At 42.6% G+C, this 461,373-nt stretch carries 458 protein-coding genes, 9 tRNA genes, 1 other RNA gene, 11 pseudogenes, 2 riboswitches and 9 other annotated features (2 of these 490 running past the window's edge); of the genes and pseudogenes, 96 read left to right on the top strand and 383 right to left on the bottom strand.

Features of this window, described 5'->3' with window-relative positions; all coding sequences use genetic code 11:
- The 17 genes from pstB (OKX00_RS09460) to OKX00_RS09380 all read right to left on the bottom strand — a co-directional run.
- Nucleotides 1-157, bottom strand: partial view of a phosphate ABC transporter ATP-binding protein PstB gene (gene pstB, locus OKX00_RS09460; protein ID WP_062234960.1) — the 5' portion only. Its footprint begins 623 nt before the window's first position; only the first 157 of its 780 coding nucleotides appear in the window; its start codon is at nt 155-157; its stop codon lies off the left edge, out of view.
- Between the two features lie 11 nt (nt 158-168).
- Complete coding sequence (pstB, locus tag OKX00_RS09455; protein ID WP_265410216.1) at nt 169-999, bottom strand: phosphate ABC transporter ATP-binding protein PstB; 831 nt, start codon at nt 997-999, stop codon at nt 169-171.
- Between the two features lie 23 nt (nt 1,000-1,022).
- Nucleotides 1,023-1,910, bottom strand: a complete 888-nt coding sequence (gene pstA / locus OKX00_RS09450; RefSeq protein WP_265410215.1) for a phosphate ABC transporter permease PstA — start codon at nt 1,908-1,910, stop codon at nt 1,023-1,025.
- Nucleotides 1,910-2,821, bottom strand: a complete 912-nt coding sequence (gene pstC, locus OKX00_RS09445) for a phosphate ABC transporter permease subunit PstC (protein WP_248254681.1) — start codon at nt 2,819-2,821, stop codon at nt 1,910-1,912. The genes pstA and pstC overlap by 1 nt, the downstream gene beginning before the upstream one ends.
- Nucleotides 2,822-2,928: 107 nt before the next feature.
- Complete coding sequence (locus tag OKX00_RS09440) at nt 2,929-3,834, bottom strand: phosphate ABC transporter substrate-binding protein (protein WP_265410214.1); 906 nt, start codon at nt 3,832-3,834, stop codon at nt 2,929-2,931.
- 272 nt (nt 3,835-4,106) lie between these two features.
- Complete coding sequence (locus OKX00_RS09435; protein WP_265410213.1) at nt 4,107-6,119, bottom strand: peptidoglycan D,D-transpeptidase FtsI family protein; 2,013 nt, start codon at nt 6,117-6,119, stop codon at nt 4,107-4,109.
- A gap of 113 nt (nt 6,120-6,232) precedes the next feature.
- Nucleotides 6,233-7,510, bottom strand: a complete 1,278-nt coding sequence (locus OKX00_RS09430) for an MFS transporter (RefSeq protein ID WP_265410212.1) — start codon at nt 7,508-7,510, stop codon at nt 6,233-6,235.
- A 156-nt stretch (nt 7,511-7,666) separates the two neighbouring features.
- Nucleotides 7,667-8,278: a superoxide dismutase gene (locus OKX00_RS09425; RefSeq protein WP_053357866.1), complete on the bottom strand. Its 612-nt coding sequence runs from the start codon at nt 8,276-8,278 to the stop codon at nt 7,667-7,669.
- A 289-nt stretch (nt 8,279-8,567) separates the two neighbouring features.
- Nucleotides 8,568-8,643: transfer RNA gene (locus OKX00_RS09420), tRNA-Phe, on the bottom strand.
- Between the two features lie 13 nt (nt 8,644-8,656).
- Nucleotides 8,657-8,733, bottom strand: a tRNA-Met gene (locus OKX00_RS09415).
- A gap of 177 nt (nt 8,734-8,910) precedes the next feature.
- Nucleotides 8,911-9,003: transfer RNA gene (locus OKX00_RS09410), tRNA-Ser, on the bottom strand.
- Nucleotides 9,004-9,016: 13 nt separating this feature from the next.
- Nucleotides 9,017-9,093 (bottom strand) — tRNA-Ile (locus OKX00_RS09405).
- Between the two features lie 34 nt (nt 9,094-9,127).
- Nucleotides 9,128-9,203, bottom strand: a tRNA-His gene (locus OKX00_RS09400).
- A gap of 17 nt (nt 9,204-9,220) precedes the next feature.
- A tRNA-Met gene (locus tag OKX00_RS09395) sits at nt 9,221-9,297 on the bottom strand.
- A 6-nt stretch (nt 9,298-9,303) separates the two neighbouring features.
- Nucleotides 9,304-9,378, bottom strand: a tRNA-Asn gene (locus OKX00_RS09390).
- Between the two features lie 144 nt (nt 9,379-9,522).
- Nucleotides 9,523-10,005, bottom strand: coding sequence for a DUF456 domain-containing protein (locus OKX00_RS09385; protein WP_265410211.1), 483 nt, complete (start codon nt 10,003-10,005; stop codon nt 9,523-9,525).
- A gap of 31 nt (nt 10,006-10,036) precedes the next feature.
- Complete coding sequence (locus OKX00_RS09380; protein ID WP_265410210.1) at nt 10,037-11,641, bottom strand: Na/Pi cotransporter family protein; 1,605 nt, start codon at nt 11,639-11,641, stop codon at nt 10,037-10,039.
- 182 nt (nt 11,642-11,823) lie between these two features.
- Between OKX00_RS09380 and OKX00_RS09375 the strand changes: the two genes are divergently transcribed.
- Nucleotides 11,824-12,591: a DUF1189 domain-containing protein gene (locus OKX00_RS09375; protein WP_265410209.1), complete on the top strand. Its 768-nt coding sequence runs from the start codon at nt 11,824-11,826 to the stop codon at nt 12,589-12,591.
- A 41-nt stretch (nt 12,592-12,632) separates the two neighbouring features.
- Here the strand turns inward: OKX00_RS09375 and OKX00_RS09370 are convergent, their stop codons facing one another.
- Entirely contained in the window at nt 12,633-13,508 is an 876-nt protein-coding gene (locus OKX00_RS09370) for a DUF1002 domain-containing protein (RefSeq protein ID WP_053357863.1), read from the bottom strand.
- A gap of 194 nt (nt 13,509-13,702) precedes the next feature.
- Between OKX00_RS09370 and OKX00_RS09365 the strand changes: the two genes are divergently transcribed.
- Together OKX00_RS09365 and ispG are read left to right on the top strand one after the other, a co-directional pair.
- Nucleotides 13,703-14,032, top strand: coding sequence for a hypothetical protein (locus tag OKX00_RS09365; RefSeq protein WP_265410208.1), 330 nt, complete (start codon nt 13,703-13,705; stop codon nt 14,030-14,032).
- Between the two features lie 97 nt (nt 14,033-14,129).
- Nucleotides 14,130-15,230: a flavodoxin-dependent (E)-4-hydroxy-3-methylbut-2-enyl-diphosphate synthase gene (gene ispG, locus OKX00_RS09360; protein ID WP_265410207.1), complete on the top strand. Its 1,101-nt coding sequence runs from the start codon at nt 14,130-14,132 to the stop codon at nt 15,228-15,230.
- Between the two features lie 49 nt (nt 15,231-15,279).
- Here the strand turns inward: ispG and OKX00_RS09355 are convergent, their stop codons facing one another.
- The 6 genes from OKX00_RS09355 to OKX00_RS09330 form a co-directional block, all read right to left on the bottom strand.
- Complete coding sequence (locus OKX00_RS09355) at nt 15,280-15,672, bottom strand: hypothetical protein (RefSeq protein ID WP_053357860.1); 393 nt, start codon at nt 15,670-15,672, stop codon at nt 15,280-15,282.
- Nucleotides 15,673-15,799: 127 nt separating this feature from the next.
- Complete coding sequence (locus tag OKX00_RS09350; protein WP_265410206.1) at nt 15,800-16,012, bottom strand: DUF1540 domain-containing protein; 213 nt, start codon at nt 16,010-16,012, stop codon at nt 15,800-15,802.
- A 64-nt stretch (nt 16,013-16,076) separates the two neighbouring features.
- Nucleotides 16,077-16,490, bottom strand: a complete 414-nt coding sequence (locus OKX00_RS09345) for a Fur family transcriptional regulator (protein ID WP_265410205.1) — start codon at nt 16,488-16,490, stop codon at nt 16,077-16,079.
- Between the two features lie 12 nt (nt 16,491-16,502).
- On the bottom strand, nt 16,503-17,357 hold the full coding sequence (locus tag OKX00_RS09340; RefSeq protein ID WP_265410204.1) for a metal ABC transporter permease: 855 nt from the start codon (nt 17,355-17,357) through the stop codon (nt 16,503-16,505).
- Nucleotides 17,358-17,372: 15 nt separating this feature from the next.
- Nucleotides 17,373-18,140 (bottom strand): metal ABC transporter ATP-binding protein, encoded by a 768-nt coding sequence (locus tag OKX00_RS09335; protein ID WP_265410203.1) that lies wholly within the window; start codon nt 18,138-18,140, stop codon nt 17,373-17,375.
- An 84-nt stretch (nt 18,141-18,224) separates the two neighbouring features.
- Nucleotides 18,225-18,875: an HAD family hydrolase gene (locus OKX00_RS09330; protein WP_265410202.1), complete on the bottom strand. Its 651-nt coding sequence runs from the start codon at nt 18,873-18,875 to the stop codon at nt 18,225-18,227.
- Nucleotides 18,876-19,033: 158 nt separating this feature from the next.
- Here OKX00_RS09330 and OKX00_RS09325 point away from each other — a divergent pair, with 158 nt between their 5' ends.
- On the top strand, nt 19,034-20,317 hold the full coding sequence (locus tag OKX00_RS09325; RefSeq protein ID WP_265410201.1) for an NCS2 family permease: 1,284 nt from the start codon (nt 19,034-19,036) through the stop codon (nt 20,315-20,317).
- A gap of 86 nt (nt 20,318-20,403) precedes the next feature.
- Nucleotides 20,404-20,664, top strand: a complete 261-nt coding sequence (locus tag OKX00_RS09320; protein WP_265410200.1) for a DUF2624 family protein — start codon at nt 20,404-20,406, stop codon at nt 20,662-20,664.
- A 27-nt stretch (nt 20,665-20,691) separates the two neighbouring features.
- Here the strand turns inward: OKX00_RS09320 and OKX00_RS09315 are convergent, their stop codons facing one another.
- Together OKX00_RS09315 and OKX00_RS09310 are read right to left on the bottom strand one after the other, a co-directional pair.
- Nucleotides 20,692-21,585, bottom strand: coding sequence for a deoxyribonuclease IV (locus OKX00_RS09315; RefSeq protein ID WP_091004618.1), 894 nt, complete (start codon nt 21,583-21,585; stop codon nt 20,692-20,694).
- A 28-nt stretch (nt 21,586-21,613) separates the two neighbouring features.
- The gene (locus OKX00_RS09310) at nt 21,614-22,900 is read right to left on the bottom strand and encodes a DEAD/DEAH box helicase (RefSeq protein WP_265410199.1); all 1,287 of its coding nucleotides are present in this window, start codon (nt 22,898-22,900) and stop codon (nt 21,614-21,616) included.
- 170 nt (nt 22,901-23,070) lie between these two features.
- Here OKX00_RS09310 and vrrA point away from each other — a divergent pair, with 170 nt between their 5' ends.
- Together vrrA and OKX00_RS09300 are read left to right on the top strand one after the other, a co-directional pair.
- Nucleotides 23,071-23,652, top strand: coding sequence for a VrrA/YqfQ family protein (gene vrrA, locus OKX00_RS09305; RefSeq protein WP_062234914.1), 582 nt, complete (start codon nt 23,071-23,073; stop codon nt 23,650-23,652).
- A gap of 112 nt (nt 23,653-23,764) precedes the next feature.
- Complete coding sequence (locus tag OKX00_RS09300) at nt 23,765-24,709, top strand: 4-hydroxy-3-methylbut-2-enyl diphosphate reductase (RefSeq protein WP_062234911.1); 945 nt, start codon at nt 23,765-23,767, stop codon at nt 24,707-24,709.
- A 226-nt stretch (nt 24,710-24,935) separates the two neighbouring features.
- On the opposite strand, the gene OKX00_RS09295 is transcribed toward OKX00_RS09300, so the two are convergent.
- The 37 genes from OKX00_RS09295 to gpr all read right to left on the bottom strand — a co-directional run bounded on the left by OKX00_RS09295 (nt 24,936) and on the right by gpr (nt 61,578).
- Complete coding sequence (locus OKX00_RS09295) at nt 24,936-26,057, bottom strand: Nif3-like dinuclear metal center hexameric protein (protein ID WP_265410198.1); 1,122 nt, start codon at nt 26,055-26,057, stop codon at nt 24,936-24,938.
- On the bottom strand, nt 26,054-26,761 hold the full coding sequence (locus OKX00_RS09290) for a tRNA (adenine(22)-N(1))-methyltransferase (protein ID WP_265410197.1): 708 nt from the start codon (nt 26,759-26,761) through the stop codon (nt 26,054-26,056). The genes OKX00_RS09295 and OKX00_RS09290 overlap by 4 nt, the downstream gene beginning before the upstream one ends.
- 115 nt (nt 26,762-26,876) lie before the next feature.
- Nucleotides 26,877-27,221, bottom strand: a complete 345-nt coding sequence (cccA, locus tag OKX00_RS09285) for a cytochrome c550 (RefSeq protein ID WP_053357846.1) — start codon at nt 27,219-27,221, stop codon at nt 26,877-26,879.
- A gap of 229 nt (nt 27,222-27,450) precedes the next feature.
- Nucleotides 27,451-29,076: an AMP-binding protein gene (locus tag OKX00_RS09280; RefSeq protein ID WP_265410196.1), complete on the bottom strand. Its 1,626-nt coding sequence runs from the start codon at nt 29,074-29,076 to the stop codon at nt 27,451-27,453.
- A gap of 21 nt (nt 29,077-29,097) precedes the next feature.
- Entirely contained in the window at nt 29,098-30,237 is a 1,140-nt protein-coding gene (locus tag OKX00_RS09275) for an acyl-CoA dehydrogenase (protein WP_062234899.1), read from the bottom strand.
- A gap of 296 nt (nt 30,238-30,533) precedes the next feature.
- Nucleotides 30,534-31,658 (bottom strand): RNA polymerase sigma factor RpoD, encoded by a 1,125-nt coding sequence (gene rpoD, locus OKX00_RS09270; RefSeq protein WP_053357843.1) that lies wholly within the window; start codon nt 31,656-31,658, stop codon nt 30,534-30,536.
- 36 nt (nt 31,659-31,694) lie between these two features.
- Nucleotides 31,695-33,506, bottom strand: a complete 1,812-nt coding sequence (gene dnaG / locus OKX00_RS09265) for a DNA primase (protein ID WP_265410195.1) — start codon at nt 33,504-33,506, stop codon at nt 31,695-31,697.
- Between the two features lie 66 nt (nt 33,507-33,572).
- Entirely contained in the window at nt 33,573-34,043 is a 471-nt protein-coding gene (locus OKX00_RS09260; protein ID WP_082683435.1) for a YaiI/YqxD family protein, read from the bottom strand.
- Nucleotides 34,044-34,314: 271 nt separating this feature from the next.
- Nucleotides 34,315-35,139, bottom strand: coding sequence for a pyruvate, water dikinase regulatory protein (locus OKX00_RS09255; protein ID WP_175501848.1), 825 nt, complete (start codon nt 35,137-35,139; stop codon nt 34,315-34,317).
- 22 nt (nt 35,140-35,161) lie between these two features.
- The gene (locus OKX00_RS09250; RefSeq protein WP_082316198.1) at nt 35,162-35,812 is read right to left on the bottom strand and encodes a transcriptional regulator CcpN; all 651 of its coding nucleotides are present in this window, start codon (nt 35,810-35,812) and stop codon (nt 35,162-35,164) included.
- 92 nt (nt 35,813-35,904) lie between these two features.
- Complete coding sequence (recO, locus tag OKX00_RS09245; RefSeq protein WP_265410194.1) at nt 35,905-36,648, bottom strand: DNA repair protein RecO; 744 nt, start codon at nt 36,646-36,648, stop codon at nt 35,905-35,907.
- 36 nt (nt 36,649-36,684) lie between these two features.
- Entirely contained in the window at nt 36,685-36,828 is a 144-nt protein-coding gene (locus OKX00_RS09240) for a YqzL family protein (protein ID WP_248253169.1), read from the bottom strand.
- A gap of 93 nt (nt 36,829-36,921) precedes the next feature.
- Nucleotides 36,922-37,830 carry a GTPase Era gene (era, locus tag OKX00_RS09235; RefSeq protein ID WP_053357839.1) on the bottom strand — a complete coding sequence of 303 codons (909 nt, stop codon included), beginning with the start codon at nt 37,828-37,830 and terminating at the stop codon, nt 36,922-36,924.
- Complete coding sequence (locus tag OKX00_RS09230; protein ID WP_248253171.1) at nt 37,823-38,221, bottom strand: cytidine deaminase; 399 nt, start codon at nt 38,219-38,221, stop codon at nt 37,823-37,825. Before OKX00_RS09230 ends, era begins: the two co-directional genes overlap by 8 nt.
- Before the next feature lie 52 nt (nt 38,222-38,273).
- Nucleotides 38,274-38,681 (bottom strand): diacylglycerol kinase family protein, encoded by a 408-nt coding sequence (locus tag OKX00_RS09225; RefSeq protein WP_322114356.1) that lies wholly within the window; start codon nt 38,679-38,681, stop codon nt 38,274-38,276.
- A complete protein-coding gene (ybeY, locus tag OKX00_RS09220) occupies nt 38,647-39,117 on the bottom strand; it encodes an rRNA maturation RNase YbeY (protein WP_265410193.1) in 471 nt (156 codons plus the stop codon). Before ybeY ends, OKX00_RS09225 begins: the two co-directional genes overlap by 35 nt.
- The gene (locus OKX00_RS09215; protein WP_265410192.1) at nt 39,117-41,255 is read right to left on the bottom strand and encodes an HD family phosphohydrolase; all 2,139 of its coding nucleotides are present in this window, start codon (nt 41,253-41,255) and stop codon (nt 39,117-39,119) included. The genes ybeY and OKX00_RS09215 overlap by 1 nt, the downstream gene beginning before the upstream one ends.
- Before the next feature lie 349 nt (nt 41,256-41,604).
- On the bottom strand, nt 41,605-42,567 hold the full coding sequence (locus OKX00_RS09210; protein ID WP_053357836.1) for a PhoH family protein: 963 nt from the start codon (nt 42,565-42,567) through the stop codon (nt 41,605-41,607).
- A gap of 5 nt (nt 42,568-42,572) precedes the next feature.
- Entirely contained in the window at nt 42,573-43,766 is a 1,194-nt protein-coding gene (yqfD, locus tag OKX00_RS09205; RefSeq protein WP_053357835.1) for a sporulation protein YqfD, read from the bottom strand.
- A 21-nt stretch (nt 43,767-43,787) separates the two neighbouring features.
- Complete coding sequence (gene yqfC, locus OKX00_RS09200; RefSeq protein WP_053357834.1) at nt 43,788-44,072, bottom strand: sporulation protein YqfC; 285 nt, start codon at nt 44,070-44,072, stop codon at nt 43,788-43,790.
- 101 nt (nt 44,073-44,173) lie between these two features.
- The gene (locus OKX00_RS09195) at nt 44,174-44,575 is read right to left on the bottom strand and encodes a hypothetical protein (protein WP_265410191.1); all 402 of its coding nucleotides are present in this window, start codon (nt 44,573-44,575) and stop codon (nt 44,174-44,176) included.
- A 3-nt stretch (nt 44,576-44,578) separates the two neighbouring features.
- Complete coding sequence (gene floA, locus OKX00_RS09190; RefSeq protein ID WP_053357832.1) at nt 44,579-45,586, bottom strand: flotillin-like protein FloA; 1,008 nt, start codon at nt 45,584-45,586, stop codon at nt 44,579-44,581.
- Entirely contained in the window at nt 45,587-46,921 is a 1,335-nt protein-coding gene (locus OKX00_RS09185) for an NfeD family protein (RefSeq protein ID WP_265410190.1), read from the bottom strand. It lies immediately after the preceding gene.
- 185 nt (nt 46,922-47,106) lie between these two features.
- Nucleotides 47,107-47,550: a GatB/YqeY domain-containing protein gene (locus tag OKX00_RS09180; protein ID WP_053357830.1), complete on the bottom strand. Its 444-nt coding sequence runs from the start codon at nt 47,548-47,550 to the stop codon at nt 47,107-47,109.
- 14 nt (nt 47,551-47,564) lie between these two features.
- Complete coding sequence (rpsU, locus tag OKX00_RS09175) at nt 47,565-47,738, bottom strand: 30S ribosomal protein S21 (protein WP_007202240.1); 174 nt, start codon at nt 47,736-47,738, stop codon at nt 47,565-47,567.
- A 115-nt stretch (nt 47,739-47,853) separates the two neighbouring features.
- A complete protein-coding gene (gene deoC / locus OKX00_RS09170) occupies nt 47,854-48,519 on the bottom strand; it encodes a deoxyribose-phosphate aldolase (RefSeq protein ID WP_265410509.1) in 666 nt (221 codons plus the stop codon).
- A gap of 133 nt (nt 48,520-48,652) precedes the next feature.
- Nucleotides 48,653-50,005 (bottom strand): tRNA (N(6)-L-threonylcarbamoyladenosine(37)-C(2))-methylthiotransferase MtaB, encoded by a 1,353-nt coding sequence (gene mtaB / locus OKX00_RS09165; protein ID WP_053357829.1) that lies wholly within the window; start codon nt 50,003-50,005, stop codon nt 48,653-48,655.
- A 5-nt stretch (nt 50,006-50,010) separates the two neighbouring features.
- Nucleotides 50,011-50,763, bottom strand: coding sequence for a 16S rRNA (uracil(1498)-N(3))-methyltransferase (locus tag OKX00_RS09160; protein ID WP_265410189.1), 753 nt, complete (start codon nt 50,761-50,763; stop codon nt 50,011-50,013).
- A 3-nt stretch (nt 50,764-50,766) separates the two neighbouring features.
- Nucleotides 50,767-51,726 (bottom strand): 50S ribosomal protein L11 methyltransferase, encoded by a 960-nt coding sequence (gene prmA / locus OKX00_RS09155; RefSeq protein ID WP_265410188.1) that lies wholly within the window; start codon nt 51,724-51,726, stop codon nt 50,767-50,769.
- Between the two features lie 27 nt (nt 51,727-51,753).
- Nucleotides 51,754-52,878, bottom strand: a complete 1,125-nt coding sequence (gene dnaJ / locus OKX00_RS09150; protein ID WP_265410187.1) for a molecular chaperone DnaJ — start codon at nt 52,876-52,878, stop codon at nt 51,754-51,756.
- Between the two features lie 348 nt (nt 52,879-53,226).
- Nucleotides 53,227-55,056 (bottom strand): molecular chaperone DnaK, encoded by a 1,830-nt coding sequence (dnaK, locus tag OKX00_RS09145; protein WP_265410186.1) that lies wholly within the window; start codon nt 55,054-55,056, stop codon nt 53,227-53,229.
- Between the two features lie 44 nt (nt 55,057-55,100).
- On the bottom strand, nt 55,101-55,682 hold the full coding sequence (gene grpE / locus OKX00_RS09140) for a nucleotide exchange factor GrpE (RefSeq protein WP_265410185.1): 582 nt from the start codon (nt 55,680-55,682) through the stop codon (nt 55,101-55,103).
- 40 nt (nt 55,683-55,722) lie between these two features.
- Nucleotides 55,723-56,745, bottom strand: coding sequence for a heat-inducible transcriptional repressor HrcA (gene hrcA, locus OKX00_RS09135; RefSeq protein WP_265410184.1), 1,023 nt, complete (start codon nt 56,743-56,745; stop codon nt 55,723-55,725).
- Nucleotides 56,746-56,834: 89 nt separating this feature from the next.
- Nucleotides 56,835-57,974, bottom strand: a complete 1,140-nt coding sequence (gene hemW / locus OKX00_RS09130) for a radical SAM family heme chaperone HemW (RefSeq protein WP_265410183.1) — start codon at nt 57,972-57,974, stop codon at nt 56,835-56,837.
- Nucleotides 57,975-58,061: 87 nt separating this feature from the next.
- Complete coding sequence (gene lepA, locus OKX00_RS09125) at nt 58,062-59,885, bottom strand: translation elongation factor 4 (RefSeq protein WP_062234847.1); 1,824 nt, start codon at nt 59,883-59,885, stop codon at nt 58,062-58,064.
- 163 nt (nt 59,886-60,048) lie between these two features.
- Entirely contained in the window at nt 60,049-60,333 is a 285-nt protein-coding gene (locus OKX00_RS09120) for a DUF3679 domain-containing protein (protein ID WP_265410508.1), read from the bottom strand.
- A 129-nt stretch (nt 60,334-60,462) separates the two neighbouring features.
- Nucleotides 60,463-61,578: a GPR endopeptidase gene (gpr, locus tag OKX00_RS09115; protein ID WP_265410182.1), complete on the bottom strand. Its 1,116-nt coding sequence runs from the start codon at nt 61,576-61,578 to the stop codon at nt 60,463-60,465.
- A 153-nt stretch (nt 61,579-61,731) separates the two neighbouring features.
- On the opposite strand from gpr, the gene rpsT reads away from it, so the two are divergent.
- On the top strand, nt 61,732-61,998 hold the full coding sequence (gene rpsT, locus OKX00_RS09110) for a 30S ribosomal protein S20 (RefSeq protein ID WP_062234841.1): 267 nt from the start codon (nt 61,732-61,734) through the stop codon (nt 61,996-61,998).
- 361 nt (nt 61,999-62,359) lie between these two features.
- On the opposite strand, the gene holA is transcribed toward rpsT, so the two are convergent.
- Nucleotides 62,360-63,379, bottom strand: a complete 1,020-nt coding sequence (gene holA, locus OKX00_RS09105; protein WP_265410181.1) for a DNA polymerase III subunit delta — start codon at nt 63,377-63,379, stop codon at nt 62,360-62,362.
- A gap of 331 nt (nt 63,380-63,710) precedes the next feature.
- Between holA and OKX00_RS09100 the strand changes: the two genes are divergently transcribed.
- Nucleotides 63,711-63,845 carry a YqzM family protein gene (locus OKX00_RS09100; protein ID WP_082316196.1) on the top strand — a complete coding sequence of 45 codons (135 nt, stop codon included), beginning with the start codon at nt 63,711-63,713 and terminating at the stop codon, nt 63,843-63,845.
- Between the two features lie 32 nt (nt 63,846-63,877).
- Here OKX00_RS09100 and OKX00_RS09095 read toward each other — a convergent pair whose 3' ends face one another.
- From OKX00_RS09095 to OKX00_RS09085, 3 genes are all read right to left on the bottom strand, one after another.
- Nucleotides 63,878-66,181 carry a DNA internalization-related competence protein ComEC/Rec2 gene (locus tag OKX00_RS09095; RefSeq protein ID WP_265410180.1) on the bottom strand — a complete coding sequence of 768 codons (2,304 nt, stop codon included), beginning with the start codon at nt 66,179-66,181 and terminating at the stop codon, nt 63,878-63,880.
- Between the two features lie 3 nt (nt 66,182-66,184).
- The gene (locus tag OKX00_RS09090) at nt 66,185-66,766 is read right to left on the bottom strand and encodes a ComE operon protein 2 (RefSeq protein WP_265410179.1); all 582 of its coding nucleotides are present in this window, start codon (nt 66,764-66,766) and stop codon (nt 66,185-66,187) included.
- Between the two features lie 65 nt (nt 66,767-66,831).
- Nucleotides 66,832-67,467 (bottom strand): helix-hairpin-helix domain-containing protein, encoded by a 636-nt coding sequence (locus OKX00_RS09085; protein ID WP_265410178.1) that lies wholly within the window; start codon nt 67,465-67,467, stop codon nt 66,832-66,834.
- A 96-nt stretch (nt 67,468-67,563) separates the two neighbouring features.
- Between OKX00_RS09085 and comER the strand changes: the two genes are divergently transcribed.
- Nucleotides 67,564-68,400 carry a late competence protein ComER gene (comER, locus tag OKX00_RS09080; protein ID WP_265410177.1) on the top strand — a complete coding sequence of 279 codons (837 nt, stop codon included), beginning with the start codon at nt 67,564-67,566 and terminating at the stop codon, nt 68,398-68,400.
- Between the two features lie 69 nt (nt 68,401-68,469).
- On the opposite strand, the gene OKX00_RS09075 is transcribed toward comER, so the two are convergent.
- The 8 genes from OKX00_RS09075 to OKX00_RS09040 are packed head-to-tail and all read right to left on the bottom strand — an operon-like array spanning nt 68,470 to nt 73,500.
- Nucleotides 68,470-69,210: a class I SAM-dependent DNA methyltransferase gene (locus OKX00_RS09075; RefSeq protein WP_265410176.1), complete on the bottom strand. Its 741-nt coding sequence runs from the start codon at nt 69,208-69,210 to the stop codon at nt 68,470-68,472.
- A gap of 13 nt (nt 69,211-69,223) precedes the next feature.
- Complete coding sequence (gene rsfS / locus OKX00_RS09070; protein WP_062234829.1) at nt 69,224-69,577, bottom strand: ribosome silencing factor; 354 nt, start codon at nt 69,575-69,577, stop codon at nt 69,224-69,226.
- 16 nt (nt 69,578-69,593) lie between these two features.
- Nucleotides 69,594-70,166: a bis(5'-nucleosyl)-tetraphosphatase (symmetrical) YqeK gene (gene yqeK, locus OKX00_RS09065; RefSeq protein ID WP_062234827.1), complete on the bottom strand. Its 573-nt coding sequence runs from the start codon at nt 70,164-70,166 to the stop codon at nt 69,594-69,596.
- Complete coding sequence (locus OKX00_RS09060) at nt 70,144-70,734, bottom strand: nicotinate-nucleotide adenylyltransferase (protein WP_082683431.1); 591 nt, start codon at nt 70,732-70,734, stop codon at nt 70,144-70,146. Before OKX00_RS09060 ends, yqeK begins: the two co-directional genes overlap by 23 nt.
- 12 nt (nt 70,735-70,746) lie before the next feature.
- Nucleotides 70,747-71,037 carry a ribosome assembly RNA-binding protein YhbY gene (gene yhbY, locus OKX00_RS09055; protein WP_053357809.1) on the bottom strand — a complete coding sequence of 97 codons (291 nt, stop codon included), beginning with the start codon at nt 71,035-71,037 and terminating at the stop codon, nt 70,747-70,749.
- On the bottom strand, nt 71,024-71,866 hold the full coding sequence (aroE, locus tag OKX00_RS09050) for a shikimate dehydrogenase (RefSeq protein ID WP_265410175.1): 843 nt from the start codon (nt 71,864-71,866) through the stop codon (nt 71,024-71,026). The genes yhbY and aroE overlap by 14 nt, the downstream gene beginning before the upstream one ends.
- A gap of 15 nt (nt 71,867-71,881) precedes the next feature.
- Entirely contained in the window at nt 71,882-72,982 is a 1,101-nt protein-coding gene (gene yqeH / locus OKX00_RS09045; protein WP_265410174.1) for a ribosome biogenesis GTPase YqeH, read from the bottom strand.
- 2 nt (nt 72,983-72,984) lie between these two features.
- Entirely contained in the window at nt 72,985-73,500 is a 516-nt protein-coding gene (locus OKX00_RS09040; protein WP_062234812.1) for a YqeG family HAD IIIA-type phosphatase, read from the bottom strand.
- 424 nt (nt 73,501-73,924) lie between these two features.
- On the opposite strand from OKX00_RS09040, the gene OKX00_RS09035 reads away from it, so the two are divergent.
- Both OKX00_RS09035 and pssA read left to right on the top strand, forming a co-directional pair.
- Nucleotides 73,925-74,080 (top strand): sporulation histidine kinase inhibitor Sda, encoded by a 156-nt coding sequence (locus OKX00_RS09035; RefSeq protein ID WP_053357805.1) that lies wholly within the window; start codon nt 73,925-73,927, stop codon nt 74,078-74,080.
- 273 nt (nt 74,081-74,353) lie between these two features.
- On the top strand, nt 74,354-74,893 hold the full coding sequence (gene pssA, locus OKX00_RS09030) for a CDP-diacylglycerol--serine O-phosphatidyltransferase (RefSeq protein WP_062237009.1): 540 nt from the start codon (nt 74,354-74,356) through the stop codon (nt 74,891-74,893).
- Nucleotides 74,894-74,937: 44 nt separating this feature from the next.
- Here pssA and OKX00_RS09025 read toward each other — a convergent pair whose 3' ends face one another.
- A complete protein-coding gene (locus OKX00_RS09025; protein WP_265410173.1) occupies nt 74,938-76,716 on the bottom strand; it encodes a M3 family oligoendopeptidase in 1,779 nt (592 codons plus the stop codon).
- A gap of 365 nt (nt 76,717-77,081) precedes the next feature.
- Between OKX00_RS09025 and OKX00_RS09020 the strand changes: the two genes are divergently transcribed.
- From OKX00_RS09020 to OKX00_RS09010, 3 genes are all read left to right on the top strand, one after another.
- Nucleotides 77,082-77,231 (top strand): hypothetical protein, encoded by a 150-nt coding sequence (locus OKX00_RS09020; RefSeq protein WP_265410172.1) that lies wholly within the window; start codon nt 77,082-77,084, stop codon nt 77,229-77,231.
- A 760-nt stretch (nt 77,232-77,991) separates the two neighbouring features.
- Nucleotides 77,992-79,242: an Nramp family divalent metal transporter gene (locus tag OKX00_RS09015; protein ID WP_265410171.1), complete on the top strand. Its 1,251-nt coding sequence runs from the start codon at nt 77,992-77,994 to the stop codon at nt 79,240-79,242.
- A gap of 37 nt (nt 79,243-79,279) precedes the next feature.
- Nucleotides 79,280-79,405: a hypothetical protein gene (locus tag OKX00_RS09010; RefSeq protein WP_255357535.1), complete on the top strand. Its 126-nt coding sequence runs from the start codon at nt 79,280-79,282 to the stop codon at nt 79,403-79,405.
- 327 nt (nt 79,406-79,732) lie between these two features.
- Here the strand turns inward: OKX00_RS09010 and sigK are convergent, their stop codons facing one another.
- From sigK to OKX00_RS08985, 5 genes are all read right to left on the bottom strand, one after another.
- Nucleotides 79,733-80,287, bottom strand: coding sequence for an RNA polymerase sporulation sigma factor SigK (sigK, locus tag OKX00_RS09005; protein ID WP_416054316.1), 555 nt, complete (start codon nt 80,285-80,287; stop codon nt 79,733-79,735).
- Nucleotides 80,250-81,842, bottom strand: coding sequence for a recombinase family protein (locus OKX00_RS09000; RefSeq protein WP_265410170.1), 1,593 nt, complete (start codon nt 81,840-81,842; stop codon nt 80,250-80,252). Before OKX00_RS09000 ends, sigK begins: the two co-directional genes overlap by 38 nt.
- A gap of 421 nt (nt 81,843-82,263) precedes the next feature.
- The gene (locus OKX00_RS08995; protein WP_265410169.1) at nt 82,264-83,202 is read right to left on the bottom strand and encodes a restriction endonuclease; all 939 of its coding nucleotides are present in this window, start codon (nt 83,200-83,202) and stop codon (nt 82,264-82,266) included.
- Nucleotides 83,203-83,263: 61 nt separating this feature from the next.
- Nucleotides 83,264-83,605: a YolD-like family protein gene (locus OKX00_RS08990; protein ID WP_265410168.1), complete on the bottom strand. Its 342-nt coding sequence runs from the start codon at nt 83,603-83,605 to the stop codon at nt 83,264-83,266.
- A gap of 335 nt (nt 83,606-83,940) precedes the next feature.
- Nucleotides 83,941-84,441, bottom strand: coding sequence for a fructose-bisphosphate aldolase (locus tag OKX00_RS08985; protein ID WP_265410167.1), 501 nt, complete (start codon nt 84,439-84,441; stop codon nt 83,941-83,943).
- 220 nt (nt 84,442-84,661) lie between these two features.
- On the opposite strand from OKX00_RS08985, the gene OKX00_RS08980 reads away from it, so the two are divergent.
- Together OKX00_RS08980 and OKX00_RS08975 are read left to right on the top strand one after the other, a co-directional pair.
- Entirely contained in the window at nt 84,662-84,934 is a 273-nt protein-coding gene (locus tag OKX00_RS08980; protein ID WP_265410166.1) for an excalibur calcium-binding domain-containing protein, read from the top strand.
- Nucleotides 84,935-85,046: 112 nt separating this feature from the next.
- Nucleotides 85,047-86,072, top strand: a complete 1,026-nt coding sequence (locus OKX00_RS08975; protein WP_265410165.1) for a DUF4236 domain-containing protein — start codon at nt 85,047-85,049, stop codon at nt 86,070-86,072.
- Nucleotides 86,073-86,332: 260 nt separating this feature from the next.
- Here OKX00_RS08975 and OKX00_RS08970 read toward each other — a convergent pair whose 3' ends face one another.
- The 3 genes from OKX00_RS08970 to OKX00_RS08960 all read right to left on the bottom strand — a co-directional run bounded on the left by OKX00_RS08970 (nt 86,333) and on the right by OKX00_RS08960 (nt 88,623).
- Nucleotides 86,333-86,590 carry an iron-sulfur cluster assembly accessory protein gene (locus OKX00_RS08970; protein ID WP_265410164.1) on the bottom strand — a complete coding sequence of 86 codons (258 nt, stop codon included), beginning with the start codon at nt 86,588-86,590 and terminating at the stop codon, nt 86,333-86,335.
- Nucleotides 86,591-86,713: 123 nt separating this feature from the next.
- Nucleotides 86,714-88,249, bottom strand: coding sequence for a tetratricopeptide repeat protein (locus tag OKX00_RS08965; RefSeq protein ID WP_265410163.1), 1,536 nt, complete (start codon nt 88,247-88,249; stop codon nt 86,714-86,716).
- Nucleotides 88,250-88,383: 134 nt separating this feature from the next.
- The gene (locus OKX00_RS08960) at nt 88,384-88,623 is read right to left on the bottom strand and encodes a hypothetical protein (RefSeq protein WP_265410162.1); all 240 of its coding nucleotides are present in this window, start codon (nt 88,621-88,623) and stop codon (nt 88,384-88,386) included.
- Between the two features lie 262 nt (nt 88,624-88,885).
- Between OKX00_RS08960 and OKX00_RS08955 the strand changes: the two genes are divergently transcribed.
- The 5 genes from OKX00_RS08955 to OKX00_RS08935 all read left to right on the top strand — a co-directional run bounded on the left by OKX00_RS08955 (nt 88,886) and on the right by OKX00_RS08935 (nt 93,337).
- Nucleotides 88,886-89,728, top strand: coding sequence for a ComEC/Rec2 family competence protein (locus OKX00_RS08955; RefSeq protein WP_416054315.1), 843 nt, complete (start codon nt 88,886-88,888; stop codon nt 89,726-89,728).
- The gene (locus OKX00_RS08950; RefSeq protein ID WP_265410161.1) at nt 89,728-89,949 is read left to right on the top strand and encodes a DUF3006 domain-containing protein; all 222 of its coding nucleotides are present in this window, start codon (nt 89,728-89,730) and stop codon (nt 89,947-89,949) included. Before OKX00_RS08955 ends, OKX00_RS08950 begins: the two co-directional genes overlap by 1 nt.
- Before the next feature lie 329 nt (nt 89,950-90,278).
- On the top strand, nt 90,279-91,271 hold the full coding sequence (locus OKX00_RS08945) for a VanZ family protein (protein ID WP_265410160.1): 993 nt from the start codon (nt 90,279-90,281) through the stop codon (nt 91,269-91,271).
- 1,203 nt (nt 91,272-92,474) lie between these two features.
- Complete coding sequence (locus tag OKX00_RS08940; RefSeq protein WP_265410159.1) at nt 92,475-92,675, top strand: helix-turn-helix domain-containing protein; 201 nt, start codon at nt 92,475-92,477, stop codon at nt 92,673-92,675.
- Between the two features lie 329 nt (nt 92,676-93,004).
- The gene (locus OKX00_RS08935) at nt 93,005-93,337 is read left to right on the top strand and encodes a helix-turn-helix domain-containing protein (RefSeq protein ID WP_265410158.1); all 333 of its coding nucleotides are present in this window, start codon (nt 93,005-93,007) and stop codon (nt 93,335-93,337) included.
- Between the two features lie 186 nt (nt 93,338-93,523).
- Here the strand turns inward: OKX00_RS08935 and OKX00_RS08930 are convergent, their stop codons facing one another.
- A complete protein-coding gene (locus OKX00_RS08930; RefSeq protein WP_265410157.1) occupies nt 93,524-94,258 on the bottom strand; it encodes a hypothetical protein in 735 nt (244 codons plus the stop codon).
- A gap of 443 nt (nt 94,259-94,701) precedes the next feature.
- Here OKX00_RS08930 and OKX00_RS08925 point away from each other — a divergent pair, with 443 nt between their 5' ends.
- Nucleotides 94,702-95,598, top strand: a complete 897-nt coding sequence (locus OKX00_RS08925; protein ID WP_265410156.1) for a hypothetical protein — start codon at nt 94,702-94,704, stop codon at nt 95,596-95,598.
- A gap of 409 nt (nt 95,599-96,007) precedes the next feature.
- Here the strand turns inward: OKX00_RS08925 and OKX00_RS08920 are convergent, their stop codons facing one another.
- Both OKX00_RS08920 and OKX00_RS08915 read right to left on the bottom strand, forming a co-directional pair.
- On the bottom strand, nt 96,008-97,612 hold the full coding sequence (locus OKX00_RS08920) for a recombinase family protein (protein WP_265410506.1): 1,605 nt from the start codon (nt 97,610-97,612) through the stop codon (nt 96,008-96,010).
- On the bottom strand, nt 97,596-99,077 hold the full coding sequence (locus OKX00_RS08915; protein WP_265410155.1) for a recombinase family protein: 1,482 nt from the start codon (nt 99,075-99,077) through the stop codon (nt 97,596-97,598). Before OKX00_RS08915 ends, OKX00_RS08920 begins: the two co-directional genes overlap by 17 nt.
- Before the next feature lie 621 nt (nt 99,078-99,698).
- Between OKX00_RS08915 and OKX00_RS08910 the strand changes: the two genes are divergently transcribed.
- On the top strand, nt 99,699-100,118 hold the full coding sequence (locus tag OKX00_RS08910) for a hypothetical protein (protein ID WP_265410154.1): 420 nt from the start codon (nt 99,699-99,701) through the stop codon (nt 100,116-100,118).
- Nucleotides 100,119-100,490: 372 nt separating this feature from the next.
- On the opposite strand, the pseudogene OKX00_RS08905 reads toward OKX00_RS08910, so the two are convergent.
- The 8 genes and pseudogenes from OKX00_RS08905 to OKX00_RS23335 all read right to left on the bottom strand — a co-directional run.
- Nucleotides 100,491-100,691: pseudogene (locus OKX00_RS08905) on the bottom strand (RNA polymerase subunit sigma-70); the annotation flags it as partial.
- A gap of 157 nt (nt 100,692-100,848) precedes the next feature.
- Nucleotides 100,849-100,995, bottom strand: a complete 147-nt coding sequence (locus tag OKX00_RS23340; RefSeq protein ID WP_416054314.1) for an IS3 family transposase — start codon at nt 100,993-100,995, stop codon at nt 100,849-100,851.
- Between the two features lie 7 nt (nt 100,996-101,002).
- Nucleotides 101,003-101,401: pseudogene (locus OKX00_RS08900) on the bottom strand (HTH domain-containing protein); the annotation flags it as partial.
- Nucleotides 101,402-101,506: 105 nt separating this feature from the next.
- Nucleotides 101,507-101,881 (bottom strand): YciI family protein, encoded by a 375-nt coding sequence (locus tag OKX00_RS08895; RefSeq protein ID WP_256225824.1) that lies wholly within the window; start codon nt 101,879-101,881, stop codon nt 101,507-101,509.
- A gap of 85 nt (nt 101,882-101,966) precedes the next feature.
- Nucleotides 101,967-103,211, bottom strand: coding sequence for an RNA polymerase sigma factor (locus tag OKX00_RS08890; RefSeq protein ID WP_265410153.1), 1,245 nt, complete (start codon nt 103,209-103,211; stop codon nt 101,967-101,969).
- Nucleotides 103,211-103,621 (bottom strand): YciI family protein, encoded by a 411-nt coding sequence (locus OKX00_RS08885; RefSeq protein WP_265410152.1) that lies wholly within the window; start codon nt 103,619-103,621, stop codon nt 103,211-103,213. Before OKX00_RS08885 ends, OKX00_RS08890 begins: the two co-directional genes overlap by 1 nt.
- A gap of 540 nt (nt 103,622-104,161) precedes the next feature.
- A pseudogene (locus OKX00_RS23230) lies at nt 104,162-104,326 on the bottom strand (dihydrofolate reductase); the annotation flags it as partial.
- A pseudogene (locus OKX00_RS23335) lies at nt 104,322-104,462 on the bottom strand (quinone oxidoreductase); the annotation flags it as partial. The pseudogenes OKX00_RS23335 and OKX00_RS23230, both read right to left, overlap by 5 nt.
- Nucleotides 104,463-105,186: 724 nt before the next feature.
- On the opposite strand from OKX00_RS23335, the gene OKX00_RS08880 reads away from it, so the two are divergent.
- Complete coding sequence (locus OKX00_RS08880; protein ID WP_062234751.1) at nt 105,187-106,209, top strand: carbon-nitrogen hydrolase family protein; 1,023 nt, start codon at nt 105,187-105,189, stop codon at nt 106,207-106,209.
- A gap of 428 nt (nt 106,210-106,637) precedes the next feature.
- Here OKX00_RS08880 and OKX00_RS08875 read toward each other — a convergent pair whose 3' ends face one another.
- From OKX00_RS08875 to OKX00_RS08840, 8 genes are all read right to left on the bottom strand, one after another.
- Complete coding sequence (locus OKX00_RS08875) at nt 106,638-106,898, bottom strand: OsmC family protein (RefSeq protein ID WP_265410151.1); 261 nt, start codon at nt 106,896-106,898, stop codon at nt 106,638-106,640.
- A gap of 439 nt (nt 106,899-107,337) precedes the next feature.
- Nucleotides 107,338-108,546, bottom strand: coding sequence for an aminotransferase A (locus OKX00_RS08870; RefSeq protein ID WP_265410150.1), 1,209 nt, complete (start codon nt 108,544-108,546; stop codon nt 107,338-107,340).
- A 19-nt stretch (nt 108,547-108,565) separates the two neighbouring features.
- Nucleotides 108,566-109,237: a GntR family transcriptional regulator gene (locus OKX00_RS08865; protein WP_265410149.1), complete on the bottom strand. Its 672-nt coding sequence runs from the start codon at nt 109,235-109,237 to the stop codon at nt 108,566-108,568.
- Nucleotides 109,238-109,292: 55 nt separating this feature from the next.
- On the bottom strand, nt 109,293-110,000 hold the full coding sequence (locus tag OKX00_RS08860; protein WP_265410148.1) for an ABC transporter ATP-binding protein: 708 nt from the start codon (nt 109,998-110,000) through the stop codon (nt 109,293-109,295).
- Nucleotides 109,993-110,766, bottom strand: a complete 774-nt coding sequence (locus tag OKX00_RS08855) for an ABC transporter ATP-binding protein (protein ID WP_265410147.1) — start codon at nt 110,764-110,766, stop codon at nt 109,993-109,995. Before OKX00_RS08855 ends, OKX00_RS08860 begins: the two co-directional genes overlap by 8 nt.
- The gene (locus OKX00_RS08850; protein WP_265410146.1) at nt 110,741-111,748 is read right to left on the bottom strand and encodes a branched-chain amino acid ABC transporter permease; all 1,008 of its coding nucleotides are present in this window, start codon (nt 111,746-111,748) and stop codon (nt 110,741-110,743) included. Before OKX00_RS08850 ends, OKX00_RS08855 begins: the two co-directional genes overlap by 26 nt.
- Nucleotides 111,745-112,617, bottom strand: coding sequence for a branched-chain amino acid ABC transporter permease (locus tag OKX00_RS08845; RefSeq protein WP_265410145.1), 873 nt, complete (start codon nt 112,615-112,617; stop codon nt 111,745-111,747). The genes OKX00_RS08850 and OKX00_RS08845 overlap by 4 nt, the downstream gene beginning before the upstream one ends.
- 22 nt (nt 112,618-112,639) lie before the next feature.
- Entirely contained in the window at nt 112,640-113,824 is a 1,185-nt protein-coding gene (locus OKX00_RS08840; RefSeq protein ID WP_265410144.1) for an ABC transporter substrate-binding protein, read from the bottom strand.
- A gap of 146 nt (nt 113,825-113,970) precedes the next feature.
- Between OKX00_RS08840 and OKX00_RS08835 the strand changes: the two genes are divergently transcribed.
- Nucleotides 113,971-115,362: an FAD-binding oxidoreductase gene (locus tag OKX00_RS08835; protein WP_265410143.1), complete on the top strand. Its 1,392-nt coding sequence runs from the start codon at nt 113,971-113,973 to the stop codon at nt 115,360-115,362.
- A 591-nt stretch (nt 115,363-115,953) separates the two neighbouring features.
- Here the strand turns inward: OKX00_RS08835 and OKX00_RS08830 are convergent.
- Nucleotides 115,954-116,316, bottom strand: a pseudogene (locus OKX00_RS08830) (sigma factor); the annotation flags it as partial.
- A 209-nt stretch (nt 116,317-116,525) separates the two neighbouring features.
- Here OKX00_RS08830 and OKX00_RS23330 point away from each other — a divergent pair.
- A complete protein-coding gene (locus tag OKX00_RS23330) occupies nt 116,526-116,807 on the top strand; it encodes a DUF4236 domain-containing protein (RefSeq protein WP_416054313.1) in 282 nt (93 codons plus the stop codon).
- A gap of 260 nt (nt 116,808-117,067) precedes the next feature.
- Here OKX00_RS23330 and OKX00_RS08825 read toward each other — a convergent pair whose 3' ends face one another.
- From OKX00_RS08825 to OKX00_RS08810, 5 genes are all read right to left on the bottom strand, one after another.
- Nucleotides 117,068-117,268 carry a cold-shock protein gene (locus OKX00_RS08825; protein WP_026694123.1) on the bottom strand — a complete coding sequence of 67 codons (201 nt, stop codon included), beginning with the start codon at nt 117,266-117,268 and terminating at the stop codon, nt 117,068-117,070.
- A 359-nt stretch (nt 117,269-117,627) separates the two neighbouring features.
- Complete coding sequence (locus OKX00_RS23325) at nt 117,628-117,963, bottom strand: helix-turn-helix domain-containing protein (RefSeq protein ID WP_416054312.1); 336 nt, start codon at nt 117,961-117,963, stop codon at nt 117,628-117,630.
- Between the two features lie 167 nt (nt 117,964-118,130).
- Nucleotides 118,131-118,274: a response regulator gene (locus tag OKX00_RS08820; RefSeq protein WP_265410142.1), complete on the bottom strand. Its 144-nt coding sequence runs from the start codon at nt 118,272-118,274 to the stop codon at nt 118,131-118,133.
- Between the two features lie 1,234 nt (nt 118,275-119,508).
- Nucleotides 119,509-119,724, bottom strand: coding sequence for a hypothetical protein (locus tag OKX00_RS08815; RefSeq protein WP_265410141.1), 216 nt, complete (start codon nt 119,722-119,724; stop codon nt 119,509-119,511).
- A gap of 479 nt (nt 119,725-120,203) precedes the next feature.
- Nucleotides 120,204-120,377, bottom strand: a complete 174-nt coding sequence (locus tag OKX00_RS08810; RefSeq protein ID WP_265410140.1) for a hypothetical protein — start codon at nt 120,375-120,377, stop codon at nt 120,204-120,206.
- Between the two features lie 868 nt (nt 120,378-121,245).
- On the opposite strand from OKX00_RS08810, the gene OKX00_RS08805 reads away from it, so the two are divergent.
- The 3 genes from OKX00_RS08805 (at nt 121,246) to OKX00_RS08795 (ending at nt 125,891) form a co-directional block, all read left to right on the top strand.
- A complete protein-coding gene (locus OKX00_RS08805; RefSeq protein ID WP_265410139.1) occupies nt 121,246-122,067 on the top strand; it encodes a pyruvate, water dikinase regulatory protein in 822 nt (273 codons plus the stop codon).
- Nucleotides 122,067-124,748, top strand: coding sequence for a pyruvate, phosphate dikinase (gene ppdK / locus OKX00_RS08800; protein ID WP_265410505.1), 2,682 nt, complete (start codon nt 122,067-122,069; stop codon nt 124,746-124,748). Before OKX00_RS08805 ends, ppdK begins: the two co-directional genes overlap by 1 nt.
- 783 nt (nt 124,749-125,531) lie before the next feature.
- Complete coding sequence (locus OKX00_RS08795) at nt 125,532-125,891, top strand: STAS domain-containing protein (RefSeq protein ID WP_265410138.1); 360 nt, start codon at nt 125,532-125,534, stop codon at nt 125,889-125,891.
- A 331-nt stretch (nt 125,892-126,222) separates the two neighbouring features.
- On the opposite strand, the gene OKX00_RS08790 is transcribed toward OKX00_RS08795, so the two are convergent.
- Nucleotides 126,223-126,837, bottom strand: coding sequence for a histidine phosphatase family protein (locus OKX00_RS08790; protein ID WP_265410137.1), 615 nt, complete (start codon nt 126,835-126,837; stop codon nt 126,223-126,225).
- 531 nt (nt 126,838-127,368) lie between these two features.
- Here OKX00_RS08790 and OKX00_RS08785 point away from each other — a divergent pair.
- Together OKX00_RS08785 and OKX00_RS08780 are read left to right on the top strand one after the other, a co-directional pair.
- Complete coding sequence (locus OKX00_RS08785; RefSeq protein ID WP_255357561.1) at nt 127,369-127,494, top strand: hypothetical protein; 126 nt, start codon at nt 127,369-127,371, stop codon at nt 127,492-127,494.
- A gap of 64 nt (nt 127,495-127,558) precedes the next feature.
- Nucleotides 127,559-128,071 (top strand): acyl-CoA thioesterase, encoded by a 513-nt coding sequence (locus OKX00_RS08780; RefSeq protein WP_265410136.1) that lies wholly within the window; start codon nt 127,559-127,561, stop codon nt 128,069-128,071.
- 535 nt (nt 128,072-128,606) lie between these two features.
- Here OKX00_RS08780 and OKX00_RS08775 read toward each other — a convergent pair.
- The gene (locus OKX00_RS08775; protein ID WP_053357798.1) at nt 128,607-129,125 is read right to left on the bottom strand and encodes a DUF3231 family protein; all 519 of its coding nucleotides are present in this window, start codon (nt 129,123-129,125) and stop codon (nt 128,607-128,609) included.
- A gap of 210 nt (nt 129,126-129,335) precedes the next feature.
- On the opposite strand from OKX00_RS08775, the gene OKX00_RS08770 reads away from it, so the two are divergent.
- Nucleotides 129,336-129,602 carry a WGxxGxxG family protein gene (locus OKX00_RS08770; RefSeq protein ID WP_265410135.1) on the top strand — a complete coding sequence of 89 codons (267 nt, stop codon included), beginning with the start codon at nt 129,336-129,338 and terminating at the stop codon, nt 129,600-129,602.
- A gap of 750 nt (nt 129,603-130,352) precedes the next feature.
- Here OKX00_RS08770 and OKX00_RS08765 read toward each other — a convergent pair.
- The 7 genes from OKX00_RS08765 to OKX00_RS08735 all read right to left on the bottom strand — a co-directional run bounded on the left by OKX00_RS08765 (nt 130,353) and on the right by OKX00_RS08735 (nt 137,631).
- The gene (locus OKX00_RS08765) at nt 130,353-130,865 is read right to left on the bottom strand and encodes a PIG-L family deacetylase (RefSeq protein WP_265410134.1); all 513 of its coding nucleotides are present in this window, start codon (nt 130,863-130,865) and stop codon (nt 130,353-130,355) included.
- Nucleotides 130,866-130,877: 12 nt separating this feature from the next.
- Nucleotides 130,878-131,978, bottom strand: coding sequence for a GNAT family N-acetyltransferase (locus tag OKX00_RS08760; protein ID WP_265410133.1), 1,101 nt, complete (start codon nt 131,976-131,978; stop codon nt 130,878-130,880).
- A gap of 1,053 nt (nt 131,979-133,031) precedes the next feature.
- Entirely contained in the window at nt 133,032-133,529 is a 498-nt protein-coding gene (locus OKX00_RS08755) for a DinB family protein (RefSeq protein ID WP_091004477.1), read from the bottom strand.
- A 708-nt stretch (nt 133,530-134,237) separates the two neighbouring features.
- On the bottom strand, nt 134,238-135,233 hold the full coding sequence (locus OKX00_RS08750; protein ID WP_265410132.1) for an aldo/keto reductase: 996 nt from the start codon (nt 135,231-135,233) through the stop codon (nt 134,238-134,240).
- Between the two features lie 322 nt (nt 135,234-135,555).
- Nucleotides 135,556-135,648 carry a lipid II flippase family protein gene (locus tag OKX00_RS08745; protein WP_265410131.1) on the bottom strand — a complete coding sequence of 31 codons (93 nt, stop codon included), beginning with the start codon at nt 135,646-135,648 and terminating at the stop codon, nt 135,556-135,558.
- A gap of 41 nt (nt 135,649-135,689) precedes the next feature.
- Nucleotides 135,690-135,866, bottom strand: a complete 177-nt coding sequence (locus tag OKX00_RS08740) for a lipid II flippase family protein (RefSeq protein WP_265410504.1) — start codon at nt 135,864-135,866, stop codon at nt 135,690-135,692.
- Between the two features lie 1,189 nt (nt 135,867-137,055).
- Entirely contained in the window at nt 137,056-137,631 is a 576-nt protein-coding gene (locus OKX00_RS08735) for a dihydrofolate reductase family protein (protein ID WP_062234372.1), read from the bottom strand.
- Nucleotides 137,632-137,649: 18 nt separating this feature from the next.
- Between OKX00_RS08735 and OKX00_RS23225 the strand changes: the two are divergent.
- Nucleotides 137,650-137,853 (top strand): annotated as a pseudogene (locus OKX00_RS23225) (SAM-dependent methyltransferase); the annotation flags it as partial.
- Nucleotides 137,854-138,188: 335 nt separating this feature from the next.
- On the opposite strand, the gene OKX00_RS08730 reads toward OKX00_RS23225, so the two are convergent.
- The 5 genes and pseudogenes from OKX00_RS08730 to OKX00_RS08710 all read right to left on the bottom strand — a co-directional run bounded on the left by OKX00_RS08730 (nt 138,189) and on the right by OKX00_RS08710 (nt 142,730).
- Nucleotides 138,189-138,803 carry a tyrosine-type recombinase/integrase gene (locus OKX00_RS08730; protein ID WP_265410130.1) on the bottom strand — a complete coding sequence of 205 codons (615 nt, stop codon included), beginning with the start codon at nt 138,801-138,803 and terminating at the stop codon, nt 138,189-138,191.
- Between the two features lie 199 nt (nt 138,804-139,002).
- On the bottom strand, nt 139,003-139,908 hold the full coding sequence (locus tag OKX00_RS08725) for an alpha/beta fold hydrolase (protein WP_265410129.1): 906 nt from the start codon (nt 139,906-139,908) through the stop codon (nt 139,003-139,005).
- Between the two features lie 107 nt (nt 139,909-140,015).
- Nucleotides 140,016-140,179: pseudogene (locus tag OKX00_RS08720) on the bottom strand (aminoglycoside phosphotransferase family protein); the annotation flags it as partial.
- Between the two features lie 216 nt (nt 140,180-140,395).
- Nucleotides 140,396-142,051: a hypothetical protein gene (locus OKX00_RS08715; RefSeq protein ID WP_265410128.1), complete on the bottom strand. Its 1,656-nt coding sequence runs from the start codon at nt 142,049-142,051 to the stop codon at nt 140,396-140,398.
- Between the two features lie 502 nt (nt 142,052-142,553).
- A complete protein-coding gene (locus OKX00_RS08710) occupies nt 142,554-142,730 on the bottom strand; it encodes a hypothetical protein (protein WP_156418907.1) in 177 nt (58 codons plus the stop codon).
- Between the two features lie 315 nt (nt 142,731-143,045).
- Here OKX00_RS08710 and OKX00_RS08705 point away from each other — a divergent pair, with 315 nt between their 5' ends.
- Nucleotides 143,046-143,531 carry a DUF2975 domain-containing protein gene (locus OKX00_RS08705; RefSeq protein ID WP_265410127.1) on the top strand — a complete coding sequence of 162 codons (486 nt, stop codon included), beginning with the start codon at nt 143,046-143,048 and terminating at the stop codon, nt 143,529-143,531.
- Nucleotides 143,532-143,541: 10 nt separating this feature from the next.
- A complete protein-coding gene (locus OKX00_RS08700; protein WP_016114251.1) occupies nt 143,542-143,757 on the top strand; it encodes a helix-turn-helix domain-containing protein in 216 nt (71 codons plus the stop codon).
- 323 nt (nt 143,758-144,080) lie between these two features.
- On the opposite strand, the gene OKX00_RS08695 is transcribed toward OKX00_RS08700, so the two are convergent.
- The 5 genes from OKX00_RS08695 to OKX00_RS08675 all read right to left on the bottom strand — a co-directional run bounded on the left by OKX00_RS08695 (nt 144,081) and on the right by OKX00_RS08675 (nt 146,389).
- Complete coding sequence (locus tag OKX00_RS08695) at nt 144,081-144,677, bottom strand: phosphotransferase enzyme family protein (protein ID WP_265410503.1); 597 nt, start codon at nt 144,675-144,677, stop codon at nt 144,081-144,083.
- A 42-nt stretch (nt 144,678-144,719) separates the two neighbouring features.
- Nucleotides 144,720-144,917, bottom strand: coding sequence for a hypothetical protein (locus tag OKX00_RS08690; RefSeq protein ID WP_265410126.1), 198 nt, complete (start codon nt 144,915-144,917; stop codon nt 144,720-144,722).
- Nucleotides 144,914-145,054, bottom strand: coding sequence for a hypothetical protein (locus OKX00_RS08685; RefSeq protein WP_265410125.1), 141 nt, complete (start codon nt 145,052-145,054; stop codon nt 144,914-144,916). Before OKX00_RS08685 ends, OKX00_RS08690 begins: the two co-directional genes overlap by 4 nt.
- 577 nt (nt 145,055-145,631) lie before the next feature.
- Nucleotides 145,632-146,069 carry a hypothetical protein gene (locus OKX00_RS08680; RefSeq protein WP_265410124.1) on the bottom strand — a complete coding sequence of 146 codons (438 nt, stop codon included), beginning with the start codon at nt 146,067-146,069 and terminating at the stop codon, nt 145,632-145,634.
- Between the two features lie 32 nt (nt 146,070-146,101).
- Nucleotides 146,102-146,389, bottom strand: a complete 288-nt coding sequence (locus tag OKX00_RS08675; protein ID WP_062234341.1) for a PepSY domain-containing protein — start codon at nt 146,387-146,389, stop codon at nt 146,102-146,104.
- 455 nt (nt 146,390-146,844) lie between these two features.
- On the opposite strand from OKX00_RS08675, the gene OKX00_RS08670 reads away from it, so the two are divergent.
- Nucleotides 146,845-148,398: a vanadium-dependent haloperoxidase gene (locus tag OKX00_RS08670; RefSeq protein ID WP_265410502.1), complete on the top strand. Its 1,554-nt coding sequence runs from the start codon at nt 146,845-146,847 to the stop codon at nt 148,396-148,398.
- 133 nt (nt 148,399-148,531) lie between these two features.
- Here OKX00_RS08670 and OKX00_RS08665 read toward each other — a convergent pair whose 3' ends face one another.
- Nucleotides 148,532-148,855, bottom strand: coding sequence for a hypothetical protein (locus tag OKX00_RS08665; RefSeq protein WP_265410123.1), 324 nt, complete (start codon nt 148,853-148,855; stop codon nt 148,532-148,534).
- 140 nt (nt 148,856-148,995) lie between these two features.
- Between OKX00_RS08665 and OKX00_RS08660 the strand changes: the two genes are divergently transcribed.
- The 3 genes from OKX00_RS08660 to OKX00_RS08650 all read left to right on the top strand — a co-directional run bounded on the left by OKX00_RS08660 (nt 148,996) and on the right by OKX00_RS08650 (nt 150,985).
- Nucleotides 148,996-149,907, top strand: coding sequence for a superoxide dismutase (locus OKX00_RS08660; protein WP_265410122.1), 912 nt, complete (start codon nt 148,996-148,998; stop codon nt 149,905-149,907).
- A complete protein-coding gene (locus OKX00_RS08655) occupies nt 149,892-150,107 on the top strand; it encodes a hypothetical protein (protein ID WP_265410121.1) in 216 nt (71 codons plus the stop codon). Before OKX00_RS08660 ends, OKX00_RS08655 begins: the two co-directional genes overlap by 16 nt.
- Nucleotides 150,108-150,478: 371 nt before the next feature.
- Nucleotides 150,479-150,985, top strand: coding sequence for a DUF3189 family protein (locus tag OKX00_RS08650; RefSeq protein ID WP_265410120.1), 507 nt, complete (start codon nt 150,479-150,481; stop codon nt 150,983-150,985).
- Between the two features lie 216 nt (nt 150,986-151,201).
- Here the strand turns inward: OKX00_RS08650 and OKX00_RS23320 are convergent, their stop codons facing one another.
- The gene (locus OKX00_RS23320) at nt 151,202-151,351 is read right to left on the bottom strand and encodes an ArsR family transcriptional regulator (RefSeq protein WP_416054311.1); all 150 of its coding nucleotides are present in this window, start codon (nt 151,349-151,351) and stop codon (nt 151,202-151,204) included.
- Nucleotides 151,352-151,486: 135 nt separating this feature from the next.
- Complete coding sequence (locus tag OKX00_RS08645; protein WP_082316190.1) at nt 151,487-151,618, bottom strand: DUF4023 domain-containing protein; 132 nt, start codon at nt 151,616-151,618, stop codon at nt 151,487-151,489.
- A gap of 70 nt (nt 151,619-151,688) precedes the next feature.
- Between OKX00_RS08645 and OKX00_RS08640 the strand changes: the two are divergent.
- Nucleotides 151,689-151,865, top strand: a pseudogene (locus OKX00_RS08640) (alpha/beta hydrolase); the annotation flags it as partial.
- Nucleotides 151,866-151,960: 95 nt separating this feature from the next.
- Here OKX00_RS08640 and OKX00_RS08635 read toward each other — a convergent pair.
- Entirely contained in the window at nt 151,961-152,464 is a 504-nt protein-coding gene (locus OKX00_RS08635; RefSeq protein WP_265410119.1) for a YhcN/YlaJ family sporulation lipoprotein, read from the bottom strand.
- Nucleotides 152,465-152,638: 174 nt separating this feature from the next.
- Between OKX00_RS08635 and OKX00_RS08630 the strand changes: the two genes are divergently transcribed.
- Together OKX00_RS08630 and OKX00_RS08625 are read left to right on the top strand one after the other, a co-directional pair.
- Nucleotides 152,639-152,821 (top strand): hypothetical protein, encoded by a 183-nt coding sequence (locus tag OKX00_RS08630; RefSeq protein WP_265410118.1) that lies wholly within the window; start codon nt 152,639-152,641, stop codon nt 152,819-152,821.
- A gap of 33 nt (nt 152,822-152,854) precedes the next feature.
- Nucleotides 152,855-153,004 carry a hypothetical protein gene (locus tag OKX00_RS08625; protein WP_256226161.1) on the top strand — a complete coding sequence of 50 codons (150 nt, stop codon included), beginning with the start codon at nt 152,855-152,857 and terminating at the stop codon, nt 153,002-153,004.
- A gap of 218 nt (nt 153,005-153,222) precedes the next feature.
- Here the strand turns inward: OKX00_RS08625 and metC are convergent, their stop codons facing one another.
- Both metC and OKX00_RS08615 read right to left on the bottom strand, forming a co-directional pair.
- Nucleotides 153,223-154,401, bottom strand: a complete 1,179-nt coding sequence (gene metC, locus OKX00_RS08620; protein ID WP_265410117.1) for a cystathionine beta-lyase — start codon at nt 154,399-154,401, stop codon at nt 153,223-153,225.
- Nucleotides 154,394-155,512 (bottom strand): methionine biosynthesis PLP-dependent protein, encoded by a 1,119-nt coding sequence (locus tag OKX00_RS08615; RefSeq protein ID WP_265410116.1) that lies wholly within the window; start codon nt 155,510-155,512, stop codon nt 154,394-154,396. Before OKX00_RS08615 ends, metC begins: the two co-directional genes overlap by 8 nt.
- Nucleotides 155,513-155,586: 74 nt before the next feature.
- Nucleotides 155,587-155,702, bottom strand: a riboswitch (SAM riboswitch).
- A gap of 471 nt (nt 155,703-156,173) precedes the next feature.
- On the opposite strand from OKX00_RS08615, the gene OKX00_RS08610 reads away from it, so the two are divergent.
- Nucleotides 156,174-156,479, top strand: coding sequence for an AbrB/MazE/SpoVT family DNA-binding domain-containing protein (locus tag OKX00_RS08610; RefSeq protein ID WP_265410115.1), 306 nt, complete (start codon nt 156,174-156,176; stop codon nt 156,477-156,479).
- Between the two features lie 801 nt (nt 156,480-157,280).
- On the opposite strand, the gene OKX00_RS08605 is transcribed toward OKX00_RS08610, so the two are convergent.
- Nucleotides 157,281-157,484 carry a CsbD family protein gene (locus OKX00_RS08605; protein WP_062234282.1) on the bottom strand — a complete coding sequence of 68 codons (204 nt, stop codon included), beginning with the start codon at nt 157,482-157,484 and terminating at the stop codon, nt 157,281-157,283.
- Nucleotides 157,485-157,641: 157 nt separating this feature from the next.
- On the opposite strand from OKX00_RS08605, the gene OKX00_RS08600 reads away from it, so the two are divergent.
- Nucleotides 157,642-158,208 carry a LemA family protein gene (locus OKX00_RS08600; RefSeq protein WP_091004306.1) on the top strand — a complete coding sequence of 189 codons (567 nt, stop codon included), beginning with the start codon at nt 157,642-157,644 and terminating at the stop codon, nt 158,206-158,208.
- A complete protein-coding gene (locus OKX00_RS08595) occupies nt 158,208-158,930 on the top strand; it encodes a TPM domain-containing protein (protein ID WP_265410114.1) in 723 nt (240 codons plus the stop codon). Before OKX00_RS08600 ends, OKX00_RS08595 begins: the two co-directional genes overlap by 1 nt.
- Nucleotides 158,931-158,932: 2 nt before the next feature.
- On the opposite strand, the gene OKX00_RS08590 is transcribed toward OKX00_RS08595, so the two are convergent.
- The 3 genes from OKX00_RS08590 to OKX00_RS08580 form a co-directional block, all read right to left on the bottom strand.
- On the bottom strand, nt 158,933-159,103 hold the full coding sequence (locus tag OKX00_RS08590; RefSeq protein WP_175501806.1) for a hypothetical protein: 171 nt from the start codon (nt 159,101-159,103) through the stop codon (nt 158,933-158,935).
- 106 nt (nt 159,104-159,209) lie between these two features.
- Nucleotides 159,210-159,359, bottom strand: coding sequence for a YrzI family small protein (locus OKX00_RS08585; RefSeq protein ID WP_082316189.1), 150 nt, complete (start codon nt 159,357-159,359; stop codon nt 159,210-159,212).
- A gap of 131 nt (nt 159,360-159,490) precedes the next feature.
- Nucleotides 159,491-159,640 carry a hypothetical protein gene (locus tag OKX00_RS08580; RefSeq protein ID WP_175501805.1) on the bottom strand — a complete coding sequence of 50 codons (150 nt, stop codon included), beginning with the start codon at nt 159,638-159,640 and terminating at the stop codon, nt 159,491-159,493.
- A 594-nt stretch (nt 159,641-160,234) separates the two neighbouring features.
- Here OKX00_RS08580 and menA point away from each other — a divergent pair.
- Complete coding sequence (gene menA / locus OKX00_RS08575) at nt 160,235-161,125, top strand: 1,4-dihydroxy-2-naphthoate octaprenyltransferase (protein WP_062234273.1); 891 nt, start codon at nt 160,235-160,237, stop codon at nt 161,123-161,125.
- A gap of 85 nt (nt 161,126-161,210) precedes the next feature.
- On the opposite strand, the gene OKX00_RS08570 is transcribed toward menA, so the two are convergent.
- The 8 genes from OKX00_RS08570 to OKX00_RS08535 form a co-directional block, all read right to left on the bottom strand.
- Nucleotides 161,211-161,447, bottom strand: coding sequence for a YrhC family protein (locus OKX00_RS08570; RefSeq protein WP_053357755.1), 237 nt, complete (start codon nt 161,445-161,447; stop codon nt 161,211-161,213).
- Between the two features lie 121 nt (nt 161,448-161,568).
- The gene (locus OKX00_RS08565; RefSeq protein WP_265410113.1) at nt 161,569-162,702 is read right to left on the bottom strand and encodes a bifunctional cystathionine gamma-lyase/homocysteine desulfhydrase; all 1,134 of its coding nucleotides are present in this window, start codon (nt 162,700-162,702) and stop codon (nt 161,569-161,571) included.
- Nucleotide 162,703: 1 nt separating this feature from the next.
- On the bottom strand, nt 162,704-163,627 hold the full coding sequence (locus tag OKX00_RS08560; protein ID WP_053357753.1) for a PLP-dependent cysteine synthase family protein: 924 nt from the start codon (nt 163,625-163,627) through the stop codon (nt 162,704-162,706).
- A 14-nt stretch (nt 163,628-163,641) separates the two neighbouring features.
- Nucleotides 163,642-164,109 carry an S-ribosylhomocysteine lyase gene (locus OKX00_RS08555; protein ID WP_053357752.1) on the bottom strand — a complete coding sequence of 156 codons (468 nt, stop codon included), beginning with the start codon at nt 164,107-164,109 and terminating at the stop codon, nt 163,642-163,644.
- Nucleotides 164,102-164,806 carry a 5'-methylthioadenosine/S-adenosylhomocysteine nucleosidase gene (gene mtnN, locus OKX00_RS08550; RefSeq protein WP_091004293.1) on the bottom strand — a complete coding sequence of 235 codons (705 nt, stop codon included), beginning with the start codon at nt 164,804-164,806 and terminating at the stop codon, nt 164,102-164,104. The genes OKX00_RS08555 and mtnN overlap by 8 nt, the downstream gene beginning before the upstream one ends.
- A 23-nt stretch (nt 164,807-164,829) precedes the next feature.
- Entirely contained in the window at nt 164,830-165,477 is a 648-nt protein-coding gene (locus tag OKX00_RS08545; protein WP_265410112.1) for a class I SAM-dependent DNA methyltransferase, read from the bottom strand.
- Nucleotides 165,478-165,655: 178 nt separating this feature from the next.
- Nucleotides 165,656-166,291, bottom strand: a complete 636-nt coding sequence (locus tag OKX00_RS08540; RefSeq protein ID WP_265410111.1) for a YrrS family protein — start codon at nt 166,289-166,291, stop codon at nt 165,656-165,658.
- 90 nt (nt 166,292-166,381) lie between these two features.
- A complete protein-coding gene (locus OKX00_RS08535; protein ID WP_265410110.1) occupies nt 166,382-168,115 on the bottom strand; it encodes a peptidoglycan D,D-transpeptidase FtsI family protein in 1,734 nt (577 codons plus the stop codon).
- Nucleotides 168,116-168,211: 96 nt separating this feature from the next.
- Between OKX00_RS08535 and OKX00_RS08530 the strand changes: the two genes are divergently transcribed.
- Complete coding sequence (locus tag OKX00_RS08530; RefSeq protein WP_265408679.1) at nt 168,212-168,337, top strand: hypothetical protein; 126 nt, start codon at nt 168,212-168,214, stop codon at nt 168,335-168,337.
- 79 nt (nt 168,338-168,416) lie between these two features.
- Here OKX00_RS08530 and greA read toward each other — a convergent pair whose 3' ends face one another.
- The 19 genes from greA to OKX00_RS08435 all read right to left on the bottom strand — a co-directional run bounded on the left by greA (nt 168,417) and on the right by OKX00_RS08435 (nt 184,535).
- A complete protein-coding gene (gene greA / locus OKX00_RS08525; protein ID WP_053357747.1) occupies nt 168,417-168,893 on the bottom strand; it encodes a transcription elongation factor GreA in 477 nt (158 codons plus the stop codon).
- A 166-nt stretch (nt 168,894-169,059) separates the two neighbouring features.
- Nucleotides 169,060-169,701: a uridine kinase gene (gene udk, locus OKX00_RS08520; protein WP_265410109.1), complete on the bottom strand. Its 642-nt coding sequence runs from the start codon at nt 169,699-169,701 to the stop codon at nt 169,060-169,062.
- A 22-nt stretch (nt 169,702-169,723) separates the two neighbouring features.
- Complete coding sequence (locus tag OKX00_RS08515; protein ID WP_265410108.1) at nt 169,724-170,380, bottom strand: O-methyltransferase; 657 nt, start codon at nt 170,378-170,380, stop codon at nt 169,724-169,726.
- A gap of 63 nt (nt 170,381-170,443) precedes the next feature.
- On the bottom strand, nt 170,444-170,896 hold the full coding sequence (gene mltG / locus OKX00_RS08510; protein ID WP_265410107.1) for an endolytic transglycosylase MltG: 453 nt from the start codon (nt 170,894-170,896) through the stop codon (nt 170,444-170,446).
- Entirely contained in the window at nt 170,889-171,572 is a 684-nt protein-coding gene (gene mltG / locus OKX00_RS08505) for an endolytic transglycosylase MltG (protein WP_265410106.1), read from the bottom strand. The genes mltG (OKX00_RS08510) and mltG (OKX00_RS08505) overlap by 8 nt, the downstream gene beginning before the upstream one ends.
- Before the next feature lie 265 nt (nt 171,573-171,837).
- Nucleotides 171,838-172,137, bottom strand: coding sequence for a DUF1292 domain-containing protein (locus OKX00_RS08500; RefSeq protein ID WP_062234246.1), 300 nt, complete (start codon nt 172,135-172,137; stop codon nt 171,838-171,840).
- Between the two features lie 10 nt (nt 172,138-172,147).
- Entirely contained in the window at nt 172,148-172,576 is a 429-nt protein-coding gene (gene ruvX / locus OKX00_RS08495) for a Holliday junction resolvase RuvX (protein ID WP_091004271.1), read from the bottom strand.
- On the bottom strand, nt 172,576-172,848 hold the full coding sequence (locus tag OKX00_RS08490) for an IreB family regulatory phosphoprotein (protein ID WP_053357741.1): 273 nt from the start codon (nt 172,846-172,848) through the stop codon (nt 172,576-172,578). The genes ruvX and OKX00_RS08490 overlap by 1 nt, the downstream gene beginning before the upstream one ends.
- A gap of 83 nt (nt 172,849-172,931) precedes the next feature.
- Nucleotides 172,932-175,568: an alanine--tRNA ligase gene (gene alaS, locus OKX00_RS08485; RefSeq protein ID WP_265410105.1), complete on the bottom strand. Its 2,637-nt coding sequence runs from the start codon at nt 175,566-175,568 to the stop codon at nt 172,932-172,934.
- Between the two features lie 65 nt (nt 175,569-175,633).
- Nucleotides 175,634-175,853 (bottom strand) — a binding site (T-box leader).
- A 26-nt stretch (nt 175,854-175,879) separates the two neighbouring features.
- Nucleotides 175,880-176,944 (bottom strand): AI-2E family transporter, encoded by a 1,065-nt coding sequence (locus tag OKX00_RS08480; protein WP_265410104.1) that lies wholly within the window; start codon nt 176,942-176,944, stop codon nt 175,880-175,882.
- Nucleotides 176,945-177,049: 105 nt separating this feature from the next.
- Complete coding sequence (locus OKX00_RS08475; protein WP_265410103.1) at nt 177,050-177,214, bottom strand: hypothetical protein; 165 nt, start codon at nt 177,212-177,214, stop codon at nt 177,050-177,052.
- Nucleotides 177,215-177,249: 35 nt separating this feature from the next.
- Nucleotides 177,250-177,447 (bottom strand): hypothetical protein, encoded by a 198-nt coding sequence (locus OKX00_RS08470; protein WP_053357738.1) that lies wholly within the window; start codon nt 177,445-177,447, stop codon nt 177,250-177,252.
- A 24-nt stretch (nt 177,448-177,471) separates the two neighbouring features.
- The gene (locus OKX00_RS08465; protein WP_265410102.1) at nt 177,472-177,912 is read right to left on the bottom strand and encodes a PRC-barrel domain-containing protein; all 441 of its coding nucleotides are present in this window, start codon (nt 177,910-177,912) and stop codon (nt 177,472-177,474) included.
- Nucleotides 177,913-177,991: 79 nt separating this feature from the next.
- Nucleotides 177,992-180,292 (bottom strand): SF1B family DNA helicase RecD2, encoded by a 2,301-nt coding sequence (locus tag OKX00_RS08460; protein ID WP_265410101.1) that lies wholly within the window; start codon nt 180,290-180,292, stop codon nt 177,992-177,994.
- A gap of 57 nt (nt 180,293-180,349) precedes the next feature.
- Nucleotides 180,350-180,997, bottom strand: coding sequence for a tetratricopeptide repeat protein (locus OKX00_RS08455; RefSeq protein ID WP_416054310.1), 648 nt, complete (start codon nt 180,995-180,997; stop codon nt 180,350-180,352).
- A gap of 91 nt (nt 180,998-181,088) precedes the next feature.
- Nucleotides 181,089-182,213: a tRNA 2-thiouridine(34) synthase MnmA gene (mnmA, locus tag OKX00_RS08450; RefSeq protein WP_053357734.1), complete on the bottom strand. Its 1,125-nt coding sequence runs from the start codon at nt 182,211-182,213 to the stop codon at nt 181,089-181,091.
- Between the two features lie 96 nt (nt 182,214-182,309).
- A complete protein-coding gene (locus OKX00_RS08445) occupies nt 182,310-183,449 on the bottom strand; it encodes a cysteine desulfurase family protein (RefSeq protein WP_062236971.1) in 1,140 nt (379 codons plus the stop codon).
- A 26-nt stretch (nt 183,450-183,475) separates the two neighbouring features.
- A complete protein-coding gene (cymR, locus tag OKX00_RS08440; RefSeq protein WP_053357733.1) occupies nt 183,476-183,895 on the bottom strand; it encodes a cysteine metabolism transcriptional regulator CymR in 420 nt (139 codons plus the stop codon).
- A gap of 22 nt (nt 183,896-183,917) precedes the next feature.
- Nucleotides 183,918-184,535, bottom strand: a complete 618-nt coding sequence (locus OKX00_RS08435; RefSeq protein ID WP_265410099.1) for a YczE/YyaS/YitT family protein — start codon at nt 184,533-184,535, stop codon at nt 183,918-183,920.
- A 192-nt stretch (nt 184,536-184,727) separates the two neighbouring features.
- On the opposite strand from OKX00_RS08435, the gene OKX00_RS08430 reads away from it, so the two are divergent.
- Both OKX00_RS08430 and OKX00_RS23220 read left to right on the top strand, forming a co-directional pair.
- On the top strand, nt 184,728-186,062 hold the full coding sequence (locus tag OKX00_RS08430; protein ID WP_053357732.1) for an AAA family ATPase: 1,335 nt from the start codon (nt 184,728-184,730) through the stop codon (nt 186,060-186,062).
- A gap of 116 nt (nt 186,063-186,178) precedes the next feature.
- Entirely contained in the window at nt 186,179-186,937 is a 759-nt protein-coding gene (locus OKX00_RS23220) for an RsfA family transcriptional regulator (RefSeq protein WP_322114354.1), read from the top strand.
- 37 nt (nt 186,938-186,974) lie between these two features.
- Here the strand turns inward: OKX00_RS23220 and OKX00_RS08420 are convergent, their stop codons facing one another.
- From OKX00_RS08420 to OKX00_RS08370, 11 genes and pseudogenes are all read right to left on the bottom strand, one after another.
- Nucleotides 186,975-187,742: a tRNA threonylcarbamoyladenosine dehydratase gene (locus tag OKX00_RS08420; RefSeq protein ID WP_053357729.1), complete on the bottom strand. Its 768-nt coding sequence runs from the start codon at nt 187,740-187,742 to the stop codon at nt 186,975-186,977.
- A 283-nt stretch (nt 187,743-188,025) separates the two neighbouring features.
- Nucleotides 188,026-188,203: non-coding RNA, 6S RNA (gene ssrS, locus OKX00_RS08415), on the bottom strand.
- An 89-nt stretch (nt 188,204-188,292) separates the two neighbouring features.
- A complete protein-coding gene (aspS, locus tag OKX00_RS08410; protein ID WP_265410098.1) occupies nt 188,293-190,080 on the bottom strand; it encodes an aspartate--tRNA ligase in 1,788 nt (595 codons plus the stop codon).
- 14 nt (nt 190,081-190,094) lie between these two features.
- Nucleotides 190,095-191,363: a histidine--tRNA ligase gene (gene hisS, locus OKX00_RS08405; RefSeq protein WP_265410097.1), complete on the bottom strand. Its 1,269-nt coding sequence runs from the start codon at nt 191,361-191,363 to the stop codon at nt 190,095-190,097.
- Between the two features lie 83 nt (nt 191,364-191,446).
- Nucleotides 191,447-191,683, bottom strand: a binding site (T-box leader).
- Between the two features lie 68 nt (nt 191,684-191,751).
- The gene (locus tag OKX00_RS08400; RefSeq protein WP_309144587.1) at nt 191,752-191,931 is read right to left on the bottom strand and encodes an RNA polymerase subunit sigma-70; all 180 of its coding nucleotides are present in this window, start codon (nt 191,929-191,931) and stop codon (nt 191,752-191,754) included.
- Nucleotides 191,932-191,985: 54 nt separating this feature from the next.
- Entirely contained in the window at nt 191,986-192,429 is a 444-nt protein-coding gene (gene dtd, locus OKX00_RS08395) for a D-aminoacyl-tRNA deacylase (protein ID WP_053357726.1), read from the bottom strand.
- A gap of 23 nt (nt 192,430-192,452) precedes the next feature.
- Nucleotides 192,453-194,633 carry a RelA/SpoT family protein gene (locus OKX00_RS08390; RefSeq protein WP_265410096.1) on the bottom strand — a complete coding sequence of 727 codons (2,181 nt, stop codon included), beginning with the start codon at nt 194,631-194,633 and terminating at the stop codon, nt 192,453-192,455.
- Nucleotides 194,634-194,792: 159 nt separating this feature from the next.
- Nucleotides 194,793-195,305, bottom strand: coding sequence for an adenine phosphoribosyltransferase (locus OKX00_RS08385; RefSeq protein ID WP_256226183.1), 513 nt, complete (start codon nt 195,303-195,305; stop codon nt 194,793-194,795).
- Nucleotides 195,306-195,335: 30 nt separating this feature from the next.
- On the bottom strand, nt 195,336-197,666 hold the full coding sequence (gene recJ / locus OKX00_RS08380; RefSeq protein WP_265410095.1) for a single-stranded-DNA-specific exonuclease RecJ: 2,331 nt from the start codon (nt 197,664-197,666) through the stop codon (nt 195,336-195,338).
- A 61-nt stretch (nt 197,667-197,727) separates the two neighbouring features.
- Nucleotides 197,728-199,942 (bottom strand): annotated as a pseudogene (gene secDF, locus OKX00_RS08375) (protein translocase subunit SecDF).
- A 204-nt stretch (nt 199,943-200,146) separates the two neighbouring features.
- Nucleotides 200,147-200,410 carry a post-transcriptional regulator gene (locus OKX00_RS08370; RefSeq protein WP_265410094.1) on the bottom strand — a complete coding sequence of 88 codons (264 nt, stop codon included), beginning with the start codon at nt 200,408-200,410 and terminating at the stop codon, nt 200,147-200,149.
- Nucleotides 200,411-200,529: 119 nt separating this feature from the next.
- Between OKX00_RS08370 and spoVB the strand changes: the two genes are divergently transcribed.
- Nucleotides 200,530-202,083, top strand: a complete 1,554-nt coding sequence (gene spoVB / locus OKX00_RS08365; RefSeq protein ID WP_265410093.1) for a stage V sporulation protein B — start codon at nt 200,530-200,532, stop codon at nt 202,081-202,083.
- A gap of 77 nt (nt 202,084-202,160) precedes the next feature.
- On the opposite strand, the gene OKX00_RS08360 is transcribed toward spoVB, so the two are convergent.
- Nucleotides 202,161-202,388 carry a hypothetical protein gene (locus OKX00_RS08360; protein WP_265410092.1) on the bottom strand — a complete coding sequence of 76 codons (228 nt, stop codon included), beginning with the start codon at nt 202,386-202,388 and terminating at the stop codon, nt 202,161-202,163.
- Between the two features lie 27 nt (nt 202,389-202,415).
- Nucleotides 202,416-203,087, bottom strand: coding sequence for a DUF421 domain-containing protein (locus OKX00_RS08355; RefSeq protein WP_265410091.1), 672 nt, complete (start codon nt 203,085-203,087; stop codon nt 202,416-202,418).
- Nucleotides 203,088-203,293: 206 nt separating this feature from the next.
- Between OKX00_RS08355 and OKX00_RS08350 the strand changes: the two genes are divergently transcribed.
- On the top strand, nt 203,294-203,656 hold the full coding sequence (locus tag OKX00_RS08350) for a TIGR04086 family membrane protein (RefSeq protein ID WP_053358516.1): 363 nt from the start codon (nt 203,294-203,296) through the stop codon (nt 203,654-203,656).
- A gap of 49 nt (nt 203,657-203,705) precedes the next feature.
- Here OKX00_RS08350 and yajC read toward each other — a convergent pair whose 3' ends face one another.
- From yajC to nadB, 12 genes are all read right to left on the bottom strand, one after another.
- On the bottom strand, nt 203,706-203,969 hold the full coding sequence (gene yajC, locus OKX00_RS08345) for a preprotein translocase subunit YajC (RefSeq protein ID WP_053357720.1): 264 nt from the start codon (nt 203,967-203,969) through the stop codon (nt 203,706-203,708).
- 32 nt (nt 203,970-204,001) lie between these two features.
- Entirely contained in the window at nt 204,002-205,144 is a 1,143-nt protein-coding gene (gene tgt / locus OKX00_RS08340) for a tRNA guanosine(34) transglycosylase Tgt (protein WP_265410090.1), read from the bottom strand.
- Nucleotides 205,122-206,183: a tRNA preQ1(34) S-adenosylmethionine ribosyltransferase-isomerase QueA gene (queA, locus tag OKX00_RS08335; RefSeq protein WP_265410089.1), complete on the bottom strand. Its 1,062-nt coding sequence runs from the start codon at nt 206,181-206,183 to the stop codon at nt 205,122-205,124. Before queA ends, tgt begins: the two co-directional genes overlap by 23 nt.
- Before the next feature lie 22 nt (nt 206,184-206,205).
- Nucleotides 206,206-206,403, bottom strand: coding sequence for a DUF2905 domain-containing protein (locus OKX00_RS08330; RefSeq protein ID WP_091004228.1), 198 nt, complete (start codon nt 206,401-206,403; stop codon nt 206,206-206,208).
- On the bottom strand, nt 206,403-207,401 hold the full coding sequence (ruvB, locus tag OKX00_RS08325) for a Holliday junction branch migration DNA helicase RuvB (protein WP_265410088.1): 999 nt from the start codon (nt 207,399-207,401) through the stop codon (nt 206,403-206,405). The genes OKX00_RS08330 and ruvB overlap by 1 nt, the downstream gene beginning before the upstream one ends.
- Nucleotides 207,402-207,414: 13 nt before the next feature.
- Nucleotides 207,415-208,008, bottom strand: a complete 594-nt coding sequence (ruvA, locus tag OKX00_RS08320; protein ID WP_062234193.1) for a Holliday junction branch migration protein RuvA — start codon at nt 208,006-208,008, stop codon at nt 207,415-207,417.
- A gap of 142 nt (nt 208,009-208,150) precedes the next feature.
- On the bottom strand, nt 208,151-208,738 hold the full coding sequence (locus OKX00_RS08315) for a YhcN/YlaJ family sporulation lipoprotein (protein WP_265410087.1): 588 nt from the start codon (nt 208,736-208,738) through the stop codon (nt 208,151-208,153).
- Between the two features lie 87 nt (nt 208,739-208,825).
- Entirely contained in the window at nt 208,826-209,674 is an 849-nt protein-coding gene (locus tag OKX00_RS08310) for a phosphotransferase (protein WP_265410086.1), read from the bottom strand.
- A 130-nt stretch (nt 209,675-209,804) separates the two neighbouring features.
- A complete protein-coding gene (locus OKX00_RS08305) occupies nt 209,805-211,445 on the bottom strand; it encodes a LysM peptidoglycan-binding domain-containing protein (RefSeq protein ID WP_265410085.1) in 1,641 nt (546 codons plus the stop codon).
- A gap of 140 nt (nt 211,446-211,585) precedes the next feature.
- The gene (gene nadA / locus OKX00_RS08300) at nt 211,586-212,689 is read right to left on the bottom strand and encodes a quinolinate synthase NadA (protein ID WP_265410084.1); all 1,104 of its coding nucleotides are present in this window, start codon (nt 212,687-212,689) and stop codon (nt 211,586-211,588) included.
- Nucleotides 212,646-213,530, bottom strand: a complete 885-nt coding sequence (gene nadC, locus OKX00_RS08295) for a carboxylating nicotinate-nucleotide diphosphorylase (RefSeq protein WP_265410083.1) — start codon at nt 213,528-213,530, stop codon at nt 212,646-212,648. The genes nadA and nadC overlap by 44 nt, the downstream gene beginning before the upstream one ends.
- Entirely contained in the window at nt 213,484-215,055 is a 1,572-nt protein-coding gene (nadB, locus tag OKX00_RS08290; protein ID WP_265410082.1) for an L-aspartate oxidase, read from the bottom strand. Before nadB ends, nadC begins: the two co-directional genes overlap by 47 nt.
- 99 nt (nt 215,056-215,154) lie before the next feature.
- Between nadB and OKX00_RS08285 the strand changes: the two genes are divergently transcribed.
- Together OKX00_RS08285 and OKX00_RS08280 are read left to right on the top strand one after the other, a co-directional pair.
- A complete protein-coding gene (locus tag OKX00_RS08285) occupies nt 215,155-216,297 on the top strand; it encodes an IscS subfamily cysteine desulfurase (RefSeq protein WP_265410081.1) in 1,143 nt (380 codons plus the stop codon).
- Nucleotides 216,298-216,306: 9 nt separating this feature from the next.
- Nucleotides 216,307-216,840, top strand: coding sequence for a transcription repressor NadR (locus tag OKX00_RS08280; RefSeq protein ID WP_265410080.1), 534 nt, complete (start codon nt 216,307-216,309; stop codon nt 216,838-216,840).
- Here OKX00_RS08280 and OKX00_RS08275 read toward each other — a convergent pair.
- The 29 genes from OKX00_RS08275 to OKX00_RS08135 all read right to left on the bottom strand — a co-directional run bounded on the left by OKX00_RS08275 (nt 216,835) and on the right by OKX00_RS08135 (nt 242,053).
- Nucleotides 216,835-217,080 (bottom strand): hypothetical protein, encoded by a 246-nt coding sequence (locus OKX00_RS08275; protein WP_265410079.1) that lies wholly within the window; start codon nt 217,078-217,080, stop codon nt 216,835-216,837. The genes OKX00_RS08280 and OKX00_RS08275 overlap by 6 nt on opposite strands.
- Nucleotides 217,081-217,181: 101 nt before the next feature.
- Nucleotides 217,182-217,625, bottom strand: a complete 444-nt coding sequence (locus OKX00_RS08270) for an ACT domain-containing protein (RefSeq protein ID WP_053357706.1) — start codon at nt 217,623-217,625, stop codon at nt 217,182-217,184.
- Nucleotides 217,626-217,723: 98 nt separating this feature from the next.
- Nucleotides 217,724-219,007, bottom strand: coding sequence for a GTPase ObgE (gene obgE, locus OKX00_RS08265; RefSeq protein WP_265410078.1), 1,284 nt, complete (start codon nt 219,005-219,007; stop codon nt 217,724-217,726).
- A 27-nt stretch (nt 219,008-219,034) separates the two neighbouring features.
- Nucleotides 219,035-219,577: a Spo0B C-terminal domain-containing protein gene (locus OKX00_RS08260; RefSeq protein WP_265410077.1), complete on the bottom strand. Its 543-nt coding sequence runs from the start codon at nt 219,575-219,577 to the stop codon at nt 219,035-219,037.
- Nucleotides 219,578-219,706: 129 nt separating this feature from the next.
- Nucleotides 219,707-219,997: a 50S ribosomal protein L27 gene (gene rpmA, locus OKX00_RS08255; RefSeq protein ID WP_053357703.1), complete on the bottom strand. Its 291-nt coding sequence runs from the start codon at nt 219,995-219,997 to the stop codon at nt 219,707-219,709.
- A 41-nt stretch (nt 219,998-220,038) separates the two neighbouring features.
- Nucleotides 220,039-220,377: a ribosomal-processing cysteine protease Prp gene (locus OKX00_RS08250; protein WP_091004197.1), complete on the bottom strand. Its 339-nt coding sequence runs from the start codon at nt 220,375-220,377 to the stop codon at nt 220,039-220,041.
- Between the two features lie 5 nt (nt 220,378-220,382).
- Nucleotides 220,383-220,691 carry a 50S ribosomal protein L21 gene (rplU, locus tag OKX00_RS08245; RefSeq protein WP_053357701.1) on the bottom strand — a complete coding sequence of 103 codons (309 nt, stop codon included), beginning with the start codon at nt 220,689-220,691 and terminating at the stop codon, nt 220,383-220,385.
- A 13-nt stretch (nt 220,692-220,704) separates the two neighbouring features.
- Nucleotides 220,705-220,778 (bottom strand) — a sequence feature (ribosomal protein L21 leader region).
- A 52-nt stretch (nt 220,779-220,830) separates the two neighbouring features.
- The gene (locus OKX00_RS08240; protein ID WP_265410076.1) at nt 220,831-222,318 is read right to left on the bottom strand and encodes an Rne/Rng family ribonuclease; all 1,488 of its coding nucleotides are present in this window, start codon (nt 222,316-222,318) and stop codon (nt 220,831-220,833) included.
- Nucleotides 222,319-222,355: 37 nt separating this feature from the next.
- Complete coding sequence (locus tag OKX00_RS08235; protein ID WP_091004194.1) at nt 222,356-223,216, bottom strand: M50 family metallopeptidase; 861 nt, start codon at nt 223,214-223,216, stop codon at nt 222,356-222,358.
- Nucleotides 223,209-223,958: a M23 family metallopeptidase gene (locus OKX00_RS08230; RefSeq protein ID WP_265410075.1), complete on the bottom strand. Its 750-nt coding sequence runs from the start codon at nt 223,956-223,958 to the stop codon at nt 223,209-223,211. Before OKX00_RS08230 ends, OKX00_RS08235 begins: the two co-directional genes overlap by 8 nt.
- 160 nt (nt 223,959-224,118) lie before the next feature.
- Entirely contained in the window at nt 224,119-224,913 is a 795-nt protein-coding gene (gene minD / locus OKX00_RS08225) for a septum site-determining protein MinD (protein ID WP_053357697.1), read from the bottom strand.
- A gap of 19 nt (nt 224,914-224,932) precedes the next feature.
- The gene (minC, locus tag OKX00_RS08220; RefSeq protein ID WP_265410074.1) at nt 224,933-225,607 is read right to left on the bottom strand and encodes a septum site-determining protein MinC; all 675 of its coding nucleotides are present in this window, start codon (nt 225,605-225,607) and stop codon (nt 224,933-224,935) included.
- 65 nt (nt 225,608-225,672) lie between these two features.
- Nucleotides 225,673-226,191: a rod shape-determining protein MreD gene (gene mreD, locus OKX00_RS08215; protein WP_091004189.1), complete on the bottom strand. Its 519-nt coding sequence runs from the start codon at nt 226,189-226,191 to the stop codon at nt 225,673-225,675.
- Entirely contained in the window at nt 226,191-227,066 is an 876-nt protein-coding gene (gene mreC / locus OKX00_RS08210) for a rod shape-determining protein MreC (protein ID WP_265410073.1), read from the bottom strand. The genes mreD and mreC overlap by 1 nt, the downstream gene beginning before the upstream one ends.
- A 15-nt stretch (nt 227,067-227,081) precedes the next feature.
- Nucleotides 227,082-228,122 (bottom strand): rod shape-determining protein, encoded by a 1,041-nt coding sequence (locus tag OKX00_RS08205; protein ID WP_053357693.1) that lies wholly within the window; start codon nt 228,120-228,122, stop codon nt 227,082-227,084.
- A 71-nt stretch (nt 228,123-228,193) separates the two neighbouring features.
- Nucleotides 228,194-228,865, bottom strand: coding sequence for a RadC family protein (radC, locus tag OKX00_RS08200; protein ID WP_265410501.1), 672 nt, complete (start codon nt 228,863-228,865; stop codon nt 228,194-228,196).
- A 32-nt stretch (nt 228,866-228,897) separates the two neighbouring features.
- Nucleotides 228,898-229,485: a Maf family protein gene (locus OKX00_RS08195; protein WP_265410072.1), complete on the bottom strand. Its 588-nt coding sequence runs from the start codon at nt 229,483-229,485 to the stop codon at nt 228,898-228,900.
- Nucleotides 229,486-229,734: 249 nt separating this feature from the next.
- Nucleotides 229,735-230,754: an SPOR domain-containing protein gene (locus OKX00_RS08190; protein ID WP_265410071.1), complete on the bottom strand. Its 1,020-nt coding sequence runs from the start codon at nt 230,752-230,754 to the stop codon at nt 229,735-229,737.
- A 129-nt stretch (nt 230,755-230,883) separates the two neighbouring features.
- Nucleotides 230,884-231,732, bottom strand: coding sequence for a hypothetical protein (locus OKX00_RS08185; protein WP_265410070.1), 849 nt, complete (start codon nt 231,730-231,732; stop codon nt 230,884-230,886).
- Nucleotides 231,729-232,322 (bottom strand): PilN domain-containing protein, encoded by a 594-nt coding sequence (locus tag OKX00_RS08180; protein ID WP_265410069.1) that lies wholly within the window; start codon nt 232,320-232,322, stop codon nt 231,729-231,731. The genes OKX00_RS08185 and OKX00_RS08180 overlap by 4 nt, the downstream gene beginning before the upstream one ends.
- Nucleotides 232,312-233,310: a type IV pilus biogenesis protein PilM gene (gene pilM, locus OKX00_RS08175; protein WP_265410068.1), complete on the bottom strand. Its 999-nt coding sequence runs from the start codon at nt 233,308-233,310 to the stop codon at nt 232,312-232,314. Before pilM ends, OKX00_RS08180 begins: the two co-directional genes overlap by 11 nt.
- A gap of 28 nt (nt 233,311-233,338) precedes the next feature.
- On the bottom strand, nt 233,339-234,094 hold the full coding sequence (locus OKX00_RS08170) for a prepilin peptidase (protein ID WP_265410500.1): 756 nt from the start codon (nt 234,092-234,094) through the stop codon (nt 233,339-233,341).
- Between the two features lie 65 nt (nt 234,095-234,159).
- Complete coding sequence (locus OKX00_RS08165; protein WP_265410067.1) at nt 234,160-234,636, bottom strand: type II secretion system protein; 477 nt, start codon at nt 234,634-234,636, stop codon at nt 234,160-234,162.
- Nucleotides 234,637-234,696: 60 nt separating this feature from the next.
- Nucleotides 234,697-235,908: a type II secretion system F family protein gene (locus OKX00_RS08160; RefSeq protein ID WP_265410066.1), complete on the bottom strand. Its 1,212-nt coding sequence runs from the start codon at nt 235,906-235,908 to the stop codon at nt 234,697-234,699.
- A 1-nt stretch (nt 235,909) separates the two neighbouring features.
- The gene (locus OKX00_RS08155) at nt 235,910-236,950 is read right to left on the bottom strand and encodes a type IV pilus twitching motility protein PilT (protein ID WP_265410499.1); all 1,041 of its coding nucleotides are present in this window, start codon (nt 236,948-236,950) and stop codon (nt 235,910-235,912) included.
- 9 nt (nt 236,951-236,959) lie between these two features.
- Complete coding sequence (locus tag OKX00_RS08150) at nt 236,960-238,624, bottom strand: GspE/PulE family protein (protein WP_265410498.1); 1,665 nt, start codon at nt 238,622-238,624, stop codon at nt 236,960-236,962.
- Between the two features lie 5 nt (nt 238,625-238,629).
- On the bottom strand, nt 238,630-240,057 hold the full coding sequence (locus tag OKX00_RS08145) for a G5 domain-containing protein (RefSeq protein WP_265410065.1): 1,428 nt from the start codon (nt 240,055-240,057) through the stop codon (nt 238,630-238,632).
- A 16-nt stretch (nt 240,058-240,073) separates the two neighbouring features.
- Entirely contained in the window at nt 240,074-240,805 is a 732-nt protein-coding gene (locus OKX00_RS08140) for a PRC-barrel domain-containing protein (RefSeq protein ID WP_265410064.1), read from the bottom strand.
- Nucleotides 240,806-240,856: 51 nt separating this feature from the next.
- Complete coding sequence (locus OKX00_RS08135; RefSeq protein WP_265410063.1) at nt 240,857-242,053, bottom strand: Bax inhibitor 1 family protein; 1,197 nt, start codon at nt 242,051-242,053, stop codon at nt 240,857-240,859.
- 136 nt (nt 242,054-242,189) lie between these two features.
- Between OKX00_RS08135 and OKX00_RS08130 the strand changes: the two genes are divergently transcribed.
- From OKX00_RS08130 to OKX00_RS08115, 4 genes are read left to right on the top strand one after another with little or no spacing between them, the layout of a single operon-like run.
- Nucleotides 242,190-242,675: a type IV pilus modification PilV family protein gene (locus OKX00_RS08130; RefSeq protein ID WP_265410062.1), complete on the top strand. Its 486-nt coding sequence runs from the start codon at nt 242,190-242,192 to the stop codon at nt 242,673-242,675.
- Nucleotides 242,672-243,151 carry a prepilin-type N-terminal cleavage/methylation domain-containing protein gene (locus tag OKX00_RS08125; RefSeq protein WP_265410061.1) on the top strand — a complete coding sequence of 160 codons (480 nt, stop codon included), beginning with the start codon at nt 242,672-242,674 and terminating at the stop codon, nt 243,149-243,151. The genes OKX00_RS08130 and OKX00_RS08125 overlap by 4 nt, the downstream gene beginning before the upstream one ends.
- On the top strand, nt 243,151-243,288 hold the full coding sequence (locus OKX00_RS08120; RefSeq protein WP_265410060.1) for a hypothetical protein: 138 nt from the start codon (nt 243,151-243,153) through the stop codon (nt 243,286-243,288). The genes OKX00_RS08125 and OKX00_RS08120 overlap by 1 nt, the downstream gene beginning before the upstream one ends.
- A gap of 31 nt (nt 243,289-243,319) precedes the next feature.
- Nucleotides 243,320-244,945, top strand: a complete 1,626-nt coding sequence (locus OKX00_RS08115; protein WP_265410059.1) for a hypothetical protein — start codon at nt 243,320-243,322, stop codon at nt 244,943-244,945.
- 32 nt (nt 244,946-244,977) lie between these two features.
- Here OKX00_RS08115 and OKX00_RS08110 read toward each other — a convergent pair whose 3' ends face one another.
- Entirely contained in the window at nt 244,978-246,660 is a 1,683-nt protein-coding gene (locus OKX00_RS08110) for a sensor domain-containing diguanylate cyclase (RefSeq protein ID WP_265410058.1), read from the bottom strand.
- Between the two features lie 126 nt (nt 246,661-246,786).
- Nucleotides 246,787-248,091 carry a bifunctional folylpolyglutamate synthase/dihydrofolate synthase gene (locus tag OKX00_RS08105; RefSeq protein ID WP_265410057.1) on the bottom strand — a complete coding sequence of 435 codons (1,305 nt, stop codon included), beginning with the start codon at nt 248,089-248,091 and terminating at the stop codon, nt 246,787-246,789.
- An 85-nt stretch (nt 248,092-248,176) separates the two neighbouring features.
- Here OKX00_RS08105 and OKX00_RS08100 point away from each other — a divergent pair, with 85 nt between their 5' ends.
- Both OKX00_RS08100 and OKX00_RS08095 read left to right on the top strand, forming a co-directional pair.
- Nucleotides 248,177-249,088: an ATP-grasp domain-containing protein gene (locus tag OKX00_RS08100; protein ID WP_265410056.1), complete on the top strand. Its 912-nt coding sequence runs from the start codon at nt 248,177-248,179 to the stop codon at nt 249,086-249,088.
- Nucleotides 249,081-249,956 carry an ATP-grasp domain-containing protein gene (locus tag OKX00_RS08095; RefSeq protein WP_265410055.1) on the top strand — a complete coding sequence of 292 codons (876 nt, stop codon included), beginning with the start codon at nt 249,081-249,083 and terminating at the stop codon, nt 249,954-249,956. Before OKX00_RS08100 ends, OKX00_RS08095 begins: the two co-directional genes overlap by 8 nt.
- 19 nt (nt 249,957-249,975) lie before the next feature.
- Here the strand turns inward: OKX00_RS08095 and OKX00_RS08090 are convergent, their stop codons facing one another.
- Nucleotides 249,976-252,624 (bottom strand): valine--tRNA ligase, encoded by a 2,649-nt coding sequence (locus OKX00_RS08090; RefSeq protein WP_265410054.1) that lies wholly within the window; start codon nt 252,622-252,624, stop codon nt 249,976-249,978.
- A gap of 45 nt (nt 252,625-252,669) precedes the next feature.
- Nucleotides 252,670-252,918: a binding site (T-box leader), on the bottom strand.
- 178 nt (nt 252,919-253,096) lie between these two features.
- Here OKX00_RS08090 and OKX00_RS08085 point away from each other — a divergent pair.
- A complete protein-coding gene (locus OKX00_RS08085) occupies nt 253,097-253,309 on the top strand; it encodes a hypothetical protein (protein WP_062234076.1) in 213 nt (70 codons plus the stop codon).
- A gap of 35 nt (nt 253,310-253,344) precedes the next feature.
- Here the strand turns inward: OKX00_RS08085 and ysxE are convergent, their stop codons facing one another.
- From ysxE to hemA, 9 genes are all read right to left on the bottom strand, one after another.
- Nucleotides 253,345-254,388, bottom strand: a complete 1,044-nt coding sequence (ysxE, locus tag OKX00_RS08080) for a spore coat protein YsxE (protein WP_265410053.1) — start codon at nt 254,386-254,388, stop codon at nt 253,345-253,347.
- On the bottom strand, nt 254,385-255,305 hold the full coding sequence (locus tag OKX00_RS08075; RefSeq protein WP_265410052.1) for a hypothetical protein: 921 nt from the start codon (nt 255,303-255,305) through the stop codon (nt 254,385-254,387). Before OKX00_RS08075 ends, ysxE begins: the two co-directional genes overlap by 4 nt.
- A gap of 15 nt (nt 255,306-255,320) precedes the next feature.
- Nucleotides 255,321-256,622 (bottom strand): LysM peptidoglycan-binding domain-containing protein, encoded by a 1,302-nt coding sequence (locus OKX00_RS08070; RefSeq protein WP_265410051.1) that lies wholly within the window; start codon nt 256,620-256,622, stop codon nt 255,321-255,323.
- A 119-nt stretch (nt 256,623-256,741) separates the two neighbouring features.
- Nucleotides 256,742-258,025, bottom strand: coding sequence for a glutamate-1-semialdehyde 2,1-aminomutase (gene hemL, locus OKX00_RS08065; RefSeq protein ID WP_265410050.1), 1,284 nt, complete (start codon nt 258,023-258,025; stop codon nt 256,742-256,744).
- A gap of 18 nt (nt 258,026-258,043) precedes the next feature.
- Nucleotides 258,044-259,012, bottom strand: a complete 969-nt coding sequence (gene hemB / locus OKX00_RS08060; RefSeq protein ID WP_265410049.1) for a porphobilinogen synthase — start codon at nt 259,010-259,012, stop codon at nt 258,044-258,046.
- A 1-nt stretch (nt 259,013) separates the two neighbouring features.
- A complete protein-coding gene (locus OKX00_RS08055) occupies nt 259,014-259,772 on the bottom strand; it encodes a uroporphyrinogen-III synthase (protein ID WP_265410048.1) in 759 nt (252 codons plus the stop codon).
- The gene (gene hemC, locus OKX00_RS08050) at nt 259,769-260,701 is read right to left on the bottom strand and encodes a hydroxymethylbilane synthase (RefSeq protein WP_265410047.1); all 933 of its coding nucleotides are present in this window, start codon (nt 260,699-260,701) and stop codon (nt 259,769-259,771) included. Before hemC ends, OKX00_RS08055 begins: the two co-directional genes overlap by 4 nt.
- Nucleotides 260,702-260,735: 34 nt before the next feature.
- Nucleotides 260,736-261,563 (bottom strand): cytochrome c biogenesis protein, encoded by an 828-nt coding sequence (locus tag OKX00_RS08045; RefSeq protein WP_265410046.1) that lies wholly within the window; start codon nt 261,561-261,563, stop codon nt 260,736-260,738.
- A 38-nt stretch (nt 261,564-261,601) separates the two neighbouring features.
- On the bottom strand, nt 261,602-262,942 hold the full coding sequence (gene hemA / locus OKX00_RS08040; protein ID WP_265410045.1) for a glutamyl-tRNA reductase: 1,341 nt from the start codon (nt 262,940-262,942) through the stop codon (nt 261,602-261,604).
- A 302-nt stretch (nt 262,943-263,244) separates the two neighbouring features.
- On the opposite strand from hemA, the gene OKX00_RS08035 reads away from it, so the two are divergent.
- Nucleotides 263,245-263,412 carry a hypothetical protein gene (locus OKX00_RS08035; protein WP_265410044.1) on the top strand — a complete coding sequence of 56 codons (168 nt, stop codon included), beginning with the start codon at nt 263,245-263,247 and terminating at the stop codon, nt 263,410-263,412.
- A 70-nt stretch (nt 263,413-263,482) separates the two neighbouring features.
- Nucleotides 263,483-263,959, top strand: coding sequence for a LiaF transmembrane domain-containing protein (locus OKX00_RS08030; protein ID WP_265410043.1), 477 nt, complete (start codon nt 263,483-263,485; stop codon nt 263,957-263,959).
- Nucleotides 263,960-263,979: 20 nt separating this feature from the next.
- On the opposite strand, the gene yihA is transcribed toward OKX00_RS08030, so the two are convergent.
- From yihA to OKX00_RS07880, 30 genes are all read right to left on the bottom strand, one after another.
- Nucleotides 263,980-264,570: a ribosome biogenesis GTP-binding protein YihA/YsxC gene (yihA, locus tag OKX00_RS08025; protein ID WP_053357661.1), complete on the bottom strand. Its 591-nt coding sequence runs from the start codon at nt 264,568-264,570 to the stop codon at nt 263,980-263,982.
- Nucleotides 264,567-266,891 (bottom strand): endopeptidase La, encoded by a 2,325-nt coding sequence (lon, locus tag OKX00_RS08020; RefSeq protein WP_256226240.1) that lies wholly within the window; start codon nt 266,889-266,891, stop codon nt 264,567-264,569. The genes yihA and lon overlap by 4 nt, the downstream gene beginning before the upstream one ends.
- A gap of 242 nt (nt 266,892-267,133) precedes the next feature.
- The gene (lonB, locus tag OKX00_RS08015; RefSeq protein WP_062234043.1) at nt 267,134-268,807 is read right to left on the bottom strand and encodes an ATP-dependent protease LonB; all 1,674 of its coding nucleotides are present in this window, start codon (nt 268,805-268,807) and stop codon (nt 267,134-267,136) included.
- A 272-nt stretch (nt 268,808-269,079) separates the two neighbouring features.
- Nucleotides 269,080-270,354 carry an ATP-dependent protease ATP-binding subunit ClpX gene (clpX, locus tag OKX00_RS08010; protein WP_053357658.1) on the bottom strand — a complete coding sequence of 425 codons (1,275 nt, stop codon included), beginning with the start codon at nt 270,352-270,354 and terminating at the stop codon, nt 269,080-269,082.
- Nucleotides 270,355-270,734: 380 nt separating this feature from the next.
- Complete coding sequence (gene tig, locus OKX00_RS08005; RefSeq protein WP_053357657.1) at nt 270,735-272,030, bottom strand: trigger factor; 1,296 nt, start codon at nt 272,028-272,030, stop codon at nt 270,735-270,737.
- A gap of 114 nt (nt 272,031-272,144) precedes the next feature.
- Nucleotides 272,145-273,197 (bottom strand): tetratricopeptide repeat protein, encoded by a 1,053-nt coding sequence (locus OKX00_RS08000; RefSeq protein WP_265410042.1) that lies wholly within the window; start codon nt 273,195-273,197, stop codon nt 272,145-272,147.
- A 268-nt stretch (nt 273,198-273,465) separates the two neighbouring features.
- Complete coding sequence (gene leuD / locus OKX00_RS07995; RefSeq protein WP_265410041.1) at nt 273,466-274,056, bottom strand: 3-isopropylmalate dehydratase small subunit; 591 nt, start codon at nt 274,054-274,056, stop codon at nt 273,466-273,468.
- The gene (leuC, locus tag OKX00_RS07990) at nt 274,043-275,476 is read right to left on the bottom strand and encodes a 3-isopropylmalate dehydratase large subunit (protein ID WP_265410040.1); all 1,434 of its coding nucleotides are present in this window, start codon (nt 275,474-275,476) and stop codon (nt 274,043-274,045) included. Before leuC ends, leuD begins: the two co-directional genes overlap by 14 nt.
- Before the next feature lie 15 nt (nt 275,477-275,491).
- The gene (gene leuB / locus OKX00_RS07985) at nt 275,492-276,589 is read right to left on the bottom strand and encodes a 3-isopropylmalate dehydrogenase (protein ID WP_265410039.1); all 1,098 of its coding nucleotides are present in this window, start codon (nt 276,587-276,589) and stop codon (nt 275,492-275,494) included.
- Nucleotides 276,590-276,610: 21 nt separating this feature from the next.
- Nucleotides 276,611-278,152, bottom strand: a complete 1,542-nt coding sequence (locus OKX00_RS07980; RefSeq protein WP_265410038.1) for a 2-isopropylmalate synthase — start codon at nt 278,150-278,152, stop codon at nt 276,611-276,613.
- Nucleotides 278,139-279,170 carry a ketol-acid reductoisomerase gene (ilvC, locus tag OKX00_RS07975; RefSeq protein WP_265410037.1) on the bottom strand — a complete coding sequence of 344 codons (1,032 nt, stop codon included), beginning with the start codon at nt 279,168-279,170 and terminating at the stop codon, nt 278,139-278,141. The genes OKX00_RS07980 and ilvC overlap by 14 nt, the downstream gene beginning before the upstream one ends.
- 33 nt (nt 279,171-279,203) lie before the next feature.
- Entirely contained in the window at nt 279,204-279,722 is a 519-nt protein-coding gene (gene ilvN, locus OKX00_RS07970; RefSeq protein WP_053357650.1) for an acetolactate synthase small subunit, read from the bottom strand.
- On the bottom strand, nt 279,719-281,437 hold the full coding sequence (gene ilvB, locus OKX00_RS07965; protein WP_265410036.1) for an acetolactate synthase large subunit: 1,719 nt from the start codon (nt 281,435-281,437) through the stop codon (nt 279,719-279,721). Before ilvB ends, ilvN begins: the two co-directional genes overlap by 4 nt.
- Before the next feature lie 350 nt (nt 281,438-281,787).
- Nucleotides 281,788-283,455, bottom strand: coding sequence for a dihydroxy-acid dehydratase (gene ilvD / locus OKX00_RS07960; protein ID WP_265410035.1), 1,668 nt, complete (start codon nt 283,453-283,455; stop codon nt 281,788-281,790).
- Nucleotides 283,456-283,480: 25 nt separating this feature from the next.
- On the bottom strand, nt 283,481-284,386 hold the full coding sequence (gene ilvE, locus OKX00_RS07955) for a branched-chain-amino-acid transaminase (RefSeq protein WP_062234014.1): 906 nt from the start codon (nt 284,384-284,386) through the stop codon (nt 283,481-283,483).
- 329 nt (nt 284,387-284,715) lie between these two features.
- Nucleotides 284,716-284,792, bottom strand: a tRNA-Arg gene (locus OKX00_RS07950).
- Between the two features lie 178 nt (nt 284,793-284,970).
- Nucleotides 284,971-285,044, bottom strand: a tRNA-Gly gene (locus OKX00_RS07945).
- 98 nt (nt 285,045-285,142) lie between these two features.
- On the bottom strand, nt 285,143-285,658 hold the full coding sequence (locus OKX00_RS07940) for a metallophosphoesterase family protein (RefSeq protein WP_265410034.1): 516 nt from the start codon (nt 285,656-285,658) through the stop codon (nt 285,143-285,145).
- Nucleotides 285,659-285,672: 14 nt separating this feature from the next.
- Nucleotides 285,673-286,266 carry an XTP/dITP diphosphatase gene (locus tag OKX00_RS07935; RefSeq protein ID WP_265410497.1) on the bottom strand — a complete coding sequence of 198 codons (594 nt, stop codon included), beginning with the start codon at nt 286,264-286,266 and terminating at the stop codon, nt 285,673-285,675.
- Between the two features lie 14 nt (nt 286,267-286,280).
- A complete protein-coding gene (rph, locus tag OKX00_RS07930; protein ID WP_265410033.1) occupies nt 286,281-287,018 on the bottom strand; it encodes a ribonuclease PH in 738 nt (245 codons plus the stop codon).
- 121 nt (nt 287,019-287,139) lie between these two features.
- Nucleotides 287,140-288,189, bottom strand: a complete 1,050-nt coding sequence (locus OKX00_RS07925; RefSeq protein ID WP_265410032.1) for a GerMN domain-containing protein — start codon at nt 288,187-288,189, stop codon at nt 287,140-287,142.
- A gap of 173 nt (nt 288,190-288,362) precedes the next feature.
- Nucleotides 288,363-289,169 carry a glutamate racemase gene (gene racE / locus OKX00_RS07920; RefSeq protein WP_265410031.1) on the bottom strand — a complete coding sequence of 269 codons (807 nt, stop codon included), beginning with the start codon at nt 289,167-289,169 and terminating at the stop codon, nt 288,363-288,365.
- Between the two features lie 187 nt (nt 289,170-289,356).
- Complete coding sequence (gene ptsP / locus OKX00_RS07915; protein ID WP_265410030.1) at nt 289,357-291,069, bottom strand: phosphoenolpyruvate--protein phosphotransferase; 1,713 nt, start codon at nt 291,067-291,069, stop codon at nt 289,357-289,359.
- Nucleotides 291,069-291,335: a phosphocarrier protein HPr gene (locus OKX00_RS07910; RefSeq protein ID WP_062234000.1), complete on the bottom strand. Its 267-nt coding sequence runs from the start codon at nt 291,333-291,335 to the stop codon at nt 291,069-291,071. The genes ptsP and OKX00_RS07910 overlap by 1 nt, the downstream gene beginning before the upstream one ends.
- Before the next feature lie 23 nt (nt 291,336-291,358).
- Entirely contained in the window at nt 291,359-293,347 is a 1,989-nt protein-coding gene (gene ptsG, locus OKX00_RS07905; protein ID WP_322114371.1) for a glucose-specific PTS transporter subunit IIBC, read from the bottom strand.
- A gap of 243 nt (nt 293,348-293,590) precedes the next feature.
- Nucleotides 293,591-294,424 carry a glucose PTS transporter transcription antiterminator GlcT gene (glcT, locus tag OKX00_RS07900; RefSeq protein ID WP_265410028.1) on the bottom strand — a complete coding sequence of 278 codons (834 nt, stop codon included), beginning with the start codon at nt 294,422-294,424 and terminating at the stop codon, nt 293,591-293,593.
- 195 nt (nt 294,425-294,619) lie between these two features.
- Nucleotides 294,620-294,844: a helix-turn-helix domain-containing protein gene (locus OKX00_RS07895; protein WP_007202417.1), complete on the bottom strand. Its 225-nt coding sequence runs from the start codon at nt 294,842-294,844 to the stop codon at nt 294,620-294,622.
- A gap of 260 nt (nt 294,845-295,104) precedes the next feature.
- Nucleotides 295,105-295,863 carry a succinate dehydrogenase iron-sulfur subunit gene (gene sdhB / locus OKX00_RS07890; RefSeq protein WP_265410027.1) on the bottom strand — a complete coding sequence of 253 codons (759 nt, stop codon included), beginning with the start codon at nt 295,861-295,863 and terminating at the stop codon, nt 295,105-295,107.
- A gap of 2 nt (nt 295,864-295,865) precedes the next feature.
- Nucleotides 295,866-297,629, bottom strand: coding sequence for a succinate dehydrogenase flavoprotein subunit (sdhA, locus tag OKX00_RS07885; protein ID WP_062233993.1), 1,764 nt, complete (start codon nt 297,627-297,629; stop codon nt 295,866-295,868).
- A gap of 16 nt (nt 297,630-297,645) precedes the next feature.
- Nucleotides 297,646-298,254: a succinate dehydrogenase cytochrome b558 subunit gene (locus OKX00_RS07880; RefSeq protein ID WP_053357636.1), complete on the bottom strand. Its 609-nt coding sequence runs from the start codon at nt 298,252-298,254 to the stop codon at nt 297,646-297,648.
- Between the two features lie 316 nt (nt 298,255-298,570).
- Between OKX00_RS07880 and OKX00_RS07875 the strand changes: the two genes are divergently transcribed.
- A complete protein-coding gene (locus OKX00_RS07875; protein WP_265410026.1) occupies nt 298,571-299,056 on the top strand; it encodes a YslB family protein in 486 nt (161 codons plus the stop codon).
- A gap of 132 nt (nt 299,057-299,188) precedes the next feature.
- On the top strand, nt 299,189-300,178 hold the full coding sequence (bioB, locus tag OKX00_RS07870) for a biotin synthase BioB (RefSeq protein WP_265410025.1): 990 nt from the start codon (nt 299,189-299,191) through the stop codon (nt 300,176-300,178).
- A gap of 61 nt (nt 300,179-300,239) precedes the next feature.
- Here bioB and OKX00_RS07865 read toward each other — a convergent pair whose 3' ends face one another.
- From OKX00_RS07865 to OKX00_RS07825, 9 genes are all read right to left on the bottom strand, one after another.
- Nucleotides 300,240-301,475: an aspartate kinase gene (locus OKX00_RS07865; RefSeq protein WP_265410024.1), complete on the bottom strand. Its 1,236-nt coding sequence runs from the start codon at nt 301,473-301,475 to the stop codon at nt 300,240-300,242.
- A 194-nt stretch (nt 301,476-301,669) separates the two neighbouring features.
- Nucleotides 301,670-301,858: riboswitch (Lysine riboswitch) on the bottom strand.
- 73 nt (nt 301,859-301,931) lie between these two features.
- Nucleotides 301,932-303,653, bottom strand: coding sequence for an excinuclease ABC subunit UvrC (gene uvrC / locus OKX00_RS07860; RefSeq protein WP_265410496.1), 1,722 nt, complete (start codon nt 303,651-303,653; stop codon nt 301,932-301,934).
- A gap of 278 nt (nt 303,654-303,931) precedes the next feature.
- Nucleotides 303,932-304,243, bottom strand: coding sequence for a thioredoxin (gene trxA / locus OKX00_RS07855; RefSeq protein WP_053357633.1), 312 nt, complete (start codon nt 304,241-304,243; stop codon nt 303,932-303,934).
- A 119-nt stretch (nt 304,244-304,362) separates the two neighbouring features.
- Nucleotides 304,363-304,986: a histidine phosphatase family protein gene (locus OKX00_RS07850; protein ID WP_265410023.1), complete on the bottom strand. Its 624-nt coding sequence runs from the start codon at nt 304,984-304,986 to the stop codon at nt 304,363-304,365.
- Between the two features lie 56 nt (nt 304,987-305,042).
- Nucleotides 305,043-306,020 (bottom strand): electron transfer flavoprotein subunit alpha/FixB family protein, encoded by a 978-nt coding sequence (locus OKX00_RS07845; RefSeq protein WP_053357632.1) that lies wholly within the window; start codon nt 306,018-306,020, stop codon nt 305,043-305,045.
- A 13-nt stretch (nt 306,021-306,033) separates the two neighbouring features.
- Complete coding sequence (locus tag OKX00_RS07840) at nt 306,034-306,804, bottom strand: electron transfer flavoprotein subunit beta/FixA family protein (RefSeq protein ID WP_053357631.1); 771 nt, start codon at nt 306,802-306,804, stop codon at nt 306,034-306,036.
- 311 nt (nt 306,805-307,115) lie between these two features.
- Entirely contained in the window at nt 307,116-307,886 is a 771-nt protein-coding gene (locus tag OKX00_RS07835; protein WP_265410022.1) for an enoyl-CoA hydratase, read from the bottom strand.
- 23 nt (nt 307,887-307,909) lie between these two features.
- The gene (locus tag OKX00_RS07830; protein WP_053357629.1) at nt 307,910-308,518 is read right to left on the bottom strand and encodes a fatty acid metabolism transcriptional regulator FadR; all 609 of its coding nucleotides are present in this window, start codon (nt 308,516-308,518) and stop codon (nt 307,910-307,912) included.
- A gap of 145 nt (nt 308,519-308,663) precedes the next feature.
- Complete coding sequence (locus OKX00_RS07825; protein ID WP_322114353.1) at nt 308,664-310,355, bottom strand: AMP-binding protein; 1,692 nt, start codon at nt 310,353-310,355, stop codon at nt 308,664-308,666.
- A 189-nt stretch (nt 310,356-310,544) separates the two neighbouring features.
- Here OKX00_RS07825 and OKX00_RS07820 point away from each other — a divergent pair, with 189 nt between their 5' ends.
- Entirely contained in the window at nt 310,545-310,712 is a 168-nt protein-coding gene (locus OKX00_RS07820; RefSeq protein ID WP_175501797.1) for a DUF6254 family protein, read from the top strand.
- A 326-nt stretch (nt 310,713-311,038) separates the two neighbouring features.
- On the opposite strand, the gene OKX00_RS07815 is transcribed toward OKX00_RS07820, so the two are convergent.
- The 5 genes from OKX00_RS07815 to zapA form a co-directional block, all read right to left on the bottom strand.
- Nucleotides 311,039-311,443, bottom strand: coding sequence for a DUF350 domain-containing protein (locus OKX00_RS07815; protein WP_053357627.1), 405 nt, complete (start codon nt 311,441-311,443; stop codon nt 311,039-311,041).
- Nucleotides 311,444-311,456: 13 nt separating this feature from the next.
- Nucleotides 311,457-313,820, bottom strand: a complete 2,364-nt coding sequence (locus OKX00_RS07810) for an endonuclease MutS2 (protein ID WP_265410021.1) — start codon at nt 313,818-313,820, stop codon at nt 311,457-311,459.
- Nucleotides 313,821-313,847: 27 nt separating this feature from the next.
- Nucleotides 313,848-315,536: a DNA polymerase/3'-5' exonuclease PolX gene (polX, locus tag OKX00_RS07805; RefSeq protein WP_265410494.1), complete on the bottom strand. Its 1,689-nt coding sequence runs from the start codon at nt 315,534-315,536 to the stop codon at nt 313,848-313,850.
- Between the two features lie 115 nt (nt 315,537-315,651).
- Complete coding sequence (locus OKX00_RS07800) at nt 315,652-316,191, bottom strand: CvpA family protein (protein ID WP_265410020.1); 540 nt, start codon at nt 316,189-316,191, stop codon at nt 315,652-315,654.
- On the bottom strand, nt 316,192-316,473 hold the full coding sequence (gene zapA, locus OKX00_RS07795; protein ID WP_062233959.1) for a cell division protein ZapA: 282 nt from the start codon (nt 316,471-316,473) through the stop codon (nt 316,192-316,194).
- 141 nt (nt 316,474-316,614) lie between these two features.
- Between zapA and rnhC the strand changes: the two genes are divergently transcribed.
- Nucleotides 316,615-317,559: a ribonuclease HIII gene (gene rnhC / locus OKX00_RS07790; protein ID WP_265410019.1), complete on the top strand. Its 945-nt coding sequence runs from the start codon at nt 316,615-316,617 to the stop codon at nt 317,557-317,559.
- 291 nt (nt 317,560-317,850) lie between these two features.
- On the opposite strand, the gene pheT is transcribed toward rnhC, so the two are convergent.
- The 3 genes from pheT to OKX00_RS07775 all read right to left on the bottom strand — a co-directional run bounded on the left by pheT (nt 317,851) and on the right by OKX00_RS07775 (nt 322,451).
- On the bottom strand, nt 317,851-320,283 hold the full coding sequence (gene pheT / locus OKX00_RS07785) for a phenylalanine--tRNA ligase subunit beta (RefSeq protein WP_265410018.1): 2,433 nt from the start codon (nt 320,281-320,283) through the stop codon (nt 317,851-317,853).
- A 13-nt stretch (nt 320,284-320,296) separates the two neighbouring features.
- On the bottom strand, nt 320,297-321,331 hold the full coding sequence (gene pheS / locus OKX00_RS07780; protein ID WP_053357621.1) for a phenylalanine--tRNA ligase subunit alpha: 1,035 nt from the start codon (nt 321,329-321,331) through the stop codon (nt 320,297-320,299).
- Nucleotides 321,332-321,371: 40 nt separating this feature from the next.
- Nucleotides 321,372-321,605 (bottom strand) — a binding site (T-box leader).
- Between the two features lie 81 nt (nt 321,606-321,686).
- Complete coding sequence (locus OKX00_RS07775; protein WP_265410017.1) at nt 321,687-322,451, bottom strand: TrmH family RNA methyltransferase; 765 nt, start codon at nt 322,449-322,451, stop codon at nt 321,687-321,689.
- A gap of 135 nt (nt 322,452-322,586) precedes the next feature.
- Here OKX00_RS07775 and sspI point away from each other — a divergent pair, with 135 nt between their 5' ends.
- A complete protein-coding gene (gene sspI, locus OKX00_RS07770; RefSeq protein WP_053357619.1) occupies nt 322,587-322,793 on the top strand; it encodes a small acid-soluble spore protein SspI in 207 nt (68 codons plus the stop codon).
- Between the two features lie 36 nt (nt 322,794-322,829).
- On the opposite strand, the gene OKX00_RS07765 is transcribed toward sspI, so the two are convergent.
- Together OKX00_RS07765 and OKX00_RS07760 are read right to left on the bottom strand one after the other, a co-directional pair.
- Nucleotides 322,830-323,315: a dUTP diphosphatase gene (locus OKX00_RS07765; protein WP_265410016.1), complete on the bottom strand. Its 486-nt coding sequence runs from the start codon at nt 323,313-323,315 to the stop codon at nt 322,830-322,832.
- 98 nt (nt 323,316-323,413) lie between these two features.
- On the bottom strand, nt 323,414-324,007 hold the full coding sequence (locus OKX00_RS07760; protein ID WP_265410015.1) for a TVP38/TMEM64 family protein: 594 nt from the start codon (nt 324,005-324,007) through the stop codon (nt 323,414-323,416).
- A 160-nt stretch (nt 324,008-324,167) separates the two neighbouring features.
- On the opposite strand from OKX00_RS07760, the gene OKX00_RS07755 reads away from it, so the two are divergent.
- Both OKX00_RS07755 and OKX00_RS07750 read left to right on the top strand, forming a co-directional pair.
- Entirely contained in the window at nt 324,168-325,514 is a 1,347-nt protein-coding gene (locus tag OKX00_RS07755; RefSeq protein WP_053357617.1) for a cytochrome ubiquinol oxidase subunit I, read from the top strand.
- A 20-nt stretch (nt 325,515-325,534) separates the two neighbouring features.
- A pseudogene (locus tag OKX00_RS07750) lies at nt 325,535-326,561 on the top strand (cytochrome d ubiquinol oxidase subunit II).
- Between the two features lie 9 nt (nt 326,562-326,570).
- Here OKX00_RS07750 and OKX00_RS07745 read toward each other — a convergent pair.
- From OKX00_RS07745 to OKX00_RS07610, 28 genes are all read right to left on the bottom strand, one after another.
- Nucleotides 326,571-326,825, bottom strand: a complete 255-nt coding sequence (locus tag OKX00_RS07745; RefSeq protein WP_265410014.1) for a DUF1294 domain-containing protein — start codon at nt 326,823-326,825, stop codon at nt 326,571-326,573.
- Nucleotides 326,826-326,893: 68 nt separating this feature from the next.
- Nucleotides 326,894-327,253 carry a 50S ribosomal protein L20 gene (gene rplT, locus OKX00_RS07740; RefSeq protein WP_053357614.1) on the bottom strand — a complete coding sequence of 120 codons (360 nt, stop codon included), beginning with the start codon at nt 327,251-327,253 and terminating at the stop codon, nt 326,894-326,896.
- A gap of 36 nt (nt 327,254-327,289) precedes the next feature.
- On the bottom strand, nt 327,290-327,493 hold the full coding sequence (rpmI, locus tag OKX00_RS07735) for a 50S ribosomal protein L35 (RefSeq protein WP_053357613.1): 204 nt from the start codon (nt 327,491-327,493) through the stop codon (nt 327,290-327,292).
- 25 nt (nt 327,494-327,518) lie between these two features.
- A complete protein-coding gene (infC, locus tag OKX00_RS07730; RefSeq protein ID WP_053357612.1) occupies nt 327,519-328,022 on the bottom strand; it encodes a translation initiation factor IF-3 in 504 nt (167 codons plus the stop codon).
- A 65-nt stretch (nt 328,023-328,087) separates the two neighbouring features.
- Nucleotides 328,088-328,213 (bottom strand) — a sequence feature (ribosomal protein L20 leader region).
- A gap of 410 nt (nt 328,214-328,623) precedes the next feature.
- Nucleotides 328,624-330,555, bottom strand: coding sequence for a threonine--tRNA ligase (thrS, locus tag OKX00_RS07725; protein ID WP_265410013.1), 1,932 nt, complete (start codon nt 330,553-330,555; stop codon nt 328,624-328,626).
- Between the two features lie 49 nt (nt 330,556-330,604).
- Nucleotides 330,605-330,830 (bottom strand) — a binding site (T-box leader).
- A 59-nt stretch (nt 330,831-330,889) separates the two neighbouring features.
- Nucleotides 330,890-331,747: a sporulation protein YtxC gene (ytxC, locus tag OKX00_RS07720; RefSeq protein WP_265410012.1), complete on the bottom strand. Its 858-nt coding sequence runs from the start codon at nt 331,745-331,747 to the stop codon at nt 330,890-330,892.
- A 108-nt stretch (nt 331,748-331,855) separates the two neighbouring features.
- On the bottom strand, nt 331,856-332,515 hold the full coding sequence (locus tag OKX00_RS07715) for an amino acid ABC transporter permease (protein ID WP_265410011.1): 660 nt from the start codon (nt 332,513-332,515) through the stop codon (nt 331,856-331,858).
- A 27-nt stretch (nt 332,516-332,542) separates the two neighbouring features.
- On the bottom strand, nt 332,543-333,328 hold the full coding sequence (locus tag OKX00_RS07710) for a basic amino acid ABC transporter substrate-binding protein (protein ID WP_053357608.1): 786 nt from the start codon (nt 333,326-333,328) through the stop codon (nt 332,543-332,545).
- A gap of 130 nt (nt 333,329-333,458) precedes the next feature.
- A complete protein-coding gene (gene mqnC / locus OKX00_RS07705; RefSeq protein WP_265410010.1) occupies nt 333,459-334,565 on the bottom strand; it encodes a cyclic dehypoxanthinyl futalosine synthase in 1,107 nt (368 codons plus the stop codon).
- Nucleotides 334,566-334,731: 166 nt separating this feature from the next.
- Nucleotides 334,732-335,520 (bottom strand): glucose-1-dehydrogenase, encoded by a 789-nt coding sequence (locus OKX00_RS07700; protein WP_265410009.1) that lies wholly within the window; start codon nt 335,518-335,520, stop codon nt 334,732-334,734.
- Nucleotides 335,521-335,536: 16 nt separating this feature from the next.
- Nucleotides 335,537-336,391, bottom strand: coding sequence for a GRP family sugar transporter (locus OKX00_RS07695; protein WP_053357605.1), 855 nt, complete (start codon nt 336,389-336,391; stop codon nt 335,537-335,539).
- 118 nt (nt 336,392-336,509) lie between these two features.
- Nucleotides 336,510-337,448: a primosomal protein DnaI gene (dnaI, locus tag OKX00_RS07690; RefSeq protein ID WP_053357604.1), complete on the bottom strand. Its 939-nt coding sequence runs from the start codon at nt 337,446-337,448 to the stop codon at nt 336,510-336,512.
- A 14-nt stretch (nt 337,449-337,462) separates the two neighbouring features.
- Nucleotides 337,463-338,842, bottom strand: coding sequence for a replication initiation and membrane attachment family protein (locus OKX00_RS07685; protein WP_265410008.1), 1,380 nt, complete (start codon nt 338,840-338,842; stop codon nt 337,463-337,465).
- Nucleotides 338,843-338,939: 97 nt separating this feature from the next.
- Nucleotides 338,940-339,401, bottom strand: a complete 462-nt coding sequence (nrdR, locus tag OKX00_RS07680) for a transcriptional regulator NrdR (protein WP_053357602.1) — start codon at nt 339,399-339,401, stop codon at nt 338,940-338,942.
- A 75-nt stretch (nt 339,402-339,476) separates the two neighbouring features.
- Nucleotides 339,477-339,872: a cytosolic protein gene (locus OKX00_RS07675; RefSeq protein ID WP_265410007.1), complete on the bottom strand. Its 396-nt coding sequence runs from the start codon at nt 339,870-339,872 to the stop codon at nt 339,477-339,479.
- Nucleotides 339,873-339,963: 91 nt separating this feature from the next.
- Complete coding sequence (speD, locus tag OKX00_RS07670; RefSeq protein ID WP_053357600.1) at nt 339,964-340,350, bottom strand: adenosylmethionine decarboxylase; 387 nt, start codon at nt 340,348-340,350, stop codon at nt 339,964-339,966.
- Between the two features lie 310 nt (nt 340,351-340,660).
- A complete protein-coding gene (locus OKX00_RS07665; protein ID WP_265410006.1) occupies nt 340,661-341,698 on the bottom strand; it encodes a glyceraldehyde-3-phosphate dehydrogenase in 1,038 nt (345 codons plus the stop codon).
- Between the two features lie 130 nt (nt 341,699-341,828).
- The gene (gene coaE / locus OKX00_RS07660; RefSeq protein ID WP_265410005.1) at nt 341,829-342,422 is read right to left on the bottom strand and encodes a dephospho-CoA kinase; all 594 of its coding nucleotides are present in this window, start codon (nt 342,420-342,422) and stop codon (nt 341,829-341,831) included.
- An 18-nt stretch (nt 342,423-342,440) separates the two neighbouring features.
- Nucleotides 342,441-343,073, bottom strand: coding sequence for a sporulation membrane protein YtaF (gene ytaF / locus OKX00_RS07655; RefSeq protein ID WP_053358507.1), 633 nt, complete (start codon nt 343,071-343,073; stop codon nt 342,441-342,443).
- Between the two features lie 59 nt (nt 343,074-343,132).
- On the bottom strand, nt 343,133-343,954 hold the full coding sequence (gene mutM / locus OKX00_RS07650) for a DNA-formamidopyrimidine glycosylase (RefSeq protein ID WP_265410004.1): 822 nt from the start codon (nt 343,952-343,954) through the stop codon (nt 343,133-343,135).
- Nucleotides 343,955-344,014: 60 nt separating this feature from the next.
- The gene (gene polA / locus OKX00_RS07645) at nt 344,015-346,654 is read right to left on the bottom strand and encodes a DNA polymerase I (protein ID WP_265410003.1); all 2,640 of its coding nucleotides are present in this window, start codon (nt 346,652-346,654) and stop codon (nt 344,015-344,017) included.
- A gap of 213 nt (nt 346,655-346,867) precedes the next feature.
- The gene (gene pnpS, locus OKX00_RS07640; protein WP_091003989.1) at nt 346,868-348,607 is read right to left on the bottom strand and encodes a two-component system histidine kinase PnpS; all 1,740 of its coding nucleotides are present in this window, start codon (nt 348,605-348,607) and stop codon (nt 346,868-346,870) included.
- Nucleotides 348,607-349,317, bottom strand: coding sequence for a response regulator transcription factor (locus OKX00_RS07635; RefSeq protein ID WP_053357594.1), 711 nt, complete (start codon nt 349,315-349,317; stop codon nt 348,607-348,609). The genes pnpS and OKX00_RS07635 overlap by 1 nt, the downstream gene beginning before the upstream one ends.
- Nucleotides 349,318-349,905: 588 nt before the next feature.
- Entirely contained in the window at nt 349,906-350,382 is a 477-nt protein-coding gene (locus tag OKX00_RS07630; protein ID WP_265410002.1) for a MaoC family dehydratase, read from the bottom strand.
- A gap of 93 nt (nt 350,383-350,475) precedes the next feature.
- Nucleotides 350,476-351,417, bottom strand: coding sequence for a malate dehydrogenase (mdh, locus tag OKX00_RS07625; RefSeq protein ID WP_265410001.1), 942 nt, complete (start codon nt 351,415-351,417; stop codon nt 350,476-350,478).
- A 134-nt stretch (nt 351,418-351,551) separates the two neighbouring features.
- Nucleotides 351,552-352,820, bottom strand: coding sequence for an NADP-dependent isocitrate dehydrogenase (gene icd / locus OKX00_RS07620; protein WP_062233885.1), 1,269 nt, complete (start codon nt 352,818-352,820; stop codon nt 351,552-351,554).
- A gap of 98 nt (nt 352,821-352,918) precedes the next feature.
- Complete coding sequence (gene citZ, locus OKX00_RS07615; protein ID WP_265410000.1) at nt 352,919-354,034, bottom strand: citrate synthase; 1,116 nt, start codon at nt 354,032-354,034, stop codon at nt 352,919-352,921.
- Between the two features lie 189 nt (nt 354,035-354,223).
- Nucleotides 354,224-354,682, bottom strand: a complete 459-nt coding sequence (locus tag OKX00_RS07610) for a DUF441 domain-containing protein (protein WP_062233879.1) — start codon at nt 354,680-354,682, stop codon at nt 354,224-354,226.
- 54 nt (nt 354,683-354,736) lie between these two features.
- Here OKX00_RS07610 and ytvI point away from each other — a divergent pair, with 54 nt between their 5' ends.
- Nucleotides 354,737-355,849, top strand: coding sequence for a sporulation integral membrane protein YtvI (gene ytvI, locus OKX00_RS07605; protein WP_265409999.1), 1,113 nt, complete (start codon nt 354,737-354,739; stop codon nt 355,847-355,849).
- 211 nt (nt 355,850-356,060) lie between these two features.
- Here ytvI and OKX00_RS07600 read toward each other — a convergent pair whose 3' ends face one another.
- From OKX00_RS07600 to OKX00_RS07565, 8 genes are all read right to left on the bottom strand, one after another.
- Nucleotides 356,061-356,456: an FxsA family protein gene (locus tag OKX00_RS07600; protein ID WP_053357586.1), complete on the bottom strand. Its 396-nt coding sequence runs from the start codon at nt 356,454-356,456 to the stop codon at nt 356,061-356,063.
- Between the two features lie 106 nt (nt 356,457-356,562).
- A complete protein-coding gene (gene pyk, locus OKX00_RS07595; RefSeq protein WP_265409998.1) occupies nt 356,563-358,314 on the bottom strand; it encodes a pyruvate kinase in 1,752 nt (583 codons plus the stop codon).
- A 49-nt stretch (nt 358,315-358,363) separates the two neighbouring features.
- On the bottom strand, nt 358,364-359,323 hold the full coding sequence (gene pfkA / locus OKX00_RS07590) for a 6-phosphofructokinase (protein WP_265409997.1): 960 nt from the start codon (nt 359,321-359,323) through the stop codon (nt 358,364-358,366).
- Between the two features lie 116 nt (nt 359,324-359,439).
- Nucleotides 359,440-360,417: an acetyl-CoA carboxylase carboxyltransferase subunit alpha gene (locus OKX00_RS07585; RefSeq protein WP_265409996.1), complete on the bottom strand. Its 978-nt coding sequence runs from the start codon at nt 360,415-360,417 to the stop codon at nt 359,440-359,442.
- A gap of 2 nt (nt 360,418-360,419) precedes the next feature.
- Nucleotides 360,420-361,274 carry an acetyl-CoA carboxylase, carboxyltransferase subunit beta gene (gene accD, locus OKX00_RS07580; protein ID WP_053357582.1) on the bottom strand — a complete coding sequence of 285 codons (855 nt, stop codon included), beginning with the start codon at nt 361,272-361,274 and terminating at the stop codon, nt 360,420-360,422.
- 30 nt (nt 361,275-361,304) lie between these two features.
- Nucleotides 361,305-361,934: a FadR/GntR family transcriptional regulator gene (locus OKX00_RS07575; RefSeq protein ID WP_265409995.1), complete on the bottom strand. Its 630-nt coding sequence runs from the start codon at nt 361,932-361,934 to the stop codon at nt 361,305-361,307.
- A 25-nt stretch (nt 361,935-361,959) separates the two neighbouring features.
- Nucleotides 361,960-363,198 (bottom strand): NADP-dependent malic enzyme, encoded by a 1,239-nt coding sequence (locus tag OKX00_RS07570; RefSeq protein ID WP_053357580.1) that lies wholly within the window; start codon nt 363,196-363,198, stop codon nt 361,960-361,962.
- A gap of 169 nt (nt 363,199-363,367) precedes the next feature.
- Nucleotides 363,368-366,760 (bottom strand): DNA polymerase III subunit alpha, encoded by a 3,393-nt coding sequence (locus tag OKX00_RS07565; protein ID WP_265409994.1) that lies wholly within the window; start codon nt 366,758-366,760, stop codon nt 363,368-363,370.
- A 118-nt stretch (nt 366,761-366,878) separates the two neighbouring features.
- Here OKX00_RS07565 and OKX00_RS07560 point away from each other — a divergent pair, with 118 nt between their 5' ends.
- The 3 genes from OKX00_RS07560 to OKX00_RS07550 all read left to right on the top strand — a co-directional run bounded on the left by OKX00_RS07560 (nt 366,879) and on the right by OKX00_RS07550 (nt 368,020).
- A complete protein-coding gene (locus tag OKX00_RS07560) occupies nt 366,879-367,208 on the top strand; it encodes a YtrH family sporulation protein (RefSeq protein WP_053357578.1) in 330 nt (109 codons plus the stop codon).
- Nucleotide 367,209: 1 nt separating this feature from the next.
- A complete protein-coding gene (gene ytrI / locus OKX00_RS07555) occupies nt 367,210-367,713 on the top strand; it encodes a sporulation membrane protein YtrI (RefSeq protein ID WP_265409993.1) in 504 nt (167 codons plus the stop codon).
- 124 nt (nt 367,714-367,837) lie between these two features.
- Nucleotides 367,838-368,020, top strand: coding sequence for a YtzJ family protein (locus OKX00_RS07550; RefSeq protein WP_053357576.1), 183 nt, complete (start codon nt 367,838-367,840; stop codon nt 368,018-368,020).
- Nucleotides 368,021-368,059: 39 nt separating this feature from the next.
- Here OKX00_RS07550 and OKX00_RS07545 read toward each other — a convergent pair whose 3' ends face one another.
- On the bottom strand, nt 368,060-369,010 hold the full coding sequence (locus OKX00_RS07545; RefSeq protein WP_265409992.1) for a DHH family phosphoesterase: 951 nt from the start codon (nt 369,008-369,010) through the stop codon (nt 368,060-368,062).
- A 96-nt stretch (nt 369,011-369,106) separates the two neighbouring features.
- On the opposite strand from OKX00_RS07545, the gene OKX00_RS07540 reads away from it, so the two are divergent.
- A complete protein-coding gene (locus OKX00_RS07540; RefSeq protein WP_053357574.1) occupies nt 369,107-369,415 on the top strand; it encodes a YtpI family protein in 309 nt (102 codons plus the stop codon).
- A gap of 125 nt (nt 369,416-369,540) precedes the next feature.
- Here the strand turns inward: OKX00_RS07540 and OKX00_RS07535 are convergent, their stop codons facing one another.
- The 3 genes from OKX00_RS07535 to OKX00_RS07525 all read right to left on the bottom strand — a co-directional run bounded on the left by OKX00_RS07535 (nt 369,541) and on the right by OKX00_RS07525 (nt 371,936).
- A complete protein-coding gene (locus OKX00_RS07535) occupies nt 369,541-370,857 on the bottom strand; it encodes a CBS domain-containing protein (RefSeq protein WP_265409991.1) in 1,317 nt (438 codons plus the stop codon).
- An 85-nt stretch (nt 370,858-370,942) separates the two neighbouring features.
- Entirely contained in the window at nt 370,943-371,197 is a 255-nt protein-coding gene (locus tag OKX00_RS07530; protein ID WP_062233851.1) for a hypothetical protein, read from the bottom strand.
- Nucleotides 371,198-371,258: 61 nt separating this feature from the next.
- Nucleotides 371,259-371,936 (bottom strand): metal-dependent hydrolase, encoded by a 678-nt coding sequence (locus OKX00_RS07525; RefSeq protein ID WP_256226287.1) that lies wholly within the window; start codon nt 371,934-371,936, stop codon nt 371,259-371,261.
- Between the two features lie 205 nt (nt 371,937-372,141).
- Here OKX00_RS07525 and OKX00_RS07520 point away from each other — a divergent pair, with 205 nt between their 5' ends.
- Both OKX00_RS07520 and OKX00_RS07515 read left to right on the top strand, forming a co-directional pair.
- Entirely contained in the window at nt 372,142-373,242 is a 1,101-nt protein-coding gene (locus OKX00_RS07520) for a M24 family metallopeptidase (RefSeq protein ID WP_199805088.1), read from the top strand.
- Nucleotides 373,243-373,284: 42 nt separating this feature from the next.
- Complete coding sequence (locus OKX00_RS07515) at nt 373,285-373,554, top strand: hypothetical protein (RefSeq protein ID WP_265409990.1); 270 nt, start codon at nt 373,285-373,287, stop codon at nt 373,552-373,554.
- Between the two features lie 36 nt (nt 373,555-373,590).
- Here OKX00_RS07515 and ald read toward each other — a convergent pair whose 3' ends face one another.
- The 5 genes from ald to OKX00_RS07490 all read right to left on the bottom strand — a co-directional run bounded on the left by ald (nt 373,591) and on the right by OKX00_RS07490 (nt 378,574).
- Entirely contained in the window at nt 373,591-374,709 is a 1,119-nt protein-coding gene (gene ald, locus OKX00_RS07510) for an alanine dehydrogenase (RefSeq protein WP_265409989.1), read from the bottom strand.
- Between the two features lie 101 nt (nt 374,710-374,810).
- Nucleotides 374,811-375,572, bottom strand: a complete 762-nt coding sequence (locus OKX00_RS07505) for an SDR family oxidoreductase (RefSeq protein ID WP_265409988.1) — start codon at nt 375,570-375,572, stop codon at nt 374,811-374,813.
- A gap of 193 nt (nt 375,573-375,765) precedes the next feature.
- On the bottom strand, nt 375,766-375,924 hold the full coding sequence (locus OKX00_RS07500; protein WP_156316352.1) for a hypothetical protein: 159 nt from the start codon (nt 375,922-375,924) through the stop codon (nt 375,766-375,768).
- Nucleotides 375,925-375,998: 74 nt separating this feature from the next.
- Complete coding sequence (argH, locus tag OKX00_RS07495) at nt 375,999-377,372, bottom strand: argininosuccinate lyase (protein WP_265409987.1); 1,374 nt, start codon at nt 377,370-377,372, stop codon at nt 375,999-376,001.
- Nucleotides 377,369-378,574 carry an argininosuccinate synthase gene (locus OKX00_RS07490; RefSeq protein ID WP_265409986.1) on the bottom strand — a complete coding sequence of 402 codons (1,206 nt, stop codon included), beginning with the start codon at nt 378,572-378,574 and terminating at the stop codon, nt 377,369-377,371. Before OKX00_RS07490 ends, argH begins: the two co-directional genes overlap by 4 nt.
- A gap of 225 nt (nt 378,575-378,799) precedes the next feature.
- Here OKX00_RS07490 and OKX00_RS07485 point away from each other — a divergent pair, with 225 nt between their 5' ends.
- Nucleotides 378,800-379,114, top strand: a complete 315-nt coding sequence (locus OKX00_RS07485; RefSeq protein WP_265409985.1) for a hypothetical protein — start codon at nt 378,800-378,802, stop codon at nt 379,112-379,114.
- Between the two features lie 117 nt (nt 379,115-379,231).
- Here the strand turns inward: OKX00_RS07485 and OKX00_RS07480 are convergent, their stop codons facing one another.
- The 6 genes from OKX00_RS07480 to OKX00_RS07455 form a co-directional block, all read right to left on the bottom strand.
- On the bottom strand, nt 379,232-380,068 hold the full coding sequence (locus OKX00_RS07480; RefSeq protein WP_265409984.1) for an EcsC family protein: 837 nt from the start codon (nt 380,066-380,068) through the stop codon (nt 379,232-379,234).
- A gap of 371 nt (nt 380,069-380,439) precedes the next feature.
- Nucleotides 380,440-381,630 carry an acetate kinase gene (locus tag OKX00_RS07475; protein WP_265409983.1) on the bottom strand — a complete coding sequence of 397 codons (1,191 nt, stop codon included), beginning with the start codon at nt 381,628-381,630 and terminating at the stop codon, nt 380,440-380,442.
- 198 nt (nt 381,631-381,828) lie between these two features.
- Entirely contained in the window at nt 381,829-382,821 is a 993-nt protein-coding gene (locus OKX00_RS07470) for a class I SAM-dependent methyltransferase (RefSeq protein ID WP_265409982.1), read from the bottom strand.
- Between the two features lie 126 nt (nt 382,822-382,947).
- Nucleotides 382,948-383,445 (bottom strand): thiol peroxidase, encoded by a 498-nt coding sequence (tpx, locus tag OKX00_RS07465; RefSeq protein ID WP_265409981.1) that lies wholly within the window; start codon nt 383,443-383,445, stop codon nt 382,948-382,950.
- A 386-nt stretch (nt 383,446-383,831) separates the two neighbouring features.
- The gene (gene ytfJ, locus OKX00_RS07460) at nt 383,832-384,359 is read right to left on the bottom strand and encodes a GerW family sporulation protein (RefSeq protein WP_265409980.1); all 528 of its coding nucleotides are present in this window, start codon (nt 384,357-384,359) and stop codon (nt 383,832-383,834) included.
- Nucleotides 384,352-385,029 (bottom strand): DUF2953 domain-containing protein, encoded by a 678-nt coding sequence (locus OKX00_RS07455; RefSeq protein WP_265410493.1) that lies wholly within the window; start codon nt 385,027-385,029, stop codon nt 384,352-384,354. The genes ytfJ and OKX00_RS07455 overlap by 8 nt, the downstream gene beginning before the upstream one ends.
- Nucleotides 385,030-385,118: 89 nt before the next feature.
- Between OKX00_RS07455 and ppnK the strand changes: the two are divergent.
- Nucleotides 385,119-385,310 (top strand): annotated as a pseudogene (ppnK, locus tag OKX00_RS07450) (NAD(+) kinase); the annotation flags it as partial.
- 69 nt (nt 385,311-385,379) lie between these two features.
- Here ppnK and OKX00_RS07445 read toward each other — a convergent pair.
- The 6 genes from OKX00_RS07445 to ezrA form a co-directional block, all read right to left on the bottom strand.
- Nucleotides 385,380-386,978: an amidohydrolase gene (locus OKX00_RS07445; RefSeq protein ID WP_265409979.1), complete on the bottom strand. Its 1,599-nt coding sequence runs from the start codon at nt 386,976-386,978 to the stop codon at nt 385,380-385,382.
- Between the two features lie 105 nt (nt 386,979-387,083).
- Complete coding sequence (mbcS, locus tag OKX00_RS07440; protein WP_265409978.1) at nt 387,084-388,673, bottom strand: acyl-CoA synthetase MbcS; 1,590 nt, start codon at nt 388,671-388,673, stop codon at nt 387,084-387,086.
- Nucleotides 388,674-388,796: 123 nt separating this feature from the next.
- Entirely contained in the window at nt 388,797-389,000 is a 204-nt protein-coding gene (locus OKX00_RS07435) for an alpha/beta-type small acid-soluble spore protein (RefSeq protein ID WP_053357555.1), read from the bottom strand.
- A gap of 106 nt (nt 389,001-389,106) precedes the next feature.
- Nucleotides 389,107-390,312: a tRNA uracil 4-sulfurtransferase ThiI gene (gene thiI, locus OKX00_RS07430; RefSeq protein WP_265409977.1), complete on the bottom strand. Its 1,206-nt coding sequence runs from the start codon at nt 390,310-390,312 to the stop codon at nt 389,107-389,109.
- 5 nt (nt 390,313-390,317) lie between these two features.
- Nucleotides 390,318-391,457, bottom strand: a complete 1,140-nt coding sequence (locus tag OKX00_RS07425; RefSeq protein WP_265409976.1) for a cysteine desulfurase family protein — start codon at nt 391,455-391,457, stop codon at nt 390,318-390,320.
- Between the two features lie 259 nt (nt 391,458-391,716).
- Nucleotides 391,717-393,408: a septation ring formation regulator EzrA gene (gene ezrA / locus OKX00_RS07420; protein ID WP_053357552.1), complete on the bottom strand. Its 1,692-nt coding sequence runs from the start codon at nt 393,406-393,408 to the stop codon at nt 391,717-391,719.
- A 273-nt stretch (nt 393,409-393,681) separates the two neighbouring features.
- Here ezrA and hisJ point away from each other — a divergent pair, with 273 nt between their 5' ends.
- Nucleotides 393,682-394,518, top strand: coding sequence for a histidinol-phosphatase HisJ (hisJ, locus tag OKX00_RS07415; RefSeq protein WP_265409975.1), 837 nt, complete (start codon nt 393,682-393,684; stop codon nt 394,516-394,518).
- Here hisJ and refZ read toward each other — a convergent pair.
- Nucleotides 394,486-395,169 (bottom strand): forespore capture DNA-binding protein RefZ, encoded by a 684-nt coding sequence (gene refZ, locus OKX00_RS07410; protein ID WP_265409974.1) that lies wholly within the window; start codon nt 395,167-395,169, stop codon nt 394,486-394,488. The two genes, hisJ and refZ, sit on opposite strands and share 33 nt — an antisense overlap.
- A gap of 153 nt (nt 395,170-395,322) precedes the next feature.
- Here refZ and OKX00_RS07405 point away from each other — a divergent pair, with 153 nt between their 5' ends.
- Nucleotides 395,323-395,808: a GAF domain-containing protein gene (locus OKX00_RS07405; RefSeq protein ID WP_062233787.1), complete on the top strand. Its 486-nt coding sequence runs from the start codon at nt 395,323-395,325 to the stop codon at nt 395,806-395,808.
- A gap of 176 nt (nt 395,809-395,984) precedes the next feature.
- Here OKX00_RS07405 and megL read toward each other — a convergent pair whose 3' ends face one another.
- Entirely contained in the window at nt 395,985-397,196 is a 1,212-nt protein-coding gene (gene megL / locus OKX00_RS07400; protein WP_156418984.1) for a methionine gamma-lyase, read from the bottom strand.
- 348 nt (nt 397,197-397,544) lie between these two features.
- Here megL and rpsD point away from each other — a divergent pair, with 348 nt between their 5' ends.
- Nucleotides 397,545-398,147: a 30S ribosomal protein S4 gene (gene rpsD / locus OKX00_RS07395; protein ID WP_053357547.1), complete on the top strand. Its 603-nt coding sequence runs from the start codon at nt 397,545-397,547 to the stop codon at nt 398,145-398,147.
- Nucleotides 398,148-398,419: 272 nt separating this feature from the next.
- Here rpsD and tyrS read toward each other — a convergent pair whose 3' ends face one another.
- Nucleotides 398,420-399,679 carry a tyrosine--tRNA ligase gene (gene tyrS / locus OKX00_RS07390; RefSeq protein WP_053357546.1) on the bottom strand — a complete coding sequence of 420 codons (1,260 nt, stop codon included), beginning with the start codon at nt 399,677-399,679 and terminating at the stop codon, nt 398,420-398,422.
- A gap of 53 nt (nt 399,680-399,732) precedes the next feature.
- Nucleotides 399,733-399,950 (bottom strand) — a binding site (T-box leader).
- A gap of 143 nt (nt 399,951-400,093) precedes the next feature.
- On the opposite strand from tyrS, the gene OKX00_RS07385 reads away from it, so the two are divergent.
- A complete protein-coding gene (locus OKX00_RS07385; protein ID WP_265409973.1) occupies nt 400,094-402,919 on the top strand; it encodes a transglycosylase domain-containing protein in 2,826 nt (941 codons plus the stop codon).
- Nucleotides 402,920-402,944: 25 nt separating this feature from the next.
- Here the strand turns inward: OKX00_RS07385 and acsA are convergent, their stop codons facing one another.
- Nucleotides 402,945-404,660 carry an acetate--CoA ligase gene (gene acsA, locus OKX00_RS07380; RefSeq protein WP_256226302.1) on the bottom strand — a complete coding sequence of 572 codons (1,716 nt, stop codon included), beginning with the start codon at nt 404,658-404,660 and terminating at the stop codon, nt 402,945-402,947.
- A 165-nt stretch (nt 404,661-404,825) separates the two neighbouring features.
- On the opposite strand from acsA, the gene OKX00_RS07375 reads away from it, so the two are divergent.
- Genes OKX00_RS07375 through OKX00_RS07365 form a run of 3 tightly spaced genes read left to right on the top strand, consistent with a single transcriptional unit; the run spans nt 404,826 to nt 407,284 of the window.
- Entirely contained in the window at nt 404,826-405,458 is a 633-nt protein-coding gene (locus OKX00_RS07375) for a GNAT family N-acetyltransferase (protein WP_053357543.1), read from the top strand.
- A gap of 21 nt (nt 405,459-405,479) precedes the next feature.
- Nucleotides 405,480-406,127 (top strand): acetoin utilization AcuB family protein, encoded by a 648-nt coding sequence (locus tag OKX00_RS07370; RefSeq protein WP_265409972.1) that lies wholly within the window; start codon nt 405,480-405,482, stop codon nt 406,125-406,127.
- Nucleotides 406,124-407,284 carry an acetoin utilization protein AcuC gene (locus tag OKX00_RS07365; RefSeq protein ID WP_265409971.1) on the top strand — a complete coding sequence of 387 codons (1,161 nt, stop codon included), beginning with the start codon at nt 406,124-406,126 and terminating at the stop codon, nt 407,282-407,284. Before OKX00_RS07370 ends, OKX00_RS07365 begins: the two co-directional genes overlap by 4 nt.
- A gap of 34 nt (nt 407,285-407,318) precedes the next feature.
- Here OKX00_RS07365 and OKX00_RS07360 read toward each other — a convergent pair whose 3' ends face one another.
- From OKX00_RS07360 to OKX00_RS07330, 7 genes are all read right to left on the bottom strand, one after another.
- The gene (locus OKX00_RS07360; protein WP_265409970.1) at nt 407,319-408,020 is read right to left on the bottom strand and encodes a 5'-methylthioadenosine/adenosylhomocysteine nucleosidase; all 702 of its coding nucleotides are present in this window, start codon (nt 408,018-408,020) and stop codon (nt 407,319-407,321) included.
- 138 nt (nt 408,021-408,158) lie between these two features.
- Nucleotides 408,159-409,166: a catabolite control protein A gene (ccpA, locus tag OKX00_RS07355; RefSeq protein ID WP_053357540.1), complete on the bottom strand. Its 1,008-nt coding sequence runs from the start codon at nt 409,164-409,166 to the stop codon at nt 408,159-408,161.
- 222 nt (nt 409,167-409,388) lie between these two features.
- Nucleotides 409,389-411,293, bottom strand: a complete 1,905-nt coding sequence (locus tag OKX00_RS07350) for an LTA synthase family protein (RefSeq protein WP_265410492.1) — start codon at nt 411,291-411,293, stop codon at nt 409,389-409,391.
- 457 nt (nt 411,294-411,750) lie between these two features.
- Nucleotides 411,751-412,812, bottom strand: coding sequence for a bifunctional 3-deoxy-7-phosphoheptulonate synthase/chorismate mutase (locus tag OKX00_RS07345; protein WP_265409969.1), 1,062 nt, complete (start codon nt 412,810-412,812; stop codon nt 411,751-411,753).
- Between the two features lie 126 nt (nt 412,813-412,938).
- Nucleotides 412,939-413,265, bottom strand: coding sequence for a bacillithiol system redox-active protein YtxJ (gene ytxJ / locus OKX00_RS07340; RefSeq protein WP_265409968.1), 327 nt, complete (start codon nt 413,263-413,265; stop codon nt 412,939-412,941).
- A gap of 78 nt (nt 413,266-413,343) precedes the next feature.
- The gene (locus OKX00_RS07335) at nt 413,344-413,772 is read right to left on the bottom strand and encodes a YtxH domain-containing protein (protein ID WP_265409967.1); all 429 of its coding nucleotides are present in this window, start codon (nt 413,770-413,772) and stop codon (nt 413,344-413,346) included.
- 11 nt (nt 413,773-413,783) lie between these two features.
- The gene (locus OKX00_RS07330; RefSeq protein WP_265409966.1) at nt 413,784-414,230 is read right to left on the bottom strand and encodes a DUF948 domain-containing protein; all 447 of its coding nucleotides are present in this window, start codon (nt 414,228-414,230) and stop codon (nt 413,784-413,786) included.
- A gap of 191 nt (nt 414,231-414,421) precedes the next feature.
- On the opposite strand from OKX00_RS07330, the gene OKX00_RS07325 reads away from it, so the two are divergent.
- A complete protein-coding gene (locus tag OKX00_RS07325) occupies nt 414,422-415,534 on the top strand; it encodes an aminopeptidase (protein WP_091003854.1) in 1,113 nt (370 codons plus the stop codon).
- Nucleotides 415,535-415,642: 108 nt separating this feature from the next.
- Here the strand turns inward: OKX00_RS07325 and murC are convergent, their stop codons facing one another.
- The 7 genes from murC to OKX00_RS07290 all read right to left on the bottom strand — a co-directional run bounded on the left by murC (nt 415,643) and on the right by OKX00_RS07290 (nt 424,444).
- Nucleotides 415,643-416,971 carry a UDP-N-acetylmuramate--L-alanine ligase gene (gene murC / locus OKX00_RS07320; protein ID WP_265409965.1) on the bottom strand — a complete coding sequence of 443 codons (1,329 nt, stop codon included), beginning with the start codon at nt 416,969-416,971 and terminating at the stop codon, nt 415,643-415,645.
- Between the two features lie 297 nt (nt 416,972-417,268).
- On the bottom strand, nt 417,269-418,366 hold the full coding sequence (locus OKX00_RS07315; protein ID WP_265409964.1) for a nicotinate phosphoribosyltransferase: 1,098 nt from the start codon (nt 418,364-418,366) through the stop codon (nt 417,269-417,271).
- A 214-nt stretch (nt 418,367-418,580) separates the two neighbouring features.
- Complete coding sequence (locus OKX00_RS07310) at nt 418,581-421,373, bottom strand: DNA translocase FtsK (RefSeq protein ID WP_265409963.1); 2,793 nt, start codon at nt 421,371-421,373, stop codon at nt 418,581-418,583.
- Nucleotides 421,374-421,689: 316 nt separating this feature from the next.
- Nucleotides 421,690-422,502 carry a DUF1444 domain-containing protein gene (locus OKX00_RS07305; protein WP_053357529.1) on the bottom strand — a complete coding sequence of 271 codons (813 nt, stop codon included), beginning with the start codon at nt 422,500-422,502 and terminating at the stop codon, nt 421,690-421,692.
- A 115-nt stretch (nt 422,503-422,617) separates the two neighbouring features.
- Nucleotides 422,618-423,034 carry a preQ(1) synthase gene (gene queF, locus OKX00_RS07300; protein WP_053357528.1) on the bottom strand — a complete coding sequence of 139 codons (417 nt, stop codon included), beginning with the start codon at nt 423,032-423,034 and terminating at the stop codon, nt 422,618-422,620.
- A gap of 69 nt (nt 423,035-423,103) precedes the next feature.
- The gene (locus OKX00_RS07295; protein WP_265409962.1) at nt 423,104-423,433 is read right to left on the bottom strand and encodes a thioredoxin family protein; all 330 of its coding nucleotides are present in this window, start codon (nt 423,431-423,433) and stop codon (nt 423,104-423,106) included.
- 15 nt (nt 423,434-423,448) lie between these two features.
- A complete protein-coding gene (locus OKX00_RS07290) occupies nt 423,449-424,444 on the bottom strand; it encodes a PTS sugar transporter subunit IIC (protein ID WP_416054309.1) in 996 nt (331 codons plus the stop codon).
- Nucleotides 424,445-424,641: 197 nt separating this feature from the next.
- On the opposite strand from OKX00_RS07290, the gene OKX00_RS07285 reads away from it, so the two are divergent.
- Entirely contained in the window at nt 424,642-426,789 is a 2,148-nt protein-coding gene (locus tag OKX00_RS07285; protein WP_265409960.1) for a methyl-accepting chemotaxis protein, read from the top strand.
- 39 nt (nt 426,790-426,828) lie between these two features.
- Here OKX00_RS07285 and OKX00_RS07280 read toward each other — a convergent pair whose 3' ends face one another.
- From OKX00_RS07280 to queD, 5 genes are all read right to left on the bottom strand, one after another.
- A complete protein-coding gene (locus OKX00_RS07280; protein ID WP_053357525.1) occupies nt 426,829-427,329 on the bottom strand; it encodes a DUF84 family protein in 501 nt (166 codons plus the stop codon).
- Between the two features lie 20 nt (nt 427,330-427,349).
- Nucleotides 427,350-428,414, bottom strand: coding sequence for a M42 family metallopeptidase (locus OKX00_RS07275; RefSeq protein ID WP_265409959.1), 1,065 nt, complete (start codon nt 428,412-428,414; stop codon nt 427,350-427,352).
- Between the two features lie 97 nt (nt 428,415-428,511).
- The gene (queC, locus tag OKX00_RS07270) at nt 428,512-429,183 is read right to left on the bottom strand and encodes a 7-cyano-7-deazaguanine synthase QueC (protein ID WP_265409958.1); all 672 of its coding nucleotides are present in this window, start codon (nt 429,181-429,183) and stop codon (nt 428,512-428,514) included.
- 1 nt (nt 429,184) lies between these two features.
- Nucleotides 429,185-429,916: a 7-carboxy-7-deazaguanine synthase QueE gene (locus OKX00_RS07265; RefSeq protein ID WP_265409957.1), complete on the bottom strand. Its 732-nt coding sequence runs from the start codon at nt 429,914-429,916 to the stop codon at nt 429,185-429,187.
- Nucleotides 429,900-430,382 (bottom strand): 6-carboxytetrahydropterin synthase QueD, encoded by a 483-nt coding sequence (queD, locus tag OKX00_RS07260; protein WP_062233725.1) that lies wholly within the window; start codon nt 430,380-430,382, stop codon nt 429,900-429,902. The genes OKX00_RS07265 and queD overlap by 17 nt, the downstream gene beginning before the upstream one ends.
- Nucleotides 430,383-430,625: 243 nt before the next feature.
- Between queD and OKX00_RS07255 the strand changes: the two genes are divergently transcribed.
- Nucleotides 430,626-430,955, top strand: a complete 330-nt coding sequence (locus OKX00_RS07255) for a PepSY domain-containing protein (protein WP_053357520.1) — start codon at nt 430,626-430,628, stop codon at nt 430,953-430,955.
- 36 nt (nt 430,956-430,991) lie between these two features.
- On the opposite strand, the gene OKX00_RS07250 is transcribed toward OKX00_RS07255, so the two are convergent.
- From OKX00_RS07250 to trmB, 3 genes are all read right to left on the bottom strand, one after another.
- Complete coding sequence (locus tag OKX00_RS07250) at nt 430,992-431,534, bottom strand: hypothetical protein (protein WP_265409956.1); 543 nt, start codon at nt 431,532-431,534, stop codon at nt 430,992-430,994.
- A 121-nt stretch (nt 431,535-431,655) separates the two neighbouring features.
- Nucleotides 431,656-432,489 (bottom strand): YtnP family quorum-quenching lactonase, encoded by an 834-nt coding sequence (locus OKX00_RS07245; protein WP_265409955.1) that lies wholly within the window; start codon nt 432,487-432,489, stop codon nt 431,656-431,658.
- Nucleotides 432,490-432,605: 116 nt separating this feature from the next.
- Nucleotides 432,606-433,253 (bottom strand): tRNA (guanosine(46)-N7)-methyltransferase TrmB, encoded by a 648-nt coding sequence (gene trmB, locus OKX00_RS07240; protein ID WP_265409954.1) that lies wholly within the window; start codon nt 433,251-433,253, stop codon nt 432,606-432,608.
- A 201-nt stretch (nt 433,254-433,454) separates the two neighbouring features.
- Between trmB and OKX00_RS23315 the strand changes: the two genes are divergently transcribed.
- The gene (locus OKX00_RS23315; protein ID WP_416054308.1) at nt 433,455-433,739 is read left to right on the top strand and encodes a YtzH-like family protein; all 285 of its coding nucleotides are present in this window, start codon (nt 433,455-433,457) and stop codon (nt 433,737-433,739) included.
- Nucleotides 433,740-433,787: 48 nt separating this feature from the next.
- On the opposite strand, the gene OKX00_RS07235 is transcribed toward OKX00_RS23315, so the two are convergent.
- From OKX00_RS07235 to thpR, 7 genes are all read right to left on the bottom strand, one after another.
- Nucleotides 433,788-434,582: a phosphotransferase family protein gene (locus OKX00_RS07235; RefSeq protein ID WP_265409953.1), complete on the bottom strand. Its 795-nt coding sequence runs from the start codon at nt 434,580-434,582 to the stop codon at nt 433,788-433,790.
- Between the two features lie 142 nt (nt 434,583-434,724).
- Entirely contained in the window at nt 434,725-436,896 is a 2,172-nt protein-coding gene (gene pulA, locus OKX00_RS07230; protein ID WP_265409952.1) for a type I pullulanase, read from the bottom strand.
- A gap of 198 nt (nt 436,897-437,094) precedes the next feature.
- The gene (locus tag OKX00_RS07225; RefSeq protein ID WP_265409951.1) at nt 437,095-438,030 is read right to left on the bottom strand and encodes a diacylglycerol/lipid kinase family protein; all 936 of its coding nucleotides are present in this window, start codon (nt 438,028-438,030) and stop codon (nt 437,095-437,097) included.
- Between the two features lie 54 nt (nt 438,031-438,084).
- A complete protein-coding gene (locus tag OKX00_RS07220) occupies nt 438,085-438,831 on the bottom strand; it encodes a hypothetical protein (protein ID WP_265409950.1) in 747 nt (248 codons plus the stop codon).
- A 36-nt stretch (nt 438,832-438,867) separates the two neighbouring features.
- The gene (locus OKX00_RS07215) at nt 438,868-439,551 is read right to left on the bottom strand and encodes an LrgB family protein (RefSeq protein ID WP_265409949.1); all 684 of its coding nucleotides are present in this window, start codon (nt 439,549-439,551) and stop codon (nt 438,868-438,870) included.
- Nucleotides 439,538-439,915 carry a CidA/LrgA family protein gene (locus OKX00_RS07210; RefSeq protein WP_265409948.1) on the bottom strand — a complete coding sequence of 126 codons (378 nt, stop codon included), beginning with the start codon at nt 439,913-439,915 and terminating at the stop codon, nt 439,538-439,540. The genes OKX00_RS07215 and OKX00_RS07210 overlap by 14 nt, the downstream gene beginning before the upstream one ends.
- A complete protein-coding gene (gene thpR / locus OKX00_RS07205) occupies nt 439,912-440,487 on the bottom strand; it encodes an RNA 2',3'-cyclic phosphodiesterase (RefSeq protein WP_265409947.1) in 576 nt (191 codons plus the stop codon). The genes OKX00_RS07210 and thpR overlap by 4 nt, the downstream gene beginning before the upstream one ends.
- A 150-nt stretch (nt 440,488-440,637) precedes the next feature.
- Here thpR and cysK point away from each other — a divergent pair, with 150 nt between their 5' ends.
- Nucleotides 440,638-441,573: a cysteine synthase A gene (gene cysK / locus OKX00_RS07200; protein WP_053357510.1), complete on the top strand. Its 936-nt coding sequence runs from the start codon at nt 440,638-440,640 to the stop codon at nt 441,571-441,573.
- Nucleotides 441,574-441,623: 50 nt separating this feature from the next.
- Here cysK and OKX00_RS07195 read toward each other — a convergent pair whose 3' ends face one another.
- Together OKX00_RS07195 and pepV are read right to left on the bottom strand one after the other, a co-directional pair.
- Nucleotides 441,624-442,802: an MFS transporter gene (locus OKX00_RS07195; RefSeq protein ID WP_265409946.1), complete on the bottom strand. Its 1,179-nt coding sequence runs from the start codon at nt 442,800-442,802 to the stop codon at nt 441,624-441,626.
- Nucleotides 442,803-442,855: 53 nt separating this feature from the next.
- Nucleotides 442,856-444,256 (bottom strand): dipeptidase PepV, encoded by a 1,401-nt coding sequence (gene pepV, locus OKX00_RS07190; RefSeq protein WP_265409945.1) that lies wholly within the window; start codon nt 444,254-444,256, stop codon nt 442,856-442,858.
- Between the two features lie 466 nt (nt 444,257-444,722).
- On the opposite strand from pepV, the gene OKX00_RS07185 reads away from it, so the two are divergent.
- Nucleotides 444,723-444,941, top strand: coding sequence for a DeoR family transcriptional regulator (locus OKX00_RS07185; RefSeq protein ID WP_265409944.1), 219 nt, complete (start codon nt 444,723-444,725; stop codon nt 444,939-444,941).
- 129 nt (nt 444,942-445,070) lie between these two features.
- Here OKX00_RS07185 and OKX00_RS07180 read toward each other — a convergent pair whose 3' ends face one another.
- The gene (locus tag OKX00_RS07180; RefSeq protein ID WP_265409943.1) at nt 445,071-445,718 is read right to left on the bottom strand and encodes a PRC-barrel domain containing protein; all 648 of its coding nucleotides are present in this window, start codon (nt 445,716-445,718) and stop codon (nt 445,071-445,073) included.
- A 42-nt stretch (nt 445,719-445,760) separates the two neighbouring features.
- Nucleotides 445,761-446,480: a pseudouridine synthase gene (locus tag OKX00_RS07175; RefSeq protein ID WP_265409942.1), complete on the bottom strand. Its 720-nt coding sequence runs from the start codon at nt 446,478-446,480 to the stop codon at nt 445,761-445,763.
- Nucleotides 446,481-446,592: 112 nt separating this feature from the next.
- Here OKX00_RS07175 and OKX00_RS07170 point away from each other — a divergent pair, with 112 nt between their 5' ends.
- Nucleotides 446,593-447,018 carry a DUF6884 domain-containing protein gene (locus OKX00_RS07170; protein WP_265409941.1) on the top strand — a complete coding sequence of 142 codons (426 nt, stop codon included), beginning with the start codon at nt 446,593-446,595 and terminating at the stop codon, nt 447,016-447,018.
- A 34-nt stretch (nt 447,019-447,052) separates the two neighbouring features.
- On the opposite strand, the gene OKX00_RS07165 is transcribed toward OKX00_RS07170, so the two are convergent.
- Complete coding sequence (locus OKX00_RS07165; RefSeq protein ID WP_265409940.1) at nt 447,053-448,681, bottom strand: putative polysaccharide biosynthesis protein; 1,629 nt, start codon at nt 448,679-448,681, stop codon at nt 447,053-447,055.
- A 163-nt stretch (nt 448,682-448,844) separates the two neighbouring features.
- Here OKX00_RS07165 and OKX00_RS07160 point away from each other — a divergent pair, with 163 nt between their 5' ends.
- Nucleotides 448,845-450,101, top strand: coding sequence for a BaiN/RdsA family NAD(P)/FAD-dependent oxidoreductase (locus tag OKX00_RS07160; protein WP_265409939.1), 1,257 nt, complete (start codon nt 448,845-448,847; stop codon nt 450,099-450,101).
- 43 nt (nt 450,102-450,144) lie between these two features.
- On the opposite strand, the gene OKX00_RS07155 is transcribed toward OKX00_RS07160, so the two are convergent.
- The 6 genes from OKX00_RS07155 to OKX00_RS07130 all read right to left on the bottom strand — a co-directional run bounded on the left by OKX00_RS07155 (nt 450,145) and on the right by OKX00_RS07130 (nt 457,543).
- Entirely contained in the window at nt 450,145-450,336 is a 192-nt protein-coding gene (locus OKX00_RS07155; RefSeq protein ID WP_053357502.1) for a sporulation protein Cse60, read from the bottom strand.
- A 122-nt stretch (nt 450,337-450,458) separates the two neighbouring features.
- Nucleotides 450,459-452,360: a putative bifunctional diguanylate cyclase/phosphodiesterase gene (locus OKX00_RS07150; RefSeq protein WP_265409938.1), complete on the bottom strand. Its 1,902-nt coding sequence runs from the start codon at nt 452,358-452,360 to the stop codon at nt 450,459-450,461.
- Nucleotides 452,361-452,509: 149 nt separating this feature from the next.
- Complete coding sequence (locus tag OKX00_RS07145; RefSeq protein ID WP_265409937.1) at nt 452,510-452,818, bottom strand: rhodanese-like domain-containing protein; 309 nt, start codon at nt 452,816-452,818, stop codon at nt 452,510-452,512.
- Between the two features lie 26 nt (nt 452,819-452,844).
- Entirely contained in the window at nt 452,845-455,262 is a 2,418-nt protein-coding gene (gene leuS, locus OKX00_RS07140) for a leucine--tRNA ligase (protein ID WP_265409936.1), read from the bottom strand.
- Between the two features lie 80 nt (nt 455,263-455,342).
- Nucleotides 455,343-455,579: a binding site (T-box leader), on the bottom strand.
- 79 nt (nt 455,580-455,658) lie between these two features.
- Nucleotides 455,659-456,336, bottom strand: coding sequence for a site-2 protease family protein (locus OKX00_RS07135; RefSeq protein WP_062233662.1), 678 nt, complete (start codon nt 456,334-456,336; stop codon nt 455,659-455,661).
- Between the two features lie 13 nt (nt 456,337-456,349).
- Nucleotides 456,350-457,543, bottom strand: a complete 1,194-nt coding sequence (locus tag OKX00_RS07130) for an MDR family MFS transporter (RefSeq protein WP_265409935.1) — start codon at nt 457,541-457,543, stop codon at nt 456,350-456,352.
- A gap of 534 nt (nt 457,544-458,077) precedes the next feature.
- On the opposite strand from OKX00_RS07130, the gene OKX00_RS07125 reads away from it, so the two are divergent.
- A complete protein-coding gene (locus OKX00_RS07125; RefSeq protein ID WP_265409934.1) occupies nt 458,078-459,040 on the top strand; it encodes a tRNA modification radical SAM protein MnmL/YtqA in 963 nt (320 codons plus the stop codon).
- Nucleotides 459,037-459,609: a tRNA 5-(aminomethyl)-2-thiouridylate-methyltransferase MnmM gene (locus tag OKX00_RS07120; RefSeq protein WP_091003770.1), complete on the top strand. Its 573-nt coding sequence runs from the start codon at nt 459,037-459,039 to the stop codon at nt 459,607-459,609. Before OKX00_RS07125 ends, OKX00_RS07120 begins: the two co-directional genes overlap by 4 nt.
- Nucleotides 459,610-459,648: 39 nt before the next feature.
- Here OKX00_RS07120 and OKX00_RS07115 read toward each other — a convergent pair whose 3' ends face one another.
- Nucleotides 459,649-460,713 (bottom strand): tetraprenyl-beta-curcumene synthase family protein, encoded by a 1,065-nt coding sequence (locus OKX00_RS07115; protein WP_265409933.1) that lies wholly within the window; start codon nt 460,711-460,713, stop codon nt 459,649-459,651.
- Nucleotides 460,714-460,743: 30 nt separating this feature from the next.
- On the bottom strand, nt 460,744-461,373 hold the 3' portion of the coding sequence (locus OKX00_RS07110; RefSeq protein ID WP_265409932.1) for an alpha/beta hydrolase. 150 nt of this gene lie beyond the right edge of the window; the window shows 630 of its 780 coding nt (coding positions 151-780); its start codon lies beyond the right edge, outside the window; the stop codon is at nt 460,744-460,746.

The following is a 461,373-nucleotide window of genomic DNA, read 5'->3' as shown; positions in this document are numbered from 1 at the left end:
TTGATTTCCCGCATCCCGATGGTCCGATGATTGCTGTTATCTCATTATTGTAAATCGTAAAATCGATATCTTTCAGTGCCAGATTTTTTCCGTACCACAAATTTAAATTCTTGATATCAAAAACCATTTTCTCTGCTGCCAATACTGCTTGTCCCATCATTCTCCCCCTTATCCGAAGCGGCCTGTAATATAGTCTTCTGTATCCTTTTTTGATGGATTCGTGAAGATCTTATCTGTCTTATCAAATTCAACCAGCACTCCATTTAAGAAGAAAGCGGTCTTATCTGAAATACGTGAAGCCTGATGCATGTTATGCGTCACAATTACAATGGTATAATCCTTTTTCAGCTCTATGATCAGGTCTTCAACCTTAGCATTAGAAATAGGATCCAATGCAGACGCAGGCTCATCAAGGAGAAGGATGTTCGGTTTCATGGCCAGGGTTCTGGCAATACAAAGGCGCTGCTGCTGCCCGCCAGACAATGATAAAGCCGACTCATGAAGCCTGTCTTTAACTTCATCCCACAAAGCGGCCTTCCGAAGGCTTTCTTCCACAATTTCATCAAGCTTCTTTCTCGAACGGATTCCGTTGAACTTCAAAGCATGCGTAATATTATTGTAGATAGACTTAGGAAATGGATTGGGCTTTTGAAACACCATGCCGATTTCTTTCCGAAGAGCGACAACATTTATGTCATCGCCGATCAGATTAACATCGTCATAGATGATTCCACCTGTGCTTCGTGCCCCGGGAATCAGGTCATTCATACGGTTAATGGAACGAAGGAAGGTTGATTTTCCGCAGCCTGACGGACCGATCAACGCTGTCACACCGTTTTTCTCGATTGAAAAATTGACCTCTTTTACCGCATGGTTGTCACCGTAATAAATATTCAAGTTTTCGATATTTAAAGCAACCGGATTATTCTCTTTATTCGGTTGTTCAGTTAGTTGTTCAGTTAATGGTTTTGTCTCTTTTTTTTCCATCACAGTTTTCATGTTACCCCACCTATATTCTAAAGTTATTTAGAAGCTGTTATCTTTCTGTGAACCACACTGCCGATCCAGCGGGCCAGCAAGTTAAAGATCAATACAGAGATAATCAGAACTGCTGAGGATCCGTCTGCCACTTCGCGCACATCAGGAATTAACCCTTGTGTGTTAACCGCCCAAATATGCACCGCAAGTGTTTCTGCCGGACGGAACACGTTAAGAGGAGAAGTCGAATCAAACGGATTCCAGTTTGCGAAATCAAGCGTTGGCGTTGTAAGTCCTGCCGTAAAGAGCAATGCTGCAGCTTCACCGAACACACGGCCTGATGCAAGAATCGCCCCAGTTAGAATGCTTGGAAATGCTGCCGGAAGCAGGACCGTTTTGATCGTGTGCCAGTGTGTGATTCCCAGAGCAAGACTAGCTTCTTTTTGGTCTCTTTGAACCGTACGGAGGGCATCTTCACAAACCCTTACCATAACAGGAAGATTAAACACTGTAAGTGCCAGTGCGCCCCCGAGGATTGAATATCCCCAACCAGTAAGATTAACGAACATTAATAATCCAAACATACCGATGACAATCGATGGCAATGAAGCCAATACTTCAATACATGTTCTGATCGCATTTGTCAGCTTCCCTGGACGTGCATATTCTGCCATGTAAATTCCGCCTCCAAGTCCAAGCGGAATCGTGAACACCATGGTTAGGAAGAGAATATAGAAAGAGTTAAAAAGCTGGTTCCCAATACCTCCGCCTGCTCTGAAGGAGCTTGATGGAGAGGTTAAAAATTCAAGGTTAAGCTTTGAAAAACCATGAAAAATAATATATCCGAGCAGTCCGACTAGAACAGTAACGATCGTTGCTGCGATCAAGTAAAAGATAGAGGTAGCAATGCGGTCTGTAACTTTGCTGTTCATTAGAACTGCCTCCTTGAAGAAAGATAACGAATTAAGATGATAAAGATAAAGGACATCGCTAAAAGAATAAGCGCAAGCGACCAAAGAACATTATTTTCCACACTGCCAAAGGTCGTGTGCCCCATGTTCAACGTAATGATGGTCGTTAATGTAGCTGATGGATCAGTGATCGCAGATGGAAGTGTACGAACGTTTCCGATGACCATCTGAACAGCAAGTGCTTCACCGAACGCACGAGCCATCCCAAGAACAACAGCGGTTAAAAGTGTGGGCATAGCCGCAGGAATCAGTACTCTCCAAATGGTTTGCCAACGTGTCGCACCGATCGCGTAAGAAGATTCCCTTAGCCCCTTTGGCAACGAGCTCATCGCATCTGTAGCGATACTTGTTACTGTAGGGAGAATCATAATGGAAAGGACAATCATACCTGCGAGCAAACTGAATCCTTGTCCGCCCACTGTATCGCGGAGGAACGGAACAAGAACGGAAAGGCCGATGAATCCATAAACAACAGATGGAATACCAACAAGCAATTCAATAACCGGCTGGAGAATCTTTTTTCCCCAGGAAGGCGCAATTTCCGTCATAAAGATTGCACCGCCAATACCAAGAGGTGCTGCAATTAAAGCAGATAGGATGGTAACAGCAAAAGAACCAATTATGAATGGCAAGGCACCATAGGCTGGACTCTCTGCGTTGGTTGGATTCCAGTTCGTGCTGGTTAAAAATTCATAAATACTTACCCCGTTATTAAAAAAAGCTTGTAATCCTTTAGTACCCAGGAAAATCGTAATAGCAATCGTGGCACTTATAATGATCAGTGCACTGATTAACACTATGGACTTCCCCCGCATTTCCATTTGAAGTGCAGACTTGTTTGATTTTTTCAGCAGCCTTTGACTGGCTGTCATTGTCTTATTATCCATTTTCGTACCTCCCCAAAACGCCCTAACAGGGTAAATATCCAATTCAATATGGATACTTACCCTGATTTAGGCCTTCTTAACTTTCTTTATGGTTACTTTTTCGTAACTTTCCCTTCGGCATCACGATTAACTTTCATTTTGCTTACAGGGATGTATCCTTGATCAGGAACAAGTTTATTTTGAATGTCATCGCTCATTAAATAATCAAGGAACTGTTTTTCCAAGCCTTTTGGCTCTCCTTTAGTATAAGAGTGCTCATAAGCCCAGATTGGGAATTTACCTGTTTGTACGTTTTCATCAGTTGGTTTAACTCCATCAATGCTAAGTGGTGTTACACCGCTGTTATCTGTGAAGTAAGAGAACGCAAGGTAACCGATGGCACCAGGAGTTTCTTTGATTAGCTTTTGAACCGTGTTGGAAGAATCTTCTGTCGCAGCACCTTCAACCGGGTTTTGTCCATCAAGAGCATATTTTACGAATGTAGCACGAGTACCTGAAGAGTCAGGACGGTTGATCAACGCGATCTTTTGGTCTTTCCCACCAAGTTCTTTCCAGTTTTTCACTTTTCCTGTGAATACTTTAATCAGGTCTTTTTTAGAGATATCTTTAATGCCTACTTCCGGGTTTACCGCTGCAGACATACCGACTACTGCAACTTGGTGATCTTTAAGCTTGTCAGCCGGGATCCCTTCTTTTTCTTCAGCGAAAACATCAGAGTTACCGATCTTAACAGCACCTTGAGCAACTTGGCTTAAGCCTGTTCCGCTTCCGCCTGCTTGTACTTGAATATCAGCGTCAGGGTTATCTTGTTTAAATTGTTCTGCTGCTGCTGCAACGAGCGGCTGCATTGCACTTGATCCCGAGATAACGATAGAGCCTGATGCTTTTTTGCCGCCATCTGTTGACGCACCTTCATTGTTTTTGTTTCCACATGCTGTAGCGAACACGAGGAGCATAGCGAGTACTGCTAAAAGGTAAGCTGATTTCATTTTCTTCATGTTTTAGGTCCCCCTAGAATGGTTTTAAAAGATTTTTTTTGATAGAGATTCTGCTTCATCTGTGTGTCCTTTGTCTCTATCGCACACCCCCAACAAGTTCTGTTAATCACTTTACATTTCTAGAATAAGCGACGATTATTAACGCTGTTTGAACGTAATGTAAAGAGATTGTAAATAAAGCGAGACTACAGTACTATGTTCTTCTAACTAGAATAATTTATGCTCAATAAAAAAACACGCCCAAAGGACGCGTTTTTTATCATCATATCTAGTTAATTTTTCTTATTTCCGTCTTTCTTTAACTTAAAGTACTCATCAAGTGCCGCCGCACCGATCTCATTGTTGAGTGAGCCTTCGCGAACATTCGGCACAACAACGGCAAAAGCCACTTCAGGATGGTCATAAGGAGCATAACCAATCAATGTTTTATTGTTTAAGCGGGATTTCTTGTCCACCTCAGCCGTCCCGGTTTTGCCGGCGGGATTATAACTCTTATGTTTAAAATAAGCTGCGGCAGTCCCCTTGCTTCCGACCATAACCTGGCGGAACCCCTGATGAACAACATCAAGGTACTCCTGTTTCATTTCAATTTTATTCATAACATTGGGTTCAAACTTATAGTCGAGTTTCCCCATTTTGCCCGGCTGAACAGATGGCTCGCGCACTTCCTTCAGCAGATGTGGCTGCATGCGGTATCCATTGTTTGCAATGGTTGAGACATACTGAGCCATCTGCAGAGGCGTATACGTATCAAATTGTCCGATCGCAAAAAACATCGCCTGTGCCAATTGGTGACTGACCCCTGTATTATAACCAGTCGCTTCGGACGGCAGATCGATTCCGGTCGGCACACCAAGACCAAACTGGCTGTAAGAATCTCTTAAGGTTTTAAAAGCCTGGTCGACATGGCGGTCAATGTAACGCTTATGGGAATAGTCATAGCCGGCAAGCTTCATGGCGATATTCCACATATAAACGTTCGAGGAAGCTTCCAGCGCTTTAACAGGGCCAATACTGCCCAAGCTTTCATGTGATTTCATCTTTCTGCCATCGCCAAACGTTAGGGGCGCATCGTAAAAATGCGTGTTCGGCGTGATCGCGCCTTGCTGCAGACCGGTAAGCACTGTTGCTCCTTTAACGGCAGAACCCATGGCAAATGAATTATAAACCGTTCCAAATGGAGCATTCTTATATTTTCCTGTTTTCTTATCATATTCCTTACCTGCCATAGAAAGGACTTCTCCGTTTTCCGGATTGAGCATGACGACATAAGCAGACGTCAAATCGCGGTTCGCGTAAGCGGAGCCTCCAGACTTGGCTTGTTTTAGTTCTTTTTCAATAATTTGTTCCACTTTTTGCTGAAGCTGCATGTTCACGGTGAGTATGAGGTCTTTGCCCCTGGATCCATCAACCTCTACCGGATCACCAACCGGATTGCCCGATTTATCGGTCACAAACTCCATTTTCGATTTTTGTCCTCTAAGCAGTGATTCATACTGCTGTTCAAGGAAACTGGTTCCCACTTGATCATTGCGTTCATTTCCCCGTGAAACATAATAATCCATCTTACTCTGCGGGATCTGTTTTACTTGCCCGAACAGTGCCTTGAACGTATCACCATAAGGATAATCCCTTTTCGCATCAGGCTTTATATCTACTCCCGGCAATTCAGCCAAATGCTCACTTATGGCTGCAATCTCTTTTTGAGTTGCACCAATCTTAATTCGCTGAGGTGTCAGGGCATATCCTCTGTCCATCTCCCGTTTGATGGCCAATACCTCAATTTGATGAGGAGTAAAGCTTTTCAGATCCTTCTTAGTGATCCGATCAAGCATAAGATTGTAATAAGCATCATCGCTCAGGCCTTTTTTCTCTTTCAGGCTGATCCTGCTTTCTACTTCTTTTTTATTTAAAAAGATAAAATAATCTTTCTTATCCCGTTCTGTTACGCTTTTTGTATCTTTCTGAATATAGCCCGCCAATTTTTTGGCGATCGCCTGGCGGTCCTCTGCACTCGTCTTCTGAGTGCGGGTATACGTGATGGAATAAAGCGGCTTGTTGTCAACCACCACTCGATCCTGTGTGTCGAACATTTTCCCTCTCGGAGCATCCAGCCTTGCAGTCACATTTTCCTTTTTATCAGCGGACCTGTGATATTCTTCACCCTGTACGATCTGAACATAGCCCAATCTGAAGATCAAAACTGAAAAAAGGAAAAAAACAGCCAGAAACAACGCATTCAGACGAACCGGTACATGATTCTTTTTCTTTTTTTCTTTAGTCATTCATTCCACCCTTACTTATGTATGGAAATAGTTCGATACTATTTTTCCATTTTCGACAAATTGATTTACTAAAATAATTTTAACAGTAAATCAATGTTTCCGAAAGAAAAATGTCATACCCTAGTCCCATCTTCCTTGTCTGTATTGTTCTGTGAATAGTTCGACATGATCTCAGATTTTTGAAGGGTAGCAAACCGAATTGATCTTACACAAAAATAAATGATAAAGTGACCGGCTCCCAGTACAGGCAGCAGCACCGGAATACTGTAGTCTCCATTAAAGTAAGTGATCGTTATAAGCAAAATAACAATAGAAAGAATCCGTCCTGCATTTAAATACAATTCCCTCACGACAATATATTCGACCCTCATCGGCCCAGCGTTATCCGAGCGTCCAATCACATCATATGTCAGGGAAACATACGGAACGAGCAGCAGCGGATAGGCGATGGAAATGACCACACCATAAAAGAGAAGCAGCGGAAAAGTGACTTGAAGCAGAAAGAGGAACGGAGAAAGGAATAGGATCAATCCTCCGACAAAGATGGATTTCTTCCTTCTATCTCTGGTCATCATCCGGGAGACGATAAAATAACCAACAAAAGAAACGGCAGATTGAACAAGCCCAAATGTTCCAAGCGCAAATTCACTGTCTGAAATAATGTATACCCATATGACGATCAAAAAAATGAACGTCCCTTCCCTGAATCCCTGAAAAAAATGGGCATTTAGGATGCGGCCCCAATTTAAGTTGGTTTCTCTCGACTTAAGGATCTTCCAGACAAAAAACTTCCCCTCGGCCTTCTGTCTGCTTAAGAAAAAACTGATGATAACCGCACTGAAAAATAAAACCAATGAAACGCTGAAGATGATGCGGTAGCCAGTAAACTTATCCAGCTGCGAGATTAAGAATCCGGAGCTAATCGGACCGACCATACCCGATAAGGAAGTTAGCACCCCAAGGTAGCCGTTAAAGTTATCCCTTGTATCAGGTTCTGTCACTTCAAAGGTCAGCACGTTAAAAGCCAGCCAATAAAATCCAAGCCCAGCTCCGAGCAGTCCGCCAAGAATGAGCAGATACTCACTCGCCTGCTTGCCGAGGAAAAGCACATACAAATAAAAAAGCGATAATATGATGACACCAATCCGCAGTACAATAACCCTGTCAATTTTTTTTGTCAGCTTACCTGCAATAAAAAAAGCAACAGGCTGAATGCACACAATTGATAAATTATACAGAGCGATATCCTTCAGCTCACCAGATTGCTTCCATAAATAAATGTTAACAAACGTATTAGACAGAGCCGTACTCAATGCAAAAAGCCCTCCTACCACAAGCAATAGCAGCAATTCTTTCGTTCTGTCCGTGTCTCCAAACAAATTGAACTTCATTTTGTTCTCGCCCCTTTGCAATTCACATGTAGTTTTCACATCCTGAAAGGGGCTATTCGCCAAACGAAGAATTGGTTTTTATTGTATATCATTAGAAAAAGAGTATAAAAAAACCGGCCAGGGTCTTTTTCAAAGAACCTGGCCGGCTTTACCGCATTATTTTGCTTCGTTATAACGTTTTTCAACTTCATCCCAGTTTACTACATTCCAGAATGCATTAATGTAATCTGGACGTTTGTTTTGATAGTTCAAGTAATATGCATGCTCCCAAACATCAAGACCTAAGATTGGAGTTTTGCCTTCCATCACAGGGTTATCTTGATTCGCTGTGCTTGTTACTTCAAGCTCACCGTTATTAACAACTAGCCAAGCCCAACCAGATCCAAAACGGCCTTTTGCAGCATTTGCAAACTCTTCCTTGAATGAATCAAGGCTTCCGAATTTGCTGTTGATGCGTTCAGCTACTTCACCAGTAGGTTCGTTGGATCCGCCTGGTTTCAGGATTTCCCAGAATAAGCTGTGGTTCGCATGTCCGCCGCCATTGTTGCGTACAGCTGTGCGAATGTTTTCAGGCAATGCATCAAGATTGGAAAGAAGGTCCTCTAGGCCTTTGTTTTCAAACTCAGCTTGGCCTTCAAGCGCTGCGTTCAAGTTATCAACATACGTTTTGTGATGACGGTCGTGGTGAATATTCATTGTAGTCTCATCAATGTGTGGTTCCAGTGCATTTGCAGCATAAGGTAAAGCAGGCAGTTCAAACTTTGCCATGATCAATCTCCTCCTTGGTATGTAAACATTTTTTTATATTTCATTTTGGAGAAAAAACCCCAAAATTGAAAACATAGTTAAGCAACAATAATGTTTAATAAGTATCCCAACTCATACATTATCAGATTTACCCGGAACTTTCAACGATTAACCCTCTTTAATCAAAGCTTATTATGTACATAGCTGGACTTCTTTTATCCCTTGTTATGGGAGATATTAAAACAAAAGTTTTCTCATTAAAAACAAAAAACCTTCACCACGCTGGGCAAAGGTTGACTATGTATAAAAATGGTGGCTCGAGACGGAATCGAACCGCCGACACGAGGATTTTCAGTCCTCTGCTCTACCGACTGAGCTATCGAGCCAATTTAGGTATTATGGTTGCGGGGACAGGATTTGAACCTGCGACCTTTGGGTTATGAGCCCAACGAGCTACCAGACTGCTCCACCCCGCGATGATATTAAGTTTACGGACGAGGTCACTCCTCCGCAGTTATTACTGTCTCTCAGAGGCTTTACCTCTTCCTCTACTTGAGTAATCATTGGAGTGTATCCGTCGAGGTTACTCGCAGCATAATCATGCTGTAACGCTCGTTGCTCCACCCCGCTATGATATAAAAATTAAGAAATTATGGAGGAGGTAGAGGGATTCGAACCCCCGCGGGTTGTTACACCCCTGTCGGTTTTCAAGACCGATCCCTTCAGCCGGACTTGGGTATACCTCCACGTGCTGAAAAATGGTGGACCCTGTAGGACTCGAACCTACGACCAATCGGTTATGAGCCGACCGCTCTGACCAACTGAGCTAAGGGTCCATTTTATGTATTAAAATAGTTATGTAAATAAAAATGGGGCGACCGATGGGAATTGAACCCACGAATGCCGGAATCACAATCCGGTGCGTTAACCACTTCGCCACGATCGCCATCGCCTTAAAAAATATGGTAGCGGCGGAGGGAGTCGAACCCACGACCTCACGGGTATGAACCGTACGCTCTAGCCAGCTGAGCTACACCGCCATATTTTGGCTCCACAGGTAGGACTCGAACCTACGACCGATCGGTTAACAGCCGATAGCTCTACCACTGAGCTACTGTGGAACAATGTTGTCCTCTAAGGGACAAAAATTACTATATCATTTTCAAGCTATGTAAGTCAAACCTTTTTTTTATGACCATTTTGAAAGCCATCGGTGAGACAGACATAAATATAGCACGTCTCCAACATTTTAGCAAGGACTATTTTTATAATACGACAAAAAGAAAATAGCCAATCATGATCACTTGAATGATAATCTTGGCAACCGTACCTCCCAAAAAACCAAGAACTGAGCCAAACCCTACCTTAGCCGCTTCTCCTATTGATTTTCGCCCGATGATCAATTCTGCAATAAACGCACCCAGAAACGGTCCGGCGATGATGCCGGCAACGGGAATCACAAATGGGCCAAGGAGCAGGCCGATCGTGCTGCCCCATACGGCCGCTTTGGAACCGCCCCGTTTTTTTACTCCATACAAATTGCTGAAATAATCCACTACAAAAAGAGTTGCCAGCAAAAACACTTCTACCCCGATGAAAAAGGGCGTAAATGGCTGAAAGGAATAAAAAATACCATAGAGCACAAACCCGAGAGCCAGAAAAAGCGCTCCAGGCAGTATGGGAAAGATCAGGGCAGCGAATGCCAGAACGAACGACATGCCGATTAATATCCAATATACATAATCCATCAGAAAGCCTCCTGTAGTGTTTTAAGTAGGTTTATCGTTCAAGCACTGCTTCTGCAATATTGACAGAATGGTCTCCGATCCTTTCCAGATTGCTGATAAAGTCTACATACACTACACTTTCTTGGCCGGTGCTTAAATTGTTGTTGATGTCCTGAATGTGTTTCTTTCTCAGAGTTTTCTCCATTTCATCAATATCGTCCTCAATGTGCAGAACTTCCTCAGCCATCGGTTTATCGTTCGTCTCAAGAGAAATAATCGCTTTTGTCAGGCAGGATTGGGTCAGGATCATCATGTTTTCAAAGTCGCGTGACGTTACTTCCGAAAGTTTAATATTATTTCGTGCCATAAAGCAGACCAGATCTATCATATTTTTCATATGATCCCCGATTCTTTCGATGTCCTTGCACAGATTTAGAAGCATCGTATGCTCTTTAGATTCATTCTTGGACAAGGAATGAATAGAAAGTTTAACGAGAAACTTGGTGATTTGCCTGTCAAACCGGTTAATCTCTTCTTCATACTGCATGGCTGTATCGGCATGCTTATTTTTCCGGGTCTGGAAGAAAAGCAATGCCTGGCTAAGCCCCTCTCTTGAATAGTCAGCCATTTTAAGCAGCTCCTGCCTAGCTTGATGCAGGGCAAATTCCGGAGAACTGTTGATGACTTTCTCGTCCAATTTTACCGTCTTGCTGTCGACAGACCATTGATCATCTTTAATCAATTTTGAGACTGTAAAGACCAGCAATGAAATAAATGGAAACAGGATAATAACATTGCCGATGTTGAAAATTCCGTGCGCAAAGGCAATTTGCATGGGCGGCTCCAGATGGAGACTGCTTGAAATCCATTGGATCAACCCTTTGTAAGGGATAAAGATAATCACAAAAATAATCGTCCCTATGATATTGAACAGCACATGAACCAGTGCTGCTCTCTTGGCATTCTGAGAGGCCCCGAACGATGCGATCACAGCTGTGATGGTGGTTCCGATATTATCACCAAAAAGAACAGCAAGGGCACCGTTTAAATGAATCAGGTCCATTGAAAACATCTGCTGCAATATGCCCACGGTCGCGCTTGAGGACTGAAGGATCATTGTTGCCAAGGTTCCAATGGCGATGCCCAAAAACGGCTGATCGTTTAAATGTGCCGTGATGTTTTGAAAATCAAGGGAGGACTGCAAAGGTTCCATCCCTGCTCCCATTAGCTGCAGCCCATAAAATAGCCCGCCCAGTCCGAATAAAATTCTTCCGATGAAAACATATTTGTAATTCCGGATAAAAAAAACGAAGAATGCCCCTGCCGCAAGCATGGGCAGACCAAATCCCGCTGCATCAAATCCAATGATAAAAGCAGTGAATGTAGTTCCGATATTGGCTCCCATGATGATCCCAACTGCCTGTCTAAGCGTCAGCATTCTTGCATTTACGAGCCCTACCGTCAAAACCGTGGTGGCGGAACTGGATTGAATGAGCATGGTTACGAATAAGCCAGCCAAAATTCCTGTAAATGTATTGGTCGTCAGACTGTCCAAAAGGTTCCTCAGCCGATCACCGGCAGAGTTTTGCAGACCCTCACCTAAATATTTAATTCCAAATAGAAAAAGGCCGAGCCCGCCTAAAAATTGAAACAGCATATCCTGAACACCCAATTGAATTACAACCCCTTTTATCTAATCATTCTTATGCCATTATCTAGTTTTATGAAGGTCATGTAAAGGCGCTTCGCAAAACCTTTACAAAGGAATGGTCTTCTCATTGTCTGTTTCCACATTATTCGCTAAAATTAATACAGACCATTCAGGAAATGAGGAGTTCAATGAGAATTTTCAAACATTTTTTCAAAAGCCTGTATTCCCCTCCGATGATTGCCCGTCTTCGTTTTCAGGGAATCGGCAAAGCCATAGGCTATGTATTTTTTTTGATCCTGCTGACATCAATCCCGGTGGGTATTGCCTTTTCTTTAGCCTTTAAATCGGGCATAGATGAATTCAAGCAATCAATGACTTCTGAGATTCCTGACTTTTCGCTGCAAAACGGAAAGCTAACATCCGATCTGAAAAAGCCTGTTGTTCGTACAGACAGCAGTGAAACCTTCATTTTTGATACAACAGGATCAATAAAAGAAGATGATCTATCAGATTATACAAACGTGATCGCTCTCTTGCATAACGAAGCAATCGTCATATCCGGCGGAGAAACTCAGAAGGTTCCTTACAATACCCTCGGCGATGTGAAGCTGACCAAGAAAGATATCAGTTCCTGGACAAACACCTTATTCGATCTGCTGCCGGTGCTGATACCTTTGTTATTTTTATTTATCTATGTCTTTACGGTCGCGTTAAAGTTTATCGGAGTTACGGTTTTGGCCGTCATCGGATTGGTGCTGCAAAATATCAGCCATCGAAAGCTTTCTTACAGGCAGCTGTGGATCATGTCTGCCTATGCCGTAACACTTCCTACTGTTTTCTTTGCCATCATGAAACTTTTACATACAGACGTCCCCTTCTCTTTTCTCATCTATTGGGCAGTGGCTTCTGTTTTTCTTCATCTTTCCATTAAAGAAACTCCACAGCCAAAAGGATAAAAAAAGAAGGAGCCCTAACCAGGCTCCTTCTTTGCTTTTTCTTATTTTTGGAACAGGCCTTTTATGCCATCAATTATGGAAATAATAAAGTCGATGAACTTTTGGAGAAAAGATTGCGTTTCGTCTTTATTTAAAAATCCATCCAGGTTATCACGGACATTCTGCAGCTGATTTTGAACATTATCCCAATTAATGTTAAGATCCTTCATTTTGTTAAATAGTGAAACGAGTCCGTTCAGCTCTTCATCTGTCAGCTGAATTCCGAGACGCTCAGCTACCCGTTTGATGAGATCACGAAGTTCATCTTCATTATTAACCGGATGTTTGGCCAGCTCTTGTTTGATTTCTGTAATAAGCTGTGTGGCTTCCTTCGTTCCGATTCGATCACCAAGCTGTGCCGTTCTTACAACCTCTTCATTGGCAACTTGCTTCTTTTCCTCAGGGATATTCACGTTAGCTTTCTGTTCATAGGCCTTAAGGATTCCTGTAAGAGCAGCTGTTCCAGACACTTCGAACGGAGCAGTAACATAGATGTCTGCATCCTTTACTCCTGCTGTTACAAGAGCATTAACAATCATGCTGTCGGTTACCCAGTTGATGTTTTTTGAATCCACATGCAGCCCTTTCCCCTTCTCGGCAAGTGTGATTTTTGAAGATGAGATAGCACGTGTTCCTAATTGCGCTTTGGAAATATACTTACCGAGATATTGATGCTCTTCTTCGTTCGTTACATTTACGGAATCAACGTTAGAGTCAACACCCATCTCTTCTAAGATTTTTGCCTTTTGGTCAGGTGTCAGATCTTCGCCAAGTGTTACGATTACATCTCCAGGCGCTGCATCAGCAAATGCTTTTAAAGGTACCATGAATGTAAGTACGACCATTATTGGCACTAACCATTTTGCATTCCATTTCATGTTTATACTCCACCTCATTGTTTGTATTTCCCTTTTTGACCCTGTATCTTTCTCTTTTTCTTGCAGATATACTTCCATTTTACACCACATAACTTTCAAGGAGCAATTTAATACTTGAAAAATAGGTGTCTAAAGGAATAAACCGAGAGGCCGCAGCATATATATTCTCCATATATCAAAAGGGGGACAAGCCTTTGAAAAAATTTCTGCTCTTCTGCCTGTCACTAGTTATTGTTTATACCATTGCTTATGATCTCAAAATTGGAACTCTACAGTCCTATAGCTCAAAACCAGCCCCCGTTTCTGCGGTCAGTATAAAAAATAGCACACCTTATAAAAAAGTGAAAGTTTCTTCTGGAGATACCGTTCTTTCGATCATTGAAAAGGTGAACCCCGCTTCCCTTTCCAAGCCAATTCCTGAGATTATTAAGGACTTTCAGAGATATAATCACAATATCCGGCCTGAAAGCATTCAAGTTGGAAGGATGTATAATTTTCCGGTCTATAAAGAACTAAAACACTAGATTTCTTGCCAAACTAAAGGAACCCTTGATAAAATGTACTACTGTACAGATGTTGCTTTTTATCTGTCATACTAGAAATTAAAGGAGCGGTTCACCAATGAGTGAAATTACGCATCGTTCAAAAACGAGACCTGTCAAAGTCGGCCCTTTAACAATCGGCGGCAACGACCAGGTAATCGTTCAAAGCATGACGACTACAAAAACACATGATGTTGAAGCTACTGTTGCAGAAATCAAACGCCTGGAAGAGGCAGGATGCCAAATTGTCCGCGTCGCCTGTCCTGACATGCGCGCAGCAGAGGCTATTGCCGATATAAAAAAACAAATATCCATTCCGCTTGTCGTTGATATTCATTTTGATTATAAGCTCGCTCTTAAAGCGATTGAAGGCGGCGCCGACAAGATCAGAATCAACCCGGGCAACATCGGGCGCAAAGAAAAAGTAGAAGCTGTCGTTAAAGCAGCAAAAGCTAAAGGTATTCCGATTCGTATCGGTGTTAACGCGGGCTCTCTCGAGAAGAAATATCTTGAAAAATACGGATACCCGACTGCAGAAGGCATGGTTGAGAGTGCACTTGATCATATTAAGATTCTCGAAGATCTTGATTTTCATGACATTATCGTGTCCATGAAGGCTTCTGATGTTAACTTGGCAATAGAAGCGTATGAAAAAGCAGCACAAGCCTTTGACTATCCTCTCCATCTCGGCATCACAGAATCCGGTACTCTTTTTGCCGGAACCGTAAAAAGTGCAGCAGGATTGGGTGTTATCCTCAGCAAAGGAATCGGAAACACACTCCGTATATCTTTAAGTGCAGACCCTGTTGAGGAAGTGAAAGTGGCAAGAGAGCTGCTGAAATCGTTCGGATTGCTTTCTGATGCAGCTACACTGATTTCTTGTCCTACATGCGGAAGAATTGAAATTGACCTGATTTCAATCGCAAATGAAGTAGAGAAATATATCTCTAAAATTCGTGCGCCGATTAAGGTTGCTGTACTCGGCTGCGCCGTTAACGGACCAGGAGAAGCGCGCGAAGCTGATATTGGCATCGCAGGCGCAAGAGGCGAAGGTTTGCTTTTCCGCCACGGAGAAATTGTACGCAAGATTCCAGAAGATCAGCTTCTTGATGAGCTGAAAAAAGAAATCGATAAATTGGCTGAAGAACATCATGCCAAACAACAAGCTGAATTTGTATAATAACAAAAAGCCTGCCGGATGAACCGGCAGGCTTTTTTTGCTCCTGTATTTAAAAGAAGGGGGCAAATAATAAACTGATGACAATGGAAGCAATCCCAATTCCGATCGCCCAGTAACCTGAAGTGGTTGCTCCCCGCCTAGCTGCAATAAAACCGCCGATAATACCGGCAGCCCCGAAAAGGACAGGAAGAATGAACAATGACAGAACAGACAGGATAACGGAAAACATTCCGATTACCCTTCCTGCCTGGCCGCGGTCATCTCTTTCTTCATGTCTTTCTCTTTCTACATGCTCACGTTCGTCTCGGGGACGATCATACTCAGGAAGAGCTGCTCCGCTCGTGATCGGGACAACATCAGCAGCCATTTCCTCTCTGTAATCCGAATCCCGGTTAACAGGTTCTCTTCTGTATTCCGATTCAAATTCTTTATCTTCTGCCATACCGAATCCCTCACTTTCTTTGGTGGAGCGTTTTTAGTATGGCTTTAAACAAGGTAAATATAGTTGTTAATTTAATGAAAAGCTGAAGCGGCAAATAAAAAAGGAGCGGTAAACGCTCCTTTTTTTATCATTGTTTTCGCTTGAATGTATGGCAGCAGGTTTCAGCCGGTTTATCGGCGTTGTCTTTGTGATTGGCATCTCCGCCCAGATCACCGCTTGCTTCCATATCGTATCTATTGTTGGCATGCTTATCGATTTCAACAAGGATGGCATCGGCTACACAATTGTTGCCTTCTCCCCAATATGTGCAGTTGGCTACATTACATTTTACTGTTGGCAAAATGACTCTCCTCCTTTACGGCTAGGATGCCACATTTAGAGGAAAGTCATACCTCAATCCTCGATCAGTTTACACATACCTGGCAGATACCATAAATTTCGAATTTATGTCCGGTAACGGTAAAGTCCGACAAATCTGTGGTTACATTTTCCATCGGACAGGCATTGATTTCCTTTGTCTTTCCGCACTTCAAACAGATCAAATGATGATGATGTTCCTGTGTAGGACAAGTGAACCGGAATTTTTTCTCCCCTTCCAGTTCAGTCTCTTCTAATATATCCAGGTCTGAGAAGGTAGAAAGATTGCGGTAAATGGTATCAAAACTCAATCCAGGATAATTCTCTTTCAGTGAATCTTGAACATCTCTGGCGCTTAGATACCTTTTTTCATCGGAAAACAATTGAAGGATGTCTTTCCGTTTATCGGTATATTTATAGCCCTTCTTTTTCAATAAATGAATGGCGGTTAAAACGTCCATACTGCACCTCCACTATTGGTTAATCGCTATTTTTCTTCTGGAACGCAGCTTTTTCCACAAAAGCGACAGCAATAAAATGATGACCGAGATCATTACGATAGTGCCGCCAGGGGCAAAGTCCAGATAATAAGACAGAATGAGGCCAAGAATGACCGCTGTTTCGCCAAAGATGACAGACAAAACAAATGTCTGCTTAAACCCGTTCGCAAGCCGGATACTGGCTGCAACCGGCAATGTCATCAAAGAAGAAACAAGCAAAATGCCTACAATTTTCATGGAAGAAGCAATGACAAGAGCCACCATGACAATGAATAGAAACTGTATCCACTTTCCTTTAATCCCAGAAACAGCAGCCTGCTCCTCATCAAAGGAGAGCACAAATAATTCTTTATATAAAAACAGTACAAAGGCAAACACAAGCAAAAGAATAAAAAAGATTGTCCATACATCGGATTCTTTAACAGCCAGTACGCTTCCGAATAAATAATTGAATAAGTCCGTATTAAAACCATTCGCAAGTGAGATAAAAATAACACTCAGTCCGATTCCGGCTGACATGATAATTGGTATGGCAAGTTCTTCATAATGCTTATATACTTTGCGCAGCTGTTCGATCCCCACTGCGCCCCCGACCGAGAAGACCATCCCCATATATAGAGGATTCAGCCCGCTGAAAAATGCGACGTTACGTCCCAGCATCAGGTTTGCTGCAATTCCTGCCAGTGTAATATGCGACAGTGCATCTGCAATTAAAGATTGTCTTCTAACAACAATAAATACACCAAGTACAGGGGCCAATAGACCAATCATAATTCCTGTAAGAAATGCATTCTGCAAAAAATCATATTGAAAAAACGGGAATGACATCCACTCTTCCTCCGGTTAATGTTGATGTTCTATTACATGGACATGGTGCCCATACATTTGTGAAAAGCCTTCTTTAGAGGTTTTCTCAAACTCAGCTGTATTTCCATGAAAGTGCAGCTGTTTATTCAAACAGGCCACATGGGTGACATAGTCAGACATGACACCTACATCATGTGTAACAAGGAGCAGTGTCAGATCTTTCTCGCGGTTCAGGTTTTTCAGCATCTGATAGAAGCTGGAAACCGATGCAGAATCGACACCGACAGTCGGTTCATCCAGGATAAGCAGATTCGGGTCGCTGACAAGCGCTCTCGCGATGAACACCCTTTGCTGCTGGCCGCCCGAAAGTTCACCAATATTTCGGTTCATGTAAGGTATCATGCCTACGGTTTCAATCGCCTCAATGATTTTCTGCTTATGTTTCTTGGTCAAAAACCGGAACAGGCCAACCTTGCCGAACAGCCCCATCGATACCACCTCATAGACAGTCGCTGGAAAAGCTGTATTAAAACTATTGGCTTTTTGGGACACGTACCCTATCTCATCCCAGTTTCTAAATTGGCTCAAGTGCTCTCCGAACAAAAAAACTTTGCCGGATTGCGGTTTTAACAGCCCTAAAATACATTTGATCAAGGTGGATTTGCCAGAGCCGTTCGGACCGACAAGTCCCATAAACGATCCTTCAGGAATCTCAAATGTAATATGTTCAAGAACGTTTCGGTCTCCATAATGGAAGGAAAGATCCTCTATCTTAACGGCTGGTTTAACAGCTTGCTGTGACATACGCGCCTCCATCTAATAGTAACGGTTACGATTTAAATTCCAGTAAAGTATACAAGAAACCTCTCATTTTGTAAAATAGCGAGCTTATCCTCTCAGCTTTCTCAGCAAGTACTCCTTCAACCTCCCATGATCTTTGAGAATTTCATCTGCCCTGGACTGCTTTTCTTCAGGAAGTGTGGTCAGCAGCGCAAGAACATAGGCACCGGAATCATCAGCGGCCTGAATACCAAGCGGTGCGTTTTCAACGACAATCCATTCTTCAGCTGAATACGAAAACTGCTTAAACACTCTTTCATAAGGCTCTGGTGAAGGCTTACCTTTTTCAACATCATCGCCTGTAATTACAGCATCAAATGAGACCCGGAGCTTTTCAAGTACTTCCTGTACAAACTCTTTTCTGCTCCCTGTCGCAAGAGCGATCGGTATCCCTGCTTCCTTTAAAGCCAGGATGGCATCAACGGTTTCGTCATAGAAGGCATAGGTAGAATTTTGTATAAAATGCGACCGTTTATTATGATAGATTTCTTCTTGTTCAGTATCAGATAATTTGAGCAGATGGCGGTTATTGACATGAAGAATGGTCTGCATCCCCGGCATTCCTTCCAGCTCGTAAAAGTAATCTTCACTAATGATGTGGCCCTGCTCACCAAAGGCATAGTTCCACGCCTTTGCATGGTCTTTCATCGTATCAACCAATACACCGTCCATATCAAAACATACTGCTTTATATGTCATTTCTATCATCCCTTGCTCTGTTTAATGCTACTTCCCCTCCACTTTGAAACCTTTAAAAAGAAGGAGTAGTCAAGAAGGAGGCATTGCGTTATAATTTTTAATTGGCAGCTCTTGGCTGCTGGGTGGGAGAGGGATAAGTAAATAAAGAAGGGAAACACTTGAACGTATCAAAATTTTTTCAGTTAGAGAAACACAGCAGTTCCATAAAACAGGAAGTACTTGCTGGTGTTACATCATTTTTCACCATTGCTTATATTATTATCGTCAATCCTTTAATACTGGCTGATGCAGGAATGCCTTATTACGGCGTACTTCTTGCCACTATCCTGACCTCTGTAGCCGGATGCTTTTTTATGGGATTCTATGCGAACGCTCCGATCATTTTAACGCCGGGTATGGGCGTAAACGCCTTTTTTACCTATACCATCATACAAGGTATGGGGCTTTCATGGAGAGAAGCGCTTGCTGCTGTTATCATCTCAGGTATTCTATTTTTGGCTGTTGCCTCAACCCGGCTTAAGGATGTACTGGCAGAAAGTATTCCAGCTTCTTTAAAGCATAGTATAACGGTTGGCATTGGATTATTTCTAGCATTTATCGGCCTGCAAAAAGGCGGAATTATTGAAGCCAGTTCTACTACTTTTGTGAAGCTTGGACATTTAGGGCATCCGACCACTTTGCTCACCATCATAGGGCTGGTCGTAACCTTGTTTCTTTTTTCAAGAAATGTGAAAGGCAGCTTCTTGATTGGAATTGCGCTTACTTGCCTGATCGGTTATCTAACCGGCTGGGCGAATGGCACGGAGGATACTCATAATAAACTTGAATTGGCGCCCTTTATGGAGCTCTTTTTCGGAGCAGATTTCAAAGGAATCTTCAGCCTTCCATTCTGGATTGCTACGTTTTCACTTACGATGATTGTTACATTTGAAAACATGGGGCTCCTTCACGGCCTTCTGCCAGATCGCGGAAAATTCCCAAAAGCCTTTCAGGCAAATGCTGTTGCATCTCTCATTTCAGGCGTACTTGGTACAAGCCCTACCATTTCTACAGTAGAGAGTGCTGCCGGGATTTCCGAAGGAGGCAGAACGGGTTTGACGAGTGTCGTTACAGGGATCTTGTTCCTTGCCTCGATTGCTGTCACTCCATTCCTCAGCATGATACCAGATGGAGCAATCGCGCCTGTACTGATTATTATTGGCGGTCTTATGGTCCAAAATATACAGCATATCCCGCTTTCTGATTTTACAGAAGGATTTCCTGCGTTTTTGATCATCGCGCTCATCCCCTTAACATACAGCATTGTTGACGGGCTGGCCTTCGGTTTCATCGCTTATCCCGTTTTGAAAATGGCAGTGGGACAGCGCAAGCAGATCCCTGCACCACTGTATGTAATCGCCTTATTATTTCTGATAAATTTCATGTTTCATTCTGTGATATAAATTACTAAAAAGCCGCTCTAAGCGGCTTTTTTCTGTTCACTTTTTTTCCGCTCCTTCATAGGATAGGGTGAATAGGAGGGGATAAAATGAATCCTTTTATGGTCCACATGCTCAACTCGAAATTAAATCAGCTTACTGCCCAGGAACTCGTTCAATTGGCAGGACAGTATCAGTTTCCGGTTTCCATGCAGGAAGCCAATAAAGTGATCGGGATTTTAAGAAGATACAACATTAACATAACAAATGCTGCCCAGCGTGCAGAAATCATTGAAGCGATTGCCGCAGAAGTGAGCCGCGAGAAAGCAAATTACATCCAATACTTAATCAACAATTATTTAAACAGATAAAAAAGAGGCGTTTTTCCGCCTCTTTTTTTATACAGTTAGGAGCTGTTCCTGCAAAGTCGGAACAAACTCTTTATTCTTCAGCATTTCGATCTCCAGTTGATATGGAGGTTTTTTATTGTTCTTATCTGTTCCAACATAAGGTGTCTCTAATATTTTAGGGACATCGCCAAGCTGCGGATGGTGGACGATATAGTTTAATGCATCAAAACCGATCTTTCCGAATCCGATGTTCTCGTGGCGGTCCTTTCGGGCTCCGCGCTCATTCTTGCTGTCATTGATATGAAGAACCTTCAGACGATCAAGGCCGATCAATTTGTCAAATGTGTTCAGCACTCCATCAAAATCATTGATGATATCGTATCCAGAGTCATGCGTATGACAAGTATCAAAGCAGATGGAAAGCTTATCGTTAAGGTGAACCCCATCAATAATAGAAGCCAATTCTTCAAACGTACAGCCGCATTCCGAACCCTTTCCTGCCATAGTCTCCAGTGCAATCTGAACATTTTGTTCAGGTGTCAGCACCTCATTCAAACCTTCAATAATTTTCTTGATCCCATCTTCTGTTCCCGCACCAACATGGGCTCCGGGATGAAGAACGATTTGCTTTCCGCCAATGGCAGCTGTACGTTCGATCTCAGAAGTAAGAAAGTCAACGCCCAGCTGGAAAGTTTCCGGTTTGACTGAGTTTCCGATGTTAATGATGTATGGTGCGTGCACGACCAATTCTGTCATGCCATTTTCTTGCATATGCTTGATACCCGCTTCAATGTTCAGATCTTCAATCTTTTTTCTGCGGGTATTCTGAGGCGCACCAGTATAAACCATGAAAGTATTGGCTCCATAGGAAGCTGCTTCTTCACTTGCCCCAAGAAGCATTTTCTTTCCGCTCATTGATACGTGTGATCCTAGTTTCAGCATACCTGATCTCCTTCTCTAACCTTGATGATTATCTTTTATTGCGATTTTGCCTTTTTTCCATTCTGCGTTTTTCTTCTGCCATCTTCTTTTTATAGCCTGGCTTCACTTTTTTAGGTTTCTGTACACTTGCACCTGTGCTTCCTTTTTGGACAGTGGCCTTTCTTATTCGAAGGGGCACCTCTTTCCATTCCCCGTTCTTCAGCTCTTCTTGAACAAACAGAATTTTTCGATTCTGCAGTTTTTGAATAGCGAGCTGATCAGAAGGTTCAATGATGGTTGCCGCGATGCCTGACATTCCAGCACGGCCTGTCCGGCCTGTACGATGGATATAATAATCCAAATCGGCCGGGAGCTCGAAGTTAATGATATGACTTACCCCTTTAATATCAATGCCCCTCGCTGCCAGGTCAGTCGCTACAACATATTGAAACTCTGCTTTTTGCACTCGTTTCATGATATTCTTCCGTTCACGCGGAGGAACATCGCCGTGCAGCCGCTCGGCATTCATGCCTTCTGCGAGCATGGCATCCGCTACTTCATCTGCTGTTTTCTTCGTGTTGACGAAGACTAAACAAAGGTAAGGATTATACGCTTTTGCAACTTCGATCAAAGTCTTTATCTTGTCCTTATGCTTTAGCGGAATCAAAACATGTTTGATTTCTTTCGCTGTCGTCTGTTCAGGGCTCACATGAACATGGCGCGGATTATTCATATATTTTTTAAGCAGCGGCTGCAGCTTTTCCGGGATTGTCGCGGAAAACACAAGCATTTGAATTTTTGTTGCCATACGTGCTGCCACCTGGTCGACGTCTTCAATGAATCCCATATCGAGCATTTGATCAGCTTCATCAACAACGAGCGTCGTTGCCGAAAAGATATTGATTCCTTCATTGTTCACCAAGTCTTTAATGCGCCCTGGTGTACCGATGATCAAATGCGGGGCATTCTTCAGACGGTCAGCCATTCTTTTTCGGTCGGTTCCACCAACGACCGTCTTCGCCCGGATGAAATCATCTTCAGGAAAGTATTCCGACAGCTTTTCATACTCCTCAAAGATCTGCTGTGCGAGTTCACGGGTAGGCGCCGTGATGATTGCTTGAATTTCATTTTTTTCGGTATTGATCTTATTCAGTACCGGCAAAAGGAAAGCTAAAGTTTTACCTGAACCGGTCTGTGACTGTCCGATAATGTCATAACCGTTCAGAATTCCCGGAACAACTCGCTCCTGAATATCTGTCGGTTTTTTGAATCCTTGCTCGATCATTGCGTTTAATAAAAACGGTTTTATATTTAAACGGTCAAACGCTGTTTTCATTTTTTATCACCTGACTTTTTTCCATTTGTATTGTCTACTTTTAGTATTATAGATGAAGTCTTGAAAATTAGCTATGAAGATCTGCCGTTTTGCCAAGACATCCGCACACCTTTGAGCCAGACTTTCATATCTTTAAGTGAAGGGTATTTTTCTGAAGGGAGGGTCAAACAATGCATCCATATCCCCCTATAGGTCCTCAGCGCGGACGATCGGCGGGTATACCGCCTGGACAGCGATTCACTCCTCCAGCGGGCATGCGGTCTCTAGCCGGTCTAGGCGGTGCGGCCAGATCGCCGTTGAACGTTCTGACCATGGTGGAAAACGTTCAAAAAATGCTGCAGGTTGCTGAAACAATGGGTCCCATGGTAAAACAGTACGGGCCAATGGTAAAAAATCTACCGGACATGATGAAGTCCTTAAAAGAATTTAGAGATAACACAAACAAAACGATAAAAGAAAAAAAAGAAGCCAGAGACGAAAGAACAAAAGCAAAAAAAGAAGCAGCTCCTCAAAGCAAACCTAAAAAGAAAGAGAAACCCAAAACTGAAGCTAAGCCTGTAAAAGTTGCAGTAGACAGCGAGATGCTGGAAGAAAGCAGCTTTCCTTATGATATACCGGCAGGCACTCCAGAAGACGCTAAAATTATTATCGGTCCTGCAGCCAGAAAAGTAAAAAATGTTGGAAAGCCGCCGAAATCATCGAGTAAAAGACCGGTCACACGCCTGCAGCCTCCACCAAAGCTGTTCATTTAGCTCAAAGTCCGCTTCATTGTTTTCTTATACGCTCTCCTTTATAATGGGAAGAGGTGTTCAGACCATTTCATCTGAACAGCCGATCTTTTTAGTTTATAAGGGAGAGATGAAAATGAAGGTTGTTAGAATATCTCCTCGAGGTTATTGCTATGGCGTAGTTGATGCCATGGTATTAGCAAGACAGGCGGCTAAAGATCCATCATTGCCCCGGCCTATCTATATTTTGGGCATGATTGTTCATAATAAACATGTTACCGATGCTTTTGAAGAAGAGGGAATTATTACGCTGGACGGGAAGAGCCGTTTGGACATCATCCGCAACATTGAGTCGGGCACTGTTATTTACACAGCTCATGGAGTATCTCCAGAAGTGAGACGCATCGCTCATGAAAAAGGGCTGATCGAAATTGATGCAACGTGTCCAGATGTTACCAAAACACATGACTTAATCCGGGAAAAAGAAAAAGAAGGATATGTAGTCATTTATATTGGCAAAAAGGGCCATCCTGAGCCGGAAGGTGCGATTGGCATCGCTCCCCATGCGGTTCATTTGATTGAAAACACACAGGACATTGCCAACCTGACGATTGAGAACGCCAAGATTCTTATTACGAATCAGACGACGATGAGCCAGTGGGATGTAGCTGAGATCATTAAACAGCTGCTGATAAAATACCCTAACGCCGAGGTTCATAAAGAAATCTGTTTGGCTACACAGGTCCGACAAGAAGCTGTTGCAGAGCAGGCAAAAGAATGTGATCTTGTTCTTGTTGTAGGCGATCCGAAAAGCAACAATTCGAACCGTCTGGCACAAGTTTCACAGGAAATTGCAGGAACACCAGCTTACCGTATTGCCGATGTCACTGAAATTGAACTGGATTGGCTTAAAGATGTGAACATCGTCGGCATCACATCCGGCGCCTCCACCCCTACCCCCATCACGAAGGAAGTTATCTCTTTTTTAGAGCAATATGACGATAAAGATCCTTCGACTTGGGAAAAAGAAAGAAAAGTAAGCTTAAGCAAGATCTTGCCAAAAGTAAAAACGAAGCAATAATAAAAAGGCTGACATAACCAAGTGGTTTGTCAGCCTTTTATTTTTAATAATTGGCTTTGTTAAAGCATATTGTTGTATTTCTATCCTATTGAACATCGCATACTCTGATTAAAAGAGACCCTCAAGTCTTTTTTTTCAATATTAAGGGGTGATAGCCGGCTTATCAGCGTTTCAGAGGGCGGTTCAATCACACCCCACCCAAAAAGAACAACATTGACTATGGAGCTTAATAGAAAAGAAATGGATCGGTATGAACTGCAGAAGAAATGACTTCGGTAGCGTAGCCCTTTTTTTTCAATTCTACTGATAAAAAATTAGAGAGTCCTGTTTTCATGATTTTCTCCACATTATGTCCGGGATCGATTATGGACAAGCCTGCTGCCTGGGCATCATGGGCATTATGATAATACATATCCCCTGTTACGAGCACATCTGCCCCCTTCATGATGGCAGCAGATATGAACTTGTTTCCATCACCGCCTACCACAGCAACCTTTCTGACTGGCCTCGAGTGCCCTTTCACCGCACGCAAGGCTGGTACATCCAATGTTTGTTTGACGTGCTGGATAAAATCTTCGAACGGCATTTCTTCCGCAAGACGGCCAATCTTTCCAATCCCGAGGGTTTCTCCTTCGTTTTTCAGTTCATACAGATCATAAGCCACCTCTTCATAGGGATGAGCTTTCTTCATGGAGGATATGACTTGTTTCACCAGGTCTTCAGAAATCACCGTTTCTATTTTGATTTCATTTACCCTTTCAACCTTTCCTTTCGTGCCGATAAAAGGATTTGTCCCCTCAAGAGGCTTGAAGGTACCTTCACCTGACGTATTAAACGTACAATGGCTATATTGACCGATATGACCTGCTCCTGCCGCGGCCATGGCTTCTCTGACAGTATCCGCCTGTTCTTCCGGCACATATACCGCAAGTTTGACAAGGGATATCTCTTTGGTGCCTTTAAGAACTTCTGTCTGTTCGAGGTGCAAGGCCTCAGCCAGCCAGTCGTTCACTCCGCCCTTCGCTACATCCAGATTCGTGTGTGCTGCGTATACTGCTATGTCATTTTTAATGAGCTTTTCAACCATTCTTCCCTGCGGCATGGAGAGATCAATTTTTTTCAGCGGTCGGTAGATCATCGGGTGATGGGCGATGATCAATTCCGCTCCTTTTTCAATCGCTTCATCCACTACTTCTTCCAATACATCCAGGGCAATCATGACTTTTTTTACAGGCTTGTTCAAATTTCCGACCTGCAATCCGATCGGGTCTCCTTCTTCCGCAAGATGTTTTGGTGCCAAGGCATGCAGCTCACCAATGACCGAGTGCCCGTTTGCGTATTTATTCACGATTCCAGCTCCTTCTTTACGGATTCTATTCTTTTCATCAATTGCCGTTTTCGCTCCATCGAATCAGGAGATTGGCTTGATTCCATTTGCTGAAGGATTTTGGTCCACTGCTCAAGCTCGCCTCTCCATTTTTCAATGAATGCCTCATTCTTTTGCTTCATCAAAAAAGGGCCCAGCAATAGTTCAAGCGTTTCATTCTCAGTATATGGCTGGTTCCCTTCTTGGCGATCTGCCACCAGTACTTCATAAATCTTGCCGTCTTCTTTTAAAATTTCCTCCTGAGTTAAGGTCCATCCTTCATTTTTAAGCCAAATTCTGACCGAGTCTGCACCTACATTCGGCTGCAATATTAGTCTTTTAACACCTTTCAGCTTGGATTTCCCTTTTTCTAAAATACTGGCAATCAGTTGACCGCCCATTCCGCAAATGGTGATTACATCCGTTTCGTTGGGAGAGATCACTTCAAGACCGTCTCCTTTGCGGACTGATATTTTAGTCTGGAGGTTCGCTGATTGTACTTCTTTTAATGCTGATTGATAGGGGCCCTCATTTACTTCACCCGCAATCGCATATACAACTTGGTGTTCAAGTACTAAATAGCATGGAAGGTAGGCATGATCCGAACCAATATCAGCTATCACTGCCTCCCGGTGCACATAATTTGCTACTGTTTTAAGTCTTAAGGAAAGGTTATCTCGTTTCATTTTTATCCACCTGTTTTTATTATCGTACTACTTATTATTATCATGTCACAGGAAAAAAGTAAAAAAGCCGACTCAATCATAACGCCATAAGGCTGTTGATTGAAGTCAGCTTCTTTTATTTTTTCTCTGAAAGCCATTTTGCAATGATTTGTTGCTCTTCGCCTTTTACGACACCAGCGGGCATTCCGCCAGGTTTACCATTTTTAAGAATATTAGTGATTTGCTCTTTTGAATATTTGGCTCCGACTTTTTGAAGGTTAGGACCAACCGCGCCTTCCAGGTTTTGGCCATGGCAGGAAGAACAGTTTTGTTTAAAAATTGCTGCAGGATCAAGTGCAGCCTGTTCTTTTTCCTTTTTCGCTTGTTCCTGATTATGTATTCCCCAAAATGACATGCCGATAATGAGAATAATGCCAATTACTCCTGTAAAGATAAAAGGAATAAGCGGATTACGTTTCATCATTTTTCCTCCTTCATCTGTTATACATTTGATGTACATTTTGCCTGCTTATGTAAGTGCTAACAATCCATATCCTATTTTACTTGAAAAAAGAGTCGAAGGAAAGAGAAAGTTAAACTTTTACTAGTTTTGTAAAAAGCCTTCAAACTTGGAATTAAACATAGTGTATGGATTTCATATTAAATGATCACCTGATGCAGCAAAGAAAAAACGCCCGCGTTGCGGACGATCAGGTCACTATACCTTGTTCTGCTTCAATTTGCTTTTTAGCCTCCTCACGCAATTTATACTTTTGAATTTTACCAGATGCCGTCATTGGATATTCGTCTACAAAAATCATGTATTCAGGAATTTTGAACTTGGATATCTTTCCTTGGCAATAGGCAGCCAGTTCTTCTTTCCCAATGCTATGCCCCACTTTTAGCTGGATGCAGGCAGCCACTTTTTCTCCAAATGTTTCGTCCGGAACTCCGATCACCTGAACATCGAGAATTGAAGGATGCGAATATAAAAATTCTTCGACTTCTCGCGGGTAAATGTTTTCACCGCCGCGGATGATCATATCCTTCAAACGGCCGGTGATGGCCACGTAGCCCTCATCGTCCATCACAGCCAGATCACCGGTATGGAGCCAGCCCTCCTGATCAATCGCATCTCTGGTCGCATCAGGCATCTTATAATATCCTTTCATCACATGGTAGCCTCTTGTACAGAGTTCCCCCTGTTCTCCAAAAGGTACCGTCTTGCCTGTTGCAGGATCGATAACTTTGATTTCAACACCCGGGTGCTTTTTCCCAACCGTCTCCACCCTCTTTTCAATAGGATCATCAGGTGTCGTTTGAGTAAAGACCGGCGAGGTTTCTGTCTGTCCATAAGCAATTGTGATTTCTGACATTCCCATTTTACTGATGACATTCTTCATGACTTCAATTGGACAAGTAGATCCTGCCATCACTCCTGTCCGAAGCGAACTTAAATCGTACTGCTGGAAATTTTCATAATTCAGTTCTGCAATGAACATTGTAGGTACGCCGTGAAGCGCCGTGCATTTTTCCTTTTCGACGGTCTCCAGGACTTCCTTTGCACTGAATTGAACGATGGGTACCATAGCTGCTCCAGCGGAAACTGCTGTTAACGTTCCGATCACACACCCAAAACAGTGAAAGAACGGTACCGGAATACATAGACGGTCCTGTTCAGTTAACCTCATGGCTGCCGCCAAACGATGAGCGTTTCCAAGAATATTACTATGCGTCAGCATGACCCCTTTTGGAAAACCAGTCGTGCCTGACGTGTACTGCATGTTAATGACATCTGAAGGCTCCAGGCATTTTTCTCTCTCTAGGAGCTCCTCATCGGAAATGTTTTCTCCTGAACGAAGCATCTCTTCCCAGTTTGACATCCCTTCTGGCTGGCCATTGCCTATATAAATGAATTGATCCAGCAGAGGGAATTGTTCGTTTTTGGATTGAACAGCCTGAGCCATTTGTACATAGGACGTGTTTTTGAAGCCCTCTATGAGAAATAAGGCTTTTGAATCTGACTGTTTTAGGAGGTATTCCAGTTCAGTCTGCTGGTAGCTGGTATTTACCGTTACTAATACCGCCCCCGCTCTTGCTGAGCCGAATTGCAGCAATATCCATTCCGGCACATTGGTTGCCCAGACTGCAATATGATCTCCCTTTTTAATACCGAGTGACATTAATCCTTTAGCTACTTTCGCAGTTAAATCGTAAAATTCTTTATAGGAATACCGGATTCCTAATTTGCTGTATACAACAGCTTCACGAGAGCCGAATTTCTTCACTTGCTCTTCAAGATATTTTCCAATAGTTACGGATTGCAGCTCTGTCATAATTCACCCCATTCTTTAGAATTAACAGCCGATTTCTCTGGATATTACCATTCTTTGAATCTCAGACGTTCCTTCACCAATTTCAGTCAGCTTAGCATCACGGAAATAGCGCTCTACATGATAGTCTCTCATGTACCCGTAACCACCGTGAATCTGAACCGCTTCCGAACAGATCTGCATGCAAGCCTCTGAAGCGTAAAGCTTCGCCATTGCTGCTTCTTTGGAAAACCTTTTCCCTTGGTCTTTTAACCAGGCGGCTTTGTATACCATGTTCCTCGCCAGTTCAATCTTCATTGCCATGTCAGCAAGTTTGAATTGAATCGCCTGAAATTTAGAAAGAGCGGTCCCAAACTGCTTTCTCTCTTTAGAATAAGCAAGAGCCTTGTCATAGGCAGCCTGTGCAATGCCTACTGCCATCGCACCTATACCAATACGTCCGCCGTCAAGCGTGATCAGAAATTGCTTAAAACCATCTCCACGCTGTCCGAGCAAATTCTCCTCTGGAACTTTTACTTGGTCAAGGATTAATTCAGTAGTGTTTGAAGAATGAAGCCCCAGTTTCTCATAGTTATCGATCACTTTAAAACCTTCAGAGTCAGTTGGAACAATAATGGCACTTATCTCTTTCTTGCCGTCATTTTTCCCTGTAATTGCTGTCAGTGCGAGATGCTTGGCATAGCTTGCATTTGTAATGTAGCACTTGCTTCCGCTGATCACCCATTGATTGCCTTGTTTCACAGCGGTTGTTTGTGTTCCCCCAGCATCTGAGCCAGCGTTCGGTTCAGTCAGACCAAAAGCACCCATCGATTCTCCTGTACAGATTGGCACAAGATATTTTTGCTTCTGCTCTTCTGTTCCAAACAAATAGAGGGGAGCTCCGCCAAGAGAAACATGTGCCGAATACGTGATACCGGCAGAACCGCATGCTCGGCTTAGTTCTTCTACTGCGATCGCAAAAGAAATGGTATCTGCCCCTCCGCCGCCATATTCTTCAGGGAAAGGCAAGCCCATGATTCCCAGCTTCCCTAGCTTCTGAAAAATTTCAACAGGGAACTTTTTTTCTTTGTCTCTCTGTTCTGCGCCAGGCGCAACTTCTTCATCAGCAAATTCCCTCATCATTTTTTGTATCATTGCTTGCTCATCTGTCAATGCGTAATTCATGGATGACCCCACCTTTTGTATAATTTCACCATTGTGTGTAATCGCTTTCAAGTTTATTATAGATATAAAGGCAGAATTTTTACAACATTAACATTATTATTTTTACGTTTATTTTTCCTTCTTTTGGAAGTCTTTTTTTATCCGGGTGATTTGCATTCAGCTAAATTTATCAGTAAAATGGATAATAATAACTGGTAAAAATGTTATTATGTTCTATTTTCCTGCGTTCGTTCAATAAATCATTAAGCAAAATAAAAAAGCCTGCCGGCAAGGGCAGACTTTATCACTTATCTATTTTATTCCAAGAAATCCTTCAATCTCTTGCTTCTGCTTGGATGGCGGAGTTTTCGAAGTGCTTTAGCTTCGATTTGGCGGATCCGTTCACGGGTTACTCCGAAGACTTTCCCAACTTCTTCCAGAGTACGTGTACGGCCGTCATCAAGACCGAATCTTAAACGCAAAACATTCTCTTCTCTGTCGGTGAGGGTATCGAGTACATCTTCGAGCTGCTCTTTTAACAGCTCATAAGCTGCAGCTTCAGAAGGAGCTAGTGCGTCCTGGTCTTCAATGAAGTCACCAAGGTGGGAATCGTCTTCTTCACCAATCGGTGTTTCAAGAGAAACAGGTTCCTGGGCGATCTTCAGGATTTCGCGTACTTTGTCCGGAGTGAGATCCATTTCCGCACCAATTTCTTCAGGCGTCGGTTCGCGGCCCAAGTCTTGCAGAAGCTGCCTCTGGACGCGGATCAATTTATTTATTGTCTCTACCATATGAACAGGAATACGGATGGTTCTTGCCTGGTCAGCGATAGCTCGTGTTATAGCCTGTCTGATCCACCATGTGGCATACGTACTGAACTTATAGCCTTTACGGTAATCAAACTTCTCAACCGCTTTAATAAGTCCCATGTTGCCTTCCTGAATAAGATCAAGGAAGAGCATCCCGCGGCCTACGTAACGCTTGGCAATACTTACAACCAGCCTAAGGTTCGCTTCAGCAAGGCGGCGTTTTGCTTCTTCGTCACCTTCTTCGATTCGTTTAGCAAGGGAAATTTCTTCTTCTGCAGAAAGAAGATCCACGCGGCCGATCTCTTTTAAGTACATTCGGACAGGGTCATTAATTTTCACCCCTGGAGGAACGCTGAGATCGTTGAGGTCAAACTCTTCTTCTTCCTTGCCTGCTTCAAATTTAGGCTCTTCTTCATCAGAATCAGATTCATCGGTTACTTCTACACCCTGTTCTTCAAGGAAATTGTAGAACTCATCCATTTGCTCTGAATCCTGATCAAAAGGCGCTAGTTTGTTGGTAATGACCGTATAGGTCAGCGCACCATTCTTTTTCCCTGCTTCAATTAGTTGCTCTTTTACTTGATCGATGGTTAATTCGCCCTCCGTCTCGCGACGGTTTGGTTTCTCAGCCATTCGATCCCCTCCTTCCACACTTCAACAAAAAAATAATCAGCCTTTTAATTCTTTTTTCATTTGAAGTATCTCCATTGCTATTTGGGCCGCCCTGGCAAAATCCTGCCCGCGTTCCGCTTCCTTTTTGTGCTTTTCTTTACCCTGTATCACCAGCCATTTAGGATAGTTGGTGATCTGTCTTATATAATCACTCATTTCCTTATCGGAAAGATGTTCATTGACAGTCAGCATCGCCAGCTCGGAAGCAATCTTTTTTAACCTGTCATCTTCAATGCGCTGCAGGAACAAACCAACATTGGGCAAATTTCCTTCTTCATAGAAGGCATATAAATAAGCTGCAACCGCATTGTGTTCTTCAATGTTAAATGATGCTCCCAGTAACTCCTGAACCCTGATGGCAACGTCTGTGTTTTTCAGCATATGCGCAAGTAGAATCCGTTCAGCATTATGATAGGCAGGCAAAAGCGGTTTGTTATAGTAAGTATTATTCCTAGGATTATTATTCCTGTTTGTGTCAACATTATCCTTTTTTCGCTTTTGCTGCTTAGCTGTAAAAAACTGCTGCTGCTTTAGAGCTTCCAGAGAGAGGTTAAATTCATCAGCAAGCTGCCTTAAATAATGGTCTTTTTCAACCGCATTAGGCAATTGGCTGATTTCCTTTATTATCTCTTCGATATAGAGCATTCGTTCTCCTTCATCGTTGAGATTTTTACCTCTTCTGTAATATTGAATTTTAAAAGCCATTACGGTTAAACTTGCCCCTATTACATCCCTGTTAAACTTCTCGGCTCCATATTTTTGGATATAGTCATCGGGATCAAGACCGTCTGGCATTTTCGCAATTTTCACATTGCATCCTGCTTTTAATAAAATCGATGAAGCTCTAAAGGAGGCTTCAACACCTGCATGATCCGAATCATAACAGATAACGACAGAAGGTACATTTCGTTTCAGCAGTTTTGCCTGATCTTCTGTCAAAGAAGTTCCAAGTGTAGCCACCCCATTTTCAATGCCTGCTCTCCAGGCAGCAATCGTATCAACATACCCTTCAAATAGAACAGCCTGCTGTTTTTTCCTCATTTCCGGACGGGATAAATGCAAGGCATACAAGTTCTTGCCTTTATTAAACAGCAAGGTCTCAGGGCTGTTTAAATATTTGGGTTCCCCGCTGTCCAAAATTCTGCCCCCAAAGCCGATGACTTTACCGTTTTTATCCCAGATTGGAAACATGATCCGGTTTCTGAACCGGTCAAAGAATTTACCGTCAAAGTCCCGTTTGCCAAGCAAACCGGCTTTTTCAGAGAGCTCCAGCGAGAAGTTTCTTCTGCTGAGGAAGTTGGTGGCCGCATCCCAGGAATCAGGTGCAAACCCGATTTGAAACCGGGAGATGACTTCATCCGAAAACCCTCTGCCCTTTAAATAGTCGAGAGCTTTCAAACCTTGCTCAGTATTGAGCAGATAATGATGAAATAGTTTCGCCAAAAGTTCATGAGCCTCGCCCATGACTGCCCGGTTATCTGAGGATTTGCTGTTTCCAGACTGCCGTTCCAGTTGAGGTAAATCTATTCCCGTTCGCTGTGCAATATGCTTCACTGACTCAAGAAATGAAAATCCTTCGATATTCATTAGAAAAGAGAAAGCATTACCGCCTGCTCCGCAACCGAAACAGTGGTAGATCTGCTTATCAGGCGAAACAGAAAAGGAAGGGGATTTCTCTCCGTGAAATGGGCATAAGCCAAAATAATTGCGCCCTTGTTTCTTCAAGGTTACATAGTCACTGACTAGTTCAACAATATCTTGAGATGTTCGTACTTTTTCTATCAGTTCGTCCGGAATTCGTTCTGCCATGTTTAAACACCGCTTTATTTACTTTCCTCTGTAAAAATCACACAGGTTATAGTTATTCGTTAAGAGTTATTGAAATCCTTCAATATTCGACAACATTTTTTTAAATTGTCCGGAGAAACGTTCAAGATCAGAATCCTGAAACTTCGCTGGTCCTTTTGTACGTTTGCCGGCTCTTCTTTCTTTCCCGGAAATATACCTTTCAAAAAGCATTTTTTCCATATTTTCCTCCCGGTATAAAAAACCGCGGGGATGGAACGTAATCACACCTTTTGGGACCAGGATACTGGCCAGGCCAAAATCCTGAGTAACCGCAATATCTCCTTTCATTGAATGATTCATTAAATACAGGTCTACTTCTTCACGGTTGGCATCGACCAGAATCCATTCTACACCAGGTGAAGGGGCTGTATAATGGGCATATGAAATGACAAAAAATGCCGATAAATTAAATTCCCGACAATGTTCGATAATAGAATTCCTAATCGGAACCGGGCATGCATCTCCATCTACCCATACTTTTGATTTTGAATTAGACATAAATTAAATTTCTACATCCTCCATAAGAATCCTTCTACAAAATAAACATGTCGAAGAAAACCTTTTTTTGTTTTACGTCTTGTTGAAGAATGCTGTTTCATAGAATCAGTCTGTCCTGTGCTCTGGAAAGAACATTCTTATCCTATTCTAGGTTCCATTGCTAACTTTTAATCACAATTTTATATTATAGCTAAAAATTTATAATAATGCCAGAAAAATAACTTCGGCAGAAAAAAGCGTACAAAATCAAACGATTTCGTACGCGATATGGTTATCGGTAGTTTTTGCCCGTATAAATGTTATAAATGAGATTTGCTGATTCCTCTACGGCTTTGTTTGAAACATCAATGACCCGACAGCCGATCCGGTCTATTGTTTTAGTGAAATAGTCAAGCTCTTGCCTGATGCGGTTGATATTGGCATAATTAGCCTCAGAATTTAACCCAAGAGCCATCAGTCTTTCTCTGCGGATATCGTTTAGTTTTTCAGGAGTGATGCTTAAACCGAAACACTTTTTAGCAGAGACTTTGAACAATTCCTCCGGTGGCTCGACTTCAGGAACAAGCGGAACATTGGCCACTTTCAGTCGTTTGTGAGCCAGATACTGCGACAAAGGGGTTTTAGACGTCCTTGACACTCCTACCAAAACGATATCGGCTTTTAAAATTCCCCTTGGATCTCTTCCATCATCATACTTAACAGCAAACTCGATGGCTTCAACTTTCCGGAAATAATCATCATCCAGCTGATGTACAATTCCTGGCTCATATCTCGGAACCTGCTGAAGAAGCTGCTGCATCTGGTTCATCATCGGACCGATAATATCTACTGCAACCACTCCCGAAACCAGTGCCTGCTGGAGGAGAAACTCCTTCATTTCTGGTATGACGAGTGTAAACGCGATTAGAGCCTGATGTTCTTTAGCTAATGCCACTACTTCTTTAATGGTTTCCTTATCTTCTACATATGGAACCCGCTTAAGCTCAATGGCAGTTGAATTAAATTGGCTGGCCGCTGCTTTTACAACAAGCTCCGCAGTTTCGCCAACAGAATCGGATACAACATAAATCATTGGGCGATTTATATGGTCAGTCATCATTACCTCCTGATTGCGAAGATCAAATAATCATTTCATCCCTGGCCAATTCAACAAAGGCCTTTGTAATATTCGTTTTCGTGATTCTTCCCACTACTTCATACCCTTCGTCATTGGGAGCTTTTTTTACGACCGGCAGCCCGTCAATCTGCTTTTGGATGAGAATATGGGCAACATCCAGTAAATGGTCTTCTTTAAAACAGTATGTGATATTCGGCATCCTGGTCATAATAATGTTGATAGGGACGGCATTTAATTCCTGTTTTCCCATACTGGCTCTCAATAAGTCTTTTCTTGAAACCACTCCAACAAGATGAGAGTTTTTATTCACAATAAACAAAGTTCCCACGTCTTCAAGGAACATGGTACAGATCGCTTCATATACGGTTGAAGATTCAGGAACCACAACGGGGATCGATGAAAATTCATGGACTTGTATCTTCTTGATTTTTTCAGTCAATAGCTGGGAGCCTGTTTTGCCTGTATAAAAATAGCCAACACGGGGTCTGGCATCCAAATAACCCGCCATCGTTAAAATGGCTAGGTCAGGCCTAAGCGTAGCTCTTGTCAAATGCAAACGGTCTGCAATATGTTCCCCCGTAATAGGTCCATGGTCTTTTACGATCTGCAATATTGTTTGTTGCCTTTTATTCAGTTCGATTGTTCGCACCACCTTAGCAAACTTGAAATGTGTTATACTCTTTATTAAACATTATATACTAATTAAGGGAGCAAACGAAGCTAAAAGGTATAAAAGCAACATTATTATTCAAATTTATTCAATTGATCCAAAAACTTTTTAGATTTGAAGAACATCCCTGAATACTCATCAATGTAGGTAGATAGAATAAACTGGATTTCGTTCTTTGTCTGTTTTTTTAACGATACATTTCCAAGCCGATTTAAATCAAAATGATAAAACAGGCGAAGGAGTCTTGCAGCTGGTCGAGTCAGCGGAATCCTGTTAGGGTCCAGGTGACAGCACCTGTCACAGAGAAAACCACCTTCCCGCACGGAAAAGGCAAATTCCCCTTCGGTTCTGCCGCAGTTGGCGCAGTGATTTACTTGGGGGCCAATGCCCGCTTGCTGCAGCATTTTCATCTCAAAAATAAACGTGATAACTTCTGGATCTGCACCATCATTTATAAGGTTGAAAGATTGCCAAACATGTTCAAATAAATAGGGCTGAGTTTTTTTCTCTTCTGTCACCTTATCAAGAAATTCAACCATATAAGCACAATAAGCTGTTTTAAACAAATCTTCCTTGATGCCTCTGAACGAGTCGATGATTTCACCTTGACTCAGAGAACCCAGCCCCCTGCTTTGCTGAAAAACAAAATGACCGTATGTAAAGAGCTGCGCAACAGAAGAGAGGCGACTTTTTGGTTTCTTCGCCCCTCTTGCCATAACTCCTATTTTTCCGTTTTCTCTCGTAAAAAGAGTAAGAATTACGTTTGTTTCACCGTAGTCCACTTTTCTGATAACAATTCCTTCAACCTTTTGCAGCATGATTACACCACCACCAGGTCATTTAATGAAGGCACCTTATTGGATGGGAGAGTCAATATGTGCTTGCTGATCTTCTTGCTGAGCCACACTTGTTGACATGTCGACCTCAAGTTCTTTAAACAACAAATAGGTATCGATACTGCCCGTTTCGCAAAATACCTTCCAGGTAAATTCTTTCATGGGAATGCTCCACCTTTCAAGTTGTTTTATAAAACTCTCTTGCCCTTAGGTTTGCCTAATATATCTTTTTGATGTGAAGGAAAATATGGAAGATCAATATTCGTCTTCGTTGAATCCGAATTCCTTTAGATTACTCAGCTTGTTTCTCCAATCATTCTGTACTTTCACGAAAAGCTCCAGAAAAACTTTAGATCCAAGCAAGTTTTCAATATCTGTACGGGCTCGTTTTCCGACCTCTTTCAGCATCGAACCTTGTTTTCCTATGATGATCCCTTTTTGAGATTTTCGTTCAACGATGATGGTGGCGTTTATAAATACCACGTCACGGTCCTCACGTCGCTGCATCTGTTCAATGACGACAGCAATGGAGTGAGGAATCTCCTCTCTCGTCAGGTGCAGTACTTTTTCACGAATCAGCTCACCGGCAATAAATCGTTCAGGATGATCTGTAATCTGGTCTTCAGGATAATATTGCGGACCCTCCTCCAAATATTCTGTAATCTGGTTCATGAGCGTATTCACGTTGTTGCCCTGTAGAGCAGAGATCGGGATCACTTCCTGTACATCAACCTTGCCTCTGTAAAAGTCGATCAGCGGAAGCAGCTGGTCAGGGTGGATCGTATCAATTTTATTGATCACAAGGAAGATCGGCTGTTTGATGTCCTGAAGTTTATCAATGATAAACTGATCTCCTCTGCCATACCCTTCTTCTGCATTGATGACAAAAAGAATCAAATCTACTTCCCTTAATGTCTGCTGAGCGATTTTTGTCATAAAATCACCTAAACGGTGCTTAGGCTTATGAATACCCGGAGTGTCTATAAAAATAACTTGTGCTTGATCCGTTGTATACACTCCCTGGATCTTATTCCTTGTTGTCTGCGGCTTGTCACTCATAATGGCGATCTTCTGGCCGATGATATGATTTAACAACGTTGATTTCCCAACGTTCGGCCGTCCGATTATAGAAACAAAGCCTGATTTGTAACCTGTTTTATTCATTCAAATCCCCCGGTGAAAACGCCCCTGGAAGCAATTCTTCCACAGTCGTTTCCATGATGTTTCCTTTTAAATTTGTTAAATAAACTTTCATGCCTGGCGGGCATAGTTCTGAAATGACTTGTCTGCAAGCTCCGCAGGGCGGAACGGGCCGATCTGTATCTGCTACTACGGCTATGGCAGCAAACTCTTTATCACCTTCAGAAACGGCTTTGAACAATGCTGTCCGTTCTGCACAGTTTGTTACACTATAAGCAGCATTTTCAATGTTGGAGCCTCGATAGACCTTGCCGTCTTTTGTTAAGAGTGCAGCACCCACTTTAAATTTCGAATAAGGCACATAAGCATAATCTCTCGCTGAAACCGCTTCCTCAATCAGTTTTTCTTTTTCCATCTCTTGTTCCACCTTTCAACACCAGCCTTGACTCAATTCAAGCGGCTGATATCTAAGAGAAATAGTGTAAGGCAGGTTTTAAAAATAGCAGTAATCCGATTATAACAGCAATCACCGAAAAAACCAAAACTGCACCCGCCGCCATATCTTTGGCCTGCTTTGCTAACGGGTGGTAATCATTCGTGACCAAATCGACGAGGCGTTCAAGTGCCGTATTTACGATTTCAAGACAGATCACATTCCCAATGACAATCAGCAGAATGGAAAACCTCTCAGCTGAAAATTCAAGGACATAGGCCACCAGTAAAACGATACAACTCACAGCGAGATGAATTTTAATATTCTGCTCACCTTTAACTGCAGCCTTAATTCCTTCCCAGGCATATCCAAAACTTCTAACAAATCTGCGGGCTGATGGCCGCATCTTATCTGGTGAGACCGTATTCGTTAAGAATTTCATCTTGCCTGCTAAACATTTTCTTTTCTTCTTGTTCGTTCAGGTGATCATAGCCCAAGAGGTGAAGAAAACCATGAACGGTCAAAAAGCCAAGTTCTCTCAAGAATGAGTGTCCGTATTCTTCTGCCTGATTTTTAGCAATCTCTGCTGATATAATAATGTCACCAAGAATTCTCGGTAAATCATCTCCAGTGATTTCTAGTTCTCCCTCACCCATTTCTTCCATCGCAAAAGAGATCACATCTGTTGGCGTATCTTTGTCCCGATATTGTTTGTTGATCTCATGGATCCGCTCGTTTGTTACAAAGGTAACAGAAAGCTCAGTCTCATCGGGAATGTCTTCCATGACCGCTGCCTGATTTAAAAGGTTCGTTAACTCCTCGATCTGAGCTGGGGAGATTTGTTCGGTTTCGTCTGTAAAATCAATGTGTAAGCTCATTATAAGTCCACCTTCTTTTTAATTTGCTGCTCAGGATATTCAATTCTTGAATGAAAAATCCCGTTCAATGTTTCACTGAGTGTCTTTGCTACCGTATTTAATTCTTTAAATGTAAGATCACATTCATCAAACTGCCCGTCTTCAAGTCGTTCAGTAATAATCTTGCGGATAATGGCTTCAATTTTAACCGGTGTCGGTTTGGAGAGGGAACGGACAGCTGCTTCCACACCGTCTGCAATTCCTACTACCGCGGCTTCTCTGGATTGAGCTTTCGGACCAGGATACCTGAAATCGGTTTCCTGGATCTCGGCATCACTCAGTTCAACTGCCTTGTGGTAGAAATATTGAAGCAGGGATGTCCCGTGATGCTGTTCAGCTATATCAATAATTTCTCCAGGCAGCTTATATTCTTTCAACATTTCTGCTCCGTCATACGGATGGGCAATAATGATGGTCTTACTAAGCTGCGGTGTCAGTTTATCATGCGGATTCTCCATATTCATCTGGTTCTCAATAAAGAAATGAGGCCTTTTCGTTTTGCCGAGATCATGATAGTAAGATCCTACTCTGGCAAGAAGGCCGTTAGCTCCTATGGATTCACAGCCAGCTTCTGAAAGGTTGGCCACCATGACAGAATGATGATAAGTGCCAGGAGCTTCAATCAATAGTTTCCTTAACAGCGGGTGATTAGGGTTCGAAAGCTCGATCAGCCGTGTCGTAGATAAGATGCCGAACCAGGATTCAAAAACCGGCATCAGCCCCAAAGCTAGTACAGATGCCAGGCATCCGGATAAAAAGCCAAATCCGATTTCCACCCCAATCTGTACAGGAGAGTACTTTCCATTTTGAAGCAACAGAATGATCAATATGGATAAAATATTGGTAAATGAAACAAGAACACCAGCCTTTAATATTCTTGATTTTAAATGCCGTTTTCCCAGATAAATGATTCCTGCCACACAGCCGAGCAATACGTAGATGCCAAGTGGAAAATTAAATGTTCCGGTAGATCCTTCATTAAAAATAAGTGTCGCGCAAACTGCAAATAGTACACTGGAAAGAATAGCTGTAAATTCGTTGAGCAGCATTTTAATCATCATAGCTCCTGCAGCGATCGGAACCACAAAAAAGATTCCTGTGATCTCCAGTTTATCAATGAAGCTTGTCAGTTTCATTACGATCAAGGAAAACGTGATCAGGATGACATACAGCAGCATCTGTTTTTTTTGCAGAGGCGCCGTAGCTTTTAAAGATTCTTTAATAAAATAATACAGGCCTATGACTAAAATAAGAACAAAAAGTAAAAGTCCTAAATACGGATATATCGCAACTTCCTTATCAAGAAGCCCTACCAGCTTAAGCTGCCTGAATTTTTCAGGAGTCACAACGTCTCCCTCTCTGACGATGATCTCTCCTTCTTTAATCTCGACCGGTTCCGCTTCATCGATCGCTTTTTGTTTCGCCAATTTCGTTTTATCAACGTCCAGCAGAAAATTAGAGATGATATTGCTTCGGGTCAGTTCAACAACAGCATTTTTTAAAGAACTCGAAAAATTTGAATTCTGCTGTATTTTATCTTCTGCCCTGTCACGGAAAAACTCGATCTGATCGACCCTGATCTTATTTTTAAGCGTGTCGTTGATCACTGAGCTTGCAAGGTCTCTGCCGGTTCTGAGTTCAGACGGAGAGGCATTAAACAGGGCAGTATACGCTTCGGGAGAGATCTGGTCGTTTCCAACCATCCCCTTGATCTGATCTATTTTCTGGTCAAGTGTCAGTGGGTCTTTATCTTTTTTATTCTTGCTCTCCGCTTCGTTGATCTTTTCGATAGCCTTAAAGATTTCATTGGACTTTTCCGCCTGTTTCAGCGGACTTTCTTCATCATAGGAATAAATATTCTCTACTTTGTCCGCTGCATCGTTTTGCTTTTTCAGCGTTTCTTCTTTCATCTCAATCGTGATCGGTGATTGGATATCACGCGGGGAAATGGAGTACGGCCCAACATCCACCGTATCAGGGGTTACATTGCTGAGCAAGCTGGCGTAGATAATAAGAGCCAGCAGTCCAAACATAAAAAAATTCCATTTATTATGCAGTCCCTTTTTTATTCTCAAACGTTTTTTGATCTGATTCGTCAACTCGTACCATCCCCCGCCTGTCTCTCCTTTTGCTATCTTCATATTAACAAAAACTGGACATAGAGGATAGCAAAGAAAAAGAATAAAAAATTCAGCATACATAGAAGTGGTGTCCAGCTCCGGCGCATTAAGCTGAAAACGTTTTTCCTGTTTTCAGCATGGGTCCTCGTTAGATGAAAAGTAAGATCTTCTTTTCATCTTAGTCGTCTTCACTCTTACTTCTCAACACAAAGGAGTGTTGTTGTGTAAGTGTTCCAGCCCTTGTCGGACCTTAGCAGGGTGCTGACGCTTTTCTTCACAAAAAAAGAAAAAGCATTCAGGTTTTCTTTCAAAAACCCTCAAGCTTTTTCTACTTCTCTGTCTTTTCGTATGCTGAAATAATTCGTTGAACAAGCGGGTGCCTTACTACATCCAGCTGCTTTAAGAATATAAATTGAATGCCCGGCACACCATTGAGCGTCCGTTCAGCGATTTTAAGGCCTGATTCTTTTCCTTTCGGAAGATCGATTTGTGTCAGATCCCCCGTGATGACCATCTTAGAGCCGAAACCAAGACGGGTTAAAAACATTTTCATTTGTTCTGGCGATGTATTCTGTGCTTCATCTAAAATGACAAAGCATTCATCCAGCGTCCGTCCCCTCATATAGGCAAGCGGAGCTATTTCGATCGTGCCTCGTTCCAGCAGCCGTTCCGTATGCTCCATCCCAAGAAGATCATGAAGTGCATCATACAAAGGGCGAAGATATGGATCGACCTTTTCTTTTAAGTCACCCGGCAGGAATCCTAAGCTTTCGCCCGCTTCAACCGCCGGCCGTGTAAGAACTATCTTTTTTATTTTTCCTTCTTTTAGAGCAGCAACAGCCATAACAACGGCTAAGTAAGTTTTACCCGTACCTGCTGGACCGATTCCAAAAACGAGGTCTCCTTTTTTCATCGCAGATACGTAATGGCGCTGACCGAGTGTCTTTACCCTGATTGGTTTACCTTTGACGTTGGTTGTAATCTCCTGCTGATACAATTCGGTGATCTCTTCAAGCATCCCCCGTTCAGAAAGCTGAACAGCATAAACAATGTCTCTTTCTGAAATATGGATCCCTTTACGGATAAGGTTTAGAAGTACGATTAAGACATCCTCCACTTTCTGAACCGTGTCGGATGTTCCACTGACAGAAATATCTTCACCTCTAGTGACAATCGTGACTTCAAGCTTATCTTCAATTATCTTCAGAAAAGCATCGTTAGGTCCGAAAAGCGCTTGGGCTTCCCCTTGATTTTCTAGTTGTAATCGCTGTAATTTAATGGGTTCTGACAAACTACTCAGTCTCCTTGTTGGATAAGTATAGGTTGTTCAGATGCAATATTTTCAATTACCTGGTAGTGCATCGATAAATTAACTTTACCATTAGATACTGACTGGCGCAAAATTTTCTCTTCTTTTATCTGAGCATCATGAGCAAGCAGTTTTCTCACTTCTTTTTTTGCCATGGCCCTGCCTGCTTGCACAGCTTCTTCCTTCGTATAGACCCTTTTTACACCATCTGTTTCCCTGATCACTTTTTTAATATATGAGACTGGGAGCGTCCATTTCCAAAACTTCAGAGGTGTTTCGTTTTCACTGACATCTTTGGTTTTATATTCCCCGTCTTTCCATCCCCAAATCGGGATCCTGAGACCAAAAAGGCGGAGTTTATGCTGTGTCACAGTGTTGCCTGTATACGTCTGAAATTTCGTTGCAAGCGGGATGGTCACATTGGTCGTATACCACGTTTCACCAAGGACTACTCCTTTTGCAGGGACAAGCTTGGTTTTTCCTTCTTTACCGATATATCCAGAGACAAGAAGAGCCCCTTTATAAACAAATTGATGCGGAGCCACAACAGGTTGTCCCTTTTCAACGAACATGTCATAGATCACAGCATCTTTTTTTGCCACTAAATGTCTTGGTGATAGAGCTTCTTTCCGCTTTGGGATCTCTTTTTCCACCACTTGAAAGTTATAGGTTGTCCCATTAAGGCTTACTCCGATCCACGTCACATTATCCATGGCGTTCGTCAGCTGCTGCTGAAGCTGCCTGACATTCGGCAGGAGAAAGATAAATTTCCCTTTCTTAATGCCCAGTTCTTTTGCTGCTTTTAGCAACTGGTATTCTGTTTTAGGATTTGCTCCTGTCACATTAATATTCCAAACCATGTTAGATAATAGGAATAGAATGACTAAAAAGCCTGCAAGACCTAAGATAAGGCCGTTTCTCCTCCACATTCTGGCTGCCCAGAACGGCAAACCGTTCTTTTCTATAAAACGAATTTTGCACCCTGTCTGTTTTAAGAGGGGCCTGAAACCCTTAATATTCTTAGTATAAAGATAAGCAGTTACGGCGTTCTCATTCGTCCGCCTAATGTTCCATATCGAGATATTTTGAGCGAGACATTCGTTAATAAAGTCTTCGATGTTTTCTCCCCGTATTTCAACTTTCACATAACTGTTTATAGGTTCCAGCCAGTCCTTTTTCATAACAGCCTCCTGTCCACAGGTTTACGTGGCTTTGTCATAATAAACTCCATCTATGCTGCCCTCAAGCAGAATTTCTTCCGGCAATATCGTTTTAATTACAAAATCCTGGCCCTTGATCACGAGGTTGCCCTGCTTCAAGCGGAGTTTTAATTCCTCTTTTGAAAAAGCTATGACTCCCCTGTGATTTTCTATATAAATATGTAACTGGCCAATCATTGTAATACGGGGCAAATCCATCATGGCATCCGCAGGGAGATCCAATTTTTCCACAAGCCACTTTGTTACCTGCTGTCTCCACTTTGCCATCCGCAACACCCCTCTCATCTCATTTTTATGAAGACGTGGGATAAACTATCACACCTAAATGAAAAAAGACCGCCAAATCTGGCAGTCCTTTTCGTCTAATCTTATTTTTTTCTTCCGTGCAGTGGATTGATGGCCCTTGGTTTTCCCAATACCTCTGACCAGATGATACCTTGCACAATGTTCTCTTTTTTTACTTTAACTGTAAAGATCTCATTGCTTCTGTCTTTATAACGGTTACTCTTAAGAGGTTCTATTGTAAAGGTTTCCTGAGCACTTCTTCTGGCTTGCTGGTAGGTCGCTTCAGACAGCGGAGGCGCTTTTTCCTTTGATTCTTTCGTCTCAGGATGAGAAAACGTGCTGGCACTTCTTTGCGGCTTGGCCGTGCGCTTTGGAGGGGCTGAAAACTTCTGCTCCAGTCTTTTTTTGATTAATCCTAACAGCCCGACAACCACAAAGATTAAAAAAGGGATCAGGTCACCAATGGCATCCAGGATATGATCCATCGGTTATTTTCCTTTTTTTCCTGGAAGTTCATCGTCACCATTCGGATCTGCAGATTTTCCGATGGACTCCCGCATCGAAGTATCAGCCATCACATTTGTTAAGTTGGCATAATCAAGAACTCCAAGCTTTCCGGAACGAAGCGCTTCAGCCATAGCTAACGGAACTTCAGCTTCAGCTTCCACTACTTTCGCTCGCATCTCCTGTACTTTCGCGATCATTTCCTGTTCGTTTGCAACCGCCATCGCTCTTCTCTCTTCAGCTTTTGCCTGTGCTATATTCTTGTCGGCGAGAGCCTGATCTGTCTGCAGTGCAGCACCTATATTTTTGCCGATGTCAATATCCGCAATATCGATGGATAAAATTTCAAATGCAGTGCCTGAGTCCAGACCTTTTGAAAGAACAGTCTGTGAGATCGTATCAGGGTTCTCCAGCACTTTCTTATGATTTTCACTTGAACCAATGGTGGATACAATCCCTTCACCGACCCTTGCAATAACCGTTTCCTCACCCGCACCGCCGACGAGCCGTTCGATGTTGGCTCTTACGGTAATTCTAGCCTTCGCTTTCACTTCAATCCCATTGAGCGCTACACCGGCAATGAACGGAGTTTCGATGACCTTCGGATTAACACTCATCTGAACCGCTTCTAGTACATCCCTCCCAGCCAGATCAATAGCTGCCGACCGTTCAAAGCTCAGTTCGATATCCGCCCTGTGCGCTGCTATTAAGGCGTTTACAACACGGTCCACATTTCCCCCTGCCAGGTAGTGGCTTTCCAGCTGATTCGTCGTTAAGTTAAGCCCTGCTTTCTGAGCCTTGATCAGCGGATTGATTACTCTTGAAGGGATAACCCTTCTTAATCTCATTCCAATCAATGTAAAGATGCCAACCCGCACACCTGCAGCCAGTGCAGAAATCCAAAGAGCGACTGGAACAAAGGTAAACAACACGGCCAAGACGATAACGATGACTCCTATTAGAACCAGTGTAGCAATAGGTCCTGTAAACATTTACATTCCTCCTTCATGATGATCTTTCACTTCTCTTACTACAATTCTTGAACCTTGAACTTTTACAATCTTAATCCGCTTTCCTTTTTGAATGAAAGACCCTTCAGTCACAACATCCAAGTATTCTCCATCCAGTTCTGCTGTTCCGGACGGCCTAAGCGGGGTAATAGACTCTGCAATCCTTCCGGTTAAATCATGCCTCTGCCTGCTTGAAACATAGCCTTTCTCGGTACTCGTGCTGTCGAACAAAACAAGTTTTCGGAGCGGGCCTTTGTATCCGAAGAATTTAAGGAACAAGAATGCTCCAATGATTGTCACGAGTATGGCGATGGCGATTGAGGTTACAATGGTGGTTAATGACCCTGCAGCCATGACCAGGCTGGCAATCACCGCAGTCAGCCCTAATATCCCCAAAATACCGCCCGGAACAAAAACTTCAAGCAACAGAAAAATGATTCCTAAAATAAATAAGATAATCGATTCCCATCCCGCTAGCCCTGCAAGAAGGTGTCCGAAAAAGTATAGAAACATTGAAGAAAGCCCAATGATTCCAGCTACGCCAAAACCAGCTGTGAACAGCTCGATAACCATTCCGAGGAAGCCAATCGAGAGCAAGATCGGAACAACGACCGGACTGGTAACAAACCGGGCAACCCTTTCCGCTAAACTTAAATCTTCTTGTGTGACAGAAGCATCATCCAGTTTTAAATAAGAAAGCAATTCAGAACGGTCTTTTACAATCTTTTCTGCATAGCCGACTTTAACCGCCTGATTAGCAGTCAATGTTAATAATTCTCCTTTTTTTAGGCCGAGCTCTTTTAACTCCATATCATCATCAGCCATCGCACGAGCGTACTTTGGATTTCGGTTATTTAACTCTGCTGCTGCTTCCATTTCTGCGATCCATGCTGATTCTGCTTTTTTTCCAGCTGTATTCCCGCGCGAGTCTATAACAGCTGCTGAACCTATCGTTGTGGAGGGTTTCATCACAATTTCATCTGCATTCAATGCAATATAAGCTCCTGCAGAAAAGGCATCCTTCACTATGTATGCTGTAGTAGGTATCTTCGTATCTCTTATCACTTCAGCGATGTTATTTGCTGAATCCACCCTTCCCCCAGGCGTATTGATTTCAAAAATGATATGGTCTGCCCCTGCACTTTCTGCGTCTTTAATACTGCGTTTTAAAAACGCTTCCAGTCCTCTCTCAATTTCCTGCTGAACAGGGATAACGTACACCTTTTTTCCGCTTCCCTCACCGCTTACAGGTTGAATTGAAACCATCAGAGGGATCATGAATAACGCAAGAAAAAATACGAATCGGACTTTTTTCACTATTAGCCCCCCCTTTTGTTCCCTCTTTAATGATTACGCTTGACGAGTGAAAAAGTTTCAAATATTGGAAAGAACTCATATTTATTTTACAGGATGTACTCTTGTAGGACCAGAACTTCTCCAGCTTTTAACGCATGCAAAAAGACGCCCTCAAGGCTAGAAACCTTTCAGACGTCTGTTCGAGTTTAAGATAAATTTTGTTGGACAAGGCGATTGACAAGAGCACCATCGGCTTTGCCTTTAACTTTTGGCATTACCGCTCCCATCACTTTCCCCATATCTGCTTTAGATACAGCTCCAACTTGTTCAATTGCTGCCAGGACGATGTCTTTAACTTCTTCTTCACTTAACTGTTCCGGCATGTAATCCGTAATGATGACAATTTCGTCTTTCAACGCATCCGCCAAGTCATTACGGCCGGCTTTTTCAAATTCTTGGAGGGAGTCTTTTCTTTGTTTCATTTCACGTGCAAGAACAGTGAGCTCTTCTTCTTCATTCAGGTCGTGCCCGAGCTTGATTGACTCGTTTTGAAGAGATGCCTTCAACATACGAATCACAGAAAGCTTTTGCTTGTTTTTGTCCTTCATCGCTTGTTTCATATCCTGGTTTAATCGATCAAGAAGACTCATAACTTACACCTCTCTTAGAACTTGCGCTTTCTTGCTGCCTCAGCCTTCTTCTTACGTTTCACGCTTGGCTTTTCATAATGCTTGCGCTTTTTAACTTCTGCCAAAGTTCCATCTTTGGAAACGGATCTTTTAAAACGACGAAGAGCATCATCAATGGATTCGTTCTTGCGAACACGAGTTTCTGCCATTTTCTTTCCCTCCCTCCAGACCATTCCGGCATGAAAACCATGTCAGGAATGCGTCACATATCTTTTGCCATTATAATATACCAATCGGTAATGGTCAATAAGAAACCGCTTAGTTTTAATAATCAGAATTGGAATCTTCGCCTTTTACAATGGCAATCCCAGCACTTGCACCAATTCTTGATGCACCTGCTTCAACCATAGCCAGTGTGGTCTCTCTGTCGCGTACACCGCCTGAAGCCTTTACACCGATATTAGGACCGACTGTTTTGCGCATTAATTGAATATCTTCAGCTGTAGCCCCTGCAGAAGAAAAACCAGTCGAAGTCTTCACAAAATTAATTCCTGCTTTAACAGCAATTTCACACGCTTTAATTTTTTCTTCATCCGTAAGGAGCGATGTTTCGATAATTGCCTTAGTTAAGGCCTTTCCTTTCGCTGCTTCAACCACAGCCCGTACATCCCGCTCTACAAGATCATAATCCTGCCCTTTTAAAGCTCCAATATTGATGACCATGTCCACTTCGGTCGCACCATTTTCAATGGCATTTCTCGTTTCAAACGCCTTTACTTCCGGCGTGCTCGCTCCAAGTGGAAAGCCGATCACTGTACAGACAGCTACATCTGATCCTTTAAGCTGTTCAAAGGCTGTATACACCCAGGTTGGATTAACACAGACAGAGAAGAAATTATATTCTTTTGCTTCTGAACAAAGTTTCAGAATATCTTCCTTTGTTGTTTCAGGTTTTAATGCTGTGTGGTCAATTAATTTTGCAAGATCCATAGCAGACATCTTCTATCATCCCTTCAGACATTAGTACATTCTTATATATTTTACCAAAACTTCTCTACAAATTCGAGATAGTTGTGATTAAGCAAAAGAAAGCCCGGTTTCCCGGACTTTACGATTGTGAATTTTATAGGTTAACGATTTGTTTTGATGACTGGTCCTCTATCACTTTAACAAATTGTCCATCACTATATGGATAGCCTGCTTTTTCGATTTTTACCAGCACCTGTTTTCCGATCATTTCTTCATTCGCAGGGAATCTAACCTTCAAATAGTTAGGTGTATACCCTACATATAGGCCTGTACCGGCTTCTTCCTTGTACGCTTCTTCAGGGATTACTTCTACCACTTCCCCTTCGTAGTCGGATGCATACTCTTTTGCCAGCTGGTCAGAAAGCTCAATCAACCGATGGACGCGTTCGTTCTTAATATCTTCAGGAATCTGATCATCCATTCTTGCCGCCGGAGTGCCTGTCCGTTTTGAATATGGAAAGACATGAAGTTCTGAAAATTTATGATCACGGATGAAATTGTACGTTTCCATAAATTCTTCTTCTGTTTCGCCTGGAAACCCTACAATAACATCTGATGTGATAGCCAGGCCAGGCAAAGCTTTTTTAAGCTGCGTGATCCGATCTGCAAACAGCTCCATCGTATATTTTCTTCGCATTCTTTGCAGCACAGTATTAGAGCCTGACTGCAGTGGAATATGAAGGTGAGGAACGATTTTATCGGAACGATCCATTACTTCAATAACCTCATCAGTAATTTGGCTAGCTTCAATGGATGATATTCGAAGACGCTTTAATCCATCCACTTTTTCATCCAATTCAGAAAGAAGCATGGCAAAATTGTAGTCCTTTAAATCTTCTCCATAGCCGGCAGTATGAATGCCTGTCAGGACGATTTCTTTATATCCTGCATCAACAAGCTGCTGCGCCTGATGGACGACTTCCTTTGAATCCCGGGAACGCAGAAGGCCACGAGCCCATGGGATAATGCAGAACGTACAGAAATTGTTGCATCCTTCCTGAATCTTGAGTGACGCACGAGTACGGTCAGTAAAGGACGGAACATCAAGCTCCTCATAGACGCGTGCTTTCATAATGTTGCTGACCCCGTTTATCGGAAGACGTTCTTCTTTATATTGAGCTATATAAAGAAGCATTTTAGATCGATCCTGTGTTCCTACAACAATATCCACTCCAGGAATCGCCATAATTTCGGCAGGCGAAGTCTGGGCATAGCACCCTGTAACACAGATCACAGCGTCGGGATTTTTTCGGATCGCACGGCGGATGACCTGCCTGCTTTTTTTATCGCCTGTATTCGTAACAGTACATGTATTGATTACATAAACGTCAGCTGCCTGCTCGAACTCCTTGCGTTCGTAGCCATCACCTTGAAACAGCTGCCAGATTGCTTCTGTTTCATAATGGTTTACTTTACAGCCTAATGTATGAAAAGCCACTGATGGCATTTCAATCACCTCATTAATTCAAAATGGTAAGATATTGCGGAAAGTATATAAGAGCTTGCCGTTTCCGTACGGAGTATCCTTGGTCCCAGCCCGCATGGGATAAAGCCGGCTTCTTTTAACTCATCAACTTCCTGCTCGCTCAAACCGCCCTCTGGGCCGATGGCACACAGGATGGAAGTACCTGGAGCCATTTGGTTAAAAAGCTCAGAAAGACGCTTGGTCTCCCCTATTTTAGCCTCTTCTTCATAGGCAACGATCTTATAGTCAAATTCCGCGGCTTGTTTTAATAAAGACTTAAAAGAAACTGGAGATAAAATGTCGGGTATACGGCTTCGATGCGATTGCTCTGCAGCTTCTTTTGCAATCTTCTCCAGCCGATGTGTTTTTTTCTGCCCTTTCTTTTCATCCCATTTAACAATACACCTCGAAGAAGAAAAAGGCAAAAAGGCCTTAGCACCCAGTTCTGTACCTTTTTGGACGATGGTTTCAAGTTTGTCCCCTTTTGGAATTCCCTGGGCAATGGTAACCCGTATTGGACTCTCTTTACTCTCCTGAATAGACTCTATAATGCTGGTCTGTACGGTATCACGATCGATTTCCGTTATTTCGCAAAGCGCCACTCTGCCTTGATTATCAGAACAGATGACATGGTCGCCGATTTCCATTCTCATCACCTTAACAATATGGTTAGCGTCGTCTCCGATAATGGTCACGGAAGAATCATTCATCTCTGCAGATGAGACAAAGTATCTCTGCATGGGTTAAACCTCTTTCGCAAATGGTCCATCATTTCGTGCAATGATGGCTACCCAGTCTTCCATCTCTAAAATTTCAACAATTGAAAAACCGCTGCGTTTCAATTCTTCCTTCACATCATTCTTTTTCCCTTGAATGATGCCTGATGTAATAAATAAACCGCCTTTTTTAAGTACCCTTGCCGCATCTGGGACAAATCGCAAAATAATTTCCGCGAGCAGATTTCCTGCAATTAAATCAACAGGACCTTCAATTCCGTTCAACAGATTATTTTGTTTTACAGTAACAGAATCGGCTACTTTATTTAATTTTACATTAAGCCTGGCACTCGCAACTGCTACATCATCCAGATCATATGCCTGAACATGCTTTGCTCCCAAGTGGGCCGCAGCGATACTTAAAACTCCGGATCCTGTTCCAACATCAATGACTTCATCATCTTTTTGCAGGTATTTCTCGATCGCCTGCAGACACATGACAGTCGTTGGGTGGGTTCCGGTACCAAATGCCATCCCCGGATCTAGTTCGATGATGACTTCATCAGAGCTAACCGGCTTATAGTCTTCCCATGTCGGCGTAATGGTTATTTTTTCAGAGATCTTAACGGGCTTGTAATATTTCTTCCAAGCCGTTGCCCATTCTTCTTCATTTACTTCACTGATCGTAACCTTATTATGTCCAAGGTCAATATCGTAGGCCATGAGATTATTGATAGCTTCTTTAATCTCATCAACCGTTTCCCCGAGAAAGCTGGTCACAGGCAGATAGGCCTTAACAATAACTCCCTCATCAGGATAATCATTAGGATCGAGTTGATAGATTTCCCCATAAACGGATGCTCTCTCTTTTACTAAATCTTCCGGGTCCTCAATGACGACTCCGCTTGCACCTGCTTCGTGTAGAATGTTTGAGATTGGTTCAACCGCTTCCTGGGTAGTGTGAATGCTAATTTCTGACCATTTCAATTCTATCAACTCCATTCCTATGATCCTTTACTCGCCTTTAAAGGCTCTTTTCACTTTATCAAAAAATGATTCTTCATGTTCATCAGGCACATCGCCGCCGATTTCAGCAAAATCACGGAGCAGCTGTTTCTGTTTCTCAGATAATTTCGTAGGAGTCAAAACTTTTACCTGGATATGCTGATCACCCTGGCCTCTTCCCCTTACGTTTTGAACTCCTTTGCCTCTTAGGCGGAAATGAGTTCCGGTCTGCGTTCCTGCTGGAATCTTAAGCTTGATCCGGCCATGCAGGGTAGGGACTTCAATTTCGTCACCTAATGCGGCCTGAGCATAGGTAATGGGCATTTCACAGAAAATGTCGTCTCCGTCTCTCTCAAAGAACTCGTGAGGAAGCACCCTGAAGACAACATAAAGGTCGCCGGCTGGACCGCCGTTCACTCCTGGTTCTCCATGCCCTGAAAGACGGATCTGCTGTCCATTGTCCACTCCCGCAGGAATCTTAACTTTGACTTTCTTTGTAGTGGTTACCTTCCCTTTTCCGTGGCATGTTCCGCATTTTTCTTTTATAAGCTTGCCTGTTCCGCTGCAATATTGGCACACACGTTTATTGACAATCCTGCCAAACGGTGTGTTTTGTTCAACATTCAGCTGGCCCGTTCCTTTACAATGGGTACAATTTTCCGGATGGGTACCCGGTTTAGCACCTGAACCGTGGCATGTTCCGCACGTTTCTTCTTTAGGAATTTCAATTTCGGTTTCTTTTCCGAAAACAGCTTCTTCAAATTTCAAGTTCATATTATACTGCAGATCGGATCCCTGGCGAGGAGCGTTTGGATTTCTTCTTCCACCACCGCCGCCGCCAAAGAACATATCAAATATGTCTCCAAAACCGCCAAAGTCGGCTCCAGCTCCTCCAAAACCGCCGAAACCCTGGTTTGGATCGGTATGCCCGAATTGGTCATATTGGGCTTTTTTCTGTGGATCCTTTAAGGTATCGTACGCTTCACGGACTTCTTTAAACTTTTCAGCTGCATCCGCTTCCTTGTTAACATCCGGATGGTATTGCTTCGTCAATTTCCGGTAAGCTTTTTTTATTTCATCGCTGGATGCGTTTTTATCCAGTCCTAGCACTTCATAGTAATCTCGTTTACTCATAGAAATCCCACTCCCGAATCTTCACATAAAAATTATCTTACCATTGTTCCTTTTCTTTTTTCAAGAAAGATCTTTAAATATGTGAAGGGTTATTTAGAAAAGCGCAAGCGCCCTGATAGGTCCGACAAGCACTGGAATTCTTACACAGCAACACGCTTTTTGTGTTGAGGGGTAAGAGTGAAGCGACCAAAGACGAATTGTTTAATTCGTCCTCGAGGACCTATGACGAAAATTGCAATTCATTTTCGTACTAGGCGCTGGAGCTAGACATTACATCTTAAAACGGAAAAAAAGTCAAAGCCAAGATGCTCGCCTGACTTTGACTTTTTCCTCACTGAAAATCAGTTATTATTTCTTTTCGTCGTCGTTCATTTCTTCGTATTCAGCATCGACTACGTTGTCATCGGTTTTTTTCTCGCCTTGTTCTTGGCCTTGAGCTTGCTGTGCTTGTGCAGCCTGCTCATAAAGCTTGACAGAAAGCTGCTGAACGATCTCGTTCAAAGCGTCTTTCGCTGTTTTAATTGCTTCGATATCTTGGCCTTCAAGCGCTTTTTTAAGCTCTTCTTTCGCGTCATTTGCTTTTGTTACTTCAGCTTCTTCCACTTTTCCTTCAAGATCCTTCAATGTCTTGTCAGTAGCAAAGATCAACTGATCAGCTTCGTTTCGAAGATCAATTTCTTCACGTTTCTTTTTATCTGCTTCAGCGTTTTCTTCCGCATCTTTTACCATTTTTTCGATCTCATCATCTGATAGGCCAGAAGAAGATTTAATCGTAATGGATTGTTCTTTGTTCGTTCCAAGGTCTTTGGCACGAACATTTACGATTCCGTTTGAATCGATATCAAATGATACTTCGATTTGCGGAACTCCGCGCGGTGCTGGAGGAATATCCGTAAGCTGGAAGCGGCCCAATGTTTTATTGTGAGCAGCCATTTCACGCTCACCTTGCAGTACGTGAATGTCTACAGATGGCTGATTGTCTGCTGCTGTTGAGAACACTTGAGACTTCGTTGTAGGGATAGCCGTATTTCGGTCAATAAGCTTCGTAAATACGCCGCCAAGTGTTTCAATTCCTAGAGAAAGTGGAGTTACGTCAACAAGAACAACATCTTTAACGTCTCCTGTGATAACACCGCCTTGAATCGCTGCACCAAGTGCAACTACTTCATCAGGGTTAACCCCTTTAAACGGATCTTTACCAGTAAACTTCTTGATCGCTTCTTGTACAGCAGGAATACGTGTAGAACCACCGACTAAGATGACTTTGTCGATATCGTTTGGAGAGAATCCTGCATCATTAAGCGCCTGACGAGTTGGCCCCATCGTGCGTTCAACAAGGTCAGATGAAAGCTCTTCAAATTTCGCACGGGTCATGGAAACCTCTAAGTGTTTAGGTCCTGTAGCATCTGCTGTGATGAACGGAAGAGAAATTTGAGTTTGTGTAACCCCTGATAATTCCTTTTTCGCTTTTTCTGCAGAATCTTTTAAACGTTGAAGCGCCATTTTGTCTTGAGATAGATCGATGCCGTTCTCTTTTTTGAACTGATCAACAAGATAGTCGATAATGACTTGGTCAAAGTCGTCTCCGCCCAGTTCATTGTCACCAGATGTAGCAATTACATCGAAGTTTCCGTCGCCGATTTCAAGGATGGATACGTCAAATGTACCGCCTCCAAGGTCAAATACTAGAATTTTTTGGTCGTTGTCTTCTTCTAAACCATAAGCTAGTGCAGCTGCTGTAGGTTCGTTAATGATACGTTCAACTTGAAGGCCTGCAATCTGGCCGGCATCTTTTGTTGCCTGGCGTTGTGCATCGTTGAAGTATGCTGGAACCGTTATAACGGCGCGCTCTACTTTTTCTCCAAGGTAGCTCTCAGCATCATTTTTCAATTTTTGAAGAATGATTGCAGAGATTTCTTGAGGAGTATACTCTTTTCCTTCTGCATCCACTTTATGGTTTGTTCCCATATGGCGTTTGATGGAGATGATTGTATTTGGGTTCGTGACAGCCTGACGCTTTGCAACTTCCCCTACTGAACGTTCGCCATCTTTAAAGGCGACAACTGAAGGAGTTGTACGGTTTCCTTCAGGATTAGGGATAACTGTTGCTTCTCCGCCTTCCATAACGGCAACACAAGAGTTTGTTGTACCTAAGTCAATTCCAATAATTTTGCTCATGTTACATACCCTCCACTTTTATATGTAATATTAAGAACTTAATATTACTGATTTACTTTAACCATTGCTGGACGAATGACACGATCCTTAAGTCTGTAGCCCTTTTGCAGGGTTTCAACAACGACATTGGATCCGTATTTTTCATCCTGGACTTGCATAACTGCCTGATGCAGGTTTGGATCAAACGCTGAGCCTTCGGAATCGATCACTTCCAAGCCTTCACTCTTCATGGCCTCAAGCAGCTGGCGGTATACCATCTCCACCCCTTGAAGGACAGAAGCAGCTTGAGCATCCTCAACCTTCACATCCAATGCTCTTTCGAAATTATCAAGAGCAGGCAGCAGCTGTGTCAAAAGGCTCTGTGATTTATATTTTAACTGAGCGGCGTTGTCTTCACGTGTACGCCGCTTAAAGTTTTCAAAGTCAGCCTGTACGCGGAGCAATCGGTTTTCAGTGTCAGCAAGATTGGTTTCAAGCTCTGAAATTCGTTGCTTCTCTTCAGTTGTCTCAGCCGTTTCCCCTTCATTTTCCAAAGGCTCAGAGCCGTCTGTTTGATCAGCTTCCACATACGTTTCAGCGTTTTCCGTTTGTTCAAATTCAGCAGTTTCCTTTTGTTTGTCTTCCATGTTGTCACCTCCCTAAAATAATCGGAGTTTATTGTTATTGTTAGAACCTAGCGTTAAATAAGTTCGTAAACTCTTTGCTGATCGTGTCGAGCAGACCGATTACGCGTTTATATTCCATTCGGGTTGGCCCGATCAAGGAAATCGTGCCGATATGCTTGCCGTGAAACGAATAGGAAGCTTTGATCAGGCTGCAGTTTCTGACAGCTTCTACCTGATTTTCCTGTCCGATCGTTACGGTTATGCCCTCATTATTCGCTGTAAGCAGCTGTTCAATGACCGCCTTTTCCTCCAGGGCGTCCAAAAGAATACGAACTTTTTCTACATCCCTGAATTCAGGCTGATACAGCATTTTGGTTTTACCGCCAAAAAATATCTTATCTTTGTTGCTCCATTTAAAGATATCATCAATAAACAGGGAAGCCTGCCGATGATTCATCAGATGCTTTCTGAAAACAACGTTGAGTTCATCCTGGATTTTTTTGTGAAGTTCAGCGAGAGGCACCCCTGCCAGCTTCTCATTTAAGATATTGAGCAGCTTTTCAATCTCTTCGGGCGCAATTCCTTCGGGCAGGATCACATGCCTGTTTTCAACATGTCCCGTACTCGTCACAAATATAGCAACGGCCTGCTGGGATCCTAAAGGAATCAACTGAATGTGTTTTAATGTCGTTTCAATCGCTTCCGGTCCAAGAATGATTGATGTGTAGTTGGTAAGTTCAGAAAGAATTTTAGCAGATTGTTCAAAAATACGTTCGGTTTCTTCCAATTTCTCGTTGAATAGCGCCTGTATATTAAAAATATCCGCTGTCGAAAGAACCGTGGGGCTCAAAAGGTGATCGACGTAAAAGCGATACCCTTTCTCGGACGGAATCCTGCCTGATGAAGTGTGAGTCTTTTCAAGGAATCCCAAATCCTCCAAGTCCGCCAGCTCATTCCGGATGGTCGCCGGGCTGAAATGGACATCTTCTCTTTTGGAAATGGTCCTTGATCCTACAGGTTCAACATGCTGGATGTAATCATCAATCAGCACTTGAAGTATAAAAAGCTGTCTTTCAGATAACATCCTTTCACCTCCGAGGCTGTTAGCACTCCGAAAGAGCGAGTGCTAAATCTAATATTAAATTACCAAAAGCAACTGAAGATTGTCAACGATTAAACCACACCGATAAATTCCTGAAACACTTCATTCCCTAAAAACGTTCCATCCTTCGTCAGTGATACCCTGTCACCGGACTTTTTAAGCCACCCCTTTGCCAGCAGCTGTTCGATCTGCGGGCCAAATACTTCATACATGGACTTTCCGTACCTTTGTTTAAATCGGGTATCAGATACACCATCCATTTTTCTCAATCCCATAAAAAGTTCTTCCTCCATTTTAGCTGATGGAGCCAGCGTTTCAGAATGAACATAAGGAAAGCCTGTTTCATCGATCAACGACATATATTTCTTCAATGGCCCTGCATTGGCCATTCGTTTGCCATTTACATAGCTATGGGCACCGGCTCCTATGCCAAAGTATTCGTTATTATCCCAGTATTGCAGATTATGCTTGCTTTCATAACCGGGTCTCGCAAAGTTTGAAATTTCATACTGGACATAACCGTGCTTCTCCATCTGTTCCATAAGGACTTCATACATTTGGGCTTCTTCCTCCTGCTCCGGCAGCAGCAAGTCCCCTTTTACCGCACGATTGTAAAACACCGTCTTTTTTTCAAGCTGAAGGGAGTAGGCCGAGAAATGGGGGACGTTTAATGAAAATGCAATTTCGAGCGTTTCTTTTAGCATATCAACGGTTTGAAGGGGCAGTCCGAACATAATATCCAGAGAAATATTCTCGATGCCAACAGCTTTTGCTTCTGAGACTGTTCGAATAACGTCCTTTTTCACATGTGTCCGTCCAAGTTCTTTTAAAAGCTGTTCCTGAAAGGCCTGCACACCAATGCTCAGCCTGTTCACTCCATAGGCCTCCATGATCTCCAGTTTCTTTCGATCCGTTTGTTCCGGATTAGCTTCTACGGTGAATTCATCGAGTTCGTCAAAAGAAAAGTGTCGGTTCACCATCTTAAGAAACGTTTCAAATTGTTCATAATCGAGTGCAGTGGGCGTACCTCCGCCGACAAAGATGGTTTTCATCCTGGAATATGGGGTCTGTCTAACTGTGTTGATCATTTCTTTTTCCATATAGGTTAAATATTCGTTAACGGGCTGTCCTTTTAGGAACACCTTGTTAAAATCGCAATAATGGCAAATGTTCACACAGAACGGGATATGAAAATAAGCCGCTTCTGGCATATGATCCCTGCTTTCTTGTCTAAAATTTGTGAAAGACCGCAAAAATATGCGGTCTCGTCCTGTTGCTTATTTTATTTCGTTGTGGAATTAATCGTTGTCCATTCGCAGTACCGCCATGAAGGCTTCCTGCGGCACCTCGACTCGTCCAATGGTTTTCATGCGCTTCTTACCTTCTTTTTGCTTTTCAAGCAATTTTCTTTTACGGGAAATATCTCCGCCGTAACACTTGGCAAGAACGTTTTTACGAAGTGCTTTAATATTGGACCTTGCAATGATCTTTTGTCCGATTGAGGCTTGAATAGGTACCTCAAACTGCTGGCGAGGAATCAGTTCTTTAAGCTTTTCAACGACTACCTTTCCGCGTTCATAAGCAAAATCTTTATGAACGATGACAGAAAGAGCATCGATTTTTTCTCCGTTTAGCAATATATCCATCTTAACCAGCTTGGAAGGCTTGTAGCCGATCAACTCATAGTCAAGTGAAGCATAGCCTTTCGTGCTCGATTTCAGCTGGTCAAAGAAATCATAGACAATTTCAGAGAGAGGGATTTCGTAAAGCACATTTACCCGGTTATTTTCCAGGTAATCCATCGTCTGGAAAATCCCGCGTTTTTTCTGGCAGATTTCCATGATGGTCCCTACATAATCATTCGGTGTCATAATCGTCGCTTTTACATAAGGTTCTTCTACCTTTTGCAGGAGCTGTGCTTCCGGCATGTTGGCCGGGTTATCAACAATCATCTCTTCACCGTCAGTTAACAAAACATTGTAAATTACACTTGGCGCTGTTGCAATGAGGTCAATGTTAAATTCACGTTCGATCCTCTCCTGAATAATCTCCATGTGAAGCAGCCCCAAGAATCCGCAGCGATAGCCGAACCCGAGTGCTTGAGAGGTCTCAGGTTCATATTGAAGAGCAGAATCATTTAAAACAAGCCGTTCCAATGCCTCGCGCAAATCATTATATTTTGCGTTATCAACTGGATATAATCCGCAATATACCATCGGGTTCATTTTTCGGTACCCAGGCAGCGGTTCGCTGGCTGGTTTGACAGCACTCGTAATGGTATCCCCGACTTGAGTATCGCCTACATTTTTAATGGCAGCAGTCAAGTAGCCTACGTCACCGACTGTTAAGAAATCCTTGTTGACAGCTTTTGGCGTGAACACACCGAGTTCCACTACCTCAAATTCTTTCTCTGTCGCCATCATTTTGATTTTATCGCCGATTTTAACCGTGCCTTCGGTTACACGGATATACGTTACTACTCCCCGGTATGGATCATAAAGCGAGTCGAAAATAAGAGCTTGAAGCGGGCCGTCCGGATCTCCAGATGGCGCTGGCACCTTTTCGACAATCTGTTCCAGTATTTCTTCAATCCCGATCCCAGCTTTCGCTGAAGCTAAAACAGCTTCGGATGCATCAAGCCCGATGATATCTTCAACCTCCTGCCTCACTCTCTCCGGTTCAGCACTCGGAAGGTCGATCTTATTAATGACAGGAAGGATTTCCAGATCATTCTCTAGTGCAAGATAAACATTAGCAAGGGTTTGGGCTTCGATTCCCTGGGCAGCGTCAACAATCAGAAGCGCCCCTTCACAGGCTGCAAGGCTTCTTGATACTTCATACGTGAAGTCAACATGTCCTGGAGTATCAATCAGGTGAAATGTATACACTTCTCCATCTTTAGCTTTGTAGTTTAACTGAACAGCATTCAGCTTTATGGTTATCCCCCGTTCACGTTCAAGGTCCATAGAGTCCAGAAGCTGTTCTTTCATTTCTCTTTGAGTCAAGGCGCTGGTTTTCTCAAGGATCCGGTCAGCCAGCGTTGATTTTCCATGGTCAATATGAGCAATGATGGAAAAATTGCGAATCCTTGATTGCCTGTCCAGTTTTTGTTCTCGATTCATTCATTTCACTCCTACATTTTGCGCAAAGTACACTATTTTAGATTATAGCAATACAAAGACCGTTGTTCAATGCTGAACCAAATGAAAAGTGGAGACGCCTTGAAATGTTCCACTGGATAACAAACATGAAAAAACAGTTATTTTTCTTAAATGAAAATAACTGTCAGCTTAATGATCCAAATATCTGTGAAAGTATTGCGGAGATAAGACCGATGACCGCTCGAAAAAGAGATGAAATGAGAACAGACACTTTCTCACCCAGCGAAGAAAAGAAGTTGAAGGCTTTAGACTCTTCTAATTGTTTCTGTTTCGCTGTTAAATCTTTAGCATCTATTGCAGCCCCCAGTACTTCAGCATCAGTATGTCCCTTGCTTTCCTTTATCGCCAAAGCCTTACCTGTGTCCGAATTGCCTTTTAAATGATTCATCCCTACTGAGGCCCTCTGCATTCCAAGCAGGACACCGAAAAACAATACAGCCGTGATCAGAAAACACTTCAGCATAAATTTACCCACAGGACCCACCCCGTTTACCATTGGTTTCTTTACATCCTATGAAACAGCTTGTCCTTTTATGTGTCAGTGCGTATAGGAAGAACTATTGGATTGGTCAACCTGCCTGTGAAGCGCTGTGTTCAATCCTGCGGCAAGAACATTTGCCATGTCCTCTATAAATGTATCCACCTCTTTTGGCGTTACCATGAGATTATGTCCGATTGGAGAGAGGACCTCCCGAATCAGCATTCTTTTTTCATCTTCATCAAGGGTTCCTATCATTCCCAGGAAGGATTGCCGTTCCGCTTCTGGCGGAAGATCGTCGTCCTTCAGAATTTTCTTTTCCCCAAACGTCATCCATGTTGGTGCGAGAGACTTGGACGGCTTATCCTTTTCTTTGATCTCCCTGCCAAAATGTTTGAGGATATAATCAATGGCATCGCTCGTGATCGTAACGGCATCGACAACGGTAGGAATACCGATCGCGATAACTGGGATACCCAGTGTGTCTTTGCTCAACTCTTTTCTTTTGTTGCCGACACCAGACCCTGGATGGATTCCACTGTCAGAGATTTGAATAGTCGTGTTTACCCGCTCGAGCGATCTCGAAGCCAGAGCATCGATCGCGATCACAAAATCAGGGTTAACTTTTCGAATGACGCCTTCAATAATATCGCTCGTTTCGATCCCTGTTATACCCATGACCCCAGGCGAGATGGCACAGACCGGGCGGAACCCTTCTTCCACATTTTCAGGCGACAGAGCAAATAAATGTTTTGTGATCAATAGATTTTCCACTACGTTGGGTCCTAGAGAATCAGGAGTAACATTCCAGTTTCCAAGACCGACAACCAGGCACGTGTCATCATCCTGAATTCCAAGTTCATTAATAAAGTCTTTAAAGTCACGGGCAAAGACCTCCTGCACCCGTTCCTGAAGCTCCGAATCCTTTTCCCTAATCCCCTGCATCTCGAATGTTAAATATGTACCCGGTTTTTTCCCGGTAGCCTGTGCCCCATTTTCATCTATCTCTACCCTCGTATATTTAATTCCATCATGATCCCGTTCTTTGATGATGATGCCTTTAACAGAGCTCTCCTTCTCCTTCATCTTCTCTTCATTTACCAGCATTTCATGTGCTTCGATCGCTAAGTCTGTCCGAATGGAATAGTTGTTCAGATCCAAATCTTTGTTGTTCATTTTGGCACCGTCCTGTGATAGAGATATATTGTCTCTATTTTTGCCATTAAAAAGCCATTTCATTCTTGTATTGCAATTGAAGAATTAAACTGATAAAATACTCTGTGTCCTATTTTTTTGCAATCCAGTTGCAATGTTAGGGAGGTGAATGGATTGGCTAATATTAAATCTGCTATTAAACGTGTAAAAACAAACGATAAGAACCGTGTTCATAATGCTTCTTTAAAGTCTGCTATGCGTACAGCTGTGAAAAACTTTGAAACTAAGGTCGCTAACAAAGATGCTGAAGGTGCTAAAGAAGCTTTCACAGTTGCTACTAAAAAAGTTGATAAAGCGGCAACTAAAGGACTTATCCATAAAAATGCAGCTTCCCGTCAGAAGTCTCGTCTTGCTAAAGCGTTAAACGGAATCAATGCATAATCACGGGAAATGACACGAAACGGCCTTACAGGTCGTTTTTTCATGTCTTTTTTTGAAAAGCGACTGTTAACAGTCGCTTTTCAAAAAAATGACATTCCATATTAATAATAATAAAAGATTCACCATGTTGTCCGTGATGTTCTGGTTTAAAACGAATGCGTTGAACCCTGTCGTAAGTTGTCGCGTTTAAACATAAATCAGATTTTTTAAACATAAATCGGTATTTTTCATTTTCCTTAAAAAAATGACCCTATAATTGCCAAATGGATGGTTTTTGGCAACCTAAAACAATATCAACAGTATGATTTAACACAGCATGAACAAAAAATGTCCAGCCGATATCCAATCGGCTGGACGTTTTTTAATTTGCCATCTTCAGCATAATCAGTTCCAAAATAAGCTGTTTATCCATTTTCCCTGTTTTCATCTCATAATCCGCCTCAGCTATGCGATCCAGCATGCTGAGAAGCTCTTCTTCCTCAAAAAGCCTCGCTTGTCTGGAAGCCAGCTTTACTGCATAGGGATGCAGCTTTAAAGCTCCTGCAATCTGTTTTTCTCCATAGCCTTTTGAAAAAAGTTCTTTCACCCCGTATATAATACGAAACTGTCTTGCCATTAGGGAAAGAATTTTAATCGGTTCCTCATTCTGCTTGGCTAGGTCATAAAAAGTTCTTAGTGCAGCGTCAATTTTTTTATGAACAATATCATCAATGAGCGAAAAAATATTATCTTCCAGTGTTCTCGGTACAAGTTCATCAATGACGGGTATCGTGATATTTCCGCCAGCCCCAACGAATAATGCCAGTTTGTCCATTTCCTGAATGAGTGCCATCAATTCATTTCCTACCTTGGCCGTCAAATATTGCGCTGCATCTGTATCGATGTGCACTTGCCGCTGAATCGCCCGGTCCTTAATCCATTCCACTGCCGAATCACCGCTTAAAGGGGTAGCTGCGATCAGTTCTCCTGACTTTTTCAGCGTTTTAACTATTTTCTTTCGTTCATCTAATTTCTCAGCTGGGACCACGAAAACGAGAAGCGTAAACTCAGCTGGATTCTGAATATATCTTTCAACGGTTGCAAGATCATGCTCAACTTTGCTCTTGTCCTTTACCCCTGTTAGAAAATAAGCATTTTTCACGACGACAACACGCCTGTCCCCCATAAACGGGAGCGTTTCCGCATCTTCCATAATCGCTTGTATAGGAGTTTCCATATAATCATATACAGAGAAGTTAAAATCCTTATCCTCTTCATTCAGCGAATGCTTCACAATGGCGGATATGGCTTGCTCAATAATATAAGATTCAGTTCCGAACAGAACATAATACGGAGAAAATTCCTTCTGTTTCAACTTTTTTTGTAATGGGACGATCGACAAAACCACTCACCTCAAACTTTCTCTGTTCCTATCGTATGCCGTATAGCTGTTTTTTTCAATAGGAATCAAACCAAAAAGAAGAAGCAGCTTTTGCTGCTTCTTCATTTATATTAAACGCTGATCACCAAGACCCCGGGACTCCCAGTGAACAGCGAGTAAACCGCTCTATTCCTTGTAATGTTATGATATCCTATGCCAATCTGCAGTATTGGTGACAACAGTTAGCAAAAAAGGAAAAGAATATGCTTTTTATAGACAACGCTTCCAATCAAATATGGATTTTTTTATCTGAATGACTTATACTTATTATCGAAACGGGAGGGTTGCGGAAATGAATCATTTCGAAAAAGACGTCCAAAGCAAACGCAATGATTTAATCGATTCAGGCATGGGCTTCGTTTGGTCCTTTGGTTTTTTCACGTTAATCTTTGCAATTGGAGTTATTATCAAACTTATCGCTACATAATCAATAAAAAGAAGCCTGAAAAAGGCTTCTTTTTATTTGGATCCGGTTACACTGTGATGTATCTTTAACTTGTGACCCAGCATTTGGATCTCGATATCCCCAAGCTGATCGGTACGAAAAATGACCGCAGCATTTTTTTTGAAACGTGACACAACATCCGGATGTGGATGTCCGTACCGATTGTTTTTCCCGGCTGATATGACCGCATAAATGGGATCAACAGCGTCGATAAAAGCCTGTGAGGACGACGTTTTACTCCCATGATGGCCAGCCTTTAAAAAATCTGCCTTTAAAGGGGCATTTCCACTTAAAATACGCTTTTCCCCTTCTTCTTCTAAATCCCCAGTGAATAGAAAGGAAAAATGCTTCATCTTTGCTAATAGGACGATGGATTGGGCATTGCTCTCGGTCTCATCACCATAAGGAGAAAGTACATAAAAAAGATGATCCCCAACCGACCACCTTTGACCGCGCTGAGTAACACGAATAGGAATATCCAGACTGGCCGCATGATTCAGCACACTGGTTTCCAGCACTCCGTCAATTGTGCCTTTTGGATACAACAGTTCACCTATCCTGACTCCAGACAGAACCGTTTCCGCCCCGCCGATGTGATCCATGTCTCCATGCGTCAATATCAATTTATCGATCTTCCGGATCCCCCGCGCTTTTAACGCGGGCAGAACGACCTCTTTCGTAATATTATAATCCACCTTTCTTTTTCTCCATTCTTCCTTTTCAAAATTCAGTGTTCCTCCCGTATCTATTAAATAAACCCCTTGCCTGAATGGAAGTTCAATCAAGGTGCTGTCTCCCTGCCCAACATTTAAATAGGTAATTGTGCTGCTTGGATCAAGGGAATGAACATTCCAATGAAAAACACCGGCCAAAACAAGAAAGGAAGCAGGATAAAGCAGACGCTTATGACATCCATACCTTTCCCATTGAACGAACAAATTGAAGATCCCAAAATAATAGATCGGGATAAGATAGGCAGGAGGCTGTCCAAACACAAAATTAAGATTGTTCTTCTGCGCGTGAAGAAGGATTGAATTTGTGAATTTCATGAGGATGACAGGAAGATAAAGGATTATTTTAGCTGCATTGAGCGATAGGAACATAATCGGAAGTGAAAGACAGGCAAGGGGCAGAACCACAAAAGACAGTAAGGGAATAAACAGAAGGTTCAGAGGCACTGACCATAATGACGTTTCATAAAAATGATAGATAATGACGGGGAAAGAAACAATTTGGCATATGAGGGTAGTTACCAAAGCTTGAGCTAAGTAGGAGGTATATCGGCTGAAGATCAGACGCGATGATATCAGTAAAGCAAACACATTCATAAAAGATAGCTGAAAACCAAGTTGAAAAACGTAATAAGGGTTCATCAGAAGCATAAGAAGGCACACACCGCTCACAGGTGACAACGGATGAATCCTCCTTCTATATCGCCGGAACATCAGCAGCGCCATACCCATAATACCTGCACGGACTATGGAAGCTTCACTGCCGGTCATCACAACATAAAGAGGCAGGACCGAAGCGATACCTAGAGCTGCTCTTTCCCTGGTGATGCCCATTCGAAGACTGCCCGCAAAGAGCATGCCCATGATGATCGCCACATTAAACCCTGATACCGCAAGCAAATGTGACAAACCCATTCGCTGGTAGGCCTCATCAATATCGACCGGTATTTTTTCACGATAGCCAAATACCAGAGCATTGATTATCCCGGAGACATCCTCTTCAACCACTTTTTCTATCAGACGGATGCCCTTTTCACGAAAAGCAGCTGCATGCCCCAATAGATCAGGCGGTTTATCCCGGCAAGCAGAGACTGAAAGATGGGCCGCCTTTATGCTCCAGTGGATTCTCTGGCGTTTTAAGTACGAGGCGTAATCCATTCCTGCGAAATTTCCCCGCCCCTCAGGGACGATCAGTTCCCCATCAAACGTACAGACCATCCCCTGATGAAGATGCTGTTTAAGCCGTTTCTGCATCCCATGAGATGGTATGATATGGTGAACAACAAATTTCTCATGTTTTGTTTGAAGTTTGAAGGATAGTAAATCTCCGTCAATCTCCGGAATGGTCATGACGGTCCCGGTAAAGGTTCGTTCATCTCCAGAAAACTTCGTCACATTTTGCTTATCGGTAAACTGGTAATAGACGTAAAAGAATACAAATACGGCTAAGCAAAAGCTGATGGTCAACGTATTCGCACCTTTTTTGCCATAAAAAAGAGCGATGCCTGCGATCGCCCAGATGTAATGGTAAGATGATAAAAAAACGCCTGCTGCCGCACTTATCGCGTAGAAGTATCCGGCTCTCATGTTTTATTCCAAGTGCAAAGAACGGGGATACAGATGCTGCACCTTGCTTTTCAAAGCCTCAAGTTTTTCCTGATCTCCCGCTCCACCTTCCTCTACAGCTCGCAACAGTTCAAAGGTTAATTCCATCTGTTCTATGTAATTAGGGTTGATATTATGGTCATTAAAAGGGACTTGCTTCACAACCAGTCCTGCTTCTTTAAATTGTTCAATTGCGTACGGGTGATTCTTATAATCTTTGGCATAGTAAAGTGTCTTTATTCCGCTCTGAATAATCGTACGGCAGCAATGCAGACAAGGAAAATGGGTGACATACATTTCTGCCCCCTCCACTGGTACACCAAATTTTGCACATTGCAAAATGGCATTCATCTCGGCATGGATCGTCCTCACACAATGGCCGTCTATCACATAACAACCTTCATCTATGCAATGCACGCCCCCGGATATGGAACCATTGTAGCCACCCGCAATGATCCTTTTATCCCTTACGATTGTTGCTCCCACCGCAAGTCTTGTACATGTGCTTCTGTAGGCAAGCAGATGGCTCTGTGCCATAAAATATTCATCCCAGGAAATACGGTCCATCTTTTCTCCTCCAATCTTATTTATTTTTAGTGTAGGCATTTACGCTGCTTTGAGTCAATGATAACTTAGTCAACCTCAATCTGTTCCTTCATGTTTTCCAGAGACTTTTCTCCAATTCCTGGTACATTCAGCAAATCCTCAATCGTTTTAAACGGTCCGTTCTCTTCACGATAGGCCATGATCGCTTTGGCTTTAGAAGGACCTATGCCATTCAGCGTTTCCAGCTCCTGCTCTGCTGCAGAATTAATATTAACCTTTGTTGTGCCACCACCATCCTGTCCTCCTGTATCAGGCCCAACCGGCAACCGTTCTTCGCCTTTAGCTGGGATGTAAAGAAGCATTTCATCCTTTACCCGTGCTGAAAGGTTAACTCCTTTTTCCTCCGCTTTTTTCGAAAAACCTCCTGCTCGATTAACAGCATCAATCACTCGGTCCCCTTGCTTCATCTCGTACACTCCCGGTTTCCTTACTTCACCTTTTATATCGATCTCAATTCTCTGAGAATCTGCATCCTTTGCAATAGGGGTTATTTTACTCGCTGCCCCTTTATTCTCCATCAATTCGACCGGTATGCCTTGCGCAGGCTCTACTTCATCCGGCATTTTTCCTGCAAAATAGAAAATTGCGGCTAACAAACATGCCGCAGCAGGAAGAATGTACCTGAGTTTGCGAACGGCTCCATCATATTTTCTGATCATCATTCATCTCCTTTAAATACGTTTATTTCAATTTTCATATTCTGGGCAAATCAAGCATATACATCAAGGTAGGAAAGATAAGGGAGAGGAGGAGTTAAAGTGAAACTAGGTTTTATTGGAACCGGGAACATGGGGAGCATTTTAGTGTCATCTTTTATAGAATCATCGGCTGTACAGCCTTCACGTATAATGGTCACAAACCGGACGCTTTCTAAAGCAGAAACTCTGCAGTCTGCCCACCCCAAACTCCGAGTGGGAGCAACAGCTGAAGAGGTGATCCGTTTTGCCGATATCCTTTTCATCTGTGTAAAGCCGCATCAATTCTATGATGTTCTTTCTGAAAATAAAAAGTTTATATCCAAACATAAACTCGTGGTCTCGATCACAAGCCCCATTTCCTGTGAACAAATTGAAAACTTGCTTGATTGCAGTGTCGCCCGCGCCATTCCAAGCATCACAAACCGTGCCCTTTCAGGAACCTCATTGATCACATTTGGTTCGAAATGCCACACGGAATACAAAGAGAAACTCTTATCATTGATGTCGTTTATCTCTAAACCAGTGATCATCGATGAAAATGTGACACGCATCTCATCCGATATCGCAAGCTGCGGCCCGGCATTCATTGGGTATCTCGTACAATGTTTTGTTGACAGTTCCATTAAAAAAACAGATTTGACAAAAAACCAGGCGACATTGCTTGCCAGTGAAATGATTATTGGAATGGGAAAATTGCTGGAGAACGAAGTGTTTTCTTTGCCTTCACTCATTGAGAAAGTTTGCGTGAAGGGCGGAATTACTGGTGAAGGAATAAGAATATTGAACGAGGGAGCAGGTGATGTTTTCGATAAAGTCATAGACCGTACGCATGCAAAATACCACGATGAGTGTGAAAAAATCAGTGAACAGTTCGAGGTAAAAGAGGAATTAAAGTAATCATTCGGCAGCATTTGAAATATTCCTTCAAGAATAAAATAAAAAATAAGCCAATCCATGGCTTATTTTTTATTTTTTACAGATGAAGAATATACGTTCGGCTTCAGGCTGAATATCATCCTGAGAGAAATCTCCTGTTACTGCCATAACTCGAAATCCGGTGCTTTGAAGCATCCTTTTATAAACCTCAATTGACAAGGTTCTTTGAATATGTACTTCATCAAATCGTATATAACGGTTTTCGTCCTCTTGAACAAAGAAACTAAGCTCATGTTCAACACTGTCTGGTTCTTCCCCTTCATAGCACTGCCAAATATACGAAAGCTGCTCTTCGTTGGATCCAAACGTGCTGCCCATAAATATGTTATGAATTTTATAAAGACTGTGTACATCGAATAAAAAGAGGCCGTCTTCTTTTAAATGCTGATAAACGGATTGAAACGCAGCCAAGACCTTTTCTTCAGAAAGAATATAATTAAGTGAATCACAAAAAATGACGGCAGCATCAAATTCCTGAAGCCCTTCCAGTTCCGTCATATCCTGCTGAATGTATTGTACGGGCACCTTCTGCTGCAAGGATTTTTCATTTGCCATCACCAGCATGTCCTCAGAAAGGTCAACGCCAGTTACGTCATAACCCTGTTTTGATAAGCGGATGGACACAGACCCTGTACCGCAGCCAAGATCCAGGACACTGCTGACGTTTCCCCCATATGACTGAACGGCCTGTTTAAAAAAAGCAACCCATTGATCATACGGTGCATCTTCCATTAGCTGATCATAGTAATACGCAAATTGTTGATAGCTCATCGCTGCTCCTCAATTAGGAAAGGATCTTATTCAGATCAACGGTAGGGGCGTCTCCCCAAAGCTTCTCCAGGTTATAATAAGATCTCTCATCACGATGGAATACATGGACAACCATATCTCCCATATCAACAAGGACCCATCTCGCCTGGTCATAGCCTTCCATGCGCTTGATGATGATCTCTTTTTCAGCTGCTACATCTTTAATTTCCTTAGCAATGGCCTGCACCTGCTTTTCGGAGTTCCCATGACAGATTAAGAAATAATCAGCAACAAGGGAAATGCCTTTCATATCGAGCATCATAATATCTTCCGCCCGTTTGTCATCCACCGCTTTTACGACTAACTCAATTAGTTCCTGTTCTTTCAAAATTATTTTCCTCCATTCACTTTTTGTTTTTCACTTCAGCCAACAAGCTGTTGTACGTATAAATTGTTTCCGGGTATATCAGTTGATTTTGTTTCATTAAGAATCCTACAGTATTTTTTAATGCCTGAATACAAGCGAGGTTCAGGTTTTCCTTAGCCTGTTGACGGACTTCATCAACGCCCGGAAAATTCCTGCCCGGTTCGATATAATCCGCAAGAAAAATAATTTTCTCAAGCGTACCCATCGCTGCTCTGCCCGTCGTGTGATAGGCGATAGCCTCGAGTACCTCAAGGTCTTCGATTCCTGCTTCTTCTTTCACCAGATAAGCACCAACCGGGGCATGCAAAAGTTCTGTACCATAATGAAGGAGGCTCTCTGGCATGCCCTGCTGCATGACTATCTCCCGCATCTCATCCTTTGAACGGAATTTGGCATAATCATGAAATATGGCTGCAAGTTCGGCTTTTTCCTTGCTTGCTCCATATCGGTCTGCAAGCTCGATAGCCGTTTCCATTACACCAAGTGTATGAATGTACCGATGTTCCGTTAATTGAGCCTTAACAATTTCAAGGGCTTTTTCTCGATCCATAAAGTCCCTTCACCTCTATAATTTTTCTTACATCATCCGGAATTAAATATTTTGTGTTCTCTCCAGCTGCTATTCTCTTTCTGATCAGGGTCGAAGAAACATCAAAAACCGGTACTTCCAGCAACTGGACTCCATAAGGATTATGGTTATCATCAAGGGGATGGCCACTGCGGTTAATACCGATAAAGGTTACAAGCCGGCTAAGCTCCTCGATCCCATGCCAAGTGGATAACGAATCAGCCATGTCACCGCCAATAATGAAAAAATAATGATGGTTCGGTTCCCTCTTTTTCAGTTCCCTGATGGTATCTATAGTATATGAAGGGCCTTCCCTTTCAAACTCTATAAGAGAGAGGGAAAATTTAGAATTTCCCTGGATGGCAGCTTTTACTAAGTCGATCCGATCCTCTGCTGAAACACCTGATACCAAATCCTTATGAGGCGGATGGCTTGCCGGTAGCCATTCAACCCTATCAAGTGAAAATGCGGCTAATGCCTCCTGGGCAATGAGAAGATGCCCGTTATGCGGAGGGTGGAAAGAGCCGCCGAAAATACCGATTCTCGCCATGTAATCAATCCTTTACGGAAGTACAATCTCTTTATTTTCTTTAGATTCTTTATAGAGAATAATGACATTTCCAATCACTTGCACGAGGTTGGCCTTTGCGCCTTTAACCAATGCCTGAGCGACGTCTTCCTTGCTTTCCTCGCAATTTTGGAGGATGCTGATCTTGATTAACTCACGCGCCTCAAGTGCATCTTCAATTTGCTTGACCATATTACTGTTGACTCCGCCTTTTCCTACTTGAAAAATAGGCTGAATCGGATTTGCTTTTGAACGTAAAAAACGTTTTTGTTTACCTGTTAACATAATTTCCTCCCAATTTCTCGATCACGATCGTTTCCATCAGTTCGATGTCTGGCTGCATACCTGTCCACTTCTCAAAAGAAAGAGCACCTTGAAGAACCAGCATGGACACTCCGTTGTCAATAACTGCTCCCCGCTTCTCACCTTCCTGCAAAAAAGCAGTTTTATACGGGTTGTATATGATATCGGAGAGCACTGTACCCGGTGCAAGATGAAGGAGATCGATAGGAGTGCTCCCATCATTTTTCATTCCGATAGACGTCGTGTTAATTACGATTTGAAAATCTGAAAGAACGGCAGCTGCTTCTTGTAAGCTCATCACCTTGTCATGCTCTCTCAAACACTCTTTTTGAATATCTCTTGCTTTTTCCATCGTCCGGTTAGCAATGACGATGGATTTAGGAGCCGTTTGCGCCAGAGCATAACCAATGGCTCTAGATGCCCCGCCTGCTCCAATAATAAGAACCTTCGCTTGCTCAATAGGAAAATGGACATGCCGCATTAATCCTTTTACAAAACCGGCCCCGTCCGTATTGTATCCAATCAGCTTTCCGTTCTCATTCACCACCGTATTTACGGCTCCGATCTTTTTAGCCTCGTCCGAAATTTCGTCCAGATAAGGCATAATGGTTTGTTTATGCGGAATCGTCACATTCCAGCCTGCAAAACCCTCTGTTCTCATATTGTAAACTGCCTCTTCCAAACGATCAGGATGAACTTCATATTTGTCATAATAAAAAGAAAGCCCTGATTTTTGGAAAGCTGCGTTATGCATCTCCGGTGACATGGAATGGCTGACAGGATATCCAATTAGACCGACTAATTTTTTCATTTTGATCACTCCCGGCTATATGAGTGAAGGCCTCAATGTTACCGCAACGCCTTCAGGTGCATAAGCTGCGATTTGAGCGCCCGGTTCTTTAACCGACACCCATCCAAGTCCAGAAAAGACAACATCAGTATCTTTATCTTTGATCTTAAATTCATGTCTTCTGAGCGGCGGCAGATTCTCCGCTTCTGAAGGAGGCGATAAAAGATCACCCAGGTGGTTCTTGTATAGTTCATCCGCCTTTTCAAGCTTGGTTCTATGAATGGTTAACTCATTGGAAACGTGGCAGACAAATGATCTTCGTCCCCCACTGATGTAATCAAACCTGGCCAGTCCGCCTAAAAATAAAGTCTGGCCTTCATTTACCTGATAAACCATCGGCTTAATCTCTTTTTTGGGCATGATGATTTTCAATTCATTCTTCCCGACAAAGTGAGCCATCTGGTGATGGTTGATGATTCCCGGCGTATCATACAGTGCTGTTTCAGCATCAAGTGGTATATCGATCAAATTCAATGTTGTACCAGGAAAGTGAGAGGTTGTGATAATATCATCCTTCTCTGTTCCAAGCTGTTTGATCAGACCATTAATGAAAGTGGACTTTCCTACATTGGTACAGCCGACAACGTAGACATCCTTGCCATCTCTCAGTTCATCAATCCGTTCAGCTACGTTCAACAGGCCGTTGCCTTTCGCTGCAGAAACAAGGTGTACTTCTTCTGCCTTTACACCAAGTTCCTTTGCCATAGTTGACATCCATTGAGTCATCCTGTTTTTATTGACCGATTTTGGAAGCAAATCCACCTTGTTTCCTACAAGTATAAGCTTATTGCGTCCAATGTAGCGGTGTATACCAGGAAGCCACGAGCCGTTGAAATCAAAGATATCTACAATTTTGACGACAAGGGCATCTGTTTCTCCAATGCCTGACAAAATTTTCCGGTAATCGTCATCGGTAAGACTGACATCTTGAATCTCGTTATAATGCTTAAGACGGAAACAGCGCTGGCAGATCACAGCATCCCTTTTTAAACTGGACGGCGGTGCATAGCCTAGCTCGTCCTTATTTTCGGTCTGAATGGGTGCTCCGCATCCAATACACTTAATTTGTTCCTTCAATCTTATTCCTCCCAGTTAAGCATGCCTTTCCTTTTCATCCATGATAAAATCATTCTTTCAATTTTCCTGTTTACTCTTGTCCATAGACCATCGGTGCTTGCCACAGGTACAACCATGATCGTATGGAGATCCAGCCGATTCCCGCCAAGGACATCCGTCAGGAGCTGATCGCCGATAACTACAATTTCTTCTCGTTGAAGTTTCATATCGCGAATAGCCCGCTTGAATGCACGGGACATTGGTTTTCTGGCACTATAAATAAACGGGATTTTAACAGGATCGGAGAAGCTGCTCACACGCTGCTGCGTGTTATTTGAAACAATTGTAATTAAAATTCCCTTCTCTTTAAAAGAGCTAAACCATTTTAAAAGTTCAGGAGTAGCTTCCGGCCGATCCCATTCAACCAGGGTATTATCCAGGTCTGTAATGATCCCTTTTACATTTCGTTTCACTAGCATTTCAGGGGTTATATCAAAAATGCTCTGGACATGTTCATCCGGCAAAAAATTTTTTAACATGCTGGACACCTCTATACTATTCATTCAGATTACACTTTTACATTGTACCAGTTATTCGACGGGTAACAACTTTTTTATTGTTTTCAGTTACATTTGCCTGGAAAGGATGCATCCTTTTAAAGAAAAGTTTTCGACAAAATGTTCGCATTCCGACAATGTGGATAACTTTATTAACATTGTTCCTCTATGCAATGAGCAGAATTTTCTGTCTTATCTACAGTCTACCCACAAGTTATCCACCAAACATTGTGGATAATCGAACGATTGTTCTGTTTCATGTTTCATGTTAAGCTGATTTTAGAAAACTACCAGAACTTATAGTTTATGCGGATCTATGAGAAATCATGACACATACAGCGATGAAAATGCATCAATATGCATTAAAAACAGGAGGTGAACATGCCACCCGATTGGCATCTCACTTATGGAAAACTTATCGGACGAACTGTTGATCGAATCTTATTTTAAAGCGAAAGAACTTCAATTAAGTACAGACTTTATTTCATTGATTCAAAAAGAGATCGAACGCAGATCACTTCAGACCCGTCTCAGCACTCACTTTTGGAAAGCCCATCACTAAAAAATGGGCTTTTTTTTATGTTTTAATAGTAGGCATGTTTTCCTGAAATGATACAGTGTTCTATTTCAAAGTCTTACCTTTTTTTATTTTTCTATTTAATAGGAAGAAACAGAAACAGGGACTTATTTCCAATTAACCCCTTTCCAATTTTATAAAATTAACATATAATGATAAGAATCAAATATATTTCATTTACAGTGAATAATATTAATACACAAGTACTCTTTCCATTCAGATGAAGAAAGGTACAGAGAGCGATGTGATGTTATGTCCATGATTGCAAGAGAGCGGGTTGACTCTACAGTTAAGAAAATGAAAGGCCAAACGGCCAACGTTCTTACGCTGATCAACCTTTCACTAGGTGCTCTCGCTTTGATGTTTATTTTTAAAGATGATTTAAAAGTTGGCTTTATTCTAATTTTTCTAGCAGGCCTTTTTGACAGATTTGATGGTATGGTTGCACGGAAATTAAACATAGAATCAGAATTTGGTAAGCAGCTGGATTCTCTGTGTGACTTAATTTCCTTCGGGATTGCACCTGCATTCTTGCTGTATCAGGGCTCTCTTTTCAATTTTGGGGTTCCCGGCATTATTTTCACCATTCTATTTATCGTGTGTGGAGCGATCCGTCTGGCACGATTCAATATTACCGAATTCAACGGTTCCTTCGTTGGTGTTCCAATCACAGTGGCAGGGTGTATCATCGCCATGTGCTATCTTCTTATCCCTTTTGTTCCAGGATATGTTTTTATGTTTTTCATCATCGCTTTTGCTTTTCTAATGATCAGTTCGATCTCCATCCAGAAACGGTAATTAAAAACCATGGCCGACTTGGGCCATGGTTTTGTTGTGGCTTATTATTTTGTCAGGTCAAGAAATTCCTTCACATCTTCCATTGCAACCTCTATGCCCTTTTTCCAGAACGCCGGTTTGGTTACATCTTCATTCAAGTGTTTCATCGCCAATTCTTCGACCGTCATGCTTGCCGTGTCTCTGAGAAGAGCGATGTACTTCTCTTCGAAATTGCTGCCTTCTATTTTGGCAATCGCATAAATGCAGGCACTGAACAAATACCCAAACGTATATGGGAAATTGTAAAATGGAACGTCGGTAATATAGAAATGAAGCTTTGAAGCCCAGAAATATGGATGATAGCTTTCAAGAGAGCCGCAGAAGGCTTCTTTTTGTGCTTCAGCCATCAGTTCATTCAAACGCTCAACAGGTACAAGCCCTTTTTTGCGCTCTTCATAAAATCTTGTCTCAAACAAGAACCGGGCATGAATGTTCATAAAGAAGGCTACAGAGCGCTGTGCTTTATCTTCTAGCAGGGCAATCTTTTCTTCTTTTGTTTTCGCATTCTTTACTGCAGCATCTGATACGACCATTTCAGCGAAAGTAGACGCAGTTTCTGCGACATTCATCGCATAGTCAGTAGCCAGATAAGGCATATCTTCCATTACATATGAGTGGAAGGCATGGCCAAGTTCATGTGCTAGAGTAGAGACATTGCTTGGTGTGCCCGAAAACGTCATGAAAATTCGTGTTTCGTTCTTTACTGGGAAACCAGTACAGAATCCACCAGGCCTTTTACCTGTCCGGTCCTCAGCTTCAATCCATTGCTTTTCGAAAGCTTGTTTTGAGAACTCTGCCATCTTAGGGCTGAAGGACTGAAACTGCTCGACAATAAAGTTGGCCGCTTCATCATAGCTCATTTTGCTGTCGGCACTTGATAACGGTGCATCAACATCGTGCCAGCTTAATTTATCCAAGCCAAGGAGAGAAGCTTTTCTGTCCAGGTAGGACACGAAAAGACCTTTATTCTCTTCGATTGCCTGCCACATGGCATTCAGCGTATCAGCGGACATGCGGTTGATATCAAGCGGTTCTTTCAGCACTTCGTCCCACTTGCGATGCTTATATAGGCTGTTTCGGAATCCTGCAATATGATTTAATGCTTCTGCACAATAATCACCCTGCTGATCCCATGCTTCCGTATATTTAGCGAAAACCGTTTCTCTTTCCTGCCTGTCCGCACTAGTCATCCGGTTTTCTGCCTGGCCGACAGAAAGCGTTTCCTTCTTGCCGTTCAGTTCTACCTCGATGCCGATTTTTCCTACGACTGTGTCATAGAGGGTAGACCAGCTATGATATCCATCCACGGCCAAGTCATTCATCAAAGCTTCTTGTTCATAAGACAATTTTTGAGACGCTAGATTACGTCTCTCATTTAACGAAAATGCAATGCTGGACAAATATTCGCTTTGAAGGGCTTCGTTCCACTCTTCATCCGGAATTTCAGCCATCTTATTATCAAGAAGCACCAGAATGGTAGTGTAGGCCGCATTCATAGACTCGAGCTTTCCGCGAAGATTTAAAGCCTGTTTGTCATTAACATCTTGAGCAGCAAGACACCCAACATAGGATATACATTCATTCAATAAGGCAGCTGTTTCTTGAACATCCTTCACGATCACCTGAAATGATTCCTTTGAAAATTGAAAGTCTTCTACCTTTTTGTTTAGAGCCGCAAGCTGTGCTTCAATGCTGGAGATAGCAGATAAAAGCTCTTCCGATCGGCTTCCTCCGCTGAATATAGAATCCAAATCCCAGCTCTCGCGCAATCCCTGTAATAACATGGTAATCCCCCTTGTAAATAAAGTATTCGATCTTTTTCCATTATAATGAAATTCCCATTAAAAATCGACTATTTAGTTTATTTAAAATAAAAAAACTCTTCTCCCTTACAGGAAAAGAGCCAAAAACCTATTCTGCGATGCAAAGATACATGAAATAGACTAATGTCAGGATCATAACTGCAAATAACAAAACTTCCTGCATATTCCGCAGCCTCCTTATGTATATTTCTTACTTCATCTATTCCCTTTAATAATAGGTTCAATCCTAATTCCTGTTTTCCTTTTTAATTAAATTGTAAATTTCTTACTATTTCGTTGTATTTCAAGAGAGCTTGCTTAATTCATTTTTTTAAAGGGGGATCACATTGAAAAGGAAAAATAAAAATTTTCATGCTGCCGGTATTATCCTTACTCACCATCCTCTCGATGACACTGGTCCAGAACTTAAAAAAGGAGCTTTCACTCCCCGATCCTCATTGGAGCTGCTCCGTATCTTTGCCTCTCGTTACCAGTGAAAAGCAAATTGCCTTCACTGAAGTAAAAAACGGAAAGTATCAACTTTATCTAGTGGGTGTCCGAGAAACGAAGCATGAATGACAAATTGCCTCTTTCTCCGCTTCAGCTGTCCGGAAAAACGATGATCTGACTTGACTTTGCCGGAGAAGAAAAAACAAAATGAAGACCTCTACACGTTAAAAGGAACTACGACTGATCCAAAAGAAATTGAGATCCGCCGAACTTTGACCAAATAAGATTGGATCAACGCTTGTTATTCTACCCTGATGTCTGTCATCTTCTTCTTTCTCATGCTGGTCACTGGATTAGTCTGGGTCGTACCCACGATTATTTTTCTATTCATTATGTATATAGTAAATACCAATCGATAAACTCCTGCCTGGATTTCCAATGCAGTAATAATGTTGTACGTAATTACACAATTTATCGTTATACAGAAGTTTTTTAATCACACCTTTTATTCTTTTGCTCCGAAGTACTTGACCTTCTCTGGCGAAGGATAAGGATTGAGGTATTCTTGAAACCGTTTCATACTATGCTGTCGTGAACATTGTTTTGAGTATTTTTCTTATCGTGCCTCATGTACTTTAACAGGATGAAAGGAAGCATATATTCCGATGCTTCCTTTTTTATTTCTTATTTGTTGCATTTTCCTGATTACTCGCATATATTATAGTCAAATCTCAAAAAGTTGAACAAAGGAAACTTTTTAACCTGAAGGACACCCTGTGACCTATTTTGCAAGGAAGGTGAGCAATAATGAATAGTAAAGCACTAGCTGCTGCTATCCCTAAGAAAGGTAAATTTCGCAGAGCGTTTCCTTTTCTTGGACCAGCGTTTCTTGTGAGTGTGGGCTATATCGACCCTGGTAACTGGGCAACGAACATTGAAGGCGGCGCCACGTTTGGCTATACGCTGTTATGGGTTCTCCTGCTTAGTAATTTAATGGCGATTCTTTTACAGATTACAGCTGCCAAACTCGGAGTAGCTACAGGAAAATCATTGGCAGAAAACTGCCGCCAGCATTTTTCAAAGCCGGTTGCTGTTTTTTTATGGATAACAGCAGAACTTGCTGCCATGGCTACCGATCTTGCAGAGTTTCTCGGTGCTGCACTCGGGATCTATATACTTCTTGGAATCCCTTTATTTCCAGCCGCATTGATCGGAGCAGCTGTTACATTTGGAATCTTGCTTCTTCATAAGTATGGATATCGTTTCATCGAACAGGTCATACTGGCTTTCGTGTTAGTCGTAGCCGCTGTTTATATCTTGGAATTATTTTATGCTAAACCAGATTTTGCCCAAGTAGGCTATCATATGGTTGTGCCTCAACTTAATTCAGCCAGCATCTTAGTGGCCATCGGTATGCTCGGTGCGACCGTGATGCCGCATAATATCTTTCTTCACTCTTCGGTAGTGAAAAATCGTTTGAAGAAGGACCAGCCAAAACATAATCATCGCGTATATAAGTTTGCCATCGTAGATTCCCTTCTTGCTTTGAACATTGCCTGGTTCATTAACTCGGCCATGATCATTGTCGCAGCTGCAGTTTTTTTCAAAAATGGAGTGAGCGTCAAATCGATCGAGGATGCCTATTCAACGCTTACTCCTCTGCTTGGCGGGTTTGCCAGCCTTGCTTTTGCGATCGCGCTGCTCTCAGCCGGCTTATCGTCCTCAGTAACAGGAACAATGGCAGGACAGTATATATTGGAAGGATTCTTGAATGTTAAACTGCCAATCTGGGTTAGAAGGGTTGTAACGATGATTCCCGCTCTTATCATCATTGGGATGGGAATTGATACGTGGAAAGCACTCGTTGTCAGCCAGGTTGTGCTCAGCATGCAGCTGCCGTTTACGATCATTCCGCTTATCTTGTTTACACGCAATAAAAAGATTATGGGCAAATATGCGAATCGTCCATTGACGAACGTTTTATTATGTATTGTAGCCACACTCATTATCTTTTTGAATGCCCTTCTGATTTACCAGACATTCGGCGGGAATTTCTAATAAACAAGAAGGGGCTGTCCAAGAAGTCTGTAAGCTGTTGATTTCCGTTCCAGGCTGCTCGCTTTCCGCGGGGCGTGCGGTGAGCCTCTTGGTGCAAGCACCGGCGGGAGTCTCACCTGTCACGCTAGTCCCGCAGGAGTCTCGCATCTTCCACTTCAATTAACTTTTCATTGAAGATTTTTCAAGCCAAAAAGGGGCTGCCTGAAGGTCAATTTTCGACTTTCTGGACAGCCCCTTTATTTCGCTTCATTATAAGAACTTGCTGATAATAATGGCAATAACACCCAGGAGGTTCTTTAATTTAGACCCGGCAGATTTGTGAAACAAATGAATGCCCGAACAGATGGGAAAATGCTTGCTTATACCCTTCTGCTTTTCAATCGGCGCTTCAATCACAACCTACAACAAATCAATAAAACCGACTAAAAGAACTTTAACAAAAATAAAAGTACTGAGTCCATTCTCTGGCCAGTACTTTTATTGTATTTAATTAATAGGAGGGCTTTTCTTTCTGCCCCTGCTGCCGGCTTCGGTAAAACTCATGAAACAGTTTCATTAAGGCCCGCTTTTCAATCCTTGATACATAGCTCCTGGAGATTCCCAGCATTTTCGCGATCTCCCGCTGTGTTTTTTCCTTCTGAAGATCCAGTCCGAACCGACCGACGATGACTTCCTTCTCCCGATCATCCAAAACATGAATGTAATCATAGATTTTCTTTTTTTGCATTTTCAACTGAATGGCATCGACAACATCCTCGGTTTCCGCTTTCAGGACATCAATCAAGGTGATTTCATTGCCTTCCTTATCGGTACCGATCGGATCATGAAGAGAAACATCTTTCTTGGTCTTCTTTAACGCACGCAAATGCATAAGAATCTCATTTTCGATACATCGCGCAGCGTACGTCGCAAGCTTCGTTCCCTTCCCTCTCGAATAGCTTTCTATTGCCTTGATCAGCCCAATGGTTCCGATTGAAATCAGATCTTCGGTATCTTCACCTGTATTTTCAAATTTCTTGGCGTTCTGAACATGAAACGATGTCATCCAAAGGTCCCTTAATACTAATCTCCACCTTTTCATTAGTTGCATCAATTTCGATTTCATCAATAATTAACTCGATTAGCTGGCGTTTCTCTAGAAAGGTTAATCCGTCTTTTTCAAATAATTTATGGACATTTTCTATTACCGCATCTATTGTGTCTTGAGATAGCCTTTGACTATTTTGAAAATCCCGTTTTGACAGTATAGATTCCATTTTTTCATTAATGCTTGTTAGTTCATTATTGATTGCTTTCATATCCTTTATCATTTCATCTTCTGTGATGACATTTTTGATAAACATCTGTTTTATACGATCCCGTTCATTCTGCTTTTTAAATAGTTGTTTCTTGAAGTCTTCAATTTTACTATCTAATGTTTCATCGAAGGATTCCATTTGTTCTTTAATGGCTTTTTCAAATGCAGTGTGGTCAGTCAATGTATCTTGGATCAGAGTCAAAATATAATCTTCAATTTCATCGACACGGATGGATATCGATGGACACTTACTCACTCCGTCTCCATATCGTTTAGGGTTTAGGTTAGGGCAACGATATACACCATACTTTTTCCTCTCTCCCGTTTTTTTATCTTCTCTGCCACTATATGTCGTACATTCCCAGGTTCGATTGCAGCACTTGCATCGAATCATGCCTTTAAATAGATATTCAAATTTAACGTTTCCACGTTTCTTTGTGTTCTTCTCGCGTTGTTTTTGGGCTGAATCATACGTTATCTTATCAACAATTGATGGTACTTCAACTCTGATCCAATCATTTTCATCTCGAACTGTCCGAGTCATCTTGGCTTTTCCAGATGCCGTTTTCTCTCCCCAAACCTTTTTTCCTTGACGTTTATTATAGATATACTGTCCAATGTAAATTTCTGAAGTCAATATTCTGCTGATTGAGGATGCTCCAAAGTTTTTACTTTCCTTTCGCTTAGGAACTGCTCCTTCCTCAAACAATAAGGTCCCAATCTCACGCAAAGTATGTCCACTCAGGTACCAACCGTAGATCTTCCTAACAAACTTAGCTTCTTTTTCATTAACCGTTAATTGGCCATCTTTATAGTCATAACCATATGGGGCTACACGCATTGGCATAACTTTCTTATCTTTCTCAACGGCTCTTAGTCGCCCTCTAGTCGTCCGTTTTCGAATTTGTGCTAATTCATACTGAGCAAAAACAGAACGCATATTAAAAAACATCTGGCCTTCAGGAGTATTTTGGTATTCCGTATCAATAAATATGATTTCAACGTTTTGACGGTCCCATTCTTTACAAACGATGAGTTTATCGGTTAAATCCCTTGTCAGACGGTCGGGATCCGTAATGATTACTTTATGAATTTTCCCTGTGGCTGTATCTTCTCTGAGCTTATTCATTTCAGGACGGTCAATATCTTCGCCACTTCGCCCCCCCTCTCTGTACACATTTATTTGTGATGTACTGTATCCCATCTTTACCGCACGATCCATACAGAGTTTTTCCTGGGTCTCCAAGCTGTACCCTTCCTCAGCTTGAGCAAGGGTACTGACACGGCTATAAATTCCTATCATGTTTGTACTCCTTAAGTTTCATTTTTCTCCTATATGTATATTCACTTCATGTAACATTATAGGCCTGGTTAAGGAATATACAAGATGGAGAAATATTTACCTCTGGAATGAGAAAAAGCCGCTCACTTTGGAGCAGCTTTTTCTAATGCTTTTTGTACCAAAAAGCAAATTAACTTCTGATGTTCTTTCATTGCTTTCTCACAGTTTGCTTCTTGTGCCTGATCCTTCTTAGGGTGATATACGAACTCTAGGTGTTTTGACAATTGCTTCATCACCTCAGAGGATGTATATGAAGCAGTTCGGTTGTCCTATGTTTGTTATTAGGCTTTCTTTTAAAATTAAACCTTATGATTTAAAGCTATTTATGATGCAAGATAAAGACAAACACTACATAGCTTATGATCGCTAAATTACATTTTTATTATATTATTTTGTCATCATTCCTGTTCTTTTCAATTACTTCACCATTTGCATTGAAAGTCCATTTATCTAAGTCCTGATCAAATATTATCTTATCGATTGTACCATCCAAAACCTTAAATAATAATAAGGCAATTTTTTCACCCTCATCGATAATGCTATGAAATATACTTTGATCACTCTCATATTCATAATCAAATCCTCTTATACCTACTAAAATTCCATTTAACTTAATATATTTTATGTCGTCAAATTCATATCTTCCGCTGGTTTTTTGACCAGGATTTCTTGGAAGTAAGTTGAATATTGGTTTTAAAACTTGTTGATATGATTCTTGTTGATCTCCATTTCTGTTATAAAAAAAGGTCTCAGCCGTATCAACATCTCTTTTTTCCTTGGATTTTCCCACTTCTTCACCTATTAAAGAATTAATTCTTTCTAATTCCTTCTCATCAGAAAACACCCAGCCTAAAGTAGGGGTTTTCATAAATGTCATTATTCCTCTTATGTGAATTTTCCTGATACGATTTCCCCAATCTTCCTCCTTAAAATCCTTAAGAATGGCCAGTTTTATATCTTCATCTTCTGCAAAGCTCCGAGCTCCTTGTGTATAACCCATCGTTGTAACAACTATTGCATCATCTGGTTTAATTTGTGATACTGCTCCGAAAAAATCTCTTATAATACTTATCCCCACTGTTTTATCATAATCCTTACATTCGATTAGAATCCTTTTTGAAACTGATGCTTGTTCAATAGTTACGTCAATTTGATGAGCTGTTTTTTTGCCATCCCCGCGTAATTTCATATCGTGAATTACAACATCATTGACATTTAATATTTTAAAAACAACCGCAGCCATTCTTTCATATTTAGTCCCATTCTTGAGTTTCTCATCCGCTATAAATTCATTATATAAAGTTTCAATTTTCGTATTCATACAACCCCTCCTTTCCATAATATAACATTTATTTTTTAGAAATTGACAGCATTTTTAATGTTTAATTACGATTTACTTTCACATCAACTAAATCTGTAAAAACTACCTTATGTACCTCGTTATGAAAGTCCACAATTCTCAGCTCTTTCCTGTAAGGATCAATGTAATGAACCTTCCCAATCAACAAACGAAAATCTCCACCTCTATAATAGGTAAAGCATAAATCCAAATTTTCAGCCATTGCCTCGCAGATAGTTTCCTCCATAACCTCCAATTGCTGTTCATCCAGTTCAGGTTTAGTTTTCCTCTTATTGTCCCAATCAAATTCCCGCAGACTCTTTACATGTTCGGGCATAAACATCCCTTGCCACTTCATCTTCCCTCGGTCACGAAGTATATTCATCACCTTCCTTAATTTCATTATATGCGAATATACGTTCGATTAACACTGAAAATAAATTACAAAAGATGGATATCATTTGCAGGAATTTGTCTAACTCAGTCGTAATTAACAATTAATTGTAATTACGGAGGTGATTAAGAGTTGAATAATGGAGACAAAGAAACAAAAAAAACCCCTCAGGATGACCTAAATCATACATGGAGTAATTCAAAAGATTATGTCCTAACTGATACCGAGAAGAGATCGTATGTAGAATACTTAAGACATAAGACACATTTTGAAACCAATTTTACAAAAAAGGAAAGCTCTTGAGCTTTCCTTTTTTAAGCTAACGTTCATTTAAATTTGATTAATTTGCTCACCTTATATTCTTTTTCTCCTTGGTTCTTATCTTTCGTCTTCCAAGCTACTTTCAAGATAATGAAGTCGAATGCTTCTTTTATCTCATCTTCGCTTAACCCTTTGGAGTAAAAGAGAAAGTCCTTATGATAAAGTGCGAAATTTTCACCTTCATTATCTTGTTGGTATTCTTCACCAAACCAGTACCTGACTTTTCCATCCACCGAGTTTATAGAATTCTTCCAAGCTATTCCTTTAGGAAATTCAATTTTTCGTGAGGTATCAGGTGGATTTTCCATTTTAAAATGAAAGGTAAACTTACGAAAATCATCTTTTGAAGAATTCTTTAAACCTTCAGTTCCCACTTCTTCAAACTGCTTATCACTTAATTTTGAAATTTGTGCTACAACTGAGATTTTTGTTTTACTAATGGGATTGCAACCAACCATGGAAAACAGTATACAAAATATAAGAGTTGAAGCGTAACGTTTTCTCAAGGTTTTCCCCCTTTTCAACTGTTCACAGCTGTTCCCTTCTTATTTTCTATGACATCAGTTGTGTTCTTATTCAACCAAAGGCATTGATAATGCGTTTAATGTACTTTTCAAAAGCATACACTTAGACCCTTTACTAGGATTTTATTACCAAAAAAGTTATTGCAGTATCAAATTTCATACTATACAATAACTTTACATACAAAAAAAGGAAGTGGGTTACATGAAAAAACTAAGTGCCGTATTTTTGACATGCGGATTAGTGGTTGGTCTATCTAGTGGTGTAAATGTGGAAGCTAAGACTTCTGTCACAAAAGTAAAAACGTACAAAAACTGTACCGCTTTGAACAAGGACTACAAAGGTGGCGTAGCCAGAACCAAGAATGTGAAAAACAAAGGCGGCAAAACCCATTACAAACCTTATGTTTCAAAAGCCCTGTATGATGCCAATAAAAGCAAAGATCGAGACAAAGATTACATAGCATGTGAACGCTAAAACTGCCAAAGACCTTTCATTAATTATGAATAGGTCTTTTTAATTGCCAAAGGAGCCTAATATTTATGGGCATTGGATTTAGTAAGAGTTTCAAAGTGGCACCTGGTGTAAGATGAATGTCAGTAAAAGTGGGATTGGTGCAAGTGTCGGTGGAAAAGGGCCTCGTAATAGTGTTAATTCCAGAGGGAGTCGAGTGACGGCCAGTATTCCAGGAACGGGCTTATCCTATTCCAAATATTCAAGTTCTGGTAAGCGGCATAGGTCCACAGCTTATCAGTATCAGAGAGAGCTTGACCGACAGCAAAGAGAACATGAAAAACTCCAGCAACTGGAACAAAACAAGCTAGAAGTTCAGCTGTTTGAAAATCGTTTACAAATGATTAAGGCGATTCATCAAGAATGTGATGAACCTGTCCATTTGCCAGAGGTTGCGGATACACCTGCCCCGTTTAATTCTGGAGAAAAGGGCCTAAATCAAAAAGGGAATATCTCGTTACAGCCAGACGGCGGTACCCTTTACGATAAATATGGCAGATTGCTTGCTTGGGTCTGGGTAGGAAATACTCTGCAACAAGAAGCGATCACAAAAGCAGGTCTTGTTGAAGATTTCTATGATTATGGTACCTACAAGTATGAAAACAGAATTCAGCAAGCCATGGAGTACGCCCGTAAGAATTACATTGGTATGTACCAATCCAATAAACCCAAAGTAACAAAGAAAACCACAGAAAAGAACGATGAAACTAAGAAAACAACGGTAAAAAAAGTCTCATTAAAAAAGGAAGACACAGACAACAAAAAGAAAACAGAAACAGTTGCTGCTGTTAAAAAGGAATCAAAACCGAAAGAGCTTGCTTCTTCTTCAACAAACAAAACAGCAGAAGAACCTTCGTCGCCATTCTGGACCTTTTTAGTTTTCCTGTTTGTCTTACTATTGTTTTTCCTACCGAGGTTATTTCGTAGGTATGGTTTAAAGCCATTATTAGCTCACCGATTAGTTGCTAAACGAGTCATTTGGAATATCATCTTAGCAATCATTTATTTATGTCTCTTTTTTATTATCGTTCCATTGGTTTGGATTGAATTAATCCGCATTATTATTTTACTCGTAAAAAGAAATTCTACTGCCAAGGCCTAGGTATCCTGTGAGGCGTTTATAAAGTACACCTGTATAAAAAATCGGACCAATCATCATTTTGATGATTGGTCCGATTTATAAGAAAAATTGAAAATACCAGTGAAAATCCTATTTTCCTCGAACTAATAAAAACTGGAGAACTGAAAGTGATGTCTGAAAAGTACAAGAGAATTACCTTTTTTCAGTTGAACAAAAAACAGCCTATAATAATGCCATTATGTCAATATAAAGAAAACCCCACTCCAAGAGTGGGGTTTTCTTTAACAACAATTGCTTTCAGGCATACCTACAAGAACAAATCCACCTTCTTGATGGTCAAGTGTAAGGGAATCTGTCATCTCTTTCACGTTTGCATCAATGGCAACAGAGATCTCATTGATTTCTTGAACCATATCATTTTCAGCAGGCTCATCAATTGACAATCCTACTTGAGGACCACAACAGCCTGATCCTGCAAAATAGAAACGAATGTTTTTTGCACCTTGTTCTTTTAGCAAAGTGACAATGGATGTTGTCAAAGTAATAAATTAGTTGCTAATTAATGTGCGTATTTCATTTTTATCAAAATCTAAATTTGATGTATAATTATAGAGTAAATATCAAAGAAGAGTTGACCTATATTGTGTACTAAGAGGAGGATATTAATGGATATTATCGAAATTGACTCTACCACTATACTTTTTATCCTTTAACTTATCCCATAATGATAAATCGAAGATACCATCTAGGGCATTAATCAATGGTTCTTTAAACCTTATTAATTCATCAACAGTTTTTTGATAATCTTCAATTATACGTTCAGACACCTCAACCTGTTCTTCCCAATATTCTCTTGATGATTTCAACCGTTTCTTTTCAGAAGGAGAAAACATGGATTTCAATGTCTTAGTATTTAAAACATTATTCAGATAATTTCGATATTCAGTTGCTTCCATTTTCCATGTATCTACTTTATCAGAAGCCTTTTTTATTTCTTCATTCCACACTTCTTTCAGGCGGTTTTTTTGTTCAAACACACTTTTAAATTGAGTTACTTTCACTCTATTTCCAGATTCATCGTAAATAAAATCATACATAAGACGTTGCATTTCACGAAAACTTTCAAATGACCCCTTATCCATCTGTACTTTCATCGGATTAACATATTCGTCCAATAATCGATTCTGAATATCTTTGATAGGTGTTTTCATCCTAGCGAAATACCCACTAAAATCGTAACTATTTCCGTAACTATTAAGATCAGGACATGCTTTTTCGGTGGTATCAAGTAAGTCATAGGAGTGTTGAAGTTTTTGATGAACTTCTAATCCCAACTCTATGAGGTTGTTGACGTTTTTTTCTAAGTTTTTCTTTTCTGCCTCTAAAATCTCATTTAATTCTTTTCTTACAGGCTCAAATTGTTGGTCGATTAAAAACAAACCGAATTTTTTTTGATTACTAAATATGACTTTATTCACATAGGTTCTTGCATCAGCAACTTTTCCAGTGAGTAAACCAGGCAATACAGCATTATAATACTCTTCCTCATTTCCTCTATGATGTGAGAACATCGTTTGATAAAGAGAAAAAGCCGATTCATATTCCCCTTTTTTTAAGTAAAGACGACTTATTAGGTTAATGGTTTCTGCATAAATTTGTCCTGATTTATTAATGTCCAAACGTTTTAAGACCTTTAATCCATATTCTAAGACGTTATCATTTTGTTTTTTCTCATTGAAATGAAGCATTAAAGCAAAATGTGCCTCAGCATTCATAGGATTAATTTTAATGGCTTCAAACAGTAATGAAATCCCCTCTTCATATTCATCAATTTGGATTAAATCGAGAGCAACCTTGGTTTTTTCCTTGGATTCGGTCTCATTTGGATTTTTGATTAGGTTTTCAATATCTCCTAATTTCTCCATGGTTTCAAAATGGAATTTAAATTGTTGCTTTCTGTTTTCTTCTAAAAAGTTATTGATTTTCTCTATTCCATTAGAGATAGTATATAGCTCATAATTTATTTCTTGTAAACCCTCATAAACATTGTCGATACTTGTTTCGATTCTACCAAAACTTCCATCAACACTCTCAATTGCATTTGATACATCGCTAAATCCTGAATATAAATCATAGCTTAACGAGCTTGCATAATGTTGAATCGAATTCAACCTATCGACTACTAAATAACTATCCATAAATCCCCCGTAATAATTTTCTTTTTATAACATATATAACCAGTATTATTACATTTAGTCAATAATAATTGCTTGAAAAACACCTTGTAACGCAGGTTTCGCTGATTCAGTAATCTTCATCTTAAATTGCCTCCTTATTTGTTTGGATACAAACGATGCAATACTTCTTTCATTTCAGGATTTACATGGATGATGGAACGGGATTCTTTCGCCATCCGTTCTGCTTCTTCAATCGTATTGTCAATTCCAACTGCTTGATAATCTTTGCTGTATTCTTCGTCAAATACCTGATGAAAATCATCGATATTTATTTCTTCCTTTTCGGCTTTTTTCGACGGTTTATAGTTTACCTTGATATTTTCTTTTTGATTCACAGCTTCTTCATATTGCTCTTGAAGGAAATAAAAGGCTTTATTCAGCTGCTTGTACTCGAAATGTAATTCTTCATGCTGAATCTTACCACCTTATTTAGTGATTACTTTGTTGAGGACATTCACTTTCAGCATTGATATATCCAACTCTAATTTACCAATATTAGTTAAAAATTTAAATCTTTTTTATTATTACGGTATAGAAAGTTTTCAATAAATGGGTTAGAATTACATTTGGATTTACATACAAGAGAGGAAGAATGAATTGAATAAATCAAAGAAATTATCAATCGGTCTAGTTGCTGCACTAAGCAGCAGTTTGTTGTTTTCAAGTACACCTACTACCGCTGTTACAAAAACAACAGCTGTACATTTCATTAACGTTGGCCAAGGGGATTCGGCCTACATCCACAGTAACAGTGGTGATGACATGATTATCGATGGTGGGAATAAAGACGGCAGCGACGTTGTTGCTTATCTGAAGAAACAAAAAGTCAAAGACATCGACGTGATGGTTGCTACTCATCCTGATGCAGACCATATCGGCGGCTTAGATGAAGTGTTGAAGGCGTTCAAAGTTAAAGCGGTATATGCACCAAAGGTATCGCATACAAGTATCGCGTACAAAGAATTCTTGGCTGCGGTTAAACACGAGGGACTTAAAATTAAAACTGCCACAAAAGGTGTTAAGGTTCCACTCAAAGGAGCTACGGCCACATTTGTTGCTCCTGTCAAAACATACAGCAAAAGTGATTTGAACGACTGGAGTGCCGTTCTTCGCTTGGTACATGGGAAAAAGTCATTCCTCTTCACAGGAGATGCCGAGTTCAAATCAGAAACCGATATGATCAACTCTAAGCAAAACATTCAAGCAAACGTGTTAAAGGTTGGGCATCATGGAGCGAAAACATCATCCAGCTCGGCTTTCCTTAAAAAGGTGAAACCGCAATATGCGGTTATTTCTGTGGGTAAAAATCATTATGGTCACCCTACGAAAGAAGTTTTGAACCGTTTGAAACCAGCAAAAATCTTAAGAACGGACCAAAAGGGATCTATTGTGTTTACAACAAACGGCAGCACGTTATCTGTAAAAACGGAGAAAAAGTAATGAAGAAAGTTAAGGGGATTATTGACCGCTTTGAAGGCGAGTATGCTGTCATCGAGATCGGCAATGAAACCAAAGACATACTTCGTTCTTCCCTTCCTGAAGAAGCAAAGATCGGAGACGTGATCTATTTTAAAGATGATAAGATCGTCGTTGATAAAGAAGAAACTGAAAAATTGAGAAAAGAAATCGAAGACCTGATGGATGAGGTCTGGGATGATTGATACTTCAAAGCAGTAAAACGGCAGGAACTTCTGCCGTTTTTGTTTTAAATTTAGGCTCTGTTAATTTATGTTGTTGATTTTCTTCATCAACTAACGCGGCAGGTTAACTCAACAAGAATTAGTAAAATAGAGTTGATAAAAAACTGAAACTCCACAATCAACAATGTTTATTAATCGTATAATTGGAAAACGTGCGAGTGCGAGAGGGTTATTATGGAGTTTCAGTTTACTTTAATCATTGAGGTGTTAGGGGAATGTTCAAGTTCCTCTAAAGCTTCGAGTTCACCTGTAGACGAGACTCACTATCCAGAAAAGAAAGGATTGTAATTATGTATCAAGGAAAGTTGCGAAAAACAACGATTGTGTTGTTAACATTATATACAGCTTTGACCCTCTATTTCTTGTTTCTTGGTTTCAATAGAGGTTCTCTAGGGCAAGACTCCAGCTTACGATTTAACGCAATACCTGAAGGAATTCAATTGCATTATCCAATGGGAAGAGACTTTCAAAATTGGTTTTTTCAGTTCGGGAATTTTGGAGCATTCATACCTTTTGGGATTATCATTCCACTCCTGTTTCGTTATAGCTTTAGACGCTTTATAAGCTTTTTTATTTTGTCGATAACAATACTAGAAACCCTGCAAATGTTTTCTGGTTTGGGAGCTTTTGATATAGACGATATCATAATTAATTCATTAGGTGCTGTGGTAGGATTTGCGGCACAGCGAATGATCACAGGTGACCGAGATAAACCAAAAGGGACTTGCAAAATAATCTTAATGGCTATTGTACTTGCCCTTGGCACTATTATAATTATTGGCGGTATCAATAATTATCTAGAAAAAGGGGGAGGGGAAACCGCAGCTCTGAATGAACTGATTTTAAAAGATGGATCTGTACAGTGGGATGAAAGCTTGTCCAGCTTTAAAGTAGATCGGAGAGAGGTTACGCCTCAAATAAATCTGTATAGTAGAAATAATATGAAAAACAATGAATTCACGTATCACTTAGATGGCAAATATAAAAACATAACAGGCTATGTCGCCATACCAGACAATGTAATTAACGCTGCAAGCACAGAAGGTAGTGATATAGAATTCATCAGTGGCGGAACAGTTATTTATTCGTTAGGATTATCATTGGCAGGCGAGGAGGATTTTCAAATCCCTTTAGATGGCGTAAATGACCTTACCATAAAAATAATTAACAAGGACCCCAATCCAATTACCAATGCTGTAATGTGGGATATTACTCTAACAGAGGTAAACACAGGACAAAAGGTTATAAACAATATAAGAGAAAAAATAAAAACATTATTCTAACAAGACCTCAACAAATAAGAGGGGTACCTTACTTTCGTTTTTGTTATTGTGATTATTTTCACTTAAATTAACGAGTGCTTTAGTTAAAGAAGATGCCTTGCAAGAAGAACTCATAAATGGGTTCTTTTTTTTGATGAAATATCAACAATAACGTTTGACAGAGCCTAAATTTAAATTTAAAGCCCCGTTGAATAAGATTTAGAGGGCTACAATGCTAAAACAGCGTAACCACCGAAATCAAACCATTCCCTATCGAAATCATATCCCTTAGTTATTTTCATAATGAAGGAAGGATAATTCCTTCCCCCAAAAAAAGATGGTCACAGTTCCTGAAAATAATCGGTTAATGTTTGCTGAAGCGTACCTTTAGTTGACCTATGGTTTCCTTCTTCAACTAACCTGCCCCTTTAGTTGAACAACAAAAGTATGAACTGGCAGTAAGTGGATTAGTTATTCATCACCAATTCAGGAAGATAATGCATTAGACTTTTTCAGATAATTTATTTACTATAAAGTATTAAAGTGTTAAGGTAAATTCGAGTAATAAAATATTGGAAACCTTAGACTTTTCTTAGTCACTTCCTACTAAGGAAGGAGACTAAGAAATATGTCTCTAGAACACATCAGAACAATGTTAAAAACCCTGGTATTTTACAGTGATTGCGAAATAACTCTAACATTTAAAGATAACCTAAATTCACCTATCTTTACCGTGTGCTATGAAGGAAATTGTATCAAGATCACATACTTTAACAATGGAAATATTGATACCTATAATGATATTGAATCTACGTTAGCTGTAATAAATAAAGTTATTCAAGATGATATTCCTTTAACCTCTATCTAATCAGGGGTTTTTTTTTCTGTTTTATTTCCGCCTACTTTTAACTGCTTTCCTTCTTCTTCAACTAACCTGCACGTTAGTTGAACAAGGGTAAGAAAAACTACAATTAATGCCAAAACAGCCTAAAAAAAGAGAGAATTCTAATTCAAGTGCCCCCAATGAAAAAGATCCTCTCCTATTGAACAATCCCTTTCGAATTTTAATAATTCAACAGAAAGTTTCCTATTCCTTTTTTATCCAAAAACAGCACTCGTCATGAATGCTTCAAAAATGGCTTTGCTCCAAGGTAAATAAATAACCTTATTGAAGGAAGTCTAAAAAGCAAAACTTCCTATACAGTGAAATTAAGGAGGTGCAATATGACACAAGATTTCGGACAAAAAATAAGGATTAATCGAACCAAGAAAGGGATATCATTACATGCTTTCGCCGAGCAAATCGGTGTTTCCTCTGGATATTTGAGTCAACTGGAAACAGGAAAGACACAAAAAATTGACCTTCCTTTATTTGATAAAATAAATAAGGAACTTCATATCTTCTCTACGTTCACGCCAGATTGAAAGGATGATGAGTAGTCGAACCAAAAGCCCCGTTTCATTATGCGGGGCTTTAATTATTCTCCTGTTTAAGCAAAAACAGCAATATGATCTCCGATATCATCACTAACACGTTGAAAGAACTCTCTCTAATCCCTGGGCTTTCGCTGGACCATTGAATTCCCAGTGATAGCTTTTGAACAAGTGTAGCTAATGGGCCGTTTTTACAAAAGAATCACCTTCCCTATCAGGAAGGTAACGAAAAGACAAAGGAAATCAGAAACACAGCAGAGAAATAGTCCTTACCAAGAAAAAGTTCGCATATGCACTTGGTAAGGAGGTATCCATATTTCATGATGCAAGATCTAGGAAAACGAATTCGATTTCTCCGACAAAAAAAAGGGATAACGTTAAACGCTTTTGCCAAGCAGCTCGGGGTATCATCGGGATATTTGAGTCAATTAGAGACAGGTAAAACTGGTACGATTGAGCTTGGATTATTAGAAAAGATTCAAAAGGACCTTGTGATCTTCACCATGGTTTCGCCAGATCAGGAAACAGATCAAACATCTTTTCGCTTTAACCGAGCAATGAAACAATACCGTGACTTATCAGAAACCGAGCCAGGCACGGCTGAATACCTGTTATCCAGCTTTGAAAAAGGATTGGAACAATTCTTAAAATGAGAGCGATAGCTCTCTTTTTTTTGTCAACCATGTCTTCAGCAGGGCAGGTCGCCATTGACCGTTTCTTCCAACGGGATAAAATACGGTTTAGAACTTCAATCTTTGAACAGTTTACAGCTGAGTTTCATGAAATATCCAGTTAAAAAATATCACACAAGATTAGACCGCATTAGATAACTAAGCAGTCTATGACTTTTGCGAATGAAATTTGTTCTTCTCTACAACAGATGTTCCCTTGGAATCACCATCAGGGAATTTTAAACTTTCTTGCTCACCGTCCTCAATTTCCCCTTTCTTTATCCGCTTCGGGTGGGGAAGCTCTTCCTTATTAAAATATTCATCTACGAGTGGTTGTACGGTCTCTTTTAACAATTTTTTGAGGTCTCCTGACTTTTTATCATTATAAGGGCAACGGATTTTATTTTTAACTGTCAAGTATTCCTTTTTTATTGCCCCACCTTCTGTTAAGTCCTCATAGTACTTATTCAGTATTTGAATGGTTTTCTCATGTTCCTTTTTCTCTTCGGGTACCAACAATTCTTTACATTGATGAATAAACTCTTCCCAAGCGATTAAAACAGGTTGTAAAGGTGTATTCTCTTTCTTTTCCTTTTCTTTCCCTTTCCCATTGAGTCCTTGTCTAATTAATTTGTTCAACAGCTCCTGTATTTTCGTTTGTGAACTCATATGTTCCTTTTTATGCAGTTCAAAGTGTTTCGCTAAGTCCTCAATTCTTTTCTCTTGAACAGACATTCGCTCCTCCAAATTGGGAGATGTCTTGGTTGGACTAAAAGATACATGTTTTTTATGTTCTAGGGGGGATGGTTCATACATCCATGTTTCCTGATATACTTCTCGCATTTGAATCATGCCTGGCATTCTTTCCTCAATGAACTCATCAAGATCCGTATCAAGAATCAAATAACCGTCTCTGCGGTTCTTTGTCCGTTCCGCTGGCAGCTTTCCTTCCCTTATCCAGCGAACAACCATCTGCAAAGAATCCGTAATGTAATGACTGTGCAGGATTTTCAGTGCTTGATGAGTGGTTAAAAAACGCCCCAACTTCTTTTCACCCCTCTTTGTATATAGTCACTATATGTACAAACTTGTGGCAAAAGTACTGGGACCGATTAGAACTTTACACCTCAAACTTTATCCGAGTAACTTTACTGTGGTAATGTTACCAGAGTTAAGAACGAACAACTGAGATTCCTAAATGATGTAGAATTTGTAAAAAGCCCCTATATGTAAAGAGAAATTAGAAAAACTTTGCCTAATGATAAAAAGACGTCCGACTTCGGATGTCTTTTTCTTGTATAATAAGGGAAAACGTTCCAAATAACTACTAAGAGAGAGGAAAGAACATGAGTTTAACGCAACTGATCAAGAGGCATAAGGATTATAAGCAAATGTTTAAAGAAGAAGTAGGGAACATCAAAGCCCTGTTTCAGTGTGAGAATGGCTCCATTCCATTTTCTAAGCAAGCACCTCTACTCGTTCCATCACCGATGGATTTCAATCCTTACATCCATTCAGGAATTGTAGGGACTGCTTATGATTCTTGGTTTCGTGCGTATTTCCAACGCAAAAACCGTATCATGCAAGAAATCAAGATGGAGTCTAAAGTGCTGCAAGGGTATGAGAGAATTCAACATCTTTTGCCTCCAAAAGAAAGCGAAGAGTTACATGAAAAAATTAAGAATATTTCCAACCTGCGTATTTCGTATATCCAGGGGCATGACGTGGACGAAGAAGAGTTACTCCGTGGTATGATTGTTTTCGCCTATTGCGAACATCATCATCGTGCAACCATCCCGCTACGGGAAAAAAGCTATACGGAACCCGAAGAGGTAGAGTTCAGGGATCTTAAAGCACTAGCCGATCACACGAAAAACCATCTGCCCCCTTTTTTCAACGTACAAGACCCTCAATCAGTCAAGATCAACCCAATCTTCGGGATCACTGCTCTTTTTACTGGCGGAGCCGACGGCGATTTGATCGTGGATGAAGCCATGTATGATATTAAATCTACGAAGGATTACTCCTACAAAGGGGATCAAGTTTATCAATTGATTGGCTATTACATTCTGGACAAGAACAACCCTGCGAAAGTCTTTGAAGAACTAATAGAAAAAATCGGGTTCTATTACCCCAGGTTTGATCAAACGGTGTTCATACCTACGGATGATCTGGAGACCGAAGTCAACATCGACCGATTATGGGAGCGGATGATGGCGTATCACCAACGTACACTCAAGTAGGAAAAGACATCCGTTTTTGGATGTCTTTCTTTTTTAACTGCATGAAACGATATTAGCCCTTTTCATATGTCTCTTTTGGCCGAGCAGGATTTTGCTTTTTCTGTGAAAAGACGATAAGCAAAAAATACAAACACTTTGTCTTAAAGTAAGATATGGGTGTGCCCCCCTACCGAGAATTCATCGTAGATTCCTACCTACTGGCCGAGAAAGAAAAATCGATGGATACGGTTTATTAATTGTTTGGACTAGCAGGTATAAAAATGCCCTTACTTCTGCTTGTCTTTAAGTGGACATCAAAAATGCCATACTCGGTCGGGAGATAGGGAAGTGATCACTTCCCTATCTCCCGACCGAGATAATAAAACTTGTCCCCCCTCGTTGCCGAGACATAGTGAACAAAAAATGACCTCTATTTTGCGAGGTCAATTTCATACTTGAACGATTCTGGAAAATGAACCGTCAGAAGGTCAACGGAGCCATCTTTGTCAATTGTTATCCTTTTGACATGGTGAACCATTAATCTTCTTATATTAAGTTGATTATTAGTTAAATCCCCATTAAAAATATCCTCCATCCAGTGTTTCCAGAGGCTTTGATTATCTAAAACAAACGAAATACTGTTTATCTCTTTCTCCAACACTTTAGTCTTTTCTTCATAATTGCTGAGTTCGTCGACAAGTTTTTGTTTGCTCATCAACAAAACCCTTATGAAGCTTTTATTTTCCTTGTTATTCATGTTAATTAGAGTGTTTAACTCAGAATCTAACCTCTTAAGTTGTTCATAAACCTGATGAACATTAGCATTATTTGTATTTACTTTACTCTCTAATTCCTCTTTTTCTTTTAACAATTTTGTTTGTACACTGGTCCTAATTTCGGAATTAGAAAGGGCAGCAATATCTCTGCAAATTTTATTGACCAATGTATGCAGCAAACCTGCTTCTATTCTAAGTTCCCTACAATGTGTACAATGGTATATTTTCTCCCCGTACTCATTCCCAGTATTACTTTTTGTGATTTGATTTTTGCATTTAAGGCTTTGGCCGCAATGCTTGCAATAAATAAGATTCTGGAAGTAGTTGCTTGTATTAAAAAATTCCACCTTTTCTTCTCTATCATCATCTTCTTGAATTTCTTTTGTATTTCTTTTCTTACGTTTTTGATAAATTCTCCAGCAATTTTGCCATTCTTCAATCGAAATGGTTGCTTGTATATTGGTACTTTTTTGCATAATCCAATTTGCCTGATCGTCATAAAGTGATTTATGACTTTTTCCCTTCTTACGATTAATGGTAAAGTATCCAGCATAAAAAGGGTTGGTAATAATACTCTTTACTCTACCCTTGCTCAAGGATTCAGAAGGATAAAGGCTTTGTAACTCATTTGAGATGGCTGTGAATCCAAGGTCTTTTTGATACAATTCAAATACTTTCATAATAATATCCTTCTTGCCGCTAATTAACTTAAATTCCACGACTTTTTTTCCTTCAGATACTATTTTACTGTATTCATAGCCATAAGGGACCCTTCCGCCAGGCCATTCTCCTTTCTTTACAAAGGATTCAAGAGTATTTTTTGTTCTTAACCGTGTGTTGTCAGCTTCTAATTTTGACACACCGTCTTTAATAATTTGAGTTAATAAATCTCCAATGTCGTATCGCTCTTCGGTAGTACTAATATAAACAGGAACATTACATGACTTAAGTTTTCTCCGAATTTCCTGATGTTCCATGGGTGAGCGAGCCAATCGATCATGATTGGATACAACAATAAACTCAAATTTACCTCTAGGAGCGTCTTTTAACAAACGTGTCAGTTCTGGGCGATCTTCAATTTTTTTCTTTACCGCTGAAACATTCGAATCTTCGTAATAGTAACCGATAACACTGCCACTTTTTTGAACGAAGGATCTTGCTGAGTGCTTTTGGGCATCCATGTCTTGGAGGTCTGTTGAATGTCTTCCATAAAAAGCTCCCACGAGTCCCTCTGGCAAGATATTATTTGATACCAACATGATCACACCATTTTCCTTTCTCATAATATGGATGATTAAAATAAAAGTGGATATTATTGTTGTCCATTTTAATTTTACTGATGAATTTTTCGAAAATATCCTTTAATCCTTTGGGTTCATACGAGTTTAAATCAATTTTGGATGCCACTTTAGTTTTGATTTCATTCAATCGTTTCAGAAACTCTCTATGATGGATTTTTTCATCTTTAAAACTCTCTAACCCTAATTCTAATATCTCGATATTTTGATAAGATTTCATCATCTGTTGTTTAACATCCTCATTTGTTATATCCAAAAGCCAAACCTCTGTGTGTTGGTGCAGTTCATTTTTGTACATTACTATTTGATTCTCTACGTCTTCGATTACTTTATTGAGATTGTCTGTTTGATGCTTTTGTAATGTCATAAAAACGTCTTTAAAAGATATGGAATGTAGTCTTCGAAAAAAAATCTCTGTACGATTAAGAGCGATTTTGTGCAGTCTTTCTAAATCAAATTTTGTTTCTGGGTGGTTTTTACATGTGTAGAACAATACATCCTTTTTCTTGAGCTTTTTTCTGATTATTTTTAATGGTCCTTTACAAAAAGAGCATTTTAACAATTCCTTGAGATGAAGCTCTGGATCTACGGAAGCACTTTTTGCTTTCTTTCTTTTAGTCTCCGCCAACTTTTGTTGAATTTCTGACCATTCCTTCTCAGACATGATTGCTAGGTATGAAACATCAAGGGGCAAGGTTTCATTTAAAATTGTTATCGTGTGTTTGCCCATATAAACAGGATTCGTTAAGATAGCTTCCACTTTCTGACTAGTCCATCCCCCTTTGCCAACGGGTTTAAAATCGTTATTTATTAAATGCAGAACAAAAGCACTTAGAGTAGAAAATTTATTTTCGTCTTTCATGAACTCTTCAATTACTTTTTTTATAATATCCATTTCACTTGTTTTTTCTTCCCACTTACCTGGTTCACTGGTTTTCTTATATCCAATACAAGGTCTTCCGTTTGGGATAAGGCCTTCCTTTACTAATGCCTGTTTTGTTTCCATGATCCTTTTAATGATGGTTTCGCCTTCTCGTTCACTGTATGCCGCCATAATCAACTCATAAAACTCTCCGACAGGATCACAACGCATCTCAAACTCATTTGATGCTGCATAATAAATCTTCACACCATTTGCCTTAATTTCGTTAAATATATTCATGGACTCTTCTACATTTCGAGCTAAACGGTCTCTTTTATAAACGATTAGGTTTTTGATTTTTCCTTTCTTGATATCATATAAAAGCTCATTCATGCTCTTCCTTTGATGTAAAGGAACTTTTCGTGCAGAAACACCTTTATCTATATACTCTTTATCAATTACCAATGAGTTCTTTGCTGCACACATTTCCGCCTGATGCCTTTGTGTATCAACTGAGTTTTCTTGCATGTCAGTCGATGAGCGATAATAAGCGACAGTAGTCAAATAGCTTCCTCCCTCCCCTTATTCATTGAAACTTATGCACGTCTCCTAGATCTTTAGAAGCAGTTTTGAGAAATTCGTCCTTCACTAAATCCAGATAGATATCAAACCAAGTTTCTGCTGCTTTTTGGTCAAATATGTGACTACTCGATCTTATTGTTAAACCCTTAATCTTAATGTAGCTCAATAATTTACTCTCCCATCTTTCAAACTCTTGATGAATGTAGTTTGCACACCAGGTAAAATTTATATTCATATCAATGAATAGTTATTTACATAAATGAAATTTTAGATGTAATGGAAAAAAGCTCATCCTTATTGAGGAATGAGCTTGAACTAAAATATGTAAATAACCTGGTTTACCTTAGACTGGTACAAAAGAAAACTAACGTAACGAAGTATAGTTAAAAACGCGGAGAATATGTTCCCAGGGAGGTCAGAGATATTTTAATATCCCTAATACCTTATTTTCATTTCTCGACTTACATACAAATTCACTTTAAAAAGAACAATGGTAAAAAATCTTTTAAATTACATTTTTTTACCTTTTTACAAATTTTACTTTTCAATGGTTTGATAAAGAGTTATAATTATAGTACAAAACGACTAGGAGGAAATAACTAAATGGGCTTTACAGTAACTAAAACACTGCGCAATACAAGTACTAGCGAGGACCAGTTAAAAACAGAAATTATACATGCACTCGAAGACAAATTCCAATGTCAATCTAAAGATAATGGAAACGTATTAGAAGTATCTTTAATCCCTCGTTCTGCTGGTAAGTTTATTAAAAGTAAAGGGAAAGTTAGAATTACATATCAAGATGGTCGCGCTAAACTAAATTTTGGCGGAAAACACGCGCCTACTGGTAGAGGCTATTTTAGTTTGGTGCTATCGGCGGTCTTAATTCCATTTGTAGGTTTAGGTCTAATTTTTTTCATAATTTCACTGATCCAAATGAATAAGGGTTCCAAAAGCAATGAAAGAGATATTAATGAGGCATTTAATGAAGTTTCTAATTTCTTAAATACGAACGCCGTATAACGGTTGTTAAAATAAATCAGTGCTTAAATCTGTATTTAATTGGAAGATAGTTGCAAACTTCATTATTTCTTAAAGTGTTGCTATTTTTTATCTCATACTTTAGTCGAACAAGGCGCATCTCAAGTGCCTTGTTTTTTTGTTTTAATTTGAATAGAACCCAAATAGAATATATCCTTTATGTGAATAATTGTTATAGATTAGTACCATTTTAGTTGCAAGGTGTTTAATTTTATTACTCAACAAAAAACTTGGGAATTACTTCAGATGTTATTATCTTCTTCCTATGTTTACGGCTTAAAAATAATTGAAAAGAGTGCTGAATAAAATAGGTATTCAGTGGGCTTTTACGATATTGTTTCATGTTCATATTGTTTTTACAATATGTGCCACCAAACGCAAGTTGTGTTCGATCAGTTTGCTTCTGGCCTCCTGATCTCCCTCGGCCATCAGCTTTAAGTATTCTTTCTCCTCATTTTCGGAGAGGGGTTGCGGAAACGCATTGTTTTTTACATACGAAACAAACAGCATTACCTCTTTGAAAAAGTACGCTAACACGGCTAGCAACCCGGACATACAGACACCTCCCGGCTTTTTTCGTTACTCTTATCTGTATGCCGGGTTGGGCTTGTTAGGTGTCTGTCCCAAAGAGGAATGATTGCCACACTTAAAATATATAAAAGATCAGTACCATATTAATCTGTACCCCTTGTAAAGGACATTGTAAAAAAAGCTAGGCTACTTTAAGAAGATGATCTCTGTATTGAACAGGGGTCATCTTTTTCATATTCCATTGGTATCTGTAGTAATTGTAATAGCGAATGGCATCTTTTACTTCTTGTTGGAGCTCTTTTAAGGTTTCACAGACCCCTTTCGGCAAAGCGAATCTTTTTTAATAGTTCGTTCTCTGCTTTCAACAAATTATTTTCGGCTTCTAGTCGAGCAAACTTATCCTCGACGGATAACTCTCCGTCCTTTGATCGGCCTGAATTGCCTGCCCTTGTATCACGGAGTCCCATAACATCTTGATTACGATAGGCCAATCGCCACCTGTTGGCCGCGGCCTTAATACGTTCCATTCCAACAATCTCTATATCAAATCCACAATCTTCGAAGATCTCTCTCGGAAACTTCCCCTGATTATTTTGTGTGATAAAGATCTCTTTAAATTCGTCTGTATAGGTAATTCCTTTGGTGCTTACTGACTTTACATAAGGATTTTTGGATAATAACTCGATCTCTTTTTTCGAGAATAATTTTTTACTCATACTCTTCTCCCGTACCATTTTTTCTTCATTGTACATAAAAAGACCCTATGCAGTAGACTTTTTTTGAGTGTCTACTACACAGGGTACAGTTTAATCACTAGGAAATGCCTTTTTTAAGGTAACTCATTTATCGTTCTTAAAGTAATGAACAGGACGAATTTCTAAGCGCCAGCCAAAATCTTCTCCACTGCTCACTTGTGTTGTCGGATGAAGAGAGGCCAACTGGATCGCTTCATCCATGTCCTCAGCTTCGATAAGGAAGATACTGCCGATCAGCTCTTTCGTTTCTGTAAAAGGACCATCTGTTACGGTTACCTTACCATTCACACGTCGTAAGCTTTTTGTCTCTAGCTCCAGACCGGCATCGATTAACACATTTCCGCTATCATAAAATTTCTCGAGGTGTGGCTGGCATTCACTCATAACTGCCTCAATCTCTGCATTTGGTCGAGCATCCATTTTTTCAGGGATTAAATAACCCATACATAAAAATATCATAATCATCTCCATATTACTCGAATTTTTTTGTATCTATTAATATCGATCATCTAACTGTGAAGTCCACAAAACTTTAATATATTTTTTATTCCATACAAACTTTAGCCTGTTTCAATAGGAATTTCTGTTCCTGTACATTTTGTGTTAACGAAGCAGCACGCTGGAATTCTTCAAATGCTTCCCTCTTTCTCCCTAGCTTTAGGAGAAGATTGCCCTTTACGCTCGGAAGCAAATGATAGTTCTTCAACACCTGATCCAAAAGTAGAGAATCAACAATCTTTAACCCTGCCTCCGGCCCAAATGCCATCGATATAGCAACCCCACGATTCAATTCCACTATGGGAGAAGGTGCCACCAGGGCAAGGGCATCGTATAGGGCGGAGATTTCTTGCCAATCCGTTTCCGTTGCTGTTCGTGCCTTGGCGTGACAAGCAGCTATAGATGCTTGCAGTGAGTACGGACCATAGGTACCACCAATTTGCTCAATCCGCTTAAGCGCCGAAAAGCCACGGTGAATCAAAAGATCATCCCAAAGCACCCGATTCTGATCCTGAAGCAATATCGGCTCTCCTGATGGACCAATGCGAGCTTTGAAACGTGAGGCCTGGATTTCCATGAGGGCAATCAGGCCATGCACTTCCGGTTCCTCAGGGAGAATTTCCGCCAAAATCCGGCCAAGACGTATGGCTTCATTACACAGTGTTGGACGAATCCAGTTCTCACCGCCGTTTGCAACATATCCTTCATTAAACATGAGATAGATCACTTCCAGAACTGATGAAATACGGCTTGAAAGCTCAAGTCCATGGGGAACTTCAAAAGGTACCTTTGAAGCAGAAAGTGTACGCTTTGCTCTTACGATTCGTTGTGCAATGGTTGATTCCGACATAAGAAATGCTCGCGCAATTTCATCAGTCTTTAATCCGCATAACAGTTTAAGCGTTAGCGCGACTCGAGCTTCCCTGGAAAGCACCGGATGACATGTGGTGAAGATGAGACGCAGGAGATCGTCATTGATTTCCTCTTCAATTGAATCATAGTCCGTTTTGAATTCCATATTACGCCCGATTTCCTCATACTTTTGATCACGTAATTTGTTTTGACGCAGAAAATCAATCGCCCGACGTTTGGCAACAGTCATAAGCCATGCTCCCGGTTTTTCCGGTATGCCTGACTCCGGCCATTTTTCCATTGCAATGGCCAACGTATCTTGCGCTAAATCTTCTGCAATACTGACATCTTGAACAATTCGGGCAACACCAGCAATGATTCTGGCTGATTCGACTGTCCAGACCCCTTCAATGGTACGATGGGTTTCATATGTCTTCACTACTTTGATTTCTCGCGTAATTCAGCTTCTTTTGCCAACATTTCGGTCAGCTCCGGCGCCTCAAAAACTTGACGCAATTCAATCTGACCTTCCCCATGTCCTTGCGGGTCCGGCATCCGCATCGCCCACTCAATGGCTTCTTCCCTCGACTTCACATCAATCAGAATGAACCCGGCAATTAATTCTTTCGTTTCCGTGAATGGGCCATCAGTCACCACCGGCTTTTCCCCTGGTATTGGATAGGAAATGCGCATCCCATTTGAACTTGGATGAAGTCCTTTAGCTGCGACCCGGACACCTGCCTTAACTAATTCCTCATTGTACTTACTCATAGCTTCATTAAGCTCAGAACTCGGGCGATTTCCAGCTTCCGAATTTTTCGAGGCTTTGACAATCAACATAAACAGCATACATCTTCCTCCTTATTCTTAGTCACTTTCTTTTTAGAAGACCATTCATGCTCGGCCTTTGTATAAATACAACGAACAAGTAAAAGCAAAATCGACAACAATCATAAAAAATCTTTGTCAAATTATCTAAATGGAAATATGGGCATGAGAGTATAATTTATTCCAAATAATTAGCTGTTATTTCACAGAAAAGCTTATACAGATCATGGTGACCACATTTAGACGTTTTTTTATAAGATTTGTACTGAATTTCGGATAGCAATACAATGTTTCACTTTTGTGATAAATACTGAAACATCTTATTTTAGAAAAACTCCTCGTTAGTTTAATAAATTCAATAAAAAAGTGCATATCTCCTTTTTTGAGAAATGCACCCGTTTGTGGAAGATCCAATCTTACCGACAAGATCACCCGACAAACTGAATTAGACTGACTCGTAAAAAAAGCAGTGACGGACTAGGAACTCGAAAGACCTAGACTGCCGCTGCTTTTATTGTGCTAACGTAATCCGGTTAGCGTAATCTACTTTAGGAGACAAGTTCATCTAACCGTCTGGTAAACGAGGCCTATGGCTCCAGAATCAAATGTCTTGTTTTCGATAAGTTTAAGATTGATCTTCTCCTTGAGATCTTGGAATAACGGCAACCCGCTGCCAATCAGGACGGGTGAAACCGTAATTTTATACTCATCTATTAAATCAAGCTTGCATTGGTGAAAGATTATGTGGTGAGCGGGCTGCAATGGCTGACCGTTCCATGCATCGCGGCGGCTTCAAAAGAACGATTGAGGTTTTCTCCCCCTACCGTGTCAAATACTTTTCAAACCCTTTTCCGTTTGAATAATTTGTGCTTTCATTCCAGCTGCAATGGCATCGATTGGTAATTCCACCATCCAAGGCTATTTGACTGTTCTATGGTAAATCACATTTTTCTCATGAACTTCATATCCAATAACAAATGTTATTTCAAGAATATTGCAACAAAAAAACTTGCAAGCACGGTCATATGACCGAGCCTGCAAGTCCTTTGAAAATATATCATGTTTTATTTTTTTTTGCTTTTTGAAAAGATTTCTTTTGAAATTCGGTTGTTTTCATTAAATCGTCTGGCTTTTTCCTCGATAAATCGCTTTCCAGCATTCAATGATCCGGAGGAGGAAAGCAGACGCGCGTCTGCTTTTTTTATGTCTCTTTTTGTATTTCACCCTTTTGCGTTACGAATCGTAAATTTTCAGCTTTATAACTCTTTCACTGTTTATACGCATCTATTTCCTTCGTCTGGTTGAAATAGTGGTTTCAAGTCGATCATGATATCCCTAACTCATCTGAATTTTGTTGAACACTCACAACTAAATCTATCTATCAGGGGTATTTTCGGAAAATTCGAATAATATATGTTGACTAATAGAGTGCCGTTCTAATAAACTTAAATTAACTTTAAATTCAGAAGCGCTATCATAATAATAAGTTTATGCAGGTGTTCAAATTTTCATTACTCTCATCTATGCTTTATTGCTTTTACAATACTTCCAACCGTATCACAAAATTATAATAGGAGGTTTTAATTATGGGAAAGACTTATCCTAAATTCCGTGCTGCAGCTGTTCAAGCAGCCCCTGTATTTCTAGATTTGGATGCTACTGTTGAGAAAACATGTAAATTGATAGAAGAAGCTGCAAACAATGGAGCGACTCTAGTAGCTTTTCCTGAATCTTTTATTCCTGGTTACCCATGGTGGATCTGGTTAGGTGATCCCGGCGCATATGGTGCCCCATATTATGCAGAATTATATAAAAACGCAGTTGAGATTCCAGGCAAAGCGGTAAGCAAGATTAGTGAAGCTGCTAAAAATACTGGAACTTACGTTTGTGTTTCCGTAACTGAACTTGACGGTGGTTCTCTCTATCTCACCCAACTTTGGTTTGATCCGAATGGAAATTTGATGGGGAAACATCGTAAGCTGAAGCCAACAGGTGCTGAACGCTACATATGGGGCGAAGGTGATGGGAGCATGATGAAGGTTTTCGACACAGAAATTGGAAATTTAGGTGGACTCCAATGCTGGGAACATATGATTCCATTAAATATTGCTGCAATGAATTCATTAAATGAACAGGTTCATGTAGGATCATGGCCAGCCTTTAGCTGCAACATAGGTACCCTATTTACAGAAGGACCAAATGTGACGGCAAGTAAATATTACTCAGCAGCAGCGGGTTGCTTTACGTTAATGTCTACACAAATTATTACACAAGAAATGATTGATAAACTCTGTCAAAATGATTATCAAAGACAAATTATCCAGCAAGGTGGTGGATGTACACAAATCATCTCACCTGAGAGTACGGTAATCAGTAATATTGTTCCGAAAAATGAAGAGGGTTTTGCATATGCAGATATTGACCTTGAAATGATCGTTTATTGCAAATACGCAGTAGACCCGGCAGGTCATTATTCTGTTCCTGGTATACTAAGTCTTGATTTTAATCAAAACTACCAGCCAGCCGTTAGAAAATCTGGACAAAATATAGATTTAAGTATTTCGTACAATACCTTGCAGAAATCAGAAAGTACTGTATTAAATAAGTAGAAGAATATGGTTAGGAATAGTTAGATATCCGTCGACAACCCTCTCTCAATAGTTTCATTTTGAGAGGGGGTTTCTTATTTTTTATAATATAGATATTTATCATTAAAAATCAACGGATAAAATGCTAACAATCATAATGCACTGGTAATAACATTTAATACCTTCAACAAAGATATTTAGTTTGGTGAATAGGTCAAAATTAGCTAATTAGCTTTATAATCGAGTAGTCGGGGGTGACTAACCCCCGACTCCGGGTAGAAGGGCCAGCCTAAACCGGAGCCATCTTCTCACCACCTAAGAGTCTTTTATTACTGTCTATTATTAACCTTACGCTTCTAAATTCTATTTCTTCTTCCAAACGGTATGAATGTCAATGTTAGCATCTACAAAGAGATTATAAACCGGGCATCTGCGCTCCACCTCTTGTTTCAATTGTTGAACTCTCTCTTCGCTTTCCTTTGTTTGTGAAAACCAATTTTTTGAAAATTCGGTGATAGTCCTTCTTCTCCCATGAGTCCGCGTGTATCTAAAATTCCGCTCGTTTTGAAGTCAACTCCAGTAAAAGTAAAGCCCATTTCTTGGGCTACTAACGGAATCATTACCCCATTGCAACCATTGAGAGCTGCAGCCACATATTCAATCGGATTTGGCGAGGTATCAGTACCTCCTAATTCTACAGGTTCGTCCATCGAAAAAGGGGAAAATTGTCGTACAGAATGATAGAGATTAATGGTGGCGCTTTGCGGAATTTCTTAAAACCATGGTATCGACTGGAATTTGAGGAACAATATAAAAGTCACTTTTTTGCCCGTTTGGGAGGTAATTGAAATCACTCAAGTCGCTCAAGTCTGGTAAGGCGGTATAGGCGTAACCAACATGTTCTACAAAAAAAACAGATTCAGGGCAAACTGAATAAGACCTATTGGCTAGGGGTAATTAATAAAGCCGACTTGTTTTATAACCGTTAGCATAGGCGCCGCTGTTGTTCTTTAAAGAACGACTTAATGCTAGTTTTCTATACATCGCGAGTAAATAACTGTTAGTCCTAATGTAATCGCTTGTTTAATCCGCCATATCCTTCAAAACAGGAGCTGTTTCATCTTTAATCAAAACAGCTCCTCTGGTTTGCTATTCGATACGGTTTTTAGGAACTAGCCCTTTCGGAATATTAACCCTATTGATTTTTTTATTCTTAACAAACCTTTCTATCCTATTTAATCCTTCTTCTAATTGTTGAAGAGAATTAGCAAAAGAGATTCGGATGAAACCTTCTCCGAAAGGTGTAAATGCATCACCAGGCACCACCCCCACTCCCTCAGATTGAAGCAACTGCATGGCGAAATCAAACGATTTCATGTTCCACTTTTTAATAGAAGGAAAGAGGTAAAAGGCACCGTCTGGTTTAACGACATCAAACCCCATATTGACCAGCCGCTCATACATGTAATCTCTCCGCTTTTTGTATTCCTTTCTCATTTCCAATGGATCATTCGTTCCATTAGTTAACGCTTCAATGGCAGCGTATTGACTGATAGAACTAGCACAAACGGAATTATACATATGAACTTTCAGCATTTCCTCCGCCAGGTACGAGGGTGCACAGACATAGCCGATTCGCCAACCGGTCATGGAATGAGATTTGGATATACCGTTCACTACAATGTTTTTGGCACGTAAACTAGAATACGAAGCAATGGAATGATGGCTTCCGTCATAAACCAGTTCGCTGTAGATTTCATCTGAAATGACAAAAATTTCTTTATCGATAAGAAGCCGCGCGATCTTTTCGAGCTCTCCCTCACCTATTACTTTCCCTGTGGGGTTTGACGGATAGGTTAACACGATACAACGGGTTTTCTTTGTCACATGTTTTTCTATCATCTCTGCAGTCAGTAAAAATCCGTTTTTACTCGTATCTAGATAAACGGGTACGGCCCCACAAAGTTCGATTAACGGCTCATATCCTGGATAAGTCGGCGCTGGCAAGATAACTTCACAGCCTTCTTCTAGTATGGTACGGAAAGCCGTATCGATCGCCTCACTCGCTCCATTCGTTATAATGATCTCGTTTTCAGGGTTGTAGGCTAGCCTGTACTTATCATACATAATATTACTTACGGCTGTTCTCAGCTCAAGCAATCCGGCGTTCATTGTATAATCTGTTTTATTTTCGATAATGGCGGATATTCCTATGTTCTTAATATGGTCTGGTGTATGAAAGTCTGGCTGTCCAAGCGTTAAATTAATGGCTTCGGGGTAATCCACTAACATGTTCGAAAATTTTCGTATACCTGTGACCTCTAACTTTTTTACCCTTTTATTCACCAGATGTTTCATGCCGAACCTCCAACTTAACTCAGTGTAAAGAGGAAGCTTGATACCCTCTTATCCTGTTTTCAACGTTCTGGATATGTGTTTTCATCGCTCTACCCGCTTCCTCTGGATTTCCTTTTTGAAGAGCCTTTAAAATGGATACATGTTCTTCGTATGCCGTTTTGGAACCATACTCCAATGTCTTTGACAGTATTAGATACCGGCGATGGAGGTTATTGTTCAGTTGTTCAATAAATTGCTGGAGTTTTTGATTTGAATTCAGCTTCGCTAATGAAAGGTGAAATTCGGCATCTAGCTGAATAAATTGGTACAAATCGTTATCTTCAATGGCTTTTTTCTGTTCTTCCACCAATTCAACAAGCTCGCTCATCTTCTCCTCCGAGATTGGTATTCTCACAATCTGTTCAACATTGAAGGGCTCCAACAGCACACGCAGCTGCAGAAAGTTTTCGATATCATTGGGGGTGTACTCAGCCACTCGAGCGATCTTTCCGGAGCGCAAATCTACTAAACCTTCATATGATAGTTTTTCAATGGCTTTTTTTAGAGGAGTCCTGCTAATACCTAACATCGAAGCGATCGCTTCCTCGGGTAAATGTTCACCTGGAGAAAATCTCCCTTCGATGATGGCCTGCTTGATTTCACGATATGCCTGTTCTGCCAATGTTTCTGATTGAGTTAATTTTTTCAGCATATTGTCTCACTCCTGTCCTTCCCTGCTTATCGTCAGTCGACTTCAACACTTGTAATTACCCTGCACCTAGATAAACCTCTTTGATTTTCTTTAATTCGTTATCATTCATTTCTTGGGACTCATAAACCATTCTTCCCATATCCATGACATAAAGCCGATCAATTACATTTAAAGCTGCCACAGCATTTTGCTCCACCAATAATATCGTAGTTCCGTCTTGTGCAATTTTCTTTACCGCGTTAAATACGGATCTGACAATGATAGGAGCTAAGCCCATCGACGGTTCATCTAGGATCAACAAGGTGGGTTTTGTCACGAGTGCTCGCGCGATCGCCAGCATCTGCTGCTCTCCCCCGCTTAACGTTCCACCGAGTTGATTCCATCTTTCCTTAAGCTTAGGAAATAATTCTAAGGCATAATCCAGCTGTTCTTGTGGGTTGACTCTTTTTTTCACATTGTCTAACCCGACGTAAAGATTCTCAGCCACTGTCATCTTAGAGAAAATGTTCCTGCCCTGAGGAACATGGGCGATCCCTAGATTGAGGAGTTTAGATGGCGGGACTTGCGTTAAGTTTTTCCCCTGATAGTTTATCGTTCCGGCACGTGTTTTTATTAAATTGGAAATGGTTTTTAATAAGGTGGTTTTACCCACCCCATTAGCTCCTAAAATCCCCACGATTTCCCCTAAGTTTACATTCAAGCTAACACCATGTAACACCGTAATGTCGCCATAACCGCTCCGTACTCCTTGGATCTCAAGCATGGTCTTCCCCTCCTAAATATGCCTGAATGACCAACTCATCTTCAGAAATCTCCTTCGGTGTGCCATCTGCAATTTTTTGTCCGTGGTCGAGCACGATGATTCGATCAGCTAATGACATAATGACCTTCATATTGTGTTCAACGAGAACAACAGAGACCCCACGATTTCGAATGGAGAGAATAAGTTCGCATAATTGATCGGATTCTTGCGGACTAAATCCTGCGCCCGGTTCATCGAGCAAAAGAACCTTCGGGCGAGTCATAAGAGCCCTCGCAATCTCAACCCTTCTTCTCTCCTCCAAGGAAAGGGCACTTATTTCTTCCTGCGCTTTATGCCCAATCCCCAGCAGCTGCAGAAGTTCCATTGCTTTATTGGTGATTTGCTGTTCCGTTTTTCTCCATCGAACGGTCCTACCCAAAACGTCAAGTAATCCCCGTTTCGTATATAAATGTCCTCCGATTAATAAATTTTCGATCACTGTCAATTCGTTGAGAAGACGAATGGTTTGAAAACTGCGGCCGATCCCCATTTTCACCATTTGCCAGGCGTCCTTCTTGGAAACATATCCGTTATCTATTTGGATCTGCCCCGCAGATGGCCGCTGTAGGCCAGTCAATACATTCAACAATGTGGACTTTCCTGCTCCGTTGGGACCGATAATTCCTAGAATCTCACCCGCTTTTACGTCCACATCCACTTCCTTAACCGCCCAGAGTCCACCAAATTTTACAGATACCTGTTCAGCTTTGACTAAAATCTTGCTCATCCAATTCCCTCCTACGGTCCTTTAGCTTTAGTTGGGACGCAATACCCCTTTTTCTCAATTTCTTACTGATAAAGGGATAGATTCCTTCTGGAAGGAAAACGATAACAGTTACAAGAATCGCTCCGTATATGATGAGGCGAAGTTCGTTTAAAGCCCTCAGAGATTCACTAAGAACGGTCAATACCCCTGCTCCCACTAATGGACCAAACAACGTACCTGGCCCCCCGAGAATGGCCGTCGTGATAATGGTAATGGATTGGTTTAAATCAAACGTTTCCGGACTGATAAACGTCATGAATCCCGCATAAAGACCGCCTGCTATCCCAGCAATCCCTCCACTTAAGGAAAACGCCATGAGTTTATAACCGTAAACATTGATCCCGCTCACTTGTGCAGATATTTCATCGTGCCGAATACATTTCCACGCTCTCCCGATGGCTGAATTAACCACGAGATGAACCAATAACACAACCACCATTAAACAAAAAAGGGAAAACCCTAAAAAGTAGTTCTCATATTGTAATGAAATACCGAACAACTCCGGTGGAGCTATTCCTCTTATTCCGTTGGGTCCACCCGTTAACGATGTCCAGTTGTTAAAAATCACATTGACAATAATCCCAAAACCAAGTGTTGCTATCCCCAGGAAGTGCCCTTTAAGCTGCGTGGTAGGCAATCCTAGAATTAATCCGGTAAGACTTGTCAAAATGAAAGCAGCTAACAAGGCCAGCCAAAAGGACCAGTGCCATTGTGTGGTCAAAACGCCGACCGTGTAAGCACCTATGCCATAAAACCCAGCTTGTCCGAGTGAGACCTGACCTGTATAACCGACCAGAAGGTTCACACTTACCGCTAGCATGGCCGCAATGACTGCAAAAACCGCTACGCGCAAAATATAAAGGTTTTGCAAATACAGGCTAGATAGGACACAAATGATTCCTACAAGAATACACGTCCAAAACAGGATCCGGTTTCGATTCATACCTTTTCCCCCTGCACTTTGGTAAGAATTCCTTGAGGTTTTAAAATTAGGACTACAAATAAAACCGTAAACACGATGGCATCCTGAAAACCGGTCGAAATGTAGCCCCCGGCAAAGCTCTCAATCAGCCCTACAATAACTCCTCCGGCGATCGCACCTGAGACATTTCCCATCCCTCCAAGAACCACTACCACGAATGCCTTTAAAGTAAGGGAAATTCCCATGGTGGGATACACATTATAAACAGGAGCAAGCAATGCGCCGGCGATGCCCGTCAACGCCACTCCCAATATGAAGGTCATGAAGGATATTCGTTTCGTTGGGACCCCATAAAGTGTCGCTGTATCAGGATCAAGAGAAGCGGCTTGAACGGAACGCCCGAATTTTGTATGTTTTAACAATAGGAACGTTGCCAAACACAGAATAAAGCTAATAACCACAATCAACACCCGCTGCTGCGAAATAAAGATGCCTCCCATGTTAAAACTTTCTCCAGATAAAGGGCTTTTTACGACCTGAGGGTTAGGAGAGAATAAATATTGAGCAAGATTGACCAGGAAAAGAGAAACCCCTAATGAACTAAGCATCATATTAATATGATTGCTTTGCCGCAGTGGATAAAACGCTAAAAGATGTACGAGTAGTCCTATGATTCCTGCCACTGCAAAACCGATGATTACGGCCAGGGGATAGGAGACACCTTCTTGTACAAGGAAAAAAGCGCTGAATCCTCCAATCATCGCAAATTCCCCTTGCGCAAAATTGGCTAAGCCCATCACTCCATAAATCAATGTTAATCCCAAAGCAACCAATGAATACAAGGCTCCTAAAACGAGCCCATTAACAAGAGTCTGCGCAAATTCAACCATCCTTGCCTCCTGTAAAAGTAATTTATTCTGGACGGAAAATAACCGTTTGTGCACCATCTTTGATTTGTGCCATCCAAACTTTTGTGGTGGCTTGTCCGTCTTCCTGGAACGAAATGCTTCCCATGACACCCTGATAATTACTGATAGAGTGAAGTGCGTCATTCACTTTTTTGTTATCTAATGTCTTTGCCTTTTTAACTCCTTCTGCATACAGGTTTACCGCATCATAAGTTGCAGCGGAATAATAAGCATCGGGTTTGTCACCAAATTTGGTTTTATAAGCTTTTACAAACGTCTCAATCTTTTTGTCCCCTTTAATGGGCGTGAAATACTCGGTATGAATCATACCGTCTGCTGCTTTTCCGGCTAACTTAATAGGCGCCGCTCCACTGAAACCGCCAAAGCTATACCATTGTGTTTTCATACCCAAATCCTGGGCCTGTTTTAAAACAAGAGCACCTTCGGCGACAAGTCCACTAATGACAATCCCGTCTGGTTTCTTGCTCTTAATTTTTGTCAATTGGTCGTTAAATTCCTTTTGTCCAACGTTGTAATATTCAACGTTAACGATTTCCCCGCCACCTTTTTCAAAGAAGCTTTTAAAATCTTCAGACAGCCCTCTTCCGTAATCTGTATTTTCAGCAATGATTGCCAGCTTCTTATGCGGCTGTTTCTTTAATATGTAGTCTACGAACATTTTGGCCTGCATGGAGTTGTTGGCTACGTTTCGGTAGACGTTGGTATAGTCTGATTCTGTTATGGAGTTTGCAACCGCCACAGGGACAAAACTAGGAATGTCTTGTTTGGAGGTAATTCCGATATCCGTTAAGGTATCCGAACTCTTCAGGGTTCCAATCCATGCATTGATGCGATCCTCTGTCACTAACCGTTGGGTCACCTTTACTGATTCACTTGGATTGGCCTGATCATCCTGGATAATGAGCTTTATTTTTTTCCCCAAAATGCCGCCCTTCTTATTAATCTCATCCACTGCTAACTTGGCCCCATTTTCCATTTGTTTCCCGTACAATGCTCCGCCGCCAGAAAGCTGTGAAACGAAGCCAATTTTAATCTCCTCTTTTGAACCGGATGATTTACTCGATGATGCTTGATCCGCGCCTTTTGGTGGAGCACAGGCATTGAGTAAACTCAATACCAAGATTGCTGTTCCACACATTCCCACCGTTTTCAATCGCCATTTCTTCAAGTTCATTCCTCCTCATCCATTTTACGTTCTGTATACCAAATCCTGTATACAGAAAATTATATAGTGTGCTACTATAGGTGTAAACAGAATTTTCAGTATATTCATAATTTACTTTTGTGCATCAATCCATTAAAGGAGGGCTGGGAATGATTCTTGCTGAGGAGCTAACCAAGATCCTTTCTTCTGATCAAGTCACACAGAACCTGACGATTCTTCAACAACATAGCCAAGATGAGTCCTTCCATGAACCGCATCTTCCTGATGTTGTCGTTTTCCCCAAAAGTGCCAACGACGTTAGCCGCATTCTATCGTTTGCAAATGAACACAGAATTCCTGTTGTTCCATTTGGAGCAGGGTCTGGACTGGAAGGGCACGCCATCCCCGTTCAGGGAGGAATCACCCTGGATTTTGCTTTAATGAATCGAATCTTAGAGATTTATCCTTCTGATTTTTGTGTGAAAGTACAACCAGGAGTGACCCGGTTGCAGTTAAATAAAGAACTGAAAAAATATGGCTTATTCTTTTCTGTAGATCCTGGAGCTGATGCAACCTTAGGAGGAATGGCTGCCACAAACGCGAGCGGTACAACGGCCGTACGCTATGGGATCATGCGTGACCAGGTACGAGATCTAGAGGTTGTTTTAGCAGATGGGCGTACAATTCATACTGGAGGCCAAGCTGTAAAATCTTCGTCTGGTTACAATTTGAATGGGCTGTTTACGGGATCAGAGGGAACGTTAGGCGTATTTACGGAACTCACATTGAAAGTTTATGGTATTCCAGAATGTGTGATGGCGGCCAGAGCCGCCTTTCCTACTGTAAAACAAGCCCTAAATACTGCTACCTCCATATTAACTGCTGGCATTCCCATTGCTAAAATGGAATTGGTCGATTCACGCTCCATCTTACAGATGAATCGATTTCAAGAGACAGACTATCCAGTCATGCCCACTCTTTTCTTAGAATTTCATGGTAACGACAACGGATTAGAGCAGGAAACAGCGTTTACCAGACTTATAGCGGAAGAACAAGCATGTGTGGATTTTATTTACGAGTCAGACTCTAAAGAGAGAAAAAAACTGTGGGAGGCACGACATCACCTATCCTATGCATTTCGGCATGGATCTCCTGGGAAGCATATTGAAGGAACGGATGTCTGTGTTCCTCTCTCATGCCTTGCAGATTCCATTGAACATGCCAGAAAGAAAATGGAAGAGGCCGATATAGATGGTGCAGTTATTGGCCACATCGGAGATGGAAATTACCATACGCTTCTAGTTATCGATCCTGATGACCCCAATGATAGGAAGAAAGCACATGAGATCAACAAGGCTATCGTAGAATTTGCCTTACAACATGGAGGCACATGTACAGGGGAACACGGTGTAGGTCTAGGGAAAATAAGGTATCAGCGGGCAGAGCATGGAAATGCTCTTGATGTAATGATGGACCTAAAGAGATTACTAGATCCAAACCATATCTTAAATCCAGGAAAACTCTTTCCAATGAAATCCCCTTCTTCCATAAATATTAATTGAACAGAAGAGAGAGTTCATGTCGTTATTTTCTTGCTAAAACGAAATTTCATTACTCACAAAGCAGCTAGTACAACTTATCTTCCATATCATGCAATTGTTGATTTGCTTTTTTCATTATAAAACACATCTCTTTACTTAATGTGTAAAGAGATGTGTTTACCAGTACATTGCTTTTCATACATTTAAGATTCATTCATGAAGACAATTGAGACCTTATATATTAAGGAAAAAACACATGTGTATTTGCGCATGTGTTTTCACTTCCGTATTCGATTGTGCATATATTTATACCTGTTAAAGCGCATGTATTTACACAGTTAAAAACTAAAACGAATACCTTTGTAAAACATAAACACAATTTCAACCTGCCCTGATTTATCTCTTGTAACAATGAAAAAACAGATTTTTAATGATCAATAAACGCACCCAAACCGTTGAAGAAAAACAGACACCATTCTTAAACTAACCTGCCCTTTAGCTCAATAAGAAAAGCTGCCTGAGATGGCAGCTAAGATCTTAAAGAATTCACCAGTTATCTTGATAAAAATTAGAGCCTAATTTTAGGATTCTTATGTATTTAGGATATAAACACAGCTTTAGTAATGACATTAGAACCTCATTTTCCAGACAACGGGCCGCATACGTCGCAAGCTTAGTTCCCTTCCCTCTTGAATAACTCTCGATCTCCTTGATTAGCCCAATGGTTCCGATTGAAATCAGATCTTCGGTATCTTCACCTGTATTTTCAAATTTCTTTACAATATGTGCAACCAAACGCAAGTTGTGTTCGACCAGTTTGCTTCTGGCCTCCTGATCTCCCTCGGCCATCAGCTTTAAGTATTCTTTCTCCTCATTTTCGGAGAGGGGCTGTGGAAACGCATTGTTTTTTACATACGAAACAAACAGCATTACCTCTTTGAAAAAGTACGCCTCCACGGCTAGCAACCCGGACATACAGACACCTCCCGGCTTTTTTCGTTACTCTTATCTGTATGCCGGGTTGGGCTTGTTAGGTGTCTGTCCCAAAGAGGAATGATTGCCACACTTAAAATATATAAAAGCTCAGTACCATATTAATCTGTACCCCTTGTAAAGGACATTGAAAAAAAAGCTAGGCTACTTTAAGAAGATGATCTCTAAAGTTGATTTGATTCTACTTCCACGTGCCACCCAGCATACTATTATTATGCCATCTTTCCTATAATATACTTGGAATCAGTGCCGGCACAAAGGGATTGAGAGTTAGTCATGGTGCGGATGGAAAGACACGGGTAACTGCATCGATTCCTGGTACAGGTCTTTCCTATCAGGAAACGATTCAACCTAAAAAGGAACCCAAGGTGTCCAGAACTAAAAATCGCTCACATAATCCTTCTGACTTGCTATACCAATTTGAGGGGCTCTGCCCTTCTGGAGCATGCTGCTCAAACAGCGAAAGCCGGTGAGGTTTATGAGGCAATCGATATCTATGCTAATGCGCTAGCAATTGAAGAGCGGCTGAAAGAAATGTATCGCAAATTTCCCTTGGTTAACGTACCTAAATTAGGAAATCTTCAATAGCTATGCTATACTGAGTTAAACCATTTAAACGAGCCTCACTTTACTTGTACCATTTACCTGCTCTTGCGTTGAGCGGGTTTTTTAATGCACTTTTTTAAACAAAAAAACAGATCCTTTTAAAAAGGACCTGTTTTTATATAATTTATTATGCTTTTTGAACGTTTGCAGCTTGAGGTCCACGAGCACCTTGCTCAACGTCAAAAGTAACTTTTTGACCTTCGTCTAATGATTTGAAACCTTCAGATTGGATAGCAGAGAAATGAACGAATACGTCCTCTCCACCTTCGCGTTCGATAAATCCGAAACCTTTTTCTGCATTAAACCATTTAACTGTACCTTGTTCCATAATTATTTCCTCCTAGTGCGTTAAACACACAAAATGTTACTATTCTTGCCCAAAGTGATCATCAAGATGAAAAGTCGAATACTTAAACTGCTTTTACACCGAACAAAAATAATTCTTTTTTATTTTAACAGAAAATAGAAGTGAAACCAAGGCAAAAGAAAATAGGTACCAATAATATTTAAAAACAACGTTATATTATGACCTTCGTTTTACCTATTCCTTTAAATCCAGACAGCCGAATAAGAGCCCTGGTATCTAAAACCCTGCTGAGATTTAGAAGCAAAACCGACTTTTCATTTAATTACAAATTTTAAAATTTTTCATGAACTTATTTCTTTTATCTACTCGTCAACTCTACATTACAAAATTATTGAATGAGTTGATTCTTTTTTTCTCCCTATAAGAGATTGCTGCTGATATTGCGTTGGTGTAACCCCTTCGTATTTTTTGAACACCCTTGCAAAGTAATTTGGATCTGAAAAACCACATTTCTCGCTTATTTCCATTGCGTTTTCACTGCTGTAGATAAAACATTTTTTCGCTTTTTCAAGCCGACAGACTGTAATATATTGAGTGATCGTGCAACCCGTCTCTTGTTTAAAAAGTCTGCTAAGATATTGTCCATAAAGATGGACTAAACTAGATAAAGTATCTAAATTTAATTCTAAGTGAAGGTTGTTTTCTATGTATTCCATGACCGTTAAAATATCGTCATGGTCACAGGCTGCTCTAAAGAGGCTGAAACCGACCGTTTTACTACAGGTATATATTTGACCAAGGCTTGCCTGATCTCACTCGGGTGAGCAGGTTTTAATAAATAATCATATGTACCAGATTTAATATGGGGAAAGTCACTTCCATCTTACGCAGTAAGGAAGATAATGCGGCAATCCGGAACATCCTTTTCGATCATTTTTGCCGCCACTAAGCCATCCATAATAGGCATTTTAATATCCATAAGAACAACATCCATTCGATTTTGCTTAGCCAGGTCTAAAGCGGCCACCCCGTTTGTGGCTTCAAATAATTTGGAACTTTTTAACTAGCGCATAGAATAGACTACAGGATTTATCCTGTAATTTTCCTTTGAAAATCGGACAACCTGTAAAAAATTACGTTTAAGTGATAGATTGATCTCAATATCCGATTGAGGATTAAGAGGGGGTATGGATATGACAACTATTCTTTCCATAACTGGTGTAGCACTGCCCCTCCTATTATTCGCAAGCTTATATAAAGATAAATAGATTAATTTTTTTCAGGAAGACCCACCAAAATAGGTAGGCTTCATAAATTTGCCAGAAAATACAAATGGATCTCACTTATTTTTGCAATTTAAATTGTTTTCGGTGGTGTTTCCAAAATATTATTGCTAATTAAACGACTAAACCGATTGTAGTATAGAACGTCATAGCTAACTCTTACACTAATCTTAACGTAACAGCATTAAAAAAGGTGTTTCCTCATGTATGAAGGAACACCTTTCATTTATATTTTTATAACCTCGACACTGAATTCCTTGTAAAGCTTCACTTAGAAGTAATTCATTGTGTCCATCCCCATAGAAATCCCCTGTATCAAAGAGTGTAATAATTTGTGAGGAAATTACAAATTACTCCCTTAAAAGGATTTGGAAAGGATTTTTTATGAATATGATGGATGATCTCAATTACAAAGCAACGATGTTCATTTTCCCACAATCCGACTTCTTATTTATTTCATAGCCACCGTATTAAAATACGGTGCGTGAAATTATATTTTAAAGCTATCCGTACGATGTTCGTTCTGTTCCAACATCTTTACTCCTTTGCTTAAGGTACATTTCTTTCGGGACTGGACCGTCTGAATGAATATGAAGATTAGCAGCATTTTTATACTGTTCGGTGGAGCGTAATCATCACTGAATGTTTAAGGAAATTCAGGAGCGATCCGCTTCTAAATACAAAACTTTTGTATTTGTGTCCATATTCACTTCCGTAAACGATTGTGTTTGTAAAAAGTAATATCTCCTTCCTATATAAAGGGTCAGAGTCGGCAGAACTGAAGTAATACTTTTGATGTACGTTAGATTGCGGCAACAAATCGAGATTTAGAGACTATAATATAATAATAAAAAGGTTGTTTTTGTTGATTTTTACATATGATTTAGGCATTATCATCAGAACAGTTTTTCTATACGTTTATAAACTGATAGAGAAGTACTTCTAATTCAAATTGAATGAAGGGAGGTTTTTGATTGGTTAATCGACACCAGCAGCCTGGCGCATGGATTCCAGGAGGAGTGATGGTGCAGCAACAACATAGTCATCATAGCAGCCAGCATAGTCAGCATCACATGCCACACACCCAGCACGCTCAATGGCCGCATGGACATCATCCCCATCATGTTCATCATCCCCACCATATCCATTGGTCACATGGACACCATGTACCTCATCCTCACACCCATCCGGCACATTGGACACCTTGGCACCAGGGACAGCATCAGTCCCATCCTATACATTTTGTGCCTGGACAGCAGGGGCAGCCCCAGTCACAGCCAATTCACTTTATGCCCGGTCAGTACCGGGCACCGGGCACTAACTGATACTCCTAAGCACAGCTATTCTGCAAGAATTGCAGTGGCTAAGTAAATAAGGTAACAAAAAAGTAACCTATACCTACATTGGCCGTGCAGGTGGGTTACTTTTTGTGTTGATTAATACTACAACGTTCAGTGATGCGAAAAAAATCATGAGCATTAGTTTATCAGTAACAGTAACCATCAGCGACACCCCCTCTAATTAAGGGATTGCCACTTCCCACCCTGCAAATGAAGCTGTACCAGTAAATTAAATAGTATTTTACCCATAATAAAAACACAACTGGTTACGTATGGGTACAAATAAACAATTTAATTTATGCGGGTTGGAATCGCTCCAAAGTACCAACTTTATTACTTTTTTAAATACTCCTCAGCTGCTTTTTCAGTAACTAAAAGAGCATTAGTCAGATCTTTTTCAACAGCTTTGTCATCATTGATTTTAATTGTTTGATTGGTATAGTCGATTACAGTATCAAATCGGGAATCACTGAAACTAAGGTCAGCAGCTGCACCGATAGGTTTCATTGTTTGGCTGAATAGTTTGGAGGCATGAATTTTCTTCATGTAAGCGGAGGGTGGTTTTTTTGCGTAAAAAAAAGAGAATGGCTAAAGGTATATAATCATTCTAAAATTCAATATCCTTGCTATACATGCTTTATCAGAATTTTTCACTATACATTCCGTAAAAACATTAGGATGCTAAACTTTACATTTCGTCGTAAATTTTATGTTTATTTGACAAAAAAATTATCCCTCCTCGTTCTTTTTCGGGTTATTCTTAATGGCTTTTTACAGTTGGCTTTTGCTGCAATGATTTTTTCTCCTTTTAAATGTACCTGCAATCATTTACCTCTCTTCGAATTGAACCTGAAAAAGTAGCCATCTTCAGTGATAAACGATCTATAGCGAACATGAAGCAGACAACTGATTTAGTTCTTTACTGCGGAAAACCTGAGGGACTTACCTGTTTTTTGAACTTTTTTACGAGATACCTCGAAAAGGGATTGTATCTCATTATATTTAATGATAGTATACTATTTAAATAAAATAGTATAACACATATACATTTTATAAGATAAATAGTATAACATAATTTAATCAAAGGATGAAAAAGTGGATCTGTATTTCATTTAGCAATATCACTGGTAGGTAGTTATTACAAGTTTAATGTTTTACCTTCCTTATCTATTGGGACGAGAGCATTGACTGTTTCAAACACAATAGTGAAGCTTATTTCTATAGCAAAAATTCTAATTAATTGTTAAATAGATTCACTATTTGGTGTAAGTGAATGGAGTACATGTAAGATGATCTTCTTATGGATTACCAAACGACGATTACATAAGAATTGCTGAAGTGATGACATTAAAATGCAAGAATAGGAGATTCGGATGTGAATAAGAAAAAATTTGTCTATGTCGTTTCTGACTCGGTTGGAGAAACAGCTGAGTTGATGGTAAAAGCAGTTGCGTCTCAATTTAATGGGAAAGATATTGAAATCCAAAATTTTTCCTATGTAGAGGATAACAAAGATCTTAATAATGTCATTGCTGTATCGAAGTATAGTAATTGCATCATTGCCTACACGATTGTCATTCCATCTTTAAAGGAATATCTCGATCGAAAGGCACGTGAAGAAGGGATTGTCGCAGTTGATTTAATGAATCCGCTTATGACAGCATTTAGTCAAAAATTTAATAAAGAACCTAAAGGCGAACCTAGATTAATGAGAAAATTGGATGATAACTATTTCCGAAGAGTTGAAGCGATTGAGTTCGCCGTAAAATATGATGATGGACAAGAGGTACAAGGGATTACACGGGCAGATATTGTATTAATTGGGGTTTCTAGAACATCAAAGACCCCCCTTTCTATGTATTTAGCTAATAAGAATTATAAGGTGGCCAATGTACCTTTAGTCCCTGAAATAACACCTCCTGACGAGCTTTTTGATATTCCAAGAAACAAATGCGTGGGTTTAGTCATTACACCAGATAAACTGAATGAAATCAGAAAGGAACGATTAAAGAATTTAGGGTTAGCAACTCAAGCAAATTATGCAAATTTAGATCGGATTCTTGATGAATTAGATTATGCTGAGAAAATCATGAAACGCATCGGCTGTCCAGTTATTAATGTCTCAAATAAAGCGGTTGAAGAGACCGCTGATTCAATATTAGCCATATTAAAAAAAGAGAGGTATTTGCTGATATGATGACTAAATTTGTATATATGTTTGACGAGGGAAACAGCAAAAAAAAGGACCTATTAGGAGGTAAGGGAGCAAACCTGGCAGAAATGACAAAAATCGGGTTACCTGTCCCTTATGGTTTTACTATTTCCACTGAGGCCTGTAATTTATATTATGAGGACGGAAAATCGATTTCTACAGAGGTCAAATTTCAGGTATTAGAAGCTCTTGGTAAACTTGAAGAAAAAACAGGTAAAAAACTTGGAGAACCATCGAACCCCCTTCTTGTTTCTGTACGTTCTGGTGCTGTACACTCTATGCCCGGAATGATGGATACCGTATTAAACCTTGGTATGAATGATGACACTGTGGAAGGATTGGCCAAGCTTACAGAAAATCCGCGTTTTGCCTATGACTCCTACCGTAGGTTCATTCAAATGTTTAGTGATGTTGTCCTCGATGTGGACAGTTATTATTTTGAGCAACTTTTAGAGGAAACGAGAGAAAAAAAGGGATATACTTCAGATCCCGAAATGACTGAAGAAGATTGGCGAGAAGTGATTAAAGGATATAAAGAAATTGTTATGAAGCATGCGAGAAGAACTTTTCCAGAGGATCCAAAGGAACAATTATTCCTTTCCATCAGTGCCGTTTTTGATTCCTGGAATAATCAACGTGCGATTGTATACCGCCGTCTTCAAAAAATTCCTGGTCACCTTGGTACAGCAGTAAATATTCAAAGTATGGTTTTTGGAAACATGAGTAACGATTCTGGTACTGGCGTTGCCTTTACACGTAACCCGTCTACAGGAGAAGCTAAGCTTTATGGTGAATATTTGATCAATGCACAGGGAGAGGATGTTGTTGCTGGAATTCGTACACCTCAACCCATTGCGACGCTTCAATATGAAATGCCCGAAGTTTATCAGCAGTTTGTTGATACTTGTCAACTGCTTGAAAAACACTATCAAGACATGCAGGACATTGAGTTCACGGTAGAGCGCGGTGAGCTATTTATTCTTCAGACGCGGACAGGTAAAAGAACAGCTCAAGCGGCCATTCGAATAGCCGTTGAATTAGTAGAAGAACAAATTATTAATAAGAAAGAAGCCATTTTACGTGTAGATCCCGACCAGCTTAATCAGCTACTCCATCGTCGAATTGATGATTCCTATGAAAGAAAACAGATTACTAAAGGGCTACCTGCCTCTCCTGGGGCAGCAACAGGGGAAGTCGTATTTGATGCTGATGAAGCAGAGAGATTAGCGAAAGATGGCAAAAAAATCATTCTTGTTCGCTCAGAAACTACACCTGATGACATTCATGGAATTGTTGCTGCTCAAGCCGTTATCACAAGCCGTGGAGGAATGACTAGCCATGCAGCCGTTGTTGCAAGGGGTATGGGAAAAGCTTGTATATGTGGCTGTGATTCATTAAAAATTGATTTAAAATCAAAGCTTTTTAAAGTAGGAACTACGACGGTTAACCAAGGCGATATGATTACGATTGATGGTTCAACGGGTGAAATCATGTTAGGTGAGATCCCAATGATCGATCCACAGCTTTCGGACCAGTTCCAAGTGTTGCTTACTTGGGCCGATGAGGAACGAAAACTTGGTGTAAGAGCAAATGCTGACAATCCCGAGGATGCCAAAAAAGCGGCTGAATTTGGAGCAGGTGGAATTGGATTGTGCCGTACAGAACATATGTTTATGGACATCAATCGAATCCCTATTGTTCAGGATATGATTCTGGCTGAAACATACGAGGAGCGTGAAGAGGCTCTTCATAAGCTATTACCAATGCAACAAAATGATTTTGAAGGAATTTTTGAAGCGATGGGAGGATCCCCTGTAACGATTCGTTTATTAGATCCCCCTCTTCACGAGTTCTTGCCGGATAAGGAAGAACTGCTTGTTGAAGTAACAAAGCTTCAGATGACAGACATAAATTCTAAAGATTTAAAAGAGAAGGAACATCTTCTGAGAAAAGTGCGTCAATTAGATGAATTTAATCCTATGTTAGGGCACCGTGGCTGCAGAATGGGCATGATTTACCCCGAAATTTATGTAATGCAGGCAAAAGCAATCTTTTATGCAATTACTGCAGTCATGAAAAAAGGAATCGACGTAAAACCAGAAATAATGATTCCTTTGGTTGGTCATGTTAATGAGTTAAAAGAAATGCGTCGATTGGTCATTAATGCGGGGCTGCAAGTTCAGGAAGAAACAGGACAGGAATACGATTACCTCATAGGTACGATGGTTGAAGTTCCGCGAGCGGCCTTAACAGCTGACCAAATTGCTCAGGAGGCAGACTTTTTTTCCTTTGGAACAAATGATTTAACTCAAACTACTTTTGGATATAGTCGCGATGACGCAGAGGGTAAGTTCCTTCAGGCCTATATTGACAACAAAATTCTACCGAAAAACCCATTCGCCTCTCTTGACCAAGAAGGCGTAGGGAAACTTGTAGAAATTGGCGTAAAACTCGGTAGAGAAACAAAGCCAGGGTTAAAAACAGGAATTTGCGGAGAACATGGAGGAGAAAAAAGCTCGATCCAATTCTTCCATGATGCAGGATTAGATTACGTAAGCTGCTCACCATATCGAGTGCCTCTTGCTCGCCTAGCAGCAGCTCAAGCTAATATTAAAAATGAACAAAAACAGCGTGTGAATGAACGTCAAACCATCCTAAATATATAAGCAGCCAAACGGCTGCTTTTCTTGCTTTTATTCTAGGGTTTTACTTAAACAAAACCCTTTCGTTCCCTCTTAAAATTCCTATCTTTATCATCAGTATTTTTCTTATTAGGCTTGGGAAAGTGCATAAACTTATTTCGTCATAAACGCCTCTTGGCATCTGACAAGTTTACCTATTTTTGCAGACTCATAGATGGCCAATATGATATTTAGTGCGTGTAGCTCTTCTGTTCCATTAACTATGGGTTCTTGATTATTTTCAATGGCGAAAATCAGCCTAAGATTGGAATGGAAGTATGACAATAAGTCAGATTCTTCTCCTTCAACTGCAACCATTTTTGGTAATGGAACGGATAAAACTTACGGCTATCGGCTATACGCCAAGTAAACAGCAACCCATTGGTTGAAAGGGCCAATGGGTTTATTTGTTTGTCAGAAATGGTTAACTTGGGGCATGGGATGAAATAATAAACTATAGTTATTATGTGAGTTTTTCCACACTTTTTCAGAGGAGATATTGCTTCCACCTACATATTCTCGTTTCTACATTAGGGAAATGGGCACTTTGTTGAAACAAGAACCATCCAGCCAAATACAGGTTAATGTGTACTTAATAATTCTTTATAATCTACACACTAATCTTTTATATTTGTGTATTAAACTATAACTGAAAGAACGGTCATGAATGCCTTTTGCCCTTTACGCAATAATCAACGAGCCCTGGTATAAACAGGTGCCCTACAATTGCGATAAAGTTAACTAATCTTTCTCTTGGAGGTTTGCCTTATGACTATGTCAATGGAGATTGTTATGGATCTTAAAATTACACATGAAAAATCGAACGGCACACATTATTTAAAATTAGCGGGAGACGTTCAGAGCTACACGGCACCGATGTTAAAAAAAATACTTGTCCCATTATCAGAACAAACTAAACAAGTAATAATTATTGATGTTGAGCAAATTGATTTCATAGATAGTGCTGGATTAGGAGTTTTCGCTGGAGTGATTCGTTCAACGATCAGGAACAACAGTACGTTAATGCTAAAAGGCATGACGAATCGCGTCCGCCGACTATTTGAGATAACAGGGCTTATGGAAATGATGGAAGGCAAGAACAATAAGACCATAGATACCTTTGCCTAAACTCCGCCTTGTAAAAAAGAAGTATAGCAAATGAAAGCAATGGTTTATCCAAAATGGAAGGCGGTCACTCAAACTGGATTTATACAAATGATTGTGAAACGTGAAGCCTAATGAACTCCTTACCTATTACAACCAACCATGAATTCAAACGATGCTTCGTTGGAGCACAGTGAATCAGATAGTACCCTATCCTTACAAAGATCCTAAAAGTCAAAAACCCACTCTCAAATGATAATTTGAAAGCGGGTATTGTTCCGTTTGTTAAATTCAAATGTATAAGGTTTAATTCCTAATTCCTGCTCTTCCAAAAGCACCCTACGGCACCAGGGAATTAGTCGTTCAGATGTTCTGCGACATTCATGTGCAGGAGTTTGAAGCTATCCTTTTCGAGATCAAAGATATTTATACCGGTGTTTTCCTGATAAAGTCGGCGATAATGCTTGAACGGCATCTCGAGGGCACCTGCTATATAAATACGGTTAACGGTACTATGGGCGACGACAAGTACGGTTTCATCCGGATGATTTTTGGAAATTTCATCAAAAAATGATTTCATGCGGCTAAAGATCTTCTCCGCTGTCTCACCGGTCTTCCCAGCCGGATTGCTTTTGGGATCTTTCACCCATGCCTCCCAGCTTTGCGGGTCTTCTTGTTCAAATTCTGTTCTTGTTTTTCCTTCCCACAACCCGAAATCGGCTTCCACAATCCGGTCGTCTTTTTGAATACACAGGTTGTGTTTTCTCGCAATGGTTTGAGCTGTATTATACGCACGGCATAAAGTAGAAGAATAGGCAGCATCAAACTGAATATCCTTTAAATAGGCAGCAGCGCGCTCTGCCTGTATGCCCCCTTGCTTGGAAAGATCGATATCTGTTAAGCCGCAATAGCGGTCTCCTGCCGCGTTCCACTCGGTAACTCCGTGTCGCAATAAATAGATTTTAGCCAAGAACCTTCCCCCTTTTGGTGATGTAGCCCTTTTGTTCTAAAGATTTGATTAAGATCATAAGATCCGCCTCCCTTTGGATAAACCGGCCACGACTTTTTCGGAAAACCCTTCTGCCTTCAAAAGTATGGCACTCGAGGTAAGCCACCTCCATGTTATCCATAAATGCTTGCACCTTAGACATCCCTTCTAGTTCAACTCTTCTTGACAGTATGTTTCATACCCCAAATTATAAACTTCAATATCCTTATACCAAACCTCTGGATAAGTATAAAAGTTGAATTGATAGGAACCGTATGAGAAAGGAGGTTGATCGACTATAAATTGTCGGTCCTATATAAAAAAATGGGAACGCACATATTCGCCTCCGAAGGCAAGTCTAATAGTAGTTAGAGCGATGTAAAAAATACATTAAGAAAGGAAACCTGTTGCAACATCCCCTTGCAGTAAGTAACAATTTGGACAATAGAAATTATAATTGATTGAAATAGAAAACTAACGTTAATACTGTGGTTGAGAAAGGAGTTGACTCTTTTGGCAGAGGAAAGAAGTGAAAAACCGAATGAAATTACTAACCATATGGATGATGAACAACTATTAATGGTTGTTAAAAAAACCTATGAACATATAGAAGTTATTAAATACCAAGATGATAAATAGTTCCCTATGCTTATTTCAGAAAACTGCTAACTTCCTATAAAAAGAAAAGAAAGGTCGTTATATTATGATAGATCAAAAAAAATGCAGGGATTCTTTTGTAGTAAAAACGAGCATTGTGTTACCACCTGATACAAACAATCATGGAACGTTGTTTGGTGGAAAACTAATGGCTTATATAGATGATGTAGCTTCAATTGCCGCAATGCGCCATTCCCGTAGAAATACTGTTACAGCTTCGACTGATTCTGTAGACTTCTTGCACCCTATTCATGTCAGTCATGCCGTCTGTCTAGAGGCTTTTGTTACATATGCAGGCAGAACATCCATGGAAGTATTTGTTAAAGTAATAGCAGAGGACTTACTATCAGGGGAACGGAATGTATGCGCACTTTCTTTTTTAACAATGGTCGCAGTTGATCAAGACGGTAAGCCTACCAACGTGCCAAAAGTCATTCCAGAAACGAATGAGGAAAAAGGATTATTCAATTCTGCAGCGGAGAGAGCAGCGAACCGAAAAAAAAGAAGAAAAGAAAGTGGGAACCTGGCAAAGGACTTCGGTACCGGTTTGCCATGGTAATAAAACTTAAAAAGATTAAGATGCCTAAAAATATCTATGTTAACCAATTAAATCAAGCTAAAGCGAAAGTTACATTAACTCAAACCTTATTATGATTACGGCCAATGTTCTCTCATGTATGGAATATGTATTTTATTAGTACAAATATTTTTTTATTTCAAAGATTGTATTGGTTTAACAAATGCATAACTAAAGGGATGCTTCAATACAAACGCTCTCTATCTGTTTTCTTTTTAATTATTAACTATTTTTAAACAATTTTGAGCGTTTGTTTATTAAGGTCCTCTACAGTATAGCTTACTGAGAGCTACTGCATCATTATTTAATTTCACCAAACTGCCCGTCCAAGCTTAAACAAATAGAAAAATCTACGCGCTTATCTCTGCCTGTATTATTTTTACACCAATTTCCTTGTTTCCCTCTAAGTATGTTCTGAAGAAACGATGGATACCTAATGATGCCCTGCTTAAAAATAATATTAAAAAAAGAAGCCAGTATCGATTATAAAATCGGACTGGCATCTCTCTTTTGATGGTTATGCGTGAATAGCCTCAGGAATTTCCATGTGAAGGGGAGGAGGAACCAACCATCCTTTTTCTTTCATCATCCTCAAGAGCCTTACGCCAAACTGTGCTTTATTCATGTGGAACTGTCCAAACATAGCTCCGATATCTTCCCTGATGGATTGGCCCATAATCTGGCTGCAAGCGACTAATCCTGCTGCTCCATCTTTTGCAACGGACGCAGCAATTTCAGGATCGCTAAACCGAGCTCCTGCAGGAATGCTTTCTAAAGACGCAGCTGGACGTTCAGGAGGTGCTGGCGGTATACCAATTCCATTGGCTTTCAAGACCTTTTCGACCTGTTCAATTTCTTGTTTCATTGCTTGAACAGAGTCTTCCAGGAATTTTTTCAAGTCCCCGTCTCCAGTATGATTTATTAGCGTTTCATAGCCTGCGACATATCCCTTATTTCCAGCAAGATAAGTCCACATACTAAAAACTTCCCCATAATGCATTGGTTCATTTTGCGGATTTCCGCTTAAGATTCCCATAATCGTCCTCCCTATTTGCAGTAAATTCGATTTATTCAATGTGGACCACCTCTCTCTTGATATCAGGCCACAATGTATAGAATTGTCTAGACAACTAAAAGATATCCGTGAAATATTTTACTGCAAAAGGTAAAAATTTGTCCTTGCTTTAAGGAATAAAGCTTTCCTTTTAATGAAACATTATAGATGTTTGGAAAGGAGGGATAACTGATGAATAAAATAACTGCTTTAATATGTGCCATTGCTATTTCCATTGTTACATTTTCTATGCCAGCATACGCAGAACGTGGAACGGACATGATGGACCGCAGTGACAGATTCACTAACGATAATTATAATCGCACTCCAGCTACTAGAAATGTCTCTACAGTTAACGATAACAACGATAATGATTCAAACTGGGAATGGATTGGGCTGCTTGGATTAGTCGGACTTTTAGGACTAAGACGCCGAGATCGAGAAGAAGCACACAAATAAGTAAAGACTGCTACAAGATTTTTCTTGTAGCTTTTTTATTAAAAGGATCACCTTTTGAAAAACGTCGGAGATTCTCCTCCCATCATATTAAGTAACGTGTTTTTCAAGTTCCTTATGGAATCGGTAAGTATTAACAATTAATTTTATCAAGAAACAAATAGCTAATATACCTGACAATACTTTCAACGATACTATAATTAATCATTCTCTCTTTATTATTTTCCTTATTATAGTATTTTCCCCTAAATTAATCTCCCCCTTAATATAGTCCATCTTAGGTTGTTTATTGTCTGTCATAAGAAATTTCCCCAATTCCAATTGAGTAAGTTAGTCCAATTCTTGTTCAAGAAGCGTCCAAACAAAAAGTTACTCCGTGTACTGAACAGTTGTAACGAATTGCTGATTTTTTTTGTGTCAAGCTGTTCTTTGTATCTCCATCCTCATATATTGCTTTATTACTCCATAGCTTTTTAATCCTCTTTCACAGCTGGAATCACAGTTAAAATAACAACAAAAAACACCGAATAATGAAAACTATTCGGTGTACACTTTTGCTAATACGAAAGGATAATGAAGAAGGTAAATGACCTTATTACGGTCAGAATCCTTTGAAATAATCATACAAATCTCTTTTGTAATTATAGATATCGTATTTAAGGGTTAATTTTTCACCGCGCTAATTTTTACAATATTTTTCGAAAATTAAAATAAAACACCTTTTTGGTATTCTGCTATTTTTCATTAAGAAAGTTATTTTACCTGAATAGACCTGGCTTTAATTACATAAGGAAGGAGTTGTTCTACAGCATGTTTTTGACTCTCATATACTTCAAGTATTTCAAGTTTTTGCTTTAATATATCCACTTGTAATACTTCTTCTAGCGATAAATCAAACATAAATAAGTTTTCTTTTACTATAGAGTTCATAATTTCAGAAAGAGCTTTATGTTCAGGGTGGCCGTATTCACCTTGTAAATTGTGCGTTACAATTTTGCGATAGAGGCGCTCGTGGATTATCCGTTGTAACTCCTGTTCTAATTTCGGCCGGTTAACGTGTTCTGTCCATGCATCCTTAAAACTCCAGATTTCATATTCGGCTTCTACCTTTTTCATAGCTGCTTTAAATTCTTGTGAACGAGTATCATTATTTCCTTCTGAGATACAAATCACTTTCCAACCTTTTTCCTGTATCAATTCATCCCCGCCAAAAATAATTTCATCATCTGGGTGGGCTACAACCATTAGTTTATTAATTTCCGCCATAATTACCTCCTCTTAAAAGTGATCGCTTCTCCAAAAAATATAAGGACGATGTATAAAGGTGTCTCTTAATATCGATTTGTCTTTTGTCGTCATTTCTTTTGTGTCTTTTCCCTGTAAAAAAAACGTTAAAAAGTCCGAATGTGACAATCTGGTCCATACTTCATTCTTATAAAAACCATCTATATAATGATCTTCTGTTTTAATATATTCTAATCCGTTATCCTTCTTAATTAGGTCGTTTACTTGGTTGGTGAATGAAGATTTGGATATAATTTTCCACATGGATTCTTGATGTTCAAAAGGGTATAACGTTTGATGGCTAAGATGAGTAAACAATTCATGATGCGGAGGGAGAAATAAAATCACTTTATTTTCTTCCTGTGAAAGTGCGGCCTGGTACAAGCGAAACACGGTATTGGAGCAGCTCTGATGACATAATTCAATAATATCAATAGTCGCATCTGCTTTTTGAAAACGGATATACCCTGTCACTTGGTTGTGGTGTTTCGCTACTAAAAAATGATCATGTTCTTTCATACTGTTTAGCTGCTGGGTCCAATATTCCTTTGTCCGTACCATCGGCCCGTTTAGCCGCTGGGAATAGTTTTGATAGATTTCCATTATTTCTGGCAAATCACTATGCTGTACGGGTGTAATTTTCATTCCATCTTCAAGAGTCTGCTCTTCACATTTATCATAAAGGTAGTGATAATTTTCAGGGATTGAGTGCCAGCCCGCTTTTTCATAAAAGGATGGAATACCGGTATATAAAAGCGATAAATCAAACGCCTCCTCTTCCATCCAAGAGAGGGCTTTATCCAATAAGCGGTGGCTTAATTTCTGTCCACGGTTAGCCGGCATAGTAGCAACATTCCCAATACCAGCTACATTAATTGTAAGAGGAGGAACATTGATACAAAAAGGGAAAACTTGAAGTACCGAACTAATCTTTCCATTAACTATGGCAACCCATGTTGTCTTCAGGTGGTAAGCAGGATTACTCTTAATTCGTTCTTCAAAAAAAGCCCTATCTTTATTGAATACCTTTTCCAACAGGACAAATACATCTTCTAGTTCACATTTGGTTTTTATACTACGGAATTCTACAGTCATACTCACCCTCCTTACTGATTTATTCCCAAATTGCAAAAACGAAAACACACCGGAAGACAACATTCTATTGATGACAGAACAGAAAAAGGAGGAAATCCCTCCGCAAATGTGTATGGAATATAGAAAGACTGGGTCCTCCTATTGGGCAAACGCACATCTTCCTACTGCGATTGCGATATCTCTACCCTCAAAAGGGTCCTGGTGTCTGCTTATGTAGGAGACACAGTATACGGAAATTGTAGTAAACGTACAAGAGTCCTAGATACATCTCTTTTGCATTATGCGGGCATCGATAGGCTTTGGATCATACCACGATAAAACCAGTGTCCGTTACCGACACTGGTTTTTTAAATATCTTATCAGTTGATCGATTTTGCTCTTAATCGAAGGATATTTTGCTATGTAAAAACCTATTCAACAATCTGGCCCTAAAATGAAAATAAGCGCTAATCCTTATTTCAGGTAAGCGCCCGTTTCATGAAGATCTTTAGTTAAACTGCGTTCATGGTTAAACCAGTCAAGGTGGCGAACCAATTACCTTTGGTCAGTCGCCACCGTCTGGGGAGTTCCCCCAGTATCGGCACGAAATCGGCACACGAGTAAATCTAATATCCCAAATTTACTTAGCAATACAATTCAAAGAGAATTAACGCATCCATATATTAAATGACTAACTATTCAAGTATATAATTTTAGTTCTTTTCCTCTATATTTATCACAGAGTTTTCTAAAAGTGTGAAGTGTTTATAGGTTTTAAAAAATGATCAGTATTCCAATAAACAACCCGACCCTTTAAACGACCAGGAATAGATAAACTAGATAGCCCTGTTAATTTGATGATTCTTCCATCTTAAGAGAGCTGAGCGAATCCGCGACAAGTACCGCCCCCTGCTTAAAGGTTGTTCTTTAACCTTCTGAACAGATTGGCCTGTAGTCTCCGAACCAATGGTATCTGGAGCTAGATTCTGTGCCCCAACTGAGTTAAGAAATGAAATAAATTCTGATCGTACAAAAAAAACCGGCAGGTGCCGGCTTTTTTGCATCATAACGATATCAGCTCTTTTGAGCATTCATTGCTTCCCATTCTTCTTTGCTAGGACCATATACGCCAGGAACTTTCAAGTCCGCTTGTCTCATAAGGACAGTCAATTGTCCGCGATGATGTGCCTGATGCTGAATGAGCAGACGGAAAACAGCCTGAACTGGCATGTCCATTCCAAATAAATTCACCATTTCGTTCATTCTTTCATCTGAAACCTGTTCAGAGAACTCTTGTGTTAACCGCTCACTTACTGTTTTGTATGTCTCACTGATTTTAGCAGCAGATTTCGGTGTCTCTTTTTGAAGATCAGGAATCTCAAATTTTAATCCAACCTGTGAAGGAAAGTAGTAAGCTGCTCCAGTAATGTGCCAAGCCAGGCTTCCAATGCTGTATAATCCTGGAGAAACCTCCTGATTCAACGATTCATCCGTCAGCACGTCCAGCACTTTTTGGGTAACAGCTGCTTCTTGTTTCCATTCGTTTAAGAAATCATTTACTGATGTAAACATTCCATTCCCTCCTTAAATTAGTAAATCCTTCATTTTTTAAACAAGCCTTTCAATTTCATTGTATCATGGTCAGTAACCATCCGCTTCTCTCAAAGGTTTATTAAGCGAAGGAGATTTTGCTATTCACTTTTCAAGCATTCTTTACTTCTTGAAGCTATTTCTTTATTTAATTCCTCTGTTCATTTTCCTGTTTGATGGCTATCTTATCAGTAGATCGATTTATCTCTTCAACTCATTGTCTTACGAATTACTTCGCTCTAAACGGAGTCTGTCCAGCCTATAATCCTCGATTAATTCGATATTCCTTTTGTTTTTAATATAGTTCTTAATTTGCTGATTAATATTAGGTATCAGTAAAATCGAGTCTAGTTCTTCTAGAGGATCCATTTCACCCCAGATTGATGGGGATCTGGAAATTGTGGTAATCGTGGTATTGAGTTATTCTTCAATGTACAAGCTTTCGATAATAACATTTGCTTCACTCTCCCAGTTTATGAACCAAGTAATCTTTTTTAGTCTAGCCTGGAAGTGGAGTCGATGTGGCACATGAAAAAAGGCGCTTACCTAATTAAAGATAAGCGCACGATTGTGGAAGATTGATAATGTAGAAGTTCTGTAAAAATGGCTTCTAAGTTATTTTACTAACGCGATCAGTTCAACAAGAAGTTCATTCTTTATTTTAGCAACCTTTTTATCAATAATAATTTGTTAAAAGAACCATTTTTGCCGTGGTACAGGGAAGTATTCGCCGGCGACAAGCTCTGGAGGTACTGCTTCTTCAATTCGTAAAAGATCGTTTGAACTTAAGTTCAGGTTAACTGCACCCAGTGAATCCTGTAGTTGTGATTGCTTTCTTGCCCCAACCAATGGGATAACATCTTCACCCCGAGATAGAACCCATGCGATAGCAAGCTGCGCAACGGTTACCTGCTTTTCTTCAGCAATTTCACGCAATGCTTCTACAAGGGCTAAATTCTTTTCAATATTTTCGTTGACAAACCGAGGACCATTATTGCGTTTATCATCCAAATCTAACATCCGGTCTTTTGACCATGTACCACTCAATAAACCTCTTGAGAGAACACCATAAGCTGAAAGAGAAATACCTAATTCCCTTAGAGTCGGCAAAATATTTGATTCAATACTCCGATTAAATAGTGAGTATTCCATTTGTAGCCAACTAATTGGATATACAGCGTGTGCGCGGCGAATTGTTTCCACTCCTACTTCTGAAAGACCAATGCAACGCACATATCCCTCCTTTACCATATCTGCTATTGCACCAACCGTTTCTTCAATTGGTACGTTTGGATCGAGGCAGGCTGTCCCTGGTTGATAAAGATCAATGTATTCAACACCTAGGCGCATTAGGGTATCCTCAAGGAAATTCTTTATTGTGTGAGGATGGTTTTCACCCTCCCGATGGCTCTTGCCTTGTGAGTGTAGCTTACCATCGAATTTTACTGAAATGAACGCTCTTTCTCGTTGAATTCCTTGAAAGGCTTCACGTAGAAGTAATTCATTGTGTCCATCGCCATAGAAATCACCTGTATCAAAGAGTGTAATGCCTTCCTCAAATGCCGCGTGAATTGTTGCAATGCTTTCCCTTCGGTCAGCATTACCATATAGCCATGACATCCCCATACAACCGAGACCAATCTCTGAAACCAGTGGACCGTTATGACCTATTGCTCGCTTTTTCATGGGTATATTCCCCCTATCATCGTGAATCAAAAATATATGCGAATTTCCCCTATCGTATTCCAAGTGAACCAATCTGTAACCAGTTTCGTTCCGAAGCCCTATTCCACCCTTGCATTTTTCTAAATTTATTCTTTCTTTACTAAAATCCAAATTCCTTTATTTTATGATACTAATTGTTAGCTAACCTGCATACGCCGGTTTAAGCAAACCTTCACAATCTGAGACCTATTGTTTTCGAAAGTTTTCCTCATCATTCTGGCCCTAAAATTAAAAAAGCGCTGTTCCTTGTTGCAGGAAAGCGCCCGATTGTTGAATAAACTTTTTATATCCATTTTGCAAACCACGCAAAATAATATGCAGCAGGGATAAAGATAAGTTGTGCTACTAATGTACCTACAAATTTTGAGCTTATCATCGTTAACGAGTAAACCACTCTGTCAGCTAGAACTGATGCTTTTAGACAATGAACAATGTTAAAAGGATGGTTGCAATACGGTTAATAATGCCAGATGACATTAAAGCCGTTTGTGCATAATCTTTTGGTACCAACATTGAGGCATAAATAGAGGAAATTACGCCTATAGTAAAAACCGGATAGATTACAACATTTACAACAAATAAACGTTTTGGAATGGTACTTAAAGTAATCCCGTCTAGATATGAAATCTTCGAAATTCTAATACACTTTATAAGTTTTTAAAATCCAGATAAATTTAAATGCTTAACTAGCAGTTTGATTATTGAGCCACTTTCAAATAGAACAAATCCGGATCCGAAATTATCTCAGATGGAGAGCTATTTTCCATCTTTGAATATATATAGCCACCAACAAATAAGAGCATTATTTTAATGAATGTTTCAATATTAGATATGTTTCTTTTTTTGTTTGAAGAAGTAAGGATAAAAAACAATAATAAAGAAGCCAACGTTAAAAAGAACAAACATCCATAGATGAGAGATTAAGGTTCTGGAAATCCAGAATATTAAAAGCGTTTTAATCAAAAAAAACGATATTACGTATAATCATTTTGATTACCCCTTGTATTTGACTTTCTCATCACAATGCAAATTAATTTCAATCAGTTAGATTAATTAAATCTATTAACTATATAAATTTAGTACTATGTTTTTGTTAAGGGAGAAACCTCAGCAATGACGATGTAGATTCCAAGGACATATTTCGGTTTTTCTCATTGGCGCCCCCTTAAATGGAACTTAGTTTAGGTAATCTTTTCATAATCACACTCCAAATATTAACACATGTATGCTGTATTGTTTGAGAGTCTTATTCCATTATAAATGGCCCAATTCTTTAATAAGGAAAATTGGATATCTTTAAATAGGTAGTAACATTAAATTTAAAATTCTATTAAAAGATAAAGCAAAATATTTTAGATTGGGAGATAATCCAGTATATAAAACAAGTCACATAAAAAAGCCTTAGTATATTCATCATAAACCAAGTTTTTTCAGACGTTATCCGATAGAACCTTCCATCTCGAACTTGATAAATGAACACTTTTATCATGTTTCCTATAGATGTAAAAACATTGATAAATCAACATTTAAAACCCCCATTGCTTATTCAATAATCCTGCTCGTTTGTTCAATAAGTTCAATAAAAAAAGTGCAGATCTCCTTCTTAGAGAAATGCACCCGTTTGTGGAAGATCCAATCTTAACGACACGATCACCCCACAAACTGAATTAGACTGACTCGTAAAAAAAGCAGTGACGGACTAGGAACTCGAAAGACCTAGACTGCCGCTGCTTTTATTGTGCTAACGTAATCCGGTTAGCGTAATCTACTTTAGGAGACAAGTTCATCTAACCGTCTGGTAAACGAGGCCTATGGCTCCAGAATCAAATGTCTTGTTTTCGATAAGTTTAAGATTGATCTTCTCCTTGAGATCTTGGAATAACGGCAACCCGCTGCCAATCAGGACGGGTGAAACCGTAATTTTATACTCATCTATTAAATCAAGTTGCATAAGGTAGTGTGCGAACCTAGGACTTCCGAGGATGACCATATCCTTGCCTGGCTGCTCTTTGAGGTTCTTGATCTCTTTCTCGACATCTTCTTTCACCAGTCTGGAATTGTTCCATTCGACTTTCTCCAGAGTCGTGGAAAAAACGATTTTGGATGTCTTTTCGATCCACTCAGCATGATCCCGTTCATGCTGCGAAGCTGATGGATTCGAAGGCACAGATGGCCAGTAATTGTGCATCATCTGATAAGTCCCACGTCCCCAAATAACAGTGTCGGCAGTACTCAGAATTTCTTTCGCATGTTTCTCCAATTCAGCATCGTAGGAAACCCAGCCAATGTCCATTTCGCCGTTCGGCCCTTCTACAAAACCGTCAAGCGATGCGTGCAGAAATAGAACGAGCTTTCTCATTTTCAGTTCTCCTTTGTTCATAATATTTTTGAATTAGATATTGAAGAGGGTGCATATGACGTTGTTTATGATTTGGGTTGCTTTCACCATATTGCTCCTCACCGTAGAATGAACTACATAGGTCTAATCAAGAAAGCTTTAAAACTGAATGGCTTCTTTGCAATCACCTGTTTTCTAAAAGGTGGAGACTTAGGCGTAGCAGACATATACGATTGGAAAGTCTTGCAACAAAGAATCCAACATTGTTAAAACATCTTCATACCCATAAATTGTCTCGTCCAAAAATACCCCTTCCATCATACCCACACCCAACTGACCCTTATGTCTTAATATTAGATCTATTCTAACTTGAATTTTCTTTAATTAACAGAGATATCCAGTGTCCGTTATTCCATAATCCTGCTCGTTTGTTGAATAAGAACATAATATTTTATCCTAAATTGTATTCTAGAAAGATACCGCTCAATCCTTCAGAGTAAATAAGAATACAAGTAAGATTACATCAAAAAACCTCGTCATTTATAAACGAGGTTTTGTACTTTATTGTGCTATTACTTTTAAAAATATTTACTATATAAATCATGTCTTAACTTGCCACTAAATTGTGCATACACCTTTGTTGTTTCGCTTTTCTCATGGCCAAGTAAACTCTGAATTACCTCAAGTGGCGCTCCGTTATTCATCATATGAGTGGCATAGCTGTGACGCAACTGGTGTGGATGAATTCTCTTCTTAATTCCGGTACGATCCGATATACGGGTTATAAATATATCATCACGATTAAGTTTTACTGCTTCCCCAATGCGACAACCTGTGGAGTAAAAGAACTCAAACAATGCAATTTCCATAGCGTTTTCACAAGATTCCCTGAGATGTTCGATTTCAAGTTCAGTAAGGAATTTGGGAATCCTCTTCTCAAGTTTGGGTTCCTTTAATTTAGCTGCAGGATTATTCTTAATAAACCCTTCGTCAAAAGCCCACTTGAACAAAGAACGAATGAATCGAACACGGTGGCCTAAGCTTAAGGGCTTTAAGTGTTCTCCTTCCTCAATTAAATAGGTCTTTAGCTGATCTGTTGTAACACTATTAAAATCAATATCTCCAAAATATCGAAGCAACATATTGAACTGAAAGGAATAGGTTTTTAATGTTAATGCTGATATTTGTCCCATCCAATTGATAATAACATCTTACTCACTCTCCAATTAAAGAACCAATTACACTTTATTCTAGTATTGGCGTGATGAACAATTATCATACTATAGTTGTTCAACAATCTATTAAATGCGGTTTCTCATAATCATTACGAAACAAAGAAAACAGGTGCCTCTTTTAATCAAGAATTTCACCCGTTTGTGGAATAACTAATGCTTATAATAAAGAGACAACCTTTTGGTCTAAAAACTCTTGTACTGTCATATTAAACTTTTCTGGTTCCTCTAAATCGGGGAAATGAGCACTATTGTTAAACAATACAATGTCACTGTTCCTTAATCCTTTATGGATTATCTTTGAAATAGATATTCCAGTATTACGATCAAATACACCAGTAATGATTAAGGATTGTTGTTGAATTTCCTTCAATCGATCTAATAGAGGAATTTTTACAGGATTTTTTTGTAATGCCTTAAACATTAGTCCCGTGTTAACTAGGTTACTTTCCTCCCACAGTATCCTATTCTTTTTTCCTATTTCTTGATTTTCGAACAATAATAAATCAACAGATTTACTATCCACCAGCTCCCAAAACGTGTTATATGTTTCATCAATAGTTAATCCCTCTTTAAGAACATTTTGCATCTGTTTATACATTTGGTTATCAACTACCGAACAAAAGCCTGTAATCTGAACCATCTTGTTTATCTCTGAATTTATTAAACTTGGTCCGGATAGAACTATTTTATTTATCACTTTTGGATCAGCATGAGCAACCTCTAGAGCTAACTCTCCCCCAAATGAATACCCCAGTAGATCTAATTTCTTAACTTCTAACCATTTCCGTAAAGATTTAAAATCCTCAATCAACAAATCTATAGAGTACTTAGTATCATCAGAAGGTTTTTCAGTCCTACCACATCCACGCTGCTCATAATAAATAACTGTCCTACTATTTGAGAGTAAAAGTCCAATAGTTCGTTCAAATACATACTGATTGCCACCTGGACCGCCGTGTAAAATAACTAAAGGAGTGGTGTTATTTTTACTCCCTGCAACCCTTATCCAATGGGTAATTCCATTTAATTTTACTTTATATTCTCCATCCATAAGACTCTTCAATTAAAGACACCTCGTATATGTGTAAAGTTGCTAGCTTTTATTAGTTCAATAAAAAAGAGCACATTCCTTTCTTAAAGAAACACACCCGTTTGTGGATTAATCGATAGTTATAAAGAATAGTAATGATTGACTATTTCCATCAGACGTTCAGATTTTTCTGATGATACGTTTTCAGACAATCTTGCCCCTGCTATAATTGGAGCCCATGGAAACCTTCATCTTTTGACAAACCACATTTCTCACAATAAATTCGCAAATACATATCAGCTAATACTGTTTGTATGCCAAGAATTTTTCAACTTTCAAATGCAATGCTCTATATGACTAAAAATACTTATGGTAATTTGACAATTGGTAAGGAAATACAGTAAAAAGCCGATTGCCAGTGAAGTACCGGCCATCAGCTCAATGTGTTGTCATGATTTATAATATCCTCTATTGCCATCCAAAACCGCTTCGATCTCGTCATAACTTTTCAGATGGGACTTTATACAGCAGAATAATATTCCTTAAGCTCCTTGATCAAGGCGTCCCAAGTTTCAGCCTGATCATCAGATATTTCCTTTCCTTTTAACGAAGCAATCTGGTTTTGTAAACTGTTAAGACCCTGAACGGCCCTGTCATTTTGCTCTTCAAAGTGGTAGGTCATAATATCAGCTGCCTTTTTAAGGAGGCTGCTTTTTGTCGCAGCTTCAACATTTGAAGTGTAAATGGAAGAATACAATTCATATGTCGCGTAGGAAACCTTTATATGATTATAAGCACGCTCACGTCTCTGCTCATCATATTGCAAAATTTCTCCGATGATTCCGGAATAATTAGATGAGAAATTCCAGCTGCTGTTATCGGCAAAGTTTGCGTTATTCACGGTAAAACCAACAGGCTGCAGTGCATCAAAACCTGCGTACGTCCAGAAGTTATTTACTCCCTTATTTTCATAAAAACGGAACGATACATCAGCCCAGGATTTGCCGGCAAGATAGGGTTTAAGGTCTACAGTAACGGGTTTCCAAAGGAGGTCGGGAACAATTTCAGCCGTATCCTGTTCCCAGACCACCTTTCCATCAATCAGCAACTGTTTTTTATGGTAACCAGATACGTCTGCTCCAAGGTTCATCGTCTGGAACGTTAACGAATAATTGTCGGCTTTATTCACACGTACTCTTTGAGTAGCTTGTGCGTAATTGCCAGCGGAGCTTGGGACGCCACTGCCGATAAAAAAGTTTAAATAGCCTGTGTCGTCATATGCCTTATCGTCGGTTGGTTCTGGTTCAAAGTTCTTTTTGAGGACGTAGGAGATAGTCCCTTCGATTTTTCCCTTCTTCATGTTCTCCAAGGCGATTTGGGTCACTTTTCTTACATAGTCTGCCGAAGGATTGGCAGGAGTTTTGGATAATTGAGAGGCATAAATCATCCAATACAACGGTAAGTTATATTTGCTAAGTAAACTATAAGCGCTGTCAATTTGTTCCTGTTCGGACGCATATACCTGGGTATTCCGGTAGATTCCATCCCTGAAAGCAAGGATGACGCCATCGATATATGCTCCCCGTGTCTGAAGAAAAGATTCATTTAATGAATCGGTATACATGAGAGGAGAAAAAAACAAATCAGGATTAATTGCTTCGGACGTTTTCTTCATTTGGTCCATATATTCTGGGGTGAATTTATTAAGGTTATGATTAAAATCATCGATTGCCCAGCCGATTACATTCGGATATTGAACAGACAGTTTTGCTATTTCTCTGGACCAGGCAAGGTAATCTGTCGTATAAGGATAGGATTTCCGTTCACCGGTTGATTCAGTTGGGGGGACAACATAGACGACCACATCAATCCCGGCTTTTTTGGCAGCAGGCAAAAATTCGTTTCTCAAATCATCCCAATCTGTTTTCTCGTCCCAAATCAGATAATAATAAGTGTTAATATGTAATTCCTTCATCTTTTCGATGGAACGGGGTGTATCAATATGGTAGATTCCATCGGAGCGGGGAGTGGTTTCACGTATTACTCCGGCATAATCTCCAAGGATTTTTCCTGGTTTAGCCGTTTCTGCTGCGTCCGCTGATTTAGGTGCGGAAAACCCTGTGAAAAGGCTGAGAACAAATGATGATAGCAGAAAATAAAACCCCAATCGTTTCATAAATGTTTCCTCCTCTAAATTTTAGATCGTGATTCACGGTTCAGGAAATTTTATTAAATAAACACAAGGGAAATTGCTTATATGCCACGGAGCATACGGTGAACATTATAACATGCCCTCAATAGAAAATTTTTATATAGAACACGTCAAATTTCCCACACATCGTTGATATCAGTATGCATAAACGAATGATTTATATAGAATGTAAACTTTATTTAAGGATTTTTAACGGACGGTTAAAATGCCAATATGAAAACATCTTTTATGGTACGGAAAAGGTCAAGCCATATATTTTATTAAGACGAAATACAATTCTTTTTTGAGTCTAGTTTTTCTCTTAATTACGGTTTCTTCATAATGAATCGTCTGTCAATACAGAAAGTTACCAACAAAGCTAAGACGATTAGAAGTACATTGCCGTAAGTTTCAAGTCGAAATGGTTTGCCCTCAAAATGGATACCATTCGCACGATATTCAAATCGTATTACAGCATGCTTGGCAGTTAAAAGGTCTTCTTGGCTACTTCCTGATAATGTTTTTCAATGGCTAACGAGAAAATAATAACAGCTGGTATAACAATCAATACAATCCAAGCTCCGCCTGTAAACTTTGTATATGCAACAACAATCGTAACAACAGCTGTAACGATAGCACCAATTGTATTTATCGCTAGTTTCATATGCCAATGAGATCCTATTACACGTTTCCGACGCCTCATCAGTCCAAACTGAGCAATGGTAAAGGATAGGAAGACCCCAATCGCGTATAAAGGAATTAAGGTATTAGTGTGTGCCTGGAATGCGATGATCAGTAAGCTGGCACATGCGGCCAAATAATAGCATTTCTTTGTAATGAGAAATGCTTATTATTTTTGTCAAAATTAAAGGGTATTTAAATAACAATAATAATATAATAAAAAACAATACTAATTTATTGTAAAACGATAAATTATATGATAAAATCATGTTGTCATTAAATAAGTGAGGTGTTTTAAATGATTGTTAAACGAGGTTCAACCACTTTCTTAAAGGTAATTATTTTTCTGGCTGGAATTGCAGTGCTTGCTTTATGTATATTTTTAGTGCCCCATATGGCGAATTTCGCGGCAGAATTGTATCCAAATATTGTCCCAATGAAATATCTCGTTTTCATCGTGATGTATGGAGCGGCTGTGCCTTTTTACTTTGCTCTCTATCAGGCTTTCAAGCTTTTACGGTACATTGACGAGAACACAGCGTTCTCGGAATTATCTGTAAAGGCATTAAAGAACATAAAGTGCTGTGCGATTACAATCAGTGGTTTGTATGTATTAGGTTTGCCACTCTTTCGTTTTATAGCGAAGAAAGTTGACCCTCCTATTGGATTAATGGGACTCATCATCATTTTCGCTTCGTTGGTTATCGCTGTTTTTGCCGCTATCCTCCAACGGCTTCTACAAGAAGCGATTAACATAAAATCAGAAAATGATTTGACGGTCTGAGGTGGATGATATGGCAATTATTATTAATATTGATGTGATGTTAGCAAAACGAAAAATGAGCGTAACGGAGCTTTCGGAGAGAGTTGGAATTACCATGGCGAATCTTTCCATTCTGAAAAATGGGAAAGCAAAGGCGGTTCGTTTTTCAACATTAGAAGCGATATGTAAGACTTTGGATTGTCAGCCAGGTGATATTTTGGAGTACAAAAGTGACGAAGACACATAATAAAAACAGACAACAACTTTCTTCAACCAACGGGATTAGATAGTGAAATAAAAATGAAGGGATAGCGATTAAGCTATCCCTTCTCTGCGTTTATTATTGTTATTTAATTAGAGAATCCATTGATTTCAGTGACAAAAAATGTGATGTGCTTTGCAATGTTTGCACCTCAAAAGGGAACCCGTTAGTTTTCACCTACTGTCTTTTTGTACTTTAATCTACCTTATGACTGCTCTTCCCCCGAAATACAACACTACAATTACAACCGTTCCCTCAACAGCACCAACAGGATTAATCATTTTGTTAGCCTCCTATATACAAAAAGATCATCCAAATGGATAATTTGTCAAAGGTTCATCTGATTCAATCTCTTCTCTAAAACGTAACCATTTCATCTTCAGTTCACCCTCTACCGTTCTCCAGTCATTACGTTGGTGCCAAACGTTGTAATAGAGCAACCGAAGATAACATAGTAATTTCGGCATAGCTTTTAGCCACCGATTATCCAAGGTGTGTACCTCTTGATAGCCTTTTAGAAACCCGTCGAGGAACCAGGCAACGTGGTCATCGAGAGTATCACCCTTTTTATCTTGTCGGTTGTATTTTATGATGACCGAGTAAAGAATTATGGCGATGTCAAAAGCGAACCAATGATAGCAACAATCATCAAAGTCAAATGCCGTAATCGCACCGTCATTAGTTACAAAAAAGTTGTGTGCATGAAGGTCACAGTGGACAAGACCATAGTTTTTCATATCTTCTTTTGGAAGAGTCTCTAACCAATTTAACAACTCCATAGCTTTTTGCCGAACAATCGGCTCTTCATATGGTAGGTGTCGCATCATATCCATCCAGGGTTCCTGTTTCCAATCACGGCGTTTAACATCTTGTAGAGGGACATAGGATTGGGTAAGTAAGTGCATCTGTCCCACTATGCGTCCCCAATTTACAAACATTCTCTGGTTCTAGTCTTCTTCAGTAGGGATTCGACCAGGAGCTTTGGTGAACATAGAGGCGTGATAACCACCCGTTACATTTTCAACCCATTTTCCTGCTTTTGATGGGAGTATTTCAGGAACAGAAACGCCGTTATCAAACAAATAGTCCATGAAATGCAGCTCGGCATATGCCTCTTTTTCATTACGCCACTTCTGATTTGTCAAACGTAATATCCGTGAAGGATGCCCATTTTGTGCTGGGTATTGATATACTCATTAAACATGCCGCCAACATGTGTAAGCAGACTCAAATTAAGTCCAAATGCATTTGTTGCTGTTTGTAACACAATTTCCTCCAGCATTCCATTCCCTCTTTCAGATTCTTAATCCATAATTTTCATTACTACCGCAATCCATTATTGCGTATTATCACCAGGTTGGGTCTCAAGAGTAGAAGAGGTTCCTTTAGATCTCGTTTGGAGTTGTGTCTCGTTTACCATATCGTCAATTGGACAATCTTCGACCAAATTTAAAAGGGCCGCTTGATCTTTAAGTAAGGCTCTTTTCGTAAAGAGTGTTGCTATTCAAACAAAAACATGCTGTTGAACTAATATCTGATTGGAAGTATTTGGGAGATTTCACATCAAAAGTTGAAAAGAGTACTTGGTTTTATTCTTTTTTCGTAACTCTTATCTGTATGCCGGTTTAGGCTTGTTAGGTGTCTGTACCATGTATAAACATTACCACTAAAAACTGGAGTACTTTAGTGTGCTTTTACGAACAGGACTTAAAAATCCATTTATGATACCTCCGCCTGATTGTTGATTTATTGCATCGTTACTTTTACCGAATCCCTTAAACAAATAAACCATTCCAAAGATGGAATGGCCCAATTTTGACATTCAGTTACCAGCGGTCTGTTCTTACCCTAACGAGTGATTAAAGTTGAATCCCTAATTCTTTTGCAGCCTTCTGGAGGCTGTCACGATTAATTTTTACATTGGTTAGGATCTGAGATTTGTCCTTGCTGTTAATCGCTTCTTCTAATGCATCAAACTTCCCGTGCATATCCTCTCCCATTTTTTTATTTTTTGCTTCAATCGGAGGAAGGACGGCAGAATGATATTCTTCATGCATCGACTCAAATTGGTCAGCAGCACTTTTAAAATCCTTTTTATTAACATTTTTTTCGATGACATCCAGTCCATTAAGTTCTTCTTTGATGGCCTTGCCGGTTTGGCTGTTATTTGGCTTGCCGGTATTGGTGTCTTTATGCTCATGTTTCGAGTGATCATGGCCAGCATCCTGGGAAGTGCCGCATCCTGCAAGGCTTATTGCGAAAGTAAGCGGAATTAGTAGAAATCCTTTTGTTTTCATGTGTAATTCATTCTCCTTTTTATACGGTCTATTCATTTCCTTTTGGCCATTCGGCTTCCTTTAAACCATAACCAAATGCCCGTCAAACTAAATACAATCATACAAACGGCACCAAGATCTGTTAACCATACAATGGAAGTATGGCCAAAAAAGCCCGAGTGAAGTCCGAATACCCATTTCTGCAGTTTCAATTCGTTAGTAGAACCATACCCAATCCAGGAACGGTGGTTCAATAATAAGCCTGTTATCGCCATTAATAGGACAAGCAAAGAACCGATGATGCCAAATGTTCTATGAATGGTTTTCATTAATCGATACATACAAGACTCCTAACTTCATGCCATTATTCACCTTGATTATTCAAGGGCGATATATTAAAGTTCAATCATTGCTAATTTATTATTTTTCATTTTTCTTCTGTAGTAAGCACAAGAAGCTCCTTAAGCATCACTTGATCTGCTTAAACAAACCTCTCTTCCAAGGCAGGGGTACATAACCTTGTCCTCTTTTTCCACAAATATATCAAGGTAATGTTCATTTTCCAAATCTATTTTTGCCGTGATTTCAAGTACATATTGATTTTTACTAAAACTACTCTTGTAGAAATAATGAATAATTGGGTAATTCATATTGGTGAACAACCTATACTTTTAAAATAAAAATGAATAGTATGAACGGATTGAAGCAGGAAATCAGGATGGCCAAATCATCAGATAGGGACATCGAGAAAGTAGGATTTCTATCTAGTAACATGATAAATAAAAAAGGTGATAAGATGGCAAAAAGAAACAAGTCCAATAATAAAAAAAAGTGTTTAATCGGACCTTTAAATGGACAAAAGCGCAGTGAGAAAGCATTTCGTGTTCGTCATAAGGCAGCATGTTCACAAATGGAGCTTCCCCTTACTGAACACCCATGTAATGGTGACGAACAATTGTATCCAACTAAAATTGCCAGCTTTTCTAAGGGGCTGCCACATAATTCCCTTGGAGAGGTTGACCTTCAGGCCTATAACCAACTAATTAAGGCTCTAAAAACCGGTAACAAAGACCATTTAGAATCCATTCCTCTCGGCGGTGACGTCAAGATTGCAAATCCTCAAGCCGCATATGTATTTGATCTTGCGGGAACGGATTGCCACAACTTGGATATTGCTGTTCCTCCTTCCTTCAAAAGTGCTTGGGCGGCTGGTGAGATGGCTGAACTATATTGGCAGGCGCTGACCCGCGATGTGTCTTTTCATGAGTACCGCACCAATCCACTGACCATTGAGGCAGCTTCAGAGTTATCGTCATTCACTGATTTTCGCGGGCCAAAAATTGGCGGCAAAGTCACAACGGGTACACTATTTCGCGGGATTACACCTGGTGACCTAACAGGTCCCTATATTTCGCAATTTCTTTTGAAAAACGTCCCCTATGGCGGGACAACAATCATTCAGCGTTATCGTACAACTTTGGCGGGGTCTGATCATATGACATCCTATGATCAATGGCTGAAGATCCAGAACGGCTCAACTCCTGCTGCACCGTTATTCGACCCCACACCCCGCTATATCCGCAATGGAAGGGATCTGGGTGAATATGTTCATCAGGACTTTTCCTTCCAGGGTCCGCTTTCCGCTTGTTTAGTTCTGCTCAGTTTCGGCAGGGAAGCATTGGATATATACAATCCCTACCTTAAATCAGAAACTCAGGATGGTTTTATTACCTTCGGCGCCCCGCATATTCTGGATTTAGTTACTAAAGTGGCGCGGGCAGCACTTGAGGCCGCTTGGTTCCAAAAGTTTCTTGTCCACCGCAGACTCCGTCCCGAGGAGTTCGGAGGACGCGTCCACAACCATTTGATGGGTGCTGCAAGCTACCCGATAAACTCAGAACTCCTCCATTCCCAGGTCATTTCAAAAGTGTTCAGCCAGTTCCGCAGCTACTTGCTTCCTATGGCCTATCCGGAAGGCTGCCCCATTCATCCGGCTTATCCAGCAGGCCACGCAGCCATCGTTGGGGCCGGAGCCACCGTTCTCAAAGCATTCTTTAAAGAATCATTTAAAATTCCAAATCCAGTCACCGCCAGTTGGGATGGCCTCTCATTGCTTCCTTATTCAGGAAAACCATTGACCATAGGCGGGGAATTGAATAAACTTGCCGCCAATATCTCTCTAGGCCGCAACACAGCCGGCGTCCATTGGCGTTCAGATGGGATCGAGGGGTTGAAGCTTGGGGAAGCTGTCGCAATCAGCATTCTTAGGGACTATAGCGCGACCTACCATGAGAAATTCACTGGTTTCTCATTTACTAAGTTTGACGGGACTCGGATCACAATCAAGTAGGTTAGCAATAAACTTTACGAAAACAGCCTAATTTTAAATTCGATTTCCACAAAAGAAAAACCCTCATCTTCCTTTGTGTTCAAGAATGTTTCCCAGTCGGTTTTATCTTCCCTGTAACTTTCTTCGGTATATACTAATACTTCAGGTTACTCGTATAAAGAGCCTTCCATACTGCGACATGTCCCTCGTTATCTGTAATCTGAGCATATTTCACATACCCTTGTTCAGTATAAATCACATAATTTTTCATCAATTCTCTTTGCTCTTCCTTTTGTTTTTTTGTAGCAAGATTTGCTTCTTCTTCATAAATTATGTCACCAAATTGACAAATGACATTAGATAATGGGAGAAAACCTAAATAAAATGGAAAACCGCCCTTTCCACTTTCATTCCTTGTGTATTTCAGAAACCCTGAATTTGACCTTATTTGGTCAATTTCAGGGTTTCGCTTGTTCACTTAGTAACTACCGAAATTAAAAGAGAGACAAAAAAGAAAGGCTGTGCTGGCTCAGTGACTCCCTATTAATGTTTCTCTGTGAATTTTTACGGTAATTACTCATATCTTGTTAGTGACAGGTTACCTAGGAGGCGAAACAATTGCATATAAATGAAAAAACGTATCGAGAGTCATTATTGAAATGGTGTGAAGATATCAAAATAACTTGGGAATCAGTTCGAGAACAGTTAATAAATATCGAAAATCCTATTCTTCAACAATGGGAAGACACCTTCTTATTATTAAAAAATGAGATAGAAATGGAAAACCGCATACATGATCATCATGAATTAAGTAAGAAAGCAGCCTCCTTATATGATAACCTTATTGGCTTCTTATACCGAGCTGAACCGTTATCCGGTCATTACGAAGATGAAAGAATTCAAGTCGTCCCAATTGGGGGACATCGATTACCTCCTCTTCCTTATCCATATAATGGTTTAGAGCCTGTCATTTCAGAAGAAATCATGAGATTACATCATGATAAACATCATCAAAGCTATGTAGATGGACTTAATAAAGCAGAATCAGAAATGCAAAAAGCACGTGAAAATGGAGACTTTCATTTGATTAAGCATTGGGAAAGAGAAGCAGCGTTTCACGGTTCCGGTCACTATTTACATACAATTTTCTGGAGTATTATGAGTCCGCATGGCGGGGGTATACCATCAGAACATCTAAGTAGAGCTATATATAACACATTTGGAAGCTTTGAAAAATTTAAAAAGCAATTCTCCGAAGCAGCAAAAAATGTTGAAGCTGTTGGTTGGGCGATTCTCGTTTGGGCCCCCCGATCCCATCGTTTAGAGATTTTAACTGCTGAAAAGCATCAGAATCTGACTCAATGGGATGTTATTCCGTTGCTTGTTCTAGATGTTTGGGAACATGCCTACTACCTGCAATATAAAAATGAACGAGCTAAATATATTGATAATTGGTGGAAAATCGTGGATTGGAGAGAAGTGGAGCAACGATACAATCAAGCAAAAACAATTGTATGGCAGCCATTTTAAAAGGTCAATATTTAGATGTAGAAAGCGTTATTACTCTTTTGACAATCAATCTTCTGAAGTGCTTATTACTTTTTTCAAAAAGAGCAAAAATTTACAACGGTTTAGGTCATACTGATGACAGTCAAAAAAGTAATAATTTAGAGATACCAGAAGAGTTTGTAGCCAAAAGGATAACAGCACAAAAAGAAGCCTTAAAATAGGCTTTTTTTTAAGATATTTGTTTTTTTGTGAGTTCTCAATTTATAGCTTTATTTTTTCAATGTTTGGAGGTATTGCTATACACGGAGGATTGATCGGAGGATTTACAATTATTTTTATCTATGCTTGAACCAAAGGGATTTCTCAGTAGAGATTGCAGATATTAATTAGGACAGTCTATAGGGCGCTGGGAATCAATAAAATTATCTTTCCTTCATGGTTTAAAATTACCTGAAATATTTATAGATGGTTTTTATCGTCACCCCACTATCTTCTTTCTAATCATCTACCCCTGTACTCATTAAGTATGATTTCTTTATGGATAGCTAAAAATAAAGAAATACTCAAGTCGTTACTGATGATGGAGGAAAACATGATTTATATTTATAATGACTATGGTGGAACGCATACTACTTCTTTAGCTGCTGCCTATCACTTAAAAGAATTACAAAGTAACAAACCTCTTACAACCGAAGATATCTTAAGCGTCAGATATTTTAATAAACTTAATACATCAGATATGGGTAAAATTATATTTCATGGTATTGATGAAAACGGAGATTCAGTTTATACAATTGGTCGAGGAAATTCAAAAGTTTTAGTTCCAAGCCTCAAAAATTTAAGTTTATTGTTACAGGAAAAATTTAATAGTAATGAAAAGATTATTTTTTCGAATACATCACCAACTGTACCGTTATCCATGACAATTGGAGGCTTATTATCTAGAAGGCTAAAAATCGATTCATTGGGTGTTCCCTTATTAGTAAAGGGTGCCAAGCAGGCTCAGGGTGAAATTATAAGATTAGTTCATCATACAAAAGAAAAGGCTCATTCTACCCAAGAAAAGGTACTAGTGTTAGAAAACACCCATATTCAGTAATAGTTTCTGTTTTTTGTTTAATAAAGTGAAATGTCTTTTAGGCAATCCAAATGAAAAAAAAGAGAAAGACATGGAGTTCTCCCTCTTTCTCTACTTCTTATCCACTTACATATTTTGTTAATGGTATCTACGAATTCTTTTAAATCTGCGAAACCTTCCCTTCTGATTCGATAGTAACGTTTAGTTCCTGATTTGCGGACAACCACCATGCCTGAGTCATGCAGCACTTGCAGGCGCTGATAACTCAAAGTGTGAAGCAATGTCACTAGAAGCCAACTCTCGACCTCTCAATACATCTAATATGGCACGACGTGTAGGTACGGATAATGAATGAATTATATCGCACGAAGAAAATGTGAAGTTCATTTTCGAGGAGTCTCGCATCTTCCACTTCAATTAACTTTTCATTGAAGATTTTTCAAGCCAAAAAAGGACTGCCTGAAGGTCAATTTTCGACTTTCTGGACAGCCCCTTCTTCTATAAAATAAATGTACCCAAAAGCTATTTGTTCGTACCGTGCTGCTTATTTGGCAGCTTGGTCCCTGGATTACCTTTGCCTTGATGCTTTTTATTTTTTTCGGCTTTTTCCTGGTTTTCGTGCAATTTTTCTACAAAATCACTTGTGTTTTCCACTGATACACAGCCCCCTCTCATTATTTTCTTTGTTACTTTATCCATTTGGAAGTAAAATTACTCATACTTCCTGCTGGTCTATGGTAAAAAAGATAAGCCCTTTCACATTTATGCTAAGCTCCTTCATGAAAATTTGCCTTATAATGAACTAAAGTTAATTCCCAAAGTCAAACACCAGATCCCCACAAAAGCAGCGGATGAACTAAATCGGCTGATTGTACAGTTTGTTGAGAACTATACAGAATGAATAAAACTATTCAAATAAGGTCTTATTGCCAGCCATAAAAAAATGAGGAAAAAAGAGTGATTTTCTCTTTTTCCTCATTTTTTAGTCCGAAATTTTTATCTTTGTGTTGGGAATAATCTGCGAACCATCTCGCTGAATTGTTCAAAGAAACCTTTAACAGGTTTTCCGACCTGAACATCGTTCACGTACTTTTGAACACGATCCACAAAGTCAGGGTTAGTGGACACAAATACGTCTTTGATATCAGGATCTGTGCTTTTTACTCTGTCTGCTATTTTTTTCTCGGTTTCCTTTGTCAGCTTGCCGTTTGTTCCATCTTCCAAAACAGCTGCCACATAGGCATTATTACCCGTAACGATGACGTTCGCCTGACGTACTTCCGGAAGCTGGACAACTTGATCAGCAGCCTCATCTGCAACATCCAGCCGGTCGTCTTGGTTATTATTGTCACCTGTATTTTCATCAGTACTGATATTCCTCATATTTCTGTTCTGATTATCCATTCCCTGCTTATTATCTCGGTTATTCATACAGGCTGTTAAAACAGCTACCATGAAAACGATCACCAAAAATTGAATAAGATTTCGTTTTTTATTCATATGTTCTCTCCTTTCTTTTATCGTTATCTTTTGGAATCCCCCCCGGATTATGCATCAAAGGAGAATTTCTCCGATTATTATTCATTGGTAATAATCGACTTAATTTATTCAGTTTGTTTTAGACAAAATAATATGGTTCAGCAATGGACAAAAATCTAAAATGGGATGATGTTGATGAAAACAAATATGAATACCATTTTACCAATTATCGCTTCGGTAGGAGTGGGTATTGCTGCGTATCAAATGCTGAGTGGCAATGGAGGAAAAGTGAAAAACATGATGCCGCTTGCTTCAAATATGATGGGATTGGGAACTGATATGCAGGGACAGAATCAACAACAGCCCAATAATCAGTAATGCTTTATAAAGCGGAAAATTAGGAGGGGATAAATGATGAAGTCTAAACATGATACTCATGGTCGGATAAGAATTCTTGCCTCTGATCAGAAGCAAGAGGAACCAGAGAAAATAACCAGTAATGATACTTCAACTACTGGTTTAGTGAAAGATGGGACGATATCCAGTCTGAACGAAGATTAGTCGGATATAAATATAAACGGACGAAAAATCAGGTTTAAGACATTTTGCCTTTTCATAGGACAGCAACTCAGTGTTTCAGCAAACACTGAGTTGCTGTCCCTCTTTATAAACAAAACGATGAGGCATAATTCAAAAAAAAGAGCCACTTTTTATGGCTCGTGAGAAACATGGGCTCTTATGCCCCATTGCTCCATCGGCAATCAAAATCCGATGACCTTCTATTTTGCAAGTGCCTGGATCGTGCTTTGAGCTAATGCGAACTCGAAATCAGCAATCAGGTCTTCAGGGTCTTCAAGCCCTGCTGAAAAACGGAAAAGCGTATTGGTAATTCCTCTCTTCCTTCGTTCATGCTCTGGCATTGAAGCATGTGACATTTTTGCCGGATAAGACAATATGGACTCTACTGCTCCAAGGCTTACCGCTAATACCGGAATCTGAAGGTGCGAAGTGAACGGCCTTACCAGCTGTTCGCTTTCAAGCTCGAAGGAAAAGACAGCTCCAGGCCCTTCTGCTTGCCGGCGCTGCAATTGATAACCGGAATGCTCTTTCAGCCCCGGGTAATGTACCTTTTTAACAAGAGGATGATGATTTAGGTAATCAGCGAGTTTACCAGCTGCCTCTGAGGAATGGCGAAGCCGGACATACAACGTTTTCAAACCGCGCATGAGAAGCCAGGCATCCTGTACCCCTAACACGGCTCCGAAGGAATTCTGCAGAAAATAAAGGCGTTCTGCCAGCTCTCCATCCCTTACAACCGCAAGTCCTGCAACGACATCACTATGGCCGGCAAGAAACTTCGTAGCACTGTGAAGAACGATATCTGCACCAAGCTGCAAAGGCTGCTGAAGAGCCGGTGTTAAGAACGTATTATCCACAAACGTCAGTGCTCCTTGTTCTTTTGCAAGCTCGCTTACCGCCTGTATATCCGTTACTTTCAACAGTGGATTGGATGGTGTCTCGATGTAAAAAGCTTTTGTATTCGGACGAATGACTCTCTCAACTGCATCCAGATCAGTCATGTCTACAAAAGTATGGGTAATCCCCAGTCTTGTGAGCACTTGTGTTACCATTCGGAAAGTACCGCCATAAACATCTTCTGAAATCACAACATGATCACCCTGAGAAAGGAGCAGAAAAGCTGTCGATATAGCGGCCATTCCTGAAGAGAAAGCGAATCCCCGGCAGCCTCCCTCCAAGAGAGCGATCTGCTCCTCCAACGCTTCTCTTGTCGGGTTGGCTGACCGGCTGTAGTCATATTTTCCGAAACTGTCGAGATCCTCCTGATGAAACGTTGAAGAAAGGTGCATCGGTACACTGACCGCACCAGTTGTCGGATCGGTTTTATGCTTATGATGCAGCAATTTGGTTTGAAAATTATAACAGGAATAGTCACTCATGGGGGATTGCCTCCTTCTGAACAATTTGAAGTGCTTGCGATAAGTCATCTATAAGGTCATTTTCATCTTCAATTCCAACAGACAGCCGAAGGAGCCGGTTGCACACCCCTCGCTTGATGCGAATGTCATCCGGAATATCGGCATGGGTCTGAGTGGCCGGATAGGTGACGAAGCTTTCGACTCCGCCCAAGCTTTCCGCAAATGTGATCAGTGAAACAGCCTTCAGAAAGCCAGGCACCCACTCTTCTTTACGAAGGCGAAAGGAGATCATTCCTCCTCTTCCCGGGTAAAGCACATCCGCAACGGCTTCATGTTCTTGGAGAAAACCGACGACCGCCTTTGCGTTTTCTTCATGCTTTTTCATCCTTAATGCCAAGGTTTTCATGCCTCTCATCAACAGCCAGGCGTCAAAAGGGCTTAAAACGGCACCCGTAGCATTATGATGATAGGACATTTCTTCACATAATTTTTCTCCTTTTGCAGCAACGAGTCCTGCGAGTACATCGTTGTGTCCCCCAAGATATTTTGTCGCACTATGGATGACGATATCTGCCCCAAGTTCAATCGGCTTTTGAAGCAAAGGCGTGTAGAATGTATTGTCTACAATCACGAGGAGACCATGTTCCTTTCCAATAGAAGCAATCGCCTGGATATCACAAGTTTCCATTAAAGGATTTGTCGGGGTCTCCAGAAAAATCGCTTTGGTATTCGCAGTAATCGCCTGTTTAATTTCAAGAGGATTCGCCGTGTCTGTGTATTTACAGGACAGCCCCCATTTTTTATAGCCTTCTTCCAATAACCGATAAGTACCGCCGTATAAATCGCTGGATACGATCCATTCATCCCCTGATTGAAAAAGGGAGAGGATGGTAGCGATCGCGGCCATTCCCGAACTGCAAGCAAAGCCTTGGTCCGCTCCCTCCAGGTCCGCGATCGCCTGTTCAAGCAGCTGGCGTGTCGGATTGCCGGTGCGTATGTAATCATACCCGCTTGATTCTCCTATCCCGGTATGGCGATAAGCGGTTGAAAAATAAACGGGCGGATTAACTGATCCTGTCCGGTCTTCACTTCGGTTGCCGATCTGAGCAAGCTTTGTTTCCGTTTTATACATGGAGATCCTCCTAATAAATAAAATAAAAAAAGCCTTCTAAGAAGAAGACTTTTGAGAAATATCAATTGTCGTTCTTCTTATCTTTCAAGTTCATTAACGAACTTGATGGATTTAGCACCTTTTCAGCCATCCGCGGCTGAAGGTTGCTGAGGTATCATCGGGCCATTCCCTCTACCTCTCTTGATAAGAAAACAAATCACGTATCAAATTGTAATTTATACTTTACAATAATATTCTGAATGTTTCAATAGGTATTTCAAAAAATATTGGCTTTTTTAAAATTTCAATTAACCTTTATTACATTGGCGGCTGTATTGGTAAGGTGCTCGAAAGTTAAAACTCGGGACGTACTTTAGTAAAAGGGCTAACTCTTCTGATAAACGATGAGATACTTTTTTCTTTTTTTGTTTTTCTCAATCAGCACCTACCTTTATTACATTTTCACCTGATGATTTTAGTCCTGTATTTAAAGAGGTTTTCTGAAAACACTGGTTCCATTTACCATATTCGCAGGTAAATAGTCGGTTTACGCACAGAAATTAAGTAATTAAAAGCTTTTAACCTAAATCTTCTGAGTAAAATTGAAACGTTTTTATCAGTTTGAAAAAATGTTAGGCATGGTAATATTTATTAAAAACTACTAATTAAGGGAGTCTTACAGTTGATAGTTGAGACAGATAAATACTATATGCCTGGTAAAAATCGTGTCATCTTGCTGCCTGCCGTTTGGAGAGAGGAATTTAATATAACAGAAAATGACCTCCTCACTGTATGTAAAAAAGACGACTCGATCATCATCATTCAGGCCAATACCATAAACGAAGTAAAGGGAGCCAAATATATAAAGATTAATAAAAAAGGCGTGATAACCATTCCGAAATCTATAGATGAACAGCTGGATATTCGATTACATCAACTGTTCATTAATTCAAAATACTGTTCCTTTTTTATTGCACCTGTAAAATAGAAATGCCCGTTTGAATGAAAGGATGAAACATGCTATCTCCAAAGACATAAATTTGGTGATGGCATGTTGGCCTCTTATCTGCTTTATATGGTGCTGCCTTGGTTGGCAGGTGTATTTCTTTTAAATAAGAAATGTAAACTCGTGTTATTGGTCACCCCCTTCACTTTGGTCCTTGCATTCATTATTGATGGCTGGGAAACCCTTTATCATTACTGGAAAGCAGCTCCCTCGTCAAGAAACCTGTTACGTTCCAATAAAAATAGAGATACGCGTATCTCCATTTGCATTTTAATAGTTAATGAATCTGATCTATTCCGGCATTAACCTTGTGGAAACTCCAATGCGGTTCCATGCATTGTTGGTTACGATTCGCATGATGATTTCCGCTATTTGTTTTTCCTCAAAATGTTCAGCTACTTCCCTATATACTTCATCTGGAACATGGGAGACAGCTACGAGTGTGATCGATTCAGCAGCGCTGGCACTGCTCGTTCTTCAGGAGAAAAGAACGCAGGTTCAACATTGCCTCATAACCTCCTGGATTGACCTTTCCCATTAAAAATCTTGTTTCCATACTCAATTCCTCCTTAATTTGCAATCACTAATAAGACAATTAACTCCCTCTTTTTGTGACAAAAATTAAAGGGTAATTAAAATTTATTTATTCACCAAGAAGGGATTAGTGGAAATGGCTGTACAAAACAATATTGCCGGTTTCGTGACTTGGTTCCGTCAACATTGGGATATTTAATCAAAAAACAAGGCCAGTCCCTTTCGGAGCTGGCCTTGTTTCACTTTTACTTAATCTCTTTTATTATCAAATAAGCTGTTTACTGTATCTGTTGCTTTTTCTTTGGCATCGCCATAACCTTCACGGATGTTTCCTTTTGCTTTGTCTTTGTTGCCTTCTGCTTCTGTTCTCTCATCTCCAGTAAGCTTGCCTAGCTCTCTTTTTGCTTCACCTTTGGCCTGATCCATTTTCCCTTTTGTTTGATCTTCATTCATCGTCTATTCCTCCTTCATTTTATATCCGTCTACATAGAGTGTTTACCCTCTATTAAGCCATATTAATCTTGTTAAGCCTAAGCCATATTTTCTGTTTTTAAATCATAAGATAGGGGAAAACTAAAAATTAATGTAAATTTGCTGAAGGAGTGTACATATGAAAAAAAGCTGGATATGGCCTGTAGTCATCATAGGTGTTATCGTTATTTGGTTTGTAGCAAGCTACAACGGTTTTGTCAACAAGGAAGAGGATGTTGATCAGTCCTACTCGCAGATTGAGACACAGCTGCAAAGACGTGTAGATTTGGTGCCTAACCTTGTAAATACCGTCAAAGGCTATGCTTCACATGAAAAGAAGGTCATAAAGGATATTTCCGATGCGCGTGCCCGCCTGGCCGGTGCACAATCAACTCAGGAAAAGGCACAAGCCAATGACCAATTAACCGGCGCTTTAAGCAGGCTTCTTGTCATTCAGGAGCGGTACCCGAACCTTAAAGCTGATAAACAGTTTACTCAACTTATGGATGAACTTGCAGGTACCGAAAACCGGATCGCCGTAGCCAGAAGGGATTACAACCAGGAAGTGGCTTCCTATAATAAAAAAGTAAAACGATTTCCTGGAGCGTTAATTGCTGGGATAGGAGGATTTGATAAAAAAGAATACTTTAAGGCCAATGCCAACGCAAAAGAGCCCCCTAAAGTAGACTTTGGAGGAAACGGATAATGCTTTCCAAAAGATTCTCCCTCCTTTTGATGGTGTTTCTCTTTTTCACCATACTAACAGCCAGAGAACCGGTATCAGCAGCAAAGATACCTGCTCCAACGGGAGATATTTATGTTCAGGACTACGCGAACATCTTAAATCAACAGCAAGAAGCAGAGCTGCTGTCATTGGGAAGACAGCTGGAAGATCAGACGACAGCACAGCTTGCTGTTCTGACCGTTAAGTCTATTGGAAGTGAACCCATTGAGAACTATGCGAATAAAGCCTATAGGACGTACGGGCTTGGCACGAAAAAAGCGGACAATGGCGTACTGCTCGTCGTTGCCATGTCACAGAAGAAAATCAGGATTGAAGTTGGATATGGTCTTGAGGGTGCTATTCCAGACGGAAAAGCTGGAAGGATTCTGGACGAAAATGCGATTCCCTATATGAAACAAGGGAAGCCTGACTCGGCTGTCACACAAACGTATCAGGCTCTTGCTAAAGAGATCACACAAGAATACAAGGGACAGGATAACCCTCCTCCTAACGGAAAGAAAAAAGATCCTTTCTCGTGGTTTTACATTCTTATCATCGTAGTGGTTATCTTTTTGGATGTAAAATTTTTTAATGGGTTTCTGACTTACATGATCCTGTCCATGATATCAAGAGGCGGTGGCGGTGGCCGGCGCGGTGGTGGTGGCGGGTCTTCCGGCGGTGGCGGGGCAGGAAGAGGCTGGTAAAGTTATTCTTCTTCCAGCCACTTTTTCACGTGATCCTTTGGTTCCCAGCAGTTGAATTTATAGGAAGGCTGGGTTTCATATCCAAGCCTTGTACACTCATATTTCATCCCCTGCTCCGTTCTTGAAACCTTAAAATTGATGCAGGTGGCACAGCAATGAATATCTTTTTTCATGAACGTTCAACCCTTTTAACCCTTCTTTATGATTTATATCTTCATCATACAGCAAAAGCCCTGCCTCGCACTATAATTTGCGCAAGCCAGGGCTTTTTTCTATCTATTAACGAATGTAATTCGCGTCGATTGCTTTTGCATGAGCAGCATCAAACAAGTCATTTACATTTTGCTGGTGCACATATTCTTTGTACGTCATTTCATTCTTGTTTAGTGAAATGGTAATCGTAGCAAAGAAAAGGTTTAGTGTAAACATACAGGTTCCTCCTTTCCTTCCTGGTTATCCTTTCAGGTCGTATCTTTCTCCGTTATAATCCAATTTAGAAACGCCAGGTATCTTTTTACCATCATATTTATCCCTCCATTAATTTTTATTGTCAAACTTTACTAAAAGGTTAGGACCGTATTCACGACTTTATCGCGGCTGGCTTCGAACCTCTCATTCACCTCTTGCTGATGTACAACTTCTTGATGCGTTCTGATTTTTCGTTTGAAAGAAACAGTAATTGTGCCAAAAAATAATTGTAGTGTAAACATAGTAAATCCTCCTTTAATTTTAAAATCAACAGGTCATATCCTTCTCCAAAGAGAACCAAGCCAACAAAGCAATACTAATCATCATTTTTCTCTCCTCCCTCAAGTTGATATTTATAAAAAAAGGCCGCAGTACAAGATCCCCTGCGGCCAACCCAAAAATGGGCACAAAAAAGCCACAGGCATCGTTCAGCCTGCGGCGCTTTTTTATCCAAATGAATTGTTAAAAAAGACTACTGTCCAACGGCCGAACATCTATTTGATTTATTCAGTTGCTTCAGAGTTGAAATTGTTTTACTTTGCATCATGGTGTTCGACCTCCTTCAATAAATTCTGATTTTTCTTACATGGTAATTATAACCACATCATGGTAACTTGTAAACCTCTTTTACCAAACAATTTATTTATATGCATCCTCCTTATGAAAGATACCCGTTGTTTTGCGGAATTTCATAGAAAGAAAAACATTCCATACTTACCATCACAAATTTCATTTTTTGTATAAAACACAAGCATTATGTGTACTTTTTCACAAACATTTGTTTTATAATGGATATGCCTAATAATTTGTATTTCGTAAGATAGGGGGGAACGATTATGATAAGCCCTAAGACTATATTGGCCTCTACCCGGCCATTTTCATTGACGGCTTCTATCATACCTGTGCTTTTCGGTACCATTCTCGCCATGAAATGGACGGAGATCAACTGGGGAATCTTTTTATTAACACTCGCCGGCGCTATATTCATGCAGTGCGGGACCAACTTGGTGAACGACTACTTTGATTATAAAAAAGGTGCTGATCAGCCTGGCTCGCTCAGCCCGTCCGGAGTGATTGACCGTAAGGAAATGACACCTGTGCAAGTCCATATTACAGGACTCATCTTCTTTGCTTTAGGAAGTATTATCGGATTAATTTTGGCCAGTCTGACAGGCAGCTTTATTTTATATATCGGAATTCCTTCTCTCCTGATTGGGTACTTTTATACAGCTACCCGCTATGCGCTAGCCTACAATGGCTTTGGGGAATTTGCTTCAGGAACGACACTTGGAGTTTTGGCTGTTATTGGCTCCTACTACGTCCAGACGCTAACGGTTCACTGGGAAACGGTACTTATTTCACTTCCAAATGCTTTCTTGATCATGGCCATATTGCACGCCAATAACCTGAGGGACATCGATACGGATAAATTGATCAATAAGATTACGATAGCAGGATTAATCGGCAAAAAAGGAGCTCGAATCGAGTATTATATTTTAATGCTTGGTACGTATATTATCCTGTTGCTGCTCGTAATTGCTTCACTGCTTCCTGCATGGAGTTTGATCGCCATCGTTTCTTTGCCGATTGCATTAAAAGCAGTAGGAATAGCAGCCCGCACCTGGGAGCCTAAAGAACTGAACAAAGCACTCGGACTCACAGCAATGCTTCATTTAGGCTTTGGTCTTCTGCTATGCATCGGTACATTCATCGGTATTTCAATATAAGACTTATAAGCTTTAGTACCTTGTTCTGGCGCTTAATCCAGATAAAAAAATCCGGCAGCCCATCATGGCTGCCGGATTTTTTTATTTATTGTATCTCTTGTAAACGTTTCTTTAATCTCTTCGCTTGATAATACATAAGAGCAGTAAAACCAAGCCCTGTCATGGAAGTTGCTCCGCAGACAATCGCATCTGCTGTATCTTTCCCTGCAAAAGGAATCACAGTTCCTAAATAAAGAAACGAGCTTAATGATAAAAGGATAATCCCGTAGTGCTGATAATCCTGAATTTTAACTTTAATATCTTGAATAACTTTTGAATCCATTACTTAATCAGCCTCCTAACCTCTTATTTTACAATAACATATATCAGGTGGCTGCCGACTACGTAATATTTGACAAATATATGAAAAAACTCCCGGTTCTATCTGCCGGGAGTTTTTTCTCTTATTGAAGCGCCTGCTTCAAATCTTCAATTAAGTCATCTGCATCTTCAATTCCGACTGAGATGCGGATTAATCCATCAGTGATTCCCAGTTCTGCTCTGCGGTCAGAAGGAATGGACGCATGCGTCATCTGAGCAGGAACAGAAATCAGGCTTTCTACTGCACCAAGGCTTTCTGCTAAGGTAAAGTAATGTACCTTTTTCAAGACTTGGGCAGCTTTCTCGACACTACCTACATCGAATGATACCATCCCGCCAAAACCACCTGCCTGCGCTTTTGCGATGCTATGCTGAGGATGGCTTTCAAGTCCAGGGTAATAAATTTTTTCAACGCTTGGATGATTGGACAGAAACTCTACAATTTTCTTCGTATTGGCCTCGTGGGCTTCCATACGAAGACCGAGCGTCTTAATACCTCTGATAAGGAGCCAAGAGTCCTGCGGCCCTAAGATCCCGCCTGTAGAATTCTGAACAAAGTGAAGATCCTCAGCCAGCTTATCATCGTTTACAACGACGATACCTGCCACGACATCACTATGCCCTCCAATATATTTAGTAGCCGAATGAAGAACAATATCAGCTCCTAATGTAATTGGTGTTTGCCAATACGGAGTGCTGAACGTATTGTCCACGATAAATAACAGGTTGTTTTCTTTCGCCAATTGGGAAGCTGCTTTTAAATCGGTTACTTTTAACAATGGGTTTGTCGGTGTTTCAACATATAGTGCTTTTGTATTCGGTTTGATCGCTTCTTTTACTGCATTTAAATCGGTTGTATCAACAAAAGTGGCTTCAATACCAATTCGGTTGAGGACTTTAGATACAACGCGGTATGTCCCGCCATATACATCATCCGTCAGGATCACATGGTCACCTGAACTGAACAGCATCATAACAGCTGTAATAGCTGCCATACCAGACCCGAAAGCGAAACCTCTTTTTCCTTCTTCAAGGTCTTTAACAAGCTCTTCTAGTGCAAAACGGGTCGGATTTCCTGTTCGGGAATATTCATATCCTTTATGAACACCCACTTCTTCTTGTTTGTAGGTGCTTACTTGGTAAATCGGAAACGACACGGCGCCTGTAGCTGGATCACCCGGAATTCCGCCGTGTATCAATTTTGTTTTCCTTTTCATGTTAAATGCCTCCTTCGTATATCTTTTTGCTTAAATATCGGTCACTTCCATCGGGGAAGATTGTTACGATTGACGAACCTGCAGGAGCTGTTTCTGCTTCCAGCAATGCAGCATGAAGAGCAGCACCTGAAGAACTGGCAGCAAGAATGCCTTCTTTTTGTGCCAATTCTTTCACCCTGTTAAATGCGTCAACATCGCTAACTGTATGGATCGCTTGAAAATAAGAAGAATCCATGTAGCCTGGCAAGAATTCCATACCGATTCCTTCTGTTTTATGAGGTCCTGACTGGCCGCCGTTCAAAATCGACCCTTCTGGCTCTACAATGACCGTTTTAATTTCCGATTTCTTTTCTTTTAGGAACTGTGCGGTACCCATGAATGTACCGCCAGTGCCGGCTCCTGCAACAAAGATGTCAACCTCGCCGTTTAAGTCCTGCCAAATTTCTGGTCCAAGTGTTTTATAGTACGTAGCGGGATTGGCCGGATTGGAAAACTGAGCTGGAGTAAAGGAGTTAGGAATCTCAGTAAGAAGCTGTTCAGTCTTCTTTATCGCTCCCTTTATACCTTCCTCTGTTGGCGTATTAATAATGGTTGCGCCTAGAGCTCTCATGATGTCCTGCTTTTCCATACTGAACTTTTCAGGGATAACAAACGTAACGTTAATACCTCTGTTAATAGCTGCCAATGCCAGACCAATTCCTGTATTGCCGGCTGTCGGTTCAATGATGGTACCGCCCTCCACCAGTTTTCCTGTACGGAACGCTTCATCCAGTAATTCTTTCCCCAGCCGGTCTTTCACGCTTCCTCCAGGATTGAAATATTCAAGTTTGGCAAATAGCCGCACCCCATTTGGCAACGGGAACTGAGTCAGTTGGACCATCGGTGTATTACCGATTAACTCATGTATATTTTTATAAACCGTCATCACACAAACTCCTCTTATTCAGCAAACACCTTGTTCCACTCATCTTTTTTCGCTAACATTTTTTCTGCAATCTCTTTTGCGCCTTCCAAGCTGTGATTGGCAGCCCATCCGCATTGAACTTCGTTGCAGGCAGGTACTTCCTCCGCTTTTAGAACATCATGCAATGTTTTTTCTAGGACCTCAAGGATTTCATCATAGTTGTCATGGTTAATGACTGAAAGATAGAATCCGGTTTGGCAGCCCATTGGACTGATATCCACCACTGAATCATGATGGTTACGGATATTTTCCGCCATTAAATGTTCGATTGAATGAAGCCCCGCCATATCCATATGATCTTTGTTCGGCTGGCAAAAGCGAATATCATATTTATGGATAACATCTCCATTTTTACCTTGGGTTGTACCAGCAAGACGTACATAAGGTGCTGCAACTTTAGTATGATCAAGATTGAAGCTTTCTACATTCATTTTTTTAACCATTATGTTTCAACTCCTCTATCATTAATAAAATCAATTCTGCCGAGTGCTTGGAGGCAGTATCTAAAAATTGGTCATAAGATACGCGGGCATCTTTACCGGCTATATCTGAAAGAGATCGGATAATGACAAACGGCACCTTGAACTGATAGGCAACCTGAGCAATCGCCGCCGCTTCCATTTCTGCTGCATACAATCCCGCAAGCTTTGTCCGGATAAATTCCACTCGTTCATGATCGCTCATGAACGAGTCACCTGAAGCGATCAGACCTTTTGCTACTTGTATTCCGCTTACCTTCTCCGCACTTTTTACAGCGATGGAAACAAGATCGGCATCCGGTACATAGTAGGCCGGCATCTGTGGAACCTGCCCATATTCATAGCCAAAGATGGTTGCATCCACATCATGATGGCGAACTTCCGTTGAGATTACGACATCTCCAACATTCAGGTCTTTGTGAAACCCTCCAGCCGATCCTGTATTTATAATGCAGTCTGGTTGAAACATCTCAATCATCAACGTTGTTCCAATAGCGGCATTTACTTTACCGATACCCGATTTCAAGAGAATGATATCAAGTCCATCAATCTTACCAGTATAAAATTCACAGCCGGCGAGCGTTTTGTCCTGCCTGTGTGATAGTTTATCCCGAAGAATGATGACCTCTTCTTCCATAGCACCGATTATTCCAATTTTCATAGCGACAACTCCAATATATTCTGTTAAATTTTTTTCGTTTTAACAGCTTCCATCAGCCAGACATAGGTATTTAATTTTTCAAAAGAAACTTCAAAACCATGTTTCTGAAAAATTTCATTCAGCACTTCAAGCGTCGTATAATATTCCGTCTGAAGATCCTGCAGCAGGTTTAAATAACCTTGTTCTTTTACGATGCGGTACCTTTCCTGCCGGTCCGCCTCATTAATGAAAGCTGTATCCGCAAATACAATTTTACCATTTTCCTTTAAAATCTGGCTATATAATTGGATAGCAGAGTCTTTTTCTTTATCTGTAAGGTGATGGAAAGCATAGGTGCTTACGATAGCATCAATCTCTCCAGGAAGTTCTGGAAATGCCAAAAAGTCTCCATCAAAAAGCTGGAGGTCTGTAAAACGGGCTTTTGTCTTTTCCCGCATGCCTTTTGAAGGTTCAATACCATAAACCGTCCTCCCGGTATCCAGCAGTTTTTCGGTCAGGTTTCCAGTACCCACTCCAAATTCTGCAACAGTTCCTGTCGTCCTTGAGGCAACCGCTTCAAGAATTTCTCCATATCGTTCAAATACTTCCTTATATTCTTCATCTTGGCCTGACACTGATTGATCGTATGATTCTGCCCACTCATCAAATAAAGAAATAAATTCTCTGCCCATTTATCCCACTCCGTCTATTTAAAATATATAATTCCTATCACTATACTATGAATTAAAACTTTACAGGTTCCAAGATATCACAGAAATCAGGAATAATCAATCAAACGGCACTCTCATTTTGGGGCTAAAATTAAGGAAAAAGCCGTCTGAACAAATGTTCAGACGGCTTATGCTTTTATTAATTTTTTGTAACGCTTGTGGGTTTCCAGCCTTTGCCGTCTTCCCATTGAAGCTGAACTTCATAGCGGCTTCCATCTTTCTTTGAAAGGACACGTCCTACCGATTTGTCCGGTGCCCCTCCATTACCCAGCCACAATAATGTCATTTGATCCTCGGGTATTCCTGTTGCATAGGATAAAGCCTTTGTTTGTTCGTTCCAGTCCGGAGTTCCTTTATCGTACGATTTGGTGTGTGCGCCTGTTTGTGAAGTTCCCACAGGATCCCAAGGACCATCTGGGCCTCCCCCTTCAGGTTTATCGGTCTCTTTTTTAGCCGCATCATCTTTATTTTTATCTTCGCTGTCATCTTTCTGCGAAGAAGAATTCTGATCCGTACCAGAGGAATCTTTGTTCTTATCTTCATCTACGACGATCGAGTCGTCTTTCTTTTTTGTATCGGTTTTAGAGGAAGAGGAATGGTTTTTCTTATCCTGATTACCGTGAGCAGGAGAAGAAGACGTCTGGCTGCTGCCTCCGTTCATGAATATGTTAGCTCCGACAATTATAATCAATAGGATAACTACTCCGATTGCAATGTTTAACGTTCGATTTTGTTTTCGCTTTTCAAAGCGTGAACGGTATTGTTTTCTGCTCATACAAACCTCCTAAAAAAGTTTCGCTATATCAATTTTACCACGATAAACGAATTCGACAAGTTTGAGATTTTGAGTATGTAGCAGAACTTATTATTTTTCTTTATCGTTATTGTAAATCTTTTTTACAATATCGGCATAAGCCGAAATAACAGTTGTACGTGCACCTGTATAATCTAAATCAACAACAACGAGTGCATATTTTGGATGGTCGGCAGGAAAATAACCGGCAAACCATTTATTTGAAGTATTAGCTTTCCCTTTTTCTGCCGTTCCGGATTTGCCCGCGACTGCATATGGCAGACCCTGTAACGCCCTCCCTGTTCCCTTTGGATCGGTTACAACGCCACGAAGCAGCATCTGAAGCTTTTGTGCAGTATAAGGCTGTATTTCTGCTTTTTTCTTATGGTCTTGAAAAGTAAGCAAGGTATTCCCGTTTTTATACAGGATTTTTGTCGCACCTTTCACTTCCTCCACTTTTCCTCCACGAGCGATGCCAGCTATCATGTTTGCAACGGATAAAGGTGTAACCTGGACATCTTTTTGGCCGATTGCCGTTTGAGAGATGGCTAATGGCTGATTTTTGTCGTAGCGGTCAGCCCAGATCGTTGCATACTCTTCTTCCGGAAACTGTTTGAAGTCTTGATAATGATAAACTTGCCCGTTCCAGCCTGATCTGCCGGTCAAGCCAAGCTTCTTGGCATAGTCATCCAACATGCTATGATCTTTATTCATCATATCATTAGCCAGCAGGCCGAATGTCCGATTGCAGCTTTGTGAGAAACTGCTGTTAAAGTCCAAATTTCCTAGTGGATGCTTGGCCTTCTTCCCATCAATCCCGAGGTCACAGTCAAACGTCCTCTCTTTTTGAAGATCTTTATGCTCAATGGCAGCGGCCGCCGTCACGATTTTAAAAACAGAACCCGGAGCATGCCGAGTCAGCATCTGGTTTTTGCTTAAGCCTGTTTTGTATGGCCGGCTTACCATACCAAGCAGTTCATTGCTCGAAACATCAAGCAGTACAGCTCCGCCATTTTTTATGCCGCTTACGTCAACAGCACGCTCAAGAATGGCCTGCAGCTTGCTGTCTACCGTGGTTTTCACACTAACTGGATAAAAGGGATTGGATGGAGCAAGGTATTTAACGTCCAGACCGAAAAGGGGAGACCCTGACCGGTCAACATGATAGATCAGCTTCGTCTCTCCTTCAGAGATCAAGAACGGATCAAACGCCTGCTGAAATCCCGTTTTTCCAATTTTTGTATTAACACTGATCATCCCTTTATCAAGTTTATCTTTATAATTTTTCTTGATCACTTCCGGGGCTTGTCCCGTTACGCCGAGCAAGGAACTGGCAAACTCCGAGTGCTTATTTCTTGCAATATAATGAGCATAAACTCCTGGAAGCTTTAATTTATTGATTCTTTCCATTGTCTGGGTCGTAATATCATCTTTTTCATCAGCGATAACGAAGGGTTCTTCGTGCCCTTCAACCGCTCTCCGAATTACAGTAGGACTTTTTCCCAGCACATCCGCCACTTTATCGATGGCCTTCGCTTCACCCTGCAAAAAAGGGAATAAAATAACAGCTGGCTTTAATTCCGCGGAGATCATCTCGCCATTTCGGTCAAGCAGCAGCCCTCTTCCTTCATTGATTGTAAAGGAATGTGTGCGTTGTCTTACACTCTCGTCAATTAGATTGACCTTATGTTTTGAAAAGGATTCTGTAGATACTAGCTGTATCTGAATCAGGCGCCCGGCAAGGAGAAACAAACCCAAAAGAAATAGCAAGCCGGAAATCACTATGCGTTTATGAATGCTTTTCATAAAGACCACCTCATTTTCATTGTGGTCTCTCCCGGCTATAAATAAACTTGCTGCCTGCCTAAAACAAAAAGGGCTGTCCAAGAAGTCTGTAAGCTGTTGATTTCCGTTCCAGGCTGCTCGCTTTCCGCGGGGCGTGCGGTGAGCCTCTGGGTGCAGGCACCGGCGGGAGTCTCACCTGTCACGCTAGTCCCGCAGGAGTCTCGCATCTTCCACTTCAATTAACTTTTCATTGAAGATTTTTCAAGCCAAAAAGGGGCTGCCTGCCTAAAACAAAAAACAGCGTCCTAGGACGCTGTTTTCCTTATTTTACTTCTAAAATTCGTACACTTATTTCTCCGCCTGGAGTTTGTACTGAAACCTGCTCTCCGACTTTCTTGCCTAAAAGGCTTTTTGCCATCGGAGAATCATTTGAGATTTTCCCTTCAAACGGATCGGCTTCCGCGCTTCCGACAATCATATAAGTTTCTTCGTCACCATCTGGAAGCTCAAGAAACTTTACAGATTTTCCGATGGATACGCTGTCTCCTGCCGCTTTATTTTCTTCAATGATCACGGCATCGCGTACCATTTTCTCCAATTGAACGATTCTGGCTTCAACAAAAGCCTGTTCGTCTTTTGCAGCATCATACTCCGAGTTTTCGGAAAGATCACCGAAGCTGCGAGCGATTTTTATACGTTCTACTACTTCTTTTCTTTTTTCAGTCTTTAAATGTTCTAATTCGTTCTCTAATTTTTGCTTGCCTTCAAGCGTCATATAATGTTTTTTCTCTTCTGACATTCTGAATTCACTCCTTCAATTAATCAGTACCCTTGATAACTATATATGTCGTCAAACAGATCTGATATGTATATCGGATTTCTTACACCTTACTAAAAAATAAAGCGCTTGCCAAATTTATTGGTGGCAATAAACCGAACCATGCGGAAAAAATGAGGACTCAGCCTCATTTTTTTAAGATTACTTTTTCTTCAAGGATAGTTTGAATTTTGGTGACCATCAAATCGATCGCTACCCGGTTTTGTCCGCCTTCCGGGATAATGATATCCGCATAGCGTTTTGTAGGTTCAATGAACTGGTTATGCATCGGACGGACTACTGATGTATACTGATCGATCACTGATTCGAGCGTACGTCCTCTGTCACGCGTGTCCCTGACCATACGCCGGATAATCCGGACATCGGCATCCGTGTCGACAAATAGTTTGATATCCATTAGGTCCCTTAGACGCTCATCTTCCAAAATTAATATACCTTCAAGAATGATTACATCTTTCGGTTCGACTGGGATAATTTTATCACTTCTTGTATGTGCTGTATAGTCATAAACCGGCTTTTCTATGGATTTATATTCCAAAAGTTCGTTTATTTGACGAATAAGCAATTCATTGTCAAAAGCCAGAGGATGATCATAATTTGTTTTGAGACGCTCGTCCATCGTCTTGTGGGATTGATCTCTGTAATATGAATCCTGCTCTATAATCAGAATCGACTGATCGGCAAACTGGCGGTAGATTTCCTTGGCAACTGTAGTTTTTCCAGACCCTGAACCCCCGGCTACCCCTATGACAATCGGTTTTTGTACCATGTACTTTCTCCTTCCAATCTCCCTAACGCTGCTCTTTATCCTTTTTCATGCTGATGGCTAAGCCGTCGCCGACAGGCAAAATGGCAGTTGTATACTCTTCGTGGTTCATGAGAAACTCATTGTAAGAACGAATCTTTCTGACTAAGGATGCCAGCCGTCTCGTTCCAACCTCTCTGTCATCGGCAACATAGCCTTTAAAGAGAATATTATCTGAGATCATGATGCCTTTCGGCCGAAGTTGTCTTCCATAGTTCTCAAAAAAACGCTGGTATTGTCCTTTTGCGGCATCTATAAATACAACATCGAAGGGTGCATGTTTTTCTGCCTCTGCTGCTAATTCATTGGCGTCACCCAGCAATACAGTTATTCTGTCCGTTAATCCTAATTCCTTAATATTGGCCACAGCCAGCTCGTATCGTTCCGGATCTTTCTCAATGGTAACGATCGAAGCATCCGGTACAGCTTCTGCCATACGAATCGCAGAATACCCTATGGCTGTCCCTACCTCCAAGATTTTTTTCGGCTGGATAATTCGGAGGTGCTGAAGCAAGGCTTCAATGCCGACGAGCTCCATGATCGGAACACTATGCTCTTTTGCATACTCCTCAATTTCCACTATTCTCGGATCTCGATCAGGAATTAATTCTTCGATATAGTCCTGTACTTCTTTTGTGATCAAGGCGATGCCTCCTTACTTAACCCGGAACATTATATCATAAAAGCATAATGTTATGTTTTCTTTTTAGCTTTTCCTTGCGTGCGCCTGCCATTCATCCCGGTATTTTTGAACGACCTTTGTATGTTCCTTGTATGTTTTTGTATAAATCACTTGACCGTTTGGGCGGGCATAGAAAAAGTAATATCCCGACGGTTCTGGCTTCAGTGCAGCTTTAATCGATTCTTCTCCTGGAGATGCCACCGGGCCAATGGGCAGCCCTGGATATTTATACGTATTATAAGGTGAGTCATACTTTAGTTCTTTGTAGAGAACTTGTACTTTAAAGTTTTTACGTGCATATTTAACGGTTGGGTCGGAATCAAGCGTCATTTTCTTTTTTAACCGATTGTAAAAAACACCTGATATTTTAGGCCGATCTTCTGGCCTTTGAGCTTCCTCTTCAATCATTGATGCTAAAGTCAGAACTTCATAAGGCTTTTTCTTGCTTTTATTAATTTCAGCCTGGTAGTTATCCATGACCCTTTGCGTTTTTTTCCACCATTTTTTTTATAACCGCTTTTACATCAGGTTTTTTCTCATCGAAATCATATTTTGCAGGGAACAAATACCCTTCAAGAGGATAATAGACCTTTTTGTCATAAACTTTATTATCAATAATAGGAAACTGTGCCTGCAGCTCTTTCACAAATGTTCTGTCGTTCATAATCTTCATTACTTGTTCTTTGCTTTGGCCGGTGTTTTTCGCCACTACTTCGGCTACTTGCGGAATGATAAACCCTTCAGGTATGGTGAAGGAGGTTTCAGGATGGCGAAATACTTTACCGTTCTTTAAAGCGGCGATCAGCTGATCGACATTCATTGAAGGCTTAAGGTCATAGACGCCAGCCTGCAAATTTCCAGACTTTTTAGATTTGGCATACACCTGAAAGACCATGCTGCTGGTGATCAGCCCTTTGTCTTCTAAAATTTTTCCGATAGTGGAAACTGAAGAACCAATCGGTATATCTACCGTAATCTTTTTATCGTTATGTTTGTTTACAGGTCCAAGCGCATCTTTTATGTATGTATATCCATATACAGCAGCTGCAGCAATGATCACAAAGATCAGAAATAGAACGACTGCTGTATTTCTTTTTCGGTTTTTCCCGCCGGAATCAAGAGGACCTCCCGAAACCGTATTTAATATTAACACCCTTTTTCTCTCCCTTCATCTGCTTAATTATACTGATAAGTAAAAATCATGTCTAGCTTCCATAATTAAGAAAAGCGCAAGCGTCTCTGTTAAAGTCCGATATAGAATAAGTTCATCATTAATCGATGCCGGACTTATGCCCTGCGGATCCTAGTGCTGCAGCCGGACACAACTCCCAGATAAAGGGATTTGAAGTGATAAGACCTTTAGTATGCTCCAATGTCATAAAAAAAACAGCTAAAGTTAGACTTTAGCTGCCAATCGATTATTCTTCTTCATCTTGAAAAGCGTTTAGTGTTTCTTCGATCATTTGCCATTCTTCATCTGTTTCAAGAGGGAAAAGCTCGATATCGTCTTCCTCTTCACCCTTGTCTACAAAACGGAAAGGAAAAACTTCCTGCTCTTCGCTCTCCTCATCTTCTTGATCGTCACCAGCTGGTACGAGCAGAATGTAAGAATGGCCTGTCGGAGTGGTGCTTCCGTCAATCGTCATTAGTACTTCAAACAGATTCTCTTCTCCATCTTCTCCTGGAATGATAATGTGCTCTTTTTCTTCATTTGCCATTTGAATCACCTCAATTTTTTAATTGGCGGCTGTCTAAATAACCTTGCAGAATCAAAACCGCTGCCATCTTATCAATCACTTGTTTCCTCTTCTTGCGGCTGACATCTGCTGAAATCAGCATTTTTTCTGCCGCCATCGTCGTTAACCGCTCGTCCCATAACACGACGGGAAGTTCAAACCGCTTTTCAGCCTCTCGGGCAAATTCCTGGCATGCTTCACCGCTCGGACCAATGGATCCGTTCATGTTTTTGGGTAAGCCTACTACAATTTCTTCAACTTCGTACTGTTTGACCCACTCGCCAATACGTTCAAAGACTTCGTCGGGCTGATGCGGTTTTCTCCTGACCGTCTCAATTCCCTGAGCAGTCCAGCCCATGGCATCGCTGACGGCCACTCCAACCGTGTGGGAACCCACATCAAGTCCTAGAATTCTGGTCATTAGAGAGAATCCTTTTCCTTCGTATCAAGATAGGATTTAACCAGTTCTTCAATAAGTTCATCCCGTTCAATTTTACGAATCATCGTTCTGGCATCCTTATGGCGCGGAATATAGGCTGGGTCTCCTGATAACAGATACCCGACAATTTGATTAATCGGGTTATAGCCTTTTTCCTGCAGTGCTTCATAAACGGAGAATAGCACTTTTTGTACATTTGGATCCATTGAATCGTCATGAAAATTAAACTTCATTGTTTTATCCATAGAACTCACGGCCAACACCTCTTTCTCTAACTTCTCCCTTTTGACTGAATGTATTTTCCCTTTATACAGTCATTGTACCCTTAATGCTGTGATTAGCAAACAGATTTAACTGCTTCAATCACCGATTCCAATGCAGATTCCAATTTTCCGGGATCTTTTCCTCCAGCTTGCGCCATGTCAGGACGGCCTCCGCCGCCTCCGCCGCAGCGTGAAGCTACTTCTTTTACAAGATTGCCGGCATGGAAGCCTTTTGAAATCAAATCTTTTGTAACTCCGGCTACAATGTTTACTTTATCATTATTTACTGCTCCGAGTACTACAATTCCGCTCGAAAGTTTATTTTTTAAATCATCAACAATGGACCGCAGGCCATTCATATCTGCAGCATTTACTTTTTTAACGATCAGAGAAACACCATTGACCTCTACTTTTTCGTTGATTAAGCTTCCTGCTTCCAAGTTGCCTAATTTAGAAGACAAAGCTTCCTTCTCACGCAGAAGTTCGCGAACTTGGCTTTGAAGTGTTTCGATGCGGTGCGGCACTTCTTTTGTATTGGTTTTCAGTATAGCAGCAGCGTCACGAAGAACCTGAACCTGTTCCTTCATCGCCTGGTATGCTTCTTGTCCTGTTACAGCTTCAATCCTTCTTGTTCCAGCACCGATTCCTGTCTCAGAAAGGATCTTAAACAATCCGATCTCAGATGTATTATGAACGTGGCATCCACCGCAAAGCTCAAGGCTGTAATCCCCAATCTGAACGACACGGACCACTTTTCCGTACTTTTCTCCGAATAAAGCCATTGCACCCATAGATTTTGCTTCATCGATTGGTTTCAGCATCTTATCCACTGCGATCGTCTTCCAGATTTTCTGATTGACGATTTCCTCGATGCGTTCCAGTTCCTCAGGAGAAATACTTCCGAAGTGAGAGAAGTCAAATCTAAGTCTTCCTGGGGCGACGAGAGAACCAGCCTGATTAACATGGGTTCCCAAAACATCTTTCAGCGCCTGATGCAGAAGGTGGGTAGCCGTATGATTTTTTACAATGGCAGCACGCTTTTCAGCATTTACTTGTGCCACGACTTCAATCCCTTTGCGCAAGCTTCCTTTCACTACCGTTACAGTATGAAGGTTCTGACCGTTCGGCGCCTTCTGTACATCCTTCACGTACAGTTCTACACCTTCTCCAATAATAGTTCCCTGATCGGCTACCTGACCGCCGCTTTCAGCGTAAAACGGAGTGAGATCCAAGATGACCTGCCCCTCTTCTCCTTCGCCTAGCAGGTCTACCCGCTCACCGTTTTGAAGAGTCTCCAGCACTTTTGAAGTACTTCTTTCTTCATCATAACCGACAAATTCACTGTTGGTTTTGATATCGCTGAGTACGCCTCCCTGCACTTGCATGGAATCTACATCCTGGCGTGCAGAACGAGCACGTTCACGCTGTGCTTCCATCTCTTTTTCAAAACCGGCACGGTCGACTTCCATATTGTGTTCAGCAGCGTACTCTTCGGTCAGTTCAAAAGGAAAACCGAATGTATCATAGAGTTTAAACGCATCTTTTCCTGCAATCGTGCTGCTGCCTGATGCTTTTTCTTTTTGGATGACATCCTCAAGAATCGCCAATCCTTCATTGATGGTTTCATGGAAACGTTCCTCTTCGTTCTTGATGACGCGCTGAATAAAAGGAACTTTCTCTTTCACTTCAGGATAAAAATCAACCATTATGTCAGCAACAGTCGGTACAAGTTCAAACATGAACGGACGATCTAAGCCTATCTGTTTAGCGAAGCGTGTCGCTCTTCTGATCAGGCGGCGAAGAATATAACCGCGTCCTTCATTTGAAGGCAGAGCATTATCTGAAACCGCAAAAGCAACCGTTCGAATATGGTCAGCAATTACCTTAAACGCCGTATCTGTTTCCTTGCTTACTCCATACTTGCTGCCTGAAAGCTGTTCAGTCAGCCGAATCACAGGAATGAAGAGATCTGTGTCATAGTTGGTCGGAACGTTCTGGATGACGGAAACCATGCGCTCAAGGCCCATTCCTGTATCAATATTCTTCTTTGGAAGTGGAGTATACGTTCCATCAGGATTATGGTTGAACTCGGAAAAAACAAGGTTCCATACTTCAAGATAACGGTCATTTTCTCCACCCGGGTAAAGTTCCGGATCTTCTGGGTCATTACCGTACTTTTCTCCTCGGTCATAGAAGATCTCTGTGTTTGGCCCACTCGGCCCTTCTCCGATATCCCAGAAGTTTCCTTCCAGACGGATGATTCGTTCTGCAGGCACCCCTACTGTCTTGTTCCAGATATCGAATGCTTCATCATCTTCCGGATGAATGGTTACAGAAAGCATTTCAGGATCAAAACCAATCCATTTCGGATCTGTTAGAAACTCCCAAGCCCAAATGATGGCTTCTTCTTTAAAATAGTCCCCGATAGAAAAGTTCCCAAGCATCTCAAAGAATGTGTGGTGTCTTGCTGTGATTCCTACATTTTCAATATCATTTGTACGGATTGATTTCTGCGCATTCACGATTCTTGGATTTTCAGGGATGACCCTGCCGTCAAAGTATTTTTTCAGCGTTGCTACTCCACTATTAATCCATAGCAAAGACGGATCTTCGTGGGGGACGAGTGATGCGCTTGGCTCGACACTGTGGCCCTTCTCCTGGAAAAAATCCAGAAACATTTGTCTTACTTGAGCAGACGTTAAAGTTTTCATCTTTCCTATCTCCTTTCTGGTGTAAAAACGACAGGCAAATAAAAAAACTCCCGTTCCTGATCTGCATCAGGGACGAGAGTTGTTATTCACGCGGTACCACCCTGGTTATGAACCCGCTTTCAATGGGGATCATCACCTTAAATAAACGTTAACGGGGTTTAACCGGCAGGTATTAATTGCACTCGGGAGTAGCTTTCCGTTCCTCTTACTTTTAGAAACCTTTCAGCCGTGGGTTTCCTCTCTATAAAAGGGTAGAAACGTACTTATCTCCATCATCGTTTTGCTTTATCTTGCAGTAAGTATAATTCCTTCTAGGGCATTTTGTCAATCTTTGCCGTAAGTCTGTGATCACGAATGTGAACAACGATCACTTTAAGTATAGAAAACACAGGAACAGCTAGGATCAAGCCAAGAATTCCACCAATTTCTCCCCCTGCAAGAAGGGCGAGGATAATCAGAGCTGGATGGATATGAAGGCTTTTGCCAACGATTAGAGGCCCTAAAATATTTCCTTCTATAAATTGAAGCACAAGCATAATTCCTGCAACAATCAGCACCATTTTTACAGAGATCGTGAATGCGATGAATATAACCGGAACAGCACCAAGAATTGGTCCAAAATAAGGGATAACATCGGTTATGGCAATAATAATCCCAAGAATAATCGGATAAGGCATGCCTGCCAGCCAGAGAGCGAGCACAGCAGCTGCACCGAGAAGACTCCCGACAAACAGCTGCCCGCGTATATAGCCGCCAAGAGACCGGTCAATATCTTTCAATAAGTGAATGCCTTCTTTCCGCCATTTTTTCGGGGTTATATACCAGCATGCTCGTTTAATTGCATCAATATCCTTTAAAAAATAAAAGACAAGGAACGGAACGATAATCAAGACAAAAAAATAATCGACAATTTTTTTTATGGATCCGATCACATTGGCCGCACTTTTTTCCAAGTATTGTTCAGCCGATTGGATATAATCTTCAATGCGGAGATGGATGGAACGAGGCAGCCGGGAGGTATGGTGGTCCACTTCCAGCAGCCAGTTACGGTACGTTTTTGATATGGCAGGTATATTTGAGACGAGTTCCCGTATCTGAAGCACCATATATGGGATGCCTTTGTATACTCCGTAGCCGATACCGCCAAAAAACAAAACGTAGATAAACAGAATCGCCAGCGTCCGCGGAACGCCCCAATGATGCAGTTTTTCTACGAGGGGATGAAGCAAGTAGGTGATGAACACCGCAATAAAAAAAGGGATAAACACCGCTTTGACCGTTGTCAGCACAGGTGTCCAGAAAGGGGCAAGTTTAAGCAGCAGCCAGCCGCACAGAAACAAAAGTACCAACAGAGACAGGCGGATGATCCACTTCATATACTTTTCTCGATGTATAGTAATCACCTCCATTTATATTGTTGCCCCAACCTCTCATTTCATGAAAAAAAGTCCATGCTTTTTTTAGCATGGACTTTCATTTCTTTAATAAATGGCTTTTGCCAGTCTCTTACGCATTTTTCTTACTCTTTTAGAAGATAACAGGTCGTCCATCCTCATAAAATTCATCCCGTTTTTTCTGGATGATTTAATTCCTTTGAAAGCTGCCCAGATGCCTAAGGCAAGTAATGGTTTTAAAATGTTATTCATGTTGTCACCCACCCATTCATTAAGATCACTTAACGTTATTGTGCATCGGCATTAAAGGATAAATCTTGATCTTCAAAAAGATCATCAAGCGAAGTCAGACTGCCGTCTTCTTCCACTTGGTGAAGGGACAGCATGCCATTTACAATGGACAGTTCGATAAAACAATTCCAGCAATAATACTGATTGACACCGATCTTGCCTATATCCTTGCAGCTGCAGTTCGGGCATTTCAAATTGAGGGCCCTCCTTTATAGCACTTATCGTACAAAAAGCGACTGCTTCCCAATGGTTAACGGCTCGTGGGAATAAATGAGAGATCTTCCATCCGTCCAATCGGAAAACAAACCTTTTGTCACTTCAATTGCTACAATCCTGCCCCAATCATCAGAAAAATATACATCCTCTACTACGGCATTCGTTTCTCCGTCTTTTGAAAGGAGAGCCTGCTTTAAAATACAGCGAGGATGTTTTGCCATCGTAAAAGTCCCCTTATCTTGGAAGGGTATCTTGTACGGCCTGCAGCTGCACAGCAATACAGAATCCTGGCCAGCCATCGACACAGAAGCGTAAGGCACATACTTCTTTCGAAAGGAAAAGGAAAGCCTTTTTTCACAAATTATGAAACCAAGCACGTTTCCTTTAGAATCTGCCACCACATCTTCTACTCGTCCGATGATTTTTTGGCTATCGGCATGCATTGCTCTTCGTCCTTTTAAAAAAGAAAATGTCCGCAAAGTAACCCCCACCCTTCCGAACATTCTTATCATTCCACGACTTCTAAGGGTTCATGCTTGAAACGTTTTCCATGTTAAACTGAGTCAGCCGCTCCTTCAGTCTCGAATACCTGGCAGATTCATCATTACGCTGAACAGCAAGTTCAAAGGCTGATTCTTCTCCGCACAGAATTAAAAATTCTCGGCTTCTTGTAATTCCGGTATAGATCAAGTTTCTTCGCAGCATACGGAAATAACTTTTCACCACTGGCATGATCACGATCGGAAATTCACTTCCCTGAGACTTATGGATCGAACAGCAGTAAGCATGTGTTATATGATGAAAATCTGATCGTGTATACACGACTTCCACATCATCAAACGCAACCACGAGCTGATCTTCCTTATCCGTCGTTTCTTTTGCATAAATAATGGATACGATCTCTCCCATATCGCCGTTGTACACGTTGTCTTCCGGTTGATTAACGAGCTGCAGAACCTTATCTCCAACCCTGAAAGCCACCTGCTGAATATTCAACTCGCGCTTTTGCGGCCCTGAAGGATTAAAGAGTTCCTGCAGCGTCTGATTCAGAATATCGATACCTGCATTGCCCTTGTACATGGGAGCCAGGACTTGAATATCCCTGGGCGTATACCCTTTTTGCCTCGCGTTTTGGCACACCTGTTTCACCACTTCCAGAACTTGCTGCGGCTGGCAAGAAAAGAAGCTTCGGTCCGCTTTTCTTTTTCTCAGATCATTCGGAAGTACGCCGTTCTTCATGTTGTGAGCCAATTCAATGATGGAAGAGCCTTCTGCCTGCCTGTAAATGTCTTTAAGTTCAACCGTGGGAATCACTTTCGATGCAATCAGATCCCGCAGCACTTGGCCAGGACCAACAGAAGGCAGCTGATCTTCGTCCCCGACAATAATGATTTGAATATTGCCTGGAACTGCTTTAAACAGGGCATGTGCAAGCCAAATGTCAACCATTGACATCTCATCTATTATAAGGAGTTTTCCTTCCAGCGGGTTCTCATCACTATGTTCAAAGCCCGCTCCGCCTTTCCACCCTAACAGACGATGGATCGTAAATGCTGGAATACCCGTGGATTCTGACATCCGTTTTGCGGCCCTGCCGGTTGGAGCAACAAGCAGCACAGGGAACGGTTCATCCTTCTTATAGGATGAAGGGTCCAATGAAACACCGTGCAGTTCTGCATATACTTCGACAATCCCTTTAATAACGGTAGTCTTACCCGTACCTGGACCGCCTGTAAGCACCATGACCGGTGAATAAACAGCCGTCTCGATAGCTTGCTTTTGTGATGGCGCATACTCGATTCCCAGTCTTTCTTCCAGTTCACCCAGTGCTTTTAGGAATTCGGAATGAGGAAAAGCTTCCTTATACTCCTCCTGGCTGGCAATGCCTGTTACCGATTCTGCAAGCCCTTTTTCTGAAAAATACAGTGAGGGCAGATAGAGCCTGTCATCCTCCATGACGATTTTTTGATCCTCTCTCAGGGCCTCAATCTCACGGAAAATATCTGAATCGTTGATCGGAGCTTCTCCATTGGTTAGCAGTTTTTTCACTTCTTCCATCACAAGTTCAGAAGGAAGATAAACGTGGCCGGCGTCCGTTCCCCTATCCTGAAGGATATATAAACAGCCTGCTCTGATCCGTTCCGGATGGTTGTAAGAAAGCCCAATCCCTTTACCGAGCTCGTCGGCACGCTGAAAACCAATTCCTTCAATGTCATAGATGAGCTGGTACGGATTATTTTGAATGATATGAAGAGCTTCTTCCTTATACGTTTGATAAATTTTCATTGAGAGCTGGGGACCGATACCAAATGGATTCAGCGTCACCATGACCTGCTCAAGCCCTTGGTGCTCAATAAGAACGTCATACAAATTCTTTGCTTTTTCTTCATTCAGCTGCGGGATGCCATTCAACACATCCGGGTTTTCCAATATCGCAGAAATGGCGTTTTCCCCCAGATGATTGACGATTGCTTCGGCTGTTTTTTTGCCGATTCCATGGAAGAGGTCACCAGAAAGATATTGAACCATTCCTTCTTTGGTCTGCGGCATATCTTTGCGGAACTGTGTCACATGATATTGATTTCCGTATTTCGGATGTTCTTTGAAATGGCCAAAGAAAATATAGCGTTCATCCTGATACAGCGGTGGAAGAGTACCTGTGATTACTGCCTCCTTCTCATCGTACGATTCATTCGTCTCATGCACGCGGATGCGTGCGACAGTGTACAAGTTTTCCTGATTAAAGAAAATGGTAGTAAGCAGCGTGCCTTTTAAATATTTTGCTTGTTCATCGAATAAATCGAAAGAAGACTGTTTATCCATCTTTGGTCTCCTGACTTTAAAATAATTCAGACTGCACAGCTTTTTTCTCCACAGCCATTATTGCATTTTATTTTCCACGTTCTTTTTTCCGTTTGCAGCGAGATAATGATCTGGCTGTATACTGAGCGCCTTGCTGAAAGCATGATTGGCAGCGTCCAGTTCATCGAAGTAAACACAGGCCACACCAAGGTTATAAAATGCATCTGCATGACCCGGATCTTTTTCAGTTACCGTTAAAAAAACGTTTTTTGCCTGTTTTACCTGCTCGAGCTGAGCGAGACAGAGCCCATATTGAAAAAGGGACTCTGTGTCGTTTTCGTTCATTTCTGATGCACGCAGAAAATGCGGCAGAGCCCTGATTTGTTCCCCTTTTTGGACAAAGCACAAACCGAGCATAAAATGAACGTCGCCCTCATTCACCCCTTTTTCCATCGCCTTGAGAAAGAATTCTCTTGCTTCTTGAAACCTTTCAAGCTGATAGAATGCGATGCCCGTACTATAAAGAGCAGCTCCTGCTTCCGAATCAAGCTCAAGAGCTTTTTCGAAAAAAACGAGGGCTTTCTCATGCTCGTGGACAGCCGATAACAAATTCCCATAGTTAATATAAGGTACCGGGTTGCCCGGTTCTTTTTCAATCTGCTGTTCAAGTGCTTTTGCCGTTTCCTCTAATTTACCCTTTTTAAAATAATCCTGTTCCACTGCCATCCTCCTGAAATCTGTTCTGATTAAAGTATAACAAAGAATGGAGCACCTTAATAAAAAAAACCAGTCCTTCATATACAAAGGACTGGTCGGCTTATAAATAAGAAATAGGTTCTCCGTTTTTGATAACCTCATCAATGGTAGCACCGCCAAGGCAGACATCTCCGTCATAGAAGACAACGGCCTGGCCCGGCGTAATCGCACGCTGTGGTTCATCAAATACCACCTCAAGGGTCCCATTATCCAGTTGAGTGACGGTAACACCTTTATCAGGCTGACGGTATCTGAATTTTGCTGTACAATGAAATGTTTTTTCTTTTGGCTGCGGACTTACCCAGCTTGGTTTAACTGCAACCAGACTTTCACTGTAGAGCGCTTCATGATCAAAGCCCTGTTCCACGAAAAGAACGTTCTCCTTCAAGTCTTTGCCAACAACAAACCACGGATCTCCGCTTCCTCCGATGCCAAGGCCATGGCGCTGTCCGATGGTATAATACATCAACCCGTCATGCTTGCCTTTTACATCTCCATTGAGCGTACGCATCTCACCTGGTTTTGCTGGAAGATAATTGCTGAGGAACTCTTTAAAATCCCGTTCTCCAATAAAACAGATGCCTGTGGAATCTTTTTTCTTCGCTGTGGCCAGCCCGGCTTCAGCAGCAATTTTGCGAATTTCCGGCTTGTTCAATTCGCCAATCGGGAACATCGTTTTCTCAATCTGCTCCTGTGACAGCTGATTCAGGAAGTAGGTCTGATCTTTGTTCTCATCAACACCTCGAAGCATCTTTGCTTCTCCTTCTTCTTCCACAACACGGGCATAGTGGCCTGTTGCAACAAAATCAGCTCCTAGGTTCATGGCATGATCAAGAAATGCCTTAAACTTAATTTCTTTATTGCAGATAACATCCGGGTTCGGAGTTCTTCCCGCTTTATATTCTTCAAGGAAATAGGTAAAGACCTTGTCCCAATATTCTTTTTCAAAATTAACGGCGTAATAAGGAATTCCAATCTGATTCGCAACAGCGATTACATCATTGTAATCCTCTGTTGCCGTACAGACACCGAATTCATCTGTATCATCCCAGTTTTTCATAAAAATCCCGATGACGTCATAGCCTTGCTGTTTAAGCAAGAGTGCTGCAACAGAAGAATCCACACCGCCCGACATCCCAATGACGACGCGTGTTTCTGCAGGTGATTTTGATTGTCGTGCTGACATTCTCTTTCACCCCCCCTTTCATTTTCAATGGCTCGTAAAATCTATTGAGAGCATGTCTTATGCTTTTTTGAAAAAATGCATATTTTAGAGTTTACCTTATTTTTGCAGACGTTTCACTATTTTTGCTGTCTCACGTGCCGTTTTCTCGATTTGTTCCTCTGTATTATGCAATCCAAAACTGAATCGGATCGCATTCTTTGTTCGATCTGTCTTTCCGAACATTGCCGTGAGTACATGGGAAGGCTCAATCGATCCTGCTGTGCAGGCTGATCCGCTAGAAGCCGCAATTCCTGCCAGATCAAGGTTTACGAGCAGCACTTCTGTTTTCACACCCGGAAAGCTGACATTTAAGATATGAGGCAGCCCATGTTCAGCAGAACCATTTACCATGTGTTCAATGCCTTCTTCCTTAAATATGGACAACATGGTCTTTTTAAAACCTTCATATGTTTCTGCTTTTTGAGGACCTTCTTCAGCCATTATGGAAATGGCCTTCGCGAAACCCGCAATTCCAGCAACATTTTCTGTTCCTGCCCGGCGTTTCCGCTCTTGTTCTCCGCCAAAAAAGGATGGTGCAATGGAGACCCCATCACCAATATAAAGATATCCCGTTCCCTTTGGTCCGTTAATCTTGTGGCCGGATACACTCAGCAGATCGACCTGCAATTCTTGAACGTTTAGTGAGAGAACTCCGTATGCCTGCACGGCATCTGTATGGAAATAGGCGTGGTGATCTTTTAAAATCTCCCCGATCGCCTGTATATCCTGGATTGTTCCTACCTCATTGTTTCCATACATGACTGTGACAAGAATCGTATCTTCTCTCAACGCTTTTTTTAGAGCTTGAATTGAAATTCTCCCTGTTTCATCCACAGGCAGGTATGTTACCTCAAACCCTTGACGTTCAAGCTCCTCGCAAGCATGAAGTACGGCATGATGCTCGATCTGCGTGGTGATGATGTGCTTGCCATGTTCGCTATTGGCATAAACTGTGCCAAAAATTGCGGCATTATCCGCTTCCGTTCCCCCGCTCGTAAACATGATCTGGTTGGGATGGGCGCCGATGCTTTTTGCTGCTGTAATTCTCGCTTCATCGAGCAGCTGGCGTGTTTTTCTGCCAAATTGATGAATGCTGGAAGGATTTCCGAAGTGTTCTGTAAAATAAGGCAGCATTTCCTGCACAACGTCCGGATGAATCGGGGACGTTGCCGCATGGTCTACATAGATGCGATCCATAGGATCACCCGCTTTCTTTTCATTCATTAAATGTAAAACATGTAGGAGTCTTGTTCTCCTTCGCCTTGATAGTTCGCAAGATCATCCAATGTTGTGTTATCGAGTACATCTTTTACTGCATCACGGATCTTTATCCAAAGATCACGCTTTGCCGGCTCTTCGTCTTCCATAACCTCTACAGGGCTGATCGGCCCCTCGAGAACCCGAATGATGTCCCCGGCAGTGATGGTTTTGGCGTCTTGAGCAAGAACATAGCCTCCATAGGCACCCCTGATGCTTTTTACAAGCCCGGCATTCCTTAGCGGAGAGATCAGCTGCTCCAGGTAGTGCTCGGACAAACTGTGTTCTTTCGCAATCAATTTTAAAGCGACAGGCCCTTCACCGAACTTTTTTGCCAAGGCCATCATGATGGTCAAGCCATATCGTCCTTTTGTTGAGATCTTCATCATACACGCTCCGTTCTATCCATTAGTTAACGATTTTTTTACAAAAAGACAAGGTATATCCCACAATGCTGCCAATGGATACACAAAACAGGATGGTACCGAGGGAAACGGGTCCCTTTAGCAGCCACCCTCCTGCCAGAACAAAAAGTTCCATGAACAGCCTGATGTGGGCAACCTTTTTGCCGGTTTTCTCTGTCAATGCCAGCATTAAGCTGTCCCGCGGACCGGCGCCGCAGTCACTTGCAATGTATAGCCCGATTCCAAAACCGTTAATGACTAGCCCGCCTGCTAACATAATAATTGCCGCCGCAGTTGAATCAGGTGTTTTAAAAAACGGCAGCATCAAGTAACCATCTATAAATATCCCTACAAAAAGCATGTTCAGAAAGGCTCCGGCCTGCGGCCGTTTTTTAGTAAGCCATGAGGTCGCACCAATGATAAGAAATCCAATAATAATTGACCAAGTACCGATTGATAAACCAAACTGATAATACAAACCGATATGTAAAACATCCCACGGGGCACTGCCTAAATTGGCTTTAATCATGAGAGAGATTCCAAATGACATGATCAGCAGACCCATAAAAAACACAAGCCATTTGACAAAGAAGAGCCTTGCGAAGCGGTTTACTATTTTCATTAGTATTTCCTTCCTTGTGCCTGTTTTTGCATATAAACCCAAACTATTATAGCATGAAACAGCTTATTCTTGCATTCAAATGAACGGTATAGTACCTTTTGATTACAAAAGAATGAGATGCATGAATGTCTAGCTTCAGCACTTGCAGGGCCTTATCAGGGCGCTTGCGCTTTTCTTATTAGGAGGATTCAAATGGATTTGTTCAGTGATCACCAATCTCATGAAAAAAAAGCGATGGGACCGCTCGCAAGCCGAATGAGGCCCCGGTCAATAAAAGAATTTATCGGCCAATCCCATATTGTAGGTGAAGGAAAGCTTTTAAGGAGAGCTATCGAAGCGGATCAGCTCACACCGATGATTTTTTTTGGGCCGCCCGGAACAGGAAAAACGACGCTTGCGAAAATCATCGCCAATTCCACATCTGCCTACTTTGAGCAATTAAACGCCGTCACTTCCGGAGTTGCTGACATCAAAAGGGTGACGAGTGAAGCGAAAGAGCGGCTGTTGATGGATGAAAAGAAAACGGTTCTTTTTATAGATGAAATACACCGCTTCAATAAAAGCCAGCAGGACGCCCTCCTGCCTTTCGTTGAAGATGGAACGGTAATTTTAATCGGTGCAACTACGGAAAGTCCAATGTTTGAAATCAACCCTGCCTTGCTTTCTCGATCACGCTTGTTCCGTTTTGAACATTTAACAGATGAACACACACGCTCTGTAATCCTTCATACACTTGAAGATAAAGAGAGAGGCTACGGAAAATACAATATTACAATGGATGATGATGCACTCAGCCACCTCGTGTCTGTAGCCAACGGAGATGCCAGGACTGCATTGAACGCTTTGGAGCTCGCTGTTCTGACGACAAAACCAGACGCTTCCGGCCAGATTCGCATAAACCTGGAAATTGCAGAAGAAAGCATTCAGCAGCGGGTGCTGCAGTACGACAAAAAAGGGGACAACCATTATGATACGATCTCTGCTTTTATAAAAAGCATTAGAGGCTCTGATCCAGATGCCGCCCTATATTGGCTGGCTAAGATGATCTATGCCGGTGAAGATCCAAGGTTCATCGCCCGGAGGATTTATGTCCACGCAGCTGAGGACATCGGCCTCGCTGATCCGAACGCCCTTCTCGTTGCGCAAGCTGCAGCTTACGCGGTGGATTTCGTCGGAATGCCTGAAGCTCGGATTCCTCTGGCCGAAGCGGTAGTTTATCTCGCTACCGCTCCAAAGAGCAATGCAGTTATCATGGGCATCGATAATGCACTTCAGGCTGTGAAGAAAGAAAAAAGCGGACAGGTTCCCATCCATTTACGTGATGCGCATTATAAAGGGGCTAGCCAGCTGGAGCATGGCAAAGATTATCAATATCCTCATAACTTCCAGGATGGGTATGTCGTTCAGCAATACTTGCCTGACCACTTGAAGAACAAAACCTTTTACGAGCCGACTGGCAGAGGTTTTGAAAAAAGCATACAGAAAAGGCTTGATTACTTTAACGAAAGAAAACGAAGTGAAACATAATCTAGCACTCTGTTAATAAAAAACTATCAATTTTTGCTGAGCACGTATAGAATCCTCTCCTTTTGCTCAAAATGAGAACATAAACTCGTACATTATGAATCAAGGAGAGGATATATATGATAAAAGTAAGACAGGATGCCTGGTCTGAAGAAGATGATCTACTTCTTGCGGAAACTGTATTGCGTCATGTGCGCGAAGGCAGTACGCAGCTCCATGCCTTTGAGGAAGTCGGCGATAAACTGGAGCGCACGAGCGCAGCTGTAGGCTTCCGGTGGAATGCGATTGTAAGGAAGAAATACGAACAAGCATTGAAGATTGCCAAAAAACAGCGAAAAGAACGGCAGCGGGCGATCGCTAAAGGCCAGCAGCAAAGCAAACCAGTAAAAGCTCCGGTTAAACAGGCGGTACCAGCAGATGATGAAGTATACCATCCTGAAGAATTTTTCAGAACACCGTTCACCTCTACTGCCCCTCAGCAGGAGCTGGCTGAACCTGCCTACACAGCAGCAGTGCCTGTTCCAAGCATTCAGCCTGCTCAGGCATCCTACCAGACCTTTCAGACAGAGAATATATGCCTTAATGATGTGATTGATTACTTATCGGAAATCAATAGAAACGGTCTCGCAAATGGGCGAATAGAAGGCGAGAATGCCTCACTAAAACGGCAAAATGAAGAACTTTTCCATCAAAACCAGAAGCTTACTGAGCAGCTGAACAAGGTGGAAAAAGACTTTGCGGCCATGAAAGAAGATTACCAGGCACTGCTGCAGATTATGGACCGTGCAAGAAGAATGGTGCTGCTGCAGGATGATGCCGCAGATAACCAAAGTTTCAGAATGGACAAAAATGGAAACCTAGAAAAACTTGCAAAATAAAGAGCCGCTGATTTCAGCGGCTCTTTTTTTGCATGAATCAATTCATTCTATTAATGGTAATGTTATGAATTTCAAGAAGTTTGTTTACCACGTGGCCAGCCATAAACAGTCCCGAAACGGATGGAACAAAAGAATTGGAGGACGGCGGCATTTTAGCTTTTCTGATTCCTGGAGCATTTTCAGGAACAATTTTCTCCCGGATGTCTTCTCTGATCTGAACGGGTTTTTCATCGGAGAAAACTACTGTTACTCCTTTATGGATGCCTTCCTTCCGAAGACGCTGCCTCATTACCCTGGCAATCGGATCATACGACGTTTTTGAAATATCCGCAATGCGAAGTCTAGTCGGATCCAGCTTGTTCGCCACTCCCATGCTGGCAATGATCGGAATCTTTCTTGTCAGGCACTCCTTTGCAAGATGCACTTTATAGGTGATCGTATCCGATGCATCCACAACAAAATCAAGGCCGTACGCAAAAAACTGTTCATACGTCTCTTCTGTATAAAACATTTGTAATGCTATCACTTCGCATTCGGGATTAATATCCGCAATGCGCTGTTTCATAAGTTCTACTTTGGACTGGCCTACCGTGGACAATAATGCATGGATCTGCCGGTTGACATTCGTGATATCCACAACATCCTTATCCACAAGGATAAGTTTGCCGATTCCAGCTCGGGCAAGCGCTTCAGCTGAAAAAGAACCGACTCCTCCAATACCAAGAATTCCGACAGTGCTTCCTTTTAAAGCGGCTAATCCATCTTCGCCAATGGCGAGCTCATTTCTTGAAAACTGATGTAACATGAACCTTCTCCTTTCAAGTCTAGAAAAGCGCAAGCGACTTGCTAAGGTCCGACAAGTGCTGGAACTCTTACTCAGCAACACTGAAAACTGAAATTCATTTTCATCCCTAGGCGCTGAAGCTAGACATTACTTCATAGTACCTTCTTAGCTTACTTCCTAAAAAGAATATACTATTTCCCTGTCATGTACAACCTTTACTCAAATCCCGCAGCAAAAAACAACAAAAACCCGGACAAACCGTCCGGGTTTCCTCTATATTCTTGTATTAGATTAAGTGTTGGATGAGAGTCCCAACTGTGCCGTCAGTTCCTAAGTTTTGAACCTGCTCTCGCAGGTGGGTGCCCTGTTCCGCAATTTATGCTTCCTCTTCGCGGAGGCATGCACGCCTTGCAGAAACACTGACTCCCGAATAAAAAGTGTTGGCTCAAAACATTCGGTATTAACGAACACATCAGGACTCTTATTGGTATAAATCATACCACATCGTTTTATTGAAAACAAGCGAATCGGAGCGTATTATTTAAATTTTCTAACAGTTCAAACTTCTTACCTATGCCTTTTGTCCGTTCTCTTTTTCCACTTTTACGGCGAGGTGAAGTTCATTGAGCTGTTTTTCACTAACATGTGATGGAGCATTCGTTAACAGACAGCTTGCGCTGGCTGTTTTCGGGAATGCGATCGTATCTCTCAAGTTGTTTCTGCCGGCAAGAATCATCACGAGTCTGTCTAGGCCTAAAGCAATACCGCCATGCGGTGGCGTACCATATTCAAAAGCATCCATTAAGAAACCGAACTCTTCCTTTGCTGCCTCTTCAGTAAATCCGAGCGTCTTGAACATTTTTTCCTGAAGATCACGCTGATAAATACGCTGAGATCCTCCGCCAAGTTCATACCCATTTAATACAAGGTCGTACGCTTTTGCACGAACAGCTCCGGGATTGCTCTCAAGCTGATCAAGATCTTCTTCTTTCGGCATCGTGAACGGATGGTGAAGAGCAACGTAACGGTTTGCATCTTCATCATATTCAACAAGCGGGAAATCAACGACCCAAAGGAAGTTCAACACACTTTCGTCGATAAGATCAAGGTCTTTACCCAGCTTTAGGCGAAGTGCTCCAAGAGCATCGGCAACTACTTTTTTGCTGTCAGCGACGAACAGGAATAAATCTCCCTCTTCACCTTCTAAAGCAGCAAGAAGGCCTTGTTTTTCTTCATCAGTAAAGAATTTCGCGATCGGCCCTTTTAATTCATTCTCTTCAAACTTGAGCCATGCCAATCCTTTTGCGCCATACCGTTTCACGAATTCAGTAAGCAGATCAATGTCTTTTCGAGAGTATTTGCCCGCTTGCCCTTTTAAGTTGATGGCTTTGACTTCTCCACCATCCAAAACGGTAGAAGCAAATACCTTAAATCCTGATTCTTTTACAATTTCAGAAACGTTAATCAGTTCCATCCCAAAACGTGTATCCGGTTTGTCAGATCCGTAGCGCTCCATTGCTTCTGCATAAGTAAGACGAGGCAGAGGAGTCTGTACGGAGAATCCGCGGACTTCACTTGCCATTTGAACCATAAGGTCTTCCATCATGCTCATCAAGCCTTCTTGACCAAGGAATGAAGTCTCGATATCGATCTGTGTAAACTCAGGCTGGCGGTCCGCCCGTAAATCTTCATCACGGAAGCAGCGGACGACTTGGAAATAGCGTTCAAATCCAGATACCATCAAGAGCTGCTTAAAGAGCTGAGGAGACTGCGGCAGGGCATAGAATTGTCCTGGGTGCACCCGGCTTGGCACCAAATAGTCTCTGGCTCCTTCTGGAGTACTTTTTGTCAGCATTGGTGTTTCAATTTCCATAAACTCCTGCTGATCAAGAAAATCACGAATCATTTTTGTCACACGGTAACGCAGTTTCATCGTCTCCTGCATGACCGGCCTTCTCAAATCCAGATAACGATATTTTAAACGGACATCTTCGTTAATTTCATTATCATCCGAAATGGAAAAAGGAGGTGTTTTTGAACTGTTGATGATTTCAAGCTCTTTACCTTGAATCTCAATTCGGCCGGTCGGTACATTTTCATTAATAGTACCTTCCTCACGTGCAATTACAGTCCCTTTAACAGAGAGAACAAATTCACTTCTCACTTTTTCAGCAATATCTAATGCTTCACTGGATACTTCGGGGTTAAAAACAACCTGAACCTGTCCTGAACGGTCGCGAAGGTCGATGAATATCAATCCTCCAAGATCTCTTCGCTTCTGTACCCAGCCGGTAAGCTTTACTTCTTCTCCGACATGCTTCTCAGTTAATGTTCCGCATTGATGCGTTCTTTCCGACATGATGTTATTCCTCCTCAAATTTGCTTCAGTATATATTCTGTGACTTGGTCGAGTGCAACTTCCGTTTGTTCACCAGACTCCATATCCTTAACAGAGATGACGCCATTCGCAAGTTCATCATCGCCAAGGACCGCAACAAATTTGGCATTTGTTCTGTCTGCAGCTTTGAACTGAGCTTTCATCTTTTTATCCAGATAATCTTTATCTGCTTTTAATCCGGCTTTACGGAATCGATAGAGAAGAGACGGTGCTTTCTCTTTCGCCTGATCGCCCATGGTAATGAGGTAACAGTCAAGAGAATCTTCGATCGGCAGCTTAACACCCTCTGCATCTAAAGCGAGCAATAATCGTTCAAGGCTCATTGCAAATCCAATCCCTGGTGTGGCTGGGCCGCCAACTTCTTCTGCAAGGCCGTTGTATCTGCCGCCTCCGCTTAACGTTGTGATAGCTCCAAAACCTTCCGCATCGCTCATGATTTCAAAAGCGGTATGGTTGTAGTAATCCAAGCCCCGTACGAGTTTAGGATCGATCACATATTCGATTCCCATTGCCGTCAATGTCGACTTGACTGTTTCAAAATATTCCCGTGACTCTTCGTTCAAATAATCATGAATCGATGGAGCTGTTTTCATCAGTTCATGATCGCGGTCCTTTTTACAATCCAAGATTCTGAGCGGATTGGTTTGAAGACGGTTCTGGCAGTCATGGCAGAACTCTCCGATCCGCGGTTCAAAGTGCGCCACAAGCGCTTCTCTATGCGCTTTTCGGCTTTCTTTGTCTCCTAAAGTATTTAAGACGAGACGAAGACTTTTTAATCCAAGTTCCTTGTAGACATCCATCGCCAGTGCCATGACTTCCGCATCGATGGATGGGTCATCGCTGCCCATGGCTTCAATGCCAAACTGTACAAACTGACGGTATCTTCCAGCCTGTGGCCTTTCATAACGGAACATTGGGCCGATGTAATATAATTTAGTAGGCTGCTGAGCCAGGCCAAATAATTTGTTCTCGACGTAAGCCCTGACAGTGCTTGCCGTTCCTTCCGGACGCAGTGTCAGGCTCCTATCGCCGCGGTCCGTGAACGTGTACATTTCCTTTTGAACGATGTCAGTTGTATCTCCGACACTTCTTAAAAACAGTTCTGTATGTTCAAAAATCGGTGTTCTGATTTCCTTGTAATTGTATCTGCTGCAGATTTCTCGTGCTTTCTCTTCAATAAACTGCCATTTTTCAACTGTACCCGGTAAAATATCCTGGGTTCCTCTCGGGATTTGATAACCCATCCTTCATCCTCCTTGCATCCTGGTTAACCAATAATCTTTCGTGAAAAATAAAAAACTCCCGTCCCTATTATTATCTGAATAATAATAGGGACGGGAGTTATATACCCGCGGTGCCACCCTGGTTGAAGCTCATGCTTCCGCTCATAATTGCACGTAACGCCTGCATGCGTCCAACTCTACTGGGCATTGTCCATTTTCCGTTCGAATTGAAACCTCGGGAGTGTCTTTCACTAAATCATCATGCAGAAATGCTTGCAGCCTCTGGCATTTCCTCTCTTGGCATGTGGAGTTTACCTACTTTTCTCCGTCACTGGTGATTTCATTGAATTGTTATTTATCTTACTCATCAAAAAGAGCTATGTCAATCCCTTTTGCAAAAAAGTTGCAGTCAGCGTTTCATTTTTTTGCGAAGGCTGATCACACTGCGTAGAGGGACTCCAAATTCCTCAGCGAGTTCCATCGTGCTCGAAGACGCCTCTTTCTGTATAAAGTCATGAAAGTCAATCCCCATCAGCTGGTTTATATGCGAATTGACATGTTCACCCTTTTCTCCGTGCCGCATCATCATCTTCCTTTCACCTTTTGCTATAGTTTTTCCAAAAGGTGAAGGTTTTAACAGGACTTATTCCCTGCTGTCGAGAATGAGCGTTACTGGACCGTTATTGGTGAATGCAACATCCATCATCGCTCCAAAGATTCCGGTTTTGACCTCAATGCCCTTTTCACGGAGCATATCGTTGAATTTATCATACAAATCAGAAGCATGATCAGGTTTGGCAGCACCCATGAAATTTGGGCGGCGGCCTTTTCTGCAGTCACCATATAGCGTAAACTGTGAAACCGATAATATGGAACCTCCCACGTCTATGAGTGACAGGTTCATTTTTTGCTGATCATCTTCAAAAATGCGGAGATTTACTGCTTTTTCAGCAAGAAAAGCCGCATCTTTTTCTGTATCTTCATGCGTCACTCCGACAAGGAGCATCAAGCCGTGGCCGATCTGGCCGACCACTTTTCCCTCTACCGTAACGGCAGCATCTGTGACGCGCTGCAATACTATTCGCATGTGGCACTCCTTTAATTGTATCTTTATTGCATCACTCGGCGGACCGCATAAATGTCCGGTATCTGTTTAATCCGTTCCACCACTTTTTGCAGGTGGTTTACATTGTGAATGGAAATGGACATACTAATCGTCGCCATCTTGTTGCGGTCTGAACGGCCTGATACGGCTGTAATGTTCGTCTTGGTTTCGCCTACAGCATGAAGAACCTCATTGAGCAGGCCTCTTCGATCAAAGCCGCTGATTTCAATATCCACATTGTAGCTCTTCGGTTTTTCGATGCTGCCTTCCCATTCTACCGGCAGTAGCCTAACCTGTGCATCATCTGTGTTGACGTTAACACAGTCTTTGCGGTGTACCGAAACTCCGCGCCCTTTAGTAATATAACCGACGATGTCATCCCCAGGTACAGGATTGCAGCATTTGGAAAGACGGATCAGAAGGTTGTCTATCCCTTTCACAACGATTCCTGAATCAGTTTTTTTGGTTGATGGCAAGCTCTTCGATTCTGAAATGGCATCAAGGATTTCTTTGTTGTCCTGTTCCTGATCTTTTTTGCGGCGGAGTTTGTCCGTCAGGCGTGTCGCGATCTGTGCACCGGTAATTCCGTTATAACCGACAGCAGCATACATATCTTCTTCGTTCGCAAAATTATATTTTCTAATAACCGTCTGAAGATTTTCCTGTGTGAAGACATCCTTCAGTTCGAAGCCCCGTCCGGTAACTTCTTTTTCGATCATTTCTTTCCCTTTGGCGACGTTCTCTTCACGGCGTTCCCGCTTGAAGAACTGGCGGATTTTATTTTTGGCATGAGAGCTTTGCGTGATCTTCAGCCAGTCCTGGCTCGGCCCGTAGGAATGCTTGCTCGTCATGATCTCAATAATGTCACCGGTCTTCAGCGTATAATCAAGGGTTACCATCTTGCCATTCACTTTGGCACCGATGCAGCGGTTGCCGATCTCTGTATGGATGCGATAAGCAAAATCAAGAGGAACCGAACCGGCAGGAAGTTCGATTACATCACCTTTTGGCGTGAACACGAACACCATGTCTGAAAACAAATCCACTTTTAGAGATTCCATGAATTCTTCGGCATCTGCCACATCGTTCTGCCACTCAAGGATCTCCCTGAACCACGTTAACTTATTTTCAAACGTGTTGACCGGAGCCTTCTTGGAACCCTCTTTATACGCCCAGTGAGCTGCGATCCCGTACTCGGCTACTCTGTGCATCTCGCTTGTACGGATCTGTACTTCGAGAGGATCTCCTTTAGGGCCGATCACTGTCGTATGAAGAGACTGATACATATTGGCTTTCGGCATTGCGATATAATCTTTGAACCGTCCCGGCATCGGCTTCCAGGCAGTATGAATGATGCCTAACGCGGCATAGCAGTCTTTAATGTTATGAACGATAACCCTCACTGCAAGCAGATCATAGATTTCATTAAACTGTTTGTTCTGCTTCACCATTTTTCGGTAGATGCTGTAAATATGCTTCGGACGTCCGGAGATATCCGCCTTGATCTGAACCTCGGAAAGCCGGCTGCTGATCTCTCCCATTACTTCCTGGACGTATTGCTCACGCTCTGCGCGCTTTTGCTTCATTAAATTTACAATTCGATAGTATTGCTGTGGATTAAGATACCTTAAAGAAACATCCTCTAGTTCCCATTTAATGGTAGAAATTCCGAGCCTGTGTGCCAATGGAGCGAATATTTCAAGTGTTTCATTAGCTTTCTGAATCTGTTTTTCTTTTGGCATATGCTTAAGTGTCCGCATATTATGAAGACGGTCTGCGAGTTTAATCAAAATACAGCGGATATCCTGGGCCATTGCTACGAACATTTTACGGTGATTTTCGGCTTGCTGCTCTTCTTTTGACTTAAACTTGATCTTCTTCAGCTTCGTGACGCCATCAACAAGCATGGCCACTTCTTCATTGAACCGGTCGCTGATATCTTTCAGCGTAATCGGCGTGTCTTCCACTACATCATGAAGAAACCCGGCTGCAACAGTTACCGGATCCATTTGAAGATCGACCAAAATACCAGCTACTTCAACCGGATGCTGAATGTATGGTTCACCCGATTTTCGAAACTGGCCTTCATGCGCTTCTTTAGCGTATTCATACGCTTTTCGTAAAAGCTGTATATCGTCATGGGAAAGATAGCTTTCCGCTTTTTGTAACACTTCATCTATGGTCATTGAAAATCACCTAACGTCAAAAATTGTATATTGCTTCTATTATCATGAAAAAAAGTGAAGCTGTAAAGTAAAAAACGAAAAATGTCGAATTTCCTTTATTTACAATTCCATATGAAAAAGAAAGAGTACTCTGTTTTCAGAGAGCACCCTTTCGATCTTTTAATATTGCGTTAACGTAAAAATATCATATCCGGATAACTTTTTTCGTCCGTCCAAATAAGTAAGTTCAATCATGAAAGCTATACCTGCGACAACTCCACCAAGTTCTTCTACAAGTTGAATGGTCGCACCGATTGTTCCACCTGTCGCCAGCAGGTCATCCGTAATCAGGACCCTTTGTCCCGGTTTAATAGAATCCTTGTGCATTGTCAGCACGTCTTTGCCGTATTCAAGTCCGTAGCTTACTTTTACCACTTCACGAGGAAGTTTTCCATCTTTTCGAACCGGCACAAAACCAAGCCCCAATTTATAAGCAACCGGGCAGCCAACAATAAAGCCCCTCGCTTCGGGACCTACGATTGCATCTATGTTTAGATCCTTTGCATATTCTGCAATATCATCTACAGCTTTAGCGTAAGCTTCGCCATCTTGCATAAGTGTGGTAATATCTTTAAACCGAATACCCTTAAGCGGAAAATCTTCCACTACAGATATATATTTTTTGTAATCCATCTTCTATTTTCCTCCTGTATCAACGCCTGATTATTTCCCTTTATACTGATCAAAGCAGTTCTTCAAATCCTGATAGGAAGAATAGACAAGTTGATTTTCAATCTCCGCTTGTTCTAATTTACTCCTATATGTATATGAATGCTTCAGGTCTTTTTTGTCAGGACGATCATTAATCGAAATAACACCATCTTCTATTGTAACAAAATCCAGCTCAAAAAACACTTTTGACATAAATGGCACTGCTTCACGCGACCAGCCCTTAAGTCTAGCCAGTTCCTCTCCGTGCTTGCTGGCATCAAATGTTTTACGTTTGGTTAAGAACGCATAAAACCATCTGAACTGCTCTCTTGTCGGAACAGTGGAAAAGAACTGATCATTTTCCTGGTGGAAGATGACATATGTTCTTTCGGGTTCTGGATTGCTTTCCAGCAGATAAAAGAATTCTTCCCTTGTTTTTGGAACATCGAGAAAAACAACATACTTTTCTTCAAAATTCAGGCTTTCTTTTTCCTGCGGATAAAGCCGGATCTGCTCTTTCAAGTCTGAAAACGCAGGATGTTCCTTCGTATCTGCCTCAAAGGCGATGAGAAGAACCTTGTCCTTAGGGAGGCCGGACAGTTTTTTCTGAGCGTCCCTTATCCCTCTCAGATCAAATAATTGCCATTCTTTTACGGCCAGATCACTAAGCATAAGCTGCGGTTTCCGGAACCCGTTCCATTCATTGATTGATAGCTCTCCTACCGCTGAGAGCGGGGAATGATAGCTTAGCTCATCCATTAGCGGGCCTTTATGAAAACCAATCGCATCCAGCTTGGATTTGCCATCTGAGAATTGTATTTTCAAATGGTTGGACTGAGTGCCGATCTTCTTGATCTCGCTGATTCTAACATCAGGTATCAGTACGCGCGGAGTAGGGTTACTGACACCAAAAGGAGCCAATTTGTTCATTTGTTCAATGGTTTCAATGGATACTTCATCAAGTGAGCATTCCAAATCAATAGAAGTCACGGGTTTAAAATCTTCTTCTGTTAATTGTTCACCAGCCTGGCGGTTAAGCCGGCTTCTCAGTTCATCCAGATCACTTACGGCCAAAGTCATGCCTGCCGCCATAGGATGCCCTCCAAAGTGTGGAAGTATATCACGGCTCAACGATAAGTTCTCAAACATATCAAAGCCTTCAATGCTCCTTGCCGATCCTTTGGCAAGGCCCTTCTCTTCATCGATGCTTAAAACGATTGTCGGACGGTAAAATTGTTCGACTAGCCGGGAAGCTACGATACCGATGACTCCTGCGTTCCATCCTTCCTTTGCGACAACAAGAACATTGTTTTTATCAGGTGGATACTTTTGTTCCACCAATTCAATGGCTTCCTTTGTGATCTCAGATACAATGGTTTGACGTGTTTTGTTCAATTGATCAATTTCAGCGGCAAGCATGGCAGCTTCTTCCTTGTCATCAGTCGTAAAAAGCTCAACCGCAGGAACTGCAGAATCCAGTCTTCCAACCGCATTAACACGGGGGCCAATCGCAAACCCTACATGCTCTGCATTCAGCACCGTATCTTTTAAACCAGCAACCTCGAGAAGTGCTCTTAATCCTGTCTTAGTGGTTCTCTCCAGTGCCTTTATTCCTTCTTTTGCAATGATGCGGTTTTCATCCACAAGAGGAACCAGATCAGCAATCGTGCCAATGGAGGCAATATCCAATAAGTGAAGCGGAGCTTTGCCAAGGAGAGCATGCGCAACTTTGAACGCGACACCTACTCCCGCCAGCCCTTTAAAAGGATATGGGCATCCGGGTTTTTTGGGATTGATAATACTATAAGCATTAGGCAGAACAGGCGGAGGCTCATGATGGTCAGTGATGATAAAATCCAGTCCCATCTCTTTCGCCGCACGTGCTTCATTCACAGCTGAAATCCCCGTATCGACTGTAATAACAAGACTGAAACCTTGTTCCTTCGCCCATCTTAACGCGGGTTCATTTGGTCCATAGCCTTCTGTAAAACGATTTGGTATGTAAAAATCAAAATTGGCGTCTAACGCCTTTAATGTATATACCATAACAGATGTACTGCTTACTCCATCTGCATCATAATCACCAAAAATAAGAATCTTTTCTTGGCTGGCAACAGCCTGTTGGATCCGATCAACAGCTTCTCTCATCCCATCCATTAAGAAGGGATCATAAAAAGCCTCCGTTCCACTGGACAAAAACTGTTCAGCACTAGTTTTTGTTTCCATTCCCCTTGCAACTAATAGGTTGGCTACTAACTTTGGGATTTTTAAAGAAGAGGCTAATTCCTTTACTTTATCTTCATCTAAAGTTCGGACATTCCACCTCGTTCGTGCTTTCAACATAAAAAAATCACCTCATAACCTATTTATTATACAAAATGGGTTACGAGGTGACAATGAATTCCTATGCCTGATTATTGGCAGAACTGAATTTAAGTTTTTTCAACTGTCTGGATTTAAGTACAAACCAGAGCTGAGAAGCAATACAAATAGATGCATACGTTCCAAAAACCAGTCCGATCAACAGGGCGATCGAGAAGTTCATGATGGACGCGTTTCCGAAGATCAGCAATGCAACTACCGTGAGCACTACGGCAAATACCGTATTAATGGAACGGGTAAGAGTCTGCATAATACTGTCGTTGATCACCTTGTAGAGGGTCTCAACATTTTTCACCTTAGTAAACTTCATGTTTTCGCGGATTCGGTCAAACGTGATGATCGTATCATGTACCGAGTAACCTACGATGGTTAATACAGCTGCTATAAACGTAAGATCCACTTCAAGCCGCAGAATGCTGAACACGGCTACAATCAAAAATGCGTTGTGCAATAATCCAACAATCGCTGCCAATGACATTAGCCATTCAAAACGCAGGCTGATGTAGATGATGATTCCGATAGAGGCAATCAGTACAGAAATGATCGCATTCCTGGCCATTTCCCGGCCAACCGTTGGTGATACTGTATTGATGTTCGGCTCATCTCCGTATTTCTGTTTAATGGCCGTATTCACTTTTGCCACTTCTTCACGTGAGAGCATACCAACAAAGGATACTGTCGCTCTGTCACTATTTTTACCAGAGATCAGCGGCTGGCCATCCGGTTTAAGACCTAAGTCTTCAAAATCTTTATTGAGCTCAGCAGCTTTTAAATGGTTCCCGCTGATTTCAACCCTCGTTCCGCTTTCAAAATCGATACTTAATTTCAAACCTATGGTTAAAAGGCAAATGAGCCCTACCATGGTTAAAAGAGAGGAGAAAATAAAAAATTTCTTCCGCTGTTTTACAACATCAAAATGAAAATTCGGGTTTCTAAAGCTCATGTATATCACTCTCTTTCACTCCGAAGTAACCCGGTTTTTTGTTCAAGAACTTGCTGTTTACCCAGAGGCCCAGCAAAATTCGGGATACGTACACATTGGTAAAGAAGCTGGTTACAACACTCACAATTAGTACGAGAGCGAATCCCTTAACTGAACTTGTACCATATGCAAATAGAACTGATGCTGTGATGATGGAGGTTAAATTCGCATCAAAGATCGGAGCAAACGAGCGCTTTGACCCCGACTTATAAGCGGAAGCGATTGATTTTCCGGATCGAATTTCTTCTTTAATTCTTTCAGAGGTTATAATATTTGCATCTACAGCCATACCTACTCCAAGGATAAAGGCAGCGATTCCCGGAAGTGTCAGTACCGCATCCATCCAATCAAAAATGAGAAGGTTTAAATAAATATAAAAACTGAGTGTGACAATAGCGATAAGGCCTGGGAACCGGTAGTAAAACGCCATAAAAAGGAAGACGAGAGCAATACCGATAATTCCGGCAGTGACCGTTTCATCCAAAGCCTGTTTCCCGAATTTAGCACCAACAGAATTCGAATAGTTTTCATCCAATTTCACAGGAAGTGCCCCGGCATTCAGGATAGAAGACAGGTTATTCGCTTCTTCCTGGGAAAAATGTCCAGTAATAACAACAGTTTTCTGATCCAATTCTTTAGTGACAGATGGCGCAGAGATAAATTTAGGTTTTTTCTTTGTCGCCTCTTCTTTATATGAATCGCCTTTTTTATAATCAAGCCAGATGACGAGCTGATTTTGTCCAGGCCCCATGTTCATGACTTTTCTCGTTACTTTAGCAAACTTATTCGGATCTTTCAGAGTCAGCTGAACGATCGGCTGGTTCGGATTGTTCTGGTCAAAGGTTACTTTTGAACCGCCGCCTTTAAGGTCCGATCCATCAAGCAATACCTTGTCATTGACATCTCTGAAGGTCAACTGAGCCTGTGTAGAAAGGAGTTTTCTTGCTTTGTTCTGATCCTTGATTCCTGCAAGCTGAACCCGGATCCGATTTTTCCCTTCGATTGTGATGTTCGGCTCCGAAACACCAAGTACGTTTACCCGTCGATCGAGTGCTTCTACCGCACTTTTTAGAACATCGTTTGTAATCTTTTGGCCCTCTTTGGCTGGTTTTACATCGTAAAGTACTTCAAATCCCCCTTGTAAATCCAGACCGAGCTTAATATTATTTACAATCCCCTTTGTTGTCATGCCGATCAGACCAACAATTACGGCAAGGATTATAAAAAATGTAAGGATCTTGCTCTTCTTCACCATTCCTTCTTTCCTCCTTCATGCTGCCGACACACTTTTAAGCACGATAATGAATATGTATAGAAAAGTGCAATCTTCCCCATTATAGCGACAGTTGTTTTTTTCTGTCAATTTCATTCCGAAAACTTTGTAAAACTTTACATAATCCTATCTTTTGCGTTTCTTTGATAAACAGCAAAAAAAGGTACCCCGCCGGGAATGGCCCTTTTATTCCACATCCCTCTTAAACGCTTCGAGTGTCAGCCAGTTCATAAAATCGGTCAATGATAAACCAAGTATCAGACCAACAAGAACATGCAATTTTGCTTCCTCTTTTTTCTTTTGAGCCTTACGCATCACACAATTCCATACTTCTTCATTCGAAATACTCTCGTACCCAAGAAAATGAAACTCCTCGGCTTTACATTGCAGAGCTGGTTCAACCTCTGTTTTCATGTCTTCAAAACTCATCACATCCAATGATTCGTTCACCTCTCCTGCGTTTTGCGGATAAAAAACAACTTGTCATGCTTTGTCCATTTTCTCCATATAAATGGGTTACACGGAAAACCGATGTCAAACTCATTTCTGATAAGAAAGTAGGGCCCGATATGTCAAAACAAACCCTTATCCAGGGAACACTGCTGCTCATTCTCGCCGGATTGATCACACGGATCCTTGGGTTTATCAATCGCATCGTTGTCGCCCGGGTGATGGGACAGGAAGGCGTCGGCCTTTATATGATGGCTGTGCCGACGATGCTATTAGCCATCACCTTGACACGAATGGGGCTTCCCATCGCCATCTCTAAACTAGTGGCCGAGGCCGATGCGAAAGGCGACCGCCAAAAGATCAAAAAGATACTGATCGTCTCCCTGGCCGTAACTGGTGTGCTCAGCATCATTTTTACAACTGCCATGATCGCGGCTGCTCCTATATTGTCTCATTATTTCTTTACAGACAAAAGAACCTTTTACCCTTTAATCGCAATTGCACCGGTAGTGCCCGTCATCGCTGCATCTTCTGTGCTGAGAGGATACTTTCAAGGACTTCAGAACATGCGTCCTTCCGCCTATTCCCAGGTCATTGAGCAGATTGTGCGGATTACTCTTGTAGCACTTCTTACCGGACTCTTTCTTCCTTATGGTGTCGAGTATGCAGCGGCCGGAGCGATGATCTCAGTTATCATCGGAGAGCTCGCTTCCCTTTTATATATGTTCTCCATGTTTAAGTTAAAAAAAAACATGAAGGTCCGAAAAGGATTTTTCGGACAGCTAAAAGGCGGTCGCTCCACATTAAACGAACTGCTCGGAATCGCTCTTCCGACCACCGGAAGCCAGCTGATTGGTTCTGTTTCTTACTTTTTTGAACCGATTGTGGTTGTTCGGAGTCTGGCGATTGCCGGGGTGAGCACCATTGCCGCAACAAGACAGTACGGGGAACTGGCAGGTTATGTCATTCCCTTGCTTTACTTGCCTACATTTATTACCTATTCGTTATCTGTTTCACTCGTCCCTGCCATCAGTGAAGCAAACGCCAATAAAAAGTATTCCTTGATTGAACACCGGCTGAATCAGTCTTTGCGGCTTTCCATGCTGTCTGGAGGCATCGCCGCGGTAATTACCTACGTGTATGCCGTTCCAATCATGGACCTTATGTATAACTCTCCTGCTTCTGCTTCTTATTTAAAGGTCATGACACCGCTGTTTTTCTTTTTATATTTTCAGGGGCCTCTTCAGGCAGTGTTACAGGCCATGAATCTTGCCAGAGCGGCTATGATGAACAGCCTGATCGGATCAGCCGTCAAACTTGCTGCTGTCTTTGCTCTTGCTACAAGGCCTGAATTCGGCATCATGGGTGTGGCTATGGCCATCGTTCTAGGCATCGTCGTAGTCACTCTCCTTCATTTTGCAAGTGTGGCCAAAGCAATCAGCTATACGATCAAAGCCCAGGATTTCATCTACGGTTTCTTTTCCATCATGATCACCGGGTTTGTTTCACAGCTCATCTATACGTATATCTTCCCTCAGTTCTCAAGGGTGGCAGGAATGTGCCTCTGCCTCGTCTTAACAAGTATCGTTTATCTTCTTACTCTGTTGTTTTTCCGCTTGGTGAAGAGAGAAGACCTCGCTCACCTTCCGCTAATTAAAAGATGGATTTCATAAAACAAGGGGCTGGCCAGAAAGTCGAAAATTGACCTTCAGGCAGCCCCTTCTTGGCTTGAAAAATCTTCAATAAAAAGTTAATTGAAGTGGAAGATGCGAGACTCCTCGAAAATGAATTTCACATTTTCTTCGTGCGATATAACGCTGCCGAAGCCTTCCTTGTCCTGCGGGACTAGAGTGACAGGTGAGACTCCCGTCGGTGCTTGCACCAAAAAGTAGGCGTTCACGCCGGTAAGGCTCACCGCACACCCCGCGAAAGTAGGAGCTCGCGCCGGTAAAAGCGAGCAGCCTGGAACGGAAATCAACAGCTTACAGACTTCTTGGACAGCCCCTTAATCATCTTTTTTGTCTACATACAGCGAGTCATTATTATTTATCGTACAGATAGAGATATTTTTTGTATCCCTGATTCCCATCTTGCGCAGTTCCTGGCGTAGCCATAAAGAGGTTTTATCCAGTTTTTTTAGATGGTCTTCCTGAATTTTCCCATCCAATATCACCGGGAACACCAGAGGGAGCGGGCTTACTTCTGAATTTGTTTTCCTGTCACACTCAACTTCTCTTGTAATGACGGAAAGCTTCCCTGTTGATTCCAGAATTCCAAATTCTACATCCGCCACATTCTTTATGTTGTTCTCCCTTAATTGAGTCAGCAGGTCATCAAAATTATAGCGCTGTTTTTTCATTTCAGATTCATTAATTTGTCCGTTCTCAATGATAATGGAAGGCTTGCCGTCAACGATCTCTCGAACCTTTTTGCTTTTTAATGAAAGGAACGCAAGGAAAATTTGAATGAGAAACAGTACAAAAATTCCAACCAGATGCTTAAGCATCGGTACTTTCGGATCTTCAATCGAGATGACCGCCAGTTCGGCGATCATAATGGAAACAACAAAGTCCAGTACAGATAATTTTCCAATTTCCCGTTTTCCCATCAGCCGAAATACGCCAATCAAAATAAAATAAACAAAGATGGTCCTCAAAATAATTGTATAATATTCCATTGCTTTCCCTCCTTTCATTTTCATCATAATTAGTTTGACCATCGTGATGAATGAACATGAGGCGAATGTTTTGGTAATTGAATTAAATAATGGGCATTTTCCAGGGAGAAGGACAAAAAATGTTCGTCTATTTTTCGGGACGGTGAATATGGATATAAGGAAGGCTTGTATGTAAAGGAGGACGTATCCAAGTGGCTGTTCGACATATGTTTTCTTCAATGATAAAAGGTGTTGCCACAATTTTAGTTGCCATTATCATAAGCAGTCTTATTCTTTCTCTTCTATTGCGGTTCACTTCTCTGACAGAATCATCTTTAAAATGGGTGACGACTGGTCTTTCCTTTCTTTCTCTCTTTATTGGAGGATTTCTTTCAGGTAAAAAGGGAAAAGAAAAAGGCATTATGCTTGGTTCCGGTACAGCCCTGCTTTTCTCCTTGCTCGTGTTTTTAGTGCAATATTTAGGATACCAAACCACATTTACATCCATGCAGTACATGTATCACGGAATCTTTTTACTCCTTTGTATGCTGGGAGCCATCATGGGCGTCAATTTCAGCAGCCATAAATAGCTCAATAAAAAATGGCAGGAAGCAACGGGGCTTCTGCCATTTTTTATTTTTATTGTACTTCTCTTGATTCACGGATCGCGTTACGGTCAAACGTAAGCGCTGAACCGTCCTTCGATTTGATAACCACCGTGTTTTCTTCCAGCACTTCAATCGTGCCGTGAAGACCGCCGATCGTTACGACGTAATCACCTTTTTTCAAGCCGCTCTGCATGGTTTTAACAGACTTTTGTCTTTTCTGCTGAGGTCTGATCAGCAAAAAGTAAAAAATGACAAACATCAGTAAAATTGGTAAAAGAGAACCTAAAGAACCCATTATTTTCACCCCTTTCTATTAGTTAAAGCCAGTTAAAAGTTTTTGGCGTCAGGTTTATTAAAGCCGTATTGTTCAAAAAATTCCTCTCGGAAATCAAGCAGCCTGTCTTCGCGGATGGCCTGCTTCACCTGTTCCATTAAGTTTACCAAAAAATAAAGGTTATGGTAACTTGTGAGGCGGAAACCAAATGTTTCGTTGCTCTTCACCAGATGGCGGATATAAGCACGTGAATAGTTTCGGCACGTATAGCAATCACAATTTTCATCAAGAGGCCTGAAATCACGTGCATATTTCGCATTCCGGACGACGAGGCGGCCTTCACTTGTCATAAGCGTTCCGTTTCTTGCAATACGTGTAGGCAGTACGCAGTCAAACATATCAATACCGCGGATTGCTCCATCAATCAGCGAGTCAGGTGATCCGACACCCATTAAATACCTTGGTTTGTTGTCAGGCAGGTACGGCGTCGTAAACTCTAGCACTCGGTTCATAACATCCTTAGGTTCACCAACAGAAAGCCCGCCGACCGCGTAACCCGGAAAATCAAGAGAAACAAGGTCCTCTGCGCTTTGACGGCGTAAATCTTCGTATTCACCACCCTGAACGATTCCGAAAAGCCCCTGGTCATTCTGACGTTCATGGGAAGCCAGACACCTTTCAGCCCACCGGCTCGTCCTTTCTACAGAGGATTTCATGTATTCATACTCAGCTGGATACGGCGGGCATTCATCGAATGCCATCATGATGTCCGAACCTAGGGCATTCTGAATCTCCATGGCTCCTTCAGGACTCAGGAACAGCTTTTCTCCGTTCAGATGGTTCCTGAAATGCACGCCTTCTTCTGTGATCTTTCTCAAATCACTTAAGCTGAATACCTGAAAACCGCCGGAATCCGTTAAGATGGAACGGTCCCAGTTCATGAATTTATGAAGGCCGCCAGCTTCACGGATGATCTCATGTCCCGGACGAAGCCAGAGATGATACGTGTTGCTCAAAATAATATTGGCGCCAAGGTCTTTTAACTCCTCAGGGCTCATTGTTTTAACGGTAGCGAGTGTTCCTACCGGCATGAATACAGGAGTCTCAAATACGCCATGGGGCGTGTGGACTTTTCCGAGCCTAGCTCCTGACTGCTTACAAGTTTTGATTAATTCATACCGGACGGCTGCTGTCATGTTTGTACTCCCCTTCTAAAATCAGCATGGCATCTCCAAAGCTAAAGAAGCGGTACCGTTGACGCACAGCTTCATTATAGGCTTTCAGGACATTCTCGCGGCCCGCAAGCGCGCTGATCAGCATAATCAGTGTAGACTTAGGCAAATGGAAATTAGTAATCATTCCGTCAATCGCCTTAAAGCGATATCCTGGATAAATAAAGATATCAGTCCATCCGGAATCTTCTCGGAATTCTCCGTGCTTTCCAGCGACTGTCTCTAAGGTGCGGGTAGAGGTCGTTCCAACCGAGATAACCCGTCCTCCATTGTTTCTGACTTCATTTAGAAGTGCAGCCGTGCCTTTCGTCAACTGGTAGTACTCGGCATGCATGTCGTGCTCTTGAATATTTTCAACAGAAACAGGGCGGAATGTTCCCAGCCCTACATGAAGAGTAATAAAAGCAACATGTATACCCTTTTTCTTAATCTCTTCAAGCAGTGTTTCAGTAAAGTGCAGACCTGCTGTTGGTGCAGCTGCCGAGCCTTGGTGTTTGGCAAACACAGTCTGATACCGCTCCCGCTCTTCCAGCTGCTCTTTTATATAAGGAGGCAATGGCATTTCGCCAAGAGCGTCCAGAATTTCATAAAAAATACCCTCATATTCAAATTTAAAGGTACGCCCGCCCTGATCAGTTTCCTCCAGACAAACAGCTTTAAGCAAACCGTTTCCAAAAGAAACGACGGTGCCTGGCTTTACTCTTTTTGCCGGTTTCACGAGGGTTTCCCAAGTATCGTTGCCTGTTTCCTTCAACAGCAAAATCTCAATCTTAGCCTTAGTGTCTACTTTCTCACCAAGAAGCCTTGCTGGCAGAACTCTTGTATCATTCAGGATTAAGCAATCTCCTGGATTTAGATAATCAATCACATTTTTAAACGTATTGTGTTGAATCTGTCCGGATACCGGGTCAAGCACCATCAGCCTTGAAGCAGTACGGTCTTTCAGCGGTGTCTGAGCAATCAGCTCTTCCGGCAGGTCAAAATCAAACATATTGATGTCCATTTTCTTCTCCTATTTCTCTCACCTATTTAAATCGCCCGATCACATAAAATATCAATGACAGAATGACACTGATAATAATCGATGTGACAATGGGAAAATAAAATGTAGTGTTCCCTTTTTTAAAAACGATGTCGCCGGGAATCTTGCCGACGAACGTCCATAAACCACCGATAATGATCAAGATGACTCCCATCAGTATTAACAGCCGGGGTATTCCCATTAAGGATTCGGCACCTCCATATTAAAATGCTCATAAGCAAGGGCAGTCACCACTCTCCCCCTGGGGGTGCGCTGTATAAAGCCAATCTGCAGCAGGTAGGGTTCATAAACATCTTCAATCGTATGGGATTCCTCACCGATCGTAGCTGAAATGGTTTCAAGACCTACCGGGCCGCCTTTATATTTATGGATGATCCCTTGTAATAATTTATGGTCAATATGATCCAATCCTAAACGGTCAACTTGAAGCATTTCCAGCGCCCTGTCTGCGAGGCTGATACTCACCGTATCCGTCCCATCCACCTGAGCAAAGTCCCGTACTCTTTTGAAGAGACGATTGGCGATTCTCGGCGTCCCTCTTGAACGGCGGGCTATCTCTTGGGCAGAAGTATTGTCAATCTTCATTCCAAATACTTCACTGGTCCGTGTAACAATTTCGGTTAAATCTTCATTATTGTAGTATTCCAGACGTGCCAGCACACCAAATCGGTCACGGAGCGGTGAAGACAGAGACCCGGCACGGGTAGTCGCCCCTACTAACGTAAATGGAGGCAGATCCAGCCGGACAGATCGAGCTGTTTCGCCCTTTCCGATTACAATATCCAGACAGAAGTCTTCCATCGCGGAATAGAGCACTTCCTCGATCGCTCTTGATAGCCTGTGAATTTCATCAATAAACAGCACATCCCCAGGTTCAAGTGCTGTGAGGATGGCTGCCAGATCACCCGGCCGCTCAATTGCGGGACCGCTTGTTGTTCTGAAATTGACGTTCATTTCTTTCGCAATGATAGATGCGAGCGTCGTTTTCCCAAGACCTGGCGGCCCGTATAGCAAAACATGGTCAAGGGCTTCATTTCTAAGCTTAGCCGCCTGAATAAAGATATTTAGATTTTCTTTTACTTTTTCTTGGCCTATGTATTGATGCAAATATTCCGGACGCAAACTCAATTCAAAAAAATCGTCCCTTGAGCTTTCACCCGATACTATTCTGTCGTCCAAAACGATCACGCCCCTAATGGTTCACTAGCTTCTGCAGCGCTTTCCTTATGTACTGATCTGTTGTCAGATCTTCCTTTTTAAGGGAAGGCAGCACTTTATTAATTTCTTTCTTGGCATACCCTAAAGCCGTTAACGCTTCAACCGCTTCATCAAGCTGTTCTGAACTGTCGGAAGCCGGGCCGGCAAATAATCCTTCCATTGGCTCTTCAGTGAAGATCGAAAGCTTTCCTTTAAGGTCCAATATCATCTGGCGGGCCGTCTTCTTCCCTACTCCCGGAAATTTCACAAGAAACCCTTCATCCTCAGCTTCAATGGCCCGAATCACTTGTTCTGGCTGTCCGAATGCCATGATCGCTAATGCTCCTTTTGGGCCTATTCCTGATACGTTTAATAATTTTAAGAATAAATCTCGCTCTTTGCGTGTTTTAAACCCATACAGCGCAATCAAATCTTCCCTCACATAATGATATGTGTAGATCGTCTCAGCTTGACCGGGACGATAGATGAATGGATTCGGACAAAAAATTTGGTATCCAATCCCATTGGCTTCAAGAACTGCATATTCAGCAGACACGTGTTCAATCTTTCCATTTATATGTTCAATCAATCATGTTCTCTCCTTAAAAAAGCGACCATACGTTTCTGTCAGTATTGTATCACAGAGTCAGCCCGAACGGGGAGTTTAACACAAAAATCGCAATGCTCCTGTTCAATGAAATAAAAAAAGAGAACAGAAAAAATCCTGTTCTCTATCGATTATTTTCGAAAGGACGTTTTACTGCATCTCCTAAGTTGGTGCCTGCTTTTCCGATATCCGACATAATTCCTTTGATGTCAGAGCTGACTTCATTGGTTGTTTTGCCGTCACGGAGATTATTATCTACGTTTTTGATTCGATTCACGATCGAGTCATCAGTTGTCACGCGAACATCCCGGTTGGGAACCAGCTTTTTCACTTCTCTATACACTCTCTGATCGACAGCGCTTTTATCGTTTTCACTGGTATCTATTCCGACAATGACGTTGTTATCATTCAAAATAACATGAGCATCGTCTACATTGTTCATACTGTTGACCCGGTTCCTGATCTTCTCGGCAAGCGCACCATCATAGTCCTCATGATACGTTACATTATGATCGGTACGGTTATTATCCATCATGTCAGTAACAGGGCCTTTACTGCGGTCCAAATCCCCGCGGTTATCACCCTCGTTGGAATAATATCCGATCGGCCTTACATCATTATCGTTGCGGTCGAGCGCACCTTTGTTGTTGTTACAGCCCACCAGACCTGCTGTTAATGCAAGAACCGTTATACCGCTTAGTATAATCTTCAATGCAAAAACCTCCTTTCACCACTAGAATGGCATTCGGAGGTTCTTTTTACTCTGTCACATACCGGTAAGGCATATAATTTCTGGATATTACGTGGGATTCTTGACCAATTCCTGTATTGTTTTTATAAACTTTCTCCGGAACGGAAGATCTTCTTCTGTAAAGGTCGTCATTTCTTTGATCTGATCTTTACCCGCTTCGAATGCACGATTCCATTCTCTGTAAAGATCCGTCGGAAAAACAAGGGCGATTAAAAACCATTTTTTACGGAGAAGCGATTCCAGCTCAGGGTCTTGGCATTTTCGCAATATGGATGGGGACCAATCCCAATATGGCATGATCCGGTTTACATATTGAAGAATGTCATAATCCTGCGGAACGACGGAAAACAGGTCGTAATCGATTAAGATAACGGTGTCTCCGCTTAAGCGCATAAAGTTATGAGGAGCAACATCTCCGTGGCATACTTCACCCTTTTGTCTTGCGTTCTGTTCCATTTTTTCCAGTTCTCTTCGGTTCAAATGGCTCAATGACCATTTCCCCCACGCAATCATTTCCTGAAAAGCTTCACTCATCTCATGAGAAATATGATGTTTTTTGCTGTTTCTTTTAAAAGCATTAAATCGTTTGGTCCACTTTTCGATAAGTGAATAGCTCGATAGAAGCGAGAGATAGGAGTCAGACTGAAAGATACTCTGGCGGTGGAACTTTCGAATCGCATGGATTCCGTCTCTTATGTCCTTTTCGTCATTCAGATCAAGTTCATCACCTTTATAAAAAGGCATGATGCCCCAATACATGTTCTCATAGTAATGTATTTTCTTTCCGGTCGGAAAAGACGTATATATTCCCATCATCGGACTTGATTGTTGAGAATACCACCGGGACAGCTTCAATTGCTCCTGACATTCTTCCTTTCTGGAGAACCCTTTAAGCACATAAGTTCCTGCTTTGGTTTCAATAATACAAACATTGTGTTTCACAAAATAATGGTTTTTAATATCCAGACCTTTCTCAGTAAGGCTATTTAAGAAGAGACGCTTTCTTTTGAAACCGTCTCCGTATGAATTACTCTTCATCTTGATCTTGGCTGTCTAACGAGCCATCACGGTATTGCGCCTGTGAGTATGGATTTGGCATTCCTTGCATCTGACCCATTTGTCCTTGCTGGGCTGGGGGATTAACGCCGTAAGATCCTTGCCCTCCGGACATATCACCATAACCTTGAGAAACTTGGCCTGGCGGATATTCACCATACATTTGCTGACCTTGCATTCCTTGGCCCATCTGCTGGCCGCCATATGGCTGACCCTGCATTCCCTGGCTCATCGGCTGGCCGCCATATGGCTGACCCTGCATTCCCTGGCTCATTGGCTGGCCGCCATATGGCTGACCTTGCATTCCCTGGCTCATCGTCTGGCTGCCGTATGGCTGACCCTGCATTCCCTGGCTCATCGGCTGGCCGCCGTATGGCTGACCCTGCATTCCCTGGCTCATCGGCTGGCCGCCGTATGGCTGACCCTGCATTCCCTGGCCCATCTGCTGGCCGCCGTATGGCTGACCTTGCATTCCTTGGCCCATCGGCTGACTTTGCATCGGCATAAACGTAGCATATGGATTTTGCTGCTGATCCTGCGATAGCATCATTCCGTGCTGAGATGCCATAGGCTGCTGTTGCATTCCAGTCTGAGGCATGCTGCTGTATCCCATCTGGCCTGAACCTGGTGCCCCCATACCCATTTGTGAACCACCTGGGTGAACTTGAGGGTAAGAGCCTGCCTGCTGTCCCTGGCCTTGATAAGGCATGGCACTGAATGGCGGCATTCCTGCCCCTGCACCTCCATATACAGGAGCAGTGTACCCCTGAGGCTGTTCAAACATCGGCGGAACACCTGAATACATCTGGTTCATTACAGAAGATGACTCTTCACCCAAGAATGGATGTTTATGCTGTTTCCCCATTCCAAACTCGTCTTTTCCATGGACGAGCCCCGGGGAAAGATAGGCAGGCGGCACATAGTTCATTTGAGGTTCTTTATAGTGAATCGGCTCGTGGTGATGTCCCCATTTCATATGTGAAGATGAGGATGATTCCATAAACGCCGCAAAATCTTTATGAGACATAGGGGCAAGCGGTTTTGGTGATTTCATGGACGATTCTTTGTAATCTTTTTTCGGAAGCAATGGATTAAATGGCATATCCTTTTTTGCCGGTGCCGGCTTTAACGGCATAATGGGTTCTGCTTTCATCGGCATTTTATGCTCGGCCTTTGGCGCCATTTTAGGTTCAGCTTTTAGGATTATCGGTGCTGCTTTTGCGATTATCGGTGCTGCTTTTGCGATTATTGGTGCTGCTTTTGGGATAATCGGTGCTGCTTTAGGCGGAGCTGGAATAGGTGCAGGTTTTGGCGGCGGTGGCGGCGGGGCTGGAACCGGAATTTCCTGAACTGGAACTGCTGGCATTTCTTTTTTGGGCATTTCTTTTTTCTTCGGCTGCTCTTTTTTAGAGCCTGGCATCATAAACGGCATCTTTGCTTTCTCTCCGCGTCCGATCGGCACTTGTTCAGAAGGAATCTTTACTTTTGATCCTCTTTCAAGAGCGCCTGAAGATAAACCGAAATTCACTCTTCTTAATTCTTCAGAAGTTACATTATACTTATCGGCGATTTTTTCGAGAGTATCACCTTTTTGAACGATATGAATTCTCACGTAAACAAAACTCCCTCCTGCCAAATTTCTATACAGTATATGAGAATCTGGGCATTGTGCTACTACCTATTTCAGTAGTCGGTCTTTTACCAATTTATGCCCTGAAAATCAGCTGTATGACTTTGACAGGAAGGAGTCATCTACGCTCTTGCTAACATTCTCTCAAGAGCTTTTACTGCGTATTCAGTTGTTTCGCTATCCACTGTTATGATGTTATGAGGATCTCCCTGTGCGATTTTTTCAAGCGCATATGTCAGATGAGGAAGATCAATGCGATTCATCGTCAGACAGGGGCAAAGATTGGGATTTAAAGAAATTATCCGTTTATCCGGATGGTTTTTTTTCAGGCGGTTGACGAGATTCATCTCTGTCCCTATCGCCCAAGCGCTGTTTGGCTCAGCTTTTTGGATCGTCTGAATAATATAATGAGTGGAGCCCGCCATATCCGATTGCTGAACGACTTCATGGCTGCACTCTGGATGGACGATGACCTTCATCTCTGGATCGTTCACACGCAAGGATCGAATATTATCAACTGTGAATTTTTCATGGACCGAACAGTGTCCTTTCCAGAGAATCACTTTAACTGCATCCAGATCTCCGTCATATTCCAATTTATTAGCAATTGGATCCCATACAGCCATTTGCTCCAATGGAACACCCAGCGTATGCGCAGTGTTCCGGCCCAAGTGCTGATCGGGAAGAAAAAGGATTCTTTCTTTTTGTGCAAACGCCCATTCCAGCATTCGTTCTGCATTTGATGAGGTCACGGTTGCTCCGCCATTCTTACCGCAGAATGCTTTGATGGCTGCCGTAGAATTGACATACGTGAGCGGCAGGAGCGTATCACCGAACAAGGACTGTAATCGGTCCCAGGCTTTCTCTGTCTGATGGATATCCGCCATGTCCGCCATGGAACATCCGGCTCTCATATCCGGAAGGATCACTTTTTGATGAGATTCCGTCAGCATATCTGCTGTTTCCGCCATGAAGTGCACACCGCAAAATACGATGAATTCTGCATCATGGTTATTGGCCGACTGCTGGGCGAGCTGGAGCGAATCTCCCGACGTATCCGCAAATTGAATCACTTCATCTTTTTGATAGTGATGTCCTGGAATATACAAACGGTCTCCGAGTTTCTTCTTAACTGCTCTGACCCGTTCGATCATATCTTCTTCCGTCATCGTGAAATAGGTTTCAGGAATTCCGGATTTCAGCTTGATGGCTTCCAGTAAGCTCATCTTTTAACCCCCCTGTAATGTTTAAACTGATGTCGAGTGATACCGCTGAGTGAGTGAGCAATCCAAGCGAAATAAAATTCACTCCAGTTTTCCCATAATGACGAAGTTCATCAAGGGATATGCCTCCGGAAGCTTCCGTAATGATATGACCAGGAACATGATGTTTCCATGCTCCAATCTCTTCTGGTGTGCGGTTATCGAACATAATCACATCCGCACCTGCACATACAGCTTCTTTCACCTGTTCAAGATTCTCTGTTTCTACTCCCACTTTCACCATGTGTCCCAGACTGGACTTCACAGTATTTACGGCTTCGGTTATACCGCCAGCCCGGGCGATATGATTGTCTTTGACCATCACCCCGTCATACAGGCCGAAACGGTGGTTATACCCTCCGCCGCAGCGGACAGCGTATTTCTCGAACATCCTGATCCCTGGTGTGGTTTTACGCGTGTCGCAAATTTTCGTTTTTTCACTGTTGAGAACGGTTACTGCTTCATTCGTTAGCGTCGCTATCCCTGACATCCTCTGCACGAGATTCAGAATGACTCGTTCTCCGCCAAAAATAGCAGATGCTGGACCTTTCACCTCCGCAAGAATCTGTCCAGGTTTAATAACATCGCCGTCTTTCACATTAGGAACAACTGTACAATTTTCGCTTAGCAGCCGGTACCCTTCGGAAATCACATCCATTCCCGAAAATACACCGGATTTTTTAGCGATAAAGCGCGCTTCTGTCTCCTCATCCTCCGGAAACAGCAATCCGCATGTGATGTCCCCTTCTCCAAGATCTTCAAGAAAAAATTCCTGCAGCTGCTTTTTTAGCTTCAGCTTGTTCATTTTGATCCTTCTTTCTGTATACTTGTTTTTTCAGCCAGCAGTTATCATCGTTGGACGGAAAATCACTTCTGTAATGGCCGCCCCTGCTCTCTGTCCGCAAGCGAGCAGATGTAACGATCAGCCAGCCGGTTTGCAGCATGTTAATCCTTTCAATTTCATCGGGTTTACAGTGATAATCCGGCTTTTCTATGGAGAAATTTTCAAACCAGCGGATCGCTTCACCCAGGCCTTCCCTTGTCCGGACAATCCCTGCATACTGTGTCATTTTTCTTTGAATCTCATGTTTCTCCGGCCATCTTCTCTTCTGTTGTTCTGTATATTCCCATTTAACCGGGTACAGGGAGGCTTCATGCTCTTTCAAAGCCATAATCCTTGCAGCTGTCCGTTTGGCGAAGACTACACCTTCAAGCAGTGAGTTGCTCGCAAGCCTGTTGGCGCCATGCACGCCGGTTCGGGAAGCTTCCCCAACAGCATACAGATGAGGAACTGTCGTTTCCCCCCATTGGTTTGTGACCGCTCCTCCCATTGTAAAATGAGCACCCGGGGCAACAGGAATTCTGCCTTCGTTAAGTACAATTCCAGCGTTTCGGCAATTTGCTGTTATGGCAGGAAACCGGTTTGTGAAGTTTTTCACTTTTGAAACATCAAGAAAAATTTCATATCCCTTTTGAATGAATTCAAAAATAGTTCTCGAAACGATATCTCGAGGTGCCAAGTCACCCATCTCATGGACACCAGACATCAAGGGTGTTCCTTCGGAAGTAACCAATGTGCCCCCTTCTCCTCTTACCGCTTCCGATACTAAACCGAAAGATGCCCCATTCGTAAATAGCATCGTAGGATGAAACTGTATAAATTCCAGGTCAGAGAGTACCGCACCTGCTCGAAATGCAAGGGCGATGCTGTCTCCTGTAATGCTTTTGTCGTTGGAATTGACTGTATAAAGACCAGCTGCGCCTCCGGAAGCAAGAATGACAGAGTCTGCGAAATAAACAGTAATCTTACCGTCAGCATTCTTTGTCCAGGCACCAACGCATTTTCCTTGCTTAATGATAAGGTCCCCAGCTATTTCAAATTCTTTGACCGTAATATGATGGGAGATTCTTTGATAAAGGGCATCAACTATTTTTGAACCTGTTCTATCACCGCCAGCATGGACGATCCGTGCCCGCCGATGTCCTCCTTCCCTGCCGAGCGTGAGACTGCCATCTTTGTTGCGGTCAAAGGGAACCTTCCAATCCTCCATCGTTCGGATCATGTCCGGACCTTCTTTGACCAGAATCTCGGTGAGAGTTTCTTCATTGTGAAAACTTCCTGCTTTTACGGTATCTATAAAGTGTTCAGCCCAGTGGTCTTCTTTTTCAGTGACCGCTGCAATCCCTCCTTGGGCATGATAAGAATTGCTGTTCTGGAAGGATGACTTTGTGATGATTGTCACATTCTTATGCGAGCGTAAACATTCGGCTGTCATTAATCCAGCAATGCCGGAGCCGATAATGAGAACGTCTGTAGACTCTACGTTCATGACGAAACCCCCGTTCATTTTCTTTACAGGTGTCTTGACACTTATATTTACATAGAATTACACTTATGACAAGAGTTTTTTACGAGAGGCGGTTTAAGAATGATTTATCTTGATTACGCAGCAACGACTCCTATGTCAGAAGAAGCACTGTATGCTTTTACAGAAACAGCAAAAATGTACTTTGGAAATACCTCGAGCCTGCATGACCAAGGATCACAGGCTGCAGATCTGGTCAATCTGGCACGTGCTGAACTGGCTGGGATGATTGGCTGCAATAGTGAAGGGATCTACTTTACAGGAGGAGGGTCCGACGGTAATTTTCTGGCGCTCACAAGCCTTGCTTTTGGAAACAAGGAAAAAGGAAACCACATCATCACTTCACCGCTAGAGCATGGATCCGTGCAGCAGGCCCTTGCTTTTCTAGAAAATGAAGGCTTTGAAATCACCGTACTTCCTGTTGATCAGAACGGGAGGATCGCTTTAAACGATCTTCGCAGCGCCATTCGAAAAGAGACCATTCTCGCTACGATTACTCACGGAAACAGTGAGATAGGCGTTATCCAGCCATTAGGTGAAATCGGAGCTTTGCTGAAAGAAGAGAATGTCATTTTCCATAGTGACTGTGTCCAGACGTTCGGTAAGATCCCTCTTCATGCGGTGGAAATGAATATTGGTGCTCTTACTGTTTCTTCTCATAAAATTCATGGCCCTAAAGGTGTAGGTGCTGTATATATTTCCCCCACTCTCACCTGGCAGCCGCTGCTCAAGAACGGTACACATGAAAAAGGGTTTCGCCCGGGAACAATCAACACTCCGGGAATCGTTTCTTTTATTACAGCGGCAAGCAATCACGTGAATCGTATGGTAGAATGGAAGACAAATGTAGAAGAATTAAAAAACTACTTTCTTTCCCTGACAGAAGAAGATGAATGTTTAATCATTGAAGGAGACAGCCGTACGACGCTGCCACATTTTCTGGCCATTCGTCTGAAAGGGATTGAAGGGCAGTATGTCATGCTGGAATTAAACCGCCAGAAGATCGCTGTTTCAACCGGTTCAGCTTGTAAAGCAGGACAGCAGGAACCTTCCAAAACCCTCCTTGCGATGGGGCGATCAGCGGATGAAGCACATGAACTCGTGCGGATTACACTCGGAAAAGAAACAACAAAAGAGGAAATTAAGGCTTTGGCTGCAGCCATCCATGATCTTGCACAACGCTTTTATTATCAAACAGGGAGTTGAAAATGTGTAATGGAGACTCCAAAAATACCAGGAGACGAAAGAAGAGACCTCATACTAAAGTGGTTAAAAGAGAGCAAGAGCCCGATCAAAGGCGGTGAACTCGCACTTAAAACAAATGTCAGCCGCCAGGTTATTGTTGGCGACATCTCGCTGTTAAAAGCAAAAAATGAACCGATTATCGCCACTTCCCAAGGATACCTCTATTTAAAAACGGAAGAAAAAGACGTTCCACATAGACATTTGATTGTTTCCAACCATTCTCCAGAGCAAACGAAAGATGAACTTTTTACAATTGTCGATCATGGAGTGACGGTTAAGAATGTAATTGTCGAACACCCGATATACGGAGACCTGACTGCATCTCTTCTTCTCAGTACTCGAAAGGATGTAGAGGAATTTCTCGGCAAATTGTCATCAACAAACGCTGCATTGCTCAGTACATTAACAGAGGGCATCCACCTTCATATGCTCGAGGCACCAACGAAAGAGCAGCTGGATAACGTATGCAGGGAGCTTAAACAAAAAGGATATTTGCATTCATAAAAAAAGGGGCTGTCCTGAAAGTCGAAAATTGACCTTCAGGCAGCTCCTTTGACGTGAAAAATCTTCAATGAAAAGTTGATTGGAGTGCAAGGTGCAAGACTCCTCGAAAATGAATTTCACATTTTCTTCGTGCGATATAACGCTGCCGCAGCCTTCCTTGTCCTGCGGGACTAGCGTGACAGGTGAGACTCCCGCAGGCGCTTGCGCCAAAAAGTAGGCGTTCACGCCGGTAAGGCTCACCGCACGCCCTGCGAAAGTAGGCGTTTACGCCGGTAAAAGCGAGCAGCCTGGAGCGGAGATCAACAGCTACCAGACTTCTTGGACAGTCCCCTTTTTTGTTGTTATGCCCCGGTTCCAATCACTTCGACTCGCTCTACAGCTTCCATACGATTCAATGTGGTCAGCAGTTCATTGATTTCACCACGAAGGCCGTTGGTTTCAATCGTCAGCATCACATTGGCTCTCCCTTGCAGCGGTATGGTCTGGTTAATGGTGAGCACATTGCAGCCAACAGAGGCAACAATGGTGAGAAGGCTTGACAACGCACCTGAACGGTCTTCGAGATTGATAGAAAGGGTAATGATCTTTTCTTTGATCATCGTATGAAAAGGAAAAATTCCATCCCTGTACTTATAGAACGCACTCCTGCTGAGGCCCACTTTTTCAGCAGCCTCCGCGACAGTTTTTACCTTGCCACGGTCTAACAAGGATTTTGCTTCAAGCGTTTTTTGCATGGATTCTGAAAGAACATCTTCCCTGACCATGTAAAATTGCCTTTCTTTCATATGTAACCTCCAAAACGGGCTTTTTCATAAGTATATCCAATGAGATAACCATATGTCTATCCCATATAGACAAAAAATAGACTGCCCTCAAGCGCAGCCTATTCGATAAATTCAAATTCATATTTCAAGATTCGGATGGTATCCCCGTGTTCCGCACCTTTTTCACGAAGCGCTTCGTCCACACCCATGGAACGCATCTGGCGTGCAAACCGTTTTACTGACTCGTCTCTTGTAAAGTCTGTCATTTTGAATAGTTTTTCGATCTTTGGTCCGTTGATGATAAATGTACCAGCAGAATCCCGTGTAATATAAAAACCGGACTCTTCCTTTTCGTGGCGGTACAGCACCCGGCTCTCTTCTTTTTCCTCATGGATCAGCGGGAACTCAGGTGTGTTTTCCAGAAGATCAGCTGTTGTGTAAAGGACCTCTTTTAATCCTTGTCTTGTAACTGCTGATATCGGATAAACAGGAATATCCTCAGATAGCCTCTGTTTAAATTCTTCCAGGTTTTCTTCCGCACCCGGAATATCCATTTTGTTGGCTACAACAATCTGCGGACGTTCTGTAAGCCTTAAATTGTATTGCTTTAGTTCTTCATTAATTTTCATGAAGTCCTCGTATGGATCTCTTCCTTCCATGCCGGACATGTCGATCACATGCAGGATAACCCTTGTCCGTTCAATATGGCGAAGGAACTGATGTCCGAGGCCAACGCCTTCATGCGCGCCTTCGATCAACCCTGGCAGGTCAGCCATCACAAAGCTTCTGCCGTCATCTACTGCCACTACGCCTAAATTAGGAGTGATGGTCGTAAAGTGGTATTCTGCAATCTTTGGCCTAGCCGCGGATACAACAGAAAGAAGCGTGGATTTCCCTACGCTCGGGAATCCAACAAGCCCAACATCCGCTAGTACCTTTAATTCTAAAACAACTTCTCTTTCTTCACCTGGTTCCCCGTTTTCCGAAAGCTCAGGAGCAGGGTTTGCCGGTGTAGCAAAACGGGTATTTCCCCGTCCTCCTCGTCCGCCTTTGGCAATAACAGCACGCTGTTCATGATGAACAAGGTCTGCTAGTACTTGTCCTGTTTCAGCATCTGTTACGACAGTGCCAGGCGGTACTTTTACGATCATATCTTCTGAATTTTTGCCATGCATGCCTTTGGACATGCCATGTTCACCGCGCTTGGCTTTAAAATGCTTGTTAAAGCGAAAGTCCATTAACGTACGCAGACCCTCTTCTACTTCAAAAATAACATTAGCGCCTTTACCGCCGTCTCCGCCGGCAGGTCCGCCGTTAGGTACGTATTTTTCACGGCGAAACGCAACCATTCCGTTTCCGCCGTCTCCGGCTTTCACAAAAATTTTGACCTGATCCACGAACATGTTTGCTCGCCTCCTTCTATAATTTCTTTACTGTTTCATCTGGAAAACAAGAAATACTTCATCGGGTTGAATATAGCTTTCGATTACGTCTAATAATTTATGTGCCGAAATGACATCCTTCAGCTCCGACTCAAATTCCTCTGTATTATGTATACTGCCCGTTAAGCGAAACATAAAAGCGGAAGGATGCTGTTGGTTTGAGATCGTGAAAACAAGCCGATTTTCAGCCAGCGGATTAACCGAGCGGTTCATGACGGCAAAAAGAGACTGGCAAGCCTCAAGGATTACCTTCCCAGCCTTTGAGAGGTCTCTCGCCTCACCGGCAACTTCCGTTTCAAGTACAATGGGGTGTTTCAGCCAGTTGAAGGTTATGAGGTACTCTGCCAATTCAGGAACTTTCAAATTCATGAGGTTTGATTCGTGCCTGGAAATAAGAATGATTTCCTCGATAATCTCCTTTGCCCGTTCGGTCCGACCCATAGAGAGGTTTGCCTTAATAAGCTGGAGCTGATTGAGCCAGTCATGGCGGGCATGCCTTAATAATTCTATCGTTGACCAATCTTTACCCATATTTGCACTCCTGTTTGAATAGTTAAATTGCCATTTCCTCTGCTTCAATGGTATTAGATCCAAAAGCCTGTTAATAAATACCCATTTACAAAAGAAAAAGCTCTAACCAACCCGGTTAGAGCTATCTTCTTACGCTTCGTTTGCGATTGGGTATACACTTACTTGTTTGCGGTCACGTCCAAGACGCTCAAAACGAACAACTCCGTCCACTTTCGCAAAAAGAGTGTCATCTCCGCCACGGCCAACATTCATACCAGGATAGATTTTTGTACCGCGCTGACGGTAAAGAATAGATCCGCCTGATACCATTTGACCATCCGCTCTCTTAGCACCAAGGCGCTTTGATTGGGAATCACGACCGTTCTTTGTGCTACCTACTCCCTTTTTGGAAGCAAAGTATTGAAGGTTTAATTTTAGCATTCGTCCCACCTCCTCATTCGGTGTTTTGCAGCAAACCAAGACTATGCTTGTTTTTCCTGCAATGAAATAAATCGACCATAGTCGTTTTCGATTGTTTTTAAGGAAACAACCATACCTTCCAGAAGAAGCTGCACTTTTTCATGGATATGGTCTTCAAGATGATCCGGAGCACGGAAAACCAGGTAGCCTCCATCCTGTTGTGTTTCCACATCAGGTGTAATGCTGCACAGGACTTCCATCGCATTGATCGCTCCAAAAGAGACGGCTGATGCACCGGCACAGACAAGATCTTGTCCATAAGGGCCGGAATCGGCATGTCCACTCATTGAAAACGAACGAATGTGATGCTGTTCATCTCTGTAGATGGTTACCTTAATCATTGGAATTAACCGTTGATTTTGTCGATAACTACTTTAGTGTAAGGCTGACGGTGACCTTGTTTACGACGGTAGTTCTTTTTCGCTTTGAACTTGTAAACGACCACTTTTTGGCCTCGGCCATGTTTTTCAACTTTACCTGTTACAGTCACTCCATCAAGCAAAGGAGCTCCTACTTTCAGGCTGTCTCCACCAACCATAAGAACATCCTCGAATGTTACAGTATCGCCAGCTTCCACATCAAGCTTTTCAACATAGATCACTTGACCTTCTTCAACTCTTACTTGTTTGCCACCAGTTTGAATAATTGCGTACATCACGTGCACCTCCTTGTAAACTCAGACTCGCCATCACAGGTGCTTATGTAAGCTTGAAAACCTGTTCCTGAGCGGTTGGAGCGGGTGCTCCAATAAACTAACAGAAGAATCATACCATGTTGTGTTCTGCCATGTCAATTTATCTTTTCATTCTTTCTTCAATTTCATTAATCGGCCCGATATGGCGGATAGCATAGGATGGGATGGAATCGTGGCCGCTTTCACTTATATAAATCCGATACGAGAGAAGCGACTCAAGATTTTGAAGATGTTCACTGTCTATCCCTCTTAAATGGCGGGCTACTTCAGGAGTAGCTTCGATCCACAGAGCTTCATCATCCATGTGGCGGTATTCCCGCAGCGCCAGTTCTGCCTGATTGGCGACTGTTCTTGCAGACTGCACCCTGCCTGTGCCCTTACAGACAGAACAAGTCTCGGTCAGTACATGGAACAGTGGCTTTTTCTCTTTTTTGCGAGTCATTTCAAATACGCCCATTCGGGTAAATCCGTGAACCACGGTAGTTGTTCCATCGAGAGCAAGTGCAGCTTTTAAAGCTTCCTCTACACGCTGCTGATCCTCTGGCTCGTTCATCGTAATGAAATCAATGACAATCATGCCGGAAATGTTTCTAAGCCGAAGCTGTTTCGCAATCTCCTCAGCCGCTTGAAGGTTCGTTTGAAGAACAGTTTCCCTCCGGCTTGATTTCCCTGTGAATTTATCCGTGTTAACATCAATAACAGACATGGCTTCGGTGTAATCAATCCGCAATGAACCTCCGTTTTTGAGCCAGACATGCGGTCGGAGTGCTTTTTCCCATTGTGCGTCAACTCCGTAATAGGAGAAGATATTCTCCTTCCCGCTGTACAAAACGATATTCTTTTGAAGCAGCGGAAATGGCTTGGCCAGCCAGATCAGTTTCCTGAATTCCGCTCCGTCATCAATGATGATTTCCGTTTCGTCTTCATACGCATGGTCACGGATAATCTTATTCAGATAATCACCTTCATCATGCAAAAGAGCAGGAGCTGCCGCTTGTTCCGCCCGTGCCGCCAAATGGCGGTGCCTCTCTACAAGTCCGTCGAACTCTGCTTGTATATCATCTTCCGATTGTCCCGTGCATGCGGTACGAAAAATCACGCCATCTTCGCCCTTCACAAGAGAATGGCCAAATAGACGCCATTTTTCCTTCTCATTCCTGCTCATTTTCTTGGATACACCGATATGAGAAGCGTTCGGAAGGAAAACAAGCCGTGAGCCCGGGATTGCCAGCATCCCGGTCAGCCTCGCTCCCTTTGAATCTGTTTCTTCCTTTATTACCTGGACGATCAGTTCTTCCCCCTCTTTCACGAAAGAACTGATGGATGTCCCTTTCTTATCTTCTGGTGCCATATACGTCTGCTGATAGGAAAGCAGGTCATCACGATGAATGAATCCGTTCTTCTCAGCTCCAATGTCCACAAAGGCCGCCTGCATGCCAGGCAGCACTTTCTTTACCCTGCCTTTATAGATGCTTCCAGGTACAGTCTGATCGGATGAATCATCAACTTGAAGTTCTATCGCTTCATCGAAATCCATGACTGCTGTTCTTTTGATTGGGGTTAAAGCATTAATAATAATTTTTTTCACATCTACTTACCTCGCTTACGTCACTCATCCTTTTATTTTAACGAAAAAGATGTCCGATTGCACATCTGACCTGATTGGATGAAAAAAACATGTTAAGCACCTGCTTCTCTTCCACGATCCTGTTTGTTTCCGAAGCTTGGATGACGATAAAATGACGGACCCCTTTTCGAAACAGACTGATGACGTCATAAAGCGCTGCATCCGAGGGAACATGTATGGGCTTTGTCAGCCAGCCCGATCTCCTGTCATCCGCAATCCTCGACATCAAGAAACGAAGGAAGACAAACTGCCGCCTTTTCCACTCGATATAATGAGAGACACCAAGGAAGATCGTCACGAACCATAGATTTAAATGCAGGGGATCCCGGGGTAAAAATGAAAAGAACAGGATCAGCATGATGGAGAAAGAGGTTAATAAAAATACAGTATGTGCTTTTTTAAATGGAAAAATGCTGGCTGCAGCGGCAAACATCAGTTTTCCTCCATCAAGGGGCCATACCGGCAGCAGATTAAAAACCAGAAGAGTTACGTTCATTTTAATAAACCACTCAAAGTCCTGAGGATTCCACCAGCCAAGCTGAAATAAGAAAAAAGCGGCCAGCATAAGCCAGAGATGCTGCACAGGGCCCAGCAGTGTAACGATCACTTCTTCACGGAACGGCCGGTTTCCATGTTCCTCTACTTCCGCAACTCCGCCAAACGGAAAAAGTTCGATTTTCTTTACACGCCATTGAAAAAGATGAGCCCCCGCATAATGACCCATCTCATGTATAAAAACTGCCAGAAACAGCAATATGATTTCACGAAAATGTCCGGTGATGATTGAGAGCCCAATGATTAGCCAAAAAAGGGGGTTAATCTTTACTTTGCTGAAAAATTGAAAAACAGGATTATTCAAAAGGGATCACCTTGCTCGGATCAACAAATGTGTTGCCTTTTTTCAGGGCAAAGTAAAATTTACCTGTTTTTCCGTCCTTATTCGGTGTCACTTTACCAAGGTGTTTTTTGCTTTCCATATAGCTGTAGAGCTTTACATCGGGATCAATGCTGTCCAACTCGCCATACCAAGATTCTTCCCCATTGCTGTGCTGAATGACGACGGTATTTCCAAGGTCTTTCTTTTTGCCGATAAAAATGACATATCCTTCTTTTACGGTATCCACGTCCGATGTTTTTCCCGTCTCCATCATAATGCCTTTTCCGTTCGTCTCAAAGGATTCATACACTCTTCCAGATGCAGGCTGGGCATAATCTTCGTTTTTATTTGCAGCTGTGGCATTCTTGCCTGGTTCAATTTGTTTTTCAGGCAATAACGCCAGTGGTTTCCCAAACTGATTCTCGTACCATTTTTTCGCGGCTGCAAACTGAAACTCACTGCGGTACATTTTCTTAATCAAACTCTGCCCTTTTGCCGAAAGCTCACTGTCATTTTTAAATAGAATTCCCGCCCCAAGAAAAAGGCACACGGACATCATGATCTGAAATAAAAAGAACGACCCGTTAAATCGGGGGCCTCTCTTCTTTTCCTCCATTGAAGCTGTACTCCCTGTATACAAGCTGGTTCTGAACGTTTCATTCTCTCCTTGAGGAAGCCTGTCTGCATACCGCCGTCTTATATCATCCGCACTGTTTCTCATCATCCATTCCTCCGCATCATGTTATACCACATCTTATGACTTGTCCGCGGGCCTTATGACAGAGGAAGAAAGGGTCTTTGCCTGAAGAATAAAAAATCCTCCAAGTCCGGGGAAGGGCAGATGGACTGCCTCTCCCTTTCAATGAAGGAAATTTGGGAATGAATTATCTCATTCCCAGCAACGTTTTAATTTTTGAGAAGAATCCTTTTTCCTCATCAATCGTAGTCAGAGGGACAGATTCTCCAAGAATTCGTCTTGCGATATTCCGATAGGCGATGGACGCTTTGCTATCGGGGTTCATCGCGATCGGTTCACCTTTATTTGCCGCTTTGATGACATTCTCATCATCAACGACCACGCCGATCAGCTCAATGGCAAGGATGGATACAATCTCATCCACATCAAGCATGTCACCGCTTTTAGCCAGGTGGTTTCGTACTCGGTTAACGATCAGTTTAGGAGCTTCCACTTCTTCTTGTTCAAGCAATCCGATAATACGGTCAGCATCACGAACCGAAGAAATTTCAGGATTTGTCACCACGATGGACTTGTCCGCACCTGCAACTGCATTCTTGAATCCTTGTTCGATACCAGCAGGACAGTCGATGATGACGTAATCATAATCCTGTTTTAATTCTGTAATGATTTTCTTTATCTGTTCCGGTTGAACGGAGCTTTTATCCTTGGTCTGCGCGGCAGGAAGAAGGAATAAACATTCAAACCGTTTATCTTTAATCAGCGCCTGGTGAAGCTTGCAGCGCTCTTCGACGACGTCAACCAGATCATAAATGATTCGATTTTCCAGACCCATTAACACATCCAGATTGCGAAGGCCGATGTCAGTATCAACAAGACATACTTTTTTACCAGAAAGGGCAAGGGACGTACCGATATTCGCAGAAGTCGTAGTTTTACCGACTCCCCCTTTCCCAGAAGTAATGACTATTGCCTCTCCCATGATTCATTCCCCTTTCTTACTATAAACGATTCAAATTGGGCCTGATTCTATGTACTGTACTGATTCGGTCAATCAAAATTTGATTTTCTTCATCAGAAATATAGGCGCATTCCATTTCATGCCCAATTTCCGGATAATGGTCAGGCGCCCGGCTGATCAGATCCGCAATTCTTAGCTGAGTGGGTTTCATGACAGAAGCGGCAATAACCGCTTCACGGTTACCGGATGATCCTCCGTGGGCGATGCCTTTTAACGAACCCATCACAAAAATATTGCCGGTTGCCATTATCGTGCCGCCTGGATTTACATCTCCGATCAGCAAAAGATCCCCCTGAACACTTAACACCTGGCCGGAACGGATGACTTTTGAAACTCTCATGATCTGAGCTTCTTTCTTCATTTCCTCCGCTTCAGCCACCGTAATGACATTGGATTCAAACCGCTTGATGTCCAGGTTCTGCTTTTGTCCGATAATTTCACGCACCAGCTCCGACTGCTGGTCTGATAAATACCGGTTGCCGGTTTTGACAATGACTGAAATAAGCGGTCCATTCAGCAACTGTCCATGGTCGTCGGATAATTTATCATGTAGCTCCTCGACCAGCTGCTCAAATGAGCATAGGTCGTCCAACAGCAGGACAAGACCGTCTTTCGTGCCTTTTATTGTAACATTATGTTGGAGTTTTTGTGCCATTGCCATCGTTCACCTCAACATACTTTCATTCGACAACTTTATAAATAATCCTCTTTTTATGTCCATTAGTTTTCATGGATGGTTTTCTTCACCTTTTTCAGCAGCTTAACAAACGGATAATAAACGAGAATCGTAAACACAGCGTTCAAGATCAGCGTGGGAAGCAGCCTGTCATAAAAGAAGGAGTCTATACTTGTATCGGCAATACCAATTAAAGAGTTTAATCCATAAACCATAAATTCAAGTCCTGCCACCCCGGCTGCACTTAAAAGTATAGCAACAAAAAAGTTGCTGAAAAGATAGCGGGATAAAACAGAAATAAAGTAAGCCACCAATGCGGTAGAAAACATGTACACACCGATCAGATCTGTATAGATAAGATCAGTAAGAAGCCCAAAGATCATCCCGTACACGATGCCAAACGAAGGTTTAAGATAGCATGACATCAGAATGATCAGGACAAGAGAAAAATGCGGAATCAACAGGAAGCCCCATCCATAATGTTCGGGTGCCAGTACCTGCATGACCGTACTCTCAGCCACAAACGCAATATAGGTAATAAAAGGAAGAAGAATCCTATTCATTATTCTTCCTCCTTTGCTTTAAATTCGTTTTCATCGACTTGAGGCATCGACCGATCAAGAATCATCACGTGATCAAGATCATAAAGATTAGCAGACGGCTTTAAATATGCGGTCTTTGTCAGCCCATATTCATCCGGCTTCACTTCCTTGACTGTTCCGATCAGCAGCCCGCGCGGAAAGACTTCGCCAAGACCCGATGTAATCACCTTCTGGCCTTTTTCCAGCTTGGCATTTACCGGTATCTTTTTAAACAGCAATGCCTGTTTCTTAGAATCATAGCCTTCAATCATTCCGAAAATGCGCTTATTGCTTTCAGCGATAGCGGAAAAACGGTTCGTCCTGTCGTTGTCGCTGATCAGCTGTATCGTGGAATGGAAAGCAGATACCTTCGCCACTTTGCCGATGAATCCTTCAGGTGAAACTACAGCCATCTTGGATTTGACACCGTCTCTGTATCCTTTATTCACAAAGATGAATTTGTTCCATCGATCAGGAGAGCGTCCGATGACAGAAGCCTCCTTCACCTTATACTCCGTAAGATCAGCCTCTTTTTCGAGCTGGCTCTTTAATGTTTTGTTTTCCTTTTTCAGTTCCTGCACATCCACAGACAGCTGTGCATATTCATCCAGCTTGGATTTCAGCAGTTTGTTCTCATGATACATATGCTTCATTTCTGTCAGGTTCTCAAAGAAACCCGCTATAGAGTTAGCGGGTTTATAAAACAGCGACTGGCTTACACCAACCGTATCTTTTAAAAATTGTTCCGGCCAGCTTAATTCTTCACGATCTTTCATAGAAAAACCGATCATTGCCACCAAGACTATGATACTCGCAAGAAGAATAATTAGCCGCTTGTTTGAGAAAAATTGTGGCACGATCTAAACACCTACTTAAGCCTTTGTTTTCGAACGAGAAGTAATCCCGGCCTTTGAACGGAAAAGATGCAAGTTTTCAAGTGCGCGTCCTGTTCCGACAGCGACACAGTCCAATGCGTTCTCAGCAACGATGACAGGCATCTTGGTTTCTTCACTGATCACCTTATCCAGGTTACGAAGCAAAGCTCCTCCTCCAGTAAGTACAATTCCGCGGTCCATGATGTCAGCTGCAAGTTCAGGAGGTGTTTTTTCAAGTGTCACTTTTACTGCCTCCATGATGCTGTTAACCGTATCTCTAAGAGCGCTGGAAACTTCTTCTGCCGAAATCGTAATGGTTTTCGGCAGGCCTGTCAATAAATCACGGCCGCGGATGTCCATGTTCTCAATTCCGTCTGCAGAACCGGCAGAACCGATCTCAAGTTTAAGCGTTTCAGCTGTACGCTCACCAATCATCAAGTTGTAGGTTTTCTTAATATACTGAATAATTGCATCGTCCATCTCATCTCCGGCAATACGGATCGATTGGCTCGTTACAATTCCTCCAAGGGAAATGATCGCCACTTCTGTAGTACCGCCGCCGATGTCAACGACCATGCTTCCTGTAGGCTCCCATACCGGAAGATCTGCACCGATTGCTGCTGCAAAAGGCTCTTCGATCGTATACGCTTCACGGGCTCCAGCTTGTTTTGTTGCATCTTCTACTGCACGTTTTTCAACCGCTGTAATTCCAGAGGGAACACAGACCATGACATTTGGTTTTCTAGCAAATACAGAACGGTTCTTCTGTGCCTGCTGAATAAAATACTTCATCATTGTTGCTGTTGTTTCAAAATCCGCAATGACTCCGTCTTTCATTGGACGAACCGCTACAATGTTTCCTGGTGTACGGCCAATCATATTTTTCGCATCGTTCCCTACTGCTTCAATTGATCCTGTATCAGTTCGCAATGCCACCACGGAAGGTTCACGCACAACAACACCCTTACCCTTCACGTAAACAAGAGTGTTAGCAGTCCCTAAATCAATCCCTAAATCTCTTGAAAATCCACCAAACATTTATGTAACTCCTTTCATCAAGCAAAACTCATAAATATGATTATACGCTAACAAAAGCGCAAATGACAATGTTAAACATAACCTTTTTCTTTTAAACTTGCATATTTTAAATCGCCGATAATAATATGGTCCAAAAGCTCGATTCCGAGCATTTTTCCGCATTCTACTAATCTTTTTGTAACGTCGATGTCTTCCCTGCTCGGAGCGGGGTCACCGCTTGGGTGATTGTGGAAACAAATAATGGAAGCCGCAGACCTTCTGAATCCTTCCTTGAAAACTTCCCTAGGATGGACGATCGATGAATTCAGGCTTCCAATGAAAATCGTTTTCTTGTGGATGATTTGATTTTTCGTATTTAAATAGAGACAGACAAAATGCTCCTGCTGAAGGAAGCGCAGTTCATCCATCATGTATTGAGCCCCATCGTCAGGAGAGCGGATCGCAAACCGTTCGTCAAACGGCAATCGGCTGATGCGCCTTCCCAATTCAATGGCCGCGAGAAGCTCAACGGCTTTCGCATCCCCAATTCCGTGAATTTCTTTCAATTCACCAATCGTTGCGTCTTTCAAAAAACGAAGTCCTTCAAAATGCTGAATGATTCGGTTCGCAAGCTGAAGGACAGATTCGTTCTTTGATCCTGTTCTCAATAATATAGCCAGGAGTTCATGGTTCGCCAGGGTTTCCGGTCCGCTGTTGAGCATTCGCTCACGCGGCCGTTCTTGTACAGGATAATCTCGAATCATAAGCGGTGTTTCGCCCACTTACGTATTCCTCCTTAAATGTCATCTTCCTGACTGACTGCGCTGATTCCAAAGCTTTCAAGCTCCCTTACTACTCTGGATACTGGCAATCCCACCACGCTGTAAAAATCTCCGGCGATCGACTGGACGAGCCTTGCGCCCAATCCCTGGATCCCATAACTGCCGGCTTTATCAAACGGTTCTCCGCTGTTCACATAATATTCGATCTCTGCGTTTGTTAGCTCCCAAAACGTTACGTCTGTAGAAACTGAAAACAAACGTTCTACGCCTTCGGACAGAATGCAGACACCTGTATACACGGTATGAGTCCGGCCTGAGAGCGAACGGAGAGCAGCGACGGCTTCTTCCCTTCCAGCCGGTTTTCCCAATACGGTACCATTGTTCACAACAATCGTATCTGCACCAAGCACCACATGTTCCGAGTGCAGCCCAAATACATCTTCCGCTTTTTGCCTGGCAAGCGAACAAACAAGCTCTTCAGGTGACAATGAGGGATCCATGACCTCTTGAATAGTACTTGGAATAACTTCGTACGAGAGAAGGTTCATTGAAAGAAGTTCTTTTCTTCGAGGTGAAGAAGAGGCTAGTATGAGGCGTTTCATATAATCACCCTTTTAATTAGCGGTTCACTAAAACTGTCTAACTTCAAGAGAGATTGAATTAAGCATATCAAAATCTCCAAAGTTAGACAATAAGTAATCCGTTTATCATGATTGTTCTATTAATTTTTCGCCAAACCTTGTCTGTTTATGTCTTGATTTAACATTTTATTTTAAAATTTGTCGGATTTCTTTTATATGGTAAACATAAATGAAGCAAGGCAGGTTCACCCCGCTTTGCTTCATTATAGGCTATTTTAAGGTTTCAAGGAGCTTTGTATAGGACACAAAGCTGTCGAGCACAGATTGCTGCAGCGGCCAGTCAGCCTCGTCAGACCGGTTTGCCGTCAGCTTGGTTAACGCCCGGGAAATATCCTCCTCATAGTTTTTAACAGCCTTTTCCTGTTTGGCTGGCCATTGTTCATGCTGCTTATCACCGTATGCTTTCCATCCTTCATAATCTTTCATGATCGAATCCTTCGCTTTCTTGCTGAGCGACGGTACCTGGGAAAGGGTAATCACATTCTGCAGGAGAATCTTGCCGTTCACGATAAATGGTTCATCCATCTTGTGCGGAATTTTCAAGTTCGTATAGGAAGCATCGAGCTGTTTTGGCCACACTTCCACTCCTTTAAGCTTATAAACATCCGCCAGTGTTTGGGCCTCTTCTTTTTTATTGCCTAGCCCGATGAGGACAGAATAGTTTGCCCCTTGTTTGTAAACAGCCGCTGCATATCCTTGATCTTTAATGCTCTCGCTTATTTCCTTCGCTTTTTTCTCTGTTGAAAAGAGGCCATTCTGAGCGGCATGAAAGTCCATGGAGATATTTGAAATTGTTGCCGGAGCCTGTGCTTTGGAGCTCGCATTACCAGGTTGGGCAGCCACTGTCTGGCTATGGGTCGATGCCGTTTCACCGGTAAAAAGCATAAGGATAATGGCTCCAAACGTGCAGCCTGTTACAATCGCAGCAAGGACTGCAGTCATGAATTTTTTTGAGAACAGACTGGTGTTCCTTTTATGATCCATGAGTATCATTCTGCGTTTGGACCATTTTTTCCGTAAAGTCGACGGGCGAGGAACGGGGGAAATTACTTTTTTGAAATCAAGCACTTTTCCGGCGCCTTCCGAATCAATAATCTCCCACCCTGCTGCTTCTTCTGTATAAACAGCCGCCGCGATTTCCTTCGTCGAAGTCTCCTGCTCTTTCTGCACTTCTTTATAGGCAGTGGCTTTGCCGTTGATCAATACCGTGATCGGCTTTTGGTCCTTCATAACATCCGCTCCTTTGTTCTATCATCTAGTAAACATGGTATGCAGATCACCCATTTCATAGAACTAAAAGAATGTTATTTACTAGAATAGAAAAGAAAAAGACAAAACACTCCAAAGAGCGCTTTGTCCTTATTTTTTCTTTTCATTTGGAAGCTCAGCATTTGTGAGCGGATCCTTTTTTTCTACTGGCTGATCAAACTTCATTTTCGGCAGATCTTTCATATATTGCGTCAGCTGCGGCAAATAGTAGGCACTGATTAAAATTTTAAAAGATAGTCCTTCAGGCTGATCCTCTGCCATTAAAGGCGTATCTTCTGTCGATGGAAGTTCTTCCTCCGGACCAGTAAAAGCGACTCCCTCAATAATCGAGATCCGCTTCAGTTTTTCCACCTCTTTTACAAACCGGGCTAGCCCATTATAGTCCTTTGAAGTAACGGTAAGCTCCACACTGGTTTTTTTTACGCCTTCAGGAAGAGGCGCTCCGGCAAGAGGAACAGCTGCTGTTTCTTTATCGGAAATTGTCTTTGGATCTACCGTTTTTCCAGTTTGTGAAGCTGTTGTTGAATTCGTTTCTGAAGTGTTAGATGAGTTCCGGGAAGAAGAACCAGTACTAGCTGACTGGGAAGTTTGCTGTCCCTGAGCAGGAGCCGCCGATCCATCCTCTCCTTTAAATTCCATTCCTTCAATAATACTGTCAGAAAGGACCTCCGCTTTTTCCAGCTGAAGCATGAATTGGTCAACGAGAGGTTTGACCGGCACCTCTTGCTGAAGAGCATACGTATTTTCAATCATGGATGGAGCTGAAGCTTCATGGTCGACTGGCATCTCGTTCTGCTTCTTCAGCTGCTTGGTCTCCGTTTCATTATGGTGGGCTTCTTCATGCAAAGGAGTAATAACCCCAACATAAAACAAGGCGCCAGCAAACAGGACGATAACAGCTGAAAACGGAAGAATGTATTTTTTTAGTGATTCGGTCATTGTTTTCCGCCATCCTTTAAGTCTTTAAATGCCGCTTCGTTTAACGTCAGCTTATAGGTCGCCAAGTATCTTGGAAGTATATTTTTTTCACCTTTAAGATCATCAGTTTCCAATTTTTTCGATTCCACTTTTTCAAGCTCCGCATCCGTAAAATTCGGTGATGTTGACAGCTCATGCAAGTACTGTGCAGAATCAGGCAATGTATCAAACTGAACAGCTATGGAAATATCTTTACCGCCATCATATTTGTACGTTATAAAATAGCCGCGCTCCGGCAGGAAAGAGACAAGATGCTGAAGCAGTTCGGCTGCAGGTATTTCCATACCTTTAATATAGTCGATCTTTTCCTGAAGCGGCGCACTCGCTACGGCAGGATTTGTGCTTATCGCATTCTGCTTTTGAATATCAGCCATTTGCTTTTCTTGTTTAAGGTCATTCCGCGTCTGGTTAACCTCTTGCTTTGCAAGATAATAATCCACCCCAAGCCAGATGCTTCCCAAAAGCAGAAGGGCTAGGACACCAATAGACAGCAGCTTGGACGAAAAGGTGGTCCGCTCTTTTCGCGGCAGCAGGTTGATATCAACTAACATGCTGCACCTCTTTCAAACCAAGGCCAAGCACGACATCAAACCTGGATGGAAGATCTGCTGAAATTCTCTGGTTGGATTCAGAAGAAATAATTACAATTGGAACGGAAAACCGGGCAGAAAGCTTCTCTTTCACATAAACCAGTTCTGGGTGTTCACCGGTCAGCAGAATTTTCGTCACACTTTCTTGTCCCGAGCTTAAATTGTTTCGATAGTGTCCGGCAATCCGGTCAATTTCCAGCATCATATCATCAATTTCACCATGCAAATATCCAGGTTCTCCGTCCCAAAAGGCCGCTTGGCTGTTATGTGCATGGTTAAATGTAACGTTTGACAGATCCACATCCATTTTCAAATGATTGAAGAAGTATGGTTTATGCTGATGAAAGATACTAAGCTGAATCGACTGGATATCAAACTGAAGGCAAAGGATGTGTTCCTCTTGATCCGCCAAACTGCGATGAAAAATATAACGGTACAGCGCCAAGAAAGAAGCATCCGCAACAACGGGCTTCAATTTCGCCTGTTCAAGCATCGAAGTGTAATCCGACACAATTTCTTCTGCCGCCGCAAACAGCAATATTTCAAGAGAAGACTCCGATCGGTTAAGGATCACATAGTCAAATACAGGATTATCAAACGGCACATGGATGGTGGAACCCAATTCCAAATAAAGGTACCCCTTGATCTCCTCCTCTTTCAATTCAGAGGGCAGGTTTTGTTTGCGCATCACGAGTTTTGCATCGGGCACATTAAATTGCACTTCTCTCCCTTTAATCCCCCAGTCATTAACACACTCGTCCAAAATAAGAGAAAGAGTTTCATGATCCTGAATTTTACCATCCCTAATAAGCCCTTCAGGCAGATACTTTTCCCCAAATTGACGAATATCAAGCGTTTCCGGCTGCTTAAATTCCACGAAACGAATGACATGATCCTGTATGAATAAGTTTGCTTTCCTGCGGTTAAATGAAGCCAATCCCCATGCCATTTCTTCTCCACCTCTGTCTATGTTCAACTCAGTTCATTAATTGAAAGTACCAGTTGATGATCTCGTGATAAAAAAAGTAGGATACGAGAGTGCCAAGTACAATATAGGGGCCAAATGGAATCGGCTGCCCTCTTTTCACAAGCTTTAACGCTAAACCCGCAAGGCCTAGTACCGATCCAAACAGCGTGGCCAGCATAAAAGCTAGCAACGTTGCCTTCCAGCCAAGGACAATGCCAAGAACTCCCATCAGCTTGATGTCTCCGCCACCCATTCCTCCTTTTGATACAACAGCAATGAGGAACAGCAGCCCGAAACCGAGAGCAAAGCCAGCAACAGGATCCCACCAAGGATCAAGCGGTATAAAAACGCGCAAAACAATAAAAACGGGAGTAAAGAATAATAGCACCTTATCTGGAATGATCATGTATTTGATATCTGAAACCGTGATAATAACAAGGAGCGAGATCAGACACCAGGAAACGAGCAGTTCCTTTGACCATCCCACCAATAATGGCGAAATCGTAAAAAGAAGTGCGGTGGATAATTCTATTACTGGGTAGAGAGCTGATATTTTCGTTTGGCAGCCTCTGCATTTTCCTTTTTGAAAAATCCAAGAAAAGACAGGAATGAGTTCGTACCAGTTAAGGTTACGGTCACAGGTTGTGCAGTGGGAGCCTGGGTGCACGATAGATTCGTTGTTTGGGATGCGCAAGCCGACTACGTTGAAGAAGGAGCCTAAGATTAATCCCATAATACAGGTATATATGAATAAAATAATTATCATCATTTTTCCCTCAAAAATTAAATAGGTTAAAACCCTCTCAAGTGTTAGTGAGAGGGTTTTTTTATTTAATTTCCTCCTGTATTTGTTGCTTGTACTTTAGTTACCGCGGATCGGTCTAATTCAGAAGGTAATTTAGAAATTATTTCTTTTTCTATACCTTTTAGAGTAACTCTGTAAGTGTATTGCGAACCGCTTTTAGTTATTACTACTTTACTATTAGTCTTGTCAGCATAATCTGCTTTAGAATCGGGATCTCTCATTGGATCAATCAAATTTTCATCATATAATTTTTGCAATGTTAGAGTTTCAGTATTTCCTGTGAAAGTACTTCCATTTGCATTACCGGTAACCCACATTTTAGCCGAATTAACCATTTGCTGAGCATTCGCAACATGCGCATCCTTCTTGGAATTATCTAAAATCCCTCCAATACTCAAAACAGCAATCCCTGCGATAATCCCCAAAATAACTACGACAACCAAAAGCTCAATAAGTGTTAAACCTTCTTCATTCTTCAAATACTTTTTCATTAACTTACGCATCCGTATTCCTCCTTTTTTCTTATATATCGGTTAGCTCAGGTAATTTTTATAACTTTCCGACTACTTTCCGACGGAATCATAGATTTTAAACATAGGCACAATGATGGATATAACTATTGTCCCGACCACTGAGGCGAGAAAGATGATCATAAGCGGTTCAATTAAGGATTTGAGCCGGTCGGTCGCGGTTTCAACCTCTTTTTCATAGAAATCAGCTACTTTTCCAAGCATCGCATCGAGCGATCCTGTTTCCTCACCGATCGCGATCATCTGTGTAACGAGCGGTGGAAAGATCCAGTGTTCTTTCATCGGTTCAGCTAAACGCTGCCCTCTCTCAAGTGCGCCTCTTGATTGTCTCAGAACTCGGGCAACCACCTCGTTTTCTACTACCTTTTCCACTATTGATAGAGCCTGCAGCACAGGCACGGAACTGGAGAACAGTGAACTCAAGGTACGAGCCATCCGTGCCAATGAGGACTTTTGTAACATTTTACCGAATAATGGTAATTTCAATATAGCATAATCTAGGTAATATTTACCAGACGGTTTTTTTCTGATGAGATAGATTGATAGAGAAAATAGAAAAACAAGCACCAAGATAATCCACCAGTATCCCTGAACAAAATGGCTGGCTGAGAGAACGAACTTTGTAATACCCGGAAGTTCTCCTCCAGCCTCTTCAAGCATGGAAGCAAACGTCGGCACAACCTTTGCCAGCAAGAATATAACTACCCCAACGGCGACGACTCCGACGATGGCCGGATACGTCATCGCTGAAATGATCTTCTGCCTCGTATAGTGCTGCTTCTCAAAAAAATCAGCAAGTCTGGATAACGTTTCCTCCAGACTGCCCCCAAGTTCTCCAGCTGCAATCATATTGATGACGATGGAAGGAAAGATGGCAGAGTGTTTCCCCATCGCTGCCGAGAGCGGATTTCCCTGTCTCAGCTCTTCTTCCACATCAATCAGTACCTTTTTCAATGCCTTGCTTTCGGTCTGGCCGGCAAGGATTGAAGTTGAGTCAACCACTGAGACACCGGCTTTCAGCAAGGTGGAAAACTGCCGAAGAAAAATAACAAACTGCTGGGACCTTACCCGCGGCCCGATGGAAATCTCCTTGTTCAGGAGAGTCTGCTTTGCTTCATTCAGCTCCATGACCGCGATGCCTTTCTCACGGAGCTTGAGCACCACTTCCCGTTTAGAAATTCCGATAATGGTACCGGTTTTCTTTTTGCCGGTCCTGTCCCTGCCGGTATATTGAAATTGGGGCATGCTAGTAACTCCTCTCCTGAAGGTAAGGCTCAGCCGACTCTTTTAATATTTCCTGCCGTTCCAACGCTTCCTTCAGCGACATCTCAAAGGTATGCATGCCCGATGCCTTGCTCGTCTGCATGACATTATGGATCTGGTGAATTTTCTCATTGCGGATCAAGTTGGCAACTGCAGAGTTGTTTAAAAGAATTTCTGTTACGGCTTTTCTTCCATTCTTATCAGGAGTTGGGAACAAACGCTGTGAAAGAATACCGACAAGCACGGAAGCCAGCTGAATGCGGATCTGCCCCTGCTGATTCGGCGGAAACACGTCTATGATCCGGTCGATCGTGGACGGTGCACTGCTTGTATGAAGCGTTCCTAACACCAAATGTCCCGTTTCCGCAGCTGTTATGGCTGTTGAGATCGTCTCCAAATCTCTCATTTCCCCCAGCAGAATGACATCAGGATCCTGTCTGAGCGATGAACGAAGCCCGTTAGCAAAGTTAGCCGTATCAAACCCGACTTCACGCTGGTCGATGATGCACGTATTGTGCCGGTGCAAATACTCAATCGGGTCTTCAAGTGTGATGATATGGCGTCGCATCGTGCGGTTCATATAATCAATGATAGAAGCTTGAGTGGTCGATTTCCCGCTTCCCGTCGGCCCTGTTACCAGGATCAGCCCTTGCGGCTTTACTGCCATCTTTTTTAACGTATCAGGAAGGGCAAGATCCTCCAGAGTCGGGATGCTTGTAGGAATAACCCGGATCGCCAGACTGACACACGACCGCTGATGGTATGTATTGATCCTGAAACGGGATACTCCTTTTATGCCGTAGGAAAAATCAAGTTCTCCCTTTTCTTTGAATGTTTCATAGCTTTCAGAAGGAATAATCGACCGGGCAATCCCGTACGTGTCTTCCGGCAGCAGCGGCTCGTTTCCGTATTTTTTTAAATCACCATTAATCCGGAAAACCGGCGGCATGCCAACGGTTAAGTGAACATCCGATGCTCTCAGCTGAAAAGCTGCCCTCAGCCATAATTCCAATTTTCCTTTCATCATTTACACCTACTCACTCGTGGCTACCCGCAGGATCTCTTCAGTAGTTGTTAGTCCTTTTTTCACTTTAAGCAGCCCGTCATCGATCAAAAAGATAGTGCCGCTCTTTAAGGCATATTCACGGACTTCAAGCATCGGACGGTTATTCATGATAAGCTGCCGGATATGCTCGTCCACGACTAAGATCTCGTGAATAGCAAGGCGCCCTTTGTAGCCTGTCATGTTGCATGTTCCGCATCCTTTGCCGCGAGTTACAACCTCGATTTTCATGCCCCTCTTGGAAAAGATTTCTTTTTCACGTTCTGTCGCTTTATATTGCTTCTGGCAGTCCCGGCAGACTCTGCGGACGAGGCGCTGTGCGACGATTCCGGAAAGAGAAGCGGCCACGAGGAACGGCTCAACGCCCATATCCGTTAATCGGGCAATCGTGCCGATCGAATCGTTCGTATGAATCGTACTTAATACAAGGTGTCCTGTTAAGGAAGCCCGCACGGCGATTTCTGCTGTTTCCGTATCCCGAATCTCACCGACCATGACAACATCGGGATCCTGCCTCAGGATCGCTCTCAGACCGTTGGCAAATGTCAGTCCGACATTGCTGTTTACTTGAATCTGGTTGATGCCCTCGAGCTGGTATTCTACCGGGTCTTCAACCGTAACAATGTTAGACTCTTCATCGTTCAGACGATTAAGCGCGGCATACAGCGTGGATGACTTTCCGGAACCCGTCGGACCTGTGATCAATACGATGCCGTTAGGCTGCTCTATCAGCTGCGTAAACCTTTGATAGTTCAGCTTGTTGAAGCCGAGGTTATCCAAATTGTTCAGAGAGCTTCCCAGATCCAGGATGCGAAGAACGATTTTTTCTCCATATATGGTCGGAAGCGTGGAGACACGCAGATCTACCGGATGCATTTCCGCATTCATTTTTATCCTGCCGTCCTGAGGAAGCCGGCTTTCGGTAATGTTCAAGTTAGCCATGATTTTAATTCTGGCAGTCAGCATGTTCTGCATGTGTTTCGGCAGATTCCGGTCTGTTTTCAGCATACCGTCGAGCCTGTAGCGCACAGCTAATTTCGTTTCCTGCGGATCAAAATGGATGTCTGACGCCTTTTGAAGCACCGCCTGCAGGATGATCTGGTTAACGAGCTTTACGATCGGCGAATCTTCTTCCATGATGCGGCTCTCATCGCTCAAAACTGAACCTTGCGGAAGCAGGTCCATTAGCTCGCTCATCGATTCATCCATGTTATAAAACTTGTTATGCGCCTTTAAGATATCGTCTTTCGTTGCAATGGCACGCTCAATCTGAAATCCTGTCGACAGACGCAGGTCATCGATCGCTGTAAAATCCATCGGATCAGCCATCGCGACGAGCAGTTTGTCTCCTTCTTTTTTTAGAGGAATGAGCTGGTACCTCTTGGCCACGTCGCCTGGCACAATCGATACGATCGGTTCCTCGATGGGATAGCGGAAAAGGCTGATATGCGGGATGCCGAGCTGAAATTCAAGCACTTCGATCAGCTGCTGCTCTGTGATGTAGCCTCTCTCGATAAGCGCATCGCCGAGCTTTTGTGATTTTATTTTCTCCTTTAACGTCTGCATCAACTGCTCTTCCGAAAGGAGTCCGGCATCAACCAAAATGTCACCAAGTCTTTTTCGCTGGCTTATCATTCCGCTCACTCCTGTTTATCTCCTTTATCCGACTGAACGTTATTCTGGCCAGCCGCAGACTGTGTGTTTGAATCATTCAATCTTTTTCTTGCGATATCACCAGAGGGTGTTTCGGGTATCGGCGGATACGTTAGGGTTCCGGGAGTCCCTGGAACAGCAGGTGTTGAAGGCCCCGGGTCCGTTGATGCTCCGGGATCTGTTGATGTTCCGGGATCTGTTGAACTGCCTGGATCCGTCGTTCCCGGATCGGCAGGAGATGTACCGTCAGTTGGCGTTTCTATCGGAAACCCACGTTTTTCCATCCTAGGAACCGGAGGATAGAAGTCCTCTGAAAGCTTTGTTTTTTCAACGACTTTGCCTGCCCCATCATAAGATACTCTGAAAACCGCAGCCAAAATCCCCTTCTCTCCTGCCTGTAAAAGCTCGATAGCGCCAGGGTCCATATCTTTGTTATATTGAACGATTGTCCTTGGACCATATACTGTTTTCTTAACCGCTGTTTTATATTTAAACGGAAATGGAGCTCCGACAAGAGAGACTTTAACCGTTTTCTTTTTATAGCTCATGTCAAGGGTATAAGAACCCGGATTCGGATTTTGGAATACGAGATCCTGCTCATCCGGATCAACTGCTGCTTCAAAGCCCAGTTTAATAAAACCAGGAAGCTCCCTAGAAGTATTCCTTTCAATCATTCCAAAATTGGACTTAGCTACCACCGAATAAATTGAGCTTGCAAGAAGAGCCAGATCATCAGAATCTTTCGGCTGAAGGCCCTTTTTCTCCATGACTTCACGCAAAGAAAAGATAGCACCCGGTTCAATTTGATAGCCGTTGAGTGCTTTGACCCAGTCTTCCAATAAAAAATATTCATATTCCAATGGCACTTTAGCTGTGCTTACTTTAACTGGTTCAAAATTTTGTTCAGCATAAAAGTCTCCAAGTTTAAGTACAGTCTGGCCGGAAGCAAGGATGGATGCCGTCTCTCTTATTTGGTGAAGAAGCAAATCCATATTCAATGATTTTTCCAGACCTTTATCTTTAAACTTTTTTAAAGAGGCTGTCACTTTTTCCTGCTTTACATCAACGAGAAGAGGATTGTCACCTTCTTTCGCCTGGTTCAGGCTTTCGGAGATCCGAAAAGCCACGGCTCCAGCAGGGAGAATAACTTGTTTTTCGTTATAAGCCAAAAGGATGCTTGAACTCTTTTTCCAATCAGCAACCTTCTTATCAAGTAACCCTACTGCATCTGCGTTTGTTTTATTTTCCAAAGAAACCGGCCCTACTTGGACCCCCTTATTTTTTATTTCTTCTCCGAATGATTTATTGTATAAGTTTGAGCCGTAGAGAGAAACGCCAAAAATAAAAAAGGAGGAAAGGCAAAGAAAACCAAAAATCATTAGAAACCGTGTGTTCTTAAATTCTGGTTGCGCCAAAGTCCCTCCCCCTTTTTTAGTAAGCCACGTTCATGGATAGCTCAACCATGACGGAAGGGCCTTCCTCACGAGCTTTTACAATATCTTCTCTGCTAAGCAGTGTTCCGCTTGGGATAATTAAATTCCCTGTTTTTGAATAAATGTCTTTGGAAGCACGCTTACCATTTAACAGTTCTAACTGTTTTTCTTTTAGCGGATCTTCGTTCGCGAATCGATCGAGTGTCAATTCTTCTAAAGTCTGTTCAGGCTCGATTAGCTGTTCTGGTTCATTTAAAAAATGCAACTGGCTTTCTTCCTTCACCACGATTAAATCACGTCCAAAGGTTACCACAAATTCCGATTTCAAGACTGCTTCTTTATCATTCATACCGATCGTCAGACCAAGGATCGATCCGTTATCTTCGTTAATATAAAATTCACCGACTTCACCAAGCAGCTGCCCTTTGCGGTCAATGACTCTAGCTCCCGAAATACTGATTTTTTTCTGTACGAGTTCGTTGGCAATCGGTATCTCTGTTAAATCGAAAATAGAATTGCGGTCTTCGATGGTTACAGCAAATTCACCGACACCCACGATCTTTTTAAACGGAACCGCCCTTACACTGATCTGCCAGTCCTCATGTTCTACAGTTAAAAAGTCAACGCTCCCCTGCTGTGCGTTGATTACCAGGGACTTCACTGTTCCGATTTCTGCTCCTTCATTGATGCTAATAATCGGCAAGCCGACAAATTGGTTGCTCTTCTTCACACTCATCACTCAATTCTATCTAAAATGGTAATATTATCATGCAACACCAAATTATTGTACTATATCTTCCGGAATTAGGTAAGTAGTAAAATAGTACTCTATTTCATTTTTTATCACACCATACTCCGAATAGCGTTCTTCCAACTCTGATAACAATGATGCAAGCTTGAGATTTTCCTTTTCCTGAATATAAAAATCCCTCAGTAAACCGGAAAAGATATAATAATCTTTAGGTGAAAGCTGCTGCTGCAAAACCGTTTTCAGCACGCTTTCGAATTCTGCTCTCTCTCTATGTTCCCTCACCCAGCTCACCTGTTCGATCATAAATTCAAGAATGTCTGGTGACAGATCTGCCTTTTTTTCTTCCATAACATCTGGCAATACGGCCTCTGCCTCATTCTCCTCAGAATCCTCTGAATCTTGTTCAGTCAACACATCAAGTTGGTTCAAGTCTTCCAAATCTTCAAGCTTATCTTCAAGCTCACTTGCAGCTTGAACTTCAGTCTCTTCCAAATCCTCTGGCTGAGCGATGTCTGTTGTTTTTTCCTCAGCAGATGCCTGGTCTTCAATTTCTGATACCTGTACTTCAGACAACTCTCCTAGCTCTTCCAATTCTCCCAGCAGCTGCTCGCGTCCGTGAGAAATCTCAGCAGAATGTTCCTCAGGCTGCGTCTCTTCCTCCAAAACTGGCTTTGTCTTTCGTCCTTTTACGAGGAAATCAAATTCATCCGTATTTTCTGCTTCTTCCAGAATGGTTTCAGGTTCAACAGGAACAGCGATCTCCTCCAGTTCCGGAATTTCCACGTTCTCAAGTTGGTTCGGCAAGTCCTGAAATACTTCAAGCTCTTGTTCAACTTCACTCTCCACTGGTAATAGAGACTGTTGTTCAGCAGTGTCCACATGATGAACCACTTGAATACTGCGGCTCTCGGGCCCTAGTAAACTATCGTTTTGTGTTAATCCGGCCGGCTCCGCTGTTAACGGAATTGCTTCCCATCCAGATGGATCGGCAGGTATGGCTCCCAGTTTTTTCTCCGTTATGTAGGCGGCAATGAATGAGAGTCCCGCCATGAGACCTGCTGTATGCCAAAACGGCAGGTAACCTGCAGCAATCAATCCAATGAACGAGAGTAGGATTGCGGTCACAGCCAGCAATAATTTATTTTTCTTCGGTATGAAGCCCGGTCCAAAATAAAGCAAGGCTGTAACAAGTATCGCGCCAATTATTGCTATAAAATAAAGAACCAATTGCCTCCATTCCCCTCTGTAAAATTCAACCATTTGATAAAATTCTTTCTTTTATTACAAAATATATCAAATTTCTGTAAACAAATTGTATAATAAAAACTATTAATTGGAAAGAACCTTTGCGGGGGGATTTTTTTTGAAGAAGACAGCCGAATCCGGTTTTACATTAGTAGAAGTACTTATTTCATTTACAATTCTTATCATTCTAGCGGCTGCTGTTTCCCGTTTTTTCTTGCAGGCCAACGCCTATTCCGAACAAAACAACAAGAAATTGGTGGCAGTTAACCTTGCCAGACAAATTGTTGAGGCCGTCGAAGCGTCTCCGCCTAAGGATGTGACAGCACTTACACCTGCCGTTCAACAAGCTGCTAACATGAACTATGATACTTGTGTTCAAACGAGTCTTTTAACTCAGGATCAATGCTCTGGTTTCTATAAGCACTTGATCAATAACACGAACTATACCGTAAAGCTTTTGATTACAAACGGTCAGACGGACGAATGGAATGAAAAACTCGTTCCGTTTACAGCAAGAGTTGACTATAACGACGGCAGGGACCGCTTTGTTACTGTTGAGGGCAATTATTTGAATACCAAATGGAAAGGGACTTCAACTCCATGATAAAAAGAATAAAAAATGAAGGCGGTTTAACCCTTGTGGAGCTATTGCTTAGCCTGTCGATCATGCTCATCATATCAGCCGTCGCTTATTTTATTTTTTTAAACGGCATGAACAGCTACAAAAAAACATATACAGAAACCCTGATTCGTGATGAAGCCGATGTCATCATGACCCAATTTATGAACGCCGTCTACCCGGCTAAAGACGCTTTACTTTCAACCGATAAAAATAATGTCATCATTCTGGACAAAGGGAAACAGACCGAACAAAAATTCGGCTTCGACGGCTCGAACGCTGTCCTTAATTCCACTGCGCTCAACAATTCAGATTTTGATCTCAGCGGTTCGATGCTTGAGCTGGATACGACGGCTAATACGATAAAGATCAAAATGAAAATAAAAAGCACAAAATCAGATAAAGCGAAGCCATTGGCATTGAACAGTCAGATCAGCCTGCTGGGGGGAGGCGGAAACTAGTGAGGTTCCGTTTAGATGAAAAAGGATCAACATTAACTCTTGTACTATTAATCTCTGCAGTGTTCGCCATAATAGGATTGACGTTAATCAGCACGACGATAAACGGGGCAAAAAAAAACGAATACGAGGGAAGCTGAAGTTCAAGCCACCTATCTTGCCGAAAAAGGTATGGATTATACCGCAGCCAAGATTAACAATAAACTCAAAACAGATATAGGAAATGGAATTCTGGTCAGCCAGTTCCCAGCCACCTTCACAAACGTAATTAATTTTGTCAAAGGAAAAGTTATCGGGAAAACCATCAATCCAAGCGGAAATGGAACGTATACAGTAAAAGATATACAGTTTACAGATACGAGCAGCACAACTCCTAACCGGAAAAGTGTCACGATTCAAGTGGAAGCTAACGTCAAGAACCAGACAAAGCTATTGAAACGAACCATATTTTTTGGAACTGGTAATGCTCCCGAGATATTGAAGTATGCATTGGGTTCGTTTTGTTTATCAAAGAATTGTCTTCCAGGAGAAGGAAATATGTACCTTCAAGGAGCTTCTCAAATAAAAGGTGATCTCTATGTAGCGAATAATTTATTTGTAAAAGACAGCGGCCCTACAGTTTACAATTATAATTATCGTTATGGAACTTATACTGTTCCTTACTGGAACGATACGCTCTCACCACAGCTTATTCCTAATGATTCTTCAACAAAATCAAAAATAGCATTAGGAGGTAATCTTTTTACTTTTACAGACGCGGCTCCTTTTTTTAATTTTAACTTTTCAGAATTGAAATATGAGAATGAGTACAGAAGTATCAGCAACTATTATCAAGCCCATTTAAACACGCCGGATGTTACAAATAGTTTTTACCAGAATGTAACCAATTCACCCGCTAATTATTTTACCTCTTCCGTTCCGTCGATTGTTAAAAGTAATTTCCGGCCTCCTATTATAGAAATTGCAGGTAAAAGAAACAGTTATAAATATAATTGGAATGATTCAGGTGTTTCCCCCATTCCTATACCAAACAACAGAATGAACGATTCAAATACTTTATATAAGAGTTTGAAGATTTATCCCTACGATAAAAATGGAACGAACTTTGATTCATTTATACTTGAGGGAAACAACACGATCAATCAGTTTTCTTTTCCAGGCAATACCGAGATCACTGGACAAAGCAATAAAATCTCCAGATTAGAGTTTGCAAATGGAGCTTATATTGGAGGGGATTTAGAGATTGGGTCAAAAAGTGCTTCAAATAATCCTAATACTTATCCAACTATTCAAATCAGAGGTCCTATTTTTGTTGACGGTGACTTAACCATTAATAATGTAAATGGACAGTTTGCATCACTCATCTATGTAACCGGAAAAACAACCATTGAGTATTCAACATTAAATGGTTTAAATGAATCTTTAAAACCTCCTGGTTCCTTGATTGTTTTCAGCAAAGGAGATATTAATATTCAAAACAACAGTCTATACGATGATAACCCAAGCTACTTAAAAGGATTTTTTTATTCCGAGAGAGATATTGAAATGTATGGGGTAGGATCAAACATTTCTATAGATGGAGGCTTGTCGGCAAGGAAAATCATTTTGAATGCACTGGCTGGAAAGTACGCTAACCATGACCAAGAAGCTCTCATAAAATCCAGTGATATTAACTTATCACGGTTAAAAATCAATTACGATCCGGATATCATTGAAACATACGCCAACCTTAAAGAATCCGAACCGATGATTACAGATCTTGATGAGCCTGCAATCGCTGAACCTCATATGAAATAAAAAAGGCCTTCTCCGATGAGAAGGCCTTTTGGCTACCCTACATACCTTGCTACCTTGTTCCTGCCCTGCTGCTTGGCGCCTGTGTACATGGCGCGGTCTGCATTGCGCAGGAGAGTGAGCGGATCTTCGCCCTGAAGTGGAGCAGTAGAAATACCGATGCTGGCGGTAATGTAGATTTGATGATGGCGTTTGTCTTTTAGATCATCTTTAATGAGAAACGGATGCAGGGATATAATGCTCCGCAGCTCTTCTGCCACGCGATAGCAAGTCATCTCATTCGTATGAGGAAGCATGATGACGAATTCTTCTCCCCCATATCTTGCCACTGTGCCGTTTTCCCCAATGTATTGTTCGAGACGGCGTGCCAATTGAATTAACACTTCGTTACCGCTTTGATGTCCATATGTATCGTTAACCTTTTTAAAATGGTCAATGTCCATAAGGATGACAGAAAACTCCCGCTGAAAATAATTAAACTCATCATACATTTGAGAGAGGAGATTCTCAAAATATCGGTAATTAAAGAGTCCCGTCAAAGGGCATTGCTCGCTTTTGAGCTTTGTTGTTTCATAATTTTTTGCATTATCGATGGCTACCGCTAAATAGTTGGCCAGAATTTCCATAATCATCAGATGGTGTTTTTGAAACGTTTTTTTCTTCTGGTTCATAAACGTAATGACACCAACAATTTTCTGGCTTCGAATCATCGGAACGGAAATAATAGATTCTCCGTGCCCGTTAAAATGGCTCTCAGAAGTATCTCTCCATTGTTTTTTTGATGAGTAGAGTATACTCTTCCCAGTTGCCCAAACTTTTCCGCTCACCCCTTCTGTACGGAGGAGTTTAATATCATGTTTGATCATGCCCTCATTTTTCTCGTATTTCCGGATGAGTTTAAAATATTCTCCGGACTCTGCATCAAAGATATAAGCACCATCGACCAAAATAAACGAAGTCAGCTTATCAATGAACACATCCAGTATGTCATTTACTTGCAGATGCTCAGACAGCTGCTGGCCGATCTCACTGGATTTTTGCAGGAGATCATTGACTTGCTGGCTCGCATGGTACAAGTTGATGATGATGGACAGGCTTAAAAATGGAAAACCCACGTAAAAAATGGCCGGTGTACCAATCTGCGAATAGAGAACATAAAGGAGTACGCCGACAGGAATGACCAGCATCTCAAAAATAATATCGACCCAAAGATCTTTTTCAATAAAACGAACTTTTTGTGCAAACGCATATGTTCTTACCACATATAAAAAGAGATGGTTCAATAAGAAATGTGCCAATATGTATCCGGCAATCGGTATTAAGTAAAATCCTTTGTTAAGGTCGTATGGGCCGGTATGCCCCCCGAGCAGCTCAAATATGATGCCGGATCCTACCGATATCCAGGCAAACATCAATGTATTGGTTAAATACCGATAATGCTCATTCGTACTGAAATATACCTTAAGAGTTAATGAGAATACCGCAATCTGAGTAATGATCAGGGAGAGAAATAATCCATAGTAAAGGAAAATCGCTAGCGAGATGCCGGTAATAAGCGAAATATTGGAGTTTAATACTCTGATCGGGAAAAGTGAAACGACCACGGTGAGTACCGTTAATACCGAAATATCAAAAAAAGAAATGGATGCAGGAAAATCATTCAGGGAGTAGCCTGTCCAAATTGCTGCTGGATAGAATATAACCCATACTATCCACATAACAAGCCGCCTTTTTTTATCCATGTTCCCTCGGTCCCCCTTCATGAGCCAAAAGTTCTATACCCTGCAAACAGCTAGGTAAATACTATTATCTACTTATTGTAACAAAAGTTTGGAAAATTTCAATTACTTACCAATTATTTTCTTTAAAAAATTCTTACACGCCCCAATAAAGTAGAGGGAGCCTGTGATTAGCAGGATATCTTGCTCATTACCTGTTTCAAGAAAATTAATAAGAGCGGTCTCAAAATCCTCCTCGTATTGCTTTTTTTTCATAGTACTTTTTTCATATAAGGATTGTGCACTGTCCGCTCGATGATGCTCAAACGAAGTAAACATCATGGATGAACTGATCTCCTCCAACGGTTTGAGCATGCTTCCAGTGTCTTTATCCCTTAATGCAGCAAACAGCACATGAATGGCTTTTCCGGGAAAATGGCTTTTTAACGTTTCCGTTAAGGCCAGGATGCCCTCGGGATTGTGGGCTCCATCCAAAATTATTTTTGGGCGGTCGTTTACAACCTCGAATCGGCCAGCCCACTTCGCCTTTTTTATTCCACTGGTGATAGATTCCTCATCGATCACCCACCCTCTCTCATATTTCAGGAGATCCATAGCCATTAAAGCTAATCCCGCATTGCTGACTTGGTGCTTTCCTGGCATGGTAATTTCCATAAGTGTTCGGTTTGAATAAGGTGATCTATAGGAAAATATCTCATTCCCTTCTGACGCCTTTATACGCTCCGTGTACATTTCTTTACCCAGTCTGTAGCATTTCGAGTGATTGTCCTTGGCTGTTTTTTCAATTACAGACAGAGCCTCAGTCTGATCAGCACCTGTAATGACAGGAACAGAAGGCTTGATGATCCCCGCTTTATGATGGGCGATCTCTGAAAGGCTTGAGCCAAGAAGATTCATATGGTCGTAGCCAATGCTGGTAATGATAGAAAGCAAAGGCACGATCACGTTCGTTGAATCGGTGCGTCCTCCAAGTCCGGATTCTACTAGGCAAAAATCCGGTGTACGTTGGCTGAAAAAAACATAAGCAGCAACTGTCACCGCCTCAAACTCGGACAGGCTGCCTAATCCTTCGTTTTCCACGTCCCTGACAAAAGGCTTCATCTTCTCTATGACTCTTTCCAATTCCTTATCTGTAATCCTTTTACCATCGAGCTGAATATGTTCTCTGACGTTAACTAGAAAAGGAGACGTAAATGTGCCTACGGAATATCCTTGTTCACGGAGAATGGCTTGAATCATCTGGATGGTAGAACCCTTCCCATTCGTTCCTGCCACATGGATGCAGCGCAAGGTTTTCTCCGGATTACCGAGTTTCTGAAGGATTGCCTTCATGCGTTCGAGGCCCATCTTCATCTCTCCTGCATCTGTCAGTTCCAGTTCATGGTTGATGTCTTCATAAGATGTAAACATCCACGCTTCCCCTTTCGTATTGTGATATTTTCTTGGGAACGATAAAATAACGGTATAGCATTTGTAACACGGACGGAGGACAACAATGGCTCAACCATCATGCTGGATCATCTATAACGGCAACCTGCACCCCAAAAAATTCATGGACTTTGCCGAGTGGACGGCCAAAGCGGCTGAAAAAAAAGGCATTACACCAACAATTATCAAAAACAACGAATTGCTCGTTACATTTAAGAACGGAAAATCTATGATTTCTGGAAGCTATACAAATAGCTCTCCTGATTTTGTGATATTTGGAGACAAGGACATATTCCTTGCCAAACAACTCGAAAAATTAGGTATTCCAGTATATAATTCTGCCGATTCCATTGAAATCTGCGATAACAAGTCGAGAATGTACCAAACCCTCGCAGACCACGGAATCCCTTTTCCAAAAACCATTATAGCACCAAAAGTATTTGGAGACCTTCATGATGAAAGCCATTATTATGCTATTGCAAGGGAAATCGGCTTTCCGATGGTTATTAAAGAAGCCTACGGATCGTTTGGTATGCAGGTTCACCTAGTAGAAAATGAACAGGAACTGCTTGACCTGATGAAATCTCTAAAAAACACCGAATATGTATTCCAGGAAATGATTAAGTCCAGCTACGGACGGGATGTACGCATCAATATCGTAGGCGGAAAGGCTGTTGCTTCCATGCTGAGAAAATCCGAGACAGATTTCCGGGCAAATGTCAGTTTCGGCGGAAAAACAAAGCCTTATACACCGACCAAAGAACAAATCGATCTGGCTGCAGCCTGTGCGGAAGTTACAGGAACAGACTTTGCCGGAGTCGACTTGCTGTTTGGCAATGATGGCTCTCCCCTCGTCTGTGAGATCAACTCCAACGCTCATATCCGCAGCATTTATGAATGTACAGGAATTGATGTAGCTCTGCATATGATGGATTTCATCCTCAATGATCTAAAAGAAAGAGGACTCTCACATGAATAAAAAGGGATGGTTGATTTACAGTGTACAAGATGCTGAAAAGAATGCCTCCTTTATAAGCTGGATGACAGAGGAGGCTGCAGCAGCCGGGTTAGACCTTGAACTTCGATACACCGAAAGATTTGCATTTGGTGTAACGAAAAATCAGCTTTCAATTTATTACGAAAAGCGTCAGGACCCTTTGCCAGCGTTTGCTGTGGTCCGTACGATTCACCATCTCTTCTCTCAGCAGCTTGAACAGTTGGGTGTAAAAGTCTTTAACTCTTCTTTTGTTTCCAGGGTAGCCAATGATAAGGCAAGAACATACCAGCTTCTGGCGGAGGCTGGTATTCCCATGATGGACACCCTTTTCATCTCTCCTTCTTTATATCGTCCTGATTCTTTGCCTTTTGACTTTCCTTTAATTGCAAAGTTATCTTCAGGAAGGGGCGGATCACAGGTCCACCTTGTAACAGACGAACAAGAATTGCGTGAGGCCGTTTCCACCTATCCCCATCAAGAATGGGTGATTCAAAAACCTGCGGCTCATCCTGGCAGAGATGTCCGGGTATTTGTCGTCGGAGATCAGATCGTCGGCGCAGTCCTTCGAAGTTCTGACGAAGATTTCAGAGCGAACTTTTCACTCGGCGGAAAAGCTCAGTTCTACGATCTAAATGAGGAACAAAAAGTATTGGCTCAAAAAGTAATGTCCCATTTTGAGATGGGAATGACCGGAATCGACTTCTTACTGGATAAAGACGATTCTTTTATTTTTAATGAAGTGGAGGACGTGGTGGGCAGCCGCACGTTAAGTGCTACATCAGACATCAACATCGTTAGGACCTATATGGCCCACATCGCCGGACAAATAAAAGAGCCTGAAAGTGACTGATCACTTTCAGGCTTTCTTTTTATGCTTTCAGTTCTTGAATGCGCTGGCGGACTTTATCGCGTTTTTCACTATAGTCCTTTTCTTTTGCACGCTCTTCTTCGATTACTTTTTCAGGCGCTTTCTTCATGAAGCCTTCGTTGCTTAGTTTCTTCTGTACACGCTCGACTTCTTTGTTGTATTTTTCAACTTCTTTTTCAAGACGCTGAATTTCTTCGTCTAAATTAATCAATCCTTCAAGCGGCAGATACATTTCAACCCCGGTAAGTACAGCACTCATTGATTTATTCGGTGCAGATAGATCTGTTCCGAGTGTCAATGTGCTTGGGTTACAGAACTTTTCAAGATAGCTGCGGTTTGCCTCAAGCGCGTTCAGCACTTCCTCACTCTTGGCATTAATCTGAAGCTCGATCGGTTTGCTCGGTGCAACGTTCATCTCAGAACGGATGTTACGTACTGTACGGATGATTTCCGTTACGAGATTCATATCTCTGGCGGCTTCCGGGAAATGAAGATCTTCACGCTTCGCTGGCCACTGAGCCACTGTGATGGATTCACCCTCATGAGGAAGATGCTGCCAGATTTCCTCGGTAATAAATGGCATGATTGGGTGAAGCAGTCTCAATGTGTGATCCAGGACATAAGCCAATACAGATCGAGTCGTTTTCTTTGCTGCTTCATCTTCTCCATAAAGCGGCAGTTTCGCCATCTCTATATACCAGTCACACAAGTCATCCCAGATAAAGTTATAAAGGAGACGGCCAACTTCTCCAAATTCATACGTATCGATCAGCCTTGTTACATTTTCAGCGGTTTCGTTGAAACGGGTTAAAATCCATTTATCCGCCAGGTTCAGCTCTCCAGTAAGATCAATTTCCTCAACTTTCATTCCGTCCATGTTCATAAGGGCAAATCGGGAAGCATTCCAAATCTTATTGGCAAAGTTCCAAGTAGATTCTACCTTTTCCCAGTAAAAACGAAGATCGTTTCCTGGTGAGCTGCCTGTGGATAGGAAGAAACGAAGAGCATCCGCTCCGTATTTTTCAATAACATCCATCGGGTCAACACCATTGCCAAGAGATTTACTCATCTTACGGCCTTCGGAATCACGTACAAGTCCGTGGATCAATACATCATTGAACGGCCTTTTTTCTGTAAACTCCATGCCTTGGAAGATCATGCGTGCTACCCAGAAATAAATGATGTCATAGCCGGTAACCAATGCATTGGTCGGGTAATAACGCTTGAAATCAATCGCTTCTTCATCCGGCCACCCCATTGTGGAGAACGGCCATAATGCGGATGAGAACCATGTATCCAATACATCTGTATCCTGCTCCCAGTTTTCATCATCTTTCGGCGCCTCGTGGCCTACGTATACTTCGCCTGTTTCTTTATGGTACCAGGCAGGAATTCGGTGCCCCCACCACAGCTGTCTTGAAATACACCAGTCACGGATGTTTTCAATCCAGTGAAGATACGTTTTCTCAAAACGCTCCGGTACAAAGTTTACTTTGTCCTCTGTTTTTTGAAGCTCGATCGCCTTTTCTGCCAAAGGCTTCATCTTAACAAACCATTGTGTGGAAAGATAAGGCTCAACTACTGCTCCACTTCTCTCAGAGTGCCCTACGGAATGCATGTGGTCTTCGATCTTGAAAAGAACTCCTGCATCTTCCAGGTCTTGAACAATTTGTTTACGGCATTCGAAGCGATCCATGCCTTGGTACTTTCCAGCATTTTCATTCATTTTTCCGCCTTCATCCATAACAAGGACACGCTCAAGGTTGTGGCGGTTTCCAATTTCAAAATCATTCGGGTCATGAGCAGGTGTGATTTTTACAGCACCTGATCCAAATTCCATATCTACATAGTCGTCCCCGACAATCTCAATCTCGCGCCCGACAATTGGGAGAATTGCTTTTTTGCCAATCAAATGCTTGTAGCGCTCATCTTCCGGATGAACGGCAATGGCGGTATCACCAAGCATCGTTTCCGGCCTTGTTGTTGCGATTTCAATATGGCCGGATCCGTCAGCAAGAGGGTATCTCATATGGTAGAACGCACCCTGTACATCCTGATGGATAACTTCAATATCAGAAAGAGCTGTTTTTGTCTGCGGATCCCAGTTGATGATGTATTCGCCTCGGTAAATCAGTCCTTTGTTGTAAAGCGTTACAAACACTTCACGAACAGCATCAGACAAACCTTCATCAAGGGTAAAGCGCTCACGCGAGTAATCGAGGCCAAGTCCAAGCTTTGACCATTGATTGCGGATAAAGTCAGCATACTCTTCCTTCCACTCCCAGGCTTTCTCAAGGAACTTTTCTCTGCCAAGATCGTAGCGGGAAGTGCCTTGTTCACGGAGTCTTGCTTCAACTTTAGCTTGTGTGGCGATTCCGGCATGGTCCATTCCAGGTAGCCAGAGTACATCATAGCCCTGCATTCTTTTTGCTCGGCTCAGGATATCTTGAAGTGTTGTATCCCATGCATGGCCAAGATGCAGTTTGCCGGTAACGTTCGGCGGCGGAATGACAATGGTATATGGCGTTTTGGATTCATCACCCGTTGCCTCAAAAAATTTGCCGTCCACCCAATATTTATACCAGGATTCTTCGGTTGCCTTCGGATCATATTTCGTTGGCATTGTAAGTTCTTGCTTTTCAGTAGACATGAACGTCTCCTCCTTCTCAATACAAATAAAAAAGCCCCCTCCGTCTCAAAGGACGAAAGAAGCATTGTTCGCGGTACCACCTTTGTTTGCAGAAAGCAGAAATAAACGCCTTTTGCACACTCATTGCCGGATAACGGTTTTTCGCCGTCTTCTTCTAGAAAGGCCGTCTGCCTTTGTTCAAAGAAGCTGCTCCAGGGCGACCTTCCATCGCTGTTTCCTTAGGAAATCTCTCAGCCATCTGATTTCCCTCTCTTTAAGGACAGTCGTTGTACTCTTCCCTTTCAAAGCAAGTTATATGATTTCATTGGTTCTATTTTAACTAGTAAAACAGGAAAACGTCAATAGTTTTCCCATTTGTTGTAACAATTATTCTATTCTTATACAAGAAATATGTTCATTCCGGCAATATTCACGAATAGGCAGGCTGGTGAATACCATGATATCAATCTAGATGTACGAAAGAAGGATAGTTATGGCCAGACGTTATTTTAAAAGAAACCGCACGCCGTTTAAATTTCAGGTTCCCGATTGGCTTCGGACAGCAAGGGATATCGTAAGCCAATTTACAATACCTCTGATCGTGTTCCAGATCATCCGTACCATTCTGTTCCCATCCGGCATTGATTTTGTAATCATGCTTATTTTAATCATTCTTCACTTTTGCTTTTCCTATGAGGTGTTATAAAGAAAAACGAAAAAAAAAAGATCACATATAGGCTACTATATGTGATCAGTATTTTCATTCATATCGAGCGGTTCCGGCGGCGGCGGGGTCAGGATCAGATCACAGAAATCCCTGATGTGCCTCATCGCTGAAATTCGTTTTTCCAAACGGTGGACAAACTCGATTTGGCTGTATCGTTCCCTTTGATGACGATATAAATCAACGGAGTTAAAGATCGGTTCGGGATAGCTCATATAGCTGACCAAGAGGCTTTTTTCCTCCTCGAGGAGTGGAATGTGCCTTTGATACAGCGAGAGCAGCCTCCCGCCCTCTTCTCTCGTCCAGTTCGAAAGGTGTACTGCTTTTCTGAAGAAGATCGCCAAATCTCTTACAGGCGTATCAAGCACTGCTTTTTCAAAATTGAGGAGATGCGGTTCCCCATGATGAGAGAATAACAGATGATTTCGTGATAGTTTGCCGTGGCAAAGTGCACTGCGATACCTTTTTTCCGCATGGCAGGCATCATACCAGTCTTTCAAACGGCGTTTTGCTTCCTCCGCCATTTTCATCATGTGGTGAAAATGGCTTAAATACGTCAGCTCAAAAGGAGACATGTACGGCATGCGTTCGGATTCTTCAGCAAACCTCTCCATTTCAAGCTGGCGTGTTTCCCATCTCTGCATTAAGTACTGAAAAGAATGGTCTACCACTTCTGGCGAGAAATCCTGTTCTTTCAGAGTGAGATAATGAATTTTTCCGATCTCATCGATCATCACTTCTTCCCGTGTCTGGCCGATCCGTTCACCACCTGCAAACCACGGCATGAGATAGTACGTTTTATTTCCATGCTGTACGGTATAATCACCGTATTTAGTTGGATAGAGCGGCACCACCTGATGATAGCCGATTTCCGACAATCGGTGAACGACATGGGTAAACCAGTTCGATTCTTCTTCGTTTAAACTCGTTTCCTTTAAAGCAAACGTGCCTCTTTTTGATATCACTTTTTTCACTTTGCCGAACGCTTCGATTTTCTCTGGATAAAGATCGTACTGAAATAAAACCGGACCATAATTGACGTTTTCACTTGAATGGCTCACAAAGCCACCCTCTTTCGTTTATCATCCATCCAGTCAGTAAAACAGTGAAGCAGGATTCTGTTAAAATCCCAATCCTGTTCAAAAGATTCAACGCAAGCAACAATGTGTAAAAGCTCTTTATTCTTTAACTGATCCACACAATCCTGAAGTTCCCATGGTGTCAAGATCTCTGCCAGAAGCAAATATCCCTGTTCCCGTTCCAAAGAGAAATGTTCATTGATGCAGGTTAATAATTTCCGCAGTGAGTAGGGGCCGCATTCCTTTAGCCACTCGGTCAAAAAATTTCGCAGCGGGCGATAACCCTGTTCAGGATAACCATTGCTTCCCCGGTAAAATAATATATTAAAAATTTGTGCTCCATTGCTCATGTGTGCATCAGAATCAAGGAGCGGAAGCGGCACATTAGAGGATGCCTGTTTGAGTTCCATGGCAAGGTTCAGTCTTTTATTTGCTTCAGGCAAAGAATTTCTGACACTGACAAGTTCATTGTAATCCTTGCTTAGTTTGTGGATCGCCGCCAGGCAGGCGTCAAAGGAATAGTGATCAGCATGGGTAATGGAACCAAACTCTTTTTGCAGATCTAGGCCCGCTTGAAGCATGTTGCCCAAGAGAAGGCCCCACCTTTTTTCATGGCCTCCCCTTTCATGCCGGCCTTCTACATAATCATGCAGGGTAAGGTACCTGCCTTCCAGCTCAACCCATGGATTTCCATCCGCCGTCCTGATCATTCGGTCTGCTACAGCCAAACTGTTCTTGCCGACTTCATCCCTCCATCGGACATGCCAGTTTAAAAGGTTCAGATCATTCCAGATTCTGATCCGTTTGACCCCGCAATCAGTGTCCACCAGGCTTTCTTTATCTTTCCATGTCACGGTTTGAAGGTCATAATGCTTCTTGATTTCATGTAATAGGGTCATCGCTTCCACCCGACCTTAACGGCTTTGTGAAACTGGGATGTAAATAATTTGGCCTTCTGCGACCTCTTCCTGATTGATCTTGTTGACTCTCATCAGAGAATGAATAGAGATATCATAGCGTTCACAAATGCTGTCAAGCGATTCCCCACGCTGTATAATATACATTTTTACCTTTGAAAACCTTTCTTCATTTCCAGAAAGCATTTTTGTTAAATATAATGCATTTTCCTCTTTCCTTGCCTCAGTGGAGGAAACTTTCTCTTGTTCCTCCTCCCGCTCCTGCTCCTGTTCAAACGCTTCTTGAGGCGGCTGCTGATTGTAGTTATAAGCTTCCTGTTCTTCCGAATGTATATTGATCTGCTCGATTTGAGGCAAAGCAGGCGGCGGTGGCGGTGTATAGGAAGGTGTATAGTAAGAAAGTGACTTTAAAGCCGGAATCCCATTGTCAGCCGGTTCTTCCTGATATTCTTCCTGATATTCTTCCTGCTCTTCTTGCTCTTCCATTGCTTCCGCTTCAGCAAAGGTTGGGGTTGGAAAGGCTGCCGGTTCATCGTCTTGACGGTTGTAATTGATCGCTGGCTCTGTGAATTCTGCTTGCGCAGGTTCCCTTTCCGGTTCAATGACCGGCATCTCGTACAGCTTCTTGGCTTCAAATTGGAAAGGAGCAAATATTTCTTGTTCTTCCGTTCTTGCTTCCTCTTCTGAATTCATCTCATCCTGCTGCTCATTCTCTTCAAACCTGGCTTCAAATACGGGAACCTGGAACGGCTCGTATTCCGTTTCTTCATTCATCGGCGTTTCCTCAAACGTCATGCCCTCATCTTCCATCGCCTGACCCTGAAAAGATTCTTGCTCCTCTTGGGCAGGTTCTTCATTCCCATCCTGAATGCCTGAGATGGAAATGGATGCAGTTAGCTCCAGGCAGGTTGGATTGGGAAGCTCATAATCAAAGGCATCAACAAGAACAAACACCTCTTCAAGCTTTTGAACCCGTGTTGAAGGGATCGTGATGTCAACAGGGAACCGATGATCCAGCTCTGCTATCCCCTCATCGTTCATTTTAAGCTGTGTCAGCGAACGATAGGAAACCTGCTCTCTGAGCGAGCCTGTTTCCAAATTGAGAGAATTCCCATCATCCATGGCACATGGACGGTACTCTCCATGCAGCTTTAAAGCTCCTTTTACACAAACCTGGCCGCCTTCTTCAGTGATCTGAATATCAGGCTCCAGTGCCATTGATAAAACTTCTGCAACTTCCTGTCCTTTCTTTAACCAGACAGACTCCTCTATGGAGAAACGCAGCTTCGATGGATTCATGCCTTTCTCCTCCTTTCAGCCAAATATCTCATACGTTACAGGATTATGACCAACTTGGTAAAAATATGATTGGAAAGAGAAGAACAAAAAAAACTGCTCCTCAAAGGAGCAGTTTGTCTTTATAGTCTGGAGAAGGCTTTTTCACATGCAGCAATGGTTTTCTCAATATCCTCAACACTGTGTTCAGTTGATAGGAAGAGACCTTCAAACTGGGAAGGAGGAAGTGAGATTCCTTCTTCCAGCATATATTTAAAGTAGCGTGTGAAGTAATCAAGGTTAGATGATTTCGCAGTTTCGTAGTTCACCACGTCCTCATCGGTAAAGAAAAATCCGATCATAGAGCCCGCACGGTTGAAGCTATGCGGAATGCGGTATTTTTCTGCAGCCGCTGCAATCCCCTCAGCGAGGCGGTCGCCTTTTTTTACAAAGTCCTGATACGATTCCGGTGTAAGCTGAGACAGAGTCTCATAACCCGCTGCCATCGCCAGAGGATTTCCTGAGAGAGTTCCTGCCTGATAGATTGGACCGCTTGGTGCAATCTGCTCCATGATCTCCTTCTTCCCGCCGTACGCGCCGACAGGAAGGCCTCCGCCAATGACCTTGCCAAGGCAGGTAAGATCAGGAGTAACGCCAAAATATCCTTGCGCACAATGGTAATCCACACGGAAACCGGTCATGACTTCATCAAAAATTAAAAGAGATCCATATTGTTTGGTTACCTCTCGAAGACCTTCCAAGAATCCTTTTTTGGGAGGGACTACGCCCATGTTTCCGGCAACCGGCTCGACGATAATACACGCAATGTCATCACCGAACTGCTCAAACGCATAGTGTACACTTTCAAGATCATTGTAAGGGACAGTAATGGTGTTCTTAGCGACCGACTCAGGAACTCCCGGGCTGTCAGGAAGTCCAAGCGTAGCCACACCTGACCCTGCTTTAATGAGCAATGAATCGCCATGGCCATGGTAACATCCTTCAAATTTCAGGATTTTGTTTCTGCCTGTATAACCGCGGGCAAGGCGAAGCACACTCATCGTCGCTTCTGTTCCGGAGTTCACCATTCGGACGATTTCAATGGAAGGGACCCTTTCTACAACAAGCTTGGCGAGCATCGTTTCCCACTCGTTCGGAGCTCCAAAGCTCGTACCAAGCTCGGCTGTTTTTTTAAGGGCATCCACTACTTTTTCATTGGCATGTCCAAGGATTAAAGGACCCCAGGATAGCACGTAATCTATATACTCATTTCCATCGATGTCATAGATTTTGGAACCTTTTCCGCGTTCCATGTATACAGGATCCATGTTTACCGATTTAAACGCACGTACAGGGCTGTTGACACCGCCTGGCATGTATTTCTTGGCTTCCTGAAAGGCTGCACTTGATTTTTCAAAGCTTCTCATGTTTAAATCCTCCTGTCCTTAGCGGTTTAACCAGCGTGATACATCTTTCGCATGATACGTAATGATCAGATCAGCACCTGCACGCTTCATGCCTGTCAATGTTTCCATCACGATGCTTTCTTCATCAATCCAGCCGTTTTGGGCAGCGGCTTTGATCATGGAATATTCACCACTCACATTATAGGCGACAAGCGGAAGAGGGTAACGGTCTTTCAGTTCACGCAGTACATCCAAATATGCAAGCGCCGGTTTTACCATAAGGAAGTCTGCTCCTTCTTCAATATCCGACTCTGCTTCCCGCAGTGCTTCCAGGCGATTGGCCGGGTCCATCTGATAAGATTTGCGGTCCCCGAACTGAGGAGAGCTGTGAGCAGCCTCTCGGAACGGCCCATAATAGGCAGAGGAATATTTTACAGAGTATGACATGATCGGCACATTGATAAAACCTGCTTCGTCCAGTCCTTCACGAATCGCTGCAACAAACCCATCCATCATATTGGAAGGAGCAATGATGTCCGCTCCAGCTTTTGCTTGAGAAACTGCTGTGTTTGCAAGCGCAGAGAGTGATTCATCATTCAGAACTTCTCCGTCCCGAATGATCCCGCAATGTCCATGGTCCGTATATTGGCAAAGGCATGTATCAGCAATAACGGTAAGCTGCGGAAAACCATTTTTTATTTTCCTGATCGCTTTTTGTACAATTCCATTATGGTCATACGCCGAGCTTCCTGCATCATCCTTATGGTCGGGTACTCCGAAAACCATAACAGAACGGATGTTAAGATCCACAAGCTCCTGCATTTCCTCTTCTAGATAATCAAGTGATACGTGGTATACACCAGGCATGGAAGGGACTTCCTGCTTAATGCGCTCACCTTCTACAAAAAAGATCGGATAAATCAAATCGTCTGTTCTTACATGCGTTTCCCTCACGAGTGCACGCATGCTCTTACTGCTTCGCAATCTTCTATGACGCTGAAAATTCATATTATTTCTCCTCTCCGATAAAACTCTTCACAGCCTCTATTATACCTTCTTCTGTATAATCAGTGGCACTGATCCGCTTATGAAACCCGGATTGTTTCGCTTTCGCCTCTGTTACTGGCCCTACACAGGCTGCCCAAGTGTTCTTCTGGTACATTACCCTGCGATCACCAGCCGCTTCACCGAAATAAACAACACTGGAAGGGCTCATAAAAATGATCACGTCCACCTTCTCGGGTAGCTGGTGTATTGATACTTCTGCCTTCTTCGTCTCGTAAACGATGATCTCGGTTACTTGAGCAAGGTCATGTAGCGTATTTGCCACCGTCTGCTTCGCAAGGCTGCCTTTTGGAACGAGTACTTTGGAACCCGGTTTCACTCTTTTCTTTAATTCTACCGCCAGTTCTTTCCCTTCATACTTCCCCGGCATCAGATCAATAGAAACTCCATTCTCCTCAAGCCTTCTACCGGTTTTTGGGCCGACCGCCGCTATTTTCTGAGAAGTAAACGTCTTCCCGGTCTCCTGAAGCATTTGAAGAAAATAAAGGACCCCGTTCGCACTCGTAAAGACCACCCAATCAAACTGCTCCAGCTGCTGAAGCACAGCTTCTTCTTCTGAATCCATGGTTGCTTTTGCTATGTGCAGTACCGGAAAGCTGACAGCCTCTGCCCCTTCTTCTTCAAGCTTTGCAAGAAGACTTGCAGATTGATGAGCCGGCCTTGTGACGACAACCGTCTTTCCCGCTAAAGGCCGGGACTTCATATTCCCAGGTCTTTCTTTACTTTCTCAAGGATCTCAAGTGCACCTTTTTCCTGAAGCTTAACAGCTAGTGTCACTCCGAGCATGTTAGGATCATCCGAGACAGCCTGCTCCTTGATTACTGTTTTGCCATCAGGAGTAGCAACAAGCCCAGTTAAGGAGATCTCCCTCTCTTCTGTTCTTTCTGCGTAGGCCGCAATCGGCACCTGGCATCCGCCTTCAAGCGTGTGAAGGAATGCGCGTTCTGCCATCACCGTTTTGTACGTGTCTTCATCATTCAAATGCTGAAGAAGAGATCTAAGCTCAGCATCGTCTCCCCTGCATTCAATGGACAGAGATCCCTGTCCTACCGCAGGAAGGCTCAGTGACACTGGCAGGTATTCAGTCACCGTATCCGCTGACCAGCCCATTCTTTCAAGACCTGCAGCCGCAAGAATGATAGCATCAAACTCACCAGATTTTAATTTACCAAGACGTGTATCGATGTTTCCTCTGATTGATTTAATTTCAAGATCCGGACGGACATGCAAAAGCTGTGCAGCCCGGCGGAGTGAGCTCGTACCGACAATCGATCCTGCCGGAAGCTCTTCTAACGAGTTATATTTTTCTGAAATAAAGGCATCCCTTGGGTCAACACGTTTAGGTGTGCAGCCGATGATCAGCCCATCCGGCAGAACAGAGGGCATGTCCTTCATACTATGTACTGCCATATCAATCTCTTTATCAAGCAGGGCCTGTTCAATTTCTTTTACAAACAGCCCTTTACCTCCTACTTTTGAGAGAGTGACGTCAAGGATCACATCTCCCTTGGTCACGATTTCCTTCACCTCGAACTCAAAAGGACGGCCAAGCGCCTTCAATTGGTCAATGAACCAGTTTGTTTGAGTGAGTGCCAGTTTGCTTCGTCTTGAACCTACTATTATTTTTCTCATCTATAAAAACCTCCTAAAAGAGTGACCGTTCGCCTTATTGATACCAAAAATGAAATTCAGTAAGGGTAGATGCCAGAAAATAATTAATCAGAACGATAAGAAAAGCTCCCGTGTTCCAGATCGCCAAAGTCTTTCCTTGAAGACCCTTCGCCACTTTTTGATATAAAAACACACTGTATACTGCGATGACGATAAAAGACGTAATGACTTTGGCGTCAAGCAGTGAAAAGCCCTGTATCTTTAAGAATGCCCAGATTACGCCTAGTATTAAACTTAAAAGCAGAATTGGAACACCTGTCATATTCAATACAAAGGATAGCCTTTCAAGGGTAGACAGGCTTCCAAGACGCTGCAGCCTCTTGCTCCACTTTTTCTGCTTTAAGAGCCTGTGCTGAAGCAGATACATGATCGAAAAGATAAAAGAGAGGGTGAATGCACCATAGGAAACGAAGGCCATCGTAACATGGATCACCAGCAGCTCCGAAATGAGACGGGTCGACATCTCATCACTCACCTGTTCTCCAGGAGCAAAAAGATTAATAGACATAATCAAAAATCCGAGCACGTTCGTAAAGAATACTAAGAAATCGATCCTGAAAAAATAGTTCATGACCATAGAGAAAGTCACTAAGATCCAGGCATAAAAAAACAAGCCTTCAAAAGGCGTTAAAATAGGCGGACGGCCTACTTCTATCATTCTCTGGACAAAAAATACCGTCTGCAGCATCCAGACAATAGAAAGCAACCAGAAGGCCATTCGGTTAGCCTTCCGGTTGTTTTGTAAAAAGTCGATAAAATAACCTATGATGCTTAAAGCATACAAGATGATTGTTGTATCGTATATCCAATTTGCGTTCTGCATATCAGAAACTCCTCTCTAGGAGCCCAGTGACATTCCCGTTACAGAGGCAATGAAGGGGATGTTTCACTTAACTTTGTTGATTCCATTTCACTTTTTAGCTCTTGCCGTTTAACCTCTTCTTCAAGCGCGAAGATCTTTGTGAAAAATTCAAGCGCCTGATCCGCCCCAGGTTCTCCGGCTTGCTCTTTAATCCTTACGATTGGATCGCGCAGCAGCTGATTCACTATGCTTTTGGTATGCTTGCTCAACACTTTTTTCTCACGGTCCGTTAACTGAGGCATTTTACGCTCAATGCTCTGCATTGTTTCCGCTTGTACAGCAAGCGCTTTTTCACGCAATGCAGTTATCACCGGCACAACTCCAAGCATGTTGACCCATGAATGGAAGCCTATAATTTCTTCTTCGATCATGATCTCGATTTTTTCAGCTTCTTTCTTTCGCTCAGCCAAATTGGCTTCTACGATGCCTTCCAAATCATCTATATCGTAAAGAAAAACGCTTTCCAGTTCGTCCAATGATGGATCCAAATCACGTGGAACGGCGATGTCCACCATGAACAAAGGACGGCCTTTTCTTTGCTTAAGTACAGATTGAACCATCTCTTTTGTAATAACGTAGGAATCTGATCCGGTTGAAGTAATGACGATATCGGCATGTGCCAGCACAGATGTTAAATGCTCCACAGGGTGAGCCGTTCCTTCAAACCGCCCAGCCAGTTCTGACGCTTTTTCAAACGTTCGGTTGACGACATGGACACTGGCTACGCCATTGCTGTGAAGATGCTTGGCAGTCAGTTCACCCATCTTGCCTGCACCCACGATTAAGATGTCTTTCTTTTCAAGCCCGCCAAAGATTTTCTTTGCAAGCTCAACAGCAGCATAACTTACAGATACAGCATTTTCCCCAATTTCTGTTTCCGAGTGGGATCGTTTTGCAAGTGTTATTGCCTGTTTGAACAGATGGTTAAAGATTGTGCCTGTTGTTCCTTCCTGTTGTGCAAGAAGGAAGCTGTCACGAACCTGTCCGAGAATTTGCGTTTCTCCGAGAACCATAGAATCAAGACCCGCAGCAACTCTGAAAAGATGCTCGACAGCAATCTCTTCTTCACGGATAAACAAGAACGGATTCAGTTCATTTGTATCAATAGAAAACCATTCTGCGAGGAAAGACTTCATGTAATAGCGCCCTGTATGGATCTGATCCACCACGGCGTATACTTCTGTCCGGTTGCATGTTGAAACGATCGTACATTCCAATATGCTTTTCCTTTCCCGCAAAGCCTTCAAAGCCTGGTCCATCTCATTTGGATTGAATGCAACTTTTTCTCGAATCTCAACAGGTGCTGTCTTATAATTTAAACCGGCAACAAGGATGTGCATCCCACTCACCCCCTTTATCTCTATCGTAAATACCACAGTAAATATCCATAATCATTATAACATGTACTATGAAATAATCATTTTAAAATTGTGAACAGAATATGAATCGTATGCTATGATAGGACAAGCGAAATAGTTCTTCCCTATTCTGTCCAAACCGTAACAAACTATAAAAAAGTAGCGCTAATTTAAAAAAATAATAAACTAATACCCATATAAAAATAACAAATTTCGACCCTTTTAGCAAAGGATTGATTTACTCGTTTGGCTATTTTCGCAATCTTTGATGCTCTTAGGAGTGGTTGATTTCCGTTTCAGGTTGCTCGCTTTCCACGGGGCGTGCGGTGAGCCTTACCGGCGTGAACGCCTACTTTTTGGCGCAGGCGCCTGCGGGAGTCTCACCTGTCACGCAAATCCCGCAGGAGTCTCGCACCTTTCACTCCAATCAACTTGTCAAGGAAGGAATCTAGACATAAACCCTGCACCAAGCAACAATCTTTAAGATAAGAGCCATTCGTGTCAAATGATTTGGAGGTTATAATGAAAGGTAAAGGAAATTTTTCAGGAATTGTATTGCTGGGAATCGGGCTATTTTTCTTAGCTCGGCAAATGAACGTTACTTATGTACTTCCCTATTTAACTTGGCCAACTTTTCTAATCATCATCGGCTTGGCCTTTCTTGTTCAAAGTGCAAGCGGGAAAGAGGGCCCAAGTGCTTTTTCTGCGATCCTGCTGCTTGGCTTAGGCATCCATTTTCACGCCATATCTCATATTGACGGCTGGCCCAAGGAGCCTGCCATGATCATCCTTATTATAGCTCTTGCCTTTTTATTTATGTATAAGCAAACCAAAGAGGGCTTGCTGGCGGGCATTGTACTGCTTGCCATCTCAGGATGGAGCTTCTTCAACAAATCAGACACTCCCTCGATCAAAGAATGGTTTTCGTCCATTGAAGGATTTTGGCCGTTCATCCTGATCGGAGTCGGTGCTTATTTTATCTTTATCAAGAAAAAATAAACCAGAGCATCTGCTCTGGTTTATTTTTTTTGTGTGTATCCAAGGATGGTGCTCCATGCAGCATCCTTCCCATAGCCCGTTTCAGAAGAAAAAAGAATCAGCGGATCGTCTGGTTTCTTTTTCAATGTGTCACGGACAACTTTTAAATGTTTTTCCCATTTTCCTTTTGGAATCTTGTCACACTTGGTGGCGACAACGATGACAGGAATGTCATGATATTTCAGCCAATCATACATTATCACATCGTCTTTGGACGGTGCATGGCGTATATCAACGAGCTGGACAACAGCTTTCAGCTGTGGCCTTTCCATGATATAACGTTCAATCATCCTGCCCCAGGCTTCTCTCTCGCTCTTTGAAACTTTAGCAAATCCGTATCCCGGAACATCCACGAAATAGAGCTGCTCATTGATGATGTAGAAATTAAGAGTTTGCGTCTTACCTGGCCGTGATGATGTTCTGGCCAGGTTTTTGCGTGCAATCATTTTATTAATAAATGAAGACTTCCCAACGTTTGAACGGCCGGCGAGGCCGATTTCCGGTAGCTGGTCTTCAGGATACTGCTCAGGCTTTACTGCCGAAATGACGATATCTGCTTTTGTTACTTTCATTTACTGTCTCCCACTAACGCATGTTTTAACACTTCATCCAGATGAGATACCGGTATAAACGCAAGACTGCTGCGGACACTTTCCGGGATATCATCTATGTCTTTTTCATTTTCTTTAGGCATGATAACAGTTTGGATTCCTGCACGATGGGCGCTTAATGATTTTTCTTTTAAGCCGCCGATCGGCAGAACACGGCCGCGAAGTGTGATTTCACCCGTCATGCCTACATCCTTGCGAACAGGCTTTCCTGAAAGTGCGGATACCAATGCCGTTGCGATGGTAATACCTGCAGAAGGTCCGTCCTTCGGTGTTGCTCCCTCCGGAACGTGAATATGAATGTCCGTCTTCTCATAAAAGTCCGGATCAATTTCGAACTCCTCTGCTCTGGAACGAACGTAGCTCAGCGCCGCCTGGGCGGATTCCTTCATTACGTCTCCGAGCTTACCGGTAAGAATCAATTTCCCTTTTCCAGGCGTAAGAGCGACTTCAATAGACAGCGTATCGCCGCCTGCGGTTGTATACGCCAAGCCTGTAGCTGCTCCTACCTGATCTTCCATCTCAGCCTGGCCATATCGGAAGCGCGGTTTTCCAATATAGCTCTCGAGGTTTTTGTCAGTGATGGTAACCCTTTTCTTCTCTCCTGACACGATCTGTTTGGCCGCTTTTCTGCATAAGCCTGCAATCTGGCGCTCCATGCTCCTAACGCCTGCTTCTCTCGTATAGCTTCGAACGAGTTTAAGAATGGCATCTTCTTTCAGCTGAAACTGTGATTTTGTCAAGCCGTGCTCTTTTAATTGTTTTGGAATAAGGTGATTTTTAGCGATATGAACTTTTTCCACTTCTGTATACCCTGCGATTGAAATGATCTCCATACGGTCAAGCAGCGGGCCAGGGATGGTCGCCAGGCTGTTCGCTGTTGTAATGAACATAACCTTGGAAAGATCATAAGGTTCTTCGATGAAATGGTCGCTGAACGAATTATTTTGTTCCGGATCCAGGACTTCCAATAGGGCAGAGGATGGATCGCCTCTGAAGTCATTGGACATTTTATCGATCTCATCAAGAAGGAACACTGGATTGATTGTACCTGCCTTCTTCATTCCCTGTATGAGTCGGCCAGGCATCGCACCGACATATGTTCTGCGATGGCCTCGGATTTCCGCTTCATCACGCACTCCTCCAAGGGAAATGCGGACAAAATTTCTTCCGATCGCTTTTCCAATGGAACGCGCGAGCGACGTTTTACCGACACCAGGCGGTCCGACAAGACAAAGGATGGGCCCTTTCAATGAATTGGTTAACTGCTGAACAGCCAAATACTCCAGCACACGCTCTTTTACTTTTTCAAGTCCGTAATGATCTTCGTTTAAGATCTTTTCTGTACGAATGATGTCCAGCTGATCTTTCGTTTCCTTTGTCCAAGGCAAATTGATCAGCCAGTCGATATAGTTTCGAATGACCGAGCTCTCAGCAGAAGACCCTGGCATTTTTTCATAGCGATCCAATTCTTTAAGTGCAATCTCCTGCACATTTTCAGGCATATCCGATTTTTCAATTCTTTCTTTGAGCGAGGAGATTTCGCCTGTTTTGCCCTCTTTATCTCCAAGTTCTTTCTGAATAGCTTTCATCTGTTCGCGAAGGTAATATTCCTTCTGTGTCTTTTCCATCGCCTTTTTGACGCGCTGGCCGATCTTCTTCTCCAACCCTAATACTTCTTTTTCATTGTTCAGGATGGAAATAAGATGATTCAATCGTTCCTTTACGTCAACAATTTCAAGAATATGCTGTTTTTCTTTAATTTTTAACGATAGATGGGAAGAAATTACATCTGCCAATCGTCCCGGTTCTTCGATATCTTGCACAGAAGCCAACGTTTCAGGTGTTACCTTTTTGGAAAGGTTTATGTACTGTTCAAATTGCTGAAGAGCCGTTCTCATAAGGGCCTGAATTTCCAAATCCTTTTCGCCTTTGTCTTCTATCAGTTCTACTTCTACCTCCAAGTATTCCTCACGGTCGATGAACTGCTTTATTTTTCCGCGCTTAATACCTTCAACGAGCACACGGATCGTGCCGTTCGGGAGCTTTAGCATCTGATTTACTTTTGAAAGAGTTCCGATTTCATATATTTGTTCACCGCTCGGATCTTCTACAGCTACTTCCTTTTGTGTTGAAAGGAAAATATGCTGATCATCAAGCATGACTTGCTCCAATGCCTGTACGGATTTTTCCCTTCCTACATCAAGGTGAAGCACCATGGTGGGATACACCAGCAGGCCGCGAAGAGGAAGGAGGGGAAGGATGCGGGTTGTTTGTTCGTCCATTTAACACACCTCCGAATACTGCTTAATGTATTGAATGATTTCAAATTCATGCAGCCTATTTTTAGATTAATGGCATTTCCAGCTTCACAGCAGTATTGAGTTCGCCTCAGAGAGCTTTAACATACAATTGTAATGCCACAAGACAATGAAGAAATTTCTTCAGTCTTTGTACAATTCTACCTATAAAGAGCCATTTTGTCTAATTGGAGCTCATTTTCATACTCGAAAGCAAAGCCCCCTCTTCAGACAGATTTAGGAGGGGACTGTAAAAAGGCTGAAGCAGGAATGGCCTGCTGATTACCTTTATCCATTTCAGGAAAAGCGAGTTGAAACACCTGAGATAATTTTGTCACTGGAATGATCTCTATGCCAGTGATCTCCCGAAGTATAGCCTGATCGTTATCTTTTGGAATGATGACCTTCTTGACTCCCGCAAGTTTAGCGGCTAATACTTTGGCCATCACGCCTCCGACCGGCTTCACTTTTCCATGTACGCTTAATTCACCGGTCATAGCCAGTTCATTATCAATCTCCACATTGTGGATCGCTGAATAAATTGAAGTCGCGATCGCGATCCCTGCTGACGGCCCATCGACCGGCCCGCCGCCTGGAAAATTGACATGAATATCATACAGCGCAGAATCTACTCCCATATTTCGAAGGACGGTCAGTACATTTTCGACCGATCCTTTTGCCAGGCTTTTTCTTCTGATTGATTTTGTATTATTGCCGATCGATTCTTCTTCCACTATACCTGTTATCGTAATCGTACCCTGTTTTTTCGCAGGTAAAACGGTGACTTCAATCTCCAGCAATGATCCGCTGTTAGGGCCGTAGACTGCAAGTCCGTTTACTAGCCCCACCTTTGGTTCTTCAGAGATCTTACTCTCTGGACGCGGAGTCATCTGGCTGGAATGGATGACCCATTCCAAATCCGCTTTTTTGATGAAATTTCGGTCTTCTGTAATCGCCAGCCCTGCTGCAATCTGCATCATATTTACGGCTTCACGGCCATTTTTAGCATACTTGGAGAGCAGCTCGACCGAATCTTCTTCTACATTCATGGTTACTTTATCTGCTGCTTTCATAGCGATCTGCTGAATTTCGGGAGGCTGAAGCTCTCTAAAGAAGACTTCCAGACAACGTGATCGGATAGCAGGCGGAATTTCATCAGGCGTTCGTGTGGTTGCCCCAATTAGCCTAAAATCAGCAGGAAGGCCATTTTGAAAAATATCATGGATGTGTGAAGGTATGTTTGTATTTTCTTCATTATAATAAGCGCTCTCTAAAAATACTTTTCGGTCTTCTAGTACTTTGAGCAATTTATTCATCTGAATTGGGTGAAGTTCTCCAATTTCATCAATAAAAAGGACGCCGCCGTGAGCGTTTGTTACCGCTCCTTGTTTTGGCTGTGGAATTCCGGCCTGCCCCATCGCCCCCGCTCCCTGATAGATTGGGTCATGAACGGAACCGATCAAAGGATCTGCAATCCCACGTTCGTCAAATCTGGCTGTCGTTGCATCCAATTCAACGAATACCGAAGTGGGACGGAATGGTGACTTCTTATTCCGCTTCGCCTCTTCGAGTACGAGACGTGCTGCAGCGGTTTTTCCGACACCTGGAGGTCCATAAACAATCACATGCTGTGGATTAGGTCCGCAAAGCGCAGCATGCAGAGCCTTGATACCATCCTGCTGGCCGACGATATCAGCAAACTTCCCCGGTCTCACCCGTTCAGACAGCGGTTCAGTCAAAGAGATCGACCGCATCTTCCGCAATTGGTCCATTTCCTTCTTTGATTCTTTATCAATACTCACTTTCTGAGTGCGCTGGCTCTTCAACAAGTTCCAAAAGTAAAGTCCAATTACAATTCCAAAAAACAGCTGAATGAGTAAAGCGATTCCAGTCCAGTTCATTTCTTCCTCCCGAATTTTTTTTATGCTCCTAGTATCTCCGAGTGGGTACTGGACTAAACAGAGAAAATGGAAAAGGTGAGGAGGTTATGCTTTAGAATCGCTCAAGTTTTCATAGATAAAAACTTAGGCTTTATTAGTCAATGGTGTCGACTGTTGGCAGTAATAACCTGAGGGTCTCTTTCAGGGTCAGTACTTATTAAAAACGAAAATGAACACTATGTTAAATAACTCAAAACAAAAAAACCAGCCCCTAGAGGCTGGTTTAATTCTTCTTACGCACTTTCTTTCGGTGTTTCCTTTTTAGGTTCCACAATGGTGCCGTCCTCAAGTTCGAGTTTTGGCGGAACTTTATCAGCTACAGTTTCTTTTGTAATGATACACTTAGCCACGTCTTCACGGGAAGGAAGTTCGAACATAACGTCCAGCATCATACCTTCAATGATAGAACGCAGACCACGTGCACCAGTTTTGCGTTCGATAGCCTGATTAGCAATTTCAGTAAGAGCTTCTTCGTTGAACTCAAGTTCAACACCATCAAGATCAAGAAGCTTTTGGTATTGCTTAACTAGCGCATTTTTTGGTTTTGTCAAAATTTCAACAAGTGCATCCTCATCAAGCGGAGTTAGACTTGCTGTCACAGGCAGACGGCCGATGAATTCCGGGATAAGACCAAAGCGAAGCAAATCTTCAGGCAATACTTTTGCCAGGTATTCTCCTGCTTTAAGTTCTGCCTGTCTGGATTCAGAGCTGAATCCGATGACTTTTTTCCCTAAACGGCGTTTGATGATTTGTTCGATGCCATCAAATGCACCACCGCAAATAAATAGAATATTTGTGGTATCGATTTGAATGAACTCCTGATGCGGATGCTTTCTTCCGCCTTGCGGTGGTACGCTTGCTACGGTACCTTCTAAGATTTTAAGAAGGGCCTGCTGTACACCTTCACCAGATACATCACGGGTAATGGAAGGATTTTCAGACTTTCTGGCAATTTTATCGATTTCATCAATATAAATAATGCCTTTTTCAGCTTTTTCTACATCGTAATCAGCCGCTTGAATCAATTTAAGCAAAATGTTCTCAACGTCTTCGCCCACATAACCGGCTTCTGTTAAAGAAGTCGCATCAGCAATAGCGAAAGGAACATTTAGGATTCTGGCAAGCGTTTGAGCCAATAGCGTTTTACCGCTTCCTGTTGGCCCGATCATGGCGATGTTACTTTTTGCAAGCTCCACTTCATCGGACTTTTGGGAAGAATTAATGCGTTTGTAGTGGTTATATACTGCTACGGAAAGAGACTTCTTAGCCTGTTCCTGGCCAATGACATATTCATCGAGAATCTTGCGGATTTCCATTGGCTTCGGAACTTCCTTAAGCTCTACATCCTCTTCTGTACCAAGCTCCTCTTCCACAATTTCAGTGCATAGCTCGATACATTCGTCACAAATATATACACCTGGTCCTGCTACCAGTTTACGAACTTGATCCTGCGTTTTTCCACAAAAGGAACATTTCAGCTGCCCTTTTTCGTCATTGAATTTAAACAATGAAATCACCCCTAAACCTTAAATTGGATGAAACCAATTACCTTTTCATACCGTTTCCAGATATGCTTGTTTCATTACACCGTAAGCAATTATTTCAAGTGCTTACTGATTTCATTTCCGCAAGTTTATGTATTGGATTGTATCATATATCCCCTAATGAACGGAAATAAAAACCCTTCCTTGACAATTAATAGTATGTATTTGGCTGGAATCAATGTGTTCTATAAGTATTAACCTTATGGCTTATTTTAAAACCTTAAACCTAAAATAAAGCCTTTAAAAAAGTTTCAATAAAAAAGCGCTTTTTCCTGCCAAGAATGATAAATAATTATATAAAACAAGGCACGAAAAGTTCGTGCCTTGCCAGACCTTACTCTATCTTATGCAATTGTTTTGCTGTTATCCACTAGCAGGTCAATCGCTTTTCTGATTTTAAGATCAGCTGCTACTGCGTCGTTTCCGCCTTGCATAGCAAGCATTTGCGTAATTTTCTCTACGTCCATGTTGTACATTTCAGCCATTTTCTTAAGCTCTTCATTGATTTCTTCTTCCGTAGCTTCAATTTTTTCAGCTTCAGAAATCGCTTCAAGTACTAGGTTCGTTTTCACGCGTTTTCCAGCATCTTCTTTCATTTGCTCACGAAGAGCAGCTTCATCCGTGCCAGAGAACTGGAAGTAAAGGTCAAGGTTCATACCTTGCATTTGCAGACGTTGTCCAAATTCTTGAACCATACGGTCTAATTCTGTGTTGACCATTGCTTCTGGAATATCCACTTCTGCTGCATCAACCGCTTTGTCAACGACTGTATCGCGAGTGTGGTGCTCAGCTTCATGCTTTTTGCTTTCTTCAAGCTTCGTACGGATGCTTGCTTTAAGAGCGTCAAGCGTTTCAACTTCTGCATCAGCTTCTTTAGCAAACTCGTCGTTTAGCTCAGGAAGCTGTTTTGATTTAATTTCATGGATTTTCACTTTGAAGACTGCAGGCTTACCAGCAAGCTCAGTTGCATGGTATTCTTCAGGGAACGTAATGTTAACCTCTTTTTCAGTACCTGCTTTGTCTCCGATCAATTGCTCTTCAAATCCAGGGATGAAAGAACCAGATCCGATTTCAAGTGGATAGTTCTCAGCTTTTCCGCCTTCGAACGCTTCTCCGTCAACGAATCCTTCGAAATCGATAACAGCTGTATCACCGTTTTCTACTTCGCCTTCTTCTTTTACAACAAGCTCAGCTTGCTGCTCTTGAAGACGCTTGATTTCGCTGTCAACATCTTCGTCTGTTACAGATGCGTCGAATTCAGTAACTTCAAGCCCTTTATATTCACCAAGCTTAACTTCAGGTTTTACTGTAACTTTAGCAGTGAAAACAAGGTTGCTTCCTTTTTCCATTTGCTCGATGTCAACCTCTGGACGGTCAACTGGATCAATTCCAGCTTCTTCTACAGCTTGGCTGTATGCTTGCGGCAAGATGATGTCCAGAGCATCTTGGTATAGAGATTCTACTCCAAAACGCTGTTCAAACATTTTTCTTGGCATTTTTCCTTTACGGAAACCTGGTACGTTTACCTGTTTAACCACTTTTTTAAATGCCTGGTCAAGAGCTGTATCTACTTCAGAAGCCTCAACTTCAATCGTTAAGACACCTTGATTACCTTCTAACTTTTCCCATTTTGCACTCATTCAAAGTTCCCTCCAACATTACGTATTTCATTGAAAATCTTACATTTTCGTTACAACCATTCCATTATATCATAACAGACTTGTATTTCAACAAAGACCCGGATTGTTTCCGTATTAGTATCCTTGAAATTTATTCGGGCCGAACGTAAACCTCTCAATATCAAGGAGCTGTTCGACCGCTTTTTCTAAACTTTCAGGATGGATCTCGATTTCGGATTCTAAGGCATCACAGGTGTCCATACCGCTCAGTTTACCAGCTGCACACTGAAGGGCACGTGCCCAATAATGAGAATCTGCCGGTTCGGGCACCTGAGGATAAATAGCAAGTATGTAGTCCCACCAAATCGTAACAGCAAATTCTGTCAGAGTCGGATTATCCTGTTCCAGCCGATCCTCCAATTCTTTTTTTACTTCAAGGTTAAATGGATCTTCATAGACATCGTGAAGTTCCTGAATGTTGATGGAATAGATATTTCCAAACTTATGTAAGGTTACGGTTTCCTGTATGTCCTTTGATTTTAAATAGTTTAGTGCCATGGTCTTGATGCCTGGGTTACCCTCTTCATTTTCTAAGAACTCCCGGTAAACCGCTATAGTATCCTCTGGATTCATATAGCTTAATTGCTGCATGGCAATCCACTGGTTATGTATTTCACCACTTGTCATCATGTTCCGAAGGGTTTCAATTTCTTTGGAACGGTCCTGGTGCGGCTCTGGTGATAGATCAATCGGCGGTTCTGAATCATCTGTCATCTTCCGGCTGAAATGCAAAAGCTGATAAAAGGATTCTGCCTGAGCGGCTGGAAGCTGATGTTCCTCAAGCACCGCTTCAACAACTGACACGACGGATTCATATTCTGAAAGCTGAATAAGGACAGAAAGATAAATCTGCAATACATCAAAATATTCTCCGATTCCCTCCTTGAGCATTTTATCTGCTCTTATTTTCGCTTCTTGAAGCTGGCCAAGTTCAATCAGGCTTAACACAACACCCAGATGTCCCTGAGAGTGTCCTGGTTCTATCTCCAGCAGCTGAAGAAAACAGGATAAAGATTCCTTAAATTGCTTTGCTTTTAGGGAAGACATTCCTTTTTCAAGCAATCTGGCCGGCAAATTAGGGAACAGTACGACATTGCTGATTTTCTTACCTTTTTTTTCATTAGCCATTAGGTTTCTTCACTTCCAGTTTCTATTTGCATCAGTTTAACAGTTTAAAGGCGTAAACTCAAGATGAGTCAGTCTTCAGGAAGTAACAATAAATCCTGCACAGCCATTGTGCAGGATTGCTCATATGTACAAATTTCCCTATAAGGGATAGGGAATAATAGGATAGAAGGCTTACGCCATCCCGATGCCACTAAACACTATTATTCCCGCTTAACTGTTATTCAAACCAAATGGCCGGAACTTGGAAGTGAACGGCTGCATTTGGCTGTTAGACTACTCCCATCTTGTTCTCGAATTGGCTGATCTCTTCATCATACTGCATGGTGATTGAAATTTCATCCCAGCCGTTCTGCAGCATCTCTTTCCAATAGGGATCAAAATCAAACGAAGCTGCCACCTTTGTACCTGCAGAGATTTCTTGGCGGTCCAGGCTGACGGTTAACTTCTTATTCCCGTTTTCCAAACTGGTTTTCAATTGATCAATCACCGGTTTAGGCAGGGTGATGACGAGAATGCCATTCTTCAAAGAGTTATTATAGAAGATATCCGCAAAGTCAGGAGCGATAATGACTTTGAATCCATAATCCTTCAGTGCCCATGGAGCGTGCTCTCTCGAAGATCCGCATCCGAAATTTGCACCTGCTATTAAAACCTCAGCTCCCTCTGCATCCTCCTGATTCAGTTCAAATTCAGCGTTCGGGGTGCCATCACAGTTGAAACGCCAATCGAAAAACAAATACTGGCCAAACCCACTGCGCTCGACCCGTTTTAGGAATTGCTTAGGAATAATCTGATCTGTATCCACATTTTCACGGTCTAATATGGCTGCTGTTCCGGTAAAAGTCTTAAATCCTGGCATACGCTTCACCTTCTCTCGTACCTGAAACAAATTTTCGGACGTCCACGAATTTACCTTCAATGGCAGCTGCTGCGGCCATCGCCGGACTCACAAGATGAGTTCTCGCTCCTTTGCCCTGCCTGCCCTCAAAGTTTCTGTTGGATGTGGAGGCACATCTCTCGCCTTCCGGAACGATATCCGGGTTCATCCCAAGACACATGGAGCATCCTGAATCTCTCCATTCAAAGCCTGCTTCCTGAAAAACATGGTGCAGACCTTCTTCTTCTGCCTTAACTTTTACTTGCTGTGAACCAGGAACCACAATCGCGTTGACCCCAGCGTGAACTTTTTTTCCTTTAATGACTTGAGCTGCAGCCTTCAGATCACTTAGTCTTGAATTTGTACAAGACCCGATGAATACGTGCTGAACAGGTACTTCAGTCAGAGACTGTCCCGGTGCTAGACCCATATAGGCAAGTGCTTTTTGCAGGGATTCTCTCTCTCTTTCTGGTTGCCCTTCTTTAAATGAAGGAACATTCTCAGAGATTCCCACACCCATTGACGGATTCGTTCCCCAGGTGACCATCGGTTCAACTTCTGATGCATCGATCTCGATAACTTTGTCGTATGAGGCATTGGAATCCGACTTAAGATCCTCCCACTGCTTCACTTTTTCTTCAAATTCATAATCTTTAGGAGCGTATTTTCTTCCTCTAATATACTCATACGTTGTTTCATCTGGTTCAATCAAACCTGCTTTCGCACCCGCTTCAATGGACATGTTGCACAATGTCATCCGTTCTTCCATTGTGAAATTTCTTACCGTCTCTCCCGTAAATTCAATGACATGTCCCGCACCGGCGTTAGTACCATGGCTGGCAATAAGAGCAAGTACAATGTCTTTGGCTGTTACGCCGAATCCCGGTTTTCCTTCAATATTCACTTTGAGCTGCTTCGGTTTTTGCTGCCAAAGTGTCTGAGTGGCCAGAACATGCTCCACTTCGCTTGTTCCAATCCCAAAAGCCAAGGCACCAAACGCTCCGTGTGTAGAAGTATGGCTGTCTCCGCATACGATGGTTTTGCCGGGTACCGTCAGGCCAAGCTCCGGACCGATGACATGTACGATTCCCTGGTCAGCAGAGTCAAGACCTTCCAAATGAATACCATATTCTTTGCAGTTTTCCTCAAGGGTTTGAATTTGCTTCAGCGCGATGCGGTCATCAATGACAAACCGATTTTTGGTCGGTATGTTATGATCCATCGTTGCAAAACAAAGGCCTGGTTTTCTGACTTTTCTATTTTTTTCCCGCAAGCCGGCAAAGGCTTGTGGGGAAGTCACCTCATGAAGGAGGTGCAAGTCAATATATAAAAGAGCGGGCTTGTTCATTTCCTGAATGACTGCGTGATTGTCCCAGATTTTATCTATGATTGTTTTTGCCATTTTGCACCTTCCTCCTTACACATATACTTCAAGCAGCGTTGCGGCCGCCGCGTTTTCCTCCAGCCGGTAAACCAACTGTTCCACCAATTCATCTGTTGTAGAGACTCTGCTCTTTTTGGTTTGTATGTCACCCGTACGGAATTTCGCGTTCAGAACTTCCTGAACAGCCATTTCAATGGCATCCGCCTCTTCGTTCATATGAAAGGAATGTCTGAGCATCATTGCTGCTGAAAGGACCATTCCCAGCGGATTGGCCGTATTAGTTCCTGCAATATCAGGAGCTGAACCATGAACGGGTTCATACAATCCTGCACCTTCTTCACTCAATGATGCCGAAGCAAGCATTCCAAGAGATCCCGTAATCATGGAGGCTTCATCAGACAAGATGTCGCCAAACATATTCTCTGTCACGATGACATCAAATTGTGCAGGATTCCGGACAAGCTGCATAGCCGCATTGTCAACAAGCATGTGTTCAACTTTAACATCTGGAAAGCTCTTCGCTATTTCGTTTACAACTTCCCTCCATAGTTTGCTCGATTCCAGCACATTGGCTTTATCCACTGAAGTCAGCTTTCCGGTTCTGGAAGCCGCGAGTTCAAACGCCTTTTTCACTACTCTCTCAATCTCTTGCCTATGATAGTACAGCGTGTCTACCGCTTCATCGGATCCTGTTCTTCCTTTTGGCTGAGCGAAATACAAGCCGCCTGTCAGTTCTCTTACAAACACCAAGTCTACATTTTTGATCAGTTCAGGTTTTAGCGGAGAAATATCTGCTAATGGACTGAATGCTTTAACCGGCCTCAGATTGGCGAAAACGTTGAGTTTCTTCCGGATTTGGAGCAGTCCGTGTTCGGGACGCTGATCCATGCCATCCCATTTAGGTCCACCCACGGCTCCCAAAAGAACCGCGTCACTCTTCTTGCATTGTTCAAGCGTTTCAGGGGGCAGTGGATTTCCTGTCTCATCGATGGCTTTACCGCCGATCGGCATCTCGGTCACTGTAAAACGATGCTGAAATCGGGATTCAATGGCTTTGAGCACCCGCAATGCCCCTTTCATTACTTCCGGTCCGATTCCGTCACCCGGCAAGACTGTAATTGTTTTTTCCATCTTGACCCCTCCTCATAAAATTTATAGACTGACTTTCACTAATTCTTCTTTTTGAACGTTCATAATCGTTTTGTTTAACGCATGAACGTATGCTTTTGCTGATGCTTGAAGCACATCCTGAGCGGTTCCGCTTCCGTTGATTTCCTGTTCCTCGTACTTTAGCAGAACATAGACCTGTGCTAATGCATCTCTTCCTGAACCGACGGATTGAATACGGTAATCTTTTAGCTGTACAGGCAGCGGCAGCATTTTATCCAATGTATTGTAAATGGCCTCTACACTTCCTGAGCCCGTGCCTGCTTCCTGGATGCTCTTTCCGTCTGGCGCTTTTAGGGTAATGGTTGCAGTAGGAATATTGTTCGTGCCATAGTTCACCTGAATATCACCTAACTGGTACATAGGGACTGGCGGCTGGATTTGATGTTCGAGAAGGAGGGCCAGAATGTCTTCTTCTGTGAGCTCCTTCTTCCGGTCGGCCAGTGCTTTAAATTCGTTGAACAGTTCATTAAGCTGTTCCTCACCGGGTTCAAAGCCCAGTTTGTTAATATGTTTCCGGAATGCGTGCCTCCCTGAATGCTTTCCGAGAACGAGCTGGTTGGAGGATACTCCAACAAGTTCGGGAGTGATAATCTCATACGTTGATTTTTCTTTTAGCACACCATCCTGATGGATTCCAGATTCATGAGCAAAGGCATTTCTTCCGACTACTGCCTTATTCGGCGGAACGCTGATTCCTGTCAGTCTGCTGACGAGTCCGCTCGTGCGGCTGATCTCTTTCAGTTCCAAACGTGTTTCCGCTTTATAAAAGGTATTTCGGATGGCGAGTGCTACGGCAATTTCTTCTAATGAAGCATTGCCCGCTCTTTCACCGATTCCGTTGATCGTACATTCAATCTGATCGGCTCCATTCTCGATCGCTGCTAATGAATTAGCAACAGCCATGCCAAGGTCATCATGGCAATGAGCAGATAATTTAACCTTATGGATGTTTGGTACATGCTCTCTCACGTACCGGAAAAGATGCCCATATTCAGCAGGGCTGTAATAGCCAACAGTATCCGGAAGATTAATGACGGTGGCACCGGCATCAATCACTTGCTCAATGATTTTTACGAGAAAAGCCAGATCTGACCGGCAAGCATCTTCTGCCGACCATTGTACGATTGGAAAACGCTCGCGTGCGTATTTCACAGATCGAACGGCTGTTTCAACCACTTCATCCGGAGTTTTCTTTAGTTTATATGTCATGTGGATCGGCGATGTTGCTAAGAAAACATGCAGCCGAGGTTCAGGTGATCCTTTTAATGCTTCCCATGCCGCATCAATATCCTTTGTCGTCGAACGGGCGAGGCCAGTTACCGAACTGTTCTTGATTTCATCGGAGATTCTTTTTACTGCTGCAAGATCACCAGGGGAGGCAGCCGGGAACCCTGCTTCAATGACATCTACACCGAGCCGCTCGAGCTGTTTGGCTATCTCAAGTTTTTCCTGGGCATTCAAGTTCACTCCTGCCGTTTGCTCTCCGTCTCTCAATGTTGTGTCAAAGATATCAATTTTTCGCACTTGTCACCGCCTCCTTCGTTTTTTCCTTTTGTTGTTTAACAAAAGGCATCATTGCTCTTAACTCGCGGCCGACTACTTCAATCGGATGATGTTTTTCACTCTCATTGATGGCATGGAACACTGGACGGTTTGCCTGATTTTCCAAGATCCAGCCTTTAGCAAACTCTCCGCTTTGGATATCCTTTAGAACCGCTCTCATTTTCGTTCTTGTATCCTCATCTACGATTCTTGGACCGGATTGGAAATCGCCCCATTGAGCTGTATCAGAAATGGAATATCTCATTCCTTCAAGGCCGCCTTCGTACATCAAGTCAACAATCAGCTTCAGCTCGTGCAGACATTCAAAGTAGGCGACTTCTGGCTGGTACCCGGCTTCTACAAGAGTTTCAAAACCTGTCTTAACAAGTGAAGTCAATCCTCCGCACAAGACAGCCTGCTCACCGAACAGATCCGTTTCGGTTTCTTCTTTAAAGGTTGTTTCCAGAACGCCGGCTCTTGCAGCTCCAATCCCTTTTGCATATTCAAGCGCCGTTTCTTTCGCAGTTCCCGTCACATCTTGATAAACTGCGATCAGCGCAGGAACACCAGCTCCAGCTTCATACGTGCGTCTTACAAGATGTCCCGGTCCTTTAGGAGCAACAAGGAATACATCCACGAAATCCGGCGGAACGATCTGATGGAAATGAACATTGAAACCATGCGCGAAAACAAGTGCCTTCCCTGGAGTCAGCGCCGGTTCGATCTCCTTTTTATAGACTTGAGGCTGAAGTTCATCCGGCAGAAGAATCATGATGACATCCGCTTCATTGGAAGCTTCTTCTACAGATGCTACTCGGACACCATCTTCAACCGCCTGGTCATATGATTTCCCCTTTCTTACACCAACTACAACGTCATATCCGCTTTCTTTCAAGTTCAAAGCGTGGGCATGCCCTTGAGATCCATATCCAATAACTGCTACCTTTTTTCCGTTTAAGTATTGATCAGCGATTTCCTTGTCATAATAAACTTTTGCCATTTTTACATCTCTCCCTAGGTTTTATAGTTATTTTTAGATAATAGAAAACTGATTCAGGTTATACACTGTTTTTTGTGTTCCGCGCGGCATTGCGGTAAGCCCTGTTCTGGAAATTTCCTTAATTCCGTATGGCCGCAGCAGCTCGATCAATGCCTCTACTTTTTCATTGTCGCCCGTCACCTCAATCGTGACGTTTTCAAGGCTTACATCAATGATGGCTGCTCTGAAAGGCTCAATAATAACTTTAATCTCACTCCGTGTATCTGGTGTGGTAATCACTTTAATCAGTGCCAATTCCCTGGCTACAAGTGCCATATCGGTGAGATCTTTTACTTTCAGCACATCGATCTGTTTATGCAGCTGTTTAAGCAGCTGTTCGAGTTTTCTGTCATCCTCGACCTGCACAACAATCGTAATTTTTGATATCCCCGGATCATCGGAATGTCCTACCGTGATGCTCTCAATGTTAAACTGCCTTTTTGTCAGGAGTCCTGTCAGCCGGTTTAACACACCGCTCTGGTTTAAAACGGTAGCTGTTATAATGCGCCTCATGGTTTCACCCCAATCATTTGATGAATCCCTTTCCCGGGAGCAATCATCGGATAGACATTTTCATCCGAAGTTACCCTGCAGTCGAGAAGGAAAGGAGAATTGGACTCCAGTGCCATTGCAAGCTTCACTTTGGCATCCTCTTCTGTAGTAACAACCGCAGCGTCAATGCCATATGCGGCTGCCAGTTTTACAAAGTCAGGCTGAACAGGAATCAGGGATTGTGAATAACGTTCTTCGTAAAAGATCTCCTGCCACTGCCTAACCATTCCAAGTGACTGGTTATTAACGATGACAATGATGACAGGCAGCTTCAATTCTTGAAGAACAGATAGCTCTTGTAATGTCATTTGGAATCCGCCATCACCTGTTACAGCAATAACAGGAAGTTCTGGATTTCCAATTTTCGCCCCGATTGCTGCCGGGAATCCGAATCCCATCGTTCCTAATCCTCCTGAAGTTACCCAGCGGTTTGGTTTGGAAAAACCATAATATTGCGCTGTCCACATCTGATGCTGTCCCACATCTGTCGTAATGACCGCTTCCCCTTTTGTTTCCTCATGAATGATTTCAAGCAATCTCTGGGGTTTTAGCGTTTCACCGTCTTTTTTATACCAGAGCGGATAACTGCTCTTCAGCTCAGATAAATGATAGACCCATTCTGTCGTATCTCCTGACGATGTGCTTTCTCGAAGCAATGCTGAAACGGTATGCTTTGCACAACCGACAATCGGAATCAGAGTTTCCACGTTCTTGCCGATCTCAGCCGGATCAATGTCAATATGGGCAACGGCTGCTTTCTTGGCGAAGTGATTTAGATCACCTGTCAAACGGTCATCGAACCGTGCTCCGATTCCAATCAGGAGATCACATTCGTGCAGAGCAATATTCGAGGCATAGGTGCCATGCATACCGGCCATTCCCAGGAAAAGGGGATGATCGGATGGGAAGCTGCCAAGCCCGAGCAATGTATTGGCGACCGGAATCCGATGCTGTTCAGCCAAGGTAAGGATTTCATTCTCTGCTCCAGCGAACAGCACACCCGCACCTGCAAGAATGACAGGTTTTTTTGCAGTGGCAATGGCGTCTGCCAGCCGTTTTACTTGGAGAAGGTTCGGCATGACTGTTGGCTGGTAACCTGGCAGTGTGACTTCTTTCGGTGTAGAAAACGCCCCTAAAGCAGTCGAAATATCTTTTGGAATGTCTACCAGAACCGGACCTGGCCTTCCTGTCTGAGCGATATGAAAGGCTTCCTGGACGATCCCGGGGAGGTCTTCCACTCTTCTTACCTGGTAGTTATGTTTGGTGATGGGCATCGTTACACCGACAATATCAGCTTCCTGGAATGCATCCGTACCGATTACAGTTGTTGCCACCTGCCCGGTGAAGATAACAAGCGGGAGAGAATCAATCATGGCATCAGCAATTCCAGTAACGAGATTGGTTGCCCCCGGCCCCGAGGTGGCGATGACAACTCCTGCTTTTCCGGTAACCCTTGCAAACCCTTGAGCTGCATGGATGGCTCCTTGCTCATGGCGGGTTAAAATATGTCTGATATTTTTCTTGTAAAGGGCATCATAGATTGGAAGGACAGCACCTCCAGGATAGCCGAACAAGACGTCTACCCCTTCTTTTTCAAGTGCCTCCATCAGCATGTCTGCTCCTGACATCATTTGAACTTTGCTTTTCTCTTCATCAGCCACCCAGCTGGCTTTCATTCCTGATTCCTCCCTTATAAAATCATAATAAAAAGCCTTCCCACCCAAAATGACAGTGTAATCCTGCCAAAGGGGTGAAAAGGCTTCTTTTCACGGTACCACCCTTCTTCGCGGCTATTCTGCTTGGCCGCCTCATGGACGAATATGTTCGCCCGGTTTGATAACAAGTTAACTCCTCTTTCGGGTTAACTCGGCCTGCCCTACTGGCCAATGGCTTTCGGACAGACACTCAGGGGTGAGGTCCTGATAAGAGCATTACCGGTTCCCAGCGCTTCCGGCTCTCTGTGAATACTCTGTTATCATTCTTCCCCTTCATCGATTTTGAATTATTTAACTTTTTTACTAAAAGTTTATATTTTTAGAACTCCGCCAGTATTGGCTGAAGTAACCAGCTTGGAGTAACGGGCGAGATAGCCTTGTTTAATTTTGGGTTCAGGCTGTCTCCAATCCGTCTTTCTGCTTTCCAGTTCTTCGTTGCTCAGCATGATGTTGATCGATCTTTGAGTCAAATCAATGAAAATGTGGTCTCCGTTCTCCAGGAATGCGATTGGACCGCCTTCAGCTGCTTCAGGAGAAATATGACCGATGGAAATTCCCCTGGATGCTCCTGAAAATCTTCCGTCTGTAATTAAAGCGACCTTTGTGCTTAGTCCCATTCCAGCGATTGCGGAGGTCGGTGAAAGCATCTCAGGCATTCCAGGTCCGCCTTTGGGGCCTTCATACCGGATAACCACAACGTGGCCTTCTTTTACTTTTCCGCTGTTGATGCCTTCTAACGCTTCATCCTGTGATTCAAAGACGATGGCTTCTCCTTCAAAATATTTGATCGATGGATCTACACCGCCCACCTTGATCACACAGCCGTCAGGTGCAAGGTTTCCATATAGAATGGAGAGTCCTCCTACAGGACTGTAGGCGTTATCAGGATATCTGATTACATCGCTGTTTGTAATGGAAGCATCTTTTATATTTTCATAGAGAGTTTTCCCCGTAATCGTGATCCGGTCTTTATGAACTGCTCCTTCAATGTGGCAGAGCTGTTTCATGATGGCACTGACTCCACCGGCATCATGGACATCCTGCATCGTGTAGTCGGATGCGGGACTGATCTTTGATAAATAAGGAACCCTCTCAGCTACTTCATTAATTCGTTTAAGATCGTATTCGATCCCCGCCTCATGTGCGATGGCCAGCATATGAAGTACGGTGTTTGTTGATCCTCCCATGGCCATATCCAATGCAAAAGCATCATCTATGGCATCTTTTGTAATAATGTCTCTTGGCCGGATATCGCGTTCGACCAGATCCATCAAACAGAAGGCAGCATCTTTATAGAGCTTATCCCGCTCTTTCGAAGTGGCGACGAGTGTCCCGTTTCCCGGCAATGTAATTCCGAGCATTTCCATAATGGAGTTCATGCTGTTTGCGGTGAACATTCCGGAACAGGATCCGCAGGTCGGACAGGCGCTTGTTTCAAGCTCCAGCAGTTCTTCCCTCGACATCTTACCAGAAAGATGTGATCCGACTCCTTCGAATACAGAAACGAGCGAAAGTGATTTTCCAGCGGATGATTTCCCAGCTTCCATCGGGCCGCCTGAAACGAATACGGCAGGTACATTCGTTCTAACTGCTGCCATCAGCATGCCCGGCGTTATCTTGTCACAGTTTGGAATAAAAAAGACTCCGTCAAACCAGTGAGCATTAATAACTGTTTCCGCTGAATCAGCAATAATTTCCCGGCTCGGAAGCGAATAACGCATCCCGATGTGCCCCATGGCAATCCCATCATCGACGCCGATGGTATTAAACTCAAACGGGACACCGCCTGCTTCACGGATGGCTTGCTTAACTTGTTCGCCCACTTTATTGAGGTGCATATGTCCCGGAATGATATCTACATACGAGTTACAGACCCCGATAAATGGCTTGTTCATGTCTTCCTCTTTGACACCGGCAGCATGCAGCAAGCTGCGATGCGGTGCCCGGTCAATTCCTTTTTTTATCATGTTACTGCGCATAGACCACAACTCCTGTTACGTATAATTAGCCCGCTTGGACGGTAGTGGAAGCCGGATAGACTTTGACTCCCTCTTCGACAACTCTTTGCCTGAACGCTTGCAATAAAATGTTCGTGTGTTTTCCAGGAACACCTTCACCGATTACCCTGCCGTCCACTTTGATAACAGCAATGACTTCAGCAGCCGTCCCTGTAAGAAACACTTCATCAGCCACGTACACATCGTGTCTTGTAAATGGCTCTTCGCTAACGTTGTAGCCAAGTTCTGCAGCGATCTCAACGATAGCATTCCTCGTAATTCCTTCAAGCGCCCCCAGGTAACCCGGCGGTGTTTTGATGCTATTTCCTTTAACAATAAATACGTTATCTGCAGAACCTTCGGCGACATAACCTTGGTCGTTCAGCATAAGCGCTTCGCTGACACCCGCCAGATTGGCTTCAATTTTGACGAGAATGTTGTTTAAGTAATTCAATGATTTTACTTTTGGACTCAAGACATCTGCGCGGTTCCTGCGGCTCGCAACTGTCACAATTTCGATTCCAGTCTCATAAAGTTTTTTAGGGAAGAGAGCCAGCTGTTCTGCAATGATGATAACCCCCGGTTTTTCGCAGGTAAATGGGTCCAGGCCAAGATTCCCTCTTCCACGGGATATGACTAAACGGATGTAGGCATCACGATATTGGTTTTTTTGGAGCGTCTCGACGATAATTTTTGTCAGCTCCTCTTTTGTGTGCGGAATGGTTAACATGATGGATTGAGCTGATTCAAACAGACGCTGTAGATGTTCATCAAGCCGATAAACATTTCCATTGTAGACTCGAATGCCTTCAAACACCCCATCTCCGTACAAAAATCCGTGATCATAAACAGAGATTTTGGCATCTTCTTTCAAGACAAATTCACCGTCTACATAAACCCATTGTTCTAACATCGTGATCCTCCTTTTCTCCTTCGTAAATTGTTCGAATATTTAAATAGAATCTGATAATTGTTGATTATGTTACGCCCCTTTTTGTTCTAGGTCAACCACCTTTTTTGAAAAAAATTAATTTTCAGTTAATTCAGTTTTTTTGTATCCGCTTACATCCTTTGTGCCAAAGAGAAAAGAAAACGAAACGTGTCATTTGTAAACATTTTTGAAGCGCTTACAAAAATAGTCCAAGCACTCTTTAGTTAAGCAAAAGAAGACAAAAAAAAGACACCTTTTTCAGTACATTTAATTGATGTACTGAAAAAGGTGTCTATAGTATGTATGTTAGATGGCGTCCCAGGAGAGATTCGAACTCCCGACCGTACGCTTAGAAGGCGTATGCTCTATCCGGCTGAGCTACTGGGACATATGTATTTTAGAGCCCTTTCCGCTTAGCAATGCAACTTCATGCGATTGCAGAGCGCTGCGGGCACACAGTTTTGTTTTCCTCGGGGAAAACGTTATGATCAATCAATTCTCTTTGACTTTTCCAGTATAAAAAAGTCTTGCCTGTTTGTTTCCATTGCGACGTGAGAAATAGCAAATGGAGCGGGTGATGAGAATCGAACTCACGACCAGAGCTTGGAAGGCTCTTGTTTTACCACTAAACTACACCCGCAAGTAGGTAAATTAGGTCACTAACATCAGCGACATAAGTAAATATACTATATCCCATTCAGTATGTCAACAGATTTGGGGAGAAAAATCTCCCCATTGTTAAGAAAGCTGAAATTCACTTCTAAGGTCTTCTACTTCTTTTCCTTCAAGGTCCAAAAAATATATATTCACCGTACTGCCTTCAACCTCACAGATCGCGTAGGTTTTTTCAAAACGTTCTCTTGGCATTCTGATGCTGCCTGGATTGATATAGATATGGCCGTTCTTCTCAAAGCTGTGCGCTGTGTGAGAGTGTCCGTAACAAATAACCTTAGCTCCCGTTTCTTCTCCTCGGTAGGTTAGTGATACGAGTGACATTTTCACATTATACAGGTGGCCGTGCGTGACATAAAAGCAAGTGTCCCCAATCAGCTCTATAGCTTCTGTAGGAAGGTCAGGCGCAGCATAATCCATATTGCCCTGCACCGTGATAAAATCCTTTAATTCGCGGGAATCAGCAGTAAGCTCGGAATCTCCGCAATGAATCATTGCTTCTACTTCACCTCGGTGACGGTCTTTGATTATTTCCAGTTCCTTTTTATATCCGTGGCTGTCACTGACGATTAAAACTTTCACAGTTGGCTAACCTCCTAAAACAGCAGATGCATCTGATCCTTAAGCTTCGCCATTGCATTTGCACGATGGCTGATTTTGTTTTTCTCTTCTTTTGTGAGCTCTGCCATAGTGGACGAAGTATGCCCGACGACAAAGATTGGATCATAGCCGAAGCCGTTGCTTCCTGTTTTTTTATAGCCGATCTCACCTTCACAATGCCCTTCAACGATCAGTGTTTCCCTACCTGGACTTGCAACGGCGAGTGCGCACACAAATCTCGCACTGCGCTCTTCAGGCGGTACGCTTCGCATCTCGTCAAGCACTTTGTCCATATTTTTATTATCGTCTTTTTCTATTCCCGCATATCGGGCCGAGAAAACACCCGGCCTGCCGTCTAAAGCGTCTATAACAAGTCCTGAATCATCCGCGATAACAGGAATATTGTAAAGTTCTGAGATTTCTTCTGCTTTTAATGCTGCATTTTCAGCAAATGTGGTTCCTGTTTCTTCAACATCCGGAGTGTTCTCCACATCCAGCAGAGAGGTCACTTCCAATCCCATCTCTGAGAACAAAAATGTAAATTCTTTTACTTTACCTTCGTTCTTCGTCGCAATCAGTACTTTTTTCATCATCAATACCTGCCTTACTTAATTAGTTTCGCCAGATCACCGAGCACTTCCTTCTGAATGCCGATCAATTCAGTGACACCTTTATTCCCTAATTCGAGCAGTGTCTGCAGCTGCTTATAAGAAAAAGTCGCTTCCTCTCCTGTTCCTTGAAGCTCGACAAATTCTCCGCTGCCGGTCATGACAATATTCATGTCTACTGAAGCAGTCGAATCTTCGGCATAATTCAAATCCAGCAGGGCTCCTTCTTTTTCGTCAATACCTGCAGAAGTAGCAGCAAGAAAATCACTTACCGGCATTTGCTTGATCGCTTTGGTCTCCAAAAGCTTACCAAACGCTAATACCATCGCAACAAACGCTCCTGTAATGGAAGCCGTCCGCGTCCCTCCGTCAGCTTGAATGACATCACAATCCACCCAGATTGTCCGTTCTCCGATTTTGGAAAGGTCAACAACGGAACGGAGCGCTCTTCCGATCAGACGCTGGATCTCCATTGTGCGGCCCGTTACTTTCCCCTTGCTAGACTCACGGATCGTACGCTGTTCTGTCGCTCGCGGAAGCATCGAATATTCAGCTGTTATCCAGCCTTTGCCCTGCCCTCTCATAAACGGAGGAACTCTCTCTTCGATGCTTGCAGTACAAATCACTTTTGTGTCACCTACTGCTATGAGGACAGCTCCTTCCGGATGTTTTATGTAATCTTTATCCATCTTTACAGGCCTTAGTTCGTTGTTCGCCCTTCCGTCATTCCTCATCATAAACCTCCTGCGTTATCTTGCTCACTTTCATTGCCTAATCTTATTTTTCGTTTTATGCCATACAAAAAAAGAGAAGGCTTAAGCCGTCTCTTTTATCCTACCACAAGTTATTCATGGATTAAAATTCGCCGGTGTTTACTATTGCAGGTCTTGAAACTGGAGCTGTGATTGACTTTCCGTCTTCGGACTTCAATTTTGTTTTCCCGTTAACATGAATCGCTACTTTTTTCACATCATTTAATTCTGTCAAGGATAATACGATCGATTTCAACACAGTATCGTCAATCGTATTTTCCGATTTATTATCCAAGATGGCTTTATTGAAATTCAGCGTTGCTACCCCGTTTTTAACAACTGGTGCATCGAGTAATTTCACATCATTTCTGAATCCGGTTAAAAGTCTGCTTTGTTCTCCAGGTCCTTGAATCAGTTCTTGGACAGCTGCAGTTATTTTATCGCTGTCATTTTTCGCTACCCTGCGTGTAACCGGAACATAATATTCTTGAGTACCATTTTCCGCAACAAAATACAGCGTAGCTGTATCACTGCCGGTCATGTCGACTACATCGCCATTTTCAATATTAATGCCGTCAGCACGGCTGACTCCGTCATTGATTGGTGTATGATTGACAGGCATAACGTCTTGGTTCTTGCCGTCTATTTGAATTTTCACATTTTTAATTGAATCAAATTGAGTAAGCGTGAAAGTGATCGACTGTAAAAGCCTTTGTTCATCCTGGCCTCGGTATTCCTTGAATTCTTTGGAAAAATTCGCGGTCGCCGTACCGTCTTTACCGACGACAACGTCCAGTACTTGCGTATCAGGCGGCAGCACAGCCTGGAATCCGTTTGGCAGGATATTGGATACCGGCCCGTCTTTTACTAAGTACTCTAATACTTGTTTTGCAGCCGTGCCCGATTTTGGCAGGTTCATCATTTGAGGCACGACCAGCCCATTGCTGTCCAATAAAAACAGCTGGCGTTTCACGGAGTTTTTAGTGGCTTTGGCAGTTGTTTCTTTATCAAGAGACTTGCCTTCCTTCACGTAGTTCACTTTCGGGGGATCTAGCTCATTTCCTGCTTTTTCTCCCCCCAGTCCACACCCCGCCATCAGCATTGACACTGATAGGAGAAGCAGCGGCGCTCCTGCCCTCATTTTTTTGTACATACTTTTCCCTCCCCAAGTGGTTGTACTACTATGTATACGGGCTGTACCGCCTTTTAGACCACCCATGGAAAAATAAATAGGACAAAACCACTCAATGGTTTTGTCCCCCAAAAGCTAAAAAGACAAAACCACTCAATGGTTTTGTCCCCCAAAAGCTAAAAAGACAAAACCACTCAGCGGTTTTGTCCTAATTTAATAAAATGCACATGCTCTACTTTTTCTTCCATCCAATGATTCGCGATCTCAAGGAAATGTCCGTTATCTGAAGTAGAAAAGAATTCATGCCCTGGAACCCGGTCGCCGGTATACAAAAGACCGCTGTGATCCAGAATGGCTGAAACCTCTCTTGCTGTTTCAGCACCTGAGCAGATCAGCTTGATTTCTTCTCCCATTACTTTTTGAATGACAGGCCGTAATAACGGATAATGTGTACATCCGAGAATAAGAGTATCGATCGGGGTTTCTTTTAACGGCTGAAGAACTTCAAGAACCGTTCTGTACGTATCCTCTCCGGACAGTTCGCCGTTCTCAACGAGTGGGACAAACGGCGGACAGGCAAGACTGTGCACAGTAATATCGCCCTTGATCTCCTTTAACGCAGTCTCGTAAGCACCGCTTTTTATTGTTCCGACGGTCCCGATGATTCCGACCTGCTGATTCCTGGTTACTTTCAGGGCTGTTCTCGCTCCAGGGTGTATGACACCTATTACCGGTATACTGAGCCTTTTTTTCACTTCATCCAAAATGGCTGCTGTCGCTGTGTTGCATGCGATGACAAGCATCTTTATCTCCTTGCTGAGAAGGAACTCAATCATCTCCAATGTGTATTGTCTTACTTCCTCCATTGGTCTGGGTCCATACGGACAGCGTGCAGTATCACCCAAATAATAAATTTCTTCCTTAGGCAGCTGGCGGATGATCTCCCTCGCTACCGTTAAACCGCCTACACCTGAGTCGATCACGCCTATTGGTTTATCCATTTGTTCGCCTCTTCCTTCTTTCGGTGTATATTCATGTTGTATGCTGAAATTCACACCGCTCTAACCAAAAAAATCCTACCAAAGAATAAAATAAAAACGATGTTCTTGTCAACTCCAGCCAAAGAAGAAAAGCCGATTCCTTTTCGCTGCACTAAGACAGTGAAAGGGAAATCAGCTTTACTTTGTTTTAGAAATTTTCGTTAACAAACTTCACAACATCTTCAGCAGTATCCATGTTTAAGATGGTGACTACATGTTTTTCTGCTTGCGATTTGGAAAGTTTGGAAAGCTGGCTTCTCGCAGGAAGGACTGATGTTGCACTCATGGAGAATTCATCAAGTCCAAGGCCCAGAAGAATAGGAATCGCAATCGGATCGCCGGCCATCTCACCGCACATTCCAACCCATTTTCCTTCTTTATGGGCAGCAGTAATCACCATTTGGATCAACCGAAGGATTGCTGGATTGTATGGCTGGTAAAGGTAAGAAACCCTTTCGTTCATCCTGTCTGCTGCCATCGTGTACTGGATAAGGTCGTTCGTACCAATGGAAAAGAAATCGACTTCTTTTGCAAAACGGTCAGAAAGGACAGCTGTGGAAGGGATCTCTACCATGATTCCGATTTCGATGTTCTCTGAAACGGATACTCCTTCTTTTACAAGTTTTTCTTTTTCTTCAAGTAGAACTTGCTTAGCCGATCGGAATTCAACCAATGTTGCAATCATCGGAAACATGATTTTCAAGTTTCCGTAAGCACTCGCACGAAGCAAAGCTCTCAGCTGTGTTCTGAAGATCTCTTGTTGTTCCAGGCAAAGGCGAATCGCTCTAAAGCCAAGGAACGGATTCATTTCCTTTGGAAGATCAAGGTATGGAAGCTCTTTGTCTCCACCGATGTCAAGCGTACGGATAACGACAGGTTTTCCTTCCATTTTTTCAAGGACTTCTTTATATGCCTTAAACTGCTCTTCTTCCGTCGGTAACTGGTCGCGACCCATGTACAAGAATTCGGTACGGTAAAGACCGACGCCTTCTGCACCGTTTTCAAGAACACCTTTAACATCCTGTGGTGTACCGATATTAGCAGCAAGTTCAGCATGGTGTCCGTCAGCCGTTGTCGTTTGTTCGTTTACGAGTTTCGCCCACTCAGCTTTTTGCGCTTTGTATTCCTCTTGCTTCTTCTTATAGAGTTCAAGCTCTTCATTGGATGGATCAACGATGACTTCACCATCAAGTCCATCAATAATAAGCAGGGTTCCGCTGGAGATTTTTTCTGTTACTGTTTTCGTCCCAACAACTGCCGGGATTTCCATGGAACGGGACATGATGGCTGAATGAGAGGTTCTGCCGCCAATATCCGTCGCAAATCCAAGAACAAACTTGCGGTTAAGCTGTGCTGTATCGGATGGCGTCAAGTCTTCGGCAATGATCACTACTTCCTCTGAGATGCTTGCCGGAGAAGAGAATTGAACGCCCAGCAAATGAGCGAGGACGCGCTTGGATACATCACGGATATCCGCCGCACGTTCTTTCATATACTCATTATCCATCTGCTCAAACATGCTGATAAACATTCCTGAAATCTCATCCATCGCACTCTCAGCGTTGACATTTTCATTCTGAATTTTGGTTTTAACTGCATCAATTAGCTCTGGGTCCTCAAGGACAAGAAGATGGGCAGCAAAAATCGCTGCCTTATCTTCTCCTAATTCTTTTAATGCATTTTCTTTAATAACCTGAAGTTCGCCTTTCGCCTTTTCTACTGCAGCCGAAAACCGTTCAACCTCAAGACCGGTATTTTCAACCGGCTTTTTTTCAATGATTAATTCAGGGTTTTCAAGAATAAATGCTTTGGCAATCGCAATGCCAGCTGATGCAGCAATACCTGAAATCTTTTCAGACATTACTCACCAAGTCCTTCCTTTTTCATTACATCTTCAATAGCAGCCAACGCTTCATCAGCATCAGAACCTTCAGCTTTGATTGTGATTTCAGAACCGCTTTGGATACCAAGGCTCATTACACCCATGATGGATTTAAGGTTTACGTTTTTCCCGTTATAACCAAGTGTAATGTCAGAGCTGAATTGCCCTGCTTGGTTTACTAATACAGTTGCCGGACGTGCGTGAATTCCCGAGTCACTTGTTACTTTAAAAGTTTTTTCTGCCATGATTGAAAACTCCTTCGTTATTTTTATTTGATAGTAATAATATCTTCTTCACCTTTAGACACGGTTCCTGTTTTTTCAAGGTGAATGCTTTCTCCTTCAGCAAGGTTCGTAAACACGATCGGTGTAATTACTGACGGAGTGTTTTCCTTAACAAATTCAAGATTAACTTTCATTAATTCTTGTCCTTGTTCTATGATGTCACCCTCATTTACAAACGATTCGAAGCCTTCACCTTTAAGTTTGACCGTATCGATTCCAAAATGGATCAAAATTTCACGGCCGCCGTCAGATTCAATTCCAATCGCATGCTTCGTTGGGAATACATTGATGATTTTTCCGTTTACCGGTGATACTACCGTTCCATTTGAAGGTTCGACTGCAAAGCCGTCACCCATCATTTTACCTGAAAAGACTTGGTCAGGCACTTCTGTGATAGGGATGATTTTCCCTTCAAGCGGAGAAACGAAACGCTCAGCTACCGCAGGAGCTGGAACTTCCATTTCTGTTTTTTGGGTTAATGGCTCTTTTTTAGCCGCTACCACTTTACCGTCCATAATGTCTTTGATCTCGCTCTTGATGGTATCAGAACGTGTCCCAAAGATGGCTTGGATGTTGTTCCCCATTTCAAGAACTCCAGATGCACCTAATTTTTTGAGGCGATCTTTATCGACATTTTTCGCATCATTTACAGCAACACGCAAACGTGTAATACATGCATCAAGATCTTTAATGTTATCTTTTCCGCCTAGTCCTTCAAGGATATTAGCAGCTAAAGACCCTTCGTTGCTCACGCTGACGTTTGTTTCAACCTCATCGTCCACCACTTCGCGTCCTGGAGTCTTAAGATCCCATTTACGGATGACGAATCGGAATCCAAAGTAATAAATGACTGCAAAAACTAAACCAACTGGAATAACCAGCCACCAAGCAGTACGGTTAGGCAGAACTCCGAATAGAAGATAGTCAATGACTCCACCAGAGAATGTCATACCGATTTTAACATTTAACAGCTGCATTGTCATAAATGACAACCCGGCGAAGATTGCATGAATTCCGAATAGAACTGGAGCAACAAACAAGAATGTAAACTCGATTGGTTCTGTAATTCCTGTTAGGAAAGAAGTTAATGCTGCAGAACCCATGATACCGGCTACAACTTTTTTGTGCTCAGGACGAGCTTCGTGATACATCGCAAGTGCTGCCGCAGGCAGACCAAACATCATGAATGGGAATTTACCTGTCATGAAAGTACCTGCTGTTAATGGTGCACCATCTTTAATCTGTGCAAAGAAAATCTTTTGGTCACCTCGGACGATGTCTCCGGCTTTGTCCGTGTACTGTCCAAACTCAAACCAGAATGGAGAGTAGAAAATATGGTGAAGTCCAAAAGGAATTAACGAACGTTCGATTACTCCAAAAACGAAAGCAGCCAATGTTCGGTTTGAGTCTAGCATAAAGTGTGAGAAAGAGTTTAATCCGTTTTGAGCATATGGCCATACACCAATCATGATGATACCAAGAACCAATGATGAAACCGCTGTAATAATTGGAACAAATCGTTTACCTGCAAAGAATCCTAAGTATGAAGGTAGTTCAATCTTATAGAACCGTTTATAAAGATAGGAGGCAAGAATACCAACGATGATACCGCCAAAAACTCCTGTTTGCAGGGTGGGTATACCCAGCACATTTGCAAACTCCGGGTTGTCTTTGATCATATCAGGCGTAATGCCTTTTAACGTACCCATCGTTACATTCATAATTAGATATCCAATAATGGCAGCAAGTCCTGCTACACCTTCTCCGCCAGCTAGTCCGACGGCAACACCGACTGCAAAAAGCAAGGACAGGTTAGAAAACACAATATTCCCCGAGTTTTCCATAACGCTTGCTACAAGCTGGAACCAGCCTGCTTTTAAAGCAGGTAACTTATCGAGCAATGCAGGGTTTTTGAACGCGTTACCAAATGCGAGCAGCAAACCAGCTGCAGGCAGGATGGCTACAGGAAGCATCAACGCTTTACCTACCCTCTGCAGTACTCCAAAAATACTTTTCCACACGGGACTTTCCTCCTTAAATTTGTTTTTTCTTTGTGCTGGAAGCTGAATAAACCAAAAAAAGGCATGAGTGACAAAAAAGCGCATACAAAAGCTAATCAGATATAGAATATCCGAATTAAGCCCTTACTACACTTTTTTCTTCACTCATGCCTGATCGAATCAGTAACACGTAAAGCAAAAGCACGATGTATAAAATTAAGTAAGCCTTTGCAAATGCATCGTTAGATACACTGCTTCCGCCTCTGGTATCGGTTTATTTAAAGTATTTTGCATAACCTTAATTAACTTCCAAGCAAGATTGTAGCACAAAGGATATTCTTCTTTCAACACCTTTGCTAATTTTTCTTGTTTGTCCACCTGGTCACCCATCTCCACCCGTTCGATCGTATGGCGCAGATGCCTGACAAGCCTGAGGTAATCGATGCTCTTACGTTCCAGTTTTATGTTAAGAGATTCTTCTATGATTGCAGACAGCCTGTTAATCATCCGGGAGTGTTCATTTATATCACTTAGACTTTTATTGGTTACGGCACTATGGATGTGCAGGGCAACAAAACCGATTTCACCATCTGGAAGTTGAATTCCGAGTGACTGATTGATTTCCTCAATCACTTCTTCAGCGACCGTGTACTCCTTAGGGTATAGTGTCTGGGTTTCTGACAAAAATGGATTTCGAATATCCATCCCTTGCTCCAGACGCTTCACAGCAAAAGCGACATGGTCTGTAAGCGCGACATGAATATGTTCATTCAGCGTAGTTTGCATGCGTGCTTCAATGTGGGTAATCACATCATTCAGCAGCTCGATAAAGGACTCTTCAAGAGAATGCACAAGAGTTTTGTACTGCTCCTGCTCTTTCTCGTTGGTTAAAATATAGAGTTTATCGATGGCATCATCCGTGATGACATCGCCCCGCGCTTTGCCGAATCCAATTCCCTTTCCGATGATGATCAGTTCCTGGCTGGAGGCATTTGATGCAACAACCGCATTATTATTGAGTGTTTTTTGTATATGAAAGGGACCATTCATCCTTTTTCAATCCTTTCAAGCAGAAGCCCAAATTTCGCAATGCCTACATCATAGCCCAAAAAAGGATGTTTATCAATTAAGAAAGCTACTTATGAAGTCAAGACTTAAAGTGTGAAGCTCAAAAGACGGTATGGAATTTGAATGCACCTTTGAATATAAAAAAGAAAACGGCTTTCATGGAAAGCCGTTTCCCGACTAAATTTCTAGTTCTCCAAGCCTCAGTAATTCTACGACGGCTTGAGATCGCCCTTTTACCCCAAGCTTTTGCATCGTGTTGGAAATATGGTTACGAACGGTCTTCTCGCTGATAAAAAGCTGTTCTGCGATTTCTTTTGTCGTCTTGTCTTGGACCAATAGTTCAAAAACTTCTCTTTCTCGTTTTGTAAGTAGAGGCTTCGGTCGGTAGTGTTTCTCTTTCAATGATTTCACCCCTCCTTGCTAGGGTTTAAAGAACTGCCAATGCACAATTTGCAAATTGGAAGTATTTAGTCAACATATACTATGTTAAGAAGTTTTTAGGAGTGACTTGGTTCAAAGAAAAAGTAATGGTTTTTTGTCCCCTTCTTTCAAAAAATGAAGCCCATTTTTATTCAATTGCTGGATGGATGCCCCAAAACCTGTCCGCTTTTGCCTGAGAAATAAAAAAAGGCCTCTTCTGAGTTGAAGAGGCCTGATTTTTATTAAACTCTGTCGCTTCCGAAAAAGTTCTTGAATGCTTGGAATGTTGTATCCCTGTTTAGAGCAGCAATCGATGTTGTCAAAGGAATTCCTTTCGGGCATGATTGTACGCAGTTTTGCGAGTTACCGCAAGACGCTAGCCCGCCGTCAGTCATCAATGCATTTAAACGCTCTTCTTTATTCATTGCTCCAGTTGGATGCGCATTGAAGAGACGAACCTGAGATAAAGGCGCTGGGCCAATAAAATCAGATTTGCTGTTAACGTTCGGACATGCTTCAAGACAAACACCGCATGTCATACATTTAGAAAGTTCATATGCCCATTGACGCTTGGTTTCAGGCATACGAGGTCCTGGACCTAAATCATAAGTACCGTCAATCGGAATCCAAGCTTTAACTCTTTTCAAAGCATCAAACATGCGGCTTCTGTCAACAGCCAAGTCACGGACTACCGGGAAAGTTCTCATTGGTTCCAAGCGGATCGGCTGCTCAAGCTTATCAACAAGAGCTGTACATGATTGACGCGGTTTCCCGTTAATAACCATAGAACAGGCTCCGCATACTTCCTCAAGGCAGTTCATCTCCCATGTGATCGGAGTCGTTGCTTCCCCTTTTGCGTTCACAGGATTACGGCGGATCTCCATCAATGCGGAAATGACGTTCATGTTCGGACGGTATGAAAGCTCGAATTCTTCTTGGTATGGGGCGGATTCAGGACTGTTTTGTCTAGTGATGATAAACTTAATTGTTTTTGCGCTCATCCTTATTTCGCCTCAGCTTTCTTTTTAGAATAATCACGTTTACGCGGCTTGATATATTGAATGTCGACTTCTTCATAAGAGAAATCAGGACCATTCGTCGCAGCATTAAATGTTGCTTTCGTTGTTTTTAGCCACTCATCATCATTACGGTCCGGGAAGTCTGGTTTGTAGTGCGCTCCACGGCTTTCGTCACGGTTTAGAGCACCAAGTGTGATAACGCGCCCCAGCTGAAGCATGTGCCATAGCTGGCGGGTAAAGGAAGCCCCTTGGTTACTCCATTTAGACGTATCGTTAATGTTGATCTTCTTGTAACGCTCCATAAGCTCAAGGATCTTATCATCCGTTTGTTTTAACTTGTTGTTATAACGGACAACCGTTACATTATCCGTCATCCACTCACCGAGCTCTTTATGAAGGACGTAAGCATTTTCGTTTCCGTCCATGCTCATGATATTGTCGTATTTTTCTTGTTCTTTGCGAACCTGATGTTCAAATACAGTGGATGCAACATCATCAGAAGACTTCTCAAGTCCGCTGACATATGCCGCTGCTGCAGGGCCAGCTTGCATTCCGCCGAAGATTGCAGATAGAAGGGAATTCGCACCCAAACGGTTTGCACCATGATATTGGTACTCACATTCACCCGCAGCAAAAAGACCAGGAATGTTGGTCATCTGATTAAAGTCAACCCACATGCCGCCCATTGAATAGTGGACTGCAGGGAAGATTTTCATCGGAACTTTTCGAGGGTCATCACCCATGAACTTTTCATAGATTTCTATAATTCCGCCAAGCTTGATATCAAGCTCTTTCGGATCTTTATGTGAAAGGTCAAGATAAACCATGTTTTCGCCGTTGATTCCAAGTTTTTCGTCAACACACACATGGAAAATCTCACGTGTTGCGATATCACGAGGCACAAGGTTACCGTAAGCCGGATATTTTTCTTCAAGGAAGTACCAAGGTTTACCGTCTTTATACGTCCATACACGGCCGCCTTCTCCACGTGCTGATTCACTCATTAAACGAAGTTTGTCATCTCCAGGAATCGCTGTCGGATGAATTTGAATAAACTCGCCGTTCGCGTAATCAACACCTTGCTGATAAAGAGATGCTGCTGCTGCCCCGGTATTGATGACAGAGTTCGTAGATTTACCGAAAATGATTCCAGGTCCTCCAGTAGCCATAATAACAGCATCCGCTGCAAAGCTGTGGATTTCCATAGATTTTAAGTTTTGGGCTGTGATTCCTCGGCAAACGCCTTCATCATCCACGATAGCAGATAGGAATTCCCAGTTTTCATACTTTGTAACAAGACCTGCAACTTCATGGCGTCTTACTTGCTCATCCAGCGCATACAAAAGCTGCTGTCCTGTAGTTGCACCGGCAAATGCGGTACGGTGATGCTGTGTGCCCCCGAAACGGCGGAAGTCCAGCAATCCTTCTGGAGTACGGTTGAACATAACTCCCATACGGTCCATAAGGTGGATGATTCCTGGAGCCGCTTCACACATCGCTTTAACCGGACTCTGGTTCGCAAGGAAGTCTCCTCCATAAATGGAATCGTCAAAATGCACATAAGGAGAGTCGCCTTCTCCTTTTGTATTTACAGCACCGTTAATTCCGCCCTGCGCACAAACAGAGTGAGAGCGCTTAACAGGAACTAGTGAAAACAAGTCAACGTTCATGCCGGCTTCTGCTGCTTTAATGGTAGCCATTAGCCCTGCAAGACCTCCACCGACGATAATAATATTTCCTTTACTCAAGATGGTTCACCCCTTCTTAAATGAATGCAAAAATAGTTCGAACGCTAACGAATGCAAGTGCTAGGAAAACTGCCATCGTTACGTAAGTTGAAACTCTCTGTGATCGAGGCGAAACCGTAAGACCCCAGCTGACAAAAAATGACCATAATCCGTTCGCAAAATGAAAGACTGCGGATAATACCCCAACCAAATAAAAGGCCACCATAAATGGTGAGCTTAATATGTCTGACATCATCGAAAAGTTAACTTCTGCTCCAAATGCTGCTGCAATACGAGTTTCCCAAACATGCCAGGAAACAAAAATCAGCGTAATTACGCCAGTTACACGCTGTAAGAGGAACATCCAGTTACGGAAATATCCATAACGGCTTGCGTTGTTTTTAGCCGTGAAGGTAATATAAAGTCCGTAAATCGCATGGAAATAAAGAGGAATAAAAATTATAACCGCTTCCAGAACATAACGGAAAGGTAAATGTCCCATAAAATTCGCTGCATTATTAAATGATTCTGCCCCTCTTGTTGCAAAGTTGTTCACAACAAGATGCTGGAGCAGGAATAAGCCAACCGGGATTACGCCCAGTAAAGAATGTAGTCTTCTCGTGTTAAAATTGCGACTGCCTGCCATACAATTTGCCCCTTTCTAAGTTCCCTCTGTCTTTTTCTGAAACCATTGGTTTCTCTCCATTCCGTTTAAGCGTTTCCTCTCCGCTTGCAGTAAATAAGATGAACATTAAAGCGTTAACTAATAACATGTTTCATTTTACTCCCATCGTTTGACACCGTCAAGAAACCGGTAACATAAAAAGTTCAAAAATCTGTTGATTTTCCTAACTTTTTTTCAAGGCAGACCCTCACTTAAATTTCGACAAATGTGTGACTTTTTATAGAGATATTATTTTATTCAAGCTATAATGGAACAAGTAGAAAGCGGGGAGATCTAAATGGAACAACATGAGGACATCCAACACAACGAAGAAAAAACAATCGAGAAGGACAGTAAGCCTGCTGCAGGAGTTTCTGTATTCGCATATGAGCTGCTGAAAAACATTCTGATCCCGGATCTGCTGGGAAAAGAAGAACGGAACATCCTATATTGGGCAGGAAGAAACCTGGCAAGGAAATTCCCATTGGGTTCCACTGAAGAAATTGTTCATTTTTTCTCGGAAGCCGGCTGGGGCAATCTGATCATTGCTGAAATGAATAAGAACGAGATGGTACTCGAACTGTCTTCCTCTCTTATCAACAAACGATTCGATTTGCAGGATAATCCTACATTCGGTCTCGAGGCTGGATTTATCGCAGAACAAATCCAAAATCAAAGAAAATGTGTTACAGAAACCTATGAAACTTTGAAACGAAAGAACAAAATCCAATTTACCGTCCAATGGGACCGTAAAGACGAAACCGCAGGCTCACAAGGAGCCTGAAAATAGAAAGAGATTACTCTTTTCTCTCAAAAAACCGGCATATGCCGGTTTTTTTTTGCGTTGACAATACAAAACAGCTGGCATAATGTTAACCTATACATAAAATTAGTTAACATTAAGGAGGCATCACCTATGAATTGGATGGAACTTGGAAAAGAAGTGATCGAAGGTAAAAAACTGAACGAGACAGAAGCCTTATCCATATTGGAATCAGACGATGACGAGCTGCTTAGCCTGCTGCAAGGTGCGTTTATGATCAGGAAGCATTATTTCGGAAAAAAGGTGAAACTGAATAAGATCATTAATACAAAGTCAGGCCTGTGCCCTGAGGATTGCGGATATTGTTCACAGTCTTCAGTTTCCACAGCGCCGATCGAAAAATATGCGATGATGGATAAAGACACGATTGTTGAAGGTGCGGAAAAGGCATATAAACAAAACGTGAGAACCTATTGTATCGTCGCAAGCGGAAGAGGACCTCTGAATCGGGACTTGAACACCGTCATTGAAGCTGTAAAAGAGATTAAATCCAATTATAATATGAAAATATGCGCATGCCTCGGCATTTTAAATGATAAGCAGGCACAGTCCCTAAAAGAGGCGGGCGTCGAAAGATATAACCATAATATCAACACATCCTCAGACCACCACAGCCAAATAACAAACTCTCATACATACGAAGACAGAGTGGCTACTCTGGAAAAAGTAAAAACAGCAGGAATCTCCCCATGTTCAGGCGTTATCGTAGGAATGGGCGAAAGCCGGCACGACATCATTAAGATGGCAGAAGCGCTAAGAGAGATCAATGCAGATTCTATCCCTGTTAATTTTTTGCATGCTATACCAGGTACTCCTCTCGAGCATCTTGACGAGCTGAACCCCCGTTATTGTTTAAAAGTGCTCGCCTTGTTCCGTTATATTAATCCAACGAAAGAGATTCGGATTTCAGGCGGCAGAGAGGTAAATCTCCGCAGCCTTCAGCCGCTGGGCCTTTATGCTGCAAATTCTATTTTCGTAGGCGACTATCTGACCACCGACGGACAGGAAACAAATGCTGACCACCAAATCCTTGAGGACCTCGGATTTGAGATCGACTTCTTAAACGAACCTGTACAGGTTTAATCCTGCAGCAAATTTTTCCATTTACAAAAAAATCCGGGCAGCATCGCCCGGATTTATCTTATTATAACTGATGAACCGGCTGCCTTGCGTCCAGTTCAAAGACGTCGTGCAGCGTTTCAATCGCTTTGATCATATCCTGCTGATCAACGACCGTAGAAACTTTAATCTCTGATGTGCTGACCATTTTAATCATAATATCCTGCTCAGAAAGAGCCTTAAACATCTGTGCAGCTACTCCTGGATTAGAAATCATTCCTGAACCAACAATAGATACTTTAGCCAATCCATCTTCATGCTGGATGGAACCAAACTGAAGCGAACTCTTATATCTTTCTAGAAGCTCAATTGTTTCATCTAAGATCGCTGTTTCAATGGAGAACGAGATGTTTGTTCTTTCCTGCTTGTTTACACTCTGAATAATAATATCTACATTAACACTGTTCTCTGCCAACAAGGAAAAAACAGAAGACAGTGTGTTTAAGCCATTCGGCAGGTCTTCAATCGTAATTTTTGTTACGTTTCCTTCAAAAGCCAATCCTCTCACTACTAAATTATTCTCCATTGTTGCTTCCTCCTCCACTAGTGTTCCGTTTTCTTTCTCTGTGCTCGAACGAACTTCAAGTCTTACTCCGAAATTCTTTGCGAATTCTACGGCTCTCGGATGCAGCACACCCGCTCCGAGATTCGCCATTTCAAGCATTTCATCATAGGAGATGGAAGGCAGCTTTCTGGCATGTTTCACCACCCGCGGGTCTGTTGTAAATACACCAGTAACGTCTGTGTAGATTTCGCATTTATCGGCACGAAGAGCAGCTGCCAGAGCAACGGCCGTCGTATCTGATCCTCCCCGTCCCAGTGTTGCAATATTATCCGAAGAGGTTAATCCCTGAAAACCGGCAACTACTGCAATCTTCCCGTCTGCAAGCATTTGCTGGATTCTTTTTGTATCGATATTTAAGATGCGCGCGTTGCCGTGAACATCTTCTGTTTCAACTCCAGCCTGCCAGCCAGTCAGAGACTCGGCTTCGTACCCGGCATCCTGAAGGGCCATCGCAAGCAGTGAAATCGTGATCTGTTCTCCTGTCGTCAAAAGCATATCCATTTCACGTTTGGAAGGCCTTGCTGTTATTTCACCTGCCAGCCGCACAAGATCATCCGTTGTTTTTCCCATTGCTGAGACAACCGCTACTACTTGATTCCCCTCGTTTGCCGCTTGAATGATCCGACTTGCCGCGTTTCTGATTTTATCCGGTGTGCCGACACTTGTACCTCCGAATTTTTGAATAATTAAAGCCACAATGTCCATCCTTTCTCATCAATGAAATCGAATTTATCGCCTTCCTGCAAAAGGCACCCAGATATGGCCAGCCTGTCTCGGCTTCCACTACGCAACAAACTGAAATGCAAAAATAAATACAAAAAAGCAGCAATAAGGAAAAGACCTTATTGCTGCTTGGTATATGCAACAGTAAGCCAGCTTGTTTTCCCCTCTTGTGAGATAGTCCTCCACACACCCTCCGGGCAAGAATGTGTGACAGCTCTGCATTTATTCAATGCAGGTCCAGCCGTAAGAAACAGGAGTTTCTTAAAGCTTCGGCAAAAATCCCCTTTCAGCTACCATCATAAGAGCTCCTTCTCTTCAGATAGCTTACTATTGGTTTTTGCTCCTCTACCATCACTTCAAAACTGAAGTATGGCGCTCTATTAAAATTTGTTTTAAGTTTAGCAAAGGACTTCTGAAAAATCAATACCTTTATGAAGGTTCATTTTGAAGAGCCTGAATAATTTCTTCTGCAACACTTAATGGAATGCCTGCCGCATGAAAATCCTCAAGAGTGGCTTCTCTCATTTTCTTGATGGAACCGAATTTTTTCAGCAAAAGTTTTTTCCTTTTTTCACCGACTCCAGGAATGTTATCGAGACTTGATTGAAACATGCCTTTCGCACGCACTTGACGATGAAATGAGATCGCAAACCTGTGGACTTCATCCTGTATACGCTGCAGCAGATAAAATTCCTGGCTGTTTCTGAGCAGCGGTATAATTTCAGGTGGATTTCCCATCAAGAGCTGGGATGTACGGTGCTTATCATCCTTAGCAAGTCCTCCGACCGGGATATCAAGGTTCAGCTCGTTTTCAAGAACATCCTGCGCAGCAGCGATCTGTCCTTTCCCTCCATCAATAATAATCAAATCCGGCAGCTGCCCATTCTCTTTTAAGATGCGGGAGTAACGCCTGCGGACTACTTCTTTCATGGAGGCGTAGTCATCAGGGCCTGTCACCGTTTTAATTTTATATTTCCGGTATTCTTTTTTGTTCGGTTTACCGTCTTCAAATACAATCATCGCAGATACTGGATTTGTCCCATGAATGTTGGAATTATCAAATGCTTCAATCCGGTATGGAGCTGGAATGTTTAATTGCAGCCCCAGATTTCCAACCGCTTTTACCGTACGTTCCTCATCACGCTCGATCAGTGCAAATTTTTCGTGCAGAGCGAGCTGTGCATTCTTCGTTGCAAGTTCAACAAACTCTTTCTTTTGCCCGCGTTTCGGCTGTATCACTTTCACGCCAAGAAGATCCTTGACCAATTGGCCGTCCGCCTCAGGAGGCAGCAAAAGTTCCCGCGGGAGAATATGATTTTTTTGAAGATAAAATTGTCCAATAAACGATAAAAAGTCTTCGATGGCATCTCCATAGAAAGGAAAGAGGGAAACATCACGTTCAATAAGCTTTCCTTGGCGAATAAAGAAGACTTGGACGCACATCCAGCCTTTATCGTAATGAAAACCAAAAACGTCCTTATCCACCATGTCAGCGGTCATCATTTTCTGTTTCTGCATGACCGCATCAATATGCTGGATCTGATCCCTCAGTTCTTTCGCCCGTTCAAAATTAAGGTCTTCCGAAGCAGCCAGCATTTTCTCGGTCAATTCCTCCTTCACTTCAGGAAAGCCTCCGTTCAGAAACTTAACGATTTCATCGACCATCTTCTTGTTCTGTTCTTCGGTAATATCATAAACACATGGGCCGAGGCATTGGCCGATATGGTAATATAGGCAAACTTTGTTAGGCATATGATCACATTTGCGCAACGGATACAGCCGGTCCAGCAGTTTTTTCGTTTCTTGTGCGGCAAAGGCATTAACGAACGGACCAAAGTATTTGCCCTTGTCTTTTCTAATCTTTCTGGTGTACAAGAGCCGGGGCTGCTGTTCAGCAGTAATCTTTAAATACGGATACGTTTTATCATCTTTCAGCATGACATTAAATTTAGGGTCATGTTTTTTGATCAGGTTCATTTCAAGAAGGAGAGCTTCTAGCTCTGAGGAGGTGATGATGTATTCAAAATCGGAAATATTTGCGACTAAACGCTGTGTTTTCCCGTCGTGTGAACCGGTAAAATAAGATCTTACACGGTTTTTTAATACTTTTGCTTTCCCCACATAGATGACTTTTCCGAATTGGTCTTTCATTAAGTAACATCCGGGCTGATCCGGAAGTACAGCCAGCTTCTCTCTAATGGTGTCCACGTTGTCTCTCCCCTCCTTTTTCTATGTAACATCATAGCATGATATCCTTATTTTTGGCAGTTAAAATACAAAATCTGAAACGGTTGTTTTATTCCCGGCAAGCGCAGAAACCCTTACCAAGCAACACGCTGTGCGGGGAACCTTGTATACGAAAATCCAGTACCAAACTTTAATACAAAAAAAGGCCAGCCATTAGAGGCCAGCCTTAATTATGTTCGTTATTATTTGTGTTTGTTTAAAAGCTCGCCAAGCGCTTCTTTCGGCTGGAAACCTACGACTTGGTCAACAACTTCGCCGTCTTTGAAAACGATCAATGTAGGGATGCTCATTACTCCGTATTTTCCGGCTACTTCTTGGTTTTCATCTACGTCAAGTTTAACTACTTTTAAGTCTTCATTTTCACTTGCTAGTTCTTCTAGAACCGGCGCGATCATTTTACAAGGTCCGCACCAAGGTGCCCAAAAATCAGCAAGTACTAGACCTTCACTAGTTTCTTGACTGAACGTTTGATCAGTTGCATTTACGATTGCCATATTAAAATTGCCTCCTTAGTTTCATCGTGTAAAAAGAGTATATCATCAAACCTAATTTACATCTATTTGTTTGCTCAAGATTTATCGTTCCCAACTTGCACTTTAATCAAACCAAATAATTAACCGTGTGGCTGCTTCAAATGCACATCACAATTAAAGAGGGAACATGCCCACTGCCGCTCCACATGATGTAATATACTCACTGACGTATTAACGAGTGAAACATCATACTCATCGCTTGCCAGCAGGCCTTTTAGCATGGTGCCGATGAAAGCGCCGTGGCTGACCACGATGATTTTTTTGCCCTGTTGATGCTGTGTCAGCTCTTCAAGAAATTCGTTTCCTCTTTTTAATACCTGTTCTTTTTTCTCTTTTCCATGTTCCAGGGTACTCCAGTCAGCTCCCCACCGTTTTATACGGGCCTGCTCATCCGTACCTTCCAGCCTGCCAAAGTTAACCTCCTGGATTCGCTTGTCGGTATGAATCGGAAACCCGAGTACCTCTCCGATGATTGAGCCTGTTTCACGGGCACGTGCGAGCTGGCTAGTAAAGACCATATCCCAATGTTCTTTCCCGAACCTTTTTGCTAATGCCACAGCCTGTGCACGCCCTTCTACATTTAATGGAATATCCATGATGCCCTGAATTCTTCTCTCAGCGTTCCAATCGGTTACGCCATGCCTTACAAAAGCAATTGTTGTCACCAGCGTCCACTCATTTCTTTCGTATTTTTCATCATTCATGATGGACTCATTGTATAAAAAGAGGCCGGCTTTGTCAGCCAGCCCAGCCAAATCTTTTATGATTTAACTAAAACATTCTTAAATTCTTCCGTAAGCAACGGTACAACTTCAAACAGATCTCCTACGATGCCGTAGTCTGCAACAGAAAAGATGCTTGCTTCCGGATCTTTGTTAATCGCAACAATAACTTTGGAATTGGACATACCCGCTAAATGCTGGATCGCTCCGGAAATTCCGCAGGCAATGTAAAGGTCAGGTGTAACAACTTTTCCTGTTTGTCCGATTTGAAGAGAGTAGTCACAATAATCGGCATCACACGCACCGCGGGATGCACCGACTGCAGCGCCAAGCACATCAGCCAATTCTTGAAGCGGTTTGAATCCATCTTCGGATTTCACACCGCGTCCTCCGGCAACGATAATTTTTGCTTCAGATAAATCAACGCCTGTAGAAGCTTTGCGGACAACATCTTTAACAATGGTGCGCAGATCCTTCACATCAACCGCTAGAGAAGAAACATCCCCAGAACGGCTTTCGTCTTTTTCAAGCGGAGCAATATTGTTCGGACGGATGGTTACAAATACAAGACCGTCCGTAATTACTTTTTTCTCGAACGCTTTCCCGGAGTAGATTGGACGAGTAAAAACAACATTGTCTCCTGCTTGTTCAAGAGAGGTTACGTCTGAAATCAAACCCGATTGAAGGCGTGCAGCAAGTCTTGGTGAAAGATCCTTACCAAGGGCTGTGTGGCCTAATACCAATCCGTCAGGCTTCTCCTGGCCGATGACTTGAAGCAATGCCTGAACGTATCCGTCTGTAGAATACGTTGATAGCAGGCTGTGCTCAGCAAGAATGACTCGGTCTGCTCCATAATGGACTAAAGACTGTCCCGCTTCATTTAAACCTTCGCCGCAAAGCACGGCAACCACTTCACCTCCAGAGGAAATTTCCTTAGCGGCACCAATGGCCTCGTAGGATACATTTCTTAATTCACCGTCACGGACTTCCGCAAGTACAAGAACTTTTTTAGACATGTAGCATTCCTCCTTATATCACTTTTGCTTCTGAGCGTAGTAATGAAACTAATTCTTTCACTTGGTCGTTGACTTCTCCGCTTAAAATTTTTCCAGCTTCTTTTTTAGGCGGCAAGAATACTTCAACGGTCTTTGTTTTTGCTTCAACATCTTCTTCATCGATATCTAGATCATCGATTTCGAGTGTTTCAAGAGGCTTTTTCTTTGCTTTCATGATCCCTGGCAACGATGGATAGCGAGGTTCGTTCAAACCTTGCTGAGCTGTGACGAGCAAAGGAAGCTTCGTTTCAATTTTCTCAACGTCTCCTTCCACATCACGCTCAATCGCTACGTCCGTTCCATTGATTTCAATTTTCGTAATGGTTGTGACTTGCGGGATTCCCAATAGTTCAGCCAAACGCGGCCCGACTTGTCCGGAACCGTTATCAATCGCAACGTTTCCTCCAAGGATTAGATCATATTCTTTATCCTTGAAAAACTCAGCCAGCACTGCAGATGTTGTATATTGGTCGGAGCTCTCAAGATCTTCGTTATCAATTAAAACGGCTTTGTCTGCACCCATAGCCAACGCTGTACGAAGTTCTTTTTCTGACTCTTCGGTTCCTACGGTTACAACCGTCACTTCACCGCCATGAGCATCTCGAAGGGTAATCGCTTCTTCAATCGCATATTCATCATAAGGATTAATGATATACTCGGCACTATCATGAGAAATCTGTCCGTTAGAAATGCTGATCTTTTCTTCGGTATCAAATGTACGTTTTAAGATTACATAAAGATTCATGCTAATCCCTCCAACTATTTTTTAGTTTTGGCTGTTTTCGTAACCTTTGTTGCTCTTAGGAGTAGTTGATTTCCGTTTCAGTATGCTCGCTTTTACCGGCGTAAACGCCTACTTTCGCGGGGCGCCGGTGTGCCTTACCGGCGCAAGCGCCTACCTCCTCAGCGTATGCGCCTGTGGGTCTCACTTGTCCCGCTTCTCCTGCAGGACAAGGAAGGCTTCTGCAGCGTAATATCGCACGAAGAAAATGTGAAATTCATTTTCGAGGAGTCTCGCACCTTGCACTCTAATCAACTGTCAATGAAAAAAGAGCCTTAGTTTTTAAAATTTGGCTGCCTTTTTTCAACAAAGGCTTGAACTCCTTCTTGTCCATCTTCAGAAACGAAGACTTTTCCGAAATACTCGGATTCTTTCTTTGCCCCCTCGCTGTACTGTCCACGAGCCGCATACTGCAAAAGCTCGAGGGTGTAGCGAATGGACAAGGAACTCTTCGCTGCCGCTTTCGACGCCAGGCTGTAAGCCTTTTCAAAAAGCTCTGCATCAGGATATGCGGCAGTTGCTAACCCCCATTTCACTGCTTCCTCTCCGGTAATCGGGTCAGAAGTAACGAGCATTTCGGCCGCTTTAGCAGTTCCTACGTATCTTGGAAGTCTTTGTGTCCCAGCAAAACCTGGAATCAATCCAAGCTGAAGTTCCGGCAAGCCAAGCTTGGCTTCACTGGAAACGAGCCGGATATGGCATGCCATCGCGAGTTCAAGTCCCCCGCCCAGTGCTGCACCGTGAATAGCTGCGATAATCAGCTTTGGATAATTTTCCATTCGTTCAAAGAGCTGCTGTCCAAAAGCCCCCAAATCAGCAAAATCGGCTTCATTTTCAATCGTTGTAAATTCTTTAATATCTGCTCCAGCCGAAAAGAACCGGCCTTCACCTTTGATCAGGATGACTTTTGTTTCGCTGTCATTCTCCAGTTCTTCAAAGACCGCGGACAATTCGCGGATCAACTGGGTGGACAACGCGTTCGCCGGAGGACGATTCAGTTGAATTGTGGCTATTTTATTCTCTTTTTGAACTTGTAAAAATCCCATTCTCTCACACTCCTTAGTTGAATCTATTCTTGCGCGGGGATAGCCCCTGCATTGTTGCTTAAACCATTAACAAGCATTCGATGTACAGGCTGAGCAAGTGACGGCAAATCATACCTATGATCATTCATAACCCAGTTTGTGGCGGTTTCATCAATGGTTCCAAAAATCATCTGTCGTGCCAGCCGGGTATCCATGTTCTTGTCAAAAGCCCTTTCCTCCATCCCTTCTTTCAGGATGAGGTCGATCAGGGATAAATATCGTTTAAGCACTTCCCCAATCTTTGCCCTTAACGCCCTGTTAGTCTGCCGAAGTTCCAGCTGTGTTACGATAGAAAGCTGGTGGTCAGCATCCAACAGGCAAAAATGCATTTCAATCAGGGTTAACAGTTTTTCAATCGCCGACCCTTTGCTTTTCAGCTCGTTCCCCGTTCTTTCGATAAAGGTTCCCATTTTTTCATTAAAAACAGAAACAAGCAGATCCTCTTTATTTTTAAAATAGAGATAGATCGTCCCATCTGCTACAGACGCCTGCTTTGCAATTTTAGACACTTGGGACTGATGATACCCATGAACTGCAATAACACTAACCGCGGCATCAATTATTTTGTCGTACTTTGGGCCTTTACGTTTCACGATAATCTCCTCACTTCAAAACGAGCTGCTGTAAACTGAATGATTGTTCATTCATAATTTAATTGTAAAACAAGTCGTTTTTTTCTGTCAATTCTATTATTCCTTTGTTTTAACAAAAAAACAAGGACCTTTTTAAAAAAGGTCCCTATATCTCTTGTGTTTCCCGCTCTTTCGCTTTCTCTTCCTCCAATAAAACTCTTCTTAAAATTTTTCCGACCATCGTTTTTGGAAGCTCACTTCTAAATTCATACACCCTTGGTACCTTAAAGGCAGCAAGGTTTTCTCTGCAATATTTGTTAAGCTGATCCTCCGTACAAACGGCGTTCTCTTTCAACACGACAAAAGCTTTTACGGTTTCACCGCGGTACGGATCCGGGATACCAACAACGACGGCTTCCTTTACCGCTTCATGCTCATAAAGAACTTCTTCAATTTCGCGGGGATATATATTATATCCTCCTGCAATGATCAAATCTTTCTTCCGGTCCACGATATAAAAATATCCATTCTCATCCATATATCCCATATCACCGGTCATGAGCCAGTCATTTTTAAAAACAGCAGCTGTTTCCTCCGGCTGATTCCAATACCCTTTCATCACCTGAGGCCCCCGCACCAATAACTCGCCAACTTCCCCAATTTCCGCAAACTCTCCGCGCTCGGTGGAGTAGATGGCCGCTTCTGTATTCGGCCACGGAAGACCGATACTTCCTTTAATCTGCTTTCCATAGATCAGATTGGCATGCGTTACAGGTGAAGCTTCTGTGAGGCCATAGCCTTCCACAAGACTTCCAGAGATGATCGACTGGAACTTCTGCTGAACTTCCATCGGGAGCGGTGCAGAACCACTGATGCAAGCCTGGATGGAAGAAAGGTCATACTTCATTAAATCAGGATGGTTCAGCAACGCAATATACATGGTCGGTGCGCCAGGGAACAATGTTGGACGCTGTTTATGGATCGTCTGCAGCACTTGTTTCGGATCAAAACGCGGAAGGATGATCAGTTTTGCCTGTGTCATGATCGCCTGATTCATCACAACCGTCATGCCATACACATGGAAAAAAGGCAATGCAGCCAGCACAACTTCTTCTCCAACCCGGTGCTTATAAATCCAGATGCTGCATTGTTTCGAATTGACGACCAAATTAGCATGTGTCAGCATCACACCTTTTGCAGGGCCAGTCGTTCCTCCTGTATACTGCAGCAATGCCACATCCTCTTTTGGGTGGACGTCAACAGGGATTCGCCGGTTTTCGCTTTTGCTGATCAGTTCTTTAAACGAGTGGACACTTCCGCCATACTGAACATCAACCACCGTAAATGGCTTTTGTTTTTTCTGAACAAACGGATAGAGCACATTTTTTGGAAATGGCAAATAATCTTTAATGCCCGTCACAATCACATGCTTCAGCTGTGTCAATTCTTTTACAGCAGCTACCCTCGAAAAGAGCTGATCCAGACAAACGATAGCCGCTGCCCCGCTGTCCTCCAGCTGATGGCTCAGTTCTCGTTCCGTATAAAGGGGATTGGTCTGGACCACGATTCCTCCAGCGAGAAGGATGCCATAATAAGCAATAACCGCCTGCGGACAGTTCGGCAGCATAATCGCCACCCGGTCGCCCTTGCCGATTCCGAGTGCAGACAGTCCGTTGGAAAACCGGACAGCACTTTCGTAAAGCTGTTGATACGACATTTCTTTACCTAAAAAATGAAGAGCAACCTTTTCTGGGTTTTTAATAGCTGCTTCTTCTAAATACGTGAATAAAGGTTGTTCTTTATACTCAACCTCACTGGGGATTTCTGGTGGATAATGGTTAAGCCATCTTCTTTCCACTTTTATCTCCTCCTTAATTCACGCCTTTCTTAAAAAAACTCTCTCATACTTCATTATAAATGAAAACGCATTCAATTTAATATATTTTTTTAAAAATTAAAAATTTCATAGTGCTTTTGGCACTTTTTTGCGGGGATGATGCAGTTTTTCCCGCTGCATACTAAACAATAAAGCAAAGGAGGGAACAGTATGACTCATTCAAAAGCGAGAAGAGATGGGGCTTTGAAAGCCGGTAAAGAAACACAGAATCCACATGGCAAAATCAAATCACAGCAGGAAATCTCGAGTGAAATCGGCATGAAAGACACCAATCAGCTGACCGCACAACCAGCAGATTATGATGAAATCGAATACTGAGTAACATCGGCAGGTTTCGCTTTCCTTCGAGCCCGCACGGTTTACTATAATCATGTTTTGGCGGGTGAATTTTTATTTTGGACAGTATTTTCTTTATTACGGCGGGTAAATGCCTCATTTTCGCGGGTATTTCCACTGCCACTTTAAAAAAACATATAAAAAACCAGCCTAGAGGCTGGTTTTTTGCTAAAAAGCAGCAGAAATGCAGCTTTCATTCAATTCCATTCCATTATGATAAGAAAAGTAAATAAACAATGCCGAAAAGAATAAAAATTCCGCTGCAAATGAATAAAACTTTCCATAACGTATCCATTGATGCTTCACTCCTATTCAATCCCTGAACCGATCACGAACGACAGGCCAATGGATATGACCATGGAGATCAGGCCCACTGCGCGATTATCGTTTTCGATCTCTTCATCAATGTTAAATCTCGGGGTTAAAAATTCAAAGATAAAATAACCGGCAAGAAGCAGAACAAATCCGAACAGACCCCAAGCCATCATCTGAGGAAGTGAATCGTTCTGTGCGATGGAATAGCGAAAAATATTGGCGATGCCGAATATTTTCCCTCCGGTTGCCATCGCTACGGCCAGGTTGCCTTTTTTAATCTCCACCCAGTTCTCATACCGGGTGACCATTTCAAATACTGCCAGAAAAATAACGAGGAACAGTACGACTACGCTGTAATATGCCGCCGTTTGGATAAACGGATTGTGGGATACGTCCATCTCTAACCTCCAATTATTTTAATAGCGCAACGGTTATGCCGCTTCCACCTTCATTTGCCGCTCCCATGCGTGTCGATTTAACGTTGGGATGTGATTTGAGCAGCTGCTGGACACCGGAGCGCAGAGCACCGGTTCCTTTCCCATGAATAATAGAAACTTGAGGATATCCGGCTAACATCGCTTCATCCAAATACTTATCCACTTCTAGCATCGCATCCTCATACCGCTTGCCGCGGAGATCAAGTTCAGGACGGACCGAGTCATCGCTTCCCTGCACTTTTACAAACGATCTCGGCTCTGGTTTTTTCTCTTTCGTCTGTTTGATCAATTCAAGGTCGCTGAGTGATACGTTCATTTTTAAAATACCGATCTGTACCTGATATTCGTTGTTGCTGACTTTATTGATAATATGGCCTTTTTGGCCGAAACTCAGCACTTTCACTTCATCGCCTGGTTTAAACGAAGCAGATTTCGGTTTGGAAGCTGCTGCCTTTTTCTTCTTCGACCGAAGAGCAGGCGTTGCTTCCTCCAGCTTTTTACGGGCATCGATCAATCGGTGTTCCTTCACATTGCCCGCTTCTTTCTGATATTCTTTAAGTTCTTTAATGACTTCTTCAGCGGTCCTTCGTGCATTCGCTACAGCTTCTTCCGCTTTTCGCTCCGCTTCTTCAAGCAATCGGTCACGATCCCGCTCCAGATGCTGAAGTTCTGCTTCCAGCTCAGCTTTTAGCTGTTCGGCTTCCTGCCTGATTTTAATGGCATTCTCCCGTTCTTCTTCTGCACGCTTTTGGTTATCCTCAAGCGAACGGATCATGTTATCAATCTTGTTGTCCTCATCACTGATTTGCGATTTGGCTTCATCAATAATGGAGGGCTCCAAACCGAGGCGTCTGGAAATCTCAAAGGCGTTGCTTCTGCCCGGAACTCCGATCAGCAGTTTGTAGGTCGGCCGCAGCGTCTCCACGTTAAATTCAACGCTCGCATTGATGACGCCATCGCGGTTATAAGCATAAGCCTTCAACTCACTGTAGTGGGTGGTTGCGATTACTTTCGCTCCCCGTTCAAACACATAATCAAGGATGGAGATAGCAAGTGCCGCTCCTTCCTGTGGATCAGTTCCAGCTCCAAGTTCATCAAACAGAACCAGGCTTTTAAAATTCACTGTTTTCAGGATATCGACAATGTTCACCATATGTGAGGAGAACGTACTTAATGACTGTTCAATCGATTGCTCATCACCGATGTCGGCATGAATGGCTTCAAACACCGTCATCTCAGACTCTTCTTCTGCAGGAACCTGAAGTCCGGATTGGGCCATTAACGATAACAGGCCGATCGTTTTTAAAGTAACCGTTTTACCCCCTGTATTGGGACCGGTGATGATCAATGATTGAAAAGCACCGCCAAGCTCCACATCGATTGGTACTACAGCGTCCTGATCGATGAGCGGATGCCTCGCTTTACGGAGAGAGATGTATTCTCTGTCGTTCATGATTGGTTTCGTCGCCTTCAGTTCACGGCTGTACTGCGCTTTTGCAAAAATAAAATCAATCTCTGCCAGAATCTTCACATTATGAGCTAAGGCTTCAGCTGATTCCCCGACCAGCAATGAAAGTTCTTTTAAAATCTTTTCAATCTCTCTTGCTTCTTTAGCTTTCGCATCTTTCAGCTGATTATTGATCGCAACCACAGCTTGAGGCTCAATAAAGAGTGTGGCTCCTGAAGAGGACTGGTCATGTACCATACCACCAAAGCTGCCGCGGTATTCCTGTTTAACAGGCAGCACGAAGCGGTCATTTCGAATCGTGATGATCGCATCGGATAGCATTTTTTGATAGCTCGAGGAACGGACCATACTTTCCAATTTCTCACGCACTCTAGCCTCGAACGTGCGCAGCTGGCTTCTAATTGTACGCAAAGCCGGACTGGCACTGTCCATAACATGGCCGTTGTCGTCTATGCAAGCTTTAATCTCCTGCTCCAGTTCAATCAGCGGTTCAATCTGCGCAACAAGGCTTTCAAGGATCGGCAGTTCAATTCCATCCTCCACCATTCCCTCTGTAAACCGCTTAAAGCGCCTGCCGCCATATATTGTAGTCGCAATATCGAGAAGTTCATCCGTATTCAGCAGCCCGCCAATCTGCGACCTCTTCAGGCTTGCACGGATATCTCGTATTCCGCCAAGCGGTGCCTGCCCTTTTAACCGGAGGACTTTTGCACCTTCATCTGTGCTGTCCTGCCAATGGCTGATCTCGGCAAAATTTACAGAAGGCTGAAGCTGTTCAACCTTTTGTTTGCCCAGACTTGAACTTGCGTGTTTTTTTAACTGCTCAATGATTTTTGTATATTCTAAGACTCGAAGTACTCGTTCTTGCAAAATTAGTTCCTCCTCCCAGGAGACGTTCTATTCTTTTTTATCATTTCGTTTTAAAAAGGAAGTTAACTCATCAAGTGTCATTGCGTTCAGGACGTTTTCCCGGCGAATATAGCCCTTTCTCGCCACAGAAACTCCTATGTCCATATGCCCCAGAGTATCGCGGTAATGGGCATCCGTATTGATCGTGATTTTTACACCTTTATCCTGTGCTTTCTTAAGCCATTCAGGGGCCAGATCGAGCCGGCTCGGATGAGCGTTCAGTTCAAGGGCTGTATTGGTTTCAGCTGCTACATCGATGAGCATCTCCAAATCAACATCATACCCGGGACGCCTTCCGATAATTCTTCCCGTCGGATGGGCAATAATGTCCACATGATGGCTTTTGAGCGCTGTCTTCATCCTCTTCATGATCGTCTCTCTGTTTTGAGAAAAAGATGAATGGATGGAGGCGATCACAAGGTCCATTTCAGCCAGGAGGTCGTCATCAAAATCGAGTGTTCCATCCGGCAGAATGTCCATCTCAACGCCTGCCAGAATTTTAAAATCACTATATTTCCCGTTCAGCCTGTCAATCTCTTTCCGCTGCTCACGAAGCCGCTCTGCTGTAAGGCCGTTGGCTACCCTTAAATACTGAGAATGATCGGTAATTGCCATGAACGAGTATCCTTTTTTCCTTGCTGCTTCTGCCATTTCTTCAATCGTGTTGGCCCCGTCGCTCCATGTGGAGTGCATATGCAGATCTCCTTGGATATCCTCCTGTTCAATCAGCCGCTGAGGTTCACGAAACTTTTCAAGTTCATCCCCGCCCTCACGCACTTCCGGCGGAATCCACTGAAGTCCAAAGTGTCCATAGAATTCTTCTTCAGTGGAAAAGGTCGTTATCTCACCTGTTTCTATATTTTCAACACCATATTCGCTGATTTTTTCATGGCGTTCTTTCGCCAGCTGCCTCATCTTCACGTTATGTTCCATGGAACCGGTAAAATGATGCAAGGCAGAGGCATACTGCTCTTGGGATACGAGCCTGAAATCGACTGAAACGGGATAATCATAATGAAATTGGAGTGAAACTTTTGTATCTCCTTTTGCGATGATATCCGTAACGCCTTCCAGCTGGACGAGCTGTTTTTTCACCTTAGCCGCATCGGAAACTGCGAGAATAAAATCCAGATCCTTGATCGTCTCACGAAAACGGCGGAGGCTGCCTGCCAAGGAAAACTTCAGAATACCTTTTATATCTTTCAGCTGTTCTTCAATTTTTTCTGCGACCGGAAGCATAAATGCAATCGGAAGCCGTTCAGGGCGCTTACCGAGATCCTCGATCGCTGCCAGTATTTTCTCTTCTGTTTTTGTTCCGAACCCTGCGAGACCTCTAACTTTTTCTTTTTCACACGCTTCTTTAAGGCCCTTGATGTCCGTTACTCCGAGCTCCTGATATAGCTTCGCAATTTTTTTCCCGCCAAGCCCCGGTAGGTCGAGCATGGTCAGAAGGCCTGAAGGAACCGCTGCCTGCAATTCTTCAAGCAGCGATGATTTGCCTGTCTCAAGAAGTTCAGTAATGACAGTAGCCGTCCCTTTTCCAATCCCTTTTAATTTGGACGGATCCCCGATCTGCTCCATGTTCCGGTCATCCGATTCCAACGCTTGAGCCGCTCTTCGGTAAGCCGAAGTTTTAAAGGAGTTCTCGCCTTTGATCTCTAAATAAACGGCGATCATTTCAAGGACATTAACAACCTGCTTCTTATTCAAATGAACACCCTCTTTCACAAGACTTGTACCGCATTGCCGATTACTGTGGACGGTAAAAAAACTTCTCTGTTAAAGAGAAGTTTTACCCCATATTTTTTGACCATAAATCTTTAATCGTTTCAGAGAATACTGGAGTATTTTCAACCATTCCCTGTCCGATAAAGGAATCCTGGTAAGCCGTATGAATGGAACCAGACGGAATCAACGAAGCGACATATAGCAATAAGAATAAAATCAGATAAACTTCGATTAATCCCAGGACTCCTCCGAGCCAGCGGTTTACCGTGCGGAGCAGCGGCAGGTCAGCAATAAAGTTAAGCATGTTTCCTACGATCTGCAAGATGATCTTCGTTCCGAAGAACAAGAGAGCAAAGGCGATGGCACGATAGTATACATCCTCTAAGGAAATGCTGCTCAGTATCGTTGACATCGGGCTGTCATTACCGATCGAAGGATATGGAATCCACAATTTTAAATGAGGCGCCAAGTCGTCAAAATATAGATAAGCCACCACGTAAGCCGCTATAAACCCAACGAGATGAACAACCTGCATGACCAAACCTCGTTTCAGTCCGATAAAAAAGCCGGCAATCAATATAACAATTAAAATAATATCTAGCATTTATTTATCCTCTTTCCTAATCTGCTGTTGCAATTTTTCCAGCTCTTCTTTAGTCTTTAAGTATTCGTTCATCAGATTAACAGCTGTCAGAACGGCAAGCTGTTTCGTATCCAATACTGCATTATATTGCTGGATATCCCGCATCTTTTCGTCAACCATAGCAGCTACCGAACGAATGTGGCTGGAAGTCTCAGTTCCTATTACTGTGTATTTTTGACCAAAGATTTCTACAATGGTCCTTGCTTTCATATTGTCTTCCGCCACGAAATTACCTCCAATCATAGTTCCACTTGCAAAAAAGCTATGAACTCTAATCATTATCTTAACAGAAAGCGAACGGTTATGAAAATATTTGTTCTAAAACCAGCTATCATTTTATCCAAATTCTACTAAAAAATAAAACGAAAGAAAAGGAACATGAAGATGGCAAATACTGTATTAAAAGTAACATCCCAAGAGATCAATAAAATGAAGGAAGCTTACAAAGCATACATCCAGCCTTCTTCCCCGCCTGGCAGCATATTTACGGCTAAGCCTGCAGGCTGCACGGTAACGGCCTATAAATCAGGCAAGGTTCTTTTTCAGGGAAAGACAGCTGAAATCGAGGCTGGAAAATGGGGTTCTCCTCCACCCGCAGCTTCTCCGAAACCAGCTAAAGCAAAGCCGCCCCATGCCTTTGCTCCTCCCGAAAACGTGAGTACACTCTCTCTTATTGGAAGCGATGAAGTGGGAACGGGAGATTACTTTGGCCCGATTACCGTCGTGGCCTCCTATGTTCCAGCGGCACAGCTTGAACTGCTAAAAGAACTTGGAGTAAAGGATTCAAAGTTTCTGAACGACAAACAGATCGTATCCATCGCCAAGGACCTTCTGCATACCATCCCTTACAGCCTGCTCGTCCTTCCCAACAGGAGGTACAATGAACTTCAGGCAAAAGGGATGAGCCAAGGAAAAATGAAAGCTCTTCTGCATAATAAAGCTCTTCTTAACATGCTGGAAAAAACAAAAGACTTCCACGTGGACGGTATATTGATCGATCAGTTCTGCGAGCCGGGCGTTTATTATAATTATCTCTCAAGAGAGGGAAACATCGTAAAAGATAAAGTCTTCTTTGCTACAAAAGGCGAATCGCTTCATCTGTCCGTGGCCGCCTCATCCATTCTCGCCCGCTATGCTTTTATTAAAGAGATGGATAAAATCAGTGCTAAAACAGGCATTGAGATCCCGAAAGGCGCCGGCAGCAAAGTGGATCTAAAAGCAGCGGAAATGATCCGCAAGTATGGTGCAGATTATCTGACTGACATCGCAAAGATTCATTTTGCCAACACAAAAAAAGCACTCAATCTAGCAAAAAGCAAACGGAACTAAGCTTCATTCCAAAAAGCTCTTTTCTAAAAGATTGTTGCTTTGTGAAGATTTTTGTAAAGATTCTTCATTGACAAGTTGATTGGAGTGCAAGGTGCGAGACTCCAGCGGGACGCGCGTGACAGGTGAAACCCGCAGGCGCTTGCGCCGAGGGGTTCAGCGCACGCCCCGCGGAAAGCGAGCAGCCTGGAACGGAAATCAACCACCCTCAAGAGCATCAAAGGTTGCGAAAACAGCTTTCCAAAAATAAAACCCGCAGTCTCAAGAGAGACATGCGGGTTTCTGTTTGGCTTACTATTTTCGAAGCTCAGCTCCAAAACGTTCTTCCAGACTGCGCAGGATGTTATCATGAGCTTTTGTCACTTCTTCATCCGTAAGTGTACGTTCCGGATCAAAATATTTCAAAGAAAAGGCGAGTGATTTTTTGCCTTCTTCCATATGTTCTCCTTCGTACAGATCAAACAGGCTGCTTTCCTTGAGGAGAGCTCCTCCCGCTTCATAAATCACAGTGTTTAAGTCTCCTGCAGGCAGGTTCTTATCAACCACCAATGCAATATCCCGTGTAATGGAAGGGAATCTAGGAAGCGGCTGATAAACGGTAGGTTCTACCGTGGCCTGGATAAGCTGATCCAGATCCAATTCAAACACGTACGTCTCGTTTAAATCCCACTCTTTTTGAGTTCCAGGATGAATCTGGCCGATCAAGCCGATGGTGATGCTGTCGAGTTTAATTACTGCTGTTCTTCCAGGATGCATCCCTTTCAAACTTTCGCTTTCAAAGGTGATACGGCTGTACAATCCGAGTTCTTCGAATAACCCTTCAAGGATTCCTTTGGCAACAAAGAAGTCTGTTTTCTTCTTTTCACCCTGCCAAGGATGGATATTCCACAAGCCTGTCAGTGCACCGGAGAGATATGTTTTCTCTTCAGGCAGAACAGAGATCTGCTGTTCGTAGGCAAAGAAGACAGAACTGATTTCAAAGACACCTACATCATCAATTGAACGGTGATGATTGTGGCGCACTACTTCAAGAAGCTGCGGAATCAGTGTACTGCGAAGAGTGCTGCGCTCCTCGCTCATCGGGTGGGAAACCGAGATGGTTTGAACGTTTTCCTGCTCCTCCTTCACAAAAGAGAAACTGGTTGATTTTTCAGGAGTCGTCAGTGCATATGTTACAGCCTGATAGAGCCCGGCGCCTTCAAGATAACGCATAACCTTTCTGCGAGCTGCCTGATAGGGGCTCAATCCTCCTGGACGGCCTTCCGTTACAAGGTACGTTGTCGGAATACGGTCATAACCGTAGATTCTTCCCACTTCCTCTACAAGATCCGCATCGATGGTAATATCCGGCCTTCGGGCTGGAACGGTAACCTTGAATGTTTCTCCTTGTACCTCAAATTGGAAACGAAGTCTCGTAAAGATTTCACTGATCTGTTCGTTTTTAATAGAAGTTCCGAGCAAGCTGTTAATCCTTGTTTGGGTGACTTCAGCTCTTCCTTCACTTACCAAGCGTTCGCCATCTTCTACGATGCCTTCTGCCACTTCTCCTCCGGCATATTTCGCCATTAAGGAAGCCGCACGTTGAGCAGCCTCATATACACGGTTGCGGTCGATGCCTTTTTCATAGCGTGCACTTGCTTCACTTCGAAGTCCAAGATCCTTGGATGCTGCTCTTACACGCTGTCCTTCAAAATAAGCAGCTTCCAGCAGTACAGTCGTCGTATCTTCCTGAACTTCTGATGTTGCTCCGCCCATTACACCGGCCACAGCAACAGGTACTTCTCCATTGGTGATCACAAGATGGCTGCTGTTTAAAATTCGTACAGCATCATCAAGCGTCACAATTTCTTCTCCGTCCTTCGCCCGGCGGATAACTACTTCCATTGATCCGAAACGGTCATAGTCAAAGGCGTGGAGCGGCTGTCCGTATTCGAGCAATACGTAGTTCGTTATATCGACCACATTATTGATTGGACGGATTCCTGCTGCAATCAAACGGTTTTGCAGCCAAAGAGGTGATGGCGCGATCGTAACATTCTTGATCACCATAGCTCCGTAGTAAGGATTATCTTCTTTTGCATCAACTTTTACCGAAATATAATCTGAAGCTTTTTCAGCTGTATAATCTACGGAAACTTCAGGAAGACGAAGCTCCTCATTTAGAATGGCAGCAACCTCGTAAGCCACACCAATCATGTTTAAGCAGTCGGCACGGTTTGGTGTCAATCCGAGTTCAAGAACATAGTCATCCAGGTTCAAATAACTCAAGGCATCGCTGCCAACTTTTGCATCGGAAGGCATAACGAAAATCCCTGTTGAATACTCTTTCGGCACCAATTTCGTTTCCACACCAAGTTCAGTAAGTGAACAGATCATTCCATGAGACGCTTCTCCGCGAAGTTTCGCTTTCTTAATCTTGAAGTTTCCAGGAAGTACAGCACCTACTTGCGCTACCGGCACTTTTTGGCCAGCAGCCACGTTTGGAGCACCGCACACGATTTGTAACTGGTCTTCTTCACCGATGTCGACTTTACAGACACGGAGTTTATCGGCATTTGGATGCTGAACACATTCCAGCACATGTCCGACGACCACTCCTGTAATCCCTTTGTTGAGGGATTCCACGATTTCTACTTCAATTCCGCTTTTCGTAATTTTTTCACCAAGCTCTGCAGCACTGATATTAATATTTACATACTCTTTCAGCCAGTTATATGAAACTAACACAGGGTTCCCCTCCTTATGCCTTTTTAAATTGTTTTAAGAAACGAAGATCGTTTGTGTAAAAATGACGGATATCATCAATGCCATACTTCAGCATCGCAATCCGTTCAGGGCCCATTCCAAATGCAAACCCTGTATATTTCTTAGAGTCGAAGCCTGCCATCTCCAATACGTTCGGATGGACCATACCTGCTCCAAGGATCTCAATCCAGCCAGTATGCTTACAGATCGAGCAGCCTTTTCCACCACATTTAAAACAGGAAATATCCATCTCGACAGACGGTTCTGTGAATGGGAAAAAACTTGGGCGCAATCGGATTTTGCGCTCTTCGCCGAACATTTTTTTAGCGAAGGTTTCAAGAACACCTTTTAAGTCACTCAAGCGGACATTCTCATCGACGACAAGTCCTTCGATCTGCATGAACTGATGAGAGTGAGTCGCATCATCGTCATCCCTTCTGTACACTTTCCCCGGAGAAATTATTTTTACCGGGCCTCTGCCGTGATGTTTTTCCATCGTTCTTGCCTGCACCGGTGAAGTCTGTGTACGAAGCAGAATGTCTTCTGTAATAAAGAATGAATCCTGCATGTCTCTTGCCGGATGTCCTTTCGGAAGGTTCAGTGCTTCAAAATTGTAATAATCGGTTTCCACTTCAGGGCCTTCTGCCACCGTGAAGCCCATCGTTAAGAAAAGATCTTCAATCTCTTCAACGACTGCCGTTAACGGATGAGAGTTCCCCTTTCTGACCGGCCGGCCCGGAAGTGTAACATCGATCGATTCTTTTTTCAGCTTTTCTTCAATAGCGGCCTGTTCCATCTGGCTGATTTTCGTATCAAGCGCAGCTGTGATCGCATCCCTTACTTCATTCGCATAAGCCCCAATAACAGGACGTTCTTCCGGAGATAGTTTCCCCATCCCTTTCAGTACTTCTGTGATCGGCCCTTTTTTACCCAAATAAGATACTTTGATGTCCTGTAATTCTTTCAGCTCATTTGCTTGCTGAATTTTTACCAATGCTTCTTCCTTTAATGCCTGCAATCGGTCCTGCATAACATCTTGCCTCCTTTAGAAATAAAAAAACCCCGTCCATAAAAGGGACGAGGATTCGCGGTACCACCCAGATTAATCAAGAATTCAGGCCAACGCCATCATACTTGTTCACTTCGTTTTCATAACGGACTTGGTCCGGTCCACCCTACTTGCAGGTTCAGGCGACTGCTCAGGAGCGAATTCGATAAATTCTACCGGAGAAACACTTTCAGTCAAGGTGTTTCCTCCCTTTGCCGGCGAGCTCTTATTTACTACTCTCCATCGATGCATTTTATTCATGCAGTTGTCTTCTTATTATAGTTGAACTTCCTTATCTGTGCAATTGCCAATCTATTTTATAATGTATTCCTTTTTGTTATTTCCTGTTCTTCTGGAGTTCATACAGCATGATTCCAGCCGCAACAGCAACGTTTAGTGATTCAGCATTCCCGAACATCGGGATATAGACAAGCTGGTCTGCGGATTCCATAATTTCCATCCTCACTCCGCTGCCTTCGTTTCCTACAACGAGCGCAAACGTTCCTGAAGATTGCACGTCATGCAATGATTGGGCACCTTTTAGTGCAGAAACGAAAACAGGTACCTGTTCCTGTCTGCACGCTGCGATCCAATCCTGAAGATTTCCTTTTACAACGGGAAGGTGGAACAGCGAACCTTGTGTAGAGCGAAGAACCTTGCTGTTATAAACATCGACAGTTCCTTCACCAAGCACAATCCCATCCAGACCTGCAGCGTCTGCGGTTCTAATTATTGTACCAAGGTTTCCAGGATCCTGAACGCCGTCCACAAGCAGGTATTTTCCGCCGGTTTTTACTTGTAACTCCTTTGAACTCATACGGCAAATTGCCATAACTCCCTGCGGATGTTCAGTATCACTTAGGATTCCCATGATTTTTTTTGAAACTACCCATGGGTTCAGGCGAAGCTGTTCCCATTCATTCGGCATCGGGTAGGATTCCTCTATAATCAGATGAGCAATCTGGACGTTATGGTTCATTGCTTCTTCAATCAGATGAGGCCCTTCAATAATGTATTGTCCTAATTTATCTCGTTCTTTTCTCGTGTATAGTTTTTTCCATTGTTTTATGGAAGCATTTTGTTCTGATTCAATCCGTTTCATTTGATTCAACCATCCTTTAATCTCTTTCAACTTTTTTTATTATATCTTCAAAATGATACATAATCCATCGGCCCTTAATAAAAACTAGGAAATAGTCACAAACTTAATGAAATAAATCTGTTTGAGGTGATAATGATGGATATCGATATCCGTAAAGCAGTTCTGGCCAATGTTTCCGGAAACAATAAAGAACAATTGGAAAGTACAATCGTTGATGCGATCCAAAGCGGTGAAGAAAAAATGCTTCCTGGTCTTGGTGTACTGTTTGAAGTGATCTGGAAAGAATCCGACAACCAGAAAAAAGAAGAAATGCTCTCAACCCTTTCCAGCGGTTTGAAATAGTAAAAGTCCCGGGAGACCCTCCCGGGATTTTTACTTTTAATACCCTTGATCCTGACGCTGATGATTGATTTCATTCTTTTTGTAGTAACCATCCACGATATTTTCTACCGAAAAGCCAAGAAGCTGGCCGAGGCCAATGAATTCAGAAAACAATTGGCTAAACAGGGTTTTGTCTTTTTTGCCTTGCAGGCCGCTGATGAGCCGGTAAAGTGATAGGAATTGGCCTGTCAGGTCTTCATTGCTTGCAACTGTATGGATTTCTATATCATCCATCCCCATGTCAAGCCCAACCGACAGGATAAAATGAAGTCCGTCCACATATTCCTCAAGAATGACACTGTCCGATGATGCAGGTTTAACACTCCAGTATTTAAAACAACGGGTTTCATTGGCCAGCTCCCCTAGCTCGACAAGCAGGGCGAGCAGACGCTGATCATAAAGGTCATCGTTATGTAAACCATGCTCTTGTATAATTCGATCATTCAGATGCTTCTGCATTTCAAATAGTTCTTTAAAACCCACGATATCCACTCCTTTCGCTCATTATAACAAACATATGATTTCCTTAAAAACACACCAAAAAACCCCAGGTTGGAGTCCCCTGAGGCTGGATCGCGTTATCATGCACTTTTCGCAGGTGTATTCTCTTTTTTTTCAAAAAAGTCCTCCCATTTGACAATCCATTCTTTCTTTCTCAGGAGATGAAACAGGACGAGCATCATGGCTGCAATTCCGATTCCCCAAACCACAGAGAGATGAAAGATATAATGGCCGAACGTAGAGTACATGAAGGCAAGCGGAACGTTGGATACCACGCTTGCTTTTGTATATTCCTTAAAACTTTTCGTTATCTCCAGGACAAACAGAGAGAGCAGGGAAAAATGGATGAAAGGAATTAGCTTTAAAATTGCGATTTGACCCAATGAGAATGGCATTCGTTTGCCTACGATTTTCCGCTTGATTTTCATGAACCGGTTGAGCGACTTCGGCATTTTTCTCAGCAGTCCGTAGAACAGCAAACTGGACAGGGTAATGCCGATTATCGAATAAAGCGTCCCATAAACCGACCCGAACAAGACCCCGCCTGCCATACAGATCAAACCTACTGGCAGAAAAAGAAACTGCCTCATCATATGGAGCAGAATGAAAAAGACAGGAGCAAAAATACCTGCAAACTTCAAAACTCCAAGGATCTCTGTGAGCTCATGCTGCATGATTCAACCCTCCTTTATCGCCATCTTATGACATAAGACGAGCAGTTATGCTCTTCCTTCTTCCAGATCCATGAATATTTCCATAACTTTTATGACAGGTTAAAGATTAGAAAAGCTGGTTTTCTTTTACAGATAACCATTAGGTTGAGGAGTGGTTTTCATGGATACAGTCGTGTTGGCTCGTGCTTTTTTCGGAACGTCTCTTGCCTTTCATATCATTTTTGCAACGCTTGGTGTTGGTATTCCCCTCATGATCGTCATCGCAGAAATTCTTCATCAAGTAAAAAAAGACAATGATTATGCCATAATGGCTAAACGCTGGACAAAGGCCTTTGCTGTTCTGCTCGGTGTGGCTATCCCTTCAGGAACGATCGTCGGGGTCCAGCTTTCTTTGCTTTGGCCAGGTTTTATGGAGATTGTAGGAAAGGTTATCTCGCTTCCTTTCCAGATTGAACTTTTCGCCTTCTTTATTGAAGCTTTGTTCATGTCCATCTACGTTTACGCAGCAGACAGGCTGCCAAAGTATTTCAGGATCATCTCTGTCATCTTGGTGGCGTTTGGAGCTGTAGCATCCGCCATTCTAATCACCGCTGTCAATACGTGGATGAATACACCTGACGGATTTAAGATTACAAAGGACGGCACTATTTATGATGTCAATCCATGGGATGCCTTTTTCAATCCGAGTTTTCTTTCAACAGCCTTCCATGTATCCGTGACCGCGTATATGACTGGCGGTTTTGCCCTGGCTTCTGTAGGGGCTTATAAGCTTTTAAGAGGGAATCTTACGAAGAAAGAATCTGTCTATCATAAAAAAGGATTTTTAATGGCCATTGTCGTTGGTTTGATTTTTTCATTGATTTCAAGTTTTTCAGGTCATCACTCTGCACAGATCCTGCATGAACACTCACCCGAGAAGCTAGCCGCAGCCGAAGGCTTATTTGAAACCCAGCGATATGCTCCTCTTGCGATCGGAGGTTTCACCGATCCCAAAACAGAAGAAGTGAAATATGGAATTGAGATCCCATGGATGCTCAGCTGGCTCGCTGCCGGCAAGTTTGATACCGAAGTCAAAGGCCTCTATGAATTCCCGCGTGAAACCTGGCCTCCTTTTTATGTGCACACCCTGTTTAATATCATGGTTGGGATTGGGTTTTTCCTGTTGGGACTGGCTGCAGTCGCTTTGTTTTTCTGGTGGTATTACGGCAAAAGAAAACAGAAGCCTTTTCCAAAATGGCTTCTGTTCACCTTAATCTTTTCCGGTCCACTTTCCATGCTTGGCATTGAATTCGGATGGATTTTCAGCTGCAGCGGAAGGCAGCCCTGGACGATTTACAGGGTCCAGACCACAGCAGAAGCAGCTACACAATCAGAAAATCTTGCTCCCTTGTTTCTATTGTTCATCGGTCTCTACCTGCTTCTGAGCGTCCTGACGATCCTGATTCTTACAAGCTATTTTAAAAGGCATCCGGTATCCAAGGACTTTGAAAAATACTCTGGCTATTAAATGACGAAAGAGGGAGCATAATGAACGAAGAAGTTATTGCCATATTGGTCTTATGGACCTTTATCTTCATCTATAGCATTTTTGGATCGATTGATTTCGGGGCAGGATTCTGGGCGATGATCTACAATGACCATCGGACCTTTGCAGGAAAAATTGCCAACCGATTTCTTTCACCGACCTGGGAAATTACAAATGTTTTTCTTGTTCTTCTCGTAGTCGCCTTTGTCGGTTTTTTTTCCGAAAGGCGCCTTTACACTCGGAACCGTGCTGCTGATCCCGATTTCGCTGATCTTGTTTCTGCTTTCCATACGGAGTGCCTTTATGGTTTTTTCTTATTCCGTTCAAGGTTACAGAAAGACGATGTTCTTTATTTCCGGTGTGTGCGGAGTTTTGATACCAGCACTCCTGATCACGGTACTCCCTGTAAGCCAGGGTGGTTTTATTGAAGGTATGAACGGAAAAGATACCCTTCTCCTTGGAAAGCTGTTTACGAGCCCTTCCTTATATATGTACATTTTGTTCGGGCTTACTTCTGAACTGTTCTTGTCATCCTTGTTTCTCGCGGATTACTCAAGGGTCTCTAAACAAGAAGGCGCCTATAGGCTCTACAGAGGGAACGTACTGATTCTTGGCCCCTCCACCCTTCTTGCTGCTGTGATCACACTGCTGGTCATACAGCCTGAGGCCGGGTGGCTGCTCGATAATCTGTATGATCAAAGGATATGGTTCATCCTTTCCACCCTGGCATTCATCGTCGGCTATGCCTCTCTATGGCTCAGTAACAAAGATGGGAAAGCAGCAGGTAAACCCCGTGTGGCTCTGCTCGCAACTGTCGCACAATACGGCTTGGCGAGTTACGGATATGGAATGGCTCACCTGCCTTACATCGTTTATCCGAGCCTGACCATATACGATGCCTTTACAGCGAAAGAAACGTTCTATTCGCTCATGATCATGTATGCTGTTGGTTTAGCGATCCTTACTCCCGGCTTTTATGTGTTTTGGAGGCTCTTCCTTAAGGATAAACGCTATCTGCAGCAGGATTAAGAGTGCAGATTAAATGAAGTACCTGGCAATGATGAAAATGTCGGCAAGCACAAGCAATGGCACTCCGACTTGAAAGCTTGGATGCTTTGTTTTATGCCGAAATTGCACCATCCCTGCCCAAATCCCGCAGGCGCCTCCTATGATCGCAAACAGCCACAGGCGGCGTTCCGGCGTCCGCCACTTCCCTGCCTTGGCCGCTTCCTTATCATGATGCATCAGCCAAAAGGCAATAACGTTAACGAGAATTAAATAAATGTACATCATACAAACTAAAACTCCTTTTATAGAAAAAAGCCATTTCCTTCATGGAAAATGGCTTTTTGGTTCTTAATTTATGCTTTTAGGCTGTCTTTTGCTTTAGAAGCAAGTTCACCGAATGCTTTTTCATCAGAAACAGCGATTTCAGCAAGCATTTTACGGTTGATGTCGATGCCTGCAACTTTTAGGCCATGCATTAAACGGCTGTAAGAAAGACCGTTTGTGCGAGCTGCCGCATTGATACGAGTGATCCAAAGTTTACGGAAATCACGTTTCTTTTGACGGCGGTCACGGTATGCATACATAAGAGATTTGAAAACTTGCTGTTGAGCAACTTTAAATAACTTATGTTTGGATCCGAAATAACCTTTAGCTAACTTTAATACTTTTTTACGACGACGACGTGACACATAGCCACCTTTTACTCTTGGCATTTTAAAACCCTCCTAGATATATACGATCAGTTATTATTATTTTTTCTTGTAAGTTAATAGTGTACGGATACGTTTGTAATCTCCGCTTGTAACAATCTTCGCTTTGCGAAGTTTACGCTTGGCTTTAGTAGATTTGTTAGCGAACATATGGCTTGTAAACGCACGTGCACGCTTAAGTTTACCTGTTCCAGTCTTTCTGAAGCGCTTTGCAGCACCTTTATGTGTTTTCATTTTAGGCATGATTGGATTCCTCCCTGGTAAGTAATTATTTTTCGGTTGTTGGTGCTAAAATGAGGAACATGCTTCGGCCTTCCATTTTTGGTCGAACTTCAACCGTAGCAACGTCTTCACATTCTTTAGCTAATTTTTCAAGCACAGTTTTTCCGATCGAGGAGTGCGTGATGGCACGGCCCCGGAAACGAATGCTTGCTTTCACTTTATCGCCTTTTTCAAGGAACTTGCGGGCATTTTTAAGCTTTGTGTTAAAATCATGCTCCTCAATTGTAGGGCTTAAGCGAATTTCTTTCGTTGTAACAATCTTTTGATTCTTACGTGCTTCTCTGTCTTTTTTCTGCTGCTCAAACTTAAACTTACCATAGTCCATGATACGGCACACTGGCGGTTTAGCGGTTGGTGCAACAAGTACAAGATCAAGATTGGCATTTGCCGCAATATCAAGAGCTTCATGACGTGTTTTAATCCCTAGCTGGCTGCCATCAGCCCCGATAAGTCTTACTTCACGAGCACGTATGCCCTCATTGACAGACATGTCCTTACTAATAGTAAGTCACCTCCAAGAAATTTATGTGAGTCATTAACTCAGCACTTTGTAAACAAATAAAAAAAGCGTCGGCACATACTGCACCCACACGACCTCATCATCATTTCTGAAAGTTCGGTTGACCAGCCAACAGCACAATGCGTTGATCAGGTGAGAAGCGGGTGCTTCTGCTTTTGTTCGAAACTCAACTTATTTAATTACCTAAATTAATATACCATTGACAAGAACCTCTTGTCAACTAATGTTCTTTGTTCTTCACAACAGAATTTATTCTACACGAACTACATATGCAATGCAAGCAGTTATTTTTCAAAAAGGCTCTTCGTAACATTTGTTGCTCTTCAGAGTGGTTGATTTCCGTTCCAGGGTGCTCGCTTTCCGCGGGGCGTGCGCTGAACCCCTCGGCGCTTGCGCCTGCGGGTTTCACCTGTCACGCTCGTCCCGCAGGAGTCTCGCACCTTGCACTCCAATCAACTGATCAATGAAGGCTCTTTACAGAAATGTTCACAAAGCAATAATCTTTTAGAAAACAGCCATTAGAAAAGATCTAAAAAAAGAACCACGGGATCTCCCGCAGTTCTTCTTCAACTTAGCCTCTTTTGTTAACTTGGGCAATAAGGTTTGTCTTGAATTCTTCAAAGGATACAGTTTCTGATTTTTGCTCACCGTATTTACGGACGTTGACAGCTTGATCGGAAATTTCCTGATCACCGAGCACGAGCATGTATGGGATTTTTTGCATTTGCGCTTCACGGATTTTATATCCCAGCTTTTCATCGCGGTTGTCGACTTCGACGCGAATGCCTTCTTCCAGCAGTTCCTCACTAATCTTTCTTGCGTACTCTTCATGAACAGTGGATACAGGAATAATCTGTACCTGTACAGGAGCAAGCCATACCGGGAACGCACCCTTGTATTCTTCGATCAGGAAGGCGACAAAACGTTCCATTGTGGAAACGACTCCGCGGTGGATAACGACCGGACGGTGATCCTTTCCGTCGCTTCCTTTGTACGTTAGGTCAAAGCGTTCAGGCAAGTGGAAATCAAGCTGTACAGTAGACAGCGTCTCTTCTTTTCCGAGCGCAGTCTTCACCTGAACATCAAGCTTTGGCCCGTAGAACGCGGCTTCCCCTTCTGCTTCTACATAATCCAAGTCCATATCTTCCATAGTTTCTTTAAGAAGAGCCTGTGCTTTTTCCCACATCTCATCGTTGTTTACGTATTTTTCTTTGTCCTCAGGATCACGGTAAGAAAGACGGAACCTGTATTCTGTAATGCCAAAGTCTTTGTACACACGCTGGATGAGCTTTACTACGCGGATAAACTCATCTTTTAATTGATCCGGGCGGGCAAAGATATGAGCATCATTCAATGTCATGGAACGGACACGCTGAAGGCCAGCCAATGCTCCTGACATCTCATGGCGATGCATCGTTCCAAGCTCAGCAATACGGATTGGAAGATCTCGGTAGCTGTGCATGCTGTTCTTGAACACCATCATGTGATGCGGACAGTTCATCGGACGAAGAACAAGCTGCTCGTTGTCCATTTCAATCGCAGGATACATATCTTCTTTATAATGATCCCAGTGTCCTGATGTTTTATAGAGCTCTACACTGCCTAGATGAGGAGTGTAGACATGGTCGTAGCCAAGTCTTACTTCTGTGTCGACAATATAACGCTCGATGATACGGCGGATCGTCGCACCCTTTGGAAGCCAGACCGGCAAACCTTGTCCAATCTTTTGGGAAACAGTGAAAAGATCCAGCTCTTTTCCAAGTTTTCGGTGATCTCGCTCTTTCGCCTCTTGAAGGTAGACGAGATGCTGATCCAGCTCTTTCTGGTTAAGAAAAGCTGCTCCATAGATGCGCTGAAGCATCTGGTTATCGCTGTCTCCTCTCCAATAAGCGCCTGAGATGCTCATCAATTTAAAGGACTTGATTTTTCCAGTGGATGGAAGATGCGGCCCGCGGCAAAGGTCAAAAAACTCGCCTTGTTCGTAAATGGTAATAACCGCATCCTCCGGAAGATCACGGATGAGCTCCAATTTTAAATGGTCGTCAATGCCTTCAAAAATCGCGATGGCTTCTTCCCTGGTCACTTCTTTTCGGATGATCGGCAGGTTTTCGCTTACGATCTTTTTCATTTCCTTCTCAATCCTAGGCAAATCTTCCGGTGTTAAAGCTTCTTGAAGATCGATATCATAATAAAAACCGTTCTCGATGACTGGCCCGATGCCGAGTTTGACATCCTTATAGATGCGTTTGATCGCCTGTGCCATCAAATGGGCTGTACTGTGGCGTGTCATTTCGAGTCCTTCAGGTGAATCTTGTGGAACGATCTCAATGGATGCATCCGCCTCGATCGGACGTGTGAAATCGTACAATTCCCCGTTTACTTTACCGGCAACGGACTTTTTCTTCAGGCTGGAGCTGATGGATTCTGCTACTTGTTCTGCAGTGATTCCTTTCGGATACTCACGTATAGAACCATCAGGAAAAGTAAGCTTAATGTCTGTCATTCATAATCTCTCCTTGTTCAAAATAAAATACAAAAAACACCCGTCCACAAAAAGGGACGAGTGTTGTACTCGTGGTTCCACCCTTGTTCCACTGCAGGGTTCTGCAATGGCACTCGGTCAAGATTTAACGGCTTTGGGCCGTCAGCGATTACTCTGCCTTCACCGCTGAAGTTCAAAGGGGGTAAGACATTTTTCCGTGTTAGAATGCTTTCAGCCTCAGGCATCCCTCTCTATAAACCGTAAAAAATATCCGTTGTCCTTATCTTTACTGATTTTGGTATCCAATTTATACAATTATTATATTCATACTATCCTGCAAAATCAAGAGCAATCCTTATCTACCGTCCATCTTTTCGATAAATTTGTTTCTTGAACCATAAAACAGCTGAAGGGGCCTTTTAATCAGTCTCTCCTGGAATACGTTCTGCAATGTATGTATCATGCCGTGATTTTCTTCTTCCAGGTACAAATACAACACTTCCGGAGCTAAACCCATGATCGGACCCAGCACTTTTTCGTCGAGATTAAACTCCTTGGTCAGAACCAATGCTCTTTCATGCATAAGCTGAAGCATTTTTTCACTGTATAGCCGGTATTCCTCATCATACAGCTTAAATTTGCCGTCGAAGGCCACGTGAACCTCGGCTGTGAGAAACGGCTGATCGGCTGCACACTTACGCAATTGATCGATGAAGGACTGGTATTCAAGCTCGAGTTTGTATTCATCGATCGCACATTCGACGTAAATTTGTAGAAGATCAAGGTACTCCCGTAAACGGAACTGTACAAAAGACTCAAATGTAAATGATAGCCCTTCTTCGGTTAAGATTTTTCTCCATGCTTCTTTCACATGATAATCGCACGTATCCAGATCTTTTACCGCCGGCACTTCCTCCCGTTCCTGTTCGATAAATTCCTTGGCGATCGCTGCAATTTCTGCTTGCTCCTGCTTATCCGTGAAATAAAAAAAATGTTCAATAAAAAACAGGATTCGTGATTCCTCCAGTTTTTTACGAGTATAGCAAGCCAGCACCTGAACAATTGAATCCAGATGCTCTGTTGTATTCAATAATAATGAACGGCTTTCGGATTCTAAAAAGGAAGGTTTTATGTTAAGTGATCGAGCCATCTGCTTCAGTTCCTTTTGTAATTGGTTACACTCTTCATGATCTGCAAATATTAGTTCTGCCAACCCTGTCCCTCCCCCAAACACTCGATGTTACACTATATGGGACAACGTCATGAAAAATGAACTCTTTTAAAAGATTAATAAAAAAACAGCAGGTTTCCCTGCTGCCGGTTAATCCAGTGCATATTTGCGTTCAAGAAAGTTTAGCAGTTGTGTCAACGTAAGAGTAAGAATCAGATAAATAAGCGCTACCGTCAAAAAAGGTTCCCAAGGACGATAGTATTCTCCCATCATCGCTCTTCCCCAGTACATCAGTTCTTCAGTCGCAATCACAGCGGCCAGTGAAGAATCTTTAATTAAAACAATGAATTCATTTCCTAAAGGAGGAATCATGCGTTTAGATGCCTGAGGAATGATAATATGCCTCATTGTCTGTCTATGCGTCATCCCCAGCGAACGGGCTGCCTCGGTCTGGCCTTTATCAATAGATTGGATACCCGCCCTAAAGATCTCCGCGATGTAGGCCGCTGCATTTAAGGAGAGAGCCGTAATGGCAGAAACAAGTGCAATAGGAGGCTTCATGAAAAGCGGCATGACCGCAAAGTGAATCAAGAAAAGTTGAACAAGTAGCGGTGTTCCCCGAAAAAAGTTTATATACCAAATGAACGGCTGCCGAATCACCTGGACTGAAGACATTTTTCCGAGTGCGATGAATAGTCCCAAGAGGGTTCCGAAAATAATGCTCGCAATTGAAATTTCGATCGTAACCCATGTTCCTTTAATAAAAAAAGGTAAATATTTCTCTACGAGATCAAATTTATAGAAATCCATGTGTTCCTCCGGTCATTCTGAGTAGGTTTATTTTTTCAGCACATCCAGGTTCGGTTCTACTTTAAACCACTGTTTATAAATTTTGGTGTAGGTTCCATCAGCAATGACCTTCTTCAAAGCTTTGTCAACTTTTGCTTTATCTTTGCTGCCCTTAGGAAAAGCAATACCATAGAATTCAGATTCAAAGTTTGTTTTATCATTTACGACTGAGAGCTTTTTGTCCGGATTGTTTTTTGCATACTCATCTACAACGGTGTTATCAGCAACAACCGCATCCACTTCACCGCTTATTAGTGCCTGAATAGCCAACACATTACTGTCGTATTTTTTGACATTGGTATTTTCTTTCCCAAATTTCTTTTCCAAGGCAGCTTGTCCGGTCGTTCCATTTTGAACACTGACCTTCTTTCCTTTTAAATCATCCACACTTTTTATCGGTGACCCTTCTTTTGTAAGAATCTTATTAATGGACTCAAAATATGGAGATGAGAAGTCATATGATTTTTTTCGATCATCATTAATGGTTATAGCTGAAATACCAGCCTGGACCTGTTCGCTTTGTAAAGAGGTAAACAGAGGATCCCATCCTGTGTTTTTCAACTTATAATCCAGCTTTGCTTCCTTCATAACGGCTTTGAGCAAATCAACATCAAAACCGACAATCTTCCCATCTTTTAAATACTCAAATGGAGCATATGCAGCGTCTGTTCCTACAACCAATTTCTCAGACGGGCTTCCTGACGTGGATTTCCCTCCACATGCTGCCAATGTCAGCAAACTCCCAAGCAATAATAACAACACTACTTTTTTCATCTTTGTCCCCCTTAAATTATGTAATCCTCTTTATTATAACAAAATTATCAAAAATGAGAATATTCCAATAATTAATTGCGCAAAAAAACCCAGCACTCTACAAGAAAGGCCGGGATTCTATGTTTTTCTATCAGTTCTGCATGACAAAGTCTTTTTCTGCGGTTTCTTCTTCGTCGAACACACGCAGCGTTTCGTATTTGGTGTTGCGCTGTGCCGGGATTTTACCCGCTTCCCGTATGAGGCGCAGTGTCAGATTCGTATTGACTTTATGGGTCGTTCCGGCAGCTGAGACCACGTTCTCTTCCATCATCGTGCTTCCGAAGTCGTTGCAGCCGTAATGAAGAGACTTTTTGCCAACCTCAGGTCCCATCGTCACCCAGGAAGACTGGAAGTTTGAAATGTTATCCAAGAAGAGGCGTGAGATTGCCACATTTTTAAGATATTCTCTTGGCGTTGTTTTCTCACCCTTTAAGTTCGTGTTATCTGGCTGGAACGTCCATGAGATAAAGGCTAAGAAACAGTTGGTCTCATCTTGAGCATCACGGACACGCTGAAGATGCAATGCTCTCTCTTCAAAGGTCTCGCCGAAACCGATAACCATGGTAGCCGTGGAATGAAGACCGACTTTCTTCGCCGTTTTCATGCAGTCGATCCACTCTGTCCATGATCCTTTTAAGCGGCTGATTTTTTTCCTCGTACGGTCATCAAGGATCTCGGCTCCGCCGCCAGGCAGTGAGTCAAGTCCTGCATCCTTCAGCTCTTTTAGGACTTCTTCCAGTGAGAGGCCTGAAACTTCGACCATCTTCCAGATCTCAGCGGGAGAGAAGGAGTGCATCGTAATATCAAAGCGCTTTTTAATATTGCGGAGCAGATCAGTGTAATAAGAGAACGGCAGATTCGGGTTTGTTCCACCCTGCATCAAGATCTCTGTTCCGCCTACATCGATCGTTTCCTGGATTTTTTGGAAGATCACTTCATCATCCAGCACATAACCTTCCTTGCTTCCAGGCGGACGGTAGAATGCACAGAAACGGCAGTATGTATCACAAAAATTGGTATAGTTCACGTTTCGCCCGATAACAAAAGTAGTAATCGGTTCTGGATGCCACCGCTTCATGATGATGTCGGCCGCCTCACCCATTTTTTCAACTTCATCACTCTCATACAGAGCAACAGCATCCTTAACGGTCAATCGTGTACCATCAAGGGCTTTCTGCAAAATCGCATCAATGCTCATCTATATTACCTCCAGTTACGGACATCTTATGTATCATTCTATTATCCTATCACATTTTAAAAAATTTTGCGAAATGAATACAGCTGCAGGAATGCAATGATAAAAGAGAAAGACAAACCGAGCAAGCCGGTTTGTCTTAGTTCGTTTCATCTTAATTATTTAAGTCTTATCCACGGCCTGCCTGGAAAGAAGGATATAATGTCATTCCTCCATCAGCAATGAGGGTATGTCCTGTTACATATCTTGATTCCTTGGAAGCGAGCCACACGGCGACAGAAGAAATTTCGTCAGGTTCAGCGATATAGCCCATTGGAATTAGTTTTTCTACATCCGCTTTTTTGCCAGGATCTGAAAACTTTTCGGCATTGATTGGTGTGTTGATGGCACCTGGCGCAATGGCATTTACCCTGATTTTCTTTGGTGCATATTCCATCGCTAGCGTCTGAGTCATGAGCTTTACACCGCCCTTACTCGCTGCGTAGTGCACAAAGTGCGGCCAAGGGATGATCTCATGAACGCTCGACATGTTAATAATACTGCCTTCAATGTTATTCTTCAGAAAATACGAGATTGCTTCACGGCAGCCAAGAAATTGCCCCGTCAAATTCGTGGAGATAACCTTATTCCAATCTTCAAGAGATAGCTCGTGTGACGGAACCTCATTTTCAATCCCCGCGTTGTTAATCATAATATCCAGTCTTCCAAAGGATTCCACTGTGCGTTCGACCAGATTTTTAATATCTTCTTCCTTTGTCACATCTCCCTGAACGGCGATCGCTTCTCCGCCGAGATTTCTTAATTCCTGGAGAAGTTCTTCCACTTCATTACCCTTTTCACTAAAATAATTTACAGTGATCTTTGCTTTTTCTTTTGCAAAACGTTGGGCACAGGCTTTTCCGATTCCTGTACTCGCTCCTGTGATAATGACTGCTTTTCCTTCTAGATCTGTAAACATGTTTTTCATCCGCTCCTTAACGTTTTGTAATCCCGAGCATAACACCGCCCGCGATAATAAGTAGACATCCTGCAATAACGAAGATGATCTGCCGTTTTGACTTCTTTTCTTTTAAAATAAAAATTCCGCCGAGAGTGGAGATGATGATTCCCGTTTGTGAAAGCGAAAAACTTGTCGCTACACCAATCTTCGGCAATGAAAGCAACAAAGTGATGTTTCCTGTACTCCATAGAATTCCGGTTAAAATATTTCTTACAGCAAATTTATTAAACGGTTTACCTGTAAAAGTGAGAAGTAAACCGCCGATAAACATACCCGCTGCCTGTGGAAGTATCGCTTCCCATCCTCCAACCTTAAACCAATTGACAATAACCACATAGCCAACATAGCCTGCGGTGGATAGCAGCAAGATAAGGTAACCTCTTTTATAATTGGTCCCGCCGTCCTCTTTGTTGTTCTTATCCCTGATCGATGTAAAGACGGCTCCTAAAATGATAACAACGATAGCGATGATTCCAATAATGATCTCTGTTTTTGTTTTCCACTCATGAAACACGAGTACGCCAAAGAGTGTTGTCCCAAATAGCTGCATACCCGTTGAGAGAGGCACCGTTTTTGCCACACCGAGGTGATCAACAGTCGCAAATTGAAACCGCTGGCCGACAACCCATAAGGCACCCGAAATCGCTCCTACAATGATTACAAGAGAGTTCATATCAGGTTGAACGATAAAAAATGTAATTACCGAAAAGACAAGGGCACCGATGGTCATCCCCAATGTCTGGCTGTATGAATCTCCCCCAAGTTTTTGGCTGACCAATACAATGCTTCCCCAGCAAACTGCTGTGATGACTGCTAGAATTATTCCCATATTCATTTCCTTTCTGTCTGCTGATTCTATAGGTAGTATTTGCATCTTCCCGAAGATTCATGAGACTAAACAAAAAACCTCTATCTTTTATGATAGAGGTTAATCAAGTAGATCTATTTTACTGAAAAGTTCTGAAGTTTTTATCTCCACCGATAAAGATTGGCACGGCAAGATGGCGAATACGCTCCATGATCCGTTTTGCTTTTGCTTGCTCGAGGCCGCCTTTTTGCGAGTAGGAAAAATGCTCTTCAAGCAAGGTAAAATCATAATTGGAGGAGTACAGCGTCGGCAGCCTCTCCATCATACGATATTGAAGTATGACACCAATGATTTCATCCCTGACCCAATTTGTCATGTTTTCGGCACCAAGATCGTCAAGCATGAGGACAGGAACGGTTTTGAGCAGCTCCATTTTTTCGTTGAAACTTCCGTCAGAAAGGCTGCTTTTCATCTCCCGCAGAAACTCGGGAGTATGAACGAGCAATGAAGGAATCTGCCGCTCAGCCAACGCGTTGGCTATCGCACCCAGCAGATAAGTCTTTCCAACACCAAACTTGCCGTAAAAGTAAATCCCTTTCGCCCCTTCTCCAGAAGAAGCCGCTTTGACAAAATCCCATGCAGCACCAATCGCTTCTCTTCTGTCTTGATCAATGCTGTGAAGACGGTCAAAGGATGCCTGCAGGATATCTTTCGGGATAAAATAGCTTCTGATGAGGGCACTCATCGACTTCTGCTTTTCATCCTGTTTTTTCAGCGAACATTTTTCATAATAAATTTCGATCGTATTTCTTTCTGCCGCCAGTTCCGGCTGATACCCTTGCATCAGGTTTGGGCAAAGATTCAGCCCTGGGCAATTGGAACAATGGTTCTTTTCCTTGGAATATTCATAGAGCTTCGTCAATCCTTTTTCAATGCTTGATTGATTCAAATCAGGGTTCTGCTCCAGGAATGAGATAACATAAGGATCTGTGAGTACATGCTGCTTAATTCGGTCATATTCCTTTTTAAGCTGACCGTACCCTTCCATTTTTTTAACGGCGTCCATAATCGATTCCATTTTCGTTCCCCCCTTTAGATTTCTTTAAGCAGGTTTTCAAGCCATTGCTGGTTTTGCTCTTCAAGCTCATTATTATTATTGTTCTTTTCTTTTTTCTCTGCCGTTGCCTCTTCATCCTTCAGCCAATCTGGCAGACGGGCGCTCTTTTTCTGGGTTCCATTACGCTTATAATTTGTATTCTTACGCTCCTGCCACTCTTTGTACTTCTTCTGTTCTGAACGAGCTAGCGCCATGGCTTCCTGAACGGTTTGTACTTTTTTCCTGGCCCAGTGGCTCGCAATTTTTTCGACGAACGAACGTGTAAGTTTTTGATCATTGGTCTTCAGTACATAGTCGATCAAAACATTGACCACACCCGGAGTCATTTTTTGCTCAAGCATGAGATACGTAACAATATTCAAATCCACTTCCGCCGGCTTTGTTCCAGATTGGAGTTCCAGCAATTGAAAAGGTGATACTTCTTCAAAGAATTTTATCACTTTTTCTTCTTCTGTGACAGGCTCTCTGCCTGCAGCTGATTTTAAGCTCTGCGGCTGAGTACGGAGAGCCATCTGCGGCAGCTGGTTGTTGTTTTCAATCCTGTACCATTTTTGAACTTCCTTCCGGAGATTTTCGGCAGTCAACTCTCCATGAAGATGGTACGCGTTTTGGATTTGCCTGCTCATCTCAAGCGGTCCCATCTGGTAAACGTATGCCAGTTTAAGGATCGATTCCCTTATGGAAGGAGTTATGACCTCTTTCGGAAGAATAAAGCTTGAAATGCTGGAGATCAACAAATCAAAATCAAAGTCCTCAGAAGTGATGGACAACGGATTGCCTGGTTTTCTTTCTGCCAGACTTCCGCCTGATCCCTCCTGAATTTCCGAATAAGTCCCTGCTGTCATTTCAGAGGGATGAAGTGATACGAAAACATCATTAAATGATGACGTCATCTCCACGTATTCTTCCATCTCAGTTTCTTCTTGAATAAAATGGTCTCGCATCTCGCAATATTTTGTTTTGCCTAATCGATTATAAAGATAGATGTTCAAGACCCCATCGTTGAAAAATCCATCCGGTGAGAGAGGGGTTTGCAATTCATATAAGTAAACCCTCGAATCTTCTTTATCCCGTTTATAAGTTTTCAGCAGGCCGATGGCTTCCAGCTTTTTTCGGGCAGCAATAATATCCTTCAATGAAAATTGGGTAACATTCATGAGCCTCTGATGCGTTTGCTCTTTTGGCATTTTCATTTCGGCATCACACCAAAATGTCATATATAAACTATAGGCAAAAGCGCCTATTAACGGCTGGTACAGCATGGTCAATACTTTGCGGTCTATATTATGGAGATAGCCGCTAAATTGAACCTCATATGTATCCACCGGGACAATTTCTTTCCAGTGTACACTCATGGTTCTCACCTTTCAAAAAAAAGTTTTTTCTAAGTCTATAGAGAAAAACAAGCATTCCGATAAAAAAAAGCGTAAAACTGGTACTGTCTTACGCAAGTTAGTGCTCGTCTTTTTTTATTAATTCTTTCAGTTCCTGTATGAATACATTGATGTCCTTAAATTGCCGGTAGACCGAAGCAAATCGGACATAAGCTACTTCGTCCGTGTCCGCAAGATAATCCATGACTTTTTCGCCGACTTCTTTGCTGTTTATTTCAGAAACCCCTTGGTTCCGCAGATCCTTTTCTATGTTGTCCACGATATTTTCAAGAACTTCTAATGGTACAGGGCGTTTCTCACAAGCTTTTATAAGTCCGCGAAGAATTTTTTCACGGCTGAATTCTTCCCGGGTACCTTCCTTTTTCACAACAATCAGCGGTATTTCTTCAACCGTTTCAAAGGTTGTAAATCGATAGGTGCAAGACTCGCATTCCCGCCTGCGGCGAATCGATCTCCCCGAATGGACCGGTCTAGAATCAAGCACTTTTGTACCGTTATACTGACAGGACGGACAACGCAAAGCAGATCAACTCCAAAAATTAATTAACCTCTATTATAATTCTATCTTAGACAAAAGGAGGGCATGTGACAAGAATTAATTGTTTTCAAGCAGAGATGTGCCAATAAATTCAAGCTTTCCTTTCAATCCTTCATTAATAGCAAGGATCACCTTTCTGCTGTATCCAAAATCGATCGGAAACGGCGATTCAGACGTGACATTAATATCGACTGCCGTTTTAAATGGTCTGAGAGAGGTCGCAGTGATCACGGCAAAAGCCTTCCTTGGAGCTGTAACTTCAAAAGATAGCTCGCCCCGTTCTTTTGATGATCCAAGCAGTTTATAATGGCTTTGCTGCCGGACAAGTTCTTCAATGGCATCCATGACTTTTGTGCGGTTCGCTTTGAAATAATGGGTTTGCAGTAAAGGATCTTGGTGGTTCTCGGAAGTTTCCGAATGATTCTTCAAGATATTTTGCAATTGTCTAAGCATGGTACCCCTCCTCTAAACTCCTCCATGCAAAAGCGGAAAGTAAAAAAAGAGGTGCAAATAACACACCTCTTTTTCGACTTAGCATTCATTTTTATTTATTAGCAGCAACTTTATTTTTAGCAACTTTAACAGGACCCATTCCACGTGGAACTTCTAAATTTTCACGGCTGTTCGCTTCCAAAGCCTGTGAAATGTAATCAGCAGCCACATTTGGATCAATACGATCCCCACAAGTGTATACGTCAATGCTTGCATAACCATGCTCTGGAAAACTGTGGATTGTCAAATGTGATTCAGAAATAATAACAACCCCACTCACGCCATGCGGCGCAAACTTATGAAAAGCAACCTCACGAATTTCTGCACCTGCTTTAAGGGCAGCGTCAACAAACGTCTCTTCAATAAACCTCATATCATTTAGCTTTTCACTGTTGCATCCCCATAGTTCAGCAATTACGTGTCTTCCCATTGTATCCATATTAGCATAGTCCCCCTTAAAAATTTTTCATGCCTTCAAGCATGCGGTATTGAACATCTACCACGGGGGAAAGTTAGTCCTAAGAGGTCCTAACCCTTTAAGTAGAATCCAATGCCTTGGTTTGCTTTATTTGAAGTTCACGAATCATAGTATACTTGTTTTATTTTTCATTTGCAATAACTTGTTTGAAATTTCCCTCTAAATTATCTTATGAAAACTAATGACATAAAATAGGTGGTTATTGTCTAAAAACAAAAAGAACGGACAGCGCCAGAAACCGGCTCCATCCGTTCTTTTTTAATTATTGGTTTTATGAAGGAATCCTCATATCCGCCTTTTGAGCTAAACCTGCAGCAACAAGACCTGCCAGATCAACAACACGGCAAGAATAGCCCCATTCATTGTCATACCAGGCAAGCACTTTTACTTTTTTATTCTCAATAACCATTGTTGATAAACCATCAATGATTGAAGAATTCTCATCACCATTATAATCAATGGAAACCAGCGGCTGTTCGCTGTATCCAAGAATACCGTTTAATGCACCCTCAGACGCAGTTCTTAAAGCCTCATTTACCATCTCTTCTGTCACATCCGTTTTTAGATCGACCACTAAATCAACTAATGATACATTTGGAGTCGGGACCCGGAGTGCCATTCCATTCAATTTTCCTGTAAGATGAGGAAGAACCTTGGAGATTGCTTTTGCCGCCCCGGTAGACGTTGGAATGATGGATTGGCCGCAAGCTCTTGCACGTCTGAGGTCCTTGTGCGGGTTATCAATATTTTTTTGATCATTTGTATAGGCATGTACAGTAGTCATCATTCCTGATTCAATCCCGAACTGTTCATCGAGTACTTTTACTACAGGAGCCAGACAGTTCGTTGTGCATGAAGCATTGGATAAGATATGATGTTCGTCCGCTTTGTAATCGCTGTCATTAACACCCATAACAATCGTGATGTCTTCATCTTTTCCAGGTGCAGTAATAATAACCTTCTTCGCTCCAGCTTGCAGATGGTAGCCTGCCATTTCCTTTGTTTTGAATTTTCCAGTGGCTTCAATCACGATATCGATGCCGAGCCCTTTCCATGGCAGTTCTCTTGGGTCGCGGGAATTGAGCAGAAGCACTTTTTGCCCGTTCACCATTAAGTAGCCTTCATGGGCACTAACTTCACCATCAAACATTCCGTGAATTGAGTCATACTTAATCATATGTGCTAACGTTTCAGGAGGATAGCTTGCGTTGATTGCTACAACCTCAAACTCGTTATTTTCCTCCATCATCTTACGAAATACCATTCTTCCGATCCGCCCGAGTCCATTAATCGCTACTTTTGCTTTCATGGTGTGCTCCCTCCATATATGTTATACTTTTTTGTCTCTTTTTCTACAATTAGTATAGCATATTTAATTAAAAAAAGAACATCATTTTATAAAAACGGGCAAAAAATAAACCCTCTGCCTAGACAGAGGGCTAAATAATATTCCATTCCTTAAGCTGAGCATCCAGTTTCACTTTGAGCTCTTCCAAAGATCCATTGTTTGTGATCACCGCATCCGCCAGCTTTACTTTATCTTTAAGGGGCATCTGGGAAGCAATCCTGCTCCTTGCCTCCTCCTCCGTGAAGTGGTCTCTCATAACTAATCGGCTGAACTGGATTTCTTCATCAACAAAGATCAGGAGTGTGCGGTCCACCATATGGGTCAAATCGCTCTCAAACAACAGAGGAATATCCATGACCACATGGCTGAATCCATCATTAAGATAATGTGCTGCCTGGCTCTTCATTTCATGCCGTACAGCCGGATGAACAATCTCATTCAGCACCTTCCGTTTGGCAGAATCGTTGAATATGACGCTGCCAAGTTTTTTTCGATCGAGGTTCTTTTCTTCATCTATTACTTCTATCCCAAAGTTCTCGACAATTTTAACGTAGGCGGGCTGGCCTTGCTCCACAACCTGACGCGCGATTATATCTGCATCAACAACAGGTATGTTATAACTCCGCAAAAGATTGGAAACTGTGCTTTTTCCACTGGCAATCCCGCCGGTCAGGCCTATGATCATGATTTTACGATCCTCCTGTTACATTTTCAGTAATCCTATAATAATCAGTAATATCCCTGGAAGAAAGGTAAGCTTCTTCATCCACGTAATCCTGGACACTGCAAACCCTAATTTCATGCCACCAAGTACAAATATCGAGCTCATGGAGGCTACCGTAAATGCAGTAAGAAAAGGAGGCATATCAACCATTGCTGCTCCGATTCCCGCTCCAAAAGCATCCAATGAAAGCGCGACGCCCAGCAAGACCGCCTCCCAGCCATTGATAGAGCCGGATTTATCAAGATCTGCGATTGTCGGCTTACTTAAGATTTGAATCATGATTCCCAGAGATTTTATTTCTAATTTTACAATAGTCTTCTCTTCAGGTACAGCCGCGGCCTTTTTTTCAGGCTTGGCTACTTGGTACAAAAAATATGAACCGAGACCTAAAAGGATCAAGCCGCCTGTTACCTGCCCGGCATGCGGCGATAAAAAGCGTTCTAAAAAATGGCCGAACCCCATTGCAATAAAAAAGGTAATGGCCGAACATGAGGAAATGATAATGACCGATTTTAACGGAATCTTTATTTCCTTCATGCCATACGTCAGCCCCGTACCAAAGCTGTCAAGACTTACTGCAAACGCCAGTAAGAGCATCGAAAAGGACACCATAACGGCAAAAGCTCCTTTCATACCACGTTCTGTAGTATATGAAAGGAGCTTGGAAACTGTTATTTTTGGCAGCTGCTGCAAAAATGAGTGCCTCGTCCTGCAACAACGGATCTAGTAATTTCACGGCCGCATTTTTTGCATGGCTCTCCCTTTTTTCCATAAACAAAAAGCTCCAGTTGAAAGTTACCTGCTTTCCCTTCGGAATTCACATAAGAGCGAATCGTACTGCCGCCTTTTTCGACCGACTCTTTCAGGATCGATACCATGTTTTCCTGCAGCTTTTTTAATCGCTGCAGCGATAATCCGCTCGCTTTTTGTTCGGGGTGTATACCCGATGCAAAAAGAATTTCATCCACATAGATGTTTCCCAGACCTGTTATGAGAGACTGGTCCAGCAGGACCGCTTTCACCGACCTGCTTGTCTTTGAGAACATCTTCTTTAAAAGAGATGGAGTAAGTTCTGCGGAAAAAGGCTCATAACCGAGTTTGGATAACGGCTGCCGCAGTTCTTCTTCCCCTTTTGGATACAGATGCATCGTACCGAATTTCCTGACATCCCGGTACCGGAGTTCACTTCCGTCAGTAAACTCAAAGAGAACATGCGTATGTTTATCAAACGGTTCTTCCTTTTGGTTTAACGCATACTTCCCCTCCATTCTCAGATGGGAAACAAGAACGTCATCATCAAGAAAAATCTTAAGGAACTTGCCTCTTCGCTCTACATGTTTTATGGTCTGGCCGCTGAGCCGGATTTTGAATTCATCGATCTCAGGATGTTTAATAATATTGCTCCATAAGACTCTAACTTCTTTAATCGTTTTTCCGCCAACCAGTCTGTTCAGTGTGTTTTTTACGTTTTCTACCTCTGGCAATTCAGGCATATCTTTCACCTCAAATCAAACGGAAAACAGCCAAATCGGCTGTTTTCACTTCTCTTTTTTTTATTTTGCGTCGTACCATGTATCTCCGTAATTCAAATCAACTTTTAATGGAACATCAAGGCCGAGTGCAGATTCCATCACTTGCGGAACGAGAGTACACAGCTTTTCAATTTCATTTTCCGGTACCTCAAAGATCAGCTCATCATGCACCTGAAGCAGCATCAAGGATTCCAGATTTTCGTCTTTCAGCACCTGATCCATTTCAACCATCGCCTTTTTAATAATGTCAGCCGCTGTTCCCTGAATCGGAGTATTCATGGCTGTACGTTCAGCAAAACTTCTTAAATTGAAGTTTCTGCTCGTAATCTCTGGCAGGTAACGGCGGCGGTGCATAAGCGTTGAAACATAGCCGTCCTGTTTCGCCTGTCGGACGATCGATTCCATATATTCTTTTACACCAGGGAAAGTTTTCAAATACTGTTCAATGAACTCTCCGGCTTCTTTTCTTGTAATATTCAAGCTTTGCGACAAGCCATAGTCACTAATACCGTATACGATACCGAAGTTAACTGCTTTGGCATGCCTTCTCATTTCTGAGGTCACTTCATCCATCCCCACATGAAAAACATCCATCGCGGTCTTCGTATGAACGTCCATTTCCTTTTTAAAGGCTTCCATCAGGTTTTCGTCCTGTGAAATATGGGCAAGGACACGAAGCTCAATTTGAGAATAGTCAGCGGCAAGAATTTTCCAGCCTGGTTTTGAAGCAACGAAGGCTTCCCTGATCTTTCTTCCCGCCTCAAGCCTTATCGGGATATTTTGCAGATTTGGTTCTGTTGAACTCAGTCGTCCTGTTTGAGTCAGCGCCTGGTTAAAACGTGTGTGAATCTTATCAGTATCTTCGTCGACAACCTTCAGAAGCCCCTCAATATAGGTAGAGCTTAATTTTCCAAGCTGGCGGTAAACAAGGATTTTCCTGATGATCTCATGCTTGCCTTCCAGTTTCTCAAGCACATCCACCGAAGTACTGTAACCGGTCTTTGTCTTTTTTATGGCGGGCAGATTCAGCTTTTCAAACAAGATCTCTCCTAACTGTTTCGGAGAATTTATATTGAAAGATACTCCGGCAAGTTCATGAATCTCTCCTTCAAGTATTTTCAGTTGCTCTGTGAGCTCGTGTCCCATTGCTTGAAGCCTGCCGACGTCCACCTTCACTCCTGTTGTTTCCATTTCACCCAGCACCAGTGATAATGGGAGTTCAAGATCGGCAAAAAGTTCATACTGTTCGTTTTCCTTCAGTTCTTCAGAAAGCTTGTCCTGAAGAGCAAAAATAGCATTCGCTTTGCGAACGAGATGTTCGGATAGAATTTCTTCTTCAGGCACCTTTCGTTTGGCACCTTTTCCGTACACCGCTTCTTCTGTATCAGTGTCATGTATACCGTAGCGTTTTGCAATTCCAGCTACATCGTCCCCGGACTCGGACGGATTCAGCAGATAAGAGGCGATCATTAGATCAAATTCTACACCCTTCAATGAAATACCGTTCCAGTCCAATGCGACGTACGCTCTTTTGGCGTCAAACACGTATTTAATTTTACTTTCATCTTCCGCCCATTCCTTAAACGATGCTGAAGAGAGCGCTGTTTCAGCAGGAATAAAATACTTTCCGTTGCTGTTTACGATCGCCAGCCCGTTGACCGGAGCTTTATGGTAGGTTTCCGGTGTTGTTTCTACTATAAGAGCGGCAGGTGATGATAAGATTTCATGACTGAGTTCTTCAGCCTTTTCAAAGGAAATCTCTTCTTTTTCCTGTCCGCTCAGCTGTGTTTCTTCACTGTCCCCGCCGATTCGTTCCAGCAGCGAGTTGAAGCCAAGATCTTTAAAGAATGGAATCAGCTGTTCTGTTTGGTACCCTTCATAAAGAGAATCGTTTATGGAGATTTCAATTGGTGCCTCATGCGTGATGGTTGCCAGCTCTTTGCTCATCAAGGCCTGTTCCTTATTGTCCTTGAGTTTCTCCTTCAGCTTTGCACCTGAAACCTGATCAATTGATTCCAGCGTTTCTTCCAGAGTGCCGAACTGTTTGATTAGTTTAATGGCTGTTTTTTCCCCGACTCCCGGAACTCCAGGGATGTTATCGGATGGATCGCCCATGAGGCCCTTCATGTCGATAATCTGGTGAGGAGTTAAGCCATATCTCTCTTCCACCTGTTGAAGGTCATAAGCCTCTACTTCCGAGATCCCTTTGCGGGTCAGTGCAACCTTGACGTTTTCTGTTACAAGCTGAAGCAAGTCTTTATCACCAGTAAAGACCTTAACGTCCCAGTCACCATTTTCAGCCTGTTTAGAAAGCGTGCCGATAATATCATCCGCTTCATAATTTTCAAGCTCGTACCGTTTAATTCCGAACCCGTCCAAAAGCTGGCGGATCAGCGGAAATTGTTCGGAAAGCTCAGAAGGAGTTTTCTGGCGTCCTCCTTTATATTCGGTAAACGTTTTATGCCTGAAGGTTGTTTTCCCCGCATCAAATGCAACAAGCACGTGGCTGGGCTTTTCATCTTCCAATATTTTAAGCAGCATCGTCGTAAATCCGTATACTGCATTTGTATAGACACCTTTATCATTGTTGAGCAGAGGAAGCGCGAAGAACGCACGATATGCGATACTGTTTCCATCAATCAAAACTAATTTATTTGCCAAAATAATACCCCCTGATCGGTTGTTTTCTAATCTTTATTGTACCATTCGGCTATACGAAAAGAAAATTGGCCAGCCAGCGTCTGTTCGAAGATTAGAACAAAAAAAGAGAGAACCCGTCATGGATTCTCTTAAAGGGGGTACTGAAAAAGGATACTTAAAGCATAACGATAAACTGTTAAGCTGGCACGAATGCAGTGTTAATAGTTTGTAAATTCAATCATTAAATTCTTTTTTGAAAACAAGCGTGAATGTCGAGCCTTCTCCCGGCTTGCTTTTCACATGGATACGGCCCCTGTGGGCCTCTACCAAGTGCTTGACGATTGCAAGGCCAAGCCCCGTACCGCCAGAGTTCCTGCTTCTCGCTTTATCCACTCTGTAGAATCGTTCGAAAATACGCGAGACTTCCTCTTTATGGATACCAATACCGGTGTCGGATACACTGAAGGTTACTTTTTCACTGCTTTCCTTCAGGCGGATCGTGATCCTTCCGCCTTTTGGAGTGTAGTTTAAGCTATTGTTTATAAGGTTGATGAAAACCTGCTTTAATCTCGGTGAATCACCTTCAATCATGGTGTTCCCTTCTGCAGAATACTTGATCGTTATCTCTTTTTCCTGCGCTTTTGTTTCAAGCATGACGATCACTTCTTCTACGATCGTCGACAGGCTGACTTTTTGCAGGTTCAAAGAAAATCCTTGTTCCACCTTAGAGAGATCAAGCAGATCTTGAATGAGGTGCTGCAGCCTGTCGCTCTCATTCCACATGATTGTAAGAAATTTTTTGCGGATTTCCGGATTGCCGTCCGCTCCATCCAGCAGCGTTTCAGCAAAACCTTTCAAAGAAGTGACCGGTGTTTTCAATTCATGGGATACGTTGGCAACAAAATCCTTTCTCATCTGTTCAAGTTTTTTCAATTCCGTAATGTCATGAAAAACGAGAACAATGCCGCGGAGCTTCCCGAGACTGTTGAGGACCGGTGCGCTGTATACATCAAAGTTCTTTCTCTCAATATGAATAGGAAGCACGACTTGTTTCCGTATGTTGGTTTCCATAATAAATGTATCTTCAACGATTTCTTTAATTTCTTTATATGGAAAGACTTCATGAAACAAGTGGCTCGTCCAGGAATCGGTATACTCTTTAAAAATTTCCTTAAAGGCTCGGTTAACAATCGTGATATAGCCATCAGAATCGATGAGAATGAGACCGCTGCCCATGTTCTCGATCAGTGTCTTCAGACGGTCCTGCTGCGATTCATAGGACTTTGTCATCTTCTCAAGGTTTCTTGCAAGCACATTTAAAGAAAAGTTCAGTTCACCGACATCTCCCTTATATTCATAAGTTCTAGCCTTAAAATTCCCTCTCGCCAGCTCCTTCGCTGTGCTCGTTGCCTCTTCTACTGGTTTAACAATCCGATTCAGCACACGGATTGAGACAAAGAGGATGATGACCAGGCTGATGAGAAAACCAAGAGACATGGCAAGCCAAATGGATCTCTCCGTGCTGTTGGCTGTCTTTTCAGGAATAACTAGCTGGACATACCCTTCAAGTGAACCGGATGTTTGATTTTTAACCGGCAGTGTATAAACGAGACGGTCCATATCTTTCGTTGAAACCAGTGAACTGCCTTTATATTCGTCCAATCCATTTAAAGGCTGATCAGGAACAGCTTCTTTCTCACTTTTTGATTGCGCCAAAACTTTGCCTTTGGGAGATAAATAGAGAAGTTTTCCACCTAAATCTTTTTCAGCCCGATCCAACTGCTTTTCCAAGAGGCCAGTATCCTTATTAACAGCAGCAAGGGAAACAAGCTGGAGCTCACTTTGGTAAGATTGCAGACGCTTTTCCTTTACGTTATAGTGCACCAGACCTCCGACAATTAGAGCAAGCAGGATAAAAACAAGCATAATTCCAACCAGGAAAAAAGAGAGTACCCGGTTTTTAAAATCTGGCATTATTGCGGAACCTCAAGCTTATAGCCCATTCCCCTGATGGTTTTAATATAGACCGGTTTTCTTGTATTCTCTTCTATTTTTTCCCGCAGGTGGCTGATATGCACATCAACAATCCTTGTGTCGCCGACAAAATCATAATTCCATACAGCAGACAGAAGCTGTTCCCTGGTGAGTACCCTGTTTTTATTCTTTGAGAGGTACACCAGCAGTTCAAACTCTTTCGGAGTCAATTCAAGTGCTGTCCCTTTATAAAAAGCTTCATAGTTCTCGGGATAAACTTCTACTTCTCCAATCGTCAGCTTTTCCGATTCCTCTGCTTGAGCAGGTTCCTCGATAGCTGCCTGCTTGGTACGCCGAAGGATGGCTTTCACCCGGGCAACCACTTCACGGGGACTAAACGGCTTTGTCATATAATCATCTGCCCCTAATTCCAATCCTAACACCTTATCAAATTCATCGTCTTTTGCAGTCAGCATGAGTATGGGAATAAAAAGCTGCTTTTGTCTCAAGTTTTTACAAACCTCGAGACCATCCATTTCAGGCAGCATAAGATCAAGAACCATTAAATCCGGTTTTTCCATTTCAGCCAATTCAAGGCCCTTTCGTCCATCCATTGCGGTGATCACTTCAAAACCAGCTTGTTCTAAATTAAATTGCAATAATGTTGAGATCGATAATTCGTCCTCGACTACCATGATTTTCTGGCTCATCTTTTCCCACCCTTTTTTAGTTACGTTTCACCTTTATTCATTACAATCATACTATTTTTTTCTTCCAAGCACAAAAGGGTCAGATTAAAGATTTCGTAAAGTTTGTAAATTTTTAAAAAGAAAAGCTGAAGCGCCCAAAGACGAAATGTGTTTATATTTCGTCCTTCGAGGACCTAAGATGAAATAAGACTCATATTTCATCATTTAAGACGAAAATAGAATTCAATTTTTATCCTCGGGCGCTAAAGCTAGACACTGCTTCTATGCCAACAAAATCTTATACTTTCCTTCAATAAAAAAGGCTGTTTTCGTAACCTTTGTTGCTCTTAGGAGTAGTTGATTTCCGTTTCAGGATGCTCGCTTTCCGCGGGGGCGCCAGCGCCTGTGGGTCTCACCTGTCCCGCTTCTCCCGCAGGACAAGGAAGGCTTCGGCAGCGTTATATCGCACGAAGAAAATGTGAAATTCATTTTCGAGGAGTCTCAGCACCTTGCACTACAATCAACTTGTCAATGAAGACTCTTTACAAAAATGACCCAAAAGCAACAATCTTTTAGAAAAGAGCCATAAAAAAAGACCGGCTGCCCGGTCTAGAAGTTGTCCAACGTGTTGGAGGTTATGGATTTCGGCTGATATGGAGGGCATATTTCAAGATCCCCTTCCATTACCAGCTCGCTTTTTTCATTTTTCCCCTCAACCCTCATCTTGATGGAATGAGCTTCCTGGTCAATGTCTGTCACCTGAAACAAAAAATGAACTTTGCCGTAATGATAAACAGGTTTTGGAAAAGATAAGGATTGTTTTTTAATGCTGCTTCCTGGTCCAGGTAAATACTTGGACACCGCAGCTGTTACCATGCCAATAAGCATAACCTGCGGAACAATTGGTTTTTTAAATGGCGTCATGGATGCATAATCATGTTGAATGAATAAAGGGTTGTTGTCATTGGTGAGTCCGAGGTACAAAAGCAAATCCTTATCTTCAATCGTTTCGGAAAGTTCGAGTTTTTCCCCTGTTTGGATCTCTTCTATTTTTCTGCCCAGTTTACGCTTTTTTCCGAACAACATACAAGACCACCCCTCATTAAGCCCTAAGTAAACGCTTACATTTGTGAAGTGATAAAAAGATCCGGAAAAACCCGAACCTTTTTACCAAATGATTTATGCTAATATGTTCATTACGCTTTTCACAGATTCTGCAGAACGGTCTAGCGCTGCTTTTTCATCTGCTGATAATTCAAGCTCAATGATTTCTTCAAGGCCGTTTCCGCCTACGATTGTAGGAACGCCAAGGCAAATTCCATCATAGCCGTATTCGCCTTCGAGGTAAGCGATAGTCGGAAGAACACGTCTTTGGTCTTTCAATACCGCTTCTATCATTTCAACCAATGAAGCAGCAGGAGCGTAATAAGCGCTTCCGTTTCCAAGAAGGTTTACGATTTCTCCTCCGCCTTTGCGAGTACGTTCAACAATCGCATCCAAACGTTCTTGTGGAATTAATTTTTCTAATGGAATTCCGCCTGCATAAGAGTAGCGTACGAGCGGCACCATGTCGTCCCCGTGTCCGCCAAGAACAAAACCAGTAATATCTTTTACAGAGAGGTTCAATTCTTGAGAGATGAACGTACGGAAACGAGCAGAATCAAGGATACCGGATTGGCCGATTACACGGCTTTTCGGGAAACCGGATTCTTTAAGAACTGTGTAAGTCATCGCATCAACCGGGTTAGTTAGAACGATGATTACAGTGTTCGGAGAATATTTCACGATTTCCTGTGTAACGCTTTTCATGACTTTTGCATTTGTGTTCACAAGATCATCACGGCTCATACCTGGTTTACGTGCAATTCCTGCAGTGATAACTACTACATCGGAATCTTTTGTATCTTCATAGTTGGAAGTACCAATGATGTTCGCATCGAATCCTTGTACAGGGCTTGCTTCAAGCATGTCCAACGCTTTTCCTTTAGTAGGATTTTCTGCTTGAGGAATGTCAACAAGCACTACATCCCCAAGTTCTTTTTGTGCTGCGATAAATGCTGTTGTTGCTCCTGTAAAACCTGCACCAATGACTGAAATCTTTTTGCGTGTGTTCACTGCCATAAAGAATCCCTCCAAATTATCCTGGTTCTATTTAGAAATGCGCAAGCGTCCATTTTTTGGTTTGAAAAGCGCTGGAGCTAGACTTGACTTCCTTGATTTAAACAGTGGCCCCGGCGAGCCGGGGCCATCTTTTATTACATGTTGCTGATGAGTTCGTCGGCAAACTCAGAACATTTCACTTCTGTAGCGCCGTCCATCAAACGAGCGAAATCATAAGTGACTACTTTGCCGGCAATCGCTTTTTCCATAGCATTTGTAATGAGTTTAGCTGCTTCTTGCCATCCAAGGTGTTCAAGCATTAATACACCTGAAAGGATAACAGAAGAAGGGTTAACTTTATCCAAGCCCGCATATTTAGGAGCTGTACCATGTGTAGCTTCAAAGATCGCATGTCCAGTTTCATAGTTGATGTTTGCTCCAGGAGCAATTCCGATTCCGCCTACTTGTGCAGCAAGTGCATCAGAAATGTAGTCTCCGTTAAGGTTCATTGTCGCTACAACATCGAACTCTGCAGGACGAGTAAGGATCTGTTGAAGGAAGATATCAGCAATAGAATCTTTTACGATAATTTTGCCAGCAGCTTCTGCATCAGCTTGTGCTTTATTCGCAGCATCTTTTCCTTGCTCTTCAACAATACGGTCATATTGAGCCCAAGTGAATACTTTATCGCCGAATTCTTGTTCAGCAAGCTCGTAGCCCCAGTTTTTGAAAGCACCTTCTGTAAATTTCATGATGTTTCCTTTGTGGACAAGTGTTAAGCTCTTGCGTCCTTCGCTGATTGCATACTGAAGGGCAGCACGAACAAGACGTTTTGTCCCTTCAGAAGAAACCGGCTTAATTCCGATACCTGAAGTTTCAGGGAAACGGATTTTCTTTACTCCCATTTCTTCCTGAAGGAAAGAGATAACCTTCTTCACTTCATCAGAACCGCTCGCATATTCAATTCCAGCATAGATATCTTCTGTATTTTCACGGAAGATGACCATGTCTGTGTCTTCCGGACGCTTAACAGGTGAAGGTACACCTTGGAAATAACGAACCGGGCGAAGACAAGTGAATAAGTCCAGCTCCTGGCGAAGTGCCACGTTTAATGAACGGATACCTCCGCCAACCGGCGTTGTAAGAGGTCCTTTAATTGCGATTATGTAATCGCGGATCACATCAAGTGTTTCTGACGGAAGCCATTCACCAGTTTCGTTGAATGCCTTTTCTCCGGCAAGAACTTCTTTCCAGACGATTTTCTTTTCACCGTTGTATGCTTTGTCTACTGCTGCTTCAAGAACACGTGATGCTGCCGCCCAAATATCAGGGCCAGTCCCATCTCCCTCAATAAAAGGAATAATTGGCTGGTTAGGTACGTTTAATACCCCGTTATCTACTGTAATACGCTCTCCATTTGACATGTTGCTCGTCCTCCTATCTAAAATCTCTTACTTTTCTATCCTACTAAAATAACTTTCAAAAGAGAAGAGTAACCCCTCTTCTCTTTTCTTTCTAAGAATTAGCGTTCAGAAAGCGGTGTGTACTTTTGCATGGATGGTCCGGTATAATCTGCACGCGGACGAATCAGACGGTTATTCTCATATTGTTCAAGAATGTGGGCAATCCAGCCTGATACACGGCTCACCGCAAAAATCGGTGTGAAAATATCGTGAGGGATGCCTAGGCTGTGGTATACGCTTGCAGAATAGAAGTCTACATTCGGAAGAAGTCCTTTTTCTTCTTTCAGCAGCTCTTCTAATTTCACAGACATGTTATACCATTTTTCTTCACCTGTTGTTGTTGTCAGCTGTTTGCTCATTTCACGAAGATGTTTCGCGCGAGGGTCCCCGCTCTTATATACACGGTGCCCAAAGCCCATGATCTTTTGTTTGTTATCGATCGCATTTCTTAAGTAGCTTTCCACGTTCTCTTCACTGTTGATTTCGCTGAGCATTTTCATAACTTGCTCGTTTGCTCCTCCGTGAAGAGGTCCTTTTAGGGCACTGATTGCTGCAGTAACACCAGAATACATGTCAGATAATGTAGCGACCGCAACACGTGCTGTAAATGTTGAAGCATTTAGCTCATGGTCCGCGTGAAGAACCAAAGCCTTGTTAAACGCTTCCACTGCAACTTCGTCTGGCTCATTGCCAGTAAGCATGAATAGGAAGTTTGCCGCGAGACCGAGATCCTTGCGCGGAGCAACCGGTTCTTTTCCTTCACGGATCCTTGCAAACGCTGTGACAACTGTTGAAATCTGCGCTTGAAGTTTTACCGCTTTTCTGTAATTTCCTTCGGTAGACATATCCTCAGCATCTTCATCATACATTCCAAGCATGGAAACCGCTGTACGAAGAATGGCCATTGGATGTACACCTTTTAAAGGAAGCGATTTCAAATGTTGGATTAAATCATCAGATACAGCGGCTTGCTCAGCAAGTTCTGCTTTGAATTGATCAAGTTCCTTTTCATTAGGAAGTTTTCCATTCCACAATAAATATACTACTTCCTCAAATGTTGCGTGGTCTGCCAAGTCATCAATACTGTACCCTCTGTATGTCAGTACATCATCAATGATTGAGCTGACAGATGAGGTTGTGGCTACTACACCTTCTAATCCTCTTGTTGCTGTCATGGTTATCTCTCCCTTTCTAAATTCTCTTTCTCCTTTAATAGAAAAGCACAAAACCAAAAAACTCTTATAAGTAAGAGCTTACATTTCTAGCATATAAAGAAATGTAGACTATTTAAAGGAATTGGAACATATAAGTCAATTATAAACAATAAACAGGGCTTTGTGAATGGAAATGGCTTTTTTCGTTGTTTACGCACTGAAAAATTCGACAACTTTCATTGCCATATACGCAATTCCTGCCCCGATTAACGGGCCTACAGCAACTCCGTTTAAGAAAGCTACAGCAAGAATGGTGCCGAAAACAAGAGCTGCTGTTATATGCGGATCATCTTGAAGAAGGGTGATCCCTTTTGATGCGATGATGGCTACAAAAATTCCTGAAAGCAAGGCAATCCACGCAAAGGAGGACTTCAAAGCTTCCTGAAGCTGCTTAAATCCGATGTCACCTGTAGCGATCGGAATCAAAACGGCAATCGTGATGATCGTAACGCCCCAATTGATGCCTTTCTGTTGGATCAGCGGAAATACCTTATCTCCAATGCCTGTAAATTTAAGGACAAGCAGTACAGAGAGAGCAATAATCAGGGACTGATTTTTCGCTATGATTCCAATGGCCAGCAAGATGACCAAAAATAATGTTGACTGCATGATGGGTAGCCCTTCTTTCTATTTTGCTAGTGACCGGGAACGGATGGTGAAGATATGAACAATGAGTATTTGCACCGAATTCTGCGCTTCTTCCTCATAGTATGTTTATTTTCCATTGTCTTACTTGCCTGTTTTTTTCTTTCCAAAGTGACGTACCCTTTTATCCTTGGTGGAATCATCGCCATGTCGATCAATCCATTCGTTAACTTTTTAGAAGAAAAGGGTAAAATGCACCGGGGATTTGCCGTTTTTACAGCTCTTCTGCTTCTTATTGCCGCACTTGCAGGAGCGGTTTTGCTCCTGATGCGAGAAATTTTTTCAGGTTTCGCCTACTTGGCACATGTTCTTCCTGATTACAGTAAAACGCTGGTACAATACATGGAAATCTATTTCAAAAATAAAATCCTGCCGCTTTATAATGACATCAACCGCATGTTTAACAATCTCGACAACGGCCACCAGCAGACAATCATGAAAAATATCGATGAAGTCGGAACCCACATTACTACAACAGTCAGCAACCTGGCGCAGGATACCGTCAACCTGATTTCTGCTGTTCTTGTCAGTCTTCCAAGCCTTGTTTCTGTGCTCGTATTTTCAATTCTCGCTGCTTTTTTTATTTGCAAAGACTGGTATCGTCTTTCCGGATATCTCCGAAAGATTTCTTCCGATAAGTGGATAGCGAGTACCCGGACCGTCTATATCGAGCTCCGCAAAGCACTGTTTGGTTTTGCGAAAGCTCAATTGACGCTCATATCCATTACAGCCTTTATCGTATTAATCGGCCTATTGCTTCTTCGGATAGAATATGCCATTACGATTGCTTTGTTAATTGGTGCGGTGGACCTGCTGCCCTATTTAGGAACAGGAGCGGTATTCATGCCCTGGATCGCCTATACTTTTGTTTCCGGCAATTACCCGTTAACTGTCGGGCTTTCCGTCCTCTATGGCGTGGTCATCATCCAGCGTCAGCTGACTGAACCAAAAATCCTTTCCTCGAACATAGGGCTCGATCCTCTTGCCACACTCATTGTTCTGTTTGTCGGGTTCCAATGGTTCGGATTCCTCGGCCTTCTGATTGGACCAGCCTTCCTTGTTATCATCCGTGCCCTGCACCAGGCTCAGTTCTTTCATGAAGTGTATTATTTTATTAAAGGGAAGAGCTGAATTCGTTGAATGATTCAAACTGGAAGTAGTTTACCATAATCCTGTTTTGGCGGGTAAATGGGTGATTTTAGCGGGTAAATATTTATTTTGGCGTGTATTTCATTCGTTTCGGCGGGTAAATCACTCATTTCCGTGGGTATTCCACTATACCCCTCCCAGACCCCCGCCTAATTCCCCCCAAAAAGAAGAGAGCCTCCGAATGGATGCTCTTTTATCGTTTCCAATAGAAATTATACTGTCCGGACTTAATTTTCCGCTGAAAATAACGCAATAGCTGAACTTTAGCTATTGAACGCGTCGGCGGAAAAAGCAGCAGGAAGCCGAAAATGTCAGAGATGAACCCTGGGGTGAACAAAAATACGCCTCCCGCAAGAATACAGATACCGTCAATCAGTACGGTGCCTGGCACCTGGCCGTTTTGCAGCTGGCTCTGTGCATTTCTGAGAGCGTTAAGCCCCTCTCTCTTGGCCAGCCATGCTCCCAAAAGGCCTGTGAAAATGATTAATGCTACGGTAGGAATCGGGCCAATCAGATTCCCTACCCACACCAATATTCCTATTTCAGCGGCGGGTATGATCAGCAGCAATACAAATAAGATCCTGAACATAAAAGTTGCTCCTTTTAGAAAGGTTTCCATTTTGAAAATCAACAATTTGGATTAACAAAACCTAAGAAAAAAGAGAAGGATGGACTCCTTCTCTTTTTATGATAAATTATAGAACGTTTTTATGCCCGTCATAGATATCGCCTTTAGAAGCGTCAACTGTAATTTCCTGTCCGTCTTTTAGAAGCTTTGTAGCGTCTTGAAGGCCGACAATAACTGGTTTGCCCAGGCTGATGCCGACTACTGCTGCATGGCTGGTCAAACCGCCTTCTTCAGTAATGATCGCCGCAGCTTTTTCTATTGCTGACATCATTTCACGGTCTGTTCCGATGGTTACCAGGATGTCGCCTTCGTTAACGTTTGAAGCTTCTTCTGCATTTCGTGCAATAACAACCTTACCAGTTGCAGATTGCTGTCCGATGCCTTGTCCCTTAGCAAGTACATCACCGATAACGTGAACTTTCAGAAGGTTGGTCGAACCTGTTTTGCCTACAGGAACTCCAGCCGTAATTACGACTATGTTTCCATGTGCAACCAGGTTGCTTTCAAGTGAAGAATCGATTGCAATCTGGAACATTTCATCCGTAGTATTGGCTTTCTTCCCTTTAACAGGGTGTACTCCCCATACGAGTGATAGCTTTCTCATTACATCTTCATGGCTTGTCACCGCGATAAGAGGTGCCTTAGGGCGGTATTTAGAGATCATGCGTGCTGTCATTCCGCGTTCAGTCGCAGTGATCACCGCATCTGCTTCAAGATTTAAAGCTGTAAAGGAAACCGATTGAGAAATGGCATCGGTGATTGTTGTTTTGCTTTCCTTGCTGCGCTGAGATAGGATGTTTCGATAATCTAATGCAGATTCTGCACGTTTAGCAATCTTATGCATCGTTTGAACCGCTTCAACTGGATACGTTCCCGCAGCTGTTTCACCAGAAAGCATGATCGCATCTGTACCGTCAAAGATTGCATTAGCCACATCACTTGCTTCTGCACGTGTCGGACGAGGGTTGCGCTGCATGGAATCAAGCATTTGGGTTGCTGTGATGACAGGTTTCCCTAGTTCATTACATTTTTTGATCAGCATTTTTTGTACAAGAGGCACTTCCTCAGCAGGAATCTCCACGCCTAAGTCACCGCGGGCAACCATCAAGCCGTCAGATACTGCCAGAATCTCATCAATATTTTCGACACCTTCTTGGTTTTCGATCTTAGGGATGATTTGAATGCTTTGTGCATTGTTTTTTTCAAGGATCTCACGGATCTCTAGAACATCTGTTGCACGGCGTACAAAGGAAGCAGCGATGAAATCAATTCCCTGCTCGATACCAAACTCAATGTCCTTAGCGTCCTTTTCTGTAATACCCGGAAGCTTCACGCTTACGTTTGGAACGTTTACGCCTTTTTTATTTTTTAAAGTTCCGCTGTTCAAAATCTTTGTCGTGATTTCTTTGGAACCAACATGTGTAACTTCAAGCTCAATCAAGCCATCGTCAAGCAGGATTTTAGAGCCGACATGAACATCATCAACAAGTCCCGGGTAAGTTACAGAAATCTTCTGGTTTGTCCCCATTACTTCCTCCATAGAAATAACAAGCTCTTCACCTGACTGAAGTTCCGCAACTCCGCCTTCAAGTGTTTGTGTACGGATTTCCGGGCCTTTTGTATCTAAAAGAATCGCAACAGTCTTACCAAGCTTGGCAGACGCTTCTCTAATATTTTTGATACGCGCCCCATGTTCTTCAAAATCTCCGTGGGAAAAGTTTAAGCGAGCCACATTCATACCTGTTTCAATGAGCTGTGTTAACTTCTCCACACTTTCACTTGCAGGTCCTATCGTACAGACTATTTTTGTTTTACGCATGGGTCTTCCTCCTGTATTTTGCACTTCATAAAACATGCATTTAATTAAATTAGATAGATAGTTCTTGAGACAGACGATACATGCCTTGGTCGATCTGGTGTTTGCTTGCCAATACTTCTGTAATGTCATGATCTACCAAAACATTTTTTTGCACACCAACTGTTCGCCCGGCTTTGCCTTCGAGCAGCAATTCAACAGCTCTGGCGCCCAGACGGCTTGCAAGCACACGGTCAAATGCCGTAGGAGATCCTCCGCGCTGGATGTGCCCCAACACCGTAACCCGTGTCTCAAGGTTTGTTTTTTCTTCGATCTGCTTGCCGATCTCAACCCCGCTGCACACACCTTCAGCCACAATGATAATACTGTGCTTCTTGCCACGTTCAATTCCAAGTTTCAATCGATTGATAATCTGTTCCATTTCATGCTTTTCTTCAGGTATAAGAATGGATTCTGCGCCATCGGCAAGACCAGCCCATAAAGCAAGGTCCCCCGCGTCACGCCCCATAACTTCAATAACATAGGTTCTGTCATGAGAAGTTGCAGTATCACGAATTTTATCAATCGCTTCAATGATCGTGTTTAAAGCAGTATCAAATCCAATGGTAAAGTCGGTGCCCGGAATATCGTTGTCAATCGTACCAGGAAGTCCAATCGTAGGATAACCGTGTACAGTGAGTTTCTTCGCCCCTTGGAACGATCCGTCTCCGCCGATCACGACAAGGCCTTCAATACCATATTTTTTTAACTGTTCAATCCCTTTAGCTTGTCCTTCAGGTGTTTTGAACTCTTCACATCGTGCGGTACGAAGCATCGTGCCTCCTCTGTGAATGATATCCCCAACAGAACCAACCTCAAGCTTTGTAATGTTACCAGCGATTAATCCTGCATAACCATTGTATATGCCATAAACTTCAAGATCATGAAAAATCCCCTTACGAACTACAGCACGAATGGCAGCGTTCATACCTGGTGAATCTCCTCCACTTGTAAGAACCCCAATTCGCTTCATTTAATTTCCACCTCTCAAGTATTCTCATCTTATTAAAATATCATGTTCAAAACTTCAGCACAATAGACAACAAAAGACAAAAAATGCGCTCTCTCACTAGGGAGAGAGCACATTCCTTATTTCATCGCAATGGAACCGTTTACAAACGTAAATTGTCCCATTTTTTTGTATTTTTCATATCGCTGTTCAACAAGCTCTTCTTCTGACATTTTTTGGAGGTCGGAGAGTGATTGCTGTAAAACAGCATCGATACGCCTTGCCTGTTCAGCGGAATCATGATGGGCGCCGCCTTTAACTTCTTCGATCACTTCGTCGATTACACCAAGTTTCTTTAGATCAGGAGCTGTAATTTTCATAGACTCTGCAGCCAATTTTGCTTTTGTAGAATCTTTCCAAAGGATTGAAGCAGCTCCTTCAGGAGAAATAACGGAGTACCAGGAGTTTTCCAGCATATGAACATGATTCCCTACTCCAAGGGCTAAGGCCCCGCCGCTGGCTCCTTCACCGATGATGATGCAGATGATCGGTACAGTAAGCCCTGCCATCTCTATAAGGTTCCTTGCGATCGCTTCGCTCTGTCCTCTTTCTTCAGCTGACTTCCCGGGAAATGCTCCTTTCGTATCAAGAAGGCAAATGACCGGGCGGGAAAACTTTTCAGCCTGTTTCATCAATCGAAGAGCTTTGCGGTAACCTTCCGGATGCGGCATCCCAAAGTTTCTTCTGATGTTTTCTTTCGTATCTCTTCCGCGCTGCTGTCCGATCACCGTTACCGGCTGGCCATGGAACATTCCGATACCGCCGACAATGGCTTCATCTTCACCAAACAGACGGTCCCCATGAAGCTCAATAAAGTCTGTAAACAGGGAAGGGATGTAGTCTAGTGTTGTTGGACGCTCAGGATGGCGGGCAACTAGTACACGGTCCCATGGAGTCATATTCTCATACGTATCATTTTGAAGAGCGCTCAGCCTCTCTTCCAAAGAGCTGATTTCATCAGTTAAATCGATGCCTTTTTCCTGCATGAATGTCTTTAACTCAGCGATTTTCTTTTTAAGCTCTGTGATAGGACGTTCGAATTCTAATTCTCCGACCATGTCTATTCCCCCCTTCCTGAATGGATTTTTAATACTGTAGTCAATGTATCTTTCATTTCGTCTCTTGGAATAACTTTATCAAGCTGACCATGCTTAAGCAAGAACTCTGATGTCTGGAAATCTTCTGGCAAATCTTCGCGAATGGTCTGTTCGATGACCCTGCGGCCGGCAAAACCGATCAATGCCTTAGGCTCTGCAAAATTATAATCTCCAACCGATGCAAAGCTTGCGGAAACGCCGCCGGTAGTCGGATGCGTCATGACCGATATAAATAACAGTCCCCGGTCGCTCAGCTTTTTAAGTGCCACACTTGTTTTGGCCATCTGCATTAAGCTAAGAATTCCTTCCTGCATCCTGGCTCCTCCGGAGGCAGTGAAAATGAGAAATGGTATCTCCTTTTCAATGGCTTGTTCGATCGCTCGTGTAATTTTTTCTCCAACGACCGATCCCATGCTGCCCATCCTGAAGCGTGAATCCATGACAGCGATAACGGCCGGATAGCTGTTAATCGTGCCGTCACCTGTAACAACAGCTTCGTTTATCTTTGTTTTTTTTCTGTCACTGTCTAATTTTTCAAGATAACCCGGAAATTCAAGCGGGTTTACTGAGACCATATCCTGATCGTATTCTGTAAAGCTGCCTTCATCTACAAGGCTTCCAATTCTCTCATAAGAGGACATCGGATAATGATAGTTGCAGGATTGGCATACGAGCAGATTCTTTTTCAGTTCTTTTGTGTACATAATGTGTTTGCATTCAGGACACATGGTCATGAGTCCCTCAGGCACATCCTGTTTCATTTTTTCGGTTGGAATTGTGGCATATTTCTTCTTCTTGGCGAAAAAATCCTTTAACAAAATAACACCACCTATACTATAAACTTAATGTCACAATTCACTAGACATTAGCTGAATGACTTTCTTGCTGTCCCCGTTTATTAAATGCTCCACAATCTGTGAGCATTCCCCTGAGTCAAGAAGAAATGTATTCCCATGCAGCGATGAACCATAACCGGACAATTCAATCCAGAGCCTGTAAAGCAAATGATTATCGCATAATTTAATCACAGTATCCTTAAATTGATAAGAAAGCTGCTGAAGTTGATTGGGATGATCCACTTCGTTTATTTGTTGAAGCAAATCGTTCAGGCTTTCAACATCTGCATCATTGATTCGTTGTACAGCAAGTTCTATACAATCACGGATGATAATCGATTTTGTTTCTAAGAGATCCTGCTTCGCTTTTTTGTCGTGCAAAATAAACGAAGCAAGAACCTCTACAAGCCGGTGGCCTGTAGCGGGCTTTATGAACGTGCCCTCTCCCCTTCTCGTTTCAATCAGTCCAAGAAGCTCCAGAGACCTTAAAGCTTCTCTTACGGAAGACCGTCCAACATGCAGACGGTCTGTGAGTTCACGTTCTGACGGCAGCTTGTCACCGGCCTGAAGGTTATCTTCTTCAATAATCGTTTTAATCTTCTTTATGATCTCAACATAGACTTTTTCAGATGTTCCTGACAACTGTCCAGCCTCCCCTGAGAACCTTTTATTCTTTTCCAATCAATGAAAGCTGCATCGTTTTTTCAGCAATTTTCTCAGGATCTACTTTAATCCGTGCAACTCCTGTTTCCATAGCTGCTTTGGCAACGGCTGCTGCAACAGCAGGCGCAACACGCGGATCGAATGGGGCCGGAATCACATAATCCGGATTTAATTCACTTTCGGCAACAAGATTAGCAATCGCGTTAACCGCGGCAATCTTCATTTCTTCGTTAATGTGCGTTGCTCTTACGTCAAGAGCACCCCGGAAAATCCCTGGAAAGGCTAGCACGTTATTAACCTGGTTAGGAAAATCGGAACGACCTGTACCAATTACCATCGCGCCTGCTGCTCTGGCGTTCTGTGGCATAATTTCCGGATTCGGATTAGCCATCGCAAAAATGATTGGGTTCTCATTCATGGAACGGATCATCTCTTCAGTCAGTGCTCCCTCAACGGATACTCCGACGAATAGATCGGTTCCGTCAATAACCTCTTTAAGTGAACCTTCTTTTTTGGAACGATTAGTAAACTTGGCCACTTCGCTTTTTACACTGTTCATTCCAAAAGGACGGCCTTCGTAGATCGCACCTTTAGTATCACACATCACGATGTCTTTTACACCGAAACGGTCCAGCAGCTTTATGATAGCGATACCTGCAGCTCCGGCGCCGTTAACGACAACTTTAATCTCTGACATCGAACGATTAGAAAGTTTAAGTGCGTTAACGAGACCTGCCAATGTAACGATCGCTGTACCATGCTGATCATCATGGAAGATCGGAATATTGGTCTCTTTTTTCAGACGTTCTTCCACAAGAAAGCAGTTAGGGGCTGCGATATCTTCCAGGTTTACACCGCCGAATGTAGGCTCAAGAAGCTTTACGGTCTCAACAATTTTATCCACATCTGTTGTGTTCAGACAAATCGGAAACGCATCTACGCCCGCAAAGCTTTTGAAAAGAACTGCTTTTCCTTCCATGACCGGCAATGCTGCTTCCGGACCGATATTTCCCAGTCCGAGAACAGCTGTACCATCAGAAACTACAGCAACAGTATTGCCCTTCATCGTATATTCATAGACCTTGGATTTGTCATCATAGATATCTTTGCACGGCTCTGCCACTCCCGGAGAGTAAGCAAGACTCAAATCCTTTGCATTTCTGACAGGAACTTTAGGAGTAGATTCCAGCTTTCCTTTGTTCACTCTGTGCATATGCAGGGCTTCTTCTCGTAAAATAGACATCATTTCATCTCCTAATTTTATTAAGTTAAGTAATATCAAATGGTTTGGTGAAGCAATGTCCTTAATTGGCAATGTGTGCTTATATCCATCATAAAACAATCTAATTGGTGGTCAGACCACCATTCATTGACTTATTTATTATAACAGATGCATGCAGGCTGTAAAGACATTACTTCCCTTTTAAAACCACGTTTTCAGCCCCAATAAGCTCTTTAATTTTCGAGAGAAGCTCTGTGGTGGGGGCAATCAATTGGGATAGCTTTACGCTTTTGCGGTCCTGTTCATAATACAGAATGACTTCGGCATTTCCATGGCTGGAACGCAGAAGATCCTTGAGATGATTCAAGCGGGCAGAAGAGGGATTCTCTTGTATTTTTAAATACAGCACTTGCTGTAGTTCTTGAACTTCTTCACGTTCATTGAGGGAGGAGAGCAGTCCCGCTTTATTAAGCAGTACCTGCCTTGCTCCTTCCTTCTCCTCAAGAGTACCTTCAACTAGCAGAAATTCACCTTTTTGCAAAAGGTCGTGATAGGCTTTGTAAACCTTAGGAAAGGCGACAAATTCTATTTCTCCAGACTCATCGCTTCCCGATAAGAAAGCCATCAGTTCGCCTTTTTTCGTCTTAATGGTTCTTGCTTTGGTCACCATGATGCCTAAACGTACTGCGGATTTGGCACTTTGCCTTAGCGCCTGCCCGATCGAAACGGCACTGAATCTGCCAAGGACAGGCTGATATTTTTTCAGAGGATGGCCGGATAAATAAAACCCGAGCGCCTCTTGTTCAAACTTCAAGCGTTCTGTCTCTTGAAAAGGAGGAACTTCCACATATTCCGGCTTCCTGATGCTGTCCTGTTCTTCAAACAGCTGAAATTGATTTTCTTCACGATAAGCCTGCACTCTATCTCCATACTCTATCGCCCGGTCCAAAGAGGCGAGAAGACAAGCTCTATCCTGTCCAAAATCGTCAAGCGCTCCCGCGAAGATCAACGATTCGAGCGTGCGCTTGTTTACAGCCTTGGCAGGAGAAAAGGCACAAACATCGAACAAATCGTGAAACGGATGCTGTTCCCTTGCGGCAATAACATGTTTAATTGCTTGATAACCGGCGTTTTTTATGCACAACAGACCAAATCTAACACAATCTCCTTCAACAGTAAAATGGAGAAAACTGCTAATAATCGAAGGAGGCTTTACCGTGATGTTTTTCTCTGCACATTCTTTAATGTATTGTTCAATTTTTTCAGGATTGCCGGTGACGCTTGATAATAGAGCGGCCATAAAGTAGAGCGGGTAATTGGATTTTAGATAAGCAAGCTGGTAGGCGATGACACTGTATGCTGCAGCGTGGCTTCTATTAAATCCGTAATCCGCAAACCGGACGATTAAGTCATAGAGGCCGTTAGCGGTATGTTCATCATGTCCTTTTGTTAGACAGCCCCGCACAAAGTGCTCCCGTTCCCGATCGAGTACATCCCGCTTTTTTTTACTTACCGCTCGCCTCAGAAGGTCAGCTTCACCAAGAGAGAAACCTGCCATTTCCGAAGCAATTTTCATGATCTGTTCTTGATAAACGATAACTCCGTAAGTGGGTTTCAGGATCGGTTCAAGATCGGGATGGCGGTACTCCACACTGCGCTGTTTATGTTTTCCGGCAATATAATCCGGGATGTTCTGCATAGGACCCGGCCTGTAAAGCGCATTTACTGCCACGATGTCTTCAAATTCTGTCGGCTTTAATTGCTGAAGCACCCTTCTCATCCCGTCTGATTCCAGCTGAAAAATGCCAGTCGTATCTCCTTTGCTCAGCATTTCAAATGTAGATGAATCATTAAAAGGAATTTCGCTAAGATTGATCTTCCTTCCTGTTCCTTTCTGTACCAGCGAGCATATTTCTTCCAGCAAGGTAAGATTTCTCAGTCCAAGAAAATCCATCTTCAGCAGTCCGATCTCTTCAAGCCATTCCATGCTGAATTGAGTCAGAGGAATTCCTTCATTTCCAGCCTGCAGAGGAGTGTATTCGGTTAACGGCCGGCCACTGATAATAACGCCCGCCGCATGGGTGGAAGCATGACGGGGCAGCCCTTCGAGCGTGCCTGCAACTTCAAGGAGTTTTTGGACCTGCGGTGATTCTTTTATCAGCTTCTGCAGTCCGAATGATTCCTCTGCTGCCCTTGACAGGGTCATCCCTGGACGAGAAGGAATCTGCCTGGATACCGAATCCACCAAGTTTCCCGGCAAATTAAGCACTCTTGCTGTATCACGGATCGCTGCTTTTGCCGCGAGTGTCCCAAACGTAATAATCTGTGCTACACGCTCATTCCCATACTTTTCTTTTACATATTGAAGCACTTCATCTCTTCTGATGTCCGGAAAATCAATATCGATATCGGGCATCGTGACCCTTTCAGGATTTAAAAACCGTTCAAACAGGAGATCATGCTTAATCGGGTCAACGTCCGTAATACGCAATACATAAGCTACGAGCGACCCTGCTGCTGATCCCCGCCCCGGACCGGTTATCATTCCTGATCCATGGGCAAATTTCATAAAATCCCAGACGATTAAAAAGTAATCATCGAACTTCATCTTATGGATAATGTCCAGTTCATAATTGAGCCGTTGAAGTACCCTTTCATTTGTTTCACCGTATCGTACTGCGGCACCCTGCAGACAAAGCTCTCTCAAATATACTGAAGAAACAGTGCCTTCAGGAAGTGGAAACTCGGGAATCAGCTGCTGGCCGAACGACAATTCCACATTACAGTCGGCAGCAATCTTCGCGGTTGTTTCAATGGCACCAGCCAGATGAATAAACCGCCGTTGCATTTCCTCAGAAGAGATCAAATAGAACTCCTCTGTCGGCAGAACTTCCCGCTCTGATTCATTGAGCTTCTGCCCGTTCTTGATGCAGAGCAGCACTTCGTGTGATTCGGCTTCTTCTGGATGAATGTAGTATGTTTCATGGGTGGCTGCGAGAAGAATATTTTCTTCTTTCGAAAAATGTTCAATCTCAAAATTTATATTTTTTTCTTTTCCTGTTCCATGGTCCTCTACCCCTAGATAAAAATGAGGACCAAACCAATTCCGGTATAGCCGGCAAGCCTCTTTCGCCCTGTCTTCTTCTCCCCTTGCGATAAACTGCTGAATTTCTCCTTCTGCTCCGGAAGAAATGGCCAGAAGCCCGCCATTATGGCCCTTCAGCACGTCTTTTTGCAATGCGGGCACCGCAGACGTTTCTTGCATGAGTTTCGTGCTGATCTTCAATAAGTTCTGATATCCTTCATTATTTCTGGCGTAAAGCAGGAGCCTGCCGATCTCCGGTTTTTGCCGTTTGTCAAACACTGGGCTGAGCAGGAGATTTACCTCAAGCCCAATAATCGGTTTGATGCCCTGCTTCATACATTCTCTATAAAAAGGGATAACCCCGTACATGTTCAGCTTATCCGTGATGGCAAGAGCACGGAATCCAAGTTCCTTTGCCCGATGAATAAGCGGCTTCAGCCGGCAGGAACTTTCAAGCAAACTGTATTCTGTATGTATATGCAACGGAACAAATGTCATTGCACCACTTCCTAACATCTCATTTAATTCTTATTATAATACATCATCCTAACGTATAGAAAACATGCATATTCCCTTCAGCGTGTCCATAAAAATAATACAAAAGGGAGGATGGCGTATGAGGGATTTTCTGTCCACGATCATTATTACTTTTTTTATTGCATTCGGCGTCATTCTTGGAGGAGCCATCATCGGCGGCCTTGCTTCTTTTCTTGTTGGAAAAGCCCCCTTGATGGAAACAGTCGACCTGGCCAAAAAGCTGAAGATCTGGGCAATTGTTGCTGCAATGGGCGGTACGTTTGATACCATAACAAACTTTGAGCGCAGTTTTTTAAACGGTGCTACCTATGAAATTGTGAAACAGCTGGTCATCATTTTCATCGCGATGGCAGGTGCCAACACAGCGATGCTGCTGCTGCAATGGCTGACTCAAGAGAATTTGAACTAACATGAGAATTCCTCCTTATTTCAACCGAAAAGGCTATCAGCGTTTCTTTTCAGGAATAATGCTGGGATTCATTATCGGATGGCTCTTTTTCTTAATGCAGTACGGTATGACTGTTGAACATTACGTCAGCACGATAAAGGAACAATCCCATCATATCGCTGATCTTAAAGAGCAGATCGCCCAGTGGAAGAGCACCTATGAAAAAAGCAACGAAGACAATGAAAAAAAGCTGCGCGTACAAAAAATAAAAGTATTCGTCACCAACAATCAAACACTTAAACTTTCACAATTAACGATTTACGAGATCTCTGAATCTGTGCAGGATCAGCTTGAAAACCTGCTTGGAGAAGATATTGAATCCATTTATAAAACGCGGATGCTCCTCTATAAGGCGATTGAAAACAAGAACTATGAAGTTGATGGCGAAAAATACAAAGTTGTCGTGGATCAGTTATTTTTATACACAACCGTGGAAGTTCATGTGAAAATCATACCCGAAGGATGAACCGGCATGTCCTGAAAATAATCCAGTTTTACTGTTTTGTGACAATTCAAACAATCTGATAGCATTTTTATGAAGGATTGTTTAAAATATAAGAAAAGAAAGCAAGACAGAGGGGGTATTTTGCTTGATTATTAATCGTAAAGAAATCGCGCGTGAGCAGGTCAAAAAAATACAGAACGGTTTTTCTGCCTTTGCCGAAACAAAAGAAGTAGCCGAACTCATAAAAAAAGAACTGATGAAGCTGAATATTCCCGTTCATGAAGATGTGACGGATATCGGTTCATGGTTCATCCCGGAAAAATCCTAAACATGAAGACCCTGACTAGCAGGGTCTTTTTGTTTGTTTTCAGTTTGCAGATTGATAATCCTTGCATAGCTTTACCAGGTCTTGGACCAGCCGTTTTGATTCTTCTTCACTGTAGATGGTAGCACCTGATGCTCTCGGATGCCCTCCCCCGTTATAACGCATCGCAAGCGTATTGATCACTGGCCCTTTAGAGCGAAGCCGTACTCTGATCTGTCCGGGCTCGTCAACGAAAAACACCCACGCCAGCATTCCTTCCACATTGGCAAACGCGTTGACAAGCAAAGAAGCTTCACTGACCGTAACGCCATACTCTTTTAAAATCTCCGCCGGCAGATGAATATACCCTGCGCATCCATCAATAATTTTAAAGTTCTGCAGAACATAACCATTCAGCCTTGCCGTATTCTCATGAACTTTATAAAGATTATCAAATATCTCCTGAGGATTGATCCCTTTCTTTACGAGTGCTCCTGCTACATAATAGGTTTTCACAGTCGTATTGCTGTATAAAAATCGGCCGGTATCACTTACAATTCCCGCGTACAGCAAACGTGCAGCATCCTTGGTTAAAATCAGTCCTTTTTCCTTCCCATGTTCGTACCATTCATAAATCATCTCGCTCACGGAACTGGCCCCCGTATCGACCCATATCTCATCGCCGTATGGATCTTCATTCGGATGATGATCGATCTTAATCAGTTTCTCTCCCAGTTTAAACCGTTCATCACTGATTCGTGGTGAATTTGCTGTATCACAGACAATGACCAGCGCACCCTTATAGGTCTCATCTGTAATCTCATCCATTTTCACGAGAAAGGTTAGTGAAGGATCTTCCTCACCAGTTAGATAAATTTCTTTTTTCGGAAAGCTTGCTTTGATGATCTCGGCAAGTCCTCCCTGTGAACCAAGTGCATCCGGATCTGGCCGTATATGCCGGTGTATAATGATTTTATCGTAAGCTTTAATCATTTCCAGTATCTTGTCTTTCATCGAATATCTCTCCCTTTTCTTTCCTAAGCTTCTGGCAATTCTTTTCTTCAACGATTACAATGGAATAGGATTACTAACATGGAGGTCAGAAGAAATATGCCGTTATTTGTAATTTTAATTGTGGTTTCTCTTTCATTTTACATCTTTTATAAAGTAAAAGAAGTCCGATCTAAAGCTTCCTATGAAAAAAGCTGGATTGGTTCTAAAGCAAAAGTGGCACTGGGCGTATTCTTACTTTCATTCGGACTGAATGAATTCACGATGGTGGATGACAAAATCCAGCTTTGGATCGCTATCGTTTTTTCAGTGTACGGCTTGTTTATGATGGTTGCCGGATATAAAATGTACAAGCATTTTCTTCCCCTGGCCATTGAGGAAGCAGAGAATTCCCGTTCGGTTCAATGAATAAAAAAAGGGTGACTCAAGTGAATACAAGCTTGAGCCATCCTTTTTTTTGAATTTAAGACAAAGAAGTAGTGTCCAGCTTCAGCGCTTGCCGGACCAAAACATGAGCGCTTGCGCTTTTCTTATTATGACCGGTGACCGATCAATTGTGCCAGGAGCAGCGCCTTGCCAACGACCGCTCCATCATGATAGAGCTCAACATCCACTTTTCCAAACTTTCTGCTGACCTCAAGTACCCGCGGATCAATCTCAATCATACTTTCCATCTGCACAGGTTTGATAAAATAGAACGTTAGATTCTCGACGACAATGTCGCCTTTTTTTATCTTTCTCAGTGCCCGGCTTGCCCCTTCAATAACCAGTGTTGTCATAACACCGTAGGATACCGTCCCCAGGTAATTCGTCATCTGCGGAGTCACTTCGAATTTATACTTTGGGCCTTGTCCATCTTTAACCTCTGAGATGGAAGCGGTGATCAGATCGTCAAACGTTTCACCGACCTGAGGCTGCTTTTGAATCATCTGCAAAGATTTCAGGACATCTTGCCGTGTCAAAATCCCAAGCAGTTTTTGGCTGTTATTAACTACAGGTAAAAGCTCGATCCCTTCCCAGATCATAATGTGAGCGCAGGATGCTACCGAAGTCTTATGGTTCACTGTGATCGGCGAACGGGTCATGACCTTGTCAACGGGTGTATACCTGTCCATTCCAATAATATCCTTTGACGTAACAATGCCGACTACCTTCATCTGACTGTCAATGACAGGGTACCGGCTATGCTTGGTTTCATGATTCAGCTCATACCACTTTTCTATGTCATCTGCGGTGGTCAGCAAATGGGTGTTCTCAGCCGGTATCAAAATATCGGAAGCCAAAACGATTTCCTTTTTGATCAATTGGTCATAGATGGCTCTGTTGATCATGGTTGCTACTGTAAATGAATCATAGCTCGTTGAAATGACAGGAAGCTTAAGTGAATCAGCAAGCCTTTTCACCTCTTCTGTCGTGTCAAACCCACCCGTGATCAGTACAGCTGCCCCGGCGTTCAGTGCCAGCTCATGGACTTTCTCCCGGTTCCCGACAATCAGAAGGCTGCCCGGGTCGACATATTTCATCATGGCATCGAGCTTCATCGCACCGATGACAAATTTGTTCAGTGTTTTATGTAATCCTTCCCTGCCGCCAAGCACTTGGCCGTCCACAATATTAACAACCTCGGCAAAGGTCAGTTTTTCAATGTTCTCTTTTAACTTCCGCTCAATCCGTATCGTCCCCACTCGTTCAATCGTGCTGACGACTCCCTGGTTCTCAGCTTCCTTGATCGCCCGGTAAGCTGTACCTTCACTGACAGATAAGGCTTTTGCTATCTGCCGGACCGAGATTTTGGAACCGATCTCAAGAGACTCAATATATTCAATAATTTGCTCATGTTTGGTAGCCACGTTTTTCCACCGTTCCTTTGGCTTCTGTTTTATCTGTTCTACTAAGATTGATTAATACAGATTATACAGACATTAAAACAGAAACTCAATAATTCTTAAGGCGGGTTTCCCTAGAATCCTCATTATATTCACTCTTGCGCTGTTTTGGATCTTCCAATAATTCCCCCAGTGCCATCCAAAAACCTTTCGTCTGTGCTATAAAAGCAATGCAAGCAAATGTGAGCCAAATGACAGAAAATACAAAAGAAGGACTGCCGGACTTTGAAAAATGCAGGTGGGGTATTCCATATACAAGAAGCGCCAACAGAGATAAAGCTTTTAACGTACGGTTACTGGCCATAATAAAAACCTCCTTATCCCATGCTTATGCATCATGACAAGGAGGCAGACTAAACATACAGCTATCTTTCGATGGATTCACCCGGTTTCAGAACTTTACCTTCCACTTTTAAAGAAGATACAAACTGATCAGCATCCTGCTCGATGAGTGGGAACGTATTATAATGGATCGGCACCGTAAGCTTGGCGTTCACCCATTCAGCAGCTGTGGCAGCGTCTTCCGGCCCCATCGTAAAATTGTCACCGATCGGCAAAAACGCCACATCAACATTATTTCTCTCACCAATCAGCTTCATATCCGAAAATAAAGCTGTATCACCTGCATGATAGATGGTCTTTCCTTCAGCAGTAAATAGGATACCTGCAGGCATCCCGGTGTATACGACCGTGCCGTCTTCTTCCGTAAAGCTGGAGCCGTGGAAAGCCTGGGTCCATTTCACATGGCCCCACTCAAATTGATGGCCGCCTCCGATGTGCATAGGATGGACGTTCAGCCCCTTGGTTCCAAAATATTCAGCCAGTTCAAATGGGGCAACAATTAAACTGTTATTCTTTCTTGCGATTTCTTCCGCATCGCCTGCATGGTCATTGTGTCCATGTGTCAGCAGGATGACATCCGGCTTTACATCCTCAATATCCACCACAGCAGTATCATTGCCTTTAATAAAAGGATCAATCCAGATGGAATGTTTTTCGGTCTGGATCTCTACCGCAGATTGTCCGTGAAAAGTCAGCTTCATTTTCAACATCTCCTTTTACTTTCTCATTTCTACAATTCGAAATAGTACCTTCATTTCCTTCTCATTTCCGTTTTTTCTGCTTCTTAAACGCCGCTTTTCTTGAGGGGCTTCGTTTACATCCCATATCCACAGTGATACATTGAAAGTATAGGATATCTCCACCGTTACCAATATAATCCGTCATACATAAGAAAGGAAGATAAAGATCATGCGAAAAATTGAAGCACTCTCAACTTGGCTGAAAGAACAAAATATTCAAGGGGCTTTTGTTACGTCAACGGCCAATGTTTACTATTTGTCCGGTTTTCGGTGTTTTCCACACGAGCGCCTTCTAGGAGTTTTTGTTTTCCAGGACAAAGAACCAATTCTTGTCTGTCCCGGAATGGAAGAGCTGCAGGCAAGAAACGCCGGATGGAAGCACGAGATTATTGGTTTCTCAGATACTGACAACCCTTGGGAGATGCTTTCTGAACGCATCAATGATCGAGGCATTACTTCAGTGGATTCCATCGCCGTTGAAAAAGAACACCTTTCTTATCATCGCGGCATGCAGCTGTTGAACCTGTTCCCTAATGCATCCCTCGTTTCAGTGGAGCATGAACTGAATGCCATGCGGCTGATCAAAAGCGAGGACGAAATCTCTATTCTTCGTGAAGCAGCCCGTCTTGCAGATTTTGGAGTAGAAACGGGCATTGCTGCTATCGGAAAAGGCGTTACTGAACTTGAACTCGTTGCTACCGTGGAATACGCACTTAAGAAAAAGGGAGCAGCAGAAATGTCGTTTTCAACCACCATTCTGGCAGGGGAAAAATCGGCCATGCCTCACGGAAACCCTGGAATGAAAGAGATCCAGCCCGGAGATTTTGTCTTGTTTGATCTTGGTGTAGTCGTGGACGGATATTGTTCAGATATTACAAGAACAGTCGCTTATCAGTCTGTTTCTGAAAAGCAAAAAGAAATTTATGAAATCGTCAAGAAAGCACAGCAGGCATCTCTTGATCTCAGTAAACCAGGCACCCGTGTCGGAGATCTCGACCTGGCCGCAAGAAAAGTGATTGAAGATGCCGGCTATGGCCAATATTTCCCGCATCGCATCGGCCACGGCCTTGGTCTTGATGTTCATGAGCATCCTTCCATGAACGAAAAAAATAACGATAAGCTGACCAAAGGCATGGTCTACACGATCGAACCAGGGATTTACCTTCCTGAAGTTGGCGGCGTCCGAATTGAAGATGATGTGTATATCACTGAAAACGGCCATGAGTGCCTCACTCAGTTTACGAAAGAACTGGTAATCGTTAAATAAGAACAGACATAAAAAGGGGCTGTCCAAGAAGTCTGTAAGCTGTTGATTTCCGTTCCAGGCTGCTCGCTTTTACCGGCGCGAGCTCCTACTTTCGCGGGGCGTGCGGTGAGCCTTACCGGCGTGAACGCCTACTTTTTGGTGCAAACACCAGCGGGAGTCTCACCTGTCACGCTAGTCCCGCAGGACAAGGAAGGCTCCGGCAGCTTTTTATCGCACGAAGAAAATGTGAAGTTCATTTTCGAGGAATCTCGCATCTTCCACTTCAATACCCTTTTCATTGAAGATTTTTCAAGCCAAAAAGGGGCTGCCTGAAGGTCAATTTTCGACTTTCTGGACAGCCCCTTTTCTTTATTTATCAATAAACTCGTGCACAGATTTATATTCCAGTCCATGAGCTTCTGCTACGGCTTCGTATGTGACATACCCTTCCAATGTATTGATTCCTTTTAAAAGAGCTTCATTTATTCGGCAAGCTTCTTTATATCCCAGATTGGCGATCTGCACGGCATATGGGACGGTTACATTCGTAAGAGCGATCGTTGAAGTTCTAGGCACCGCTCCAGGCATATTGGCTACAGCATAATGAAGAACACCATGCTTTTCATAGGTTGGATTGTCATGCGTTGTGATCTTATCTACCGTTTCAAAAATTCCGCCTTGGTCAATGGCTACGTCAACTATCACTGATCCCGGCTTCATGGATTTGATCATTTCCTCAGTAACCAGCTTTGGTGCCCGAGCTCCCGGAATAAGAACTGCACCAATCACCAGGTCTGATTCACTGACCGCCAGTGCGATATTTAAAGGATTGGAGATCAGGGTATTGATTTTCGCACCAAAAATGTCATCCAGATGTCTTAGCCTTTCAGGGCTTAAATCAATGATCGTAACATCTGCCCCGAGACCCATTGCAATTTTCGCTGCATTCGTTCCGACGACACCGCCGCCGATAACGGTTACTTTTCCTCGTTTTACTCCCGGTACGCCGCCAAGCAGAATTCCTTTTCCGCCTTTTGGCTTCTCAAGGAATTGAGCACCGATCTGTGCAGACATCCGTCCCGCCACTTCACTCATTGGCGTCAAAAGAGGAAGTGAACGGTTGGGCAATTGTACCGTTTCATAAGCAATGCCCACTACTTTGTTATCAATCAGCGCTTTTGTTAACTCAGGTTCAGGAGCAAGGTGCAGGTAAGTGAAAAGAATGAGTCCTTCCCTAAAATATCCGTATTCCTCAGGAAGAGGCTCTTTCACCTTCATGACCATATCCATGGACCAAGCCTGATCTGCGGTCTGAACAACCGTACCTCCTGCCTTTTCATACTCGCTGTCATGAAAACCCGAACCTTCTCCCGCACCGGTCTGAATGTATACCTCATGACCGGAAGCCACTAAGTTCAGGACGCCTGCGGGTGTCATTGCCACACGGTTTTCATTATTTTTCACTTCTGTAGGAACACCGATCTTCATTTTTCCATCCTCCTCATTGTATGCCAATGATTATTTATGTAAAAACGTGTCAATGTCAATTGTTAACATACCACTAAAAAAATAATATAAAAGCCAATTAATTATTTACGATGCCTATTGATCACATCGAGCCCCCCGGTAGCTGAAATGATGCTGCCTGTTACCATGTCTGAGTTCTCTTCGCAGAGAAACGCGATCAGGCGGGCGATATCCTCCCCTGTGCCAGAACGTCCAATCGGAGTGTCTTTATCTTTTAAAACTCTCGCTTCTTCAATTCCGGCTTCCTTCATGTCACCGATAATATTTCCTGGACAGACCATATTTGCCGTTATGCCATGTTCTGCTTCCTCTAGCGCAATCGTTTTTGTTAAAGATACGAGACCCACTTTCGCTGCGCTGAAGGCTGAACGGTACACCCAGCCAGGAGTATATTCTGCATCCTGGAATCCATAGGTGATGATGCGGCCAAAGCCATTTTTTCTCATCACTGGAATTGTTAATTTGAGGAAATGGTATACGGAGCTCAGATTGCCATCGATCATCTCATACCATTCATGGTCTTCGTAATCGGCAAGTTTTTTCCGTTCAAACACATAAGGACCTGCATTATTGATGAGATAGTCGATGCGTCCAAACCTTTCCATTGCGGATTCACAAATGTGCCGGATATCTTCTTTTTTTGTCACATCACCTTTTATAAACTGTATCCGGTCCTCATCGCTTTTCCATTCCCGCTTTAGCTGACTCACCGCATTTTCGTCACTTCGATAGTTTACAGTGATGGTACACCCCTGCTTGATTAGCTGTTCTGACACTTTTTTGCCAAGTCCTTTAGATCCTGCTGTAACAATGGCATGCCTCACCGTTCCACCTCCCAGAAGCCTCGTGTAATAATAATGTCTGAATGTCTTATCTTACTGCTTCACTATCATTGTAACCATTTCCACATAACTAAGTCTATTCATGACCATAGCGATCCGATATTAAATACAGACAAAAAGGTAAATTAAAAAAAGCAGAATGACAAAGGTCATCCTGCTTTTTCTGTCTTTCCAATTATTGGAGGCTTTCTTCATCTTCAGCTTTTGATTCAGACTTTCCTTGATCGAGGTAGTCCACTACCCCGCTTTGGTAGGATTCGTTGATCTGCTGCTGTACAGTAATTTCATTTTCCTGATCAAAATCCACAAATGATGCTGGTTTTTTTTCTGGCATGCTCATCCTCCTTCATGATTTTAACCATATTGTTCTCTAATGAAGGAGAAAATAGTGTGCCACAATCTGGGTAATCAGATCTTAGTTTTAGCAATCTCAAGCGCAGCTCGAACGGCTTCAAACCCTGTTCCGCCTGCAGAATTTCGTCTAGAAACAACGGTCTTCGCCTGAAGGACATCAAACACATTCTTTTCAAAACAAGATGAAGCCGCTAGGTAGTGATCAAACGAAAGATCCAGAAGGTACACGTTCTTCTGGATACAAGTCAGCACCAGTTTACCTACAATTTCATGCGCCTCACGGAATGGGATGCCTTTGTTAACAAGATAATCAGCAAGTTCTGTCGCATTGGAAAAATCGGCTGAGACCGCTTTTTGCATGTTTTCCTGGCGGACCGTAATGCTCTCTATCATGCCGGTAAAGATGGACAATGAACCCTTTAATGTTGTAACTGCATCAAATAAAGGCTCTTTATCCTCCTGCATATCTTTGTTGTAAGCAAGTGGAAGTCCCTTCAACACCGTAAGCAATGTGGTAAGGCTTCCATATACACGGCCTGTTTTGCCGCGGATCAGTTCTGCCATATCCGGGTTCTTCTTCTGCGGCATCATGCTGCTTCCTGTTGCAAAGGAATCACTGATCTCAACAAATTGAAATTCCTGAGATGACCAAAGAATCAGCTCTTCGCAGAATCGTGACAAATGCATCATCACAAGGGAAGCATTACTGCAGAACTCGACCAAAAAGTCACGGTCGCTTACTGCATCCAGGCTGTTTTGATAGATATCTTCAAAGCCCAGAAGCTGAGCTGTGAACGCTCTGTCGATCGGAAAAGTCGTTCCCGCAAGTGCACCGGCACCGAGAGGACATAGATCGATACGCTTCATGCTGTCAGAAAGACGTTCCTTGTCACGCTGAAACATCCAGAAATAAGCCATAATATGGTGAGCAAAGGATACAGGCTGAGCTCTTTGAAGATGTGTATAACCTGGCAAGATGGTTTCCACGTGCTCTTCAGCAAGAGACACTAATACTGTTTGAAGCTGATTGATCTGCTCGATGAACGAAGAGACCTGCTTTTTCATGTAGAGGTGGATGTCAGTGGCTACCTGGTCATTCCTGCTTCTTGCGGTATGAAGCTTACCGCCAACAGGGCCCACCTCGTCTGTCAAAAGCTTTTCCAGGTTTAGATGGATGTCTTCATAGTCCACTTCGTACTCCAGTTCACCGTTTTGTGCTTTTTTTAACAGCGTCTGTAGTCCGCCTCTGATTGTCTCTGCTTCTTCCTCTGTAATGATTCCGCATTTGGAAAGCATTGTAACATGGGCAATGCTTCCTGCGAGATCTTCTTCTACTAGTTCTTTATCAAATGAAATGGAAGCACCGAATTCATCGACCCATTGTTCAGCCGCTTCGGTAAATCTTCCTCCCCATAATTTAGTTGTCATACTTTCACCCCGTTATGCTGCACCTTGCTGCTCACTTTTGTGGGAAGCCCCCATAGGGAGATGAAACCAACAGCATCCTGATGGTTAAATGTATCCTGTGTTGAGTAAGTTGCAAGTTTTTCATCATAGAGAGAGAACGGTGACTTACGGCCTTCTACGATGGCATGCCCTTTGAACAGCTTAACACGTACAACACCTGTCACATGTTTTTGTGTTTCCTGTAAAAAGGCTTGCAGTGCCTGGCGGATTGGAGAGAACCAAAGACCTTCATAAATAACTTCTGTAAGCTTTTTCTCAACCACCGGTTTAAAGTGTGCCACTTCTTTCACAAGCGTGATGTCTTCTAGCTCGCTGTGTGCTTTCAGCAATGTAACCGCAGCAGGACATTCATATATTTCTCTTGATTTAATTCCCACCAAACGATTTTCCACATGATCGATACGTCCGATACCATGGGCTCCGGCCACTTTATTCAATTGCTGGATCAGCTGTTCCAAGCTGTAAGGAATGCCATTTAAAGCTGCCGGAACACCTTCTTCAAATGTAATTTCGATCATATCCGGTGTGTCAGGTGTTTCCTCCAGAGGAGCCGTTAAATCATATGCATCCTCTGGGGGAGCCACCCATGGGTCTTCCAATATTCCGCATTCGTTGGCTCTGCCCCAAAGGTTTTGATCGACAGAATAAGGACTGTCCAGTGTGGCAGGAATCGGGATATTATGTTTTTTTGCATATTCAATCTCTTCATCACGCGACCATCCCCACTCACGTACAGGAGCAATGACTTCAAGATCAGGGTTCAACGCAGAAATGGAAACTTCAAATCGAACCTGATCGTTTCCTTTCCCGGTACAGCCATGGGCCACAGCATGAGCTCCGTACTGTTCTGCAACCTCGACCAATTTTTTAGCGATCAGCGGTCGGGAAAGCGCTGAAAGTACAGGGTATTTCCCTTCATACATTGCATGGCCTTGAAGAGCCGGCAGTACATAGTCCTGAGCAAACTCTTTTTTTACATCTAAGCTAATGGATTCGATCGCTCCAACCATCAGAGCCTTCTCTTTAACAAACTCCAGGTCCTTTCCTTCTCCTACATCAAGACCAAGTGCGATCACATCGTATCCTTTTTCTTGAAGCCATTTAATTGCTACTGAAGTATCCAATCCGCCTGAATATGCCAATACCACTTTTTTATTTGCCATCTATAAAACCCCTTTGCATTAAAATACTTAATTATAAATTTTTATACATTTATAAATAAAAATAAAAGAAGCTGCTCACTGCAACTTCAGATTATATCTTCTGAAACCACTATAACAACATTTGAGTATTTTTTCAATAATTATTTATCAAAATGTATAAATATTAGTTTTTATTCATTCGCAGCAACATGCTTTTTCATGTAAAATAAAGAAGAGGTGATACACGTGGCAACCGAATTTGTTTTTAATGAACGGCTTGGCATTGAGCTTCCCTTATTGCAAAAGGCTTGGGAAGACTACGCTCCCGCCAGACAGGAAGGAATATTGGCACAATGGGAATCCATACGGGGTACCATTCCTGACCGAATCCACGACATTGAACAGATCATCAATACAAAACAGGATCAGCTCGGTGTTGAAGAAAACTTCGCACGCTCATGCCAACTCAATTGGGAGATCGCTGAACTAGCATCTGTAATTAATGATTTATGGATTTGGTACAGAACCCATCAAGATATTAACTTAAAGCTGCATTTATAAAAAAATAGCACAAGTGCCCTGTTAAAATCCTCGCAATGGAGCTATCCATTACATCATTGGATACAAAAACACCCGGATAAAGATTCCGGGTGTTTTTGTATGCTGTATGCATACTAATTATGATTGTTTCTCCAAAAGAAAACGCTTTTGATAAAATTTTTGAGCGAATTCTGTTACTTCTCTGGACTTTTGATAGTTCATGGCAGCTCCAAACAAAACACCAAGCAAAGGAATACCCTGTACCATCTTTTTCTTGAGCATGGTAATAATGATTCCCTTCATTCCCTGTTTAAGCGGCATAGAAAGCCAGGATACATCGGCAACGGATTCATCACCAACATAAAAGAAGGAATCACGCTCACCGTTCGAAATCTCCTCAAGGAGTTCGTTCCAGCTTTCATACTGATACCGTTTTGGAAGCGTGGAAGCATGAAATACCTTCAACGACATCATCATTTCAGACGGTTTCTGTATATCATATCCGTAATTCATTGCGATGTATTGTATGGAACGTACTTGCAAAGCAATCATTGCCGGAATATCCATCCCGAGCAGCAAGAGTCCTCCTGTTCCAGAAAGCCCCCCTTGCGCTAAAGAAAGCATCCGGCTTCTTGCGATTTGCTGCTGCGCAATATATGTAAGCTGATCAATCGTACATGATTGTAAATCTTCAATAATCTCCACTTCGGGATTAAAAATACGTGCTTCTGACAGCAGCTTCTCTCTTACATCCGTTTGGTATCTTGAATTCTGAATCAATGCGTGAACATGAAACAATGCAGAATCAATGAAATTATTCATTTTTTCAATGAGTACCGGGTTCAGTTGGTTCAGCTGATTTTTAATCCATCGTTCATAGGTCGCTTCAAAATCTGTCGGCTCATAATCAAAGTAACTGGACTCCCACTGGGTGATGGATTGCCATACTTTTTCCTCTCTTGAAGTTAAGCTCACAATTCAACCTCCTGCCATTTGCACATTTATAAGATGATATCTGTCGAAGTGCTGTCTAGCTTCAGTGCCTAGGGCAGAAAACATGTTTCTTGTTTTCTGCATTGGTCCTCTGAGGACGAATTGAACAATTCGTCTTTGGTCGCTTCACTCCCACAACACAAAAAGCGTGTTGCTGTATAAGAGTTCCAGCGCTTTTCGAACCTAAGCAAGGCACTTACGCTTTTCTTAATAGTATTATACATTCTTTTGATCCATAAAAACAAAAAACCGGCAGAAGAGTTTTACAAACGCCCCGTATCCCAACATGAAAAGTGAAAGCTGGATACCTATAAAAAAAGAGCTTGTACCTGATACCAGCTCTATTAACATTATTATTTAGATAGTCTTACTGTATCTCTTGCGATCATCACTTCTTCATTCGTAGGTATGATAATAACCTTAACCGGTGAATGAGGATAGCTTATGAATGCTTCTTTTCCGCGTACTTTGTTTAATGCAGGGTCCCAGTATACGCCCATAAATTCTAAACCGCGAAGAACACGCGCACGAACGGTATCACTGTTTTCACCAATTCCAGCTGTAAAGATAATCGCATCGATACCAGCCATACGAGCAGCATAAGAACCGATGTATTTATGGATTCGGGAAGCAAAAACTTCCAGAGCAAGTTCTGCTCTTTCATTTCCCTCATTTGCCTTCTGCTCAATATCACGAAGATCAGAAGAGAAGCCTGTTACACCTAGCATTCCGCTCTTATTATTCAAAACGTTTAGTACCTCTTCAGCCGTTTGGCCTGTTTTTTGCATGATATAAGGAATCAATGCTGGGTCAATGTTTCCAGAACGCGTTCCCATCGTAACACCCGCCAATGGCGTGAAGCCCATAGAAGTGTCAATGGATTGTCCTCCTTCAATGGCAGCAATACTCGCACCGTTACCTAAGTGGCAGGATAGAAGACGAAGCTGTTCGACCGGACGGCCAAGCAGTTCAGCTGCACGCTCTGTAACATACTTATGAGAGGTACCATGGAAACCATATTTACGGATGCCGTACTTTTCATAATATTCATATGGTAAACTATACAAAAATGAGAGCTCAGGCATGGATTGGTGAAACGCCGTGTCAAAAACAGCCACTGCCGGTACGTTCGGCAAAATTTCTTTGAACGCTCTGATACCGACAACGTTCGCCGGATTATGAAGAGGTGCCAAGAAAGACAGTTCCTCAATTTCCTCCAAGACCTGGTCAGTGATTACAGCTGAATCATTGAACTTTTCACCGCCATGAACAACACGGTGTCCGATCCCTTCAATCTCATCATAAGAAGAGATGACCTGGTGGGCCGCCGTCAATTTTTCAAGCAGCATTTTAACTGCTACCCCATGATCAGGAATATCTGTTACTTCTTTTATTTTTTCTCCATTTACTTCAATGGTAAAAATGGAGTCATTTAATCCGATACGCTCAACTACACCTTTTGTTAGAACTTTCTCTTCAGGCATTTCAAGCAGCTGAAATTTCAGTGAAGAACTCCCAGCGTTGATTGCGATAATTTTAGCCATTCTTTTTAGCTCCTTAACTGCAATGAAAAAAGAAGTGCACGAATGACATGAACTTCTTTCCCATTATGAATTCATAATATCCTTAACCATTTAAACACCCTTGCACACTTATTACAAGTTTGTTAAGCGTTTTCCAGGCATATTCATTATATTCAGAAATGAATTCGTTTCCACAGAAGGAGTTTTTCATCATTTTTATTATGAACGTTTTAGTTCAGAGCTAAACCACGCATTCATCTGGCTCATTACGCTCCCCATCGCTTGCTTTTTAGAAAAGGATGGCAAATTAACAAGGAGTGCCTGTTTTGGTTTGATGGTGTGTTCTCCGTTTTTTTGCAGCAGCAGAATGCTTTTTGCATGGCTTTCCTGTTTAAAGAGCGACATTGGCAGCTGGATCATGCCTAAAATTACTGCACGTTCCTTCAGCATGTCTTGAAGCAAATGAGCTTGTTCGCTCGAAAACAACGAATTAGGAACGAGGAAAACGCCAAAGCCGGATTCTTTTAAATAATTGATGCTTTGTTCGATGAGTAAATGATGTGCGTACGTATGGCCCTTCTCTGCAAATACCTTGAATTCTTTCGCAGTTTCATCCCCTGGATAAAAGCCAACAGGCAGATCCGCAACAACGATATCTACAGGATCTACATACAAAGGCTTAATGCTGTCCTGATGATATAATTCTACATTATGTTTCTGCAAATTGGCGACGATCCAAGCTAATCGCAGCAACGTCTCATCCACTTCAACACCAAAGCTTTGGACTTCTTCGCCAAACTGGTTCAAAACGGTTGTAAGCAGGTTGCCCGATCCGACTGCGGGATCCAAAAGCACAAATTTTTCCTTCTGCTGCATGAGTTTTTGTACAAGGTACCCAACAAAGAGACCTACAGCATCCGGTGTCATGGCATGATGCGGCTGTATGGCTTCTTTCATTCCTTTTAAGACGGCGAGCTGGAATGCTTTCCGGATTTCTTCCGCTCCCATCGTATCGAGATTGATTTTCCCGTATTCTTTTTCTAAAAAAGCTTTTGTCACTTGTGATACGTCTTCCGGTATCTCTTGATGAAATAAGTTTTCACCTGTATCCACAAGCGCCTCAAGATAGGTTAATTCTTTTTCTTGTTTAATTCTCTCAGATGACTGATCAATAACCGTAAAAAGCTTCTCTACATTCGAAAGGCTGCTCATATTACTTCCTCCTATATCCTTACCCCGCATTCAGCATGCGTTTCGTTCTATATTAATCAATGAAGCGTTACATGGGAGATGGAACACCGTTAAAAAACTCCGGAGCATGCCTCCGGAGTTTTTCGTTTAATTAGCAGCTTTTGCAGCTTCGATGGCAGCTTCATAATTTGGATGGTTGGTCACTTCATCCACATATTCCACATAAGTGACTTTGTCTGAACTGTCTACCACAAAAACAGCCCGTGCAAGGAGGCGCAATTCTTCAATCGCCACTCCGTAAGCTTGGCCGAAAGACAAATCACGGTGATCAGAAAGTGTCTGCACGTTCTCTACACCAGCAGCGGCGCACCAGCGTTTTTGAGCGAATGGAAGATCCACTGAGACAGTTAAGATCTTAACATTATCCAATTTCGACGCTTCCTCGTTAAAACGGCGAGTTTGCGCATCACAAACGCCTGTATCAACGGAAGGTACGACAGAAATCAATCGAACAGATCCTTTAGAATCCGCTAGTGTCACTTCTGACATGTCGTTGGCCAGAACCTTAAAATCTGGAGCCTGGTCACCAGCCTTTACTTGCTTCCCTGCTAACGTAACCGGTTTTTCCTTAAATGTTACTCCCATGAAAAAGCCTCCTTTATTTGATTATGTACATGTTTCATAATATAGCGAAGAAAGCGATTGTGCAAATAATAAAGAAAAGCTGAAGCGCCTGGTTAGAGACGAAAGGCACTGGAGGTCTCTGCCATAAAACGCTTTTTGTTTTCTGGCAGAGAGCGAAGTGACCTAGTCTCTAGGCGCTGAAGCTGGATCAAGTAATGCTGAAACGGCCGTTGAAAAGCGTGAGGCGTTGGAACTCTCAAACTTCAACACGGTCTTTGTGTTGGGGTGAGAGAGTGAAACGACCAAGCTTTTGGCCAGTTGAAGCTGGATAAAGAAAAGCTGAAGCGCCTGGTTAGAACGAAAAGCGGTAAAGATGAAAAGAAAAAGCTAACTGACGGACAGTTAACTTAAAAAGGGTTTTGCTGTTGGTTTTGCTGTTGATTTTGATTTTGCTGTTGATTTTGATTTTGCTGTTGATTTTGATTTTGCTGCTGATTTTGGTTTTGCTGAACGTTTCTTTGTCTGTTTCGGTTGTTAATCATATGCTGAATCTTTTCCACAACACTTGGAGCCAAATCTAGAAGGCGTTCATAAAGATGAGTGCTGTTATCCAAGTGAATGGTTTTGATACCTGTTGAACCAACGATTAAAAAAGCAATCGGAGTGATGGAAACACCGCCGCCGCTTCCTCCCCCAAACGGAAGTTCTTCACCGGAATCCTGCTGGCCCTGCGGGCCTCCCCCCTGGTTTTGATGATCACCGCTGCTGAATTCACTTCCTCCTGCTGCAAAGCCAAAACCTACTTTGGAAACAGTTAAGATTACACTTCCATCAGGCGTTTCTACCGGATCGCCGATAATGGTATTCACATCGATCATTTGTTTTAGATTTTCCATCGCCGTTTTCATAAGGCCTTCAATAGGATGCTCAGACATGTGATGTTCCTCCTGCTATATATTTTTTTGATTTTTTACTTTTGCTGGAGCTTATTTTTCTCCAATGTTTCAACATCTGTAACATGACGACAATAGCATGCCCGATTTTAAAAGAAATCATACAGGACAGCCTGGTTTGCGTAAGAGTCCCTCGATAAACAGGTATGACCTGAATGGAAGGCACTCCCTTTAAAGAAACAAAGTGCGACAGCATGCCAAGGGCATTGCCTTTTAAAGCCCAGACCATGCCTGATGCAACAGCTGTTGAAGCCGCATCTCCAAGGCCGAACCGGCTGTCCCACCTTACCTGTGAAATTGTAACTTTCTTTAAGAATCGGCGAAGAATTCTATAAAAGCCCGTCACATGGACAAGGAGCCTGCTGTATTTCCTGTAGCTTTCCTTAATGGTCTGTACGGTGATTTTTGTTTTCTTCTTTTTGACCCCTGCAGCCCCATTTGATTTTTTTTTCGCTTCAATCTTTCTTTCGGAAGTATTGACTTTAACTTCGGGCACCACGACAGAATAGGAGATCACTTTCCACAGGGAAACTTTAATACGCAAAAAATCATCGTCCCCTTTGTGTGTGTATAAAAAGGAAACGTGTACTGTTGAAAAAAGCAGAATGATAAATAAGAGCAGTAAAATAATGAGTACGATAAAAAAAATCATCACAGCCATACTTCCTTTCATTACCATTATGGTCGGCATAAAGAAAAATAAACCTGTTTCGATTCACAAAAGGATTTATAAAGTGAAAGAGCAATGAGAGAAAGCTGACATTTAAGTTTGAACAGGACAATAACCAGTACCCGATCATCGGCATTGATAATGAAGCACTAAGCATCAGGCATTCAGAAGTGATCCGTTTTGAGCTGTCCGATCGAAAAGTAAAAACGGTTAAACTTAAAGACAACTCGTTTTGGCATAAAGTCAGAAGAAGTTTCTTATAAGCTCAAAGATAGCTTCTAACAAAAAACAACCAGCCCGGTAGTTGCGGGCTGGTTGTTTTTGTATATGGCTTAGTGGTGAAAAGCGCTGAATTCTATCGAATTATCAATGATCGTATAAAGGACTTTTGCTTCGAGGATTTCATTCGGATCACTGGCAAGGATATCTCTGTCCAGCACAGTAAAATCCGCTTCGAATCCCGCTTCGATCCGTCCTCTTGTATGTTCTTTGCTGATCGCATAAGCACTTCCCGCGGTATACAGTTGAACCGCCTGGTAGGCTGTAAGTTTTTCTTCCTTCTGATACCCTTCATGGTTCTCATCCGGTTTTTTCCTTGTCACCGCAGCATAAATTCCCTCTAATGGATTCACTGCCTCTATTGGAGCATCGGAACCGCCTGCACAGTGAAGCCCATGATCAATGAGGGTTTTCCATGCTAATGCATACGGTATTCTTTCAAGGCCTAACCTTTCGATCAGCCATGGAAAATCAGACGGAACAAAGCTTGGCTGTATATCGATAACGATCGGCAGCTGTTTCATTTGCTCAATCAGATCAGGCCTGACGAGTCCAGCATGAATGATCCGGTCCCTCTTCTCGGTTACGGCCGGATGTGCCCGGATCGCCTCAAGTGTGTATTCTAATGAAAGATCACCTATCGTATGGACAGCGACAGCCATCATATGATTTCTTGCAAGGTGAACAAGTTCTTTTAACTCTTCCGGCCGATGGATTGCAACACCTGAAGTATCCGGAGCGTCGTTATACGGTTTGCTTAACAGCGCGGTTCGGCCTCCGAACGCTCCGTCACTGAAGATTTTCATTGCCCCAAATTCAATATACGGAGAATCTGTTTCGGAAAGCTTTGATTCTTGATAATCACTGACCACACTATGATGAACAAGAAGATGTGCTTTAAATTTTATAGAATCACCATTCAGCACTCTCCTGAATGCGGACACCGTCTTTTCAAAGCCGCCGTAGTACCCTAAGTCTTCGGTATGTCCTCCTGTAAGCCCTAATGAGAGCAAATCATGCACAGAAGAAGTTAGGGCATTCGATATGTATTTTTCCGTCACAGGCGGCACAGCCTTTTTGACAAGGTCTGCAGCGCTGTCCAGGAGATAACCTGTTGCCTCACCGTTTACATCACGGACGATAATGCCTCCCGGAGGATTTTCTGTTTCTTTCGTAATTCCCGCAAGTTCCAAGGCTGTACTGTTGGCCAAAAAAGCATGTCGGCAAACACGTGAAAGGAGCATTGGATGATGAGGTGACAGCTCATCAAGCTCAAGCCTATGGAAGATCTTTCTGTCCAAAAAATTATTTTCATTCCATCCATCACCGATGATCCAATTTCCTGGCTTTTCTTTTTCTGCCTCGCTTTTTAGATAGTCTCCCATCTCTTCTGCTGAAGTAAAATGAGACAGATCTCTTCTGATCAGCTTCTCTCCATGTCCGATGATATGAAGATGGCTGTCTACAAACCCAGGAAACATCACAGCCCCTCCCAGATCAATGGATGAATCAATTTCATCGCTGTACTTTTTTAATAACGACTGAGCTGTTCCAGTTTCTTTTATTGTTTTACCTGCTACATATACCGCTTCTACGGTCTCACCTTCTTGAGCAAGCGTGTAAATGATGCCATTCGAATATAACGTTCCCATGCCACACCTCTTTATGTCTAAGCTTTCCCTTATTTAACCACAAATTTAGCACGCCGCGGTATTTTTCCGCACATAAAAGGGCAGGCCTTTTGCCTGCCTTCATTTTCAGCTGCCTTTTACTTCTTTTTGCCGCAGTTCGATGCGCCGTATTTTTCCAGACGTCGTTTTTGGCAAATCTGAAACAAATTCAATGCTGCGCGGATATTTATATGGAGCTGTTAATGACTTCACATGCTCCTGTAAATCCTTTATTAAAGTCTCCTGATTTTGTGGTTTCTCATCATCTTTCAGCACCACATAGGCTTTCACAATATGGCCTCTGATCTCATCAGGGCTGGCTACAACCGCACATTCTTTAACCGCAGGGTGTTTAACAAGAGCATCTTCTACCTCAAACGGCCCAATCGTATAACCTGAACTGATGATAATATCATCACCCCTTCCTTCAAACCAGAAATATCCGTCAGCGTCTTTCTTCGCCTTGTCTCCCGTTAAGTAATATTCACCGCGGAACGCCCTTTTCGTTCTTTCCGGATCTTTATAATAGGTTTTAAAAAGAGCCGGTGAACTTTGATGCACCGCGATATCTCCTACTTCGTTAATTCCGGCAGGCGCTCCATCCTCATTAATGATGTCCACCCGATTCCCAGGCGTCGGTTTCCCCATAGAACCTGGGCGGAGCTCCATGCCTTCCATCATGCCGACAAGAAGTGTATTCTCCGTTTGACCGTATCCATCTCGTACAGTGACATTGAAACAGCGGACAAACGTGTCAATCACTTCTCGGTTCAATGGCTCTCCTGCAGAAACCGCACTGCGGAGATGCGGCAGCGAGTACTGTTCGAGACCATCGGCTTTCGCCATCAGTCGGTATTCTGTCGGTGTACAGCAGAGAACAGAAATTTCTTGTTCCTGCAATAAGCTGAGATACGTTGAAGGATCAAACTTCCCATTATATACAAACCCTGTCGCTCCGCAGCCCAACACAGACACAAAGGGGCTCCAAATCCACTTCTGCCAGCCTGGTCCGGCTGTCGCCCACACTTTATCTCCTTCTTTGATGCCAAGCCATCCTTTTGCGGCTGTCCTTAAATGAGCAAAAGCCCAACCATGTGTATGTACAGCACCTTTTGGCTGGCCTGTCGTTCCGGATGTATAGGATAAAAAGGCCATATCATCTTTTTCGGTTTTCTCCCCTTCATAGAAACCGTTTTCATTCTGTGATAAATCATCAAGTGAGGCCCAGTCGTTCACATGTCCGCCAACAGACAATTTGTGTTGAAGAGAAGGCAATTCATCTTCGATGGCGTCGATACTGGAAAGGAAAGCAAGGTCCGAGATGACAGCCTTTGCTTCACTATGGCTGATGCGGTAGCTTAAATCCTTTGGCCGAAGCATTTCTGAAGAAGGAATGACAACAATACCAGCTTTCAGGCATGCCAGATATACAACATACGTTTCAATCTTTCTCGGCATCACAACAAGAGTTCTGTCACCTTTAGACAAACCGAGCTTTTTAAGTGCATTTGCCGTTTTGTTGCATGCTTCAAAGAGAGCTTTATAGGTCAATTCTTTGATGGTTCCTTTATCGTCTTTCCAGATCAGTGCTTTTCGTGAAGCATCCTGTGCGAATTTCTCCATTTCCTCTGTTACATTATAGACAGGCGGTGCTTGTAAATCTAAAAGATTCTCCATTTCCGTAATCCTCCTCTATGTATGCAAACCGTGTTCTTCTTTAGTATACAATATTTTTGGAATATTTTTAACATAAATGGAGCGGGCAGCAGCCCGCTCCTAAGCCATCTTGTATTCAATTGGTTATTTTTGTTGAGATCCGCTGAATTGCTGCTGAGACATTGCCACTAAGCGTTTTGTGATCTCTCCTCCTACAGAACCGTTAGAACGGGAAGAGTTGTCAGCACTAAGGTTTACACCTAATTCAGAAGCGATTTCGAATTTCATTTGATCAATCGCCTGTTGTACACCAGGTACAAGAAGTTGGTTTGAGTTGTTGTTTGCCATGTTGTTTCACCTCCTGTACCTATAGATTGTGAAGGAAACAAGGATTGCAACCGTGGTAAATATTAAATGAAGTACCAAAAAAAAACCTGCAGAGAGATTCTGCAGGCTAAAATAAATCTTCAAATTCCTTAGCTTCTTTTTGTTCTTCAAACGAGATGGTTTCAATCGAAGAAAGCGCTTCTTCAATCAGCTCTTCCATGTTTTCGATATTCTGCTCAAAACGATTGGCTTTTTCGCGTTTCGGCTTTGTTTTAGGAGCAGCTGGAACAAAAATAGTGCAGCAGTCTTCATAAGGACGGATGGAGATATCATAAGTCCCGATTTTCTGAGAAATGTCAATGATCTCGAGCTTATCCATCGTAACGACCGGCCGTATGATGGGAAGGTTGGTCACTTCGTTGATCGTATGCATGCTGTACATCGTCTGGCTAGCCACCTGTCCAAGATTTTCTCCGTTTGTGATCGCCATCGCATTTCGTTCCTCAGCCAGCCGCTCAGTAATGCGAAGCATCATGCGCCTCATAATGGTCATGCTGTAGCTTGCTGGAATTTTGTCTTTTATGATTTGCTGTATTTTTGTAAAGTGAACCACATGCAGTTTCATCTTACCGCCAAAGCGTGTTAATTCCTGCATCAAATCTTCTGCTTTCTGTTTGGCGCGGTCGCTTGTGAACGGGGGGCTGTGAAAATGGACAGCTTCTATACGCACTCCGCGTTTCATGGTCAAATACCCGGCAACAGGGCTGTCAATTCCACCAGACAGCATCAGCATCGCTTTCCCGCCAACTCCGATTGGCAATCCTCCGGCACCAGGATAGGTTTTGCAGCTGATGAACGTACCGTTATCTTTAACTTCTACTTTAACTTCAACATCAGGATGATGGACATTGACAGAAACATTTTCTGTGTGGGTTAAAATATAACCGCCGACTTGACGGTTGAGCTCCATCGAACCGACCGGGAAATGCTTATCACTTCTGCGTGCAGACACCTTAAATGTCTTTGGAGCAGCCCCGTTTTCAAGGAAAGCGGCTAATGCAGCTTCCTTGATTGCTTCAATTTCACTTTCCGTTCTGATCGCCAGGCTGATGGCATGAATCCCAAAAACCTCCTGCAATTTAGCGATCATCTTCTCGTGATCTTCTCCATTGATCTCTACAAGAATCCGGTCATATGATTTTAGAACCACTGCATTTGGAAATACAGATAACTTTCTGCGTACCGTTTCCCTCAGCTGGCTCTCAAAATGTCTTCTGTTTTTCCCTTTTAATGATAACTCACCAAAACGGATAACAATGTGATTATATTGCATTCTATTTACCCCATTACTGTTTGCAGCTGAACCACTGCTTTTTTTAATTCTTTAAGCACAACTTCTGCTTCGTCTAACGTATTATCGAACGACAGGCTCATCCGTATAGCTGTACCTGCCTTCTTCTCCCCAAGCCCCATTGCGAGCAGAATCCGGCTCGCTCCTGCCTGTTTAGATGAACAAGCAGAACGGGTGGAAACATAAATTCCCTTTTGATCAAGGGTATGGATCATTACCTCTGGCTTTACTCCATGAATCGAAAAATTGATGATATGGGGAGCAGAGTTTGATGGTGTATTGATCGTTATACCTTCCATAGCAGACAGTTCATCCATCATTCTTTGTTTAACCGTCTCCATAGACCGTATTCCGTATTCCATGCGATCAAACGTCATGCGCAGCGCTTTCGCGATGGAAACAATACCCGCGACATTTTCAGTTCCCGCACGCACGCTGGCTTCTTGCTCTCCACCAGACAGAAGGGGTGAAAGGGTGACACCTTCTCTTTTGTAAAGGATACCCGTTCCTTTTAAACCGTGGAATTTATGCCCCGACATCGTGCAAAGATCGATTGCTGCTTCCTTAAATGGCAATGGTATTTTTCCAATTCCCTGAACATGGTCGACATGAAAAAATACCTTAGGAAAATTCTTCAGGATTTTCCCTGCATCCACGATTGGCTGTATCGTGCCGACTTCATTATTTACATGGATCAGTGAGACTAGAATTGTATCTTTTCTGATGCTCTTCTCCAGTTCTTCCAAGGAAATTTCTCCAGAAGAGTTTACCGGCAGATACGTCACTTCAAAGCCAAGCGACTCCAGATAATGAAATGTTTCGTAAGAGGAAGCATGTTCTACCTCACTTGTGATCAAATGTTTGCCGCGCTTCAGATGCTTTAATGCAATTCCTTTAATGGCTGTATTATTGCCTTCCGTTCCTCCGGAAGTAAATATAATTTCGGCTGGTTTTACTTTCAGCAGTCCTGCTACAGTTTTTCGAGCCTGGAATATAAGCCGTTCTGTTTCTCCGCCCTTGGAATGAATGGAGGATGGATTGGCGAAATAATTCTGAGAAACAGTAACAAATGCATCCAGTACTTCTTTATATGGTTTCGTTGTTGCACTATTGTCAAAATAAATCATGGTTGACTCCTCCGCCTAGCTCACTTATTCTACACATCAATCTATAATACCACAACCGAATAAAAGAAAAAATTGTATTTTAAACAGAAAACTGTTTTGCATATCTCTCTTTATCCTTCCATAAATCCCTCTAAATTAATGGATGGCATCAATGAAATCAAAAAGATATTTTGATTTTCAGAATCCGATTTCCTCAAGCTGCTGTACTCATACTATTACGCACAGAAAAAGCTGGAACTTTGAGGTCCCAGCTTTTACATCAAATCTTTTGCTTTAAATTGATTTCCATTTCTTTTAGGATTCCCGGCTGTACGCTTTCGATGGCAGTTCCTGCAATGGTAAGTGCTTCTTCATATTGGTAATTACGGAAAGCAATTTCCGCTTCGATGAGCCGTACTGAAACAGATGAATAAGAGCTTCTGTACCGGTTTCCATATTGGATAAGCTTTTCTGCCAGCAGCGCTGTTTCGATAATCTCAGCAGTTTCCCTGTATCCCTCTTCAACGGCTTCCAGTGCTTTTTCGAGAACTTCTGTTACATCTGCAATTTCCAAAGGCTTATCATCAAGCCGTTTAGAAACTTCTATAATATAGCTTTCAGCTTTTTCAATCGTGACCAGATAGTGATCAGGAAGTCCTGGCAGGTTGCTTTTTTGTACCATTCTTCTTGCCTCAAGCAGCTTCCTGCGGAGTTCTTTCAACCTTTCTTTTGTCTGTAGCTCATCTTTTCTCAGGCTGATCAGTTTTTCTTGATACTCATGGTTTGATTTTTTCACATCTTCCAGCTGAACCGCCATCTCTTCCATCATTTCACGGATGACCGAATACGAGTCCTTCTTTTCTTCGATAGACTGTTCAATGATGGAGAACCTCGTTTGGAGCTTAGTGAACAATTTTTCTAATCGCTTATGAACTTCTACATCGGAGTGATCAAGCTGGTAGCTGAGCGCTACCATATCAGCTTCAGCACGGATCTTTTCCATATCCAGCTGAAGATCAGAAAGTGATTGAAGGATGACTTCCTTCTCTTTAATCACAAACTGCTTTGAGACCACTTCATTTTCAAGAAGATCGTACAATTGATCGATTTCGGCGTTTAATTGTTCAATGCCTTTTTGCGTTTCATCGATTTCCAGTGCGTATACCTTCTCGAGCAATTTGGTGATCGTCTCATTCATCGCTGTAATTTCTTTATCGATCCCAATGTGATTGAGAACATAGCCTTGCTGTTCCATATCAAAGAATCCATCCTGAAGATCCTTAAGGCTTGAAGGCAAATCAGATAAAAGCATGACTAGCAGTTCAGGAACTGATTCCATTTTCGATCTGGCTTCTTTTAATTTTTCAATACTTTCAACGAGAATTTTTCGGGCTTCGAGGTGGTTGCCCTGTGAGGTCAATTCATCAAACTGAACAAATTTTGCATTGACTTCTGTAAACTCCTCTTCAAACAGTACGGCTGTTTTCCCCAAAGACCGGGAATGTGTCAGAAAGTACTTCTTAGCCTCACTGAATTGTTCCTTGGCCTCAATAATGTCTTCCCTGTTTAATTCTTCGCTTGTGATCAGTTCGTCAATCTCAGCTGATATTGCTTTGATCCGCTCTTCCATGGCTTGCATCCGGGATTCAATATGATGCAGAATCCCTTTTGCCTTTCCAAACCGGTATTTGTCCGCACTTTCCTCGGCATCAAACAGAGCCTCTTCCATATTTGGAAGTTCAACTGTGACCATCTCATCCCAGTCGCTACGCCATGACTCAAATTTCTCTTCTGTTTCACCAACCATTGTAAGCCCTTTGACCTTTGAAATCTCTTCTGTTAGCGGACGGTTCATGATATCCATTTTCCAGGATTCCAGCCGGTCAATCTGCTTATAAATCCGTTTGCGTGAAAAGGAGCCAAAAACAACGACAGCTATTAAAACAACTACTGCGGCAATTATGTATGTCATAGGAAGCACCCTTTCTTCCTTTCTGCAAAACTGCAAAATCTATGTAATAATGATGTTACAATTGTTTAATTTTAATTGTAATAATTAATGAGTGCAATTTTTTTATTGAATGCCAGTGTTTTACAGTGCTTTTCACTTGTCCAAAGCTAACTCAATGTTCTTATGATAACATGTAAAACTGAATTTTGACTAAAAAAAAATGAAAAAAACCATAATTTTTTTCCATAAATATCAAAGCTTTCTTATCCTTTAACAAAACTCAGGAGGTTAACGATGTCTACTTTTTATGATGGCCATGTCCATACCCCGTATTGTCCGCATGGCACCGCCGACCCGATTTCTCTATATATTGAACGGGCAATTGAATTAGGATTATCCGGAATGACCTTTACCGAACACGCCCCCTTGCCTTCAGGGTTCATTGATCCGGTACCAGAAAAAGATTCAGGCATGGAATTAAGCAGGCTATCTTCCTACTTGGACGAACTGGGTGCTGCAAAACAATATTACAGCAAGACGATCTCCATAAATATCGGATTAGAGGTAGACTTTATTGATGGATTTGAAAAGGAAACAAAAGATTTTTTAAATGAAGTCGGTCCCCGGCTTGATGATGCCATTCTTTCCGTCCATTTCATTAAGCAGGAAAGCTCCTATTTCTGCATTGATTACAGCGAGGACATGTTCGGTGAAATGGTTCGTTCATTCGGCAGCACAGACAATGTATACAGTGCCTATTATAAGACACTATCAAAGTCCATCACATCAGACTTGGGAAATTACAAGCCAAAACGGATCGGCCATATGACCCTTGCCCAGAAATTTAAGAAACAGTATCCAACGGATCAATCTTATCAGGAAGAAATCCGAACGATTTTGGAACTGATTAAGCTGCACGGCTATGAACTTGACTACAATGGAGCGGGATTATTCAAGCCATTGTGTGGAGAGTCCTATCCTCCCCATTGGGTGATTGAGGAGGCCATAAAACAGAAAATCCCTTTTGTCTATGGTTCAGATGCCCATAGTGCAAAGGGATTGGGACAAGGCTATGATATACTCATCCACCAAGATCTTTTATCCGTTCCACTTTCCCTGCAAAGAAAATAGCGGATTCTGCACAGCAGACAGAAGCGGATTCTTTTTAGGCGGGATACAAACCGACTGCTCCAGCCATTTATTGATGAAACTTACATAAGACGTAACGAATAAGGGATCATGTGGAGCCGTATAGAAGACTTCAGATATATATAACGGATGAAGGAAAGGCATGATGAGCAGATTTCTCAGCTGCAAAGTCAGGAGCATGACAGGCTGTTTATGAAACTCTCTTCGTTTCATGCCTTTTTCAAATAAGGTGTCATAAAAATATTTTTCTTTAGAGAGGTAAGTGGTCATCACTTCCCTTACTAATGTAGAATCAAGCGTCATTTCCCGATGGACAAAACGTGACAGATCAGGCTGCTTCAGCTGGTAATGCAGGACACTTTCAATCATGGTCAAAAGCTGATCTTTAACTGTATAGTCCATCGATGTATGGTACACCACTTCAATCTTGCGAATATACCCTTCATAAAATGATGAAATCAACTCTTCAAGCAAGCCTTGCTTCCCGCCGAAATGATAGGAAACGAGAGCAAGGTTAACACCGGCCCTCTTGGCAATCTGCCTGACCGAGGTGCCCTGATACCCCTGGTTTGTAAACAATTCAATCGCAGCTTCGGCAATTTTAATTTTGGTAGCCATCTGATCTTTTGACATTTAGTATCCACCACCCTTCTTATTACTTCTTTTTCGTTGGAAAACCTGATATTCCCTTTAATAATCGCTCGACAAATACACCTGTTCGGATGTAATCTTCTACAATTTTTGATAAGATAGGGAAAGACGGCTAGCATAAAAAGGGGGATGTTCATGTTTACAGTCGAAAAATACAGTCAAAATCGCGAAGAGGGATACGATCTGCTCCTCAAGCAGCTCCGTGCTCTTTTAGAAGGGGAGACAAGCATTACTGCTAACCTGGCGAACGCCTCAGCACTTTTAAACCAGTTCCTCCCCGCTATTAATTGGGTTGGATTTTATGAATATGAAGAACTGTCAGACCAGCTCGTCCTCGGACCGTTTCAAGGACTGCCGGCCTGTGTAAGAATTCCTTTGGGAAAAGGTGTCTGCGGTACGGCTGCAAAAGACCAGCAATCACTGGTTGTGGAAGACGTTCACCAGTTTCCCGGGCATATCGCATGCGATGCTGCATCCCGATCTGAGATTGTTGTGCCCATTGTAAAAAATGGCCAGCTGTTTGGCGTGCTTGATATTGACAGCCCTGAAAAAAACAGGTTTGATGAGATCGACAAAGTATGGCTCGAACGGTTTGTTGATGAACTGAACAAGCATATATAGAAAAAAGTAAGCGACCTAAGACGAATTGTGAGTTATTAGATCGTCCTCCGAGGACTAGGGATGATTTCATCATTATGCTGAAAACAAGAAACACGTTTTCAGCCCTGGGCACTGAAGCTAGACATTACTTCTATGTGAAAGAACGGCTCAGGAAAACTTCCGGGCCGTTCTTTTTTTTATCTTACGACCTGATTTTCTTTTTGATAAACACTCTGAAGAGCCTGCTCGAGATCTGCCCATATATCCTGCCAGGCTTCAAGCCCCACGGATAAGCGCAGCAGATTCTGTTTGATCCCCATCTTCTCCCGTTCCTGTTCAGGCACTACGGCATGTGTCATCGTCGCCGGATGCTGGATAAGCGTCTCAGCGTCCCCAAGACTTACAGCAATTTTGACAAGCTTTAATGCATTCATCATCTGCTGAGCTTCCGGCTTGCCTCCTTTTATCAAAAAGCTGATCATTCCGCCTGCCTTTTTCATCTGCCTCTTCCCTGCCTCATACTGAGCAAAGTCCGGATCTCCCGGAAAAAAGATAGACTCAATAGAGGGATGGCGTTTTAAAAGAACAGCAATCCTTTCGGCATTATCACAGTGGCGGTCCATTCTGACAGGCAGCGTTTTAATGCCCCTTAAAAGCAGCCATGCTTCAAAAGGGGACATGATCCCACCGATATCCTTCTGGGCGGTCATTGCAATCTGCTGCATCACGTCCTGCCTTCCAACTGCAACGCCTCCGATGACATCTCCATGGCCGCAAAGATACTTCGTCGCACTGTGCACGACAATGTCACAGCCCATTTTCAGAGGCTGCTGCAAATACGGAGAACAAAACGTGTTGTCCACAATGACTGGAATGTTCTTTTCTCTGGCAACTCTAGACACCATTTCTAAATCTACAAGTTTCATTGTCGGGTTGATCGGCGACTCGATGTAAATAAGTGAGGTGTTAGGCAAAATCGCAGCTTCTAAAGCGGCTTCATTCTCCATTAGAATAAGGGAGTGCCCGATCTGAAGATGATCTTCCATATATTGCAGAAGCCCGAAGGTACATCCATAGACCCCTTCCGAACAAAGGATATGGTCCCCTGTTTTCAACAGGCCGAGCAATACTGCTGATACTGCGGCCATACCGGATGCAAAAGCCAGACCCTTCTCCCCGCCTTCCAGTTCTGCCATTCGCTCCTCAAACATAACCACTGTCGGATTTTTCAGCCGGGAATAAACATATCCTGCTTCATTTCCAGCAAATCTCCGCTCGCCCGTTTCTGCATCCGGAAAAACAAAAGTCGAGGTCTGGTAGATCGGCGGAGACAGACTTCCTCCATGCTTGCTGTCCTCATACCCAGCGTGTATGGCATTGGTTTCAAAATACTTGGACTTCATAGATATGCACCCCTTTTTTTATTTGTAAGCGCTTTCTATAAACCTTCTCCCACAGAAACGCAATTCCTTCCACTTTGCCATTATTGTATTCAGCCATCACTGCCATGGCGCCTTTATATTAAGACTAGCCCTTGACTTGTTTCCCGAAAAAACATATACTAATCTTTGTGTAAAATAAAGCGGCACTGTGTTCGTCATTTGTTTTATTTTGTTACATGTTTGAAGAAGCATGGTATATCTCGTAGCTTCAAAGGCTGCTGAAGTGAAGGTATAGGCAAATAAAATATGCAGATGAAAAGAAAACAGTCACTGTTGTGTTTTACTAAAACAAAACAAGTGAAGGAGGAGTCATTCATGGCTCGATATACTGGCTCTACATGGAAGATTTCCCGTCGTTTAGGTATTTCCCTAAGCGGAACTGGAAAAGAATTAGCAAAGCGTCCTTACGCTCCAGGACAACATGGTCCTAACCAACGTAAAAAACTTTCTGAATACGGTTTACAATTACAAGAGAAGCAAAAGCTTCGTCATATGTATGGTGTAAACGAGCGTCAATTCCGCCGTATCTTCAATGATGCAGGCAAAATGACAGGAATTCATGGTGAAAACTTCATGATCCTTCTTGAGTCTCGTTTAGACAGCATCGTTTACCGTCTTGGTCTTGCTCGCACTCGCCGTGCAGCTCGTCAATTGGTAAACCATGGCCATGTTACTGTAAACGGAAAGCGCGTTGATATTCCATCTTTCCGCGTAGCACCTGGTTCAGTTATCGGTGTTCGTGAAAAGTCACAAAACCTTAGCGCTATTAAAGAAGCAATCGAAGTGAACAACTTTGTTCCTGACTTCTTGACTTTTGACGAAAACAAACTAGAAGGTACATTCACTCGCTTACCAGAGCGTTCTGAATTACCGGCTGAAATTTCAGAACAGCTTATCGTTGAGTACTACTCTCGTTAAGTTTAAGAAAACGCTCCGTTTTTACGGGGCGTTTTTTTTTATTATGTGGCGGGAGGTTCATTTATTCTCGAAATAGACCACTTTATTCTTAAAACAAACCAATTTATTCTCAAAACAGCACCTTTTATTCTCAAACACAATATCCCCGACACGTTTCGACTGATTTTGATACATTCTTTTTGTCGAATTGAATTGCACTTTCCCTCCACCAAAGTTTAATAAAAAAAGAACCGACCCCTGAGTCCGGGCCGGTTCTGCTTTAATATCTATTCTTAGTATCGGATCAAGAAATATTTCTTCTTCCCTCTTCTGATGACGACGAATCGATCATCAATACGAGAGCTTCTTCCCACCACTTTTTCAAGGTCCTGGCAACGTTCGCCATTGATTGAGATCGCTCCATTGGTTATATCCTCACGAGCTTGGCGTTTTGATGGAGAAATTTTACTTGCTACAAGCAGGTCGATCAGACCGATATCCTCTTTAGACTCCATTTCAAAGGAAGGCACGTCTTTAAAGCCTTGCTCAATTTCAGCTCCAGTCAATTCAGAAAGCTGTCCGCTGAACAGTGCCTGAGAGATTTTGATGGCTTGTTCCAATGACTGTTCTCCATGCACAAGAGCAGTCAATTCTTCTGCAAGCGCCTTTTGCGCGGCACGTTTTTCAGGGGCGCTCTGCACTTGTTCAATAAGTTCGTTGATCTCTTCATGACTCTTGAATGAGAAGTACTTCAAGAATTTAATCACATCACGGTCATCCGTGTTGATCCAGAATTGATAGAACTCGTAAGGAGTGGTTTTCTCCGGATCAAGCCAGATCGCTCCGCCTTCTGTTTTCCCGAATTTCGTTCCATCACTCTTCGTTACGAGCGGGATGGTTAATCCGAATGCTCTCTCTTCTTCTCCGGCTTTGCGGATCAATTCCAGACCAGCTGTGATGTTGCCCCATTGGTCGCTTCCGCCAAGTTGCATCCGGCACCCTTCCTGGCGGTACAATTGAAGGAAGTCATAAGACTGAAGGATCATGTACGTAAACTCTGTAAAAGAAATCCCAGCTTCCAAACGGGATTCTACGGAATCTTTTGCAAGCATATAGTTCAGCGGAAAGTATTTCCCTACATCACGCAAGAATGAAATAACGTCCATGCTGCCGATCCACTCATAGTTGTTGGCGATTTTCGCAGGATTATCCTGAGCGTTAAAGTCCAAAAACTTAGAAAGCTGCTGTTTAATTCGTTCGCTCCATTGTTGAACCACACCTGCCTCATTTAACGTCCGCTCTGCCTTCTTCCCGCTTGGGTCCCCAATCATTCCTGTCGCTCCTCCCACAAGAGGGATCGGCTGATGGCCTGCCTGCTGAAGGCGCCGCATCGTCATGATCACAAGCAAATGGCCCACATGCAGGCTGTCTGCTGTCGGGTCAAAACCGCAATAAAAAGGGGTTTTTCCGCTCTGCAGCTTTTCTTCCAAACCTTCCCGGTCAGTCACTTGATTGATGAGACCTCGAAATTCCAAGTCTTGTAAAATTGTCATTATAGTTGCTCCTTTCAGTTTCTGGATGAAGACAAATAAAAAACGCCCCTGTAATAAGGGACGTGATTACCGCGGTACCACCCTCGTTGAAGGAAACGTATTTCCTCCCACTCATATCCATTAACGGCTTTTCAACCGGTCTTTGCTACTTTCATTTCACAAAGAAAGCTCCAGGGTGTAATTCATAAACTGTCTATGTACTGGTTTGCAGCGGCCACCAGCTTTCTGTAACAGGGAGACGGTTACTACTAAATCCTATCTTCGCTTCTGTTTTATCCAATTGACATATATTCTTCATTTTTACCACAGGTTATACGCATTGTCAATTCCTCATCCACTGACAAAATTGTCTTAAGTCCCCCTTCAAACGACATGGGATATGATATAATTAGTCAGATAGGGGGGAATTTACAAATGTCTCATCTAGAGGAAATTAAGGAAAAATGGAGGCGCTTTATTGCGTATCTAAATGAGAAAAAAATTATACAGGCCGCAGATAAAACATACACATTCACCTGGAACTTATTCTTAATTATCGTGGTATTGTTCTTGCTTGGCGGCTGTTTGGCTGCTGGAGCAGGGGCTGGCTTTCTGGCCTCGCTTGTAAAAAACGAGCCAGTCAGAGCTTACAGCACCATGAAGAATGACATTTACAATTACGAAGAAACGAGTACGATGTATTTTGACAAAGATCAACTGATCGGCAAGCTGCGTGCTGACCTTGACCGCCAGGAGGTTCCTTTAAAGGAAATCTCACCATTCGTAAAAGATGCCGTTATTTCAACGGAGGATCAATATTTCTATGAGCATGACGGCATTGTTCCAAAGGCTATCCTCCGGGCAACGCTTCAGGAAGTAACAGGCTCCAATAACCGTTCGGGCGGGAGTACTCTTACTCAGCAGCTCATTAAAAACCAGATCTTAACGAACGAGGTTTCCTTCGACAGAAAAGCGAAAGAAATCCTGCTCGCACTCAGACTCGAGCACTTGTTTACAAAAGAGCAAATCCTTGAAGCATATTTAAACATCGTTCCATTCGGACGTAACTCATCCGGCAGAAACGTAGCCGGCATCCAGGCGGCCTCTCAGGGAGTTTTCGGTGTTGACGCTGACAAACTGAACTTGCCGCAGGCAGCTTTCCTTGCAGGCATGCCGCAAAACCCGTTTGTATATTCTCCATTTACACAACAAGGAGCAGTTAAAAAAGATATTACATATGGTACCAACCGCATGAAAACGGTTTTGAACCGCATGCTGACAAATGGAGCCATAACACCTGAACAATACGATAAAGCACTGAAATATAATGTGAGAAAACACTTTGTAACGAAGAAGGAATCTTCTTACGAAAAATATCCTTACTTAAGCATTGAAGTCGAGCGCCGTTCAGCAGATATCCTTGCAAGACTCGCCGCTAAAAAAGACGGCAAGAACTTTGACAAGCTTAAGCAGAACACAAAAGATGAATACCGTCAGAATGCTTTTGTACAGCTGCGCCAAAAAGGCCTGAAAATTCATACGAAAATCAATAAAAAGATCTATGAGGAAATGGAGAAAACAGCGAAGAACAAATATCTCTTCGGCTCTACTCACCTCGTCCGCGTGAAGAACGCCAAAGGAAAATGGATCTATGAAAAGCAGCCGCAGGAAGTAGGCTCCATACTGATTGAAAATAAAACAGGAGCTATCATCAGCTTTGTCGGAGGGCGTGATTACAACCGTGAACAGCTGAACCATGCAACTCAGGCATTAAGACAGAATGGTTCAACGATGAAGCCGCTGCTCGCATATGCTCCGGCCATTGAGGAAGGTAAAGTGCAGCCGGGTTACATCATTCCTGATACACCGCTGACCATTGGCAAATACGCACCAAACAACTATGATAACCGTTTTCATGGACTCCTTTCCGCAAGGACCGCACTTGCCAAGTCTTATAATATTCCTGCACTGCGCAGCTTCATGAGAGCGAATCGGGCCGATGCCTTCAATCGATTGGAGAAAATGGGATTCACAACAATTACTGATACAGACAGATCGGCTACATCTGTTGCCATCGGCGGGTTGACCCACGGAGTAACCGTAGAAGAGAATACGAACGCTTTCGCAACCTTTGCTAACCAAGGCAAGTTTGTGGATGCCTACCTTATTGAAAAAATTGAAGACAAACATGGAAAAGTTCTATATAAACATAAATCTAAGCCGGTGCCAGTATATTCTCCGCAAACCTCTTATCTTATCCTTGATATGATGAGGGATGTACTGAAGCCAGGCGGAACCGCAGCAAGCATTCCAGGCAGACTGAACTTTTATGCAGATTGGGCCGGAAAAACCGGTACCACATCCTCTGCCAAGGATTCTTGGTTTGTAGCGACAAATCCTAACGTAACGCTTGGTGTATGGCACGGATATGATAAACCTGAAGCACTTCCAACAGGACAACAGCATATTAGCCAGACCCTGTGGGCAGCTTTTGCCAATGATGCCTATAAATACGCGCCATCACTCATGGCCCCGAAGCATCGTTTCTCCATGCCTTCGGGAATCGTCAGGAAAGAAATTTGCGGAATCTCCGGAAAACTTCCGTCTGATCTCTGCCGGTCAGCAGGTCTTGTAACAACAGATCTATTCAATGTAAAATATGCTCCAGATTCAACAGATAACAGCATGGATACCGGGCTTTATGTTATTGCAAACGGAAAGAAATACAAAGCGTCCGAATCGACACCAAAAGAATTTACTCAAAAAGGCGTCCTCATTGACGATGCGCTGTTTGACGGAGTCGACTTGAAGAAAGTGACCGGAGAAGAAAATTCTGACCATCTTCTTCCTAAGACAAACCTTCCAGAGAACGGAAAAAACCCTGATACAGTCAGCGGACTGTCATCCAAAGGCGGGAAGCTATCCTGGTCTGCGTCAGGAGAAAGTGATGTAGTCGGCTACCGTGTCTATTATTCTGCTAGCGGAAACGGTCCGTTTAAGAAAATCGGCAGTCTAACATCAGATAAAACCTCTCTATCTGCCCCATCAGGCGTGCTGTATGTTACAGCAGTAGACGTCTCGGGCAAGGAATCGGCGCCATCTGAGAAGATTAAAAGCGGCAAAGAAAAAGCAGATCCAAAGAAACCAGACAAACCGGGAACGGATGACAAAAAAACGGATGATCCAACGGCAGGCAAAAAGCCGAAGGATCCTCCTCCCCAAAATGATGATAAAAAGAAACCAAAAAAGCCCGCGAATTAATTCGCGGGCTTTTTGCTTTAAATGATTAGTCTTCCATCGTGGATAAGTCGCCAGTCGGCAGATCCAATTCCCATGCCTTGAGTACACGGCGCATGATCTTGCCGCTTCTTGTCTTAGGCAGCTTGTCTCTGAACTCGATTTCTCTTGGAGCAGAGTGAGCGGCCAAACCAGATTTCACAAACGATCTGATTTCCTGAATCAATTCTTCGCTCGGAGAATAACCCTCACGGAGTGCGATGAATGCTTTAATGACTTCACCGCGAACCGGGTCTGGCTTCCCGATTACCCCCGCCTCGGCAACTGCAGGGTGTTCGACAAGCTTGCTTTCTACCTCAAAAGGCCCTACCCTTTCACCTGATGTCATAATGACATCATCAATACGGCCTTGGAACCAGAAGTAGCCGTCCTCATCCATATAGGCTGAGTCTCCAGACACATACCAGCCGCCAGGGGTAAAGTAAGATTCATATTTTTGCGGATTGTTCCAGATCGCTCTCATCATGGAAGGCCATCCTTTTTTAATCGCCAGGTTCCCCATTCGGTTAGGCGGCAGGATATTATCCTGATCATCGATGATAGCCGCTTCAATGCCCGGGAATGGTTTGCCCATTGAGCCCGGCTTAACTTCAACTGCCGGGAAATTGCTGATGAGCTGAGCTCCTGTTTCCGTCATCCACCAGTTATCATGGATGCGCAGGTTAAAGACCTTCATGCCCCAGCGGACTACTTCAGGATTCAGCGGCTCACCAACACTCAGGATGTGCCGGAGCGAAGAAAGATCAAAGCGTTTTACGACCTCATCCCCGGCTCCCATAAGCATACGGAATGCGGTTGGTGCACTGTACCAAACCGTTACGCCATACTTTGCGATCGTACCGTACCAATCTTCCGGGCTAAACCTGCCGCCCCGGACCACATTGGAGGCACCGTTCAGCCAAGGCCCGAAAATACCATAGGAGGTTCCTGTCACCCAGCCGGGATCGGCCGTGCACCAGTAAACATCCGATTCTTTAAGATCAAGTACCCATTTAGCGGTCTGATAATGCTGAATCATCGCATTATGAACATGGAGGACGCCTTTTGGTTTACCGGTTGAGCCTGATGTATAGTGAAGGATCAGCCCGTCTTCACGGTCTACCCATTCCAAATCGAGCTCCTTGTCCGCTTTTTCCATTCGGCTGAAATAATCGACATACGGCCCTTCTTCCTTCACGTCCTCACCAACGAGCACAACGTGTTTTAAATAAGGAAGTTCACTGACTGGCACGCGCTCCAAAAGCTGAGGAGTTGTGATCAGTACTTTAGCTTCGCTGTCTTCCAGACGGTCTCTGACTGCCCCTTCCATAAATGCTTCAAACAGCGGGCCGACGATGGCTCCCAGTTTGATTGCCCCGAGCAGTGAAAAATACAGCTCAGGAGAACGCGGCATAAAAATAAACACCCTGTCCCCTTTTTCAACATCAAGCTGGCGGAGCATATTGCCGGCCCGATTAGATTGTTCCTTCATCTCTTTAAATGTATACTTCTCGTCTCTTTTCTGATCTGAGAAATAAAGTGCTACTTTATTTTTTCTATCGCCTTCTGCATGTCTGTCAACCGCTTCATAGGCTAGATTGACTCGCCCCGTTTCATACCAGGAAAATTCTTTTTCTATGCTTTTCCAGTCAAATGCGTCATATGCTGCTTGATAGTCTTCAAGGTTAAAGTTACCCTTTACACTCGGAAGCGTTTCCACTTTCATTAGCCAATCTCCTCCTATGCCAAGATATTCAAAGCCATTATATCATAATCGTTCTAAATTTTTAAATTTATTAGAATTGTCACACCAAATAAGTTGAAAGCCCTTACAAATGGCCTTGTTTATGTATAATAGAATTGGATAACTTTCAAATTGGGTGGTGTATAAATGAACCATAAGAAAACATACAACTGCCTTGCCATTGATACACCTTTGGGCAAGGTCATTATCGAAGGGCCGATTTCGCCTGAACATCTGGCAGGCTACGAGTTTCATGCCGGCTTAAAGGCGTTCAGGCCACCGCACCAGCAGCGTGAAGCTCTCATTGAGATTGCAGGACTTGATGAAGGAAGAATCATAATCGCCAGAAATAAAGAGACAATTATCGGCTATGTGACCTATGTCTATCCTGATCCGATGGAAAGATGGTCACAAGGAAACATGGAGAACCTGCTTGAACTCGGTGCCATTGAAGTCATTGCGGATTACCGCAACTGTAAAATAGGGAAAAGCCTATTAAAAGTATCGATGATGGATGATGCGATGGAAGATTATATCATTATCACAACGGAATATTATTGGCATTGGGATCTGAAAGGAACCGGCTTGTCGGTTTGGGATTACAGGAAAGTGATGGAGAAAATGATGAATGCCGGAGGCCTGGAATATATGGCAACAGACGATCCGGAGATCAGCTCACACCCCGCAAACTGTTTAATGGTCAGGATCGGAAAGAGAATAACGATGAATTCTGTACAGCAATTCGATAAAATCCGTTTCCAGAACCGCTTTATGTATTGACCGGAGAAAGGAGAAATAAAGATGATTGTTCAGGACATGATGAATAAACAGGCTGTTACAGCCATGCCACAAACTACGATTAAGGAAGCTCTGCTTCTTTTAAAAACTCACCGCATCCGCCATTTGCCGATTGTTGATGAAGAAGGATTGCTTGTCGGCATTATTTCTGATCGTGATTTAAGAGACGCCAGCCCGTCCATCTTTGATGCTGCCGATCATCCTGAAGAATTTCAGCGGCCCGTTTCTGAGATAATGAAACGTGATGTGATCACTGCACATTCACTTGATTTTGCCGAAGACCTTCTTGGTGTTTTTTACGAGCATCAGATCGGCTGCATCCCCGTCCTTGAGAAGAAAAAACTGGTAGGGGTCATCACTGAACGGGACATGCTGTACACTCTCATACAGCTTACAGGTGCCCATCAGCCCAGCTCACACCTTGAGGTTAAGGTTGAAAATATCGCTGGCAAACTGGCTGATGTTGCTTCTCTGATCAAGAATTTTAAAATTAACATCAACAGTGTTCTCGTCTATCCGGACAAACAAGAAGAACACCAAAAGATTCTGGTGTTCCGGATCGGGACAATGAATCCATACCGCATCGCTTCTGAACTAAGGCAGAATGGTTATGACGTCATTTGGCCGCAGGAACCGGAAGTGGAAAGATGAAGAAACCGGTTTTTATCTATTCCGAGGACATGCTTCGTTATAAATTCAATGAAGATCATCCCTTTAACCAGCTGCGTGTCCAATTAACATATGAACTTCTGCGTTCTTCCGGTGCCTTGGAGGACAGCCAGATCGTAAAACCGAGGATGGCTACAGACGAAGAAATCAGCCTCATACATGACGAAGCATATATTGAGGCAGTAAAAAAAGCAGGCGAAGGAACATTGAACGCTGTTTCCGCTGAAAATTACGGCCTTGGAACAGAGGACACGCCCATTTTTCCCGGCATGCATGAAGCCAGTGCACTTATTGTCGGAGCTACCTTAACTGCTGCAGATATGGTCATGGACGGCAAAGCTTCTTATGGTTTCAACGCCAGCGGAGGCCTTCATCACGGATTCAGAGGGAAGGCCTCCGGTTTTTGCGTCTATAATGACTGCGCGGTGGCTATTGCATATTTAAAAAAGAAGTATGGCGTGAAAGTACTGTATGTGGATACTGATGCCCATCACGGTGACGGAGTCCAATGGGCGTTTTATGAGGATCCGGATGCCTGTACGCTATCCATTCATGAAACAGGCAGATACCTGTTTCCCGGAACCGGAAATGTGACAGAAAAAGGCCAGAGTGACGGATACGGCTACTCTTTCAATTTACCGGTAGACGCCTTTACGGAAGATGAGTCCTGGCTCAGCCTCTATGAAACCGCCCTGAATGAAGTAACCGCCTTCTTTAAGCCCGATGTGATCCTCACCCAGAACGGTGCTGACGCCCACTACCTTGACCCGCTGACACACCTGTCAGTTACGATGAACTCGTTCCACGCCATACCGAGGATCGCGAAAAAAGCAGCAGACCGGTACTGCGGTGGAAAATGGATTGCTACAGGAGGCGGCGGATATGACATCTGGCGTGTCGTGCCGCGGGCATGGTCGGAAATCTGGCTTGCCATGAACGATATCGACTTAAAAGGATCTTTGCCGATGGAGTGGGTGGAAAAGTGGCAAAAACAAGCACCTGTCACGCTTCCTCTTACTTGGGAGGATCCTGACAAGCTGTATAAACCGATTCCCCGCAAACAGGAGATCACAGAAAAAAATGCGCTGACCCTTTCAAAGGCACTTCACCATATTCGGGATTATACAAAAAACACCTGATGGAATCTCTCTATCAGGTGTTTCATTTTTTCTATTAAATTGTCTTTAGCATTTCTTCAACAATGGAGGATGATCGTTCGGCAGCAAGCTTAGTGAATTCTGTGAAATTTACCGTTGCTTCCCCGTTGGCTTTGTCTGAAATCGAACGAATGACCACAAACGGAACATCATTTAAAAAGGCAGTCTGCGCTACAGCTGAGCCTTCCATCTCAATACATGCGCCATCAAACTGCTGAAAATACTTTTCAACGGTCTCCCGGCTGGCAATGAATTGATCCCCGCTTAAAATTCTTCCTTTGCGGACATGAATATCCCGTATCTTTGCAGCTGCCTGTTCAGCAAGCTCAACAAGGCTCGGACAAGCTGTAAAATCAGATTCATAATCGAACATCGGTATCATTCCCTGTGGAAAATGCGGCCCAAGAGCCGAAGCATCCATATCATGCTGCAGTGCGCTGGTGGAGATGACAATATCCCCAATCTCAAGCTCAGGATGAAGAGCTCCTGCAACTCCTGTAAATAAAATATGAGTCACTTTAAAACGGTCGATCAAAACCTGTGTGGTAATCGCAGCATTCACTTTTCCCACACCTGATTTACAAAGGACCACTTCTTTAGTTCCATAGGTGCCTTCATAATATTTACCTTTGACATGAACGCTTTCCCCATAAATATCAAGGGCTTGTCTCATGTAATGAATTTCTTCATCCATGGCCCCAATTATGCCAATTCTCAATTCTTCTCCCACCTTTATCTTCTTGGCTTTGTTAAAAGGGCTGATTTGTGAAACAAATGAAGCGCCAGAAAAGCAGATGGGCAGAAGCTTGCTTTTTCCCTTCTGTTTTTCAGAGGCGCTTCAATCACACCAATTTTATTAATCGTTGTTCTTTGTTGTGTTGCGGAACTGAATACGGTGAGGAAGAACGACTGTGTTCTCTTCCACCTTTTCTTTGTTCATCAATTTTGTCAATAGGCGCATCGCAACTGCACCGATATCATACATCGGCTGTACGACGGTTGAAAGGGTTGGTCTGACCATGGTTGCAAGCCTTGTATTGTCAAAACCGATTACTTCAAGGTCCCCCGGTACAGTCAATCCTTTATCCTGTGCGCCGTGGATAACACCAAGTGCCATTTCATCTGTGCCGACAAAAATCGCTGTAGGCATGTTTCCACTCTCAAGGAATGTTTCAACTGCTTCAATACCGGAATCATACGTGTAATCACCGACAAAAATCTGCTTTTCGTCAACTGTTTTTCCTGCGTCCTCCATCGCTTTACGGAAACCCGTAAACTTATGGTAGCCATTGATCGGGTCTTCAAGTGGACCAGTGACCATAGCTACTGATTCATGGCCAGATTTCAGAAGATGCTCCACTGCATCATACACGGCTTGCTGATAGTCAATGTTAACGGATGGTATTTCCTTTTCCATATCAACCGTTGCAGCCATTACAACCGGCACAGGGGATTTTTTAAATTCTTCTACAAGCTCTTCTGTAATTTTACCGCCCATAAAAACGATTCCATCCACTTGCTTGCCAAGCAATGTATTGAGAAGGTGTATTTCTTTTTCTTTGTTTTGATCCGAATTACACAAAATAATATTGTATTTATACATCGTAGCAATGTCTTCAATTCCACGGGCAAGTTCAGCGAAAAAGATGCTTGCAATATCAGGGATGATCACACCTACTGTTGTTGTCTTCTTGCTCGCAAGTCCTCTTGCAACAGCATTAGGACGGTATCCTAGGCGTTCGATTGCTTCAAGCACCTTTTTTCTTGTAGATGGTTTTACATTCGGGTTTCCATTTACGACACGTGAAACAGTTGCCATAGAGACTCCTGCTTCACGGGCGACATCATAAATTGTTGTATTCAATTTGATAATCCTCCTTTAATTCCACAATCCAGACAGGTTATGTAATGTTATTGATATCATACAGTAAAGGACTGCAGTTAGGCAACGAAAAGCAGTGACAGCGCTGTAATCCAGCGGGGAAAAGTGAATATTTTACAAATTCTTTTGTATAGTTTTCTCCATTCCCCGTAAGTACATACAAAACAGCAAAAACCGGCTGAAATCAGCCGGTTAATTTTACTGTTATTTTGTTTCTTGGTTTGGGACAATTTTTCCGTCTTTAAAGAATCGGAGCAAGTCTCCATAAACCACTTTATCTGACAGATTCAGGTCTTTTTCAGCCTTTTCTTTTGCAGGCTTACATAGCTTATTAGCCACTTCTTTTCCATCTGTCTGATTGTAGCATTTTTCTTTTTCTCCGGAATAAACATAATCTTTCGAAATCGCACTTCCGTCCCTTTGAACGGTGAAATCATCACGTTCAGGAGAGAAAAGGTCAGAGCCGAACTGAATATCACCTTTTGTTTTTATACCGAGCAGATGCAGAATGGTCGGTTTCAAATCAACCTCTCCGCCGATCGTATGCATCGTTTTTCCTTTTTGGCCCGGAACATGAATGAACAATGGTGTTTTTTGAAGCTTAAGATGCTCATAAGGTGTAACTTCTTTTCCTAAAATCTTACTCATCGCTTTATTATGGTTTTCTGAAATACCATAATGGTCTCCGTACAAGATGACAACTGAGTTATCATAAAGCCCTGAAGCTTTCAGCTGCTGGAAGAACTGTTTTAATGCCTCATCCTGGTATCGAGCGGTAACAAAGTAATTATCCACTGTAGGATCTCCTGTGTTAGCCGGCTGGATCGACTTTTCCTGATCATTGTTCAAAATGAAAGGATGATGATTTGTCAATGTGATGAATTTACTGTAGAACGGCTGTTTGAGATTTTCAAGCATCGGCATGGATTGCTTGAAGAACTCCTTATCTTTTAAGCCATAGTTTACTGAGTTCTGGTCCGTAACATGGAAATAAGGCTTTGAATAAAACTTGTTGTAGCCTAACGTATCATACATAATATCGCGGTTCCAGAAGCTTTTATTGTTTGCATGGAAAACGACCGGATTGTAGCCCCTCTGTTTTACAATTTCAGGTGTTGCATGAAATTTGTTTTGAGCTTTTGTCGTATAAACGGCACCGCCTGGCAGCCCATATAACGAGTTATCAATCAAAAACTCTGCATCGGACGTTTTACCCTGTCCGGTATTATGATAAAAATTATCAAAGTAATAACTGCTTTTCGTTAAATCGTTCAAAAATGGCGTTACTTCCTGCCCATTTATTTTCTTGTTGATCAGGAAGTTCTGTGTTGATTCCATCGACACGAGGATTACGTTCTTTCCTTTCGCCGCACCAAACATTTTATCATCTGGTTTTTTATAATCGGAATCCACATAATTCTTAACGTCTGAAAGGTCGTTGCTGTCAGCTAACGCCCGCTGTGTTGACGATTTCGTGCTCATTACTGCGTCATATACATGATAATTGTATATCCCCATTAGCTTTACAAGAATGGCACGGTCAAACGTCCTTGTTAACAACTCTGGACGCTGAATTTCTGCCATGCCGATGTTGGCAATAAAGATACTTAAAGCAGATGCAAATACAAGGCCAATGGTTTTCTTTTTAATCTTTTCAGCAGGCTTAACTTTTTTAAGCAATACGATGGTCAATAACAGTAGAAAGTCCAAGAAATATAGAACATCAAGCGGGTGCATTAAGCTTTGTGCGCTGCCGCCGAGATCCCCAAAGTTCTTAAATTGAAACAGTACTGGAATGGTAATAAAATCATCAAAAAACCGATGGTATACAACATTCGCATATAAAATAAATGACATGATAAAGTGAATGGTTAATAATGCTTTATTTCTGCTCTTTGCCGGTGCAAACAAACTCAAGCCCAGAAAGAAAATCGCAGAACTTAGCGGTGTAATCACCAAAATGATCTGCTGCATAACATTTTCAAGATCAAGATTTAATCCAAATTGAAAAGCTAAGTAGGATTTAATCCAAAGCATTGTTACGGCAAGCAGGAAAAAATGCAATGATTGTTTCGTTGTTGTTTTTGTGTTTGACTCAAGGTTTTTCATCAAGTTTTCCCTCCTCTAAAAGGTAAGGACATTGCTACAAATTGACCAATTTGCAGTCGTTTTCTGGTTCACCCTACCCATTATACGCAGATCAAACAAGAAGTAAAAATACCTTTATCTTGATTATCATGCAAATAAACATTCATATGAAGATAGCACATGTCTGACTGGAGCGATTCTTTAAATTCCTTACATATGCTCTTTTATGCTCAGGTATTGCTGTTTTTCTTTTCCTTTATATTCATGGCCAGCCATATTAATGAAAAAACCCTCCACTAGGGAGAGTTTTTTGGTTAGGCTGTTTTCGTAACCTTTGTTGCTCTTAGGAGTAGTTGATTTCCGTTTCAGGATGCTCGCTTTTACCGGCGTAAACGCCTACTTTCGCAGGGCGGGCGCTAAAGCCTTACCGGTGCCAGCGCCTACTTTCTCGGCGCATGGCGCCTGTGGGTCTCACCTGTTAAGCGTAGATTCCCGTTCTATTATATAAACCGCTGCTGCTTAGCTCATCGACAAACAGTTGAAATTCTTGAGGATTCATTTGCTGTGCCGAATCGGATAAGGCAAGCTCAGGATGAGGATGAACTTCTGCCATAATGCCGTCTGCACCGATTGCCAGCGCTGCCTTTGCAGAAGGAACGAGCAGATCCTTCCTTCCGGTCGAATGGGTAACATCCACAAAGACTGGGAGGTGCGTCTCTTGCTTAAGAATCGGAACAGCAGTAATGTCCAATGTATTTCTCGTCGCTTTCTCATAGGTCCTTATTCCGCGCTCACATAAAATGATCTGATCATTTCCGCTTGCCATGACATATTCAGCACTATAAATAAATTCCTCAATGGTAGCCGCAAGTCCACGCTTTAACAGGACTGGCTTGCTCATTTTGCCGGCTTCTTTCAGCAGTTCAAAGTTTTGCATATTCCTTGCACCAATTTGAATGATATCCAAATACTCTTCGGCCGCCCCAAGGTCTCTGGGGTCAACGATCTCGCTTATAACAGCCAAGCCATGTTTGTTACCGGCTTGCCTCAATAACTTAAGACCCTCAATTCCCAGACCTTGAAAATCATAAGGTGACGTTCTTGGCTTGAAAGCTCCGCCTCGCATAAACGTAAGTCCCTGTGCTTTTACAGCTTTAGCCGCTTCATCCAGCTGCTGTTCACTTTCGACTGCACATGGACCGGCGATCAGATGGGGAATACCATTCCCAATCTTTTCTCCTTTGATCGAAAATACCGTGTTTTCAGGATGTCTTTTTCTTGAAACAAGAAGATGGCGGGCTTGCATTTGATCAAGATTCTGTCCAGCATCTTCGAGTGCTTTAATAATGTTCAATAGCACGTTTTTGCACAAAGGCCCTTCCTTTTGCTTTTTGGCCTTATCACGCAGTGCAATCGTACTTTCCAGCCTTAGGGATTCATTCTCTTGCAGCATCGCTTCCCGTCTATTCAACAGGTCCAGCAGCTGCAGGTCCAGACCTTTCACCAGGTCTCTCAGCTCGTCTAACTTACCTATGCTCATGTTAACCTCTCCTATGCTCTGTTTTTAAAACACATACATTATAGTCGAAACCAAGGGGAACTGTCACCTGTAAAAATATAAAAAAACCTGTTTTGCTCGGCTGAATCCGGGCAAAACAGGGATATATTATTGATTAACCTTATCCTGCAGCACAGAATAGGTGATGGACCAATGGGAATCGTTCCATTTTACCTCACCATTCTCAAAAAGCAAGACCTGAGGAGATTCATGTTTGATTCCATAAGCCTCGGCAATTTCATTGGAAAGCGGCCGCGCTTCCTGAACGTTCAAGTAGTATAAGTTCCCACTTTGATCTTCAGCAAATTTTTTGTACTCTTCAAAAGCCGCATGACTGATCGGGCAAGTTGTGCTGTTCTTCAGTACAAACACTCTCCCATTTTCGCTTATCGCCTTTTTAAAAGCTTCTGAATCTGAAATTTTCGTTAATGGCATATCGTTTCCTCCTTTATATAAAAAAAAACGGAGAAGATCATCTTCTCCGCTTATCATTTCACATTTATTCAAATGGTATCAATATTTTTGCTCAACAAGTTCTTCTTCAGTTACCGTATTCGGCTGACGGTTAACTTCAGTTTCTGCTTGGCTTGTAATTTCACCATATGCATCAGCACTCTCATCCATCACATCTTTGCCTTTATTTCTCCAATTATCAAGGTCTCGGCGGATGCTGGTCGTTAACTCCTTCACCTTGCCAGCCACTTGATTGGACTGCTCGGAAACGGTACGAGCAATATTGGATGATTTATCTTTCGCCATCGCAGACCATTCAGTGCTCTTATCCTTAATTGTGCCTGCCTGCTCATTGATGTCATTCCTTAATTCCTTACCGCTTTTAGGAGCCATCAATAGTGCAGAAGCAGCACCTACAATTCCACCCACAAGAGCACCAATAATAAAATCTTTACTGTTAATGTTTTGGTTGTTGTTTTCGTTACTCATGATTCTCCTCCTTATTGGTATTGTTTTCTTCGGGAAGATTCCAATTTGGATTTTTTCATCTTCCATTTTTCCCAAAGGTTGATTGCAACGTTACCCCATTGAACCGCCTTGGAAATATTCTCAGACTGCCGCTCAGCACCAGTAGAAATTTTCTCTGTTACTTTGCGGACAGATTGATTCACATTATGAATAGAGCTTCCTAAATCCTGTACGGCAGAAAACACGGTATTCAAGGAATCTGCCTTGGTTTGGACATCTTCAGCAAGTTTGTTTGTTTTGTGAAGCAGCTGAGCTGTCTCTGAAGTCACTCCGTTTAATTGGGTTTCTAGCCCATCTAATGTTTTCGCTACGTTATCAAGTGTTCCCTGCAAGGATTTTAAAGTACGGGCTAAGAAAAACACGAGGACAACAAATGCGAGGGCAATGATGGCGACACTTATTGGAATCAGTACGTTCATATTTCCGCGACACCTCCTGATATGATTGGTTTTAAAATTACCCTATGCCCATAAAACTAAACATGTATCCTACTATTCTACAATATTTACCGATTTCCTTCTAGAATTGGGGTTTGAACATTACAAATTGTTTAAATTGAGTTAAAATAGATACGTTAGGCCTATCAACATAATTCGAGGGGGAAATTTCTTTGAGAGATCCACGCATTCAACAATTAGCCAAAAATCTAATTACATACTCTGTTAATCTCCAAAAAGGGGAAAAGGTTCTTATTGAAAACTTCGGCTTTCAAAAAGAGCTTGTCAATGCACTTGTACAAGAAGCATACGCAGCAGGGGGATATCCTTTCGTATTGCTGAAAGACCATTCCGTGATGCGCCAGCAATACATGGAAGCGTCTGAGGATCAGATGAAACTAATCGCTAAGCATGAAGGCGATCTTATGTCGCAAATGGACGCGTACATCGGTCTGCGTTCAGGAGACAATATCAACGAATTATCTGATGTGCCTGCTGAAAAAATGGCGCTCTATGAAAGAACAGTCTTCGCAATGCACCGCGATATTCGTATTAAGAAAACGAAATGGGTCGTTCTTCGTTACCCTAACGCATCCATGGCTCAGCTTGCCAGCATGAGCACCGATGCTTTTGAAGACTTCTACTTCCAAGTATGCAACCTGGATTACGGCAATATGAACGAAGCGATGAAATCTCTGGAAGATCTTATGAACAGAACGGATAAAGTCCATCTTAAAGGACCTGGAACCGATCTTACTTTCTCTATTAAAGACATTCCGGCAATCCGCTGTGCGGGAGCCAACAATATTCCAGACGGAGAAGTATTCACTGCGCCAGTGCGCGACTCTGTAAATGGAACGATCACGTACAATACTCCTTCTCCATATCAAGGCTATACGTTTGAAAACGTATCTCTTACTTTCGAAAACGGTAAAATCGTAAATGCGACTGCCAATGATTCAGAGCGCATCAACAAAATCTTTGATACAGATGAAGGATCCCGCTATATCGGAGAATTTGCCATCGGTGTAAATCCTTTCATCCAGCATCCGATGAAAGACATCCTGTTTGATGAGAAGATTGACGGAAGCTTCCACTTCACACCTGGACAAGCATATGAAGAAGCATATAACGGCAATGACTCTAACATCCACTGGGATATGGTTATGATCCAGCGCCCTGACTATGGCGGCGGAGAAATCTATTTTGATGATGTATTGATCCGTAAGGACGGACGTTTTGTTCTTCCTGAGCTTGACAAGCTTAACCCTGAGAACCTAAAATAAGTGATATTAAAAGCGCCGGAGGATAAACCTTCCGGCGCTTTTTTTACTCGTGTTCATTTTCATTCATTTAAAAAAAGGGGGACTCTTCCCGAGTCCCCTTTTTCATCGTTATCCAATTCGTGTACTTTTCCCTTTGTTTTCTTCAACTTCCTGTTCATAGGACTTTTGAAACTTTTGAATATCTCCAGCACCCATAAACAATAGAATACCGTCTTTGTGCTGTTCCAGAATGCCTACTTCATCCTCTGTGAGAAGCTGTGCATTCGGAATTAGGTCCTGCAGGTCTTTTATCGTGAGTGTACCTGCATTTTCACGTGCGGAACCGAAGATATCACACAGATAAACATAATCGGCTTTGCTTAAGCTATCACTGAATTCTTGCAGAAACGTTTTCGTTCTCGTGAAAGTATGGGGCTGAAAAATCGCCACAACATCACGGTCTTTGTACTTATATTTAGTGGCTTCAATTGTAGCACTGATTTCTGTTGGATGATGAGCATAGTCATCGACCAATACTTGACTGCCAAACGGCTTTTCAGAATAACGGCGCTTTACACCACTAAACGTTTTTAGACGGTCGGAAATAATATCAACGGGTACATCCTCATAGTGGCACAACGCAATAACCGCTAACGCATTGAGAATGTTGTGGGTTCCATACCCCGTAATCGTAAATGTGTTATAAAAAGTGTTGCGCACAAAAACATCAAATGTAGTGCCGATCTCATCACGCTTAATATTGGCTGCCTGAAAATCGTTGTGTTCTCCAAGGCCATAAAATACGACGGGTACGTTTGCATGGATCTTCTGCAGATGCTGATCATCACCGCAAGCGATGATTCCTTTTGTTACCTGCATGGCCATCGCCTGAAACGCGCTGATCACATCATCGATATCCTTAAAATAATCAGGATGGTCGAAGTCAATGTTCGTCATGATTCCGTATGCGGGCTCATAGGAAAGAAAATGGCGGCGGTATTCACAAGCCTCGAATACGAAATATTCGCTGTCTTCTACCCCTCTGCCCGTTCCGTCACCGATAAGAAACGAAGTCGGCTTCGCTCCTCCAAGAACATGAGCAAGCAGGCCTGTCGTTGATGTTTTACCGTGCGAGCCTGTTACGGCAACGCCTGTATACTTCTTAACAAAGTCGCCAAGGAAGTGATGATAACGGTAGATCGGCAAGCCAATCTCCCTTGCTGCTATCAGTTCTTCATTGTCATCCGGGAACGCATTTCCAGCAATAATCGTCTGGCCTTCTTTAATATTGTTTTTATCAAAAGGAAGTATTGTAATCCCGCGCTCGTCAAGAGCCTGCTGGGTAAAGAAATACTTTTCAACGTCAGACCCCTGAACCTCATTTTGCATATCATGAAGTATTTGAGCCAAAGCACTCATTCCGGTACCTTTAATTCCTACAAAGTGATAATGTGTCATGTTAAGACCTCCACAATCAAAAACCTTCTCAGAACCGCATGTTCAGGCAGTCCATTTTTCAAGGCCTATTTTCTGTCAGTATATGCCTGCTTATAAAGTAATGATAATCATCAAAAAGCAAAGCGGTAACCGACTCATTTTCTCATTATAGCAAAAAACAATGTCTATCTCCATTACTTCTGGAGGATTGGCCAAAAGAGGCATTTAGTTACAGATTCTTTCCTATTTTGCTCTCTTTTTCCAAATTTATATAGTCCTAAATGAGGGAAAAACTCTTAGACATAAATCTAAGAGTTTCTACTCTACTTTTTCAAGACGGGCATTTGGGCGATAGATCCGGCCCGCTTTCGCTTGAGGCTCTCCATGCATCAAAACGTTATCCCCGGTAAACCCAATATTAATTTTAAGGAGATTGCTCCCTACTCCATATATATCGACTGGTACACCATGTTTTTCAAAAGAAGTGATCCGTTCTTCAGTAAAGCCGCCGCTGACCACGATTTTAACATGCTGAAATCCTTCCTGATCAAGCGCTTTTCTCAATGCAAAAATCAGTTCGGGGTTTACTCCCCGCGGATCGAAGCTGCCTAAAACCTCAGGATTGCGGAAGAAATGCTGATCGACCATCGTTCGGGATGTGTCGATACGCACCCCTTTTAAAACACTGCCAAATTCTCTCGCTACTTTCAGAGCGTCTGTGATCGCATCATTGTTGTAATCGACCAGCGCCATCAGTTCATCTTCCGGATAGGTTTCGTGATAAGCTTTTGTCGCTTCAACAATGTCCCCGCCAAACAGTTGAATAAGAGCATGAGGCATCGTCCCCATTCCCTGCTTCCCCCACCATTCATTCATCGCATGGGTGGCCTGAGCTGTTGAACCGCCGATGTAGGCAGCGTATCCGTCACCCGCCTGCTGAGCGAAGTGGTCGTCGCGGTCACCCATAAAGATAACGGGCTTTTGAACACCCGATATACTGGCCGCTTTAACTACGTTATATACATTTGTCGCCACAGACGTCCTTCTCGCTAAGATCCCATCAAGCATCCCTTCAAGGAATCCAAAATGCTGATAAGGTCCGGTAATGGTAAAGACCGTCTCAAAAGGAGAAATCTTATCGCCATCCTTGAGTGAATAAATTTCCAGGTCATCCGCATTTTTTGCAAATGTCTTGATTAAGGCAATTGCTTCATCTGTTCCGCAAAGAACAGACTCGTTTTTTTGAAAAAATTGCATCGTTACTATATTGTCGGGCTTGAATTTTTTTACGATTTCACATGTTTTCAGGAAGTACACAGCCGAGAACCAGCCGTCACCCGCCCGTTCATCAAATTTGAACGTCTGATTGGTCAAGCGTTTGATTTTTCCCTGTAACTTCAATTCAATCTCTTTCATATAAACTCCTCATCACCTGGTCAAGAAATTTGCAATTTGCTGTTTTCCTTATCTTAATAAAACCTGCAAGACTCATACTTTCTTATAATATAGAACTACTCTTCAGAAAACAAGAGAAACTGATTAGTATCCTTGCTTGCAATGAAGCCGAAAAAAGAGGCGTCCTTTGGAAAGCCGCTTGGCTGTCCCAGGACACCTTTTTTAACAATCACAATTAAACTTCTGCTTCACTGAACATTTTGCTTTGGAATTCTTCTTGTGACATGAGGACGTTTCTCGGCTTGCTTCCCATCGCTTCCGATACAAGACCGAACGCTTCCATCATTTCTACGAGGCGGGCGGCACGGTTATAGCCCACCCTGAACCTCCTCTGGATGCTTGATGACGAGGCTGCGCCAACATCCAGTACATAATAACATGCTTCTTCAAAAAGATCGTCTTCCTGTTCAACCGTCTGATTGGACTGGATCAATTCTTCTCTGCTGAACAAATAATGCGTCGGATACTGTTCTTTGACGAAAGCCGTAACTCGTTCGATCTCTTCATCAGAAACAAAGTTTCCTTGAATGCGGACCGCTTTGCTCGAACCATTTTCCATGAACAGCATATCTCCGCGGCCGAGCAGACGTTCTGCCCCGCTGATATCAATGATAGTTCTGGAATCAATCGCTGAAGACACAGCGAATGCTGCGCGAGTCGGGATATTCGCTTTAATCAAGCCAGTAATGACGTCAACTGAAGGCCTCTGGGTTGCCAGCAGGAGATGAATGCCGCAGGCTCTGGCTTTTTGGGCAATCCTGCAGATCGCTTCTTCTACGTCCTGCGGTGAGACCATCATAAGATCTGCCAGTTCGTCTATCACCACCACAATGTAAGGCATCTTGTTGGCATAGAGCTGTTCACTCTTCATTTTGTCATTATATCGTTTAATATCGCGAACGCCATTTCTGGCAAAGGCTTCATATCGGCGCTCCATCTCCTCTACTGTCCATTTCAGGGCCGTTGTCGCTTCCTTTGGATCTGTAATAACAGGAGTTACGAGGTGCGGTATAGCATTATAAGGAGCCAGCTCCACCATTTTAGGATCAACCAGAAGAAGGCGAACATCCTCTGGTGATGCCTTATACATTAAAGAAACCAAAATGGAGTTGATGCATACACTTTTACCCGATCCGGTTGCTCCTGCTATAAGTCCATGGGGCATCTTCTGAAGATCGGTCACGATAGGTGAACCTGAGAGATCCAGCCCCAGTGCCACGGTAAGTGGAGAAGAGCTTTCCCTGAATTCCTCACTCTGCAGAATTTCACGCAAATACACGGCCTGGCTGTGACGGTTTGGAACTTCAATTCCTATCGTGTTTTTTCCGGGAATCGGCGCTTCAATCCGGATATCCTTAGCGGATAAGCTTAATTTAATGTCATCGCTAAGATTTGTAATTTTGTTAACCTTTACGCCGGGTGCGGGCTGAACTTCCAGTCTTGTAACGGAAGGGCCCTTGGTTATATTTACTACTCTGGCGTTCACATTAAAGTTATCAAGCGTCAGCTGAAGGAGGTCTCTCTGTTCTTCCATCCAAAGGCTGTCATCCTCTTCCTGTACGGGCGGATGATGCAGCAGGTCCAGCTGAGGAAATGAAGAAGCAGAAACAGGTTCCGGCGAATGTCTTACAGCTTGTTCTTTCTTCACAAGCGAATTTTTCACCTCTGGCTGCCGATCTGCCGGTTTGCGGTCTTTTTTCAACATCAGAACATTAAAGGGAACATAGGAGCCCCCAGGCTTTTTCACCGGCTCTTTTTGGTGCTCAGCAACTTCCCGTTGTCTCTCTTCAACAGCGGGTGATAGTATTTCTTCTGGCTGTTCATGATACTCTTCCATTGGTTCTGATTCTAGCTCTGTTTCTGATTCTGGTTCTGCAGATGCAGATTCCATTACTATAGGTTCTGAATTCAAAGATTCATAAACCGTTTCCGTTTCTAGTGCTGGAAGGCTTTCTTCCATTCTCTGTTCAACTGCTTTTCGTTCTGTCTTAAGTTCCGGGGAGCTCTCCAGCTGAATTACTGGTTCAGATGGTCCAGTCAGCTCGATCGTATCTTTTTTAAATTCATCAAGCAGGAGAATCGGTTCATCTTTGGAACGGACGAGTCCAAGCGGTTGTTCCTCCTTCTCTTCATGCAATACAGGCGGCTCAACTTCCTCATCTCTCTGAAGTACGACAGGTTCTTTAATGGTAATCGGTTCTTTTAACAGCTCTTCCATCAATTCATTATCCGGAATTTTTTTCTTTTGAATTTCTGATAGCTTCCATAGCCCCGGATTTAAAATTGTGTCAGGTCTTCTTTCACCATAACCATATATTGGAGATGGTACCTGTGACGGCTTAAAATTGCTTTTTGGCCGTTTCTCATATGCAGTGGGAATGCTTTCTTCCTTATTGTCCTTGCTGCCCTTATCCCTGCTGCCAAACCCATAAATGGGTGAAGGAATCTCGGTCGGCCTAAACTGGCTTTTTGAAGAAGGATTGCTGTATCGATTATCAGCCGTATTCGAGTTTTCCTTTCCAATTCGCCCTTCCCTGCTCCCAAATCCGTAGATGGGCGAAGGGATCTCAGAAGGCTTGAATACTCTTGCCTTTTCTTCTTTGGATGCTGATGACTGTTTTTCCTTTATAGGGATTTCTTTTTTTTGTTCTAACGCAGGTTGATAGGTCTCTTTCACATTCTTATAAGCTGGTGCCTTTGAATAGCTGGGTTTATTCGCTCTGGCTGACCTGTATGTACCTAGTTCTTCTTCATCTGATACGAGCGGAAAACGAAATTTCCCTTCTGATGGATAGCGGCTCACCATCCGAGGTGCAGAATTGTTTTGGCCGTTCTGAAAACGTCCAACCGTGCGTTGATTTCCAGATTCTGTTTTCTCTTGCTTATGTATTTCTTGATTTATTGATTCTTCTGTTTCAGAAGGTTCATCATCAAACATAAAATTCATCATCTTTTTAAACCACGACATTGCCATCACCTTCTTTTTTTCTAGGTCTATCTTTTTATTGTAGCGGAATTTGTCACATTCTTTAAGAAAAAATTGCCAACAAATTCAAAAAATATAAAAACCACTAGATTTCTCTAGCGGTTATGGATAAAGGCGAGCTTACCGGCCATTGAACAGCCACCTAAACTGGAGGAAAAAAGCCGCCTAAAACTTCCTGTCATTCAGCAAGATTCGGGTGATTCTGCTTTTCTTCAACATACCTTATAATAAATTTCGGTCTAAGACAAGCTTTTATGACTTTTTTACAGCCATTTTTACCAAGAATTTCTTTGGTACCCTACTCTCCTTCTGTTTCATCGACGGGCTTGTTTTTTGCCAAGATGAAAACAGGTTCAAGTTCACCGTTCTCATAAAGGAAAGGCAGGGCGGTTACTGGCACACGGCCGTTCATAAAGAACTGCATCGCCATCTGAGCCAAGATATCATACCCCTGGTTATTCCGAATATCTGCCAAGATGAGAACGTCCTGATGCGGAACGGCAGCAGCAAGAGTACCAGACACTTCCTTTTCCATTCGGTCAAGCAAAGCCGAGTTGAGAATTCTGCTCGCATCATATCCATCATTATGGTTGATAAAGTAGAAGGTGTTGCCCGCAACCTCATCTCTCTTCATCTCTGTATCCAGGGAACGAACATTAAAACGGGCGATCTCCATTAACTGTTCTCTGCTGATGTTTAAATCCTGAAGCATTTTTTCACTAATAAGCCGGTATGTGTTCCCAAGATCCAGAGCATAAAAGACGGATGTTTCAGCTGTATGCTCCTCATGGATTAAAGCGTCTCCTTCTGGCGATTCTGTCGGAAAAGAAGTTGACCGGATGACAGGAAAGATATTCTTTTCCTTTTTGGTTTCAGGAGATGCCTCGATGGCATTGAGAGCTTCTTCCACATGGTAAACAAGCTCATCCAAAAAGGCGTCCTTTTTCTTTTGCCATTCCACAGTCAGCCCAGGAAGAGAAAGGGTAATTCCTTTCTGATGCTCTTTATGTTCTATTCTAAGCTGTTCGTTTTCACGGTCATACGACAATTGCCATTCAGGCCGGTTCAGCCTTTCTTCAAGCACCTTTTTCAGTTTAAGGCTTGTACTCATGTTATCCCTCCAGTTATGAAAGCATAAAAAACCTCCTGAACGGAGGTTTTTTGAAGTAAATTCGTTGATGTGATGTCCCGCGCAAGTTCTTAATCAGGAAAATGCGCTTTTCTCACTAGTCTTGTTTATATTCTACAACAACTTCAGTGCCTAATCCTCCGCGTGCATTCCAAGTCGCGACAATTTTAAGGTACTTTGGTTTAAGAAGGTCAACAAGGTCTTCCTTCATTTTGTTTGTTGCATGCTCCTGATAGATCCCTACGTTTCTGTAAGAAGTCAGATAGTATTTTAATGATTTCATCTCTACTAAATCTTCGTTCGGGATATAGCTGATGATGATGTCCGCAAAGTCAGGAAGGCCAGACCACGGACAAACAGAGGTAAACTCTGTTGTTGGAATGGTAACCAGTGTATCCTTGCCAGCATACTCGTAAGGAATGGTTTCTAAAATATCGACCAAAATGACGCTTTCATCTTCTATATCAAAACGAATGCCTTCGTATTTCTTATGATTTACTTCTACCTTTGCCATTATTAAACGCCCTCTCTAAATGTAATTCCCGACGTATAAACGTACTGTTACGATTTTAACATATTTCTCTTATTCGTTGGCGTTTACAGGCAAATTATTTATAAATGCGGTGATTTGCTCTTTTGTTTTGCGCTCCTTGTCTACATACCTGCCGATTTCTTTTCCTTCATGGAAAGCGACAAAGCTTGGGATACCGAAAATATCAAGTTCCTGGCAAAGCTCGCTATGCTGATCACGGTCAACAAAGATAAATGTATATTGGCTGAATTCCTGTTCGAGTTCAGGAAGAAACGGTTTAATAAACACGCAATCCGGGCACCAGCCTGCCGAGAAAACAGCAATAACGGTTCCCTGCATCGTCAATTCTTTAAATTCTCCGATTGATTCAAGCGTTCTCATGAAAAATCTCTCCTCTTACTGGTTTATTTTCATATCTCCTGGCTTAATGTATCCTTTTTTCCTCATCCATTCTGAAATTACCAGACTAATCAGTATTGGTCCAGCAAAATGCAACAGAAAAATATATAGGATCACATGCCAGCTGAATCCCATGGTCCGAAGCGTCATGATCTGTCCAACGAGCCCGCTGGTCCCCATCCCCGCTCCTGCTGGAATATTGACCATATGAAAAACCAGCGTACCGATTGGGGCCAGTATGATTCCTGCCAGGGTTGGGGGAATTAATATTTTCGGATTGCGGACTACATTCGGAAACTGCAGCTTCGAAGTTCCAATTCCTTGAGTGATCCATCCTCCAAACCCATTGTCTCTGTAACTGATGGTGGCGAACCCGATCATCTGTGCCGCACATCCGATGGTAGCCGCTCCCGCAGCCACGCCTTCTAATCCAAGCATGATAGCAATTGCCGCACTCGAGACCGGGCCAGTAAGAGCTAAACCGAGCAGTACCGCCACAAGGATACTCATGATCAGCGGCCGCTGTTCGGTGGCCCACATGACAAGGTGTCCGAACGCTTTCATGAAATGTTCGATGCCTGGCCCTGCAAAATAGGCCACTGAATAACCGGCCAGAATGGTCACTGCCGGAGTAATAAGGATATCCACTTTTGTTTCCTTGGACACCAGTTTCCCGGCTTCAACCGCGACTAATGTTGCAGCAAAACAGCCGGCTACACTTCCAAGCTCGGCTCCTGCAGAACCTGCCACGACTGAAGCAAACAGGACGAGGGGCGGAGCTTCAAGCCCATATGCGACAGCTGCGCCAATTGCCGGACCAAGCAACGTCATGGCAAGACTGCCCATTTTTATAAAGAAAGGCAAGTGTGCCTGCTCTCCGATTGTTTTTAAGATCAAACCGATCACCAGTGACGACATCAAACCAAGGGCAAAGTAACTGAAGCCGGTTATAAAGTAAACTTTTGGTGAAAGGGAAACTCCTTTTCTTTTCATGAAATGACCCACATTTATTCTCCTCTTTTTTCTTAAATGGTTGATGAATAAGTTCAAACACAACTCATTTATTATACAAGAGTAATAACATCTGTAAAGACAGATGGGATTTTGTCAAAAAATTCACATTACAGACCAATACCTTAATAAACAAAATTAAAAAGATTCCGATAGTAAGGATATAAAGGGGGAACACAATGAACATGTCTATACGCAACAGGGTAAGAACCATGCTATTTATGAGCTTGATCGGATTGCTGATTATGATCGGATTTACGGCATGTTATGTCTGGTTAAGCGGGAAAATGGATCATGAAAAGGAACAATTGCAGCAAAACAGCAATCATAGCAAAGAAATATACAGTGATCTAACAACCATCCGCAAAAAAGAACAGGATTATTTACGGCTTCCTTCCACAGAAAAAGCAAACGAAATCAACTCTTCTGTTCTTACATTGCAAAAGAAAGTAGAAAATTATTCAAAGAAAGCAAATAATGCTTCCATAAAGAAAGAATATAAAAACATAGCAAAAAAAATTGAACAATATGGTACATCCTTTGACTCTACTTCTTCCATGGCTGTTCAGATCAGCGGGCTGAAAGATTTGATGGCAGAAACGTCTTCAACCTTTGAGAAGAAAGTTTCCGGTATGAAGGACCTTAAACTATATAATGAGTTTCTCATCATGAACAAATACGAAAAAGAATTTTATTTGTCCTTAAACGAAGAGAATGTAGCAAAATTCCAGGAATCTGCCGGCAAGTTTGAAAAACAGCTTGATAAATCCTCTCTTCCGGAAGATGAATTATCCGATTTCAAAACAAAACTGTTAAAATACACATCCTCGGCTGGTAATATCCAAACGACATCTAAGCAGATCAAAGAAATGACAAGTGAATTTGAATCGATTGCAGCCAATGTTGAGACTTCCATCATGAAAATCGAGAAATCCAATGATCAGAAACGAGCAGAGCTGACAGACAAACAATCCGGATTAAAATCATTGCTCACCTGGCTCTTGATCGGTATCTCTGCAATCGTTATTACCGGCATGACTGTAGCTGGAATCTGGCTAACCCGTTCTATCGCCCGCTCCATTTCATTATTAAAAGAAGGAGCCACAGTCATCGGCAACGGAAATCTAGATTACCGGGTACAAACGGCCTCCAATGATGAGATGGGTGAGCTTGCTGAGACCTTTAACGCCATGGCAGAAAAAATGCAGCGGTCCATGAGTGAAGTGCAGCGTGCTTCTGAACAGCTGGCTGCATCCTCCCAGCACCTTGCCGCGATATCTGAAGAAACGACCGCACAGACAGAGGAAGTTTCAGACGCAGTACAGCAAGTATCCATTGGTGCACAAAGCCAGGCGGATCATTTGCATGAAAGCACTCTGCTATTGACGGAAGTTACAGATGCCATCCAAGAAACGGCTTTCATCAGTGAACAGATTGCAATAGATACCCTTCAGGCGGAAGAAGACGGTAAGTCTGGAATGGAGACTGTTCAGCAGCTCAATACACATTCTGAAAAATTCATTTCGCTCGCGAATGATCTTATTTCTGAAATACAAGATGCCAATGCACAATCCAAACAGATCCATTCTATCGTACATACCATACAAGAAATAGCGAGAAGCACTGATCTGCTTGCTTTAAATGCTGCCATCGAATCCGCGAGAGCCGGCGAGGCTGGCAGAGGCTTTTCCGTTGTAGCGGCTGAAGTCCGAAAGCTGGCTGAACGCTCCAAAAATGAAGCACAGCAGATTCAGCAGCTTGTTAAACTGATGGGAAGCCAGATGGATAATCTTACTCAGGAAACGGCTAGATTTGAGGACTACCGTAATGAGCAGCTTCAGTCTGTTTCCATGACCAAGCAGGCCTTTGAGTCCATCGTAACCAATGTTGCTGCAATTCACGGAAAGATCAGCCAGATCCAGACGTCGATCCGGCATGTTGGTGAAGCGAATATCGGCCTTTCTGAAAAACTTCATGAAGTCAGTGCCATCTCACAAGAATCAGTGGCTACAAGTGAACAAGTCAGTGAATCAAGTATCCACCAGAAACAGGCGATCAATGAAGTGAACTATGCCGCAAACAAACTACAGGAAATTGCGCTTAATTTGCAGAATGAAGTTCAGCAGTTCCATCTTGGAGAATTAGTTAATCATGATATCGAAGAGCAAACGGTCCATGAAGCTGTAGAAGAAGCGTTCCTTGAAGCGGCTCCTGCTCAGCATGAGGAGGAAGTTTCCTATGATGAGAGTGAAGAAGAGTTGAATCACGGTGATGAGATATCTCTTCATCCTCCCCTTAACACTGAGGACGATGAAGAAGTAAAATAAAAAAAAAAAAAAGCTCCCGAAACAGGGAGCTTTTTTCTGCTATCTTTTTTGATAATACTCGTATTGCCCGTAGAGCATCTTGACAATATGTTCAAACATCTCGTCTCTCGAAAGCCGGCCATTCGTAAAAATTCCGATGGCACCCGCTTTTTTTCGAATGTCTTTATCTGATGTGAAGCTGGCCATCACATCGCCTAGTTCATGGCCTTTTCTGATTGGTTCAGCGATTTCCTCCGGCAGCGGAATCTTTGCACCGCTTGCCACGAGAACGTTCCCTTCCCTGTCAGACAAAGCCCCCCAGTTGCATAAATACAGTGTTCCTTCAGTCTCTGAAACACCGCCTTCTAAGCCGAATCCCAGCTCTGCACCGTTTTTAACACAAGCCTTTGCCCGGTTAACGGCTCCCAGCCTAGTCTCCTCGTCGGAGAAAGGCTGGGGAGAAACGCCAGAAGGTACATCCATCGATTGAACAGGCTCGTTCACTACATGTTCAACCGCTTTTATTTTTGCGGGATTTGCTGAACCTACTGCAAACTTCATAACATCACCCTTGTTTGCTGTTAATCGTTCAATATACTGTTCAATGTTGTTTGATCTGTGCTCTTTACGAGCTTGATCAGCAGTTCTTTTGCTGCCGCATAATCATCAATATGGACGATGGATCCGTGCGTATGAATATAACGGGAACAAATACCTACTACCGCTGAAGGAACTCCTTTTCCTGAAAGGTGGACACTTCCTGCGTCCGTTCCACCTGGCGAAACAAAGTATTGATAAGGAATTTTGTTGGTCTCAGCCGTATCTAAAATAAAGTCTCGAAGCCCTTTATGCGTGATCATCGTACGATCTAGGATACGAAGCAAAGTCCCTTTTCCCAAATGACCAAACTCGTTTTCATTGCCTGTCATGTCGTTGGCCGGACTTGCATCCAGTGCATAGAAAATATCAGGCTCAATCAGGTTGGCGGCTGTTTTCGAGCCCCTGAGACCAGCTTCTTCCTGGACTGTAGCTCCTGAATAGAGCTGATTCGGCAGTTTCGTATCCTTTACTTCTTTTAGAAGTTCGATCGCCAGGCCTACGCCATAACGGTTATCCCACGCTTTAGCAAGAATCTTTTTGGGATTGGCCATCGGTGTGAAAGGACAGATCGGCACAATCTGCTGTCCTGGACGGATGCCGATTTTCTCAGCATCTTGCTTGTTGTCTGCACCGATATCAATATACATGTGCTTGATATCCATTGGCTTCTTCCGCTGCTCCTCAAGAAGTAGATGAGGCGGTACCGAACCAATCACACCAACGACAGGACCCTGTTCCGTGATGATCTGAACTCTTTGTGCGAGCAGGACCTGGCTCCACCAGCCGCCAAGCGTTTCAAAATGGATCATACCAGTTTTCGTAATTCTTGTTACCATAAAGCCGACTTCATCCATATGGCCGGCGACCATTACTCTTGGCCCTTCGCCATGCTTCACACCAAAAATGCTGCCAAGTCCGTCTTGAATAATCTCATCGGACAGCGGTTCAATTTCTCTTCTGACATACTTCCGGACTTCATGCTCAAATCCCGGAGCGCCAGGAAGCTCTGTTAATGTTCTAAACAACTCCAGCGTTTCAGTATTCATTGTTTCTCCTTTCGGAAAGCTAGTATATGTATATCCCTATTGTAACGCTGGAAACAATAATTTTCCAATGCAGCAATAGGGGTGGTTGTTCAAATAATTATTTATAAGGAATCGGATCAGCGGCGCCTGCTTCTTCAAATCCTTTTAAACGCAGCTGGCAGCTGTCACATTCTCCGCACGCTTCTTCTTCTCCGTTATAACAAGAGGTCGTCAGACGGTACGGGACTTCCAGTTCAAGACCCTTTTCGATAGTCTCTTTTTTCGTTAAATGCATAAGAGGTGCACAGATTGAAATCTTTTTACCAGTTGTTCCTGCTTTTGTTGCCAGGTTGATGGTTTCATTCATGCTTTTAATGAATTCAGGACGGCAATCTGGATATCCGCTGTAATCAACTGCTGACACACCGATATAAACAGCTTCAGCACCAATCACTTCCGCATAAGCACTCGCCAGTGAAAGAAAAATCATATTTCGGGCCGGTACATACGTTGATGGAATTTCTTCCTTGTCATCCTTTTCAGTCGGCACATCAATCGAGGAATCTGTCAATGCACTGCCGCCGATCTGATTCAGAAACGCAATGTCCACAATACGGTGTTCATTCACGTTATAATGTTGGGCTACCTTTTTTGCCTGAAGCACCTCACGGCTATGCCTCTGACCATAATGGAAGGTTAGCGGATACAGCTCATACCCTTCATTTGCCGCAATCCCCATACAAGTTGTACTGTCCAATCCACCGCTTAAAACAATAACCGCTTTTTTCATCTTATACCCCTCTCTTATCTGGATGCCAAATGATTTTATGGAGCTGCATACTGACTTTGATATCTGACATGCGCTCTTCAAGGACTTTGTTTACAAGCTTTTCAGGCGGCATTGTTTCCCAGACCGGACTGAACAATACCTGTCCTTGTTTGTGATGCTGATTGACTACAGATGCAGCAAGTTCAAAATCTTCATCACTGCCGATTACAAATTTAATTTCGTCCTGCGGTTCCAAATGATCGAAATTCTCATGAACCATGCGATCCATCTCTCCAGAAGCCGGCAGTTTATAATCCATTACAAACCTTGCTTTGTTTTTAATTAATTGGTCGCTCTCCCTTAATAACTGAAACGCTTCAAGAGCAATAGCACCATTGGTCTCTATATGAATATCTTCAATTCTTTCAATTTCCGCCATCGCTTTTAAGAGCGCAGCCGATTTTTCTCTGTGGATCAGCGGCTCCCCGCCCGTAAAGCAGATCCGTTTTGATGCAAAAGAATTGATTCTCTGAATGATTTCTTCAATCGTTGCCTCAAATTCCGGCTTGGCTGGCGCATAGCTATAAGGAGTATCACACCATGTGCAGCGTAAGTTACAATGAAATACACGTACAAAAATGGTTGGAAAGCCTGCGGCCATTCCTTCGCCTTCAATAGTCTCGAAGATCTCTACCATCGGGACTTTCCACTGGGAGTAGACATCTGAGGATGGTAAGTTAAAGTGATTCGTCATGTTCCATCCACTCCCTTTTTAAGGTCGCATAGCTCGTGGGTGTTTCATATAAAACGATCTCTTCCAATCGGAATCCTTTATCTTTCCAACGATATTCCGTTAATTTTTTATCAAACTCTTCCCAGATCCAAACGATCATATTTTCAGCCGTTGTGTTCATCGGCGGCAGCACTTCATTTAAATAACGATGATCAAGCCTGCTCTCGATCGCCTCTTTATAAATTTTCTTAATGTCCCCAAAATCCATTGAGATTCCTACAGGGTCTACGAATCCGCTAATCGTTAGCACCAGCTTATACGTATGCCCATGCAGATTCTTGCATTTCCCTTCATAACAGTGAAGGTGGTGGGCGGCGTCAAATGTGAATTCTTTCGTTACAGCTACCCGTTTATGATGATACTTCAGCTTGCTTCGCTCAATATCCTCATCTATTTTTTGAACCTTTTTTGGAATTTCAAACTCCATATATTTTCATCCTTCCAAGAACATGGATAACCAATAAAAAAATCCCCATACAAACAGACGTATCGGGAGAGAGTGAAAGATTTTATAAGTTTCCACGCTCCCTAGTTTTTTTTAGCGAGGGGTGGGAATTTCGAACCCTCATTCATTGACTGCCCTTTAAGAATAGCAAAAAAGTCAGAAAAACTAAAGCTTTCTGTTATACTGGATGGGGAAAAGCTTACATAAGAAAGGGAGATGCTGAAAATGAAAGCAAGCAAATGGATTCTTGCCGGAGTCGCAGGCTTCGCGGCAGGATATGTAGCAGCAAAGCGAGCACCTCAGAACCTGACTCCTGAAAAAGCATTAAAACTGGTAAAGAGCCAGACCAAGGACGAATTTATGGTTACCGGCTCATGGATCAGCGTACATCCTGAAGAAGTAAAGCGCTTCGGGCTGCCGTTTACAGTATACAAAGGAGGCCTTTCCAGCACACTCAACTCCACCCTCACTCAATTTGATTTCATGATTGATGCCAAAACCGGAACGCTCCTTGATATCTCTAAACACGGTGAAAAAGCTAAAGTAATGGTATAGACACAAAAAAGCGCCGCAAACACCGCGGCGCCTTTTTTAGTTAAAGTTTTTCATATGATTGTACAAGTTGTTTTTAATTTTAAATTTAGTTGTTAGGTACTGGCCTTTCTCCCATATGGTAAGGAGGTATAGCGGTACAAGCAAGATAAGGGAGAGAAGCAGTATGATCACAACAAAATCCATCTTCGTGCCTACTTGATCCTCATGTGTTTTTTTGTACTGCTGCAGTTCTGGACCGGCTTTTGCCACTTCCTGCTCTGTCAGCATCTTATTGTCTTTCGCATTGTAAAAGACAATATCTTTGTGCTTGAAATAAAAAATGTTATCTCTAAGTGTTTTGTAGGAACCCATGCCTACGACGATCTCAGAAGTATCAAGCTTTGGATCATTGTTCGGAACAGTCTTAAGATCTGTAATCTCAATACTGCCTTTCTTGTAATCATAGTGCTTTTCTTTCAGGCCTTTTTCAATGGCTGCTTTCATTTCATTGTCTGCTGTCGCTCCAGCTGCAGAAGCGATAGAGGCAAAGGAAAAAACAAGAGTAAAAACGGATAATAGTGCAATAATCTTCCTTTTCATTATAATCCTCCTTGCTTTCAGTACAATTCCAATTCCAGTTCTAATCTCTTCCATCATATCATATTTTTCCTTTTTATTTGTCCACTTGAATTTGGAAATAATGTGACGGATTTTTGACAACTTAATCCTTTGGGCGAGCAATGCCCTCGATCAGTTTTCCTTGGTCATCCCATTTGACTGCTCTGTATATCGCATCATGGTAAAAAAAGTACCACGTATCTGACTTGATCCATTTTTGTTTTTCATAAATCGAAGTCATCGGATAATCATCATAAGCAAGCACCCAAAGCGGATTTTTATGCGCATGGGTCGGCATGATATCACCCAGATGATAGAGCACGGTTCCTTCTGTCTGTATTTCAATAATGCTGTGGCCGTTACTATGGCCTCCGGTATGAATCATCCTGATTCCAGGCAGAAGCTCAAATGATTCATTAAACGTTGTCACCTGATGCTCGATAGGCCTCCAATTTTCTTCCCAATATGTATTTCTTGAACGGATATTCGGATCCTTCAGTTCCTTCCATTCGGTTTCAGAGGTATAGATAACAGCGTTTTCAAAAACAGGCTTTAGTTCGCCGTCTGCCATTTTCGTTAATCCGGAGGCATGATCAAAGTGCATGTGTGTCATCAAAACAATATCAATATCCCCCGCTGACATGCCCAAGGATTCAAGACTTTCTTCAATCACAGATTCTTCATGAACGCCATAGTTCCGTTTTTGTTTGTCACTTAACTTCCCGCTGCCTATTCCTGATTCAATGAGAATATTCTTTCCGAATCCCTGCAGCAAAATCGGTTCTGTTCGTAATTCAATCTGATTCAGCTCATTCACAGCATACTTTTTACTCCATAGCGGTTTTGGAACCACTCCAAACATGGCTCCCCCATCCATATGGGTTACTCCGCCATCCAGCCAAGTTAACGTTAACTTGCCTACCTTCCAATGATCCATTGTGAGACTCTCCTTTGCAATATTAAAAATAATCTGAATTCAGTGTACCATACTTTTTTTAATGCAAGCTACCTGCTGAATGTCTGGAACATAAAAAAACCGGGAGTTATCCCGGGTTACTTTTTTGAACGAAATTGTGCTTCAGTCCGATAGATCCTGTGGCCTTTGGAAGAAAATTTCTCTTCGTATTCCGTCATGATATTGCCTTCATAATCACTTTTATGCAAATCAAGCCAGACTTGTTTTAGAATCATGCCATATTTTGAGAAACTATGGAGAGAATACTCAAATAATCCCTGGTTATCGGTTTTAAAATGAATTTCTCCCTCGTCTTTAAGGATGGTTTCGAAAATGAAAAGGAACGATTCGTACGTTAGACGGCGCTTTTCATGCTTGTTTTTCGGCCAGGGATCTGAAAAGTTAAGATATACTCTGTCCACTTCACCCTGCTCAAAAAAATCAGTCAGCTTTTGGGCATTTTCTCTGATCAGTTTAACGTTGTCGATCTCTTCCGTAACAATTTTTTCTAATCCAGAGACAATGATGCTATCGTAAATTTCCATGCCGATATAGTTGATATCCGGATGAGCCTTTCCCATTCCTGTAACAAAACTTCCTTTACCCGTTCCTACTTCAATATGAATCGGATGATCGTTCCCAAAATATTCGTGCCATTTGCCTTTTAAATCAGCAGGATTCGGGGCAACAACCTCTGGATACTCATTTAGCTTTTCTTTTGCCCATGGTTTAAAACGCTGACGCATACTGATCTCCCTTTCTAACATCAAATACCATTTAACACCTTCGACATTTTAACATGAAACGCTGTTCAGAAAAAGGCTTCAATAAAATCTACGTTCAAAAAAAAAGAACCCGCAGCTTACGTCGCGGATAAATTCTTCCGTATTCCATACCCTATGATTACTGAATTTCATCAACAGTTTAAAAGAAGGACGTGAAGATATATGCCGCTTGATTATACCCATCAACTGACACTGTTAAGAGATATTCTTCAAGATCATCACACCGATTGCAAGGGCACGCCTCAGGAATGCGCCCAACTGGAGCGCCTGGCTACCCGGCTGATGCAGGATGGGAGTGTAAATAATGAAATCAAGGATGTCTTGGGTCTCATTAACACGTACAGTCACGAGGGTTCAACTCATGAGAACCTTGAAGAACATATAACAAATCATAAGCCCCATATCGAAAATTGGCTGAATACTATTCAACCATTTCAAACTTCATAGCAAATTAACAGGGATTACCCGGGCAATAAATGGAAATTGTCGAACTTTTTAATTTATATAATAGCTTTCCTGCAAAACTTGCTTTAAAAAATTGTACCAGTATTCTTTTTCAGCTTCCTGTTTTCTCTCACTGTGCCAAAATACCGATAAAATGGTTTGTGCGATAATATACCAATGCATTCTCCGCTGAAGGTCCACGGTTAGTTCGACTCCATAGGTGGACAGCCATTTAGACCAATTTTCACGAGGAATATACCAGTATAGAAGCATACCAAGATCAAGAGCGGGATCAGCAATCATCGCACCGTCCCAGTCTATAAGATATAACTCGTTGGTTTCACTCAACAGCCAGTTATTATGATTAACGTCACAATGGCAGACGACTTTATCGTCATGCTGGATGACGTTTTTTTGCAATTTTAAATAACGGACAGCCTCCTTTATTTTTGGAGGACATACCTGTTCAGCCTGGATGTTTGTTTCAATATCATCAATAATCAGATCAGGAGTGAGCGGCTGTTTACCCAAGCGTTTTAACATATCAAGGAGTTCAGAAGACTTATGTATTCTGCCTAAAAGTCTCCCTACGCCATCATTCAGCATTTCAGATGCTTTTAATTCCCTTCCGTTCAGCCACTTTTGTGCCGTAATTACATCTCCGTTGCCCAATCTTTTTGTCCATAATAATTTCGGAACAATTCCTTCCGCAGAAAGTACCGCGAGAAAAGGTGACGAATTGCGCTTTAGAAAAAGAGTCTGATCTTCATATTTAGCTTGATATGCTTCTCCTGTTGCCCCACCAGCCGGCATAATCTGCCAGCCTTTGCCTAGTATGTGTTCCAAAACGTTCACCTTCAATCTCATGCGGAAAATTATTAGGTCCTCTTTTATATCGGTTAACATACACTTTGTTTTAAAATTAAAACCTCTACGAATACATTATTTTAACACAGCCTGAAGAAAAATCGTACATATTTATGTTTCGTTAAAATTTTTCGCTATACTGCACGGCCATTGTAAATCCAAGGGGCGGAATGATGAGCGACTCGGCATCTGTTTTATACAGCCCATCCTCTTTCACTTCCATTGCCTCTGCCGTAACTGTCCATTGGCCTGGAAACGGCAGCTGGTAAACCTTCTCGCTCTGATGGCCGTTGTATAAAAGGATAATATGTTTCCATGAATCCAGCTCGCCTATGTTTTTGATCATGTATCCGAACAATCCATCAGGCAGGTATTGAAGAAGAGATAAGCAGTCGGCAATTACCTCAGGTTGATCGATTCGAAAGGCGGGATGCTTCTTTCTAATTTGAATGAGTTCAGCCACATATTGTACGTCTGCTTCATATTTTGCTTTCCGTTCCCAATCAAGCCTGTTGATAATATCACCCGATTTATAGCTGTTGCCGTCTCCTTGCTTTGTTCTGAAAAACTCTTGGCCTGCATGAATGAATGGAACTCCCTGGGAAAAGATAGCAAGTGCGGTACCGAGCAAATGCCGTTTTCGCAGGACTGTCTCTTCTTCATAGGGATGCAGCGCACGAAGCCGGTCCCATAACGTGTGGTTATCATGGCATTCAATATAATTAATGCTTTGGCCTGGTGTTATGAACAACCCATGCTCTCCCGAATTTCCGGATGCATTTTCATACATCCCTGCAATTTGGGAGGCGTCCCCATTAATGAATCCTTCATGTGCGTCATGAAAGATATTCCCTTTAACATGGTCACGGAAACGATCATTAAAGAATGAGATTCCCGGCATCTTAACGGCAGAATCAATACATGCCTTTTGGTCTTCATCCAGCCACGTATTCATCTTCCAGCCTTCTCCTAAAATAAAAACAGCAGGATTTACTTCCGCAAGTTCCCTGTAAATTTCGTTCATCGTTTTGATATCATGAATACCCATTAAATCAAACCGGAAACCATCTACTTTATATTCTTTCGTCCAAAACATCACTGAATCCATCATGAATTTCCTCATCATATATCGTTCTGATGCTGTATCATTTCCTACGCCTGTTCCATTGACTGGGTTCCCTCCATAATCAAACCTAAAGTAATAGCCAGGCACAATCTTTTCAAAATCAGATGTCTCCCTGATAAAAACATGGTTATAAACAACATCCATAATGACACGAAGACCATTTACGTGCATAGATGAAATCAGTGCTTTAAATTCCTTGATTCTTGAAATCGGATCTGCGGGATCGGTCGCATAAGAGCCTTCAGGCACATTGAAATGCAGCGGATCATAACCCCAGTTGTACTCCGTATCTGCCTTTGTTTCATCAATACTTCCGTAATCATTGACGGGCAAAAGCTGGACATGCGTAACACCCAGATTTTTCAAGTGATCGATTCCTGTAACAGAATGGCCCGGACCTGCAGTGCCTGTTTCTGTAAACGCAAGGAATTTACCTTTATGCTGCATGCCGCTTAACGGATGAATAGAAAAATCCCTGACATGGACTTCATATATGATACTGTCTGTCTTTTTAATGGGAGGAGGGGAAAGAGCAGTATCCCAGCCCACAGGATCGGTCTTGCTTAAGTCGATCACAACTCCCCTTTTTCCATTGATCGTTACGGCTTTCGCATAGGGATCCACAGCTTCATTGACCGCATGATTTACTCTGACAAGGTAACAATATTCATTTAAATGGTGATCACCTGCTATCTCCGTTTCCCATACCCCTCTATCTCCCAATCTCATCGGGTGTTCAAAGGCTGTACTCACACTCGTAAACAGCTTCAGCCGTACAGAAGAAGCGGTCGGCGCCCAGACTTTAAAACTGGTTTTTTCAGAGGTATACGAAGTGCCAAGATCACTTTTTTCATACGCGTAGACTTCATCAAACTCTTTAGTTCTTACAACCGCCCCCGTCTTTAACGGGATTCTTCCTCCGTTAGGGCACACAACCCAATAATCCCGTTGGATAGGAATTTTCTGATCAAGCACCATATGAAAAAGCAACCGGTCCTCCAACCGCTGTTCAGAAATCTTTTTTAATGGGTAAACCCTTTCAAGGTCTGTTACGTAAAAATAGGCCTCCCTCGGCACTTCGGTAAAAATGACGAGTGTGACCATTGTAAATGTATCAAGATAGGCTTCGATCTGTTCTGCTTCCGCAACACGTTTATGATTGTTCAAAATGCCGATCCACCCCCTAAATAACAAATGCTTTCCGAGAATCATGCAGTATTCACCGTTCAATACAGTCTATGTATAACAGGCTCGTCGGGTTTTTTTGTCCAAAAAAATCCGACGAGCCTATCAGGCGATACACTCTTCTTATTTTATCCAAATGATAGAAAAACAGAATTCACTTTGCTCAACTTTCCCGCGAAATTATACTTTTATAGACAGTGCAGAGGGAATGACGGAACATTCAACAGGGGTTGTGCCGAGCAATTCTCCATCCGCCTGAACCGTTAACGGCTCTTTACTTGCTATGTAGATCCGTCTTCCTTCGAGAATGGTTACACCATCCAGCTCCTTATGGTTACCCGAGAATACTGTAACAAAGAGAAATAGCAGCTTTAATGGGTGCAGGCCGTGGACGATACACAGCTCAAGCAGGCCATCATCCGGTCTTGCAGAAGGGCATATTTTCATTCCGCCCCCGTAATAGGGCATATTGCCGGCAGCGATCAGCCAAACCGATGAAAACTGGTGCTCGCAGCCATCCACAGTAACGGCAGCATCGACCGGTGTATAGGAAAAAAGAAGACGGAACATGCTTACGGTATAGGCAAAGTTTCCTGCACCGAAGCGCTGGAACCATTTCTTGTACCATGATCGATTGGTCAGCTTGGTCACTTCCCCGTCAAACCCGATTCCGGCTGTACTCACGAATAATTCATTTCGTCTTTTATTCCCTGGAAAGCTGAGAACCCCTGCGTCAATGACTTTATTAGGGTTCCGTTTATTTAAAAGGCGTCTTTTTAAAATATAGGCCAGACTCTTTTTCTTATTGAACCCCAACCCCCGAATAATGTCATTGCCAGATCCGCCTGGGAGAAAGCCTACCGGTACTTCAGGCATATCCTTCAGTCCGTTGATTACTTCATGGATGGTCCCATCCCCGCCTACCGTAATGATAGCTTTGATCTGATCCCGATTAATGTAGGAGATCTTTTTGGCAATTTCAAGCGCATGACCCTCACTCTCCGTATAGTAGGAGCGGTAAGGAACATCCTCGGCTGAAAGAATCTTTTTTACGGCCTTCCAGGTTTTTTGAGCCTTTTTATTGTTTGCATGAATAATAAATAAATAGAGTTTCATTTGCAGTCCTTATCCTTTAAATATGAATAAGATAGAATTCGACATAGACCGTCATTACTCCTCTAATCTGCTGTTTCCTTCCCATTCCGGCTGCAGAAGGGAGTTGGTGACAGAAGCCTTTAGCAGGGCATCGATGAATTTTAATTGGTGGCTCTTCGGCGGGCTTGGATCACCAGCCACTTTGGTATACCAGGAACCAAAGGTACGCTTATCGACCACCTGGACATCACTCCATTTCGGCGGGATATCTACATAACCGTTCTGGCATAAAACTGCTTTTTTCAAATGCAGCCTGTCTTTGAAGGGCTCCAGATAAGGCTTAAGCACAAAATCCATTCTTTCCAGTGCGATAAAAGGATTGACTACCTTTTTACTCTTCTGGCCATCATCAGTACGCTTCCAAAAGTGTTTTGTGTCCTCATGATAAATGGCATCTTTCCCCTCCAGCAGCACGATACACCAGATCGCCCCCGGCCCAGCCAGAATGACTTCCAATTCTACCGGTGCCGCTTTATGCAGGATAGCTGGTTTGTAAAATAAAAAATAGCTATCCGGAATTTTAGTAGTTAAAAATTGCAGCTGTTCGTCGTTCAAATAGCATGGGTCCAATTTTGAGAATTCTTTAACCGTCGAGCTTGCCCACTTAAGCTGGGAGGTAAAAATCTTTCTTGAAATGGAAGTCCTTTGATTCTTCCCTTCTTCAGCCCGCCTTTTTTTCAGCGCAACAAATCGGCTCTGGTAGTGATAAAGATTTAATTCATACCGAGACACATAGTCTTCAAGTTTTACGAGCTGAGCCAAATGCCATCTCCCTCTCCTTTTTATATTAAGGTGATTCTATAAAAACCATGCCGCAAAAAGCGGCACGAGAACGGAAGCAATAATGCAGCTCAATCCCATTGCCACTGAGCTATATGCCGCTGTTTCTTCACCGAACTCCATCGCTTTGGATGTGCCGATTGCATGGGATGACGTTCCAATTCCTAATCCCCTGGCCAGGGGAGTCTTCAGCCTCAGCCAGTTGAACCACCTTGGCGCAAAAACGGCACCGGAAATTCCGGCAATTATCACAAAAACAGAAGCAAGCGCAGGTGAGCCATGGGTTAATCGGGCAATTTCCATCGCCACTGGTGTGGTTACAGATTTCGGAAGCATGGAGAGTATGATCCTTTTGTTCGTTCCGATCGCACTGGCAAAGAGAAAAACAGTAAGAACACCTACAAGGGTACCTGTAAATACGCCTACAATTATGGATACAAGGTGGCGTTTTAAACTTTCTCTGTATAAATACAGAGGATAAGCGAGAGCTACCACACCGGGTCCGAGCAGCTCTTCAATCCATTTTCCTCCTGCCATATACTTCTCATATGGAATATGAGTGAAAAGAAGTAGCAGGATCATGACAAACGTCGTTGTCAGAACAGGGATAAGAAAAGGCGAGTTCCATTTTTTATATACCTTTTTCATAGCGATAAAAAGGAGCACAGTTATGAGAATAAAAATAAGACTAGTCCAGAACATTGCTGACAGACTCCTTCTTTGACATGAGACGTTCACTCGACCAGCCCGTGGCAGCTACAACTAATAACGTAGATACCGCCGTTGCTGCAATGAGCAGCAGTCCTTTCACGGAAAAAAGGGTTGGATAGTTCATGATTCCTACAGTGACAGGGATAAAGAACAGCGGCAGATAGGCTAGCATAAATTGCGCACCCGCGCTCACCCAGGTGCTTTTAAATTTCCCTGTACAGAGGGCTATAAACAATAAAATCATTCCGACAACACTTCCCGGAATGAATAAATGCAAGCTTTCTGATATCCAAACACCTAGCATATGAAACAAATACAAAACACCAATCTGAAATACAATCACAAAGGCTTTCAATGTTCGTCCTCTCCTTTAAGATTAAACTCTTCGATGACATTATACTTAGGCACTTTATCCAGGTGAGTTTCGTAAAGCACAATGGAGCGAACTTCAAACGTCAGCCCGGCAACCGGATCGATCATGTTTTTATCAAAAACGCTATTTATGGAGGCTTCAGCGTCCCCCCACCTCTTAGCAATAGTAATATGGGGAGAATACGGCCTGGTTTCTACCGGAAAGCCCGCTTTCTGGCAAAGGCCGTGTACCGTTCTCTGCAAAGTAAAAAGGCCCGCCTCTTTTTCTACTCCGAGCCAGAATATACGGGGCTGGCCCAGCTTGCCGAAAAATCCTGCTCTTGATACCGTGAGAGAAAAAGATGGAAGATCATGAATATTCATATGAAACGATTCTTTTAGATTGATAAGCTGATTTTGACTGGTTTGTCCAAGAAAAGCCAGCGTCAGATGCAGATCCTCTTGATGAACCCATTGTTTAAAAGGAATCTTTTCTTTGAGCACTTCGGATATTTCACCAATCGTGCGTTTCACATGAGAAGGAATTGGAACGGCAGCAAAAATATGTCTATTCATACATTCTTTCATCTCCATTAAAAAGGAATTATTCCTATTTTACCAAAAAGCATCACTGTACAACCATCCAAAAGCTTTCATGTTTTATTTTAAAAGTTGGATTTGTTATACTTTTTGTAATTAGTTAAAGACAGGGATGTGCAAATCATCATGAAAGTTGTTCAAAACATAGCCGAATTAATTGGAGATACTCCTCTTGTCCGATTGAATCATATACCTGACCCAGACGGGGCCTCCATCTACGTGAAACTCGAATATTATAATCCAAGCCGGAGCCTAAAGGACAGGGCTGCCTATAACATGGTCATTGAAGCGGAAAAATCAGGTCAATTAAAACCTGGGGATACGATTATTGAACCGACATCCGGAAACACGGGAATCGGTCTGGCGATGAACGCGGCAGCCCGAGGGTACAAGTCAGTGATCGTTATGCCAGATACAATGACGGCCGAGAGAATCAATCTTCTCAAAGCTTATGGTGCAGAAGTCGTGCTCACACCAGGAGACGAAAAGATGCCTGGGGCCATCAATAAGGCAAGAGAACTGCTGGCCGAAAACCCTGAAAACAGTTTTATGCCAATGCAGTTCGAAAACGCTGCGAATCCAGATGCCCACCGCACAACCACTGCCGTTGAAATCATTGAAGCGATGCAAGAGCTGAAAAAGCCCTTGAGCGCCTTCGTTGCTCCTGCCGGCACGGGAGGTACCATTACCGGGACTGGCGAAACACTAAAAGCGGCTTTCCCCGACATGACAGTGCATGTGGTAGAGCCGGCGGGTTCTCCTGTTTTATCAGGAGGCAAACCTGGCAAACATAAGCTGGTAGGAACCAGCCCTGGTTTTATACCGTCAATCTTAAATCAGAACGTCTATGACGAAATTATAAAAGTAGAGGATGAACCGGCTTATACGACTGTCAGAAGACTCGCTGCAGAAGAAGGCATCCTCGTTGGCCCATCATCCGGGGCAGCAGTCTATGGTGCCGTTCAAACCGCCAAAAAGCTTTCCAAGGATGACGTTGTTGTCTGTATCACCTGTGATTCTGGAGAGCGTTATCTATCCACTGATCTGTTCCAATTCGAATAAAAAGAAAAAAGACGGCTCAAGGTCCACATGTGGGATCATGAGCCGTCTTTTTATACTCCAGAACTCATTCCAAGCTTATCTCTGGACTGCAGCCGCATTAATATTCCAATCATAAAGAGGCCTGCAAAAGAAAGAATACCGAAGAAAAGATAGGTGTTAAAGATTGAATACTTATCAAAGATCATGCCTCCCATAAACGTACAGAACCATGAACCGAGTCCATTACCTACGGCAGTATATAAGGAAACCGCTGTAGCCCGCACATCAGAGGGAGTATTCTCCCGGATGTATTCCATCGCCGCCGGAATAAACAAACCAACGGAAAAGCCCTGGACAACAGTCGTTAAGAGCACAACAGTGATTGACGGCTGAAAGAAATAAAAGGTCCATCTTAAACCAGAAACCGCTGCCGCAAACATCATGATTTGGATAACACCATACTTTCTCAGTGCGATGCCCGACAGTTTCATGAATGGAGCTTCACTGCCGGCCGCAAGCAGGAATGCTATACCTACTCCAGTCAGGGTTCCGCCAATTCCCTGGATATAAAAGCTGAAATAAAAATTGTTCGCAAAGATAGGACCAAAAATAAGAAAGGTGGTTATTAAAAATACCATATACCTCGGCATTCTAATCAACGCAGAAATGCCGGAACGCAAATCCACTTTCAGCAGCTCACCTTCTCTGGGCATGCTTCTAATCAGCAGCAAACAAAGAAGCAAGCTTAGAGCGAACGAATAAAAGATGATGGAAATGCCCGACATCTCCGATAACTTCCCCATAATGAATACAGCTACTGCAAAACCAATCGCCCCAAACAGCCGGTAATTCCCGTACTCCTGCTTTGTCTGGTTTACGTAATTCAAAAGAATACTGTCTGATATCGGTACGATCGCACTTTGAAATAACGCCAGCAGGATCAGTATGATGAACAGCCAATCGTACGTGCCAATAAACAGCACGGCATAGCCGATTAATCCCGTAAGAAGAAGCGATACAGCGAGTACATGCTTCGGCTTTTTCGTATAATCTGTAATAATTCCCCACATCGGCTGCGCAAAAATCATCACTATAGGGCTCAATGACATTAACGTACCGATCTCAGTTCCCGAAAGCCCGGCCTCTTCCTTAAAGTAAACACCGAGCAAAGGAAACAAGCTTCCAAAGGCAAAGAAAGTAAATAAATAAAAACCTTTCAGGCTTAAAGAAGTTCTTTTCTGACTAACCACTTTTGTCCCTTCTCCCCAATCCCTTTTCTCTCAATCAAACGTATGGACACAGATTATCTGGCCAATTCATAAATAGCCTGTGCATAAATGGCTGCAGCACTGAATAAATCGTCCAGGAACATGTATTCATCTTTTTGGTGAGCAACATCTTCCCTCCCAGGAAATAATGCCCCAAACGCCACACCCGCTTCTAATGATCGTGCGTATGTCCCGCCTCCGATAGCGATAGGATTACCAGGCTGGCCCGTTTGTTCTTCATACACCTTTTTTAATGTCTGAACCAACTCATGATTTTCATCTACAAAATGAGGCTTCGTATGCTTTGTCACCTCTAGGGAAAAACCTTTTACATCCACCAGTTTTTGAAGTGTATTCAATACCGTTTCTCCTGAATGCTTGACAGGATACCTGATATTCAAACCGATGGTCCCTCCGGCTTCCCGGCTGTAATCAAACACCCCTGGATTTAACGTTAAAATTCCGCTAACATCATCCTCTGCCTTAATTCCAAGCTCTTCACCTGAAATGCTCCCAAGATGATCCTTAACAAAACCAATGTAGGCTTTTCCCTGTTCATCAAGATCTGATCCAGATAAAAATGAAGCAAGCAAGACTCCCGCATTCACACCGAATTCAGGCGTACTTCCGTGCGCAGACTTCCCGATTAGAGTTAGAGTTAGGCCAACATCATTTTTGGAGGAGGAACCGGTTAAATTGCGGCTTTTTAAAAATTGTTGAAAGCTTTCTTCAAGCTCTTCACTGCCTGATATCACAGCTTCCGCCTGATCTGGCACCATATTGAGCCTGCGTCCAGAAGAAAAGGATTCAAGCACATTAGGATGCTGGCGATTATCGGCGGCAGCTCCCTGCTTTAAATCAATGTTAAGCATCCCTTTCTCGGCATGGATAATTGGAAAATCGGCATCCGGCGCAAACCCGGATGAAGGCATTTCTTCATGCTTAAAGTAATGATCCACACAGCGCCATAGGCTTTCCTCATCCGTTCCAAGAATCAGCCTGACTCGCTTGGATAAAGGCAGGCCAAGTTCCTTTATCATCTTCATCCCGTAAAAAGCAGCCATCGTTGGACCTTTATCATCAATGGCACCCCTGGCGAAGATCTTACCATCCTTAATCTCTCCTCCGAACGGATCCACCGTCCATCCATCACCGTCGGGAACAACATCAAGATGGCCGAGAATTCCGATTAATTCTTGCCCTTCTCCTATTTCAATATGTCCGGCAAAGCCGTCAACATTTTTAGTCTGCATACCCTGTGCATTGCCCAGTTCAAGCATGTAATCCAAGGCCATTTCAATCCCAGGCCCAAATGGAGCTTTTTCAGTGGCTTTATCTTCCTCCAGCACACTCCTGATCTGCAGCAGGCCTTGTGTATCCTTAAGCAGATTTTCCTTCCTTTTTTCGATTTCTTCTTTCCAATTTACATTTTTCATACTGCTCACCTTTCTCCATTCAATTCTTATGTATCATCTCATGTTTCAGTACTACTAGGTACTGTTCAAACGAAAAACCACTCTTTATTTTAGCTTATATTACCAAAAAGGTAAAAAAACACAGAATAATGACGATATAAAGACTGCTCATTTGCTTTTTTTTCTGAAATAAAGTATAATATCGCGTAAATAGGAGGTGTGGTTGTTAAAACGTAAACGATGAATGCTTTGTTTTGTTTATTAAACAAGCGGTCATTACATGCTGCGAAGCCGCAAATCACCTGAGAAATAGAGAGAGAAATCATGATATGAAATCATGGCTAAGCAGCGAAGAACCGGATTGTGGAGTCTTCGCTTTTTATTTTAATCTCATATTTAATGAAAATTTAAACATTTTATCATAATAAATTAATGATCTTTTACTATAATTTATTATGAACGACAATACTGTATAGGGAGTGGTTTTTTGAGTCCTTCAACTAACCGTATGTTGAACCGTGTAAAATCCATGTATCTTTTTATAAAAAGGAAAGGGACTTGTACAACACGAGAATTGGTTGAAGAATTTGGGACTACGCAGCGCACTATCCAGAGGGATCTAAATGTATTGGCTTATAACAACCTGGTCACCAGCCCGAGCAGAGGCTTGTGGCAAACAACTTCTAAAAAAGTAAAAGTATCTTAACTAGGAAAAGCAAAAAGCGCCCCGTTTAAGTCCTCGAGGGCGCTGCAGCTAGACATCACATCTTGTGAAGTGCTTTTCTAATGAGATAACCCCCATCCACCTGGAAAGGGGGTTTTTGTTTGCTATTCTTTAAAAAAGCGGCTTAATGTCATCCTTATCATTCACCAAGTGGTCTTTGAGCTCCGGCTCAACGACCCACTTCTCTTCCACCCAGTTTGGTTCGCCTGCGATCGGCATGTATTTGTTGCCTTCACCTAAAAGTTTTGACCAAAACCCCTCAGCGATCTCAAGGGCAACTGCTTTTTTTGAAATGGTATCCAGGATGACATCTTTAATCTTGCCGATTTTTTCTCCGTCAATGGTTTCAACCGTCCACCCATCAAATATGGAGGAGGCCATGCACTCTTCAGGCTCGTCGATTTGACGTTCGTTACCTTGGTAGACAATGTCGTCATCAAATGAAATGATATCGTGCCATGGAATATAATACGTTTCTTTATAATAAGACCTTGCAGCGACCGGATAGCCTGTACCGCTCAGCGGCGTGCTTTGTGAACCGATGCCGCTCGTTGCTGCTTGCATGTTCAGCACATTTTTATCAATAGGATCAAAAGATTCTTCATTTCCGGGATCGGCAGGAACTGTTTCCTCAAACGACAGGTAACAGAGCGAAAAATCATATTTATTCAGAAGAATGCCATTTAAGTCAATGTTATCTTCATTTGTTTCTGCGTGCTTTACTTTTTTTCCGAGTAAATCGTTAGCTTTTAATAGCATAAAACATTCCTCCTTTTTTTAGCTTTTACCCGAAATTACCTTTTAAAAAACCTCTTTCCCCGATAAACGTTCCAGTTCTTCTCCTGTCAGTTCTCTGTATTCTCCGAGCTTCAGCTTCTCATCGAGCTTTAGTCCTCCCATTTGAATGCGCTTTAAATAGGTGACTTTTTTCCCGACCGCTTCAAACATTCTTTTCACCTGATGAAATTTCCCTTCTGTAATGATAAGCTCAATTTCTGACACCTCTCCTGAATGGAGAATGGAAAGAGCTCCAGGGTTGGTCTTGTATCCATCCTCAAGAGTAACTCCATCATTGAACGCATCCACATCTTCCTGTGTTACAACTCCTTTAATTTTCGCATAATAGGTTTTAGGTACATGCTTTTTAGGGGATAAAAGCGAATGGGACAATTGTCCGTCATTCGTTAGTATGAGGAGACCTTCTGTATCTTTATCCAGGCGGCCGACAGGAAAAGGTGAAAGAATCTGATCCTGCTCTTCCAGAAGATCGATGACCGTCTCCTGTACATGATCCTCCGTTGCCGATATTACCCCAGGCGGTTTATTCATCATGAGGTAAATGGTATCTTTAAAGACCACTTCTTCTCCGTGTACAGTTACCTTCTGCATTTCAGGATTCACTTTTGTCTTGCTGTCTTTCACAGGTACTCCGTCCACGAAGACAGCACCTTTCTTCAGAAGCTGTTTCACTTCTTTTCTGGTTCCGAATCCCATAGTGGCTAATAATTTATCAATTCGCATTTTTTTATTGACCTCATTTCTTTTTATAAGTATATTTTCCTATAAATTTACAAAATTTTGCTTTATAATTAGTAAACGCGGGTATTTTAGTACTATAGGAGGAGATTGTTAGATGAAACGGAAAATCGGCCTGCTGGCGACTGCCAGAAAGAAACTGAACCATCCCGCAGCAGCTATAGATTTATACATAAGTCCTTTGTTCTTAAAATCTGTTCATTTTGCAAAGCAGAATTATGACGCATTTTATTTTTACAGCGCAAAAGAAGGGTTTCTTACTCAGGATCAGTGGATCGAGCCCTATAATGTTTCGATTAAGAATTTTTCCCCCAAGGAAAAGCACGATTGGGCGCGGAAAGTCGTAGAAGAGCTGCTAAATCATGAAAAACCGGAAGATTGCACCGTTTATTTGCATGGAGGCTGGGTTTACAGAGAACATCTTCAGCCAGAGCTGGCTAAGGCCGGTTTCCAGTTTGAAGTGCCACTCGAAGGCTATAGTATCGGCAATCAGCTGAAATGGTACGATGAACAAAAGGATTAATGCCAGAAAAGAAGGCCCATAAAGGACCTTCTTTTTACGTTGCTTTCTGTTTTTTTCTTTTCAGGAAACTGAACCGCTGTCCCAATACAATCTGTATCAAACCAGATTTGTAGGATAGGGCGAAATAAACGAGCCCTCCTAAGAGAATGCCAGCTGCCAGAACGGCAATGCCTCTGGTCTTCGTATAAACCCCATGAAATGAACTTTCAATCGGAGCTTTGATGACATAAACAGCGGCTGCCATAGCCAAACCGAAAGCAATGATCAGGATGGCGCGGCGGAATACCCACTTGAACGAGAATTCTCCATATTTCTTAATCACATACAGATTGATTAAAATGGAAACCGTGTACCCGATGTTGGTTGCAATTATTGAGCCGACGCCTTTCCATAAATAAATGAGAGGAATGTTTAGGGTCAGCTTAAACAAGATGCCGACTAAAAGACTGAACAGCGCGTATTTTTGCCGGTTTAAACCCTGCATGATCGCCGCGGTAACCGTAAACATCGCAAACCATATTCCCGATAGAGAATACCAGCGCAGAAGCTCGCCGCCCAGCTTGATGTCGTTGAGTGTAAAGAGGGTTCCATAGGCTGGATAAGCAAGGACCGATAAACCGACTGCTGCTGGCACTGTTAAAAACAAAGTGATCTGAAAAGATTGTGTGATCTGCTTGTTTAACGCGTCATAATCCCCTTCTGTATAAGACTTTGTGATGATGGGGATAAGGGTTAGAGCAAATGCCGTCGCAAGGGACACCGGAATCATAACAAGCTGATGTGATGTCTGTGTGACCATCGCAAATACATCTTCTGCCTTTGGCTGGCTGTAGCCCGTCCGCTGCAGTGTGTTAACAATCGTAAACTGATCAATAATTTTATAGAGCGGGATTGCAAGTCCAACTGCTACAAAAGGCACCGCATACGAAACAATCTCGCGATATATTGCTGGCAGGGAAACCCCCGAATCCACAGTGGACTGTTCGTACATTTTTTTCAAATAAGGACGCCGTCTGTTCCAGTACCAAAGGAGAACAAGCAGTCCTCCCACTGCCCCTACCGTCGCTGCAAAAGTCGCAAGGCCTACCGCAGTGGTCAAGGTGCCGTTCAGCACATGCATGACAACGTAGCTCGCAATAAGAATAAATAATATTCGTATAACCTGTTCAACCACTTGGGAAACTGCTGTTGGACCCATGGATTGAAATCCTTGAAAGTAACCTCTGATCAGGCTCATGGAAGGAACAAAGATCAGAGCAGTACTTACCATCCGAATAACAAAGGTAATATCATCTACAGTATTTCCGTTTCCGCCATGTTTTCCAAGGATGTTTGACGATAACACGGGAGCGATGAAATAAAGCACAAGGAATGCGGCAAAGCCGGTCAACGTCATGATGAACAATCCGGATTTCAGCAGCTTCCGGCCTGTGGCGTAATCGCCGAGAGCGTTATATTTTGATACGAACTTTGAAACGGCCAGCGGTACGCCCATCGTTGCGATACTTAGAAGAATCGTGTAAGGATTATAAGCGTATCCGTATAGTGCAAGACCTTTTGTTCCAACAAGAGCATTAAACGGAACAATATAAATCAATCCGATAAATTTTGAAAAGAATGTTGCTGCAGTTAAAATTAACGTTCCTCGCAATAACCGAGACATGAATCCATCTCCTACTATTTAGTGCTGCAAATAAGCATACTTTAATTTAATCTTCTTGAACAACATTAGTATTGTAACATAAGCACTCTGCCGAGACAGAGTTTTTCATTTCACAAAATTTATGGTATCTTTTTGGTTGTAATAAAAGGAAGCAGGTGCATACATGAAATATGATGTAGTGGTTATTGGAGGAGGTCCTTCCGGTTTGATGGCCTCGGTCGCTGCAGCATCAAAGGGCAGCCGCGTGCTGCTCATTGATAAAGGAGACAAGCTTGGCAGAAAGCTTGCTATTTCAGGAGGAGGCCGGTGCAATGTAACGAATCGGCTCCCGATTGATGAAATTATTAAACATATCCCCGGCAACGGGCGTTTTTTATACAGTGCGTTTTCAATCTTTAACAATGAAGACATCATCTCTTTTTTTGAAGGGCTTGGTATCGCTCTGAAAGAAGAAGACAACGGGAGGATGTTCCCTGTCAGCAACAAGGCCGGCGATGTTGTGGCTGCCCTTTTAAAGAAAATTGAATCACTGAACGTAAAAATCTGGACAAACACCCCAGTAGAAACCGTCAATTACACAGACGATCGTGTAAAAGAAGTTGTTCTAAAAAACGGTACCATCATTCCTGCGAAAGCTGTCATTATTGCGGTCGGAGGAAAATCGGTCCCTCATACCGGGTCAACAGGAGACGGCTATGCCTGGGCAAAAAAAGCAGGGCACACCATTACAGAACTGTATCCTACAGAAGTTCCGATCACCTCTTCCGAACCTTTTGTTAAATCCAAAACACTGCAGGGTATTTCTCTCCGCCAGGCAGAGCTTTCCGTTTGGAATCCGAAGGGAAAGCTGATCAAATCTCATAGAGGGGACATGATCTTCACACATTTCGGAATTTCCGGACCTGCTGCCCTGCGATCAAGCCAGTATGTTGTAAAAGCACTGAAAAAGTTTGAAACCAAATCGATAACGATGTCCATTGATTCTTTTCCGGATCAAAAAGAAGAAGAACTGTTTCAATCCGTAAATAGCCTCTTAAAAGAAGATCCGAAAAAAGCGATAAAAAATGTTCTGAAAGGCTTTCTGCCAGAACGATATTTGCTGTTCTTATTGGAGAAAGCGAACATATCGCTTGATGTGACGAGTGAACACCTTAACAAACAAAGCCTGCGCCAGTTCGTCTCAATGCTTAAACGGTTTTCATTTGAAGTGAACGGCACACTTTCCATCGAGAAAGCGTTCGTAACAGGCGGCGGTGTTTCCATCAAGGAAATTGAACCAAAGAGCATGGCCTCAAAGAAGAAAGAAGGACTTTATTTCTGCGGAGAAGTTTTAGATCTGCATGGCTATACCGGCGGCTATAACATAACGGTTGCCTTCGTTACCGGACATTTGGCAGGTACGAATGCTGCAACACATTAAGAAAAGGAAACTCCTCAGCTCATGCTGAGGGAGTTCCCTTTTTTTATTCAATATAAATAACCATTATCGAGTAGGAGTATATGGTAGGTTCCTCTTCCTCCCTTAAACTGTCACTGATCGAAACCTGATACTTGATATCTTTGATGTTCGATTCATGGAGGTTCTCCAAAAAGCCGTTAACTGCTTCTTCCAGATCAGCTTCATGTTCTTCATCAAACAACTTTATTTTCAGCATACTCCAGCACCTCCTGGGTATGTTTTCCCTATCACTTAAGTCGAATCCTTTGTAAAAACTCCACTAGTTTTGAAGAGTGAACCCCGTTTTGTCGACAAGGAAAAATGAAATTTATCTTATTTTCACCTTGGTGATAAATGTTTCTGGAAGAATTCTTCGCATTCTGTCGGAGATAACGGCTCGCTGAAAAAATACCCTTGCCCGATCAAACAGCCTTGAGAAAGCAAAAATTCCACCTGCATCCGATCTTCTATGCCTTCTGCGATCACATTAAACTGTAAGTTGATTCCCATATCAATAATCGTTTTGACAAGTGCTTGCCCCCGAAAGCTTTCGAGGCTATCATCCAAAAATGATTTATCGATTTTCAAAGTGTCGATCGGAAGTACCTTTAAGTAGCTTAATGAGGAATAACCGGTTCCAAAATCATCGATGGATATTTTTAAACCTAGATCTTTCAGTCTTTTGATATTAGGAATGGAAGAATCAAAGTCTTGCATCATCCCTTCTGTGATCTCCAGTTCAAGAAAAGAGGGGTCCAAGTCAAAAGAAGCAAGAATCTTTTTTATCCTGTCAGGAAACCCCGGATCCTCCAGCTGTTTCACCGATATATTCACAGCGATGCCCAGTTTTTCATGCCCTTCGTTCTGCCAAACTTTATTTTGCCGGCATGCTTCTTCTATCACCCAATCACCAATGGGAATGATCAGCCCTGTATCTTCAGCCACCGGGATAAAATCAGATGGCGGGATGTTGCCGAATTCCGGATGTTCCCAGCGGATTAACGCCTCTGTACCAATGATCCGCCCCGTCGGCAGGTAAATTAAGGGCTGGTAACAAAGGGTAAACTCTTGGCGATGAACGGCTTTGCGAAGGCCATTCTCCAGATGCATCTTCACCCTCATTGATTCGTTAAGAGCAGCATTGAAAAATTGATAATTATCCCTGCCTTTTTCTTTTGCATCGTACATGGCAGTGTCAGCATTTTTGATGAGTTCGTCCACATCAAGTCCATGTCCCGGGTAAAAGGAGATACCAAGGCTAAGCGTACTGAAAATCTCATGACCTCTGATCAGGATGGGCTTTTTAAACTGATTCAAAATACGCAAAGAAAGCTGTTTCACTTCCGCTTCGTCCGTATTTTCAATCAATAGAATAAATTCATCTCCGCCTCGGCGAAACACGTGGTCCGTAGGGCGGACAAGATTTTTTAGCTGAAAGGAAACCTGCTGAAGCAATAAGTCACCAAAGCGGTGGCCGAGCGTATCATTTATTATTTTGAAACGGTCTAAATCAACAAACATCACAGCGATCCTGCTTTTGCTGATATCTGCTTCAAACATTTTCTGTTCCAGCACTTCCTGAAACCTGTGCCTGTTCGGCAATCCAGTCAAATCATCATGATAAGCCATGTGGTCAATCGTGCTCTCTGCCTGTTTTCGATTGGTGATATCATAAAGGATTGAACTGAAGTCAACCAGTTCACCCGATTCGTCAAGAATTGGTATCCCACGGTCCTGAATCCATCGTATTTCTCCGTTTGGCCGCGTAATACGGTACTCGCTGGTCACCGTTTCTCCGTGCGCTATCTTCTTCGCTCTCTTTTCAATGATTGAATAATCTTCGGGATGAATGACTTTCTTCCAAAGTTCAACATCTTGAATGAACGTATCCAAGCTGTATCCATAAAGTTTTTCAATTCCCGGGGTGATCATCAGTTTGTTTTGTTTAAGATTATGTGACCAGATGGCAACATCAATCGTATCAAAAATATCCTGAAGCCTTTCCCGGCTTTTTCTAAGCTCATCCATCGTGGACTTGTGCTCTTCAATTTCTTTTTCAAGAAAAGCGCTGTTCTGCTTATGTTTTTTAGAAACCCGGAAATACATAAATATGAGCATAAGAGCACACACTGCATCAAATAAAAGGTCAGCCAGATCGTTTTGCAAATAGCCAGTTTGTTCAATAAACATGCGGGCTGCGAATAGAAGTATGAAAAAATAGAGTAGGTCTTGTTTATGCATTCTATCCCCCAGAGTCGTTATATTCTTATATCGGCTCATTCGTTAAGTTTATTGAAGAAAAAATAGAGGTAATTTATGTAAAAAAATGAAACCGCATGAAAAGAACCGGCTGCTCAATAGCAGCCGGTTCTTTTATGTCTTAACTATAGTTATTCTGAATCCTTGCCATAGGCCATCATGCCGCCGACCATGTTCTTCACTTTATAACCGTTTTCCCGTAAAAAGTGAGCTACATTCTCGCTTCTTTTTCCTGAGCGGCAGATGAGGATATGCTCCTCGTCTTTGTTGATCTCGTCTAAACGATTGGGAACTTCCATCATTTTGATGTGCTTCGCCTCGGCAATTTTTCCTTGAGCGACTTCTTCATCCTCACGAACATCGATGAGAGAAATTGTTTCACCCTTTTTTAGCTTGCTTTTCACTTCTTCGGGAGTGATCGTATTGATTTGATCTTCCATTCCATTCACCTCTGTCAAAGTCTTTATTAATTGGCTACGATGTTTACGAGCTTGCCAGGAACCGCAATCACTTTACGGACCGTTTTGCCTTCGATGCTGCTTTGAACCGCATCGCTATCCATCGCTGCCTGCTCCATGTCTTCTCTAGTTATATCAGCCGGTACGCTAAGCTTAGCTTTTACTTTACCGTTGATCTGTACAACGATTTCCACTTCTTTTTCCACTAGTTTCGCTTCGTCCCACACCGGCCATGATTCGTATGCGATAGACCCGCTGTGCCCTAGTTTTTCCCATAACTCCTCAGCAATATGCGGAGCGATCGGGGAAAGCAGCTTCACAAACCCTTCAGCAGCATACTTCGGAAGAACGTTTTGCTTATTCGCTTCGTTAACGAATACCATCAATTGAGAGATTCCTGTGTTAAAGCGAAGCCCCTCAAAATCTTCGGTGATCTTTTTCACCGTTTGATGATATACACGTTCAAAGGAATCTGTACCATGCTGATCTTGAATGGACGTGTTAAGCTCTCCATTATCCGCAACAAGCAGACGCCATACACGGTCAAGGAATCTGCGGGATCCGTCCAAGCCGGTCGTACTCCATGCGATGGATGCATCCAGCGGTCCCATGAACATTTCATACATACGCAGAGTATCTGCTCCGTGGGAAGCTACGATTTCATCCGGGTTAACCACATTTCCTTTGGATTTACTCATTTTTTCATTGTTCTCACCGAGAATCATTCCCTGGTTGAACAACCGCTGAAACGGCTCTTTTGTGGAAACTACGCCCAGATCGTAAAGAACCTTATGCCAGAATCGCGCGTACAGCAAGTGAAGTACCGCATGCTCTGCACCGCCGATATAGATGTCCACCGGCAGCCAGTGCTTGATTTTCTCTGGATTTGCTAAAGCTTCACTGTTTTTAGGATCGATGTACCTTAGATAGTACCAGCAGCTTCCTGCCCATTGCGGCATGGTATTCGTTTCACGGCGTCCTTTCTTGCCGGTTTCCGGATCAACGACATTCACCCAGTCTTCTACGTTAGCTAAAGGAGATTCACCTGTGCCGGACGGCTTGATCTCTTTGACGATTGGCAAGCGCAGCGGAAGCTCTTCTTCTGGGACGTGTGTCATTGTTCCATCTTCCCAAAGGATGATTGGGATTGGTTCTCCCCAATAACGCTGGCGGGAGAACAGCCAGTCACGCAAACGGTACGTGATTTTCTTTTCACCCTTGTTATTCTCTACAAGCCAGCTGTTCATTTTCTCAATGGCTTCTTCTTTTTCAAGACCGTTCAAGAAATCCGAATTAACATGTTTGCCGTCGCCTGCGTAGGCAGCTGTCTGTACGTCTCCGCCTTCTACGACTTCGATAATCGGAAGGTCAAATTTCACAGCAAATTCATGGTCACGCTCATCATGCCCAGGAACGGCCATGATCGCCCCTGTACCATAGGTTGCAAGTACATAATCAGCGATCCAGATTGGCACCTTCTTGCCGTTTACCGGATTAACGGCATATGCGCCTGTGAACACACCGGTTTTTTCTTTGGCAAGCTCTGTACGCTCAAGATCGGATTTGGTTGCGACATCATTTTTATATTGTTCTACTGCTTCACTCTGCTCTTCTGTTGTAATCTCATTCACATAAGAGTGCTCAGGAGCAAGGACAAGGTATGTCGCCCCAAATAGCGTATCCGGACGAGTCGTAAACACCGTTACCTGTTTGTCATGTCCGTCAATTCCAAAATGAACTTCCGCACCTTCTGAACGGCCGATCCAGTTTCTTTGCATCTCTTTCAAGCTTTCAGGCCAATCAAGCTCTTCCAAGTCTTCAAGCAAACGGTCCGCATAAGCCGTAATTTTCAGCATCCACTGTCTCATCGGCTTACGGACGACGGGATGTCCGCCCCGCTCGCTCTTGCCGTCGATGACTTCTTCATTGGCAAGTACTGTGCCAAGCGCCTCACACCAGTTAACAGGCACTTCATCAACATAGGCCAATCCTTTTTTATACAGCTGGATGAAAATCCACTGTGTCCATTTGTAGTATTCCGGATCAGTTGTGTTTACTTCACGGTCCCAGTCATAAGAGAAGCCTAACTCTTTGATCTGGCGACGGAATGTATTGATGTTCTTTTCAGTAAACTCGGCAGGGTCATTACCGGTATCAAGTGCATATTGCTCAGCCGGAAGACCGAACGCATCCCATCCCATTGGGTGAAGCACGTTATAATCCTGCATGCGTTTCATTCGGGAGAGGATGTCCGTTGCTGTGTAACCTTCCGGATGTCCTACGTGAAGACCGGCTCCAGACGGGTAAGGAAACATATCCAGTGCATAAAATTTCTTCTTGGAGTATTCCTCTTCCGTTTTGAACGTTTTATTCTTTTCCCAGTACTGCTGCCATTTCGGCTCAATCTTTTTGTGATCGTAATGCATATTTTCTCTTCCTCCCTGTCACTCACATTCATCCTTTAGCAAATTAAAGGCAAAATAAAAAACCTTCCGCCCCTAAATCATTCAGGGACGAAAGGTTGTGTTTATGTCATCATAACCTGCCGCGGTACCACCCACATTAGCGCAAAAGAACACGCTCGCTCATTGGTCCCTTAACGCGGGTGTACGGCAAAAGCTAAAGCTTTCTTTTCACTTTTGCAACTACAAGGTGAGTTCAAAAAGGTTCAGGGTTGACTTGCACCGTCCGTCAACTCTCTAGATCCCTCTGCTTTTTTACTGATCCTTATCATCGTAATTACCATATTTAACTTGTATTGTATGAATTCAAACGTAAAATGTCAAGTCTGTTTGCTACTCAGCTTAGCCCTTTTTTCCTAGTTATATACCAGATTCAAAGAATGGCCGGATCAAGCTGTCCACCAAGTTCGCCACATAAGGAACGATCGTATTAAAAATCGGATAGATGGTATATCTGTCCAGCGGTGTAATGATGAGGATCAAAAAAATGATCACACCAATATGTTCATATTGAATCATCTTGGCTCTGATTCGGTTAGGTGCCAAATCTTCCAGTACACGGTAGCCATCCAAAGGCGGGATCGGCAATAAATTAAACACAAACAGCAGAACATTCAAATAAACGAGCATATTGATCATCTTGTCGATAAAGTCGACTCCCTTTTCCGGCACACTGTCCACTACACCGGTTGAAAAGAGGGCATAAAAGATGATAACTCCTATTATTGCGATTAAAATATTGCTCAGAGGTCCGGCGATCGATACGAGAATGCTATATAAATGAGGACGTTTAAAATTCCTGCGGTCCACAGGCACTGGCCGGGCCCAGCCGAAACCGGCGATCAATAAAAGGATCGTACCGATCGGATCAAGGTGGGCAACAGGTGAGAGCGTCAAGCGCCCCTGGTCTTTAGCCGTAGAATCACCGCACAGATACGCCGCATAAGCATGAGCAAATTCATGAACCGTAAACGCAATAACCAATGAAATAATGACAAAAGGCATCTCTTGTAAGTTAAAAGCCAAGAAGTTTTCCATTCAGCTCTCCTATCTAACCTGTCTTTTTCTGTGAAAGACCTCCAACAGCAATCTTCCGGTCATAGATTTGAGTAAGCACAATACTGATCATAAACAAAACAAAAATTACCCCGAAAACAGTCTTCATTCCCCAAACATCAGCAAGAATGCCGCCAAAAGACGGGCCGATCATCCGCCCCGCCGTCGCCGTACTGTTGACGATTCCCTGATAAAAACCTACCCTTCCTGCCGGAGCCAGATCATTGGCGATGGACGGCACACCCGGCCAGACAAACATTTCACCTATCGTCAAAATAACCATGGCTCCCATAAAACCTGAGAATGCTTCGGCACGGCTGACCGTTACAAATGAAACAATAAAAATAAGATAGCCTACGAGAATTTGAGTTTTCGTTGAAGTAATCCAGTGTTTTAATATGTAGGCCAGCACGGGCTGCAGCAATACGATCAATGCTCCGTTGACCGTCCAAAGCAAGCTGTACAGCTTCAGGCTGATACCTGCTTCCTGCGTGAAAACGGCGATGGTCGATTGCCATTGCACATAGCTGATCCAGGCCAGCAAGTAACCGCCGCACAAAATCAGGAGCCCGGTAAAGACGGTTTTGTTCTTAATCTTAGAATCTTGCGTTAAAATCGTTTCTGGCGAAATTTCGGAAGCTTTATTGCTGATTCCTTTATACCCAAACAGAACGAGCAGGAAAAACAGCGCACAAAGCAATGCGTTACCCATAAAAGACCATTGAAAGGAATAGGAAGCAACAAACCCACCACATGCCGCACCGGCAGCAACACCGACGTTCTGAGCGACATAGATGGCGTTAAACGCTTTTCTTCCTCCTTCTTTCCAAACGGTTCCCGCCATCGCGTACATCGATGGAAAAGTAATACCCATGCCAAAACCGATAACAGCCAGCAGAGAAGCGTAGAACATAAAACCATGATAAAAAACAAGCATAATAAGGGCTGCCAATGTGACAGATACACCAGTGAGTATGGCTCTGTATCCCCCAAGGCGGTCAAACACCAGACCCCCGGCAAGATTCCCAAGAACCCCCGCTCCTGAGTTACACATGAGCACGATGCCGGCGACAGTCAATGACTTGTCTAGATGCTCATGGATATAAATGGTATTCACCGGCCACAAAAACGATGCTCCCGTTACATTCAGGACCATTCCAATCACCAGCAGCCAAAGCGGTCTAGGCAATCAAAGCCCTCCTAACAAGAAAGAAATACCCCTAAGTATTGTAGAGCTTTTTATGCCCGGTGACAATCCGCAGACACGCCTTTTCCCATAAACAGCTCTTTTTCTTCCTGTTGGAGATTTGCTTCCCCCGTGCTAAAATGGCTTGTAGTGTGTAAGAAGGGGCTTGGGTAGCCAGGTATTGGTGTTTGAGTGCCTGGCAGGTTGGCGGCTGGGCGGTGTTTTTTTGCATGGCGCCCGAATGCGGGATTACAGCTCAAAACGGCCCTTTCAGCTTTTCTCGATTCAGCTTCAAGGACCTGAGCTTCGGCCGCTTCACTCTCTCACCTCAACACAAAAAGCGTGTTGCTGTGTGAGAGTTCCACCGTCTTTCATCTCAAAACGGCCCTTTCAGCTTTTCTGATCCAGCTTCAGCGCCCAGCTCCTCGAGCACTTCACCCCCTCAATGCAACACAAAAAGCGTGTTGCTATTCAGGAGTTCCACCGCTTTTCGGAGCTAAACGGGCGCTTCAGCTTTTCTAACTAAGGAGTGACACAATGTCTCAATCGATTATTCCCGCCCATTATGGCGATAAACGTTTTTATACATGGAATCAGCATCTGCGGAGTCATTTTAATGAGAAGATTATTAAGATTCCGCTGGATGGCGGGTTTGACTGCCCGAACCGTGACGGGAAAGCTGCTTATGGCGGCTGTACGTTCTGTTCTCAGAGCGGGTCCGGTGATTTTGCCGGAGACCGGCGGGATGACTTGATCACCCAGTTCAACACCGTGAAAGAACGCATGCACCGTAAATGGAAAAAGGGGAAATATCTTGGGTATTTTCAAGCCTTCTCCAACACGTACGCACCAGTTGAAAAACTTCGCGAAATGTTTGAGACGGTCTTGGAACAGGAAGGTGTAGTTGGCCTTGCGATCGCGACCCGCCCGGATTGTCTCCCTGATGATGTAGTCGAATATCTCGCCGAGCTGAACGAACGGACCTATCTATGGGTGGAGCTTGGTCTGCAAACGGTCCATGAACGGACTGCTCTGCTTATTAACCGTGCACACGATTATCAAACGTATGTTGATGGCGTTAATAAGCTCCGTAAGCATAATATTCGTGTATGCTCCCACATTATTAACGGGCTTCCCCTGGAAACACCAGAAATGATGATGGAAACCGCGAAGGAAGTCGCCAAGCTCGATGTGCAGGGCATAAAGATCCATCTGCTGCACTTGTTGAAAAAAACGCCGATGGTAAAGCAATATGACCATGGAAAGCTGGAATTTTTAGATTTTGATACGTATGTCGGGCTCGTTTGCGACCAGCTCGAAATCCTTCCCCCTGACATGATGATCCACCGTCTCACTGGTGACGGACCGCCTGATCTGCTGATCGGGCCGATGTGGAGCATGAACAAGTGGAAAGTACTGAATGCCATTGAATCCGAAATGAAACGCAGGGACAGCTTTCAAGGGAAATTTTATAAAAAGGAAACGGTACAACCACTATGAAGATCCAGGGTATACTTCCGTTTGCACGGACATTGCTGGAAAGTGCGGCTGTAAAAGGCAGTGCTGTCATTGACGCCACATGCGGGAATGGCCATGACACATTATTCCTTTCTCGCCTCGTCGGTATCGAGGGCAATGTTTTTGGTTTTGATATACAGGAAGAGGCGATTGAAAACACTAGAAAACGTCTGCTGGAGCATGAGGCCGAAGATAATGTAACGCTTTTTAACACCGGACATCATCATATGAAATCATATATCCCAGATTCGTTTCACGGGAAAATTGCCTGTGCTGTTTTTAATCTCGGCTATTTGCCTGGCGGAGATAAAGAAATTGTAACTCAGAGTGAATCCACCATCGAAGCCATAAATCAGCTTTTTGACCTGCTGGCACCGGGAGGCCTTGCTGTATTGGTGATCTACCACGGACACCCGGAAGGAAAAGTGGAAAAAGACGCAGTCATGGAATATGCTCAAGGCCTCGATCAGCAAATGGCTCATGTCCTGCAGTACGGATTCATCAACCAAAAGAACGATCCTCCCTATATTGTCGCCATTGAGAAAAGATAAAAAGGAGTGGAAGCTGCCGCAGCAGTTTCCGCTCCTTTTTTAGATGGAAGGTCTTAATCTTTGCATTAGTCTTCGGTTCATATAGAAAAAGAGAGTATAGCTTCCGCCCATTCTCATGATTTTCCCTGCCGTCTTTTTAATTCCCGGATGGCGGTCGACTTTTTGGTCAGCCAGATAGATGCCTAATAGACCACGGTTGATCAATTTATGAAACTTGCGGTCTGGCAGGCGGTCAATGCTGTTATCCGCTTGCTGGACGAAATGACCAAACCGCTCAAGAAGCTGATTGCCATTTTCGTAATATGAGCAAAAATTAAGGTCGCCGCCCTCTTTATCTTCTTCCTGATCCACAAAATAGTCGAGCAGTATATGAAGGCCTTGCACCCACGGAAAGTAGCCGTTCTTAATGACTTTCACTTGTTCCTTCGTAAGGTTTTGCTGTGATGCATACGAAACGAGGCAAAAAATACCGAGCGTTGAACCTGTACAAGCTGAAAACTCATACCAGCTCATCGCTGGGATAGAATCTTTATGGCTGCTGAACCAAGCCTGCAGCCGCGGAACTCTTTCTTCAATGATCACGTGCTTATGTATTTGCAGATCACAATAATAGTGAGCCAAATCAAGCAATGAATCCGAGATTGAATCGTAATGCGGTATTTCACTAAGAATGTTCTGACAGGTTTGAACAAGGCTCCATAAATAATCCCCGTCATTCTGATCATCCCTCATGCGATAATAATTTTTGCGGTCTGTACCCGGTGTAAGCGCATGGATCATGGATTCGTGAAGAGCCTCAAAATCCAGCGGGTCCAGCGATGTGCTTCTGTCACAAAGATTATCCAGATAGTCGCTGATCGTCTGATAAGCCACTACAAATTCGATCACTCTTTTTCTTTGATCTCCGGCCAGGAGGGCCAGAATCGCTCCTCCCTGGCAGTGAAATTCCTTCGTATCAATGCTCATCAACGCTTGTTTTCTAAGTTCATCGTTCGGAATCAATTCTGCTTTTTCACGCCATTGTTCAAGAAAGAGAGAAACATCGGGCAGAACATTGCGATAGATGCGATACATTAATGCCCATGGTTGATTCGGTACACTCATTCAATTCCCACCCCTAGCAATTATCAAAAATCAAAAATGCAGATTCAAATAGGATTTAATAAATTTAAACACGTCATCCCTTTCCGGCTCATTCAGTACTTCATGATACAGTCCGGGATATTCTTTGTACATTTTGTCGTGCAGTTCTAACCGGTTAAACCAGTCACGGACAGCCAGTTTGTCGACGATCCGGTCATCTCCTGCCTGAATGACGAGCAGCGGAATGTTTGGAAACCGGCTGGTATGTGTATGGGCCATCTTCATTGCATTCACAAGCTCCCGGTACCATCTGACAGATACACGGTCTACAAGAAGGGTGTCCGTTGAATCCCTGAGCAATACCTGCTCATTCCTTGTTTTATTTACGGGCTCAATGTTTGCAGCAAATTTAACAGATGGCGCCACTTTATTCAATACTCTTGATAAGGTGTCAATTCCCTTTGACGGCTGGCTCGCGAGTCCAAGACATGGAGAAGAAAGAATGATGCCCTTGATATTAAAGGATCTTTCCGTAACCGCACGGATCGAAGCAAGCCCGCCCATGCTGTGTCCGAAGAGAAATACGGGCAGGTAGTAGTGAGCAGCTTCACCAATCCACGTCTCGATGGCCGTGATGTATTCATCAAACGAGTCGATGTGCCCCCTGCGGCGAGTTGTCGT

The sequence above is a fragment of the Fictibacillus sp. KU28468 genome, from assembly GCF_026153615.1.
GTDB classification, from domain to species: Bacteria; Bacillota; Bacilli; order Bacillales; family Fictibacillaceae; genus Fictibacillus_C; species Fictibacillus_C marinisediminis.
This window is presented reverse-complemented; position numbering and strand designations above follow the sequence as displayed.

Coding starts and splice junctions, on each gene's coding strand:
- pstB (WP_265410216.1), bottom strand. CDS start 999: ATGAAAACTGTGATGGAAAAAAAAGAGACAAAACCATTAACTGAACAA.
- pstA (WP_265410215.1), bottom strand. CDS start 1,910: ATGAACAGCAAAGTTACAGACCGCATTGCTACCTCTATCTTTTACTTG.
- pstC (WP_248254681.1), bottom strand. CDS start 2,821: ATGACAGCCAGTCAAAGGCTGCTGAAAAAATCAAACAAGTCTGCACTT.
- OKX00_RS09440 (WP_265410214.1), bottom strand. CDS start 3,834: ATGAAGAAAATGAAATCAGCTTACCTTTTAGCAGTACTCGCTATGCTC.
- OKX00_RS09435 (WP_265410213.1), bottom strand. CDS start 6,119: ATGACTAAAGAAAAAAAGAAAAAGAATCATGTACCGGTTCGTCTGAAT.
- OKX00_RS09430 (WP_265410212.1), bottom strand. CDS start 7,510: ATGAAGTTCAATTTGTTTGGAGACACGGACAGAACGAAAGAATTGCTG.
- OKX00_RS09425 (WP_053357866.1), bottom strand. CDS start 8,278: ATGGCAAAGTTTGAACTGCCTGCTTTACCTTATGCTGCAAATGCACTG.
- OKX00_RS09385 (WP_265410211.1), bottom strand. CDS start 10,005: ATGGATTATGTATATTGGATATTAATCGGCATGTCGTTCGTTCTGGCA.
- OKX00_RS09380 (WP_265410210.1), bottom strand. CDS start 11,641: ATGCTGTTTCAATTTTTAGGCGGGCTCGGCCTTTTTCTATTTGGAATT.
- OKX00_RS09375 (WP_265410209.1), top strand. CDS start 11,824: ATGAGAATTTTCAAACATTTTTTCAAAAGCCTGTATTCCCCTCCGATG.
- OKX00_RS09370 (WP_053357863.1), bottom strand. CDS start 13,508: ATGAAATGGAATGCAAAATGGTTAGTGCCAATAATGGTCGTACTTACA.
- ispG (WP_265410207.1), top strand. CDS start 14,130: ATGAGTGAAATTACGCATCGTTCAAAAACGAGACCTGTCAAAGTCGGC.
- OKX00_RS09355 (WP_053357860.1), bottom strand. CDS start 15,672: ATGGCAGAAGATAAAGAATTTGAATCGGAATACAGAAGAGAACCTGTT.
- OKX00_RS09345 (WP_265410205.1), bottom strand. CDS start 16,490: ATGGACGTTTTAACCGCCATTCATTTATTGAAAAAGAAGGGCTATAAA.
- OKX00_RS09340 (WP_265410204.1), bottom strand. CDS start 17,357: ATGTCATTCCCGTTTTTTCAATATGATTTTTTGCAGAATGCATTTCTT.
- OKX00_RS09335 (WP_265410203.1), bottom strand. CDS start 18,140: ATGTCACAGCAAGCTGTTAAACCAGCCGTTAAGATAGAGGATCTTTCC.
- OKX00_RS09330 (WP_265410202.1), bottom strand. CDS start 18,875: ATGACATATAAAGCAGTATGTTTTGATATGGACGGTGTATTGGTTGAT.
- OKX00_RS09320 (WP_265410200.1), top strand. CDS start 20,404: ATGAATCCTTTTATGGTCCACATGCTCAACTCGAAATTAAATCAGCTT.
- OKX00_RS09315 (WP_091004618.1), bottom strand. CDS start 21,585: ATGCTGAAACTAGGATCACACGTATCAATGAGCGGAAAGAAAATGCTT.
- OKX00_RS09310 (WP_265410199.1), bottom strand. CDS start 22,900: ATGAAAACAGCGTTTGACCGTTTAAATATAAAACCGTTTTTATTAAAC.
- vrrA (WP_062234914.1), top strand. CDS start 23,071: ATGCATCCATATCCCCCTATAGGTCCTCAGCGCGGACGATCGGCGGGT.
- OKX00_RS09300 (WP_062234911.1), top strand. CDS start 23,765: ATGAAGGTTGTTAGAATATCTCCTCGAGGTTATTGCTATGGCGTAGTT.
- OKX00_RS09290 (WP_265410197.1), bottom strand. CDS start 26,761: ATGAAACGAGATAACCTTTCCTTAAGACTTAAAACAGTAGCAAATTAT.
- cccA (WP_053357846.1), bottom strand. CDS start 27,221: ATGAAACGTAATCCGCTTATTCCTTTTATCTTTACAGGAGTAATTGGC.
- OKX00_RS09280 (WP_265410196.1), bottom strand. CDS start 29,076: ATGACAGAGCTGCAATCCGTAACTATTGGAAAATATCTTGAAGAGCAA.
- OKX00_RS09275 (WP_062234899.1), bottom strand. CDS start 30,237: ATGAATTACGCATTGACAGATGAGCAAGCAATGATACAAAAAATGATG.
- rpoD (WP_053357843.1), bottom strand. CDS start 31,658: ATGGCTGAGAAACCAAACCGTCGCGAGACGGAGGGCGAATTAACCATC.
- dnaG (WP_265410195.1), bottom strand. CDS start 33,506: ATGGCAGAACGAATTCCGGACGAACTGATAGAAAAAGTACGAACATCT.
- OKX00_RS09260 (WP_082683435.1), bottom strand. CDS start 34,043: ATGTCTAATTCAAAATCAAAAGTATGGGTAGATGGAGATGCATGCCCG.
- OKX00_RS09255 (WP_175501848.1), bottom strand. CDS start 35,139: ATGACTGACCATATAAATCGCCCAATGATTTATGTTGTATCCGATTCT.
- recO (WP_265410194.1), bottom strand. CDS start 36,648: ATGCTGCAAAAGGTTGAAGGAATTGTTATCAGAAAAGTGGACTACGGT.
- OKX00_RS09240 (WP_248253169.1), bottom strand. CDS start 36,828: ATGAAAGAATTTACCTGGAAGGTATTTTGCGAAACGGGCAGTATCGAT.
- era (WP_053357839.1), bottom strand. CDS start 37,830: ATGAATAAAACAGGTTACAAATCAGGCTTTGTTTCTATAATCGGACGG.
- OKX00_RS09230 (WP_248253171.1), bottom strand. CDS start 38,221: ATGGAAAAAGAAAAACTGATTGAGGAAGCGGTTTCAGCGAGAGATTAT.
- OKX00_RS09225 (WP_322114356.1), bottom strand. CDS start 38,681: ATGAAATTCTTAACGAATACGGTCTCACCAGATAAGATGCGGCCATCA.
- ybeY (WP_265410193.1), bottom strand. CDS start 39,117: ATGAGCTTACACATTGATTTTACAGACGAAACCGAACAAATCTCCCCA.
- yqfD (WP_053357835.1), bottom strand. CDS start 43,766: ATGAAAAAGGACTGGCTGGAACCTATAAACAGTTATGTGAAAGTTGAA.
- yqfC (WP_053357834.1), bottom strand. CDS start 44,072: ATGGCAAAGTGGAGACAGCAGGTAACAAAGTGGCTTGTGGAAAAATTG.
- OKX00_RS09195 (WP_265410191.1), bottom strand. CDS start 44,575: ATGGATCATATCCTGGATGCCATTGGTGACCTGATCCCTTTTTTAATC.
- floA (WP_053357832.1), bottom strand. CDS start 45,586: ATGTTTACAGGACCTATTGCTACACTGGTTCTAATAGGAGTCATCGTT.
- OKX00_RS09180 (WP_053357830.1), bottom strand. CDS start 47,550: ATGAGTCTTCTTGATCGATTAAACCAGGATATGAAACAAGCGATGAAG.
- rpsU (WP_007202240.1), bottom strand. CDS start 47,738: ATGGCAGAAACTCGTGTTCGCAAGAACGAATCCATTGATGATGCTCTT.
- deoC (WP_265410509.1), bottom strand. CDS start 48,519: ATGGATCTTGCAAAATTAATTGACCACACAGCATTAAAACCTGAAACA.
- mtaB (WP_053357829.1), bottom strand. CDS start 50,005: ATGCCATCAGTGGCTTTTCATACATTAGGCTGTAAAGTAAACCATTAT.
- OKX00_RS09160 (WP_265410189.1), bottom strand. CDS start 50,763: ATGCAGAGATACTTTGTCTCATCTGCAGAGATGAATGATTCTTCCGTG.
- dnaJ (WP_265410187.1), bottom strand. CDS start 52,878: ATGAGTAAACGAGATTACTATGAAGTGCTAGGACTGGATAAAAACGCA.
- dnaK (WP_265410186.1), bottom strand. CDS start 55,056: ATGAGCAAAATTATTGGAATTGACTTAGGTACAACAAACTCTTGTGTT.
- grpE (WP_265410185.1), bottom strand. CDS start 55,682: ATGGAAGACAAACAAAAGGAAACTGCTGAATTTGAACAAACGGAAAAC.
- hrcA (WP_265410184.1), bottom strand. CDS start 56,745: ATGTTATCTGAAAGACAGCTTTTTATACTTCAAGTGCTGATTGATGAT.
- hemW (WP_265410183.1), bottom strand. CDS start 57,974: ATGCCAGAAGCGGCTTATTTTCATATCCCGTTCTGTGTGAACATTTGC.
- lepA (WP_062234847.1), bottom strand. CDS start 59,885: ATGAATCGAGAACAAAAACTGGACAGGCAATCAAGGATTCGCAATTTT.
- OKX00_RS09120 (WP_265410508.1), bottom strand. CDS start 60,333: ATGCAGAGGGCCTCAGTAGGGATGAATCATTTAAAAGGCAATTCGGAC.
- gpr (WP_265410182.1), bottom strand. CDS start 61,578: ATGAACAACAAAGATTTGGATCTGAACAACTATTCCATTCGGACAGAC.
- OKX00_RS09100 (WP_082316196.1), top strand. CDS start 63,711: ATGAATCATTTCGAAAAAGACGTCCAAAGCAAACGCAATGATTTAATC.
- OKX00_RS09095 (WP_265410180.1), bottom strand. CDS start 66,181: ATGAGAGCCGGATACTTCTACGCGATAAGTGCGGCAGCAGGCGTTTTT.
- OKX00_RS09090 (WP_265410179.1), bottom strand. CDS start 66,766: ATGGACCGTATTTCCTGGGATGAATATTTTATGGCACAGAGCCATCTG.
- OKX00_RS09085 (WP_265410178.1), bottom strand. CDS start 67,467: ATGATGATCAGAAAATATGATGGAGCCGTTCGCAAACTCAGGTACATT.
- OKX00_RS09075 (WP_265410176.1), bottom strand. CDS start 69,210: ATGAGCTATCAACAATTTGCGTATTACTATGATCAGCTAATGGAAGAT.
- yqeK (WP_062234827.1), bottom strand. CDS start 70,166: ATGGATCGAGAAAAAGCCCTTGAAATTGTTAAGGCTCAATTAACGGAA.
- OKX00_RS09060 (WP_082683431.1), bottom strand. CDS start 70,734: ATGGCGAGAATCGGTATTTTCGGCGGCTCTTTCCACCCTCCGCATAAC.
- yhbY (WP_053357809.1), bottom strand. CDS start 71,037: ATGTTAACAGGTAAACAAAAACGTTTTTTACGTTCAAAAGCAAATCCG.
- aroE (WP_265410175.1), bottom strand. CDS start 71,866: ATGAAAAAATTAGTCGGTCTAATTGGATATCCTGTCAGCCATTCCATG.
- OKX00_RS09040 (WP_062234812.1), bottom strand. CDS start 73,500: ATGTTAAAAAATTTTTTGCCGGATGAACATGTCCAGAGCATTTTTGAT.
- OKX00_RS09035 (WP_053357805.1), top strand. CDS start 73,925: ATGGAAAACTTATCGGACGAACTGTTGATCGAATCTTATTTTAAAGCG.
- pssA (WP_062237009.1), top strand. CDS start 74,354: ATGATTGCAAGAGAGCGGGTTGACTCTACAGTTAAGAAAATGAAAGGC.
- OKX00_RS09025 (WP_265410173.1), bottom strand. CDS start 76,716: ATGTTATTACAGGGATTGCGCGAGAGCTGGGATTTGGATTCTATATTC.
- OKX00_RS09015 (WP_265410171.1), top strand. CDS start 77,992: ATGAATAGTAAAGCACTAGCTGCTGCTATCCCTAAGAAAGGTAAATTT.
- sigK (WP_416054316.1), bottom strand. CDS start 80,287: ATGACATCGTTTCATGTTCAGAACGCCAAGAAATTTGAAAATACAGGT.
- OKX00_RS09000 (WP_265410170.1), bottom strand. CDS start 81,842: ATGATAGGAATTTATAGCCGTGTCAGTACCCTTGCTCAAGCTGAGGAA.
- OKX00_RS08995 (WP_265410169.1), bottom strand. CDS start 83,202: ATGAATACGAAAATTGAAACTTTATATAATGAATTTATAGCGGATGAG.
- OKX00_RS08990 (WP_265410168.1), bottom strand. CDS start 83,605: ATGAATATACTTCGTGACCGAGGGAAGATGAAGTGGCAAGGGATGTTT.
- OKX00_RS08980 (WP_265410166.1), top strand. CDS start 84,662: ATGAAAAAACTAAGTGCCGTATTTTTGACATGCGGATTAGTGGTTGGT.
- OKX00_RS08975 (WP_265410165.1), top strand. CDS start 85,047: ATGAATGTCAGTAAAAGTGGGATTGGTGCAAGTGTCGGTGGAAAAGGG.
- OKX00_RS08965 (WP_265410163.1), bottom strand. CDS start 88,249: ATGGATAGTTATTTAGTAGTCGATAGGTTGAATTCGATTCAACATTAT.
- OKX00_RS08950 (WP_265410161.1), top strand. CDS start 89,728: ATGAAGAAAGTTAAGGGGATTATTGACCGCTTTGAAGGCGAGTATGCT.
- OKX00_RS08945 (WP_265410160.1), top strand. CDS start 90,279: ATGTATCAAGGAAAGTTGCGAAAAACAACGATTGTGTTGTTAACATTA.
- OKX00_RS08940 (WP_265410159.1), top strand. CDS start 92,475: ATGACACAAGATTTCGGACAAAAAATAAGGATTAATCGAACCAAGAAA.
- OKX00_RS08935 (WP_265410158.1), top strand. CDS start 93,005: ATGATGCAAGATCTAGGAAAACGAATTCGATTTCTCCGACAAAAAAAA.
- OKX00_RS08925 (WP_265410156.1), top strand. CDS start 94,702: ATGAGTTTAACGCAACTGATCAAGAGGCATAAGGATTATAAGCAAATG.
- OKX00_RS08920 (WP_265410506.1), bottom strand. CDS start 97,612: ATGTTGGTATCAAATAATATCTTGCCAGAGGGACTCGTGGGAGCTTTT.
- OKX00_RS08910 (WP_265410154.1), top strand. CDS start 99,699: ATGGGCTTTACAGTAACTAAAACACTGCGCAATACAAGTACTAGCGAG.
- OKX00_RS08895 (WP_256225824.1), bottom strand. CDS start 101,881: ATGATATTTTTATGTATGGGTTATTTAATCCCTGAAAAAATGGATGCT.
- OKX00_RS08885 (WP_265410152.1), bottom strand. CDS start 103,621: ATGCTGTTTATGTTGATTGTCAAAGCCTCGAAAAATTCGGAAGCTGGA.
- OKX00_RS08880 (WP_062234751.1), top strand. CDS start 105,187: ATGGGAAAGACTTATCCTAAATTCCGTGCTGCAGCTGTTCAAGCAGCC.
- OKX00_RS08875 (WP_265410151.1), bottom strand. CDS start 106,898: ATGGACGAACCTGTAGAATTAGGAGGTACTGATACCTCGCCAAATCCG.
- OKX00_RS08870 (WP_265410150.1), bottom strand. CDS start 108,546: ATGAAACATCTGGTGAATAAAAGGGTAAAAAAGTTAGAGGTCACAGGT.
- OKX00_RS08865 (WP_265410149.1), bottom strand. CDS start 109,237: ATGCTGAAAAAATTAACTCAATCAGAAACATTGGCAGAACAGGCATAT.
- OKX00_RS08860 (WP_265410148.1), bottom strand. CDS start 110,000: ATGCTTGAGATCCAAGGAGTACGGAGCGGTTATGGCGACATTACGGTG.
- OKX00_RS08855 (WP_265410147.1), bottom strand. CDS start 110,766: ATGAGCAAGATTTTAGTCAAAGCTGAACAGGTATCTGTAAAATTTGGT.
- OKX00_RS08850 (WP_265410146.1), bottom strand. CDS start 111,748: ATGAATCGAAACCGGATCCTGTTTTGGACGTGTATTCTTGTAGGAATC.
- OKX00_RS08845 (WP_265410145.1), bottom strand. CDS start 112,617: ATGGTTGAATTTGCGCAGACTCTTGTTAATGGGCTCGTTTTAGGAGCC.
- OKX00_RS08835 (WP_265410143.1), top strand. CDS start 113,971: ATGATTCTTGCTGAGGAGCTAACCAAGATCCTTTCTTCTGATCAAGTC.
- OKX00_RS08825 (WP_026694123.1), bottom strand. CDS start 117,268: ATGGAACAAGGTACAGTTAAATGGTTTAATGCAGAAAAAGGTTTCGGA.
- OKX00_RS23325 (WP_416054312.1), bottom strand. CDS start 117,963: ATGGAATACATAGAAAACAACCTTCACTTAGAATTAAATTTAGATACT.
- OKX00_RS08810 (WP_265410140.1), bottom strand. CDS start 120,377: ATGAAACCTATCGGTGCAGCTGCTGACCTTAGTTTCAGTGATTCCCGA.
- ppdK (WP_265410505.1), top strand. CDS start 122,067: ATGACTAAATTTGTATATATGTTTGACGAGGGAAACAGCAAAAAAAAG.
- OKX00_RS08795 (WP_265410138.1), top strand. CDS start 125,532: ATGACTATGTCAATGGAGATTGTTATGGATCTTAAAATTACACATGAA.
- OKX00_RS08780 (WP_265410136.1), top strand. CDS start 127,559: ATGATAGATCAAAAAAAATGCAGGGATTCTTTTGTAGTAAAAACGAGC.
- OKX00_RS08775 (WP_053357798.1), bottom strand. CDS start 129,125: ATGGGAATCTTAAGCGGAAATCCGCAAAATGAACCAATGCATTATGGG.
- OKX00_RS08770 (WP_265410135.1), top strand. CDS start 129,336: ATGAATAAAATAACTGCTTTAATATGTGCCATTGCTATTTCCATTGTT.
- OKX00_RS08765 (WP_265410134.1), bottom strand. CDS start 130,865: ATGGCGGAAATTAATAAACTAATGGTTGTAGCCCACCCAGATGATGAA.
- OKX00_RS08760 (WP_265410133.1), bottom strand. CDS start 131,978: ATGACTGTAGAATTCCGTAGTATAAAAACCAAATGTGAACTAGAAGAT.
- OKX00_RS08755 (WP_091004477.1), bottom strand. CDS start 133,529: ATGTTTACATCAGTAAATGATTTCTTAAACGAATGGAAACAAGAAGCA.
- OKX00_RS08750 (WP_265410132.1), bottom strand. CDS start 135,233: ATGAAAAAGCGAGCAATAGGTCATAACGGTCCACTGGTTTCAGAGATT.
- OKX00_RS08745 (WP_265410131.1), bottom strand. CDS start 135,648: ATGATAAGCTCAAAATTTGTAGGTACATTAGTAGCACAACTTATCTTT.
- OKX00_RS08735 (WP_062234372.1), bottom strand. CDS start 137,631: ATGAGAAAGCTCGTTCTATTTCTGCACGCATCGCTTGACGGTTTTGTA.
- OKX00_RS08730 (WP_265410130.1), bottom strand. CDS start 138,803: ATGGGACAAATATCAGCATTAACATTAAAAACCTATTCCTTTCAGTTC.
- OKX00_RS08715 (WP_265410128.1), bottom strand. CDS start 142,051: ATGAAACGATTGGGGTTTTATTTTCTGCTATCATCATTTGTTCTCAGC.
- OKX00_RS08710 (WP_156418907.1), bottom strand. CDS start 142,730: ATGAAACTAGCGATAAATACAATTGGTGCTATCGTTACAGCTGTTGTT.
- OKX00_RS08705 (WP_265410127.1), top strand. CDS start 143,046: ATGATTGTTAAACGAGGTTCAACCACTTTCTTAAAGGTAATTATTTTT.
- OKX00_RS08700 (WP_016114251.1), top strand. CDS start 143,542: ATGGCAATTATTATTAATATTGATGTGATGTTAGCAAAACGAAAAATG.
- OKX00_RS08695 (WP_265410503.1), bottom strand. CDS start 144,677: ATGCACTTACTTACCCAATCCTATGTCCCTCTACAAGATGTTAAACGC.
- OKX00_RS08685 (WP_265410125.1), bottom strand. CDS start 145,054: ATGCTGGAGGAAATTGTGTTACAAACAGCAACAAATGCATTTGGACTT.
- OKX00_RS08680 (WP_265410124.1), bottom strand. CDS start 146,069: ATGAAAACAAAAGGATTTCTACTAATTCCGCTTACTTTCGCAATAAGC.
- OKX00_RS08675 (WP_062234341.1), bottom strand. CDS start 146,389: ATGTATCGATTAATGAAAACCATTCATAGAACATTTGGCATCATCGGT.
- OKX00_RS08670 (WP_265410502.1), top strand. CDS start 146,845: ATGGCAAAAAGAAACAAGTCCAATAATAAAAAAAAGTGTTTAATCGGA.
- OKX00_RS08655 (WP_265410121.1), top strand. CDS start 149,892: ATGGCAGCCATTTTAAAAGGTCAATATTTAGATGTAGAAAGCGTTATT.
- OKX00_RS08650 (WP_265410120.1), top strand. CDS start 150,479: ATGATTTATATTTATAATGACTATGGTGGAACGCATACTACTTCTTTA.
- OKX00_RS23320 (WP_416054311.1), bottom strand. CDS start 151,351: ATGAACTTCACATTTTCTTCGTGCGATATAATTCATTCATTATCCGTA.
- OKX00_RS08635 (WP_265410119.1), bottom strand. CDS start 152,464: ATGAATAAAAAACGAAATCTTATTCAATTTTTGGTGATCGTTTTCATG.
- OKX00_RS08630 (WP_265410118.1), top strand. CDS start 152,639: ATGAAAACAAATATGAATACCATTTTACCAATTATCGCTTCGGTAGGA.
- OKX00_RS08625 (WP_256226161.1), top strand. CDS start 152,855: ATGATGAAGTCTAAACATGATACTCATGGTCGGATAAGAATTCTTGCC.
- metC (WP_265410117.1), bottom strand. CDS start 154,401: ATGAGTGACTATTCCTGTTATAATTTTCAAACCAAATTGCTGCATCAT.
- OKX00_RS08615 (WP_265410116.1), bottom strand. CDS start 155,512: ATGTATAAAACGGAAACAAAGCTTGCTCAGATCGGCAACCGAAGTGAA.
- OKX00_RS08605 (WP_062234282.1), bottom strand. CDS start 157,484: ATGAATGAAGATCAAACAAAAGGGAAAATGGATCAGGCCAAAGGTGAA.
- OKX00_RS08600 (WP_091004306.1), top strand. CDS start 157,642: ATGAAAAAAAGCTGGATATGGCCTGTAGTCATCATAGGTGTTATCGTT.
- OKX00_RS08595 (WP_265410114.1), top strand. CDS start 158,208: ATGCTTTCCAAAAGATTCTCCCTCCTTTTGATGGTGTTTCTCTTTTTC.
- OKX00_RS08590 (WP_175501806.1), bottom strand. CDS start 159,103: ATGAAAAAAGATATTCATTGCTGTGCCACCTGCATCAATTTTAAGGTT.
- OKX00_RS08585 (WP_082316189.1), bottom strand. CDS start 159,359: ATGTTTACACTAAACCTTTTCTTTGCTACGATTACCATTTCACTAAAC.
- OKX00_RS08580 (WP_175501805.1), bottom strand. CDS start 159,640: ATGTTTACACTACAATTATTTTTTGGCACAATTACTGTTTCTTTCAAA.
- menA (WP_062234273.1), top strand. CDS start 160,235: ATGATAAGCCCTAAGACTATATTGGCCTCTACCCGGCCATTTTCATTG.
- OKX00_RS08570 (WP_053357755.1), bottom strand. CDS start 161,447: ATGGATTCAAAAGTTATTCAAGATATTAAAGTTAAAATTCAGGATTAT.
- OKX00_RS08565 (WP_265410113.1), bottom strand. CDS start 162,702: ATGAAAAGGAAAACAAAATTGATACACGGCGGAATTCCGGGTGATCCA.
- OKX00_RS08560 (WP_053357753.1), bottom strand. CDS start 163,627: ATGACGGTTTATAAAAATATACATGAGTTAATCGGTAATACACCGATG.
- OKX00_RS08555 (WP_053357752.1), bottom strand. CDS start 164,109: ATGGTTAAAAAAATGAATGTAGAAAGCTTCAATCTTGATCATACTAAA.
- mtnN (WP_091004293.1), bottom strand. CDS start 164,806: ATGAAAATTGGAATAATCGGTGCTATGGAAGAAGAGGTCATCATTCTT.
- OKX00_RS08545 (WP_265410112.1), bottom strand. CDS start 165,477: ATGGGCAGAGAATTTATTTCTTTATTTGATGAGTGGGCAGAATCATAC.
- OKX00_RS08540 (WP_265410111.1), bottom strand. CDS start 166,291: ATGAGCAGAAAACAATACCGTTCACGCTTTGAAAAGCGAAAACAAAAT.
- OKX00_RS08535 (WP_265410110.1), bottom strand. CDS start 168,115: ATGAAAAGCATTCATAAACGCATAGTGATTTCCGGCTTGCTATTTCTT.
- greA (WP_053357747.1), bottom strand. CDS start 168,893: ATGTCAGAAGAGAAAAAACATTATATGACGCTTGAAGGCAAGCAAAAA.
- udk (WP_265410109.1), bottom strand. CDS start 169,701: ATGGTACAAAAACCGATTGTCATAGGGGTAGCCGGGGGTTCAGGGTCT.
- mltG (WP_265410107.1), bottom strand. CDS start 170,896: ATGGATAACTACCAGGCTGAAATTAATAAAAGCAAGAAAAAGCCTTAT.
- OKX00_RS08500 (WP_062234246.1), bottom strand. CDS start 172,137: ATGGCAAATGAAGAAAAAGAGCACATTATCATTCCAGGAGAAGATGGA.
- ruvX (WP_091004271.1), bottom strand. CDS start 172,576: ATGACCAGAATTCTAGGACTTGATGTGGGTTCCCACACGGTTGGAGTG.
- alaS (WP_265410105.1), bottom strand. CDS start 175,568: ATGAAAACTTTAACGTCTGCTCAAGTAAGACAAATGTTTCTGGATTTT.
- OKX00_RS08480 (WP_265410104.1), bottom strand. CDS start 176,944: ATGAAGTGGATCATCCGCCTGTCTCTGTTGGTACTTTTGTTTCTGTGC.
- OKX00_RS08475 (WP_265410103.1), bottom strand. CDS start 177,214: ATGAATAACATTTTAAAACCATTACTTGCCTTAGGCATCTGGGCAGCT.
- OKX00_RS08465 (WP_265410102.1), bottom strand. CDS start 177,912: ATGCATGCCGATAGCCAAAAAATCATCGGACGAGTAGAAGATGTGGTG.
- OKX00_RS08460 (WP_265410101.1), bottom strand. CDS start 180,292: ATGGATAAACAGTCTTCTTTCGATTTATTCGATGAACAAGCAAAATAT.
- OKX00_RS08455 (WP_416054310.1), bottom strand. CDS start 180,997: ATGGCAGTGGAACAGGATTATTTTAAAAAGGGTAAATTAGAGGAAACG.
- mnmA (WP_053357734.1), bottom strand. CDS start 182,213: ATGTCAGCACGACAATCAAAATCACCTGCAGAAACACGCGTCGTCATT.
- OKX00_RS08445 (WP_062236971.1), bottom strand. CDS start 183,449: ATGGATCGCATCTATGTAGACCATGCGGCAACGTCCCCGATTCATCCG.
- cymR (WP_053357733.1), bottom strand. CDS start 183,895: ATGAAGATCTCAACAAAAGGACGATATGGCTTGACCATCATGATGGCC.
- OKX00_RS08435 (WP_265410099.1), bottom strand. CDS start 184,535: ATGAAAATAGTAAACCGCTTCGCAAGGCTCTTCTTTGTCAAATGGCTT.
- OKX00_RS08430 (WP_053357732.1), top strand. CDS start 184,728: ATGGATTTGTTCAGTGATCACCAATCTCATGAAAAAAAAGCGATGGGA.
- OKX00_RS23220 (WP_322114354.1), top strand. CDS start 186,179: ATGATAAAAGTAAGACAGGATGCCTGGTCTGAAGAAGATGATCTACTT.
- OKX00_RS08420 (WP_053357729.1), bottom strand. CDS start 187,742: ATGTTACATCAGTTTTCAAGAAATGAGCTCGCCATTGGCGAAGATGGA.
- aspS (WP_265410098.1), bottom strand. CDS start 190,080: ATGTCGGAAAGAACGCATCAATGCGGAACATTAACTGAGAAGCATGTC.
- hisS (WP_265410097.1), bottom strand. CDS start 191,363: ATGGGTTATCAAATCCCGAGAGGAACCCAGGATATTTTACCGGGTACA.
- OKX00_RS08400 (WP_309144587.1), bottom strand. CDS start 191,931: ATGATGATGCGGCACGGAGAAAAGGGTGAACATGTCAATTCGCATATA.
- dtd (WP_053357726.1), bottom strand. CDS start 192,429: ATGCGAATAGTATTGCAGCGCGTCACAGATGCTGCCGTTACGGTAGAG.
- OKX00_RS08390 (WP_265410096.1), bottom strand. CDS start 194,633: ATGACCATAGATGAAGTGTTACAAAAAGCGGAAAGCTATCTTTCCCAT.
- OKX00_RS08385 (WP_256226183.1), bottom strand. CDS start 195,305: ATGGATTACAAAAAATATATATCTGTAGTGGAAGATTTTCCGCTTAAG.
- recJ (WP_265410095.1), bottom strand. CDS start 197,666: ATGTTGAAAGCACGAACGAGGTGGAATGTCCGAACTTTAGATGAAGAT.
- spoVB (WP_265410093.1), top strand. CDS start 200,530: ATGTCAAAACAAACCCTTATCCAGGGAACACTGCTGCTCATTCTCGCC.
- OKX00_RS08355 (WP_265410091.1), bottom strand. CDS start 203,087: ATGGAATATTATACAATTATTTTGAGGACCATCTTTGTTTATTTTATT.
- OKX00_RS08350 (WP_053358516.1), top strand. CDS start 203,294: ATGTTTTCTTCAATGATAAAAGGTGTTGCCACAATTTTAGTTGCCATT.
- yajC (WP_053357720.1), bottom strand. CDS start 203,969: ATGGGTTCTTTAGGTTCTCTTTTACCAATTTTACTGATGTTTGTCATT.
- tgt (WP_265410090.1), bottom strand. CDS start 205,144: ATGACAGCAGCCGTCCGGTATGAATTAATCAAAACTTGTAAGCAGTCA.
- queA (WP_265410089.1), bottom strand. CDS start 206,183: ATGGACATCAATATGTTTGATTTTGACCTGCCGGAAGAGCTGATTGCT.
- OKX00_RS08330 (WP_091004228.1), bottom strand. CDS start 206,403: ATGGGAATACCCCGGCTGTTAATACTGATGGGAGTCATCTTGATCATT.
- nadA (WP_265410084.1), bottom strand. CDS start 212,689: ATGAGCTTACTGGAAGCCATCAAGCTGAAATCCGGAATTCCTGAAACC.
- nadC (WP_265410083.1), bottom strand. CDS start 213,530: ATGAACAAGCTGAAGCTAAAAAAGCAGCTGCAGGAATTTTTTCTTGAA.
- nadB (WP_265410082.1), bottom strand. CDS start 215,055: ATGAACGTAGAGTCTACAGACGTTCTCATTATCGGCTCCGGCATTGCT.
- OKX00_RS08285 (WP_265410081.1), top strand. CDS start 215,155: ATGATTTATCTTGATTACGCAGCAACGACTCCTATGTCAGAAGAAGCA.
- OKX00_RS08280 (WP_265410080.1), top strand. CDS start 216,307: ATGGAGACTCCAAAAATACCAGGAGACGAAAGAAGAGACCTCATACTA.
- OKX00_RS08270 (WP_053357706.1), bottom strand. CDS start 217,625: ATGAAAGAAAGGCAATTTTACATGGTCAGGGAAGATGTTCTTTCAGAA.
- obgE (WP_265410078.1), bottom strand. CDS start 219,007: ATGTTCGTGGATCAGGTCAAAATTTTTGTGAAAGCCGGAGACGGCGGA.
- OKX00_RS08260 (WP_265410077.1), bottom strand. CDS start 219,577: ATGGGTAAAGATTGGTCAACGATAGAATTATTAAGGCATGCCCGCCAT.
- rpmA (WP_053357703.1), bottom strand. CDS start 219,997: ATGCTAAAATTAAACCTTCAATACTTTGCTTCCAAAAAGGGAGTAGGT.
- OKX00_RS08250 (WP_091004197.1), bottom strand. CDS start 220,377: ATGATTAAGGTAACCATCTACAGAGATGAACAGCATCACATTCGTTCG.
- rplU (WP_053357701.1), bottom strand. CDS start 220,691: ATGTACGCAATTATTCAAACTGGTGGCAAACAAGTAAGAGTTGAAGAA.
- OKX00_RS08230 (WP_265410075.1), bottom strand. CDS start 223,958: ATGATGAGAAACAGTGCGGATGATATAAGACGGCGGTATGCAGACAGG.
- minD (WP_053357697.1), bottom strand. CDS start 224,913: ATGGGAGAGGCAATAGTCATTACTTCTGGGAAAGGGGGAGTCGGTAAA.
- minC (WP_265410074.1), bottom strand. CDS start 225,607: ATGGCACAAAAACTCCAACATAATGTTACAATAAAAGGCACGAAAGAC.
- mreD (WP_091004189.1), bottom strand. CDS start 226,191: ATGAATAGGATTCTTCTTCCTTTTATTACCTATATTGCGTTTGTGGCT.
- OKX00_RS08205 (WP_053357693.1), bottom strand. CDS start 228,122: ATGTTTGGTGGATTTTCAAGAGATTTAGGGATTGATTTAGGGACTGCT.
- radC (WP_265410501.1), bottom strand. CDS start 228,865: ATGATTCGAGATTATCCTGTACAAGAACGGCCGCGTGAGCGAATGCTC.
- OKX00_RS08195 (WP_265410072.1), bottom strand. CDS start 229,485: ATGAAACGCCTCATACTAGCCTCTTCTTCACCTCGAAGAAAAGAACTT.
- OKX00_RS08190 (WP_265410071.1), bottom strand. CDS start 230,754: ATGAAGGACCAAAAGCCGATCACGGTATTGATCAACGGCAAAGCCACT.
- OKX00_RS08185 (WP_265410070.1), bottom strand. CDS start 231,732: ATGACCGAATCACTAAAAAAATACATTCTTCCGTTTTCAGCTGTTATC.
- OKX00_RS08180 (WP_265410069.1), bottom strand. CDS start 232,322: ATGTTAGTTGATATCAACCTGCTGCCGCGAAAAGAGCGGACCACCTTT.
- pilM (WP_265410068.1), bottom strand. CDS start 233,310: ATGGCATGGGGATTGGCTTCATTTAACCGCAGGAAAGCAAACTTATTC.
- OKX00_RS08170 (WP_265410500.1), bottom strand. CDS start 234,094: ATGATAATTATTTTATTCATATATACCTGTATTATGGGATTAATCTTA.
- OKX00_RS08165 (WP_265410067.1), bottom strand. CDS start 234,636: ATGCGTAAGTTAATGAAAAAGTATTTGAAGAATGAAGAAGGTTTAACA.
- OKX00_RS08160 (WP_265410066.1), bottom strand. CDS start 235,908: ATGCCCCAATTTCAATATACCGGCAGGGACAGGACCGGCAAAAAGAAA.
- OKX00_RS08155 (WP_265410499.1), bottom strand. CDS start 236,950: ATGAAAGGAAAATTGGAATTATGGCTGAGGGCAGCTTTTCAGCTGAGA.
- OKX00_RS08150 (WP_265410498.1), bottom strand. CDS start 238,624: ATGATAAGCCAGCGAAAAAGACTTGGTGACATTTTGGTTGATGCCGGA.
- OKX00_RS08125 (WP_265410061.1), top strand. CDS start 242,672: ATGATAAAAAGAATAAAAAATGAAGGCGGTTTAACCCTTGTGGAGCTA.
- OKX00_RS08115 (WP_265410059.1), top strand. CDS start 243,320: ATGGATTATACCGCAGCCAAGATTAACAATAAACTCAAAACAGATATA.
- OKX00_RS08110 (WP_265410058.1), bottom strand. CDS start 246,660: ATGTGGATAGTATGGGTTATATTCTATCCAGCAGCAATTTGGACAGGC.
- OKX00_RS08105 (WP_265410057.1), bottom strand. CDS start 248,091: ATGTTTACATCTTATGAAGACATCAACCATGAACTGGAACTGACAGAT.
- OKX00_RS08100 (WP_265410056.1), top strand. CDS start 248,177: ATGGCTCAACCATCATGCTGGATCATCTATAACGGCAACCTGCACCCC.
- OKX00_RS08095 (WP_265410055.1), top strand. CDS start 249,081: ATGAATAAAAAGGGATGGTTGATTTACAGTGTACAAGATGCTGAAAAG.
- OKX00_RS08090 (WP_265410054.1), bottom strand. CDS start 252,624: ATGTCTACTGAAAAGCAAGAACTTACAATGCCAACGAAATATGATCCG.
- OKX00_RS08085 (WP_062234076.1), top strand. CDS start 253,097: ATGGCCAGACGTTATTTTAAAAGAAACCGCACGCCGTTTAAATTTCAG.
- OKX00_RS08075 (WP_265410052.1), bottom strand. CDS start 255,305: ATGACCCTATTACATGAAATCAAGAAGCATTATGACCTTCAAACCGTG.
- OKX00_RS08070 (WP_265410051.1), bottom strand. CDS start 256,622: ATGAATCCATCGAAGCTGCGTTTCTCCATAGAGGAGTCTGTCTGGTTA.
- hemL (WP_265410050.1), bottom strand. CDS start 258,025: ATGAGAAGCTTTGAAAAATCAAGTGCAGCCTTTCAGGAAGCCAAGAAA.
- hemB (WP_265410049.1), bottom strand. CDS start 259,012: ATGAATTTTCAGCGTCATAGAAGATTGCGAAGCAGTAAGAGCATGCGT.
- OKX00_RS08055 (WP_265410048.1), bottom strand. CDS start 259,772: ATGAAGTCCCGGCCTTTAGCGGGAAAGACGGTTGTCGTCACAAGGCCG.
- hemC (WP_265410047.1), bottom strand. CDS start 260,701: ATGAGAAAAATAATAGTAGGTTCAAGACGAAGCAAACTGGCACTCACT.
- OKX00_RS08045 (WP_265410046.1), bottom strand. CDS start 261,563: ATGCAGAACGCAAATTGGATATACGATACAACAATCATCTTGTATGCT.
- hemA (WP_265410045.1), bottom strand. CDS start 262,942: ATGCACATCCTTGTTGCCGGTTTAAATTATAAGACAGCACCTGTTGAG.
- OKX00_RS08030 (WP_265410043.1), top strand. CDS start 263,483: ATGAAAGGTAAAGGAAATTTTTCAGGAATTGTATTGCTGGGAATCGGG.
- yihA (WP_053357661.1), bottom strand. CDS start 264,570: ATGAAAGTAACAAAAGCAGATATCGTCATTTCGGCAGTAAAGCCTGAG.
- lon (WP_256226240.1), bottom strand. CDS start 266,891: ATGGACGAACAAACAACCCGCATCCTTCCCCTCCTTCCTCTTCGCGGC.
- lonB (WP_062234043.1), bottom strand. CDS start 268,807: ATGAACTGGACTGGAATCGCTTTACTCATTCAGCTGTTTTTTGGAATT.
- tig (WP_053357657.1), bottom strand. CDS start 272,030: ATGAGTGCAAAATGGGAAAAGTTAGAAGGTAATCAAGGTGTCTTAACG.
- OKX00_RS08000 (WP_265410042.1), bottom strand. CDS start 273,197: ATGGCTAATGAAAAAAAAGGTAAGAAAATCAGCAATGTCGTACTGTTC.
- leuD (WP_265410041.1), bottom strand. CDS start 274,056: ATGCCAGGATTTAAGACTTTTACCGGAACAGCAGCCATATTAGACCGT.
- leuC (WP_265410040.1), bottom strand. CDS start 275,476: ATGGCAAAAACAATCATAGATAAAATCTGGGACAATCACGCAGTCATT.
- leuB (WP_265410039.1), bottom strand. CDS start 276,589: ATGGAAAAAACAATTACAGTCTTGCCGGGTGACGGAATCGGACCGGAA.
- ilvC (WP_265410037.1), bottom strand. CDS start 279,170: ATGGCAAAAGTTTATTATGACAAGGAAATCGCTGATCAATACTTAAAC.
- ilvN (WP_053357650.1), bottom strand. CDS start 279,722: ATGAGGCGCATTATAACAGCTACCGTTTTAAACCAGAGCGGTGTGTTA.
- ilvB (WP_265410036.1), bottom strand. CDS start 281,437: ATGAAAGCCAGCTGGGTGGCTGATGAAGAGAAAAGCAAAGTTCAAATG.
- ilvD (WP_265410035.1), bottom strand. CDS start 283,455: ATGCGCAGTAACATGATAAAAAAAGGAATTGACCGGGCACCGCATCGC.
- ilvE (WP_062234014.1), bottom strand. CDS start 284,386: ATGTTAGAACAATGGGTTTATGTAGACGGTGAATTTGTCTTGAAAGAA.
- OKX00_RS07935 (WP_265410497.1), bottom strand. CDS start 286,266: ATGAAAAAAGTACTGATTGCGACGAAGAACGAAGGTAAAGTAAAAGAA.
- rph (WP_265410033.1), bottom strand. CDS start 287,018: ATGAGGAATGACGGAAGGGCGAACAACGAACTAAGGCCTGTAAAGATG.
- OKX00_RS07925 (WP_265410032.1), bottom strand. CDS start 288,189: ATGTACAAAAAAATGAGGGCAGGAGCGCCGCTGCTTCTCCTATCAGTG.
- racE (WP_265410031.1), bottom strand. CDS start 289,169: ATGGATAAACCAATAGGCGTGATCGACTCAGGTGTAGGCGGTTTAACG.
- ptsP (WP_265410030.1), bottom strand. CDS start 291,069: ATGTCTGAAAAGATTTCAGGTATTGCTGCATCAGCTGGCATTGCGATT.
- OKX00_RS07910 (WP_062234000.1), bottom strand. CDS start 291,335: ATGGCAGAAAAAACTTTTAAAGTAACAAGTGACTCGGGAATTCACGCA.
- ptsG (WP_322114371.1), bottom strand. CDS start 293,347: ATGCTTCCTGTAGCCATCCTGCCTGCAGCTGGTTTGCTGCTCGCATTT.
- glcT (WP_265410028.1), bottom strand. CDS start 294,424: ATGAATGGTCCCTTTCATATACAAAAAACACTCAATAATAATGCGGTT.
- sdhB (WP_265410027.1), bottom strand. CDS start 295,863: ATGAGCGCAAAAACAATTAAGTTTATCATCACTAGACAAAACAGTCCT.
- OKX00_RS07880 (WP_053357636.1), bottom strand. CDS start 298,254: ATGGCAGGCAGTCGCAATTTTAACACGAGAAGACTACATTCTTTACTG.
- OKX00_RS07875 (WP_265410026.1), top strand. CDS start 298,571: ATGGAACAACATGAGGACATCCAACACAACGAAGAAAAAACAATCGAG.
- bioB (WP_265410025.1), top strand. CDS start 299,189: ATGAATTGGATGGAACTTGGAAAAGAAGTGATCGAAGGTAAAAAACTG.
- uvrC (WP_265410496.1), bottom strand. CDS start 303,653: ATGAAAGACCAATTCGGAAAAGTCATCTATGTGGGGAAAGCAAAAGTA.
- trxA (WP_053357633.1), bottom strand. CDS start 304,243: ATGGCAATCGTAAATGCAACTGATCAAACGTTCAGTCAAGAAACTAGT.
- OKX00_RS07850 (WP_265410023.1), bottom strand. CDS start 304,986: ATGAATGATGAAAAATACGAAAGAAATGAGTGGACGCTGGTGACAACA.
- OKX00_RS07845 (WP_053357632.1), bottom strand. CDS start 306,020: ATGTCTAAAAAAGTTCTTGTACTTGCGGAAGTCCGTGACGGTGAATTA.
- OKX00_RS07840 (WP_053357631.1), bottom strand. CDS start 306,804: ATGAATCTTTATGTAATCTTAAAACGTACATTTGATACCGAAGAAAAG.
- OKX00_RS07835 (WP_265410022.1), bottom strand. CDS start 307,886: ATGGGATTTTTACAAGTTCAAAAAGAGAATAAAATAGCCACAATTCAA.
- OKX00_RS07820 (WP_175501797.1), top strand. CDS start 310,545: ATGACTCATTCAAAAGCGAGAAGAGATGGGGCTTTGAAAGCCGGTAAA.
- OKX00_RS07815 (WP_053357627.1), bottom strand. CDS start 311,443: ATGGACGTATCCCACAATCCGTTTATCCAAACGGCGGCATATTACAGC.
- polX (WP_265410494.1), bottom strand. CDS start 315,536: ATGATCGCCGTTTATTTAGAGATCAAAGGCGAGAACTCCTTTAAAACT.
- OKX00_RS07800 (WP_265410020.1), bottom strand. CDS start 316,191: ATGCTAGATATTATTTTAATTGTTATATTGATTGCCGGCTTTTTTATC.
- zapA (WP_062233959.1), bottom strand. CDS start 316,473: ATGATTGGAGGTAATTTCGTGGCGGAAGACAATATGAAAGCAAGGACC.
- rnhC (WP_265410019.1), top strand. CDS start 316,615: ATGGCAAATACTGTATTAAAAGTAACATCCCAAGAGATCAATAAAATG.
- pheS (WP_053357621.1), bottom strand. CDS start 321,331: ATGCAGGACCGATTGCAGGCATTAAAGGAAGAAGCATTGGTAAAAATT.
- OKX00_RS07775 (WP_265410017.1), bottom strand. CDS start 322,451: ATGAAACGGATTGAATCAGAACAAAATGCTTCCATAAAACAATGGAAA.
- sspI (WP_053357619.1), top strand. CDS start 322,587: ATGGATATCGATATCCGTAAAGCAGTTCTGGCCAATGTTTCCGGAAAC.
- OKX00_RS07760 (WP_265410015.1), bottom strand. CDS start 324,007: ATGCAGCATGAGCTCACAGAGATCCTTGGAGTTTTGAAGTTTGCAGGT.
- OKX00_RS07755 (WP_053357617.1), top strand. CDS start 324,168: ATGGATACAGTCGTGTTGGCTCGTGCTTTTTTCGGAACGTCTCTTGCC.
- OKX00_RS07745 (WP_265410014.1), bottom strand. CDS start 326,825: ATGATGTACATTTATTTAATTCTCGTTAACGTTATTGCCTTTTGGCTG.
- rplT (WP_053357614.1), bottom strand. CDS start 327,253: ATGCCAAGAGTAAAAGGTGGCTATGTGTCACGTCGTCGTCGTAAAAAA.
- rpmI (WP_053357613.1), bottom strand. CDS start 327,493: ATGCCTAAAATGAAAACACATAAAGGTGCTGCAAAGCGCTTCAGAAAG.
- infC (WP_053357612.1), bottom strand. CDS start 328,022: ATGTCTGTCAATGAGGGCATACGTGCTCGTGAAGTAAGACTTATCGGG.
- thrS (WP_265410013.1), bottom strand. CDS start 330,555: ATGACAGACATTAAGCTTACTTTTCCTGATGGTTCTATACGTGAGTAT.
- OKX00_RS07715 (WP_265410011.1), bottom strand. CDS start 332,515: ATGGATTTCTATAAATTTGATCTCGTAGAGAAATATTTACCTTTTTTT.
- OKX00_RS07710 (WP_053357608.1), bottom strand. CDS start 333,328: ATGAAAAAAGTAGTGTTGTTATTATTGCTTGGGAGTTTGCTGACATTG.
- mqnC (WP_265410010.1), bottom strand. CDS start 334,565: ATGAGCATTGATGCGATTTTGCAGAAAGCCCTTGATGGTACACGATTG.
- OKX00_RS07700 (WP_265410009.1), bottom strand. CDS start 335,520: ATGTTTACAGATCTAGAAGGAAAAGCAGTCATTATCACAGGAGCGAGT.
- OKX00_RS07695 (WP_053357605.1), bottom strand. CDS start 336,391: ATGGGAATAATTCTAGCAGTCATCACAGCAGTTTGCTGGGGAAGCATT.
- dnaI (WP_053357604.1), bottom strand. CDS start 337,448: ATGGAATCGATTATGGACGCCGTTAAAAAAATGGAAGGGTACGGTCAG.
- OKX00_RS07685 (WP_265410008.1), bottom strand. CDS start 338,842: ATGAGTGTACACTGGAAAGAAATTGTCCCGGTGGATACATATGAGGTT.
- OKX00_RS07675 (WP_265410007.1), bottom strand. CDS start 339,872: ATGCTTAGACAATTGCAAAATATCTTGAAGAATCATTCGGAAACTTCC.
- speD (WP_053357600.1), bottom strand. CDS start 340,350: ATGGATACAATGGGAAGACACGTAATTGCTGAACTATGGGGATGCAAC.
- OKX00_RS07665 (WP_265410006.1), bottom strand. CDS start 341,698: ATGAAAGCAAAAGTAGCGATTAATGGACTCGGGCGGATCGGAAGAATG.
- coaE (WP_265410005.1), bottom strand. CDS start 342,422: ATGATCATAGGCCTGACCGGCGGGATTGCCAGTGGAAAAAGCACAGTT.
- ytaF (WP_053358507.1), bottom strand. CDS start 343,073: ATGGTGTCCTTTTCGATGCTCTTACTGGCGTTTGCAGTAAGTCTTGAC.
- mutM (WP_265410004.1), bottom strand. CDS start 343,954: ATGCCTGAATTGCCAGAGGTAGAAAACGTAAAAAACACACTGAACAGA.
- pnpS (WP_091003989.1), bottom strand. CDS start 348,607: ATGCCAGATTTTAAAAACCGGGTACTCTCTTTTTTCCTGGTTGGAATT.
- OKX00_RS07635 (WP_053357594.1), bottom strand. CDS start 349,317: ATGAGCCAGAAAATCATGGTAGTCGAGGACGAATTATCGATCTCAACA.
- OKX00_RS07630 (WP_265410002.1), bottom strand. CDS start 350,382: ATGTTGTTCGGAAAAAAGCGTAAACTGGGCAGAAAAATAGAAGAGATC.
- mdh (WP_265410001.1), bottom strand. CDS start 351,417: ATGGCAGTGAACACACGCAAAAAGATTTCAGTCATTGGTGCAGGTTTT.
- icd (WP_062233885.1), bottom strand. CDS start 352,820: ATGTCAAATGGAGAGCGTATTACAGTAGATAACGGGGTATTAAACGTA.
- citZ (WP_265410000.1), bottom strand. CDS start 354,034: ATGACAGCAACAAGAGGATTAGAAGGTGTAGTAGCCACAACCTCATCT.
- OKX00_RS07610 (WP_062233879.1), bottom strand. CDS start 354,682: ATGCAGTCAACATTATTTTTGGTCATCTTGCTGGCCATTGGAATCATA.
- ytvI (WP_265409999.1), top strand. CDS start 354,737: ATGAACAATGAGTATTTGCACCGAATTCTGCGCTTCTTCCTCATAGTA.
- OKX00_RS07600 (WP_053357586.1), bottom strand. CDS start 356,456: ATGTTCAGGATCTTATTTGTATTGCTGCTGATCATACCCGCCGCTGAA.
- pyk (WP_265409998.1), bottom strand. CDS start 358,314: ATGCGTAAAACAAAAATAGTCTGTACGATAGGACCTGCAAGTGAAAGT.
- pfkA (WP_265409997.1), bottom strand. CDS start 359,323: ATGAAGCGAATTGGGGTTCTTACAAGTGGAGGAGATTCACCAGGTATG.
- OKX00_RS07585 (WP_265409996.1), bottom strand. CDS start 360,417: ATGGTCGGAGAATTAGAATTCGAACGTCCTATCACAGAGCTTAAAAAG.
- OKX00_RS07570 (WP_053357580.1), bottom strand. CDS start 363,198: ATGTCTATTTTACGAGAAGAAGCCCTGCATATGCACAGAGTGAACAAA.
- OKX00_RS07565 (WP_265409994.1), bottom strand. CDS start 366,760: ATGACATTTGTTCCGTTGCATATACATACAGAATACAGTTTGCTTGAA.
- OKX00_RS07560 (WP_053357578.1), top strand. CDS start 366,879: ATGAGGGATTTTCTGTCCACGATCATTATTACTTTTTTTATTGCATTC.
- ytrI (WP_265409993.1), top strand. CDS start 367,210: ATGAGAATTCCTCCTTATTTCAACCGAAAAGGCTATCAGCGTTTCTTT.
- OKX00_RS07545 (WP_265409992.1), bottom strand. CDS start 369,010: ATGAAAGACAAGATACTGGAAATGATTAAAGCTTACGATAAAATCATT.
- OKX00_RS07540 (WP_053357574.1), top strand. CDS start 369,107: ATGCCGTTATTTGTAATTTTAATTGTGGTTTCTCTTTCATTTTACATC.
- OKX00_RS07530 (WP_062233851.1), bottom strand. CDS start 371,197: ATGGCCAGTAACCGTACGTTAAAAGCTTTATCTCTGTTGGCGCTTCTT.
- OKX00_RS07525 (WP_256226287.1), bottom strand. CDS start 371,936: ATGAAGCTGACTTTTCACGGACAATCTGCGGTAGAGATCCAGACCGAA.
- ald (WP_265409989.1), bottom strand. CDS start 374,709: ATGAAGATCGGTGTTCCTACAGAAGTGAAAAATAATGAAAACCGTGTG.
- OKX00_RS07500 (WP_156316352.1), bottom strand. CDS start 375,924: ATGCCAGAAAAAAAACCAGCATCATTTGTGGATTTTGATCAGGAAAAT.
- argH (WP_265409987.1), bottom strand. CDS start 377,372: ATGACAACTAAATTATGGGGAGGAAGATTTACCGAAGCGGCTGAACAA.
- OKX00_RS07490 (WP_265409986.1), bottom strand. CDS start 378,574: ATGGCAAATAAAAAAGTGGTATTGGCATATTCAGGCGGATTGGATACT.
- OKX00_RS07475 (WP_265409983.1), bottom strand. CDS start 381,630: ATGGCTAAAATTATCGCAATCAACGCTGGGAGTTCTTCACTGAAATTT.
- OKX00_RS07470 (WP_265409982.1), bottom strand. CDS start 382,821: ATGAGCAGCCTTTCGAATGTAGAGAAGCTTTTTACGGTTATTGATCAG.
- tpx (WP_265409981.1), bottom strand. CDS start 383,445: ATGGGAGTAACATTTAAGGAAAAACCGGTTACGTTAGCAGGGAAGCAA.
- ytfJ (WP_265409980.1), bottom strand. CDS start 384,359: ATGTCTGAGCATCCTATTGAAGGCCTTATGAAAACGGCGATGGAAAAT.
- OKX00_RS07455 (WP_265410493.1), bottom strand. CDS start 385,029: ATGATTTTTTTTATCGTACTCATTATTTTACTGCTCTTATTTATCATT.
- OKX00_RS07445 (WP_265409979.1), bottom strand. CDS start 386,978: ATGGGAACGTTATATTCGAATGGCATCATTTACACGCTTGCTCAAGAA.
- mbcS (WP_265409978.1), bottom strand. CDS start 388,673: ATGGAGAATCTTTTAGATTTACAAGCACCGCCTGTCTATAATGTAACA.
- OKX00_RS07435 (WP_053357555.1), bottom strand. CDS start 389,000: ATGGCAAACAACAACTCAAACCAACTTCTTGTACCTGGTGTACAACAG.
- thiI (WP_265409977.1), bottom strand. CDS start 390,312: ATGCAATATAATCACATTGTTATCCGTTTTGGTGAGTTATCATTAAAA.
- OKX00_RS07425 (WP_265409976.1), bottom strand. CDS start 391,457: ATGATTTATTTTGACAATAGTGCAACAACGAAACCATATAAAGAAGTA.
- ezrA (WP_053357552.1), bottom strand. CDS start 393,408: ATGACATACATAATTGCCGCAGTAGTTGTTTTAATAGCTGTCGTTGTT.
- hisJ (WP_265409975.1), top strand. CDS start 393,682: ATGTCTACTTTTTATGATGGCCATGTCCATACCCCGTATTGTCCGCAT.
- refZ (WP_265409974.1), bottom strand. CDS start 395,169: ATGTCAAAAGATCAGATGGCTACCAAAATTAAAATTGCCGAAGCTGCG.
- OKX00_RS07405 (WP_062233787.1), top strand. CDS start 395,323: ATGTTTACAGTCGAAAAATACAGTCAAAATCGCGAAGAGGGATACGAT.
- rpsD (WP_053357547.1), top strand. CDS start 397,545: ATGGCTCGATATACTGGCTCTACATGGAAGATTTCCCGTCGTTTAGGT.
- tyrS (WP_053357546.1), bottom strand. CDS start 399,679: ATGACAATTTTACAAGACTTGGAATTTCGAGGTCTCATCAATCAAGTG.
- OKX00_RS07385 (WP_265409973.1), top strand. CDS start 400,094: ATGTCTCATCTAGAGGAAATTAAGGAAAAATGGAGGCGCTTTATTGCG.
- acsA (WP_256226302.1), bottom strand. CDS start 404,660: ATGAAAGTGGAAACGCTTCCGAGTGTAAAGGGTAACTTTAACCTTGAA.
- OKX00_RS07375 (WP_053357543.1), top strand. CDS start 404,826: ATGAACCATAAGAAAACATACAACTGCCTTGCCATTGATACACCTTTG.
- OKX00_RS07370 (WP_265409972.1), top strand. CDS start 405,480: ATGATTGTTCAGGACATGATGAATAAACAGGCTGTTACAGCCATGCCA.
- OKX00_RS07365 (WP_265409971.1), top strand. CDS start 406,124: ATGAAGAAACCGGTTTTTATCTATTCCGAGGACATGCTTCGTTATAAA.
- OKX00_RS07350 (WP_265410492.1), bottom strand. CDS start 411,293: ATGAAAAACCTTGAGTCAAACACAAAAACAACAACGAAACAATCATTG.
- OKX00_RS07345 (WP_265409969.1), bottom strand. CDS start 412,812: ATGAGCATAGGTAAGTTAGACGAGCTGAGAGACCTGGTGAAAGGTCTG.
- ytxJ (WP_265409968.1), bottom strand. CDS start 413,265: ATGCCATTAACGAAAATTTCAGATTCAGAAGCTTTTAAAAAGGCGATA.
- OKX00_RS07335 (WP_265409967.1), bottom strand. CDS start 413,772: ATGAGTAACGAAAACAACAACCAAAACATTAACAGTAAAGATTTTATT.
- OKX00_RS07330 (WP_265409966.1), bottom strand. CDS start 414,230: ATGAACGTACTGATTCCAATAAGTGTCGCCATCATTGCCCTCGCATTT.
- murC (WP_265409965.1), bottom strand. CDS start 416,971: ATGACACATTATCACTTTGTAGGAATTAAAGGTACCGGAATGAGTGCT.
- OKX00_RS07315 (WP_265409964.1), bottom strand. CDS start 418,366: ATGAAAGAGATTGAATTGAAGTTACAGGGAAAAATCAAACGCTTGACC.
- OKX00_RS07310 (WP_265409963.1), bottom strand. CDS start 421,373: ATGTCGTGGTTTAAAAAGATGATGAATTTTATGTTTGATGATGAACCT.
- OKX00_RS07305 (WP_053357529.1), bottom strand. CDS start 422,502: ATGAGTACAAGCCTTAAACTGAAAAAGGTGCTTGAAGAAAGGCTGAAC.
- queF (WP_053357528.1), bottom strand. CDS start 423,034: ATGGCAAAGGTAGAAGTAAATCATAAGAAATACGAAGGCATTCGTTTT.
- OKX00_RS07295 (WP_265409962.1), bottom strand. CDS start 423,433: ATGAGAACGCTTGAATCAATCGGAGAATTTAAAGAATTGACGATGCAG.
- OKX00_RS07290 (WP_416054309.1), bottom strand. CDS start 424,444: ATGAAAAGAAAAGGAGTTTCCCTTTCACCAAAAGTTTACTTTATAACC.
- OKX00_RS07285 (WP_265409960.1), top strand. CDS start 424,642: ATGAACATGTCTATACGCAACAGGGTAAGAACCATGCTATTTATGAGC.
- OKX00_RS07280 (WP_053357525.1), bottom strand. CDS start 427,329: ATGAAGTTTGCAGTAGGTTCAGCAAATCCCGCAAAAATAAAAGCGGTT.
- OKX00_RS07275 (WP_265409959.1), bottom strand. CDS start 428,414: ATGAATACTGAAACGCTGGAGTTGTTTAGAACATTAACAGAGCTTCCT.
- queC (WP_265409958.1), bottom strand. CDS start 429,183: ATGAAAAAAGCGGTTATTGTTTTAAGCGGTGGATTGGACAGTACAACT.
- OKX00_RS07265 (WP_265409957.1), bottom strand. CDS start 429,916: ATGACGAATCACTTTAACTTACCATCCTCAGATGTCTACTCCCAGTGG.
- queD (WP_062233725.1), bottom strand. CDS start 430,382: ATGGAGTTTGAAATTCCAAAAAAGGTTCAAAAAATAGATGAGGATATT.
- OKX00_RS07255 (WP_053357520.1), top strand. CDS start 430,626: ATGAAAGCAAGCAAATGGATTCTTGCCGGAGTCGCAGGCTTCGCGGCA.
- OKX00_RS07250 (WP_265409956.1), bottom strand. CDS start 431,534: ATGAAAAGGAAGATTATTGCACTATTATCCGTTTTTACTCTTGTTTTT.
- OKX00_RS07245 (WP_265409955.1), bottom strand. CDS start 432,489: ATGGATCATTGGAAGGTAGGCAAGTTAACGTTAACTTGGCTGGATGGC.
- trmB (WP_265409954.1), bottom strand. CDS start 433,253: ATGCGTCAGCGTTTTAAACCATGGGCAAAAGAAAAGCTAAATGAGTAT.
- OKX00_RS23315 (WP_416054308.1), top strand. CDS start 433,455: ATGCCGCTTGATTATACCCATCAACTGACACTGTTAAGAGATATTCTT.
- OKX00_RS07225 (WP_265409951.1), bottom strand. CDS start 438,030: ATGAAACTCTATTTATTTATTATTCATGCAAACAATAAAAAGGCTCAA.
- OKX00_RS07215 (WP_265409949.1), bottom strand. CDS start 439,551: ATGTTCTGGACTAGTCTTATTTTTATTCTCATAACTGTGCTCCTTTTT.
- thpR (WP_265409947.1), bottom strand. CDS start 440,487: ATGAATAGACATATTTTTGCTGCCGTTCCAATTCCTTCTCATGTGAAA.
- cysK (WP_053357510.1), top strand. CDS start 440,638: ATGAAAGTTGTTCAAAACATAGCCGAATTAATTGGAGATACTCCTCTT.
- pepV (WP_265409945.1), bottom strand. CDS start 444,256: ATGAAAAATGTAAATTGGAAAGAAGAAATCGAAAAAAGGAAGGAAAAT.
- OKX00_RS07180 (WP_265409943.1), bottom strand. CDS start 445,718: ATGCTATTAAAAGCTAACGATTTACTCGGAAAAAAAGTAAAGCACGCA.
- OKX00_RS07175 (WP_265409942.1), bottom strand. CDS start 446,480: ATGCGAATTGATAAATTATTAGCCACTATGGGATTCGGAACCAGAAAA.
- OKX00_RS07170 (WP_265409941.1), top strand. CDS start 446,593: ATGAAACGGAAAATCGGCCTGCTGGCGACTGCCAGAAAGAAACTGAAC.
- OKX00_RS07165 (WP_265409940.1), bottom strand. CDS start 448,681: ATGTCTCGGTTATTGCGAGGAACGTTAATTTTAACTGCAGCAACATTC.
- OKX00_RS07160 (WP_265409939.1), top strand. CDS start 448,845: ATGAAATATGATGTAGTGGTTATTGGAGGAGGTCCTTCCGGTTTGATG.
- OKX00_RS07155 (WP_053357502.1), bottom strand. CDS start 450,336: ATGCTGAAAATAAAGTTGTTTGATGAAGAACATGAAGCTGATCTGGAA.
- OKX00_RS07150 (WP_265409938.1), bottom strand. CDS start 452,360: ATGCATAAACAAGACCTACTCTATTTTTTCATACTTCTATTCGCAGCC.
- OKX00_RS07145 (WP_265409937.1), bottom strand. CDS start 452,818: ATGGAAGATCAAATCAATACGATCACTCCCGAAGAAGTGAAAAGCAAG.
- leuS (WP_265409936.1), bottom strand. CDS start 455,262: ATGCATTACGATCACAAAAAGATTGAGCCGAAATGGCAGCAGTACTGG.
- OKX00_RS07135 (WP_062233662.1), bottom strand. CDS start 456,336: ATGGAAAACTTCTTGGCTTTTAACTTACAAGAGATGCCTTTTGTCATT.
- OKX00_RS07125 (WP_265409934.1), top strand. CDS start 458,078: ATGTCTCAATCGATTATTCCCGCCCATTATGGCGATAAACGTTTTTAT.
- OKX00_RS07120 (WP_091003770.1), top strand. CDS start 459,037: ATGAAGATCCAGGGTATACTTCCGTTTGCACGGACATTGCTGGAAAGT.
- OKX00_RS07115 (WP_265409933.1), bottom strand. CDS start 460,713: ATGAGTGTACCGAATCAACCATGGGCATTAATGTATCGCATCTATCGC.